This window comes from Microbacterium sp. (assembly GCF_040394595.1).
In the GTDB taxonomy this organism is placed as follows: domain Bacteria; phylum Actinomycetota; class Actinomycetes; order Actinomycetales; family Microbacteriaceae; genus Microbacterium.
Map to the genome: position 1 here is coordinate 112,526 of NZ_JBEBSA010000001.1, position 448,571 is coordinate 561,096.

The window sequence follows — 448,571 nt, forward strand, 5'->3', positions numbered from 1 at the left end:
GCGACGAGAGAGGCCTAGCTGAACGAGGTCTCGTCGCGGCTGCTAAGGAGAAGCGCCTGCGCCTGCATGCCGGTCAGTTTACACGCGGCGGAAGGATGCTCCGCCGCGTGTGTCACTCCGACGCCGCCGGGATCGTCCGCTTCTTCTCCCGCGACGACGAGATGAGGCTCGCGACGGTGGCGACGAGCATCGAGGCGAAGATCACGCCGAGCGACACCCAGTTGTTGATGTCCGGGGCCCACTCGATCGGCTTGCCGCCGTTGATGAAGGGCAGCTCGTTCTCGTGCATCGCGTGCAGCACGAGCTTGACGCCGATGAACCCGAGGATGAAGGCGACGCCGTAGTGCAGGTACTTGAGCTTCTCGAGCAGGTCCCCGAGCAGGAAGTAGAGCTGGCGGAGACCCATCAGTGCGAAGAGGTTCGCCGTGAAGACGATGAACGGGTTCTGCGTGACCCCGTAGATCGCGGGGATCGAGTCGACGGCGAACATCAGGTCGGTGACGCCGATCGACACGAAGACGATGAGCATCGGCGTCCACATCTTCTTCCCGTCGACCACGGTGCGGAGCTTCGAGCCGTCGTAGTCGTCGCTGATGTCGATGCCGCGGCGCAGCATGCGGATGATGAAGTTCTCGGTCTGTGCGTCGTCGCCCTGTTTCTCCGGCATCGCCTGCCGGATCGCGGTGAAGACGAGGAAGGCGCCGAAGACGTAGAAGATGGGGCTGAGGTGCTCGACGGCGGCGCCGACGATCAGGATGAAGATCGCCCGCAGCACGAGGGCGATGATGATGCCCACCATCAGCACCTCCTGCTGATAGCGGCGCGGCACGGAGAACTGGGCCATGATCAGGACGAAGACGAACAGGTTGTCGATCGACAGGCTGTACTCCATCGCCCAGCCGGTGACGAAGTCGACCGCCGTCTTCGAGTCGCCCACCACCAGCAGGATCCCCGCGAACAGCAGCGCGAGCGCCACGTAGAACACCACCCAGAGGGTGGATTCCTTCGTCGACGGGATGTGCGGCCGCTTCAGGATGAGCAGCAGATCGCCGATGAGGATCAGGGTGAGGACCACCAGGGAGGTGACCTCGAACCAGACGGGGATGTTCACGGAGAGAGCGCCTTTCGCAAGGGTCGGTCGAAACCGAAAGTCTCTCCCCCGCGCCGGAGCGCGGTGCGCGCCCGGAGCAGCGGTGACGGTGCTCGTGATGACGGACGCGCGATGACGGGATACTCCCTCTCGCAGCATCCATGATCGCACACGGAAACGCGTCATGCAGAATGGAACGCGTGACAGAGACGCCCCCCGCGCCTTCGGCGCCCGCCACTGCTCGTACCGACAAGCGCGCCCGCAACCCCTGGGCGAGCGCGATCGGCTCCCTGATCTTCGTGAGCCGGTGGCTGCAGGCCCCCCTCTACCTCGGCCTCATCGTGGCCCAGGGCATCTATGTCGTCGTGTTCATGATCGAGCTCTGGCACCTCGTCGAGAAGGTCTTCTCCGGCGAGCAGCTCAACGAGAGCCAGATCATGCTGGCCGTCCTCGGGCTGATCGACGTCGTCATGATCGCGAACCTGCTGATCATGGTGATCATCGGCGGGTATGAGACCTTCGTCTCCCGCATCGACGTGAAAGACCATCCCGATCAGCCGGAGTGGCTCTCGCACGTCAACGCGAACGTGCTCAAGGTCAAGCTCGCGATGGCGATCATCGGCATCTCGTCGATCCATCTGCTCAAGACGTTCATCGAGGTGGGCGGGATGAGCGCGGAGGGCGTCACCCGCGGCTACTCGCCGACGGGCGTGCTCTGGCAGGTGATCATCCACGTGGTGTTCATTCTCTCCGCGCTCGCGCTCGCCTGGATCGACAAGATGTCGCATACCGCGCCGAAGCACGACGACGAGCACTGACCCGACAACCTCGATCCCCGGATTTTCGCGGTATACAAGAACTCTTGTGGGATTGTCGGACCGCGCATAGCGTGACGGCGTGGAACAGATCTCCGTCATCGCCGCCGTGCACCATCCGCTGCGCCGGCGCATCTTCGACCATCTGCTGGTGCACGGCCCATGCCAGGTCGGCGCCATCGCGCGGGCCCTCGACGTGCAGGTGGGGAGCATCAGCCATCACCTGCGGATGCTCCAGCGGTCGGAGGTGGTCGAGCATGTCGACGACCCCTCAGGCGATCGGCGGACGAGCTGGTGGCGACTGCGCCGCCGGTCGTTCACCTGGGCGGAGACGGACTTCGCCTCACCTGCGGATCGCCTGCTCGCGCGGGAGGCGCAGCGCGCCAACATCCGCCACCAGATCGACCTCCTGCAGCGGTGGAACCGCATCTCGCGGGACAGCGAGGTCGAGGCCTTCAGCACCGACTCGCTGAAGCGGGCCACCCCCGCCGAGCTCGCCGACCTCGGTGCGCGGCTGAACGCACTGCTGGACGACTGGGGCGCGGGCATCGACGAGGACGACGGCCAGGACCGCATCCCCGTGTTCTTCTTCGCGCACGGCTTCCCCGCCGATGTCTGAGCCGACGACGTCCGAGGCGCCGCGCCTCCTGCGCACTCCCCCGCCGTTCGGACGGGACAGGATGGTCCACGCCTGGATCGGCGTGATCGGCCTCGCCAACGCGGGAGACGCCATCTGGAGCATCGCCCTGTCCTGGACCGCGGTGCAGATCGCCTCCCCCGCCGTCGCGGGACTCGTGGTGGCCGCCGGGGCCGTGCCCCGTGCCGCGATCCTGCTCTTCGGCGGGGCGCTGGCCGACCGCGCGGACGCGCGGCGGGTGATGATCCTCTTCAACGCGCTGAGGATCCTCGTGCTCGTCGGCACGGCGGGGTGGGTGCTCGCGCACCCGCCGACGGTGCCGATGCTCGCGATCGCGGCGGTCGCGTTCGGCGTGTGCGACGCCCTCTACTCCCCCTCCGCGGCGACGCTCTCCCGTCAGCTCGTCCGCACCGAGGATCTGCCGCGCTACGGCGCCGCAGCGCAGGTGTCCTGGCGACTCGGCACCATGGGCGGCGCGGCGGTGGGCGGCTTCCTCGTAGCTCACAGCGGCCTGGCCGGGGGCGCTGCCGTGGACACGATCACCTTCGCCCTGCTCATCGCCTTCCTCGCGATCTGGCTGCGTCCGCGGTTCGCGCTCCCCCGCACGGAACGAGAGCCCGTGCTCCGCGGCATCGGGAAGGGATTCGCGCACCTCCGGGCGGCGGCGCTGACGCGCACGCTCATCCTCTCCCTCCTCGGCCTCAACCTCGCGGTGGGGCCCGCCGTCGGGATCGGCATCGCCCTGCGTGCGACCGCGGAGGGTTGGGGCGCCGGCGCCGTCGGCCTCTTCGAGGGGCTCCTCGCCGCTGGCGCCGCGCTGGGCTCTCTCTCCGTGCTGCGACTGCGTCCGCGACGCGAGGCACGCGCCGGCTTCATCGCCCTGATGGTGCAAGGCCTCTGCATCGTGATGCTGGGACTCGGCCCCGCGTGGGTCACTGGCACCGCCAGCCTCGTGCTGGGCGTGACCGCCGGCTTCGCCTCGGTGATGCTCGGCTCGACGTTCACCGCGATGGTCGACGCCGCCTACCTGGGCCGGATGAGCGCGATCACACAGCTCGGCGACGACTGCCTGATGCCCGCCGCGATGGCGCTCTTCGGCGCGCTCGCGACCATCGCACCGCTCTGGGTCGCCTTCGCGGTCTTCGGGGGCGGGATGATCCTGATGATGCTGGTGCCGCTGCGCAACCCGCGCATCCGCGCCCTCAGCCTCCGCGCGGGCTCCGGACCTTCCGATTCATAGCCCGATCCCAGCCGCCTGTCATCCTTCTGTCACCCGACTGCCGATAGCGTGACCGGATCGGTCCTCCCGACGGGCCGGAGAGGACCGGTCGATGAGCGCACGAGATCAGCACTCGGAATCCCCCCTGCTGCCCTGGCCGGGCTCGCGCCGTTCGCTCCGGCTCGCCGTCTCCGCATCGGTTCTCGGCATCGCCGCCGTCCTGGTGACCGGACTGCTGATCCGCGGCGATGCGCGGGAGCTGCCCGTCGACCTCGCGCTCAACGCACAGCACACGCCGCTGTGGGATGCGCTCGCCGACCTCGTCGCGACCGCCTTCGGCCCCGCATCCGCCGTGGTCATCGGTGTGCTCTTCGCCGCCGTCGTCGCGTTCGCCAGGAGAAGTGCGGCGGCGGGCCTCGCCGCCGGTCTGGCCGTGGGCCTCAGCTGGGCCGGAACCGGCGTGCTCAAGCTCATCGTCGCGCGGCCCCGGCCCGGCTGGTCGGCCGCGGTGCACCGCGTCGGCGCTCCGGAGACGGATCCGTCGTTCCCGAGCGGACACGTCGCGTTCGTCGCGTCTCTGGCCGTCGCCGCCGTGCTGCTCACGTGGAGGACGAGGGCCCGATGGTGGACGCTCATCGCCGGCGCCGTCCTCACGATCGGCGTCGGCCTGTCCCGGATGTACACCGTCGTGCACTATCCGTCGGATGTCGTGGCCGCCATGCTCTGCGGCGTCTTCGGCGTGGTCCTCGCCTTCGCCGTGATCGACGCCCTCGCCGCGCGCACCGACGTCGCCGCCCGCATCGACGAGTTCCTCCCCCTCCGCGGACGCCGCGCCGCCGCGCACGGCTGAGGATGCCGCGAACCATCCACACCCTTCCGGAGGACGCCGCGACTCGCCCTAGACTCGCGGGATGAGCAGCGCCGCTTCGACGCCCACCCGCACGGTCCCCGCCGGGCGCGACCTGACCCTGGACCTCGTCCGTGTGGCCTGCGTGGTGCTCGTCGTCTTCGCCCACATCCTGTTCAGCGGTGTCGGGAGGGGTGCCGATGGATCGATCCTCATCGAGCGCACTGTGGAGAAGCAGACCTGGTTCGACGTCGCGAGCTGGATCGCCGACATCATGCCGCTGTTCTTCGTCGTCGGAGGCTTCGCCGCGCGGGCCGGATGGCGTTCCGCGGTTCGCAAGGGCGGGACCGCCGACGACTTCGTCCGCGTGCGCCTGGCGAGGCTCGCCCGGCCGGCTCTGCCGCTCTTCGCCTTCTTCGCGGTGGCCATCGGAGCGACGAGGCTCCTGGGGGTCGACCCCGCGCTCGTCGACACCGTGGCGATCGGAGTCGGATCACCGCTCTGGTTCCTCGCCGCCTATGTCCTCGCGCAGGCGCTCGCTCCGCAGATGATGCGCTGGCACGAACGGTACGGAGCTCGGGTGCTGCTGGTGCTCCTCGTCGGAGCGGTCCTCGTCGATGCCGTGCGCTTCGGCGTCGTCCGCGGAGTGCTGGACGTGCATTCGCTGCCGGCCGACCGCTATGGCGTCGGTGAGGAGCTGTTCGGGATCCCCAACGTGCTCTTCGTCTGGCTGTTCGCGCAGCAGGTCGGGTTCTTCCTCTACGACGGCTGGTTCCGCGAGAGATCCGCCTGGCAGCTCGTCGCCATCGCGCTCGGCGTCGCCGCCGTGGCCGTGTTCTCGGTGCCCCTCGTGGGCTACTCCTGGAACATGCTCGCCAACCAGTGGCCGCCGACGGTGCCGATGGCGCTCTTCGCCGTCGTCCAGGCGGCGATCCTGACGCTGCTCCACCGGCCCCTGACGGCGCTGACCCGGATGAAGCCGGTCCGCGGAGCGATGTTCGTGATCGGCTCGCGACTCATGACGGTGTACCTCTGGCATCTCCCGATGGTCATGGTGCTCATCGGCATCGAGCTGCTCCTCCCCGTCCCCATGCCGTATCCGGGCGGGGCCGTCTGGTGGTGGACGCGAGTGCCGTTCCTGATCCTGGTCCTCGTCGCCGTCTGGCTGATCTCCCTCCCGCTCGGACGCTTCGAGAGGCTGCCTCCGATGGGCGCGACCCGGTTCCCCGGCGCGACGCCGCTCGCCGTGGTGGTCTTCGCCCTCCCCGCGCTGGCGATCACCGCCTACGGCCTGGACCTGCCTCTCGCCATCGCGGGACTGGTCGGCGCGGTCGCCGCGCTCTGGCTGACCGGCGGCTTCGGGGCGAAGCGCCGAACGGAATGACGGGCACGGCATCGGACGTCTCCGCCCCGGGACGAGGAGGACGCCGTCTCCCGCCCACCCGGAAACGAGAAAACCCCCGGGATGAACCGGGGGTTTTCTCGTGTTGTGACCCCAGCGGGATTCGAACCCGCGTTACCGCCGTGAGAGGGCGGCGTACTAGGCCGCTATACGATGGGGCCGTCCGGCCTTCTTCAGGCCGTCCTTGCAACCGTTCAAGTATGCCACGGTCATTCGCGTGCGTCCAAATCGAGGCCGCCTCGGCGCGGATCACGGGCGTGTCGCGCAGCTGCACGCGGTTTGCGGACCGCTCCCGCGAGGAGTTGACTCGAGGCATGCGCGTCACGAAGTTCGAACATGCCGCTCTCCGCATCGACAAGGGCGGCGAATCGCTCCTGGTCGATCCGGGATCCTTCACTTCCCCGATCGAGGACCTCCGCAGCGTGGTGGCGGTCGTGCTCACCCATGAGCACCCCGACCACTGGACCCCGGCGCACCTCGACGCGGTGCTGCGAGCAGCCCCGGGCACGCCGGTCTTCGCCCCGGAGGGCGTCGCCCGCGCCGCCGAGGGGTACGAGATCACCGTCGTCCACCCCGGAGACACGGTACGCGCCGGCGGGTTCACGCTGAGGTTCTTCGGCGGGTCCCACGAGATCATCCACTCATCGATCCCGCGGATCGAGAACGTCGGGGTGCTCGTCGACGATGAGCTCTACTACCCGGGCGACTCCTACGCCGTCCCCGAAGGCGTCGACGTCGGTACGCTCGCGGCGCCGCTCGGTGCGCCCTGGCTGCGCATCGGCGACGCGATCGACTTCGTCCTCGCGGTCGCCCCGCGACGCGCCTTCGGCACCCATGACATGACGCTCTCCGTCATCGGGCGCACCATGCATCGTCAGCGACTCCAGTGGGCCGTCGAGCAGGGAGGCGGAGAATTCATCGCCCTCGAGCCCGGCGGCTCCCTGGACCTCTGAGCTTCCGCCCGGCTCAGACCCCCGGCTGCGCCGCGCGCACCCGGAGGTCGCGGGCGAGGTGGTCCCGCTGCTCCACCACGATGCGCCGCAGCGCCGCGGGTGCCTCCGTGTGCGCCGCGAGCCAGGCGTCGACGGGTGCGAGCGAGTCCGAGGCGGGGAAGAGTCCGACCACCAGCCGCTGCGCCAGCTCGATGCTCCGCAGCGACCATGCCTCCGCGATCCGCGCGAAGTAGGCGTCGTCGAATCTCGAGATGAGGTCCCGACGGCCGCCGGCGCGGAACCCCGCGATCGTCGCGTCCAGATGGTCGTTGCTCAGGGTCGCGTCCGTCCAGGCCGCGTCCCAGGCCGCCGCACGGACGGAGGGCTCGGGCCGGGACGCGAGCGCCCTCAGCTGCGCGGTGAACCCGCTCGCCGTGTCGTCGTTCGCCAGCTCGGCAGCGATGTCCTGAGCACCGGCGTGCCCCGTCGCCGTGAGCGCGATGAGCAGCTCCCAGCGGAGGTCGGGGTCGAGCGGCAGCCCTTCCGGCGCGCTGCCGGCGAGCAGCGCACGGACCTCGGCCGCCCGGGAGTCGTCGAAGGCGGCGGCCGCGGCGAAGGCGCGGGCCCACGCCAGCTGCGCATCGCTCCCCGCGGCGGCGTTCCGCAGCGCATCGGCGCAGGCGTCGAGCCACGCGCGCCGTTCGCCGGAGCGCGATCCGTCCGCGACATAGTGCTGCACGGCGAACCCGGCGTTCAGCAGGAGGCCGGTGAGCAGCGTGATGTTACCCTCGGCCGCCGCATGGCCGCGGACGATCTCGAGGAACCTCCCGGCCGCGAGCTCGCCGTCCCGTGTCGCGTTCCACAACGATGCCCAGATGAGGCCGCGTGCGAGCGCGTCGTCGATCGACGAGAGCGCCTCCGCCGCGGCATTGACCGAGCGCTCGTCCAGCCGCGCCTTGGCGTAGGTGAGGTCTTCGTCGTTGATCAGCACGAGATCCGCGTTCGCGCGCTCGAAGGGGGTGCGCTCCCCCGCGACGTCCAGCTCGCTGCGGTCGCGCAGGACCAGTGCGCCGTCTCGCAGGTCGTAGCGCCCGACACGAAGACGGTGGGGACGCGGATCCGTCTGCACGATCACCTCTCCGCCGTCTTCCGCGGCCTCGAGTGAGAGGGTCGAGACCCCCGTGGTCTCCAGCCACGCCGCGGACCACGAGCGCACATCACGCCCCGAGGCCCGTTCGAGCTGCACGAGCAGGTCGTCGAGCGTGGTGTTGCCGTAGGCGTGCTCGGCGAAGTAGCGACGCGCTCCCTCGAAGAAGGCGTCCTCGCCGACGAAGGCGACGAGCTGCTTGAGAACAGCGGCGCCCTTGGCATAGGTGATGCCGTCGAAGTTGAGCTTCGCCGCCTCGAGGTCGGGGATGTCAGCCACGATGGGGTGCGTCGTCGGCAGCTGGTCCTGCGTGTACGCCCAGGCCTTGCGGCGGTTCGCGAACGCCACCCAGGCCTCCGAGAAGCGCGTCGCGGCGACCGAGGCGTGCGCGCCCATGTAGTCGGCGAAGGACTCCTTGAGCCACAGATCGTCCCACCACTTCATCGTCACGAGGTCGCCGAACCACATGTGGGCCATCTCGTGGAGGATCGTGTTCGCGCGTCCTTCCCGCTGCGCGTCGGTCGCCGCGCCGCGCGAGATGTAGGACTCGGTGAACGTCACCAGACCGGGGTTCTCCATCGCGCCGAGGTTGTACTCCGGAACGAAGATCTGGTCGTACTTGCCCCAGGGATAGGGGAACGCGAAGGCGTCGGTGAAGAAGTCGAGCCCCTGCTTCGTGACCTCGAGGATCTCCCCGGCCTCGAGGTAGCGCGCGAGCGAGGCACGGCAGAACAGCCCGAGCGGGACGACCTGGTCTCCGCGGCGCCACTCGTCGTCGATCCGCGCGTAGGGTCCCGCAGCGACGGCAGTGATGTAGCTGGAGATCGGCAGTGTCGGCGCGAACTCGACGCGCTGCATCCCGATCCCCTCGAAGACGTCCACGACGTGCTGGTTGGACAGCACGTGCCACCCGGCCGGGGCGGTCACGACGAAGGTGTAGGCCGCCTTCATGTCGGGCTGCTCGAAGCAGGCCATCACCCGGCGGGAGTCGGCCGGCTCGTACTGCGTGTAGAGGTACGTCTCCCCGTCGACCGGGTCGTGGAAGCGGTGCAGCCCCTCTCCCGAGCGGCTGTAGGCGCCCACTGCCTCGATGCGGACCTCGTTCGACGGCTGGAGGCCGTTCAGCCGGATGCGCGCGCCGTCGTAATCGACGTCATGGTCGGCCCCGTTGACGACCACCCTGTCGACCCGCTCTCCGATGAAGTCGACCCAGGTCTCCTGCGTCGATGCGTCGAACTCCAGGGTGGTGATCGTGCGGAATCCCGTCCGGGCGCGCTCAGGCGCACCCGTCAGGTCGAGCTCGACACGCGCCCGGCGGACGGTGATGCGGGTGGCGCGTTCGGCGGTCTCCTCCCTCGTGAGGTTCGCAGTGAGATTCGCGGTGGCGTTGGCAGACATGCCTCCATCGTGTCACGCGTTCGGATGCACCCGCCCGTTGCGAAGAGTTCTTCGCAATGACTATCCTTCGGAGATGGACCCCCGAGAACTGACCTCCGCTCAGCTCCGGGTGCTCTCGCACCCCAGTCGGATCGCGCTCCTCCGCCGCCTGCGCACCGGCGGCCCCGCGACATCGCGGATGCTCGGAAGGGAGTTCGGGATCGACTCCGGCGCCGCGAGCTACCACCTCCGCACGCTCGCGGCGGGGGGACTCATCCTCGAGGACCACGAACGCGGCACTCGCCGCGAGAGATGGTGGCGGGCGGCGGACGAGGTCTCCCAGTTCGACCCCGCGGCGCACGACGATGAGGACCTGTCCCGGCAATACGTCCGCGCCGCCGCCCTCGCACAGGCCGAAGAGCTCCATCGTGCCGCGATGACCGCCGGGACCGCGGAGCGGGCGTGGCTCGAGGACACCGTCTTCCTCGACGTCGCCCTCTCTCTCGACCCGCCGTCGCGGGCACGCCTGAAAGCGGAACTCCTCGCCGTGATCGCCCGCTACCGTCGCCCGGAAGGCGGCGCCTCCTCCCCCTCCACTGTCGTCCAGCTGCAGCTCTACGAACGACGATGAGCAGCGCGCTCCGCGGCGCCGCCCTCCGCTGGGTGATCGCCTACACCCTGGCCGTGCTCGGCGACGTCGCCTACTTCGTCGTCCTCACCTGGGTCGCCGCAGAGGCCGGCGGACCGGCCTGGTCCGGGACGATCCTGGCCGTCGGAGCGGTCCCCCGGCTGCTTCTGCTGCTCCTCGGCGGCGTGCTCGCCGACCGGGCCGATCCGCGCCGCATCGCCCTGTGGACCGATGCCGTGCGCGCCGCCACCCTGGTCGCCGCCGCCGCAATGGCTGCCGCCTCCGGCATCGCGCCCTGGTGGCTGATGATCGTCGCCGCGGTGTTCGGCGCGGCGGATGCGTGCTTCATCCCCGCGGTGGGGGCGATGCCCGTGCGACTGGTCCCCCGCGACCGTCTCGTCTCGTTGCAGGCCTGGCGGATCACGGGACTGCGGATCGCGAACACGCTCGGCCCCGCCGTCGGTGCCGCGCTCATCCTGCTCGGACCCGCACCGGCATTCGTCGCGATCGCCGCGCTGTTCGCGCTGTCCGTCGTGCTGTTGCGGAGCCTGCGACCTCGCGCCGGTGTGGATATCCCGAGGGCCGCCCCCGAGGAGGCTCCCGGTGCCGCGCGCCATCGGCGGCTCAGAGGTACCGGGCTGATGCCCCTGATCGTCGGCACGGCGCTCTCCGAGCTTCCGTTCTCCGGGCCCGTCGCGGCGGGCGTGGTCCTCCTGGCCAGGGAACGCGGCTGGAACGCCGCCAGCGCCGGCGCGATCCTCGTGACGTTCAGCGCCGTCGCCCTCGGGACGAGCGCGCTGCTGGCCTTCGTCCCGGTACGCCTCCTGGGCAGAGGCGCCGCGCTGGGCGCGCTGACGGCCACCGCGCTGCTGCTCCTCGCGCTCGGCGCCGCGCCTGCCGTAGCGCTCGCGATGGCCTGCGGCGGCAGCCTCGGGCTCACGACGGGTATCACGATGATCGTCTGCCAGGGTCAACTGCAGCGCGCCGCACCGCCGGAGCTCCTGGGCCGGATCACCGCCGTGCTCTCCGTGCTCACGCTCGGGCTCGGCCCGATCGCCTACGCCGCGACCGGGCTCATCGCCGACGCGGCGGGGATGTCGATGTTCTTCGCCATCGCGGGCGCGTTCGTGGCGGCCGCCGGCGTCCTCATCGCGTTCTGCCGCTTCCGGGCTCCCGACATGGCCATCCGGACCTGACGTGTCGTCAACGCGCAGGAACGGCGACGGCGTCGGCCCGCCGCAGAGCCTGTGCGAGGTCGGCGTACAGATCCTCGACGTTCTCCAGGCCGATCGAGAGCCGCACGATGTCCGCGCCGGGGCGGGCTTCAGGCGCCACGGGGCGATGAGTGAGCGCGGCCGGGTGCTGGATCAGCGAGTCGACGCCGCCGAGCGACACCGCGTGCGTGAACAGCCGCACCGCGCCGGTCAGCGCCTCGGCGGCCGGGTAGCCCCCGCGGAGACGGAGGGCGATCATCGCGCCGCTCCCCCGCATCTGGCGGTCGAGCAGCTCCTGCTCCCCGGGGCGGCGTCCGGGATAGAAGACCTCGGCGACCCCGTGGTGTTCCGCGAGCCGATCCGCCAGCGCCGCGGCGGCCGCCTGCTGGGCCGCCAGCCGGACAGGCAGCGTCGCGAGCCCCCGATGCAGCAGATAGGCCCCGAGCGGGTGGAGAAGGGCGCCGGTGATCGCCCGCACGCGACGCAGCCCTTCGGCGATCGGCTCGGAGCAGGCGATCACCCCCGCGATGACGTCTCCGTGCCCGCCGATGTACTTCGTCGCACTGTGCAGCGACATCGCCGCACCGAGGTCGAGGGGGTTCTGCAGCAGCGGCGTGGCGAAGGTGTTGTCGACGAGCACGGGCACCTCGCCGGCCTGAGCCACCACCGCGGCGATGTCGACGAGGTCGAGGGTGGGGTTCGCCGGCGTCTCCAGCACGACGACCCCCGTGTCGGAGCGGATCGCCGCCGCCACGCCTTCGGGATCGCAGAAGGTGGCCTCAGCGCCGAGGAGCGCCGAGTCGAGCAGGTGATCCGTGCCTCCGTAGAGCGGCCGCACCCCGACGACATGGCGCTTCCCCACCGCCTGCGTGTGAGCGAGGATCGCCGCGGTCATCGCGGCCATCCCCGAGGCGAATGCGACCGAGGCCTCAGCGTGCTCGAGCTCGGCGAGAGCCTCCTCGAAGCGGGCGACGGTCGGGTTCCAGAGTCGCGCGTAGACGTTGCCGCCGTCCGGCACCGGGTGCCCGCCCGTGGCCATCGACTCGTAGGAGTCGCCGCCGTGCAGGATGTCGGGAAGCGGATTGGTGGTCGAGAGGTCGATCGGAGCCGCGTGCACCCCCAGGGCGCCGAAGTCGGCACGCCCGGCGTGGACGGCGAGGGTCTCGGGGTGCAGCGGGAGGTCAGACATGGGCCCAGGATGTCCCATCGGGCAGCGAAAGGCCACTTCTCTTGCTCCTGAGAGACGCCGGCAGGCATGATGTTGTCTACCGAACAGGAATCCGGGAGGAGAAGGGCAGGAACTTGGCCGCAGCGCAGCACCCCTCGGTCGATGAGCTCGATCTGCGGATCGTCGCCGCTCTGGGCGAGCAGCCGGACGCCACCATCAAGGCGCTCGCCGCGCGGCTCGGCATCCCCGCCTCGACCGCCGCGTTCCGCCTCCGCTCCCTCCGCACGCGGGGCGTCGTCCTCGGCACGCGACTCGTACTCGACCCTTCGGCGCTCGGCCTCCCCGTGCAGGCGGTGATCCGCGTGCGCCTCGGCAACCACAGCAAGCCCGGGGTCGAGGCACTCTTCGACGACCTCACCGGGACGGACGGCGTCCTCCAGGTCTTCCACATCGCCGGAGCCGACGACTTCCTCGTGCATGTCGCCGTCGAGGACGCCGCCGCACTGCGCGACATCGTGCTCGAGCGGATCACCGTCCACGAGGTGGTGCGCGCGACGGAGACGCAGTTGGTGTTCGAGCGGCGGGAGGGGCGCGGTCTGCTCCGCGTCTGAGCCCGCCCCTTATCCCGCAGCGACCGCGGCCAGCCGGCGTCCGAGGAGCTGCCCGGGCCAGCCGTCCTCGTCGAAAGCGGCGATCCGCTCGTACCCGCAGGACTCATAGAACCGCACGAGGTCTCCGGTGCCGCCGCCGTAGCAGTCGACGCGCAGCCGATCGACACCCGCCGCCACCGCCCGCTCGTCCGCGAACGTCAGGAGCCGACGTCCGATGCCCCTGGCCCGCTGGTCTCGGCTCGCGAGCAGCAGCCGCACGTAGACCTCCGGCTCGGTCGCAGCCGGGACGTACTCCATGGCCTCGCCGAGCACGAGCACTCCGCACAGTCCCACATCGGGATGCTCTGCGACCCAGGCCTCCGGAAGGCCGCATGCCTCGGTCACCCGACCGATCTGCCGCTCCGAGGTCGACCACGGCTCGGTGCCCCATTGCCCCTGGTTTCCGATCGAGGCGAACCACTCGATGATCTCGTCGAAGAGGCGCAGCACCTCCGGCGCATCGGCCTCGGTCGCCCGCCTGATCACGATGCCGTCGATCATCCGTGGTCCTCTCTCGCCGGAAAGGACCACACTATCGCCCGGGGAGCGCCAGCGGAGGCGGTCACTCCCCCTGCGGAGGCAGGGCGGCGATGATCGGATGGTCGTGGTGGATCACGCCGACCTTGGCGGCGCCACCGGGCGAGCCGACCTCCTCGAAGAACTCCACATTCGCCTTGTAATAATCCGCCCACTCCTCCGGCAGATCATCCTCGTAATAGATCGCCTCCACCGGACACACCGGCTCACACGCACCACAATCCACACACTCATCCGGATGGATGTACAACGACCGCTCACCCTCATAGATGCAGTCCACCGGACACTCATCCACGCAGGCGCGGTCCTTCACGTCGACACACGGCAACGCGATCACATACGTCATGAGAGCCCTCTCCCGTCCTCGTTCCTTCGAGCCTATGATCTCAAGTGAACTTGAGATCAAGCGGAGAAGGAGGACAGGATGCCGGACATCGCGCACGAGCCGGAGGAGCTCCTGACGATCGGGGAGATGAGCAGTCGCACGGGCGTCGCCGTATCGGCGCTCCGCTACTACGAGGAGCTCGGCCTCATCGCCTCCGAGCGCACCTCGGGCAATCAGCGGCGCTACCGCCGCCACATGCTCCGGAGGGTGTCCCTCGTGTCCGTCGCGAAGCGGCTCGGTATCCCCCTCGCCGACGTGCAGGATGCCTTCTCCTCCGTGCCATTGGACCGGATGCCGAGCCACGAGGACTGGCAGCGGGCCTCCCGGCAGTGGAAGCACCGGCTCGAGGAGCGCCGACGCGGTATCGAGAGGCTGGAGCACGAACTCACGGGATGCATCGGCTGCGGCTGCCTGTCCATGAAGGCCTGCGCCCTGCTCAATCCCGACGACGCCCTCGCGGCGACCGGATCCGGCCCTCGTCGCCTCGAGGACATCCCCGAGGACTGAGCGCCACCGGTCCGATTTGACCTCAAGTCGACTTGAGGTCTTACCGTGGATCACGTCGCCACGATCACGCCGACCGCGACGACCTTCCGCCTCAGAAAGGACCGCGCCATGAGCGTGTACACGCTGCCCGAACTCCCCTACGACTACTCCGCCCTCGCGCCGCACATCTCGGCGACGATCATGGAGCTGCACCACTCGAAGCACCACCAGGCCTACGTCACCGGTGCCAACACCGCGCTCGAGCAGCTCGCCGACGCCCGCGAGAAGGGCGATCTCGCCGGCGTCAACAAGCTGGAGAAGGACCTGGCCTTCAACCTCGGCGGCCATGTGAACCACAGCGTGTTCTGGCAGAACATGTCGCCCGACGGCGGCGGCGCACCGGAGGGCGAACTCGCTGCCGCCCTGGAGGACTCGTTCGGCTCGATCGACGCCTTCCGCGCGCATTTCACGGCGACCGCGCTCGGCGTGCAGGGCTCCGGCTGGTCGGTGCTCGCCTGGGACTCCGTCGGATCCCGCCCCCTGATCTTCCAGATGTTCGACCAGCAGTCGAACGTGCCGCTCGGCGTCACCCCTCTGCTGCAGCTCGACGTCTGGGAGCACGCGTACTACCTCGACTACAAGAACGTCCGCGCCGACTACGTCAAGGCGTTCTGGGAGATCGTCAACTGGGAGGACGTCGCGCGGCGTTTCACGGCTGCGCGCGACTGACCCCGACCGATCCCCCCGCCCGGCCGCCCCGTGGCGGCCGGGCCTCGAGAAGCGAGCACACACGTGACATCCTCCCCACTCCGCGTCGCCGTGGTCGGCGCCGGACCGGCCGGCATCTTCACCGCCGACATCCTCACCCGCCAGAACCGGGACGTGCAGGTCGACCTCTTCGAGCGCCTCCCCGTGCCGTACGGACTCGTCCGCTACGGGGTCGCCCCGGACCACCCCCGTATCAAGGCCATCATCGATGCACTCCAGGAGGCACTGGGGAGCGGGACCATCCGTCTGATCGCGGGCGTCGACGTCGGTGTCGACCTCCCTCTGGACGCGCTGCGCACCGTCTACGACGCCGTGGTGATCTCCACCGGAGCAGACGACGACGCGCCCCTGTCCGTGCCCGGCGTCGACCTGCCGGGGAGCTTCGGCGCCTCGGCGTTCGTCTCCTGGTACGACGCCCATCCCGACGCGCCGCAGGACTGGCCGCTGGACGCCGAGCAGGTGGCGGTGATCGGCGCGGGGAACGTGGCCCTCGACGTCGCACGGATGCTGGCCAAGCACGCGACAGACCTCCTCCCGACCGAGATCCCCGATCACGTGCACGCGGGTCTCGCCGCGAGCCGGGTCACCGACGTGCATCTCTTCGCCCGTCGCGGCCCGGCCGAGGCCGCCTTCTCCCCCCTGGAGCTACGTGAGCTCGGGGAGGTTCCCGACGTGGACGTGGTCGTCGATCCGGCGGACATGGTGTTCGATCGGTCGTCGGATGCGCTGTTGGCCGCCTCGCGGCAGCGTCGGATCGTCGCGAAGACCGTCGTCGCGTGGTCGGAGCGCGATCCCGCGACGATGCGCGCGTCGCGGCGCATCCATCTGCACTTCATGCAGGCGCCCGTGCGGATCGACGGCGATGCGCACGTCGCATCCCTCACCCTCGAACGCACCCGGCACCGGGCGAACGGTACCGTGGAGGGCACGGGCGAGCTCGTCTCCTATCCCGTCGGGCAGGTCTACCGGGCCATCGGGTACGCAAGCAGCGCCGTCCCCGGGGCCCCCTTCGACGCCCTCCGCCGGAGGATCCCGCACGAGAAGGGCCGCGTGCTCGACGCCGACGGCTCCGTCGTCTCCGGGCTCTACGTCAGCGGGTGGATCAAGAGGGGCCCGGTGGGGCTCATCGGCTCGACCAAATCGGACTCCCTCGAGACCGTAACCCGTCTGATGGAGGACGCCGAGGCGCACGCGGACGCCGGAGGGCGCCCCGACCCGCTCCCCGGGCTGCTCGATCGCCATGGCCTCACCGGGATCGGCTGGGACGGATGGCTGCGGGTGGATCGGCGGGAGCGCGAGCTCGGCGACGAGCGTGGTCGCGAACGCATCAAGATCTTCTCCCGCGAGGAGATGTCCGCGGTGGCGCGTGCGGAGAGCACGGTGCGCGCATGATCGTCGAGACCGAGCCGCTGTACGACAGCTTCGCGCTCTACGGCAGCGGGGTGACGCTGGTGTCCGTGCGCGACGCCGATCAGCATCGCTTCTTCATCGCCGGCTCCGTGCTGACCGCTTCGGTCGCGCCCTTCACGCTCGCCGTCTCGGTGGGAGAGGACCGGGACGCGCTGCCCGCGATCCGGCGGGGCGAGCCCTGGGCGCTCACCGTGCTCGGCGAGCATCATGCACCCCTGGTCCGGGCCCTCACCTCCCGCAGCACGATGAGGAGCGAACGCCTCGCCGCCCTCGCGGACGCAGGAGCGGAGGCCTCGGCGGAGGGCCCGCTGTGGCTGCCGGACGGACTGGTGACGTTCTGGTGCCGTGTGCGCGATGCGGTTCCGGTCAATGACCAGGTGCTGCTGACCGGTGACGTCGGACGCGGCAGCCTGCCCGGCGACAGCACGCCGCTCCTCCGATGGAAGCACGCCTTCCGCGGCGCGCGCGATCTGGAGCAGCGAGGAGACGCGTGATCGGCCCGCGGATCCGCTGAGGGCGGAGAACCGCAGACAGGGTGCACGCCGAGGACGATACTGGTCGCATGAGGATGCTGATGCTCGGCGGAACGGGATGGCTCGGCGAGGCCGTCGTGCGCACCGCGATCGAGCGGGGACACGACGTCACCTGCGTGGCACGACGGTCGTCCGCTCCGGACGGCGCTGCCGTCCTCGTGGCGGACCGGGACCTCGACGACGCGCTGCGCCCCCTGACGGACTCCCGCTGGGACGTGGTCGTCGACGTCGCGACGCAGCCCGGACACGTCCGCCGCGCGGTGAGGGACCTCGAGCGGATCGCCGACCGCTATGTGTACGTCTCGTCCTGCAGCGCGTACTCGTCGCTGTCCGTTCCGGGCATCGACGAGGGTGCCCCCGTCCATCCGCCCCTCGTCGAGGACGTCATGACGACGTGGGAGGACTACGGCTCCGCGAAGTCGGCCTGCGAACGAGCGGTGCAGGAGGGCTTCGGCGACGGCAGATCGGTGATCGTGCGACCCGGCCTCATCGGAGGACCGGGAGACGCGAGCGGACGCACCTCGTATTGGCCGCTGCGACTCGCCCGCCCGTCCACGCCCGCCGGCGAGGTGCTCGTGCCGGACGCGCCGGAGCTGCCCACATCGATCATCGACGTCCGCGACCTCGCCGCCTGGATCGTCCGTCTCGCGGAACGGTCTTCCGGCGGCGTCTTCAACGCGGTCGGTGATCCCGTGCCGCTCTCCGTGCATCTCGCGACCGCCGCGGAGATCGCCGGCCACCGCGGCGCCCTCACGCCGGCCGACGAGCACTGGCTGATCTCGCAGGGGGTGTCGCAATGGGCGGGCCCGCAGTCGCTCCCGCTGTGGGTCGCCGACGACACCGTGCTCGGGATCGGCGCGCTCTCCAACGCGCTCGCCCGTGCACACGGACTCGCGCTCCGTCCGCTCGCCGAGACGCTGCGCGACACCCTGGAGTGGGCGCAGCGCGAGGGAGTGCCGACGGCGACGCGGGCCGGTCTCTCCGACGAGGACGAGCGCCGCCTGCTCGCCGCCCTCCCCGGCTGATCAGAGCGTGAGGAGGGCCTTCGCCGTCTTCGCCGCCGCGGACGACCCCGAGAAGCCCGAGAGCCATTCGCGGAGCGCCGGGTCGGCGACGCGGCCGCCTCGTCGGACGGACTCGTCCAGGAGCACGGTGAGCAGCGCCCCGAGCCCCCTCGCCTTGCGGTCGATCGCGGGCATCAACGCCGAGAGCACCTCGACCACCGTCTCCGGCGCGAGCATCGCGGCGTCGGCGAACGAGGCCGCCCACCGCGTGAGCACGATGCCCGGTGCGCACGCCGCGAATCCCCGTGCCGCCTCCGCGGCTGCCAGCCGAACCGGCACGGCGGCGACCAGCAGCTCCGCCGCCTGCGCCCGGAGCTCCGCCACGGCGCCCGCCATCCCGAGGGCCACGAGCTGAACGGTCTCGGCGGTCCATATGCCGGGGTGCCCAGAGAGCGAGGCGAGGATCGACACCGCCCGATGCTCCACCGTGTCCTGCGCCGCCGAGTTCATGAGGCGAAGGCCTGCCGCAGTGAGCGGCAGCGTGGAGGACGGCTCCACGAGTGCCAGCTGCGCGGCGGTGAGCTCGGTCACCCCGTGATAGTGCTCGTACCACCCGCGCGTGCCCGTCCCGATGAATGCCGGGTTGACCATCGACGGCTGCTCCGCCCGCTCGGCCACGACCACCGGATCCCACCACACCCACTGCGGGGTGCCGTCGGCCTTGCGCGTCTCCGACCCCCGGCTGCGCCACTCGATCTCGATGCTCTCGGTGGCCGCGGGCGGCACGACGCCCAGCTCGGCGGCGAGTCGCGCACGCTCGTCGGGAGACACCCTCAGGAGCGCCTGCGCGAGGTCGGCCGGTGGCGCGTCCCTCCGGAACCGGTCGCGCAGCGCCACGGCGTCCACCCGCCCGTGCGAATCCGTCGGGGTGGCGAGCAGCGGACCCCGCGGCGCCCGCCCCTGCAGCATCGCGGCGACCTCCCGTAGCCGGGTCACGTAGCTCGGCAGCACCGTCAGCTGTTCGGCCGTCGGCAGCGCGCGGCGCTCTCCGCGGACGGTCGTCTCCACGCCGTCCGCCCAGTGCGTGGAGACCTCCTGCCAGTAGCGCTGCGGGAGGAACTCCGTGTCGGAGTCGAGCGCCGCCACGAGGAGCACGGCCGGATAGTGCTGTTCGTCGCGCTCGGCGAGGGTTCGCGCCCTCTTGCCCAGCGGAGCCAGCAGCTCGGCGGCCCGCGCGTCGTCGACGAGCCAGGACAGCGCCAGCTCGAACTCGAGGGCGTCGGCGGGGTCCTCCAGCAGCGCGGCGTACCGCTCCACCGCGTCATCGGCGGTCCAGGCCGTGACGGAGACCGCGGGAGCCGCCTCCGCGGCGACGGCGGCGACGTCCGGCGCCGCAGCCTGCGCCACCGTGGCCACCGGGAGGAGCGCGGCCGCGACGGCGGGCGCGAGCACATCGCGCTGCTCCTCGACCAGATCGATCCGGCCGAGGCTCCGCAGCGCACCCCCGACCGCTCGCTGCACGTCGGCGTGCGGGTGTCCGAGCCCGACCGTGAGCACCTCCGCGACCCGGTCTCCGCCGACGACGTTCGACGACGCCAGTTCCTCGAGGATCTTCACGACTGGCATCGCTGCGGACTTCGGCCCGGTCAGCGCCGGTGCGCAGGCGTCGACGAACGAGTCGGCGTCGAGGAGCCCGGCCTTCTGCACCGGTACGAGATGCTTGACCGCGAACGACACCGTCGCGGTGACCGTCGACCCCAGGCACCTCGTCAACAGCGCCTGATCGGCGGCCGCCTCGGACGGGGTCGGCGCGAGGGCGGCGTAGACGCGGGAGAACCATCCCGCGCGGTACGCGGAGAAGTCGCGGTTGAGCGCCTCGAGACAGGAGCGCAGCGTGCGCACCCGATCCAGCGTGCCCTCCTCGACGAGCAGCACGACGGAGTTGTGCCAGTTCAGCTCGGGCGGGGAGAACTTGTCGATGTTGGCGAGGGACACCTCTCCTCCGCCTTCGACCTCGAAGATGCGCCAGAAGACCGTCTCCCGTAGGTCGTGATCGTTCCGCAGCAGATGCAGGCGGACCTCCTGCTCATACCGCCCCGCCAGGGTTCCGACCAGTGCGAGCACGTAGTCGTCGGTGTGCTCGACCGTCAGGCCGCCGAACAGCTCGTTGAGCCGGAGCTGCACGAACACGGGCCTCTGCACCCAGATCCGGGTCAGCTCGGCCAGGCGCGCCGGCGAACCGTCCACGGCGGCCATGTCCTCGTCCTGCACCGTCATCATCGCGTCGTAGAGCTCGCGCAGCGACGCACCGCCGGCGACGAGGCGCCCGGTGTCCGCATAGAACCGATAGCTGTTCTCGTAGCCGCTCATCGGCTCCCTCCCTCTCCTGCGGCGATGTCCGCCGCGTCCTGCGCCGGATCGGCACCCCGCGGGGCGACCGCGAGGAAGCACGAGCGCGACGTCCGGCCCTCCGCCGCGAGCAGCCGGGACGCGGGCAGCGTCCGTGCGGGCGCGGCCCGATCGGATTCGTCCACCGCGGCGAACGCGTTCCGGATCGCGTCGAGATCGGACGGGTCCTCCCCCTCCGCGACCGCCCTCAGCAGACGTCTGCGCTCGACGATCCCGCTCATCCGCGTTCCCGATCCCCCGCCACGAGACGCGCGGCGAGGACGTGCTTGCACGGACCTCGGGTTCCGCGGTGCTTCGCACGCCACGGGCACGTGCAGCGATCGTCCACGGGATCCGCCGCGAGGGCGACCTCGTACGGCGTTCCGCCCGAGTCCACGACGAACCTGCCGTCGGCGCCTCGTCGCACGCTTCCGGCGTCCGCGAGCATCCGCGCATCGGCCAGTCTCGGGTGCAGCATCCCCAGGAGCTCCGGCCGAACGGGAAGGGGACGATGGAAGAACGCGCCGGTGTGCAGGTCGTACCCCACCAGTCCCTGCGAGGCGAGCGCGGCCAGCCCTCCCCGCACGCGAGACTCGGACAGCCCCGCCGTCTGCGAGAGCAGGGGGATGTCGATCCGCGGTTCGAACGCCAGCAGCGCCCCGAGCAGATCCGCGTCGCCGGCTCCGTCCGCACCGGCGAGGGCGTGCAGCACGGCCCCTTCCCCGGAGAAGCCGCGCGCCTTCTCGGGGCTGAGACCCACGGTCACCCGCGCTCCGGGCAGCTCCAGCACCCAGGCGCTCGGCGCGGGGAGGGACGACGCGTCGGCGTCCGGCCCGTAGGCGCGGAGCGACGTCGCGAAGCGCAGCAGGGGCTCGAGCACGCGGAGGCGCTCCGGGCCGGCGACGCAGACGGCGCCGCGAGAAGGACGGGAGGCGAGGCGCAGGGTGCGGGCGGCCTGCGTCGCCCACATCACGGTCTTCGTCGCGGACGATCGGGGCAGCCCCTGTACGAACTGCCGTACCGCGGGCCCGGTCAGCTCGTGGCGGAGCGTCATCCCCGCCGACAGCGTCTGCGTCTCACCGAACCCCTTGAGCCACCGTGCGGGCAGCGGCACGCGCTCCTCGACGATCTCGTGATCGAAGGTCGACACACGGAGCTCGTCGTCGCCGACGCCGAGGTGCAGCGGCTCCGACGGGCGGAGCCCCGCGAGCGCCTGCCGCAGCGGCGGATTGACGTCCACGTTGGTCACGCCGGATGCCGCATACGCCGTGTCGAGCGCGACGGCGTCGACGTCGAGACGGGCGTACACGCCGCAGCAGACGCTGAAGGACTCGAAGCGCAGGCCGTCGGGGCTCGATGTCACGACCGGATCCGCAGCGCGCAGCACGGCGGCCAGCGTGTTCGGCGGCACGTAGAAGCGCGTCCGCGCGACGCGCGCGAGCATCAGCAGGCCGGCGGCGACGACACCCGGATGCTCGGCGAAGCCGGAGAAGAAGTACGGATGCGAGACCGCCCCCGAGGCGTCGGAGCCGCCGCTCGTCGCGAGCGACAGCCGCGCCCCTTCGGAACCCGCCGCGAGCGACGACGCCCCGGCGTAGTCGTACTCGATCGATGACTGCCCCACGCACCCAGACTAGGGGCGGCACCCCGCTCCGGAGAACGCTCGTCAGGACCGGGCCGGCAGGTACGCGATGATCCTCAACTCCGGCGCGTCCTGAGGGGCGAGGGCGATCTGCTCGTACGACACCTCTCCGTCGACCGGATGCAGGAAGCTGCGCCGTCGGGAGGCGAACCGCACCACCTCGTGGTCGTCCCACGCACGGGCGAAGTCCTCGCTCTCCTGCCGGAGCCGGGCGATGAGGCGCACGTGCTCCGGCCCCCCGGCGCGCGTGCCGGTCTCTGCGCGGTACTCCGCGAGGAACCTCCTGCTCGTGACCTCCCAGTCCGGCAGCATCGCCCGCACCGCGGGATGCGTGAAGACGAAGGAGAGGAGGTTGCGCTCCTCCGCATGCGCCGCGGAGACGGCGGGGAAGAGCCGTTCGTAGGAGGAGTTCCAGGCGCAGATGTCCCATCGCCCGTTCAAGGCGAACGCCGGGGCCGGATCGACCGCATCGAGGAGGTGCTGGACGTGGGCCGGCACCTCGTCCGGCGCCGCCGACCCGGCGGCGGGCAGCGGCGCGAACCCCGCGATGCCGAGCACGTAGTCGTGCTCGGCCTGGGTGAGCCGCAGCCCCACCGCGACGGCGTCCAGCACCTGACGCGAGGGACGGATGCTGCGCCCCTGCTCCAGCCAGGTGTACCAGGTGACCGAGACGCCGGAGAGGAACGCGATCTCCTCACGACGGAGTCCGGAGACACGGCTGCGCCCCACGGGTGGAAGGCCGTACTCCGCGCGGTTCGCCGCCGCACGTTTCCGCCGCAGGAACGCTCCGAGCTCGTGCCGGGTCAGCTCCTCCGCGTCCATGCGCCAAAACTATCAGTGCCACTACTAGTAGCAGCGCCGTCTGGGCGTCGCGACCCGATACCGCGAGCATGGGAGGATGCCGATCCTCCGCTCCCGCACCGTCACCCATGGCCGCAACATGGCCGGAGCCCGCGCTCTCATGCGCGCATCGGGGGTCGCCGACTCCGACATCGGCAAGCCGATCGTCGCGGTCGCCAACTCGTTCACGGAGTTCGTGCCGGGGCACACCCATCTGCAGCCCGTGGGCAGGATCGTCTCCGAGGCGATCCATGCCGCGGGGGCCGTGCCCCGCGAGTTCAACACCATCGCGGTCGACGACGGCATCGCGATGGGACACGGCGGCATGCTCTACTCGCTCCCCTCGCGCGATCTGATCGCCGACTCGGTGGAGTACATGGTCAACGCGCACTGCGCGGACGCCCTCGTCTGCATCTCGAACTGCGACAAGATCACGCCGGGGATGCTCATGGCCGCGATGCGCCTCAACATCCCGACGGTGTTCGTGTCGGGGGGCCCGATGGAGGCCGGACGGGTGACGCTGACCGACGGCTCGGTGCGCTCGCTCGATCTGATCAACGCGATCTCCGACGCGGTGGACGAGTCGATCACCGACCGCGACCTCGATCTCATCGAGGAGAACGCCTGCCCGACCTGCGGCTCCTGCTCCGGCATGTTCACCGCGAACTCGATGAACTGCCTCACCGAGGCCATCGGTCTCTCCCTTCCCGGCAACGGCTCGGTGCTCGCGACGCACACCGCGCGCCGCGCGCTGTACGAGCGGGCGGGCGCGACGGTCGTCGACCTCGCGAAGCGCTACTACGAGCAGGACGACGAGTCCGTCCTCCCTCGCGCCATCGCGACGGCGGAGGCCTTCGACAACGCGATGGCCCTCGACATCGCGATGGGCGGATCGACCAATACGATCCTGCACCTGCTCGCCGCCGCCCAGGAAGCGGGCGTCGAGTACGGCCTCGCCGAGATCGATGCGAAGTCCCGCCAGGTGCCGTGCCTCGCGAAGGTCGCGCCGAACGTCGCAGGCGACAAGACCTACTACGTGGAGGACGTGCACCGCGCCGGCGGCATCCCCGCGATCCTCGGCGAGCTGCACCGCGGAGGACTGCTGCACGAGAACGTGCACTCGGTGCACTCCCCGGATCTGGCCTCCTGGCTCGACGAGTGGGATCTTCGCGGCGGCAAGGCCTCCGCGGAGGCGATCGCCCTCTGGCACGCCGCCCCCGGCGGACGTCGCTCATCGACGGCGTTCTCGCAGTCGAATGAGTGGACCTCTCTCGACGAGGACGCCGAGGGCGGCTGCATCCGCTCGGTGGCTCACGCCTACTCGGCCGACGGCGGTCTCGCGGTTCTCCGCGGGAACATCGCCGTCGACGGCGCCGTGGTCAAGACCGCGGGCGTCGACCCGTCGATCTGGACGTTCGAGGGCCCGGCCGTCGTCTGCGAGTCGCAGGAGGAGGCCGTGCAGAAGATCCTCGACAAGACGGTGGGGCCGGGCGACGTCGTCGTCATCCGCTACGAGGGACCCCGGGGCGGTCCCGGCATGCAGGAGATGCTTCACCCGACCTCGTTCCTGAAAGGCCGAGGCCTCGGGAAGAGCTGTGCGCTCATCACGGACGGGCGATTCTCCGGCGGGACGAGCGGCCTCTCGATCGGCCACGTCTCACCCGAAGCGGCGTCGGGCGGGGCGATCGCTCTCGTCGAGGACGGCGACCTCATCCGCATCGACATCCCCACCCGCGCGATCGAGCTGCGCGTCGACCAGGGCGAGCTCGCACGACGTCGCGACGCTCTCGAGTCCGGACGGGGATACCGCCCCGCCGACCGGGAGCGTCCCGTCTCCGTCGCCCTGCGCAGCTACGCGGCGATGGTCACCTCCGCCGATCGCGGGGCCGTGCGCGACCTGACGCTGCTCGACCAGCTGGTCCCGTCCGCGCCCGTCACCATCTGAGGCGGTGCCCTCCGGCGATCAGCCTTCCGCGATCACCCGGTGGTCGTCCCGCAGTGCACGCCGAGGTTCACCTGGATCGCGTCGTTCCGAGGCAGATGCTGCATCTCCGCCGCATGGACGACTCCGTGGTCGAGCGTCCGACGTGCGATGTCGCCCCTCCGGACGAAGTCCGCAGCGACGAGCAGCGGATAGAACCGCCGCCGCAGCTCGGCGTTGACCGTCTTCCGGTCCACGCGACCTCCTTCAGATCATCGACGCTTCCGCCGTAGACGGTCCCGCACCATCGTCGCCGGCGGGCCTCCGCCGATTCGGCTCACCCGGCCAGATGCCGTCGACGAGGCGCCGCGCATACGCTCGGTCGAGCGGAGCGTGCGATACGAGGACTCGGTAGTAGAGAGCGCCGTAGAGGCTGTCGACGAGAAGCTCGAGGTCGACCTCCGGAAGAACCTCCCCCTTCCGCTTCCCCTTCTCGAGTCGCTCGATCGCGGCCCTCCTCTGATCGTCGACGTATCGTTCGCGCAGCGCGGTGGCGACTTCGCCGTCGTGCATGCTCTCGGCGACCAGTGCGAGGTAGGCGCGCCCGGTCTCGCTGCCGAAGAGGTCGATGACGGCCTCGATCTGGGACACCAGGTCGTCGCGGACGCTCCCGTCCTCGGGGAACGCCACCCGAGGCAGGAGCCTTTCTCTCAACGCGTCCATCAGGACCGCCGACTTGGTGGGCCACCACCGGTAGACGGTGGTCTTCGCGACGCCGGCGCGCGCGGCGATCTCCTCCATCGTGACTCCCGGGAGCCCCCGCTCCGCGAGGATCTCCCAGGCAGCGTCCTGGATCTGCGCGGCGGCACGGCTGCGGGGCGAGGCGGTCATGAGGACAAGGCTAGCGAGGGTTGCAACAGAACGCTACGTAGCGTAGCGTTCTGTTGCATGTCACCACGAACCGGAGCACGCTATGAGCGCGGGCGAGACCTGATGGACCGCATCCTCGGCCCCGAGCAGGCTGCCCAGACCCTCGCCGGCTTCGACGAGATCAGTCCGGACTTCGGCACGTACGTGGTCGAGGCAGGCTTCGCCGATGTCTACGGCCGCGAGACCCTGACCCTCCGCGAACGCCAGCTCATCAACGTGGCCGTGCTCACCGCCATCGGCGGCGCGGAGCCACAGCTCGCCCTGCACATGCGGGCGGCGCTGAATGTCGGCGCGACGGAGGAGCAGATCGTCGAGACCGTGTTCCACACGGCGCTCTACGCAGGACACCCCCGCGCCGGGAACGGGCTGCGCGTGGCGCGCGACGTGCTCTCCGCGGCGACGGACGGCGCGAGCTCTCGATGAGCATGCCGTATCGCCGCCTGGGACGCACCGGCATCCAGGTCAGCGCACTCGGCCTCGGCACGATGCACCTCGGCCCGTGGGGCAACGCCGACGCCGACGCTGCGGCAGCGATGGTGCACCGCGCCCTCGACGCGGGAGTGAACCTCGTCGACACCGCGGACATGTATTCCGACGGCGAGTCCGAGCGGATCGTGGGACGCGCGATCCGCGATCGCCGCGATGATGTGGTGCTCGCGACCAAGGCGTTCTTCCCGATGGGCGCGGACGTCAACCGCCGCGGCTCCTCGCGCCGCTGGATCGTGAAAGCGGTCGACGAAAGCCTGCGGCGTCTGGGGACCGATCGCATCGACCTGTACCAGGTGCACCGCCCCGACTACTCCGTCGACCTGGACGAGACCCTCAGCGCGCTCAGCGACCTGGTGCACGCGGGCAAAGTGCTCGCGATCGGCTCGTCGGGATATCCCGCCGAGCGTCAGATGGAGGCGCACTGGATCGCCGACCGTCGGGGCCATGTCCCGTTCCACACCGAACAGTCGCCGTACTCGATCTTCGTGCGCGGAATCGAGAAGCACGTCCTGCCGACGGCCCAGAGGCTCGACATGGGCGTGCTGACCTGGAGCCCGCTGAACAGCGGTTGGCTGACGGGCCGCTTTCGCTCGGAGGCCGATATCGATCTACGCGGTTTCCGCGAGATGATCGGCTACAAGTTCGATCTTCGCCGGGAGGGGAACCGCCGCAAGCTCGATGCCGTCGAGAAGCTCCTTGACCTCGCGGGCCAGACGGGACTCTCCCTGACCCACCTGGCCCTCGCGTTCGCCGCCGCGCATCCCGCCGTCACCTCCGTGCTGATCGGTCCACGCACGCCAGAACAGCTCGACGACCTTCTCGGCGCCGCCGAAGTCGAGCTCGACGACGCCGTGCTCGACCGCATCGATGAGATCGTCCAGCCCGCGACCGACCTCAACCCGGAGGACGTCGACAACACACCCCCGCATCTCGCAGACCCCGCGCTGCGCCGCCGCCATCAGATGCCCCGCAACCAGCCTCCGCCGCTCGACCAGGGTCCGCGATGACGGATCTCGTCGCCCGGCGGCCGCTTCCGCCTGTCTCCGCCTACAGGTCCGACTAGTCCCAGACGAGGAAGACGATCCGCTCGTGCCCCACCACCGGAGGAATGCCGCAGGCATCGTCGAGAGAGCTCTCGTCCGACTCCACGATCCCGTCGCTCCGCAGCCCCTCCGCGTCCAGGCGGGCTTCCAGGTCGGCGGCAGGAGCCGTCGTGCAGATGACGATCGACTCGCCGAGCACAACGCCCTCCGGCTCACCCGACTCCGTGTCCGGATGCAGCTCCACGCGCACCCAGACGACGTCCGAGAACACCAGGAGGGCACGAAGCCGCGCGGCGATCTCCGCGAGAGGAGGTCGCCCGTGTCCCCACCGGTTCGGCGCGAGGGAGTCCTCCCTCGCGTTCCCCTCGAAGAACTCCTCCAGTGTCAGCAGAGGCAGCCGCTCCCCCGACATCCGCGCAGCGATCTCCCCCGTCGTGATCACCCGCCATCCCCTTCCGCTCCCTGTGCGCCGGCGTCGGAGTGAGGTCCCGTCGCCTCCGAGTACGCACGGAACAGATGGACCCAGTCGTAGTCCTCAGGCCCCTCAGCCATCCAGCGCCTCCTCCGCAGCAGGCTCCAGGCGCGCCCGCTGCTCCGTGCTCAGCCCCGCGGCGAGCATCTCGACGGCCTCGACGACCTGCTCGCGTTCGAGAGTGTGGAGGAAACCGTGCTTCTCGTCGAGTGCACGGATCACGTCGAGGAAGACGCTCGTCGCGGACACGATGGTCGCAGACTCGACACCGGGACGCCGCACCACGGCGATCGCGGTGCGCCAGGCGGCGTTGGCCTTCCTCGCCACCGCCTGAGGAAGCCCCTCCTGACCCTCCCAGTGCCGGAGCGGATTGCCCAGATTCTGCTCGCGCCAGGTGTCGTTTCGAGGTCGCCGCACGTCCACGTCGATGCCGGGCGCCCCTCGATACGCCTTCCGGACCTGACGTGCGACATCCGCGGGCACCGAGTCGAGAGCGATTCGGCGCACGCGGGGGATGCCCCCGGGACCAGGGAAGTCCGCTGCTCCATACCCGAACAGGTCGCCCAGCCACAGCTCTTCCAGCTGCGGGAACGCCGCGAGGCTCGCGATCTCCCGCGCCACGCCCGGAGAGCCGAACAGGGTCAACGATCGCAGTCCGGGGTGACGCGCCCAGACGTCCTCGACGGAGAGCTCATCGATGGCGTCGATCCGCAGTGCGCGCAGCCGTTCGAGCCCGTCCACGGGCGCGGGTCCTCCCGTCAGCTGGAGCCGGATCCACCTGCCGTGCTCCTCGGCCTCGACACGCAGAGGACCGTCCGAGTCGCCATGGAGGATCAGCATGTCGAGAGTCTCGGGCAGAACGAGTCGCCGCAGCCCTTCCTGATCGATGCGCAGCGTGCGCAGCGAGGTGCGGGAGAGGTCGAGTTCCCGCCTCCCATGCGCACGAAGAGTCAGCTCACGCATCAGAGGCGATGACTCCAGGAAGGGAAGCAGGTCATCACGCCAGCCGGACAGACGCAGGTCGACGAGTAGCGGCCATGACCGTAGCGCGGTCAGCTCGAACTCCTCGGTCAGCAGCGCCGCTTCGCCGTCGAAGGTCGTCGTCGCGCGCGATACGGTCTCCACCAGCTCCCCGGACCGCCGGTAGCGCATCCCGGGAACGACATAGACCTCCTCCTCGGCCAGCCCCGCCTTGAACCGCGCGCGAAGCTCGCCAGGAAGGGCGTTCCACCACAGCTGCTGCTCGATGCGCCCGTCGAAGCACCAGTCCCCCGACCGGCGGCACTCCGCCTCACGTCCACGCACGGGGAGAACGCCGATCAGCCGGAACCCGGGCGGGGGTGGCAGCGCGACCTTCTGCACGAACTCCTCGGGCTCCCAGAACAGGAAGTCCCGGATCATGCGATCCGCGTCGGCGAGCACCGACACGTCCGCCGGCGCCTCGGACCCCGTCCAGTCGAACGCTGCGAGGGTCGCGATGCCCTCCTCAGGCAGGTCGATGACCTGTACTGCCGCCCACCGCCCCGGCCGCTCGAGGAAGAAGGCGTAGACGTCCCCCACTTCTCCGGGGCGGTCGCCGTTAGCGGTCACAGGGCGCCTGCCCGAGCGAGAGCGGATCCGGGTTGCGCCGCACCCGGCGCGCACCGAGCCCCTATCCGCGGCGGACGTCCAGCAGCGTGGCGTCGAAGACGGCCGTGAGCTCGGCGGGGGATGCCGTCTCCAGCATCTCCTCGGAAGCCCCTCGGCAGAGTCTCAAGCTTCGCCATGGCGACCTCCCCGCGCTCGTCGTTCTGCGGAGACGCCCTGGGCCACCGCGCCTTCCGGATCCGGATGGCCCAGCTCGCGGAGGGCCGTCCGGATGGTCGCGAGACCGTACTCCTCGTCGACCGACCCGCGTCCGGGCAGCACCGACCGGAAGAGCATCGGGGCGTACAGCTGGTCGATCACGTAGTCGACATCCGCGATGGCGGAGACCTCCCCGCGGTCGACCGCGCGCGTCAGAAGCGCGACGACCGCGGCGCGCTGAGGCGTGATGAACTGCTCGGACAGCGCGTCGGCCGTCACCGGATCGCGGAACGACGCATCGAGGATCAGCGGGAGGAGGCCCTTCGCGATCGGGTCGTTGTACATGTCGCGCTGCTCCCGCTGAATGACGAGGAGGTCGCCGACGAGAGACCCGGTGTCCTCGGTCGGATCGGTGGCGTAGCGCGAGAGCATCACCTCGATGAAGAAATGCCCCAGGGAGCCATATCGGCGGTAGAAGGCGTCGCGCGTGGTGCCCGCCCGGGCCACGAGAGCGCGCACGCTGAACTCGCGCAGCGGGATCTCGGCGATCAGCTCCTCGAAGGCGCTGCGGAGAGCGTCGTCGATCGCGGCGGCGCGCGGGCGTCCTGGCATACCCTCCGAAGGGGTGGCCGTGTCGGTCGTGTCCATTACCGAACCACTGTAAGGGAATGCGGCCTATGAGTCCGCAGTGCGCCCCTCCCGGCTCGTCGCGAACCGTGCTCTCCGCACCGCGCGGCGCGCCCGCTCCACCGCCCAGGCAATGCCGAGCAGCGCTGTCACGCCGATCACGAGCGGGATCGCGGCGACCGGGAGACCGATCCCTTCGAAGAGGAGGATCTCGCCCAGCAGAACCACCACGAGCACGACGAGGGGCAGCAACTGCGCGCTCCGCGCCGCCTGGAGGTCGGCGGGATCCAGCCTTCCGTCGCGGTACATCGTCCGGAGGAGGCGCACGAAGAGCGCGAGCACGCCGATCACTCCGAGCGGGATGACCCAGAACGCGAGCGTGTCCATACGCCTCCTCCGCCGGTCGGACACCCCATGGTCGCACGCCCGAATCCCCAGCGAGTTCATAGGAGAGATGCACGCGCGCAAGGTTGCAGCGGATGTAATGTTGCAGGGCTGCAAAATTCTTGCCGCCAGCGTAGGCGCCCGGGCCGATACGTCGACGGTGGGTGCCGGCGTTGCCGAATCGCTCCGCATTCGAAGGACCGCATGTCCACCGTCACCGCCGCTCCCGCGACCGCTCCGGCCGCGGGCGGATCCTCGCCGATCATGACACATCGGCAGATCCTCTTCGTCATCTACGGCCTCATGGCCGGCATGTTCCTGTCCTCCCTCGACCAGACGATCGTCGGCACGGCGATCCGCACCATCGGCGACGACCTCCACGGTCTCGACCAGCAGGCGTGGGTCACGACCGCCTACCTGATCACCTCCACGATCACGGTGCCGATCTACGGCAAGCTGTCCGACATCTTCGGACGCCGCCCGCTGTTCATCTTCGGCATCAGCGTGTTCATCCTGGGCTCCCTGCTCTCGAGCTTCTCCACGTCGATGCTGATGCTGGCGGGCTTCCGCGCCTTCCAGGGCATCGGCGCCGGAGCGCTGATGTCGCTGCCGCTCGCGATCATGGGCGACATCCTCGCCCCGCGTGAGCGCGCCAAGTACCAGGGGTACTTCTTCGCCGTCTTCGGCGTCTCCACCGTCATCGGCCCCCTCGTCGGCGGGCTCTTCGCCGGCGCGAACCAGATCCTGTGGGTCGACGGGTGGCGCTGGGTCTTCCTCGTGAACGTCCCGGTCGGGATCATCGCCCTCGGGATGGTGATCGTCTTCCTGCATCTGCCGAAGATCGCCAAACACCAGAGCCCCCGCATCGACTGGTGGGGCGCGACCGCGGTGATCGTCGCCCTCGTGCCCCTCCTGCTGGTCGCCGAGCAGGGACGCGTGTGGGGCTGGACCTCGGCCGGCGCGATCGCCTGCTACGTGATCGGAGCCGTGGGAGCAGTCGCGTTCGTGCTCATCGAGATCGCGATGAAGGACGACGCCATCATCCCGATCAAGCTCTTCCGGTCGCGGACGTTCTCGATGGCGACCGTCATCGGCGTGCTCGTCGGCTTCGGCATGTTCGGCGCCATGATGACGATCCCGCTCTACCTGCAGATCGTCGTCGGGCTCAACCCCACCGAGTCCGGCTTCGCCTCGATCCCGATGGTGATCGGCCTCATGATCGCCGCCATGGGCTCCGGCGCGTACACGTCCCGCACGGGCCGCTACCGGATCTTCCCGGTCACCGGCACGCTCTTCACCGCGATCGGCTTCCTGATCCTCACCTTCATGACGCCGGACAAGCCGCTCTGGTTCATGATGATCGGCATGTTCGTCGTGGGCCTCGGGCTCGGCCAGCTCATGCAGACGCTGGTGCTCGCCAGCCAGAACTCGGTCGAGCCGACGGAGATGGGCGTGGCGTCCAGCGCCGCGACCTTCTTCCGCCAGATCGGCGGAACGCTCGGCACAGCGATCATGCTCTCGGTGCTCTTCACCGTGCTGCCGACGAACATCGTGCACAGCATGGCCGACAAGTCGACGCTGACGTCCGCACTCGACGCGGCTCTCGACCCCGCCGTCGCCGAGGCGCCCGCCAACGCGGCGATCATGAAGCAACTGTGGAATCCGGTCGTCGACCCGATCAAGAGCGGCATCCAGAAGCAGCTCGACGACGGCGCCGCACAGGCCAAGGCCGCCGCAGGCAAAGCGGTGACCGAGAAGGTGACAGCCGCGGTGCAGGCACAGGTCGATGCCGGGGCGATCCCCGCCGCGGCCGCACCGACGGTGATCGCGCAGCAGGTGGCGGCCGCCACCCCGGCGGCGGAGACCGCCGCGCTGCAGGCCGTCGCCGACAAGGCCGTGGCGAGCGTGGTCGACGGCGGAGTGAAGGTCGACTGGGCGGACCAGTCGCAGCGGACGCACTGGGTGGATCAGCTCGCGCCCGAGCTCACGAAGCAGGTCAAGGACGGCGGATCGAAGGCGGCGAACGTGTCGAGCGACGCGACGAGCGACACCTCCTTCCTCACCGGCGCCGACCCGCGTCTCTCCCAGCCGTTCATGGCGGGCTTCACCAGCTCGGCGGCGACGATCTACTGGATCGGCTTCGCGGTGATCCTGCTCGCCTTCGTGCTGACGTGGTTCTTCCGGGTGCCGCCGCTGCGCCAGCGTTCGGCCCTGCAGGAGCAGGCCGACAACGCCGGGGTCAGCGACACCGGCACGATCCGCACCCATCGCGCCTGAGTCGTGTGCCGGGGCGGGCGCGCGCTCGCTCCGGCACACGGGAGGATAGTCCCATGACGACCATCGATGCCCCCGACGACCAGCCCGCGACACGGGCCGAGGGACGCCGGGAGCGGAAGAAGCAGCTCACCCGGCGCGCCATCCATGAGGCGGCGCTCCGCTTCGTGGAGGAGCACGGCCTCGACGCCACCACGGTCGAGCAGATCTGCGAGGCGGCGGACGTCTCCCCCCGCACGTTCTTCAACTACTTCCCCTCGAAGGCCGCGGCCGCGCTGAACCTCCCGGAGTCGGTGGTCTCCGACGAGGGGGCCGCCGCCTTCCACGATGCGGAGGGCGAGCTCGTGCCCGCTCTCTGCGAGCTCATCGGCTCGTCGATGGACTACGGGAGCGAGCGACGGCGGATGAAGGAGCTCCTCATGCGCCGTCCGGAGCTGTTGCCCGCCTTCGCGCAGTGGATGGGCGCGGTCCGCTCGCAGTACGTCGCCCTCGCCGAGGAGCGCTCCGACCCCGCCGACGCGGAGATCGCCGTCGCGCTGACGATGGCGGCCATGAGCGTGCTGGTGCACGATCCGGTCGAAGTCGCCCGAACCGGTCCGGAGCGTCTGCTCGACGCCGTGGACCGCCTCGTAACCTCCCGGCGGCTTCCGATGCATCCTGCGAGCGCATGACCGGGAACCGGGCCCCTTCCGCCCCTCCTCGCCACGGTTGGCGGCGCCAGATCCCCCTCGTCGCTCTGAGCCTCCTCGTCGGCGCCGCCGCGACGCTCTCCGCCCTCGTGGTCCCCACCACGGTGCGCTCTGAGGGCGCACTCGCCCACGTCGGGTTCGGCTGGCCGCTCCCCTGGTCCGTGCAGGACCACTCCGGAGTCGGATACTTCCGCTTCCCGGTGGACGTCGGATTCGCCTCCCGGCGCGTCCCCTCCGACATCGAGACCACCTACGACGCCGGGGCCTTCCTCGCGGACACGGTCGTGATCGCCCTCGCCGCGTTCCTGGTGCTCTCACTCGTCATCGCCCTCATCCGGCGACGACGCTGACGACCGGGCGGGCCGTCAGATCCAGCCGCGCTCCTCGGCCAGCAGGACCGCCTGCTGCCGGGTCGGCACGGCGAGCTTCGTCAGCACGGCCGAGACATGGTTGCGCACGGTGCCCGGAGCCAGCGAGAGGACGTGGGCGATCTCCCGGGTCGTCTCCCCTCTCCGCCCGGCTCGCAGCACGTCGAGCTCACGATCGGTGAGCGGTGAGCGCTCATCGCTCAGGGCATCGGCTGCGATCTCCGGATCGACGTAGCGCGCACCGGAGGCGACGCGGCGGATCACGGCGGCGACCTCGTCGGCACCCCGCGACTTCGGCAGGAAGCCCGAGACCCCTGCGCCCAGCGCGCGACGCAGGACGCCCGGCCGCGCATGCCTGGTCACCACGACGCACCGGGTGGCGATCGCCCGCACCAGGCGCTCCGCGACCTGCACGCCGTCGAGGCCCGGCATCTCGAGATCGAGGAGACAGACATCCGGTCGCAGACGCCGTGCCTCGGCGAGCGCCTCCGCCCCGTCGGCGCACTCGGCGACGACGTCGATGTCCTCCTCCATGCGCAACAGCGCGGCGAGCGCCGAGCGGATCATCCCCTCGTCGTCGGCGAGAAGCACCCGGATCACGACGCCTCCTCCGCCGGTACGACGACCTTCACGGCGAAGTCGTCCCCGCGCCTCACCACGGCGAAGGTTCCCGTGGCGTCGGCGATCCGCCTGCGCACGCCCTCGAGCCCCGAGCCATCCGGCGAGCCTTCGGCGCCGGGGACGGCGTCGTTGGAGATCTCATAGCGCCACCCCTCGGCGTCGCGCCGCAGCAGCAGCCGCGCCCGGTCGCCACCCCCGTGCCGCAGCACATTGGTCGTCGTCTCCCGCACGACTGGGCCGAGCACGTCCGCGGGGGCCGCATCGGCGTCGACGGCGATCTCGGCGTCGACCCGGAGACCGGCGGCGCGGAGCAGGTCGCGGGCGTTGGCGAGCTCGTCCCCGAGGGGAACAGACCGGAACCGCGTCGCCAGATCCCTGGTGCCCTGGCGCGCTTCGTCGACGCTCGCCCTCGCCGCACGGATCTGCTCCCTCGCGGCGCCGACGTCGCCGTCACCGTCGAGCAGGCGATCCGCGAGCTCGAGCTGCAGTGCGATCACCTGGAGGTGGTGCCCCTGCAGATCGTGCACGTCGGATGCCACCCGCAGCCGCTCCTGCGCGGCGGCGAGCCGGGCCTCCGATGCACGCGCGCGGTCGATGATCACCACCACGTCCCACCACCACAGAGCGCTGACGGTCATCACGGGCAGGAGCACGGTGTACAGCGCCGGTATCCACCAGACGACCCCGCGCTCGCCCGCGCCCCGCACGCCGTCGATCAGGAGCACGCCGAAGAGCGTGAGGGTGAGGCCGGCGACCACCCGATAGCGGATCCCGGCGGGCAGGTTCAGCAGCACCAGGGACTGCGCGACGGGCATGAGGCCGAGCAGCCAGCTCTCGGTGAGGACGCCGACCGCGATCCCGTACCCGGCGGCGACCGCCAGGGGGATCACGACCCGCGGCCAGGACGTTCGCGACTCCGCGGCGATCCGATGCCGGTAGTCGGAGAGCAGGAGGAGCGTGGAGACCAGCCAGACGACTCCGCCGGCGGCGACCACCGGTGCGGGCACGGGAGTCCCGAGCTTGATCGCGTCGAAGGTCCAGAACAGGACGACGAACACCTCGAAGAACACCACCCCTGAAGCGGTGTACCACCACGTCGCCGAGATCCCCCGCCGGAGCTGCCACGCCTCCGTCCTGCTCAGGGCGGAGGCCTCGCGTGTGATGTCCATGCCCCCACCGTAGGGCCATGACATTTGTCACCCCGCTCCGGGGCACTGTGCCCGGCATGCGGTGACCGCCCGGCACTGTCGATCTCCTCCGCGGGCCGATGGACTGGACGAACCGCGGCGGACCGCCGGGATCCACGACACCGGAGCACCATGAACCTCATCGATACCTTCCAGAACCTCGTCGCGCAGGTGCCGGACCTCGTCCAGCCGCTCATCGTCGCCCTGGCCGGCGCCATCCCCTTCATCGAGGGCGAAGGCGCGGCGACCATCGGCGTCGTGGGCGGGATCCATCCGGTCGTCGCCGCCCTGGCGGCGATCGTCGGCAACTTCGTGTGCGTGGCGGCGCTCGTGCTCGTCAGCTCCGGCGCGCGGCAGGCGATCCTCACCCGCCGCGACGGCTCCCGCGGGCCGGCCCCCGTGGACGAGGGATCCGAGCGGAAGGCCGCCCGGCGGGCGAAGTTCCATCGTGCCTTCGAACGCTACGGCGTCCCCGGGGTGAGCCTTCTCGGCCCGCTGCTGCTCCCCACCCAGTTCACGGCGACGATGCTCGCCTCCGCCGGCATCGGGAAGGCGCGCGTGCTCTTCTGGCAGGCCGTCGCGATCATCGGCTGGACGACGGTCGTCACCGTCATCGTCTCCACCGCCCTCAACGCGATCCGCTGATCCGGCGGTGCGGGAATGACCTCACCGGATCGCCTGTTGCGCCGGTCATGAGCATCTCGCGCGTCATCGTCGTCCACGGCTACTCGGCCACCCCCTCCGACCACTGGTTCGGATGGCTCGCCCGCACACTCGCCCCGGCGGGTGTCCGCACGCTCGTGCCGGCGCTCCCCGACTCCTCCTCCCCCGACCCCGTACGCTGGGTGGAGACGGTCGTCGAGGCCATCGGCGCGCCGGACGACCAGACGGCCGTCGTCGCGCACAGCCTCGGCACCGTCACCGCGCTCCACGCACTGGATCGCTTCGGCGGAGACTGGCGCCTCGGCGCGCTCATCGCCGTCTCCGGCTTCGCCGACCCGATCCCCGGCCTCCCCGAGCTCGACGGCTTCACCCGGAGCCGTCCGGATCTTCGCCGCACGGCGGCTCGCACGGGCGATCGGGTCGTGCTGCTCTCGGACGATGACGCGATCGTCCCTCCGGCGCTGTCGATCGCCCTGGGTGCGGCGCTCGACGCCGAACGGATCGTGGTCCCCGGCGCGGGGCACTTCCTCGCGGACGAAGGGTACGACACCCTCCCGCAGGTGGCGGAGAGGATCCTGTCACCCAGCTAACTTGCACACTCATGTGCATACTTCCGATATGATCGGAGGGTGAAGCAGGGCTGGCAGGTATTCCGACGAGACGTCAACCGGCTCTTCCGCGTACGCAAGGCGTGGATCATCGTGATCGGCGTGCTCATCACGCCCGCCCTCTACGCCTGGTTCAACATCAACGCCTTCTGGGATCCGTACGCGAACACGGGGAGCATCCGCGTCGCCGTCGTGAACCTCGACGAGGGAGCGACGTCGGAGCTCACCGGACGGGTCGACGTCGGCGCTCAGGTAGCGGACCAGCTGAAGGACAACCATCAGCTCGGCTGGGACTTCATGGACGAGGACGAGGCCAGGGAAGCCGTCGAGAGCGGCGACGCGTACGCCGCCGTGGTGATCCCCGCGGACTTCAGCCGCGATCTCCTGAGCATCACCTCCGGCGACATCACCCAGCCGGCGCTGAAGTACTACGTGAACGAGAAGTCGAGCGCGATCGCGCCGAAGATCACGGACGTCGGGGCTTCGGAGCTCGACAAGCAGATCACCGCCGCCTTCAAGGAGCAGGTGGCGCTGGCCGCAACCGACGCGCTCAAGGACGTCGGAGACGGCGCCGAGCTGCGCCTGCTGAACGCCAGGGACGGCGCGCTCGACGTCTTCGACCAGGCATCCCGGACGCTCGCCTCGGCCCGCGGGAACATCGCCGATCTGCAGCACCGCCTCGGATCGTCGCGCACCGATCTCTCCGCCACGCGCGGGACCCTCGGCGACGTCGGCCGAACGCTCGGCGACGTGCAGAAGTCCCTGGCCCGGTCACAGGCGCTCATCGCCGAGACGCAGAAGCAGGTCGTCACCTTCACCGACGCCGCCACCTCCGCGTTCGTCTCGGGGACGACCCTGCTGGCCGACGCCTCCTCCACGGCCCACGTCTCGATCACCCGTCTCACCCAGGCCCTCGATCAGGCGGGCGTTCGCATCGACGGCGCCATCACGAACGTGTCCGGAGCCGTCGAGGCGAACGAGAAGGCGATCGAGGGGCTTCAGACGCTCCTCGACGACGCGACCCTCTCCCCCGAGGTCCGTCAGCGTCTCGTCGAGGTCGTCTCCGCACTGAAGGAGCGCAACGGCGCGAACCAACAGTTGCTCACTGGCCTGAAGACCCTCAACGCCGGAGCGGCCGACACCGTGAAGGCCGTGCAGGCCACCGCCGACGCGCTCGACAAGGCGATGCAGGACACCCGGACGGCGGCCGACGGGATGCGCACGATCATGACGCAGAGCGTCCCCGCCGTGAACGACGCGATGTCCCGGCTCTCCGCAAGCGCCGCTACGCTGTCCGCGGCGCTGGGCTCACAGAAGGGGGTGCTGGCACAGGCCGATCAGCTGCTCGCCGGCTTGGACGCACAGCTGGTCTCGACGTCCGCCGCGCTCGGCGACTTCGACCGCGACCTCGCCGGGATCGAAGACGGCGTCGCGACCGCCAAGACTGACGTGCGCGCCCTCGGAGCCGCATCGGAGTGGGGTGCGCTGAGTACGCTGACCGGCCTCGACTCCTCGCAGATCGCGCAGTTCATCGCCTCCCCCGTCACCGTCGACGAGCACAAGGTCTTCCCCATCTCCTCCTACGGCTCGGCCATGGCGGCACTGTTCACGAACCTCTCGCTCTGGATCGGCGCATTCGTGCTGATGGTGATCTTCAAGATCGAGGTGGACACGGAGGGCGTCGAGGGCATCACCGTGCGCCAGGCCTACCTCGGTCGCTTCCTCCTGCTCGCGAGTCTCGCCGTCGGACAGGCGCTGATCGTCTGCATCGGCAACCTCGTCATCGGCGTGCAGACGGCCAGCGCCATCGCCTTCGTCGGCACGGGCGTGCTCATCGGCCTCGCATATGTGAGCATCGTCTACGCGCTCTCGGTCGCCTTCGGCCACGTCGGCCGCGGCCTGTGCGTGCTCCTCGTGATCATGCAGATCCCCGGGGCGTCCGGCCTGTATCCGATCGAGCTCATGCCCGGGTTCTTCCGTGCGCTCTATCCGCTGCTTCCCTTCTCTTACGGGATCGACGCCATGCGCGAGACCATCGCCGGCTTCTCCGGCGGAGACTACTGGCGCCTCCTGGGGATCCTCGCCCTCTTCGTCGCAATCTCGTTCCTCATCGGGCTCGTCCTCCGCCGTCGGCTCGCGGGATTCAACCTGCTCTTCAACCGCCGCGTCGCCGCCACCGATCTCCTGATCGGCGAGAAGGTGCAGGTCACCGACCGCGGGCACCGCCTGAGCGATGTGATCCATGCGCTGTCGAACCGCCGGGAGTACCGCGATGATCTCGAGCGGCGCGCCGTGCCGTTCACCCGGCGCTATCCGACGCTGCTGCGCGTGACGCTGCTCACCGGACTCGCGGGGATGGCCGTGCTCGCCGTCGCCGCCTGGGCGATCCCGGACGCGAAGGCGCTGATGCTCGGGATCTGGACGCTGTGGTCGCTGCTGGTGATCGGCTTCCTCGTCGCGATCGAGTACATCAAGCACAGCTTCGAGAGAGCGGGAGAGGTCGCAGAGCTGGACGACGCCGAGCTGCGCGGAGCCGTCCTGGCCGGAGGCGGGGCGCTGCCGGCGGCGCTCGCGCTGCGGAGCCCGGCGCTCTCACCGGCCCCGGAGACGACCGCCGGCGAGACCGCAGCGGATCTCGACGCCGACGCCGCCGTGGACGTCTCCGTCGACGAGGAGGCGCCGCTCTCCGGCGCCGAAGCCGAGGCGCTGATGGGCGAGTGGTTCCCCGCCCAGGAGGACAGCGCGGAAGGCGCGGCCGCCGACGATCCGGTCGAGTCGCAGCCGGAGGATCCTGCGCAGTCCGGCCGTGAGCCGGTCACGCCCCCCGAGCCGGACCCCGCCCTCGAGGACGACCACGCGGCGGACGACCACGATGAGGAGGAGAAGGCGTGAAGAACATCCTCCATCTGACGCTCCGCGACGTGCGCCGGGCGACGAGCAACGTCATGGCGATCATCGTGATCTTCGGTCTCGTCGTCATCCCGTCGCTGTTCACCTGGTTCAACGTCATCGCGAGCTGGGATCCGTTCGCGAACACGAAGAACCTGAAGATCGCGGTGGCGAGCACCGACGACGGATACAAGAGCGACCTGGTGCCGATCCCGGTGAACGTCGGCGAGCAGGTCCTCTCCGCGCTGCGGGCGAACGACGATCTCGACTGGGTGATCACGACGAAGAAGGACGCCGTCGACGGCACCCGTTCCGGCGAGTACTACGCCGCGATCGTCCTGCCGCCGTCGTTCAGCGCCGACATGATGACGTTCTACGCGGACGGTGCCGAGCGCACGCGCATCGAGCTCTACACCAATGAGAAGAAGAACGCCCTCGCGCCGAAGATCACCGGACAGGGCGCCGAGGGCGTCTCCGCGCAGATCAGCGGGGCGTTCACGAAGACGCTGGGCGACGTCGCCCTGGGACTCATCTCCTCGATGTCCGACTACCTCGCGGACGCGGACACCCAGGCCGCCCTCACCCGCGTCGAGGCGCGGATCGGCGGGATCGAGGCTCAGTTCCGGTCCGGGGCGCATACCGTCGAGGCCTTCTCCCGGCTCATCGAGTCGAGCGTGCCGCTCGTGGAGAGCGCGTCCTCGCTCGTCTCCGCGGCCGGAGGAACGTTCCAGGACACCTCCGACGCCGTCGGAGGCGGGATCGATTCGATCCGAAGCCTGAAGTCGACGCTGCAGAAGGCGGCCGGAGCGCTCGCCGACGCCCTCTCCGCAACCGAGAAGAGCTATGAAGCGGTCGGTCGGCGCATCGACGAGCTGTACCGCAGCCTGGGGTCGCTCAGCGGCGACAGGGTTCAGGCGACCAACGCCCTCGCCGATCGGGTGCAGCTGCAGATCGACCAGTACCAGGCCGTGCGCAACACCCTGGTGACCGAGGTCGGCCCGAAGCTGCCCGCCTCCGCCCAGGCGGACTTCGACGCCGTCGTCGCCCGTCTCGACGACGCGATCGCGCGTCAGCAGGCCGTGCACGACCGTCTCGTCCAGGCGGCGAAGGATGTCGCGGCCGGGAACGACTCCGCACAGAAGTCGCATCAGGAGATCACCGCCGCGCTCGCCGAGGCCGAGAAGGCGATCCGAGATGCGAAGAGCGCCTACGACACCGGGCTGCGGACGCAGCTGGACAAGCTGTCGGGCACGCTCTCGACGATCTCCGACGACATCGCCGGCGTCCGCGAAGACCTCTCCGGGGCCTCGTCGCGGCTGTCCGGAGCGTCCGGGTCGGTGCTGTCGGCCCTGACCGAGGCACAGGAGGCGACCAGGAGCCTCGCCGCGTCGATGGCCGCGACCGCGGACCGGCTCAGCGAGGTGCAGAGCGCCGTGTCGAAGGCCGCCGACACCGGCGACCTCAGCGAGATCAGCAAGGTGATCGGCCCGGATCCGGGCGTCCTCGCGACGTCTCTCGCCGAGCCCGTGCGGGTGGACCGGACCGCCGTGTTCCCGGTCGCCGGTTTCGGGGCGGGGATGGCGCCGCTGTACATGATCCTGGCGCTCTGGGTCGGCGCACTGCTGATGACCGTGACGATCCGGGTCGACGTGGACGGAGACACGCTCCCGGATCGCCCCGAACTCTCCCCCACCGAGAAGTACCTCGGGCGCTATGGGATCTTCGGTCTCGTCGGCCTCGCGCAGAGCACGCTGCTCACCCTTGGGCTCATCCTGTTCGTCCGCATCGAGCCGGCGCATCCGTTCCTGCTGATCCTGGCCGGCTGGGTGACGTCGCTCGTGTTCACGCTGATCATCTACACCGCCGTCGTCGCCTTCGGCAATGCCGGCAAGGCACTGTCCGTCCTCCTGCTCGTGATCCAGATCTCAGGATCGGGCGGCGCCTACCCTCTGCAGCTGCTGCCCGCGTGGTTCCAGGGCATCAGTCCGTTCCTGCCCGCGACCTACGCGATCGGTGCGATGAGGTCCGCGATCGCCGGTGTCCACAACGGGGACTTCTGGATCGCCCTGGGCACGCTCGCGCTCTTCGTCCTTCCCGCCCTCCTCCTGGGCCTCGTGCTCCGGCGACCTCTCATCTCGGTCAACCGCGGACTGGTCGAGGCGCTCGAGTCGACCAAGCTCATGTAGGCACCGCCCTTCGAGAGGAGCTCGTGCTCACCGCACGAGGATCGCACCTGGCTGCACGCTGATCGCGATCCGCGTCGCCTCGCCGAGGTCGTCGCCGTCGACCTCGAAGACGCGCGGCGCCGAGAGGTCGATCACAAGTTCCTTCGCCCGCCGGTGGGATGCCGTGTCGCTGCTCTCGGCCTGGGATGATCCCCCGAGAAGCCGCTTGACGCCGTTGTCCCACAGCACGTTCCGCATCGTGTCGAGCCACCCTGCGATCCCGTCGGCGCGCAACAGGAGCACGTCGAGCTCGCCGTCATCGGGGACCGCGTCCGGCAGCACCGTGATCCCGCCCTGGATGGTGCCGCAGTTGCCGACGATCAGCGTGTGCACCTTCTCCTCCTCGGCATCGCCGTGGTCGAACGCCGCACGGATGTCGATCAGCTCGCTGGCCGAGACCGCCCGTCCGAGGGACTCGACGTAGGCCAGCCACCCCGCCTTGTCCTTGAGCTCCGCATCCGTCTCGGTGATCATGTGGGCGTCGATGCCGAACCCGGCCATCACCAAGAAGGCACGGCGCACTCGCTCACCATCGATCACCGCTTCGGCCCATCCGACGTCGATCCGCTGCGTCTCCCCCTCCAGGGCGCGCGCGATCGCCGCGGGGATGTCGTCGAGCGGCACGCCGAGGTTCCGCGCGAGGAGATTTCCGGTACCGCGGGGCACGATTCCGAGGACGACGTCCGCGCCGGATTCCGCCAACTGCTCCGCGACGGCACGCACGGTGCCGTCGCCGCCGGCCGCGATCACCACCTCGGCCCCGGAGGACAGCGCCTGCCGCGTCGCTCCTCCCCCCGGGTCCTCCTCAGTGGTCTCGAACCACGAGACCTCTGCGGCGTCGACGCCGCGCAGGGCCCGTTCGATCTCTTCCTTCTCCCCCTTGGCGGGGTTCCAGACCACTCCGACACGAACGCTCATCCGATGGCTCCTCTCAGTCCTGCGTGACGGCGTCGCCGACATGGGCGACGGTGATGCGGACGTCCGCCGCGCGGCCGCCCTGCTCTGCGACCACGGTCGTGACCGCGGCGAAGACTTCACGGGCGGTGTCGGCGGCGTTCGTCCCGGGCCGAACGGCGATCGCCGCCTCGACCTCGACACCCTCCGGAGTGCTCGCGACCCGCACGAGCGGCGCCTCCTCGTCGCGGATGCCCAGGGCGCGTGCGCCCGCGTCGAGCACGTTCGCCACCGGGTTCCCGGTGCGGAGGATCGAGGCCACACCGGGAACGGCGCGGATCGCCTCCTCGATCCCGGCCGCCGTGTCACGGCTGTCGCTCACTGGTCCTCCTCCTCGACGGGTTCCGGCATCCGCTGCACGTCGTGGACCGTGATGTCGATTCCGGCCACGTTCAGCTCTGTGTGCTCTCCCAGCCGGGAGGCCACCTCCTCGCGGAGCCGATCCACGAGATCGGGGATCGGGTCGCCGTAGGGGACGCTCACGTCCATCTCCACGCGTACAGGGACACCGGTCTCCGTCACGTCTCCCACGAGCCGACACCGTCCCACCAGCACACCGGGAACCGCGCTCTCCGCGCCGCGGACGAGCCCTCTCACAGCTCCCTCGGTGATCCCCAGATCGGCCTCGGGCTCCGGAGCGGAGAACGGGATCCGCCGCCCCGCACGCGCATCGAGCCGGATCCCGGCGAGGATGCCCTGCACCCAGCTCTCCTCGACCTGCGGCTCCGCGACGGCGTCGTCGACCAGGAGCTCAGGCGAGAGGCGGCGTAGACGCTCCAGCGCGTCCATCGCGATGCGGCATCCGGGTGACTCGTCGATCGAGGCATCGGCCGGTTCGCGCCCGGCATCGAGATAGTCGGAGAGCTCTTCGAGCGTATGCCCGTCGAGGTCCTCGGGTTCCAGTCCCAGACTCCGAAGTCGTGGGACGTCGTTGTCGTTCATCGCCACTGCTCCATCCGAACAAGGAGGGCCTTCCTCGCTCGCGCGAGAAGCCCTCGTACCGTGGAGACGGGGATGTCGAGCTCTTCGGCGATCTCGTCGTACGAGTTGCCGCCGAGCTCCCTGAGCACCCAGCACTCCCTCTGCGCGTCGGGGAGCGCGTTCAAGGCGTCGCTCAGCGCGGCCACCCCGGCGCGCGCCTCTGCGCGCCGCTCCGGTGATGCCCGATCGGGCGCCGGAGCCTCCACCTCCGTCAGATCGACCGTCGGACGCCTCGCCCTGATCCGGTCTATCGCCTTCCGGCCTGCGATGCGCATGAGCCAGCTCTTCACCGCACCGGGATCCTCGAGCATCGGAAGCTGCTCCCAGGCCGTGATGAACGCCTCCTGCACCACGTCGTCGACGTCCGCGGTCCCCGGGAGGATCCGGCGCACGTACGCACGCATCATCGGCGCATACCTCCGCACCAGCACGGCGAACGCGGCGGTGTCCCCGTCGGACGCGCGTCCCGCGACGATCCGGTCGTCGGCCGCGCCCAACGGATCACGAAATGCACCCGTTCTCATCTCCATGTCCCCCTCATGTCCCCCGCCCCGGGGCCGACGGACGGCGTCGCCGCCCGTCGGCCCATCCTCCCCCAGGGACGCATGTCCGGGAGAGGAGTTGGGGAGTTGTTCACTCCTTCGCGCGGCGTCCGAAGACCAGGCCGTAGATCAGCAGCACGATAACCGATCCGCCGATCGCCAGCAGCCACGTGGAGAGCGAGAAGAAGCCCTGCAGGCTGACGTTGAAGATCAACCCGCCCAGCCAGCCGCCGAGCATCGCGCCGACGACGCCGAGCAGGAGCGTGACAAACCACCCTCCCGCCTGCTTGCCGGGCAGGATGAGCTTGGCGATCGCGCCGGCGATCAACCCCAGGATCAGGAAGCTGAAGAATCCCATGTCATGTGTCCTTCCGTGTTTCTCCGCCGAGGTGCTCGGACCGGGGCGGGCACGCGGCGCCGCCCCGGTTCCGCTCACTTCTTGAACGTGTCCTTCACGTCCTCGGCGGCGTCCTTGAGGTGACCCTTGGCCTGGTCGGCCTTGCCCTCCGCGACGAGCTTGTCGTCGTCGGTGATCTTGCCGACCGCCTCCTTGACCTCGCCCTTGACCTTGTCGGCCGCCGCCTTGATCTTGTCTCCTGCACTCATCTCATTCACCTTTCCTCATCGTCCCCGGATGGTCCGGGGGCCGGTCTCTGCGCCGAGAGCGCTCACCGCACGCGCGGCTGGTCGGCGGCGAGTCTCGTCCGCACGCCGGCGTGGATCGACACGTAGACGGGAAGCTCGCGCCCGGTCAGCGCTGCCAGGCTGTCGGTCAGCCGGGTGACCGTCGCGGCGACCTCTGCCGGCGGTGTGTTCCGCCGTGGCGTCACGCTCACCTGCAACACGTCCGCCCCTCGCACCTTCCGCGTCGACACGCGCGATGACAGGATCTCCTCCCGTCGCCCGAGGGAGTGGGTGATCGCATCGGAGGCGAACCCGGGTCCGATCGTGATCGGCCCCAGCCCATCCTCGCCACCCTCCTCCCGGATCAGAGAGCCGCTGCTCCCGCGGCCGAGGCGGGCGATGACGACCACCGAGAGCACCACGAGCACCGCGAGGAGGATGAGGGCCGCCAGAGCCGCCCAACTCACCGTGGTCTGCTCCGCGAGCCACGTGCGCGCGACGACATCCGCCGTCCACTCCCCCGCCGCCTTCAGCTGCGTGGTCCAGACGTCCGTCGCCGGAGGCCAGGCGACGGCGAGCACCGCCGCCGCGCCGCCTACCAGCAGCACGATCCCCACGACGAGCAGGATGCCGCGGTTGAGGATCCGATTGGTGTCGTTCATCGAGGACTCCCGTCGCCGGCCGGTCGCTGTACACGTGCTCGCACGCGCAGCCCTGGAACCGCCTGTGCCGCGAACTCGGCCTCGGCGACGGCGCGCACACCCGCCGGGTCGATGTGCTGTCCCGGCTCGGGGCGGACCGTGACGTCGGCGCTCCGGTGCCCCACCCCGACGACCGCTCCTCCTCGGGAGAGGTCGAACTCGCGGCGCACCCGCTCCGCGATCGCGGAAGCGATCACGCCGTTGTCGGCGATCACCGCCTGGGGCCCGAGGTCCAGCCGCTGCCTCGACAGCCGACCGGGGCTCAGGGCGAGGACCAACAGCACCACTCCTGCCAGGACGACGACCGCCGCGCCCGCGGCGAAGGCCGCATGCCAGGTCGACGTCGGCGCTTCGATGAGCCACCGCAGCGCGCCGGCCGGCGACACCAGCAGAGGGGCCCTTCCCGACAGCTCGAGGACGATCTCCGTCCCGGCATACGCCATCGCGACGACGGCCAGCACGAGCACCGTCACGGTCGCCGCTGAGCGCGGGGAATGCGTCTCACGACGTGTCACCCGGTCCAGCACCGAGGAGGCCATCTACATCACCCTCTTCCGCTCGGGGATCCGCGCCCCGGTCACCGTGACCGAGATCCGGCGGATCTCTCTGCCCGTCAGCCGCGCGAGCTCCGCAGCGAGGATGCGTTGCAGACGTCCCATCCGCTCGAGCATCGGCTCCGCGGCCTCCACCGCTTCGCGGTCGTCGAGGTCGGGCACCGGCGCGGGCCCCGCGACCCGTATGGCGAGCCCGCGCGCCCACTCGGAGACCTCCACGTCGATGTCGTCGCGCGCCACCCCGATCGCGTCGGCCGCAGCGGCTCGCACCACCTTGTCGATCACCCGTTCCCGTACCCGCACCGCACCTCTCGCGTGTGCGGAGGCGAGGCGGTCAGCGGGAACGGCCACGTCGGCCAGCGTGCCGCTCATGAGGAGGCGCGCCGTCCTGTGAACACCCCCGCGAGGGCACGGAGATCCAGCTGCCCCGACACGACGCGTCCGGCGAGAGCGCCCACGCCCATCAGGACCGCGACCAGGAGGAAGCCCCAGAAGCCGAACAGCAGCGCCGCGAAGCCGAGGACCGCGCCGATCGCCGCGCCGATGAGCGTCGTGTTCATGAGACGCGCGACTCGTCGTCGGCGTCGTCGTCGCTGGGCAGGTGCACGTCGTTGACGTCCACGTTGACCTCGACGACCTCGAGCCCCACGAGGCGCGTGATCGCACCGGCCACCGCGGACCGCACGTTCTCGGCGACCTCCTGGATCGGCGACGGGTACTCGACGACGATCGTGATGTCGGCGGCCGCCTGCGTCTCGCCGACCTCCACCTTCACGCCCTGGGTCAGATCGGTGGCATTCACCGCGTCTCGGATCGCGCCGAGCGCCCGTGCGCCTCCGCCACCGAGCGCGTAGACCCCGCTCACCTCGCGGGCGGCGATCCCTGCGACCTTCGCGACCACGCCATCGGCGATCGTCGTGCGGCCCGGCGCGACGCCGTCCCGCGGAGCGCGCGACGCCGCATCTCCGCGATCGACGCGGGAGGACGAGCCCGACGCCTTCGGCGCCCTCGTCTCCGTGCTCTGACCTGCGATCGTGTCCTTCTCATCCGTAGCCATCAGAAACAACCTCCAGATTCACCGGCGCGCCGTGGCGGCTGCGCCATCTCGACGAGCGAAGAACGAACGCTCTGTCCATAGGACGGTCCAGGCCGGGGAAACGTCACAAATCCGTAGGAGGGAGTTCCGGGAGACGGACTCGGGCCGCCCGTGTCCCGCCGATCCGCCAGCCCGTCGCGGCATCCTGCTGGCGCCAGAACTCGGCGAAACGGCCGCCGTCGGCGAGGAGACCGTCCACCGTGCCGTCCTCGACGATCCGCCCCTCCTCGAGGAACACCACCCGATCCGCGGCACGGATGCTGCTCAGGCGATGCGCGACGATGACGCGCGTCCGCGGCAACGGATCCCGGGTGAGCGCAGTCGTGATCGCCGCCTCGTTCTCCGTGTCCAGCGCGCTGGTGGCCTCGTCGACGAGAAGCACCGGAGCGGGCTTCAGCAGCGCCCGGGCGATCGACACCCGCTGGCGCTCTCCGCCGGACAACGCCGTGCCCGCTTCGCCGACCCGCTGATCCCATCCCTCGGGGAGCCGACGCACGACCGCGTCGACACGGGCGAGATCCGCGGCGCGGGCGACGGCCTCCTCATCGGCTCCCGGCGCGCCCACGAGGACGTTCTCGCGGATGCTGCCGTCGAAGAGGAACGGGTGTTGGAAGATCACGCTCACGAGTCCCCGCCGCGACTCCTCATCGAGCTCTGCCGCGTCGACTCCATCGATGAGCAGGCGTCCGGATGTCGGCAGCTGGAGCCCGGCGATGAGCGAGAGCACGGTGCTCTTCCCGGAGCCGGAGGGGCCGACGATCGCCGTCGTCGTCCCCGGCTCCAGTACGAGGTCGAATCCGTGCAGCACCGACGGCTGCGCATCGCCGTACCGGAAGCCGACATCACGCAGCTCGATCGAAGGCACGGCGGAGACATCGTGCCGCCGGGCCCCGGACCCGTCGGACGGTGCGTCGATCACCTCGCTGATGCGGCGCATCGTCCCGATCGTCGCCTCGACCCCCGGGGACAGCTCGGCGAGCACGGTGAACGGCTCGAGGTAGCGGACGATCACCACGATGAGAGCCACCGCCTCCGGCGCGGACAAGGAGCCGGAGATCGTGAGGGCCACGACCGTCCCGGCGAGCAGGATCAGCGCGATCTGGCTGGCGATCCCGAAGACGATCTGCCCGGGCAGCTGGAGCAGGAGCAGGCGGATCGTCGCGCTGTGCTGCGCGGCCAGTGCGGCACCGACCTGGCTGCGCTCCGGGTCGACGCGGCGCGCGGCGCGGAGCGCCTGCTGCGTGCGCGCGAACTCCACGATCCGCTCGGTGAGCGCGTTGTTGGCATCGGCCGCCGCACGGTCGGCGCTCCGGCTGAGCCGCCCCGCGAGCCAGAAGGCGCCGAGCAGCACCGGCACCCCGGCGAGCGCCGCGAGCCCGAGCGGCCAGGCGATCGGCAGCAGGGCGACGGCGATCGCGATCGGCAGGAGCGCGGCGCCGATGAGCGGGGAGACCAGGTAGATGACGAGGCCCACGAGATCGGGCCCGGTGGCCGCCACCGCCTGACGGGTGTTCGCCGTGTTCTCCTCGGTGAACCACGTGGAGCGGATCCGGGTGATGCGATCCGCGACCGCGTGCTGACCCGTCTCGAGCAGGCCGAAGCCGAGGTCGAATCCCCGACGCACCGCCGCCGCGTCCACCGCCCAGCCGGCCGCCGTCACGAGGGCGAGCACTCCCACCCAGGGCCAGGCCGCCTCGGGCACGGCGCCGAAGAGCGCGGCGACCAGCGGCACCAGGACGACGGCGCCGGCGGCCCGGAGGAGCACGCCGAGCACGGTCAGCGCGACATGGCCGCCGATGCGGCGACCGCCCCCTGCGGGCAGCAGGGCGAGCAGAGTGCGGATCATCGGTTCCCCTCCGCGTCGAGAGCGGGCGACGCGGGAGAGGCGCCCGCGTTCCAGAGCTGTCGGTACCGGCCTTCCTGGGCGAGCAGCTGCTCGTGCGCACCGGACTCGGCGATCCTGCCGTGATCGAGCACGATGATCCTGTCCGCCCGGGTGATCGTGTGGAGTCGGTGGGCGATCACGAGCACGGTCCGCCCTTCCGTGAGTCTGTTCAGCGCCTGCTGCACGAGATACTCCGACTCGGGATCGGCGTAGGCGGTCGCCTCGTCCAGGACGAGCACGGGCGTGTCCGCGAGGATCGCCCGGGCGATGGTGATCCGCTGCCGTTCCCCGCCGGACAGCGCGGCGTCCGGGCCGAGGACGGTGTCGTATCCGTCGGGCATCCGCAGGATCCTGTCGTGGATCTGCGCCGCCTGCGCGGCCGCCACGATCGCCGCCTCGTCGGCGTCGGGATCCGCGAGCGCGATGTTCTCGCGCACGGTACCCATCACCAACTGGGCGTCCTGGAAGACGAAGCCGACCCGCGCGTAGAGCTCCGACGGCGCGAGAGCGCGCAGATCCTCTCCGCCGACCCGGATGGCGCCCTCTCCGACGTCGTGGAATCGGGCGAGCAGAGCCGCGAGGGTCGACTTCCCCGATCCCGATGAGCCGACGAGAGCCGTGACCGTGCCCGGTTCGAGCACGAGGTCGATCTGCTGCAGCACCGGAACCCCGCGGTGGTAGGAGAACCCCACGCCGTCGAACTCCACGCGTCCGGTAGGCGCCGTGCCGGCGCCGGACGTGTCCCCCGAGACCTCGAGCTCCCGTTCGTCGAGCGCGATCTGGATACGCCGCGCCGCGAGGAAGCCCCCGCGGAGACCGGAGAGCCCGTAGCCGATGCCCAGGAGCCGTGCGCCGAAGGTGGTGCCGAGCAGGAGGAAGGGCAGCAGCGCGATCGGGGACATGCCGCCCGTCGTGACGAGCAGGGTCCCCATCGCGCAGATGAGGAGCAGGAACGTCGCGGGCCGCGTCGCGAGGTCGATGAACGCCTTCTGACCGGACAGCGGGCGCTGCCATCGGTCGAGGAAGCCGATGTACTCGTGCAGTCGTCCGCGGAAGGCCGAGCCGGCCGCTCCTCCGAACACCCGGATCACGGGCTGCCCCTGGAGGTAGGCGCCCGCCTCGACGTTCATCCGCTCCGACCAGCGCAGCGCCTCGGCCGTGCGCGGCCCCGACTGCACCAGCATGATCGCCATTCCGACGACGTAGGCGAGGACGGGGACGAGCAGCACGGCGGCGACCCGCCAGTCCACCGCGAACAGATACGCGAGCACCGCGATCGGCGCCACGACGGCCGCGACCGCATCCGAGACCGCGTGGGTGATGAGGTAGTGCAGCGAGAGGGTGTCGTCCTGCACCAGCTGCTTGATCTGCCCGGAGCCGCGCACGTCGAACCACCCGAGCGGCAGGCGGGCGAGCTTGCGGAGCAGGTCCGATCGGAGCGTGCGGGCGAATCGGGCGTCCACGCTGTGCAGCCACAGCATCAGCGCCGAGGAGAGCAGCACCCCGGCACCCATGAGTACGACGGCCCAGATCCCGACCGTCCACAGCCGCTCGGGTGCCGCACCGCCCAGCAGGAGGCGCGCGAGCTCGACCAGGAGGACGAAGGGCACGAGCTGGACGATCGTGATGACGGCCTGCGCGATCCCCGCGACGATCATCGTCGGGCGCAGCGGGGCGAGGAGGCGGCCGCCGGCCTGGGATCGCCACGCCCCCTTCCGGACCGCGGACTCGACGACCGTCTCCGGGGCCGCCGCTGCGAGGGCGACGGCCTCTTCCTCAGGAGCGGCCTTCGAGCGGTTCTTCCCGAACGCCCGCCCGTAGTACCAGTACGCCTGCGCGTGGATCTCGGACTTGGGGAACCCGAACTCGTCGCGCAACCGCGTGCGCAACTGCTTCAGAGACCCCGACTCTGGCGCAGCCCACGCGTACCAGTCCGACCAGTCCCTGGCCTCGATCGCGGCGGCGAGCGACCCCTCGCCTCTCCGGGGCACCCAGTGCACCGAGGCCCGGGGGTGGGAGGCGACCGGGATGAGGCGATCGTCCTCGTCGTGCTCCTCCAGATAGACCTCCGCGGGGACCCCGTCCGGCAGCGTGCCGAGGACGGCGTTGATCGCCGGGATGGATGCGGCGTCTCCGATGAGCAGGTATCCGGCGGGGAGGTCCTCCGGAAGCGCGAACGGCGATGAGCCGAGCGAGGTCGCCTGCACCACCGTCCCGGCAACGGCCTTCGCCGCCCACGCGGATGCCGGGCCTGCCGGCTCGTGGAGCACGACGTCGACGGCGAAGGTTCCGGTTTCGGCATCGACCTGCGTGAGCGTGTACGCCCGCTGATGCTCGGTCTCCCCTCCCTCGGGGTCGGGGAACCAGAACCGCAGATAGGCGGTCGGCCCGGTCACCGCTTCCTGAAGGAGCGTCGGCGAGGCCATCCAGATCCGCAGGAACCGTGGTGCGATCGTCTCCACGGCCGTGACCGTCACATCGTGGTCGTGCGCACCGTAGGCGCGTGTCATCGCGCCGGTGAAGCCCCTCTTGCCCATCAGCGTCCCTCTCCCGCCGCGTGCAGCGCAGCGCGGATCTCCGTCAGCCCTTCGACGCGCTCCCGACTAAGGGTAGGCTAACCAATGCTCAAGTCTCCCGCAAGGAAACGAGTCGTGGCTCATCGAGCCGGCCGTTCACGCCGTCAGATGCTCCCCGTTCGCGGGCATGCCCGACACCCGCCGCTCCCCTTCGACCTCGATGTCCGCGAAGGCCATCGGGATGCCCTGACCCGTCAGCGGCGAGCGGCGGTCCATGAGCTGCGCGTGGACGTGCGGCTCGCTGCTGTTCCCGGAGTTGCCGCAGTCGCCGATCGGATCCCCCGCCCGGACGACGTCGCCGACGCGGACGCGGAGGGATCCCTTCCGCAGATGCGCGACCATGGCGAACACGCCGTCATCCGTTCGGATGACCACATGGTTGCCGATGACGAACTGCGGCCCACCGATCTCGCGGACGGCGCCTTCCGCGATCATGTAGACGAGCGAGAGGGCGCCGGAGCGTGCGCGGTGGTCGCGATGCCGACCGACCGCCGTCACCACGATCCCGTCGACCATCGAGAGGACCGGTCGACCGAAGGCCGGATACTCAGCGGGGGCACGCCACGTGGACCCGCCGCCGAACTCCGGACGGGGCTCGCCCTCCGGAGCGTGGATCAGGTCGATCGCATAGGCCTGGCCGTAGAGGCGCACGCCGTGGCTGGGCACCGCGGACGCGGGACTGTTCAGCCCCATCCACCGGCCGCGAACCGGCGTGGACACCGTCAGGGGCTGCCGGTCAGGGATCACACGGGCGCCGAGGAGGATGAGGAGGAGCGAGAGTGCGAGCAGGCCGAGGCCCGCGAAGATGGCGATGAGGCGGAGCTGCCGCACCGCCTCCCCCAGGGCGAGAATCCCGGCGACAACGCCGACGAGGAGAAGGACCGCGCCCACCGCGTAGAGGATCGCGCGGACACGATAGACGGCCAGCAGGATACGCCTCACGTCACCGCTCCGCGCCCAGCACCAGCGCCAGCAGGGGGACGATCCGCGCCGCGGGGATCTCGTATCTCCCGCGCCCGCTGTGGCGCACCCAGCCGGCCGCGACGAGCTGGCGGAGATGGTGATGGAGCTGCCCCGTGGTGCCCAGGTCCTCCCCCTCGGCGAGCTCCGCGGTGGTCGAGGCGCCGCAGAGGATGCGCCGCACCAGCTCGAGACGCACGGGGCTGCCCAGCGCCGCGATCGTCGCGGCGCGCTCCGACCAGCCGTCCTCCAGCAGACCGGCTGTGCCGCCGGTCTGCTGCCAGGCCGCGGACGCACCGGTCGGCAGCGTGAGGGAGCCCACGATCATCACCGCGCCGTCGGCCGTCGACTCGTCCTCGGGAAGACGAGCCCGCAGGCCTTCGAGCCCCCAGAATCCGTCTCCCCCGACCGTCGCACGCGGTTCGGCGGGCGCGCCCGCACGCCGTTCCAGCTCGTCGATCCGAGCGCCCAGCGCCCGAACGGTCTCCTGCAGTTCCACCCAGTCCGGATCGTCCATGCATCAATAGTACGTTAATACGTAGTAGCAACCTATTGATCGTTGGAGGGTCAGTCAGCTGGTCCTCGCCCGACCCAAGCGAGGTGCCGAGCCGCCACAAAGTCCCCTTGCTGCTTGCGGCCTCGGAGGACACCGACGCGCGTGCGGCCCTCCACGAGCTGCAGGCCGGGCTCCGCCGAACCCAACAGCCCCGTGTCCACGATGATCGGCCATCTCTTCCAGGTACCGTGGACTTCCCATGCGAGTCTGACGCCCCTGTGCACGCCCTGGCGGCGCAGATCGATCCAGTGGTCCGGGGCGAGGGCGTAGCCCTCGATGGCCCCGTCATCGGACGGGCCCGTCTGGATCTTCAGGAGGAGATCGATCGGAAGGGCCTCCACCTCCCAGGTGATCTGGGAGAGGTCGACACGTCCGTAGTCGGCACCGAACGAGGCCTTGTCCGCATGGTCATAGAGCCACTGCTCGATGACATCGTCCGGCCAACCAAGTCGTCTCACGCTGTCCAGTCGCAGAAAGGCACACAGGCCGCCGCCCTGTTCACGGCAGCGAACCGCGTGGTCGGCGAAGTCGGTCAGTGAGGGCACGCAACAAGCCTGACACCATCTCGGAGCGGCGATGTTCCATCGCAAGCGAGGACGGGCGCCGCTCGACTCGGAGTGACACCGCTCACCCCCTCGCCACGTCGGGACGATGAGATCTCAGTTTGCCCTGTCAGACGCTGGGGATGAAGGCACGAAGGTACTCTCGCAGAGCCTCGTCGCAGACGTACACGTAGGTTCCCCGGATGCCTCGCGTCAAGAGCACGGCATAGACGTTCTTGACGTATCGTTCGATTTCGGCGTCGGTGTAGATGATCCCGCGCTGACGGTTGTTCTCGAGGCCCTTCTTGTCCCGGTACTGGGTCCGGTCGATTCGGATCTCACCCGTCGTCGGATCAAGGCGCAGGTCGCGCCCGATGATCACGCCTGCGTAGTTGAGGTCGTATCCCTGGACGGTGTGGATCGATCCGACTTCGTCGAGGGCATCAGGTGAGTTGATCCAGTCCTTCTCGGCGGAGTTCCAGCGCCAGCGATGTCCATCGATCTCGATGTCGTAAGGACGCTTCGCGAGTGGGATGCGTTTCATCCCCTTCTTCTTCGGGTCCGATTCCCACGTCCATGCGTACCCGGCGGCGAGACGTGAGAGGCCGTCGGCGCGATCGCGTTCGCGGATCAGCTTCTCCATCGCGCCGATGTCGTCGAACAGCGTGAACTCGTAGTCGCCAAGATCCGGTCGCCCGGGACTCCGACCGGCCAGCATGTCCCTCACGAATCCGATGTAGTCGGCGCCGGCCTTGACGCGCATCTGGGTCTTCAACGGGAAGAAGTGGTGGCTGGCCTTCGCCTCTCCGACGACCTCGCCGATCACTTCGGGCGGGAGGTCCGCGGGCCGCACGCTCTGCTCCGCATCCATCAGCAGGATGTTGTGCGTGCTCTGCGCGCGGATCCAGTCGAGCTGTGTGAACTCGGTGGAGTCCTTCCCGAAGAGTCGTTCGTTGATCTCGGGGAACGCCTTGTTGAGCGAGCCGGACGACTGGTTCGCGCGCTGGTTGAGGCGGTGCGCCTCGTCCACGACGAGAACGTCGTACGGCTCGGTCGCCTTTCCGACGTCATAGGCGGTGAGGACCATCGATCGATCGAGCCCCGGGGCTCGGTCGAAGATCTTGGCGATGGAAGTGCGGAGCGATTGCTGTGGCACGACGATGCCCACCCGCAGGTCCTGGAGCAATTCGATGTATCCCTGAGCAAAGTAGTCGGAGATCGGGCTCCCCTGCTCGGCGTCGTCGATGCCACGGGAGGTTTCGATGTCGCGCAGCGTCTTGATGAGCGAGATGCCGACGACGGTCTTCCCCGTGCCGGGCTGCCCTGCAACCACCATCGTCGTGGGCAGCTCGGCCTCGATGTCTTCGAAGAGAGCCTTGAGGATATCCAAGATCGCCCGTTCCTGATCCGGTACGAGGGATTTGAACGGGGAGAGCTTGAAGAAGTCGCTGTTCTCGATCTCGCGCAGCGAATGCCGGAAGAGACCCCGACTCCGGAGGTCATCGAAGATCTCCCGGAATCGCGGCTGGAAAGCAGTTCGCCCGGCGTAATCCTCGTTGCGGTGCCCGTCGTTCGCGTTTATGACGGTGTAGACGCCGTCGGAGTAGAACCACTGGATGAGGAGTGATTCAAGGTCATAGCAGGCGGAGCGGTGGAAAGTGTCGTCGAGCAGAATCCGCGCGACGTCGAGATGCCGCTTCTTGGGGTCTCGGCGATGCTGCGTCATCCGCAGCAGCGCGTTTCCGGTCTCACCCACGTAGATATCGCGTCCGTCGTCGATGGCATAGACGGCGGGCCAGTTGCTCAGCTTCCCGGTGGGATCCGGATAGTCGCGAATGCTCGCGGACTCGAAGGGGATCTCCTCGATCTCAAAGCTGATCATACTTTGTGCTTCTGCCACGCGACGTCTCAGCGGGATACTTGCTCCGGGTGATCTCGAGCTTTTCGAGGATGATCGCCTCGGGATCGACGCCCAATCGATCGGCGAGCTCGTAGCAGTAGGTCAGAACATCGGCGAGCTCCAGACGGACACGATCGGCGTCGAAGTCCGGTGACCATTGGAACTCCTCGAGAAGCTCGCCCGCTTCGATGGCGATCGACTTCGCGAGGTTCTCCGGTGAGTGGAATTGCGCCCATTCGCGCTCCGCAATGAAGGCGCGCAGCGCGCTCATCGCGGTCTCGTCGGTCACGTGTTCCAGAATAGTCGGAGCCTCACTGGCACGGCCATCGAGGCGGCCCTGCAGAGAGCCTGCTTCGCATCAGTGAGGCTTCAGCTTCCTTTCCCTTGATGACGATGGATGCTGCCATCGAGAGCCACCGGCTGTATGCCACAGCAGCCCTTACGCACCTCGGGGCTCCATCAGGGCGGCACCTCGTCGCGAAGGACGTCTTGATCCAGGCGCGGGTCGAGTCCGCGATAGCTGACGAGGTCGAGGACTCTGCCGAGAACAGCCGCAAGGACCTCCCGCCATCGCAGCATGTCGAACACGTCGGCGCCCTCCGGCGACTGCACGAGGAGGTCGAGATCGGAGTCGGGGTGGTCTTCTCCGCGCGCGGCAGATCCGAAGGCGGCGAGATCGGCGAATCCTCGCGCCTCGACGATCTGCCTCAGCACCGCCCCACCCGCCGCGATCGGCTCGCTCGGATGCACGCCGTCGGTGTGCTCCCATGCGATCGGATAGCCGACCGCGGAGTGCGTCACGCCGAAGCGGGCAGCGTCCTCACACTGCGACTCCCCGTCGCGACGTGGTGAGGATGGAGGTCTTCTTCTCCGCTGAACCTGCGCCTGATCGCAGGGATCCACGATTTCCTGTCCCAAACGACGAGGCCCAGAAGTCCGCTTTTCCGCGAATTTCCGGGCCTTCTCTATGGCTGGGGTACCTGGACTCGAACCAAGAACAACTGAACCAGAAGCGGGAGCGCATGGGCTTCCTGCGAGTTTCGTGATTGGTCCGCCTTGGCCTTCGCTGGCCCGCAATGGCCCGTTCCAGCCCGGAATTTCGCGGAGGTTCCAGAGAGCACGAGACCCACTGAAGGCCAGTGCGGGCTGCGCCGGACTGGCGCGGTCGGAGGGGTTTTGGAGGGGTTCCGAGGGTCGTTACGATGCTTGGATGGAGTCGGCTTGGGAGCACGAGAAGTACGAGCGCATGCTCGGCCGCAACGAGACACCGGCTCTGCTCGCTGAGTTGGTTGATGATGGTCGGCTCGATGATCTCGACGACCTAGCGATAGCGATCGAAGAGGCCTGGACCATGGCAGATCTGCCACTCCTTGCACTTCCGCGACGCCGATGGATCGAGCTATTCGAACGCGTCGGCTTCCTGTCCGACTCAGTGCGTAGCGAAGCGTTGAAGCCTCGGATGCCTCTCACGCTCTATCGTGCGGCGACCGCGCATGATCGAAGGACGCCAGGTCTCGCCTGGTCGCCGGACCTGGACAAGGCGATCTTCTTCCAGCAGTACAACAGCCGTTACACGCCCTATCCGCTCTTCCTCTTCGCAGCTACAGTCGAGCCTCATCAGATGCTGGCCTACTTCCACCAATCGCGTGGCGAGGACGAGTACATCGTGAACATCAGCAATCGAAGCATCCGACAACTCCGCCCCTGAGCCACTACGCGCCACGCTCGCCACGTAGAGAGCCCCGACTGTCCCGGTGTAGCGGAGTCGGGCTCTCTACACGCTCCGGCCACCCTCGTGGGCGCGCTGCTAGACGCTGGCGTCCTCCGAGAGCTGTTGCTCCACTCTCTGAGCAGAGGGCTAGCGCCCCACCATCAGCTGCCGTCCGAAAGGAATCGTCTTAGCGAATCTGTCGCCAGTCGCCATGCCGGTCACTGTTCCAAGTACGGACCCAAGCTGTCGCCAGAGTTCTTCCGCTGCGGACAGTACGTCGTTCCTGACCGGTTCACCGTTCGCGACCAGATACCCTGTCCCGAGCGCGATTACTTCGAACGATGTGTTCGAGAATCCGCCTCGGAAATCACGATTGACCTGGTCCCATTTTCGGAACACGCGGTCAGATCCATGTTCCGCAAGGAAATCGAAGCTGGCCTTAAAGACGCTTTCGAGCGCGCTATCACCCGTTGTGAAATTTTCAGCGAAGCTCAGCGACCAGGCGTCGAGCTTTGAGGGGAAGTCCCCCAGACCGCCTCTCTTGCCCTCAAGCTTCCTATTGTGGAGCATCAAAAAGCGCAACAACAATTCGATGTCGTACTGCTCTTCGATCTGCCTCTCGCTCAGCGCAAGCCCTTCGACGAAGCTCGGGTGGCGAGTCAACCCGTGCAGCCACTGCAGAGCGTTCGAGCTGACCCCGGCGATGAGGGCAGTGCGAATCTCTTGCGGCGTGAGGGTCGAGCCGAAGCTATTCAATCGCTGGAAAAGATCGAACTTCGCGGACGAATCAGAACTACGTTTGATCACTCGAATGTCAAGGCGAGACAAGCGAAGATCCCGCTTTTGGGCCTCACTTAGGGCATCCCTGCCACTCCAGGACTTGCCATCCAAGTTCGGAAGGTAACGCGTCTCACGCAGAATCAACTCGGGACGCTTAGTGCCATCGCCAGCCAGGAGAAGCCCCTGGAGCTCCAACAACGTGCTCACGCGTTGTAGACCATCAACCAGCTCCCAGCGCCCGTCCTCGTCCTGCGAAACAAAAAGCGAAGGTAGCGGTATCCCCAGCAGGAGACTCTCGACTAGTCGACTCTTCTGATCGGGATTCCACCTGAAGAGTCGCTGAAACTCGGGGCGAATAATGAGTGTCCCCTCACGGAAGAGACTCGTTAGCTCGCTAATTGACATGCTTATCGTGTCGGCTGAGATCTCGTGCCGACCGGCCTGAATTTGCTCTTCGAGAGTGGTCATCAGTAAATCTCCTCTTCGGCGATGTCACAAGCGAGCGCGGCGAGCCCGGGGAAGACGCTCGCTTGCCGGATGCCAATCAGCGATAACTGGCGCTGCAATACCTCACGGTCGCCGGACAACGTGAACTTCCACATAATCCCCGCCGGGTCATCAATTGCCAGATCGAGGGGCACCACGTTTCGCCCAGCGACCGTGAACTCGCCAAACTGTGCAGCAATCCGTTCGTTGTTGTGGGTCCCGTAGATCGCAATGGACGACGGCGCGAACTGATTGAGTTCGATGTTCGGAGTCCACGGCTTGATTAGCTCATCACTAGTCGCGAGGATACCGGCAGCCAGGCCGTCCATCCTCGGGTTGCTCGCGTTGAAGGCCCGCGGGTCCAGCGCCCACACCGTCGGCAGACAGCCCCCGCCGCACTCACACTTCGTGCGATCGTGATCGAGCGCAAAGTAGGCCGCGACCAAGAGGCTCACTGTCCAATCCAGCAAGCGAGTTGGCAACCCAAAGTGCTGCATCGAAAAGAGGTGCTCCCAATCAGTCATGGGATAACCCGAGGGCCAGAACGGAAGACTCCGCTGTCTGAACCTCGTGAGGAGCCGACGCTCCGTCTCTAGTACGGACTGCGACTCTACGTTCTCTATGCCGCCGCTTACTTTGGCGACCGCTCGCCAGAGTGAGGGCACCAAGTTTCGCTCGTGACACCCTTGGCCCCTGAACCAGAGTTCCTTGACCGGGTTGAGCGGCAGGACCGCGTTGATCAGAGCTGGAACGTCCTCTACAGGCACCGCATCCACAGTCATGAGAACAATCTATATGTGAGACGGGCCAGCGGTCGGACTTCCGCCGGAGATCAGTTCGATCAGCCTCGTCCGCTTCGGCGGAACACGTTTGAACCACGGTCCGTGGTTGCTCACCAACGAGAACGCCACCGGCTTGGCAACCCCTGCCCGGTGGCGTTCTCACTGGGATGCGCCATCCTCCTTGGCACCTTGACGATCAGGCACGTGGCGACGCGAAGGGCGCTGTGGATGAATTCGTCCTGGAACATCCACAATTCGGATGGATTCGTCAAACGCGCGACTTTGATGTTCATGATTGCTCCTTTGGTTAGGAACCATCTTTCCCTTTTCAGCCACTCTGCCGCAGGGCTATGGAGCGCTATTGAATTCGCAACAGAGTTGCAATGTACATATTGCAGATCGCGAGAAAGAAGCTTCGAAATTCGCCTACTACCCATATGCGGCGAGCGAGAATAGTTATGCGCCCCTCAAATGAAAGGAATCAGAATGGCCCGACCGAAGGTATTGCCGAGCGGCACAGTCAGTGTCCGTTTCAAGTTGCCCGCTGACTACGACGCGGGTATGGACGCCCTCGCAATTGCGACCGGCGAATCGAAGTCCTCACATCTGCGCCGCGCGGTCGCGTGGTACCTCGCCGAGTACGGCCTGGTTCGGAGCCGGGGCGCAAGCGTGGTGGCGCGGGCAGGACGCGCGGCGCGCTCGACTGGTCGGCGCAGTTCAACCACGACAACCTGTACCGGAAGCACTTCCTCCCGGCGCTGGCCGCATTGCACATCCCGTCAGTGCGCTGGCACGACCTCCGCCACTTCTACGCCAGCGCCTGCGCGAGCGCCGGTCTGCCTATCGAGCGCGTCGCCAAGTTCATGGGGCACGCCGACATCGCCACGATGTACAAGCACTACCTGCACCTGTTCAACGACGACCTGACCGACGACATGGACCGCCTGGCAGCCGTCGCGAGCCGTCCTGCGCTGGCGCGCATCGGCTAGGGGCGACGCTGGATCGCGCCAGAAGAGAACCATTGGACGAGTGGCACCGCCAGCATAACCGCGGCTTCCGCTTCGGCCTGGGTGCTCGGCTGATAGCCCGCTTGCCCCGCGTGGCGATCGTTCTGTCCGGTCCACAGCATCTGCACCATCCCGAGCACAACGTGTGACCGAGTATGTGTGGCATGTTCGCGCGACATGTCCAGGTTCCAATCCCCTTGCTGTCGCATTTGTCCGACGACGGTCCCGAGCGTCGCACTGGCATTTGTCGGACTCACAACGGGGATTGCAGCGGCCTCGACTGCTTTGATCGATTTGGCGTAGGCCTTCTCGAAGTCGGGATTCACGCCGAAGGCGGCTTGCCACGCTTCTGCCAGCAACGCTCCCGCCTGACCTGGGCCATGCATCAATGCGTCGGCAGCCGCAACCACTCCAATGGGAACGCGCTCTTCAAGGCCAACGTTTCCGAGTCGGCTTCCAACCCTCCACTTTGATCCAGCGTTCTCAAGCAAAGTTGTGAGCGCCTGCACCTGGGACGTACCACCGTATGCTGGTGCAATCCTGCTCACGAGAAAATCTATGAACTGGATGTACAGGTTCATCTCACCTTGGCGAGTGAACAACCCATATTCGAGGTGTTCGAATCCGTGATCCTCGAAGGCTTCCGCGAGCGGTTTCCGCAGCTTGGCGAGTTGGTCAAACTCCTGTACAAGTTTCGTCTTCTTCTGTGGATACCCGTTCTGCGGATGCGAATGCACGTTGTACTTCACCCAGTCCTTGAGCCCTCGCCGCAACCACGGTGGCACACCGTCTACGAGCGTCGGGGAAGCAGTTGGCGCGACACCTATGGGAGTCCAGGTCATATGCCCATCATGCCGGAGAGCACCGACATCCCTGCTTCGACTCGGAGGGGTTTCGGAGGGGTCGACCCGCCGCGTTCCCAAACGACAGAGGCCCGGATCTTCCGTTTTACTGCGGAATTCCGGGCCTATCTGTTGGCTGGGGTACCTGGACTCGAACCAAGAACAACTGAACCAGAATCAGCCGTGTTGCCAATTACACCATACCCCAAGGGCGAAACCGGAGCCTCGCACCGAGGTTCAAGCTTACCCGACCCGCTCGCAGATGGCCAATCGGTCCGGGGCGTCCGGGCGTGGCGCGCTCAGACGGCGACGACCTGCCCCGACTGCGACGGACGGATCCATGCGCCCAGGTCGAAGCCCTGTTCACGTGCGGTGTCGAGGAACGCCTCCTCCACGGCTTCGGGCACCTGCGGCGTACGCGATAGGAGCCACAGATGCTTGTGGTCAGGAGTGCCGACCAGGGCGTGCTCGTAGGCATCGCCGATGCGCAGCACCCAGTAGTCAGCCGTGGTGAACGGGATCCAGCGCAGCGCCTCCGGGAGGAAGGTCACCGTCAACCGCCCGGGGTGCTCCTTATCGGGGACCGCCTGGCCCACGGCCTGCGTCGGCTTCCCGTCCTCGTCGAGGCATCGGTTGTCCACCCGCACGGTGCCGTCATCCTGGAGTGAGTAGTCCGCGGTCACGTCGCGTGCGCCGTCGTCCTCGAAACGCAACGGCAGCCGACCGATCTCGTACCACAGCCCCAGATACCGTCCGAGCTCCAGCGCGGGCACGGATCGCACTTCGCCTTCGGTCATCGTCCGCCTCCTTCGACTCCCCCAGACTACGTCGCGGCTTTGAGGCGGAGGAACGGGTTGTGCACCCGTCCGCCGGGCCAAGGGGACTCAGCCGAGCCGATCCCTCAGCGCGCGCAGCCTGCGCAGCGACTCGTCCTTGCCGAGCAGCTCCATCGACTCGAAGAGCGGCGGCGAGACGCGACGGCCGGTGATGGCCACGCGCGGCGGACCGTAGGCCACCCGCGGCTTCAGCGCGAGCTCCTCCACGAGCTTCGCCGAGAGCGCCTCCTGGATCGCGTCGGGGGTGAACTCCGCGACGGGCTCCAGCGCGGCGATCGACGCCTCCAGCACCTCGGCGGCGTTAGCCGGCAGGCCCTTCACAGCGTCGTCCTCGTAGGAGACCTCGTCGACGAAGAGGAAACCGAGCATCCCGGGCGCCTCTCCGAGCAGCTGCATCCGCTCCTGCACCAGCGGCGCCGCACGGAAGGCGAGCACGATCTGCTCGTGGGTCGGCTCCGCCCCGCCGAAGACGCCGGCCGCGGCCAGATACGGCAGCAGACGCTCGGCGAAGTCCTTGCCGTCGAGCATGCGGATGTGGTCGCCGTTGATCGACTCGGCCTTCTTCTGGTCGAACCGCGCCGGGTTGGGGTTGACGTCCTCGATGTCGAAGGCGGCGATCATCTCCTCCCGGGAGAAGACGTCGCGATCGGGAGCGATCGACCAGCCCAGGAGCGCGAGGTAGTTCAGCAGCCCCTCCGGGATCATCCCCCGCTGACGGTGCAGGAACAGGTCGGCCTGCGGGTCGCGCTTGGAGAGCTTCTTGTTGCCCGTCTCGCCCAGCACGAGCGGCATGTGCCCGAATCGCGGCACGAACGTCGTGACCCCCGCGTCGATGAGCGCCGCGTAGAGCGCGAGCTGGCGAGCGGTGGACGGCATCAGGTCCTCGCCGCGCAGCACATGCGTGATGCCCATGAGCGCGTCGTCCACGGGGTTCACGAAGGTGTACAGCGGGATGCCGTTCGGCCGCACGATCACATAGTCGGGGAACGACCCGGCGGGGAAGGTGACCTCGCCGCGGATCAGGTCCACATAGGTGAGGTCGTGGTCAGGCACACGCAGCCGCAGCGCGGGCTGACGCCCCTCGGCGCGGAACGCCGCCTTCTGCTCCTCGGTGAGGTCGCGGTCGAAGTTGTCGTAGCCGAGCTGCTTCGCGCGTCCCGCCGCCTCGTTGCGGGCATCGATCTCCTCGGCGGTCGAGAAGCTCTCGTACACGAGGCCCGCGGCGACGAGCTTGTCCAGCACCCCGCGATAGATGCCGTGTCGCTGCGACTGCCGGTATGGCGCGTGCGGGCCACCCACCTCGACGCCCTCGTCCCAGTCGATCTCCAGCCAGCGCAGCGCGTCGAGCAGCTGCTGATAGCTCTCCTCGCTGTCGCGCGCGGCATCGGTGTCCTCGATGCGGAACACGAGCTTGCCGCCGTGGTGGCGCGCATACGCCCAGTTGAACAGCGCGGTGCGGACGAGGCCCACGTGCGGAAGGCCGGTCGGCGAAGGGCAGAAGCGCACGCGCACGTCCGAACCGGTGGCGGTGGTGGTGCGGGGATCAGGAGTAGCCATAGCCCTTCGATTCTAGGCCGAGAGGGCCGCCGGTCCCGCGTCCGGTCACCGGCGGAGGCGACGCGCCTGCCGCTCTGCGGCCTTCTGCTGGCGGGCCGCGTCACGCACCTCCGTCTCGGTGAACCCGAGCCCCGGAGTGCGCCGGATCCAGCCGTAGGTCGCCGCCGCGGAAGCCGGATCGCCCAGGCGGGCGAAGCAGCCCGCCAGGTCGAACGCGGACGCCCGTGCGCGCGGCCCGAGCTCGGCGTCCGGCGAGGCCGAGGCGATGTCGAGGATCAGTCGATGGGCTCCCGCCGCCTCGGCGATCCGTCCCAGGCCGTCGAGGAGCAGCGCCTTGTTGCGGAGCGCCTTCACCCGGCGCAGACGCTGTTCCGCGGAATCGACCCGCGCGGCGTGCACGGCCAGCACGTGGTCGTAGGCGTGCAGCGCCGCGGTGACGTCGCCCAGGTCGTCGAGCTGCACCGCACGGTTGTACGCGCCCTGCTGCCGGATCGTGACGAGCTCGTCGTCGGCCGCCGCCGAGACGAGCTGCTCGAGCGCGTCGTACACGGCGACCGCACCGCGCGGATCGCCCAGCTTGACGAGCGCGAGCGCATACCGCAGGTGCGCACGCGCCCTCACCCGCTCCCCGCGGACGTCGAGCCCATCGCGAAGCACCGTGGCCCGGCGGGCGACCTCGGCCAGCTCGGTCCATCGCCCCGCCTCGGCGAGCTCCCCCGACCAGGCGTCCAGGGCGGCGAGCGAGAGCAGCGCGACGTGCGGATCCGAGGACGGAGCGGCCTCCTCCACGATCGTGCGCCAGGTCTCTTCCGCCTCGGCAGCCCTGCCCTGCGCGACGAGCGCATCGGTCGCGAAGAGCCGATCGCGCAGCGCCCGATACCGCTCGTCGACGTCCGGGCCCGCCGGGGCGTCCTCCCTCAGCGACAGGATCCCCAGATTCTCCTGCGCGAGGCGGACCGTCTCCGCGACCTCGGGATCGTCGTCGTCCCCGTGCCGCGACACCACGTCCTGGAACAGCTCCACGGCGCGCTCGGAGTCTCCGCGTTCGTGCGCCCGGTGTGCGAGGCTCGCCCGCCCCGAGGCGTCCAGCCGACGGAATCCGGCATCCCTCTCCTCTCCGAACACCGCCGTGAAACGCCCGAACGCAGCCTCCGCCGCGGCGTCGTCCGCCGACTCCGCGCGCCATGCGGAGAAGAGCGCCTTCCCCGCCCAGAGCCGCACGTCGACGTCCGAGGAGACGCCGTGCTCCGCGACCAGCGCCTCGACCAGCCCGGCCGCGCGAGCGGTCTCACCGCGTTCACGCAGCAGCCGCGCAGTCCAGTAGTCGGCCTGCGCCTGCAGATGCCGCATCCGAGCGGGCTCGTCCGCCGTGGCGAACCGCGCGCGGAATCCTCCGAGGATCGCGAGAGCCTGATCCCTCATCCCGAGATCGGACAGCCGGAGAGCGCGATCGAGCAGGAGACGCCCCTGCTCGGGCGCCAGCCTGCTCCACGCGCCCTCCGCCTCGAAGCGCGTCTCGGTCTCCTCGGAGAGGCGCACGGCGAGCGCGGGGTCGGCGGAGGCCGTTCCGGGCGTTCCGACGGCCTCGACGATGCGCGCCGCGACCCGGAACCGTGTCTCCACGGTCAGCGGGTCTCGGTCGCCGCGGAACGCGTCGTCGGCCAGACGGAGCACTCCCAGATCGCGCGGCGCGAGAGCACCGTCCGCATCGGCGCGGAAGAGCACGAAGCTCAGCACGGCGTCCCGGATCCGCGGGTCGGCCTCCGTCGCGGTGCGCGCGAGCCTGCTCCCCCACTCCTGCGCGGTGACCGCGTCGATACGGTCCTCGGGGAGCCGTCCGAGCAGCAGGTCCAGGTGACGGCAGCGCAGCCAGGCACTCCGGGCATCGCCCTCGTGATCGACGCGGAGCGCCGCGAACGCCCCGCTCAGCGCCTCCTCGATCGGCGTCCCGTCCGCGATCGCGAGCTCGGCGAGCATCCGCAGCGCGGACGATCTCAGATCCAGCAGCCCCGGCAGGCCTGCGCTCTCCTCCACCACGGTGCGCAGCAGGAATCGCGCATGCTCCGGGTCCTCCTCCGCGGCGATGCGGATCTCGGCGGAACGGTTCAGCGCCGCGACACGGATCTGCCGCAGCCGCTCATCGTCCTCCCCGGCCAAGGACAGCGCGAGGCTCTCGAGGGCGACGGCGATCGACGACGGGTCCTGGTCGAGCCAGGAGCGGATCATCTGCGCCGTGAGCGCCGCCTCCGCCGCGGCCCTGCGGACGGCGACGTGCGGGGAGGATCCGCCGCGGGCGGAGAAGTCCTCGGCCCGCCGCAGCACGTCGACGAGGACGATCGGGTCGGGCCCGTCCTCCTCCGCGTGCACCCATTCGATCGTCTGCAGCTCCGCCTCCGCCCGTGCTGCCGACACGGACTCCTCGTCGAAGCCCTCCGTCAGCCGCCGCATCCGATCCAGGTGGGCGGCGATCGCCTCGGAGGGGACGAGCCCGAGATCGAGCGCGATGAGGAGTCCTGTCGCCCGGGCCAGCTGTGCCGCCTCATCCGCCGAACGGGCCGAGGACGCCCCCGCGAGCGTCCGCGAGAGCAGCTGCTGCGCCTCACCCTGCTCCCCCTCGTCGATCAGTTCCTCCGCGGCGGCGATCAGCGGGGCGAGCGATGCGTCGTCGGTCATGGCGTCCTCCCGGTCAGCGGCGAGCCAGCGGCGACAGCGCGACGATGACGACCACGATCACCAGGGCGGCCGCGCCGAGCCCCGCATACCCGAACTCCGTCAGCACCCAGCCCGCACCCGCGGCGCCGACCGCGGCGGTGAGGCTCATCAGGGAGTCGCTGAGGCCCTGTCGACGCGGGCGACGCTGCACCGTGGACGTCTCGGTGAGGAGCGCCGCTCCGGCGACGGTGGCGGCGCTCCAGCCGAGACCGAGGAGGATCAGCGCGACCATCACGCCCGCGGGGTTGTCCCCCGCGACGATCGCGGTCAGCAGCGAGCCGACGAGCATCGCCTGGCCGAGGAGGATCACCTGCAGACGTCCCCACCGGTCGGCGAGGACGCCGAACAGCGGGGAGAGCCCGTACATCCCGGCCACGTGCAGTGCGATCGTCACGCCGACGAGCAGCGTCACGTCCGTGCTCGAGGCCGCCGCGCCGTGGGCGCCGTGGGCCATGTGCGAGAGGTGGATGGGCGTCATCGCCATCACCGAGGCCATCACGGCGTGCGAGCCGGCGACGGCGAAGATCGCGTACCGCGCCGCGATCGGACGATCCACGCCCGCGCCGAACGCGCCGGCCGCCTGAGTCCCTCCGGCGACCTTCACGGCGAGCAGCAGCGGGTCGGGGCGCAGCGCGATCAGGTAGAGCGCCAGTGCGAGGGTCTGCGCGACCAGCGAGAAGACGTACGAGCCGGTCAGCGGCGGCATCCCGATCGCATGGCCGAGCGCCTCGCCCGGCGTGAGCAGCAGGGGCCCCGCCACCCCGCCGATGGTGGTCGACCACACCACCACGGACAGGTCGCGTCCGCGGTGCTGGGACGACGCGAGATCGGTCGCGGCGAAACGGGACTGCAGGTTGCCGGCGTTGCCCATGCCGATGAGGATGATGCCCGCGAGGAGCAGCGGGAACGACCGCACCGACGCCGCCGTGATCACGATCGCGACGCCGACGAGCGCGAGGAGGTTCCCCGCGGTGAGCGAACGGCGCCGCCCGAATCGGCTCGCATAGCGCGCCAGCGGGATCGCGGCCGCCGCGGCCCCGAGGGTGACCGAGGCCGTGGCCAGTCCCGACAGGGCGTCATCGCCGGAGAGGTCGGCGGCGAGCAGGGCTCCCAGCGATACGGTCGAGCCGAACGCGATCCCGCCGAGCACCTGCCCGAAGGCGAGGACGCGGACGGTGCGTCGCTGGATGCCCGCGATCTCCGCGGGGAGGGTCTCCTGCCCGGTCACGGCTGCGGGAGGGCGTCGCGGACCGGGTTGCGCAGCACACCGATCCCGGAGACCTCCACCTCGACCGTGTCTCCGGCGACGAGCTCTCCGACGCCCGCCGGGGTCCCCGTCATGATGACGTCGCCCGGCAGCAGCGTGAACACCGCGGAGGCGTAGGCGATGATCTCGGCGACGGAGTGGATCATGTCGGACAGCGGCGCGTGCTGACGCACCTCGCCGTCGACCCGGGTCTCGATCGTCGCGGAGGTGGCGTCGAACTCGGTCTCGATCACGGGCCCCAGCGGGCAGAAGGTGTCGAACCCCTTGGCCCGGGACCACTGGCCGTCCCGACGCTGCAGATCGCGCGCGGTCACGTCGTTGCCGACCGTGTACCCGAAGACGTAGTCGAGGGCGTCCTCGGCGGCGACGTTCTTCGCGATCCGGCCGATGACGGCCACGAGCTCGCCCTCGTGCTCGGTCCTGTCGGAGAGCGAGACCGGGCGCACGATCGAGTCGCCGGGGCCGACCACCGCGGTGTTCGGCTTGAGGAACAGCAGGGGCTCGGCGGGAGCCTCGCCGCCCATCTCCTTGGCGTGCTCGTGATAGTTCTTCCCCACGCACACGACCTTCGAGCGAGGGATCACCGGGGCGAGGAGTGCGGCATCGGCGAGCGGGACGCGCTCCCCCGTCGTCTCGTAGCCGGCGAACATCGGATCGCCGGCGAGCACCACCAGCTCCCCCTCGTCCAGGATGCCGAAATGGATGCCGTCGTCATGACTGAACCGCGCGATCTTCACCCGCCCAGCCTATCGACGCCGGGGACGGAAAAGGGCCCGCCGACGGGCGGGCCCTTCTCGATGCTCTGCTCAGCCGTCGAGGCGCACGAGCCAGCCGTGCTTGTCCTCGCGGCGGCCGTACTGGATGTCGGTGAGCTCCTCGCGCAGCGACAGCGCCAGCTCGCCGAGAGGCTGCTCGTCTTCGAACTCGTCCGAGACCAGGGCGCCGATCGGCGTGACGACCGCCGCCGTGCCGCAGGCGAACACCTCGACGATGTCGCCTGACGCCACGCCCTGCCGCCACTCGCCGAGCGATACCGCGCGGCGTTCGACGGTCAGGCCGCGGTCCTCCGCGAGCTGCAGCAGCGAGTCGCGGGTGATCCCCTCGAGAATGCTGTCCGACTCCGGGGTGACCACGCGGCCGTCCTTGTAGACGAAGACCACGTTCATCCCACCGAGTTCCTCGACGTTGCGGTTCTGATCCAGGAACACCACCTGGTCGCAGCCCTTGTCGTACGCCTCGGCCTGGGGAAGCAGGCTCGACGCGTAGTTGCCGCCGGTCTTCGCCGCCCCGGTGCCACCCTTGCCCGCACGGGCGTAGTTCTCGCTCAGCCAGATGCGCACGGGCTTGACGCCGCCGCTGAAGTAGGCGCCGGCGGGGCTCGCGATCACGTAGAAGGCCACCTTCTTCGCGGGGCGGACCCCGAGGAACGCCTCCTTCGCGAACATGAAGGGACGGAAGTACAGGCTCTGATCCGCCCCCGAGGGAACCCAGGCGCTGTCGACCGAGATCAGCTCGCGCAACGCCTGCTCGAAGTACTCGGCGGGCAGTTCGGGCAGCGCCAGACGGCGGGCGCTGTGCTGCAGGCGGGCCGCGTTGCGGTCGGGCCGGAACGTGTGGATCGAGCCGTCGGCGTGACGATAGGCCTTGATGCCCTCGAAGATCTCCTGCCCGTAGTGCAGCACGGCGGCCGCGGGGTCGAGCGAGATCGGGCCGTAGGGCTGTACGCGCGGGCGGTGCCAGCCTCCGGCCTCGGACCAGCAGATGTCGACCATGTGGTCGGTGAAGCTGGTGCCGAAGCCCGGGTTCTCGAGGATCTCGTCGCGCTGGGCCGTGGTCTTCGCGGCGAGGTTCCTCGTCACGGCGAAGGTGAGCGGGGAGGTTGCGGTGTCGGTCATTTTCACATCCTGCGTTCGTGGCGGCGGCGGTGCTCGCGTGGTCCCAGACTACGCCTGGAGACGGGCGATGATCGCGTCGCCGATCTGTGCGGTGGTGCGGGATCCCTCCCGGTGCGCGATGTCCTCCTCGACCGCCCGATGAACGCGGGCGGACTCGTCCCGCAGCCCGAGGTGGTCGAGCAGCAGGGCGACGGAGAGGATCGCCGCAGTGGGATCTGCCTTCTGCTGACCCGCGATGTCGGGAGCGGAGCCGTGGACCGGCTCGAACATCGAGGGGAAGGCGCCGGCGGGGTTGATGTTGCCCGAGGCTGCGAGGCCGATGCCACCGGTGACGGCGCCGGCCAGATCCGTGAGGATGTCGCCGAAGAGGTTGTCGGTGACGATCACGTCGAAGCGCGAAGGGTGGGTGACCAGGAAGATCGTGGCCGCGTCGACGTGGAGATAGTCTACGGCCACGTCCGGGTGCTCCTGCGCCACCTCGTCGACGACCCGCTTCCACAGGCCGCCGGCGTTGACGAGCACATTGGTCTTGTGCACGAGGGTGACCCTCTTGTCCCGACGCTCGGCGAGCTCGAACGCGTAGCGGACGACGCGCTCGACGCCGAACGCGGTGTTGACGCTCGTCTCGTTCGCGACCTCCTGCGCGGTGCCGCGGCGGATGCTCCCGCCGTTGCCGACGTACGGCCCCTCCGTGCCCTCGCGGACGACGACGAAGTCGATGTCGCCGGGCTCCGTCAGCGGGCCCGGGGCCCCGGCGTAGAGCTTGGAGGGACGGAGGTTGACGTAGTGGTCGAGCTCGAACCGCAGCTTCAGCAGCAGACCGCGCTCGATGTTCGCGTCCTTCAGCCGGGGGTCGCCCGGCTGTCCGCCAACGGCGCCGAGGAGGATCGCGTCGTGACCGCGGATCGCGTCGAGGTCCTCGTCGGTGAGCGTGTCCCCGGTCTCGAGGTAGCGCGCGGCGCCGAGCGAGAAGCGCGTCTTGTCGAAGACCACATCGCTCCCGGCGGTGACGGCTTCGAGAGCCTTCTCCGCTTCGGCGATGACCTCGGGACCGATGCCGTCACCGGGGATGACGGCCAGCTTCACGACACGCGACATGGCACTCCTAGCTCGGGGGAACACGCCCGCCGCAGCTCAGGAGCGGGCGCGTCCCTTCAGCGTAGCGGCAGCGATGACGCCCGCGAGCACCACCAGTCCCGCCCCGATCAGCGACGTGACGCCGACGCCGGATCCGAAGGCGGTGGTCGCTGCATCCCACAGCTGGGTGCCCAGGGGGTGGGGCAGTCCGTGCGACACCGCGTACGCACCGGCGAGCGTCTCCTTGGCCGCCTCCGCCTGGGCATGGCCCAGGCCGGCCGGCAGGATCAGCGCACCGCGGTAGAACGCGGTGATGATGCCGCCCAGCACCGCAGTGCCGAGCACGGCACCCAGTTCGTACGCGGTCTCGGAGACCGCGCTCGCGGCGCCGGCCTTCTCCGCCGGCGCGCTCGCGAGGATCAGCTCGTTGGAGATCGTCTCGGCGGCGCCGATGCCGATGCCCAGAGCCACGAAGGCGAGGATGAGCGAGAGGATCGAACCGCCGATGAAGGCGACGAGAAGATACCCGATCACCGAGAAGACCAGGGCTGCGGGGATCAGCACATGGGGGGAGATCCGCCGGGACACCGGTACGATCGCGAGCCCGGCGATGATCATCGCCACCATGCCCGGCACCAGCGCGAATCCGGCGACCATCGGGCTGAGCCCGAGCACGAGCTGCAGGTGCTGCGACACGTAGTAGAGGAACCCGACGAGGGCGACGACGCTGAGCAGGTTCACCAGGATCGCCCCGGAGAACGAACCGCGGCGGAACAGCGCCATGTCGAGCATCGGGATGTCGGCGCGCAGCTGACGCCGCACGAAGAGCGCGCCCATCGCGAAGCCGAGCACCGCCCACAGCCCGGCGACGACGGTCGGGCCATCCACGGCGAAGGACTTGATCGCGTAGACGATCGGGATCATCGTCGCCATCGACAGCAGGATGCTGATCGGGTCGATCCGGCCCGGGTTCGGGTCGCGACTCTCCGGCACCAGCAGCGGGGCGCAGACGAGGAGCGGGATCAGCACCGGCACGGCGATGAGGAACACCGAGCCCCACCAGAAGTGCTCGAGCAGGAAACCGCCCACGATCGGGCCGAGCGCCGATCCCGCCGAGAAGGCGGATGCCCAGACGGCGATCGCCAGGCGGCGCTGGTCGCGGTTGACGAAGATCGAGCGCAGCAGCGACAGGGTCGACGGCATCAGCATGGCGCCGAAGAAGCCGAGCAGGGCGCGCGCGCCGATGAGCGTGAGCGCCGTGGGCGCGAATGCGGCCAGTGCCGACACGGCGGCGAATCCGGTGGCGCCGATGAGGAGCATCCTCCGGCGTCCGAAGCGGTCGCCGAGCGTCCCCATGGTCACGAGCAGTCCGGCGAGGACCAGCGGGTAGACATCGATGATCCAGAGCTGCTCCGCTCCGCTCGGCCGCAGCGCGAGGGAGATCTCCGGCAGCGCGAAGCTCAGCACCGTGTTGTCGACGGAGACGAGCAGCACGGGGAGCATCAGGACGACCAGCGCCCACCATCCACGGGCACCGGCGCGGGGCGCGTCGGTCTCGAGAACGGGGATCGACCCGGTCCTGGTCATGGGACACCTCTTTCTGGGCGAGCCCTCTGCTCGCCGGATAACTAAACCGTCCGGATGGTATAGTAACAGACATGTCCAGACCTCCGCGCGCCCGCGAACTCGTGCTCGACGCCTTCGAGACCCTGCTGCTCGCGGAGGGCGAGCGCGCGGCGACACTGGAGGCGACGGCCCGTGAGGCCGGGGTCTCCAAGGGCGGTCTGCTGTACCACTTCGGCTCGAAGGACGACCTCGTCGCCGGGCTCCTCGAACGCCTCTCCGCCCTCGTCGACGCCGACATCGAGCGGATGGCCGCCGCCCCCGAAGGGGCGGTGGCGTACTACCTCCGCACATCGGTGCAGATCGACCCGCTCGACCGCGCCCTCACCGCGGCGTCGCGACTAGCGCAGGGCGGCCACGGCGAGGCGGGGGCCGCCCTCTACGAGGCCCGGCGCCGCTGGTCGGACACCATAGCCCCGCATGTGCGGGACCACGCCGCCCTCGACCTCGTGATGCTCCTCAGCGACGGCCTCTACTTCAACAACGCGCTCGACCGCGACGACGCGGAGCGCATCGTCCCGCGCGGAGCGCGGATGGAACAGCTCATCGCCCTCGCGCTGCAGGCGACCGCACCGCACGAGGACTGAGCTCAGGCGTCCCCTCCCTCGGCGTCTGCGAGTCGCCGTTCCGGGTGACGGCGCACCGCCGGCTGCTCCACGCGCGCGATTGCCTCACGCCCCGTACCGATACGACGGGGAGGGTCCTCCGAAATCGACAGCCCGTGCAGGTTCTCCCAGAATCTGCACGGAGCGCGCGATAGGCCCGTCCCTCCCGGGGGACGGGCCCATCGCGAGGGTCAGATCTCGCTGATCTCGATCTGGCGGAAGAGGTCGGCGTCGATCGCCTCGCGGATCTCATCGAGCAGCTCGTCGCCCACGGGCGAGTCCAGCGTGAGCAGGCTCAGCGCCTGGTCGCCGGCGGCGCGTCGGGCGATCTGCATGCCGGCGATGTTGACGCCCGCCTCGCCGAACTTCTGGCCATACACCGCGACGATCCCGGGGCGGTCGGTGTAGAGCATCACGACGTGGTGCTTCTCGATCGGCAGCTCGAGCGCGTGGTCGTTGACGCCGACCAGCTTCTCGATCTGCTTGGGACCGGTCAGCGTGCCGGAGACCGAAAGCTGCGAGCCGTCTGACAGGGCGCCGCGCAGGGTGATGACGTTGCGGTACTCCTCGGTCACGTCGTCCTGCAGCAGCCGGACCGCGATCCCACGCTGCTCGGCGAGCAGTGGAGCGTTCACGTATGAGACGGTCTCGCTGACGATCGGTGCGAAGACGCCCTTCAGCGCGGCGAGCTTCAGCACGCTGACGTCGTAGCCGTTCAGCTCGCCGTGCACCTCGACATCGAGGCTGGTCAGCGGCGCCTGGGCGAGGGCGGAGAAGATCTGGCCGAGCTTCTCCACCAGCGGGATGCCCGGGCGGACGTAGGGGTCGATCACACCGCCGGCGACGTTGACCGCGTCCGGAACGAGGTCGCCGCCGAGAGCGAGCCGCACGGAGCGGGCGACCGAGACGCCCGCCTTCTCCTGTGCCTCCTCGGTGCTCGCCCCGAGGTGCGGAGTGACGACCACGTTGGGGAGGCCGAGCAGAGCGCGAGCGGCGCTGTCCTCGACCGGGGGCTCGCTGGTGAAGACGTCGAGTCCGGCTCCGGCGATCTCCCCGGATCGCAGCGCGTCGAGCAGCGCCTCCTCGTCGATGAGGCCGCCGCGCGCGACGTTCACGACGTAGGAGGTCGCCTTCATCGCCTTCAGCTGATCGGCGCCGATCATCCCCGTGGTCTCGGGCGTCTTCGGCATGTGGATCGTGAGGAAGTCCGCCTCGGCGACCAGCTCGTCGAGCGAGACGAGCTGCACGCCGAGCTGCTGCGCGCGGGCGCTCGTGACATAGGGGTCGTAGGCGATGAGGCGCACGTCGAATCCGGCGAGACGCGCGGCGACGAGCGCGCCGATCCGCCCGAGACCGACGATGCCCACGGTCTTCTCGAAGAGCTCGGTGCCGGTGAAGCTCGACCGCTTCCACTCCCCCGCCGACAGCGAGGCATCGGCGGCGGGGATGCGCCGCGCGAGGCTGAGGATGTGGCCGACGGTCAGCTCCGCGGCGGAGACGATGTTCGAAGTGGGAGCGTTGACCACCATGACACCGGCTGCGGTGGCCGCCTTGATGTCGACGTTGTCGAGACCGACGCCGGCGCGTGCGATCACCTTGAGCCGAGGAGCGTGCGAGATCGCCTCGGCATCCATCTTCGTCGCGGAACGGATCAGCACCGCGTCCGCCTCCGCGAGAGCGGCGAAGAGCGCCTCGCGGTCGGTGCCGTCGACGTCGCGGACGTCGAAATCGGGGCCGAGGGCCTCGATCGTGGCGGGTGAGAGTACTTCGGCGATGAGCACGACAGGCTTCGGCACGGTGGATCCTTCGGGGCAGCACGATGGCAAGGGGAGACGACCGATGCGCCGCACGCCGTCGGGGGCGCGATCGAGTCCACCCTACCGGAGCGCCGATGCTGCTCCCGGCCGTGTGACGTCAGGCCAGCAGACCGCCCTGCAGGGAGGAGGAGAGCACGTCCAGCCAGAAGACGGCGGAGAGTCCGACACCCGTGACGAGCACCAGGACGAAGGGGAACAGCGTGCGCTTCCGCCCCAGCAGGAGCGCCGCGGCGAAGACCAGCCCGGGGAAGACCGCCGCGAAGAGCAGCACGAACCATCCGTATCCGCTGAGCCCCACCTGGGCCATGGTGATGAGGTACGCCACCGCGTTCCACACGAGGTACGCATAGGCCAGGCCCGCGATGCCGGTGATGAATCCGCGCAGCGCGGAGCCGAAGCGGGATGGGGCCGAGACGGTCTCGCTCATGCGCCACCCCCTCCTGTGACGAACGGCCAGGGGATCAGCAGCAGCACGCCTGCGATGAGCGCGGAGAGCCGGACCCAGCTCTTCGACCCCCGCGTCAGGACCCAGCTGCAGAGGAACCACAGCGCAGGCGCCGCCACCGCGGCCCAGAGGGTGATGCTGTACATCACGTCGGGGATGAGGAAGAGGGCCTTGCCCTGGATCCGGTACCCGCCGAGCACCCAGCCGACCGTGTAGAGCAGGTAGATGCCGCCGAGGACGCCGACCGAGACCAGCATCGCCGTCGACATCGGTTCCGGACCGTCATCAGCGCCGTCGCGGCGAACAGCCTCGCCGCCGCCGGGCGCCTCCGCCACGACGGCCCGCCGCTCGTCTGCGGCCTCCGCGTTCACGGAGCCCTGAGCGGGTGCGGGCTCGGACTCGGATTCGACCTTGTCGCTGCCCTTGCCGACCGCGTGCCAGCCCTTCGGCAGCTTCGGCCGGTCGAGCGCGTCATCGCCGTCCCAGCTCAGCGCTTCCTCGTCGGGATCGGATGTCATCCCCCCAGCGTAGCGATGCGATTCCGGAGCACAGTAGGCTCGGGTCGATCAGTACGTGGTCAAGACGTGTCCAAGAGGGGAACGCCGTGACGGAGAAGAAGAAGAGCGCTGCCGGGTCGCAGCCCGCTGCCGGGGCGGCCGACACGCCGGGCTGGAAGCCGACGCCGGAGGCGAAGAAGCAGGCGACGACGTTCCGCTGGATCGCAGCGGTGCTGTGGTTCCTCGCGATCGCGGGCGAGGCGGTGGGAATCTTCTGGCTGCTGCGTCAGCGCGTGGTCATCGGCGAGGAGGGCACTTTCCGGCGCGACACCGAGACCGGGCTGCTCACCGGCGGGGTGGAGACACAGTTCCCGCAGTGGGCGTTCATCACACTGATCGTGCTGCTCGTGGTGATCGCGGCGCTGTCGATCACGGGCTCCCTGCTGTGGAAGAAAGCGAACCGCCTCGATCCGGCGCGGAAGTCCGACACCGTGCGCTTCTTCGTGCAGAACCAGCTCGGCGCGATCATCGCGATCATCGCCTTCCTGCCTCTGGTGATCCTCATCTTCCTGAACAAGGACATGGACAAGGGCCAGAAGACCACCGCCGGCATCATCGGCGTCGTGCTCGCCGCCGTCGCCGTGTTCTTCGGCATCGACTTCAAGCCGTCCTCGGTCGAGCAGTACGACGCCGACCAGTCCACCGTGATCCAGCTCCTCGGCAAGGACCAGGTGGTGTGGGTGGACGGCGGCAAGGTCTATCACGTGTGCGACCAGGTGCCGGACATCCAGACCGGCAGCGACAAGCGCACCGGCACCACCGCCGAGGCGGTCGCCGCCGGCAAGCTCCGCCTGACGCTGCGGTTCGCCTCCGAGATGAAGACCTGCGGATTGACCGTGCCCGAGAACTCGGACGAGATCACCGCGGCGCTCCGCGAGATCCAGAACGGCAAGGAGAGCACGCCGCTGCCGGTGCCCGTCTGGACCGATCCCACGAAGGCCCCCATCGTGGTGAAGGACGCGCCCGCGAACTGAGACGACGAGAGGGCGCTCCGCACCGGAGCGCCCTCTCTCGTCCGCCGCTCTGCCGGGAGATGCCCCGGCGTCAGCGGGACACGGTGAACGCCGCCGCCGGCGCACCGCGCAACGTTTCGGGGACGAAGGCGGTCGAAGTGCCGTCCGGTCGCGCCAGCAGGTCGACGGGCGTCCCGTCCGCCCAGCGCGCCTCGGCACCTGCGAGCTCCGCCGGCAGCTCCAGCTCGCCCGCGGCGGGGTCGAGGGCGATCACGTGCGTGCCGGCCCCGGAGCGGGTGTACCGCCGCGGCGCCCCCGTCTCCTCTCCGAATCGCACCCACGGACGCGTGCCGTAGATCGTCTCGCCGTTGGCCGTCAGCCACGCGCCGAGCTCGCGCATCGCAGCGCGCTGCAGGTCGGGGATCGAACCGTCCGCGGCCGGCCCGACGTTGATGAGCAGATTCCCGTTCTTCGAGACGACGTCCACGAGCAGACGGATGAGCTCGGCGCCCGAGAGGGAGTGCCGCTCGTCCTCCGCCTGATTGAACCCGAAGGAGTACCCCAGCCCCCGCGTCGATTCCCAGGGCGCGTCGACGATGTCCGGGATATGGGTGTACTCCCGGGTGAGGAAGCCGTGGTACGGGACTCCCCAGCGATCGTTGACCACGCCGCCCGGGACAGCGTCGAAGTACCGGCGCAGGAGTGCGGCGACGCCGAACTCCTCGGCGCCCTTCCCGCCGTCCGGCCATTCGATGTCGTTCCACAGCACGTCGGGCGAGAACCTCTGGACGAGCTCGTCCAGCTGCGCGGCGGCATACCGGGAGAACTGCTCGTCGTTGCGACGGTAGCGGAACAGATCGGTGTCCGACTCGATCGCCGGGAAGTCCCCCACGTGCCAGTCGAGGGCGCCGGAGAAGTAGACGCCGAACTTCGCACCGACGCGGCGGGTCGCGTCGTGGAATTCGGCGATGAGGTCGCGGCGCGGGCCACGGGCCGCGGCGTTGAACCCGGTGGTCGCGGTGTCCCACAGGCAGAAGCCCTCGTGGTGCTTCGTGGTCGGCACGACGTACTTCGCGCCGGCGCCCACCAGCTCGCCGACGAAGGCGTCCGCGTCGAAGGCCGAGGCGTCCCACAGATCGGCCAGATCCTCGTAGGAGGTCCCGGGACCGTAGAGCTCCTGATGGCGACGCCAGGTCGGACTGCCCGCGATCCGCACCGTGTTGCCGTACCACTCCGCGTACTGGTGCCAGGCGTAGGCGTCCTCCGTCAGCACGCCGCCCTCGGGGTGCGCCACGGCCCATGCGGGGACGGAGTACAGCCCCCAGTGCACGAAGAAGCCGAGCTTCGCGTCGCGGTACCAGTCGGGCACCGTCTGCGAGGGGTAGTGCGGAGCGGCGGCCCCGAAGTCGGGTCCGGTGCGCTTCTCGAAGTTCATCATGCGGGGGTCTCCTCTCCGCGGCGGCCCACCACGGCGGCGAGCGCGGGCTGTCCAGTGGTGTCGAAGGGGTAGACGCCCGGCAGGAGGCGGCTGTGCCCGAGGCGCAGCAGGTCCTGGTCGACGCCGCCCGGGGTGAGAGCGAGCGTCCAGTCCGCCGCGAGGTCGTAGAGCTCCGGCTCCAGGTATCCGATCTTGACGACGACGATGTCCGCCGCCTCGGGATCGAGACCGAGCATCCGGAAGTCATCGAGGTGATGGAACGGCTTGCGTCGAGAGGTGATGATCGCGTGCAGGCCGCCGACCGCGATGACGGCCTGGGTGCCCGCGTCCGGATCGCCCTCGGTGATCGAGAACACCTCGCCGGTGAGCTCCACCGGGCCCCGGGGTCCATGGTCCACCCGCGCGCCCGCGGTCAGCGTCACGGTCGCCCCGACACCGGCCTCGGCGGCGGCCGCCACGGCGTCGGCGTCGAAGATCGACGCGACCAGCGTGGTGCGCGAGCCGTCCGTCAGCTCGGGACGCGCCAGCAGCTCGCCCAGCGTCCAGGTCACATCGCCCGCTCCCCCGGCTGTCGGGTTGTCTCCCGAATCGGAGATCAGGTAGGGGCGCGCGGCTCCGGGCGCGAGCGCCTTCTCCAGCGCGCCGTCGAGGCTCGCGGTCTCGGCGACGAACACGAACTCCTCTCGGGCGTCCCAGAACATCCGGGCGACGCGCTCCGCCTCGCGGGCGATGAGGGCGCGATCGTCCCCCGTCACGACGACGTAGGCCTGGCAGCGCGGCTCGTCCGCCCATGCATAGCCGATCCACACCGAGGCGTCCACGACGCCGTCCATCGCCTCGATGCCGGGTAGCTCGGCGTAGATGCCGCGCGCCGGCTCGAGACGCGTGCTGGTCTTCTCCCCGGGAAGCAGGACGGGCACCGGGACCCACGCCGTGTACGGGCGGCGGAGCAGAGGATCGCTCCCGTGGGCGCCGCGGAGCCGGGCGAGCAGGTTCCAGACCGCGCGCTCCTTCGTGTTCATCCAATCCTCGTGCGGCGCCATCCGGTAACAGGTCAGCAGATCGACCTCGTCGCGGAGCACCTCGGAGACGTTTCCGTGCAGGTCCATCGAGGCGGTGATGAGAGTGTCGGGCCCGAGCTCCGCGCGCACGGCGCGGGCGAGGTCCCCCTCGGCGTCCTGCATCCCGATCACGCTCATCGCGCCGTGGATGTCGAAGAAGAAGCCGTCGAAGGGGCCGTCGGCGCGGATGCTCTCCCGGATCCCCGTGACGATCGCGTCCTTCATCCGCCGATAGGTCTCGGGCGCGACGGCACCGCCGGGGAGGGAGCGTCCGTGGTGGATCGGCACCCACTGCGCCGCTTCACGGAGCTCGCGCCCGTCGCCCAGGAACGGGTAGTAGCCGAGCAGGTCGTCTCCGGTACGGATCGTGAAGGCCTCATCGCCGGAGACGTGCGGCGAGAAGGTGCTGGACTCGATCGAGATCCCCGCGATGCCGATCCGGGGCGCGGCGAGCCCGCCCTCGGCGATCGGCGCGAGCGGTCCCATCCAGATCTCGTGGGCTTCCGGTCGAACGGTCATGTCGTGTCCTCCTGGGGATCGGGACGTCGGTCAGTGTACGAGTTCGGGGAGCGCCCGTCGTGCGGCCTCGATCGCGCCGAGGGCCACGGCGTCTCCGCCGCGTTCCGCGGGGACGATCCGCAGCGGAATGCCGGTGATCGGTGCATCCGTCCGCAGAGCCGCCTCCACGGCGGGGGCGAGCAGGTCCCAAGAACGCGACACTCCCCCGCCCACGATCGCGAGGGGCACGTCGAGCAGCGTCGCTGCGCTCGCACAGGCCAGGGCCAGCGCCCGTCCGGCGTCGGCGTAGACCGCGAGGGCGTCGGCGTCCCCGGCGCGGGCGCGGCTGGCCACCACGCGGGCGTCCAGGCTGTTGCCGGTCCGCTCTCCGTAGCGCAGCCCGATCGAGGTGCCGGATGCCAGAGTCTCGAGATGCCCGGTCTGCCCGCAGGTGCAGCGCAGGTCGCTGTAGCCCGGGGTGTGGCCGATCTCCCCGGCCGCCCCGTGCGGACCGTGCCGCAGCTCCCCGTCGACGATGAGGGCCCCGCCGACGCCGGTGCCGAGCATCACGCCCAGCACGTCCGCGTCGCTCCGCCCCGCCGCCTCGCCGAGGAGGAAGGCGTTGACGTCGTTCTCCATCCGCACGGGGGCCCCGAGGATCCGGCCGAGCTCCTCCGCGACGGGGAAGCCCACCCAGTCTACGAACATCTCCGAGGCGGCGCGGATCGTGCCGTTCTCGTGGTCGACCACGCCGGCCGCGCCGACGCCGGCCGCTCGGAGCGTCGTCCCGCTCTCGGTGAGGAGTGCCGTCGCCAGCGCCGCCGCCGCCTCGGTCATGGCGCGACCGCCTTCACGGGCGGGAGCGGGTGTGCTCCCCCGCGTGAGGATCGTCCCGTCCGCCGCCACGACGATCGCGGCGATCTTGGTGCCGCCGATGTCGATGCCGACGTCGGCGAAGGGCGTTCCGGGCACAGTGGTGCCGTTGTCCGATGCCATGCCCGCTCAGCGCCCGCCGAGTCCTGCCATCGCGATGCCCTTGACCAGGTGCTTCTGCAGCGCGATCACGAGGATCGTGGTCGGGATCATCGAGATGATCGATGCGGCCATCTGGAGGTCCCAGCGCGTTCCGGTGAGGCCGGAGAAGGTGGCCAGTCCCACCGGCAGCGTGCCGTGCGCGTCGTAGTCGACCGTCACGATCAGCGGCCACAGGTAGCTGTTCCAGAAGGACATGAAAGTGAAGACCGCCAGCACCGCGACCGCGGAGGTGGACAGCGGCAGGATGATCCGCGCGAACGTGCGCACCGGACCGGCGCCGTCCACGCGCGCGGCCTCCTCCAGCTCGTAGGGGATGCCGCGGAAGAACTGCCGCATGAGGAAGGTGCCGAATGCGGTGAACGCGAACGGGAAGATGAGCGCCTGGAAGGTGTCCACCCACCCGGCCCACTGCATCACCTGGAACATCGGGATGACCAGCACCTCGGCCGGCACCATGAGGGTCGCCAGGAAGAGCACGAAGACCGCGTCCCGACCCTTCCAGCGCAGGCGCCCGAATGCGTAGCCGGCCGTCGTCGAGACGAACAGCACCACGAGCGTGCCCGAGATCGACACGAACAGCGAGTTGAAGATGTAGGTCCAGAACGGGCCGAACTCGAAGACCTCGGCGAAGTTGGACCACCGGATCTCTGAGCCGAAGAGGCTCGGCGGCATCGCGAACATCTCGCCGTTCGGCTTGAGCGCCGAGAAGAACGCGTAGACGAGCGGCAGCATGAACAGCGCGGCCGCGAGGTAGATGAGCACGTGCCCGAGCACCAGGCGCACGCGGGCTCCCGGCGACATCGGCACCCGGCTCCGGGTGCTGTCCGCCTTCTTCGACCGACGCGGGCCCGAGGCGATCGCCGCGGTGGCGTCCATGGTGTCAGTGCTCATAGTGCACCCACTTCTTCTGCGCGCCGAACTGGAGCGCGGTGATGATGATGATCAGCGCGAACAGGATCCAGGCCCCGGCGGCGGCCAGTCCCAGGTCCTGGAACTTGAACCCCTGGTTGTAGATCCACATCACGAGAGGCATGGTCGCGTTGCCCGGACCGCCGCCGGTGAGCATCTGCGGCTGCACGAAGACCTGCAACGACGTGATCATCGTCATGATGGTCGCGAAGAAGATCGCCGGGGAGATCATCGGGATCATGATGCTCCAGGTCATGCGGAACCCGCGTGCGCCGTCGATCATGGCCGCCTCCATGACGCTCTCCGGCAGCTGCTCGAGTGCGGCCGAGAAGATCAGCATGTTGTAGCCGATGCCCTGCCAGACACTCATCACGACGACCATGATCATCGCCCAGTTCTTGTCGGCGAGGAAGTTCGGCAGCTCCATGCCGAACCAGGTCTGGGAGAGCCCGTTGAAGAGTCCCTGCGGCTGCAGCAGCATCTTCCACACCAGCACGTTCGCCACCATCGGGGTGACGACGGGGATGAAGAACAGCACCCGCAGTGCACCGCGTCCTCGGATGCGCGGGCCGAGGCCCAGCGCCAGCAGGAGCGACAGCACGATGCTGACGGGAACGTAGAGGACCGTGAACACGAGCGTGTTCACCAGCGACGGCAGGAAGTCGCGATCGGTGAACAGCTTCGCGTAGTTCGCGCCGCCGTTGAAGGTGCGATCGCCGAACGTCGGCCAGTCGAAGAAGCTCATCACGATGGACAAGACGACGGGCACGATCGTGAACAGGGCGAGGCCCACCAGGGCCGGGCTTGCGAAGCCCAGCGCCTGGCGCGCCTCGACCTTGGCGAACGACCGGCGACGACGCTGCGAGGGAGCTGTCGTGGTGGTCATCAATGCGTTCCTTTGCGTATCAGCGGCGGGTCACTTGCCGAACTGCTGCTGGGCGTCCTCGAGGACCTTCTTCATCGACTCCTGGCCGTTGTAGACGCTCACGAGCTGCGGCTGGATGAAGGTCCCGACCTTGCCCCAGTCGTCCGAGACGTGCTGACCCTCGACGTTCTTGAAGGCGGCCTCGAAGACCTCCTTCACCTGGTCGCGGTACTTTGGGTCGAGCGACTCGAAGTAGAGCGGCTGGCTCTCGGCGCGCGCCGGGTAGCTGCGCCCCGAGGAGGCGATGTAGTCCTGCGAGTCCTTGCTGAGCAGCGAGCCGAGCACCTTGAGCGCGGCGTCCTTGTTCTTGCAGGTCTCGGCGATGCCGAAGCCCGAGCCGAGCACCAGGCTCAGGTCGCCCTTGTCGCCCTTGGGGAGCGGCACGACGCCGGCGTCGAAGCCCGCCTCGTTCTTCAGGTAGCTGACGGCATTCCAGGTGCCGTCGACGGCCATGGCCGCGTTCTGGCTGGTGAACTGGTTCTCGCCCCAGCCGCCGTCCGACGCGGAGGCGACGGGAGCGGCGACCTTCTGGTCGGTGACGAGGCCCGCGTACCACTCGGCGGCGCTCACGAACGCCTTGTCGGTGAGCTGCAGCGTGCCGTCCTCGGAGACGGGCTGGGTGCCCGACTTCGCGATCGGGAGCGCCTGCCACTGGAAGTCGCCCATGCCGATGCCGAAGCCGTACTTGCCGCCGGTGGTGGCCTTCTTGGCGATCGCCTCGAAGTCGTCGAAGGTCCAGTCGGTCTTCGGGATGTCGGCGCCGGCGGCCTTGAGCAGGTCGGCGTTGTAGTAGGCCACCATGGTCGAGACGTCGAAGGGCAGGCCGTACAGGTCGCCCTTGTTCTTCAGGATCTCGGTCGCTCCCGGAGCGAAGTCGGCTTCCTTGAGACCGGCCTTCGCGAGGTCGGCGTCGGTCAGCTTGACGAAGCCCTTGGTGTAGGTCGACAGCATGCCCGAGTTCATGCCGGTCACGCAGGCCATGTTGCCCGAGGCCATGTTGGTGGTCAGCTTCGTGAAGAAGTCGCTCCACGGCGCGGTGCGCAGCTCGATCTTCAGGTCGGGGTTCTGCTTCTTCGCGATGTCGATCTGCGCCTTCAGGGCGGCGGTGTCGCTCTCGCTGCCTGCCCACATGTCGACGACGATGGTGTCTCCGTTGGCGGAGCCTCCGGAGCTCGGGGTGCTCGAGCATCCCGATACGGCGACGGCGACACCGGCGATGGCGATCACCGCGCCCACGCGCATCTTCTTCATTGAATGCCTCCTTGACGGGATGTTAGTTCGATCATCGAACCAACCTGATAGTGTCTTGAACGAAGTCACCGTGTCATACTTCTAGCCTCGGCGCAACATGAACATCCGATGTCTGCGCGCCGAACGTTTCACCGCCGACAGCCGCGAGCATTGGACGCCGACATGCCGAATCTCGACGACGCCTCGACCCGTCGCATCCTGGAGCTCGTCGCCGACGGCGCCGCCCGCTCACGCGGAGAGCTGGCCGAGCGGCTCGGCGTCGCCGCCTCGACGATCGGCCTGCGCGTGCAGTCGCTGCTCGACGCCGGGCTGCTCCGCGAGGCCGGCGACGGGACGTCGCGCGGCGGGCGTCGTCCGCGGATCCTCACCCTCGCCGACGCGGGCTCCCTGCTGACCGCGGATCTCGGCGGCGGCCATGCCCGGATCGGCCGGCATTCCCTCAGCGGCGGCATCGAGCGCATCGAAACGATCGCGATCGACCTCTCGCAGGGCCCTACGGCGACGCTCGAGAAGGTGAGCCGGGTCTTCGACCGCTTCAGCGAGAGCGTCCGCATCCGCGCGATCGGCATCGGGCTCCCCGGCCCCGTGGACATCGACACGGGATCCGTCGACCAGCCGTCGCGGATGCCGGGCTGGCCCGGCTTCCCCGTCGGGGAGCATCTCCGCAACCGCCACAGCGTGCCGGTGGCCGTCGACAACGACGCCAACCTCGCCGCGCTCGGCGAGCACCGGTCGCAGTTCGGCGACGCCCGACACAGCATCACCGTCAAGGCGGGCACCGCGATCGGCAGCGGCATCATCGTGGACGGGAGGATCCACCGCGGAGCCACCGGCGCGGCCGGCGACATCACCCACACCCGCATCGACGGCAGCGGGGACATCCCGTGCTCCTGCGGCAACACCGGATGCCTGGAGACCGTCGCGAGCGGCGCGAGCCTGGTGCGGCAGATGCAGGAACGCGGCTACGCGGACGTGCGCTCCACGGAAGAGGTGCTCTCCCTGGCCCGCGACGCCGACCCCGAAGCCACCACCCTGGTGCGCACGGCCGGCACGCACCTCGGGCAGGCCCTGTCCGGGGTGGTCAACTTCTTCAACCCCCACGCAGTGTTCCTCACTGGCAGCATGAGCGCGTCGGAGCCGTTCCTCGCCGCCGTGCGCAGCCGCGTCTACGAGGCGTGTCATCCGCTCTCCACGCAGACCCTGCGCATCGAGGCCGCGCGTACCGGCGCCGACGCGATCCTGCAGGGCGCCGCGCGGCTGGCGCTCGAAGCCCTCGACCTGCCGGTCGGCTGAGGACTTTCAGTCCTCGAGGAGCGTCAGCTCGATCACCGGCATCAGCACGTCGGGCCGCTGTACGGGCAGATGCACCGTGAGGGTGCCCTCCGCCTCCCCCGCCGGCGTCATGTGCGAGGCCTGCTGTCCCGGATCGGTCGCCGACGTCCGCAGCCACGAGCCGTCGTTGAGCAGTCGCGCGAAGGAGACCCTGCCTGCGAGCCCCGGCAGGTGCACGAAACCCAGCGGCCAGCTGAAGAGGTGCAGGTAGAGGCGGTCGCCCCGCCGCGTGTAGACGCCTTCGCGGGGCGGTCGGAGTGCGGCATGCCCCGCCCCGACGATCGCGTCGCGGTGCAGCCGCATCCACTCGCCCAGTTCGCCGAGGGTCGCCGCGTCCCGCGGAGCGATCGCGCCCCTGCCGTCCGGGCCGACGTTCAGCAGCATGTTGCCGTCCATCGAGACGGAGTCGGCGAGCATCTGCACCAGCATCGTCGCGGACTTCTGGTCGTGGTTGTCCCGGTGGTACCCCCAGGAGCCGTTGAGCGTCTGGCAGGCCTCCCAGACCTGCGGAACCCCGTCCTTCCGGAGCGGCGAGGTGGGCTGATACTGCTCGGGAGTGACGAAGTCCGCGGGGATGCCGAGTCGATCGTTGACCAGCATCGCCGGCTGAAGCTCACGGCACATCGCCAGCAGGCCGTCGGCGTCCCAGTCCTCCGGGCCTTTCCCCGCCCAGCCGTCCCTGTGCTCGGGGTAGGTGAAGTCGAAGAAGAGGTAGTCGATCTCGCCGTACCCCGTCAGCAGCTCGCGCACCTGTCCGTGGAGGTGGGCGCGGTACCGGGACATGTCGCGCCCCTCGTTGAGCGCTGACGCGTTGTCGTCGTCGCGACGCGGGTGGTTCCAGTCGATCGTGAAGTCGGGATGATGCCAATCGATCAGCGAGTGGTAGAGCCCGACCTTCAGGCCTTCGGCGCGCACGGCGTCGACGAACTCGCGCACGAGGTCCCGGCCGATCATCGCCGCGGTCGAGAAGTCCGTGGCGGAGGAGTCCCACAGACAGAAGCCGTCGTGGTGCTTGGTGGTAAGCACCACGTAGCCCATCCCGGTCTCCTTGGCGCGACGGGCGAGCGCCCGGGCGTCGAACAGGTCGGGGTCGAAGTGCTCGGCGTAGGGCCGGTACTCCTCATCCGTCAGGCGCTCATAGTTCTGCACCCACTCGTGGCGGGCGGCCACGCTGTAGACCCCGAAGTGCACGAACATCCCGAACCGGGCCTCATCGAACCATGCCTGTCGCATGGCTCCATCCTCGCACAGACATCCGATGTCTGCGTGTCTATCTTCCCACCCGGTCACGCACCAGAGGAGGGCATCCCCGGGGATGCCCTCCTCTGGTCACAGGATCAGCCGGGGGTCAGCGCGCAGCGCTGCCCTCGATGTAGTCCTCGTCGGCCTGCTTCCAGGCGAACAGGGCGCGCAGCTCCTTGCCCGTGGTCTCGATCGGGTGTCCCTGCTCCTTCTCGCGGAGGGCGAGGAACTCCGCCCCGCCGTTGTCCTGGTCGTCGATGAAGCGCTTCGCGAACGCGCCCGACTGGATGTCGGCGAGCACGCCCTGCATGCGCTCCTTGACACCGGCATCGATGATGCGCGGGCCCGAGACGTAGTCGCCGAACTCGGCGGTGTCGGAGATCGACCAGCGCTGCTTGGCGATGCCGCCCTCCCACATGAGGTCGACGATGAGCTTCAGCTCGTGCAGCACCTCGAAGTAGGCGATCTGGGGCTGGTACCCCGCCTCGACGAGGGTCTCGAAGCCGGCCTGCACGAGGTGGCTCATGCCGCCGCAGAGCACGGCCTGCTCACCGAACAGGTCGGTCTCGGTCTCCTCGGTGAAGGTCGTCTTGATGACGCCCGCACGGGTGCCGCCGATGGCCTTCGCGTAGGCGAGGGCGACGTCCCAGGCCTGGCCCGAGGCGTCGCGCTCGACGGCGATGATGTCCGGGATGCCGCGGCCGGCGACGAACTCGCGGCGCACGGTGTGGCCGGGCGCCTTCGGGGCGATGAGGATCACATCGACGCCCTCAGGAGCGTCGATGTAGCCGAAGCGGATGTTGAAGCCGTGTGCGAAGGCGAGGGTCTTGCCCGCGGTCAGCTTGTCCTTGATCGACTCGTTGTAGATCGTGCGCTGGTGCTGGTCCGGCGCGAGGATCATGATCAGGTCGGCCCACTCCGCGGCGTCGGCGACGGTCTTGACGGGGAAGCCCGCCTCCTCGGCCTTGGCGATCGACTTCGAGCCCTCCTTGAGGGCGATGGCGACCTCGACGCCCGAGTCGCGCAGGTTCATCGCGTGGGCGTGGCCCTGCGAGCCGTACCCGACGATGGCGACCTTCTTGCCCTGGATGAGCGACAGGTCGGCGTCGGCGTCGTAGAAGATCTCGGTGCTCACTGTGTGTTTCTCCTTGATTGTGGTTCTGGGGTTCGTCGCTCCGGGCATCAGGTCCCGCTCGATGACCGGAGGGGCTGAATGTCTAGCCGCGCAGGACGCGTTCGGTGATGCTCTTGCCGCCACGGCCGATCGCGAGCAGGCCCGACTGGGCGAGCTCCTTGATGCCGAAGGGCTCGAGCGCCCGCAGCAGCGCGTCGACCTTGCCCTTGTCGCCGGTGACCTCGATCACCAGGGCGTCGGGGGCGTAGTCGACCACGGATGCGCGGAAGAGGTTGACGACCTCGAGCACGTTCGACCGCGTGTTGTTGTCGGTGCGCACCTTCACGAGCATGTGCTCGCGCTGCACCGACGCGGTCGCGTCGAGCTCGACGATCTTGATGACGTTGACCAGCTTGTTCAGCTGCTTGGTCACCTGTTCCAGCGGCAGGTCCTCGACGTCGACCACGACGGTGATCCGCGAGATGCCCGGCACCTCGGTGACCCCCACCGCGAGGGACTCGATGTTGAAGCCGCGGCGGGCGAAGAGTCCCGCGACCCTGGTCAGCAGACCGGGAGTGTTCTCGACGAGCAGGCTCAGCACGTGTGTCGACATGTGTCAGTCCTCCTGATCGAAGGCCGGGGCGTGGTCACGCGCGTACTGGACATAGCTGTTGCTGACTCCCTGGGGCACCATCGGCCAGACCATGGCGTCGGCGCTCACGACGAAGTCGATCACCACCGGGCGGTCGTTGGTCTCGAGGGCCGTCTGGATGGCGGCGTCCACGTCCTCCTCCTTCTCCACCCGCAACGCGAGGCAGCCGTAGGCCTCGGCGAGCTTCACGAAGTCGGGGATGCGGCTCGTCCCGTGCCCGGTGTTGAGATCGGTGTTCGAGTGACGGCCGTCGTAGAAGAGGGTCTGCCACTGCCGCACCATGCCGAGCGACGAGTTGTTGATGATCGCGACCTTGATCGGGATGTTGTTGATGACGCAGGTGGCGAGCTCCTGGTTGGTCATCTGGAAGCATCCGTCGCCGTCGATCGCCCAGACCACGCGGTCCGGCTCGGCGACCTTGGCGCCCATGGCGGCGGGGACGGAGTAGCCCATCGTGCCCGCTCCCCCGGAGTTCAGCCAGGAGTTCGGGCGCTCGTACTTGATGAACTGCGCCGCCCACATCTGGTGCTGTCCCACGCCGGCGGCGTACACGGCCTCAGGGCCGGTCAGCTCGCCGATGCGCTGGATCACGTACTGCGGCGCGAGCAGGCCGTCGGTGGTCGGCGCGTAGCCGAGCGGGAACTCGGCACGCAGACCGTCGAGGTACGACCACCACTCTTCGATGTCGGGCTTCTGCGATCCGACCTGGCCGCGGAAGGCGGCCTCCAGGTCGATGAGCACCTCGCGGACGTCGCCCACGATCGGCACGTCGGCCGTGCGGATCTTCGAGATCTCGGCGGGGTCGATGTCGACGTGCACGACCTTGGCGTTCGGGGCGAACAGCGCCGCCTTGCCGGTCACACGGTCGTCGAACCGGGCACCGAGCGAGACGATCAGGTCGGACTCCTGCAGGGCGAGCACGGCGGGCACCGTACCGTGCATGCCGGGCATGCCCAGGTGCTGCGGATGCGAGTCGGGGAACGCGCCACGGGCCATCAGGGTGGTCACGACGGGGGCTCCGGTCGACTCGGCGAGTCCTCGCAGCTCGGCGGCCGCGCGGCCGCGCACCACACCGCCGCCGACGTACAGCACGGGCTTCTTCGCCTCGGCGAGCATCGCCGCCGCGGCCTGGATCTGCTTTCCGTGCGCCTTGGTCACCGGGCGGTATCCGGGCAGGTCCACCTTCGGCGGCCAGACGAACGACAGCATGTCCTGCTGCGCGTCCTTGGTGATGTCCACGAGCACGGGCCCCGGACGACCCGTCGAGGCGATCTCGAAGGCGGCGGCGATCGCGCCGGGGATCTGCGACGCCTCCTTCACGAGGAAGGAGTGCTTGGTGACCGGCATCGTGATGCCGACGATGTCGGCCTCCTGGAAGGCATCGGTGCCCATGAGGGTCGAGAACACCTGCCCGGTGATCGCGACGATCGGCATCGAGTCCATGTAGGCGTCGGCGATCGCCGTCACGAGGTTGGTCGCCCCCGGGCCGGAGGTGGCGATGGTGACGCCGACCTTGCCCGACGCGGCCGCGTAGCCCTCGGCCGCGTGTCCGCCGCCCTGCTCGTGGCGGACGAGGATGTGGCGCAGCTGCGAGGCGTCCATCATCGGGTCGTAGACCGGGAGGATGGCGCCGCCGGGGATGCCGAAGACGTCGGTGACGCCGAGCTTCTCGAGCGAGCGCACGACGGCCTCTGCTCCTGTGATCTCGGGGGCGGATGCGGGACGGGCGGGCGGCCGTGGCACGGCCGGCGCGGAATCAGCGGTCATGTGTCGTTCCTGATGGTGTGTGTCTGTCGTGTTCGTGGATGCCGCAGCAGCTCAACCGGTGGTCGCTCCTTCAGCGGCGGAGCGCACCAGACGGGAGTACTTGGCGAGGACGCCACGGGTATAGCGCGGGGGAAGCGGCTCCCAGCCTTCCCGGCGGGAGCTCAGCTCGGTCTCATCGACGAGTAGATCGAGAGTGCGAGCCGCGATATCGACCCGTATCAGATCACCATCGCGCACGAAGGCGATAGGACCTGCGTCCACCGCTTCGGGTGCTATGTGGCCGATGCACAGGCCGGTTGTGCCGCCTGAGAATCGTCCGTCCGTCAAGAGTAGTACATCTTTTCCGAGCCCTGCGCCCTTGATGGCCGCGGTGATGGCGAGCATCTCCCGCATGCCGGGTCCGCCCTTGGGCCCCTCGTAGCGGATCACGATCACCGATCCCGGCTCGATCGCCCCCTCGGCGACGGCGTCCATCGCCGCGCGCTCGCGCTCGAACACGCGCGCAGGACCCTCGAACACCGCCGCGTCGAATCCGGCGGTCTTCACGACCGCGCCCTCCGGCGCGAGCGAGCCGTGCAGGATCGTCAGGCCTCCGGTCGCGTGGATCGGGTCGTCGAAGCGGTGGATGACCGTGCCGTCGATCGGCTGCGGGTCGAGCTCCGCGAGGTTCTCCGCGAGCGTCTTCCCGGTCACGGTCAGCGCGTCGCCGTGCAGCAGCCCCTCATCGAGCATCGCCTTCATGATGACCGGGATCCCGCCGTGCCGGTCCACGTCGTTCATGACGTACTTGCCGAACGGCTTCATGTCGGCGACGTGGGGCACCCGGTCGCCGATCCGGTTGAAGTCGTGCAGGCTCAGCTCCACCTCCGCCTCACGGGCGATCGCAAGCAGGTGCAGCACCACGTTGGTGGAGCCGCCGAGCGCCATCGCGAGCGCGATCGCGTTCTCGAACGCCTCCTTGGTGAGGATGTCACGGGTCGTGATGCCCTGGCGGAGCAGCTCGACGACGGCCTCGCCCGACCGGTGCGCGAAGTAATCGCGGCGACGGTCGGCGGCGGGCGGCGCGGCCGACCCCGGGAGGCTGAGACCGAGCGCCTCGGCGACGGACGCCATCGTGTTGGCGGTGTACATGCCGCCGCAGGCGCCCTCACCGGGCGCGATCGCGCATTCGATGCGCTTGAGGTCCTCTTCGCTCATCAGACCGGCGCGGCAGGCGCCGACCGCCTCGAAGGAGTCGATGATCGTGACGTCCTTCTCGGTGCCGTCCGAGAGCTTCACCCATCCCGGCGCGATCGATCCCGCGTAGAGGAACACGCTCGAGAGGTCGAGACGCGCGCTGGCCATGAGCATGCCGGGGATCGACTTGTCGCAGCCGGCGAGGAGCACGGACCCGTCGAGGCGCTCCGCCATCATGACGGTCTCGACCGAGTCGGCGATCACCTCACGCGACACGAGCGAGAAGTGCATGCCCTCGTGGCCCATCGAGATGCCGTCCGAGACGGAGACCGTGCCGAACTGCAGCGGATATCCGCCACCGGCGTGCACGCCCTCCTTCGCCCCCTGCGCGAGCCGATCGAGGCTGAGGTTGCAGGGCGTGATCTCGTTCCAGCTGGAGGCGATGCCGATCTGGGGCTTGTCCCAGTCCTCGTCGCCCATGCCGACGGCGCGGAGCATCCCGCGGGAGGTGGTGGCCTCGATCCCGTCTGTGACGACTCGGCTGCGGGGCTTGATGTCGATCTCGGCGGCGCCGGCGGCTTCGTGGGAGGACATGACGGAAGTCTATTCCCGCCGCGCCCTCCGCTCGTCCGCGAGGGCGGCGAGCAGCTCGCCCATCTCGGTCGGGTCGGCCACCCGCAGAGACGCGGCGGTCTCCCCCGCGCCCACGCGCACCCCGAGGTCGCCGGGACCCATCACACGCAGCGCGTCCTCATCCGTCGTGTCGTCGCCCGCGAACAGCACCGCCGTCGCGTCGAACGACGCACGGAGCCGGGCGATCGCCGCGTCCTTGCCCGCGGTCTGCGAGGAGAACTCCAGGATCTCGTTGCCCGTGCGGCGACGCCACTGCGGAGCGTCCTCCGCCATGTACGCGTCGACGGCGGCGAAGGCCTGCTCAGCGACCACCGGGTCGGCGCCGCGGCTGTGGATCCCGACCCCGTAGGTCTTCCGCTCGAACCTGATGCCCGGGTACGCGGCGAGCAGCTGCGCGATCCCGGCCCACACCGACTCCCGCAGTGCCGCGTCCTCGGGCGTGTCGACGGGATCGGCCGCCCCCGCGCCGGGAAGCCAGTACTCCGCGCCGTGGGAGCCGGCGAGTGCGATCGGCGAGTGATCGCCGTGCTCGACGATGATCCGGAGATGCTGCATGCTGCGCCCCGAGACGTAGGCGACGCGGGTCTCTGGCAGTGCGGCGAGACGGTCCACCGCGGCGGCGACGCCCGGAACCGCCCGGGCGGACATCGGATCGACCGCGAACTCCGAGGCCGTGCCGTCGAAGTCGAGGGCGATGAGCAGCCGGGGCGTCCGCGCCAGGGCGGCGAGCGCCTCGTCGGGGGTGCCGGGCGTCCAGGTGCGCGTCATGACTCTGTCTCTCCTTGGGGGTGAGGGGCGCCGCGACGGGCACGGGCAGCGGCGAGAGCGTCGAGGAACGATGTGGACCAGGCGCGCACGTCGTGCTCGAGCACCCTCTTGCGCAGGGCCCTCATCCGGCGCCCTTGTTCGGCGGGCGGCATCTCGATCGCCGCCAGGATCGCCTCCTTCAGCCCTTCGATGTCGTGGGGGTTGACCCGCACGGCGCTGCGCAGCTCATCCGCCGCACCGGTGAACTCGCTGAGCACGAGCACGCCGCGATTGTCGTCGCGCGTGGCGACGTACTCCTTGGCGACGAGGTTCATGCCGTCGCGCAGTGCCGTGACAAGCATGACGTCGGCCGCGAGGTACAGCGCCACCATCTCCTCGCGGGGGAACCCCTGATGCAGGTAGCGGATCGCCGTGTGCCCCGTCGTGTCGTGGTCACCGTTGATGCGCGCCACGGAGAGCTCGATCTCGTCACGGAGGTGCACATAGGCGTCGACCCGCTCGCGGCTGGGGCTGGCGACCTGCACGAAGGTCACGTCCTCGACCGAGAGGCGGCCCTGATCGAGCAGTTCGCCGTACGCCTTGATCCGGTGCCGGATGCCCTTCGTGTAGTCGAGGCGGTCGACGCCGAGGAGGATGCGCCGCGGATTGCCCAGCTCCTGGCGGATCTCGACGGCGCGCGCCCGGATGTCCGGACGCTGTGCGAGCTCACGGTAGGGGGTGGTGTCGATCGAGATCGGGAACGCCTTGACCAGCGGCCAGCGCCCGTCCGGCGTGTCCACGCTGGACGCCCTCACCTCATGGTGCAGGCGACGGCGCACGGCAGTGTGGAAGTTCGTGGCGTCCTGCGCCCGCTGGAAGCCGATCACGTCTGCGCCGAGCAGCCCCTGCAGCACCTGGTCCCGCCAGGGAAGCTGGGCGTAGAGCCCGTGCGCGGGGAACGGGATGTGGTGGAAGTACCCGATCGTCACGTCCGGGCGCAGCTCGCGCACCATCGCGGGGACGAGCTGGAGCTGGTAGTCGTGCACCCAGACCGTGCCGTTCTCCGCGACGGCGGACGCCGCCGCCTCCGCGAAGCGCCTGTTCACCGTGACGTACGCCTCCCACCACTCGCGATGGAACTGCGGGGGTGCGATGACGTCGTGGTAGAGGGGCCAGATCGTGTCGTTCGAGAACCCCTCGTAGTACTCCGCGACCTCCTGCTCGCTGAGCGCGATCGGAATGAGGCGGATGCCGTTCGCCTCGAAGGGCTCGAGCACGAGGTCGGCCTGGCCGGGCCACCCCACCCACGCGCCGTCGACCGTGTGCATGACGGGTTCGAGGGCGGCGACGAGCCCTCCGGGCGACGTTCGCCAGATGTCTTCGCCGTCGGGGCCGATGACCCGGTCGACGGGGAGGCGATTCGCCACGACCACGAACTCCGCCTGCCTGCTGGTCATCCGCGCCCCGTTTCGTCGATCCGGTGCCCCCAGGCTATCGAGACGATCTGTGCGGGTTGTTCAGCGACGCGTTCACGACGCCGGAGAGGATCACGATGAAGGCCGCAGCGATCGGCACGAGGAGGGCACCGGCCGTGCCCGCGGACTCCGCGATCTGCCCGGTGACGGCGGCCCCGAGCGACTGCCCGACGATGATCGCCGACCCCAGCATCGTCATCACCGTGGCGGAGCGACCGGCGGGCGTGTGCGCGGCGCCGAAGCTGAACTGGGTCACCAACGTCGGCCCGGTGCCGATGCCCATCAACGCGAGCGCGACGCACATCGTGGCGACATCGCGGGTGAGCAGCAGGAGCAGGCTCCCGCCGAACATGACGGCGGCGAACACGAGCCAGCGTGAGCGCAGGGTGAATCGGGCGGGCAGGAACGCCACGCCGAGTGCGAGGATCGCCGACCCGATGCCCATGACGCCGTAGAGCAGCCCGGCCTGCTCCGGGTGACCGCGGTCGTCCATGAAGCTCGTCAACGAGGTGAGCATCGATCCGAAGAAGAGGCCGACCCCGAGCATTCCGGCGACCACGACCAGCAGGCGGGCGCGGAACAGCTCGCGCACCGGGCTGAGCACCGCGCCGGCCCCGCTGCGGGCCGCGGAGATGTGGGAGCCGCTCGGGTGCAGGGCGAAGGCGCCGACGAAGAGGAGCGTGAGCGCGGCTCCGATCAGCAGCGGCGCCCAGGGCGCGATGGCGGAGGCGAGGATGCCCACGAGGAAGGGGCCGAAGACGAAGACGGTCTCGTCGGCCGCCGACTCGTAGGCGAGGGTCGAGCCGATCACCCGCGGATGCCGGGACGGCTCCATCCTCTCGGTGATCATCGTGACCAGCCGCGAACGTGACATCGGCGCGACCTGGGGTGCCGTGGCACCGATCGCGAAGGCGGAGAGCAGCACGACCCCGTCGGGGAGGGTGCTGTACGCGGCGAGGGTGAACAGCACCAGTGCGGTCGCATTGCCGAGCGCGGCGATGAGCAGGACCATCCGCTGGCCGAACCGATCCGCGGCGGCTCCGAGGAGCGGGCCGACGCACGCGGTACCGAGGCCGACCGTCGCGGACGTGAGGCCGCCGAGCGAGAGCGAGCCGCGAGCGGTGACCGCGAGGGTCAGCACGCCCACGACCATCATCGCGAAGGGCAGGCGTGCGACGAAGGCGATGAGGAAGTAGGGCAGCCCTGCGATGCGCAGCAGGCTCGGCGGGGTGTCGGAGGAAGGAAGGGTGGAGAGGGTTGCGGTCTGTGTCATGACTCTCGCGTGCCCGGGACGCGGATCGGGTGCCGCCGTATCCGTCGGAAAGCCGACGGCCGGTGGATACACAGCTTCTGGGATGCCGGGGGATCCGCGACCATTCTATCCTCCGTCGTCGGAGCGGCCGGCGTGTAGCGTGGGGGCCATGCGATACCTCTTCGGCACCGGTCTCATCGGCGCGATCACCGCGGGGCTCTCGCTGCTGCGCGGCACGCGGGAGGCACCGATCACCTGGCGCGCGGTCCTCGCGTGGCTGAGCTGGGGCATCACGCTCGCTCTCGCGATCGGGGCGATCGTCGACATGCGCCGCGACGAGCGCGGCCAGATCGTCGCGGCGGACTCCCCCCTCGCCCCGGTGCAGGTCAAGCGCGCGAAGAAGTTCGAGAAGGCCGTCGCCAAGGCCGAGAAGAAGGCCTCGAAGCGCTGAGCTCCGCCTCGCCGGCACAGGACGCGGGAACGCCCCCGGTCTCCCGAGGGCGTTCCGTGTGGACGGCTCAGCGCGTGAGGATCAGCGCCTCGCCCTGACCGCCGCCCCCGCAGAGGCCGACGGCCACGGTTCCGGCGCCCCGGCGGGCGAGCTCGTGCGCCATGTGCACCACCAGGCGGTTGCCGCTGGCGCCGATCGGATGCCCGATCGCGATGCCGCCGCCGTGGATGTTCACGATGTCCTCGCTGATGCCCAGCTCCTGCTGAGAGCGGGCGACCACGGCGCCGAAAGCCTCGTTAATCTCGACCAGATCGAGGTCGGACGGCGTGATGCCCTGCTTCTCGCAGGCCTGTTCGATCGCCCGCGCCGGCTGCGCCTGCAGCGAGTTGTCCGGACCCGCGGTCTGGCCGCTCGCGCCGATGACGGCCAGCACCGGCCATCCCCGCGACTCGGCGTTCTCCCGGGTGGTGACGATCACCGCGGATGCGCCGTCCGAGATCGGCGAGGAGTTGCCCGCGGTGATCGAGCCGCCCTCGGCGAAGGCCGGCCGGAGGTTCGCGAGGGTCTCCATCGTGGTCTGGGGCCGCACGCCCTCGTCACGGCTCACGACGACGGGCTCTCCGCGTCGCTGGGGCACCTCGACCGGCACGATCTCGTCGTCGAAGACGCCCGCCTCCGCGGCGGCCGCGGCGCGCTGGTGCGAAAGCACGGACACCTGGTCCTGCATCTCCCTGGTGAGGCCGTATCGGCCGTTGTGGCGCTCGGTCGACGCCCCCATGCTCTCCTTGTCATAGGCATCGGTCAGCCCGTCGTAGGCCATGTGGTCGAGCACCTCGACGCTGCCGTAGGCCCATCCCTCACGAGAGCCCATGAGCAGATGCGGCGCACGGGTCATCGACTCCATCCCCGCTGTCACCACCGTGGTCGCGTCGCCGCAGCGGATCATCCGCGCCGCGTCGATGACGGCGGTGAGCCCGGAGAGGCACACCTTGTTGACGGAGTGGGCCGGGACGTCCCAGTCGATCCCCGCGCCGATCGCCGCCTGGCGCGCGGCGTTCTGCCCGGAACCGGCGGCGAGCACCTGCCCGACGATCACCGCGTCGATCGCGGACGGATCGACGGAGGCCTGCGCCAGCGCTCCGCGGATGGCGAGCGAGCCGAGCTGCGGCGCCGTGAACGCAGCGAGCTGCCCCTTGAGGCGCCCCTGCGGGGTTCGTGCGGCGGCGACGATGACGATGTCGGTCATGAGTTCTCCTTCGTGAGGGCTTCCGGGATCACCAGCGGCGGCTCGGTGGCGTCGACGACCTCCTGCACCGAGACGCCGGGGGCGGTCTCGACCAGGACCAGTCCGTCTTCGGTGACGTCGATGACGGCGAGGTCGGTGATGATCCGGTGCACGACGCCGCGACCCGTGAGGGGAAGGGAGCAGTCGTTCACGATCTTCGCCGAGCCGTCCCGGGCGACGTGCTCCATCAGCACGATCACCCTGCCGGCGCCGTGGACCAGGTCCATCGCGCCACCCGGCCCCTTGACCATCTTCCCGGGGATCATCCAGTTCGCGAGATCGCCGCCGGCCGAGACCTGCATCGCCCCGAGGATCGCCGCGTCGATCTTGCCGCCGCGGATCATCCCGAAGCTCGTCGCGGAGTCGAAGTACGCCGCGCCCGGCAGCGTCGTGACGGTCTCCTTGCCCGCGTTGATGAGATCGGGGTCGACGTTCTGCTCGGTCGGATAGGGGCCGACGCCGAGGATCCCGTTCTCGGACTGCAGCACGACGGTCACATCATCCGGCACGTAGTTCGGCACCAGGGTCGGCAGCCCGATGCCGAGGTTGACGTAGGCGCCGTCCTGCAGCTCCCGCGCAGCGCGGGCGGCCATCTCGTTGCGGCTCAGTGCCATGTCAGGCTCCTTCCGTGACGGTGCGCCGCTCGATGCGCTTCTCGATGCCGGTGCCGACCTCGACGATGCGGTGCACGTAGACGCCGGGGAGATGCACCTGGTCGGGGTCGAGCTCGCCCGGCTCGACCAGCTCCTCCACCTGCGCGATGCAGATCCTGCCCGCCTGCGCGGCGAGAGGGTTGAAGTTGCGGGCGGCCTTGTTGAAGATCAGGTTGCCGTGGCGGTCTCCGCGCCACGCGTGCACGAGGGCGAAGTCCGTGACGATCGACTCCTCGAGCACGTAGTCACGGGGCGCGCCGCCGGGCGCGAAGCTCCGCACCTCCTTCACGGGAGACGCCACCGCCACTCCCCCCGCCCCGTCGTAGCGCCGCGGCAGGCCGCCCTCGGCCACCTGGGTGCCGACGCCGGTCTGCGTGAAGAACGCCGCGATCCCGGCCCCGCCGGCGCGCAGCTTCTCGGCCAGGGTCCCCTGCGGGGTGAGCTCGAGCTCGAGCTCACCGGAGAGGAACTGCCGCTCGAACTCCTTGTTCTCGCCGACGTACGAGGAGGTCATCTTGCGGATGCGCTGAGCGCCGAGCAGGATGCCGAGTCCCCAGTCGTCCACGCCGCAGTTGTTGCTGACGATGCTGAGATCCCGGGTGCCCTGGGCGTGCAGAGCCTCGATGAGCACCATCGGGTTGCCGGACAGCCCGAATCCGCCGACGGCGAGGGAGGCGCCGTCCGGGATGTCGGCGACCGCTTCTGCGGCGGACGCCCACTGCTTGTCGATCACACGTCACTCCTTCGTGAGGGGGTAGGCCTCCAGCATCCGCCCGTCCGCAGCGCGGCGGCAAACGGCTGCTTGCGATGTGGTCATCGGCCGCACTAGCGTCCACATTATGGAATCCCCCTCCACGCCGCGGCGTACCGTGCCCGGAGCCCAGGCGGTTGCGCGAGCCGCAGGCCTGCTGCGCCTCGTGACGTCCGCCGCCGACGGCGCGTCGCTGCAGCGCCTCGCCCGCGACTCCGGGCTGAGCCGTTCCACGGCGCACCGCCTGCTCACTGCCCTGCGCGTCGAGGGGCTGGTCGACCAAGACGACGCGACATCCCTCTGGATGCCGGGTCCGGAGCTGTACCTGATGGGCACCGTCGCCGCAGCGCGCTACGACGTCACCGAGCTCGGCCGCGACATCGTGCGCTCGCTGGCGGTGAAGACCGAGGAGAGTGCCTTCCTCTCCGTGCGCCGCGCCGATGAGACCGTGTGCCTGCTCCGCGAGGAGGGCTCGTTCCCCATCCGTTCCTTCGTCCTCAGCGAGGGCGTGCGGTTCCCGCTGGGTGTCGCGAGCGCGGGCCTCGCGATCCTCTCGTTCCTGCCTGACCACGATGTGGATGCCTATCTCGACCGGCATCCCGAGCTGGTGGAGCGGTGGGGGCGCCCGCACGGCGAGAGGCCGCTGCGCCGTCGCCTCGCCGAGACGAAGGCGCGCGGATACGCGGTGAACCCCGGCCTGATCGTGGAGGGCTCCTGGGGCATGGGTGCCGCGGTGTTCGATCGCGACGGGCGACCGGAATGGGCGTTGAGCCTCACCGGAGTGGAGTTCCGCTTCGGCCCCGAGCGCCTGCCGCAGCTCGGACGTACGCTGATGGCGCACGCCCATCAGCTCTCGTCTCGGATCGCCGGCGCCCGACGCTGAGAGCATCGATTACATACCGAGTGATATATACTCATTGATATGGATCGCGAAGACATCATCCCAAGAATCGTGATGTCCGCGCACGCACTCGCCCGCATCGCCGCTCAGGACGCACGGAACGACGCCCCCTCGGCGCAGTGGCGCCTCCTCGGCATCCTCGAGCCGGGGAACCCGCTGCGCGTCGGCGCCCTCGCCCGCGCGGCCCGCACCACGCAACCGGGCATGACGCGGTTGATCGGCGAGCTCGAACGGGTCGGTCTCCTCGCCCGCACCCCGGACCCCGACGACTCCCGAGCGACCCTCGTCGCGATCACCCCGGCCGGAGCTGACGCGTTGCATGAGTGGCGACGCGAGTTCCGGACGACCCTCGCTCCCCGCTTCGCCGACCTCGATGACGACGACTGGCGGGTCCTCGCGCGCGCCGCAGAGCTCCTGCGCACGCACAGCATCGAACACGAACATCAGACGGGAGACATGGAATGAGCAGTTCGACCGGATCGGTCTGGAGGCAGCCCGCGCAGGTGTGGGCGGTGGCCTTCGCCTGCGTGGTCGCCTTCATGGGCATCGGGCTCGTCGACCCGATCCTGCCCGCGATCGCCAAATCGCTGAAGGCGACGCCGGTCGAGACCGAGCTGCTCTTCACGACCTACCTGCTGGTCACCGGGCTCGCGATGCTCATCACCAGCTGGGTGTCCAGCCGTATCGGCGCCAAGGCGACCCTCCTCACGGGGCTCGCCCTCATCGTCGTGTTCGCCCTGCTCTGCGCCGTCAGCGGCAACGTCGAGATGGTCATCGGGTTCCGCGCCGGCTGGGGCCTCGGCAACGCGCTCTTCATCTCGACCGCCCTCGCGACGATCGTCGGCGCCGCCAGCGGCGGCAGCGGAGCAGCCATCGTCCTCTACGAGGCGGCACTGGGACTCGGCATCGCGATCGGCCCCCTGCTGGGCGGCCTTCTCGGCGAGGTCAGCTGGCGCGGACCGTTCTTCGGCGTTGTCGCACTCATGGCGATCGGCTTCATCGCCGTCCTCACGCTGGTGCGCTCGAAGGGCGAGAAGCGCGAGCCGATGCCGTTCTCCGCGCCGTTCCAGGCACTCGGACGTCCGGCGCTCGCGATCCTCGCGGTCGCCGCACTGTTCTACAACATCGGCTTCTTCGTTCTGCTCGCGTTCTCCCCGTTCCCGCTCGGCTTCGGCGCAATGGGGATCGGGCTGACCTTCTTCGGCTGGGGCGTCGCCCTCGCCGTGACCAGCGTCTGGGCCGCACCGTTCCTGATGCGCCGGATGCGCCGCACCACGATCATCCTCACCGTGTTGCCGCTCCTCGCCGTCGACCTCGTCCTGGCCGGCGTCCTCGTCTCGAGTCCCACCGCGCTGGTGGTCTGCATCATCGTCGGCGGTCTGCTGCTCGGCGTGATGAACACAGTGCTCACCGAAGCCGTGATGGAGGCCACCGACCTGCCCCGCTCCGCCGCCTCCTCGGCGTACTCGGCGGTGCGCTTCCTCGGCGGCGCCGCCGCCCCGCCGCTGGCCGCGCTGCTGTGGCACACCTTCAACGCGACGGTCCCCTACGTGTTCGCGGCCGTGTCCGTGCTGATCGCCGCGCTCACGGTGTTCCTCGGCCGCCGAGTGCTCGCGCACATCGACGACGAGGCGGAGGGGCCGGCGGAGGACGCCGAGGCTATCCTCGTGGGTGACGCCGCCTGAGGCGCGGCCCCTGCGACAGAGGAGCACTCATGACCGATGCCGATTCCCTCCCGGCCCGCAGCCGCATCGTGCAGGAGCATCTCGAAGCGGCAGGCGTCCGCACCCGAGTGGTCGTGCTCCCCGAGTCGGCCCGCACGGCCGCCGAGGCCGCGGCGGCGGTCGGGTGCGAGGTCGGCGCGATCGCGAACAGCCTCGTACTGACCGCCGACGGCGAACCGGTGCTCGTCATGACGAGCGGCGCCCACCGCGTGGACTTCGGCGTGCTCGCCGAGAGCATCGGCGCCTCGAACGTCGCGATGGCGCCGGCGTCGCTCGTGCGGGAAGCGACCGGCCAGGCGATCGGCGGCGTCGCTCCGGTCGGACACCCCGCTCCCCTGCGCAGCTACCTCGACGAGGACCTGCAGGGGTTCGAGGAGATCTGGGCGGCGGGCGGGACGCCGCACACCGTGATGCCGCTGACCTTCGCACAACTGCGGACGCTGACCGACGGGCCGTCGATCCGCGTCGCCTGAGGACGCTACTCCACCATCAGGTCGTCGACCTCGAGGTCGTCGTCGAGCAGGCAGAAGATCGTCGCGTCGGGGTACTGCTCCGGCGAGACGTAGAGCAGCGTCATCCCGCCGTCGCCGAAGACCACGACGCCGTCGAGGGAGATGTCCTCGGCGAGCTCCTCGATGAGGTCGTCGACATCGTCCTCATCGTCCTCGGCGACCGCCTCGGAGAGCTCCCGCACGACCTGACGCTCGCGCGCGTCGAGGATCTCCTCGGTCAGCCGCGCGAGCGCGTGCTCGGCGGTGCGCTGCATCTCCTCGAGGCTCGGCAGATTCTCCGGCTCGATGTCCTCCTCGTCGTCGTCCGCCTCGTCCTCGGACTCCTCCAGATCGAAGTCGTCGTCGAAGTCGTACTGCACGGTCACGTGACGTCCGCCAGGGAGCTCGGCCGTCGCCGTGAGCGCCCCGTCGTCGTCGGTGTCGATGTCGTCGAGCTCGATCATGGTGACGCCTCCTCGCCATCGCCATGATCTCATCGGCGCCCGCCGAGCGGAAGAGGGGGCCCCGAGGTACAGCCCGCGCTCCTTCATACGCCGTGCGGAATACGCATCGCAGTACGGTGAGAGCAGCGATCGGCACCCGCCTTTGGCTTCACCGCAGGGCGCGTTCCCGCCCCTGCCGGAAGATTGGCGCCGATCATGCCCGTTGCCGTCGTATCCGAGACGTCCGCCCTCGGCCCGGTCCGACAGACGTACGCCCGCGCCGAGGACTTTCCGCCGATCGCACGGGCCTACACGCACGTGTCAGAGGTCGTCCGCGAAACGGGTCTGCTGCGTCGCGCGCCATGGTTCTACGCGATGGTCGGGACGGCTCTGCTCCTCGGGTTCGGCGGTGCGGTCACCGGATTCGTCCTTCTCGGCGACAGCTGGTTCCAGCTGCTCATCGCCGCCGCCCTCGGCATCCTGTTCACCCAGGTGGCCTTCCTCGCGCACGAGGCCGCACACCGGCAGATCCTCGCCACCGGCCCCGCGAACGATCGCCTCGCCCGTGTGCTCGGCGCCGTCGTCGGCATGAGCTATTCCTGGTGGGACTCCAAGCACAGCCGCCACCATGCCAACCCCAACCGTGTGGGCAAGGATCCCGATATCGAGGTCGACACGATCTCGTTCCTCGACGAGGACGCCGCGAGGGCCCGCGGGCTCCGCCGAGCCATCACCCGCAAGCAGGGCTGGCTCTTCTTCCCGCTCCTCACGCTTGAGGGGCTCAACCTCCACATCCTCAGCTTCCGGCATCTGTTCGGACGCGGCCCGGTGAAGGCACGCGCATCCGAGATCGCGCTGCTCGCCGTCCGCTTCGTCCTCGTCCTCACGCCCGTCTTCCTGTTCCTCCCCCTGGGCATGGCCTTCGCCTTCGTCGGCGTGATGATCGCCGTCTTCGGCGTCTACATGGGCGCATCGTTCGCCCCCAATCACAAGGGCATGCCGGTGATCGCGGCGGATGCGAGGCTCGACTTCTTCTCCAAGCAGGTCCGCACCTCCCGCAACATCCGGGGCGGATGGTGGGCGACCTGGCTCATGGGCGGTCTGAACTACCAGGTCGAGCACCACCTGTTCCCCAGCATGGCCCGCCCGCACCTCGCCAGGGCGCGGGAGATCGTCCGTGAGCACTGCGCGACTCTCGAGGTGCCGTACACGGAGACATCCCTGTGGCGCTCCTACGCCATCGTCATCGACTACCTGAACCGCGTCGGGCTCGCGGCCAGAGACCCCTTCGACTGCCCCGTCACCGCACAGTACCGCCGCGCCTGACCCCGGCGAAGAACCTCGTCTTCGCCGATCCCCTCGTCGTCGGCGCCCGACGCAGTCCCTCCCGAACCCACTCCCTCGTGACCGTACCCGAGGCGAACGTGGTCGCGCTGTAGGACAAAAAGGGGACAGCGAAGAGCGCCTCCGAGCCGTTAGCGTCATGGCCATTCGACACGTGCATGAAGGGGGAGCACATGAGTCCACCGAATTCTGAGACCCGGTCCTTCGAGGCCATCCTCTCGGATCCGATATCACGGCGTTCGTTCCTGTCGGCCGCGGGCGTTGCCGCGGGCGTCGTCGTCCTCGGCGCGACAGCGGTCGATGCCGACCTGGCCCTTGCGGCCGGTCCGACGCTGTGGCCGAACGGGACGACGACGAGGCCGCCGATCAGCAGCGGCTACGGCGACCGAGACGGACGCCTGCACGCAGGAACCGACTTCATCGGGTTCTCCACGGTGCGGGCGGTGACTGAGGGCACGGTGGTCTCCACCGGTGTGCTCGCCGGCTGGAGTGCCGGCGGGTATCAGGTGCTGATACAGCACTCCGGGTACACGTCGCGCTATCTGCACCTCGCCGCGGGCACGATCCTGGTGTCGGCGGGACAGACCGTCGCCGCGGGGAGCCCGCTCGCGACCATGGGCTCGACGGGGAACTCCACCGGGGTCCACCTCCATCTCGAGATCAACCCCGGCGGCGGCCAGGTCGATCCCGTGCCGTTCCTCACCTCGCGCATCTCCGGCACGACCGTGCCTCAGCCTCAACCTCAGAAGGACGACGACATGATCATTTTCATCCAGGGCAAGGTCGGAAGCCGCCGCGGCGGATACTACGCGATCATCAACGGGCAGGCCACGTTCCTCGGCTCGTCGGCGACCGTGACGAACGGCGTCGCGACCGTCACCGAGGACGCCGCGATCTCCGCACTCCAGGCCCGCATCCCGGGTCTTTCCTGACGCCCGATCCGGACACGACGGAGCCCGGCGGGAGGACGACACTCCTCCCGCCGGGCTTTTGCTCTGCCGCCGCAGGGCAGTCCCTCTCGCACGCGATCTCGCTGATCGTCTCGAGCCGGGCGTCGTCCGTCAGGCGCGTTCCTCGCCGACGTCGACCCGGTTCCCGTCGGGATCGGCGAACACGAAGGTGCGCAGACCGAAGTCGGCGTCTCGGATTCCCTTGACGATGGGCACGCCGAGCTCGGCACAGCGTCCGTACAGAGCGTCGACGCCGTGGACCATCAGATGTGCGACGTTCGCCGTGGTCCCTCGATGACCGGGCACGAGCGTCAGGTGGAGCTCGACACCCGCCCTTTCGAGGATGACGAACCCGGTGGGATCCCCGTTGCGGAAGACCTCGTCCATCCCGAGAACGGAGGCGTAGAAGGCGGCTGACCTTTCGACGTCACTGACAGGGATCGTCGGCGCGAAACGGACGAGCGCGAAAGAAGCGGACATGATGACTCCTCGAGATGCCGTCTGCGCGGATGCCCGGATCCGGCGGTGCGGAGCGACGGGACGCAGATCGATGGTGGGAGCGGTGTCCTCGGTGAGGATCACCTTACACCGCCCCTACACGGTGCCTTCGACGAGCGCGGCGCACCACGTCTCCCGATGCGCTCGGACATAGTTCTCCACCGCGCCCCAGTGCTCGCCGTGTCCGTCGCGGAACATCGTCGCCCAGGGCTCCCTGCCTTCGGCGTGCGCGGTCCGGAGCAGAGCGAGCATCGCGCCGACCCGCTGCTCGATCGCCTCCGGAAGCGCGTCGCGAAGGGCCGCCCCCGCTCCGTACCCGTCGACGAAGGCGCGGAGATCGAGCCCCGCGCAGTCCGGCGCTGTGCCGGGATGCGAGAGGGTGAAGGCCTGTGCGGCGTAGGCGAGATCCCACAGCCGGGTGCTCGGAGCCGCGGCATCCCAGTCGATGAACACCCAGCGGTCACCGAGGACGAGATTCCACGGCGCGAGATCGTTGTGGCAGATCAGCTCCTCGCCGGGCGCGGGGATGGCCGTCTCCCACCGCGCGTCGGCGGGCGGGACGAAGCCCGCGGCGGCGTCGTGGATCGCGCGCACCATCCCGCCCACCCGGCGCAGCTCGGCGGCGGTCAGGGGCGCCGAGTGCATCGCGAGACGGCCGGGGATGAACTCGACGACCTGCCGTCCGCGTTCATCGCGCCCTCTCGGGGCAGGCACGTCGACTCCGCTCCCCCGTAGCGCGGTCATGAACCCCTGCACGCTCGGGCTCGACGCTGTCCAGGCCTTCCGCACCGTGTCGGCCACCTTCACCACGGCACCGCTCGCGTTGCCGCCCGTCAGTCGCTGCTCCTGTTCCACCCGCCGACCCTATCGGCCCGGGAGGCGCGGGCATCGGCGGCGGGACAGGAGCGAAGGGAACACCTGCTCTAGGGTGAGGCAGTGTGAAGACGATCGGTGTGCTCGGCGGAATGAGCTGGGAGTCATCCCTCAGCTGGTATCGAATGGCGAACGAACAGATTCGCGAGCGGCTGGGCGGCTACCACTCGGCCTCGATCCTGCTCGATTCGCTCGACTTCGCCGACATCGAAGCGCTGCAGGCGGTCGGCGACTGGGACGCGGCGGGCCGCATCCTCGCCGCGCACGCAGAACGACTGGAAGCGGCCGGCGCCGGGCTGGTGGTGCTCTGCACTAACACCATGCATCTGGTCGCCGATCGGATCACCGCGGCGATCACAGTCCCGTTCATCCACATCGGCGACTCCACGTCCGAAGCGATCGTCAAGGAAGGCCTGACGACCGTCGGGTTGCTCGGCACCGCGTTCACGATGGAGCAGACGTTCTACCGCGACCGACTCGCGCGGCACGGTGTCACCTCCGTCATCCCTGACGAAGAGGATCGCGCGACGGTCCATCGGATCATCTACGACGAGCTGGTGAAGGGCATCATCACCGAGCAGTCGCGGCAGGCATACCGGGAGGTCATCGTCCGGCTCGCCGAGTCCGGCGCCGAAGGCGTCGTGCTGGGCTGCACCGAGATCGAGCTCCTGATCAGCCAGGCGGACTCCCCGGTGCCCGTCTTCCCGACCACCTCTCTGCACGTCACCGCAGCCCTTGACGCCGCGGAGGAGCCGGACGTCGACATCCGCGTGGCTTGACAGCCGATGGCATCTGCACCAGCATCGTTCGATGCCCGAGAACCCGACTGAGATCCGCATCCGCCCGGCTTTCGGCCCTTCGGAGTATCCGGCGCTCGTCGGGATCTGGCGGAGCGCCGTCCGCGCCACCCACGACTTCCTCGAGGAGTCCGACTTCGCCCGTATCGAGGGGAACCTCGCATCGGCGTACTTCCCGGCCGTGACGCTCATCGTGGCCGAGCGCGACAAGAGGCCGATCGCGTTCGCCGGCGTGGCCGAGGGGAACCTCGAGATGCTCTTCGTGTCCGACGACGCACGCGGCACGGGCATCGGGACCGTGCTGCTCCGCGAGACCGTGGAACGGCACGGCGTCACCAGGGTCGACGTCAACGAGCAGAACCCCCAGGGACACGGGTTCTATCTCAGCCGCGGGTTCGTGCAGACCGGACGGAGCGAGGTCGACGGGGACGGACGCCCGTACCCGACCCTCCACCTCGCTCTGCCGGCCTGAGTCGCCCCTCGGGGAGGGAACGACGCGCGCGCGAGCGAGCGTCTCGCGCTTAGCGCCTAGAGGGGAGCCAGTTCCGGCTGCCGGTCTTGTCGTGCCACTCCCGGTGATACGCGTAGTCCGTGTCCACGGCCTCGACGACCGCGGCGCCGCATATGTCGCAGATCCGCATCAGGACGAGCCCCTCATCGGTCCTGATTGTGATCGTCTCCTTGGGGAACACCAGATCCATGCGGCGCCTCCTGCCTGTTCCGATGTGCCGAGTGTACGGACGACGCGGTGACCGCGGAAGGGCGACACGGTCGGCCGGCTCGCAGGCGGCCCGCCTAGGATGGTCGCGTGCCCATTCGTCCCCACGCCGGCTCCGCCCGAGCCCCGCAGCGCCTGGGATCCGCCGAGCCGATGCGCGCGTGGATGAGAGTGGTGCTGCATCCGGGGACGAACGGATGGACCAGCGTGTGGGGCACGATCTCCCACGGTGAGATCGCGGGCTGCCCGCCGCCAGCCGCCTAGGCCGTTCCTCGATCGACGGGGCGCGGTCTGCCGCTGTCCGAGCCCGTTCCCACCCATCGAGGTCTTTGCATGTCTTCCCGTCGTCCCTCCTTCCTGCCTGCCCCCCATGAGCTCTGGCGGGGCATCCTCTCCACCGCCCGCAGCGACGTCTTCGCCGGGGCGCTCCTCCTCACCGCGACCGTGGCCGCCCTGGTGCTCGCGAACTCTCCCGGCGCCTCGTGGTACGAGAGCGTCCGCGACTTCCGGTTCGGCATCCCGGAGCTGCACCTCGACCTCAGCGTCGGCGCATGGGCGGCCGACGGCCTCCTCGCGATCTTCTTCTTCGTCGTCGGGCTCGAGCTGAAGGAGGAGTTCGTCGCGGGGCAGCTCCGCGATCCCCGTCGGGCCGCGCTGCCGATCGCTGCGGCCATCGGAGGCGTCATCGTGCCCGCGGTGATCTTCGTGGCGCTGAACGCCGGGTCGGGACCGGAGGCGCTCCGAGGATGGGCGATCCCGACCGCGACCGACATCGCCTTCGCCGTCGCCGTGCTCGCGGTCGTCGGGAGGTTCCTGCCGCCCGCGCTGCGCGTCTTCCTGCTGACCCTGGCGATCATCGACGACCTGATCGCGATCACCATCATCGCGACCTTCTACACCGAGACGATCAGCGGCCCGTGGATCGCGCTCGCCCTCCTGCCTCTCGCGGGCTTCGCGATGGCGGTGCAGAAAGGCATCCGCTCCCCCTGGGTGCTGCTTCCGCTCGCCGTGGCGACCTGGGTCTGCATCCACGCCTCCGGGGTCCACGCGACCGTCGCCGGTGTGCTCCTCGGGTTCGTGGTGCCCGTGGAGCCCACCGCACAGGCCCGCATCCGCAAGGGCACGGACGCGAACGGCGAGCCGCTGTACGACGGCATGGCCGCGCACCTCGCCGACCGGTGGGGCGTGGTCGCGACCCTCTTTGCCGTGCCCGTGTTCGCCTTCTTCGCGGCGGGCGTGGAGATCGGCGGCGTCGACGGCCTCCGCTCGGCGTTCGCGGACCCGATCACCCTCGGCATCGTCGCCGGACTCGTGCTCGGAAAGCCGATCGGCATCGTCCTCACGACCTTCCTCCTCAGCCGGGCCCGCGCCTTCCGGCTCGACGAGACCATCCGCTGGGGAGACCTCATCGGAATGTCGTTCCTCGCGGGGATCGGCTTCACGGTGTCGCTCCTCGTCGGGGAGCTCGCCTTCGGTGCGAGCTCCGTCGCGGACGAGCACGTGAAGATCGGCGTGCTCGTCGGATCACTCACCGCGGCCGTCCTCGGCGGGGCGGTGCTCGCCTCCCGCAACCGTCGGGCCAAGGCCCTCTCCACGCTCTCCTGAGCGGCGAAACGACCTCTCGCCGCCGGATTCCGGGTATCCCCCGCCGACCTTCCGGGTTTCCGCATTCCGGCAGGTCGGCGCGCCTGCCTAGATTGCTAGACGCACCCCTTCCGAGACGAACCGAGGTCACCATGAGCCCGATCCCCGCCCGCTCGTCCTCCGCCCGATCGACGACCTCTGACGTCACCTCGTTCTTCGCCATCGCGATCCTCCTGTGCTTCGCGCTGTCGGTTCCGATGGTCTTCCGGCTCGTGCCGACGGATGTCGACAACCTGATCACGCCGATCCTGCAGCTGACGCCGCTGCTCGCGGCGGTCATCCTGTGGCTCGTCCGTCGCCCAGGGACGTTCCGAGAGACCTTCGCGACGCGGTGGCGAGGTGCGATGGGATGGGCCGGCATCGGCATCGGACTCATTGCGGTGATCGCCGCGGCGCAGACCTCGTTCGCCCTCGCGACAGGCATCTGGCGACTCAACCCGCTCGACGAGATCCTGGCCGCCACCGTGTGGGTGATCCCGGTGTTCCTCATGCAGTCCGTGTTCGCGATCGGTGAGGAGTTCGGCTGGCGCGGGTGGCTGGCGACGCGCGCCGCATCGTGGGGCTTCTGGCGTCTCGCCGTGGTCAGCGGGCTGGTGTGGATCGTCTGGCATCTGCCGGTGCTCGCGGTCATCGGCGATCGGCCGTTCTGGGACATCGTGATCTACTTCGCCGGGATGCTGCCCTGGGCGCCACTGCTGCTCGCGCTGCGCTGGCGCTCGGGAAGCGTCTGGCCTGCTGTTCTGACGCACGGAGCGATCAACAGCGTGCGGGTCTACCTGCTGCAGTCTGTGCCGAACGCGACGGATCATCTGCTCATCGAGGTGATCGGCTGGGTGCTCACACTCGGCGCCGCAGTCTGGCTGATGCGCAAGAGTCCTCGGCCGGCGCGCTGAGACGCGGGCCGAGCTGAGCTGCGAGCTGACCTCATCCACGGGGACGTGCCGACCGTGAGAGCAGGGCCGCTGGGGGAAAGCCTCCAGAAGATGCAGAAAAGCCCCGGTAGATGGCGAGATCTACCAGGGCTTGTCCGTGCACCCCCAGGGACTTGAACCCTGAACCCACTGATTAAGAGTCAGTTGCTCTGCCGATTGAGCTAGAGGTGCGTGGCGCCGTGCGGCACCGAGGAATAACGTTACCAGCCGGATGCTCGACCCACAAAATCACCCGGCGACGCCCGGGCGCGTCGCGCCCCAGGGCTTCTGGGACGGGCCGACTATCCTGGGGACGTGACCTCCTCCCCCACGGACGCCTCCCTTCTCGACGACCTCGAGTTCGCCCTGCGCCTCGCCGATGCGGCGGACGCGCAGTCGCTCCCGCGCTTCGACGCCGCGGATCTGGAGGTCTCCACGAAGGCGGACCACTCGCACGTCACGGACGCCGACCTCGCGACCGAACGAGCGATCCGGGCGCTCATCGCCGACCAGCGCCCCGCCGATGGCATCCTCGGCGAGGAGTTCGGCGCGGATGGCGACACGCATCGCCAGTGGATCATCGACCCCATCGACGGCACCGCGAACTTCCTCCGCGGAGTGCCGCTCTGGGGCACCATGATCGCCCTGGCGATCGACGGAGTTCCCCGGATCGGCGTCGTGAGCATGCCGGCGCTCGGACGCCGCTGGTGGGGTCTCTCCGGAGTCGGCGCGTGGACGGGGTCCACCGACGCCCCCGTTCCGATCGAAGTCTCGTCGGTGTCCTCCCTCGACGACGCGAGCGTGAGCTTCCAGAGCATCGCGCAGTGGGCCGATGCCGGCCGTCTCCCCCAGCTGCTCCGCATCGCGGACCGCGTGTGGCGCGACCGCGCCTACGGCGATGTCTACTCCTACATGCTCCTCGCCGAGGGACGCATCGACATGGTGGCGGAGTTCGGCGTCAAGGAATACGACATCGCCGCCGCCGTCGCGATCGTCGACGCCGCCGGCGGACGGTTCACCGCGGCGGACGGCAGCGCATCGATCAGCGATCTGTCCGCCCTCGCCACCAACGGCGCCCTCCACGACGCCTTCGTCGACCTGCTGCGGACGCCGGTCGGGTGAGCAGGCAGAGAGTGAGAAGGCAGATGACTCCCCGGCTCCCCCTCGCGGTCGCCTCGATCGCGCTCATCGCCCTCACTTCGGCGTGCTCCGCTCACACGCCATCGCCGACGAAACAGCCCACGAAGCCCTCGGCGACGACCCCCGCGGCGACCGTCGCCCCCACGCCCCCGCCGACGGAGAAGCCCGCCGCGGATCCGACCTGCGAGACGATCATCTCCCCCGGCACCGTCGAAGGCTTGAAGTCACAGCACTGGACGCCGAAGCAGGACGAGTTCCGCGTCGGTGACATCGTGGTCGACGGCGGCATCCTCTGCATGTGGGCCGACTACTCCGTGGCCTCGGACCACGGCCAGATGTACGGCTGGGCGCCCGCGAGCCCCGAGCTGATCGACAAGCTGCGCTCGTCGCTGAACCAGGCAGGCTGGCAGAAGATCGACGATGCCGCCGGCGACTACCTCACCGAGGATCCGAACCACGCGTTCTCGACCGACGAGGACGGCTACGGCATGACCTACCAGTTCGGCGACGGCTGGGTGAAGGTCGCGGACACGAAACAGGGCCTCATCCTCATCGACTGGAGGTGAGGCCCTGGCGGCGGAGGGTCAGCCCTCCTGGGACCAGTTGTTCGACCGGCGGGTCGCCGATCCGCGCTGACGCATCACGAAGGCCAGCGACAGGCTGACCAGGAGGATGCCGGCGGTGAACACGACGCCCTGCCACTCCGGAAGCCCGTGCGCGATGCCGGTGAGGAAGATCCCGCCGACGAACATGATCAGGAAGGCGATGAACGCGAACATGGCGGTCCTCTCGAAATAGGGCAGTGCTCCTCCAGCTTAGCGCTGACCGGGGGCACTACGTTGGACGAAGGGACCCGACGTCGCCGCCGTGGTGCCCGCTCAGAAGGGAGCAACGATGGCCACGACGCGCGCTCCGCGCCGCGGACGCCCCGGATACACCCGTGATCAGGTGCTGCAGGTCGCCGTCGACGTCTTCAACCAGCAGGGGTACGACGCGACCTCGGTCGCCGACCTCGCCGGCCGTCTCGGGCTGACCAAGTCCGCGCTCTACCACCACTTCGACTCCAAGGAGCAGCTGTTGGAGCTCGCTCTCGACTCGGCCCTCGGCGGGCTCGAAGGGGCCCTGGACGAGGCGATGCAGCACTCCACCGTGGCCGAGCAGCTCTCGGAGGGCATCCGCGGCGCGGTGCAGGTCCTGACCGCGCGTCAGGCCGAGGTGACCCTTCTGCTGCGGCTCCGCGGCAACAGCGCGATCGAGCTCGCTGCCCTGCAGCGCCGCCGCACGTTCGACCAGCGGGTCGCCGCGCTGGTCCGTCAAGCGCAGGCCGAAGGTCTGCTCCGCGACGACATCGACGCCGGCACCACCACCCGCCTGGTGTTCGGCATGATCAACTCGATCGTCGAGTGGTATCGCACCGGGGGCTCGATCGATCCGGACCGCCTCGCGGACGAGGTGCTGACCGTCGCCCTCGACGGCCTGCGCCCCCGCTGATCCGGACGGGAAGGTCAGGGCTCAGCGCCCGTGGAAGCTCGGCGTCTCCCGCGAGAGGAACGCCTGCACCGCCCCCCAGTGATCGTCCGTCGCCCCGCTGACCGTCTGCCCCTCGGCCTCCGCCTCGAGCGCGGCCTCCAGGGACGGAAGGTCGAGCAGCATCCGCTTCGTCTGCGCGTAGGCGACCGTCGGACCGGCCGCCAGCCGCCCGGCGACCTCCATCGCCCGAGCGATCGGGTCCTCGGCGATCTCCCCGCCGACGCCCCACGAGATCGCCTGCTCCGGCGAGAACGAGGCGGTCAGCAGCATGAGCTCCGCTGCCCGCTGCACGCCGACGGCACGCGGGAGCGTGTAGGAGAGGCCGGAGTCGAAGGTCAGCCCGATGGCCGAGAACGCGGTGCCGAGGCGCGCGTCGGCGGCGAACACGCGGTGATCGCAGGCCAGCGCGAACCCGAGGCCGGCCCCCATGCACGCACCGCTCACGGCGGCCACGACGGGTTTCGGCATCGTCATCAGGCCGCGTACGATCGGCGTGTAGTGGGCCCGCACCGTGGCGAAGGCGGCGTCCGCGCCGTCGGCCAGCGCCTCCGCGTGCTCACCGAGGTCTTGACCGACGCAGAACGAACGGCCGTTCGCCGCGAGCACCACGGCGCGGACGGCATCGTCGGCGGCGACCTCTCCCATCGCCGCCGCCAGCTCATCCTTCATCGAGGTGGTGAGCGCATTGTGGCGGTCGGGGCGATCGAGGATGATCCTCGCGAGCGCCCCGTCCCTCTCCAGCAGGATCGTCGTCATGATGATGCCTCCCCCAGCACCGGCCGGCCCAGCGATCGGCTGCGTCCTCGGAACACCGCGACGACCGTGTCGCCGCGACGCACCGTGATGTCGTAGATGCCCGAACGTCCGCGCAGCACGACCTCCCGGCCCTCGGCCACGAGCCGATCACCGAGGTGGACCGGCTCCAGGAAGTCCACCTCGAAACCCGACGCGACGGTCACGATGCCCCTGCTGTTGCAGGCGAACGCGAAGGTGCTGTCCGCCAGCGTGGAGAGGAAGCCGCCATGGCAGATCCCGTGGCCGTTGACCATGTCCGCGCGGATCTCCATCGACAGCGTCGCCGTGCCGGGGCCGACTCGCTCGATGGTCATGCCGAGGCCCTTGCTGGCGTCGTCGGAGGCCCACATCGTGTCGGCGCACGCCTGCGCGAGCTGCTGGTCGTCCATCGTCGTCACCATGCGTAGAACCCCTGTCCGGTCTTGCGTCCGAGCTGTCCCGCCGCGACCTTGTCCCGCAGCACCCGTGGCGGCGCGAAACGCGGCCCGAGCTCCTGTTCGAGATGCTCCGCGATCGCCAGGCGCACATCGAGCCCGACGATGTCGGTCGTGCGCAGCGGTCCGGCGGGGTGCCGGTAGCCGAGCGTCATCGCGGTGTCGATGTCCTCTGCCGAGGCCACCCCCTCGTCGAGCATCCGCATCGCCTCCAGCGCCAGTGCGACGCCGAGTCTGCTGCTCGCGAAGCCCGGGGAGTCGCGCACGGTGATCGCCGTCTTGCCGAGTCCTTCGACCCACCCCCGGGCCCGACCGACCAGCTCGTCGGCCGTGCGGGCGCCAACGACGATCTCGACGAGGTCGCTGACCGGCACGGGGTTGAAGAAGTGCAGCCCGATCAGCCGCGACGGGTCGTCGAGAGCACCGGCGAGCCCGTCGATCGACAGCGAGCTCGTGTTGCTCCCGATCGCCGCCTCCGGGGCGGCCACGGCGATTCGCTCCAGCACCTCCCGCTTGAGGTCGGGCAGCTCGGGCACGGCCTCGACCACCAGAGTGCAGTCCGCGAGAGCTCGGGCGTCGACGCCCACCGCCGCCCGGCCGCGCGCCTCCACGCCCTTCTCGGCGGCCTTCGCGAGGCTCGCGGCGATCCGCTCGCGCGCGGCCCCCGCGGTCTCCTCGGAGCCCTCGATCACCGACACGTCGGCGCCGGCCAGTGCGAACGCGTGCGCGATCCCCGCACCCATCCGGCCTCCGCCGTAGACCCCGACCCGCTCCGGAACCGTCATGCGCCCTCCTTCTTCGCCTTGCGCTCCAGGAACGCGGTCATCCGGTCGTGCTTCTCCTGCGTCTCGAAGAGCACCGCCTGCGCGATGTCGTCGATGAGCGGATGCGCCTCGCGCGGCGCATGGAACGCCGACTTGGTGAGGCGGATCGCCAGCGGCGCCTGGACGGTGATGCGATCGGCGAGACGGTGGCCTGCGGCCTCCAGCTCATCGGCCTCGACCACCTCGTTGAGCAGCCGAGCCTCTCGGGCCTCCTCACCGGTCAGCGTGCGTCCGGCGAGGAGGATCTCCTTCGCGAGCGGCTCTCCGACGAGCTCCCGCAGACGCCATGCGGCACCGGCCGCGGCGAGGATGCCGAGGCCCGGCTCAGGGTTGCCGATCCTGACCGCGGGCGTGCCGATGCGGAAGTCGCAGGCGTAGGCGAGCTCCGCTCCCCCGCCGAGCGCGTAGCCGTCGAGCAGCGCGATCGTCGGCAGCGGCAGCCGATGGATGCGGTCGAAGATACCGGAGTTGATGCCGGCGAGCGCGTCCTCCCTCCGACGCTCGCGCAGCTGACCGATGTCGGCGCCCGCCGCGAACGTCCCCCCTGACCCGATCAGCAGCGCAACCCTCGGACGCTGCTCCAACTGCCGACAGGCCTCGTGCAGGGCCTCGACGAGCGTCAGATCGATCGCGTTGCGCACCTCGGGGCGGTTCAGGCGGAGGATCACCCGGTCGTCGCGCTCCTCGACCAGCAGCGCCTCACCGGCGCTCACGGGCGCTCCAGCAGCAGCGCGCCGCCCTGTCCGACGCCGACGCACATCGTCGCGAGACCCCGGCTGCCGGCCGACTGCTCGAGACGGTTCAGCAGCGTGACGGCGATGCGGGTCCCCGAGCAGCCCAGCGGATGCCCGAGAGCGATCGCCCCGCCCCAGGCGTTCACGATCGCGTCGTCCAGCTCGAGCCCGCGGATGCACGCGATGGCCTGGGACGCGAACGCCTCGTTGAGCTCAACCGCGTCGAGATCGTCCACGCTCCAGCCGGCCCGGTCGAGCACCTTGCGGCTGGCCGGGATCGGGCCGATGCCCATGATCTCCGGCGGCACTCCTGCGCTGGCTGTTCCGACGACCCGCGCCCGGGGCTGCAGACCGTGCGCATCGAGGTAGCGGTCGCTGACGACGACGACCGCCGCGGCACCGTCGTTCAGCGAGCTGGAGTTGCCGGCGGTGATCGCTCCCCCCTGCCCGTGCACGGGTCGCAGACCGGCCAGCTTCTCCGCCGTGGTGTCGGGGCGCGGCCCCTCATCCGCGGAGACATCGCCGACGGCGACGATCTCCGCATCGAAGCGCCCGTCCCGTTGCGCCTGCACCGCACGCTGGTGGGAGCGGAGGGCGAACGCGTCGAGCTCGTCACGCGCGAGTCCGTACCTCTCGGCGACCCGCTCGGCGGTCTGCGGCATCGTGAGCGTGGTCTCGTCGTCGAAGCGGGGATTCGTGAAGCGCCATCCGATCGACGTATCCCAGCTGCGCCCGGGCTTCGCCCAGGCCTTCGCCGGCTTCTCGGTCACCCACGGCGCACGGGTCATCGACTCGACGCCTCCGGCGATCACCACGTCGGCGTCGCCGGCGAGGATCATCTGCCGCGCCGTCGCGATCGCGGTCATCCCCGAGGCGCACAGGCGGTTGACGGTGAAGCCGGGAACCGTCTGCGGGAGGCCGGCGAGCAGGCCGGCCATCCGCGCCACGTTGCGGTTGTCCTCGCCGGCCTGGTTGGCGGCGCCGAGGACCACCTCGTCGACGTGCTCGGGGTCGATGCCGCTGCGGGCCACCACCTCCCGGATCACGAGGGCGGCGAGGTCGTCCGGCCGCTCGCCCCCGAGCACGCCGCCGTAGCGGCCGATGGGCGTGCGGATCCCGTCAAGGATGAAGGCTTCGGTCATCATTCGCTCCGGTCAGCTGTCGAAGTCCACGGTCACCTCGTCGCTCACGGGGAACGACTGGCAGGTGAGGATGAAGTTGTCGGCGATCTCGCCGGGCTCGAGCGCATAGTTGCGCACCATGTCGACCTCGCCATGGCACAGCTTGGCACGGCAGGTGCCGCACACGCCGCCCTTGCACGCGAACGGCAGATCCGTCCGCGTCTTCTGCGCCGAGTCGAGGATGGTGGCGTTGCGCGCCATCGCCGTCGTGGTGCTGCGACCGTCGATCAGCACGGTCACCTCGCTCGTGACGCCCTCGACGACCGCGTCGGCGTGCCGCACCTCGGGCGGCGGCTCGTCGACGTAGAAGAGCTCGAAGTGCACGCGGTCGCGGGGCACGCCCAGGTCCTCCAGCACCGCCCGGGCGTCCGTCAGCATCCCGAACGGGCCGCAGAGCCACACGTGGTCCATCTCTTCGACGGCCACGAAGGTGGCCAGCAGTGTGCGGAGACGTGCGGCGTCGAGGCGTCCGGAGAAGAGCTCGACGTCGCGCGGCTCCCGCGAGAGGACGTGCATCAGCTGCAGGCGGTCGGGATGGGCGTTCTTCAGGTCGGCGAGCTCTTCGGCGAACATCACGGAGTTCGTCGTGCGGTTGCCGTAGAGCAGGGTCACCTCGGAGGCGGGGTTGGTGAGCACCGTCGCGGCGATCGAGAGCATGGGCGTGATGCCCGATCCTGCGGCGATGCAGAGATGCCGGCCGCCGTCCGCCGCATCGGCGCGGAAGCTCCCGCTCGGCGGCTGCACCTCGATCACGTCGCCGGGACGCACGTCGCGCGTCAGCCAGTTCGAGAAGAGACCGTCGGGGACCACGCGCACGCCGATGCGCGGAGCGCTGCCGGCGGGCGCGCAGATCGAGTAGGTGCGGCGCTCCTCGACGTCTCCGATCATCCGGCGCAGCGTGAGGGACTGCCCCGCGGCGAACGCGAACTCCTCGTGCAGCTCCTCCGGCACGGCGAAGGTCACCGCCGCGGAGTCGTCGGTCAGCGGGTCCACGCCGGTGACGATGAGCGGATGGAACGCCGCGCGCGCGGGTGCTGTCGACGCTGTCATGTCAGATCTCCTTCACGTGGTCGAACGGCTCGAGGCAGGCCCGGCAGCGGTACATGGCCTTGCACGCCGTCGAGCCGAACTCGCTGCTGAGCGCGACGTCGTCGCTGCCGCACTGCGGGCAGCTCACCGCCCGCCTCGTGGGTCCGAGACGCAGCGCGACGGGGCCCCCATGGCGCGGCGCGGGGCCCGGCGGCGAGATGCCGGCCTCGGCGAGCGCGGTCCTGCCTTCCGGGGTGATCCAGTCGCTGGTCCAGGCCGGTTCCAGGGAGACCCGGATCCGCGCATCGGCGAAACCAGCGTCCTGCAGCTCCCGGAGCAGATCATCGCGCATCGTCGCCATCGCCGGGCATCCCGAATAGGTCGGCGTGATCGCGGCCACGACCGCGCCGTCGCCGTCGACGTCGACGTCCCGCAGCACGCCCAGGTCGACGAGCGTGAGCATCGGCAGCTCCGGGTCGACGACGCGGGATGCCGCGGCCCAGGCGCGCACGAGGGTCTCGGCGCGCTCGGCGACGTCGGCCATCCTCACCACTTCCCCTCCGGATGCGCGCGCGCGACGACCTGCATCTCCGCGAGCAGCCGGCTGAGCGACTCCGTGTGACCGCCGTCGCGGCCCTTGCGCCCTTGCACGCCGGCGAGGCCTTCCCGCTCAGGGCGTTCCACGCCCGCAGCCGCGAAGACCTGGTCGAGCACCACGCCGACCTCGTCGGCGGCCGATGCCGGATCGACGCCGACGCCGGCTTCGGCGAGCTCCTGCTCGACATCGTGCGTCTCGAACAGCTCGGGGTACAGCGGCCACAGCGCGTCCAGTGCGGCGACGAGACGACGACGGGACTCGTCGGTGCCCCGTGCGAGCGTCACGAACCAGCGCCCCGCGAAGTCGCGGTGGTACGCGAGCTCCTTGCCGCCCTTCGCGGCCACCGCGGCCAGCACTGCGTCGCGGCTGGACGAGAGGCGCGTGAAGAGGGCGTAGCGCCACGTGGAGAAGAGCAGGATCCGCACGACGGCCTCGGCGAAGTCGCCGTTGGGCACCTCGGCCAGGCGTACGTTGCGGAATGCCATGTCGTCGCGGAAGAACGCGAGACGGTCCTCGTCCGGCACCGGCGAGGAAGCGGCGAGCGCCGGGACCGCCGAGGGGTCGGCCGCCGCGGCCCGCGCCAGCAGCAGCCGCGACTGGCCGAGGAGGTCGAGCGCGATGTTCGCCAGGGCGATGTCCTCCTCCAGATCCGGAGCGCGGCTGCACCACTCCGAGATCCGCTGCGAGAGCACCAGCGCATCGTCGCCGAGCATCAGGCAGTACGCGGCGAGCGCTGCGGGGGCGACGCCGTCCGGCACCGTGGTGTCGACGCCGGCGAGGGGATCCTCGAAGTCGGTGCCGAAGGCCCAGTGCGCGTCGTTGACGAGCAGCCCGGCGTAGGCGCTGTCGTGAGAGTCCTCATCGTGGGTGTGCACGTCTGCCATGTCGTCGCTCCTCCCTCACATGTGGGGGACGTTCTCCGGGATCTCGTAGAAGGTGGGGTGGCGGTAGACCTTGTCTCCGCTCGGATCGAACATCGGGTCCTTCTCGTCGGGGCTCGATGCGGTGATCGCGGTGGACCGGACCACCCAGATGCTCACGCCCTCGTTTCGCCGCGTGTAGACGTCCCTGGCGTGGTGCAGTGCCATCTGGTCATCCGCCGCGTGCAGCGATCCCACGTGCACATGGTTGAGCCCGCGCTTTCCGCGGACGAACACTTCGTAGAGCGGCCACTCGGCGCGCGTCTGTCCGGTCATGCCGGCTCTCCTTCCGCGTCGGACGAGGCCGCGAAGGCCATCGCGGCCTCGCGGACCCAGGCGCCGTCCTCCCAGGCCTTCGCGCGGTGCGCCACACGCTGGGCGTTGCAGGGTCCGTTGCCGCCGACGACGGCCCAGAACTCGTCCCAGTCGGGCTGGCCGAAGTCGTGGTGGCCGCGCTCCTCATTCCAGACCAGCTCGGGATCGGGAAGGGTGACGCCGAGCGCCTCCGCCTGCGGGACGGTCATGTCGACGAACTTCTGTCGCAGTTCGTCGTTGGTGTGGGTCTTGATGCCCCAGGCCATCGACTGCGCGGTGTTGGGCGAGGAGTCGTCGGGAGGGCCGAACATCATCAGCGACGGCCACCAGAACCGGTTCACGGACTCCTGCACCATCGCACGCTGCTCGTCGGTGCCCTGCATCATCGTCATCAGTAGCTCGTACCCCTGCCGCTGGTGGAAGGACTCCTCCTTGCAGATGCGGATCATCGCCCGACCGTAGGGGCCGAAGGAGGTGCGGCAGAGCGGCACCTGGTTGCAGATCGCCGCGCCGTCGACCAGCCAGCCGATCGTGCCGACGTCGGTGTACGACAGGGTCGGGTAGTTGAAGATCGAGGAGTACTTCTGCCTGCCGGAGATGAGCATCTCGGTGAGCTCGTCCCGCGAGGCGCCGAGAGTCTCCGCTGCGGAGTACAGGTACAGTCCGTGACCCGCCTCGTCCTGCACCTTGGCGAGGAGGATCGCTTTCCGGCGCAGTGACGGCGCACGTCCGATCCAGTTGCCCTCCGGCTGCATGCCGATGATCTCGGAGTGGGCGTGCTGCGCCACCTGCCTGATCAGGGTCTTGCGATACGCCTCCGGCATCCAATCGCGCGGTTCGATGCGGTCCTTGCGCGCGACGACGGCGTCGAACTGCGCTTCGAGTGCGGACTCGGCTGAGACGACTGACATGGCACCTCCTCGGGCCTCCGGCCTATTTACTGACCGAACGTTCTGTACTACTGTGACACACGGATACGGGTGACGCAACGACGCACACGACACGAGATCGGAAGGATCCCACCGTGACCGAACTTCTGGAGAGCTACGTCGCAGGCCGCTGGTTCCGCGCATCGGACGAAGGACAGCGGATCCTCGACGCCGTCACCGGCGAGGAGGTCGTGCGCGTCTCGAGCTCAGGCCTGGACGTCGCCGCGATGGTGACCCACGCACGCGAGGTCGGCGGACCGGCGATCCGGCGGCTGACCTTCCACGAGAGGGCCACACTGCTCAAGCAGGTCGCCCTCGACCTCAGCCAGCACAAGGACGAGTTCTACGCGCTGTCGTTCCGCACCGGGGCCACCAAGCGCGACTCGTTCGTGGACATCGACGGAGGCATCGGCACGATGTTCTCCTATGCCGGCAAGGGCAAGCGCGAGCTGCCGAACGACGTGGTCTACCTCGACGGCGCCGTCGAGCAGCTCGGGCGGGCCGGCACCTTCCTCGGTCAGCACGTGTATACCTCCCGTCCCGGCGTGGCGGTGCAGATCAACGCCTTCAACTTCCCGGTGTGGGGCATGCTCGAGAAGCTCGCGCCGGCGTTCCTCGCCGGCCTCCCCTCGATCGTGAAGCCCGCGAGCCAGACCGCCTACCTCACCGAGACGGTCGTCCGCCGCATCATCGCCTCGGAGATCCTGCCCGAGGGCGCGCTGCAGCTCATCTCCGGAAGTGTGGGCGCGCTCTTCGACCAGCTCGGCGAGCAGGACTCGGTGGCCTTCACCGGTTCGGCGGCCACCGCCGACGTGCTGCGCCGCAACCCTGCGGTGCAGGAGCGCGGCGTACGTCTCGGCGTCGAGGCGGACTCTTTGAACGCGTCCGTGCTCGGCCCCGACGTCACGACGGACGATCCGGAGTTCGACCTCTTCGTCAAAGGCGTGGTCACCGAGATGACGGTGAAGGCCGGGCAGAAGTGCACGGCGATCCGCCGGGTGATCGTCCCCGAGTCGAGCGCAGATGCCGTGATCGAGGCGATCGGGGCGCGTTTGGCGCGCACGACGGTGGGCGACCCCGCCGACGAGTCCGTGCGGATGGGAGCCCTCGCCAGCGTCGGCCAGCGCGAGGAGGTGCGCAACGCGATCACCGCACTGCGTCGCAGCGCCGACATCGTCTTCGGCGACCCTGACGCGGTGCACACCGTGGGGGCGGATGCCGAGGCCGGAGCGTTCATGTCGCCGGTGCTCCTGCGGGCGCACGACGGCGCAGAGGAGCCGCACGACGTCGAGCCGTTCGGCCCGGTGAGCACGGTCCTCACCTACCGCACCGTCGACGAGGCGATCGCGCTGACCGCACGCGGACGAGGGAGCCTGGTGGCGTCGGTGATCACCCACGACCCCGGCTTCGCCCGCGAGGTCACGCTCGGCCTCGCACCATGGCACGGGCGCGTGCTGATCCTCGACCGCGACGACGCCGCCGAGTCCACCGGGCACGGGAGCCCGCTGCCGATGCTCGTGCACGGCGGGCCGGGGCGGGCCGGAGGCGGCGAAGAGCTCGGCGGCATCCGCGGCGTCCTGCACCACATGCAGCGCACCGCGGTGCAGGCCTCCCCCGACATGCTGACGGCGATCACGGGCCGCTGGACCACCGGCTCGAAGCGCACGGTCACGGACGAGCATCCGTTCCGCAAGAGCCTGGCAGACCTGCGCATCGGGGACAGCATCGTCTCGGAGACCCGCACAGTGACGCTCGCCGACATCGACCACTTCGCCGAGTTCACCGGCGACAGGTTCTACGCCCACACCGATCCCGTCGCGGCCGCGGCGAATCCGCTCTTCGGCGGCATCGTCGCCCACGGCTATCTCGTCGTGTCGCTCGCCGCCGGCCTGTTCGTCGATCCGGCACCGGGTCCCGTGCTCGCGAATTTCGGAGTCGACGGCCTGCGCTTCCTCACCCCGGTGAAGGTCGACGACACCATCCGGGTGACGCTCACCGTGAAGCAGATCACCCCGCGCTCCTCTGCCGACTACGGCGAGGTGCGCTGGGACGCGGTGGTCGTCAACCAGGACGACGAGCCCGTCGCCACCTACGACGTGCTCACCCTCGTCGCCAAGGAGTGAGCGGGCGGGCGGCTCCGGAGAGGACGACGCTCGCCGCCGCCGAGGGCCGCCCCCTCCCCCCTGACAGGTCGACGGTCCGCGGCCCGGACGGGACGGTCCGCAGCCTTCAGCGGCGCGGACGGTTGTCGATCAGCCGCCGGGCCTTTCCTGCGGAGCGCTCGACCTCGCCGGGGGCGCGCACGTCGATCGCGACGGTGACGCCGATCCGGGCCTTGACGAGATGCCTCAGCTGCGCCGCCGCTTCCCCCGCGGAGTCCCCGGCACCGTCCCGAGGCTCGACGAGCACGGTCAGTTCATCGAGGGTGCCGGTACGGCTCAGTACGCACTGGAAGTGCGGGGCGAGGGCCGGCGTCTGCAGGATGAGCTCCTCGATCTGGGTCGGGAACAGGTTCACCCCGCGCAGGATGATCATGTCGTCGGTGCGCCCGGTGATCTTCTCGATGCGGCGCATGCTCCGCGCGGTGCCCGGGAGCAGCCTCGTCAGATCCTTGGTGCGATAACGGATGATGGGCATCGCCTGCTTCGTCAGCGAGGTGAACACCAGCTCGCCCTCCTCGCCGTCGGCGACGGGCTCGAGCGTGACCGGGTCGACGATCTCGGGATAGAAGTGGTCCTCCCACACCGTCAGCCCGTCCTTGGTCTCGACGCACTCACTCGCCACGCCGGGGCCGATCACCTCCGAGAGCCCGTAGATGTCGACCGCGTGCATGTCGAGCCGCTGCTCCATCTCCTGGCGCATGTCGTTGGTCCACGGCTCGGCGCCGAAGATCCCGACCTTCAGCGACGTCGAGCGGGGATCGATCCGCTGCCGCTCCATCTCATCGATGATCGACAGCATGTACGAGGGCGTGACCATGATGATGTCCGGCCGGAAGTCCTGGATGAGCTGCACCTGCCGCTCGGTCATCCCTCCGGAGACCGGGATCACCGTGCAGCCGAGCTTCTCCGCGCCGGCATGAGCGCCGAGTCCGCCGGTGAAGAGCCCGTAGCCGTAGGCGTTGTGGAGGATGTCGCCCGCACGCCCCCCGGCCGCCCGGATGCTGCGGGCGACGACCGTTGCCCAGACGTCGAGATCGTCGCGCGTGTAGCCGACGACCGTCGGCCGCCCGGTGGTCCCCGATGAGGCGTGCACCCGGGCCACCTGCTCACGCGGCACCGCGAACATCCCGAACGGGTAGTTGTCGCGCAGATCGGACTTGGTCGTGAACGGGAACCTCGCCAGGTCGTCCAGACCACGGAGATCGCCGGGGTGCACCCCTGCCGCATCGAACGACGCCCGATAGTGCGGCACGTTCTCATAGGCGTGGCGCAGCGACCACCGCAACCGCTCGAGCTGCAGCGCACGCAGCTCATCGGTCGACGCCGTCTCGATGTGCTCCAGGTCCCCCTGGCGCGGGCGCAGATCATGCATGTATCCGACACTTCCTCGTGCTCGTCGCCGGCCCCCTCTTCGGAGCCGACTATCTGACCGACCGGTCAGTATTTTACGGTATCCTCCGCACCCTCGTCCAGAACGGGGCGGATGCCGGCTTCTCGCGCCTCAGCGGCTGATCACCTTGGGCTGCGCCACGGCCTTGAGCCCGTGCGCCCCGAACTCCAGGCCGTATCCCGACTGCTTCGCGCCGCCGAAGGGCACCGCGGGGTTGATCGCCCCGTGGTTGTTGATCCACACCGTCCCCGCCTCCACCCGCTTCGCGACCTCGACGGCCTCGTCAGGATCGCCCCACACCGACGCGCCGAGCCCCTGGGTGGAGGCGTTCGCACGGCGCACCGCATCGTCCACGTCGCTGTAGAGCACCACCGGGACGACCGGCCCGAACTGCTCCTCGTCCACGAGATCCGCGCCGTCGTCGATGTCGGCGACGATCGTCGTCCGGTAGAACAGCGGCCCGAGTTCGGGCGCCGCCTCTCCCCCGGTCACGATCCGCGCCCCGCGGCTGCGGGCGTCGTCCACGAGCCTCGACACGATGTCGAACTGCTGCTGGTTCTGCAGCGGCCCGAGCACGTTCCCGGCCTGCAGGCCGTTCCCCATCGGCATCGCGCCGGCGAGCCCGGCGAGGGTGTCGACGACCTCGTCGTAGAGGTCGTCCGGCACGTAGAGCCGCTTCAGGGCCGCGCACGTCTGCCCGGTGTTGAGGAAGATCCCCCAGAAGAGGTTCTCCGCGATCGCGGCGACGTCTGCGCCGGGCAGGATGATGCCCGCATCGTTGCCGCCGAGCTCGAGAGTCAGCCGCGCGAGGCTGCCCGCCGACGACTCCACGATCTTCCGCCCGGTCGCCGTCGACCCGGTGAACATGATCTTGTCGAGGCCGGGATGCCCCGCGATCGCCGCGCCCACCTCCCGATCGCCGGCGATGCCGGTGAGCACCCCTTCCGGAAGGTGGCGGTTGAAGACCTCGAGCAGGGCGAGCACCGAGAGCGGGGTGTACTCGCTGGGCTTCACGACCACCGTGTTCCCCATCCGCAGCGAGGGGGCGATCTGCCAGACGGTGATCATCATGGGCCAGTTCCACGGACCGATCGCCCCGACCACGCCCAGCGCGTCGTAGTGCAGCTCGGCGCGCGACTCGCCCGCCTCGAACACGACCTCGGGATCCAGGACCGTGTCGGCGGCGTTGCGCGTCCAGGCGGCACACGCCCCCACTTCGAATCGGGCGTTCGGACCGTCGAGCGGCTTCCCCTGCTCGCGCGACAGAATCACCGCCAGCTCCTCCATGCTCGCCTCGAGGTCGTCGGCGATCGCATGGAGGATGCGGCTGCGCTCCTCATGCCCCTGCGCGTTCCAGCCGGGCTGCGCCGTGCGCGCGGCAGTGATGGCCGCGTCCAGATCGGCGACCGAGTGCACCGGCGCGTAGCCGATCGTCTCGCGGGTCGCTGCGTCGGGGATCGCACGTCCCTGGTCCGCGGGGACGGTGACGGATGCGAGAAGGGAGCCGTCGTTCGACATCGTTGAGCCTCCAGTGCCTGCCCCTGCGGGGCGTCTCTCCGAGGGGCCGGAAGGGTGCCGCTGTCCCTGCCGCTCGGGCGGGACGGCCTCGTCCCGTGATGCGACCGTAGGCCGCGGTGTCCCGGGCGGGCAAGACGCCGCAGCCCGTTCACCAGCCTCCGTGCGCCTGCGGCATCATTCCGTGCGCATCCGGCCGCATTCCTGTCCTCCCACGCATCTCGGATGCCCGTCCGGTCGCTCCCGGCGGACGTAGACTGTCGGCACGCGCCCCGATGTCGTGGAGGTGATGCCGGTGTCCGCGGTGCTCGTTCCCCCTGCCGACGGGCGGCGGATGGTCCATGACGTCCGATCCCTGGCCGACGGAGAGCGCTTCGACGCGTGGACGGACGCCGTCAGCAGCAGCTTCGTCCCGCTGGCCGCCGAGAGCGACGACCCCGATCTGCGACGGCGCTTCACAGGCTCGCTCGTCTCCCAGGCCCTCGGGTCGGCCCTGGTGACGACCGTGTCGGGATCAGCGGTCACCGTGGCACGGACCCCGCGCCAGATCGCGGCCGCAGATCCGGGATTCGTCAAGCTCGGCCTCCAGCTCCACGGCCGCGGGGTCATCTCTCAGGACGGACGGACATCCGCGATCGACCCCGGCGACTTCGCGCTCTACGACACGACACGCCCCTATCGGCTCTCCTTCGCCGGCGACTTCCGGCAGTTCGTCGTGATGTTCCCGATCGATGCGCTGCCGATCGACCGCGACAGGCTGGCCCGCGTCACGGCGCAGCGCTTCGCCGGCGGTGCGGGTCTCGCCGCGATCGAGTCGAGCCTGCTCGGCGCCGTGAGCCGGCAGCTCGACACGGGACCGCTTCCCGCCGGGCAGTCTCTCTCCGATGCGGTCTTCGACGTGCTCGGGGCCGCACTGGCGGAGCGGAGCGGAACCGGAGACGACGCCGCGGGACGGCGCGCTCTCCGCGTCCGGATCGAGGCATACATCGCCGCGCACATCGGCGACGCCGAGCTGACAGTCGCCCGCATCGCGGCGGTCCATCATGTCTCCGTCCGCCTCCTGCAGAAGATGTTCGAGGAGCGCGAGGAGACCGTGAGCGGCTGGATCCGCCGTCGACGTCTCGAGGCGGGCCGACGACAGCTCGCCGCCGGGGACGCACCGGTGTCGATGATCGCCGCGCGCTGGGGCTTCCGGGATGCGGCGTCCTTCACCCGCGCCTTCCGCCGCGAGTACGGCGTCGCTCCGCGCGACTACCGCGCGGCGATCGATCGCTGACGGCGGTCGTCGCGAGCCGGATGCGACTCGCGACGACCGCTTCAGGAGCCGGAGCCCTCGGGCAGCGGCGCGTCCCACGTGCCGAGTTCGACGAATCCGGTCCGGTGTGCGAGGGCCACCGAACCGGCGTTGTCGAGCTGGCAGCGGTACTGGGGCTCGTAGCCGAGCCCCAGTACGTGCCGCGCCATCGCCTCAACGACCTCGCGTGCACGCCCCCGTCCGCGGTGCGCGGGCAGGGTGAGCACGCCGAAGTCCGCCAACCGTGAGCCCTCATCGAAGGGGTAGGCGCTCCCGGCCGCGACCAGCTCTCCTCCCGCGAAGGCGCCGAACACGACCCAGTGGTCGAGCTCGACATACGCGTCGTCGAGGTCCTGCTCCGAGGCCTCCGCCTCGAAAGCCGCGAACGCCACCGCATCGGCTTCTGTCAGGCGTCGGACGTCGGGGCCATCCGTCTTCGCCGCCAATTCCTCCTTCTTCGACGCGGGAAGGAAGAACAGGTGGTCGGCGCCGTTCATCGCCACGCCGGCCGCGGCGAGCGCGGCGCGCAGTTCCTGCCCGTCGGCCGCCTCGCGGACGCCCGGCAGGCCGGCGATCTCCGGCGACACGATCGCCGACGTCCGTCCGGGACGCGTGAGGATCTGCACGCGCATCGCGTGCTCGGCGTTCTCATCGACGCACAGTCGGAAGCCGTCATCGTCGCGGATCGCCTCACCGTCTTCGAAGGGGCTGCCCCACTGATCGAGCACCACGCTCGGGAAGTCTGTCATCTCGGTCTCGTTCTCCGTGAGCCTCATGGTCGGACGCGAGCCCGAGGGCACGGCCCCCTCTTTCGGCGTCCTCCCGGGCTGTCCGCGCCCGTCTCGACGCAGCGCGTGGCCTCCTGCTCAGACGGGAGACGACGTCTTCCGGTCGCCGTCGCGACGACCCCGCCATTCCCTGCGGAGCACCCCCATCCGGACGATGTCCTCATAGCCCCCTCGCACCCACGCGTGCTCACGCTGGCGCCCTTCGATGACGAAGCCCGCCTTCTCGTAGGCCCGGAGTGCACCGGTGTTCGAGGCGATCACCTCGAGATGCACGCGGCGCAGATTGCCGCGCACGAACGCATAGTCGAGGATCTGCTCGACGGCCGCCGTGCCGATGCCCTGCCCCCTCGCCGACGGGACGAGGGCGATGCCCAGCTCGGCGTGCCGCGCGACCTCGTCGATCTCGAACAGTCCCACCGTGCCGACGGCTTTCCCGTCGACATCGATGACGAAGCTCCTGTTGCTGCCCGGCTCCGTCTCCCTCTCCACGAGGCGCGCCTCCCAGGCTCCCCGTGTCGTCGGCGCCGGTCGTCCCGGGTTGCGCTCCTCCCAGGTGTCCAGATCGGCGGCGATCTCGTACAGGGCATCGAGATCGGCCTCGGTACGGGCACGGAGGGAGACGACGGGTGGCGTGGACATGTCGGCACCCTACCCGTTCCGCATCGGCTCCGACAGCCGGATCCTCTGAGCTGGCCACCGCGGGGGATGACGTTTCACCGCAGATCGCACGGCGCACGATCAGTCACCGGGACGATGGCACACCGCCGGGCCAAGGAAATGCTGCTGACGCCCGGCAGGCAAGTCGCCACTTCTCGGCACGAGATCTTCGCCTACGTTGACGCCCATCACCCCGCGCCGCTTCTTGAGCCGAAGCCTGCGAAGAGGGGTCGCAGCCGGGGGCGTCGCTGATCCGCCGCTCCCCGGGCATCTGCTCGCCACCCCATCCGTCCGTCTGGCGACCAGCCCAAGGCCCCGACGCCAAGAACACCCACCCGGAAGTGGAAAGACCGCCCCGAAGGACGGTCTTTCCACTTCCGTAATACGACAGCGACATGGTGGAGCTGGGGGGAATCGAACCCCCGTCCAACGCTGAGTCTCCACGCCTTCTCCGGGCGCAGTCTGTGCAGACGTTCTGCTCGGCTCCGACCTTTGTCACAGACACCTAAGTCGACGAGCCCAGCCTGGGAAGAGTCCCACGTGACGTCCAGACGCCGTCACGCAGCAAGATTCCTAGATGACGCCAGGATCCGTATCGGAATCACATACGGTCTGACGGACTATCGGGCTCGCTTACGCAGCGAGGGCGAAGTCAGTGCGCTTGGATTCGGCACTTATTGTTTTGCAGGGAGCGTTCACGAGATAACCCTGCATCCTCGGCCCGCTTCTCGTGGATTCACAGGCGCTGTCGAAACCGATCAGCCCCGTGTTCCTTCTCTCGAAGGAGCCGCTGTCGCACTGTGGAGTTTTCACCCGGGTGCATGACACCCGAGCATCACAGACTACAACGTCCGGAACGTCCGCGCCATTCCGTGGGAGCTGTCACCGCAGTGCCGTAGAGTCCCCGGTATGAGCGAGGTCATCATCACCGTCCGCGGAGAGCACGAGGTCCATGTCGCCGCGGAGCGCGCCACCGTCCACCTCACGGTCGTGCAGGAGGGCTCCGATCGGCAGAGCGTCGTCGACGCCGCCCTCTCGGCCGCCACCCCGGTACGCGAGAGCATCACGACCAGGAAGGAGTCCGGCGCCGTCACCGAGTGGAGCAGCCGGCAGCTCGACGTGCGCGCCGACCGTCCCTGGAGCAACGACGGCAAGAGGCTGGCGCCGGTCTACCGCGCCACGGTCGACTTCACCGCGACCTTCGCCGACATCTCCGAGATGTCGCTCTGGGCGACGGAGCTGTCCGCGTGGGACGGCGTGGAACTCGGCTACACCGAATGGCTTCTCACCGACGAGACGGCCACGAGGCTCGAATCCGAGGTCGCGACTGAGGCCGTGAACGTGGCCGTCACGCGGGCGACCGCCTATGCGAAGGCGCTCGGGCTGCAGACGGTCACTCCCCTGGAGATCGCCGACCGTGGGCTGATCTCCGCGGGCTCTCCCCCGGCGCCGAAGATGGCACGGGCGATGGCCTTCGACTCCGCCGCCGGCGCCCCCGCGATGGAGTACGCCGGCGAGGACATCACCGTCTCCGCGACGGTCGAGGCGCGCTTCAGCGCGAGCTGACGGCGAACGGAGCAAGCTCCGCTGCGAGGCGCTCCGAGACGTGCGCGTGGAGCGCGGTCCCCGCCTCCTCGTGCGTGGCCGACAACAGCACGCCGTGCTCGTGCACCGCGGAGACCAGGTCGCCGCGGTCATAGGGGACGAGAGCGCGCACCTCGACGGCCGGCATCGGCAGCGTGCCCTCGACCGCCGCGCGGAGGTCGTCGATCCCCTCGCCGCTGCGCGAAGAGACGAAATGCGCGCCGGGGACGAGTCCGCGCAGCACGAGCCGCTCATCGTCATCGAGCAGATCGGCTTTGTTGAAGACGACGATCTCGGGGATCTCTCGAGCCCCGACATCGCCCATCACATCGCGCACCGTCTGCAGCTGCGCCGAGGGATCGGGGTGCGACCCGTCGACGACGTGCACGATGACGTCGGCGTCGGCGACCTCTTCCAGCGTCGAACGGAAGGCCTCCACGAGCTGATGCGGCAGGTTGCGGACGAAGCCGACGGTGTCGGTGAGCGTGTAGATGCGGCCGTCCGCCGTCTCCGCGCGCCGCACGGTCGCATCCAGCGTGGCGAACAGCGCGTTCTCGACCAGCACTCCCGCGCTGGTCAGCGCATTGAGCAGACTGGACTTCCCGGCGTTGGTGTAGCCGGCAATCGCGACCGAGGGGATGGTGTTGCGCTTGCGCTCCGCCCTCTTCGCGTCGCGGGCCGGCCCGAAATCGCGGATCTGCCTGCGCAGCTGAGCCATGCGGGTGCGGATGCGCCGTCGATCGAGCTCGATCTTCGTCTCGCCCGGGCCGCGCGACCCCATGCCCGCACCGCCGGCGCCGACCTGGCCACCAGCCTGGCGGCTCATCGACTCACCCCATCCGCGGAGTCGCGGAAGCAGGTACTCCAGCTGCGCGAGCTCGACCTGGGCCTTGCCCTCACGGCTCTTCGCATGCTGGCTGAAGATGTCGAGGATCACCGTGGTCCGGTCGATCACCTTGACCTTGACGACGTCCTCGAGCGCGCGCCTCTGGCTCGATGCCAGCTCGGTGTCGGCGATCACCGTGTCTGCGCCCACCGCGCGGACGATGTCGCGCAGCTCCTCCGCCTTGCCCCGTCCGAGGTAGGTGGCGGGATCGGGATGCGGACGGCGCTGAAGGAGACCGTCGAGGACGGCGGCGCCCGCCGTTTCGGCGAGCGCCGCGAGCTCGCGCAGCGAGTTCTCGGCGTCGTCCTGCGCACCCTGCGGGTACACCCCGACGAGCACGACGTTCTCCAGGCGCAGCTGGCGGTACTCGACCTCCGTGACGTCCTCGAGCTCGGTCGAGAGCCCGACGACGCGCCGCAGCGCGTGACGATCCTCCAGATCCCATTGCGCGCCGTCCGCGGCGGAGTGGCCGGCGGTGGTCGTGTCCTGCAGCGCCTGGGCAGCACCGAACACCCGCGGCTCGATCCGCGGCTCGGCGTTCGCGAGCACCCTGTCCAGGGTGTCCTCTGTCGTGTTGTCGACGTCGTCTTTCGTCATCCGGTCCGGATTCCTGCTTTCTGTCATGAGCGCCTTAACCTTAGCCCCCGCTGTCCGGTACGCTCCCCCTATGGGGTCCGACCACTACTTCACTGCGGCCCCGGCAAGTGCGGAGAACCTGCGCAGCATTCGCATCACCCTCGCAGGCCGCGAGCTGGATGTCACCACTGCGAGCGGTGTGTTCAGTCCTGACCGCCTGGATGCCGGAACCGCGGTGCTGTTCGCCAACATGCCGCCGCTCCCGCCGGGCGGCGACTTCCTCGACCTCGGCTGCGGCTGGGGACCGATCAGTCTCACCATGGCGATGTCCGCGCCGCACGCGACGATCTGGGCGGTCGACGTGAACGAGCGCGCCCTCGATCTGACGCGCCGCAACGCGGCCGCACTGGGCCTGAAGAACATCAACGCCGTCCTGCCCGACGATGTTCCCGATGACGTCGTGTTCCGCACGATCCGGTCGAACCCGCCCATCCGGGTCGGCAAGAACGAGCTGCACGGCATGCTCGAACGCTGGATCCCCCGCCTCGATCAGCGCAGCGATGCCTGGCTGGTGGTGCAGCGCAATCTCGGGGCCGACTCCCTGCAACGCTGGATCGCAGCCACCTTCACTCCGGGATACAGCGTCTACCGCTCAGCGACCGGCAAGGGATACCGCGTGCTGAAGATCCGCCGACACGGCACGCCCCCGACCGTGCCGATCGAGATCGCCGAGTAACCGCCCTCAGGCGAGCTCGATCTCGCCCGTGAAGACCAGCTGCGCGGGTCCGGACAGTGCGACGTGCTCACCGTCCTCGGCGGGGAACATCCGCACGCCGAGGGTGCCCCCCGGCACTTCGACGCGCCAGTTGTCGGGCGCGTGCTGACCCGCCCAATAGCGGACCGCGAGGGCGGTCGCGGCGACGCCGGTACCGCAGCTGAGGGTCTCCCCGACGCCGCGCTCGTGCACACGCATGCGCACGTGGCCGATCCCGTCGCGCACCAGCGGCTCGCCCGGTACGACGAACTCGACGTTCGCCCCGCCCGCGGGTACCGGTTCGAGGACCGGGATCATCGTGAGGTCGAGACCGCTGAGCTCCTGCTCCGAGGCGAGCGCCACGACGACGTGCGGATTGCCCACGTCGATCCCCAGGCCCGGTCGCGCGACGGGGAGCCCGTGAGCGCGGGCGAGGGGCTCGCCTCCGGCGAGTCGCCAGCGACCGAGATCCACCTGGTAACCGGTCTCACTGCGCATCACGTCGCGGACACCCGCCCGCGTGCCGATCGGCAGCGTCGAACCCGCGGCCAGCTCCGCCAGTCCCGACCGCACCAGGTAGTGCGCGAAGACCCGGATTCCATTGCCGCACATCTCCGCAACGGAACCGTCGGCGTTGCGATAGTCCATGAACCACTCGGCCGAGGGCTCCTCCGCGAGCGCAGCTGCCCCCTCCGGGATCGCAGAGGATCGGACCACGCGAAGGACGCCGTCGGCGCCGACGCCGAAGTTGCGGTCGCAGAGCACCGCGACCTGCTCCGGAGTCAGGTCCAGGGAGCCGTCGGGATCGGCGATGATGATGAAATCGTTGCCGGTGCCGTGACCCTTGGTGAATGCGACCATGCACTCAGTCTAGGAGTGGCACGCGGTCACTCCTGTGCATCGTCTGCGATGAGCCTCCTGCCGGTGGTCGCGACCACGAAACGCTCGTAGCCGAGCTGATCGTAGAAGGCCATGGCCTTCTCGTTCTCCGTTCTCACCATCAGCTGCACCTTGGGGCATCCGTACGCGAGGAGCCGCTTCTCCGCCTCGACGACGAGCGCCCTGCCGATGCCCTGCCCTCGATGCCCCGGGTCGGACGCGAGGTAGTAGAGCCACCCCCGATGGCCGTCGTAGCCGGCCATCACTGAGCCGACCACACGATCGGCGGGATCGACGGCCACGAGGAACAGTTCCGGCTGCACGGCGAGCTTGCGCTCAATGTCGCGGCGAGGATCGTTCCACGGCCGAGTCAGTCCTGACACCTCCCAGAGCCCCACGACCGCCTCGGTGTCCTCGCGCCGGAACTCGCGGATCGCGACAGTCATCCCTGCGGCTCCCTGGGACCGCCGACCGCGTATCGCGCACAGACGAACGCTCGATTCCTCGCTACGTCGATGAGTTCGAGGTCGTACTCCCGTGGGAACAGCGGCGCACCCGCGCCGAGCGTCACGGGGGCGTACTGCACCCACACCTCGTCGAGCAGACCGGCGTCGGCGAACTGACCCGCGAGGTCTCCCCCGCCGACGATCCACAGATCCTCGCCACCGGCCGCCGCGCTCATCTCCGCATGGACGGTGGTCGCCTCCGCGCTGGTGAACCGCACGTCCGCGCCCTCCGGCGCGATGCGCTCACGATGGGTGAACACCCATGCCGGCTGGGTGTAGTCCCACGTACCCGCGTTGTCGATCACCCAGTCGAAGGTCGAGGCGCCCATCGCGATCGCCCCGACCCCCTGGATGAAAGCGTTATATCCCATGGGGCCATCAGGATCGACGTCCTGATGCAGCAGCCAGTCGAGAGAGTGCTGCGGCGTCGCGATGAAGCCGTCGATGCTGGAGGCGGTGTAGTAGCGGGTGGTCATGGAGCCATCCTGCCCCGGACCGCCGACATCGGCTCAGGACAGCAGCGTCGCCGCGTCGACGGGCGCATCGTGCCATTCGATGCCCGGATAGCGCTTGAACCAGGAGACCTGCCTGCGGGCGTATCTGCGTGTGAGCGTCTGCGTCTCGGCGACCGCCTCCGCCTCCGACGTCGCGCCGTCGAGCTGGGCGATCGCCTGAGCGTAGCCGATGGCGCGTCGCGCGGTGACCCCGTCATCGAGACCCCGTTCGCGGAGGGCCCGCACCTCGGCGATCAGGCCGTCGGACCACATGCGCTCGACGCGTCGGTCGAGTCGTTCGACGAGCTCCGCCCGGTCGACGTGCAACCCGATGATCCGAGTGTCCGGGCGCCAGAGCAGGGGGACGTCGGGGAGTGCCGCGCCGTGCGTCACGGCACCCTGCGCGAGCACCTCGAGCGCCCGCACCAGCCGGCGCCCGTTCTTCGGGTCGATCCGCGCCGCGGTCGCCGGGTCCTGCGCCTGTAGACGCGCGAAGAGCGCGGCGGCACCGTGCTGCTCCAGCTCGTGCTCGAGGCGGGAGCGGAGGTCCTCGTCCCGCGGCGGGAAGCGGAAGTCGAAGATCACGCTGGAGACGTACAGCCCGGATCCCCCCACGAGGATCGCGTCACCGCCGGCGGCGTGGATCCGGGAGATCTCGTCCCTCGCGAGCGGCTGGTACCAGGCCGCCGCCGCCTCCTCGGCGACTTCGCGCACATCGAAGAGGCGGTGCGGGATGCCACGACGCTCGTCGACGGGGAGCTTGGCCGTGCCGATGTCCATGCCGCGGTACAGCTGCATGGCGTCCGCGTTCACGATCTCCGCCGCGTTGCCCCGTTCGCGCAGCGCGGCGGCGAGTTCGAGGGCGAGGTCGCTCTTCCCTGTTCCGGTCGCTCCGACGATCGCCCAGAGCCGCGGCGTGGGCCCCGGTGCGAAGTCGATGGCCGGGGGCGGGCTCACACGCCGACGCGCAGGGTCGGAAGCCCCAGCCGCACCGAGGTGGAGCCGCCGCCGTCGCCGGGCTCCGGAAGGGCGCAGCTCTCCGCCTGGGCGCGATCCCAGGCGTCGCCTCCGCGTGTCCGGCGGATGCGCAGGGGCTCCCCGCTCGGGTCGTCGGCGAGGAGGTGGAAGGGGGCGGCATGCGTGACGGTGACCGTGACGACGTCACCGGGGCGCGGCAGGTCCGATCCGGGCGTGACCTCGAAGTGCACGAGGCGGTTGTCCTCGGCCCGTCCGGTCAGGCGGTGCGTTTCAGCGTCCTTCTTGCCCTCGCCGACGGAGACGAGCACCTGCAGCTCCCGCCCGACCTGCTTCTGGTTCTCCTCGAGGGAGATGCGCTCCTGCAGGGCGATCAGGCGGTCGTAGCGCTCCTGCACGACCTCCTTCGGAACCTGGTCCTCCATCGTGGCGGCCGGGGTGCCCTCGCGGATCGAGTACTGGAACGTGAACGCTCCGGAGAAACGTGCCTGTTCGACGACGCGCATGGTGTCCTCGAAGTCCTCGTCGGTCTCCCCGGGGAAGCCGACGATGATGTCCGTGGTGATCGCGGCGTGCGGGATGCGCTCGCGCACCCGGTCGAGGATCCCGAGGAATCGCTCGCTCCGGTAGGACCGGCGCATCGCGCGGAGGATCCTGTCGCTCCCCGACTGCAGCGGCATGTGCAGCTGCGGCATCACGGCGGGGGTCTCCGCCATCGCGTCGATGACATCGTCGGTGAAGGCTGCCGGGTGGGGGCTGGTGAAGCGGATCCGCTCGATGCCGTCGATCTCACCCGCGGCGCGGAGGAGCTTGCCGAACGCGTGACGATCACCGAACTCGACCCCGTAGGAGTTCACGTTCTGTCCGAGCAGGGTGACCTCGATGGCGCCGTCGTCGGCGAGAAGCCGGATCTCGCTGAGGATGTCTCCGGGGCGCCGGTCCTTCTCCTTGCCGCGCAGACTCGGGACGATGCAGAAGGTGCACGTGTTGTTGCATCCCACCGAGATCGACACCCATCCGCTGTGCGCCGAGTCGCGCTTCGTGGGGAGCGTCGAGGGGAACACCTCGAGCGACTCGAGGATCTCGAGCTCCGCCTCGCCGTTGTGCCGCGCCCGTTCGAGCAGTCCGGGCAGGGACCCCATGTTGTGCGTTCCGAACACGACGTCCACCCAGGGCGCCTTGTCCAGCACAGCCTGCTTGTCCATCTGCGCCAGGCAGCCGCCGACGGCGATCTGCATGCCGTCGTGCTTGTCCTTGCGCGACTTGAGGTGCCCGAGGGTGCCATAGAGCTTGCCGGCGGCATTGTCGCGGACGGCGCAGGTGTTGATGATCACGACATCGGCCTCTTCCCCCTCGAGAGCCCGGACGTAGCCCGCGCTCTCCAGCGAGCCGGACAGTCGCTCGGAGTCGTGCACGTTCATCTGGCAACCGAAGGTGCGCACCTCGTAGGAGCGCCGGTGCCCTGCGGCGTCGATCGCTGCCTCGGAAGGCGCGATGATCGTGGGTTCGCTGCGCGGTGTAGTCATGATGACTGCCATTCTACGAGCGCCCGACGGACGGGGCGCCCAGCGAAGCCGGCCGATCAGTCGGACTCCACGAACCGCACCCCGCCGGGACGCGGCCCCGATGCCTCCCGCAGAGCGGTTCGCGCCGCGTTCATCGCGACAGACCCTCCGTACCCGCGACGCGACAGCTGTCCGACGAGCCGGCGCAGAGCCGCCTCGGGATCGAGACGCGTCATCGACGAGGCTTTCGTCCGGGCGAACTCCAGCGCACGCTCCGCATCGTCGTCGGGCAATTCGGCCAGCGCCTCTTCGATGACGTCGCGCGGGATACCCCGTTGCGCGAGGGCGCGGGAGAGCGCGACGCGGCCCTGCCCTTTCCTCTCGACGCCGGACGTCACCAGGTGCCCGGCGAGCGTTCGATCGTCGAGGTAGCGGCGGCGTTCGAAGTCCTCGATCACCTCGACGACCTGCTCGCCGCTCAATCCGCGTTCACGCAGGACACCACGCGCCTCGGACACAGACATGGCCCGGCTCCGCAGTTTCCGCACGAGGGACTCCTCCGCCGCGCGACGAACGTCGTCCGGGTCCTCGTCAGACGTCTCTGTGGCGGACGTCTCTTCCGCACTACTGTGCACCGCGTGCAGCGACATTGCGCGGGGCTCGCCTTCCGGCTTCCGCGTGCGCCCCCTGAAAGCCGGGTGATGCTCCCCCGGTACGGATGAAGACTCATCGTCCCAGGTGGAGCGCCAGATTCCCGTCTCTCCCGTGCGTCGAGGGAACACGGGCTGGTCCCGCTCTTCGGGGGCGACGGTCTTCGCGTCGCCGCCCCCGAAGAGCGGGATCACCGGGGCGAGGAACTCCTCAGAGTCCTCCCCGCCCCCGCTGCTCGTCATCATCTTGCGCTCCGTTGATCGCGTGCCATCGGCAGCCGATCATCACGCCGGACGGCGCTGAGCGAGCTCGTCCGCTGTCTCTTCCGGAACCGCGGCACCGCCGATGCCCAGCTTCTGCTTGATCTGGGTCTCGATCGCCGCGGCGATGTCCTCGTTCTTGAGCAGGAAGTTACGCGCGTTCTCCTTGCCCTGGCCGAGCTGATCACCGTCGTACGTGTACCAGGCACCCGACTTCTTCACGATCCCGTGCTCGACACCGAAGTCGATCAGGCTGCCCTCACGAGAGATACCCGTGCCGTAGAGGATGTCGAACTCGGCCTGCTTGAACGGCGGGGCCATCTTGTTCTTCACGACCTTGACACGCGTACGGTTTCCGACGGCCTCGGATCCGTCCTTCAGAGTCTCGATCCGGCGGATGTCGAGGCGGACCGACGCATAGAACTTCAGCGCCTTTCCACCGGCTGTGGTCTCCGGCGACCCGAAGAACACACCGATCTTCTCGCGCAGCTGGTTGATGAAGATCGCGGTGGTCTTCGTCTGGTTCAGACCACCGGTCAGCTTACGCAGCGCCTGGGACATCAGGCGGGCCTGGAGGCCGACATGGGAGTCGCCCATCTCGCCTTCGATCTCCGCGCGCGGCACGAGGGCCGCCACCGAGTCGATCACGACGAGGTCGATGGCGCCGGACCGGATCAGCATGTCCGCGATCTCGAGCGCCTGCTCACCCGTGTCGGGCTGGGAGACCAGGAGCTGGTCGATGTCGACGCCGAGCTTCTTCGCGTAGTCGGGGTCGAGGGCGTGCTCCGCGTCGACGAACGCGGCAATACCGCCGGCGCGCTGGACGTTCGCGATCGCATGGAGCGTGAGGGTGGTCTTACCCGAGGACTCGGGACCGTAGATCTCGATGATGCGGCCCCGCGGCAGGCCGCCGACGCCGAGGGCGACGTCGAGGGCGATCGAGCCGGTGGGGATGACCTCGACCGGAGCACGCTCGTCGCTGCCCAGTCGCATGACCGAGCCCTTTCCGAACTGGCGATCGATCTGGGCGAGTGCGGACTCGAGGGCCTTCTCGCGGTCTGCGGGTGATGGCATGGCGTGCTCCTTCGTATTCGAGAATCTGCCGCCTGTAGGCTGTCGCGGCCGGCCCCCGGATGGGGCCCGCTCACCGACAAGGCGTATGGCTTCGGGCCATGTCTTCACCGTAGGAGTGGCCACCGACATTGCGTCGGGGATCGCACCTGCGCCGAAGAGTTCGGACCCGATCTCCACTTGTGCAGAACGATACGCGTTCCTCGAACAGAGATTCGACGACACGCCGGAGCGGAATCGATCAGAGTTACGGACGACGTCCGCGAGGATCCAGCCGGCCGACACCATAGCGGCGCTCGACGGGCACGTCGGTTTCATCGCAGAGCGCGAGCCAGATGTCCCGCGGCGGAACGCCCGCATCCAGCGCCTCGACGGAGGTCAGGCCGATGCCGCCGAGCACCAGGTCATGGGTCATCGACGATGCGCGCGCTCCGAACTCGTCGGAGGCCGCACGAAGGAACTCGCTGCGTCGCATCCTGTCGCCGACCCGCGGTCAGCGGAGCGACAGCTCGGGCTCGACCGACGCCACCAGGTCGTCGGGGACGACGTCCGGGAAGACCTGGATCCCCTCGAGGACGGAGATGCGGTCGCCGACCTCGCGCATGATCGTCGAGATCGGAACGTCGAGCGCCTCCGCGACGGAGGCGAGGATCTCGCTGGAGGCTTCCTTCTGGCCGCGCTCCACCTCGCTCAGATACCCGAGCGCGACGGATGCCTTGCTCGCGACCTGGCGGAGCGTGCGCCCCTTCTGAAGACGGAAGTCCCTGAGCACATCGCCGATCTCCTGTCGTACAAGGATCATCGGAACCTCCTCTCCATCGTCTCCCCCATCGGCTTCGCCGAAGGGACCGCCAGTCTAACGCGACCGGCTGCCTCTGAATCTACTGTTTCTCGCTGTGGTTTGGTTGTGAGGGCGTCTTGCACACTCGGCATGTCAACTGGAACCGACCAGGCCCGCACGCTATTCCCGGACGAGTTCGAGCGCCGCGGCGATCGCGGCGGCCCTCGCCTGCGCGCGCACCGCTTCGCGGTCGCCTGCGAACACGAAGGAGTGCACCCGCTGGGACTCGGGCGTCACGACGCCGACGTGCACGGTGCCGACCGGCTGGCCGTCCGGGGAGTCGGGGCCGGCGATCCCGGTCGTGCTGATGCCCACATCGGCGGGACGCCCGTCGACTGCGACGGCGCGCCGCACCCCGACCGCCATCTCACGCGCGACCTCGGGATGCACCGGGCCGTTCGCCGCGAGGAGCTCGCCGTCGACGCCGAGCAGGGTGTGCTTCACCGGAGTCGCGTAGGCGACGACCGCACCGAGCAGTGACGCGGACGCACCGGGCACGGTCACCACCTCGGCCGCGACCGCCCCTCCGGTGAGGGACTCCGCGATGCCGAGGGTCCATCCTCGGCCGCGGAGCGCGGCCAGCAGCTCCACGGTGTCGCTCATCAGCTCGCCTTGCGCGATCCCCGCACCTGCGCCACCACGTAGTCGATCCCGCTCGCGACCGTGAGCACCAGGACAGCGATCATCAGCACCAGCGTCACGCCGTGCCAGATCGGCAGGCCGATCCAGACATGGAGCGGGAGCAGCATCCACGACAGTGCGACGCCCTGCACCGCGGTCTTGATCTTCCCCATCCAGGCCGCGGCGACGATGTGCTCCTTCGCCACCATCAGGCGGTGGATCGTGATGCCCCACTCGCGGACCAGGATGATCGCGACGACCCACCAGGGCAGCTCCCCCAGGATCGCGAGTCCGATGAAGCCGAGACCCGTCAGCAGCTTGTCCGCGATCGGGTCCCAGAGCTTCCCGAAGTCGCTGACGATGTCGTACTTGCGGGCCAGATAGCCGTCCACCCAGTCGGTGGAGATCGCGACGATGAAGAGGATCGCCGCCGTCCAGCGGAGACCGAGGTTCGCGTCACCGCTCGCGCCCCCCAGGAGGAGGAGCACGAAGATGAGCGCCGCCAGCGGGATGCGGGCGACGGTGATCGCATTGGGCAGCTGCCGGGGGATGGCCATCAGTCGCGTCCCGTCAGGCCCCAGGCGTCCTCATCGCCGTCGCTCTCGACGACGGGGAGGTCGCGGTACTGGGCCTCGATCGGGTCCTCGGGGTAGAGGTCGTCGGCCCCGGCCGCCGGGGCCGCGGGCGCGGAGGGCGCCGCGGCCGCAGCGGGAGCAGACGACGCGGGCTCATCTCCGCGCAGACGGGCGAGCACACTGGGCAGCTGCTCCGCGGTGGCCAGCACGTCGCGGGCCTTCGATCCCTCCGAGGGGCCGACGATCTCGCGCGACTCGAGCAGGTCCATGAGACGTCCCGCCTTGGCGAAGCCCACCCGCAGCTTGCGCTGGAGCATCGAGGTCGATCCGAACTGCGTCGACACGACCAGCTCCGCCGCGGCGAGCAGCAGCTCGAGGTCGTCGCCGATGTCCTCGTCGACCTCCTTCTTCTGCGTTGCGGCCGCCTCCTGCACATCGGGGCGGTACTCCGGGCGGGCCTGGCCGGTGACGTGCTTGACGACGGCGTCGATCTCGCTCTCCTCGACCCACGCGCCCTGCAGACGGAACGGCTTCGACGAGCCCATCGGGGAGAACAGCGCATCGCCCTGGCCGATCAGCTTGTCGGCACCGGGGCTGTCCAGGATCACGCGGCTGTCCGTCACACTGGTGACCGCGAACGCCAGGCGCGACGGCACATTGGCCTTGATCAGACCGGTGACGACGTCGACCGACGGTCGCTGGGTGGCGAGCACGAGGTGGATCCCGGAGGCGCGCGCCAGCTGCGTGATGCGGACGATCGAGTCCTCGACGTCGCGCGGGGCGACCATCATCAGGTCGGCCAGCTCGTCGACGACCACGAGCAGATAGGGATACGGCTTGAGCACCCGCTCGCTGCCCGGAGGGACCTCGACCTCGCCGGCGCGCACCGCCCGGTTGAAGTCGTCGATGTGGCGGAAGCCGAACGACGCGAGGTCGTCGTACCGCATGTCCATCTCCTTCACGACCCACTGCAGCGCCTCGGCGGCCTTCTTCGGGTTCGTGATGATGGGGGTGATCAGGTGCGGCACGCCGGTGTAGCTGGTCAGCTCCACGCGCTTGGGATCGATGAGGACCATCCGCACGTCCGAGGGACGGGCGCGCATCAGCAGGCTCGTGATCATCGAGTTCACGAAGCTCGACTTGCCCGACCCGGTCGAGCCGGCCACCAGCAGGTGGGGCATCTTCGCGAGGTTCGCAACGACGAAGTTGCCGCCCACGTCCTTGCCCACGCCGATCGTCAGGGGGTGCGTGCTCTTCTGCGCGGCCGGAGAACGGAGCACATCGCCGAGCGACACCTTCTCGCGGTCGGTGTTCGGGATCTCGATGCCGATCGCGCTCTTGCCCGGAATCGGCGAGAGGATCCGCACGTCGTTCGACGCCACCGCGTAGGCGAAGTTGTTACTCAGCTGCAGGATCTTCTCGACCTTGACGCCGTGGCCGACCTCGACCTCGTACTGGGTGACCGTCGGCCCCCGCGAGAACCCGGTCACCTTGGCGTCGACGTTGAACTGCGTGAGCACGTTGGTGATCTGCTGCACAACGCGGTCGTTCGCCTCGGACCGCGCCACCGAGGGCGGTCCCTCGCTCAGCACGGACGGGGCAGGGAGCACATACGGCGCGGCAGGGGGCTGCGGGGCGCCGGCGCCCGGCCCCTCTGTCCCGAACCCGTCGAGACCCGGGAGCTCTCCAGTCGACCCCGAGTCGTCGAGCAGCGCGGTGGTGCTCTGCTCGTCGAGGAGGTCGGTCAGCGCGCTCACGTCGGTGAGCACCTCGGTCGCCGCGTCCGCAGGGTACGGGTCGTCGTCGACGATCACCGCCTGGTCGTACGCCGCCTTGGACCCGGAGTCGTCGAGCAGCGCGGTGATGGCTTGCGAGTCGACGTTCTCGTCCGGATCCTCCTCGCGGCCGGTCTTGTTGCGCCGCCACCAGGGAAGGGAGTCGTCCTTCTCGTCCGCGGTCTCGGCGCCGCCCTCCGGCGTCGCTGCCGGCTGGGCGGCCGAGCGCTCGGCCCCGAACATCCAGGCGTACAGGTCTCCGAGGCGCTGGCCGATGCGGTTCGGCGGCGTCTTGGTCAAGATCAGGATGCTCAGGACCGCGATCAGTCCGAGCACGATGTAGGCGACGATGTCGGTCAGATGCGCGAGGGGCTCGCCGATCATCCAGCCGAACAGCCCGCCGGCCTCGCTCAGCGCGGGCATGCCGTCACGCGGTTGGGCCCTGACGATCACACCCTGTCCGTCCGCGGCTCCGGAGGCGACATGGCAGACGCCGGCGATCGATACCACCAGCATGCCGAAGCCGATCCCGATGCGACCGTTGTCGTGCACCGAGGAGGGATGGCGGAACAACCAGCCCGCGAGGAGCAGGAGGAGCACCGGCATGAGGAACGCCGTGCGCCCCACCAAGAGCCCCACCGAGTAGGCGCTGACCGTCTTCGCGATCTCGTTGCCGATGAAGAACCACTCCACGACCGCGCCAGCGCAGGCGAGCAGCACGATGAAGAACGGGAAGCCGTCGCGACGCTGTTCTTTGTCAAGGCTCTCCGGGCCGAAGACACGGAACAGTCCGCCGACGCCGTGAGCGAGGCCGAGCCACATCCGGACGCCGACCGGCGCCTTGTCCGCCTCGTCAATGTACTTCTTGGGGGCAGGAGCGGCCTTCGCGGGCGACTTCGGCGCCGTCTGCCGCTTCGGGCGCGACGAAGCGCCCTCGGACGCGCGCGCGGACTTCGTGGTGCTCCTGGCCATGCGTCCACGCTACGCCGAACAGCCGACATTCCCGCGTAATGACGCGGTTCTCCGACGAACTCCGCGGGGTGTCAGGCCTCGATGACGAGCGGCACGATCATCGGACGGCGGCGCAGCTTCTGGTTGACCCAGCGGCCGATCGTCCGGCGCACGATCTGCGACAGCGCGTGGTTGTCCCGCACGCCGTTGCCCGCGGCCTCCTTGAGCGCCGCCACGATCTTCGGCGCCACGTCGTCGAACACCGCGTCGTCCTCGGCGACACCGCGCGCGTGGATCTCCGGCCCGGAGATGATGCGCCCGGTCGCGGAGTCGACCACCACGATGACCGAGACGAAGCCCTCCTCGCCGAGGATCCTGCGATCCTTCAGATCGGCCTCGGTGATCTCGCCCACCGTCGAGCCGTCGACGTAGACGAACCCCAGGTCGAGCTGGCCCGCCACCCGCGCCTCGCCGCCCTTGAGATCGATCACCGTGCCGTTGGCGGCGATGATCGTGCGCTCCTCGGGGATCCCGGTGTCCTGCGCGAGCTTCGCGTTCGCGATGAGGTGGCGGTACTCGCCGTGCACCGGAAGGACGTTCTTCGGGCCGAGGATGTTGTAGCAGTAGAGCAGCTCCCCCGCCGCGGCATGACCGGAGACGTGCACCCGCGCGTTGGCCTTGTGCACCACGTTCGCCCCGAGCTTCGTCAGCCCGTCGATCACCCGGTAGACGGCGTTCTCGTTGCCGGGGATCAGGCTCGAGGCGAGGATCACCGTGTCCCCGGGGCCGGGCTCGATCGCGTGATCGAGGTTGGCCATGCGGCTGAGCACCGCCATCGGCTCGCCCTGCGATCCGGTCGACATGTACACGATCTGGTCGTCGGGGAGGTCGCGCGCCTTCTTGTAGTCGATGAGCACGCCGTCGGGCACCTTGAGGTAGCCGAGGTCCTCGGCGATCGTCATGTTGCGCACCATGCTGCGACCGAGGAACGCGACGCGGCGGCCGTGAGCGTGCGCGGCGTCGATGACCTGCTGCACGCGGTGGACGTGGCTCGAGAAGCTCGCCACGATCACCCGCCGCGGTGCCTTCCCGATCACCTGGTCCAGGACGGGTCCGATCGAGCGCTCGGTCGGCGTGAACCCGGGGACGTCGGCGTTGGTGGAGTCCACGAGGAACAGGTCGACGCCCTCCTCCCCCAGGCGGGCGAATGACCGCAGGTCGGTGATGCGGCCGTCGAGGGGCAACTGGTCCATCTTGAAGTCGCCGGTGGCGAGCACGAGCCCCGCCTCGGTGCGGATGGCGACCGCGAGGGCATCCGGGATCGAGTGGTTGACCGCGACGAACTCGAGGTCGAACGGACCGACCTGCTCACGCTGCCCCTCCTTCACCGTCAGGGTGAAGGCCTTGATCCGGTGCTCCTTGAGCTTCGCCTCGACGAGCGCAAGGGTCAGCCCCGAACCGATCAGAGGGATGTCGTTCTTGAGCCGCAGCAGGTAGGGCACGGCGCCGATGTGGTCCTCGTGACCGTGGGTGAGCACGACGCCGACGATGTCGTCGAGGCGCTCCTTGATCGGCTCGAAGTCGGGCAGGATCAGGTCGACGCCGGGCTGGTGCTCCTCGGGGAAGAGCACGCCGCAGTCGACGATCAGGATCTTGCCGTCGATCTCGAAGATGGTCATGTTGCGGCCGACTTCGCCCAGCCCGCCAAGCGGGGTGACGCGAAGGGTGCCGGAGGCCAGCGGTTCGGGATCGGCGATCGGGATGGACATGATGTCTCCTCAGTCGGACACGATCGTGCCCGTTCGTTTCGTGCCGGCGCAGTGCGACGCGATGTTCACCTGGTCGTGCCGTGCACCTTGGGCAGGGCGCCGCCGGCGGCCGCATTGCGGTCGGGGCGGAAGTTCGAGAAGTCGGCGCCGGGGATGTCCGTCACGAGGGCGAGTTCGTCCTCGATGATCGCGGCCTCCCACTCCTCCGGTCCGACGAGGGGCAGACGCACACGGGGGCTGCCGATGCGGCCGAGCCCGTGCAGGACGTACTTCGCGGAGACCGTTCCGGGGACGTGCGTCATCACGGCGCGGACCAGCGGCTCGAGACGCTGGTGCTCGGCCGTGGCGGCGGCGAGGTCGCCGCGGTTCACCGCGTCGACGATCGCCCGGTACGGAGCCGATGTGATGTTCGCGGTGACGCCGATCATCCCGGTCGCACCGATCGACAGGTGCGGGAGCACGTTCGCGTCGTCGCCGGAGAAGTACATCAGGTCGGTCTGGTTCAGCACGCGGCTGACCTCCGAGAAGTCACCCTTGGCATCCTTCACCGCGAGGATATTCGGGTGCTTGGCGAGGCGCAGGATCGTCTCGTACTTGATCGGCACGCCGGTGCGCCCGGGGATGTCGTAGAGGATCACCGGGAGGTCGGTGGCGTCCGCGACGAGGCGGAAGTGCGTGAGGATGCCCGCCTGGGTGGGCTTGTTGTAGTACGGCGTGACGATCATGATGCCGTCGGCGCCGGCCTTCTCGCTGGCCTTGTAGAGCTCGATCGCGTGGGCGGTCTCGTTCGAGCCGCCACCCGTGATGATCTTCGCGCGACCGGCGGACACGTCCTTGCCGACCTCCACGAGGCGCAGCTTCTCGGCATCGGTGAGGGTGGAGGTCTCGCCGGTGGTGCCGGTGACGACGATGCCGTCGGCGCCGCCGGAGATGACGTCGTCCATGTGCTTCTCGACGGCGGGCCAATCGACTTCGCCGTCGGCTGTCATCGGAGTGATCAGCGCGACGAGGACCTGGCCGAAGGGGTTGCCCGAGTGCGTCATGCTCCCAGGCTAGCGCCTCGGCCGCCGCTCACGCGCCGGGAGCCACCCGGATGATGTCTCCCCGGCCGACCTCGACCTTGCCCGCGAGCAGCAGGCCCGCGGAGACCCCGGCGGGTGCCTCCGTCGCGCGCTTCCGGAACATCTCGATGCCCGTGATACGGGTCTCCGCCGAATCCGCGCCGGCTCTCAGCACGACGACGCGGTCGTCCACGCGCATCGTGCCGAGCGTCGTCCTGCCGGTGACGACCTGCCCCCGACCCGTGATCGTGAAGACGTCCTCGACGACGAACTCCGAGATCGTGCTCGATGCCCGGGCGCTCGTCCCGGAGGCGGCATGTCGCACCGCCTCCTCCGCGTGATACTGCCGCAGCATCTCGTCTGCGTCCTGCGGACGGTTCTTCCTGCCGAACGGCCAGCTCATACGACGAGTCTACGAGGACGCTCAGACACGGCCGCGTCGCGCGACACCGGCCGTCAGAGAGCGCGGCAGCACACCGGTGAGGGCGACCACGAGCTTGTAGCGCAGCGACGGGATGGACACGGCCTTCCCGCGGGCCGCATCCCGGAGACCTTCACGCACCACGCTGCGGGCGTCGAGCCAGGCGATCGCCGGGATGCCTTCCCTCCCCGGGGCGAGGCCCATGCGCTCGTGGAAGGTCGTGTGCGTGAACCCCGGGCACACGGCGGTGACCGTCACGCCCTCGCGGGAGTACTCCGCGTTCGCCCAGCGGCTGAAGCCGATCAGCCAGCTCTTGCAGGCGGAGTACGTCGAGCGGGAGATGAACCCGGCGACCGAGGCCACGTTGACGATCCGCCCGCCACGACCCCTCATCGTCTGCAGGGCGGCGTGCATGAGACGCATCGACGCCTCCACGTGCACCCGGAGATGCCGCACCTCGTCAGCGATGTCGTTGTCCGCGAACTGCAGCGGGAGGCCGAAGCCGGCGTTGTTGACGAGCAGGTCGACGGGGTCCGCACCGTCCCGGAGACGGTCGGCGACCCGTTCGACTTCCGACTCGACGGAGATGTCGGCCGGGAGCACCTCCACGGCGACCCCGTGCTCCTCCCGCAACTCCGCCGCGAGCGCGTCCAGCGCCTCGGCCGTGCGGGCGACGAGGATCAGATCCGCGCCGCGCGCCGCGAGCTGTCGCGCGAACTCGGCCCCGAGCCCTGCGCTCGCTCCCGTGATCAGTGCGGTGGGCATCAGCGCTCGTACCTCAGGAACCGGAAGCGCACGCCCGTACGCGACGTCTGCCACTCCCCCTCGGAGACGAGCCGCCATCCCTCTTTGGAAGGAGCATAGGCATCTCCCGCGACCTCGAGGTCGAGCTCCGTGACCTCGAGGCGGTCGGCGTCGGCGATCACCTGGGCGAAGATCTCGGCCCCGCCGATCACCCAGACGCGGTCGAGCCCGCGGACGGCGTCCTGCACATCGGACGCGCGACGCGCCCCCTCCGCCGACCAGTCCTGCTGCCGGGTGATGACGATGTTCTTCCGGCCGGGCAGAGGCCGGAACCGGTCGGACAAGGAGTCCCAGGTCTTCCGCCCCATCACCACGGGCTCGCCCATGGTCGTCTCCTTGAAGTGCGCGAGATCCTCCGGGACGTGCCAGGGCATACCGCCGGATGCTCCGATGACGCCGCCGCGCGCCTCGGCCCAGATCAGTCCCGCCCAGGTCATACCGCGACCGCCGCTCGGATCGACGGGTGATGCCGGTAGTCCTCGACGATGAAGTCGTCGTACTCGTAGTCGAAGAGCGACGCGGGCTTCCGCGCGAAGCGCAGCGTGGGATACGGATACGGTTCCCGGGTGAGCTGCTCGACGACCTGGTCGACGTGGTTGTCGTAGATGTGGCAGTCGCCGCCCGTCCAGACGAAGTCGCCCGGCTCCAGCCCCGCCTGCTGGGCGATCATCATCGTGAGGAGCGCATAGGAGGCGATGTTGAAGGGGACGCCGAGGAAGAGGTCGGCGCTGCGCTGATAGAGCTGGCAGGACAGGCGGCCGTCCGCGACGTAGAACTGGAACAGCGCGTGGCAGGGCGCGAGAGCCATGTCAGGGATGTCGGCGGGATTCCACGCCGACACGATGATGCGCCGGGAATCGGGGGTCTGCCGGATCTGCTCGATCACCTGCGCGAGCTGGTCGATGTGCCCGCCGTCCGGAGTCGGCCAGGATCGCCACTGCACCCCGTAGACGGGGCCGAGGTCGCCTTCGGCATCCGCCCACTCGTCCCAGATGGTGACCCCGTGCTCCTGCAGCCAGCGCACGTTCGAGTCGCCGCGCAGGAACCACAGCAGCTCGTAGGCGATGGACTTGAAGTGCACCCTCTTGGTCGTGATCAGCGGGAACCCCTGCGACAGGTCGTACCGGATCTGACGGCCGAAGACGCTCGTCGTGCCGGTGCCGGTGCGGTCGTCCTTGTGCGTGCCGTTCGCCAGCACGTCGCGGAGCAGGTCTTCGTACGGCGTGGCGACGATCATGCAAGCCACGATACCCGCGGCTCCCGACATCGGGGGCGTCATCGGACGTCACATCCGCGACGGTCTCCGGCGGCGCGGCGTAGCCTCGTGCCGTGCACCTCTCCCTCGCCCTCGTCCTTCTGGGCGCCCTGGTCCTCGCGGCGACCGCCGTAGGTCTGGTCTGGCGTATCAGGGACGGCCGACGACGCGGCCCCTCCGACCGCGACGCCCGCGTGGCGCCCTCCGAGCTGGACGGGCCGCTCGGAGACCGCGGGACCCTCGTGCAGTTCGGCACCGAGTTCTGCGCCCGCTGCCCGCAGGTGCGGAGGATGCTGCGCGACCTGGTCTCCGGCGCCCACGGCGTCGCCCACCGAGAGATCGACCTGACGCACCGCACCGACCTCGCGGCCCGCCATCGCATCCGCACGACGCCCACGACCTTCCTCGTCGACGGTCACGGCACGGTGCGGGCCCGTTTCGTCGGCGTGCCGGCGAGGTCCGATGTCCTCCGGGCTCTCGACGAGCTCCCCGCTCTCCAGGAGGCACGATGACACCGGTAGGTATCGATCCCCGCGGCCCGCGCATCGCCGCGACCATCACGGCCGTCCTGACCCTGCTCGCCACCTTCCTCGGGCTCGTCGGCGCATCGGCCTCCCGCCTCGTCATCAGCGACTCCCCGAGCACGGACGGCGGATGGGGCCTCCCCTCCGCACCGCTGGACGAGCGCGTGGTCGATCCCGCCTTCCTGCTGACCCTCGTCATCGCGGCGCTGTTCCTCTGGGGCGTCCTCTCCCCGCGGACGCAGCCCTGGGCCGTCCTCTTCCGCACGGTCGTGCGTCCCCGGCTCTCCGCCCCGAAGGAGCTCGAGGATCCGAGGCCGCCGCGTTTCGCGCAGGGTGTCGGCCTCTTCGTGGTGGTCGTCGGGCTCGTCCTGCAGCTCGTGGGCGTGCCGCTCGCACTGCCGATCGCGACCGCCGCCGCGTTCGTCGCGGCGTTCCTCAACGCCGCCTTCGGCTTCTGCCTCGGCTGTGAGCTCTACCTGCTGCTGCGGCGAGCCGGGGTGCTGCGCGACGGCATCGCCTGACCGGTTCCTTCCGGCGTTCCCGCTGGGTAGGCTGGCCGCACGACCTGCCCCGAACCGAGGAGGAACCATGCCCGTCACCAGCGAAGCCACCAGCACCTGGACCGGATCGCTTTTCGAGGGATCCGGCACCGTCGCGTTCTCGTCCTCGCGCCTCGGGACCTTCCCGATCGACTGGAAGGCGCGCAGCGAGGGCTCGGACACGACGACCACCCCCGAGGAGCTCATCGCGGCCGCCCACGCATCGTGCTTCAGCATGGCGCTCTCGAACGCGCTCGCCGAGAACGGGACGCCGCCGGAGCGGATCAACACGACCGCGTCGGTCACGTTCAAGCCGGGGACGGGGATCACCGGCAGCCACCTCAACGTGAACGCCAGCGTCCCCGGCCTCACGCCCGAGCAGTTCCAGCAGCTCGCCGAGGGCGCCAAGGCCGGATGCCCGGTCTCCCAGGCGCTCGCCGGCATCGAGATCACCCTGGAGGCCGCGCTCGCCTGAGCGTCGCGCGAGGCGGTCTCAGGCGGCGGTCCTCGCCAGCCGGATCGCCTCGCGGATGCTGCCGCGGGCGTCCTTCCGGCGTCCCGCGGCCTCCTGCACCACCCCGAGACGGTAGCGTGCACGCCAGTCCCCCGGCGCCGCGCCGGCCTCCGCCTCGTACTTCTGCACGAAGGGCCCAACGTCCTCCGCCAGCAGCCGACCGCTGGGCCTGAGGTTCTCCGGCGCCTCCGGCATCCCGCCTTCGCCGTCGAGCTGCTTGCCGAGCCGGTCGGCGGCGAAGCCGAACACCAGCTCCCGGATCATCGCCCAGAGTCCCAGCGGCGCGAGCACGATCAGGGCGACGCCCATTCCGATCGAGACCGGCGTCCCGGTCGAGAGGAACATGACGGCGAGCCAGCCGACCACGACGATGTACAGCATCAGAGCGGCGGCCATGACGGCGACGCCGAGGCGAGAGGACATCCTCCGATCCTAGTTTCGGCCGAGCCGGTCCGCTGACAGGGGGCGACAGCGGACCGACAGCGCGGTGAAAGTGCGGCGGCGGATGCTCGTCCCATGACACACACCTCTGCCGACTGGGCCCTCGAGGCCGACGGACTCGTGAAGGTCTTCGGTGAGAACCGCGCGGTCGACGGCGTCGATCTGCGCGTGCGCACCGGATCCGTGTACGGCGTCCTCGGCCCCAACGGCGCAGGCAAGACCACCACCATCAACATGCTCGCGACGCTGCTGCGTCCCGACGGCGGCAGCGGCCGCATCTTCGGCCACGACGTGGTGCGCGAGGCGCACATCGTCCGCCAGCTGATCGGCGTGACCGGGCAGTTCGCCTCGGTCGACGAGACGCTCTCCGCCAACGAGAACCTGATGATCTTCTCGCGGCTGCTCGGCCTGTCCCGCGCGGAGGCTCGGACCAAATCCGCCGATCTCCTGGAGCGGTTCGGGCTGACCGACGCCGCGCGACGTCCGCTCAAGCAGTTCTCCGGAGGCATGCGGCGCCGTCTCGACCTCGCCGCCTCCCTCATCGCGCAGCCTCCGCTGATCTTCCTCGACGAGCCCACCACGGGCCTCGACCCCCGTACCCGGGGCCAGATGTGGGACACCATCCGCGACCTGGTCCGTACCGGGTCCACGGTTCTCCTCACGACGCAGTACCTCGACGAGGCCGATCAGCTCGCCGATCGCATCGCGGTGATCGACCACGGCAAGGTCGTGGCCGAGGGCACCGCCGACGAGCTCAAGGCCTCGGTCGGCACCTCGTCGCTGCAACTGCGGGTCGCGGATTCCGCGGACACCGAGGACGCCCTCCGCGCCGTCGAGCGCGTGCTCGGTGTGCGGGGGACGCTCTCCCCCGAGGCCTCACGGATCACCGCCCCCATGGCGGACGCCGATCGAGTGACCGACCTGCTGATCACCCTGCGCGAGGCCGGGATCCGCCTGACCGAGATGAGCGTGCAGAAGCCCACGCTCGACGAGGTCTTCCTCACCATCACGGGCCGCTCCACCTCGGACGAGACGCAGCCCGCAGAAGAGAAAGCCGAGGTGCGCGCATGAGCGCCATCGCCGCCACATCGATCGTCCCGGCATCGGAGCGTCGTCTCCGCAACCACGCCAGCCTCGGGCTCGCCCTCCGGAACACGCTCACCATGGCCGGGCGCGGGCTGGTCAAGATCCGCCGCACCCCCGAGCAGCTGATGGACGTCACGCTGCAGCCCATCCTGTTCACCCTGATGTTCACGTACATCTTCGGCGGCGCGATCTCCGGCAACGTGGTCGACTATCTGCCGGTCATCATCCCCGGGATCCTGGTGCAGACGGTCATCACCACCTCGGTGGTCACCGGCGTCCAGCTGCGCGAAGACATGGACAAGGGCGTGTTCGACCGGTTCCGCTCCCTGCCGATCGCCCGCATCGCGCCCTTGTCCGGGGCTCTGCTCGCCGACACGGTACGGTACGGGATCGCCACGGCCCTCACGTTCGCGATGGGCTTCGTGATGGGGTTCCACCCCGCCGGAGGAATCGGAGCCGTGGTCGCCGCCGGGCTGCTGGTGATCGTCTGCTCGTGGGCGGTGAGCTGGATCTTCGCGTTCTTCGGCGTGATCGCGCGCACGGCGTCGAGTGTGCAGGGGATCTCGATGATCATCCTCTTCCCGCTGACGTTCCTGTCCAACGCTTTCGTCCCGGTGGACACCATGCCCACATGGCTGCAGTGGTTCGTGAACGTCAACCCGGTGTCGCACCTGGTGACCGCAGTGCGCGACCTCGTCAACACCAGTACCTTCGGCGCGGACGCGTGGATCTCGCTGCTCGGTGCCGCGGTGATCGTCGCGATCTTCGCACCGCTCACGGTGCGCGCCTACATGCGCAAGGCGTGACGCGGCCGCGTTCGGGGGCGGAGCGGCTCCGGTCGTTCCGCCCTCAGGCGTCCCCTGGACCCTCCAGCACCGCGTATCCGCGGATCACCCGGTCCGCCGGAGTCAGCTTCCCGGCGGCATCCCGCGCGGCCGCGACCGGCGCCGCGCCGACGAGGCGCTCGGCCCGCTCCCGGTGCCATGCCAGTCGCAGACTGGGCAGGTCCTGCCGCACTCCGAGCACCTCGGCGAGCGCGATCGCCTCGATCCCGCGATCCGTCAGGGCGGGACGGCCCAGCGCCCAGGCCGACCAGCCCAGCAGCACGGTGCCGAGCACGGGACGGTCCACCGTCTCGAGCCGCATCCGCAGGCGGTAGCCCGCAAGGGCTCTCCCCCGCAGCCTCCGCGCCCAGCGGTCGACCGGCAGAGCGCCGGTGATGGGGTCCGCCGTCCTCGCCGACACATAGCCCGCCATGGCGAGCAGATACCACGGCGACCGCCGCTGGTCGGCGGTGTGGAACCGACTCATCGCGCGCTCATAGGCGTCGGAGGCCTCCGCCCACTCCCCCGCCAGCCGATGACCTTCGGCGACGCCGAACCAGCCGATCCCGGCCATCTCCAGTCCGTCCCCCGAGAGGTCGGCGGACTGGGCGAGCCGCATGAACAGCTCCCGGGCGTCGTCCTGTCGTCCGAGGGCGAGGAGCACCCCGCCCCGCACGCTGTCCAGCTGCCGCAGCTGATCCTCCGCGGCGTAGAGCTCATAGCCGGTCCTGGCGCGGTCGAGCCAGACGAGCGCGTCTCCGGGGCGGTCGGACTGCGCGGCCATCTCGGCGGCGTTGTCCGCGGCGAGCGCGGCCGCCCAGATCTCGTCGAGCCCGTTCGCGAGTTCCCACGCGCGCTTCGCCGACTCCATCGCGACCTCCGGAAGCCCGAGGTTCTCCGAGAAGTGCGCGAGGAGGAGCTCTCCGGTCAGCCGTGCCCAGGGATCGTCGGATGCGCGCAGCGTCGCCAGGGCGTCCTCGACCGTGTCCTGCCCCGCCGGGGCGGAGAAGACCCGGGCGAGCGCACGCCATGACGGGCTCATCCGCTCCCCCGCCGCGCGTTCCCTCCGGCGCAGCGCGGAGAGCCCGCGGATGCTCGCGGGGTCGTCGGACATGAAGCATCCGACCGTCGCCACGACGGTCGCCATCACGATGATGTCGACCGGGAGGTCGTCCTCGTGCACCCGTGCGGCCGCGCGCAGCAGAGGCGCCCCGAATCCGGTGAGCTCGCTGAAGCTCCCACGGATGAACCAGGACTGACCCAGCACGGCGAACAGCCGCACCGCCTGCACGTCGAGCCCTTCCGCGAGCAGCCGTCTCAGCACGAAGACGAGGTTGTCGTGCTCGGCGCCGATCTCGCGGTGGGCGTCAGCGGTGAGCGCTCCCGGGAAGTTGGCCGCTCGAAGGCCGTGCTCGGCGGTGAAGGCCTCCACCCAGTCCAGCACGGCATGCCACGCGCCGGTCTCGCCCTCGGCGCCGGCATCGGCCAGCCGCGCGACCCCGAACTCCCTGACCGTCTCCAGCATCCGGAACCGGACCCCGAGGGGCGACTCGATCACCTGCAGCAGCGACTGGTCGGCCAGCCGTCCGAGGACCTCGTCCGCGGAGCCGATGCGGAGGATCGCCGCGGCACTCACCCCGGAGAACCCTCCCGGCAGCAGGGAGAGCACCGCGAGGGCGCGGCGGGCCTCGTCGTCGAGGAGATCCCAGCTCCAGGAGATCACCGCCTCCAGCGTGCGATGCCGGGCGGGGGCCGTGCGGTCTCCGGAGGTCAGCAGCGCGAAGCGGTCCTGCAGACGCTGCTCGATCTGCGCGACGGACAGGGTTCGCGCCCGCGCGGCGGCGAGTTCGATGGCGAGCGGCAGCCCGTCCAGGTGGGCGCAGAGGCGGGCCACCGCGTCGAGTTCGATCGCGACACCGGGACGCACCGCCCGCGCCCGCTCGAGGAACAGGCGCACCGCGGGCGCCGTCTCATCCTCCGCGATCTCGAGCGGCTCCAGTGGGAGGAGTCTCTCCGCCGAGATCAGCAGGGGCGATCGGCTCGTGGCGAGGATGCGCAGCGCAGGCACGACGGCGAGCAGGTCGGCGGCCCAGTCGGCGACGCCGTCGATCACCTGCTCGCAGTTGTCGAGGACGATGAGCGTCTCCCGGTCGGCGAGCGCCGCCACGGTCCGCGCCCGGAGGTCGGGCCACGCTCTCGGATCGGAGAACCTGCCGCTCGCGGTGTTCGCCTCTCCGATGCCCAGCGCCGCCGCGATCGCGAGGGGCACGTCGGCGTCGGAACGGACGCCCGCGAGCGGCACGAAGACCGCCATCGGGGCGTCGGTCTCGGTCGCCACCGCGTGCGCGAGCCTCGTCTTCCCGAGCCCACCCGGCCCGATGAGGGTGACCAGCCGGGAAGTGCCGAGCAGCGTCACGGCTGCGCGCAGCGCCTCGTCACGGCCGATCAGGGCGTTCGGGGCGGCGAGGACGCCGATGCGCACGCGCGGCACCGCTCGTTCCTCCTGCTCGCGGAGCAGACACGCGTTCAGGTCGGTGAGGGCGCGGCCGGGTCGGGTGCCGAGCGCTTCCTCCAGCCGCGACCGGAAGACGGCGAAAGAGGACATCGCCTCGGCCGCTCTGCCGCCCTCGGCCAGCGAGGTCATCAGGCCGTGCTGCAGCGCCTCGTCGAACGGATGCGTCTCGGACAGCGTCGCGAAAGCGGCCGCCGCCTCCTCCGGGAGCCCGGAGAGCGCGAGGCACTCTGCGCGCCGCCGCAGCAGTCGCTCACGGACGACGCTCGCCTCGCGCCGCAGCTGCTCCCCCGCCGGTGCGTCGCCGATGTCGTCGCCGGGCTCGCCGCGCCACAGCGCGAGGGCCTCGTCGCACAGTGCCAGCGCCTCCGGGGCCGCCGCGGCCTCCGCCCCGCCCGCGAGCGCCCGCGCGCGCCCCAGGTCGGTCTCCTCCGCACGGACGGCGTAGCCCGTGGGAGTGCTGGTGACGAGATCGGCGCCGACCGCCGACCGTAGCCGCGAGACGAGGGTCTGCAGCGCGGCCCGAGGATTCTGCGGCGGCGCGTCGCCCCAGATCTCGTCCGCGAGGGCCGCCGCCGACCGCGGCTCGCCGCCTGCGGAGACGAGCGCCGCCGCCAGCGCACGCATGGCGGCTCCGCCGGCCTGTCGTCCCGCCAGCAGCACCGACCCGAGGACGGCGACGCCTGCGCTCATGCGCTCGGGCTGAGGCCGAGATCGATGATGTTCTCGAGGCCGACCACCACGCCGCGGGCGTCGCGGGCGTAGGGCAGCGCCAGACGGATGCCCGGAGCGTACGCGGCGGCGGAGTCGACGGTGTCGTGCGTGATGGTCAGCGACTCTCCGGCGCCGGACAGGATGACCTCCTGCCTGGCGATCACCCCGGGCCTGCGGAGGGAGTGGACGGGGACGCCCGCCACCCGCTGTCCGCGGGCGCGCTGATCAGCGTGCGGGGCGGCCACCGGGGCCTGCCCCTCCCTGGCGGCGGTCATCTGCTCGGCGGTCCGCACCGCGGTGCCGCTGGGAGAGTCGATCTTGGAGTCGCGATGCGCCTCGATGATCTCGGCGAACGCGAAGAAGGGCGCCGCCGCCGCCGCGAGCGCCGTGCCGAGCGCCGACCCGAGCGAGAAGTTCGGGATGAAGACCGCGCCCGTTCCGGCCGCGTCCACGAGCGGGCGAACCAGCGCGATGCGCTCCTGCGACCACCCGGAGGTGCCGATGAGCACGTTGAGTCCGCGATCGGTCGCCGCGCGCACGACCTCGACGCTCACCGACGGGGTGGAGGCGTCCACGACGAGGTCCGCGCCGTCGAGTTCGTCGAACTCGCTGGAGGATCCGAGCACGCGACGCACCTCGAAGCCGTCGAGCCCGTCGATCACCTCATGGATGATGCGACCGAGCTTCCCGGTTCCGCCGACAAGGGCAACCTGCGTGGTCATGACCCCAGTCTATGGATGCGCACGGCGTGCGGGCCGACGCCGGGCGGGTGTCGGCGGTACCGTTGCCACATGGTGACGTTCCGCGCTGTCTCCCCGGTCGCTCCCGAAGCCGTGGCAATCCTGTCCGAGTACTTCACGATGCGCGCGGAGACGTTCCCCGGCCACGCGTACAGCCCGGTCTTCCCCGGCGCGGACGCCTTCCGGGACCCCGACGGCGTGCTGCTGCTCGCCGTCGACGAGCACGACGGCGAGTCGGAGATCGCGGGCTGCGGCGCCATCCGGCGGCTGCCCGATGGGGACGCCGGCGTGCGCTTCGAGGTCAAGCACCTGTTCGTGCGCCCCTTCACGCGCGGTCGAGGCACCGGACGCGCGCTCCTGGAGGAGCTGGAGAGACGGGCCAGGGTCTTCGGCGCGACCGAGCTCGTACTCGACACCCATCACACGCTGGAAGCCGCCGGCGCGCTGTACGCACGCAACGGATTCACCTCCGTCGAGCCCTACAACGACAACCCCAACGCCACGGTCTGGCTGCACAAGGAACTCACCACGTCGTGAGGTGGACAGGGCCTCCTATACGGTCGCGAAGTCCGGCAGGCCCGTGCGCAGCTCCATCGGGAGATGGCCGAGGTCGTTGTGCGTGAGCAGGGACCAGGGCCTCCCCTGCTTCTGCGCGATCACGGTGAGCCCGCAATGCGCCTGGTTGAGCGTCATCCACCGCCACTCGGGCGCGCCGAGCACCTCCCGCACGAACCAGCTGATCACGAAGTTGTGTGTGATCAGCACCTCGTGCACCTCGCCGTTCTTGCGCATCAGGAACTCGTTGACGGCATCCGACATCTGCGCCCCGCCGGCCTCGATCTCCGCATCGGTGATCGAGCCGAAGAAGGGCTCGAAGGCCGCCGGCGTGTCATCGGTCATCCCGGTGGGGACGCAGTCGAACAGCAGCGCGGAGGGCTCGGGGTCGACCGACGGGAGCCTTTCGGCGATCGCCCTCGCGGTCTCCGCGGCGCGGAGCAGCGGCGAATGCCAGACGGCGTCGAGCGGGAGCCCGGAGAGCCGGTCGGCGATCAGCTCCGCCTGCCGCTGACCCCGTGGGGAGAGGGGTCCGTCGTCGACGCCGTGCTCGGCGTCCTGGTGTTCGCCATGTCGGACCAGATAGATGTAATGCGTCACAACCCGCTCGCTTCGTCGCCGCCTCATCGGGGCTCTTCCAGCCTAGCCGGTGCCGCCGACGTCGTGTCGGGCCCGGCCGTGGAACTCAGTTGCCGGCGCGCGTCAGCTCGGCCAGATGCGTGCGCGGGAGGGAGACCCCCGCGCCCTGCATGAGCTCGTCGACGTGCTCCGTCGCGAAGGCGTTGACGATCGGCGCGGCGATCGTGCGCTGGGCGAGCAGCCACGCGATCGACACCGCCGCGACCGGAACTCCGAGATCCGCGGCCGCGTCGTCCAGCGCCTTCAGCACGCGGATGCCCCGGCGGTTCAGGTGTCCGCGCAGCTGCTCTCCGCGCACGCCGCCCGTCCCGTGCTTGCTCCTGTGCCGCCCGGAGAGGAAGCCGTGCTCCAGCGCGTGCGACGGCGTCACCGCCAGACCCTGTGCACCGGCGACGAGGCGCAGATCGCCCTCGAAGACCTCACGGCGCAGGAGATTGTAGGGCTCGTCGAGCACCGTGATGCGCGGATAGCCGGCCGAGGCGAGGATGCGCGCCTCGACGAGCCGCTCCGCCGCGAAACGGAATGCGCCGACGTGGCCGATCTTGCCGGTCTCGCGAAGCCATTCGACGGTCGCCAGAGTGTCTTCGAGGTTCGTGGTCTGATCGAAGGTCGCGTCGAGGTACAGCACGTCGATCCGCTCGACGCCGAGTCGCGTCAGTGATCCCTCGACGGCGCGGACCAGGTTCACCGAGCCGAGCCCGGGGTTGTCGGCGTGCGCTCCGATGCGCACGCCGAGCACGATGTCGTCGTGGGCGCCGCGGGACCGCAGCCACTGCCCGATGATGTGCTCGCTGCGCCCACCGGAGAAGCCGTCGGCCGTGTGCACGGCGTTGCCACCGAACTCGAGGTAGCGATCGAGGATGCCGTGGCTGGTCTCGAGGTCGACGTTCCAGCCGAACTCCGCGGCACCGAGCACCAGCGGGAAGGTCGAGAGGCCGGTGTCTCCGAGGTCGACCCGGATCCCTTCGCCGATTCCGGGACCGATCACCGGAATCGGGGCGGACGGATGCTCCTGCGTCTGCGGCGTGGCGCGATCCGGTGCGGCTGTCGCGCCGACGCCGAATATGCGCATCTTCCTTCACCCCCGCGGACTCTTCCGAGATCCGGTAATCTACGCACCCCCGTGCGTACACATACGAGAGTAGGCGACGTTTCGCGGCATCCCCGCCGATTCAGTGAACGGCGGAGAACTTTCCCATAACGGTTTGGTCACAGGCCGAGAGCCCGGTCGCGCTGCGCGGGACCGGGCTCTCGGATGTCTGACGGACGGATCAGGCCTCGGCCGTCTCCTCGGCGGCCGGAGCCTCCTCGGCGGCGTCGTCGAGCACCGGCTCGAGCGACAGCTTGCCGCGGTCGTCGATCTTCGTGATGCGGACGAGGATCTTCTGGCCGACCGAGAGCACGTCCTCGACGTTCTCGACCCGCTTGCCACCGGCGAGCTTGCGCACCTCGGTGACGTGCAGCAGTCCGTCCTTACCGGGGAGCAGCGAGATGAAGGCGCCGAAGCTGGCGATCTTCACGACGGTTCCCAGGAACTGCTCGCCGATCTCGGGGTTGGTCGGGTTGGCGATCGCGTTCACCTGCGCACGGGCGGCCTCGGCCGAGGGGCCGTCGGTCGCGCCGATGTAGACGGTGCCGTCCTCCTCGATGGAGATCTGCGCGCCGGTCTCGTCCTGGATCGCGTTGATCGTCTTGCCCTTGGGGCCGATCAGCTCGCCGATCTTGTCGACCGGGATCTGCACGCTGATCACGCGCGGAGCGGTCGGCGCCATCTCGTCCGGCGAGTCGATCGCCGCGTTGAGCACGTTGAGGATCGTCAGGCGAGCGTCCTTGGCCTGGGTCAGCGCACCCGCCAGCACCTCCGAGGGGATGCCGTCGAGCTTGGTGTCCAGCTGGATCGCGGTGACGAACTCGCTGGTGCCGGCGACCTTGAAGTCCATGTCGCCCAGCGCGTCCTCGGCGCCGAGGATGTCGGTCAGCGCCGCGTAGCGGGTCTGACCGTCGACCTCGTCGGACACCAGGCCCATCGCGATGCCCGCGACCGGGGCGCGCAGCGGCACACCGGCGTTCAGCAGCGACAGGGTCGAAGCGCACACCGAGCCCATCGAGGTGGAGCCGTTCGAGCCGAGCGCCTCCGAGACCTGGCGGATCGCGTAGGGGAACTCCTCGCGCGTCGGCAGCACCGGGGCGAGCGCGCGCTCGGCGAGGAAGCCGTGCCCGATCTCGCGACGCTTCGGCGACCCGACGCGGCCGGTCTCACCGGTCGAGTAGGGCGGGAAGTTGTAGTGGTGCATGTAGCGCTTGCTCGTGACGGGCGACAGCGAGTCGATCTGCTGCTCCATCTTGAGCATGTTCAGCGTGGTGACGCCCAGGATCTGGGTCTCGCCGCGCTGGAAGATCGCGGAGCCGTGCACGCGCGGGATGACCTGCACCTCGGCGTCCAGCGGGCGGATGTCCGCCAGCCCGCGGCCGTCGATGCGCACGTTCTCGGTGAGGATGCGTCCGCGGACGATCTTCTTCGTGACCGACTTGTACGCCGCAGAGAACTGGCCCAGCGCCGAATCCGGCAGGGTGCCGGCCTCGACCGCGGAGACGAGCTCGCCCTTGACGCGGTCCTTGATCGCGTCGTCGGCGTTCTGGCGCTCGATCTTGTCGGCGATCTGGTAGACGCCCACCAGCTCGTCGTAGGCGCGCTCGGCGACGAAGTCGTAGACCTCATCGGCGTACGGCGGGAAGACCGGGTACACGCCCGGCTCCTTCGACGCCTGCGCAGCCATCTCGGCCTGTGCCTTGACCAGCTGGGAGATGAACGGCTTGGCGGCCTCGAGGCCCTGGGCCACGATCTCCTCGCTGGGCTTGGTCGCGCCGGCCTTGATGAGGTTCCAGCTGTTCTCGGTGGCCTCGGCCTCGACCATCATGATCGCGACGTCCTCGGTGCCGTCGGCCTTGGTGACCACGCGGCCCGCGACGACGAGGTCGAAGACGGCCTGCTCCACCTGCTCCACGTTGGGGAACGCGACCCACTGATCGGCGTGCTCGCCGTGTCCGGGGATGAGCGCCAGGCGCACGCCGGCGATCGGGCCGGAGAACGGCAGACCCGAGATCTGGGTGGACGCGGACGCCGCGTTGATCGCCAGGGCGTCGTAGTACTCGCCCGGGGCGATCGACAGCACGGTGATGACGATCTGGACCTCGTTGCGGAGGCCGTCGACGAACGACGGGCGCAGCGGACGGTCGATCAGACGGCAGACGAGGATCGCCTCGGTGGACGGACGCCCTTCACGGCGGAAGAACGAGCCGGGGATCTTGCCCGCGGCGTACGAGCGCTCCTCGACGTCCACGGTCAGCGGGAAGAAGTCGAAGCCCTCGCGCGGCTGCTTGCTCGCCGAGGTCGCCGACAGCAGCATGGTCTCGCCGTCGAGGTAGGCCGCCACCGAGCCCTGCGCCTGCTGGGCGAGGCGTCCGGTCTCGAAGCGGATGGTGCGGGTGCCGAAGCGGCCGTTGTCGAGAACGGCCTCGGTGGCAGTGATTTCAGGACCTTCCAAGAGGTCTCTCCTTCTTTGTTTAGGCTCGCCCGCCCGTGTGGCGTACGAGTGTTCATGAAGGAGCGGATACGGAGAGTTCCGGCGCGCGGGAATGCCCGCGGAGTGCGCCTGCGCTGGTCACCAGTAGAAGATCACCCGACGCCCGTCGAGGAACCCACCACAGGGGACCAGCTTCTCAGCCGACCGCTCCGTGCCTGTGTGCAGTTGTACGGGATGCCATAGGCAACCGCATCCAGCCTAGCAGTGCACCCGCCCCGTCTCACTCGACCCGCTCGCGCACCGGCGCGTTGGAGCGGCCGATCCGCACATAGTCGTCGTGCTTGGCCGTGCGACCGTCCCCTGCCGCCCGCCCGTGGAGCCGGCGCCAGACCCAGGGCAGCGCGTGCTTGCGCCACCACTGTCCCCTGGTGAGGCGCTCGTGGTCATGGAGCGCCTCGTCGAGTGCGCCGAGCGCCTCTGCGTGCGGGACGCCGAGCACCTCCGCCGCGCGATAGGCCAGCAGGCGATGCCCTCGCGACGACAGATGGACCAGGTCCTCTCCCCAGTTCGGGCGCTCTCCCAGCGTGGCCAGCAGGTCCGTGTCGACCAGGATCGCGCCCGTGCGCTCCGCGAGGGCGGAGACTTCGCTCGCGAAGGCGGAGAATCGCCTCCCGTACATCGCCGCCTCGGGTCGGGCCGGGAGGAAGGGGGTGACGAGCAGCACCTCGGCTCCGTCCGCGCGCAGCTGCCGGACGGCCTCCTCCAGCCTCCCGACGAGTGCCGGGATGTCGGCCCGCGCCTTCACCAGGTCGTTCGCACCGACGAGGATCGAGACCAGATCGGGTCGCAGCTCCCGCGCACGGCGCAGCTGCGGGCCGCACACGTCGGCGACCCTCTTCGAGCGCACGGCGAGATTCGCATAGAGCAGGCCGTCGCGGGAGGCGAGCAGCATCGCCAGACGATCGGCCCATCCACGCAGGGCCCCGTCCGGCGCCGGATCGCAGATGCCCTCGGTCAGTGAGTCGCCGAGCGCCACGTAGCGCTGCCATGCGCCGGGGCGCCGGGGCGCCGGTTCCGCACGACGAGAGCGGGGATGACGCCGGGCGCGGTCGACGCGGTGCAGCTCCCCCGCCTCCTGGAAGTGGCCGATCAGCTCATCGCACACCGCCTCCCAGGTGCGACCGGAGACGGCGAGGCGTCCTGCTTCACCGAAGGCCCGCCGCTTGCGGGCGTCGCCGGCGAGGTCCGCGACGCGCATCCTCAGATCGGCGAGGTCGCCGGGCCGGTAGAGCCACCCGTCGATGCCCATACGGACGAGGTCGAGAGGCCCGCCCGCCCCCGTGGCCACGACGGGGACGCCGCTCGCATGCGCCTCCTGGAGCGTCTGACCGAAGGTCTCGCTCTCCCCCGGGTGCACGAACACGTCCAGGGAGGCCATCGCGTGTGCGAGGTCGGCCCCGCCGAGGTGTCCGAGGAAGCCGACATCAGGCATCAACGCCTCGAGGGCCGGACGCGAGGGTCCGTCGCCGACGATCACGACCCTGGCCCCGGGGATCCCGGAGAGCACGCGGAGGTCCTCGACCTGCTTCTCGGGGGCGAGCCGTCCGACGTAGCCGATCAGCACCTCCCCGGGCTCGCGCCGCATCCACGCGTCGTCGCGGTTGCGGGGGTGGAAGCGCTCGGCGTCGACGCCGCGCCCCCACCGCCGCATCCGGTCGACCCCGAGCGCGGCGAGCTGTGCGGCCGACTCCGACGACGGTACGAGGGTGAGCGTGGCGCGATGGTGCAGGCGTGCGATGTGCCGCTGCGCGAACCCGGTCGTCGCCGCGATCCGGTAGCGCTCCGCATATGCGGCGATGTCGGTCTGGAAAGCGGCGACCGACGGCAGGTCGAGCCGGTCGGCGGCGAGGACGCCCCGCCACCCGAGCGCGAACGGGGAGGCCAGGTGCACCACGTCGGGACGGAACCTCGCGAGCGATGCGGTGACACGCCGCGACGTGGTGGCGGCGATCCGTACGTCACGGTAGCCGGGCATCGCCAGGGAGGGGATGCCGTCGACACCTGCTCCGCCGGAACGGCGGGGCAGGTCGCGGGCGGCCGGGGCGATCACATGGGCGTCATGGCCGGTGCGCTCCAGGTGCCTGAGGATCTGGAGCACCGAACCGGTCACTCCGTTCATGTGCGGAAGGAAGGACTCGGCGACGATCGCGACTCTCACGATCACAGGATGGCGCGGCGCCGCACCGCCGATCGGCGATAACCACACGCGATCACCGAGAGTTCATCTGATGCTGGGCGGACGGTCACCATCCATCTGCCGGTGGGTTGCCGTTCACCCGTTCCGCGCACACTGGACCCGTGCCGACGGACTTCCTCGCCGACCTGGTCTCCTCCCCTTGGGCGCTCGTCGCCATGGCCGCGCTGGTCACCGCGGACGCCTTCCTCGTGGTGATCCCGGGCGAGGTCGCCGTGACCGCTCTGGGCGCCATCGCGATCACGAACGGCTCCCCTCCCCTGTGGCTCGTCATCGTCGTCGCCGCTGCCGCCGCGCTCGCGGGCGACGCCGCGTGCTACGCGATCGGGAGGGCTGTGGGGACCGAGCGCTGGCGATGGATGCGGATGCCCAAGGTGCGGGCCGCACTGGACTGGGCGCGGCGACGGCTCGACGGCGGGACGGCGACCGTGCTGTTCACCGCCCGGTTCGTGCCGTTCGCCCGCCTCGCGGTCAATCTCGTCGCGGGGGCGTCTCGTCTGCCGGCTCCCCGGTACCTCGGGCTCGCGGCCGTCGCCGCGACGGGCTGGGCCGCGTATCAGGCCGCGGTCGGCGCGCTGGTCGCCGCGATCGTGCCCGGAGGGCCCGTCGTCGCGATCATCGTGTCCGTAGCCGTGGCCGTGGGCCTCGGCCTCCTCATCGATGTCATCGTCTCGCGGCGGCGGAAGGGCCGAAATGCGGGCGTCCCCGACCCGGAGCGGCCGGTTCCGCACTAGGCTGGCGCGCATGAGTACCGAAGACAGCGCCGTCCCCGAGGACGATGTGAAACGCAAGTTCCGTGAGGCGCTCGAGAAGAAGAACGCTCGCAACCGGTCGGGCGAGGCGCACCTCGACGGCGACTCCGCCGTGCATGCGACCCACGCTCCCCAGATGAAGCGCGAGTTCCGCCGCAAGAGCGGTTGACCCTCACACCACCTGGAAGGGCCCCCGGCGTCATGCGCCGGGGGCCCTTCTCATCCGGTCACTCCCCGGACAGTCCGCCGAGCAGATGCCCGAACGAGCGCCCCTTGCCCAGATAGGTGTCCGGATCGAACGGATCGGCGTCCGCGGCCTCCGGACGACGGGAGATCGCCGCTGCGAGCTCGCGGGCGCCGCGCTCCACGCGCGCGCTGAGCGGCGCGACGTCATCCGCGCTCGAGCCCCAGTCGCTGGAGGCCGCGAACACCCCGGTCGACACGGGTTCCGCGTGCAGATACGTGAAGAGCGGACGGATCGCGTAGTCGATCGCGAGGGAATGCCGGGCCGTGCCCGCGTTCGCACCGATGAGCACCGGCGTCCCCGTCAGCGCGTCGGGGTCGAGCACGTCGATGAACGACTTGAACAGCCCTGAGTAGCTCGTCGAGAAGATCGGCGTGACCGCGATCACCCCGTCCGCCGAGACGACGGTGTTGATCGCGGCCTCGAGAGCCGGCGGCGCGAAACCGGTCAGCAGGTTGTTCGTGATGTCGTGCGCGAGGTCGCGCAGCTCGATCACGTCGACGGTGACCTCCACACCCTCCTCGCGCAGGCGCGCGACGGTCTCCGCCGCGAGCCGATCGGCGAGCATCCGGGTCGACGACGGGTTCGACAGCCCTGCGGAGATCACCGCGATGCGACGTCCGCCCATGTCAGGCACCCGCCTTCGTGGCCGCGGCTCCGAAGGCGGAGCCCGCCGGGGCGATCCCGCCGTCCTGGTAGGGGGAGCCGGCGGTGAGGTTGTCACCGCGGTTCGCACCGGGACGCGCCTCGCGGGCCGGACCGTCGCCGTAGACCGCCTTCACCCGGGCCGCGTGGGTCGGTGCGTCCGGAACGTTCGCCGGGCGGTCCTTCGCCAGCTCCTTGCGGAGCACCGGCACGACCTCGCCGCCGAGAATGTCGAGCTGCTCCAGCACGATCTTCAACGGAAGGCCGGCGTGATCCATCAGGAACAGCTGGCGCTGGTAGTCGCCGAAGTGGTCGCGCATCCCCGCGTAGCGGTCGATCACCTGCTGGGGGGAACCCACCACCAGCGGGGTCATCTCGGTGAAGTCCTCCATCGAGGGGCCGTGTCCGTAGACCGGGGCGTTGTCGAAGTAGGGTCGGAACTCGTTCACGGCGTCCTGCGAGTTGGGGCGGATGAACGCCTGCCCGCCGAGGCCGACGATCGCCGTCTCCGGGGCGCCGTGCCCGTAGTGCGACCAGCGCTGCCGGTAGAGCTCGATCAGCCGCTGGTAGTGCTCCTTCGGCCAGAAGATGTTGTTCGCGAAGAACCCGTCGCCGTAGTAGGCGGCCTGCTCGGCGATCTCCGGCGTGCGGATCGAGCCGTGCCAGACGAACGGTGCGACGCCGTCGAGGGGCCGCGGCGTGGCCGTGAAGCCCTGCAGCGGCGTGCGGAACTTGCCCTCCCAGTCGACGACGTCCTTGGTCCAGAGCTCGTGCAGCAGCGCGTAGTTCTCGATCGCCAGGGGCAGTCCCTGCCGGATGTCCTTGCCGAACCACGGGTAGACGGGGCCGGTGTTCCCGCGGCCCATCATCAGGTCCATGCGGCCACCCGACACGTGCTGGAGCATCGCGTAGTCCTCGGCGATCTTCACCGGATCGTTCGTGGTGATCAGCGTGGTCGACGTCGAGACGATCAGACGCTCGGTCTGGGCGGCGATGTAGGCGAGCGTCGTGGTAGGGCTCGACGACCAGAACGGCGGATTGTGGTGCTCTCCGATCGCGAAGACGTCGAGGCCGACCTCTTCGGCGTGCTTGGCGATCGTGAGGGTCGCCTGGATGCGCTCGCTCTCGCTCGGGGTCACCCCGGTGATCGGGTCCTGCGTGATGTCGCTGACCGACATGATGCCGAACTGCATGCCGGCGCCCTGTGCTTCGTTCACGATTCTCTCCAGTCGGGATGCGGTGGCATCCGTTTCTATTCATGTGAATGTATCTGGTAGAACGCCCTCGCCGCAAATCTATTCCCGCGGGTAGCCTCGAACGATGAGCAGCGCCGAGCAGCACTCTTCCGGCACCGCTTCCGAAGGTGCGACGCACGCCCGCAGACGGGTGCCCTTCTGGGACAACGCACGCTTCGCATGCATCGTCCTGGTCGTGCTGGGCCATGCGATCCAGCGCCTCACCTACGACTCCGACATCGCGATGGCCCTGTACCTGTGGACCTACGCCTTCCACATGCCGGCGTTCGCGCTGATCTCCGGATACTTCTCCAAGTCGCAGAGTCCGACGCGGCGGCAGATGGTGCGCGTCATCACCGACATCGTGGTCCCCTATGTCATCTTCGAGATCCTCTGGACCCTGACGAAGTGGCTGGTCGAGGGCCACGCCGATCCCAACCTCACGCTGCCGATCTGGACGATGTGGTTCCTGCTCACCCTCGGAATCTTCCGGCTGGTGCTCCCCTACCTGGCGCTCCTCCGCTGGCCGCTGCTCTGGGCGGTCGTCATCTCGATCGGCGCGGGCTACCTCAGCAATGTCGACAGCACGTTCTCCCTCTCCCGCACCCTCGGGCTGCTGCCGTTCTTCACTCTCGGATGGTGGCTGCGCGAGCGCGACGTGGTGCGACGGATGCGCCTGATCGACTACCGCCCCTGGTGGCTGCGAGTGGTCGCGTTCGCGGTGCTCGCCGGCTGGTACCTGGCGTGCTGGCGCTGGCTGGGCATCTGGCAGGATGCCGAGCTCTGGCGCTGGTTCTTCTACCTCGACTCGTACTCCGACCTCGGCGACGCGCAGTGGTGGTCGGGCGGAGTGCGGCTCGCGATCATGATGCTGGCCCTCGTGCTCAGCCTCGCGTTCTTCGCGCTGGTCCCGCGGAAGATCACCTGGTGGACCCGCTTCGGCCAGTACACGATGTACGTCTATCTGCTGCACTCCTTCGTGCTGTACCCGTTCCGGCAGTCCGGCGTGCTGCGCGGCCTCGACCCCACCTGGGTCTGGCTCCCGCTGGTGGTGCTGCTGTCGATCGCCGTCGCGTTCGCCCTGTCGACCAGGCCCGTCCGCTGGGTGTTCCGCCCGCTCGTGGAGCCCCGACCTCGCTGGATGTTCGCGGATCCGTCGCTCGTCTCGGCGACGGGCAGCCGTCATGACCCGACAGGCTCGCGGCGGAGCCCCTAGGGAGACGTGCTCAGGAGAGCAGCCCCGCCCCGACGTACGAGCCCTCGGCGGCCCCGGGCGGGATCGCCCAGATGCCCGACCCCACGTGCTTCACGTACTCGTTCATGAGGTCGGTCGACAGCCTCTTCTGCAGCGTGACGAAGTGCGCGGGATCGCGCTGATACGCCAGGAAGAAGAGGCCGGCGTCCAGGCGCCCCAGCTCGTTGTTGCCGTCGACGTAGTTGAAGCCGCGGCGGAGGATGCGGACACCGCCGTTGGTGTCCGGATGCGCGAGCCGGACATGGCTGTCGGCGTCGAGACGGGAGAGCTGCGGCTCCGTCTCCTCGGTCCCGCCGGACAGCGGCGCCCCCTCCCCCTTGTCACGGCCGAAGATGCGCTGCTGCTCGGCGAGGCGCACGCGGTCCCAGGTCTCGATGAGCATCGCGATCTTGCGCGCGACGAGGTACGAGCCGCCGGCGAGCCAACCCGGTCCGTCTGCGGCGGGGACCCACACGTGGTCGTCGAGGGCGGCCTTGTCGTCGGCGAGGATGTTCGCGGTGCCGTCCTTGAAGCCGAAGAGGTTGCGCGGGGTCTGCTGATCCGCGGTCGTGCGCGAGGTCTTGCCGAACCCGAGCTGCGACCACCGCAGCCGCGCCCGCCCGAAGGCGATCCGGCTGAGGTTGCGCACGGCGTGCACGGCCACCTGCGGATCGTTCGCGCAGACCTGGATGCAGAGGTCGCCGTCGGAGGAACCGGGCACGAGGTCCTCGCCGAGGAACGGAGGAAGGCGCTGCAGCGCGGCCGGCCGCCGGTCGCGGATGCCGAAGCGGTCCTCGCCGTCCCGTTCGAAGAGCGTCGGGCCGAAGCCGAAGGTGACCGTGAGCCCGCTCGCCGGGAGTCCCAGGGCTTCGCCGGTGTCGTCCGGGGGCGACTCCGGGGAGCCTCCGACGGCGCCGGTGGCGCTGACCTCGAGGCCCCGCGCCATGCGGGCCGCCGCGTAGGACCAGTCCTGCATCAGCTCGACGAGATCGTTCTTCCGCATCCGCGGCATCATGTCGAAGACTGCGAAGTGCAGATGCTCCTGCACCGGGGTGACGATGCCGGCCTGGTGCGCGCCGAAGAAGGCGAAGGCTTCGTCGGACCCGCCGGAACGCTGAGCGGCGGCGAGCGCATAGCCTCCGACGCCGCCGGCGGCGATCGCCGCGGCGCCGCCGCCGATCGCCAGGCCGAGGAGGCCGCGGCGGCTCAGCCCGGCATGCTCCGCGCCCACCTCCGGGGTGTCCTCGGTGCCGCCCACCTCAGGACAGCACCTTCCCCGTGAGCTGCGAGAGCGGCTCGGCCAGCGCGTTGATCAGGTCGACCAGCTCGCGCTTCTGCGCGTCGGTCAGTTCGCGGAAGCCCACGAATCCCTTGTCGAGCGATCCGTGCTCGGCGAGCGCCTCTTCGAGGTGGGTGTAGCCGGACGAGATCCGGTCGGCGAGCTTCTTGCCCTCGGCGCCCTGCGCGGCGGCGAAGTCCTTCACCAGGGAGAACGCCATCTTCGATCCTTCGACGTTCGCGGCGAAGTCGAACAGATCGGTCCCCGACCACCAGTCCTCCTCGCCGGTGATCTTGCCGGTGGCCACCTCGTCCAGGAGGGCGATCGCCCCGTTGGAGATGTTCCCGATCCCCTGGTCCTCGAGCGTCTTGGTGAAGGTGTCCGAGTGCACGTAGTCGTACAGCTCCTTGACGTCCGCCTTGAGCTTGGCGCCGTACTCGGCGCGCTGCGCCGGGGTGGACGGCGCCCAGTCCTTCCAGGCCGGGGTCTCGCCGTCGGCGTTCAGCGCGTCCTTCGCCGGCTGCCAGAGATCCTTCTCGATCCGGTGGAATCCCGTCCAGGCGAGCCCTTCTGCGACGGCGTCCACCTCGCGGAAGTCGATGCGCGGATCGAGGTCGCCCAGCGACTCGGCCACAGGCTCGATGCGCTCGTACGGCGCGCGGGTCTGCGGGAAGAGCGCACGGGCCTTCGCGTCGTCCCCGGCCTCGTAGGCGGCGACGAGCTCGTCGACGGCGGGCATGAGCGCGCCCACCTGGTCCTTGACGAAGGCGGCGTAGAGGTCGACCGCCTTCTTCTTCTGCTCGGCGTCGGCGCCCTTGACCGCGACGCGATCCCCGGTGACCGTGAAGGGCGCCTTCCCGACGCCCGCGCCGACCATCCCCGGCTTGCAGACGGTGAAGTAGTCGCCCGGCTGGACCAGCACGGTGAGCGTGCGCGATGCGGCAGGGGCGACGTTCTCCACCTCGCCGACGATCCGCATGCCGTCATCGGCGAGCAGGTAGAACTCGGACACCTGGTCGCTGCTGTTGGTGACGTCGAACGTCAGCGTTCCGCTCTTCGCTGTGGCGGCCGAGACGGCGCACTTCGCGTCGTCGGACGCGACGGTGAACGACGAGGACGGATCCGCGGCGAGATCGGACTTCGCCACGCAGCCGCTCAGCAGCAGCGCGGCGACTCCGGCTGTCGCGAGGGCTCCGAGGACTCGGGGGGACGTCGTCATGCTGCTCCTTCGGGGGCGGTTGCTGTGGCGGCCGCCTGCACGGCGGGCTTGTTCTGCGGACGGCGTCGGGGCAGGCCGCGGAGGAAGAAGGTCCCGACGATGACGATATAGAGCACCCACGCGGTGACCTGCAGCCAGGTCATGTGCGGCATGAAGCCGACGGTGGCCTGCAGGATGGTGGCGAGCGCGCTTCCCGGCGCGATCGCACTGCTGACGTCGAACGCCCACCCCAGGGGGAACTGGGCCCAGCCCGTGGCGGTGTCGAGGGGCGCGCCGCCGGGGAGGGCGCCCGCCTCCTGCAGGTCGAGCACGGCGTAGGCGAGCACGCCGGCGGCGACGATGACGAGGAATCCCCCCGTCCAGGCGAAGAAGCGCCGCAGGTCGAGACGCACGGCGCCGCGGGTGAGCAGCCAGCCGACGACCACGGCGATGAGCAGACCGAGGAGGGCGCCGAGCAGTGCCATCGGAGCGTTGCCGAACGACTGCACCATCGACCAGAGGAGGAGCGTCGTCTCGAGACCTTCCCGCGCGACCGAGACGAACCCGATCGCGACGAGGGCCCAGAGCGTCCCCTGCGCGAGGGCGCGATCGAGCCCGCCCTCCAGCGTCGCCTTCATGGTGCGCCCGGCCTTCTGCATCCAGAAGATCATCCAGGTGACCATCGCCACGGCGAGCAGCGACAGCAGGCCGCCGATGAGCTCCTGCGCCCCGGGCGCCAGAGCGTAGGCGCCGAAGGTGAGCACCGCGCCGAACGCGATCGCCAGAAGGATCGCGAGCCCGATCCCCGCCCAGAGCTTCGGGATGATGTCGGGGCGTCCGATGCGCCGCAGGTAGGCGATGAGGATGCCGACGACGAGCGCGGCCTCAAGGCCTTCGCGAAGGCCGATGAGAAGAGTGGCGAACACGGACGGGCTGCTCCCTGCGGAAGTAGAGGTAAGGGATGCCTTACCTTGCTACATTAGCACCCGGTAATCCTCCGCAACATTCGCACCCCTCCCGCGAGGGCGACGTAGCGTCGACACATGGCTGAACTCACGCTTCCCGTCCTCGACCTCTCCCGCCTCGACGCCGGCCCCGAGGAAGCGGCCGGATTCCGCGAAGACCTGCGCGCCGCGACCCACGATGTCGGGTTCTTCTACCTCACGGGAACCGGCATCGCCGAGGGACTGGAGACCCGCCTCCACCACGCGGCACGCGAGTTCTTCGCGCTTCCCGAGGAGGAGAAGCTCGCCATCGAGAACGTCAACAGCCCGCACTTCCGCGGATACACACGGATCGGCGGCGAGCGCACCCAGGGCCGGGTCGACTGGCGCGAGCAGATCGACATCGGCCCGGAGCGTCAGCCGGTCGCCGACGGTCCTGCGTACAACCGTCTGATCGGACCGAACCTCTGGCCGTCGGCGCAGCCCGAGCTGCGCGAGGTCGTCTCGGAGTGGCACGAGACGCTGAGCGAGGTCTCCCGCAAGCTCCTCCGCGCCTGGGCGCTCGCCCTCGGCGCCGAGGAGTCGTACTTCGACCGGCACTTCGGCGAGCCCTCCACCCTCATCAAGATCGTCCGTTACCCCGGCACCCATGAGCCGGAGCCGCAGCAGGGCGTCGGCGCACACAAGGACTCGGGCGTGCTCACCCTGCTCTGGGTCGAACCCGGCAAGGGCGGCCTGCAGGTCGAGCGCGACGGCCAGTGGGTGGACGCCCCCCCGGTGCCGGGGGCGTTCGTGGTGAACATCGGCGAGCTCCTGGAGTACGCGACCGGCGGCTACCTCAAGGCCACCAACCACCGCGTCGTCTCACCGCAGGCCCCGGACGAGCGGATCTCGATCCCGTTCTTCTTCAACCCCGCGCTGGACGCACGGCTGCCGCTGATCGAGCTCCCCGCCGACCTCGCGGCGCAGGCGCGCGGTGTCACGGCCGATCCCGCCAACCCCATCCACGCCCTGTACGGCGAGAACGCGCTGAAGTCCCGGCTGCGGGCGCACCCCGACGTCGCCGCGATCCACCACGCGGACCTCGTCGCCGCGGTGTAACCCCACCCCACCCCACCCCGCCCGCGGCCCGCTCACTCCGCCCCGCTACCCCCGCTACCCCCGCTGGGTGGTCAGTTTCGGCAGGTTTTCGCCCGAAAACCTGCCGAAACTGACCACCCTGCGCGGCGGGCCCGCGGAACCCGACGCGGCGGGCCCGCGGAAACCCGGCGCGGCGGGTCTGCAGCGGCCGCTCCCCGTGGGCTAGGGCGACAACCCCGTACCACCGCCGAGCTCGACGATCTCGCGGAGGGCGGCGAGATGCGCGGCGAAGGCCTCACGTCCCGCCCTGCTCGCCCTCACCCAGGTCCGCGCTCTGCCTGCGACGACGCCCTTGCGGGTCTCCACATAGCCCACGTCGTGGAGGTAGGACAGCGCCTTGCTCAGGGCGGAGTCTCCGACGTCGAGGATCTCGCCCACCGTGCGGAAGTCGAGCTCGACGTCCTCCCCCAGCGCAGCCATCGCCGAGAAGCGGATCGGACTGGCGAAGCTGTCGTCGAGTCTCATCCGCGGATGCCCGCGGCGCGGCGCGGCGCCCTCAGGCATCCCGGACCTTCGCGAACGAGGCCGCGAACAGGAGCGCCAGCGCGAGCAGACCCGCCCCCGCGGTGACAGCGGGCGACAGCCGCACACCCGAGAGCACCACGATGACGGTCGCGACGAGGACCAGGTTCGCTCCGGCGTAGGCGCCGAGCTGCGGGCCGCGCCACCGCATCCCGAGCGTCATCAGTCCGGCATCGGTGCGTGCGGTGATCATCAGCACGACGAGGAGCATGGTCATCAGCGCGACGAGGAGCGCGGACGCCAGACCGTCGAGGGCACCGAGAAGCGCGGTGGCGAGGCCGATGAGCGCTCCGACCCCGATGGTCGCGAGGCGCGACGGCAGCGGAACCGCGACCGCATCGGGCTCCGATCCGGCCGCGGTCCGCCGACCCTTCCAGAGTTGCACGGCACCGGCCACCGCGGCCGCCGCGAACACGACCGCCCCCACCGTGAAGGCGATCCAGGGCGGCACGGCGCCCCGCGTGCGCATGATGTAGCCGATGAGGAGCGCGACACCGCCGATGCCGACGACGAGGATGACCGGGACGAGCCAGCGTGCCCGAGTCGTGCGCCACCGGAAGCCGAGGCGCTCCATGAGCCCGCCGGACACCTGCACCCAGACGAGGAAAGGGATCAGCAGGATCGACATGACCGGCGCGCGGGTCGCCGTGGTGTTGATGGACAGCAGGAAGAGGGTGATGTAGAGACCGAGAGCGACGGCGCTCACGCACTGCACACGCCCGAGGGACCGACGGTCCAGACGCGTCCCCCGCACACGCCGCACCTGCTCGGCGGTGTCCAGGTACTGCTGTGCGAGGCCGGCGTCCGGCGGCGCGAAGACATCCTGTCCGGGAATCGGCTTCTGCTCCATCGCATCCTCCATACTTTCCCAATGGAAAGTAATCACTTTCCTACCGGAAAGTTCCGCGAGGGTCAAGCATCCGCAGACGATGAAGGCCGCCCCACACCTGGGGCGGCCTTCTCAAGAATGTTCTGCGCGATTGAACGCTGGTTCGCTCTGCCTTATCGGCGCAGTCCGAGACGCTCGATCAGCGAGCGGTACCGCTCGATGTCGATGTCCTGGAGGTAGCCGAGGAGACGACGGCGCTGACCGACGAGCAGGAACAGCCCACGACGCGAGTGGTGGTCGTGCTTGTGCTCCTTGAGGTGCTCGGTCAGGTCCTTGATGCGCTGCGTCAGCATCGCGACCTGCACCTCGGGGGATCCGGTGTCACCGGGGTGCGTCGCGTACTCTTCGATGATCGCCTTCTTGACGTCTGCTTCCAGTGCCATAGATTCGATCCCCTTTCACTCATTGCGCGGTGCCCGGCGCCTGATGCGCGAGCTCTCTTTATCCGCGGCCGATCTAACGGCAACTAAACGAGTCTACCAGCGAATCGCGGCGGGGAACGCCGTCACCGCGAGAGCGAGAACGGGTAGCGCACCGAGCCTCCGGCCGTGAGCTCCCCAATGAGGAGCAGGTCGTCCTCCGAGTCGACCAGCTGGTCGATCTCCATCGCGGTGGAGGACAGAGCAGGAAGCCCGGTCTGCGTCGTGAAGACCACCGTGTTGCCGCTCGCCGCCACCGTCCACCCCGGAGCCGCCCGCCAGGCCATGACCTGGGACGCTCCCGGAGCGTTCACGTAGACGGTGACGGGCGCGTCGCTGACGCTCTCGGTGGTGTTCGCCACCGTCGCGACGATCGTGCGCGGCCCGTTGCCCGGTGCCGGCGCGCCGAACGCCGCGGTGATGCTTCCGGTCGATGCCGCAGCGGCCGGGAGCGCGACGGCAGCGGCCACCACGGGGACGCCCCAGCCTGCGGCGGCCAACACACGTCGCCTCGGGATCTCTGCGCCCATGCGCGAATGCTCCCACGCCGAAGCGCGCCCCGTCCAGATCCCGGACGCGCCGAACCCGTCGGTGGATCGATAACCTCGGACGGTGAGCCAGTTCATCGACCTCCGCCCGCTGAGGAGCAGTCCCGCGTTCGCGCGCATGTGGATCGGCTCGGCCCTGGCGGGGATCGGCGGCCAGCTCACGACGGTCACCGTGATGATGCACGTCTACGACCTCACGCATTCGAGCCTCGCCGTCTCGATGATCGCGATCGCCGGGCTCGTCCCGATGATCCTGGCCGGGCTCTACGGGGGGATGCTCGCCGATGCGTTCGACCGCCGCCGCGTCGCCCTGATCGCGGCGACGGTCGCCTTCGCCGCGACGGCCCTCCTCGCCACCCTCACCTGGACGCACAACGAGTCGATCTGGTGGCTGTACGCGTTGAGCATGATCATCGCGGCGGCGAACTCCGTGGGCATGGCGACGCGCACCGCGATCGTGCCCCGGCTGATCCCCCGTGAGCTGCTCGCGCCGGCCTCGGCGCTCAACGGCATCTCGTTCGGCCTGACCGTGATGGTCGGCCCTGCGGTGGCGGGGCTGCTCGTCTGGCTCACCGGCTACGGCTGGACCTACACGATCGACGTCGTGCTGATGCTGGCGATGTTCCTCGGGCTGTGGACGCTCCCGTCCCTGCTGCCGGAGGGGACGATCGTGCGCCCGGGCCTCGCTTCGCTCGTCGACGGCTGGCGGTTCCTGCGCCGGGCGCCCAACATCCGGATGCAGTATCTGCTCGATCTCACCGCGATGACCTTCGGTCAGCCGCTCGCACTCTTCCCGGCGCTGGGGACGGTGCTGCTCGGCGGAGGCACGGTGACGACGGGCGTGCTCACCGCGGCGGTGGCCGTCGGCACGTTCGTGTCGAGCCTGTTCTCGGGCCGCGTCGTCCGCTATCAGTGGCACGGACGCGGGATCGCCCGGGCCGTGCAGGCCTACGGCGCCTCGATCGTGCTGTTCGGGCTCGTGCTGCTCACCGGCGTCTTCCTGCCCTCCGCCTCGGAGCAGAGCCCGAACCTCGTCCTCATCGCGCTGGCCTGCATCGCGCTCGCACTGTCCGGCGCCTGCGACAACGTGAGCTCGATCTACCGGAACACGATGATGCAGGCCGCGGTACCCGACAGCATGCGCGGAAGGCTGCAGGGCGTCTTCATCGTGGTGGTCGCGGGCGGCCCCCGACTCGGCGCCCTGTACGTCGGTGCACTGGCCACCATGACCGCTCTGTGGTTCCCACCGCTCCTCGGCGGCCTGCTGGTGATCGGCCTGGTCGCGGTGCTGATGCGGCTGAACCCGCGGTTCCGCGCCTATGACGCAGAGAACCCCGAGCCCTGAGGCCCGGGGTTCTCCGAACGGCGATCGTCAGTCCTGCTGCAGCGCGCCCTGCAGGTCGAGGTTGATCGTGACGTCCTTGCCGACGAGCACGCCGCCGGTCTCGAGGGCGGCGTTCCAGGTGAGGCCGAAGTCCTCGCGGTTGATCGTGGTGGTCGCCGAGGCACCCGCCTTGTAGTTGCCGTACGGGTCGGTGCCGAAGCCGCCGAAGTCGAAGGCGAAGCTGACGGGCTTGGTGATGCCGCGGATGGTGAGGTCGCCATCGACGAAGAAGTCGCCGTTCTCGACCCGGGCGCCGGTGGAGACGAACTCCATCGTGGGGTGGTTCTCGGTGTCGAAGAAGTCGGCGGAACGGAGGTGCGCATCGCGGCCGTCGTCCTTCGTGTCGATCGAGGTCACATCGACGCTCGCCTCCACCTTGGCCTCGAGCGGGTTCTCCGGCGCGACCAGAGTGGCGCTCTTCATGCCGAAGGTGCCCCGCACCTTCGAGATCATCATGTGGCGCACGCTGAAGGTGACCTCGCTGTGAGCGGGGTCCAGCACCCAGGTGCCGCTGCGGTAGCCGGGGACGTCGATGGTGGTCATGCTGCTCCTCGTAGAGAAAGTCGGTGCCGCCGTTCGGCGACACACGATGAAACTTACATGCAGTCGAATATATTCCGATGAATCAGAATTTTTCTCCGGGAGCGACGGAAAGCCCCCGTCTCGCGATGCGAGCGGGGGCCTCCGGGGATCGTGCGTCAGCCGACGGCGACCAGGTCGATGATGAAGATGAGGGTCTTGCCGGACAGGAAGTGACCGGCGCCCGCCGGGCCGTAGGCGAGGTGCGGCGGGATGACCAGCTCGCGGCGTCCGCCGACCTTCATGCCGGGGATGCCCTCCTGCCAGCCCTGGATGAGGCCGCGCAGCGGGAACTGGATGGTCTCGCCGCGCCCCCACGACGAGTCGAACTCTTCGCCGGAGTCGAACTCGACGCCCGCGTAGTGGACCGTGACGGTGTCGCCGGGCTTCGCCTCAGCGCCGTCACCGTCGATGATGTCGCGGATGACGAGCTCCGCGGGAGCCGGGCCGGTGGGGGCGTCGAACTCGGGCTTTGTGCGATCAGTCATGTCTCCATGTAACCGGAGCGATCCGCGACGGTCAACGCCGCTGCACCAGCCGAGAGCGAACATGACGTCTCCGGGCGAAACCCTTGACACTCCCTTCGCCCGGGTGCACCCTGGGATCAGGCCAACTCAGCGCCCGGGAGACATGCAGGCATCGCCGCAGCACCGGGCGCTGAGTCTTTCCCGGAGCGGTGTCCGTGCCGATCAGTAGGCGAGCAGGGCGGCCCTGGTCGCCCGGGTGCGCACGAGCAGCGCCTGCTCATCGGAGGCGGCGTAGGCATCGTGTCCATGGAGAGCGCGCTGCCTCACGGCGGCCAGAGCCGTCGCATCCTTGATGAAGGACTTCATCAGCGGACGCCGATCGCCCCGCAGCGTCGACGCCCACGCGAGCCCGGTCTTCCGCCCTGCGGGGGTCGCGAGCATCGTGACCTCCTCCGGGGTGAACCATCCGGCCGACGCATAGTCGCCGAGGCGCTCCCTGGTGAGACGGGCCTCTTCGCGGCGCAGCATGATGATCCCGAGGATGAAGCCGACGAAGAGCGGCACCTGGAGCGAGGCGTAGAGGGCGAAGAAGTCGCCGAAGATCGAGGAGCCGTTCCAGAAGCCGTGCAGCACCATCGCGCCGAGAAGGCCCAGAAGACCCGCGCCGAACGCGCCGCCCGCGGTGGCCCCGCGTCGCGCCGCCAGGCCGATCGCGAAGCCGGTCAACGAGGTGAACATCGCGTGCGCGAACGGCGAGAGCAGACCGCGCAGCACGAAGGTCACCGTGAGCTCGCGCGCGCCACCGTCGATGTAGCTCACCGCGAAGTACTGGATGTTCTCGGTGAACGCGAAGCCGGCGCCGACGAGCGCACCGTAGACGATCCCGTCGATGGGACCGTCGAACGTGCGGCGGGCGATCAGGAAGATGAGGAAGACGCCGAGGCCCTTCGCGGTCTCCTCGACGAGAGGCGCCTGGATGACACCGGACACGACGGAAGGCAGATGTCCGATCGTCAGCTTCACCCCGAGGTCGACGAGCAGCGCGATGCCGACCGCGGCGATCGCGCCCCAGGCGATCGCGAACACGACGAGGGTCTTGGGTTCCGGCTCCCAGCGGTCGATGAACCGCACCCCGAGGAGGACGATGGCGAGCGGGATCAGCGCGAGCACGAGACCCACGACGGATGCCCCGGCGCCGAGCGCCATCACGTAGTAGCCGATCAGGGCGATGAGCAGGAAGCCCAACACGCCGAAGAGCCACACCGACACGGTGCGCCCCTTGCGCACCGGCATCGGGATCGCGGGAAGCGCGGGGGCGGGAGCGGGCGCCTGCGGAGCGGGCGGAGAGTACGTGGGCTGCTTGGCGAGCGCCGAGGGGTAGCGAGGCTGCGGGGGCTGCCCGTAGGCCTGGGCCTGCTGCGGATACTGCGGCGGCGGAGCCGGCGGCTGTCCATACGGCTGCTGTCCGTATGTCGGCTGCCCCTGCGGCGGCTGGTAGTCGGGGCGCTCCCCTCCGAAAGTCATGGGGAAAGCCTACGGTGTCGCTATGCGCCGGGCCGGGAGACGGGCCTCAGGCGTCCTCGCTCAGATCCCGGTAGTACCTGTCCGTCGCACCCTGGACGACACCGGCGAAGAACTCACGGTCAAGAGGGGGCAGCTCGATCACGGCACCGGCGAACGGCCCCTCCAAGCCCGGAACGACAACCTCCCGCACACCAGCCCGATCTTCGAGAACCCTGACGCCATAGCCATGGACCATGCCCGACAGTCCCGTGTTGAGGCGGAGTGTTTCTCGTCCCGGATACCCGTAGATCACATGGTTCTGATACGACATGCTCTTCTTCCCCCAGATGAAGAACTCCCACCGCAACCCCGGCAACCGATCGATCAGCAGATCACCAAGGAACAGCGCAATGTCCTCGCACACCGACAAGGACCGCCCGTTCGGCACCTCATGACCCACCAGCGGCTCCATCGCCTCGATGAACCACGCATCGAGATCCGCCACACTCCGATCCGAGAAATCAAGCTCGACACCCGACCTCCCCAACAACCCACGAAGCTGCCTGAGCCGATGATCCTTCAACCCCATCACCCGGTTGTACTCCGCCCGCGCCTCACGCCGCGGCAAATCCCACAACTCCCAATACGGAACAAAATCATTCAACACATACCCGTCCCACATCACCCAAACCCCAAGGGGATCTTGTTCTCGTCCAAGAGCTTCGCCAGAGGCCTGCTCGGACCTCCGCGGCCTGTGGGCTGGGCGTCCGTCTCAACGGATGTGTTCGAGGGCGCCGGCGATTTCGGTCCGGGGTTCGCGAACTCGCCCTCGGGCACGACCGGCTCGTCGACCGAAGTGGGCTGGGAGACCAAAGCGGGGGCGACACTCGGCGCAGCGCTCGCTGCTGCCGCCGGGGCTGAATCCGGCAGCGTGAGTCCTGCAACCACCATGACGATCGCCGTCGCCACGGCAACCCACCACAAACGCGCGACGTGCACCATCGCCGTCGACCTCTCTCGGCGCAGGCCAACGGCTGCGTCCCCCCGACGCGTTCCCCCGAACGCGGTGGTCAATTTCTATCGGTTCGCTGAGAGCCAGGGCAAGATCCGCATTCCAACGATTACGCAACGCGTGTTGTGCCCACCCTCCAACCTCGACCCGCACCCCGCCCGGTAGCGTAGAGAGCATGCGGTTCGCTCATCTGCGCCGACCCGACTCCTCTGAGATCGCACTCGCCGTCATCGACGGAGACGACGCGATCCTCGTGTCCGACCTCATGGAGTCGCCGGCCCCCACCCTTCAGCAGTTCATCGACGCCGGAGACGGCGCGCTCGACGAGGTGCGCGCCTCGCTCGCGACCGGCGTCGCACTGCGGCATCCGCTGAACGGATTCGGGTATGCGTCCGCCGTGCTCGCTCCTCCCGCAGTGCTCGCGGTCGGCCTCAACTACGCCGCGCACTCCAGCGAGCTCGGGCTGAAGACCGACACTGCGCCGACGGTGTTCACCCTCTGGCCGAACTCCCTCACCGGGCACGAGCAGACCACTGCCTGGCCGCGCTCCCTCAGCGAGTCGGTCGATTACGAAGCCGAGCTCGGGGTGATCATCGGGCGTCCGGCGAAGGACGTCTCGCGTGAGGACGCGCTCTCCTATGTCTGGGGATACACGGTGGTGAACGACATCACCGCCCGCGACATCCAGTTCTCCGAGGCGCAGTGGTGCCGCTGCAAGTCCTTCGACGGGTTCACCCCCACGGGACCGTTCGCAGTCACCGCGGACGAGATCCCCGACCCGCAGGCTCTGCACATCTGGACCGTCGTCGACGGGCACACCGTGCAGGACGCGACCACCGGGCAGATGGTGCGTCCGGTGTCGGCCCTCGTCTCGCACCTGTCGCAGTCGGTGACGCTGCTCCCGGGCACGCTGATCTCGACGGGCAGCCCCGGCGGCGCCGGCTACTCCCGCGATCCGCAGATCTTCCTGCGCGACCGATCGACAGTCACCGTGGGCATCGACGGCATCGGCGAGCTCACGACGCACTGCCGCATCCTCGACTGACCCCGGCACACGCACGTGCACGCACATCGCGTGGTCAGTTTCGGCAGGTTTTCGAGCGAATTCCTGCCGAAACTGACCACGCGATGAGAGCGCTGACCACGCCGTGGAGCGTGGAGCGGGCGGGGTCAGTCGTCTTCGGCGGCGATCACGGGGATCGCGGCGGTCACGGTCTCGAGACCCGAGAGGCGCGCCGGCGAGATCTGCTTCATGACCTCGTCGCGGGACATCAGACCCGCCTCGACGACCAGGTCGGCCACGTTGCGGCCGGTGAGCAGCGCCGTCTTCGCGAGAGCGGCGGAGGCCGCGTACCCGATGAACGGGGTCAGCGCCGTGACGACCCCCACCGACGCCCCCACCATCGCGCCGAGGCGGTCGGTGTTCGCAGTGATGCCGTCCACGCAGTTCACGCGCAGGGTCCACATCGCCTGACGCATCCAGGTGATCGATTGGAAGATCGAGTGCGCGATCACGGGCTCGAAGGCGTTGAGCTGCAACTGACCGCCCTCCACCGCCATCGTCACCGTCATGTCGGCGCCGGCGACCGCGAAGGCCACCTGGTTGACGACCTCGGGGATCACCGGGTTGACCTTGCCCGGCATGATCGACGAACCGGCCTGCTTCGCCGGCAGGTTGATCTCGCCGAGACCGGCCTGCGGGCCGGACGACAGAAGACGCAGATCGTTGCAGATCTTCGAGAGCTTGATCGCATTGCGCTTCAGCGAGGAGGAGAACGACATGAACGCGCCCGTGTCACTGGTCGACTCGACCAAGTCCGATGCGGTGAGCAGATCGAGTCCGGTGATGTCGCGGAGGTGCTTGAGCACCGCCGGCGCGTAGCCCGGGTGGGTCGTAATGCCCGTGCCGATCGCCGTCGCGCCCATGTTGATCTCGAACATCAGCGAGGCGTTCTCGGTGAGGCGGCTGTGGTCCTCGCCGAGGGTCGTCGCGAACCCGTGGAACTCCTGGCCCAGGGTCATCGGCACGGCGTCCTGTAGCTGCGTGCGGCCGACCTTGAGGATGTCGTGGAACTCGACGGCCTTGCCGAGGAAGGACTTGCGGAGCAGATCGAGCTCCTCCAGCAGCGAGCGCAGCGTGAGCGAGAGGCCGATCTTGATCGACGTCGGGTAGACGTCGTTGGTCGACTGGCTGCGGTTGGTGTGGTCGATCGGAGAGAGGAAGGCGTAGTCCCCCTTCTCGCGACCGGCCATCTCGAGCGCGATGTTGGTGATGACCTCGTTCGCGTTCATGTTGGTCGACGTGCCCGCGCCGCCCTGGATGACTCCGACGACGAACTGGTCGTGGAACTCGCCATCGATCACGCGCTGCGCGGCGGCATCGATCAGGTCGGCGCGCTCGGCGTCCAGCACGCCGATCTCCTTGTTCGCCCGGGCACTGGCCTGCTTGACCATCGCGAGCGCCTTGACGAGATCCGGATAGACCGAGATGGGGCGCTTCGTGATCGGGAAGTTCTCCTCGGCGCGCAGTGTGTGCACGCCGTAGTACGCGTCGGCGGGAACCTCGACGCTTCCCAGCGAGTCGGTTTCAGTACGTGTGAGGGCAGGCGAATCGACGGCCATGTCACATCCTTGTGGGTGTCGGCGGGTGAGTGCGAGGGGGATGCGACCAGTCTACGCCGTGCCCTGATCAGGCTTGCGCGAGAACGCCTCGAGTCGCTGATCCGCGGTCAGAGCGGCCATCTCACGCAACCACTCCTCCGAGAAGAAGTCCGCCGTCGGAGCATCTGTCACCGGTACGACGGTGTGCGTGATCGTGTCGGGATAGACGTGCACGAGGTGGAACGACTGCGCAGCGTCCATCCCGTTGACCTCTGCCGCCGGGAGGGCGACGTTCATCGTGTAGCAGGTGGAGGAGGCGACGCTCACCGGGACCCCGGCGAAGATGCCCGAGGACGAGTAGTGCAGGTGACCCGCGAGGATGCCGCGTACGTCGGATCCGCGGATCGCCGCGGCGAACTCGTCCTGATGCCGCAGCTCCAGGATGTCGAACAGCGGCACGTGCGCCGGAAGCGGCGGATGGTGCAGTGCCAGCAGCGTCCCGTGCGGTGCCGGGGTCGCGAGCGCCTCCCGCAACCAGGAGAGCTGCGCCTCGTCGAGATCCCCGTGGTGCCAGCCCGGCACGCTGCTGTCGAGGGCGATCAGCCGGAGACCGTCGAGGTCCCACACGCCGGTCACCGGTTCCTCGGTCGGCTCCTCGTCGAGGAGCTCCGCGCGGAGTGCCGGCCGTTCGTCGTGGTTCCCCGCGACCCAGATCACCGGGCAGCCGAGGGCGGTGCCGACAGGCTCGAGTGCCGTGCGCAGCCGCCGATAGGCATCCGGCTCGCCGAGATCGGTGAGGTCGCCGGTGACGACGATCGCCGCAGGGCTCGGATGCACCCGGCGGACGGCCTCGAGGGTCTTCGCGAAGTTCGCATCGGTGTCGGCACCGCCGGGGTGACGCGCTCCCCCGGCGAGGAAATGGGGATCGCTCAGGTGGATGATCGCGTGCGACGCCGCGTCATGTCGTCCGAACGAGGGCAGACCGTCCATGCGTCCAAGTCTAGGAGCGGCTCCGACATCCCCGCCGGGTCGTCAGTGTCCGAAGACGATCAGCAGGATGCCTCCCAGTACCGCGGCCGCGCACATCGCGAAGCACGCATAGGCGGCGACCAGAGCGAGCGTCTTCTGCCCCTCGGTCAGAGGGCTCCGTTTCGCCGCCTTCTCGGCCTGCTTGGCCGCCCGACGGATCTCCTTGTCGGTGAGCACGGTGATCGCATCGGTGAACTCCGCCGGGGTCACCAGCGGAACACGTCCGGCGCGCACCAGCAGCCGGAGCCCCAGCGCATAGAAGGACACGATCACGACCGCGCCCACGAGGGCGGCGCCGAACACCCGGACGAAGGCCTCCCAGTCGATGACGATGCTCATCGCGGATCCTCCCGTCCGGTCGACGGATCATCCGCCGCGGTCTCGGCGAGCTCAGCACGGGCCCGTCGGCTCGCGCTGAGCAGCTCCCACTCGGCGGCGGCCTTCTCCGCCTCGGCGAGCTTCTTCGCGGCGTTCTCCGCCGCGCGCTTGGCAGCCTTCACCTCCGGCCCCTTGCCCACCGACTTCTCGAGCTTCTTCGCGCGGCGTGCGGCCTTCTGGGCTTCCGCGGCCTTCCGGTCGGCGCGGCCGCGCGCCCGGGCGAGCTCGATCCGCGTCGTGCGGCGGGTCGGCGGTGGCGTGTCGGGCAGGTCGACCGCGTGCCCGGACTCCGCGACGTCGCTCATCGCGTTCGCGTGGGTCACGGCGTTGCGGCGCGAACGCAGGAACAGGCCGACGATGATGACGAGGGCGAGCACGGCGTCGATGACGATGCCGACGGTTCCGAAGTTCACCACGAGAACGGCGGCGAGCGCGCCGACTCCGCCCGCGGCGGGCAGGGTCAACAGCCACCCGATCGCGATGCGTCCCGCCGTCCGCCAGCGCACCGTCGATCCGCGCCGGCCGAGGCCGGAGCCGATCACCGACCCGGAGGCGACCTGCGTCGTCGACAGCGCGAACCCGAAGGCGCTCGAGGCGAGGATCGTCGCGGCGGTCGAGCTCTCCGCGGCGAAGCCCTGCGCGGGCTTGACCTCGGTGAGACCCTTGCCGAGCGTGCGGATGATCCGCCATCCGCCGAGGTAGGTGCCGAGCGCGATCGTCACGGCGCAGGACACGATCACCCAGAGCTGCGGCTCGTGATGCGCCCCCGACTGCCAGCCGACCGTGATGAGCGCGAGGGTGATGACGCCCATCGTCTTCTGCGCGTCGTTGGTGCCGTGTGCGAGCGCGACCATCGACGACGTGAAGATCTGCCCCCAGCGGAAGCCGGAGCGTCCATCGGGCTTCCCGTCGTAGCGGCGGGTGATGCCGTAGGCGACCTTCGTCGCGATGAAGGCGATGATGCCGGCCGTCAGCGGCGCGATGAGGGCAGGCAGCACGACCTTCGAGAGCACCACGCCGAAGTTGATACCGGCGACGCCGACGCCGACCAGCGTGGCGCCGATCAGCCCGCCGAAGAGCGCGTGCGAGGAGCTCGACGGCAGTCCGAGCAGCCAGGTGAGCATGTTCCAGGTGACCGCGCCGATGAGACCGGCGAAGATCAGCGACGGCAGCTGCGCATGCGAGATGTCCGCCTCGTTCACGATGCCGCCGGAGACCGTCTTGGCGACCTCCGTGGACAGGAACGCGCCGACGAGGTTCAGGGATGCCGCGAGCAGCACGGCCGTCCTGGGCTTGAGGGCGCCGGTGGCGATGGGCGTCGCCATCGCGTTCGCCGTGTCGTGGAACCCGTTGGTGAAGTCGAAGAAGAGTGCCAGCAGGATGACCAGCACGACGATGAGGGCTGCGGTTTCCACCGTTCGCTTTCGTGGGAGATGCAGGGGGGAATGCCGACGAGATCGGCGTGACGAACGAAGAGTTCACCGTGGGTTTGACATCCGTTAATCGGCCCGCATGAATCCTCCCACCCTGTCTGGCGATGGTCAACTCGCCCTCCTCGGCTAGCGTTGGGGGGTGACCGAGCAGAGCATCGCCGCCCCCGTCGCGGAACGCCGTCCCTTCACCCGCACGCATCACGGCGACAGCGTCGACGACCCGTACGAGTGGTTGCGGGACAAGGAGGACCCCGCGGTCATCTCCCATCTCGAGGCCGAGAACGCCTACACGGACGCCCGCACCGCTCATCTGGAGGACCTGCGCGAGCAGCTGTTCCAGGAGGTCAAGGGGCGCGTCCTCGAGACCGACCTCTCGGTGCCGACCCGCCGCGGGCAGTGGTGGTACTACGGACGCACCGTCGAAGGGGCGCAGTACGGCATCCAGTGCCGCACCGCCGCCGCGGACGACGACTGGACGCCGCCGGAGCTGGAACCGGGCGTCCCGGTCCCCGGCGAGCAGATCCTCCTCGACGGCAACGTCGAGGCGGAGGGGCTCGATTTCTTCTCGATGGGCTCCTTCGACATCTCCGAGGACGGCACCCGGATGCTGTGGTCGGTGGACTCCTCCGGCGACGAGCTCTACGCCGTGCACGTGCGCGACCTCGGCACCGGTGAGGCCTTCGACGACGTGATCGAGAACACCGGTCAGGCGTTCTTCACCCCCGACGGCACCGGGATCGTCTATACGACCAGGGATGAGGCGTGGCGCCCCGACACGCTCTGGCTGCACCGCATCGGCACCCCGTCGTCGGAGGACGTCTCCCTCTTCCACGAGCCCGATGAGCGCTTCTGGCTCGGTGGGGGCATCACCCGGAGCCGGAAGTACCTGGTGATCGAGATGGGATCGAAGATCACCAGCGAGACGCATCTCGTCGACCTTTCCGATGTCACGGCGCCTCCGCAGGTCGTGTGGCCGCGGCGTGACGGGGTCGAGTACGAGGTCGACCACGCGGTGATCGACGGCGAGGACGTGCTCTTCGTGCTGCACAACGACGGCGCCCTCGACTTCGAGCTCGTCGCCGTGTCCGCAGCCGATCCCCGGGGCGAGCGCCGTGTGGTGCTCCCGCACACGCCGGGACGGAGGATCATCGAGATCGACTGCTTCCGCGACTTCGCGACCGTGGAGTACCGGAGGGACGGACTCGGCCGGATCGCGCTGATGGACTACGCGACGAGCGCCCTCGACGAGGTCTCCTTCGACGAGCCCCTCTCCTCGTCCTGGTTCGGCGGCAACCCGGAGTGGCACGCTCCCTGGCTGCGGATGGGGTTCACCTCGTACGTCACCCCCTCCACCGTGCTCGACCTCGACCCGGTGAGCGGCGAGCGCATCGTGCGGAAGCAGCAGCAGGTGCTCGGCGACTACGACCCCGCCGAGTACGGGCAGCGTCGTCTGTGGGCCACGGCCGACGACGGCACACAGGTGCCGATCTCCCTCGTCTGGAAGCACTCGTTCGGCGATCCCGGCGCGGAGATCCGTCCCGTGCACCTCTACGGGTACGGCTCCTATGAGACCCCGATGGACCCGGGCTTCTCGGTCATGCGGCTGTCGATGCTCGACCGCGGAGTCGTCTTCGCGATCGCGCACGTGCGCGGCGGCGGCGAGATGGGTCGTGGATGGTACGACGACGGCAAGATGCTGACGAAGAGGAACAGCTTCACCGACTTCGTCGCCTGCGCGCGCCACCTCGTCGACTCCGGAGTCACCCGCCCCGACCTCATGGTCGCCGAGGGAGGCAGCGCTGGCGGCCTGCTCATGGGGGCTGTCGTGAACCTCGCACCCGAGCTGTTCGGCGGTGTGCTGGCGGAGGTGCCCTTCGTGGACGCCCTGACCTCGATCCTCGACCCGTCACTGCCGCTCACCGTGGTGGAGTGGGACGAGTGGGGCGACCCGTTGCACGACCCCGAGGTCTACGCCTACATGAAGTCCTACACGCCGTACGAGAACGTCCGCTCCGATGTCGCCTATCCCCCGATCCTCGCAGTGACCTCGCTGAACGACACGCGCGTGCTGTACGTGGAGCCCGCGAAGTGGGTCGCGAGGCTGCGCGAGGTCGGTGCCGATGCGCTGCTGAAGTGCGAGATGGTGGCTGGACACGGCGGCGTCAGCGGGCGCTACAACGCCTGGCGCGAGCGCGCGTTCGAGCTGGCCTGGGTGCTCGACAGGATGGGACTGGCCGGCTGAGCGCCGGCCGCCCCACCGCTCAGCCGAACAGGGCCGCGGCCTCGTCGTAGCGATGCCTCGGTACGGTGTTCAGCTCGCCCAGCGCCTCTTCGAACGGGACGCGGACGATGTCCGTGCCGCGCATCGCCACCATCTGGCCCCACGCGAGCTCGACGAGCGCGTCGGCGGCATGGAGACCGAGCCGGGTCGCGAGCACGCGATCGAACGCCGACGGCGACCCGCCGCGCTGGATGTGCCCCAGCACGGTCGAACGGGTCTCGATGCCCGTGATCCGCTCGATCTCCGGCGCGAGGATCTCGCTGATCCCCCCCAGACGGGGACGGTTGAAGGCATCCAGGCCCTTGTCGCTGTACGCCTCGTCCATGCCGGTGAGGGTGAAGCCCTCCGACACCACGACGAGGGGGGCGCGTCCGCGGTCGTGCGCGCTCGAGACGAGGGAGCAGATCTCGTCCATCGACATCGGCACCTCGGGGATGCAGATGACGTGGGCCCCCGCCGCCATGCCCGCGTGCAGGGCGATCCATCCGACGTGGCGGCCCATCACCTCGGCGACCATGCACCGCTGGTGCGAATCGCCCGTGGTGCGGAGACGGTCCATCGCATCGGTCGCGATGTTGACCGCGGTGTCGAACCCGAACGAGTAGTCGGTCGCACGGAGGTCGTTGTCGATCGTCTTCGGCACGCCGAGCACGTTGAGCCCGTCCTTCGCCAACCGGTCGGCGGCGGCGAGGGTCCCCTCCCCGCCGATCGCCACGATGCCGTCGATGCGGTGCTTCGCCAGGGTCTTCGCGATGTTCTCCGCGCCGCCGCGCGGCCCCTCGTAGGGGTTGGTCCTGCTCGTGCCGAGGATGGTGCCGCCGACCTTCGACAGCCCCTTGACCTCATGGCGGGTCAACGGGAAGAAGTCCCCGTCGACGACGCCGCGCCAGCCGTCGCGGATCCCGACGAACTCGAGGTCATAGGTCGTGGTGCCCTTGAGCACGATGCCGCGGATGACCGCATTGAGGCCGGGGCAGTCGCCGCCGCTGGTCAGGATGCCGATCTTCATGCTGCTGCCTTCATGCTTCGGGAAAGGGGGAAAGGCGACGCTGCCTGCCTCCGACCCTAGCGTCGAACGCCGTCCGTGCGCCATTCAGATCGCTCGAAAACGGCCGATCTTGCGCCCGATACCAGCCCTGATGGAGATTCTTCGTCTCGATACCCGCCGAAGACACAGAACGGGCGTCAAGAACGTAAGTTCTTAACGCCCGTTCTGCAGAAGCCTCAGGCGGCCCCGAGCGCCTCCCGCAGCAGGTGCATCAGCGCGCCGAGCTGCACGGACTCGGTGCCGCCCGCCTCGACGTCCTCGCCGTCGAGTGCACGGCCCGCGAGTCCCTGCTTCTGGTCGATCAGCTCCGCGATCTTGGTGTCCAGCGTGTGGGCGGCGATGATCCGCCACGCCGTCACCGGCTCGTCCTGGCCGATGCGGTGCACGCGGTCGATGGCCTGCGTCTGCTCGGCCGCCGTCCAGCTGAGCTCGGCGAGCACCACGTTGGAGGCCGCCTGCAGGTTCACCCCCACGCCGGCCGCGGTGAGCGAGCACACGGCGATGCCCACCTCGGGGTCGGCGTTGAACGCGTCGATCGCCTGCTGACGCGCCGGGGTGGACTGATCGCCACGGATCGACACCGCCTTGATGCCCGAGGCGGCGAAGTGCGCCTCGGCCTGGTCCATCACGTCGATGTGCTTGGCGAAGAAGACAACCTTGCCGACCGAGCGCTGCAGCTGCGCCGCATAGTCGGCGGAGAGCTGCGCCTTGGCCTGGCCGATGCGGCGCACCATCGTGAAGACGTTGTCTCCGCCGGTGCCGGCAGCCTTCGACTCCTCCAGCTCGCCGTGGGCGACCAGGCGAACGATGTCCTCGTCGATCTCGCCGGGCGCGAGACCGCGGTCTCCGCGGGCCTCGATGATCCGACGGTACTTCGCCGCCATCCTCTCCCCCAGCTCGCGCTCGGCCTGGCGGATGCCGCGGCCGAACTCGTCGTCGAGCTGCACCGGGAGGTCGGCGATGAGCTTGTCGGGGAGATCCGCGGCGACGTCCTTCTTCTTGCGTCGCACGATCCCCATCGAGATCACCGCGTCGCGCGCCTCGGCGTAGAACGACTTGTCAGCCGGGGTGAGCCCGGTCGCGTCGAGCTTCTCCATCAGCAGGCTCTCGGGCTTCTCGCCGTTGGTCCAGCCGAGGAAACGCCAGATCGCGTCGAAGTCCTCGACGTCGTTGATCAGCGGCGTTCCTGTGAGCGCCAGCATGAGCGGATCGCGCTCGCGCTCCCGGATGCGGGAGGCCAGGGCCAGCACGTTCTGCGAGCGCTGCGACGACAGGTTCTTGATGAAGTGCGCCTCGTCGACGACCATGCCCTTGAGCCCGATCGAGGACAGCCAGGACAGGTGGCGGTCGAGGATCTCGTAGTTCACGATGAACACGTCGGCGAACGCGTCGATGTCGTCGCCGTCGCCCTGGATCACGGTCGCGCGGCGGTGCGGCGTCCACCGCTCCACCTCGCGCGCCCAGTTCATCTTGACGACGTTGGGAACCACTGCCAGCAGCGGATACGCGCCCGCAACCGAGGCCGCGATGGCCGACTGCGCGGTCTTGCCGAGGCCCGGCTCATCCGCCAGCAGGAAGCTGCGGTGCCCGGCGCGCACGGCTTCCAGGAAGCGGGCCTGGTGGGCCATCACCTCGAGGCCCTTCGGCGACACGTGGTCGTACTCCGGGGTGGGCGGGAGGTCCATCGTCGCGGAGCCTCCGCCCGCCCCCGACTCGAACGCCTTGTAGAGCGGTCCCATCAGCTCCCAGCCGTCGAGGCGACGGCGCGGGACGGATGCCGGGCGCGGCGTGAGATCGGGTTCGAGGAACGGGTTCGCGAGCTGCCGCGACTCCACCGAGGGCGGCGTGACCTGCCGCTCGGCGAGCGCCGCGGGGACGACCGTGGTGGTCCGCACCGGTGCGACGTCGGTGATCACCAGCTCCTCGGGCGCGAGCTCGGCACCCGACTCGAGGAGCCAGTCGCGGCGCATGCGCTTGGCGACCGGGCTGGTCGCCTGGTCGGCCTCCAGCAACTGGATGAGGGACGTGTCACGGGCCGCGGTCTTGGCGAGGATCGTCGCCACGCCGTCGAGGCGTTTGAGCAGCTCGGCGCGCGCGGCGTCGGTCAGCTCGGCGTCGGCCTTCACGCGGGCGCGCTCCTCGCGCACCAGGAACGCGATCACCTGGAACTTGACGCGGTTGGTCGGGCCCAGCTTCCCGCGCTGGGCCTTCGCCTCGATCTCGCGCACCTTGCGGGCGAGGATCGGGATCAGGGGCGCCTCGTCGTCACGACGGGACGTCTTCTTTCGCCGCTGAGCGGCGGGTGCCGTGGTCGGCATGCTCCTCCTGAGCGTGTGATGTCGAAGCCGAGGCATCGGCCTTACATGTCGTCCGCGTGTGGCGCCAGCCAGGACCGTGCGGACCATCGGATCATCGTCGCCACGCAGCTGAGGCGTCCGGCGGAATCCGGGGCCCATTCTACGCCATCGACTCCCCCGCCCGCTGGCCGCCGCTCCGGTGTGTCAGCAGAGCGCGCGTCAGGACCGGAGTCCGAGCACACTCCGCGCCGCAGTCACGTCGGCGTCGATCTGCGCGACGAGCGCGTCGATGCCGTCGAAGGCCACCATCCCGCGAAGTCGCTGCGTGAACTCCACCGTGACCACGTGGCCGTAGAGGTCGAGATCGGTCTCGCCCAGCACATGCGCCTCGACCTGACGGCGCGGGACGTCGTCGAAGGTGGGGTTGGTGCCGACCGAGATCGCGGAGGGGTGGCGCATGCCGTCGTCGATCAGCCAGCCGGCATAGATCCCGTCCGCGGGAATCAGCGCGTCGACGGTCTCGGAGAGGTTGGCGGTCGGGAATCCGAGCTCGCGACCCCGCTTGAGGCCGTGCACCACCTCTCCCGTCACGGACACCGGACGGCCGAGCAGTCGCGCCGCCTCGGACACGGCGCCGTCGTCGAGCAGCTCGCGCACCCAGGTGGAGGACACCCGACGATCGGTCCCCTCGGGATAGACGTCCTCCACGACGTCGACGGTGAAGCCGTGCACCGCACCGAGCTCGCGCAGCAGATCGGGGCTGCCGGCGCCGCCCTTGCCGAAGCGGAAGTCGCGGCCCACGAGCATGGTCTTCACGTGCAGTGCGCCCACCAGGATCTCGTCGACGAACTCCTCCGCGGTCCGCGAGGAGAGCGCCTTGTCGAAGGTGAGGAGCAGGGTCGCGTCGATGTCCTGGTCGCTGAGCAGCTCGAGCTTGCGCTCGATGTCCACGACGTTGTCGGGGCAGATGTCCGGGCGCAGCACCGCGAGCGGGTTGCGGTCGAACGTCACGGCGACCGTCCGGGCGCCGGAGGCCGCGGCGTCCTCCTTCATCCGGCGGATCACCGCCTGGTGCCCGATGTGCACACCGTCGAACTTGCCGATCGCGACGACGGACGGGCCGAAGTCCGCCGGCACCTCCTCGAGGTTGCGGAAGACGATCATGCCTGGACCCCCGGACGGTGAGTGCGCAGCCACCACAGACCGAACAGCGGCAGCACGAGAGGGATGAAGAGGTATCCGCGCCCGAAGAACGACCAGACGGAGTCGTGCCCGAAAAGCTGCGGGAGCACCAGGCTCAGGGTCCCGACGACGAGGACGCCGACGAGCTCGAAGACGATGGCGATCCAGGCCACGGTGTACCACCCGCGGCGATGGGCGAGGATCAGGGCGAGCGTCGCCAGGATGTAGACGACGGCCGCGAGGGCGGAGAGCGAGTACGCGAGCGGAGCCTCGTCGAACCGACGCACGATCTGCACGAAGCTGCGGCCGGTCGCGGCGAGCGCCATCACGGCGTAGACGATGACGAGGACGCGGCCGATGCCCGTCATGCGGGCGCGCGAAACGGTGTTGGTCATTGCATCCTCCATCCTATGGTCCGGCCGGAACGACTCAGGCGATCTGCACGGTCCAGATCGTCTGCATGCGCCACAGCATCACCGCGAGCGCGAGCCCGACCACGCCGAGGATCACCGTGCTCCACCGGCTGCGCTCGAGGAGCGCCCAGGCGACCCCGCCGAGCGGCAGCAGCACAGCGGCGACGAGATACACCCAGTACTCGAGCAGGTCGCCGGTGGGCGGGTTGCCTGCGAGCGGCGCCACGATCGCGACGACGACCTGCACGATCAGCAGCAGCTCGACCAGCGCGAGACTGCCGACCGTCCAGTCGCTCGGACGACGTCCGGCGAGTCCCGCGATCACGCAGAACAGTCCGGCGGCGCAGGTGACGACGATCTGCACGATCGTGAACCACAGGATCATCGGGCCTCCTCGGGCATGTTCATGGCGCTCTTCAGATCGGCGCCGCGGGCCTCGACGATCCCGACGAGCGCCCTGCCGGGGTCGATCGCAGCGGCCTGCCGGGCGGGGAGCCGGACGGCCTGCCCCGAGAGCCTCTTCCCGTGCCGCAGGTCCCGCGCCTCGTCGGCGGTGACGTCCAGCACCGGGAGCACCCGCGCCGCCGCGTCGGCCGGTGCCAGCGTCGGCGCGCCGGCGAGGGCCTCGATCTCCACGGCCTCCGCGACGTCGAAGCCCCCGACGCGCGCGCGACGCAGTGCGGTCAGGTGGCCGCCGACGCCGAGAGCGGCGCCCAGATCCCGTGCGAGGGCGCGGATGTAGGTACCCGAGGAGCAGTCGACGACGACGTCGAGGTCGCGATACCCGTCCCCCTCGCGCACCGCGAGGACCTCGAAGCGCGAGACGGTCACCTCGCGGGCGGCGAGCTGGACGTCCTCGCCCGCACGCACCCGATCGTAGGCGCGCCGGCCGTCGACCTTGATCGCCGAGACCGCGCTCGGCACCTGCGAGATCGGACCGGTCAGCCGCGCGATCTCCCAGGCGATGCGCTCCCCGGGCAGCCCGGAGACCTCGTCGGGACCGGCGGAGGCGAGGATCTCACCCTCGGCGTCATCCGTGGTCGTGGACTGCCCGAGACGGATCGTCGCCTCGTAGGTCTTGTCGGCGCCGACGATGAAGGTCAGCAGACGCGTCGCCCCCTCGATGCCGATGACCAGCAGCCCGGTGGCCATCGGATCGAGCGTCCCGGCGTGCCCGACCTTGCGGGTGCCGAACGCGCGCCGGACGCGCGCCACGACGTCATGACTCGTGAGTCCGCCGGGCTTGTCGACGAGGAGGATGCCGGGCGAAGCCATGCCTCCAGGTTATCCGTCCTCAGCCGCACACCTCGTACAGCGGCTCGTTCCTCGTGGTCACCGCGACCCCGCTCACGGTGCTCTCCCCTCCCGGGACACGAAGAACATGCGGTCGACGCGCAGCAGGCGTCTTCCGCCGATCGCCGGCTTCTGCGCAATCGCGTCGCGGACGCCCGGATAGGCTTTCCTGGTGCCCCGACCGTCCGCTGCCGCGCCTCCCGGCTGGGCCGCGACCCTGAACGCCTGGTACCGCGAGGCCGCCCGCGATCTCCCCTGGCGGCGTCGGAGTTTCGCCGATGCGTACGGCGCCTGGGGCACACTGGTCAGTGAGTTCATGCTGCAGCAGACGCCGGTGAACCGCGTGATCCCGCACCTCGCCGCTTGGCTGGACCGCTGGCCGACGCCCGCGACCCAGGCCACCGCGACCCCCGCCGAGGTCGTCAGCCAATGGGCGAACCTCGGCTACCCGCGGCGCGCCCTCTGGCTGCACCGCGCCGCCGTCGAAGTCGTCGATCGGCACGGCGGCGTGGTCCCGCGCGACGTGGAGTCCTTGCTGGCGCTGTCCGGCATCGGCGACTATACGGCGCGCGCCGTCGCGGTCTTCTCCTACGGCGACCGGCATCCCGTCGTGGACACGAACGTGCGGCGGGTGCTGGCACGGGTCGTGGACGGCCGATCGCAGCCCGGGCCTCCGGCCCGCTCGGACCTCGTCGCGATGGACGTGCTGCTCCCCGAGGACGCCTCCGAGGCCGCGACCTTCAACGCGGCGACGATGGAGCTCGGCGCGACCGTCTGCACGGCACGGGCACCCCGATGCGCGGAGTGCCCGATCGCCGCATCCTGCGCCTGGCTCGCGGCGGGCAGGCCGGACACCGGCGACGAGCGGCGGCGCCAGGCGAAGTACGAGGGCTCCGATCGTCAGGCCCGGGGAGCCCTGCTCCGGGCGCTGCGCCACGCCGACGAGCACCGGATGTCCGCCGATGAGGCCGCCGCCGACTGGCCGGACCCGGGCCAGCGCGACCGCGCGATCGACTCCCTGATCGCCGATGGCCTCATCGAGGCCGCCGACGGAATGCTGCGACTCCCCCGCTGAGATCGTCTCAGCGGTCGTCGTCCTCGTCCTCGGCCCGGTACGGGTCGGCCTCGCCGGCGTGCGTGGCCGTCGAGGCGAGCTTGGCCACCTCCGCATCGCGCTCGTGCGCCTGGCGGAGCAGTTCGGAGATGTGGTCCGCGTTCTCCGGCAGCGCATCCGGGATGAACTCCAGCGTCGGCACCAGACGGGTGCTGAGCTGGCGGCCCACCTCACTGCGCAGCATGCCCGTGGCCGAGGTCAGGGCGGCGCCGCTCGCGACGCGCTCCTCCTCGGTGCCGAGCACCGTGTAGAACACCGAGGCGTGCTGCAGGTCGCCGGAGACCCGCACGTCGGTGATCGTCACGAACCCGAGCCGCGGGTCACGAAGCCCCTTCTCGAGACGCTCCGCGAGGATGACGCGGATGCGGTCCGCGAGCCGTGCCTGTCGTTCCCCAGCCATGTTCCCTCTCCCTGCTTCACACGATCGTCGAGCGAGCGCCGCGAGACGGAACGCCCTCAGTCGAACTGAAGGCGTCCCGTCTCGTCACTTGCTTTCACGACTCGTCTGCATTTCGCTCGACGAGCGGCGGATCAGCCGCGCGGCTTCTCCACCAGCTCCGTGGTCTCGATCTCGTCGCCGATCTGGATGTCGTTGTACTTCCCGAGGCCGATACCCGCCTCGAAGTCCGTGCGGACCTCGGTGACGTCGTCCTTGAAGCGACGCAGCGACTCGATGGCCAGGCCATCGGCGATGACGACGCCGTCGCGGATGACGCGTGCCTTCGCATTGCGCGTGATCGTTCCCGAGCGGACGATGACACCCGCGATGTTGCCGAACTTCGAGGAGCGGAACACCTCGCGGATCTCGGCGACGCCCGACTGGACCTCTTCGAACTCCGGCTTGAGCATGCCCTTCAGCGAGCTCTCGATCTCGTCGATCGCGTTGTAGATCACCGAGTAGAACCGGATGTCCACGCCCTCACGGGACGCCGCTTCGCGGGCCTTCGCGTCGGGACGGACGTTGAAGCCGATCACGATCGCGTTGTCGATCGTCGCCAGGTTCACATCCGACTCCGTGATGGCACCCACACCGCGGTGGATGATCCGCAGCTGCACCGAGTCGTCGACCTCGATCTTGAGCAGCGACTCCTCCAGCGCCTCGACGGCACCGGACACGTCGCCCTTGATGATGAGGTTGAGCGTCTCGACCTTGCCCTCTTCGAGAGCACGGGTGAAGTCCTCGAGCGAGATGCGCTTGCGGGCCTTCGCCAGCTGCGCGTTGCGCTCGACGGCCTCGCGCTTCTCTGCGATCTGCCGGGCCATGCGGTCCTCGTCGGTGACGATGAAGACGTCGCCGGCGCGAGGGACCGAGTTCAGACCCTGCACCTGCACCGGACGCGACGGCGCCGCGGCCTCGACCTGGTCGCCGTTCTCGTCGAGCATCGCGCGGACGCGTCCGTAGGCGGTGCCCGCGACGATCGCGTCGCCGACGCGCAGCGTTCCCGACTGGATGAGCACGGTTGCGACCGAGCCGCGGCCCTTGTCGAGCTTCGCCTCGATGGCGACGCCTCGCGCGGCCTTGTTCGGGTTCGCCGTGAGGTCGAGACCCGCGTCGGCCGTCAGCAGGACGGCGTCGAGGAGATCCTGGATGCCGGTGCCGGCACGCGCCGAGACGTCGACGAACATGACGTCCCCGCCGTACTCCTCGGCGACCAGACCGTACTCGGTGAGCTGCTGGCGCACCTTGGCCGGGTTGGCCTCCGGCTTGTCCACCTTGTTCACCGCGACCACGATCGGAACTTCCGCCGCCTGGGCGTGGTTCAGTGCCTCCACCGTCTGCGGCATGATGCCGTCGTCGGCGGCGACCACGAGGATCGCGATGTCGGTCACCTGCGCACCACGGGCACGCATGGCGGTGAACGCCTCGTGACCGGGGGTGTCGATGAACGTGATCGCGCGCTCGTTGCCCTCGTGCTCGGTCCAGATCTGGTAGGCGCCGATGTGCTGCGTGATGCCGCCGGCCTCGCCCTCGATGACGTTGGTCTGACGGATCGCGTCGAGCAGTCGGGTCTTACCGTGGTCGACGTGGCCCATGACGGTGACCACCGGCGGACGGATCTCGAGGTCCTCGTCGCTCTCCGCCTCGAGCTCGGCCTCCAGGTCGAGTCCGAAGCCCTCGAGGAGCTCCTTGTCCTCGTCCTCGGGCGAGACGATCTGCACCTTGTAGCCGAGCTCCTCACCCAGCACCTCGAAGGTCGCCTCATCGAGGGACTCGGTCGCGGTCGCCATCTCGCCCAGGTTGAACAGGATGGTGACCAGCGTGCCGGGCTGCACGGTGTAGCCCCTCAGTGCCTCGAGCTTGTCCGCGAAGTCGGCGATCGATGCGCCGCGACGCAGGCGGATGATCTCGCCGTTGCCCTTCTGGACGTTGACGCCGCCGACGACCGGCGCCGACCGCATCTCGAACTCTTGCCGCTTCGCCCGCCGCGACTTGCGCTGCTTGCTCTTGCCGCCGCCCTTGCCGAACGCGCCGGCCGTGCCGCCGCCGGGGCCGCGACCGCGACCGCCGCCGCCACCGGGACGGCCGGCGAAGCCGCCGCCCGGACGCTGGAAGCCGCCGCCTGCACCTGCTCCGGCGCCACCGGGGCCGCCGCCGCCCGGACGGCCGGGGCCGCCGGAGCGCTGCTGGAACGGTGCGCCGGGGCGACCGCCCTGACCGCCGCGTGCGCCGCCCGGACGACCGGGCCCGCCGGGACGGGGCGCGCCGATGCGCGGCGAACCGGGACGGGGAGCCTGCGGACGCGGGATGTTGCCCGGCGTCGGGCGCTGGCCCATGCCCTGCGACGACGCGAACGGGTTGTTGCCCGGACGCGGGCCGGCGGGACGCGATCCCATGCCCTGCGAGGACGAGAAGGGGTTGTTGCCGGGACGCGGAGCGCCCGGCTTGGGGGCGCCACCCGGCTTCGGGGCGTCGGAGGCCTTCGGCGCGGCGTCCGCGGGCTTCTCCTCAGCGGGTGCGGCCGGAGCCGGAGCCTCGGCGGCCGGAGCCTCCGGGGCGGCCGGGCGCGCGGGACCGGGCTTCGGCCCGGGGGTGGGCGCGGCCTTCGCGGCCGGCGCCTTCGGGCCGGGGGCCGGAGCCTTCGTCTCGGGCTTGCCCGGGGCGGGCTTCGCCGACGGGTCCGCCTCGATCGCGGCGCGCAGCTTGCGCGCCACCGGCGGCTCGATGGTCGAAGAGGGGCTCTTGACGAACTCGCCGAGCTCCTTCAGCTTTGCGAGCGCGAACTTGCTGTCGACGCCGAGTTCAGCGGCGATCTCGTGCACACGTGGTTTGGCAGCCACAATTCTCCTGTCTGGGTCGGTCCGCCCAGGCAGGGCAGACCACTAGTCGCGGACGGGTCTCATTTCGAGCCGTTCACTTTGTTTCCATAGCCGTTCAGCCGTTTCTCGATGGTCTGCGCGTCCTCCGCCTCCGAAAACCGGAGGTCGGGGGACACACGGAGTGCTCGTGCGAAAGCCCGGCGCCGCAGTGCGGCGTTCAGACATTCGGGCGTCGGATGCAGCCACGCGCCCCTCCCGCTCAGCACGGCTCGCTCGTCGAGGATGAGGTGACCGTTCTGGGCTACCACCCTGATCAGGGCGGATCGAGAGGCACGACCGCGGCAACCGACACACGTTCGTACAGGTTCCATCTTACACCTCACCCCTGAGGGGAACGTCCCACCGCCACGCGTCAATCCATGACGCTGTCAGGCTGGATGTCGATCTTCGCGCCCGTCAGCTTGGCGGCGAGGCGGGCGTTCTGCCCCTCCTTGCCGATCGCGAGCGACAGCTGATAGTCCGGGACCAGCGCGCGGACGGCCTTGGTGCCCGCGTCGAGCACGAAGGCGCTGGTCACCTTGGCGGGAGAGAGCGCGTTGGCCACGAAGGTCGCGAGGTCGGGGTTGTGGTCGACGATGTCGACCTTCTCCCCCGCGAGCTCCTCGGTGACGGCGCGCACACGACGTCCGAGCTCGCCGATGCAGGCGCCCTTCGCGTTGATCGACGGATCGTTCGCCTTGACGGCGATCTTCGTACGGTGGCCCGCCTCGCGAGCGAGGGAGACGATCTCGACGAGTCCGGCGGCGATCTCCGGCACCTCGAGCGCGAACAGCTTGCGGACGAGACCGGGGTGGGTGCGCGACACGGTGATCGCCGGGCCCTTCACACCCTTGGAGACGCTCGTGACGTAGACGCGGAGCCGCGAGCCGTGCGCGTACTCCTCGCCGGGCACCTGCTCCTCGGGCGGGAGGATCGCCTCGACGGAGCCGAGGTCGACGTGGATCATCCGCGGGTTCGGGCCCTGCTGGATGACGCCGGCGACGATGTCGCCCTCCTTGCCGCGGAACTCGCCGAGCACGGCGTCGTCGGCGATGTCGCGGAGGCGCTGGCTGATGACCTGCTTGGCGGCGAACGCGGCGATCCGGCCGAAGTCCTCGGGAGTGGTCTCCTCCTCGCCGATGACCGCGCCCTCGTCGTCGAGCACGGGCTGCAGGACCGCGACGTGACCGGTCTTGCGATCGAGTTCGACGCGCACGCCCTCGGGGGCGACGGCGCCCTCGGGGGACTCGTTCTTGAGGTAGGCCGTCAGCACCGCCTGCTCGATGATGTGCACGAGTTCGTCGAAGGGGATCGCCTTCTCCTTCTCGATGCCGCGCAGCAGTCCGAGTTCGATGTCCATGACGGCCTCCATATTCAGCTCTCCCCGCCGGCCGGGATCGCCGCGGGCATCCGTCCAGAGTACCGGAAACCGGCCCCCCGACGCCCGTCGGTGGCCGGCCCGCGAGGTGGACGGGACCGCCCCGCTCTGCGCATACTGTTCGCCATGGATGCGATCAACGACTGGCTGACGACCTGGGGCGACAACTTCTGGACCTGGCTGGTTCTCCCGATCGTCGTCCTGCTGGGCCTCTACTTCACCGTGCGGTCCGGCGTCGTGCAGTTCCGGATGATCCCGGAGATGTTCCGCACCCTCACCGACCGCACGCCGCGGACGGCCGACGGCGCTCCCCAGTCGGTGTCGGCGTTCCAGGCGTTCACCATCTCCGCCGCATCCCGCGTGGGCGTGGGCAACATCGCCGGCGTCGGCACCGCGATCGCGATCGGCGGCCCCGGCGCGGTGTTCTGGATGTGGCTGATGGCCTTCATCGGCGGGGCGTCGAGCTTCATCGAGTCGTCGCTCGCTCAGCTGTTCAAGGTGCGCGACGCCAGCGGCTTCCGCGGCGGGCCTGCCTACTACATGCAGCACGGCCTCCGCTCGCGGTGGATGGGAATCGCCTTCGCCGTCGTCCTCATCGTCTGCTTCCCCATCGCCTTCAGCTCGCTGCAGGCCAACACGATCCAGGCCACGCTCTCGGGAAGCCTCGGCGACGCGGCCGCCCCCTGGCTCCCCGTGGCCACCGGAGCGGCACTCGCCGTGCTCATGGGACTCGTGATCTTCGGCGGGGTCCGCCGCATCGCCTCCGTCACCCAGACCCTGGTGCCGCTGATGGCGGTCGGCTACCTCCTGCTCGGCCTGGTGGTCGTCGTCCTGCACGCCGACCGGATCCCCGAGGTGATCGGCGCGATCTTCGGGCAGGCGTTCGGACCCAACGAGATCCTCGGAGCGGCCTTCGGCTATGTGGTGCTGCAGGGCGTCAAGCGCGGCATGTTCTCCAACGAGGCCGGGCTCGGCTCGGCGCCGAACGCCGGCGCGACCGCCGCGGTGACCCATCCGGTCAAGCAGGGCCTCGTGCAGACCCTCGGCGTCTACTTCGACACCTTCCTGGTGTGCTCGATCACGGCGTTCATCATCCTCGTCTCGGTCCCCGACCTCGCGAACGCGCAGCGCGGCATCGACCTCACCCAGGGCGCCCTCGTCAGCACGCTGGGCAGCTGGTCGAACATCGCCCTGAGCATCATCATCTTCCTGCTCGCGTTCAGCTCGGTGCTCGGCAACTACTACTACGGGGAGTCGAACCTCGAGTTCATCACCACCCGCCGCGGCATGCTCACCGGCTACCGCCTGGTGGCGATCGCGGCGGTCTTCGTCGGATCGGTGGTCTCCGCCGACATCGTATGGAACTTCGCCGACGGCGCGATGGGCATCATGGCCCTGATCAACCTGGTGGCGATCGCGCTGCTCTCGGGTGTCGCGTTCCGGCTGCTCAAGGACTACCGCCAGCAGCGGCGCGAGGGCTTCGACCCGATCTTCACGCGCGACCGGATGCCCGACATCCGGGGCATCAGCGTGTGGGAGGACGCCGAATCGGTCACCGGTCCGATCGAGACGATCCGGCGGCGCTGACCCCGGCGGCCTCAGACCACGGCACGCAGCCAGCCGAGGATGTCCTCCACCGCCTCCGGGTCGAGGCGCGTGCCCGGCTCGTTGTAGCCGCCGCCGGGCGCCGCGGCCCGCTCCTCCGGAGTCCGCACGTCCTCCTTGAGCACATGGTTCGCGTTCTCCGGGAAGACGAAGGAGACCTGAGGCATCCCCGCCGCCGCGGTCTGCAGCGGCGCGCCGTCCGCCTCCGCGTCGACCTGCACGTCCTTGCGGCCGATGAGCACCAGCAGGGGGATACGCACCCGGGGCAGCGTCGCCGTCGCGTCCTCGGCCCAGAGCTCGCGGGCGAGAGGCAGGTTGGCCGGGGCCTCGAAGCTCGCGAGCACCATCCTCACCCCCTCCGGGAGGCGGGGGTCGGGGTCCATCGGCTCCCCCGCGTCGTAGCGCTCCGCCGCTTCCCGCACGAGAGGGAAGAGCTCCGCGCCGCCGGGGACGAGACCGAGCTGGGTGCGCAGCTGCATCATCAGCACCGCACCGACGCTGCGTCCCGGAGGCGCGGCGAGGATCGCACCGGCGAAGGGCGTCCGCTGCGAGCCGGTGACGTAGTGCAGCACGTGGAGACAGCCCTCGCTGTTGCCGAGTCCCACGATGCGCGCGGCGTCGACCGACGGATCGCCGGCGAGGACGTCGACCGCCCCGACGAGCTCGTCGAGGTGGGACTGCATGCTCATCCTGCCGATCAGTGCGGGAAGGTTCTCGGCGACATGGGGGCCGGAGGCGCGCTTGTCGTAGCGGAGCGAGGCGAAGCCGGCCTCGGCGAGCACGTCCGCGAGCAGCGCCGCGCTCCCGTTCTCCCCCGACAGCAGAGGAGAGGTCCAATCACGGTCGGTCGGTCCTGACCCCGCCACCATGACGACGGCGGGGAACGGGCCGTCCCCGTCCGGCCTGGTCATGGTGCCGAACATGTCGATACCGTCGAGCTGCCAGCTCACCTCTGCGGAGTGGGTCATGTGCTCATCGTGTCACCACGGCGCCCTGAGCACGAGCCCTCAGGCGGCCGACGGCAGGCGGTTGATCGCGCGGATCAGCAGGTGCAGGGAACCCACTTTGTACTGGTTGAGGACCAGGGTCACGCGCGGGAGGTCGAGCAGGTCGTGGTCGGCGCGCTCGGGGGCGAGGGGCTCGGAGCGCTCGATGCGACCGCGCAGCAGCAGATCCCCGAATCGGTCGTTCAGCTCATCGATCTCCGCGTCGGTCGGCTCGTGACGCAGCCGCAGCACGAGCCGGTCCCCCACCCAGCGCAGCGAGTCGTAGTTGCGCCAGAACCCCAGGATCTCCGCCACGGCCGCATCGACGGAGTCGGTGATCAGCGCCCTCCCGAGATCGCCCGGGGAGATGTACCCGCCCGCCTCCAGGTTCTGCGAGACGAAGGTCGACAGCCCCTGCCAGAACGTGCCGCCCGGCTCATCGAGCAGGACGATCGGCATCGGCTCCGCCTTGCCGGTCTGCTGCAGCGTCAGGAGCTCGAACATCTCGTCCATGGTGCCGAACCCGCCGGGGAGGCATACGAAGCCCCGGGACTCCTTCATGAGCATCAGCTTGCGGGTGAAGAAGTACTTCATGGACACGAGGTGGGAGTCCTCCGAGACGACCGCGTTGGCCTTCTCCTCGAAGGGCAGCCGGATCGACACGCCGATCGACATCTCGCGTCCGGCCCCCTCGGCTCCGGCCTGCATGATCCCGGGCCCGGCTCCCGTGACGACCATCCACCCCTCCCGTGCGAGCTTCTCGGCCACGTCGTGCGCCTGACGGTACAGCGGGTCGTCCTGCCGCGTGCGGGCCGATCCGAAGATCGTCACCTTCGAGGCGCCCGCGAGCGGCGCGAAGAGCCGGAACGCGTCACGCATCTCGCTCAGGGCCGCGGAGGCGATCTTCAGGTCGAGCCGATCGGTCGCGTCGAGCCCGAGGTCCGTCGAGGTCTGGAGCATCCGGCCGATCAGCGTGCGGTCGCTACGGATGCCGGCGGCATCGAGCAGCCCTTCGATGCGGGAGCGGATGTCGGCGGCGAGAGCGTCGGACGGCGTGGTCATGCCTCTACCCTCGCACGTCCGGCGACCCGTGCGGATCAGCGCGCCGCAAGCCGCGCGACGGCGGCGCGCACCTCCTCGTGCGGGAGCGCGGGGCTGAAGTGGCCGCTCCGGCCCGTCATGTCCTCGGCGGCGATCAGGGCGTTCCACACCGCCTCGTCGACCGCCTGGACGACGGCGGTCAGGAGCGGATCGATCCGCCCCCACGGCAGGATGCGCAGCCGCTCGTGGGCCACCGGCTCCTCACCGGGCAGCCGCGAGGCGAGCGCCCCGGAGTTGGCCGTCGAGAAGGCGAGCATGATGTCACCGGAGAAATGCCCTCCCGCCGTGCCGCTGCGAGCGAGGCCCAGCGGACCACGGCGGGCGAGCGCGGCGCATTGCCCGGGGAGCAGCGGTGCGTCCGTCGCGATCACCACGATCGCGCTCCCGGCTCCCGGACGCGACCGCAGCCGCTCTCCATCACGACGCAGCCAGTCCTCGGTCTCCATTCGATTGGGCGCGGCCGAACCCGCCCCGATCCGGATGCCGGCGAGCTCGAGCTCCTCGCGCGCACCGAAGTTCGCCTGCACGAGCACGCCCACGGCGTACCGCTCGTCCCCGATCGGCACCACCCGGGACGAGGTTCCCGTCCCGCCCTTGAAGCCGTAGCAGTTCATGCCGGTGCCTCCCCCGACGTTCCCCTCCGGGACGGCGCCTCCGGTCGCCGCGTCCAGCGCGGCCTCCGCATGCTCCGGTCGGACATGGCCGCCGTTGATGTCGTGGAGGTAGCCGTCCCAGGTCTCCCCGACGACCGGGAGCATCCACTCCGCGGCGACCTCCGGAGCATGCCTCGCCACCCATGCCTCGACACCCGAGTGCACGGCTCCGACGGCGTGCGAGCTGGTGATCGCCACCGGCAGGGTGAGGGCTCCCGCCTCGTCGATCCAGCTCCGGCCGGTCAGCTCCCCGTTGCCGTTGAAGGAGTGCACCGCGGCGGCGCAGGCGTCGCCGACGCCGCCCCTCCCGCGCGGGAGGATCGCGGTGACGCCGGTACGCACCGCCCGCTCCCCCTCCCCCTCGATCAGGGTGACGCAGCCGACCTCCACCCCCGGGACGTCGGTGATCGCTCCGTGGCGCCCCGGCTGCCCGCGGAACGGGACGCCGAGGTCGCGTGCACGCGGCGCGGCGCCGGCGGATGCCGGGAGGAGAACAGGCTCCGTTGTCATCGATGACTCCGATTCTGTCTTGAACGAATGTTCAGATCTTAAGCGACGATTTGAATATTTGCTTGACTTTTCTCGACTGACACTCTTGAATCACTGTTCAAGCAGCTCTGCCGCTGCCTCCCGAAACGCAGACCCCGATCCTGGAGCCGATGATGTCCCAGTCGAAAATCCTGCCCACGACGACCAGCACCTCCCTCGCCCGCCGAAGGCTGGGCGTCTGGGCGATCGTCTTCTTCGTCGTCTCGGCGGCCGCCCCGCTCACCGTCGTGGCCAGCGCCGCGGCCACCGACTTCCGGATCGCGGGGATCGGCGGTCCCGGCGCCATGCTCGCCAGCGGGGTCGTCCTGATGCTCTTCGCCGTCGGGTTCACCGCGATGTCGCGCTATGTCCGCAACACCGGGGCGTTCTACGTCTACGGCGCGCGCGGCCTCGGCAAGCCCGTGGGCATCGGGATCGTGTTCGTCACGATCTTCTCCTACGCCGCGCTCTGCATCTGCTTCTACGGGTTCGTGGGCTTCTTCGGCGAGATGACCTTCTCCTCCCTCTTCGGGATCGAGCTGCCCTGGACGGTCTACGCGATCGCCGCCTTCCTCATCGTCGCCGTGCTCGGCTATCGCAAGATCGACGTGGGCGCCAAGGTGCTGGCCGTCCTGCTCACCGCGGAGGTCGCGATCCTCCTCGTCCTCTCCGTCGCCGTGCTCGTGCAGGGCGGCCCGGAGCCCGTCTCCCTCGCCTCCTTCGCTCCGCAGAACGTCTTCTTCGCGGCGGGGAGCGGCGCCCTGTTCGTCTTCGGTTTCGGCGCCTACCTCGGCTTCGAGAGCACCGCGATCTACACGGAGGAGGCGAAGGACCCCGGGCGCACCGTGCCCGCCGCCACCTACATCGCGATCGCCTTCCTCGGCGTGTTCTACGGCTTCACGTTCTGGATCCTCACCGTCGCGTTCGGAATCGACGGCGTGCTGAAGCTGGCCATGCAGGACGACTTCCAGGACATGGTGTTCCATGCGGGCGACCAGTACCTCGGCGCCTGGGCGGGCATCACGATGAGGGTGCTGATCGTCACGAGCTTCTTCGCCTGCCTGCTGGCGTTCCACAACGCCTGCTCCCGCTACCTCTTCGCGATGGGCCGGGAGCGGCTGCTGCCCGCCTGGTTCGGCGAGACGCAGGAGAAGACCAAGGCCCCGCATCATGCGAGCCTCGCGCTCTCCGCGCTGTCCCTCCTCGCGATCCTCGTCACGATGCTCAGCGGCGCCGACCCCTTCCTCGGCTTCGCCCTCCCGGTGTACTCGATCGGCGTGGCCGGCCTCGTGCTGGCGCAGGGCGTGGCCGCGATCTCCGTCGTCGGCTTCTTCCTCCGGGATCGGCGGGGGCACAGCGTCTGGCGGGTGATCGTCGCCCCGGCCCTGGGTGCTGTCGGACTGCTGATCGGCGTGGTCCTCATCGCGCTCAACTTCGACCTCGTCTCGGGGCTGGAAGGCCCCGTCAACGGCGCGCTGCTGGCGCCGATCCCGCTGCTGTTCGTCGCGGGCGTGGTGGTCGGCTTCGTCATCAGGGCGCGACGCCCCGAACACTATGCTGAGTTGACCGCGTACGTCCCCGACGAGGACTGAGACGCCCGAGAACGAGGGGGCACCCGGTGGCAGGCCAGCCGAAGCACGCCGCGCGCCGCGCGGAGCTGATCTCCGCCACGCGGCGGGTCGCCGGGCGGAGCGGGCTCGGAGGGACGAACGTGCGGGCCGTCGCCGCGGAGGCGTCGATGAGCACCGGGAGCGTGCTCTACTACTTCCCCAGCTTCGACGACCTCATGTACGCCACGGTCGAGGGCGTGCTGGAGGAGATGTACGACCGCCGGCGCACCATCGCCGAGAGCGAGCCGGATCCCGCCCGCCGCCTGAAGAAGCTCATCGTCGCGGGCGTCCCCGATACGATCAGCGACCATCTGCGGATGGCGTACGAGAGCATCCCTCTGCTCCGCGACCAGCCGCAGTACCGTCCGCTGCACCGGTCGATCGTCGAGCGTCAGGTCTCCCTCTACCGATCGACGATCGAGATCGGCGCGGCGACCGGTGCCTTCCGCCCGCAGACGGACCTCACGACCATCTCGCGCAACATCGTGGCGCTGGAGGACGCGTACGACCTCTACCCGCTGATCGGCTTCGAGCTCGATCCCCAGGTCTTCCGCGGCAACATCATGTCCTACGTGCGCATCGTGCTCGACTGCGAGCTGCCGGAGGACTGACCGCGGCCGCGCGGCCGTCATCCCGCGGACTCAGCCCAGGCGGGCGATCAGCTCCGACGCGGGGATCGTCTCACGCTCTCCGGATCGGCGGTCCCACAGCTCGACCTGGCCGTCGGCGGCGCCGCGTCCCACGATGACGATGGTCGGCACGCCCAGCAGCTCGGCGTCGCCGAACTTCACGCCCGGCGACACCTTCGGACGGTCGTCGTAGAGCACCTCGCGCCCCGTCCCCTCGATGCCGGCCGCCAGCGACGCGGCCAGTTCGTAGGCGACCTCGTCCTTGCCGGTGGCGATCACGTGCACGCCGAACGGCGCGATCGCCTCGGGCCAGATGAGGCCCTTGTCGTCACTGTTCAACTCGGCGATCGCCGCGAGGATGCGGGTGACGCCGATCCCGTAGGAGCCCATCGTCACCGTGGCGAGCTTGCCGTTCTCGTCGAGCACCTTCAGGCCGAGCGCCTCGGCGTACTTCCGTCCGAGCTGGAAGACGTGTCCGATCTCCATGCCGCGGGCCAGGGTGACCGGCCCGGAGCCGTCGGGGGCCTCGTCGCCGTCACGCACGCTGGCGACCTCCACGAAACCGTCGGCCGCGAAGTCGCGTCCCGCGACCACGCCGACCGCGTGCTTCTGGTCGATGTTCGCTCCGGTGATCCAGCTCGTGCCCTCGACGACGCGCGGGTCGAGGAGATACCGGATTCCGGTCGCGGACTCCTCGCCCAGTACGGCGCCCTCGGCGCTCCACGGGCCGATGTAGCCGCGCACCAGCAGGGGGTTCTTCGCGAAGTCGGCATCGGTGGCGGGCTCGACCTCGGCCGGGGCGAAGGCGACCTCCGCGCGCTTCTCGTCGACGTCGCGGTCTCCCGGGATGCCGACGATCACGAGCTCACGGGAGCCGTCGAGGTGCGTGAGCGCGAGGACGACGTTCTTCAGCGTGTCCGCCGCGGTGTACGCCCCGTCGAGCACCGTGTTGCTGTGCGCCACGAGGGTCTCGATCGTCGGCGTGTTCGGCGAGTCGAAGACGACGGGCGCGCCGGAGGCGTCGAACGGGACCGCATCGCGGGCCGGGGTCGCGTAGGCCTCGACGTTCGCGGCATATCCGCCCGCTGAGCGCACGAACGTGTCCTCACCGATCGGCGTCGGGTGCAGGAACTCCTCGCTGCGCGAGCCGCCCATCGCCCCGGCATCGGCCTGGACGATGACGTACTCCATGCCGAGGCGCTGGAAGATGCGCTCATAGGCGTCGCGCTGCGCCTGGTAGGAGACGTCGAGCCCCGCGTCCGAGGCGTCGAAGGAATAGGCGTCCTTCATCGTGAACTCGCGCCCGCGCAGGAGGCCGGCGCGCGGCCGCGCCTCGTCGCGGTACTTGTCCTGGATCTGGTAGATCGTCAAGGGCAGGTCCTTGTACGAGGAGTAGAGGTCCTTCACGAGCAGGGTGAAGGCCTCCTCGTGGGTCGGGGCGAGGAGGTAGTCGCCGCCCTTGCGATCCTGCAGCCGGAACAGCAGATCGCCGTACTCCTCCCAGCGACCGGTCGCTTCGTAGGCCTCGCGCGGCATCAGCGCCGGGAAGTGGACCTCCTGCGCGCCGGCGGCGGCCATCTCCTCGCGGATGATCGCCTCGATCCGGGCGCGCACGCGCAGCCCCAGAGGCAGCCAGGCGAAGATGCCGGCGGCCTGGCGACGGATGTAGCCGGCGCGCACCAGGAGCTTGTGGCTGCGGACCTCGGCATCGGCCGGGTCCTCGCGCAGCGTGCGGACGAAGAGCTGAGAGAGACGGGTGACCACGGCACAAGTCTAGTGACGACCGGGAGCCCCCTCCGCCGCCCCTCCTACGGGTGGTGTCACGAACCGCAGAGCATCCGGTCGGATCCGCCCGCGATCCGTGACACCGCCTGCCGATCGGGCGAGGGGTCAGTTCAGTGCGCGGGTGCTCGCCGGGATCACGCCGTCGGCGTACAGGCTCGATGCCACGTCCTGCAGCGCGGTGAGCGCGACGCGCTGGGGTAGCGGCCCGTACGAGATGCGCGCCACGCCGAGTGCCTCGTACTCCGCGGCCGTGAGCGCGCCGGGCAGTCCGATGACGCTGAGCCTGCCCGCGCCGATCCCATCGACGAGCGTGCGCGTGGCGTCGGCGTCGAGCACGCCGGGCACGAACACGGCCGTCGCGCCGGCGTCGAGGTACGCACGCCCGCGCTCCACCGCGTCGCGGAGCTTGTCGGCGAGCGGCTTGTCCCCACCGCGGACGATCGCGTCCGTACGGGCGTTCAGCACGAACGGGACGCCCTCGGCCTCGCCGGCCTTGATGATCGCCTCCACCTGGGCGACCGACTCCGCGAAGGGCTTCAACCGGTCCTCGACGTTGGCGCCCACCACTCCGGCGCCGATCGCCAGGCGGGTGGCCTCCCCCGCGTCTCCATAGCCGTCGTCGAGGTCGGCGGTGACAGGTAGCTCCACAGCGGCGGCGATCCGGCCGACCATGTCGATCATGAGCTCACGAGGGATCTGGCCGTCGGCGTAGCCGAAGGTCGACGCGATCGAGTGCCCTGCGGTCGCGATCGCCGTCGTCCCGGGAAGGGCGGCGACCGCTTGGGCGGAGACGACGTCCCACACGTTGACGACGCGAAGGATCTGCGGAGCGGCGTAGAGGCCGGCGAGGGCGGCTGCGGAGGAGGAGATGCTCATGGATCTCACGCTAGTCGCCTGCGGGGACGCGAGGGCCGATGCGCATAGGCTGACCCCATGCCTCAGCGCCGATCGCACATCGCATCCTCCGTCGCGCAGAGCGAGCTGGCCGCCGCCCTCGAGGCCGTGCGTGCGCCGTTCGATGTGCCGTTCCCGCCCGAAGCCGTCGCCGAGGCGGAGCGGGCGACCGCCGCACCGCCCGGGCTCGACCTGCGGGAGATCCCTTTCGCCACCCTCGACCCGCTGGGCTCGAGGGACCTGGATCAGGCGTTCCAGCTCGAGCGCACGGGCCGCGGCTACACGGTGCGCTATGCGATCGCCGACGTGCCGGGGTTCATCGTCCCCGGCGGCGCACTCGACGCCGCGGCCCGTTCGCGCGGGCAGACCCTGTACGCCGCCGACGGATCCATCCCGCTGCATCCGCCGGTGCTCAGCGAGGGCAGCGCATCCCTCCTGCCGGAGCAAGAACGCCCCGCATTGGTGTGGACCTTCGTGCTGGACGGCGACGGCGTCGCGACCGACACCCGCCTCGAGCGGGCGCTGATCCGCTCCCGGGCGCAGCTGGACTACGCCTCGACGCAGGCGGCCCTCGACGCGGGACAGGACTCCCCCGCCGCGCTGCTCCCCGAGGTCGGACGCCTCCGACTCGAGCAGGAGGCCGCGCGGGGCGGCGCGAGCCTCAACCTTCCCGACGCCGAGGTGGTCCGCGGCGACGACGGCGCCTATCGGATCGAGCGGAGGCACCCGCTCCCCGTCGAGGACTGGAACGCCCAGCTGTCGCTGATGACCGGGATGGCGGCCGCCGACCTGATGCTCGGCGCGAAGGTCGGCGTGCTGCGCACGATGCCGCAGCCGGACGACGAGGCCTTCGCGACCTTCCGCCGGCAGACCGAGGCCCTCGGACGCCCCTGGACCGATGGTCGGTACGGCGACTATCTCCGCGGCCTCGATCGTGCCGACCCGCTGACCCTGCCGGTGCTCGAGGCGGCGAGCGCCCTATTCCGGGGCGCCGGCTACGTGGCCTTCGACGGGGCGGCTCCCGAGCAGACGATGCAGGCGGCGATCGGCGCGCCCTACGCCCACGCCACCGCGCCACTGCGGCGGCTGGTCGACCGCTGGTCGCTGGCGATCTCCCTCGCGGTCTCCGAGGGACGGGAGATCGCGGACTGGGCCCGCGAGGGCCTCTCCGAGCTGCCGAAGCTGATGCAGGACTCCTCCGCCCGCTCCTCCCAGCTCAACGCGCAGACGATCGACCACGTGGAGGCCGCGCTCCTCGCCCCGCACGTCGGGGAGGAGTTCGACGCCGCCGTGATCCGGCCGGCGAACGGAGACGGCGTCGCCACCGTGCAGCTGACCGAGCCCGCCGTGACCGCACGCGCCCCCGTCCCCGAGGGGACAACCCCGGGTGCCGTCGTGCGCCTGCGCCTGCAGTCGGCGGAGATCGCCTCCGGGAAGATCTCCTTCGCCGCGCCCGGCACCGCCCGATGACCGTCCCGCTCCCGCTGGACCCGGAGCAGCGCGACTGGCTGCGCGAACGCCTGCCCGATGCCGTGCTCGTGCGCGACATGTCATGGCGGCTCATGGCGTCGACGGTGCTCCGCGTGCGCTCCGGCGGCGCGGACTACGTGGTGAAGGCCGGCGGGCCGGAGAACCATCACATCGGACGGGAGATCGCCGCCCATCCGCGGCGCACCGCCGCCCTCACCTCCTCCGGTCACGCCGCGCGGATGCTCGACGCCGACCCCGACCTCCGCGTGATGCTCCTCGAGCACCTGCCCGGCGTTCTCGTGGAGGGCACGCCGGCCGAGTGGCGACCGGACACCTACGTGCAGGCGGGCGACCTCCTCCGCCGCCTGCACGCGCAGGAGACGCGCGAGGACCCCGACCACGAGAGGATCGCAACCGACCGCGCCTTGGGGTGGCTCGACCAGCCCCACCGGGTCGATCCCGACGCCGAGAGGGCGGCACGACGCATCCTCGAGAGAGCGGAGACCCCCTCCGTCCGTGTGGTGCCGGCACACGGTGACTGGCAGCCCCGGAACTGGCTGATCTCCCCCGACGCGGAGGCCGGCGACGGGGTCATCCGGGTGATCGACTTCGGGAGGTTCGCCTTCCGCCCCGCGAACTCCGATCTGGGCCGGCTCGCCGGACAGCAGTGGCGCGGACGCCCCGATCTGGAGCGCGCCTTCTTCGACGGATACGGCGAGGATCCCCGCGATCCCGTCCTCTGGCCGCTGCATCTGCTGCGCGAAGCCGTCGGCACCGCGTGCTGGGCGTTCAAGGTCGGCGACACCGCCTTCGAGCAGCAGGGGCACCGGCTGCTCTCGGAAGCGCTGGCGCGGTTCTGAGCGACGCTTCGACGACGTCGTGATCGTCGGATATGCACCGCCCGCGGTCCAGGACTCACCGCAGCCCGCCCCCGATCTTCGACAGAGACGGCCACGCCCAGACCTATGTACCCCAGAGTCGGCGCCCGCCGCGGAGCCACAGGCGCGGGCGCGTCGGCCACGGAAGCCGGAGCGGCGGGCGCTGCCGCTGCCGCCGTTCCGGGGCCCGGCACCGATGGCGAGGACCCCTGCGGGAACGTCGTCGGCCGCAGGCGCGGAGCTCTCCGTCCACCGCGATCCGTTCCACCGGCCCTGCCGGGGCTCCCGTCACACCTGCAGCGCATCGGGAGGCGCTCTCTAACGGTCGATCGTTCCCATCTGCGCGGCGTTGTACCGCTCCCCGTGCACGCCGATCCGCTCCGCGAGGGTATCCAGGTCGGCGAGCTCCCCCGGCGTGAGCCCCACGTCGGCGGCGCCGATGTTCTCCTGGATGCGCGACACCCGCCGCGTCCCCGGGATCGGCACGATCCAGGGCTCCTGCGCGAGGAGCCAGGCGAGGGCGATCTGTCCCGGCGTCGCCCCCTTGGCTCTGGCGAGCTCGGCGACGTGGTCGACCAGCGCACCGTTCGCCGCCCGGTTCGCCTCGCTGAAGCGGGGCAGACCCGCGCGCATGTCGTCGGCGGCGAAGACGGTGGATCCGTCGACGCCCCCGGCGAGGAACCCTCTGCCGAGCGGGCTGAAGGGCACGAAGCCGATGCCCAGCTCGGCGAGGACCGGCAGCACCTCGGTCTCCGGATCCCGCGTCCACAGGGAGTACTCGCTCTGCAGGGCGGTGACCGGGTGGACCGCATGCGCCCGGCGGATCGTCGCCGCCGACGCCTCGGAGAGCCCGAAGTGGCGGACCTTCCCCTCGGCGATGAGCTCCGCCACCGTTCCGGCGACGTCCTCGATCGGGACATCGGGGTCGACGCGGTGCTGGTAGAGAAGGTCGATCGTGTCGGTCCGCAGTCGTCGGAGCGACTCCTCGGCGACCTCGCGGATGTGCGCGGGGCGACTGTCCAGCCCCGTGCTCCTGCCGGCCTCGATGCGCCAGCCGAACTTCGTGGCGATCACCACGCGGTCGCGGACGGGTGCCAGCGCCTCACCGACGAGCTCCTCGTTGGCGAAGGGCCCGTACACCTCGGCCGTGTCGAAGAGCGTCACGCCGAGGTCGACAGCGGTCCGCAGTACCTCGATCATCTCCTCGCGCGTCCCGGGATTCGGGCCATAGCTCTGCGACATCCCCATACACCCCAGCCCGATGGCCGAGACCTGGAGTCCCCGTCCGAGTGTCCGCGTCTTCATGGCCGTCCTCCGTCGCGTCGATGCCGGGTGCGCCTTCGATGCTAACCCCGGGCGTACGCTGAACGGCGTGGAGGAGCAGACCGACCCGCTCGGACGTTGGCTGCGCGCCGAGGCGCCGCGCCTGCGCACCGTCGACCCCGATGATCCGGACGACTCCGACCTCGAACCGATGCTCGACATCGTCGGCGATGCGAGGGTGGTCGCCGTCGGCGAGTCGATGCACCGCGTACACGAGTTCCTCGCGCTTCGGCACCGGATCTTCCGATTCCTGGTCCGGCGCGCCGGGTTCACGACGCTCGTGATGGAGAGCGGCCTCCCGGAGGGGCTGCGCGTCGACGACTGGCTGCGCGAGGGGACCGGCGGCCTCCGAGCGGCGCTGAGCGCGGGGATCACCTACCGCTTCGGCGCATGCGAGGAGATGCTCGACCAGCTCACCTGGATGCGACAGCGCAACGCCGGAGGGGAGCATCCGGTGCGCTTCGCCGGCATGGACGTCCCCGACTCCTCGGCGAGCGCGTTCCCCGGCGTCGTGGCGGCGCTGGAGCTGCTGGACCGGGCCGATCCCGCGTACGCGGCGCACGTCCGCCAGGAGGTCCTGCCGCTGTTCGACTACCTCCCGGAGGACCGCACCGGGCTCGCCCAGTCGGCCACGGCCATCCAGGCCTATCTCGCGCTCGACGCCGATCTCCAGCGTCGGCTCTCCTCCGCGATCGGAGACCTGGTCGCCCGGATGAGGGCGCGTCGCACCGACATGCGCCTCCTGGCACCGGCGGCCCGCGTCGACGAGGCGATCCGCGCCGCGGAGAGCGCCCGCGCCGCCGATGACTTCCTGCACGCGATGACCAGCGGCCCCACGCGCACCTGGCCCGCCGCGAACATCCGCGATGCCTGGATGGCCGAGTCCGTGGAGCGTCTCCTGGACCGGGAGCCGCGGATCCTGGTCGCGGCGGCGAACGGCCACGTCCAGAGGACGCCGTTCTCGGCGCCTCCTTTCGTGCCGGAGCCGATGGCGACGATGGGCGGACATCTGTCCGCCGCCCTCGGCGACGACCTCGTCGTGATCGGCACCGCGTTCGGCGGCGGTGAGGCGTGGCTGCATCGCCCGGATCCCGAGGATCCCCCCGGGCACTCCCGCCCTTTCGTGCAGCCTCTCGCACCCCTGCGTGAAGACAGCGTCGACGCGGCGATCGCCCGGACAGGCACGGGCGATGTCCTCATCGATCTGCGCCGCCTCCCTCCGGAGGCGGCGACCGCTCTCGACCGCAGCGCGGGCCTGCACAACGGTGACGTCCTGCAGCCGCTGGCGGTGCGCGAGGCCTTCGATGCGATCGCCTTCGTCCGCACGATCACCCCCTGGCACACCTGGATCGACGATCGAGGTGTCGACGAACGCGCCGCCCCCTGACCTCCGACCGTGTCAGGCCGGAATCGCCGTCGTCGTCATGACGAGCAGCTGCGGATCGCTGAGATCGAGCGTCACCGAGATCGAGGAGAACGCGGAGAGCGACGGCACGTGGGTGCCGCCGCAGAGGATCGAGGCCGTGCCCTCCGGCAGATCGCAGACCCACCGGCGCCGGTCCACGATGGTCGGCCCGTCGGTGTCGATGCGGCTCGGGGCAGCGGAGACCACCCAGGTCGCCAGCCGCTCGTTGATCGCGCGCTCGCGCTCCGCGAGCGTGGCGGCGAAGGTCTCCGCATCGAACCCCGCCTTGCGCAGGCTCTTCCCGAGCCGGTACTCGTCCACGGCGCCGTCTTCGCCGATGCGGCTGCTCTGGTTGGCTCGGCCCTCGAAGTCCGGGGTGCCCAGCGCATCGGCGCCCGGATCCTTCCGCCAGAGATCCGCGACCGCAAGGTCGAGCGCGAGCGAGGCCAGATGGCAGGCCGTGTGGCCTCGGCTCAGGCCGGCGCGACGGCCCGCGTCCACCGTGAGGTGCGCCGATGCCCCCGTCGCATCCTCGGGAGCCGCGCCGGAGAGGATGTGGCCGACGAGCCAGGTCCACCCCTCGGAGCCCCGTTTGACGGGGATGTCCGCCCCGACGCGGAACTCGCCGTCGTCAGAGATCGCGCCCATGACGGCCTCGGACACCGCAAGGTCGACGCCGCCGACCGTGACGGTCCCGGAATCGCCCGGCTGGTCGGGCCAGGTGTGGTCGACCGGGTGGAAAGGCGTCACGTCGACGACGAGGATCGCGCCCTCGCCGTGCGGCCGCACGATGAGCACGGTCCCGTCGCCCGCCAGCTCGCCCGCAGGAAAGGTGACGACGGTCGGGGTGCGGAGTGCTTCGGAGCTCATGACTCCACTCTCGCATGCCGCTCGCTGACTCGCTGCTCCGCGTGGCCCGGTCGTCCGCGGAGCGTCAGTGGTTCGGCGGGATCGTGAAGCTGGCGAGCCTGTCGCCGTCGACGACGAAGATCCCGGTGGACTCGCCGTTGAACACACGGCTGGTCCACCCGAACCGCGTGGTGACGGTGTCTCCGTCGACGTCCGCGGAGAGGATCGTCATCCGCGCGCCGGCGCCGATCGCATCCGATCCGGCCCAGCTGCGCACGCCGTCCGGACCGCGGAGCACGCGCCCCCAGTCGTCGACGTAGCCGCCCTCGGTGAACGCCGCGACGAACGCGTCGGTGTCCGCGGCGTTGATCGCGTCGACCATCGCCTGCGCGGCGGCGGGAAGGGGATCGCTCATGACAGCTCCTCTGCGGTCGGACTCTCCGATGAGCGGCAGCCTACTTCGTGAGGACCTGCGCCGTCCCGATCGGCGCATCCGGCCCCATCTCGGCGGCGATCCGGTTCGCCTCCTCGATGAGGGTCGCGACGATGTCCTCCTCGGGCACCGTCTTGATGACCTCGCCCTTGACGAAGATCTGCCCCTTGCCATTGCCGGACGCGACGCCGAGGTCGGCCTCACGCGCCTCCCCCGGGCCGTTCACGACACAGCCCATCACGGCGACGCGCAGCGGGACCGTCATGTCCTTGAGCCCCTCGGTGACGTTCTCGGCGAGCGTGTAGACGTCCACCTGCGCACGACCGCAGGACGGGCACGAGACGATCTCGAGCTTGCGCTCGCGCAGGTTCAGCGACTGCAGGATCTGGTGGCCGACCTTGACCTCCTCCGCGGGAGGCGCCGAGAGCGACACGCGGATCGTGTCGCCGATGCCCTCACCGAGCAGGATCCCGAAGGCGGTCGCCGACTTGATGGTTCCCTGGAACGCGGGCCCCGCCTCGGTCACGCCGAGGTGGAGCGGCCAGTCGCCCATGGCCGCCAGCAAGCGGTACGCCTTGACCATCACGACCGGGTCGTTGTGCTTGACCGAGATCTTGAAGTCGTGGAAGTCGTGCTCTTCGAACAGCGAGGCCTCCCAGCGTGCGCTCTCCGCGAGCGCCTCGGGAGTCGCCTTGCCGTACTTCTGCAGCAGACGGGGGTCGAGGGATCCCGCGTTCACGCCGATGCGGAGCGACACGCCGGCGTCCTTCGCCGCCTGGGCGATCGCCCCGACCTGATCGTCGAACTTGCGGATGTTCCCCGGGTTCACGCGCACCGCGGCACAACCCGCGTCGATCGCCTGGAACACGTACTTCGGCTGGAAGTGGATGTCGGCGATCACAGGGATCTGGCTCTTCTTCGCGATGATGTGCAGCACGTCGGCGTCGTCCTGGGACGGCACTGCGACGCGCACGATCTCGCAGCCCGACGCGGTCAGCTCGGCGATCTGCTGGAGGGTGCCGTTGATGTCGGTGGTCTTCGTCGTGGTCATCGACTGCACGCTGACGGGGGCGTCACCCCCGACGAGCACCTTGCCCACCTTGATCTGGCGGGACTTGCGTCGAGGAGCGAGGACGTCCGGGATGCGCGGCATCCCCAGGTTCACTGCTGGCACTCCCCCAGCCTACGCCGCCGTCACATGCCGGGGCCGGATGCCGGCTGTGTGATAGTTTCAGCGCATGTCCGCGAACCGCACCTGGTGGCCCGCCTTCTAGGCGGAGTTTCGCGTACCCACGAGAACGAGACCGCCTTCCGGGGCGGTCTTTTCCTTTCCCACCGCACCGGATCCCCGAATCAGGAGACACCGATGACCGTCGCAGACCGCCTCAGCGCTCTCGCCGCCGACCCCGCCGCATCCTTCGTGCTGATCGCCAGGGACGGAGGCGTCGAGCTGCTCTCCGGTGAGGTGCGCGATGTCGAGCTGCTGGCCGACATCCCGCTGGACGAGACGCGTTCCGTCTTCGCGCTGATCCCCTACCGGCAGGTGCGCGAGCGCGGATTCGACGCCCAGGACGACGGTGCGCCGCTGCGCTGCATCCTCGTCGACGAGCACGAGCGCTCCGACGCCGCGGAGCTGCTCGCCGCGCTCCCCTCCGCGCCGATCCCGCTGCGCGACGGCGGATTCGATCTCTCCGACGAGGAGTACGCGGCGATCGTCGAGCGCGTGATCGCCGAGGAGATCGGACGGGGCGAAGGCGCCAACTTCGTCATCCGGCGCGACTACACGGCCGCCTTCTCCGCCGACGACCGCACCGCGGCGCTGACCTGGTTCCGTGCGCTGCTCGCCCACGAACGCGGTGCCTACTGGACGTTCGCGGTCGTCACCCCCGGCGTCGTCGCGGTGGGCGCGAGCCCCGAGGCGCACGTCGTCGCGCGCGACGGGATCGTCACCATGAATCCGATCTCCGGCACCTTCCGTCATCCGGCGGGAGGTGCGACCAAGGAGTCCCTCACGGAGTTCCTCTCCTCTGCGAAGGAGACCGAGGAGCTCTTCATGGTCGTCGACGAAGAGCTCAAGATGATGAGCCAGGTGTGCTCGGACGGCGGGCGGATCACCGGTCCGCACCTCAAGGAGATGTCTCGCCTGACCCACACCGAGTACATGCTGCGCGGCCGCAGCAGGCTCGACCCCCGGGACATCCTCCGCGAGACGATGTTCGCCCCCACGGTGACCGGATCGCCGATGCAGAACGCCTGCACGGTGATCCGTCGCCACGAGCGCCGGCCCCGCGGCTACTACTCCGGCGTCGCCGCCCTCTTCACGCCGGACGGCCGAGGCGGGCACGACCTCGACGCCCCGATCCTCATCCGCACGGTGTATCTCGACGACGGACGTCTGAGGGTGCCGGTCGGCGCGACGCTCGTGCGCCACTCCGATCCCCAGGGAGAGGTCGGAGAGACCCACGGCAAGGCGGCCGGGGTGCTGGGCGCGATCGGCGCGATCGAACGCGACCTCGCCGCGGAGGCGCGCGACGACGCCGATGAGCCGGGTGTCCCGCTCACGCTCGCGGAGGATCCCGAGATCGCCGCGCTGCTCGCCTCGCGCAACTCCCGGCTCGCGGAGTTCTGGATGCAGCCCCAGGACGCCGAGGGTGCGCGTCCGCTGTCCGGCCGCAGCGTGCTCGTGGTCGATGCCGAGGACCGCTTCACGACGATGCTCGCGCACCAGCTGCGTCATCTCGGCCTCGATGCGCGGATCGTCCCGTGGCACGAGGTCACGGACGACGAGGTCCGCGACGCCGATCTCGTCGTCGCGGGCCCGGGCCCCGGCGACCCGCGCGATTCCGCCTCGCCGCGGATCGCCCGCATGCAGCAGGTGGTCTCCCGGCGGCTCGACGCCGGCGCGCCGCTGCTCGCGGTGTGCCTGAGCCACCAGATCCTCGCCGATCGGCTCGGGATCCCCCTCGTCCCCCTGGACGCGCCCCATCAGGGCGTCCAGAAGACGGTGCCGGTGTTCGGCGAGGAGGCGTCCGTGGGCTTCTACAACACCTTCACCGCACGCGTCGCGCCCGGCACCGGTGAGGTCGGTGGCGCCGAGGTCTCCACGGATCCGGTGAACGGCGACGTCTACGCGCTGCGCGGCGAGGGCTTCGCCTCGGTGCAGGGGCATCTGGAGTCGATCCTGTCACGCGACGGCATCCGCACCCTGCAGCGCCTGGCCGAGCACGCTCTGGCGTAGACCGACCCCGCCGCACGAGTCTCAGCCCAGGAGCTTCACCGGGTTGAAGAGGTCGGCGACGAGCAGCAGCCCGCCCATGCCGATCATCAGCACCGCGACCACCACCGTCAGCGGGACGAGCCTCGTCGCGTCGACGGGTTTCGGAGCACGCCGCCCGGTGAGCTTCGCCCACGCCTTCTTCACGCCCTCCCAGAGCGCGACCACGATGTGCCCCCCGTCGAGCGGCAGCAGCGGGATCATGTTGAACACGAACAGTGCGATGTTCAGCGCGCCGAGCAGATTGAGCAGCATCACCAGACGGTTCAGCACCGGCGCATCGGTCGCCGCCACCTCACCGGCGATCCGCCCGACCCCGACGACGCTCAGCGGGCCGTTCGGGTCACGCTGGCCGCCTGTGACGAGGGAGACGCCGACATCCCAGATACGCGCGGGCAGCGTGACGATCATCGACGACACGGCGCCCACCTGGGTGAACGCCGCCTCGGCACCTGTGCCGATGGGCTGGGGCATGTACTCGAGCTGCGCGTACACGCCGGCGTAGCCGACCTCGTGGGTCACCTGCTTGCCCTCGGCGTCGAGCACCGGGCGACCCCTCGCGTCCACCTCGCCGCGCTGTGCGGGAACCGGAGTCAGGGTGAGGTCGACCTTCTGCCCCTTGCGGTCGACGACGACCGGCAGCTCCTTGCCCGGGGAGGCCTGGATGATCGCCGACGCCTCGGCGAAGGTCGCGACCTGCGTGCCTCCGACGCTCACCAGCACGTCATCGGGCTTGATCCCCGCTTTCACCGCCGGCGACGCGGGGTCGCCGGGCTGGCACGCGGTCTGCGCGCTCCCGGCCGGCAGCACGCACTCGCTGAGCGATGCGACCGTCGTGCTCCCCTGCTGCACGCCGATGCCGGAGGCGAGGACGGTGAAGATCAGGATGCCCAGCAGGAGGTTCATGAGGGGGCCGCCGAGCATCACGACGACGCGCTTCCAGACCGGAAGCCGGTAGAACACCCGTTCCTCCGCACCGTCGACGATCGTCTCGTCGTTCGCCGACCTCGCGTCCTGCACGAGCGATCGGAACAGCCCCTTCGCCGGGCCGGTCTTCTTCGAGGGCGGGTACATGCCCGACATCGAGATGAAACCGCCGAGGGGCAGCAGCTTGAACCCGTACTCGGTCTCACCGATGCGCCGCGACCACAGCCGGGGCCCGAAGCCGATCATGTACTGGCCAACGCGCACACCGAAGAGCTTCGCGGGCAGGAGATGACCGACCTCGTGCAGGCCGATGGACAGCCCGAGGCCGATCAGCATGAAGAGGATGCCGCCCAGATACAGCAGGATTTCCACGGACCCAAGCTACTGCCTGCAGGCGAGGAATCCGCTGTGACCGCGTACGGCGGCGGGTTCCGGGGTGCGCCATGAGAACATGGATGCGCCATGACGATCGATCATCCGAGCCTGCCCCCTGTGCTCCGTCCCGCCGACCCACCCCGTCGCGCGCTGACCGAGCTCGCCGCCCGATTCGGGAAGGAGGTCCGCGGAGACACCGCGGACGTCACTCTCAGCGGCATCACCCTCGCGACCGCGGATCTCCGCCCGGGAGAGGCGTTCGTCGCCATCCGCGGCGTCAACCGCCACGGAGCCGACTTCGCCGCGACCGCCGCGGAGAAGGGCGCGGTCGCCGTCGTCACGGATGAGGACGGCGCGGAGATCGCCGCCGATGCCGGGCTGCCGATCGTCGTCGTGGATGACCCCCGCGGCGTCCTCGGCGCACTGAGCGCCTGGGTGTACGGCACCGGCGCGGGCGACCCGCTGCCGAAGCTCTTCGCCACGACCGGGACGAACGGCAAGACCAGCGTCTCCCACCTGCTCGAAGGCATCCTCGACCAGCTCGGCGTCGTGACCGGTCTGTCCTCCACCGCGGAGCGGCACATCGCCGGCCAGGTGATCGTCTCACGCCTCACGACGCCCGAGGCGTCCGAGATGCACGCCCTCCTCGCGCTCATGCGCGAGCGACAGGTCGAGGCCGTCGCGGTCGAGGTGAGCGCCCAGGCCCTCTCCCGGCACCGCGTCGACGGGATCCTCTTCGACGTCGCGGGCTTCACGAACCTCTCGCACGACCACCTCGACGACTACGCCGACATGGAGGAGTACTTCGAGGCGAAGCTGCCGCTGTTCCGCCCCGATCGCGCCCGCCGCGGTGTCGTGAACCTCGACTCGGCGTCGGGGGCCGTCGTGGCCCTGCGTGCAGAAATCCCTGTGGTCACGATCGCGACCCCGTCCATCGCCGCCGATCCGGACGCGGCGGCACAGGCCGACTGGGTGGTCACGATCGACGAGGAGCGGCAGAACGGGACCGTCTTCACGCTCGCCGGTCCCGGCGGCCGCTCGCTGACGACGCTCGTGCCCGTGATCGGGCCCCACATGGCCGCGAACGCCGGTCTCGCGATCGTCATGCTGCTGGAGGGCGGCTACGCCTGGGAGCGGATCGCCGAGACCCTGCAACGCGACGGCGGCATCCGCGCGTATCTCCCCGGCCGCACGGAGTTCGTCTCCGGCGAGAGCGGCCCGGCGATCTATGTCGACTTCGGGCACTCGCCCGACGCGTTCGAGAAGACGCTCGCCGCCGTGCGCCGCGTGACGCCCGGCAAGGTGCTGATGCTCTTCGGCGCCGACGGCGACCGCGACGCGACGAAGCGCTTCGACATGGCGCGCACCGCCGTCGAGGGCAGCGACATCCTGGTGATCACCGATCACCACCCCCGCTTCGAGGATCCGGAATCGATCAGGGCGACGCTGCGGGAGGGAGCCCTGGCGGTCCGTCCGGACGGTGACATCCACGAGTTCTCCCCGCCCGAGGAGGCCATCGTCGCCGCCGTCGGCATGGTCGGAGAGGGAGACGCGATCCTGTGGGCCGGTCCCGGTCATCAGGACTACCGCGACATCCGCGGCGTGCGCACGCCGTACTCCGCGCGGGAACTCGCGCGACGCGCGCTGCGGGACGCCGGTTGGCCGGTCCCCGAGCCGCGCTGGACCGTGCCGTACACGGACTGACCGCTCGGCCGCCCGCCGCGCCGTGTCAGGCCGAGCGGGCGGCGATCAGCGCGTCGGCCTTCTCACGTGCCCATCGCTCGGCCTCTGCGAGGCTCTCCACCGTGAGGCGCTCCGGAGGCTCGTGCGCGTCCACGACCCGCGCGATGGTGTCGACGATCCCGAGGAACGGGAGACGCCCGTCGTGGAACGCGTCGACGGCCTGCTCGTTGGAGGCGTTGTAGACGGCGGGGAAGGTCGCCCCCGCGCGGCCGACCTGCTTGGCCAGTGCCACGGACGGGAAGGCATCGTGGTCGAGGGGCTCGAACGTCCAGTGGGAGGCCTGCCTCCAGTCCAACGGCTTCCCGACGCCGCCGACGCGGTGCGGCCAGTCGAGCCCGAGAGAGATCGGCAGGCGCATGTCGGGGGGCGAGGCCTGCGCGATCGTGGACCCGTCGACGAACTCGACCATCGAGTGCACGATCGACTGCGGGTGCACGACGACCTCGATGTCGTCGTAGGCCACGCCGAACAGCAGGTGCGCTTCGATCACCTCGAGGCCCTTGTTGACGAGGGTCGCCGAGTTGGTGGTCACCATCCGCCCCATGTCCCAGGTCGGGTGGGCGAGTGCCTCGGCCGGTGAGACGTCGGTCATCTCCGCACGGGTGCGTCCGCGGAACGGGCCGCCGGAGGCCGTGACGACGAGGCGGCGCACCTCATCCTTCGTCCCGGAGCGCAGGGCCTGGGCGAGTGCGGAATGCTCCGAGTCGACCGGCACGATCTGGTCGGGCTGCGCGGCACCGAGCACCAGCTCGCCCCCGACGATCAAGGACTCCTTGTTCGCCAGTGCCAGCGTTCGTCCGGCCTCGAGGGCGGCCAGCGTGGCCCCGAGGCCGATGGAGCCGGTGATCGCATTGAGCACGACGTCGGCCTCGACCTCTCGGACGAGCGTCTCCGCCTCCGCCGCGCCGAGCGCGGTGTGCTCGACGTGGAACTGCTCCGCCTGCTCGGCGATCATCGCGCTGTTCACGCCCGCGGCGATCCCGACCAGCTCGAACCTGCGCGGGTTCGCGCGGATCACATCCAGGGCCTGGGTGCCGATGGAGCCGGTGGAGCCGAGGACGATGACGCGACGCATGCCGCCAGCCTATGCGGTCGCGGTCACTTCTCCGCGGGGGTGGTGCCGAGGATGTCGATCACGAAGACGAGCGTCTCCTTCTCGAGCTCGTGGCCCTTGCTCGCGCCGTAGCCGTCCTTCGGCGGGATCTCGGCGAGGATCTGCGAGCCGACCTTCTGCCCCTCCAGGGCCTTGCCGAAGCCGGAGACGACCTGCGTGGTCGCGAACTGCGAGGGGAAGGCCGCACGCCCCCAGGACGAGTCGAACTCCTTGCCGTCGCTCCACTTGACGCCGCGGTACTGGATGGTGACCAGGTCGCCGGAGCCGACCACCGGGCCATCGCCCTGCTTGAGCACGCTGATGGTGGTCTCGGTCGGGGCCGCGGTCTTCGGGACCGTGATCGTCGGAGCGCCGTCCTTGCCGAGCTTGACGGTGGCCAGGTCGCCCGAGGAGGCCAGGACCTCCTTGCCCGTGGCGGTGGTCGGGAGCTTCTCGAGCGTCTGGACGTACAGGGCGACGGAGTGCGCGCCCTCGCCGAGCCTGCTCGCCGGGATCGTCAGGACGACCTCGGATCCGACGGGGACGCACTCCGCGGCGACGACGAAGATCGACGACTGGGTGAAGTCCGAGATCTGCTGCTGCTGGTTCGGGTTGAGGAGAAGCGGGAGGACGCCCTCGGGCCCGCGCTTGGAGGTGTCGAGTACCTCGCCGGTCTCCGCGTCGACGAGCTGGTACCTGGCCGAGACGAAGTCGCCGGGCTTGATCTCCTTGCCGTCGCCCTTCTTGACGACGGTGCGCTCCACCTCGGAGATCTTGGTGTCCTTGGGGACGGTGATCTTGGCGTCGAGACCCGATCCGTCGACCTTCACTGCGTCCGATCCGGCGCCGGGCTTGGTGTTGAGCATGCAGCCGCTGGAACTGCTCGGGCTCGGGCTCGGCGAGCCGCCCGCCTCCGGCGAACCGGCGCAGCCGGCGAGGATGAGCGTCGCTGCGGCGACGGTGGACAGCAGGGCGAGCGGACGGCGCAGGCGCACGATAGGACCTCTGTTCAGACGGAAGGGACGCTCTATCTTGCCTCATCGGGCTTTGCCCCCGCTGTACGACGACGCTGGAGAGGGGCGATCGCCCATTCCCGTCACGGCATGAGCCCTTCGATAACCTTGCCGAATGAGCTCTGAGCAGTCGATGGAGTCGGACCCTGCGCCCGAGGACGAGCACACCACGCGGCACGCCGGTTTCGTCTACTCCCTCGGCCGGACCGCCGTCACCCCGATCGCACGGATGATCTACCGTCCTCGGGTCGAGGGCCGCGAGAACGTCCCCCGCAGCGGTCCCGTCATCTTCGCGAGCAACCATCTCTCGTTCATCGACTCGATCGCGATCCCCGTCGCCGCCCCTCGCCCCGTGCAGTTCCTCGCGAAGTCGAGCTACTTCGAGGGCACGGGGATGAAGGGCACGCTGATGCGGACGTTCTTCCAGTCGATCGGCGCGGTGCCGGTCAAGCGCGGCGCCGGTCAGGCCGCGCTGGACGCACTCGACCAGCAGCGCAAGCTGCTCGACGAGGGACTCGCCGTGGCCCTCTACCCCGAGGGCACCCGCTCGACGGACGGACGACTGTACAAGGGCCGCACCGGCGTGGCCTTTCTCGCGCTGCAGACCGGTGCTCCCGTGGTGCCGGTCGGTCTCATCGGAACCGACCGGGTGATGCCGGTCGGAGCGTCGCTCCCGTCGATGCGCGAACGCGTCACGGTGAGGTTCGGCGAGCCGCTCGATCTCAGCGTGCACGGCCCCGCCGCGAGCGGGAAGGCACGGCGCCTCGCCACGGATGAGATCATGGCTGCGATCCACGGCCTCTCCGGCCAGGAGCTCGCCGGCATCTACAACGAGCCTCCGGCGCAGGGTCCGATCGAGAAGATCAAGCAGGCCCTTCCGCACGAGCGCCGCTGAGGCGACGAGTACCGCCGCGGAGCGGCTCAGGACTCCGCGATGACATCGGCCTCGTGGCGCACGGGGAAGTTGACCGAGTTGGCGATGAAGCACCACTCGTGCGCCTGGTGGTGGGCCTGCTCGGCCGCGGCGATCATCGACGGGTCTGCGACGGTCACCCGGGGGCGTAGCACCACCTCGTCGAAGGCGCCCCCGCCCCGCCCGTCCTCCTTCATCGTGCCCACGGCCTCGTCGCGATAGGACATCACCACCACGCCGGCGACCACGCATGCGTGCAGGTAGGAGAGCAGGTGGCATTCCGACAGAGCGGCGAGCAGCATGTCCTCGGGATTCCATCGACTCACGTCGCCTCGGAAGGGCTTGTCCGAGGAGGCCAGGAGATCGGGCTTCCCCTCGATCGTCACCGTCACGTCGCGCGCATAGTCCCGGTACCCGCTGGTGCCGGTGCCGCGATTGCCCGTCCAGGTCGAGACGAGCGCGTAGTGGTGTTCTCCGAGGGGCATGCGCCCAGTCTGCCATCGGCGTCCGACATCGTGGCGGGCGTCCGCGCGGCGATAGGCTGGATCCGTGCTGGAGACCTTCACCGTCGCGGATGCCGTGGAACTGGCCGTCGTCGAGCGGAGCGGATTCGTGGAATCCCGCCATGCCGGCGCGGCGGTCGTCCTCTCCCCCGACGGCGACGTCGTCGCCCGGTACGGCAACACGGATGCGCTGATCCTTCCGCGGTCGAGCCTGAAGCCCCTGCAGGCGATCGCCTGCGTCACCGCCGGAGCCGCTCTCGAGGGAGAGCAGCTGGCCCTCAGCACCGCGAGCCACAACGGCACCGATAGGCACGTCGAGGTCGTCCGCGACATCCTGACGGCCGGAGGCCTGAACGAGGACGATCTGGACTGCCCTCCCTCCTGGCCCGGAGACTCCGCGACGCGGGACGAGCTGGTGCGCGACCACGGCCAGCCATCCCGGATCCGGATGAACTGCTCCGGAAAGCACTCCGCGATGCTGCGCGCCTGTGTGGCCTCCGGATGGCCGACCGAGGGCTATCTCGACCCCGCACACCCCCTTCAGGTCCACATCCGCGAGGTCGTGGAGAGGCTCATCGGCGAGAAGGTCGCCCACACCGCGGTCGACGGCTGCGGCGCACCGGTCCATGCGATGACGCTCACCGGGCTGGCGCGCGGCATCCACAGGATCGGCTCGGCCTCCGACCGCTCGCCCTTCGCGCTGCACCGTGTGGCCGGGACGCTGGTGCGCGCGGTCCGGGACAACCCGTGGACCGTCGCCGGTCCGGGGATGCCCGACACGATCGCGATCGAGAAGCTCGGCGTGTTCGCGAAGATGGGCGCCGAAGGCGTGATGGCGATGGTCGCCCCCGACGGCACGACCGCCGTGCTGAAGACGCTGGACGGAAGCGGGCGTGCTGCCACCCGCGTCGCCGCGCAGCTGCTCGCCGGTGCCGGCGGGCTGACGCACGCCGACGTGGACGCCCTCGCCCCCGCACTGCCGCTGTCGGTCCTCGGCGCCGGAGCCCCGGTCGGCTCCATCCGCGCGACGGTCTGATCCTCGGCGACCGTTCACGGCAGGAGCCGCACTCTCTCCGGCCGCTGCCCGCGATCGACAGCCCACGCTCTCCCGGCGTGGAGTTCGGCGAAGGGCGGCAGGTCGCGCACGCCGGCGATCTGCCGGAGCTCGGCGGCGCACTCCGCGGCGACGAGCAGCTCGCCGTCCGATCTGATCCGCTGGGCGAGCGCCCACTGCGCACGCCACCCCTCGGGGTCGCCGACGACGATGAGCCCCTCCGCCGCGAGCGCCGTGTGCGCGGCGTCGACCTCCGTCACCGCCACGACCCGCCGATCGGGGTGCCGCCTGCGGAGGGCCTCCACGACGTTGCCCGCGCGTCCCGTCACGACGCCGCTGAGCGGCCCGCCCGGCACCCACATCACGCCGTCGCGCCCGGCGGTCGCCGCTGCCTGTCGCTCCTCGGTCCAACTCCACTGCACCTCCCGTCCGTCGATGGCGGCCCGCCCCGCCGGCCGATCCCGGCGGAAGGCCTCGGGCTCGCCTCCCGCCGCGAGGTGCTCGGCCTTCCCGGGCATCCGCAGCAGCGCCCGTCGCGGGATCGCATCGATCACACGGGCCAGAGGCCCGGAGACGCGGGACAGCCCGACGGCGACGGGTGCGAGCCGCACGATGCGCTCCCACATCGCGACGAAGGCCTGCGCGTACTCCGCGGGATACGCCGCGACGAGGAGATCGAGGTCATCGCAGACCACGAACGGGGCGCTGCGCTCCCCCAGAGCGAGTGCGCTGACGGCGTCCCAGGCCGTCTCCGCATCAGGGGAGACGACCAGGGCATCGGCGGCCTGCCGCTCGAGGCCCCGCAGCGCGGTCGACTTCCCGGCACCCGGCCCTCCGATCACGGCGATGCCGTCCCTCGGGCGCAGGAGCTCCAGGGGCTGACGCTGACGACGAGGGTCGTCGGCGCGCCCGATCACCCGGGCATCCGCATCCTCTGCGCCGCGCTCCCGCAGGAGGTCGTCCAGCGGAAGCATCCCCGGAAGCGCCGGCAGCCACGGGCTCACCGGACGGACCGCGGCGTGCCATCGTCGGGCCGCGTCGTCCACATCCGCGGCAGACGTCCTCGCGACGCGGACGGCGAGCGCGTCCTGATCCCGTGGACGCCGGATCAGCGCCAGCCCGCGGGCACCGGCGTCGCCCGGAAGACCGGCTGCGGCATCGGTGCCGACGACGAGACGGCTGTCCGCCGCATCGGCGACCCGGAGGCTCACGCGCAGCGGGCAGTTCGCGGCGAGAGCGTCGCGGATCACCCCCGTCGCGCGCTGTGTGCCGAGGACGAGATGCATCCCCAGCGCTCTTCCGCGCGCCGCGACATCCGTGAAGACCATGGCCAGGTCGGCATGCTCCTGCACGAGAGCGGCGAACTCATCCACCACCACAACGAGGCGGCCCAGTCCGGGATGGTCCCGGATGTCGCGCACGCCGGCGGCGGCGAGCGCCTCCTCACGGCGGCGCAGCTCGGCGCTGAGGCTCTCGACGCCGCGCCGCGCCCCGTCCGTGTCGAGATCAGTGACGACCGCCGCGACGTGCGGCAGCTCTCGAAGAGGGTCGAAGGCCGTCCCGCCCTTGAAGTCGGCGAGGACGAAGGCGACCCGCTCCGGGCTGTGGCTCCGGGCGATCGAGGTCACCCAGGTGATCAGCAGCTCGCTCTTCCCCATCCCCGTCATCCCGGTGACGATGGCGTGCGGACCGTCTTCGACGAGGTCCAGGCACAGGCTCTCGTGCTCTCCGCTCCCGATCGCCGCCAGGAGGCCCGTCTGCTCCGGCGGCGGCAGCTCCGCGAGAGCCACGGACTCCGGCAGTCCGCCGGCGGCTGACCTCCGCTCGAGCAACTGCTCCGCGATCACCCGCGTCTGCTCCGCCGACAGCCCCTCGACCGCGATCGCACTGCTTCCCCGCGCCGTCCGCAGCATCGCCTCCTGCGGATCGACGACGTCGAGCACTGTGGTGACCCCGTCGGGCGCCTCCGCATCGACATCGCAGGACACGATGCGCGCATCCACCGCCTCGCTCCCCCCGCCGAGGGAGAGACGGAACGCGCCACGGGCCGATCGGGCGGCGTGGGGCAGCCGGTCCAGACCGGTGCCGGTGAGCCCCTCGCCGCAGAGGCTCAGCTGCCCAGGCGTGAACCGCAGCGCGAGCTGGACGACGAGCGCTCGCGTCACGGCGTCTGCGAGGGGCTTCGCGGCGCGGATGCACAACCCGCCACTGAGGGACACGGCGATCGGCGCCTCGCGCAGCACCGATGCGCGCCGCCGGAACTCCCGCGCCCGCTCGTCGTCGCCACCGCTGAGACGCACCGAGCTCGGCACCGTCCCGCGTCCCACGACGAGGGAGGTCTCGGCGGACGGAGACTCCGTTCCGCACAGCGGCGGCTCCGCCAGGCAGGCCGCGGTGTCGGGGTGGCGTCGCAGGAGCTCGTCCCTCTCTGCACGATGGAAGGATGTGAGGTCCTCCTCGGCACGGTTCCACGCCGCCTCGACCTCCGCGACCCGATGCCGCTCGTCGCGGCGACCGGTGCGGAGTCGGTCGATCGCGGAGCCGGCGAGCATCAGAGGCCCGAGAGCCGCGAAGCAGAGGGCGAGGAGCGACTGCGTGACCATCCACATCACGACACCGGAGACGATCGGAATCGCCGCGGCGAGCACCGGCAGGGACGGCCGGCGGGCGGCGGCGGATGCGGAGGGCACGACGATCGCAGGGGCTTCCATGCCCCCACTCCAGCGCACGCGCCGGCCTCAGGACGGGCTGTCCACAGACCTCTGCGCCTATTCGCCGGATTCGACGGCTGTGGATCCCGAGTGGGTCTCCACCTGCACGATGATCAGGGTGACGTTGTCGCGTCCGCCGTTCTTCAGGGCGGCGGCGAGCATGGCCTCGACGGCCTCCGCCGGATCGGCGTTGCCCCGGAGGAAATGCAGGATCCCGTAGTCGGTCAGCTCCTTGGTGAGCCCGTCGGAGCAGATCACGAACCGGTCGCCCGCGAGCAGCTCGACGGCCACGTAGTCGGGCGGGGCGAGCTCGCTCGCGCCGACGGCACGCGTGATGACGTTGCTGTACGGATGCCCTTCGGCCTCCTCGGGGCTGAGCTTGCCGGCGGCGATGAGCTCCTGCACCACGGAGTGATCGGTGGTGATCTGCACGAGACGGTCGTCCCGCTGCAGGTACACGCGGGAGTCGCCGATGTTCAGCACGATCCAGCGGGGGACGCCCTCGCCGTCATCGAGGAAGACTCCGGTCAGGGTCGTCCCGGTGCCTTCGTCCGTCGTGTCGGGATGATCCGCGATGTCCGCGACCGCGAGCTCGAGCGCCTTCTCGATCGACTCCGTCGACACCGTGCCCTCGGCGACGACCGCGTCGAGCCGTGAGATCGTGCTGGTGCTGGCGATCTCCCCGCCCGCATGCCCGCCCATGCCGTCCGCCACCACGAAGAGCGGGAATCGGGCGAGGAAGGCGTCCTGATTCGTGTCGCGGCGCCGGCCCTGATCGGTGGCGCCGGCCCAGACGACCTGCAGATCGTCATCGATGCGATGCGTCTGGGTGGTGGTTTCAGCCACGTGTGGTCTCCGGGTTGCGGTCAGCGGTGCATACGACCGCGGGATATGTGCTCATCGTAGTCGACCTCGCCCTACATCCCGACCGCGGGGTCGGCGGGGAGGGGGAACAGCTCGTCGATCGCTGCGAGGTCCTCGGCGCCGGGGACCCAGGCCGTCGCCGCCTGCGCGTTCGACTCGACCTGCGCGGGCGACGTGGCGCCGGCGATGACGCTCGAGACACCGGGCTGCGCGAGCAGCCATCCGAACGTCGCCTGCAGCATCGTGATGCCGCGTTCCTCGCAGAAGGCCGCGTAGCCCTCCAGCGCGTCCCAGGGCGCCGACTCCCAGATGTGCCGGCGCGTCGACATGATCCGGCTGTCCGACGGCCCGCCGCCGCGCGTGAACTTGCCGGTGAGCAGGCCGTTGTGCAGCGGGAAGAACGGGAAGAAGCCGAGGCCGTAGCGGTTCACCGCCGGCAGCACCTCCCGCTCCGCTCCGCGGGCCAGCAGCGAGTACTGGTTCTGGGAGGAGACGAAACGGCCGCCGGCGCGCCCCCGCGCGGTGAACTCGGCCTCGGCGATCTGCCATCCGGTGAAGTTGGAGTGACCGTAGTAGCGGATCTTCCCCTCGTCGACCAGCTCCTCGAGCGCGTCGATCGTCTCCTCGATCGGAGTCTCCGGATCCGGGAGGTGCAGCTGGTAGAGGTCGATCCACTCGGTGCGGAGGCGGCGGAGTGACTGCTCGACCGCGAAGCGCACATATCGTCGCGAACCGCGTCCTCCGGGGAAGTCGTATCCCATGTCGAACTCGTGACCGAACTTCGTCGCGAGCACCACCCGGTCCCGACGCCCCTCGAGCGCCTCCCCCATGAAGCTCTCGCTGGTGCCCTTGCCGCCGTAGATGTCGGCGGTGTCGAAGAAGAACACTCCGCTGGCGAGAGCCGCATCGATGACGGCACAGCTGCCTTCGACGGTCTCGGTGACCGTCCCCGCGCGGCCGAAGTTGTTGCACCCGAGTCCCGTCGCGGAGACCACCAGACCGGACGCGCCGACGCGGCGCTGCGTGTTGTCCATACCTCCACGTTATCGCGTGCGAATGGGGTGATCGTCCGTCTGCGGCGCCGGACCCACGACAGAGCCCCCGATGCAAGGATCGGGGGCTCTGTCGATCAGCGTCAGGCCGGAGGCGGCGTGGGGTTCTCCCCCTGCTCCGGGGCGCTTGCGCCGGGCTGCTGCGGCGGCTGGCCGAAGTCGATCGACGGCGCTGCCGGCGGCTCGGGGTCGACGACGGGCGCGGCCTGCGTCGGCGGTGCCGGCGGCACCGGAGGCGCGGGCGGAGCCGGCGGCGCCGGAGGAGCGGCGGGGGCACCGTAGCCGGGGGCCGGCGGCGGGACGGGGGCACCCGGAGCCGCGGGGGCACCGTAACCCGGCTGCGCGGGCTGACCGTATCCGGGAGCCTGCGGCTGACCGTAGCCCTGCGGCTGTCCGTACGGGGCGCCGTAGCCCGGTGCGGCCGGAGCGGCGCTCGGCTGCGACGGGATGCCGTCCCACACCGTGCGATCGCCCATGAATCCGTTGCCGCCCCAGGGAGCCGGCGCGATCGCCGGGTTCCAGCGCGACTGGTCGAAGGCGTTGATGCCCAGCCAGATGAGGGTCGTGATGCCGCCGGTCAGTGCGCCCGCGGCGTACAGGACCACCCAGCCGGCGCCCTTCTGCAGCTTGAGGCCCACCCGCCAGGCGGCGAGCACGAGGACGACGAACGTCGCGATGCCGAACAGCGGGCCGATGACCGGGATCCAGCTGAGGACGAGGCCCGCGCCGATGCCGATCAGCACCAGCCAGGGGCTGAGATCGCCGAGCTTCGCGAACACCATCAGGTTGTAGATCGGGACCCACGCCCGCCACTTGCCCTGCACACCGGCCTTGTCGAAGATCTTCATGAAGAAGATCGAGCCGATGACGTAGATGCCCAGGGAGAGGATGAGGGAGATCACGCCGATCACCGCCGCGAAGGCGAGCAGGGATCCGGCACCGAGAGTGCCATAGTCGTCGTACATGTGGTTCCCGTTCCGTTGGGGGGAAGGAAGCCGGCGGCTCCCTCGGCGAACTTCTTCGCACTGGACATGGTACTGACGGCCCGTCGCCCCGGCAACGCCCTCAGCCGTCGGTGACGAGCTCCAGGATGCCCGGCTCACCGGTCGTGCGCAGGTGCTCTCCGTGATCGGAGGCCCAGCGGAGCAGTCCCGGAAGCGACCGCACCCTCGGGCGTGTCGACGCGAGCCTCCGGACGAGCTCGCCCTTGGCCTTCTTGTTGAAGTGGTTGAGAGCGCGCCCCTCCCCCGTCACCACGCGGACATAGGCCGAGGACACCGATGACGGGATCGGGCCGAGAGCGGCGTACGCCTCGCTCCGGAGGTCGAGGACGAATCGCTCGCCGGACAGCGCCGCGGAGGTCGCGTCGGCCCAGTGCCGCCTCATCGGCGGGATCCCCGGCAGCGTCGTGCCGGCCGCGAGCCGATAGGAGGGGATCTGATCGAAGGCGCCCACCGGCCCGAAGGGAGCGGAGTGGATCAGGAGATGGTCGCGCAGCCAGCGCCGCCCCGGTGCGCCGAGCGTCCCGGCGCCGAGGGCGTCGTAGATCACTCCCGTGTACCGGTCCACCGCGGCCATGGTCGGCGATTCGCGCAGCATCCGGTTGAGCGCGATCTCGTCCACCTGACGGTCGCTGAGCTTCAGGACCTTCTGCGCTGCGGAGACGTCGCCGGCGAGAGCGATGAGGGCGTCCACCACCGCCTCCCGGTGCGCGTGGAGAGAGGGCAGCGCCAGGCCGGTGAGGTCCAGCGGAGCTCCGGCACCGCCGGGACGCTTCGTCTCCGACGGCGGCAGCAGGATCTTCATGGGTCTCCCGAGACGGCGACGAGTCCGCCCCGGCGCTCAGGGGCCGGGGCGGACTCGTTCAGAGATGGTGCGTCAGGCGATCAGCGCCGCGTTGCCCGCGACGATGGTGAGTTCATCGCCCGCCATCGACAGGAAGCCGTCCTGTGCGTTCGCGAGGATCTTGCCGCCACCGGGCTCGGTGATGCGCACCTGGCCCTCGGCGAGGATCGCGAGCACCGGCTCGTGACCCGGCATGAAGCCGATCTCGCCCTCGACGGTCTTGGCGACCACGAGGCTCGCCTCTCCCGACCAGACCTCCGCCTCGGCGGAGACGAGACTGACGTGCAGCGCCATGATCAGGCGTTCTCCTTCTGGATCTGCGCCCACTTCTCCTCGACGTCCGAGATCGGGCCGACGTTGAAGAAGGCCTGCTCGGCGACGTGGTCGAAATCACCGCGTGCGATCGCGTCGAACGACTCGATGGTGTCCTTCAGCGGAACCGTCGAACCCTCGACACCGGTGAACTTCTTCGCCATGTAGGTGTTCTGCGAGAGGAACTGCTGGATGCGGCGCGCGCGGGCCACGGTGATCTTGTCCTCTTCGGAGAGCTCGTCGACACCGAGGATCGCGATGATCTCCTGCAGCTCCTTGTTCTTCTGGAGGATCTGCTTGACGGTGGTCGCCACGCGGTAGTGGTCCTCGCCCAGGTAGCGGGGGTCCATGATGCGCGACGTCGAGGTCAGCGGGTCGATGGCCGGGTACAGACCCTTCGACGCGATCTCACGAGAGAGCTCGGTCGTGGCGTCGAGGTGGGCGAAGGTGGTCGCCGGAGCCGGGTCGGTGTAGTCGTCGGCCGGCACGTAGATCGCCTGCAGCGAGGTGATCGAGTGGCCGCGGGTCGAGGTGATGCGCTCCTGCAGGATGCCCATCTCGTCGGCGAGGTTCGGCTGGTAGCCCACCGCGGACGGCATGCGGCCGAGCAGCGTGGACACCTCGGAACCCGCCTGCGTGAAGCGGAAGATGTTGTCGATGAAGAGCAGCACGTCCTGCTTCTGCACGTCGCGGAAGTACTCGGCCATGGTCAGGGCCGACAGCGCGACGCGGAGACGGGTCCCCGGCGGCTCGTCCATCTGGCCGAAGACGAGGGCGGTCTTGTCGAAGACGCCCGCCTCCTCCATCTCGTGGATGAGGTCGTTGCCCTCACGGGTGCGCTCGCCGACACCGGCGAACACCGACACACCACCGTGGTCCTGCGCGACGCGCTGGATCATCTCCTGGATGAGGACGGTCTTGCCGACACCGGCACCACCGAACAGGCCGATCTTTCCACCCTGCACGTACGGGGTGAGGAGGTCGATCGACTTGATGCCGGTCTCGAACATCTGAGTCTTCGACTCGAGCTGGTCGAAGTTCGGCGCCTTGCGGTGGATCGGCCAGCGCTCGGTGATCTCGACCTGCTCGCCCGGCTCGGCGTTCAGCACCTCGCCGATCACGTTGAAGACCTTGCCCTTGGTGACGTCGCCCACCGGGACCGAGATCGGCGCGCCGGTGTCGCGCACCTCCTGGCCGCGGACGATGCCGTCGGTCGGCTTCAGCGCGATCGCGCGGACGAGGTCGTCGCCCAGGTGCTGGGCGACCTCGAGCGTGATCTCGTTCGCCTCGTCGCCGATCGTGATCGTCGTCTTCAGCGCGTTGTAGATGTCGGGGATCGAGTCGTGCGGGAACTCGATGTCGACGACCGGTCCCGTGACGCGTGCGACGCGCCCGACGACCGCGGTAGCGGCCTTCTCAGCCGTAGCGGTGGGGGTCATATCTTCGTCTCTCTCTTAGAGGCTTACTTGCTCGACGCCAGGGCGTCGGCGCCGCCGACGATCTCGGCGATCTGCTGCGTGATCTCGGCCTGACGCGCGTTGTTGCGCAGGCGGGTGTAGTCGGTGATGAGCTTGTCGGCATTGTCGCTCGCCGACTTCATCGCCTTCTGCGTCGCGGCCTGCTTCGCAGCCGACGACTGCAGCAGGGCGTTGAAGACCCGGCTCTGGATGTACACCGGCAGGATCGCGTCCAGCACCGTCTCGGCGTCCGGCTCGAACTCGTAGAGCGGGTAGACCGTGCTGCCCGCCTCCGACTCGTCCGCCTCCGCGATCTCCAGCGGCAGCAGCCGCACGGTCTCCGGCGACTGCGTCATCATGCTGACGAAGCGGTTGTAGACCAGGTGGATCTCGTCCACTCCGCCGTCCTCGCCGCCGCGGTTGAACGCCTCGAGGAGGGTCTCCGCGATCTGCTCGGCCGTGTGGAACTGCGGGGTGTCGGTGTCTCCGGTCCACTGCGCCGCGGACGGCAGCTGGCGGAACTGGAAGTAGCCGACGGCGCGGCGCCCGATGAGGTAGAACACCGGCTCACGGCCCTCCGAGCGAAGCAGCTCGGCGAGCTCGAGCCCCTCACGGAGGATCTGCGAGTTGAACGCACCGGCCAGACCGCGGTCCGAGGCGAAGATCACGACCGCGGAACGGCGGATCTTCTCGGGCTCACGGGTGAGCGGGTGGTCGACGTTCGAGTGCGTCGCGACGGCGGAGACGGCCCGGGTCACGGCCCGCGCGAAAGGCGAGGATGCCTTCACGCGTGCCATGGCCTTCTGGATTCGCGAAGCCGCGATGAGTTCCATCGCCTTCGTGATCTTCTTGGTCGTCTGAGCAGAACTGATCTTCTGCTTGTAGACCCTGAGTTGAGCGCCCATAGTTCGTTATCCGAGCGCGATCAGCCGCGACGGCCCTTGACGATCTTCTCCTGGTTGACGTCGTCGGCGTCGGCCGCAGCGTGCTCCTCGTGGCCGGGGGCGCCGATCGCGTGACCCTTGCCACCGGCGAACTCCAGGATGAAGGCGTCGGTCTGCTTCTCGAGCTCGGCGACGGTCTCGTCGTCCAGCACGTTCGTCTCGCGGAGGGTGTCCAGGACCTTCGTGTTGCGACGGAGGTAGTCCAGGAGCTCCCGCTCGAAGCGCAGCACGTCCTCGACCTCGATGGTGTCGAGCTTGCCGTTGGTGCCGGCCCAGATCGAGACGACCTGCTCCTCCACCGGGTACGGCGAGTACTGCGGCTGCTTGAGCAGCTCGGTGAGGCGCGCACCGCGGGCGAGCTGACGACGCGACGCGGCGTCGAGGTCGGACGCGAACATCGCGAACGCCTCGAGCGACCGGTACTGCGCCAGCTCCAGCTTCAGCGTTCCGGAGACCTTCTTGATCGACTTGACCTGGGCGTCGCCGCCGACTCGCGAGACCGAGATGCCGACGTCGACCGCGGGACGCTGGTTGGCGTTGAACAGGTCGGACTGCAGGAAGATCTGGCCGTCGGTGATCGAGATCACGTTGGTCGGGATGTACGCGGAGACGTCGTTCGCCTTGGTCTCGATGATCGGCAGGCCGGTCATCGAGCCGGCGCCCAGCTCGTCGGACAGCTTCGCGCAGCGCTCCAGCAGACGGGAGTGCAGGTAGAACACGTCGCCCGGGTAGGCCTCGCGCCCCGGCGGACGGCGGAGCAGCAGCGACACGGCGCGGTAGGCCTCGGCCTGCTTCGACAGGTCGTCGAAGATGATGAGCACGTGCTTGCCGCCGTACATCCAGTGCTGGCCGATCGCCGAGCCGGTGTAGGGGGCCAGGTACTTGAAGCCCGCGGGGTCGGAGGCCGGTGCCGCGACGATGGTGGTGTACTCCATCGCCCCCGCGTCCTCCAGCGCGCCCTTCACCGAGGCGATGGTCGAGCCCTTCTGACCGATCGCGACGTAGATGCAGCGGACCTGCTTGTTGACGTCGCCGGACTCCCAGTTCGACTTCTGGTTGATGATCGTGTCGATCGCCAGCGCGGTCTTGCCGGTCTGGCGGTCGCCGATGATCAGCTGACGCTGACCGCGTCCGACGGGGATCATCGCGTCGATGGCCTTGACGCCGGTCTGGAGGGGCTCGTGCACGCTCTTTCGCTGCATGACGCCGGGCGCCTGCAGCTCGAGCTCGCGAACGCCCTCGGTGGCGATCTCGCCCAGGCCGTCGATGGGAGCGCCCAGCGGGTCGACCACGCGGCCGAGGTAGCCGTCGCCGACGGGGACCGAGAGGACCTCGCCGGTGCGGGTGACCTCCTGACCCGCCTCGATGCCGGTGAAGTCGCCGAGGACGACGACGCCGATCTCGTGCTCGTCGAGGTTGAGGGCCAGGCCCTTGGTGCCGTCCGCGAAGGTGACGAGCTCGTTCGCCATCACACCGGGCAGCCCCTCGACGTGGGCGATGCCGTCGGCCGCGTCGATGACGGTGCCGACCTCGGTCGCCGAAGCCGACGACGGCTCATAGGCGGCGGCGAAGTCCTTCAGCGCGTCACGGATGACGTCGGGGCTGATCGATAGTTCTGCCATTGTCTTCCCTTTGTATCTGGGTGCGCGGTGAGTCGCGCGAAGTCGTGTTAGCCCGCGAGCTTCTGTCGGAGGTCGGCGAGCCGCGCGGAGATGCTGCCGTCGATCACGTCATCGGCGACCTGCACCCGCAGGCCCCCCACCACGGCGGGGTCGACGACGACGTTGAGCGAGACGCTCGTGCCGTAGCGGCGCGACAGCGCGTCGACGAGACGCTGCTGCTGCGCGGCGGAGAGCGAGGAGGCGACGTGCACGGTGGCGACGACGCTCTCGCGCTGCGCGGCGACGATCCCCATCGCACGGGAGAGCAGCTGACGCACGCGCCGCTCGCGCGGGTGGCGCACCAGCGACGAGACGATCAGCGAGGTGGCCCGTCCGGTGCTCGTGCCGAGCACCCGGTCGACCAGGGCGCCCTTGGCCGCGCTGTCGCCCAGGCGGCTGCCCAGCGCCAGCTCGAGCTCGGGGTTGGCCGCGATCACGCGGGTCACACCGAACAGCTCGCCGTCGATGTCCTCGCCGGGCGAGGCGATCGCTGCGGCGCGGATCGCCAGCTCCTCGATGCCGTCGACCAGGTCGGAGGCGTTCGACCAGCGCTGCGACACCGCGGTCCGGACGACCTCGAGCGTCGGAGCGGACGCGGTGCCGAACACGTCGCCGGCCACCTTCGCGCGAGCCTCGGCGGGGACCGAGGGATCTGCGAGCGCGCCGCTCAGCTGAACGGACTCATCGACCAGGCGCGCGACGGCGAACAGTTCGCCGGCGACGTCTACCGTGATCCCCTTCGTCGCGACCAGGGCCGAGGCCGAGGTCGCGAGCGCCTGAGTGGTCGCGCTGCCCATTACTTCGCCGCCGTCTCGGAAGCTTCGAGGTCGGCCAGGAAGCGGTCGACCACCGCGGAGGCGCGCTTGTCGTCGGAGAGCGTCTCGCCGACCACGCCGCCGGCGAGATCGATCGCGAGCGTGCCCACCTCGCTGCGCAGCGAGACGAAGGCCGCCTGACGCTCCGCTTCGATCTGCGTGTGCGCCGAAGCTGTGATGCGCGCGGCCTCCGACGAAGCGGTGTCCTTCGCCTCGGCGACGATCTTCTTGCCGTCCTCACGGGCGGCCTCGCGGATCTCGCCGGCCTCGGTGCGCGCCTCAGCGAGCTGACGCGTGTACTCCTCGAGTGCCGCCTCCGCCTGCTTCTGGGCCTCGTCGGCCTTGGCGATGTTGCCCTCGATGGCGGCGGACCGCTCGTCGAGCATCTTGTTCAGCCGCGGGAGCGCGACCTTCCACACGACGATGAGGATGATGAGGAACCACAGCGCCGACCAGATGATGTCGTACCACTGCGGAAGGATGGGGTTCTTCGCCTCATCCCCGGCAGCGAGGTTCGTGACAAGAGCGTTGAGCATCCTGTCTCCTTCGGAGGTCGGTGCGGATTACTTCGGGAAGGGGATGAAGCCGACGGCGATGCCGACGAATGCGAGCGCCTCGGTGAAGGCGATACCGATCCACATCAGCACCTGAAGGCGGCCGGCCAGCTCGGGCTGACGGGCGACACCCTCGATGGTCTTGCCCACGACGATGCCCACGCCGATGGCCGGGCCGATCGCGCCGAGGCCGTAGCCGACCGCAGCGAGGTGACCGTTGATGTCAGCGAGAACCGTAGTTGCGTCCACGGGTTTTTTCCTTTCGGTTGGTGGGCGGCTTTCGCCGGCCCGCTCAGTGCTCTTCGGCGACCGCGAGCTGAATGTAGACCGCGGTCAGGACGGTGAAGATGTACGCCTGGAGGACGGCCACGAGGATCTCGAACACCGAGAACGCGCCGCTGAACGCGAGCGTCCCGATGCCGAGGAAGGCCCAGCCGCCTCCGACGGTGAAGAAGAAGAACCAGGTCGCCGAGAAGCACAGCACGAGCAGCATGTGACCGACGACCATGTTCATCAGCAGTCGCAGCATCAGCGTGACGGGGCGGACCAGGAAGGTGGAGATGAACTCCAGCGGGGTGACGATGATGTACGCCGGCCACGGCACGCCCGCGGGGAAGAGCGCGTTCTTGAAGAAGTTCTTCGGGCTCTTGCGCAGACCTGCGTAGATGAAGGTGACGTAGCTGACGATCGCCAGCAGGAACGGCACGGCGGCGATGCTCGTGCCCGCGATGTTGAAGAACGGGATGAGGCCGGTCAGGTTGAAGAACAGCGTCATGAAGAAGATCGTGGTCAGCAGCGGCATGAACCGTTCGCCGTCCTTGCGGCCGAGCATCTCGTGCGCGACGTTGTTGCGCACGAAGCCGAAGCCCATCTCGACGACGCTCTGGAACCGCCCGGGGACGACCTTGAGCCGACGGGTGCCGAGCACCATGATGAGGACCAGGATCGCGACCGCGATCAGCTGGATCAGCGTGATGCGGTGGACCGGGACCCCGGCGATCGAGAACAGCGTCTCCGGGAAGAACTCATCGATCGAAGGGCCGTGGAACTCGCCATCGGTCGCGAGTCTTGGGGTGAGGGTCGCAGCGAGATTGAACAGCGCAGGCTCCAACTTCGGGGCACCGATCGAGATCGGCACGACGATGGTCATTGTGCTTGACACCGAGCACGCTCGCAGTGCGAGCGCCGGGCACAACTCAACACTATCAGATCAGTTGCGCGGCTCTTCCGCCCCCGGGGCGCGGTCCTCGGGCACCTCGGTGGGGAGGGACACGTCGCTGACGACGGGGATCCGCATCCGCACGACCACGATCGCGTCCACGACGAGCGACAGCAGCACGCCCGCGATGATCGACAGGAAGAAGACCATCGGCGAGATCCACGGCTGCCCGCTGAGCACCACCATGACGACGAAGAAGATCCCGAGCTTGAGCAGCCAGCCGCCCAGGACGATGGCGAAGAAGAGCTGCACGTAGAGCGGGTCGCCGTACCAGCGGTTGGCGATGAGGATGCTGGCGGCGGTGATCCCGAGGAACACGACGGCGAGGAGCACTCCGAGCAACCCGCTCCACAGGCCGTGGGGCCCGTCGACGAGGAAGCCGATCACCCCGGCGGCCGCCGCGACGACGATCGCGACGCCGCCCGACCAGATCAGCGTGCTGCGGAGGATGGGCGTGCTGGAAACGGGGCTCTTGCTGTTCATGATCTCTCCGGCGTGCTCTTGCGTGACCGTGCGGCCGCGCGTCGGGAAGGTGTGAGGGTGACCGCGAGGCAGGCCGCGCTGCCGATGACGCCGAACACGACGCCGTCGAGGTAGCCCCCCGGCCAGTCCTCGCGGGTGGCGATGTACATCAGCAGCACCGCGATCGAGATGACCGCCGTCCACGCGTAGAAGATCAGCACGGCGTCGCGGTCCCGGTGCCCGAGGTCGAGCATCCGGTGGTGCAGGTGCTTGCGATCTGGCGAGAAGGGCGACTTGCCCGCGCGCATGCGGCGGAACACCGCGAGGCCGAAGTCGAGCAGCGGCAGCAGCACCACAACGAGCGGGAGCAGGATCGGGATGAACGCGCCGAGCAGCTGCGACCGGCCGAACTGCTCGGGATCGAAGGCGTTCGAGGGCATCTGCCCTGTGAGGGAGATCGCCGAGGTGGCCATCAGCAGGCCGATGACGAGCGCGCCGGAATCGCCCATGAAGAGCTTGGCGGGGCTCCAGTTCAGCGGGAGGAAGCCGATGCAGGCGCCGATGAGCACGGCGGCGAGGAAGGTGGCGAGGTTGAAGTAGCTCGAGGCCCCGGAGTCCCGGGTGAGCATGTAGGCGTAGACGAAGAACACGCCGTTCGCGATCAGGCACACCCCCGCCACGAGGCCGTCGAGGCCGTCGATGAAGTTCACCGCGTTCATGACGACGACGATCGCGAGCATCGTGATGCCGATGCTCACCCAGCTGGAGACGAGGATCATCTCACCGAACGGGAGCGAGAGGATCTGCAGCCCTCCCCCGACGGTGATGATCCCGGCGGCGAGGAACTGCACGCCGAGCTTGATGAACCAGTCGAGGTCCCAGAGGTCGTCGAGGACGCCGACGATCGCGATCAGCAGCGCCGCGGCGAGCACCGACCACATCCGCTGCGGCGAGGCCCACATGATGTCGAAGAACGGGTTCGCCTGCGAGGTGAGGACCGCGGCGATGATCCCCAGGAAGATGGCGACTCCGCCGAGGCGCGGCGTCGGCGTGGTGTGCACGTCGCGCTCGCGGATGCCGGGGTAGATCTTGTAGCGGAGGCTGAGACGCCACACCGCCCAGGACAGCGCGAAGGTGATCGCCGCCGTCAGGATGATGGTGAAGACGTACTGCTTCACGCGCTGCCGTCCGAGCTGTCCGCAGGCACATCCCCCGGCTGCTCGGCAGGCTCCAGATGTTCGCCGAGAACTCCTTCGAGCTGCTCCCGGCTCACCGCCCCTTCGCGCAGGATGCGCACCCGGGGGCTGTCGGCCTCAGGATCGACCAGCGAGGTCGCGTCGACGATGGTCGACGGGATCCCGTCTTCGCTGAGGCCGCCGTCGAGGTAGACCGCGACGCTCTCGCCGAGCATGTCCTGCGCGTCGATCGCGGAGATCGCGGCGTCGCGGCCGGTGAGGTTCGCGCTCGACACCGCCAGGGGCCCGGTCTCCTCGAGGAGCTCGAGGGCGAGCCGGCGGTCGGGCATCCGCACGGCGACGGTGCCCTTGGTCTCGCCGAGGTCCCAGGTGAGCGACGGCTGGGCGGGGAGCACGATCGTCAGGCCGCCGGGCCAGAACGCGTCGACCATCCGCTGCACCGGCTCGGGGATGCTCTCCACCAAGGCGGCGAGCACGGTCTGCCCCGCCACGAGGACGGGCGGCGGCATGTCGCGGCCCCTCCCCTTCGCGGAGAGCAGCCGCTGCACCGCGGCGGGCGAGAAGGCATCGGCGGCGATGCCGTAGACGGTGTCGGTGGGCAGCACGACGAGCTCGCCACGGGCGATGGCCTGGCGGGCGTTGCGCATACCGGCGAGGAGCTGGGCCTCGTCGCTGCAATCGAAGACGGAAGACATGGCGGCCTCAGTCTACGCGGACAGCGCCCCGCGTCCGCTGATCGACGTGCCCGGGCGCGATGCGCGTTCAGGGGCGCAGTGCGGTCGTGGCCCGGTCGCGACGGGTGAGGTCCTGATGCGTCGCCGCGCTCCGCCACCCGTCCTCGGCGAGGATGCCCCGGATCTCCGCCCCCTGCAGCTCGCCGTGCTCCAGGACGAGAAGACCGCCGGGGCGCAGGAGCTGTCGTGCCCGCTTGCTGATCACGCGCACCACGTCGAGGCCGTCCGGGCCTCCGTAGAGCGCCGTCGCGGGATCGAAGAGCCGCACCTCGGGGTCGCGCGGGATCGCCTCGTCCGGCACGTACGGAGGGTTGGAGACCACCACGACCGCGGTCCCGACGAGCTCATCGAAGGCCGTGCCGAGGTCGCCGTGGACGAGTGTGAGGTTGTCCACGGCGGCGGTGTTCCGCGCTGCCCACGGATAGGCCTCGTCGGAGAGCTCGACCGCGAACACGCGGGAGTGCGGCACCTCGGTGGCCATCGCCATCGCGATCGCGCCGCTCCCCGTGCCGAGGTCGACGCCCACCGGAGCGGGCTCGGCGGCGTTCAGCAGCGCGTCGATCGCGAACTGCACCACCGTCTCGGTCTCGGGTCGCGGGACGAAGACCCCGGGGCCCACCGCGAGCTCGAGCGAGCGGAACGGCGCCACCCCGGTGATGTGCTGGAGGGGTTCGCGCGCCGCGCGCCGCTCCCCCAGCGCATGCAGGGCGGACGCGTCGGCCTCGGAGAGCACGTCGCCGCGCATCGCCGCCGCCTGCACCCCTCCCCGGGATGCGCCGAGCACATGTCCCGCGAGCAGTTCGGCATCGACGAGGGGGTCGGGCACCCCGGCGCCCGACAGGCGTTCGGCGAGTGCACGCAGGGCGGTCGAGAGCGATTCCGGCATCCCCTCAGCGTAAGGCTGCGCGGGACGCGGTCACATTCGGAGAGCACCCCGGGAGCGCCCGTTAGGCTGGTGCGGCAATCCCGCTCAGGAAAGGTCGCGTCATGCCCGGCATCCACTCCGACATCACCACCGCGGTCGGCGGCACCCCGCTGGTGCGCCTGAACCGCGTCGCCGAGGGCTTGGGGGCCACGGTGCTCGCGAAGCTCGAGTACTTCAACCCCGCGTCGAGCGTGAAGGACCGGATCGGCATCGCGATGGTCGACGCCGCCGAGGCGGCGGGAGCGCTGAAGCCCGGCGGCACGATCGTCGAGTCGACGAGCGGCAACACCGGGATCGCGCTCGCCATGGTCGGCGCCGCGCGCGGCTATCGCGTGATCCTCACGATGCCCGCGTCGATGTCCAAGGAGCGCCGTGTGCTCCTCAAGGCGTTCGGGGCGGAGATCGTCCTCACCGATCCGACCAAAGGCATGACGGGCGCGATCGCCGAGCTGGAGCGGATCATCGAGGAGACGCCGGGAGCCGTCTGGGTCCGCCAGTTCGAGAACGAGGCCAACCCCCGCATCCACCGCGAGACGACGGCCCAGGAGATCCTCCGCGACACCGACGGCGCAGTGGACGTCTTCATCGCCGGCGTGGGAACGGGCGGCACGGTCACCGGCGTCGGACAGGCGCTCAAGGCGGCTGTCCCGGGCGTCCGGGTGATCGCGGTCGAGCCCTCCGACTCCCCCGTGCTCACCGAGGGCCGCCCCGGCCCGCACAAGATCCAGGGGATCGGCCCGAACTTCGTCCCGGATGTGCTCGACCGCGAGGTTCTCGACGAGGTCGTCACCGTCGAGTTCGACGACGCCATCCGCACCGCCCGCGACCTCGCCGCCCGTGAGGGCATGCTGGTCGGAATGTCCGCCGGCGCCGCCGTGTGGGCGGCCCTCCAGGTCGGCGCCCGTCCGGAGTACGCCGGCAAGAACATCGTCGTCGTGATCCCCGACACCGGCGAGCGGTACATCTCGACCGCGCTGTTCGAGGACCTCCGCGACGAGCCCAAGGCCTGATCCGGGTCCGGTTCGCAGATGGACGCGTTCGCGCGGATCCGCGAGGACATCACCGCCGCCAAGCGACGGGATCCCGCTGCCCGCACCCGGTTCGAGGTCGCCCTGCTCTACCCCGGCCTGCACGCCGTCTGGGCGCACCGGGTCTGGCATGCGATGTGGCGGCGCGGCTGGCGGCTGCCGGCACGCGCGGGCTCGCAGCTGACCCGCTGGCTGACCGGCATCGAGATCCATCCCGGTGCGCGCATCGGGAGACGGTTCTTCATCGACCACGGGATGGGTGTCGTGATCGGTGAGACCGCCGAGGTCGGCGACGACGTCATGCTCTACCACGGCGTGACCCTCGGCGGGAAGGGCTCGGACGACACCGGCAAGCGCCACCCCACGCTCGAGGACGGCGTCTCGGTCGGCTCCGGGGCGAAGATCCTCGGACCGGTGCGCGTGGGCACCAGATCGGTCGTCGGCGCGAACGCCGTGGTCACCCGCGATGCGCCCCCGTACAGCATTCTCGTCGGCGTGCCCGCCCGCCCGCGCGGCCGGAAGGGCGACGAGGATCTCGCCGCCCTCCTGACCGCGCCCGACTACGCGATCTGACCGGTCACCCCGCGACGAAGAACGGGACGGCTCCGGTGAGCACGCCGACGGCAAGCATCACCAGCGCGACGATCGAGGCACGCCACAGCACCTTCTTGTGGTGATCGCCGAGGTTCACGCCCGCGAGGGAGACGAGCAGCAGGATCGCGGGCACCAGCGGGCTCTGCAGGTGGACCGGCTGCCCGATGATCGACGCGCGGGCCATCTCCACCGGCTCGATGCCGAAGTGCGCAGCGCTCTCGGCCAGCACCGGAAGGATGCCGAAGTAGAACGCGTCATTGGACATGAAGAACGTGAAGGGCAGCGAGAGCACCCCGGTGATCGGCGCGAGGAACGGCCCGACCTGCTCTGGCAGCACGTTCGTGATCCAGGCCGCCATCGCGTCCACCATCCCGGTGCCGCTGAGCACGCCGACCAGCACGCCCGCGGCGATGACCATCGACACGACGCCGACGATGCTCGGGGCGTGGGCGACGATCTCCGACGCCTGGTCCTTCATCCGGGTGAAGTTCACCAGGAGCGCCACCGCGGCCCCGACCATGAAGACGTAGGGCAGCGGGAAGACGTCCAGCACCAGCAGCACCATCACGGCGGCGGTGAGCGCGAGGTTGAACCAGATGAGCCTCGGACGCAGCGTCGCGCGGTTCGGGTCGAGCATGGTGTCCGCCATCGCGGTGTCCGCCGGGTCGACGCCGGCGACCGCGACCGCGCCGTGTCCGCCGGCGACCGTGACGACGTTCCCGGTGTGCAGCGAGGCCCGGGCACCCGGCTTGGCGTCGGCTCCGCGGAAGATGCGCTGCGCCGAGGAGAGCGCGCCGCCCTCCGGGGCGCCGCCGAGGCGCGAGGGGTCCAGCCGTCCGAGCCGATTGCGCTCCTGCAGACCCAGCAGCCACGCGAAGCCCAGCGTGAGCAGGATGCCGACCCCGAGGGCCGGGAGCATGGGGACGAAGACGTCCGTGGGCTGCAGGCCCAGGGCCGTCGCCGCACGGACGGTCGGCCCGCCCCAGGGGACGATGTTGAGCGTGCCGTTCATGAGGCCCGCCACGCAGGTGAGCACGACCGGGCTCATCCCCAGGCGGAGGTAGATCGGCAGCATCGCCGAGGTGGTGATGATGAAGGTCGTCGAGCCGTCGCCGTCGAGCGAGACCGCCCCGGCGAGGATCGCGGTGCCCAGCACGACCTTGGCCGGGTCGTCGCCGAGCACCCTCGTGATCACCCGGATCAGGGGGTCGAAGAGTCCGACGTCGATCATGATCCCGAAGAACATGATCGCGAACATGAGCAGCGCGGCCGTCGGCGCCATCTTCCCGATCGAGTCGAGGATCATGTCGCCCAGCCCGAGGCCGGCGCCGGCGAACAGGCCGAACGCGGTGGGGACGAGGATCAGCGCCACCATCGGGGTCAGCCGCTTCGTCATGATGAGGGTCATGAAGACGATGACCATCGCGAAGCCGAGGGTCACGAGCACCCACTCCGGCGGCACGAAGGCCAGATCATAGGCGGGCTTTTCGGCGGCGGCGAGCACACCGGGGCTCGAGAGGGGCATGAGGACTCCTTCGTCGTCTCCGCCCGGTCTTCTGCGACGGGCTCCCGCCGATGCTAGGGAGCACGGAGGGGATGCGCGCGGTATCTCGCATTCCGTCGCGTTGTGCGCGTAGCGTGTGTTCTGCGCATATTGCTCGGAGGAGGTGGGGATGCCGCGGAGGGACCTGAGGCGGATGCGCTTCACCACGCGGATGCTGCTCATGCAGCTCGCTACCGTCGTGGTGGTCGTCGCGCTCTGCACCGCCGTCCACCTCGCCGTGACCGTGCAGCAGCTCCGCGCGGAGGCGGAGTCCACCGCGCTGGGGATCGCACGGACCGTGGCGGAAGAGCCCGCGGTGCGTGCGGAGGTCGCCCGGTTCTCCGCCGATCCGGGGACGCCCTCCCCCGACGTCCTGTTCGACGGGACGCTGCAGCGACTCTCCTCCGGCATCGCATCCCGCACCGGTGCGCTGTTCGTCGTCATCACCGACGACCACGGGATCCGCCTCGCCCATCCGGATCCCGCGCGGCTCGGCGAGACGGTGAGCACACCCTATGACGAGGTCCTGCGCGGGAACGAGGTGGTCGACTGGGAGACCGGCACCCTCGGCGAGTCCGCGCGGGCGAAGGTGCCCGTGCGGGATGAGCACGGCACGCCGGTCGGCGAGGTGAGCGTCGGCTTCGAGAGGGCGAGCGTCTTCGATGACCTGCCCGCCCTTCTCCTCGTCGTCGCCCTCGCCGCCGGTGCGGCCGTGCTGCTCGCCACGATCGCGAACCTGCTGCTGAGACGGCGCTGGGAGCGCCTCACGCTCGGGGTGCAACCCGAAGAGCTCGTCGCGCTGGTGCAGAACCAGACCGCGGTGCTCGACGGCGTCGGGGACGGCGTCGTGGCCGTCGACCTGGACGGCGCCGTGCGCGTCTGCAACCTCGCCGCGACGCGGATGCTCGGCGTCGACGATCCGATCGGCCGGCCGTTCGCGGAGCTGGGCCTCCCCCGGCGGCTGCTCGACACGACCGCAGAGGGGCGGGACGACCGCGTGGTGCGCGGAGAGCGGATCCTGCACCTCGACAGCCGTCCGGTCACGCGGGCCGGGCGTCCTCTGGGAACGGTCGTGATCGTGCGCGACCGCACCGATCTCGTCGCCCTCAGCGAACGCCTGGACACCGTGCGGGCGATGACCGGCGCGCTGCGCGTGCAACGGCACGAGTTCGCCAACCGGATGCACGTCGCCGCGGGGCTGATCGACGCCGCCCGTGTGCCGGAGGCGCGCGCCTTCCTCGCGGAACTCGTCGATCGCGGTGCGGTGGACTTCCCCGTGACAGGGCTCGACCAGGTCGCGGACGAGTTCCTCCGCTCGTTTCTCGGTGCCAAGGCCATCGAGGCGAGCGAGCGCGGTGTCGAGCTGCGCATCGCAGAGGACTCGCTGCTGCTCGGCGACGTGGTCGAACCCGAGGACGTCGCCGCCGTGCTCGGGAACCTCGTGGACAACGCGGTCAAGGCGGCCGTGGACGGCGCGGAGCCCCGGTGGACGGAGGTCGCGATCCTCGGCGACGACGATGCACTGGTGCTCACCGTCTCGGACTCGGGTTCCGGGATACTTCGGGGCCGCAGCGCCGGCGACGACACGGACGATGTGCACGGCCACGGCGTCGGGCTCCCCCTCTCCCGGGAGATCGCGCGGCGACGGGGCGGCGAACTGTGGATCATCGACGAGGGAGGCGACGGGCACGGCGCCGTCTTCGCTGCAAGACTCGCGGGCGTCGTCCGCCCGCCGACCGAGGAGAGCCCATGACGGATCCCATCCGCACGCTCGTGATCGACGACGACTTCCGGGTCGCCGGCCTGCACCGCGACGCGGTCGCCCTGCACGCGGCCTATGACGCCCTTCCGCCGGTCCGTTCGATCGCCGAGGCCAGGGCGGCGATCGCGTCCTCCCGGCCGGAGCTGCTGCTCGTCGACGTCCACCTGCCCGACGGCGACGGGATCGAGCTGGTGCGTGCCGCCGATGCGGACGCCGTGGTGATCTCTGCGGCCGATGACGCGGCGACGGTACGTCGCGCGCTCCGCGCCGGAGCGCTGACCTACCTCATCAAGCCGTTCGACCGCCGCGCGCTGGATGCCGTGCTCGACGGATACGTGCGGGCGCGCAACCTCCTCGCCGGGGCCCGGCCGCTCAGCCAGCAGGACGTCGACCGGGCGATCGCGATCCGGCACGGGGCCGCGGCGCAGACGTCCCTATCGCGTTCCGCGACCGAGCAGCTCGTTCTCGAAGCGCTCGGCGATGAGGAGGCGTCCGCAGCCGAGGTGGGCGAGCGCGTCGGCATCTCACGTGCGACGGCACAGCGCCATCTGGCCGCGCTCGCGGCCCGCTCGATCGTCGAGGTGCGACTCCGCTACGGTGCCACCGGACGCCCGGAGCACCGGTACGCGGTCCGGCGCTGAGCCGCGCGGAGGATCAGGACTCGCCGCCGACGGCCGCGAGCCGCTCCGCCTCGTCCGCCTCGATGCAGCTCGCGATCACGGGGGCGAGCGCCCCGTCCATCACCTGGTCGAGGTTGTACGCCTTGTAGCCGGTGCGATGGTCGGCGATGCGGTTCTCGGGGAAGTTGTAGGTGCGGATGCGCTCGGAGCGGTCCATGCCGCGGATCTGGCTCCTCCGCGCATCGGACGCCGCCGCCGCGAGCTCCTCCTGCTGCTTGGCGAGCAGTCGGGCGCGCAGCACGCGCATGCCGGCCTCACGGTTCTGGAGCTGTGACTTCTCGTTCTGCATCGACACGACGATGCCGGTGGGGACGTGCGTGATCCGCACGGCCGAGTCCGTCGTGTTCACCGACTGGCCGCCCGGACCGGACGACCGGAACACATCGATCTTGAGGTCGTTCTGGCTGATCTCGATCTCGTCGGGCTCGTCCACCTCGGGGAACACCAGCACTCCGGTGGTCGAGGTGTGGATGCGTCCCTGCGACTCGGTCGCCGGGACGCGCTGCACACGATGGACGCCCCCCTCGTACTTCAGGTGCGCCCAGACGCCCTGGGAGGGATCGGTCGACGACCCCTTGATCGCGACCTGGACGTCCTTGTAGCCGCCGAGGTCGGACTCGTTCCGCTCCAGGAGCTCGGTCTTCCACCCCATCGACGCGGCGTACTGCAGGTACATCCGCAGCAGGTCCGCGGCGAAGAGCGCGGACTCCGCGCCGCCCTCCCCCGCCTTGATCTCCATGATCACGTCACGGGCGTCATCCGGGTCCCGGGGGATCAGCAGCCGGCGGAGCCTCTCCTGCGCGGCCTGCAGCCCGTCCTCGAGGACGGGCACCTCCGCGGCGAACGCGTCGTCCTCGCGGGCGAGCTCGCGTGCGGCCTCGAGGTCGTCCCCCGCCGAGACCCAGGCCTCGTGGGCGGCCACGATCCTGCTGAGCTCGGCGTAGCGGCGGTTCACCCGCTTGGCACGGGCGGCGTCGGCGTGCACCGCCGGGTCGGAGAGCTCCTCCTGCACCCGGCGGTGCTCGTCGATCAGAGCCTGGACGGACTCGAACACGAAATCATCCCCTCTGCGCGGCGGCCCTGCGGCGCCGGATCAGCGGATGCTGTTCTCGTGTCCGTGGCTGGAGCCGGTGGCCGCGGGTGCGGGCATCGACTTCTGCATCTGCACGAGGAACTCGACGTTCGAGCCGGTCTCCTTCAGCTTGCCGAGCACGACCTCGAGTGCCTGCTGCGGGTCGAGGCCCGCGAGGGCGCGCCGCAGCTTCCAGGTGATCTTGACCTCGTCGGGCGAGAGGAGCATCTCCTCGCGGCGGGTGCTCGACGCGTTCACGTCGACCGCCGGGAAGATGCGCTTGTCCGCCAGCGCGCGCGACAGGCGCAGCTCGCTGTTGCCGGTGCCCTTGAACTCCTCGAAGATGACCTCGTCCATCTTGGACCCGGTCTCGACGAGCGCGGTCGCGAGGATGGTCAGCGAGCCGCCGTTCTCGATGTTGCGCGCGGCGCCGAAGAAGCGCTTCGGCGGGTAGAGCGCCGCCGCGTCCACGCCACCGGTCAGCACGCGCCCGGACGTCGGCGCGGCGATGTTGTAGGCGCGGCCGAGGCGGGTGATCGAGTCGAGCAGCACGACGACGTCGCGGCCCAGCTCGACGAGGCGCTTGGCCCTCTCGATCGCGAGCTCGGCGACCGTGGTGTGGTCCTCGGCCGGGCGGTCGAAGGTCGAGGCGATGACCTCGCCCTTGACCGAACGCTGCATGTCGGTGACCTCTTCGGGGCGCTCGTCGACGAGCACGACCATGAGGTGCACCTCGGGGTTGTTCTGCGCGATCGCGTTCGCGATCTGCTGCAGCACGATGGTCTTCCCCGCCTTCGGGGGCGCGACGATCAGGCCGCGCTGGCCCTTGCCGATCGGGGCGACGAGGTCGATGATCCGCTGCGTGAGCTTCTCCGGCGCCGTCTCGAGGCGCAGGCGCTCCTGCGGGTACAGCGGGGTGAGCTTGCCGAACTCGACGCGCGTGGCGGCGTCGTCGGACGAGAGGCCGTTGATCGAGTCGACCTTGACCAGGGCGTTGTACTTCTGACGCCCCTGCTGCTCGCCCTCGCGCGGCTGCTTGATCGCGCCGACCACCGCGTCGCCCTTGCGCAGGTTGTACTTCTTGACCTGGCCGAGCGAGACGTAGACGTCGGTCGGGCCGGGCAGGTAGCCGCTGGTGCGCACGAAGGCGTAGTTGTCGAGCACGTCGAGGATGCCCGCGACGGGGATGAGGACGTCGTCCTCGCCGATCTCGGTCTCGAACTCGTCGGCGTTGCCGTTCGCTCCGCCGCGGCGCTTGTTGCGCTGGCGGGTGCGGCCGTTCTGACCCTGCTCGTCGTCGGCGGCGGGGGCGGGGGTCTCCTGCTGCCCGTTCTGCGCGCCCTGTCCGCGTCCGCGGTTGCGGCTGCGGTTACGCGAACGCGAGCGTCCGCCGGTCTCCTCGCCGTCACCGGATCCATCGGCGCCGTTCTGCTCGGCGGACGGTGCGGCCTCGGCCGGCGCCTCGGCGGCCTTGGCCTCGGCGGCGGGCGCGTCCGCGGCCTCCGTCTCGGCGGCCGGGGCCTCCTTCTTGCCGCGCCGGCGCGGGGCCTTGGGCGCATCGGCCGGAGCGGCCTCGCCGTCGCCGGCGGGCTCGGCGGCGGCCGCAGCGGTGGTCTTGGCTCCGCGGCGAGCGGGCTTCTGGACGGGTGCCTCCTCGGCGGCCGGAGCGGCATCGGACGCCGCCTCCGCCGCGGGCTCCACGGCCTTCTTCGCACGGCTGCGCGCGGGGCGCTTCTTGGGCGCCTCCTCCGCGGGAGCGGCCTCCGCGCCGGCGGCGGGAGCGGAGACCTCGGTCTTCTCGGCCGGAGCCGCAGCGGCCTCCGCCGCCTTCGCCGCCGCAGAGGCGGTCGTGGCGCGGCGCGGCGCGCGCTTGCGGGGCGCGGCCTCGGCCGGCGCCTCCGCGGCGGCCGTCACCGGCGCCGCATCGTTCGCGGCCGGAGCCGCCTGGTCGTTCTGGGTCTCGGAGAAGTTCTCCACGAGTACTCCCTCATATGTCGTGGGAAATGAGCAATCCTGAGCGCACAGCGGATGCTGCGCGCTCACACGCGCGGACGTGGAAACGTCAGCCAGCCAGGGCCGTGAAGGATCTCCTCCATCAAGGATCTGGGGAACACGTGCGGATCTCGCAGAAGTGCGATGGGGCCAGATTCACGCAGTTACGTGGAGCCCTCCGCTCGATCCCTTACTGTACCACCCCGCACGTCCACGGCGAGCATGTGCGCCGTCCACGGGGTGTCCGTGACGTCATCGGCGAGCTCGACGGCCGCCTGACGGTTGCCCGGGCCGTCCGCAAGCACCAGCACGCTGGGCCCGGCTCCGGAGACGACGGCGGCGAACCCCGCCTGCCGCAGCTCCTGCACGAGTTGCAGCGTCTCGGGCATCGCCGCACCGCGATAGTCCTGATGCAGACGGTCGGCCGTCGCGTCCAGCAGCAGCTCGGGGCTCTGCGTCAGGGCGGCGACGAGCAGCGCGGAGCGCGAGACGTTGAACACCGCGTCCTCACGAGGGACCTGCGGGGGCTGCAGCGACCGGGCCAGCGACGTGGACATCGTGAAACCGGGCACGAACACCAGCGGGGCGACGCCGCGATGCACGAGGAGCTTCTTGTGCTGCGGCCCCCGCTCCCCCGTCCAGGCGATCGTCAGCCCGCCGAAGAGCGCGGGGGCGACGTTGTCCGGGTGCCCCTCGAGCTCGGTCGCGAGCCGCAGCAGCGCGTCGTGGTCGAGGTCGACGTCGCCGGCGAGCAGCCCCTTCGCGATCAGGATGCCCGCGGTCACCGCCGCGCCGGAGGAGCCGAGGCCCCGGCCGTGCGGCACGCCGTTCTCGGCGACGATCCGCAGCCCGGGCAGTTCGCGTCCGGCATCGGCGTACACGTGCGCGATCGCACGGACGACCAGGTTCGTCGCGTCCCGCGGGATCTCCTCCGCCCCCGAGCCGGTCACCTCGATCTCCAGCCGCCCGTCCGCGAAGGAGGAGACGGAGAGCCGGTCGTAGATGCTCAGAGCGAGCCCGAGCGTGTCGAAGCCGGGCCCGAGGTTGGCGCTCGTCGCGGGGACCGTCACGGCCACGGTGCGCAGCGCGCCCGCGGGGACGTCCTGCTCCGGAAGGTCGACGGGCTCCGCGCCGGGGAAGACGGTGACGCTCACCGTCACTCCCCTTCGACCCGCAGCACCGACACGACGCGCTCGACGACATCGCTGCCCGCGAGGCGCTCGACGGTGTCGCTGAGCGCCTGGTCGGCGGCGCGGTGGGTGCCGATGATGAGACGCGCCGTCCCGCCCTCGTCGCCGGCCTGATCGTCGACGGTCTGCACGACGGTCGCCACCGAGACGCCGCCCTCGCTGAGGAGGCCGGCCACCGTGGCGAGCACACCGGGCGCGTCCGAGACCTCGAGGGTGATCTGGTAGCGGGTGGTCACGTGGCCGATCGGCACGATCGGGAGGTTCGCCCTGGTCGACTCCCCGACGCCGGTGCCGCCCGCGATGTGACGGCGTGCGGCCGAGACCACGTCCCCGAGCACCGCGGACGCGGTCTGTACGCCGCCGGCTCCGGCACCGTAGAACATCAGCGATCCTGCTGCCTCGGCCTCGACGAACACCGCGTTGTTCGCACCGTGCACCGAGGCGAGCGGGTGGGTGCGCGGGACGAGGGCCGGGTAGACGCGCACCGAGATCGACTCGTCGCCGCCGTCGGCCAGACGCTCGCACACCGCAAGCAGCTTGATCACGAAGCCGGCCGCGCGGGCCTCCTCGATCATGTCCGCCGTGATCCGGGTGATGCCCTCACGGTGCACCGCCTCCAGCGGGACGGCGGTGTGGAACGCGAGGCTGGCGAGGATCGCGGCCTTCTGCGCGGCGTCGTAGCCCTCCACGTCGGCCGTCGGATCGGCCTCGGCGTATCCGAGGCGCTGCGCGTCGGCGAGCACGCCGGCGAAGTCGGCGCCCTCGGTGTCCATCCGATCGAGGATGTAGTTCGTGGTGCCGTTGACGATGCCCATGATGCGCACGACGCGGTCGCCCGCGAGGGAGTCGCGCAGCGGACGGATGATCGGGATCGCACCCGCCGCAGCGGCCTCGTAGTAGACCGACGCGCCCACCCGGTCGGCCGCCTCGAAGACCTCGGGCCCGTGGGTGGCGAGCAGCGCCTTGTTGGCCGTGACGACGTCGGCTCCGGAGCCCAGCGCGAGCAGGATGTGGGAGCGGGCGGGCTCGATGCCCCCCATCAGCTCGATCACGATGTCCGCACCGGTGATCAGCGCTTCGGGGTCGGTCGTGTAGAGCTCGCGAGGCAGCTCGACGTCACGCGGGGCGTCCGGGTCGCGCACCGCGATGCCGGCGAGCTCGAGCGAGGCGCCCGCGCGATCGGCGAGCTCGTCGCCGTGCCGCAGCAGCAGCGCCGCCACCTGGGATCCCACGGCTCCGGCGCCGAGCAGCGCCACGCGAAGTCGTCGGTAATCGGTCATCGTGCTCCTTCGGAGGGACTACGGGGAGCGGAGACGCCTGGTCTCCGCGGATCGGTCAGTTCCCGTCTGCGCCGGGATCGCGCGACAGCAGGTCGGCGATGGTCTCCCCGCGCACGATCACGCGCGCGGCGCCGTCGCGGACGGCGACCACCGGCGGGCGGGGGACGTGGTTGTAGTTGCTCGACAGCGGCGCGCAGTATGCGCCGGTCACCGGCACCGCCAGAAGGTCTCCGGGGGCGACGTCGTCGGGCAGGTATTCGTGATCGACGACGATGTCGCCGGATTCGCAGTGCCGGCCGACGACGCGGGAGAGCACGGGATCACCGGTTCCCTCGCGCGAGGCCAGACGGGCGGAGTACTGCGCGCCGTAGAGGGCGGTGCGCGCGTTGTCGCTCATGCCGCCGTCGACGCTCACGTAGCGACGGCTGCCCGCTTCGAGCTCGACCTCCTTGATGGTGCCGACCTCGTAGAGCGTCACGCCCGCGTTGCCGACGATCGCCCGTCCGGGCTCGAACGACAGCGCCGGGAGCGGGATGCCGCGCGCCGCGCACCCCTCGGCGACCGCGGACACGATGCCCTCGGCGAGTGCGCCGATCGGCGTCGGATCGTCCGCGCGGGTGTAGGCGATCCCGAATCCGCCTCCGAGGTTGAGCTGCGGGACGTCGCCATCGATCAGGAGCTCGGCGTGCAGGTCGAGCACCCGCGACGCCGACTCGCGGAAGCCTGCGACGCCGAAGATCTGCGATCCGATGTGGCAGTGCAGCCCGGCGAACTCGAGCCCGGGAACCTCACGGATGCGGGCGACCGCCGCGGACGCCGCAGACAGGGGGAGACCGAACTTCTGGTCCTCGTGCGCGGTGGCGAGGAAGTCATGGGTCTCGGCGTGAACGCCGCTGTTGACCCGCAGCATCACCCGCTGCCGTGCGCCGGTGCGCGCGGTGATCGCGGCCAGCCGCTCGATCTCGATGAGGCTGTCGATGATGATCGTGCCGATGCCCGTCTCGACGCCCCGTTCCAGCTCGGCCACCGACTTGTTGTTGCCGTGGAAACCCATCCGGGACGGCTCGACGCCCGCGGCCAGCGCGACCTCGAGCTCTCCCCCGGTGCAGACGTCGAGGGAGAGGCCCTCCTCGGTCACCCACCGCGCGACGGCGATCGAGAGGAACGCCTTGCCCGCGTAATAGACCCGCGCCGTGGTGCCGTGCTGCGCGGCGGCGACGTCGAACGCCGCTCGGATGTCGGATGCGCGCCGACGCACCTCCCCCTCGTCGAGCACGACGACGGGGGTCCCGAACTCGCGCACCAGCTCCGCCGCGGAGACCCCGCCGAGCGACAGCACGCCGTCGTCGCGGCGCGCGGAGGCCGGCCAGACACCGGGGACGAGGTCGTTCGCGTCAGCGGGCACGGCCAGCCAGTCCGGGGCGGGCGTGGAGGCAGCGGATTGCAACGGGGCACCAATCATGGGGTCGGTCCTCGGGCGGAGTCACGCACGACGAGGTTCCCCCGATTCTAGGACACCGGCGGGCGGCGGCCGCGCCGGCGGCGGGTCATGCCGGAGGGCAGACGCCGTTCTCCTGCAGCTTCGGATCGGTGGCGATGCGTCCGTCGACCGACACCTCGGCGACCGCCCGATCGCCGACGATCCGCAGCCCCGTCAGAGTGAGCCCGGCGGGCAGCCGGTCGGCGATGCAGATGCGCTGCGTCTCCGCGAGCATCGATGCGAGCGGGCCGAGGCGGTCGGCCAGCTGGGCCAAGTCAATCTCCTTGCCCGCGAGCGAGACCGAGACCGGCGTGAGGAGCAGCTCACCGGCATCCGCGCCCGGGGTCACCGTCAGTGCGAGCGGGAGCGAGGCGCCGAAGAGCGGCACGCTGCCACCGACCGTGACGTTCGGCGCCTTCAGCGTGACGTCCTCGATCGGGAGGTCCGCCTTCGCCACCAGCGTGCCGAACTGCTTCTGGTCGACGCTGATGGTGCCCGTGGCGCTGCCGAGGTCTCCCCCGCGCAGCGGCACGCCCTCGGCGGTCACGTCGGCCGACCCGGTGACGCCGCCGAGGGTCACGCTGTCGCTGGTGAGGCGCAGCCGATCCAGGCGCCCGCCGATGAGCTGAGGGAGCAGCACGCCGGACGCGTCGACCTGCATCTGCTGGTCGGCGGGCAGGCCCACGCTGTTGATCACGGACTGCCGGACGATGCCGGGCAGCAGGGCCCGCGCCAGGAGCTCGGCGGCGATCAGCAGGACGGCGATCACGGCGACGACCGCGAGCACAGCCCAGGGCCAGCGGCGGCGGCGCCGTGGGATCTGCTCCTCGGGCAGCGGCAGAGTGGGGTATGCGGTGGTGTCGCTCACACGACCATCGTCTCAGAACCGCTCACATGCGCTCGGGAGCGGAGACCCCGAGCAGTGCGAGCCCATTGCGGAGGACCTGCCCGGTGGCGTCGTTCAGCCACAGGCGGGTGCGGTGCACCGTCTCGACGGGGTCGTCGCCCTTGGGGATCACACGGCAGTTGTCGTACCAGCGGTGGTACAGGCCGGCGAGCTCCTCGAGGTAGCGGGCGATCCGGTGCGGCTCGCGCACCTCCGCGGCGAACGCGACCAGGCGAGGGAACTCCTGGAGGGAGCCGAGCAGCGCCGACTCGGTCTCATGGGTGAGCAGCTCCGGCGCGAACTCCGAGCGGTCGACTCCGGAGTCCGCGGCGTTGCGTCCGACGTTGTGCGTGCGGGCGTGGGCGTACTGCACGTAGAACACCGGGTTGTCGTTCGTGCGCTTCTGCAGCACGTCGAGGTCGACGTCGAGGTTCGAGTCGGTCGTGCTCCGGGTCAGGGCATAGCGCGCGGCGTCGACGCCGACGATTTCGACGAGGTCCTCCATGGTGACGACCGTTCCGGCGCGCTTGGACATCCGCACGGGCTGTCCGTCCTTGACGAGGTTCACCATCTGGCCGATGAGGATCTGCAGGGAGACGCCGGGCTCGTCGCCGAACGCCTCGCACATCGCCATCAGACGCTGCACATAGCCGTGGTGATCGGCGCCGAGCATCATGATGCACCGGTTGAAGCCCCGCTCGCGCTTGTCGAGGTAGTAGGCGAGGTCGCCGGAGATGTAGGCGGGCTCGCCGTCGGACTTGATGACGACGCGGTCCTTGTCGTCGCCGAACGCCGTGGTGCGCAGCCAGACGGCGCCGTCCGCCTCGAAGATGTGGCCGAGCTCGCGCAACCGGGCGACCGCGCGGTCGACGGCCCCGGAGGCGTGCAGGTCGTTCTCGTGGAAGTAGACGTCGAAGTCCACGCCGAAGTCGTGCAGGCTCTGCTTGATCTCGGTGAACATGAAGCCCACCCCGAGCTCGCGGAACGCCTCCTGCTTGGCATCCTGGTCCAGTGCGTCGAGGTCGCCCTCGTAGGCCAGCGCAACCCGGTGCGCGATGTCGGCGATGTAGCCGCCGCCGTACCCGTCCTCCGGGGTGGGCAGCCCCTCGTGCGCGGCGACGAGGCTCCGGGCGAAGCGGTCGATCTGCGCGCCGTGGTCGTTGAAGTAGTACTCGCGGGTCACCGCGGCGCCCTGCGATTCCAGGATGCGGGCCAGCGCGTCTCCGACCGCGGCCCAGCGCGTCCCGCCCAGGTGGATGGGACCGGTCGGGTTCGCCGAGACGAACTCGAGGTTGATGACCTCGTCGGCGCGGCTCGTGTTTCGCCCGTACCCGGATCCCGCGTCGACGATCGTCTTCGCGAGCGCGCCGGCAGCGGCGGCCTCGAGCCGGATGTTGATGAACCCGGGCCCCGCGACCTCGGCGGCCGCGACGCCCTCGGTGAGCGCGATGCCGTCGGCGATGCGCTGCGCGAGTTCCCGCGGGTTGGTCCCCAGCGGCTTCGCCAGCCGCATCGCGACGTTCGACGCCCAGTCCCCGTGCTCACGGTTGCGGGGTCGCTCCAGCACGATGTCCCCGGCGGCGAGCGCCGGGGTCTCCTCGGGTCGCAGCGAGGCCGCGATCGGGACGATGACGGCGAGGAGTGCTTCGGCGAGGGTCTCAGGGTTCATAGACGACCAATTCTAGGCCGCCCGAGAGCGCTCCCCGACCGGGCGCCCCGACCCTCGCCGGGCCGGCTGCTACCGTGCGCGTGCCGCAGCCACGGAGGCCGACAGGATGGCGTGTCCTGCGGCGTCCAGGACCACCCCCGCATGACGGAGCGCGAGGTAGGCGGCGCCCACCACGCCGTCCCCCACCAGGCGGAGCTGCACGTCGGCGTCCCGCTCGGCGATCCTCCGCGAGAAAGTGTCGGAGAGCACACCGGGCTGGGCGAGCACGCTTCCGCCGACGACGAGCGGCCCCGTGCCGCGATGCACGGCCGTGAAGGTCTTCGCCAGCAGCTCCCCCGCCTCGACCAGGATCCGTCGCGACACGGCGTCGTCGGTCGCGGCGAACGCGAGCGGCGCGAGCCGGGAGAGCTCCACGGGACGGTGGAGGTAGATCTCGCGGATCAGCGCCTCCAGCTCGACCTGTCGCCCGTAGCCGAGCGGCTTGCCGGGCGCGATGTCGAAGGCGGCGAGCACCGCGGGCGTCAGAGACGTCGCCGGCCCCCTGCCGTCAAGCTCTTCGACCGCCGCCAGCGCCACGTGGTGGCCGATCCAGAAGCCGCTGCCCCGGTCCCCGAGCAGCCAGCCGAGGCCATCCGCGGTCGCGTCGATGTCGCCCTCGGCGACGCGGATCACCGCGGCTCCGGTGCCTGAGACGATCGCGTACCCCTCCGGCTCGGAGGCGCCCGAGTAGTACAGCGCGAGCAGGTCCGACTCGAACCCGAGGGCGCCGTCGATCCCGGCGCCGGCGAGGGCGTCGGCCAGCCACCCGCCCTCGCCCCTCGCACCGTGCCCTGCCATCGCAGCGGTGATCCCGCGCACCTCGTCGAGGCGCCGTCCGCCGGCGGCGACGGCCCGGGAGACCGCGTCGACGACGCTCTGTGCGGCCCGCTCGGGGCCGGCGGAGGTGGGGTTGCCGCTGCCGGATGCACCGTAGCCGATGCACCGCCCTGAGCGGTCGAGAAGGGTTGCGCGGGTGGAGGTTCCACCGGCGTCCACGCCGATGAGGAGTCCTTCGGAGACAGGTTGTGACGTCACTGTTGACCTTCGAGCCGATCGAGAATATCTTTCAGAAAGACGCTTACCAAACGTATGCGGTTTTCACTGGAGGCAATGGTGCCACGGACCCAGCGAGCGGGCAATGATGTCAGCATCGCACGGCGGATCGACGCCGGACGGTCGCGTATGCCCTCCGCCATGGCGCGTGTCGCCGATGTGGTCGAGCAGCACCCCTCCGCCCCTCTCGAGCTCACCATCACCGAGCTCGCCGAGCAGGCGCGCACGTCCGCGGCGACCGTCACGCGCTTCTGCCGGCTCATCGGCTTCGACGGCTACACGCAGTTCCGCGTGCGGGTCGCCTCGGAGATCGGGAGGGCGAGCGCGGAGTCCGAGAGCCCGCCCGCTCCCCGCCCCCGCCGGGACCTCGCGCCGGACGACCCGCCCGAGGTGCTGCGGCAGACGCTGCTGGAGACGCTCGTCCGCGCCTTGGAGAACACCGCGCAGGCGCTGGACCTCGAGGCCATCGAGTCGGCGGCCACCGAGGTCATCGGCGCCGAGCACCTCGACATCTACGGCGTCGGCGACTCGGGGATCATGGCCAACGCGCTGCAGTCGCGCCTCTACCGCATCGGCATCAACGCCCACTCCTGGACCGCCGTGCACGACGGACTCGCCTCAGCCGCCCTCAGCGGCCGCGGCAGCGTCGCGATCGGGATCTCCAACACCGGCCACACGGCCGACACCGTGCACATGCTCGCCGAGGCAGCCGCGTCCGGCGCTTTCACGATCGCCCTCACGCACGACGCCAGGTCGCCGATCGCGAAGGTCGCCGACGTCACGCTCGCCACGGCTGCGTACGTGCCGGGCCTCCGCCCGGACGACCTCTCGGTGAAGCATTCGCAGATGTTCGTGATCGACCTGCTGTACCTGCTGGTCGCCCAGCACGACTTCGACGCGGCGACAGCGCGGCTGAGCGCGACCTCGCGTGCGGTCGCCGCCCGCCGCCGCCCCCGCCGACACGGCACCCCCCGCCCCTATCGAGGAATCCAGGAGATCCGATGACCGCCACCCCCTCCGACCTGCTCCGCGAAGCGACCACCCGGCTGGAGCGCATCGCCGGCGATGCCGAGGCGGGCGCCCTCGACGGGGCGATCGCCCTGCTGACCGACGCGCTCCGCGGCGGCGGCGTCATCCACGCGTTCGGCACCGGGCACTCCGAGGCGTTCGCGATGGAGATCGCCGGACGGGCCGGCGGCCTCATCCCGACCAACAAGATCGCGCTCCGCGACCTCGTGCTGCACGGCGACCGCGAGGCGGAGATCCTCACGGGCTCACTGGAGCGCGAGCCGTGGCTGGTCGACGAGCTGATGGCGCTCACCCCGGTGGGAGAGAACGACGTGTTCGTCATCGCCTCGAACTCCGGCGTCAACGGCTCGATCGTCGGGGTCGCCCTCTGGGCGAAGGAGCACGGCCATCCGGTGATCGCGGTCACCAGCCTGCAGCACACCGCCCGTGTCGAGCCGAAGCACCCCAGCGGGAAGCGGCTGAGCGAGGTCGCCGACGTCGTGATCGACAACCTGGCCCCCTACGGCGACTCGACCCTCGAGGTCGCCGACGGCATCGGCGCCGGCGCGATCTCGTCCATCACGGCGGCGTTCATCGCGCAGTTGCTCACGCTCGGCGTGGCGAGGTCCATCGCCGAGTCGGGCGAGAAGCCGCCGATGTACATCTCGGCCAACATCCCGGGAGGAGACGAACACAATCACGCACTCGAAGAGCTCTATTCCGGTCGCATCAGGCGAGGCGCCTGAGACCATCCAGCGGAACAGCGCTCTCGTCCCGGCCGCGAGGCCACAACACCCAGAACCCCAGCGTCGGGGAAAACACCAAGGGAAGGTAGTCACAAGATGGAACTGGAGAACACCTCCATCAGCCGCAGGAACCTCCTGCGCGGAGCGATCGCCACCGCCGCACTGCTGCCGTTCGGCATGACCCTCGCCTCGTGCGCGGCGCCCGGCGGCGGCAACACCGGCGGCGGCGGAACCAAGGGCGAGGTCACGGCGGACAACCCGTTCGGCGTCGCGGCGAACTCGAAGGTCGACGCGGTCATCTTCAACGGCGGCTACGGCATCGACTACGTCGAGAACTCCGCCAAGATCATGGAGAAGGGGAAGACCAAGGTCACCGTCAAGGTCTCCTCCTCCACCAAGATCGCCCAAGAGCTGCAGCCGCGCTTCGTCGGCGGCAACCCGCCGGACCTCATCGACAACTCGGGCGCCAACTCGATCGGGTGGAACACCATCCTCGAGCAGCTCGAGGAGCTCGACGACGTGCTCGAGGCGAACAACCTCGAGGGCACGAAGATCAGCGAGACGCTGTACGGCGGCGTGAAGGACCCGGGCACCTTCGACGGGAAGTTCAAGGCGCTCAACTACGTCATGACCGTGTACGGCCTCTGGTACTCGGACAGCCTGTTCCAGGCGAACGGCTTCCAGGTGCCGAAGACCTGGGAGGACCTGCCCGCGCTCGGCGCGGCGGCGAAAGCCAAGGGCAAGTTCCTCTTCCTCTGGGGCAAGGAGGCGGCGACGTACTACAACACCTTCGTCATCGACTCCGCGGTCATCCAGTCGGGCGACGACGTGCGCCTCCCGCTGGAGAACCTGGACGCGAAGGCCTGGTCGCACCCCACGCTGCAGAGCATCCTGACGATCCTGTACGACCTCATCAAGTCGGGCTACATGAAGCCGGGCGGTGCGGGCACGCAGTTCACGCAGGCGCAGTCGCAGTGGAGCCTCGACCAGGCGGCGCTGCTCTACCCCTCGGGCTCGTGGATCGAGAACGAGATGAAGAAGCAGACCGCGCCGGACTTCAAGATGATGGGCATCCCCGAGCTGCCGCTCGACGGGAAGCAGACCACCCCGGCGGGCTTCATGCGCGCCGAGGCGGGCGAGCCGTTCATCGTCCCGTCGAAGGCCAAGAACCCGGCCGCGGGCAAGGAGCTGCTGCGCACCATGCTGTCGAAGGAGTCGGCCACCTGGTTCGCCCAGAACAAGCTGGCCCCGACGATCGTCAAGGGCACCGTCCCCGCGGACGGCTTCGGCTCGAGCGCGCTGGTCTCGCAGTCGAAGATGCTCGAGGCCGCGGGCGACAACGTGTTCACGATCAAGTCGACCAACCTGTACGGCATGAACTCCGACCAGCTGCCGATCTGGAACCAGTTCCTGGGCGGCGGCATGACGGTGGCCGATCTCACGAAGCAGCTGCAGGCGATCGTGGACAAGGTCCGCGAGGACAGCTCGGTCACGAAGATCGAGATCAAGTGAGCTACTCGACACCCAGCGGTGGACCGGGGCTGCAGACGGCCGCGGTCACCGCAGCACGCACGGGGCGACGCAGGTCGCCCCGTGCGGGGCTCCCGCGCAAGCTGACGCTGGACTACGTGTCGTTCCTGGTCGTGTTCCTCGGGATCCCGGTGGCGCTGTTCCTCGTCTTCGTGATCTCGCCGTTCGTCCAGGCGCTGTACTACTCGATGACGAACTGGACCGGCTTCTCGCCGAACATGCAGTTCGTCGGGCTGAACAATTTCGTCAAGCTGTTCCAGGACGCCACGTTCCTGCAGGCGATGGGCAACAACATCCTGCTCGCCATCATCGTCCCGCTGATCACGATCGTGATCGCCCTCGTCTTCGCGAGCATGATCACCGTCGGCGGGCCGAGCCACGGCCAGGTCCGCGGCCTGAAGGGCTCGAGCTTCTACCGCGTCGTCTCGTTCTTCCCCTACGTCATCCCCGCGATCGTCATCGCGATCCTCTGGAGCATGATCTACACGCCCAGCGGCCTGCTGAACGGCATCCTGGGCGCCGTCGGCCTCGACACCAACCAGTTCGCCTGGCTCGGCGAGCAGTCGACCGCGATGGGCGCCACGATCTTCGTGATCGTCTGGAGCATGGTCGGCTTCTACATGATCCTGTTCGTCGCCGCGATCAAGGGGATCCCCGCCGAGACGCTCGAGGCAGCGCGCATCGACGGCGCCGGCCGCTTCCGCACCGTCACGTCGATCCTGCTCCCGCAGATCCGCGACAACGTGCAGACCGCATACATCTACCTGGGGATCATGGCCCTGGACGCCTTCGTCTACATGGCCGGCCTGAACTCCACCGGCGGCCCCGGCAACAGCACCCTGGTGATGAGCCAGTACCTGTTCCGCACCGCCTTCGAGAAAGGTCAGTTCGGACTCGCGACCGCCATGGGCGTCGTGCTCGCGGTCATCACGCTGCTTTTCGCCGCTCTCGTGATCGGCGTGTTCCGCCTCATCGGCGGCAAGGACGAAGGGGGACGCTCGTGAGCACCGACACGCGCGCCGCGGTCACGATCGACCGGAAGGGCAAGAGGCCCGCGGACGGCACCAGGAAGACGAAGTCGACGACCGGCGACAAGGTCGTCGGCGGTGCGTCGCACGTCATCCTGGCCCTCTGGTCCCTCGTCGTGATCCTGCCGATGCTGTGGACCCTCATCGGCTCGTTCAAGACCACGAAGGAGATCTTCCAGTCCCCCTTCGGTCTGCCGAGCGAGTGGAACTTCAACAACTACGTCAGCGCCTGGGTGGGGAACAACTTCGGCGGCATGTTCGTGAACACGGTCATCGTCGTGGGCTGCGCGCTCGTGCTGGTGATGGTGCTCGGCGCCATGTGCGCCTACGTGCTCGCACGGTTCTCCCTGCCGGGCAGCCGGGTGATCTACTACCTGATGCTCGCCGGGCTCACCTTCCCGGTGTTCCTCGCGATCGTCCCGCTGTTCTTCATCCTGCAGGGGATGGGCCTGCTGAACACCCTCCCGGGCCTGATCATCACGTACGTGGCGTTCGCCCTGCCGTTCACGGTCTTCTTCCTGTTCTCGTTCTTCAAGTCGCTGCCGTACGAGATCCAAGAGGCCGCGTACGTCGACGGTGCGAGCGAATGGCGCACCTTCTTCCAGGTGATGCTGCCGATGGCGAAGCCCGGGATGGCGGCGGTCGCGATCATGAACTTCCTCGGGCTGTGGAACCAGTTCCTCCTGCCGATCTCGCTGAACGCCGACCAGGGCAACTACGTGCTGTCGCAGGGCATGGCGGCGTACGCCTCGTCCGCGGGGTACGCGCTCGATTTCGGCGAGATGTTCGCCGCCGTGATGATCACGATCATCCCGGTGCTGGTGGTCTACGTCCTGTTCCAGCGCCAACTGCAGGGATCGGTGTCCCAGGGGACCTCGAAGTAACCCCCTCAGGGCGGGGTCACGAAGAAACGTCGGACGACCCCGCCCTCATCATCCTCGCCTCCGCGTGCACGCGGCCGACACCGCAGGCGCTCCCCGCGCTGAGGGCGGGATCATCGACACGGGGGCGACGGGAAGAACCACCCCTCCACCGCCGGGCGCCGCTATCTCGCGGAGAAGCTCGCCGACGCCTTCGACGCGATGCACGCCACACCGGTGACGGTCGCCGTCGAGTCGGATGACACCTCTCAGCAGTGATAGGGTCGATCGGTACGCCTCCGTAGCTCAGCGGATAGAGCGCCGGTTTCCGGTACCGTAGGTCGCAGGTTCGATTCCTGTCGGGGGCACGTCCGAATCCATCTGAAACCCCGCCTGGTCCCAGGCGGGGTTTCGTCGTCCCGAAGGCCTGCCGCGCTGTGCGGAGCCGACGGGGAGACGGCCTCCGGAGGCCGTCAGCCCTCGTAGTCCTCCAGCACCAGGTCGGTCCGCTCTGTCTCGGCGTCGCGTACCCCGAAGGCGGCGAGCACCCGGCGCGCGATGCCCGTCTGGAGGGCGACGGCGAGCACGGATCCCGCGAGCCCGAGCGTCAGGCACACGCCGCCCACCCAGCCGGCGGCCTCGAAGGGGTTCACGGTGAGCCGCGCCGCATGCACGGCGATGTAGGTGAGCACCGACGCGGGGAGCGACACGGCGATGAGGGTGCGCGCCCAGCGGCGCGGGGCCGGATCGTCGCCGAGGACCACGCCCAGATCGGCGCGCGGCGGGCGCTCGTGCCGGATGTCCACCTCGCGGAGCATCCGCGCCAGCGCCCGGACGCGGAGGATCACGACGAGCCCGGTGATCGCGCTGCCGACCATCGCGATCGCCAGCCCGGCGGCGAACAGCATCACCCAGATGTAGAGCGTGTCCTGCAGCCATTGCGGCGGGGTCGATACCCGGCGCAGCGCGTCGTTCGGCTGCCAGGCGGTGAGGACGAAGAGCGCGGCGAACATCAGCGCCGTGCCCGGCCAGGTGACGATCCGGCCGATGAGCGCCACCCCGCGGAAGCCGGGGATCGGCGCGACGGCCATGCGGGAGGAGCGCGCGGCGGCTGCCTTGTCTGCGCGGAGCACGGCGCCGCGCGCCCACGCCTCCGCTGCGCGCCCGGAGGCGTCCTGGAGGCGGAGGTTCGCGGCGCCGCTCTGACGGCCGCCGTGGACGAGGAGCACGCCGATGAGCGTGATCACCGTGAAGAAGCCGAACATGATCGTCCCGACGCCCTCATCGTTCTTGAAGAACATGACGAAGAACGAGATGACGGCGAGAAGCCCGAAGACGGACAGCAGCACCCAGCCGATCGCGACGATCACGGCATTGTGGCTTCCTGCTCCGAGCTGGACGCGCTGATATCTCGGGGGCACGTCCCAGGGCGTCAGACGCGCACCGCGGTGCATGGACCGCAGCACGCCGATCTGCTCGGCGCGGTGCGCCATCGGCCACACGATGAGGAACAGTGCGATGGCCCCGAACACCACCCCGACCAGCACACGGGCGTCGTTGGGGAAGCCGAGGTCCTCGATCGGATAGGACGTCTGCTCGTGGAGCAGGCCCAGCACGAGTCCGATCACCAGCGTCACGCCGGCACCGAGGAGCACGCCGATGGAGATGTCGCGGAGGATCGCGGCCGTCGCGCCGAGGGCACCGGGCGGGTACGCGGCGAACCGCTCCTCGGCCCCCGTGCTCCTGCTCACCACGAATCCACTGTAGGCGCAGGCGCCGGCGCCGTATCGGCTCTGCCGTCATCCATTCGTGATGAACGTCCGTCCGAATCCTCGGTTACATTCGGAACATGGCCCGAATCCCGATCCGCCGTCTCGCCGTCGCGCCCGTTCTCGCCGCGCTCGCGCTGAGCCTGAGCGGATGTCTCTGGGCCGCGATCCCCTCCGAGTACATCGGGTTCGCGGACGCCGACGAGGAGACCTCGACCCCGGACTCGGAGCCGCAGGCCGCCGGCGATTGGAACGTCCTCCCCTCCTGCGAGGTCGATGACGCGACGGCCTGGGTGCTGCTCGACGATTTCCCCCGGAAGCAGGTCGAAGACGCGGAGCTGTTCCCGGTGTGCGGCGACATCTGGCATCCCCTCGGAGAGGAGGCCTTCGCCAGCATCGCCCTCGACTCCGTGGGCGTCGACCAGCTCGAGGAGATGGGTTCTCTGCTGGAGGACGCCGGCTACGAGCTGTCCTTCGACGACTTCGATCCCGAGGCGTCGTCCGACGAGGGCTACTACGGTGCACGCGACTACTACCTGAACGGGGACGACTCCCCCGGCTTCACGCGGGTCGCGCTCGAGATCTACCCGTCGGACGAGGAGCCGGGCGAGTGGACGGTGTACGTCGACTACCTCGCCCCCTCCACGCGGGAGCTCACGAAGTCGTCCGTCTGACGGCCCGGAGCCCGAAGAGGTCGGCGCGCGTCGAGCGCCGCCGTCGCGAAACCCGGTCGGTCCGATACGGTGAGGCCGAGGGACATTCTCCGAGAGGACGCCATCATGACGCAGCCCGCCGCACCCGCGCCGCCCGGATGGTACCCGGACGCGACAGGAACCCTCAGATGGTGGGACGGCGTCGCCTGGTCCGCCGCGGCGATGTCCGCCCCGGCGCCCATCGGTCCCGAGCCGGTCCGGCCCGTGCCGCAGGGCACGAGGGTGAACACGGTGTGGATCTGGCTGGTCGTCGCCGTGCCCGCGCTGCAGGCGATCATCGCCGCCGGCTCCCTCGTGCTCATGCAGCAGTCCATGACCACGATGCTGCAGGAGATGCAGAATGCGCTGATCGACTCCGGCCGCATCGAGGCGAACGGAGTCGCGGTCTGGATGAACGCGATGACATCGGCGATGGGCGGGCTGACGGCGCTCTCGCTCCTGTCCTTCGTCCTCTACGGCGTCGGCGTCGTGTTCGCCGCGCTGGACCACCAGGAGCTGGGCAGGCTGGGCTATCAGAGGCGCTTCCACTGGGCGTGGAACTTCCTGAGCCCCGTCTATCCGATCGGCCGGTCGATCGTGGTGCGGCGGCAGGCCGGGCGCGGCGTCGCGCCGATGTGGGTCGCGATCGCCATCACCGCCGCCACCTGGATCGGCAGCGTGATCTGGTCGTTCGTGCTCATGCAGAGCATCCTGTCGGCGACGCTGAACACTGTGACGCAGTTCTCCTGAACGCGATCAGGCCAGCGCGGCGCCGATCCCGGTCGCGATGACCGCGAGCAGCGGGAGCATCCCCTGCATCGCGGCTGCCCGCGCCTTCGAGCCGTCGGAGAGGACGAGCACCAGTGCCGCGGCGAGCATCGTGCCGGTGCCCGCGAGCACCAGGGCGACCCCCGCGGGAAGGAGCCCCACGGCGACGAGGACGACGCCGACGAGCGTCATCAGCGCGAGGAACAGGTTGTAGAAGCCCTGGTTGAACGCCAGCTGCTTCATCGTGTTGGCGTCCTCCTCGCTCTGCACGCCGAAGACGCGGCGCGTGGACGGCTCGGTCCACCGCATCGACTCGAGCACGAAGATGAAGACGTGGAACGCGGCGGCGGCCGCGGCGAGGACGAGTCCGGCGATCAGCATCCGTCGATTCTCCTCCCGGCCGGACCCGTGCGCCAGCTCAGCCCTTCGACACCTTCCGGTACGCCAGGTCGCGGATCTCCCGCCCCTTCGCGATCCCCTTGCGCTCGAAGGCGGTCATGACCCTCCCGTCGAAGCGTTCGGCCCAGTCCCCGTCGAAGGCGCGCTCGAACCCGGGTGCCGCGTCGAGCACCTCCCGCATCTGCAGGGCGTAGTCCTCCCAGTCCGTCGCGAGGCGCAGGGTCCCTCCGCCGGCGAGTGCACGGGCGACGGTCTGCGGGAATCCGGGGCGCACCAGGCGGCGTTTGGTGTGGCGCTTCTTGTGCCACGGGTCGGGGAAGAAGATCCAGACCTCCTCCGCACGCCCCTCCGGCAGATAGGTCGACAGCACCTCCGGTGCGTTCGCCTCGATCAGGCGGAGGTTGACCGCGCCCGCCTTGTCCGCGTCGAGCATCGTCCGGGCGAGCCCGGCGCGGAAGACCTCGACGGCGAGGAAGTCGTCGTCCGGTCGCGTGGATGCGGCGTGGACGATCGCATGCCCCTGCCCAGACCCGATCTCGACGATCAGACGACCGTCGCGGCCGTACTCCGCGGCGGGGTCGAGACGCGCCTCGGGGTGCACCGAGGTCCAGGCGACATCGCGCGGCACCTCGAGCAGATACCGGGGCGACAGCTCGGCGAACGCGCGCTCCTGCGCCTCCGACATCCGCCCGGAACGACGGACGAAGGACACCGGCTCATCGCGGAAGGTGCGGGGTTCAGGCATTGCTCCAGGGTATTCGGTCCGCGGAGCCGCGAGCCCCCACGGCGCTCAGGCCGGAGCCGTGACGAAGTCGATGAGCTCCTCGACCCGGCCCAGGAGGGAGGGCTCCAGGTCACGATAGGACGAGACGCGCGAAAGGATGCGCTTCCAGGCGTGGGCGATGTCCGCCTGCGACTCGGCAGGCCATCCGAACGCCCGGCAGATGCCGGTCTTCCAGTCCGTGCCGCGCGGGATCTGCGGCCACGCGCGGATCCCGAGCGCCGCGGGTGTCACGCACTGCCAGACGTCGACGTACGGATGCCCGACGATGCGCAGGTGCGCCCCGTGCGGGCCCCGCAGGATCTGCTCGACGATGCGCGACTCCTTCGAGCCGGGGACGAGGTGGTCGACGAGCACGCCGTACCGGCGATCGTCCGACGGCGGCGCCTCGGCCAGCAGGTCGTCGAGGAGGTCGATCCCCTGCAGGTACTCGACCACCACGCCCTCGACCCGCAGGTCGTCGCCCCATACCTTCTCGACGAGCTCGGCGTCGTGCCGCCCTTCGACGAGGATGCGGCTGGGCAGCGCCGTGCGCGCCCGCGCGTCCGCGACGGCGAACGACCCCGACGCCGTGCGCGCCGGCCCCTTCGCCCTGGCCGCCGGCGGGACCAGTCGCACCGGCTCGCCGTCGATCATGAACCCGGCGCCGAGGGGGAAGCTGCGCGTGCGCCCCTTCCAGTCCTCCAGCTCCACCATCCCGGCCTCGACCCGCGTCACCGCGCCACAGAACCCGTCGGCGGCGACCTCGACCACGAGATCCATCTCCGCGGGCACGTCGGAAGACTTCTTGAAGGCCTTCTCCCGCCATCCCGGGGCGAGCACATCGGTTCCGTACCGGTCGTCCATGCCGTCCAGCGTATGCGTCGCCTCGGCGCGCTTCGCGGAGGGCGGACGGCGATTGGAGTTCTCACCTGTCGCGCATAGGCGGCAGTGCATAGACTCCTATCAAACGGCTTGCCCCCGGCGCGGAGGAGACGGAATGCGGACTCGCTGGTCGATCGTGCTGGGCATCGTGCTGGCGTTCTTCGCGACGGGACTGGGCGTCCCCGCGGCGTCGGCGACCGCCCCCGTCGCGCTCGAGTCCGGCTTCGTCACGGATACGTCCCACACCCTCAGCTCCGCGGACAGGGCAGCGGCGGAGAAACGGCTCACCGAGCTGTCCGAGAAGTCCGGGCTGGACCTCTACGTCGTCTTCGTCGACGCCTTCACGAGCCCCGACGACGCCCAGCAGTGGGCGGACGCCGTCGCGGAGAAGGCCGGCCTCGGTGCACGCCAGTACGTGCTCGCCATCGCCGTGGAGCAGCGCAACTACTACATCTCCGCCGACGGCGGCGGCCCGATGACCGACTCCCAGCTCGATCAGATCGAGCAGGACATCAGACCGCTGCTGCGCAGCGGCGACTGGCTCGGCGCGGTGGAGAAGACGGCCGACGAGTTCCAGGGGGACGGCGGAGCCGGCATCCTGGTGTTCCTCGGCGTGCTCGTGGCGATCGCGATCGTGATCGTGGTCGTCTGGCTGATCGTGCGGGCGAGGAAGGCCGCGGCGCGACGCAAGCGCGGGGCGATGCCGGAGGTCGCCGACCCGAACGACCCGTACTCCACGATCACCGACGACGAGCTCGCGGCCCGGGCGGGCTCGGCGCTCGTCCAGGCCGACGACGCGCTCACGTCGAGCCGCGAGGAGCTCGGCTTCGCGGTCGCGGAGTTCGGCGAGGGCTCGACGGCGATGTTCACCGACGCCCTCGACGACGCCAAGGAGCGCGTGTCCGATGCGTTCGCGATCAAGCAGCAGCTCGACGACGAGATCCCGGACACCGTCGATCAGCGCCGCGCCTGGCATATCCAGATCATCGAGCTCTGCAAGGAGGCGGCAGACCTTCTCGACGGGAACGCCGACGCCTTCGACGAGCTCCGCAAGCTCGAGCAGGACGCTCCGGCCGCGCTCGAGCGCGTCCGCACCCGTCGCGGTGAGCTGCAGACGCTGCTCCCCACCATCGCGCCGGCCCTCGCCGCCCTCGCCGGGAAGTACGACCAGCAGGCGCTCAGCACCGTCGCGGACAACGCCGCACAGGCACAGGAGCGCGCCGCCCTCGCCGACCGGTCGATCGACGCGGCGGTCACCGCTCTCACCGCAGGCCGCAACGGGGAAGCCGCCTTCGCGATCAGGACCGCGGAGCAGGCTCTGGCGCAGGGCGCCCAGCTGGCCGGCGCCGTCACCGGCCTCGGCTCCGACCTCGAGGCGATCGAGCAGCAGGCCAGGGCCCTCATCGCGGACATGCAGGGAGACCTGGTCACGGCGTCTCAGCTGCCCGATCCCGGTTCGCTGTCGCCCGTCGTCGCCTCGACGAAGCAGCTCCTCGATCAGGCCGCGGCCAACCTCGACGGGGCCGCACGCAGCCCGCAGCGGATGCTCGAGTCGCTGACCGCCGCGAACACCCAGATCGACGGCGCGATCGCCCAGGTGCGCGAAGGCGTGGCCCGCGCCCAGCGGGCCCAGCAGATGCTGCAGCAGCAGATCCTGCAGGCGCAGGCTCAGATCCGCGCCGCCCACGAGTTCATCGACACCCGCCGCGGCAGCATCGGCTCGACGGCGCGCACACGTCTCGCCGACGCCGAGGCCGCGCTCGACCAGGCCGTCGCTCTCCAGGCCACCTCCCCGGAGCAGGCGCTCCCCCTCGCCTCCCGCGCCCTCGGCAGCGCCCAGCAGGCGATCTCCGCCGCCCAGAACGACGTCTCCGGGTTCGGCGGCGGCGGGTGGGGCGATCCCTTCGGTGGCGGCGGGAACCGCGGCGGGGGCGACCTCGCCGGAGACATCCTCGGCGGTATCATCGGCGGCCTCATCGCCTCCGGAGGCTCCCGAGGCTCGCACGGCGGCGGTTGGCGCTCCTCGGGGAGCGGGTTCCGCACCGGCGGGTTCGGCGGCGGCTTCCGCAGCGGCGGGGGCGGTGGCGGCGGAGGCCGCGGTCGCTCCGGCGGCGGCAGGTTCTGATCCGAGACACCGACCCCCGACTCCCCGTCCCTCGAAACCTCGAAAGTCCTACGAAAGGAAGAAACCATGGCCAAAGAGTCCATCTTCGGTCGCATCTCCACTCTGGTGAAGGCGAACATCAACGCACTCCTCGACTCCGCCGAGGACCCGCAGAAGATGCTCGACCAGCTGGTGCGCGACTACACGAACAACATCGCGGACGCCGAGTCGGCGATCGCCGAGACGATCGGCAACCTGCGTCTGCTCGAGCGCGACCACGAAGAGGACGTGCAGTCGGCGACGGAATGGGGCAACAAGGCGCTGGCGGCGAGCCGCAAGGCCGACGAGCTCCGCGGCAGCGGCAACGCCGCCGACGCGGACAAGTTCGACAGCCTCGCCAAGATCGCCCTGCAGCGCCAGATCGGGTCGGAGCGCGAGGCGAAGGCGGCCGAACCGCAGATCGCGGCGCAGACCGAGATCGTCGACAAGCTCAAGGGCGGCCTCAACGGCATGAAGGAGAAGCTCGAGCAGCTCAAGACGAAGCGCAGCGAGCTCCTCGCCCGCGCCAAGGTCGCCGAGGCGCAGACCAAGGTGCAGGACGCCATTGGCTCGATCAACGTGCTCGACCCGACCAGCGAGCTGGGACGCTTCGAGGACAAGATCCGTCGCCAGGAGGCCATCGCCCAGGGCAAGGCCGAGATCGCGGCGTCGTCGCTCGACGCACAGTTCGAGAGCCTGGAAGACCTCGGCGAGCTGACCGAGGTCGAGGCCCGTCTCGCCGAGCTGAAGTCCGGCGGCAAGCCGCAGGCCGCGCTCGAGGCCGAGTGATCCCCCGGGGCGGGCGGCGCCCTCGCCGCCCGCCCCTCCCCTTCGGAACCGCATTCCCATGACCCGTTTCCTCGTCATCCCGCAGTGGCAGGGCTCCCCTGCCGCGCGGGCCATGCTCCTCGCCGACGGTGCGCTCGCGATCGCCGGCGACCTTCCGCGGGCCGCGACGACGGTGCTCGACGTGCCGATCGAGGCCGGCGAGTCGCTCGGCACCGGCGTGCACCGGCTCAGCTCCCTGCGGCGGATCCGTGCGCAGGTGCAGGACGCCGGGACGGAGGGCACGGTCGTCATCGGCGGTGACTGCGGCGTCGCGGTCGCCGCACTCGCGGCACAGGACACGTCCGGCCTCGCAGTGCTCTGGTGCGACGCCCATCCGGATCTGCACGATCCGGACACCTCCCCGTCCGGCGCGTTCTCCGGGATGGCGCTGCGCGCGGTGCTCGGTGAGGGCGAGCCGCAACTCGTCCTGAGCCCTGGCATCCCCCGCGATCGCGTCCTCGTCGCCGGGGCTCGCGCGATCGACGATGCCGAAAGCCCCGAGCTCGACCGGCTGTCGGTCCTGTCGGCGGCCGATCTCACCGACCCGGAGAGCCTGCGTCGCGCGGTAGCCGATACCGGCGCCGGCCGCGTGTGGGTGCACATCGACGTGGACGTGCTCGACCCGTCGGAGTTCTCCGGGGTCTCCGACGCCGAGCCCTTCGGCGTCTCCGTCTCGGCTCTCGTCGCCGCGATCCGCGCGCTGCGCGAATCCGTCCCTCTGGCGGGCGCGTCGATCACCGGATTCGCCCCGCGCAGCCCGGCGGATGCGGTCGACGACCTCGGCGCGATTCTCCGTCTCGTCGGTGCGGTGGCCTGAGGACGGCACCGCACCGTGCGCGGATAGACTTCCCCCATGCCCGACGCCCGCCCTCCGTACACCGACGGACGCGAGCAGCAGGAGATCCTCGACCGCGGACGCCGCGCCGACCTGCGGATCCCGTCCTTCCTCCTGCGCTCCCCCCTCAGCAGGCTCGGCTATCTGTGGGGCACGGCGGTCGGCTGGGCGTGGGGCTCTCTGTGGAGCACGGGTCCCGTCGAGAGGCGCAACGGGCTCTGGGTGTTCCGCGGAATGCCCGGATGGGCCTACGGCCGCGGGGGCGTGTGCGTCGGCGGCTGCTATCTCACCGGAGACGTCGATCCGGGCGATGACGTGCTGCGGCACGAAGCGGTGCACAAGGCGCAATGGCTGCGGTACGGCTTCCTGATGCCCCTCCTGTACCTCTTCGCCGGACGCGATGCACTGCGCAACCGCTTCGAGATCGAGGCCGGCCTCGAAGACGGCGGATATCTGCCGCGATCCCGCTGAGGCCCGTCCGCAACGAAGACGTCAGCGACGCTCGGCGAGCAGTCCGAAGTGCTCGGGCGCGTGGATCGACGCCGCGTCCACACCGAGCGACTCGGTGAGGTGGTCGACGATGTCCGCCGTGCCGAGGAATCCGCCGAGCAGGATCACCTGGGCGCGGGGCGCGGAGCCGTCGTCGTCACAGAACATCTCGTCCGCCCAGGCGTTCGCCGCGCGGCTGACCGCCTCTCCGGCCCCGCAGCGGCGACCGGTGCCGGGGGCGCCGGAACGACGGGAGCGGGGAAGCCAGGTGACGGTCATCCGGGGCGGCGCGGAGACCGCGGCCACGTCGGACTCCTCGGGGACCTCGATGAACACCCGTCCGACGGCGCAGAGCGGCAGCGTGGACAGTGCGGCCTCGAGCTCGGCGAGGGAGTTCTCGTCGGCGGTGATGAGGTGCTGCGCATGCGGACGACGAGCGGCGCGTCGTGCCGCCCGCGTGGTCGTGGTGATTGCAGAGGTCATTTCTCCACAATGATATCACTTAGCAAAGGGTTGCCTTACCTACCCTGGATCAGGCGACGAGCACGGACCCGAGCGCATCCAGCTCCGCGGTCGAGAGCCCGCTGCGGCGGAGGTAGTCGGCGACCGAGCCGTGGCGCGCGTCGATCTCGTCCAGCAGCTCCCTCATCACCGGCGCCGGGGAGGCGGTGGCGAGATCGATCAGGTGCTGTGAGCCCGGATGCTGCGACTGCAGGAACTGCACGATCCGGCGGGTCCGCGCCTCGGGCAGCTGCGATGCGGTGAGCGCGTAGTCGGCGACGACCTGCTCCCGATCGGCGCCGACCGCGGACAGCGCGAGCGCCACGGTGACCCCTGTGCGATCCTTGCCGACCGTACAGTGCACCAGGGTCGGCTCCCCCGCCGCGATCACGCGGATCGCATCGACGAGCCGCGGGGCCGCATCGTCGACCAGGTGCCGGTACATGCCCGCGAGACTGACGTCCCCTTCGAAGAAGGAGGCCACCGATCCGACGAACAGCGGGATCCGCGTCGTCACCACGTCGGTGAGCGCCGATGGCTCCGCGGCGACCTCGGCATCGTCGCGGAGGTCCACGACGTGACGCACCATGCCACGCAGCATCTCGCCGCCGCCGGGCGTCAGCCCGGCGAGCTGCCCCGAGCGGAAGAGCACCCCGCTGCGGACCGAGGAGGATCCGACCGCGATCCCGCCGACGTCGCGCAGGTTGGCGACGCCCGAGACCTCCAGGACGGTCACTTCGCCGCCCGGGGCGCCACCGGATACCGGCCGGCGATCACGATGCGGTTGAAGGCGTTGATCGAGACGCACGCCCAGCTGAGCGCGGCGTACTCCTTCTCGGTGAAGACGCTGCCGACGCGGTCGTAGACGTCGTCCGGGATCCCGTCCTCGTGGATGAACGTGAACGCCTCCGCGAGCTCCAGTGCCGCGCACTCCCGATCGCTGAACACGCCGCTCTCCCGCCAGGTGGGGACCTGTGTGAGGGTGTCGACGTCGATCCCGGCCGCGACCGCGCGATCGACATGGATGCGCGTGCAGTAGGCGCATCCGTTCAGCTGCGAGCAATGGATCATGACCAGCTCCTTGAGCCGGTCGTCGATCCCGTTGGCGGCGCAGATCTCGGATACCGTCGTGGAGAAGGCATCCAGCGCCTGATAGGCGGCCGGCTCGGTCCTGGAAAGATGCACGCGCTTCTCGCTCATACGCCCAGCCTATTCGAGTCTGCCCCTCACGGACCGAGGCCATCGAAATGCAGATAGACAAGTCATCTTCGTTCTGATCAAGCGTTATGCCAAATGTTACGCCGCAATCGATTGACAGACTGCTCCCGCATTTCCTCCACTCATGCCATGAGGTAGAGAATTCAGCCGTGGCGAATGACACCGACGAGTTCCGTTACCTCCCCGCGCAGGCCGCGGCCCTCGGCACCGACCTCCCGGCGGCCGAGCGGCTGTCCCTCACGCTCCCCGACGGACGCGCCCTCAGCGCGATCCGCTACGGCGAGGGAGAGCCCGAGGCGACCCTGCTGCACGGCGCCGGACTCAACGCGCACACCTGGGACACCACGGTGCTCCTGCTGCGTCGCCCGACGCTGGTCATCGACCTCGCCGGTCACGGCGATTCCTCCTGGCGCGAGGACATCGACTACACGCCCCATACGCTGGCCGACGACGTCGTCGTCGCCCTCCAGACCTGGACCGCCCGTCCGCAGGTGCTCGTCGGCCAGTCGCTCGGCGGGCTGACCGCCGCCGCCGTGGCCGCCGCGCACCCCGAGCTCGTCGCCGCGCTGATGATCGTCGACATCACACCCGGCATCGACACCGCCGCAGCGCCTGCGGTCCTCGCCCGCTTCTACGAGCAGACCGACTTCGCGACCCGCGACGAGGCGGTCGACCGCGCGATCTCCCACGGCTTCGGCGGAACACGGCCGGACACCGAGCGCGGCGTCTTCCTCAACACCCGGGTGCGCGATGACGGACGTGTCGAGTGGAAGCACCACTTCGCCCATCTCGCGGCGCATGCGCTCGGAGCCGTGCCCGAGCGCCCGGAGGCGGCCGTCGTCCGCGCCGATCAGGGCTGGGCCGACCTCGCCTCCGTCCGGGCGCCGATCGCCTTCGTGCGCGGAGCCAGCGGCTTCGTCAGCGAGGGCGACATGGCGGAGTTCGCCCACCGCGTCCCCGCCGCCTCGATCGTGACGCTCGACGCCACGCACAACGTGCAGGAGACCGCGCCCGCGGAGCTCGCCGCACTCATCTCCGACCGGCTCGACGCGACCCCGCGCTGAGCGACCTCTCCCCCGTCACACAGCACCTGCCGTCTGAAAGGACCGCGCATGTTCCGACGCACCACTCGTCTCGGGCTCATCGCCCTCGTCGCCGCCGGCGCGCTCGCCCTGAGCGCGTGCAGCGGCTCGCCCGAGCCCGGACCGACCGCCTCGTCCGCGAAGCCCGACCCGGGGGCCACGCTCACCGTCGGACTCGTGCTCGAGCCGACCAACCTCGACATCCGCCACACCAGCGGAGCGGCGATCGAGCAGATCCTCGTGGACAACATCTACGAGGGCCTCGTCACCCGCACCCAGGACAACAAGATCGAGAAGCGCCTCGCGAGCGAGTACGAGATCTCGCCGGACGGCCTGACCTATACGTTCACGCTCAACGACGGCATCACCTTCCACGACGGCTCGGCACTCACCTCCGCCGACGTGGTGGCCTCCTACGAGGCGGTGCGCACCGACACCGGTCTGCAGGGGAACAAGGACTTCGCCGCCGTGAAATCGATCACCGCGCCCGACGCCACGCACGTGAAGATCGACCTGACCGCGCCGAACCAGAACTTCCTCTTCGCGCTCACCGGCCCCGGAGGCCTCGTCTTCAAGAGCGGGGACGCCACCGACCTGAAGACTGCGGAGAACGGCACCGGGCCCTTCACCCTCGACCGTTGGACGAAGGGCAGCACCATCACGTTCCAGCGCTTCGACGACTACTGGGGCAAGAAGGCCGGCGTCGCCGAGGTCGTCTTCCAGTACATCCCCGACTTCACCGCGGGCGTGAACGCGGCGGTCGACGGCTCGCTCGACGTGCTGACCGCGGTCGACCCCAACCTCGTCGCCCAGGTCGAGCAGACCGGCGAGTTCACGATCACCAAGGGGCGCACGACCGACAAGGCCACCCTCGCGTTCAACAACGCCAAGGCCCCGCTCAACGACAAGAAGGTCAGGGAGGCCCTCCGCCTCGCCATCGATCACAAGGCGCTCGTCGAGGCCGTCGGCGCGGGCGAGACCCTCTACGGCCCGATCCCCGAGCTCGATCCCGGCTACGAGGACCTCTCCTCCGTCGCGCCCTATGACCCCGAGAAGGCCAAGAAGCTGCTCGCCGAGGCCGGCAAGAAGAACCTCGAGCTGACCCTCACGATCCCCTCGTTCTACGGCACGACGGTACCGCAGGTGCTCATCTCCGACTTCTCCAAGGTCGGCGTCACTCTGAAGGTCAACCGCGTGGAGTTCCCGGCCTGGCTCGAGGACGTGTACACCAACCACGACTACGAGCTGAGTTTCGTGCTGCACGTCGAGCCGCGCGACTTCGGCAACTTCGCCAACCCGGACTACTACTTCGGGTACGACAACAAAGAGGTGCAGAGCCTCTACGCCCAGGCGCTCGCCGAGCTCGACGCCGACAAGTCGGCCGCGCTCCTGGCCAAGGCCGCGAAGATCGTCTCGGAGGAGGACGCGGCCGACTGGCTCTACAACGGCGCGACGCTGACCGCGGTGCGACCGATCGTCAAGGGGTTCCCGAAGGACTCGATCAACTCCCGCATCAACCTCGCCGGCGTCACGCGCGCCGCGGACTGACGCGCGACCGTGCTCCGCTACGCGCTCACACGAGGAGCCCTGCTCATCGCAGGGCTCCTCGTGTCGAGCGTGCTGATCTTCCTCACCCTCCGGGTGTTCCCGGGCGACGTCGCGCAGTTGATCGCGGGGACCCAGGCCAGCCCCGAGCAGGTCGAGACGATCCGTCAGTCCCTCGGACTCGGACGGCCGCTCCCCGAGCAGTACGCGACCTGGATCGGCGGCATCCTGCACGGCGACCTCGGCACCTCCCAGCTGAGCGGTGCCTCCGTCGGCGCAGAACTGCTCGAGAAGTCACGCGTCACCATCCCCCTGGGGCTGATGGCCCTCGCGATCGCGCTGCTCATCGCGATCCCGTTCGGCATCGTCTCCGCGCTGCTGCGCGGCCGCGCCGGTGGGACCGCCATGAACGTCGCGGCGCAGACCGTCGCCGCCGTCCCCGTTGTCTGGGCGGGCATGATGCTCGTGGTGCTCTTCGCGCACACCCTCGGCTGGCTCCCCGCACAGGGCTTCCCGCGCACCGGCTGGTCGACGCCGGGCAAGGCGTTCGAGGCGCTGCTGCTCCCGGCCCTCACCATCGGCATCGTCGAGGGCGCGATGCTGATGCGCTTCGTCCGCAGTGCCACCCTGCAGGCCGCGGGGCAGGACTTCGTGCGCACGGCCGCGGCCAAGGGCCTCACGCGGCGGCGCGCCCTCATCCGGCACGGCATCCCGGCGGTCGGCCTGTCGATCGTCACGGTGCTCGGTCTGCAGGTGGCGGGCATCGTGGTCGGATCCGTGGTGATCGAGCAGCTCTTCACCCTCCCCGGCATCGGCAGGATGCTGGTCGCCGACGTCGGTACGCGCGACCTCGTGAAGGTGCAGAGCGAGCTGCTGGTGCTCACCGGCTTCGTGCTCGTGATCGGATTCGTCGTCGACCTCGTGCACCACACGATCGACCCCCGGCAGAGGGAGGCGGACTGATGCCCGGGTGGCTGCGCCGGCTGTGGGGATCGGGGATCGGGGTGTTCGGGTCCGCGGTGGTGGCCGTCGTCGCCCTCGCCGCCCTGCTCTCCCTGTTCTGGACACCGTTCGACCCGCTCATCGGCGACGTCAGCGGGCGCTGGGCCGGCCCGGGGTGGCCCCACCTCCTGGGCACCGACGGTACAGGACGGGACATCCTCAGTCTCGTCATGGCGGGTGCGCGCACGACCGTCTTCGTGAGCGTCGGCGCGGGGATCGTGGCGACGCTCGTCGGCGTGCTGCTCGCAGCCCTCGGCGCGCTCACCGCCCGGGTCGTCCGCGAGACGGTCGCGGTGCTGGTCGACATCCTCATCGCCTTCCCGGTGCTGCTCATCGCGATGATGATCTCGGCGGTGTGGGGAGGATCGCTCTGGGTCGTCGTCTTCTCGGTGGGGATCGGGTTCGGCGTGAACATCGCCCGCGTCACCCGCCCGGAACTGCGCCGCGTGCAGCAGAGCGACTTCGTGCTCGCGGGCCGTGCGAGCGGGCTCACCCCCGCGCAGAACCTGGTGCGGCATCTGCTCCCGAACATCGCCCCCGTCTTCATCGTGCAGCTCTCCTGGTCGATGGCCGTCGCCGTGCTCGCCGAGGCGGGGCTCTCCTACCTCGGCTTCGGCGCCTCGGTCTCCGAGCCGTCATGGGGTCTCCTCCTCGCCGACCTGCAGCGCTACATCGCCGTCCATCCGCTCTCGGTGGTCTGGCCGGGGCTCGCCATCACGCTCACCGTGCTCGGGCTCAACCTGCTCGGTGACGCGCTGCGCGAGGCCACGGACCCGACACTGTCGCGCCGCGGCGCGCAGACGCACACTCCGGGGGTGGTCGCATGAGCCTGATGGTGGACGGACTCACGGTCGACATCGATGGACGCCGGGTCGTCGACGGCGTGTCCTTCGAGGTCCCGGACGGCGAGCGGCTGGGGCTCATCGGCGAGTCCGGTTCCGGGAAGTCCCTCACCGCCCTCGCGATCCTCGGCCTGCTCCCCGACGGCGCGACCGCCGGCGGGAGCGTGCGCTGGAACGGCCAGGAGCTCATCGGGATGCCTGACCGGAGGCTCGCCGAGCTCCGCGGAGACGAGATCGGCATGGTGTTCCAGGAGCCGCGCACCGCGCTGAACCCGATCCGCACCGTGGGGCGGCAGATCGCGGAGTCGGTGCGCATCCACGAGCGGATCGGACGCCGGGAGGGACGCGAGCGCGCCGTCGCCGAGGCCGCCCGCGTGCACCTCCCCGAGCCGGAGTCGATCGTCGACCGCTATCCCCACCAGCTCTCCGGCGGTCAGCGGCAGCGCGTCGCGATCGCGATGGCGCTCGCCTGCCGACCGCAGCTCCTGATCGCCGACGAGCCGACCACCGCCCTCGACGTCACCATCCAGGCCGAGATCCTGCGGCTCATGCTCTCGCTCGTGGAGACCGAGCGGATGTCCCTCGTGTTCATCACCCACGACCTCGCGGTGCTGGCGCAGATCGCGACCCACGGCGTGGTCCTCGAAGAGGGACGCGTCGTCGAGAGCGCACCGGTGGCCGCGCTGCTCAGCGCCCCGCGGTCGCCGGTCACACAGGGGCTGCTGCGCGACGCGACGGCGACGCTGTGGCGTCCGGAGGGGACGTCATGAGCCTCATCCGGGCCGAAGGCCTCGCCCGCACGTTCCCGGCGCCGAAGCGCTCGATGTTCGAACGCGGCCGGCGTACGACGGCGCTGCACCCCACCGACCTCGAGATCGGCGACGGAGAGTCGCTCGGGATCATCGGAGAGTCCGGCTCGGGCAAGTCGACCCTGGTGCGGCTGCTGCTGGGACTGGACGCGCCGACGGAGGGCCGGGTTCTCGTGGACGGTCGGCCGGTCGACGCGGCGGCGTCGGCGCGCTCGCTGCACTGGCTCCGCCGGCAGACCGGACTCGTCTTCCAGGACCCGTACGCCTCCCTCGATTCCCGGATGACGGTCGGACGGATCATCGCGGAGCCGCTCTGGGCGCTCGATGTGCCGGGGGACCGTCGCGTGCGGGTGCGGGAGGTGCTCGGGCAGGTCGGTCTCGACGCCGACATGGCCGATCGCCATCCGCACGAGTTCTCCGGGGGGCAGCGTCAGCGCATAGCGCTCGCCCGCGCGATCGCGCACCGCCCCCGCATCCTCGTCGGCGACGAGCCGCTCTCCGCTCTCGATGTCACCGTGCGGGCGCAGATCCTCGCGCTGCTCGAAGAGCTGCGGCGCGCCGAGGGGCTCACCCTCGTGCTCGTCTCGCACGATATCGGCGTGGTCCAGAACCTCAGCGACACGGTCGCGGTCATGCGGGACGGGCGCATCGTCGAGCACGGCTCGACGGAGGCGGTGCTGCAGCACCCGCAGCAGGACTATACGAAGGCGCTGCTCTCCGCGATCCCGGTCATCCCGCAGACGCCGGACGCTCCGTAGCCACGGAGGCCGGGCCGGCGAGCGCGAGCCGCATGAGCGTGACGCCGAGCGCCTCGCCGAACTTCTCCCCGACCTCGGGCAGGACGCCGACGTCGACGAAGCCGGCACGGCGGTGCAGCGCGATCGAGGCCTCGGCGCCGCGGTCCGCGATCACCGCGATCACCGTTCGCAGCCCGGCCGCGCGACATGCGTCGACGAACGCGGCGAGCAGAGCGCTGCCGACGCCGCGACCGGCGGCCTCGGGCGCGAGGTAGATCGAGTTCTCCACGGTGAAACGGTAGGCCGACTTCGGCGACCACGGCTTCGCGAAGGCGTAGCCGAGCAGCGCGCCGTCGTCGTCGACCGCCACGAGGAAGGGCAGCCCGCGCGCGGCGAGCTCCGCCTTCCGGTGCGCCCAGTACTCCTCGTCGGCCTGGTCCTCGTCGAAGGTCACCGTCGAGGTGCGGACATAGTGGTTGTAGATGTCGCGGATGCGGAGGAGGTCGGCGTCGTCGACGTCCCTGAACCTCACCGCTCCCCCTCCACGCGCCAGTCGACCGGTTCCGCGCCCTGCTGCGCGAGCAGCTCGTTCGCCCGGGAGAACGGCCTCGAGCCGAAGAAGCCCCGGCTCGCCGAGAGCGGCGAGGGGTGCGCGGACGCGATCACCGGGGTGTCGCCGAGCAGAGGGCGGAGCCCGGCGGCGTCCCTCCCCCAGAGGATCGCCACGAGCGGCTTCCGTCGTGCGACGAGCGCACGGATGGCGAGCTCGGTGACCTGCTCCCATCCCCAACCGCGATGCGAGGCGGGTGTCCCGGGCCGCACGGTGAGCACCCTGTTCAGCAGCAGCACGCCCTGATCGCTCCATGCCGTGAGATCACCGTGCGGAGCCGGCGGGATGCCGAGGTCGGTCTGGCGCTCCTGGTAGATGTTGCCGAGGCTGCGCGGAAGCGGACGCACGTCGCCATCCACCGCGAAGGACAGCCCGATCGCGTGGCCGGGAGTCGGATAGGGGTCCTGCCCGGTGATCAGCACCTTCACTTCGTCGAGAGGGCGCTGGAAAGCACGGAGCACGTCGGCGCCCGACGGCAGGTACCCCCGTCCCGCCGCCTGCTCGGCGCGCAGGCGGTCGCCCAGCTGCGAGATCGTCGGCTGCACCGGCTCGAGCGCCGCGGCCCACCCCGGATCGAGCCGGCCGTGCTCGGCGAGCTCCGCCAGCGACATCGGCATCAGTCGTCGTCCCCGGCGACGCGCAGCGGGCCGCGGGCCAGCAGATGGTGCGCAGACTGCGCGACGGGGCGCATGGTGACCAGGTCGAGGTTGACGTGTCCCGGGGCGCCCAGCGCATAGGCGATCACATCGGCGACGTCGTCGGCGACGAGCGGGGCCTCGACGCCCGAGTACACGGCCTCGGCCGCCGCGCGGTCGCCGCCCAGGCGATTGAGGGTGAACTCCTCGGTGTGGACGAGGCCCGGCGCGATCTCCACCACCCGGATCGGCTCGCCGTTGAGCTCCTGCCGCAGCACCTGAACCAGCATCGACTCCGCGGCCTTCGCGGCGTTGTACCCCGCCCCTCCCGGATACGGCGTGCGCGCCGCCGTGGAGGTCACGAAGAGGGCGTCCGAGTGCCCGTCCTGCTTCGCCGCCCCGCGCAGCAGCGGCAGCAGCCGCGACACGAGGAGCTGCGACGACAGGACGTTGGCGTCGAACATCCACTGCCAGTCCTCCGGAGAGCCGTCCTGCACGCTCTGCGTGCCGCGGGCTCCTCCGGCCACCTGGACGAGGGCGTGCACGGGGCCCCCGGACTCCAGCTCCGAGACCAGCTCGTCCACCGCGTCGACGTCCGTCAGATCACAGGGGATCACGGACGCACCGGTCTCCGCCGCCACCGCGGCGAGGCGGTCCGCACGCCGGGCGACGCCGACCACGTCCCATCCGCTCGCGCGGAGCGCGCGCACCGTCGCCTCCCCGATCCCGGAACTCGCACCGGTCACCACCGCACGTCTGCTCACCATGCCTCCACCGTACGACCTTCGGGCTCCGATCGAGTGTTACGTCACATTTCCCGGGCGTTGTTGACGACCCGGCCCGTTCCGTACTCTCACTGCAGGGCCTGAAGCCCGAACGGCCCATCGACCACCCGGCAGCTCCACCCGCCGACCATCACGCAAGGGGAATCCCATGACCGCTCCTGAGAACTGGCGCTTCGAGACCAAGCAGATCCACTCGGGCGCCGCGCCCGACCCGGTGACCAAGGCCCGCGCGACGCCGATCTACCAGACCACGTCCTACGTCTTCGACAGCGCCGACCACGCGGCGAACCTCTTCGCGCTGGCCGAGTTCGGGAACATCTACACCCGCATCCAGAACCCCACCCAGGACGTGCTCGAGCAGCGCCTCGCCGCGCTCGAGGGCGGCACCGGCGCCCTCGTGCTCTCCAGCGGCCAGGCGGCGTCGACCTTCGCGATCCTGAACATCGCCCAGGCCGGTGACCACTTCGTCGCCTCGAGCTCGATCTACGGCGGCACCTACAACCTCTTCAAGTACACCCTCGCCAAGCTCGGCATCGAAGTCACCTTCGTCGAGAACCAGGACGACCCCGAGGAATGGCGCCGCGCCGTCCGCCCGAACACGAAGCTCTTCTTCGCCGAGACCATCGGCAACCCGAAGATCAACGTGCTCGACATCCGCACCGTCGCCGACATCGCCCACGAGAACGGCGTGCCGCTGATCGTCGACAACACGATCGCCACTCCCTACCTGATCCGCCCCTTCGAGCACGGCGCCGACATCGTCGTCCACTCGGTCACCAAGTTCCTCGGCGGCCACGGCACCACGATCGGCGGCGTCGTCATCGACGGCGGCGCCTTCGAATGGTCGAAGAACGTCGAGAAGTTCCCGGGTCTCACCGAGCCCGACCCCTCCTACCACGGCGCGAGCTACACGACCGCCGTCGGCGACGGCCTCGCCTACATCATCAAGGCCCGTGTGCAGCTGCTCCGCGACCTCGGCTCGGCGATCGCGCCGCAGAGCGCCTGGAACCTCATCCAGGGTGTCGAGACGCTGTCGCTGCGGGTCGAGCGTCATGTGCAGAACGCCCAGGAGATCGCCGAGTGGCTCGAGAACCACGACGACGTCGCCACCGTCAACTACTCCGGCCTCCCCTCGTCGCCGTGGTACGCGAAGGCCAACGAGTTCGCCCCGAAGGGCGTCGGCGCCGTGCTCTCCTTCGAGCTCAAGGGCGGCGTCGAGGCCGGACGCGAGTTCGTGAACAGCCTCTCGCTGTTCAGCCACCTCGCCAACATCGGCGACGTGCGCTCGCTGGTCATCCACCCGGCATCGACCACCCACGCCCAGCTCACCCCCGAGCAGCAGCTCTCGGCCGGCGTCACGCCGGGCCTGGTGCGCCTCTCGGTCGGGCTGGAGAACATCGACGACCTGAAGGCCGACCTCGACCAGGCCCTCGTCGCCGCGCGCGCCGTCACCGAGGCCGCTCGCGCCTGACGGACCTCTTCACGGACGGACGCCCCGGACCTTCGCGGTCCGGGGCGTCCGTCCGTTTCGGCGCGGTCCGTAACCTGCGGCATCCGGGACCCGGCACCGGCGAGAATGGAGGCATGGACTGGCAGACGACCTCGGCGGACACGGTGCCTTCGGCGCCCGTGTCCGAGGCCGACGTGCGCTTGCTGCGAGCCCGACCCCCCGCGACCGGAGCCTGGCGCGACGGCGATCCCCTGGGCGACCGGCGGTTCACGTCGCGCGGCGCCTTCCGCACCGAGAACGGCGCCGAGCTCCCGGGCATCCGGCTGGCGTGGGAGTCGTGGGGCGAGCTGAACGCCGCCCGCGACAACGCGGTCCTCGTGCTCCACGCCCTCACCGGCGACAGCCACGTGCGCGGCGACGCCGGCCCCGGGCATCCGACCGGCGGCTGGTGGGACGAGGTCATCGGGCCCGGCGGGGCGATCGACACCGATGAGTGGTTCGTGATCGCCCCCAACATGCTCGGCGGCTGCCAGGGCTCCACCGGCCCCGCGAGCATCGCCCCGAACGGCTACGAGTGGGGTGCACGCTTCCCCTACCTCACGATCCGCGACCAGGTCGCCGCACAGGTCATGCTCGCGGACGCGCTGGGCGTCGAGCGCTGGGCCGCCGTGATCGGCGGATCGATGGGCGGTATGCACGCCCTGGAGTGGGCGGTGACCCATCCGGAGCGCGTGGCACGGCTCGCCGTGCTCTCCTCTCCCCCGGTCACGACCGCGGACCAGCTGGCCCTCAACTTCGTACAGCTCGAGACCGTGCGAATGGATCCCCGTTTCGCGGACGGCGACTACTACGACGCCGCACTCGGCGAGGGGCCGCACCGCGGACTGGCGCTGGCCCGTCGCATGGCGCTGCTGAACTACCGCAGCCCGATCGAGCTGAACCAGCGGTTCCAGCGCTCCTGGCAGTCCGAGCTCTCGCCGCTTGGCCGGGGCGGGCGGTTCGCGGTGGAGTCCTACCTCGACTTCCACGGGAACAAGTTCACCCGCCGCTTCGACGCGAACAGCTACATCACGCTCGTGGAGGCGATGAACTCGCACGACATCGGGCGGGATCGCGGCGGGGTCGAAGAGGCGCTGCACCGCGTGACCGCGAGAACACTCGTGCTCGGGATCGACACCGATCGCCTGTTCCCGGTCGACGGGCAGCAGCGCATCGCGCGCAGCATCCCGCACACGATCGACGAGGGCGCCGTGGTGCTCACCAGCGACTTCGGGCACGACGGCTTCCTGATCGAGGTCGACGAGGTCGGGGCCCACCTGCGCCGCCTGCTCGAGGCCTGAACGCGCCGGCCGCTCCTCAGTTCCTCTCGTACCGCCAGGGCACGGCGCCGGCGGTGAGGCGATGCCGCGCACCGGGCGCTCCGGGACGGTCCGGATACTCCTCGTCGCCCTCCCAGAGGAACCGCTGCCCTCCCTCGACGGACTGCACCCGGGTGCGGAAGACCGCGGCGTCTCCTGCCGCGTCCAACGCCTCGTCGACGGTGCGGAACCGCCGGAGCCCGTCGAGCGTCACCCAGGTCGGCGGGAAGAGCGTGAAGCCGCCGCTCTCGTGCCGGGCGAAGGCGTCCGCGACCGTGAGCCAGGCCGCCTCCTCGATCTCGCCCTCGCTCGTCACGATCTCGTCGCCGTCTTCGCGCGCGAGGAAGAACCAGGTGCGGATGCGCTTCGGCGCCTCGGCGGGCGGCTCCCAGCAGGACAGCACCCGCAGGTCGCGGACGCGGATGCCGGCCTCCTCCTCGGTCTCGCGGAGCGCCGCGCTGCGGGCCCGGCCCTGCTCGTCGTCGCCGACGTCGCCCGGATCGACGCGGCCCCCGGGGAACACCCAGGCGCCGGGGAACGACCCGTGATCGGGGCGGCGCAGCATCAGCGTCTGCATCCCCTCGGCGCGATCCCTCAGCACCACAGCCGTCCCGGCGACGGGAAGCGTCTCGTCCATCCCGCCACTCTATGTCGCGGATCGTGTCCGTCAGACGGGGGCGGGCGTGCGGCTCTCCGCGCGATAGGCCGCCGCCGCGATGAGCAGGCCGACCAGCGCCAGCGCCGCCCCCACCCAGGACGGCGCCGTGAAGCCCCACCCGAGCGCGATCGCGGCCCCGCCGAGGAAGGCTCCGAGGCTGTTGCCGATGTTCAGGGCGGAGTGGTTCATCGCCGCGGCGATGGACTGGTTGTCGCCGGCGACGTCCATCAGGCGTGTCTGGATCGCCGGGCTCAGCACCGCCGACGCGAACCCCACCATCATGGCGAGTGCCATCAGCAGCACGATGTTCCAGGAGAGCAGCGCGAGCAGCACCAGCACGGCGGCGAGCAGGCCGAGTCCGCCGAGAAGGGTGCGGCGGAGATCGCGGTCGGCGAGGGAGCCCCCTGCGAGGTTGCCGGCCGTCATCCCGACCCCGAAGAGCACGAGAGTGACCGGCACCGCCCACTCCGGCGCTCCGGCGACCTCGGTGACGAGCGGGGCGATGTAGCTGTAGACGGCGAAGAAGCCGCCGAATCCGATGGCCCCCACGCCGAGGGTGAACCACACCTGAGGCACGCGGAAGACGCCGAGCTCGGAGCGCAGCGTTCGGCCCGGGTCCCCCGCGTGCTCCGGCACGAAGAGGGCGATGCAGACCGTCGCGAGCGCGAAGACGCCGGAGACGACGAGGAATGCGGTGCGCCATCCCCACTGCTGACCGAGGAACGTGCCGAAGGGCACGCCGACGACGTTCGCGATCGTCAGCCCCGTGAGGATGAACGCCACGCCCTTCGCCCTCTTGCCCGGGCCGAGCACATCGGCGGCCACGAGGGCGCCGATCCCGAAGTAGGCGCCGTGCGGGAGCCCGGCGAGCAGACGCGCGGCGCCCACCGTGCCGAACGTGGGGGCGACGACGGCGAGCACGTTGAAGACGGTCAGCGCGAGCGCCAGACCGATCATCACGCGGTGTCGTGGGAACCGTGCGACGAGGCCGGCGATCATCGGCGCGCCGATCACCACGCCGAGGGCGTACATCGACACGAGGATCCCCGCCTGGCCGATCGCCTGCCCCTGGCTGCGGGCCCAGAGGTCGGGCAGCAGATCACGGGCGATGTCGGGCAGCAGCCCCATGATGACGAACTCGGTCATCCCGATTCCGAAGCTGCCGATGGCGAGCGAGAGGAGCGCCCTCGTCGCCGCACCCCTCGAGAGATCCGAGGGTTTCACCCGTCCATGCTACCGGCCGCGCGGACTGCCACCGCGCCGCCTCACATCGACCGCACGCCGCTCAGCGATCGTCTTCGGACTCGTCGATCGCGCGCTCCAGACGCTCGATCTTCGCATCGAGCTCGCCCTCATAGCCGGCGCGGATGTCGGCCTTCAGCACGAGCGAGACGCGAGAGCCGTAGCGTGCGACGGCCTCGGTGGCCCGCCGCACGACGTCGAAGACCTCGTCCCACTCCCCTTCGAGCTCGGTGAACATGCTGGTCGTGCGGTTCGGCAGACCGGACTCGCGGACGATCTTCACGGCGGCCGCGACGGCGTCGTGGACGGACCCGTCCTCGCGGCCGGTGCCGGATGGAGCGACGGAGAATGCGATGAGCATGGGGGTTCCTCCCTGTCAGCCGGCGCGATGCGCCGGATCGGTTCGTGGTGCGGCGGGCACGCGCAGGAGTGCGCGCGACGAGATGATCAGCAGGACGACGAGGAGCAGGTTCCGCAGACTCAGCACCAGGATCGGTGCGTACTCGGCCCGCAGCAGCGCGTCGTAGGTCAGCGGGTAGACCAGGAAGGTCAGCGCCATCAGGCCGAGCGTGAGCAGCGAGGGCGCGACCGATCTGGTTCGGTCCAGCACGATCCAGAGCATCACCGGCACGAGCAGCCAGACCTGGAACTGCGGCGAGCCGACCTTGTTGGTCACGATCAGCGCCGTCACCAGCGCCAGGCCCAGCGGAGGGAAGAGCCGATGCCAGGATGCCCCGCGCGCGGCCTTGATCGCACCCGCCACAGCGAGGCCGAGCACGACCAGCACCATCACCGGGGTCAGCAGCGCGGAGACCGTCTCGGCGGCGTCGGCGCGGATCTGGAAGGTGAGGATCTCGTGGCTGTACTCGATCGCCGCCGCGCCGCCCAGCGCCATCCAGAGGAAAGGCGTCGCGGCGACCGCCTCGATCTGCAGCCCCCTCCCGGTCTGCTGGGTGAGGAAGGCGAACAGCTCGCGGTCCGCTCCGAGGAGGAAGAGCACGGCGACCACGGCTGCCGCGACGATCACGGCCGCCGCGAGCACGCGCACGCGCCTCTTCACCGCGATGACCGCGGCGAGCGCCAGCGCGCCGGGCCAGATCTTGATCCAGGCGCCGATCGTCAGCAGCGCGGCGGCGAGAACTGGGCGTCTGCTCAGCCAGAGTCCACCGATGAGGGCGATCGGCACCGTGACCGCGTCGATCCGGTACATCGCGATCGGGCCGAGCAGCAGCAGCGCCGCGCACCAGAACCAGCCCGCCGTGCGCCGCGGACCGGAACGCCCGCGGCGCGCCCCCGTGCGTCCGAGCCCGACGAGTACCGCGAACCCGATCGCATCGAGCACCGTGACGAGCACGGCCCAGGCCACGAGGTACGCGCCGGAGACGCCCATCGCGCCGACGAGGGGCCAGGAGAGGAGGTTGGCGAGCAGCATCGGCACCAGCGCGAGCTGCGGGTACACCCACGGCTCGGTGATCCCGACGATCGCGCCGCCCCCGAGCGCGGACGACGACCAGGGCTCGTAGACGAGCACGACATCGCCCATCGGCTGGCTGGGCAGCCACCATCCGAGGAGCGCCACCCACAGGTGCGCGAGCAGGAAGACGACCCACAGCGCCGCGATCTCGGCCCTGCCGCGTCCGGGGCTCATGCCGCGTCCCCCGGGGCGCCTGCATCGACGCTCACGCGAGGAGCTCCCCCACCGCCGACGGCAGGGCCTCGGCGACGTCGAGCGCGACGATCGGATGCCCGGGAGCGCCGTCTCTCGCGCCGGATGCGATCGACCCCGCGAGGGCGTGCAGCACGGCGGCGGACGCGGCGGTCTCCGCGAGCGACGCACCGGGGTTCGCCGCCAGGAGCGCGCCGAGCACTCCCGCGAGCACGTCGCCGGTGCCGGCGGTGGCCAGCCAGCCCGGAGCGACGCCGGTGAGGATGGTCGTGCCATCGGGGGCGGCGACGACCGTGCGCGCCCCCTTGAGCAGCACCACGCAGCCGAGCAGCGTCGCCGTCTCCGCCGCCTGATCGGCCCGGACGCCGTCGGCGGAGGCGGCATGCGGGTCGAGCCCGTTCCGCGCGCGGAGCCTGCCGAACTCGCCGGCGTGCGGCGTGATCACGACGGGGGCGGCGGCGCCGTCGACGAGGTCGAGTGCTCCGGCGTCCACGACGACGGGGGTCGGGCCCCGCAGGACGGCGCACAACGCGTCCCGCTCCGCGTCCGTGCGGTCCGCCGGATCAGTGCCCGAGCCGATCACCCACGCGTCCACGTGGTTCTCGCCGTCCGCCCCGATCACGGTCTCCGGCCTGCGGGCGAGCACCGCCTCGACGGCTCCACCCGCGTAGCGGACCAAGCCCGATCCGGTGCGCCATGCGGCCTCGACTCCGAGCACCGCTGCGCCGGGGTAGCGTGCGGAGCCGGTGCGAAGCGCGACGACGCCGCGGGTGCGCTTGTCGTCGGCGGGACCCGGCACGCGGAGGAATCGTGCCGTCTCGGCCTCAGACCATGCGCGCATCCCTCCACGCTAGTCTCCCGGCCCGCCGAAGTCCGGCCCTCCCGCACCCGGATCGCCCATCGGACGCGATACCGTCGGGAGGTGAGTCTGCTGTTCACCCCGATGACCATCCGCTCGTTCACCCTGCGCAACCGGCTCTGGGTCTCACCGATGTGCCAGTACTCCGCGGTCGATGGGGTGCCGCAGGAGTGGCATCACTCCCATCTCGCGCAGTTCGCCTCCGGCGGCGCCGGCCTCGTGGTCGCAGAGGCGACCGCCGTCGTGCCGGAGGGCCGCATCTCACCCGAGGACGTGGGCCTCTGGAACGACGGGCAGCGCGACGCGTGGGCGCCGATCGTCCGCGCACTGCACGTGCGCGGCACCGCGGCGGGCGTGCAGCTCGCGCACGCCGGCCGCAAGGCGTCGACCTGGCGCCCCTGGGCGGCGGAGCGCGGAACGGTTCCCGCGGACGGCGGCGGGTGGCGGACCGTGGCGCCCTCTGCGGTGGCCTTCGAGGGGTTGGCCGCACCCTCCGCTCTCGACGCCGACGGCATCGACCGGATCGTCGCGGCGTTCGCGGACGCGGCTGCGCGTGCCCTGGACGCAGGCTTCGACGTGCTCGAGATCCACGGCGCGCACGGCTACCTCCTGCACCAGTTCCTGTCCCCGCTGTCCAACCGCCGCACGGACGAGTACGGCGGATCCCTGGAGAACCGGGCGCGGATGCTGCTGCGCGTTGTCGACGCGGTGCGCCGGGCCTCCGGTCCCACCACGCCGCTCTTCGTGCGGATCTCGGCGACCGACCATGCGGCGGGCGGCTTCACGCTCGAGGAGGCGACCGAGGTCGGCTCCTGGGCGATCGGGCACGGCGCCGACCTCATCGACGTCTCGAGCGGCGGGCTGGTCGCCCATCAGCGCATCGACGTGCACCCCGGCTATCAGGTGCCGTTCGCCGCCGCGGTGCGACGCGGCGGGAGCGTGGCGACGGCGGCGGTGGGCCTCATCACCACCGCCGCACAGGCCGAGGACGTGCTGACGTCCGGCGCCGCCGATGCGGTCTTCGCCGGCCGCGAATGGCTGCGCGATCCGCACTTCGGCCTGCGCGCCGCGCACGAGCTGGGCGCCGAGGTCGCCTGGCCGCCGCAGTACGAGCGCGCCCGCTGGCGCTGACGCTCCCCGCTCTGCGGCGACGGGCGGATCAGCGGCCGTGCCCGCGACGCGTGGCGTCCTGCACCTCGCCGACGAGCTCCTCGATGATGTCCTCCAGGAACAGCACCGCGGTCGTACGCCCCTCGCCGTCGCGCACCTTCGCGAGGTGACGACCGGCGCGGCGCATCACCGCGAGAGCGTCCTCGAGATCCGTCTCCTCCTGCACCGGCTCCATCTGGTGGATCCGCTTGGCGGGGATCGGCGCCGTCACGTGCAGCGCCGCATCCGGGCTCTCCGCGGAGCGCAGCACGTCCTTGAGGTGCACGTAGCCCATCGGCACGCCCTCGTCGTCGACGATCACGTAGCGCGAGAAGCCGTAGCGCGCGACGGCCCGCTCGATCTCCTCCGGAGTGGTGCGCTGCGGAAGGGTCACCAGATCGGCCAGGGGCACAGCGATGTCCCGGGCCTTCTTGTCGGTGAACTCCACCGCGGCCGCGACGGTGCCCGCGGCGTCCGACAGCACGCCCTCACGGCGCGACTGGTCGACGATGGTCGCCACCTCGCCGATCGTGAAGGTCGACGCGGCCTCGTCCTTGGGCTCCACGCGGAACAGGTGCAGCACGCCGTTGGCGGCGGAGTTCAGCGTCCAGATCACCGGACGGAACACCTTCGAGACCCAGACCAGCGGCGGGGCCAGCAGCAGCACGGCCCGATCGGGAACCGAGAACGCGAGGTTCTTCGGCACCATCTCGCCGAACACGACGTGCAGGAACGACACGAGGACGAGAGTGATCGCGAAGGCGACGACCGTGACCACCGCGTCCGACCAGCCGAGCGCCTCCATCGGCACCGCCAGCAGATGGTGGATGGCCGGCTCGGAGACGTTCAGGATCAGCAGCGAGCAGATCGTGATGCCCAACTGGGACGTGGCCAGCATGAGGGTCGCGTGCTCCATCGCGTAGAGCGCGGTCTTCGCCGCCCCGGACCCCTTCTCCGCGAGGGGTTCGATCTGCGAGCGGCGCGCGGAGATCACGGCGAACTCGGCCCCCACGAAGAACGCGTTGCCGATCAGCAGCACGAAGAGCCAGACCAGGCCCGCCCAGTCGCTCATCGCTCCGCCTCCGTCTCATCCGAGGCGGGGTCGGCGGTGTACCGGACCCTGTCGATCCGGCGGCCGTCCATCCGCAGCACGTGGAGGGTGCCCGAGCCGACCCTCACCTCGTCGCCGACGATGGGGACGCGTTCGAGCTCGCTCATCATGAATCCGGCGACCGTGTCGTAGACGTCGCCCTCCGGCACCACGATCCCGGTGCGGCTCAGCAGCTCGTCCGGGCGCAGCTCGCCGGGGAAGGTGATCGAGTCGAGGCGGCGCACGATGCCCGCCCTGGTGCGGTCGTGCTCGTCGGACACCTCGCCCACGATCTCCTCGACCAGGTCCTCGAGCGTCACGATGCCCGCCGTGCCGCCGTACTCGTCGACGACGACCGCGAGCTGATAGCCCTTCGCACGCAGCTCCGCGATGAGGGCGTCGAGGTGCACGGTCTCCGGCACCCGCAGCGGCTCGGTGGCGAGCGCGCCGACGGGCACGTCCGCGCGGCGGTCGCGCGGCACGGAGACCGCGGCCTTGAGGTGCACGACGCCGACGATGTCGTCGAGGTCCTCCCCGTACACCGGGAAGCGGCTGTGGCCGGTGCGGCGCGCGAGCTGGATGACGTCGTCCGCGCTGTCGGACGAGGCGAGCGCATGCATGCTCGGCCGGGCCGTCATGATGTCCCCCGCGCTCAGGCGCGCGAAGGTGAGACTGCGGTCGAGCAGGGTCGCGGTGTCCGCCTCGAGCACCCCGGCGCTCGCGGAACGGCGCACGAGGGAGGAGAGCTCCTCGGCGCTGCGCGCACCGGACAGCTCCTCCTTGGGCTCGATGCCCATGGCCCGCAGCACGCCGTTCGCGCTGCCGTTGAGCAGCAGCACGGCGGGCTTGAAGACCGTCGTGAACAGCGTCTGGAAGGGGATGACCACCTTCGCCGTGGCGACCGGGAGCGCGAGCGCGAAGTTCTTCGGCACGAGCTCGCCCAGGATCATCGAGAGGACCGTCGCGACCAGCATGGCCACGAACACCGAGATCGGGCGGGAGACGGCCTCGGGGAGCCCCCACGCGGTGAACACCGGCGAGAGGAGGTTGGTCATCGCCGGCTCCATGGTGAAGCCCGTGAGCAGCGTCGTCAGCGTGATGCCGAGCTGTGCGGCGGAGAGGTGCGTCGACGTGATCTTCAGCGCGCTGATCGTCAGGCCGAGCCGCGTCTCGCCGCGCGCCTGCCGTGCTTCGAGTTCGGCGCGGTCGAGATTGACCAGCGCGAACTCGCTCGCGACGAAGAGACCGGTGCCGACGGTGAGGAGGAGCCCCACGCCCAGCAGGATGTAATCCATCAGCTGCTCCCCTCCCTGCGCGAGCGGCGGTTCCTGGGCGGAATCCCGTTCGTGCTGGTCCGGGGCGGGCGGTGGGGCGTGGTACTACAAGAAGGAGGGTCGTCCATTGTGCGGATGATTCTACATACTCCACCTGGGGCGGAGCGCCGGATGAAGACCCGCGCTCACCAGCTGACCGGGAGCGCCTTGCCCTCCTCGTAGCCCGCCGCGGACTGCAGGCCGACGAGCGCCCTCTCGTGGAACTCCGCGACCGTCGACGCCCCTGCGTACGTGAAGGACGAGCGGACGCCGGAGGTGATCATGTCGAGCAGGTCCTCCACGCCCGGACGCAACGGGTCGAGGTAGATGCGCGATGAGGAGATGCCCTCGGCGAACAGCTCCTTGCGGGCGCGCTCATAGGGGTCGAGACGGCCGAAGCGCGCCTGCACCGCCTTCGTGGAGGCCATGCCCCACGACTCCTTGTAGATCCGCCCGTCCGCGTCGTGCTGCAGCTCCCCCGGCGCCTCGATCGTGCCGGCGAACCACGAGCCGACCATGACCGACGCCGCCCCGGCGGCGAGCGCGAGGGCCACGTCGCGCGGATAGCGCACGCCGCCGTCCGCCCAGACGTGCGCGCCGAGCTCGCGTGCGGCGTTCGCGGTCTCGAGCACCGCGGAGAACTGCGGCCGGCCGACCGCCGTCATCATCCGGGTGGTGCACATCGCGCCGGGACCGACCCCCACCTTGAGGATGGTCGCACCAGCGCCCACGAGGTCGCGCACGCCGTCGGCGGTCACGATGTTGCCCGCGACGATCGGGATTCCGAGGCCGAGCCCCGACACGAGGGACAGCGCGCGCAGCATCCCCTCCTGGTGCCCGTGGGCGGTGTCGACGACCAGCGCGTCGACACCGGCGGCGGCGAGCGCCTTCGCCTTCTCCGCCACGTCGCCGTTGATGCCGACCGCGGCGGCGACCGCGAGACGCCCCGCGGCGTCGACGGCCGGACGGTAGAGGTTGGAGCGCAGGGCGGTGCGACGGCTGAGCGTGCCGACGAGATGCCCGTGGTCGATCACGAGGGCCATCTCCACGTCGAGCGCGTCGACGGCATCGAAGGCCGCCCTCCCCTCCCCGACGGCCTCGGCGTCGATCGCCGGGGCGTGCGCGTGCACGAGGTCGCCCAGCGCCGCGTCCGGGAGCGCGGTCGCGAGCCTGGTCGCGGGGAGGATGCCGTGGATCCGCTCCACGTCGATGCGCTCCCCCGGAGCGCCTTCCGCGACGACGACGCCGTGCCCCTCGGTCGGCGGCAGCAGGCGCAGCGCGTCGGCGACCGTCGCCGACGGCGGGAGCACGAGAGGGGTGTCCCAGCGCACCGGCTGGTCCTTCACCCAGCGGATCGCCGCGTCGAGCTCCTGCAGCGGGAGGTCCTGCGGGAGCACGCCGAGGCCGCCGCGCCGGGCGAGAGACGCCGCGAGGCGCGGGCCCGTCACCGAGTTCATGTTCGAGGCCACGAGAGGGATCGTCGCGGGAGTGCCGTCGCCGGGGGCGAGATCCACCTGCAGGCGGCTCGTCACCCCCGAGCGACGGGGCACGAGGAACACGTCCGAGTAGGTGAGGTCGACCATGGGTCGTTCGCCGGCAAACTCCATGTCCTCCACGGTACCGGTTCGGACCTCCGGATCGCCGGGGCTGCATGCGATCACCCAGCTGAATGGCACTAGGCTTGAATCCCGGAAACGTGCGGTCCCGAACCCAGGGGGCGCGCACTGAGATTCAGCGACGAAAGAGGGCGATCAAGCGTGTCGAACCAGGTGACCGGCGTCGGGGGAGACGGCGGGTTCGGAGCCAATTCCTGGCTCGTCGACGAGCTTTACGAGCAGTTCAAGAAGGATCGCAACTCCGTCGACAAGGAGTGGTGGCCGATCCTCGAGAGCTATCAGCCGGATGCCGCGGCCGCGCCGTCCGCACCGGCACCCGCCGCGGGGACCCCGCAGCCGGTTGCGCCCGTGACCGCGCCGATCCCCGTCATCGGCTCCCAGCCGGTGGCGCGGACCACCGCGAAGCCGGCCGCGCAGGCGCCGATCCCCGCCCAGGCCCCGAAGCCCGAGGCGAAGGCGGCCGACGAGGCCGTGGACGAGGACACCGTCACCGTCCTCCGCGGCATGCCGAAGACCCTCGCGGCGAACATGGACGTGTCGCTGACCGTCCCGACCGCCACCAGCGTGCGGACCATCCCCGCCAAGCTGATGATCGACAACCGCATCGTCATCAACAACCACATGGCGCGCTCGCGCGGCGGGAAGATCAGCTTCACCCACCTCATCGGATGGGCCCTGATCCAGACGCTCAAGGAGTTCCCGAGCCAGAACGTGTTCTACGCCGAGATCGACGGCAAGCCGTCGGTCGTCGCGCCCGCGCACGTCAACCTCGGCATCGCGATCGACATCCCGAAGCCCGACGGCACCCGCGCCCTGCTCGTCCCCAGCATCAAGCGCGCCGACACCATGTCCTTCGGCGAGTACCTGTCCGCGTACGAGGACCTGATCTCCCGCGCCCGCTCGAACAAGCTGACGGCCGCCGACTTCGCCGGCACCACCGTCTCGCTCACCAACCCGGGCGGCATCGGCACGGTGCACTCCGTCCCGCGTCTGATGAAGGGCCAGGGCTGCATCATCGGCGCCGGCGCCCTCGAGTACCCGGCCGAGTTCCAGGGCTCCAGCGACAAGACGCTCGCGGCCCTCGGCATCGGCAAGACGATCACGCTCACCAGCACCTACGACCACCGCGTCATCCAGGGTGCCGGGTCGGGCGAGTTCCTCAAGAAGGTGCATGAGCTGCTCATCGGCCAGCGCGGCTTCTACGACGACATCTTCGCGGCGCTCCGCATCCCCTACGCGCCGATCCGCTGGAACGCGGACATCGCCGTCGACCTCGCCGAGCGGGTCGACAAGCAGTCCCGCGTGCAGGAGCTGATCAACTCCTACCGCGTGCGCGGACACCTGATGGCCGACATCGACCCGCTCGAGTACGTGCAGCGCACGCACCCCGACCTCGAGATCGAGAGCCACGGCCTGACCTTCTGGGACCTCGACCGCGAGTTCGTGGTCGGCGGCTTCGGCGGCAAGCGCATCATGAAGCTCCGCGAGGTGCTGGGCGTGCTGCGCGACTCCTACTGCCGGACGGTGGGCATCGAGTACATGCACATCCAGGACCCCGACCAGCGCAGCTGGTTCCAGGACAAGGTCGAGGTCAAGTACGTCAAGCCGAACCACGACGAGCAGCTGCGAGTCCTGCGCAAGCTCAACGAGGCGGAGGCGTTCGAGACCTTCCTGCAGACGAAGTTCGTCGGGCAGAAGCGCTTCTCCCTCGAGGGCGGCGAGTCGCTCATCCCGCTGCTCGACGAGATCCTCCAGGGCGCTGCGAACGCGGGCCTCGAGGGCGCCGCGATCGGCATGGCCCACCGCGGCCGACTCAACGTGCTCACCAACATCGCGGGCAAGACCTACGGACAGGTGTTCCGCGAGTTCGAGGGATCGCTCACGCCGGGCAACCAGCGCGGATCCGGCGACGTGAAGTACCACCTCGGCACCGAGGGCACCTTCGTCGCCGAGGACGGCGCCGAGCTGCGCGTCTACCTGGCGGCCAATCCCTCGCACCTGGAGACGGTGGACGGGGTGCTGGAGGGCATCGTCCGAGCCAAGCAGGATCGCCGTCCGATCGGCACCTTCACCTGGCTCCCGGTCCTCGTGCACGGCGATGCCGCGTTCGCGGGACAGGGCGTGGTGGTCGAGACCCTGCAGATGTCGCAGCTGCGCGGATACCGCACCGGCGGCACCGTGCACATCGTCGTCAACAACCAGGTCGGCTTCACGACGATGCAGAAGGACGCCCGAACCTCGGTGTACGCGACCGACGTCGCGAAGACCATCCAGGCCCCGATCTTCCACGTGAACGGCGACGACCCCGAGGCCGTCATCCACGTCGCGCAGCTCGCCTTCGAGTACCGCGAGCGGTTCCACCGCGACGTCGTCATCGATCTGGTCTGCTACCGCCGCCGCGGGCACAACGAGGGCGACGACCCGTCGATGACCCAGCCGCTGATGACCGACCTCATCCAGGCGAAGCGCTCCACCCGCAAGCTGTACACCGAGGCCCTCGTCGGCCGCGGCGACATCACCGAGGAGGAGTACGACCAGGCCAAGGCCGACTTCCAGAACCGTCTGGAGATCGCCTTCGCCGAGACGCACGCAGCCGAGACCGGGGCCACCCCGATCGCGCCCGAGCTCGCGCCGGTCGACGAGCGCGTCGGCGAGCCGGATGTCACGGGCGTGTCGGCCGAGGTCATCCGCCTCATCGGCGACGCGCACGCGAACAAGCCCGAGGGCTTCACAGTGCACTCCAAGCTGCAGCAGCAACTGGACAAGCGCGTCGAGATGAGCCGCCAGGGCGGCATCGACTGGGGCTTCGGAGAACTGCTGGCGTTCGGATCGCTGCTGGTGGAGGGCACCCCGGTGCGGCTCGCCGGGCAGGACTCGCGGCGCGGCACCTTCGTGCAGCGCCACGCGGTGCTGCACGACCGCAAGAACGGCCAGGAGTGGCTGCCGCTGACGAACCTCTCCGAGAGCCAGGGGCGCTTCTTCGTCTACGACTCGCTGCTCAGCGAGTACGCCGCGCTCGGCTTCGAGTACGGCTACTCCGTGGAGGACACCGAGGCGCTGGTGCTCTGGGAGGCGCAGTTCGGCGACTTCGCCAACGGCGCCCAGTCGGTCATCGACGAGTACATCTCGGCGGCCGAGCAGAAGTGGGGTCAGCAGTCGGGAGTGGTCATGCTGCTGCCGCACGGCTACGAGGGCCAGGGACCTGACCACTCCTCCGCGCGCATGGAGCGCTTCCTGCAGCTGTGCGCCCAGGAGAACATGGTCGTCGCCCGGCCGTCGACGCCGGCTTCGCACTTCCACCTGCTGCGCCGCCAGGCCTACGCCCGTCCGCGCAAGCCGCTGATCGTCTTCACCCCGAAGGCGATGCTCCGCCTGCGGGGCGCGACAAGCCCGGTGGAGGACTTCACCCAGGGCCGCTTCGAGCCCGTATTGGACGACGACCGCGGCCTCGACCGCAATGCCGTCAAGCGCGTGCTCGTCCACTCCGGCAAGGTGCACTGGGACCTGCGCAGCGAGCTCGAGAAGCACCCGAACCCCGAGGTGGCGCTGGTGCGGCTGGAGCAGCTGTACCCGACCCCGATCGAGGGGCTCAAGGCGATCACCGACAGCTACCCGAACGCCGAGCTCGTGTGGGTGCAGGAGGAGCCGGAGAACCAGGGAGCCTGGCCGTTCCTCGCGCTCGCGTTCGCCGAGGTCCCCGGTCCGCGCTCGTTCCGCGCGATCGCCCGCCCCGCCTCGGCATCTCCCGCGACCGGCTCGTCGAAGGTCCACGCGGTGCAGCAGGCCGAACTGCTCAAGGCGGCGCTCACCCTGGGCTGATCCCCATCGCAGAGGGGCCCGGCGGCTGCGAAGCCCTCCGGGCCCCTCTGCGTATGTCGGCTGCACGCCACTCGGTAGTGTTGCGGGATGCGTGCGATCCCGTCCTCCCTCGACCGGTCCGTCGTCGGGGAGATCGATGAGCGCCTCGACGGGGTCGAGGACGCGCACGGTGTCCGCATCCCGTGGGCGATCGAGAGCGGGAGCCGCGCCTGGGGCTTCCCCTCCCCCGACAGCGACTACGACTGCCGGTTCCTCTACGTGCGCCCGCGTGAGGACTACCTCTCGCTGTGGCCGACGCGAGACGTGATCGAGACGCCTCTCGACGAGGTCTTCGACGTGAACGGCTGGGATCTGTCCAAGGCCGTGCGATTGGTGGCGAAGGGCAACGCCGCGGCGCTGGAGTGGCTGCGGTCACCGATCGTGTATCGCGGGGACGAGGCGTTCCGCGACCGGATGCTGCGGCTCGCGGAGGACGTCGTGGAGCGCGGCCTGATCGCCCGGCACTACCTGCACGTCGCACGGCAGCAGCGGACGGGGCGGTCTTCGCTGAAGCGCTTCTTCTACGTGCTGAGGCCCGCTGCCGCGCTGCGCTGGCTCGCCGACCATCCGGAGTCAGCGCTGCCGCCGATGGATCTCCCGACTCTCCTCGCCGAGTCCACCGCGAAGGTGGACGTGCGCGAGGCCGCGGAGGAGCTGATCGCACGGAAGGCGATCACGCGGGAGCTCGGCGCCGGGGAACCCCCGTCGATCCTGCTCCGTTTCGTCGAGGACGAGCTGATCCGCGGCACCCGCTACGACGAGGACTCCGCACCCTCCCACAGACGTGACGAGGTGCGCGCCCGCGCGGACGAGTGGTTCCGCGCGGAGCTCGCCGTCGGCTGAGGCGTGCGCCCGCTCAGTACCAGATGCCGAGCAGGGGCGCCTCCGCCGTGCGGAACGCGTCGTCGAGGGCGGCAGCGACCGCGGGCTCGGTACGGATCCGTCCGGCCGCGGCGAGCTGTGTTGCCCGGACTCCCCCGGCGTAGATCGCCGAGAGCTCCACGACGCCGAGCTCGACGTCAGGAGCCGCGTCGGTCACGGTGACCGTCGCGCGCCCCTCTCCGTCGACGACCAGACGCCACGCCCCGTCCGCGAAGCCGAGGGCGTCGTCCACGCGCAGCACGACGTCCAGCGGGGAGCGATAGGTCCTTCCCGTCAGCGCCGCCGGCACGTCGAGCACGCGCAGCCAGCCGTGGTCGTGCACCGTGAACTCGACCGCGCGCTGGTCTGCGACCAGATACAGGATCGGGTCGTCGACCGGGCGCAGGTCGACCCGCACCTCGTCGACGAGGTCGTGGTGCACGACGAAGCCCCAGAGTGCGCGGAGCGCCTCGTCGGTCTCGGTGACGAGCAGGTTGATCCCGAGCGAGGAGCGGAAGACGTCCGGCCGATCCTCCAGCCTGTAGGCGACCACACCGCGTGTCTCTCCGTCGGCGTCGAGATAGCGCACCCCGCGCACCTCGTCGCCCTTCGGGTTGTCGGCGCTGAGTCCCGCCGCGCGACGCCAGCGTGCCGGCCATCCGGGGATCTGCCCGGTGCGGAGCCGGCGCGCCCGATCGTGCATCTCCCCCAGCACCGTCGCGAGCTGTTCCCTCTCGAGGTACTCCAGCCGTCCGGGGGCGACCCCGCCGATCCAGCCGGCCCGGAGCGTGTCGACCTTGACCCTCGCCATCGGGAGGGCAGGTGCGAAGCCGTAACGCGAGTAGATCGTCGCCTCGGACACCGTGAGCCCGGCGATGGGGACGCCGGATGCCGCAGCCGCGCGCAGCTCGCCCTCGAGGAGGTTCCGTGCGATGCCGCGACGGCGGTGTGTGGCCGCGACCGTCACCGAGCTGATCGCCCACATCGGCAGCTCGCCGCCCGGGACGGTCAGAGGAGCGACCCAGGAGTTGACGGTCGCCACGGGCAGCGGCCCGGACTCCGCCCGCTCCTCGAACACGCCGATGTTGCGCCGGGTGCTCCACGCGTCGCGGAGCGCCTCGATCACCTCGTCCTTGGGCTCTCCGGCGAGGAAACCCCGGGAGTCCGCGCGCGCGAAGGCCGCGCCGGCGGCGGCGTCGGTCACGTCGACGATGCGATAGTCATAACCCGCGTCGTGCAGACGCTGTGTGGAGAGGGAGTCAGCCGGTACCGTGCGTGCGTCGAGGAGGCTCATCCGCCCACCCTATCGACCGGGCCCGACAACGGGATCGGAACCGCCGGCGGGAGGCCCCACGCCAGGCATCGGCACCCCTGTCGTCGTGATCGTCGAGACGGCGCACGCCTCGGGCCCGGCGACCCGTTCGCGACCCGCTGACGCGGTCCGCGAGCAGCGCGGGACGTTCAGTGCGCGGCGGCCTGTGCGGCGCGGAGCCGGGCGAAGACCTGGTCGCGGAGCTCCTCGGGCGCGGTCTCCTTGCAGGCCCGTGCGACGACCTCGGTCAGCGTGGTCGCGACGAGAGCCTCGTCACGGCACGACGGGCAGTTCTCGAGGTGGTCCCTGATGTCGCTCTGCTCGGTCTTGCAGACCTCGTCGCGCAGGTACTCCTCCAGGTCACGGCGAGCCTTCTCACAGCCGCAGTCCGTCATTTCTTGCTCCTCGTTCCGGCCGCGACGATGCCTCGCTCGGCGGCGTAATCAGCCAGCAGCTCCCGGAGCATCCGCCTGCCACGGTGCAGACGGCTCATCACGGTGCCGATGGGGGTCTTCATGATGTCGGCGATCTCCTGATACGAGAAGCCCTCGACATCCGCGAGGTAGACGGCGAGCCGGAAGTCCTCCGGCACCTCCTGCAGCGCGTCCTTCACGACCGACGCCGGCATGCGGTCGATCGCCTCGGCCTCCGCAGAGCGGCTGCGCGACGCGGTGGTCGACTCGGCGCCGCCGAGCTGCCAGTCCTCGAGCTCGTCGATCGTGCCCTGGAAGGGCTCGCGCTGCTTCTTGCGGTAGATGTTGATGTAGGTGTTCGTGAGGATGCGGTAGAGCCAGGCCTTCAGGTTGGTGCCCTGCGCGAAGGTCGCCCACGAGCCGTAGGCCTTCACGAAGGTCTCCTGCACGAGGTCGGCCGCGTCCGCCGGATTGCGCGTCATGCGCATGGCAGCCGCATAGAGCTGATCCATGTACGGGATCGCCTGCTCCTCGAAATCGCGCCGGGGGTCGCCGGATGCTGTGTCGTCCATCACCGGCCAGTCTAGGCCGGTGACCTCCACGATCTCCCGATCGAGCGTCGCGAGCATGCCTCTTCCTCTCCGCCCCTGTGATGAGCGTTCACTAGGGTAGGAACCGATGAGCGCTGCACGGTATTCCTCCCCCTCCGTCACGGGCCGGTATGCCGCGCCCGTGCACGACGACGCCGTGTCGGCGACGCTGACCATCCCCGGGTCGAAGTCGCTGACCAATCGCGAGCTGGTCATCGCCGCGATCGCGGACGGGCCCGGCCGGCTCGTCCGCCCCCTGCACTCCGACGACTCGCGGCGCATGGTCGAGGCCCTGCGCGCGCTGGGCGTCGGCATCGAGGAGGTGGACGCCGGCGGGGAGTTCGGCCCCGACCTCGTCGTCACCCCCGGCGAGCTCCGCGGCGGGAGCACCGTCGACTGCGGTCAGGCCGGCACCGTCATGCGCTTCATCGCACCGCTGGCCGGCCTCGCCTCCGCCGACGTGCTCCTCACCGCCCATGAGACGGCGCTGCACCGTCCGATGGGCACCATGATCCACGCGCTGCGCGACCTGGGTGTCGACATCGACGACGAGGGCACCTGGTCGTTGCCGTTCACCGTGCGCGGGCACGGACGGATCCGCGGGGGGCGCGTCGAGATCGACGCCTCCGGGTCGAGCCAGTTCGTCTCGGGCCTGCTGCTCGCCGCGCCGCGCTTCGACGTCGGACTGCACGTGGTCCACACCGGCGAGAGCCTGCCGAGCCTTCCCCACATCGACATGACGATCGAGGCGCTCAGCCTCCGCGGCATCCGTATCGAGCGTCCCGCGGTCGGAGAGTGGGTCGTCGAGGCCGGTGTGCCGCGCGCCAAGGAGATCGCGATCGAGCCCGACCTCTCCAATGCGGCGCCGTTCCTCGCCGCGGCCCTGGTCACCGGCGGCGAGGTCACGGTCACCGGATGGCCGCTGCACTCGACGCAGCCCGGGGCGCTGCTGCCCGACATCCTGCACGCGATGGGCGCGCATGTCTCCCGGCACTCCGGGGCCTTGACCGTGCGTGCGGGCGACGGCATCCGAGGCCTCGACCTCGACCTCTCCGCGGCCAGCGAGCTCACGCCGACCATCGTCGGTCTGGCAGTCTTCGCCGACGCGCCGACCACGATCCGCGGCGTCGGGCACATCCGCGGTCACGAGACCGACCGGATCGCGGCACTCATCGGCAACCTCCGCGCGATCGGCGGCGAGGCGGAGGAGCTGCCGGACGGGCTCCGCGTCATCCCCGCTCCTCTGCACGGCGGCGTGTGGCCCGCCCATCACGACCACCGGATGGCCACCACCGGCGCGCTGATCGGCCTGCGCGTGCCCGGGGTCGAGATCGACGAGATCGGCACCACGGCCAAGACCCTCCCCGAGTTCACCCTGCTCTGGCAGCGGATGCTGGAGGGCGGCGGCGCGTGAGCTGGCTGGGTCCGGACGACGAGGACGAGCTCGACGAGTTCGACGAGTCCGCGGTGCGTGTGCGTCCGAACCCCAAGGCGAACCGCCCGAGGACGAAGCGACGCCCCGCGCATGAGGACGCCGAGGTCGGCCGGGTGCTCGGCGTCGATCGTGGCCGCTACAGCGTGCTCCTCGGCGAGGACACCGCGGAGGAGCGCACGGTGACGGCGGCGCGGGCCCGGGAGCTGCGCCGCACGCCGATCGTCACGGGCGACGCGGCACGCGTCGTCGGCGACACCTCGGGCGACGAGGGCACCCTGGGGCGCATCGTCGGGATCGTCGACCGCACCTCCCTGCTGCGCCGCAGCGCGGACGACACCGACCAGGTGGAGCGCGTCATCGTCGCCAACGCCGATCAGATGCTGATCGTCGTCGCCGCAGCGGACCCCGAGCCCCGTGCGCGTCTCGTCGACCGCTACCTGGTGGCCGCGCTCGATGCGGGGGTCCGGCCGCTGCTGGTGGTCACCAAGACCGACCTCGCCGACCCCGCGCCCTTCCTCTCGCACTTCGAGGGACTCGACCTGCGCGTGTTCACCAGCGCACGCGGGGAGATGCCCGTCGCCGAGATCGGCGCGGCGCTCGTCGGGCACTCGACGGTGTTCGTCGGGCACTCCGGCGTCGGGAAGTCGACGCTCGTGAACGGCCTCGTGCCCAGCGCCGGGCGCGCCACCGGACACGTCAACGAGGTCACCGGGCGCGGGCGGCACACGTCTTCCTCCACGGTGTCGCTGCGCTATCGCGGCGCGGAGGGCAACGGCTGGGTCATCGACACCCCCGGCGTCCGCTCCTTCGGCCTCGGACACGTCGATCCGGCGAACATCCTCGCCGCGTTCACCGAGCTCGCGGAGATCGCCCAGGAGTGCCCGCGGGGCTGCACGCATCTGCCCGACGCTCCCGACTGCGCCCTGAACGAGGCGGCGGCATCCGGACAGCTGGGCGAGGCGGGACGCGCCCGCCTGGACTCCCTGCAGCGGCTGCTGGAGACCTTCGGCGTCCGACCTGCCGCCGGCGGCCACGGCTAGGCTGGGGGCATGACCGCCACGCGCCTGGAACCCGGAACGCCCGCCCCCGACTTCGAGCTCCTCGATCAGGACGGCGCTCCCGTCACGCTGTCCGGCCTCCGCGGGCGGAAGGTCATCCTGTACTTCTACCCGGCGGCGATGACCCCGGGCTGCACGACGCAGGCGTGCGACTTCCGCGACAGCATCTCCTCGCTGCAGGGCGCCGGGTACACCGTCGTGGGCGTCTCCCGCGACGAGCCCGCGAAGCTCCGGGCGTTCCGTGAGCGCGACGGCCTCACCTTCGAGCTGCTGAGCGACCCCGACCACGCCGTCCACACGGCCTACGGCGTGTGGGGCGAGAAGATGAACTACGGCAAGGTGATCGAGGGGGTCATCCGCTCCACCTTCGTCATCGACGAGCAGGGCGTCGTCGAGCTCGCGCAGTACAACGTGAAGGCGACGGGTCACGTCGCCCGGCTGCGCAAGACCCTCGGCATCGACGCCTGACCTCTCGGACGCGCTCCGGACTCATCCGGTCGAGGGTCAGTCCTCTTCGGCGGGCAGACGACGATCCGACCCGCCGTCCGCGCGGGCAGCGAGGATCACCAGCACGAGACCGATCATCCCGGGGACGCCGACCGCGAGGGCGAAGCCCCACCGCGGCGTCTCGAGGGTCACCGACGACACCGCGACGGCGATCGCCAGCACCTGGAACACGATCGCCCCCGACCGCGCCCATGACACGCGGCGCAGCACGCCGTAGGCGAACGCGACGAGCGCGACCGCGGCGAGGAGCGTCAGCACCACCAGCCCGGTGCCCGCCGGGGTGGACACCACCTCGCGTCGGGTGAGCTTCACCAGCTCGATGACGGAGACGATTCCGAGGGCGATGCCCTCGAGGGTCAGGAGCAGGGCCGCGAGGACGGCCGGCCGCGAAGCACGCATGATCACTCCAGAAAATCGGATGTGAGAAAACCCTTGATTTCAGAGGTTTCATGTAACAGAATAGACAAAGCCATGTGCTCCCACAGCGGCGTGGGGCGAGCCACCGCTCGCATCTCACTAGGGTAGCGGAACCCGAACTGCCGCCCGAAACCGAGCGTCACAGATCGTGATCGCTCATGACACATCCACACCGAGGAGCTCCCATGGATTGGCGCGACAAAGCCGCCTGCCTGACTGTCGACCCCGAGCTGTTCTTCCCCGTCGGGAACACGGGACCCGCCGTCGACCAGATCGAGAAGGCGAAGGCCGTCTGCGCCACCTGCACCGTCACGGAGATCTGCCTGCAGTACGCCCTCGAGACCGGTCAGGACTCGGGCGTCTGGGGAGGCCTCTCCGAGGACGAGCGCCGTGCGCTGAAGCGCCGCGCCGCTCGCGCCCGCCGCGCCGGCTGACACGGCTCTCCGAGAGCCCTCCGCCGGAGGGCCCTCCGCGGCTCAGGCCTTGATCCAGCGGAGGGGGATGTCGATGGTGACCTCGGTCCCCGCCCCCTCTTCGCCCTTCCACTCGATCGTGCCGCCCAGCTCCCCCTGGATCAGGGTGCGCACGATCTGCGTGCCGAGGCCCTGACCGACGCGACCCTCGGGCAGCCCGTGACCGGTGTCGCGGACGATCACCCGGAGGTTCTCCGCGGTGCGGTGGGCCTCGATCGTGACCTCACCCTCCTGTCCGGCGAGGCCGTGCTCGACGGCGTTGGTGACCACTTCGGTCAGCGCCAGCGCGAGGGGCGTTGCGTACTCGCTCGGCAGCACTCCGAACCGTCCGCTGGACTGCGTGCGCGCACGTGTGTTCGGTGCGGCGGCGACCTCTGCGACGAGTTTGAGGACACGGGCGAACACCTCGTCGAAGTCCACGGTCTGCGCCAGACCGCTCGCAAGGGTGTCGTGCACCACGGCGATCGACTCGACGCGGCGCATCGCCTGCGTCAGCGCTTCGCGGGCCTCCTCGGAGTGCGTCCGCCGCGCCTGGATGCGCAGGAGGGACGCCACCGTCTGGAGGTTGTTCTTCACCCGGTGGTGGATCTCGCGGATCGTGGCGTCCTTGGTGATGAGCTCCTGCTCCTGATGGCGGAGCTCCGAGACGTCACGGCACAGCACGATGGCTCCGATCCGGGTCCCGTGGTCCTTCAGCGGGATGGCCCGGAGCGACACGGTCACCCCGCGCGCCTCGATGTCGGTGCGCCACGGGGCCCGGCCGGTCACGACGACGGGGAGCGATTCGTCCACCTGTCGTGAGGGCGGGACGAGCCGGGTGGTCACCTCGGCGAGAGACTCCCCCTCCAGCTCGTCGTCGAAGCCCATCCGGTTGAACGCCGACAGGGCGTTCGGGCTCGCGAAGGTGGTGATCCCGTCGACGTCGATGCGGATGAGCCCGTCCGAGGCGCGCGGCGCTCCGCGGCGCGGAGACGTCGGCGCGGCGAGGTCGGGGAACTCCCCCGATGCGACCATGCGGAACAGATCGTTCGCGCACTCGTCGAAGCTGATCTGCTGGCGCGAGGGCATCCGCGCCTCGCCGAGGTTCGTGTGGCGCGTGATCACGCCGAGCACCGCGTCGGCGCCGTCGTGACGACGCACGATCGGCACCGCGCGCACCCGGGTGGGCGTCTCCTCGAACCAGTCGGGCGATGCGGAGTCGACGATCTCGCCGTCGTCGAACGCCGCCTGCACCTGGGTGCGCCACTGCGGCCGCACCCGCTCGCCGACGATGTCGCGGTAGAAGAGGGTGGCCGCGCCGCTCGGACGGGAGTGCGCGACGGCGACGAACGACCCGTCGGAGGTCTGCACCCACATCACGATGTCGGCTGAGGCCAGGTCGGCGAGCAGCTGGCCGTCCCCGGCGAGCCGGTGCAGCCACTCGACGTCGGCATCTCCGAGGCGGCCCTGTGCGTGGACGAGATCGCTGAGCGTGGACATCCTCCCAGCCTAGGTCCACCGCTGCGGGTTCCCGCACGACGGGAGGGTCAGAGCACGGCGAGGGTCGTCGCGCGCCAGCGCCCGTCCATGCCCTCCAGGCGGATGGCGACCGCCCGGACCCGACCGGGCCCCGCGACCACGAGGCTCGCCTCGATGACGCCGTCGGACGGCGAGGAGTGGTGCAGCGACAGGATGCGGAAGACCGGACGCGCCGGCGCGACGTCGCGGGCGCTGCGCGCCCGCGCGGACAGGTTCACCCGCACGACGAGCTTGCGATAGGCGTCCTCGCTCAGCCAGCGCACCAGCTGCTCCACCTCGCGCACCCCGGCGAGCGCCTCAAGCGCCCCCTGGGTGAGGCCGCGCAGCAACGGCGCAGGGTCCGGAAGATCGGCGGCGGACGTCTGCTGACGCGCGAAGTACTCCTGCAGGACCACGGTCGATTCCCCCAATGAAACCAACGCTGACCCCGCGTGTGAAAGTGCTTGAAAAGCTACACCAGGACGGGCACCCGGCGGCGCGCAGTCAGCCGAATGTGGATAACTTTCGGATCGACATCCGGAGTTCGCCTACTCTCCTGGGGTGGATTGGGATCATCTCTTCGAAGACCTCGAGGACCAACTGGCCGCCGACTGGGAGTCTGAGCGCGCCGTGCTCGATGCGGAGACCGCGCGCCTGCGGATCGCGACGCTGCCCCTCCGCGAGCGCATCCGCGTGCTCTGCGGCGCGGGCGAGACCGCTGCCCTCGACCTCGGCGGGGTCCGGCTCGGCGCGCGACTGCACACCCTGGGGGCGGACTGGCTGTCGGCGTTCGTGATCGGCGAGCGACGGCTGAGCATCATCCCCCTCTCCGCGCTCACCGGGATCGCCCTCGACCACGGTGCGCTGCTGAGAAGTCTCGACGACGGTTCGGACGGGACGACGCTGCGCGAACGGATGACGTTCGGATTCGTGCTGAGAGACCTCGCCCGGAGACGGGTGCCGATCCGTCTCTTCCCCCGCGACGGCGACGACCTGCACGGGACGGCCGATCGCGCCGGTGCCGATCACCTCGATCTCGCGGTGCACGATCCCGGAACGCCTCGCCGGGCGTCTTCGATCAGCGAGTTCCGGATCGTGCCGTTCGCCGCGCTCCGGCGCGTGAGGGTCGAGCCCATCGACGCGGAGCTGCTGTAGGGCGGACTCCGCGGAGCCACCCGGGCGTCATCTCCGGAGCCGGGCGCCGACGCCCCACACCTCCGGGAAACTCGCCTCGCCGGCCTGCCGCCACAGCGCGATGCGACGGGCCTCCTCGCGCTGGGCGTCGAGATACTCGGACAGACTCGACTCCTCGACCCGCCATCGCGGCGGCGACCCCAGCCGCGACCCGCGCAGCCGCCCCTCGTGGACCAGCGAGATCACCTCGCCGACCTCGATGCTGAGCAGTTCGGCGACCTGGGCGGGGGCCAGGAAGCGCGGCCCGAGCGCAGGTGTTTCAGCCATGACCCCATTCTCCCTACCTCCACGGCATCGCGCGCGCCGTTCACCGGCCTGTGGATAACTTTCCCGGCCCCACCGCCGGATCTGTGACCATGTGGGCATGACGCCCTCACCACGGTCACGCCGGGCTTTCCTCGGCGACGTGCGCTTCCTCATCGGGATCGTGCTGGTCATCGTGTCGGTCGCCGGCGTGTGGCTCACGGTCTCGGCCTCCCGGCGCACCACACCGGTGCTGCAGGCCGACCGCACGATCGTGCGCGGCGAGCCGCTCTCGGCGGCGGACTTCCGGACGGTCGACGTCGGACTCGGCGGATTGGTCGACGAGTACCTGACCCCGCAGCAGCTGGGAGCCGAGCGCGTCGCCGCCCGCACGATCGCGCGGGGCGAGCTCGTACCGTCCTCCGCCGTCGCCGCCGCGGGCTCCGCCACCACGACGACCGTCGTCATCGGAAGCACGAGCGCCCTTCCCGCCGGGGTGCGACAGGGAAGCGTGGTCGAGCTCTGGCAGGCTCCCCTCGAAGAGGACCACCGCACCCTCGCGGAGCCCCGGATCCTGGTCGCAGAGGCCGTGGTCGCCGCGGTCAAGGCGCCCGACGGCATGCTGGCGTCCTCGCGGACGGACGTCGAGGTCGTCATCGGCCGGGCTGAGGTCGCCGCCGTGCTCGCGGCGATCAACGGCGGCGCCGCGATCTCCCTCGTCCCCTCGGGTCCCGCGTCGTGACCTCCGTCGTCCTCGCCCTCGCCGACGGCGCACGACTCGCCGCGGACCTGGAGCTCGAGGGCGTCCGCGTGGTCGCCGTCGTCTCCCCCGATGCCGTCGACCCCGCTCTGCTGCACGGCGCCGACGCCCTGCTCCTGACCCCGTCCCGTCGTGTGCTCACCCCCGCGCTCGTGTCCGCCTGCGACCGGGCCGCCGTCCGCATCGTGCCCGTCGGGGACGGCGAGGGCAGGCTCGTGGCGCGTCTCGGGCTCGCAGCTCCCCTCCCTCCCGACACCCCCGCCTGGCGGATCGCCGAGGTGCTCGCGGACGAACGGCCGCCCGTCGCAGAGAGCCCGTCGCCCGGACACCTCTCGCAGATCGTCGCCGTATGGGGTCCGCACGGCGCTCCCGGGCGTTCGACGATCGCGGTGCAGCTGGCGGTGGAGTTCAGCCGTCTCTCCGGCCGCACCGCGCTGCTCGACGCGGACACCACCGCTCCGTCGATCGCGATGCTGCTGGGGCTCGGCGAGGAGTCCCCCGGGCTGGCCGCCGCCTGCCGCCGCGCTGAGCTGGGCAGCCTCGACGAGGCCGAGCTCACACGTCTCGCCGTCACGCTCGACCATGCCTCGGGCCGGATCGACGTGCTCGCCGGCGTCAACAGGCCGGCGCGCTGGCCGGAGATCGGCCGCTCCCGGCTCCGCGCCACGCTGGAGGCGTGCCGCGTCTGGGCGGACAGCACCGTCGTCGACCTCTCCGCGTCGTTCGAAGAGGAGGACGACGGATACGACCTCGCCGCGCCCTCCCGGCACGCGGCGACGACCGCCGCCCTCGGCACCGCTGACCGCATCGTCGCCGTGGCGTCCGCCGACCCGCTCGGGATCGCACGTTTCCTTCGGGGCCACGCCGAACTGCGCCGGGTCGTCGGATCCACTCCGATCACCGTCGTGGTCAACCGGCTACGACCTGGCCCGCTCGGGATCGACGCACGGCGGCAGGTGCGGCGCACCCTCGACCGTTTCGCCGGCATCGACGACGTGCTCTTCGCACCGTTCGATCAGCGTGCCGCCGACGCAGCGATGCTGCACGCGCGCCCCATCGCCGATGTCGCACCACGATCACCGCTGGTGTCCGCCGTGCGCCGCCTCGCCTCGTCCCTCCAGGCCGTCGAGACCCGGCCGGCTACTGCCGGTAGCTCGCGAGGAAGTTCCCGAGACGCTCGACGGCCTCGCTGAGCACGCGGGTCTCGGGCAGAGTGACCACCCGGAGGTGATCGGGGGTCGCCCAATTGAACCCGGTGCCCTGCACCAGCAGGATCTTCTCCGCCACGAGCAGGTCGTAGACGAGCTTCGCGTCGTCGCGGATCTCGTGGACGTTCGGGTCGAGCCGAGGGAAGGCGTAGAGCGCCCCCTCCGGCTTGACGCAGCTCACGCCCGGGATGGCTTCCAGTCCCTCCCAGGCCACGTCACGCTGCTCGTGCAGCCGCCCGGTCGGGGAGATCAGCGCATCGATGCTCTGCACGCCGGACAGCGCCGCCTGCAGCGCATGCTGCGCGGGGACGTTGGGGCAGAGTCGCGTGGAGGCCAGGAGCGTGATGCCCTCGATGAACCCCTTGGCGTGCGACTTCGGGCCGGTGAGCACCAGCCACCCCGCACGGTAACCGGCGACGCGGTACGTCTTGGACAGGCCGTTGAAGGTCAGGCAGAGCAGGTCGGGGGCGAGCGTCGCGGTGGGGATGTGCACGGCGTCGTCGAAGAGGATCCGGTCGTAGATCTCGTCAGAGAGGAGGAGCAGCTGGTGCTCCCTGGCGATCCGCACCATCCCCTCCAGCACCTCGCGGGAGTAGACCGCACCCGTGGGGTTGTTGGGGTTGATGATGACCATGGCCTTGGTCTTCGGCGTGATCTTCGCCCGGATGTCCTCAAGGTCGGGGTTCCAGCCGTTCTCCTCCTCGCAGAGGTAGTGCACCGGGGTGCCCCCGGCGAGCGAGGTCATGGCGGTCCACAGCGGATAGTCGGGCGCGGGGATGAGCACTTCGTCGCCCTCGTCGAGGAGGGCCTGCATCGTCATCGTGATGAGCTCGGACACCCCGTTGCCGAGGTAGACGTCCTCCGGTGTGAAGCGCGGGAAGCCGTCGATCTGCTCGTAGCGGCTGACGACGGCGCGGCGCGCGGAGACGATGCCCTTGCTGTCGCTGTAGCCGTGCGCGGTGGGCAGGGCGGCGAGCATGTCGTGCACGATCTGGTGCGGGGCCTCGAAGCCGAAGATCGCCGGGTTGCCGGTGTTCAGCTTCAGGATCTGGTGCCCCTCCGCCTCCAGACGCGCCGCCTCGACAAGTGCGTTTCCACGGATCTCGTAGAGGACGTTCTTGAGCTTGGCCGACTGGTCGAGGTTACGAGGGGTCATCGCAGAATCCTACTGCGCCGCGGAGGCCTGTCCGGACACGGCCCGCCCCACGGAGACGCCGAAGGCGCGGCGGCCCGTCGGGCTCACCGCGCCTTCGGCGTGGAGATCACTTCTTCTTGGAGTTGGCACGCCGCTGCGCGCGATTGCCCGCGGGGGGCTCCGAGGCCTCGACTCGCTGCCCGAAGGCGCCACGCTCGGCCGGCTGCTCCGGCTCGTCCTGCTGCTGCCGTGCCGCGGCGGCCTGGCGCATCCGGGCGGTCTCGGCCTGCTGCACCTGGCCGCGATCGTTGCGCACCTCGACCTCGCCGGCGTCGTTCGGCGCCGAGTACTCGAGCTTCTGCTCGGGCTGGCCGTTCGCCAGCCCCTTCGCCTCGACCTCCGCGGTCTCAGCGTCTCCCGCGGGGCGCACCTCGACCTCGAGGTTGTAGAGGTAGCCGACCGACTCCTCCTTGATCTGCCCCATCATCGACTGGAACATCGAGTACCCCTCGCGCTGGTACTCGACCAGCGGGTCGCGCTGCGCCATAGCGCGGAGACCGATGCCGTCCTTCAGGTAGTCCATCTCGTAGAGGTGGTCGCGCCAGCGACGGTCGAGCACCTGCAGCACCACGCGTCGCTCGAGCTCGCGGGTCGCCGCCTCGCCCAGGGACTCCTCGCGCCGCTCGTAGGCGATCAGGGCGTCGGAGAGCAGCTCTCGCTTGAGCCCCTCGGCACTGATCCCGCCCTTGCGCTCGGCTGCCTCGGCCACGACCTCGTCGATCGTGACGCCGACCGGGTAGAGCGTCTTCAGCTCAGTCCAGAGCGCGTCGAAGTCCCAGCTCTCGTTGTGGCCCTCGCTGGTGTGGTCCTCGACCACGCCGCCGATCGCATCCTCGATGAAGTGACGCACGCGGTCGGCGATGTCGTCGCCGTGGAGGATCTGCCGGCGGTCGGTGTAGATCGCCTCGCGCTGACGGTTGAGGACGTCGTCGTACTTGAGCACGTTCTTGCGCATCTCGGCGTTGCGGGCCTCGACCTGCGACTGCGCGCTGCGGATCGCGCGCGAGACCATGCCCGACTCGATCGGGACGTCGTCGGGGAAGTTCGTCCGCGCCAGGATCGCCTCGGCGGCCCCCGACTGGAACAGGCGCATCAGGTCGTCGGTGAGGCTGAGGTAGAAGCGGCTCTCGCCGGGGTCGCCCTGACGGCCGGACCGTCCGCGCAGCTGGTTGTCGATGCGGCGGGACTCGTGGCGCTCGGTGCCGAGCACGTACAGCCCCCCGGCCTCGGTGACCTTCTCGGCCTCTTCCGCGACGGTCTTCTTCATCGCGTCGTAGGTCTCGTCCCAGGCGGTCTCGTACTCCTCCGGGGTCTCCTCGGGGTCGAGGCCCTTCGCCTTGAGCTCCTGCACCGCCAGGAACTCGGCGTTGCCGCCGAGCATGATGTCGGTGCCTCGACCCGCCATGTTCGTGGCCACGGTCACCGCGCCCAGGCGCCCGGCACGGGCGACGATCTCCGCCTCACGTGCGTGGTTCTTCGCGTTGAGGACCTCGTGCTTGACGCCCTTCTTGGCGAGCAGGCGTGAGAGGTACTCGCTCTTCTCGACGCTGACGGTTCCGACCAGCACCGGCTGCCCGTTCTCGTGGCGCGATGCGATGTCCTCGACGACCTGGGCGAACTTCGCCTGCTCGTTCTTGTAGACGAGGTCCGGCTGGTCCTTGCGGATCATCGGCTTGTTCGTCGGGATCGGGACCACGCCGAGCTTGTAGGTCGACATGAACTCGGCCGCCTCGGTGTCGGCCGTTCCCGTCATTCCCGCGAGCTTCTCGTAGAGGCGGAAGTAGTTCTGCAGCGTGACCGTGGCGAGCGTCTGGTTCTCCGCCTTGACCGGCACGCCCTCCTTCGCCTCGATCGCCTGGTGGATGCCCTCGTTGTAGCGGCGGCCGACCAGGATGCGGCCGGTGTGCTCGTCCACGATCATGACCTCGTCGTTCATCACGACGTAGTCGGTGTCGCGCTTGAACAGGGCGAGGGCCTTGATCGAGTTGTTCAGGAAGGAGATCAGCGGGGTGTTGGCCGACTCGTACAGGTTGTCGATGCCGAGGTAGTCCTCGACCTTCTCGATGCCCGGCTCGAGCACGCCGACGGTGCGCTTCTTCTCGTCGACCTCGTAGTCGACCTCGGCTTCGAGGGAACGGGCGATCTTGGCGAACTCGGTGAACCAGCGGTTCGCCTCGCCGGAGGAGGGGCCCGAGATGATGAGCGGGGTGCGGGCCTCGTCGATGAGGATCGAGTCGACCTCGTCGACGATCGCGTAGAAGTGCTCGCGCTGGACGAGGTCCTCCTTGCGCCAAGCCATGTTGTCGCGCAGGTAGTCGAAGCCGAACTCGTTGTTCGTCCCGTACGTGATGTCGGCCGCGTACTGCTGGCGGCGGACGTCCGGGGTCTGTCCGGAGACGATCGTCCCGGTCGACATCCCGAGGGCGCGGTAGACGCGGCCCATCAGCTCGGACTGATAGCTCGCGAGGAAGTCGTTCACCGTGATGATGTGCACGCCCTTGCCCGCGATCGCGTTCAGGTAGGCCGGGAACGTCGCCACGAGCGTCTTGCCCTCACCGGTCTTCATCTCGGCGATGTTCCCGAGGTGAAGCGCCGCGCCGCCCATGATCTGGACGTCGTAGGCGCGCATGCCCAGTGTGCGCCGGGCCGCCTCGCGCACGGCCGCGAAGGCCTCGGGCATGAGCTGGTCGAGGGTCTCGCCCTTCTCGAAGCGGGCGCGCAACTCGACGGTCTCGCCGCGCAGCTCGTCATCGCTGAGCTTCTGGAAGTCCTCCTCCAGGGCGTTCACCGCCTTGGCGACCTGGCCGAGACGACGCAGGATGCGTCCTTCACCGGCGCGGAGCAGCTTCTCCAGAGGATTCGCCACGGATGTCATCTCCTTGAATGGGAACGAGTGCCGACGTGCAGCGTCGGACATACCGTGCCATGTTACCGGGCCGTGACCTGCACGGCGGCTGCACGGCGGTCAAGAGCGTCGACCGCGTGTTAGAGTCTCCTTTGCAGCACTTCGTTAGGCGAGGCTCCTGCACGAACACAGGCCACTGATCTCACGACGTCGAGAGACGCCCAAGATCAGGACAGGTCTCCCCGGCTTAAGGGGTGATCCCAAGTGGCTTCCCTCCGATGTTCGGAGGGACACGTCGTGCAGTGCCGAAGCTCTTACGTGGGAGTCGCGCATCGGAAGCCCCGGGTTTCCGCGTTCTCGCATGTCGTGCTGGCATTTTCTGAAGGACCGGCCGAGGAGGTGAGCGCCATGAGCGACGGCAGCAGTCATAGTCCCGTCCCCGTGCGACGCGTACTCTTCGCCGCACCGGCCTGACCTCCGCGCTCTTTCGGGCACCACGCCCCGCGGAGGAGACGCCGATGCGCGCCCAGAGCCGTCGGGCCGCGCCCTGCGCGTCCACGGGGAGACACGCCACCACTCCGTGAGCACCGCGCCCGCCGCTCGCGGCGAGTCCTCGCGACCCGCCGTGAGGGCTGCTCCGCCGTGCCCGAAAGACAGGACACAGACCATGGCATTCCTCCGCCTTCCCGAGATCCGCCCCACCCGTCGGCGTGCCGGCGGGTCAGACCGCACACCCCGCGGCGCCGTCGCGGAGGCGACGCGCAACGCGCTGATCGACATCTCCCGCGTGAGCGTGCAGCGCACCTACGGGCTGCTCGACTGCTCCCCCGACGGCCTCGACCGGGACGACGCGCGGCGCCGCCTCGCGCAGCACGGAGCGAACGAGGTGTCGCACGACCGGCCGGCCCCGGCCGTCCTGCAGTTCCTCGCCGCGTTCCGCAATCCGTTCATCCTCATCCTGCTGTTCCTCTCCGTCGTGATGTTCTGCACCGACGTGCTCTTCGCCGATCCGGCGGACGGCCCGGACCTCACCGGGGTCATCACCGTGTCGGTGATGGTGCTCGTGAGCGCGACGCTCCGCTTCTGGCAGGAGTACCGCTCCTCGCGCGCGGCCGAGCAGCTGAAGGCGATGGTGCGCACGACGACGGCCGTGACGCGGGTGCGCAGCGGCGTGCCGGTCACCGCTGAGGTCCCGCTGGCGGACGTCGTGCCGGGCGACCTCGTGCAGCTCGCCGCGGGGGACATGATCCCCGCGGACGTCCGCTTCGTGCGGGTGAAGGACCTCCAGGTCAACCAGGCGATGCTGACCGGCGAGTCGCTGCCCGCCGAGAAGACCGCGGACCCGCAGGAGGCCCTCGCCCCCGCCGAGCTGCTCGAGGCGCGCAACCTCGGCTTCATGGGGACCTCCGTGGTGTCCGGCTCCGGCACCGCGGTGGTCGTCGCGACCGGCGAGCGCAGCTGGTTCGGCAGCATGGCGCGCACGATCGTCGGCGCCCGCCCCGAGACGGCGTTCGATCAGGGGATCAAGAGGGTCACCCGCACGCTCATCACCTTCATGCTGATCATGGTCCCGGTCGTCTTCGTCATCAACGCGATCACGAAGGACTGGATCACAGCGTTCCTGTTCGGGGTGACCACCGCGGTGGGCCTCACCCCGGAGATGCTCCCGCTCGTGGTGACCGCGGGGCTCGCGAAGGGCAGCGCGTTCATGGCGAAGCGCAAGGTGATCGTCAAGCGGCTGAACGCGATCCAGAACCTCGGGGCGATGGACGTGCTCGCCACCGACAAGACCGGCACCCTCACCGAGGACCGGATCGTGCTCGAGCGGCACGTCGATGTGAACGGGGACGCGAGCGAGCGGACGCTGAGCTTCGCGGCGCTGACGTCGACGTTCCAGACCGGACTGCGCAACCTCCTCGACGCCGCCGTCCTCCGTGCCGTCGGCGACGAGGGCGTCGAGCGGCTGCAGTCGACCCACACGCTGGTCGACGAGGTCCCGTTCGACTTCGAGCGCCGGCGCATGTCGGTGGTCGTCGACGACGGGTTCGGCCGCCTCCTCGTGACGAAGGGGGCCGTCGAGGAGGTGCTCGCCTGCAGTGCCGGCGAGACCGTCGACGGCCGCGACACGGCTCTCACCGACGCCCGGCGCGCCGAGCTCGAGGAGTACGTCGCGGGCGAGAACGCCCTCGGCATGCGCGTGCTCGCGGTCGCGGTGCGTTCCTTCGACGGCGAGGAGGACCGGGAGTACGGCGCCGCGGACGAGAAGGACCTGACGCTGGTCGGGTTCCTGTCGTTCCTCGACCCGCCCAAGGCGACGGCGGGGGCCGCGATCGAGAGCCTGCGCGGTCACGGTGTCGCGGTGAAGGTGATCACCGGCGACAACCCGCTGGTGGCCGCGGCGGTGTGCACGGAGATCGGGATCGACGCCGACCGCCTGGCACTGGGCTCCGACACCGAGGGGCTCTCGCTGCGAGAGCTCGGAGAGCTCGCCGAGCAGGTCGACGTCTTCGCCAAAGTGAACCCCGCTCAGAAGGCGCGGATCGTCGAGTCGATGCGCGAGAACGGGCACACCGTGGGCTTCCTGGGCGACGGCATCAATGACGCCCCCGCGCTGCGCACCGCGGATGTCGGCATCTCGGTCGACACGGCGGTGGACATCGCCAAGGAGTCGGCGGACATCATCCTGCTGGCGAAGGACCTGACGGTGCTCGAGGGCGGAGTCATCGAGGGCCGCCGCACCTTCGTGAACACGATGAAGTACATCTCTATGACCGCCTCATCGAACTTCGGGAACATGTTCTCGGTACTCGTCGCGAGCGCACTGCTGCCGTTCATCCCGATGATCCCGCTGGTCGTGCTCGTGCAGAACCTCGCCTACGACCTCTCGATGCTGACCCTCCCGTGGGACCGCGTCGACGAGGAGGACGTCGCCCAGCCGCGCGCCTGGCGGGCAGACGCCCTGGCCAGGTTCATGGTGAGGATCGGCCCGATCTCCTCCATCTTCGACATCACGACGTTCGCGCTGATGTGGTTCGTCTTCCAGGCCAACGCCCCCGAGCACGCCGCGTTCTTCCAGTCGGGCTGGTTCGTCGAGTCGATCATCTCCCAGACGCTGATCGTGCACATGCTGCGCACCGCCCGACTGCCGTTCGTACGGTCGCGGGCGAGCCTCCCGGTGCTGCTCGCCACCGGTGCGGTGTGCGTCTTCGGGGTGCTGCTGCCCTTCAGCGGCTGGGGCGCCGTGCTCGGCCTGGTACCGCTGCCGTGGAGCTACTTCCCGTTCCTGGTGCTCACCCTGCTCGCCTACTGCGTCGTGACGCAGGTCGCGAAGCGGCTCTTCATCCGCCGCTACGGCGTCTGGATCTGAGACCGGTCCTCGCGGCCGGGGAGCGGGGCGGCTGGTCCGTCCCGCTCCCCGCCCTCTTCCCTCTTCCCCCTCCCCGAACGGAGCGGTCATGACCATCGACCTCCTCGACCACGTCCTGCGGATGATCGCCGGCGTCGGCCTCGGCGCCCTCGTCGGCCTGGAGCGGCAGTGGCGCGCCCGCACCGCGGGCGTCCGCACCAACGCGCTGGTCGCCCTCGGCGCAGCACTGTTCGTCGAGCTCGGCGCCCTGGCCTTCGACGGCCCCGGAGCCGACCCGACCCGCGTCGCCGCCCAGGTGGTGTCGGGGATCGGCTTCCTCGGGGCCGGGGTGATCATGAAGCAGGGGGCGAGCATCACCGGGCTCAACACGGCCGCGACGCTGTGGGCGTCCGCCGCCGTCGGCGCCCTCTCCGGCAGCGGGATGTATCTGCTGGCCGGCACCGGTACCGCGGTGATCATGCTCGCGAACACCCTGTTGCGTCCCCTCGGGCGGGTGCTCGACCGCCGTGCCGGCACCACGGGCCGTGAGCAGCCTCCCGCCGAGTATCGCTTCGTCGTGCAGTGTCCGACGGAAGCGGAGACGGCGGTGCGTTCGCTGGTCTTCGACGCCGTGCACCGCGACGGCTTCACGGTGCTCTCGATCGACGCCGAGGACGTCGCCGACGGTGTGCGCATCGCGGCGACGATCCTCAGCGCCGAGCGCAACGACGCCGGGATCGAGGAGGCGATCGCCGAGGTGATCCGCGAACCCGCCGTCACCGCCGTCCGCTGGAGCGCGCAGGAGCTCCCGGCCGCGGACTGACGCGCTGCTTGCGGATGAGCATGCTTTCTCGATATACATATACCGAGAAACGCAATACTCGGCATGGTGTTCCGGGCAACCGGCCGCCGACGGGGAGGAGATACCCATGTCCGTTCGTCAGAGCCTGCTCGCGATCCTCGACCAGGGACCGTGCTACGGCTACCAGCTGCGCGCCGAGTTCGACCGCCGCACCGGGTCGACCTGGCCGCTGAACGTGGGCCAGATCTACAACACCCTCGAGCGCCTCGAGCGCGACGGGCTCGTCGAGCGGGGGGACGCCGACGAGCAGGGCCACGTGTACTGGCGGATCACCGGGGAGGGGTCCCGGGAGGTGTCCGTCTGGCTCGCGTCTCCCGTCACCCGAGGCCAGGCGACCCGGGACGAGCTCGCGATCAAGCTCGCGGTGGCGGCCACCCTCCCCGGAGTCGATGTCGCCGCGGTCGTCCAGGCGCAGCGCTCCGCATCGCTGCGGCAGCTGCAGAACCTCAACCGGGCCAAGTACGCCGGCGACGACGGCACGCCGGAAGAGCTCGCGTGGTCGCTCGTCGTCGACTCGATGATCTTCTCCGCCGAGGCGGAGGTGCGCTGGCTGGACCACGTCGAGCAGCGCCTGGCCGCGCATCCGCAGCATGCCCTGGAGCTCGAGCTCTCCACCGATCGCCCCAAGCGCGGCCGTCCCGCGAAGGCGCGGTCATGACCGCCCCGGTGCTCCGGATGGTCGGAGTGTCGCAGCAGTACGGCGCCGGGGAGCTGGCGGTGTCTGCGCTGAGCGGCATCGACCTCGAGGTCTCCCCCGGGGAGCTGGTCGCGGTGATGGGGGCCTCCGGGTCGGGCAAGTCCACGCTGCTGTCGATCGCCGGCGGCCTGCAGACGCCGACGTCGGGCGAGGTGGTCATCGACGGATCGCACCTCAGCACCGCGTCGCCGAACGAGCTCGCCGCGCTGCGCCGGCGGTCGGTGGGCTTCGTGTTCCAGGACTACAACCTCGTACCGACGCTCACGGCGATGGAGAACGTCACGCTGCCGCTCGAACTGGACGGCGTCAGCCGACGGGCGGTACGGCGCGCGGGGAAGGACGCCCTGTCGCTCGTCGGACTCGCCGATCGGGGCGACGCCTACCCCGACGACCTGTCCGGGGGACAGCAGCAGCGGGTCGCGATCGCCCGCGCGATCATCGGCGGACGGCGTCTCATCCTCGCCGACGAGCCGACCGGTGCCCTCGACTCCGTGACGGGCGAACTGGTGATGCGGACCATGCGCGGGCGCATCGACTCCGGAGCGGCGGGCATCCTCGTCACGCACGAGGCACGCCACGCCGCCTGGGCCGACCGCATCGTGTACCTGCGAGACGGCCGCATCGTCGATGAGACCCGCCGGGACGCGGCGGAGTCGATGCTGGCGGTGCGGGCGTGAGAGGACCCCGAGCGGGCGCGACCCTGAGGCTGGCACGACGGCAACTGCTGCGCACGAAGGGCTCCTCCGTCCTCGTGGCTGCGCTCATCGCCGTCCCGGTCGCTGCGGCGACCGCCGGCGTGACCTTCATCGAGAGCCGCACGCCGACGCCCGAGCAACGGGTGACGCTGGAGCTCGGCCGTACTCAGTCGTGGATCGAGATCACCGGCGGCGCGGACGCGAGCCGTGTTCAGGCGATCGACATGCCGTTCCTCACAGAGGTCGCCCAGAACGACTCGGGCGCACCCCGCAACCCCGAGAAGGATCCCCCGAAGGGGCTCGAGGACGCGAACCTCCCCACGGGCACCGACGCCATCCCGATCGCCCTCTCGGGCGGCGCGCGCATGAAGACCCGCGACGGGATCGCGAGCTTCGACGTCGTCTCCGGCGACGCGTGGGATCCGCGACTCACCGGACGGTTCGAGCGGCTCGAGGGCAAGGCCCCGCAGCACCCCGACGAGGCGATGGCGTCGCCCGCCCTCCTCCGCCGTCTCGGGGCGGAGGTGGGCGGTGACGTGCAGCTGCCCGACGAAGGCAAGACCTATCGCATCGTGGGGACGATGCGCGCGGTCGACGGCTCGCGTGGCGCGGAGACTCTCTTCGTGCCGCTCGCGAAGGATGCGACCGGGCTCGACGGACCTCACGCGCTCACCTGGTTCCTCCCCGGCTGGCAGCCCGACGAGGCCCGGCTCGCGGCGCTGAACCACGCCGGCTACATCGCCTATGCCCGAGACCTGAACCTCGACCCGCCGGCGGGCGCCCGGATGCAGGTGCGGGAGCAGTCGGAGCAGGAGCGCTGGAACATCCTCTCCGTGCTGAGCCTCGGCGCGGCGTTCGCAGGGATCCTCGTCGCCCTCCTCTCCGCCGCGGCGATGGCGGTGAGCGCTCGGCGTCAGCAGCGCTCGCTCGCCGTGGTCTCGACGGTGGGCGCACGGCGACGGGACGTGTTCCGCGTCATCCTCCTGCAGGGCGGGATACTGGGGCTGGCCGGGGGCCTCGGGGGAGCCGCGCTCGGGATCGGCGCCGTCGCCGTGGCGCTGCCGCTGGTCGATCCCGGTGTGAAAGGGATGTTCTGGTCTTCCTGGGGCCTCCGCGTCCCGTGGACGATCGCCGTCGTCGTCGCCCTCGCCGTCATCGTGGGGCTCTTGGCCTCTGCCGCGCCCGCGCGCGCCGCCACGCACGGAGACGTCCTCGCTGCGCTCCGCGGCGCACGCCGCCCCGTCGAGATGTCGCGCCGACGTCCCGTCTGGGGCATCGTCATCCTCGTCGCCGGGGTCGCGGTCGTCATCGGCGGCGGCGTGCTCTTCGCCGTGGCGGCCGCGGCCGACTGGTCGGCATACGCGCGCCTGGCGATCCTCTGGTTCGTCGTGTTGGGTGTCCTCCTCGTGCTCACCAGCGTGATCCTCACCGGCCGGAGCATCCTCCAGCTCGTCGACCTCCTCCTGGCACGCTGCGGCACCGCCGCCCGGCTCGCCTCCCGCGATGCCCTGGCCAACTCCTCCCGCACGGTGCCCGCGTTCGTCGCGATCACCGCGAGTGCGGCGGTCGCGGCCTTCGTCCTCTCGGCCCTCGCGCTGTCGAGCGCGCAGACCGATCGCTCCTATGCGTGGCAGGGACCGAAAGGCAGCGTGATCGTCTCGTCCTGGGGGACGGCGGTCGGGAAGCCTCCGGCCTTCCTCATCGACGCCCGCCCCGACCGCATCGTGCCGATCGCGTCGACCGTCGACTCCGGGATCGTCCCGGACGGCGCTGAGAAGCTTCCCGAGGTCGTCTCCGTAGACACCTACCAGCAGGGCTCGGATGCCACGGCTCCCACCGGCTGGGTCGCGATGATGGGCACCCAGATCGCCGTCGTCCAGCCGGACGATCTCGAGGCCCTCACCGGGATCGCACTGTCCTCCGCCGAGCTCCGCGACTTCGCCGGCGGGGGCGTGATCGCCGCCGAGCACGCCATCGGCCCCGGCGGGAAGGTCTCGCTGTCCTTCTGGGAGCAGGCCGCCATGGCCGCGGCCGACCCGAGCCCGCTGCGCAGCATCGAGCTCGACGTCGACATCCGGCAGGGCAACGGCACGGCCTGGCCCGTCATCCTCTCCCCCACCGCCGCGGAGGAGGCGGGCATCGAGGCCTTCACCACGACGTGGGTGGGGATCTTCCGCACACCCGTCGCCGTGTCCGCACAGGACAGGATGCGCGCCGATGCGGAGACCGCGTCGAGGGGGGACGGCATCTACTCGGTCTTCGTCGAGAAGGGTCCTGACTCGACCCTCCCCTGGCTGATCCTCGTCCTCGCGGGCGTGAGCGTGATCGTGCTGGCCGCGGCGGGCATCACCCTGGGGCTGGCGAGGATCGAACGCCGCGACGACGACGCGACCCTCGCCGCGGTCGGGGCCACCAGAAGACTGCGGCGGGCCGTCTCGGCGTGGCAGGCGCTGATCGTCGTCGGCGTCGGATGCCTGATCGGCGTGGGCATCGGCGTGATCGGCATCTGGACCGCGACGCAGTCGATGCCCGGCTACTTCCTCATGCAGGATCTCCCCTTCGCTTGGCTGGCCCTGCTCGGCGTCGGCCTTCCCCTCGGCGTCGCACTGGTGTCCCTGACGATCCGCCCGACGCAGGCGGTGCTCACACGCCGGACCGCGATCGCCTGAGCCCACTGGATCCGCTTCGCCGCTGTTCGTCCAGGGCGAAGCGGATCCACAGCATTGCGAGCCGCCCGAAAAGTAGGATCTATCCATGTCCGGTTTCTGGGGTAAGCGCAAGCGCGAGCAGGAAGCACTCGCAGCACAGGACGCCGATCTGGCCCGCCGCGCCGAGCAGGCGCTGGTCGCGGCGGACGAGCGCATCCGCACCACGGGAGATGAGCTCGCGTTCGCGCAGGCCGAGCTCGGCGACGCGCTGACGGCCGATCTGAAGGCCGCACTCGACGCCGTGAAGACCCACATGCGCGAGGCGTTCCAACTGCACCAGCTGAACCACGACGAGATCCCCGACACCCCCGAGGAGCTCCGCACCCGCAACGCGCGGATCGCGCAGCTCTGCGAGTGGGCGGAGGACCTCCTCGACGAGAAGACGTCGGCGCTCTCCGACGCCGTCTCGCTGGTGCGCCGCTCCCCCGAGATCATCGCCCAGGTGCGCCGCGACGCCGAGTCCCTCACCGCCCGACTCCCCCAGGCGCGCGACACCGTCGCGCGCCTGGCACTGCGCTACAGCGACGAGGCCATGCGACGGATCGCGTCGTCGGCGAACGAGGCGGAGCAGCTCCTCACCTTCGCGACGCACGGCGCCGACGTCTCCGAGCGCCGCCGCGCCGCGAAGCAGAACGAGGAGGCGAACCTCGCGCTGGAGACCGCGACCGAGGCGGTTCGCCGCGCGACCGCGGTGATCGACGCCGTCGAGGACTTCGAGATCCAGGCGCTCCGGGCCGAGTCGACCCTCGCGAACGTGGCGGACGATTCCCGGGGCGACCTCATCACCGCCCGCTCCGCGCCGCAGACGCCGCAGGTGCAGGCCGCCTCGACCGCCCTGAACGCCGCTCTGAACGCGCTCGCACCCTCGGGTGCCCGCAACGACCCGTTCACCGAGCTCTCCGAACTGCGCGCCGCGAACACGGCGCTCGACGAGGCGGTCGCCGCCGCGCGATACCGCGCGGAGCATCCTCTGCCCTCGGTCGAGCAGGTGCAGCACTCGCTCGACGACGCCGACCGGCAGCTCGCCGTGGCTCAGGGCCTCATCTCCGGGCACCGCGGGTGGATCGGCGCGGACGCCCGCACCCGCCTCGCGGAGGCGGAGCGTCTGCGCGTCGACGTCCCCGGGATGCTTCCGGCCGAGGAGACCCGGGAGAAGGCACTCGCCAGCGCACGCCGCGTGGCGCAGCTCGCCGCGGAGGCCCTGCACCTCGCACAGCGCGACATCGACCAGTCCCGTCCGCGCGACGACGACGACTGGGGAGGCTGGGGCGGCGGCCAGGGACGGGGCCGGCGCGGAGGCACGGGCGGTGACATCGTCACCGGCGTGCTCGGCGGCCTGGTGATCGGCAGCATCCTCGATGGCATCTTCGACTGACGCGGATCTCCCGGCAGAGACATGACGAGAGAAGGCCCTCCCGAGCGGGAGGGCCTTCTCTCTGTCATGTCTCTGCGCTCAGGACGCGAGCGCCTCCGCGGAGGGAGGAGCCTGCGTGGCCAGAGCGATCACGCCGTAGTCCCAGCCCTTGCGGCGGTACACCACGCTCGGGTGGTCGGTGCGGACGTCCACGAAGAGGAAGAAGTCGTGTCCGACCAGCTCCATCCGGTCGACGGCCTCCTCGACCGTCATCCACTCCGCGTCGAAGTTCTTCGTGCGGATGACGACGGGCGAGTACACCTCGTCCTCGTCCGTCTGCACGGGGACGGTCCCGGTAGCGACCGCCTGCAGCACGTCTGCGGAAGCCGGCTGCACGTCGATCCCGGCGATCGATCCGCTGCCCTTCTCGAAGTGGGCGCCGCGGGGGTGCTGACGCCCGTCGATGCGCTTCTCCTTGGCACGGCGCAGCTGCTCGGCGAGCTTGTCGACCGCGAGGTCGAGGGCGACGAACTTGTCCCCGTCGACCGCCTCGGCCCGCACCACCGGGCCCTTCCCCACCAGCGTCAGCTCGACCGTCTCGTCCGGCACCCGGCCGCCGCGATACGCGCGGTGCGTGACCTTGACGTCGATCCGCTGGGCCTTGGCGGCAAGCGGTTGGAGCCGGCCGAGCTTCTCCTCGACAACCGTCCGGAAGCGGTCGGTGATGCCCACTCCGACACCGACGATGCTCGTTTCCATTCCTGCCTCCTTGTCCCGGTCCTCCCGGCCAAGGGCGGACCGTGGTCGCCTTGTGTCCCCCTACCGTAGTGCGCCGATCAGCGGATGTCACGACCCATTTTCACCGTGTCGCGATCCGCCGGCGTCCGGCCCGGCGTAGCCGCGAGAGCGACCGCGCCCACCACCAGGAAGCCGGCGGCCGAGAGCGCCCGCGCTGCCTCGTCGATCGTCGCGCCGGTGGTCACCACATCGTCCACGATGAGCACGTCACACCCCTGCCGCAGAGCCGCGCCGGCCCTCGCACGCACGCGCATCGCGCCGCGCACATTGCGGGCGCGCTCCTCGCGGCCGAGGCCCCGCTGATCCCGCGTCTTCCGTGCCGAAGCGAGGAGGCGGCACGATGAGCGCCCCGCCCCGCGGATCAGCGCTTCCGGCACGCGATACCCTCGCCGTCGGAACGCCGCACGGCCCGTCGGCACGGGCACGAGCAGCGCACCGGCCGGGGAGGGTGCGATCACCTGGCCCAGCGCCCGGCCCAGCGGGGCGGCGAGGAGCGTCTGCCCGTCCTCCTTGAGCCTGCGGACACAGCGGGCAGCCGCGCCCTCGTAGCTCAGCGCCGCGCGCACCTCCACGCCACCGGGCGTCGTCCGGCGCACCGCGACGGCGGCGAGCGCGGCGCCGCACGGCGCGCAGAGCAGGGTGCCGGGGGCATCGCATCCCGGGCATTCCGCCCCGAGCAGGAAGGCGAGGATCTCGCGGCCGGAGGCGCGGAGGGCGTCGGCGTTCATGCGTCGATGCTCTGCCCCGGTGACCCGGGCCGGTGAGCCAGAACGCCCGGACGGTGGAGAACGCCTGCGGATCCGCGCTATGTGCAGCTACTGTCCGGCCCGTGTGCCGAGCAGTTCGGCTTCGACGCCGGTCGCCTGCCAGATCGAGCCGCGCCTCGCGTAGACGACGCCGTTGGAGCCGAGGATCCGCACCCCGGACGAGGTCTGCGCTCCGGCGATCGCCATCGACCCCGTCGGCGCCGAGGAGGACTCCCCGGGGCCCCCGATCGTCTGGATGATCACCTGCGGGCTCTCCGCGCTGACCAGCACCGCGATCGCGTCGCCGCCCACCCAGGCGAGTCCCTGCGCCGGGCCGGACAGGCGCGCGACCGTCTCCATGGTGCCGAGCTGCACGGGGATGCCCTTGTCGTCGCGGACGACCGCGGCGACGACCGCGCGCCGCTGTCCCCCGACGGTCACGACCGCGGCGACGCGCGCGCCGTCGGCCGACACCCGCAGCTGGCTGATCGCCGAGGCGTCGCGCCAGGCATTCTCGACGTCAGCGGGGGCCGCATCGGCGCCGGTGACCTTCACCGCATGCGGATCGTCGCGCGGCACCGTCCAGGTGTAGCCGTAGATGTCGAGCGACGGCGCGATCAGCGACTTCCGGGTGTCGAGTTCAGTCGTGTCACCGTCATGCACGAGGTACACCCGGCCGTCGCGCAGCTGCACCGCCGCGCGGGAGTCGTTGACCGCGACGTCGACCGAGGCGAGGGGGTCGAGGATCTTCCCGATCTGCGCGGTGACGTCCCCCACCGCGCTGATCTCGTCGCCGACCGGCGTCCCGAAGCCCGATTTCGTGAGCACCAGCATCCCCGAGTCGGGGCTCTGCGTGTCGACCGAGGCCTTCCCCGCGTCGAGGGGCTGCCCGTCGACGGTGAGCTGCACCTCTCCGACGCCCAGCGGGGCGAGGCTCGCCTCGAGCTGGGTGCGCATGCGGGCGAGCGTCGCGGAGTCCTGCGAGAGCACCGCCGGCGTGAGATCGACCTTCGCGACCGCCTCCGCGGTCACCGTCACCGTGCTGCTCGCCAGCGTCACGTCGTCGGAGAACGCGCTGCGCACCCCGGGGGCGAGCCAGGCCGCCGGCTTCCCCCCGATGACCTTGCCGGCGACCGTCGTCGCGATGGACTTCAGACGCCGCGGGAACCAGCGCACGTCGGGGACCAGGTGCGTCCAGGAGCGGTCGAAGAACTGCAGCGCGTAGGAGTCGAACACCTGGGGGAAGAGCGCCTCGTCGAGGACGATCCCGTCCGGGGCCTGGGAGATGCGCCATTCGCCGTTCTGGTCGCGGATGACCTCGAACGTCGTCGGGCTCGGGCCCCGTAGCGGGGTGTACACGCCCTGGTCGTCGACGTTCGCGACCTGGTCGAGCTGCACGTCGACGTCCACGTTCTTCGACTTGTCGTCGACGTCGTGGCCGGGTGTGATCTGCCGGGAGCCCGCCGAGGAGTCGATCGTGACCCCGGCAAGGGGACGCCAGGTCTGCGCGGCCTTCTCGGTGAGGTACTTCCGCGCGATCTCCCAGTTGTCGGTCGGCGTGATCGCCGCATCGAGGAAGCCCTGCACGATCTGCGCCGGGCTCGCACCCTTCTCGGGGCTCGCCGCGATCTGCGTGAAGTCCGGGTCGGAGGGCTCGTCGCCCATGCCCCGCCCGACGCTGACGGGGCCGGAGGTGGGGAGCCCCGCGCAGGAGGTGAGCAGGAGGGTTGCGGCCAGGATTCCGGCCGCGAGCAGACGCAGGCGCTTCACGACCGCCTCCCGTCGTCGGAGCGCCCGTCGCCGGGGCGCTGGTCGGGGAACCGGTCAGCCAGCTCGGAGAGCGGGATCGGCTGGGTGAACGCGCCGAGGTCCACCGCGGTGTCCTGCGGCTCGAGCGGCACAGGGCTCTGCCCTTCGAGCGGACCGGACTGGCGCGGGATCGTCAGCACGAAGTTCGTCCCCACGCCGAGTTCCGACCACACCTCGAGCGTTCCGCCGTGCAGTCGCGCATCGCCCAGCGCGATCGACAGTCCGAGGCCGGTGCCGCCGATCGTGCGCTTGCGGGACGGGTCGGCGCGCCAGAACCGGTCGAAGACCCGCTCGGCGTCCTCCGGGCGCATCCCCAGCCCGTAGTCGTGCACCCCGGCCGCGACGGCATGCTGATTGCTGTCGACCGTGACCACGACCGGGCGACCCTCCCCGTGCTCGATCGCGTTGCCCACGAGGTTGCGCAGCACGCGGCGCACCCTCCTCGGATCCATGTCCACCGGGGAGTATCCGCCCGGTGCGACGAGCCGCAGCTCGGTGCCGTGCCCCTCGGCCAGCGGTCGCATCTGATCGACGATCTCCTCGGCGAGCTGCGCGAGGCTCGTCGCCTCGACCTCGAGCTGGAGCGAGCCCGCGTCGTAGCGGCTGATCTCGAGCAGGTCGGCGAGCAGTGTGTCGAAGCGCTGCACCTGCGTGTGCAGCAGCTCCGCGGTGCGCGCGGTCGTCGGTTCGAAGGTGTCTTTCTGGTCGTTGATCATGTCGGCTGCGAGACGGATGGTCGTCAGCGGCGTGCGCAGCTCGTGCGACACGTCGGAGACGAACCGCTGCTGCACCATCGAGAGCTCCCCGAGCTCCTTGATCTGCGATTCGATGCTGTCCGCCATCGCGTTGAACGACCGCCCCAGCACCGCGAGCTCGTCCTCGCCCCGCACGGGCAGCCGCACCTGGAGATCGCCGGATGCGAGGCGCGCACTGGTCTCCGCCGCCTCGACGATCGGTGTGGACACCGCGCGCAGCACGAGCCAGGAGATGGCCGCGACGATCGCCACGAGGGCGAGCCCGGCGAGCCAGAGCGTGCGTTGCACGAAGAGGAGCGTCGCATTCGTGTCGCTGATGTCGAAGGCGATGTACAGCTCGTACATCCCCGCTCCCGGCACGAGGAGCTGCTGCCCGACGACGATCCCGGGGCGGTCCGGGCCATCCGTGGTCGGGATCGCGATCGACTGCCAGTACTGGCGGCTCTCGAACTCATCGACCCTCGCCTTCAGCCCGGACGACAGCTGGGCCGAGGTGATGCCGTTGACGAAGTCGTTGGGGAAACGACTGACGTTGTCGGGGCCGCGATAGGCGGCGACCAGCTCGGTGGCCGCCGTGCGTGCGATCTGGCGCTGCACCTGGAGCCACACCGCCTGCATGGCCGCCCTGTCGTCGCCCGCGGCGCTCGAGTCCAGAGTGCGCTGCGCCTCGGTGGCGGCGCGCTGGGCCTTGAGCAGCGCGTCGTCCTTTCGGGACTGGAAGAGGTCGTTCTGGATCACCAGGGCCATCGCGACGCATGTGACGAAGATGGCGAACGAGGTGAGCAGCACCGTGATCGTGATCGTGCGGAAGCGCAGCGAGCGCCGCCACAGTCCGGCGAGGGACCGCGGCCAGCTCCGCCAGTCGCGCAGCAGCGCGAGCCGGGCGGGCATCGCGCCAGACGTGGTCATCGTGACCTCAGCCGACGCTCCCGGCCCGGTAGCCCACTCCGCGCACGGTCATCACGATCTTGGGGTTGTCCGGGTCGAGCTCGACCTTCGCGCGCAGACGCTGCACGTGCACGTTGACCAGGCGGGTGTCCGCCTTGTAGTGGTAACCCCAGACCTGCTCCAGCAGCATCTCGCGGGAGAACACCTGCTGCGGCTTCGAGGCGAGGGCGACGAGCAGCTGGAACTCCAGCGGCGTCAGCGCGATGGGGGCGGTCCCCCGGCGCACCTCGTGCCCGTCGACGTCGACGACCAGGTCGCCGACGCGCAGCACCTCGCTGGTCGTCTCCGGGGCGGGACGCAGACGCGTCCTGATCCGTGCGACGAGCTCTTTGGGGTTGAAGGGCTTGACGATGTAGTCGTCCGCGCCGACCTCGAGGCCGCGCACGATGTCGGCGGTGTCGGAGCGCGCGGTGAGCATGATGATCGGCACTCCGGACTCGGCGCGGATCCGCGTGCAGATCTCGATGCCGTCCATGCCGGGCAGCATGAGATCGAGCAGCACGAGATCGGGTCGCTCCGCGCGCCAGCGGTCGACCGCCTGCGCTCCGTCGGCGCAGAACAGCGCCTCGAAGCCCTCGGTGCGAAGCACGATGCCGATCATCTCGGCCAGCGCCGTGTCATCGTCGACCACGAGGATGCGTGACGTCATATCCGCCCAGCCTCAACATTCCTTGTCCCTCACACGGCGCAACGAGGCATCCCCAGATGCGACCGCAACTCGTCTCAGCTTACTGAAGGATGTCCGGATCGCCAGGATGCCGCGCAGATGCTCGGGACGGAGGGTGCGGGTGTGACACGATGGGATGGCACGGGCGGAGGGAGTGCGAGTGAGCGGTCAGACGTGGACCCCGGCACCGAGGAAGGGCGCGATCCCGCTGCATCCGATGACGTTCGGGATGCTGCTGGGCAGGGCCTTCGCGGCGCTGCGACACAACCCCAAGGTGCTGTTCGGCTTCGCGGCGGTGGTGCAGCTCGCGAGCGTGCTGATCACGGGCGTGGTGATGGGCGCCGTGTTCGCCCTCTCGTATGCGCGGCTGCGGACCGTCTCGCCGAACTCCCCCGACTACTCCGCGATCATGGCGGGAACCGTGGGCATCAACCTGCTCACCGGGGTCGCGCTGGTCTTCGCGACCGTCGCGCTGACCGCGATGCTGCAGGGCGTCGTCGCGGCGGACGTGAGCTTCGCCGCCGTGGGCCGTAAGGCTCCGCTCCGGCTCCTGTGGGGGCGGATGAAGCCGGCCTTCTGGCGGCTGGTCGCCTGGGCCCTGCTGCAGGGCCTCGCGGTCTTCGGCTTCTTCGCCATCGTCCTGGGCATCGTCTTCCTGGTCTCAACGAGCGGCGGGTTCAACGCGTTGCAGGCGACCGGGCTCATGGTTCTCGTCACGATCCTGCTCATCCTCGCCTGCATCCCCCTGTTCGTCTGGTTGAACACCAAGCTCCTCCTGGTGCCCAGCGCGCTGGTGCTCGAGCGGGCGAAGCTCCGCCCGGCGATCGTGCGCTCGTGGCGCCTCATCCGCGGTCGCTTCTGGGTCGCCTTCGGCGTGACCTTCCTCATCAGCTTCATCATGGGCATCGTGGCGAACGTCGTGGCCGTGCCCACCTCGCTCGCGACCTCGCTCCTCCTCGGGACGATCGCCCCGACCGGCGCGCCCGACCCATCGTCGATCACCTCCCTCCTCGTCGCGACGCTCCTGCCCCAGGTGCTGACTTTCGCCGTCGGCGCGATCGCCGCCGTGGTGCAGAGCACCGGAGCGACTCTCGTCTACATCGATGCACGCATGCGCTACGAGGCCCTCGACCAGTCCCTGATGTCCTATGTCGAGCGCAGCTCGCTCGGCTGGACGGACGAGCAGCTCGGCGACCCCTACGCGGTGGATCCGGCGCGTGCGGTCACCTCGACGCCGCCGCCCAAGCCCCAGCCCTACGTCCCGGCTTACGGTTACGGCGTCCCGGGACAGCCCGGCGCCCCGTACGGACAAGCACCGTACGGACAAGCACCCTACGGACAGGCACCCTACGGACAGGCCCCGTACGGACAGGCACCCTACGGACAGGCACCCTACGGACAGGCCCCGTACGCACAGGCTCCCTACGGACAAGCCCCGTATCCGCAAGCCCCCTCTGGGCAGGTGCCCCAGTACGGACAGGCACAGCCCTACGGCCAGGCGCCTCAGGGACAGTCGCCGCAGACGCCCGCGCACTATGCACACGCGTCCGCCGCCCCGGCGGCGTTCCCGCCTGCGCCACCGGCCGCCGCCCCGGCGCCGGCCTCCCCCGACGGCGAGGAAGGCGGACCGTCCGCTCCGTCGACGATCGACTCGCCCTGGGCCCCGCCGGGCGGCCGCACATGAGCCTTCTCCCCGTGCTGCAGGACGTCTTCGTCCCCGACGGGGACGAGGCGCGTCGGTGGGCCGAGGAGGAACTGTCCAAGCCCGCCTACGAGGCGGCGAAGCCCACCTGGTTCGATGAGCTGTGGCGCGCCATCGGAGAGTTCTTCGCGAACCTATTCTCCAACGGGAACGCTTCCGGCGTCGCACCGCTCGCGATCGTCGTCATCGTGCTCATCCTGCTCGCCGCGGTCGTGGTCGCCCTTGTGGTCTGGGGCCGCCCGCGCTCATCCCGCACGGTGCGCCGCTCGGGGCAGCTGCTCGGCGAGCGCGACGACCGCTCCGCGGCCCAACTGCGTGCCGATGCGGAGCGCGCCGCCCGCGACGGCGACTGGGACGCGGCCGTCGCCCTGCGGTTCCGCGCGATCGCGCGGGGTCTGCTCGAGCGCGACCTCATCGATCCGGCGCCCGGGGCCACGGCGCAGGCGATCTCGCGCGAGGCGGCGATCGCATTCCGCGCCGAGGTCGAGCCCCTGCACGAGGCGGCGACGGCGTTCGACCGCGTCCGCTATCTGCGCATCCCCGCGGACGAGTCCGACTACCGCACGATCGCCGCGCTCGACGAGCGCCTCGGTGCGCTGCGTCCCGAGGCGGTGCCGGCATGACCTCGACGACGCCGGACACCGGCGAGGCCGTCATCGAGACCCCGAGCACCACCGCCGCGGCACGACAGCGCGGACGCTGGCGCCGCGCGCTCGGCTGGGTGCTGATCGTCCTGCTCGCCTGCGGCGGCGCCGCCGTCGCCGCACGGATGGTGGCCACGGCTCCGACGGCGACGGGGGTGCTGAGCCCCGAGGGGACGAACGATGTCGGGGCGAAGGCGCTCGCCGAGCTCGTGCGTCAGCAGGGCGTCGAGGTCATCACGACGCGCAGCCGCTCGGAGGCCGCGGCGGCGATCACCGACGACACGACGCTGGTGCTGAGCGATCCCTATCAGCTCACCGACGAGGGCGTCCGAAGCCTCCTCGACAGCGCCGACCGCGTCGTGCTCCTGAGCAGCAGCAGCCGCACCCTCCGGCTGCTCGGCCTCGGCACGAACGCGTCGTCCGCCGGCGGCGCCGTCGAACCGGGCTGCGCGATCCCCGAGTTCGCGAAAGTGGGGAAGATCGTCCCCACCCGCGTGTTCGCCCCTGACGCCTCCGCCGACGCGTGCTTCGTCGACGAGGAGGGCAATGCCGCCGTGCTCCGAGGCGAGCCCGGCGGCCCCACCGTCACGATCGTGGAGGGCACCGCCCTGTTCACGAACGCGCACGTTGCAGAGAACGGCAACGCCGCGCTCGGACTGGCCCTGCTCGCGCAGACCGGCCGCGTCGTCTGGTACGAGCCGACGCTCGCCGACACCGACCGCACCGGCGAGGAGCCCGACACCCTCGGCACCCGCACGCCCGACTGGCTCACTCCGGCCATCGTGATGCTGCTGCTCGCCGGCGTCGCCGCGACCCTCTGGCGCGGACGCCGGTTCGGCCCGCTCGTCGCCGAGAACCTGCCGGTCACCGTCCGCGCATCGGAGACGATGCACGGCCGGGCCCGGCTCACGGCGAAGGCCGCGGACGCCGGGCACGCCGCCGCCGAGATCCGCGACGGGACCGTCCGCCGCCTCGCCAAGCGCCTGGGGCTCAGCGACCGCGCCGCGCCGCATGAGGTGGCCGACGCCGCCGCCGACCGGCTGCGCATCCCGCGGGGCTCGCTGCACGATCTTCTCGGGGGCGACCTGCCCGCGAGCGACGTCGACCTCGTGGACACCGCGCGCCGCCTCGCCGAGCTCGAGGCCGCCGTCGACAGCACGATGCGTTCCGCAGGGAACGCGCCCACCGAAAGGAACACTCCGTGACCGACGAGAACACGATCACGTCAGACGACGCCGCCCTGCGCCAGGCGATGCACCGGGTGCGGCTCGAAGTGGACAAGGCCGTCATCGGCCAGGCGGGCACCGTCACCGGCCTGCTGGTGTCGCTGCTGGCACGCGGCCACGTGCTGCTCGAGGGCGTGCCCGGAGTGGCGAAGACGCTGGTCGTGCGCTCCTTCGCCCGCGCGCTGGGCCTGGACACGAAGCGCGTCCAGTTCACCCCCGATCTCATGCCGGGCGATGTGACGGGCTCTCTGGTCTACGACGCCCGCACCGGCGAGTTCGAGTTCCGCGCCGGGCCCGTGTTCACCAACATCCTGCTCGCCGACGAGATCAACCGCACGCCCCCGAAGACCCAGGCGGCGCTGCTCGAGGCGATGGAGGAGCGCCAGGTGTCCGCCGACGGCGCCAGCCGGCCGCTGCCGGATCCCTTCCTGGTCGCCGCGACGCAGAACCCCGTCGAGCACGAGGGCACCTATACGCTGCCCGAGGCACAGCTCGACCGCTTCCTCATGAAGCTGGTCGTGGGGATGCCGGAACGCGACGCCGAGGTCTCGGTGCTGCGTCTGCACGCCGAGGGCTTCTCCCCCCGTGCGCTCAGCGGCGTGGAGCCGGTCATCACCGCGGACGAGATCCGCGCCGCCCAGGATGCCGCCTCCCGTGTGCAGGTGACGGACGAGGTGCTCGGATACGTCGTCGACCTCGCGCGCGCCTCGCGGCAGTCGCCCTCCGTCGAGCTCGGTGCGAGCCCCCGCGCGGCCACCGCGCTCCTCGCGGCGGCGAAGGCCTGGGCCTGGCTGAACGCGTCGAGCGCGGTCACCCCCGACCACGTGCAGACGATGCTCATGCCGGTGTGGCGCCACCGGCTCCAGTTGCGCCCCGACGCCCAGATGGAGGGCGTCTCGGCCGATGCCGTGCTGGGCTCCGTGGTGCAGCAGACCCGGGTGCCGATCTGAATGTTCTTCACCGGCCTGCTCGTCCCCCTCGTCGCGCTCGGCGTCGTGCCGATCGTGCTGCTCGACGCGGCCGGGGTGCCCCCGTGGCTGACGTTCGGGGCGTGGCTCGTGCTGTGCGCGCTCCTGGTGGCGCTCGACGTACTGCTCGCCCCGAGTCCGCGGCAGGCGGTGGTCTCCCGCCGGGTTCCCGCCCGCACCCGCCAGGGCGAAGGGGTGACGGCGAGCCTCGCCGTGGAGAACACCGGCCGCCGCACGCTCCACGCACGGATCCGCGACGCCTGGCAGCCGACCGCGGGGGCGCCCGAGGGGCGGATCCGGATGGCGATCCCCGCCGGGGAGCGCCGTCGCGCGGAGATCCCGCTGCTCCCCCGCCGACGCGGTGAGCTCCGCAGCGAGTTCGTCATGATCCGGTCGCGCGGCCCCCTCGGCTTCGCCGGACGCCAGGCGCGGCACGACGTGCGGGGCGCGATCCGGGTGCTCCCGGCGTTCTCCTCCCGCAAGCACCTCCCGTCGCGACTGGCCCGGCTGCGCGAGCTCGACGGCAACACCTCCATCCAGGTTCGCGGTCAGGGCACCGAGTTCGACTCCCTCCGCGAATACGTGCGGGGCGACGACGTGCGGTCGATCGACTGGCGTGCGACCGCCCGCGCCGGGACGACGATGCTCCGCACGTGGCGCCCCGAGCGCGACCGCCACGTGGTGATCCTCATCGACACGGGGCGGACCGCCGCGGCCCGAGTCGGCGACGGCACCCGGCTGGACGCCTCGCTCGAAGCCGCGCTGCTGCTCTCGGCCCTGGCGAACCGGGCGGGCGACCATGTGCACCTGTTGATGTTCGACCGGATCGCGCGCGCCCGGGTGACCGGTGTCGACGGCACCGCGCTCCTGCCCGCGATCACCGACGCCATGGCTCCCGTCCACGCCCAGCTGGTCGACACCGACTGGCCGAGCGCCTTCGCCGCCATCCGCTCCCTCACCACGCGCCCCTCCCTCATCGTCGTCCTCACCGCGCAGGACGCCGCGGAGTCGGCGAGGGGCTTCCTCGGGGCCTTCCCGCAGGCGAGCCGCGCGACGACCGTGCTGGTCGGCTCGACCACCGACGACGCCATCACACAGCTGGCGCGGCAGCGGGACACGCGCGCCGACGTCTACCTCGCGGCCGCGGCGGAGCGGACGATGCGGGACGCGGAGATCGTCGCCGATGCGATCCGCCGGGCCGGCGGGGAGGCTCTCGCCGCCGATCCGGAGGCCCTTCCGCCGCGCATCGCCGACCGGTACCTCGAGCTGAAGGCGGCCGGCCGCCTGTAGGCGACACGCCAGTCCCGACTCGCTGGTTATCCTGAATCATTCAGGATAAGATGGGGGCATGAGCGCCCCCGCCCCCGTCGTCGACATGCCTCAGCGGCTCCGCGATGCGGGGCTGCGGGTCACGGCGCAACGGGTCGGCGTGCTCGACGCCGTCGCCGCCCGCCCGCACGCCTCGGCCGACACGGTCTTCGCGGGCATCCGCGACGCCCTTCCCGGCGTCGCCCTCGCGACCGTGCACAGCATCCTGCACGACCTCACCGCCGCCGGCATCCTGCGACGCGTGAGCCTGCCGGACGTCGGCAGCGCGCTGTACGAGATCCAGCACCGCGACGACAACCACCACCACGTGCAGTGCGTGTCGTGCGGACGCGTCGAGGACGTCGCCTGCGCGGTCGGATCCGCCCCCTGCCTCCATCCTTCCCACGACCACGGCATGCGCATCCTCGAAGCCGCGGTCACCTACCGAGCCCTCTGCCCAGATTGCGAAAGGAACAGCAATGGCTGACAAGCCCGCAACCACCACCCAGACCGGAACCCCGGTCGCGAGCGACGCGCACTCGCTCACCGTCGGCGCCGACGGCGTCACGGCGCTGCACGACCGCTACCTGGTCGAGAAGCTCGCGTCGTTCAACCGCGAGCGCGTGCCGGAGCGCAACCCCCACGCGAAGGGCGGCGGAGCGTTCGGCGAGTTCGAGGTCACCGAGGACGTCTCGGCGTACACCCGGGCGGCCGTATTCCAGCCCGGCACCACCGCCGAGGTGCTGCTGCGCTTCTCGTCGGTCGCAGGCGAGCAGGGCTCCCCCGACACCTGGCGCGACGTGCGCGGCTTCGCCCTGCGCTTCTACACCACCGAGGGCAACCTCGACGTGGTCGGCAACAACACCCCGACCTTCTTCCTCCGCGACGCGATGAAGTTCCCGGACTTCATCCACTCGCAGAAGCGCCTCGGCGCCTCGGGCCTGCGCAACGCCGACATGCAGTGGGACTTCTGGACCCTCTCCCCCGAGTCCGCGCACCAGGTGACCTACCTGATGGGCGACCGCGGCCTGTCGCGCAGCTGGCGGCACGTCAACGGCTACGGCTCGCACACCTATCAGTGGGTCAACGCCGCGGGCGAGCGCTTCTGGGTGAAGTACCACTTCCTGTCGCAGCAGGGCGTCGAGCGCATGGACGCCGCCGAGGCGGAGCGCATCGCCGGGGCGGACGCCGACTACTACCGCCGCGACCTGTTCGACGCCATCGACCGCGGCGACTTCCCGAAGTGGGACGTCTACGTGCAGGTCATGCCGTACGAGGACGGCAAGACCTACCGCGTCAACCCCTTCGACCTCACCAAGACCTGGCCGAAGGCGGACTACCCGCGCATCAAGGTCGGCACCTTCACGCTGAACCGCAACCCGCGGAACTTCTTCGCCGAGATCGAGCAGGCCGCGTTCTCGCCCGGCAACCAGGTCCCCGGCACCGGCATCTCGCCCGACAAGATGCTGATGGCGCGCGTGTTCTCCTATGGCGACGCGCAGCGCTACCGCATCGGTGCGAACTACAACCAGCTGCCGGTCAACCAGCCGCACGCGGCCGAGGTGCGCAATTACATGCACGAGGGCCAGATGCAGTACCACTTCAACGGCCCCGAGCACCGGGTGTACACCCCGAACTCGTACGGCGCCGCCGGCGGCCCCGAGGCCGATCCGCTGCAGGGCGTCGAGGCGAGCTGGGAGTCGGACGGCGAGCTGGTCCGCGCCGCCGCCACCCTGCGCGCGGACGACGGCGACTTCGTCCAGGCGGGCATCCTCTACCGCGAGGTGTTCGACGACGAGCAGCGCGCCCGCTTCGTCGACACCCTCGTCGGGCAGTACGGCGGCCTGACCGTTCCCGCCGTCCAGGAGCGCTTCTTCTGGTACTGGGGCCAGGTCGACGCGCAGCTCGGTGCCACGCTGCGCGAGCGCACCGGCGCCTGACGCCCTCCGTAAGCGCCTCCCCTCCGCCTCGTACGGACGGGAGGCGCTTCGGCGTGTCCGCCCTGTGAGGTCGCTGAGAGTGAGCGATCATGTGATCGCGCGCGGTATATCGCCTCGCGCCCTCAGGAAAGGACACCGAGATGTCTGACTCCCCATCCACAGCGACCCCGTCGCTCGGAGCGAAGCTCGCCGCCGAGGGCTTCGGCACGTTCCTCCTCGTGTTCGGCGGCGTAGGCACGGCGCTCTTCGCCTCGAACCACTTCACCGACCCCGGCGCCAACTCCGCGGTCTACGTGGCCGTCGCGCTGGCCTTCGGCCTCACCGTCGTCGTGGGCGCCTACGCCTTCGGACCGATCTCCGGCGGGCACTTCAACCCCGCGGTCACCCTCGGCGTCGCCGCCGCCGGCCGGATCGCCTGGAAGGACGTCGCGCCGTACATCGTGGCACAGGTGGTCGGCGGTGTGATCGGCTCGACCCTTCTCGTCCTGGTCGGCATGTTCGGTCCGGACGGTTGGCTGACCGGCGCGCAGGACGCCGGGTTCGCGAGCAACGGTTGGGATGCGCACTCCCCCGGCGGGTTCGGCATGGCGGCCGCCATGATCATCGAGGTCATCCTCACCGGCTTCTTCCTGCTGGTGATCCTCGGGACGACGCACCCGCAGCGCGGCACCCGTTTCGCCGGTCTCGCGATCGGCCTCACCCTCACCCTCATCCACCTCATCTCGATCCCGGTGGACAACACGTCGGTGAACCCGGCCCGTTCGATCGCCGCGGCGATCTACGGCGGCGGGGAGTCGCTGGCGCAGCTGTGGGTCTTCCTCGTGTTCCCGATCGTCGGCGCGCTGCTGGCGGGCTTCGCCTACCGCGCGCTGTTCGACGGCGCCAGGAAGGACTGACGAGAGCGGGCGTCTAAGGGGTCGGCGTGCGACGCCGGCCCCTTCTTCGTGGTCCTGGGCCCCGCCCCTGACCGCGTGCCGGACTCAGCCGGCGACGAGCTGCGGGGTGCCCGACTCGTACTCGACGAGATCGCCCGTCTCTCCTCGGCGATAGGCGCGACGCCCCACGACGAGCATGTAGACGAGGAAGATCGCGAGGGCGAGGGCGCCGACGCCGATCTTCACGGGCCACGGGAGTGCCCATCCGGTGACGAAGCCCTCGATGAACCCCGCGAGGGCGAGCGCGAAGACCAGGCCGATCGCGACCGTCGCGAGCGAACGCGTCTCTTCGGCGAGGGCGACGGAGCGGTTCCGCCGCCCCGGAGCCGCCCATGCCCAGAACAGCTGGAGCCCCGCGGCGCAGGCCACGAGGATGCAGGTGATCTCCAGCAGACCGTGCGGCAGGATGTACAGCACCATGATGTCGAGGCGGCCGTGCGCGGCCATGACCGCCGCCGAGACGCCGAGCCCCATCGCGTTCTGCATCACCGCGTAGAGGGGCCAGATCCCGGAGATGCCGAACAGCACGCACTGCAGTGCGATCCAGGCGTTGTTCGTCCACACCATGCCTGCGAACACGGCGGCGGGGTTCTCGGTGTAGTAATCGGTGAACTTGTCGTCGGCGTAGTCCTTCAGCATGTCGGCACCGCCGAGGGTCGCGAGGCGCTCGGGGTCGGAGACCACCCACACCGCGCTGACCACGACGATGAGCAGGAACACGACGGCGACGGCGAGCGTGGTCCAGCGCAGACGGTAGAGGGCCGCGGGCAGCTGGGAGGAGAAGAAGCGCCCGACCTGGGCGATCACGTTGTCCGACGCCCCGGTGAGGCGCAGCCGGGCCTTGACGAGGATCGTGGACAGGTAGGCGCCCTGAGGCGAGTCGCCCACCGACGTCTTGAGCTCGGCGAGGTCAGCGGACGCCGCGCGATAGCGGACGATCAGCTCGTCGACCTCGTCGCCGTTGAGTGATCGACGACGGCTCAGTTCGTCCAGCCGCGCCCACTCGGGCCGGCGCGCGTCGGTGAGGGCATCGGCATCCACCTGACTCACTGTACGCGGTCGGCCGGTCCGGGCGCTCCGCGCACGCGCGTCTGATTTACTGAATGCATGTCCATGCCCGTTGCCGCCGAAGAGGAGATCCTCTCCGGCGAGGCCGTCGCGATCGACGCTCAGCCGATCGGCTTCCTGCTGCGCGCGCTCGGCGCACTGCTCGACATGGCGATCTCCCTCGCGGTCTTCCTCGGCTTCCTCTTCCTCCAGGTGTGGGCGGGTTCGAGCGGGCTGCTCACCGAGGCGACAGCGCGGATCCTGGTGATCACCTCGATCGTGGTGAGCTTCCTGGTCCTCCCCCTGACGGTCGAGGTGGCGACCCGCGGGCGCAGCGTCGGCAAGTTCGCGATCGGCGCCAGGGTGGTGCGCGCCGACGGCGGCGCGATCACGTTCCGCCACTCCTTCATCCGGGCGCTGCTCGGCGTGCTGGAGATCTACATGACCTTCGGCGGGCTCGCCGCCATGTTCGGCGCGCTCACCCCGCGCACCCAGCGCCTCGGCGACCTCGCCGCCGGCACCTACTCGCAGCGCGTGCGCGTGCCGGCCCTGCCAGTCCACGCTCCGTACCTGCCGCCGGAGCTGACCGAGTGGGCGCGCATCGCCGATGTGGCGCGACTCCCCGACCGGCTCGCGAGGCGGATCTCGCAGTTCCTGGTCAGCTCGCCGCAGCTGACCCCTCAAGCCCGAGCCCGCGTCGCGGCCGAGCTCACGGCGGAGTGCGAGCCCTTCGTATCCCCGATGCCCCCCGTGCACCCCGAGGCGCTGCTCGCCGGCATCACCGTGCTGCGTCGGCAGCGCGAGACCCGCGCGCTCGTCTTCGCCGACGATCGCGCCGAGCGTCTCAGCGGCCGACGCGTGCGCGTCTGAGGGCCGACCCGGTCAGAACCGGATCGCGTCGATCACCTTCACCCGCAGCGCGACGAGCGCCGGCACGAAGCCTGCGACCGCGCCGACGACGACCGCCGAGACCAGCCCGGTGACCGCCGCCCCCATCGGGAAGGGCGGCACGTCGACCAGCGCGGGGAACATGCCCTCCAGCACCCAGGGAGACCGCAGCACGGCGATCGTGACCGCGATGCCGATCACCCCGGCGACAGTCGTCGCCACGAGGCTCTCCAGGAGGACGGCCGTGAACACCCGTCCCCCCGTCGCACCGAACGCGCGCCGGACGCCGATCTCCCTCACCCGCTGCCGCATCGCGACCAGCTGGATGTTGATGAGGCTCAGCGCTCCGAGGCCGAGCACCAGGACGCCGATCCCGCCGGTGATCAGCCGGAGCATCTGCTGCTGCTCCTCGAATCCCGGCTGCGCTCCGGCGTCGGTCCGGCTCACCATGACCTGCTGGCCCGACGGCAGACCCGCTCGGAGATCCATCGCCAGCACCGGGCCGATCCTCGACGCCGCCTCGGAGGACACCCAGACGTCCCAGCGCACTGCCGCGCCCTCCGGCAGCTGCTCGACGCGGGAGGCGTACCCGTCGAAGAGCACGTCCATCCTCACGGTCTGATCGTCCCGCCATTCCTTTGCCCGGACTCCTACCACCTGATAGACCCCGCCTCCGGCCCCGACGATCTCGATCGTCGGATGCTGCGCGAGGGGGACGCGGCCGAGACGGTCCCACATCGCCTCGGAGATGATGACCGGCGGCGACAGGGCTTCCGCGTCGGACGCACGGAACTCGCGACCTTCGAGGAGCTTCTCCCGATGGATCACCGCGTAGTCGGGGTCCAGGAGACGCGTCTCCGTGGATCGTACGCCGTCCGGCGCCTGCACCAGCAGCTGGATGCCTTCGGTGGAACGGGCGACATGGGTGAAGCCGTACCGTTCGCTGACGCGCACGACCCTCTCATCGAAGGCGGCGGTATCGACCACTCCGCTCTCGCTCATGGGCGCGATCGCGATAGTCGCAGAACGGCCACCCCATCGGTCCGCGGACTCCGCGGTGTTCTGCATCCCGTAGTCGGTGAGAGCGACGACCGCAGTGAGCGCCCCGACGGAGACGGCGATGCCGATCAGGCTGAGCAGCACCCGCATCTTGTGCACACGGATCTCCGCCCACGCGTCGGCGAGGGCGCCGATGACACTGGTCACCGCGATGCCCCGCTCAGGGTCGAGCCGTCGCGCGTCGCGTCGGCGCTCTCCTGCAGCGTGGACGCCTCGAAGGCGCGTCGCAGATCGGCAGGGGCCAGGACACCGGCATCGAGCCGGTAGTGCCGACGGGCCCGAGCCGCGACGTGCAGGTCATGCGTGATCGTCACCAGCGCCGCGGAGGTCTCGGTCGCGACCTCGTCGAGCAGTGCCATGACGGTCGCGCCGGTGTCGATGTCGAGCGCGCCGGTCGGCTCGTCCGCGAGGATCAGCACCGGCCGACGGACCAGGGCGCGGGCGATCGCGACGCGCTGCTGCTCTCCGCCGGAGAGTCGGTCCGCGATCTGCTCGACACGATGACCGAGGCCGACGCGCTCGAGCATGTCCGCGGCGATGCTCCGACGTGACCAGAACGTCCGCCCTGCAGCATGCGACAGCGGCATCATGACGTTGTCGAGCGCGGTCCGCCCGGGAAGCAGGTTGAACTGCTGGAAGACGAAGCCGACGTTGTCGCCCCGGAGCCGGTCGAGGCGGCCGGAGCGCATCCTCCCCACCTCACGCCCCTCGAACGACACTGCGCCCGTGGTCGGCGCGTCGAGCATGCCGAGGATGTTGAGAAGGGTCGACTTCCCGGATCCGGAGCGCCCCACGATCGAGACGTGGTCCCCGGCGTCGACCTCGAGCGTCACGCCGCGGAGGATCTCCAGGCGGGTGTCGTCGGGGAGGAGGACGCTCTTCGTGACGTCCTGCAGCGAGACGAGGCTCACCAGTTCGTCCCCGACTGGCACATCTGGCCGCCCTGGCCGTCGTCCCAGCAGTCCTCCTGCACCGGGGCGGCGAATCCCGGGACGAACTGCCTGATCTGATCGCCCTCGGCGAGACCGTCCGTGACCTCGACCTGGGCGCCGTCGTTGACGCCGAGCGTGACGGAGCGCTTCTCCGGTTCCCCGTCGCCCTTGTCGACCCAGACGACGCCGTTCCCGCTGCCGCCCTGCACCGCCGTGACCGGGATCACGATCGCGTCATCCACCTTCCCGAGGGCGAGGGCGAGCTTCGCCGGGAGTCCGGCGAACACGGTCTGCCCGGCGGGGATCGCGCAGCGCACGCTCGCCGTGCCCTCGGCGCTCACCTGCACGCGCACACCGGAGCAGGTGAACGGCGCCGGACCTCCGGTGATCGTCACCTTCGCCTCGGACGGCGCACCCACCAGCCGGTAGAGCTCGACAGGCTGCACCGTCGCCTGCACGTGGTATCGGGAGGGCGTCAGAGTGAGGACCTCACCGCCGACGCTCGTCGGCTGTCCTTTGACGAGAGCGATCTCGCTCACCTCCCCGGCCTCCGGTGCGACGATGTCGACCTTCTTCGCCGGTTCGTCCTGCTTGACGGTGAAGAGAACCTGCCCCTTGGTCACCGTCGCGCCATCGGAGACGTTGACGGCGGTGACCGTGCCGTTCACCTCGCTGCGCACGGCGAAGGACTCGTCGCGGGCGATGGTGCCGTCGAGCGCGAGCTCGTTGACGAGAGATCCGCGCTCCACCGCGATCACCGGATCGGTCACCGCGCCGCCCGGGTCGATCGGCGACGCCTCAGAGGCGTCAGGGAAGAACGCGAGCTTCACAAGAGCCGCCGCCGCCGCGCCGAGCACGACGATGAGGAGCACGGGAAGGATGACACGACGCCAGACGACCATGGCCGACCTCTCCGGAGGCACCCCGCTGGCGCGTCCCCGGCCAGCCTATCGACCCGGGCCCCGAGAGGACTCCGCCGCCGGACCGGCGTGGCGGATCAGATGCGCAGAGCCTCGTGCCTCACCACGAGCCACCCGGCGGGCACGGAGAGCCGGTCGGAGTGCTGCGCGCAGAGGTCGTGCGCGTGCGGGTGACCGGCCGGGCCCAGCGGTCCGAGCGCGGCCATCTGGTCGCCGTAGTCGTACGTCAGGGTCGCCACCGCTTCGCGTGCGCAGCCCACCTTCGAGCACAGTCGTCCGTCCATCCGTCCCAGACTATGACCGCCCCGGCGAGGGGCCGGGATGCCGCGCCGTCCACCCGGCACGGCCGCGGAGCACCGCGACGCCGTAAGCTGATTCGCATGCCCCGCCGCCGCACCGCCTCTGCCGCCGCTCCCCGCAGCGCGCGGCACGGACGGCACGGCCGCCTCGGCCGCAGCGAGGTCGTACGCCCGCCGCTGCCCCCGCTGGACGGCCGCATCGACCGGTTCGACGTGACCGTCGGCACCGCGGTCGAGTTCCTGCGGGGCACCTGGCCGGAGCTGCGGGATGTGCGCTTCGAGATCGCGGCGATGCCGACGCACGACAGGGACGGCGGGATACCCCGCTGGCGCGTCGACCACGGCGGGAAGCGGATCTCGCTCTACCGCGTGCCGATCGAACGGCTCCTCCCCCCGGGGCACGACGACGCCTTCCACCGCCGGTACGCCGTCGAGAGCGCGGTGTTCCACGCCGCCGCCGAGTACATCGGCCGCGAGCCCTGGGAGCTCGGCCCGGAGGCCGATCCGCCGTCCTACTGAGCGGACGGGACCGACCCGCGGCACGGGCCGACCTCGACGCCCAGGGGGCAGGGATAGTCAGGGATAGACGGTGATCGACTGCTGCGTGCGGTCCCCCGGCCACAGCGGCCATCCGGCGATCTGCGCCGTTCCCGCGGGGCCGACGGCCGACAGCGCGGCGCGCACCGGCCCCGAGGACGAGAGCACCGGAGTGGAGCCGCCGCGCAGGGCGGCGGAGGCCGATCCGTGCGCGGGGACCTCGACGCGCTTCTCGTCGTCGCCGTCCGCGACGGTCACGGTCACGGCGGCGTCGCCGTCGTTCAGCAGGTGGAGGGCGGCGTCGAGGTCGGACGGCACGGCGAACATCACGTCCGCGCTGATCTTCGGAGCCGGGGTCATCCAGGCGAAGTCCGCCGCGGCACCGGCGGCCTCGGTCTGCCGCACGGCGCCGACGATCGGGCTCTCCGCCGTCACCTCGACGTCGTGGAAGCCCTTGTCCAACCCGGCGAGGGAGACCTCGGCGGGGATGCCCTGCTTCAGCGGCACCGTGTACTCGTCGGCGTCCGCCGATCCGCCCTCGCCGCGCACCCGCACGACGGCGGTCGTGTCGGCGCCGGGCGAGAGCATCCTCAGCACCGGAGCCGCGGAATCGTCCCCGGCGCCGGCATCGCCCATTCGCACGCCCGTGAAGGCGAGACTCCGCTGCGCATCGGGGACGCCGTCCTGCAGATCGATGCCGGCGGGGTCGAGCACCCGCACGTAGGACGACTGCAGCACGGCCCGCACCGGCGCGCCGGAGGCGACCACCTGCACCACGGGTGTGGACTCCCCCGGCGCGATCGAGGCCAGAGGGAGAGCCGTCTGCGTCTTCGGCGGCACCACGGCGGTGGACGCCGCCCGCTTCGATCCGAAGACGGCGAACGTCACCGTCGAGGCGACGTCGGACGGATTGGAGAGCACGATGACATCGGCGCTGCCCGTGGCGGCACTGCCGCCGACGAGCCAGGTCTGCAGGGCCGGGGCGCGGCACGGCGCCGCGGCGAGTCCGGAGAGGTCCTCCGCGTCGAGCACGATCGACTCCACGGCGGCGATCAGCGGCGCGGTGCGTCCTTGGACGGTCCCGGTGAGGGTGCGGGCACCGGACCCACCGGCGAGTCCGGGCATCTCGAGGCCGTCGGCCGAGGGCTCGCCCTCGGTCCCGCCCGACACCAGCCGCGGAAGCCCGGCCGAGGTCATGAGCTGCGCCTGCGACGCGTCCCGTCCGAGCGCGCGGAACGATCCGTCGCACACGAGCTGGGTGTTGCCGGGCACCGGGGTGACGCGGACCTGGGCCGGCTCGTGAGCGACCTCAGGCCACGGCGCATGGACGCCCACGACGGCGGCTCCGGCGCACGCGACGGCGACGATCGCGCCGACGGCGATCCTGACGCCCGTGGCGGCGGCGCGGGCCGCTCCCTGGCGAGTCATCGTTCGCTCCTCTCGGCGGACGCTCCGGTGTCGTCCCCGGCGGCGGAGTCCTCGGATCGGGATCCGGCCGCAGCCTCGGCACTCTTCTCCTCCGACGCGGCCTCCTCGGCCGCCGGTTCCGCAGCGTCCACGGCCTCCGGCTGCGCGACCGTCTCGGCGGTGGGGAGCGTCTCCGTCCCCGGCTCACGGTCGGGGAGGACGTCCACGGCGGGCTCCTCCGGCGCGGCCGCATCCGCCGACGACCCCGCGTCGGGTGCATCCGGCGCGGAGTCCGTGTCCGCAGCGCCCTGCTCGGCGACCGGACCGGGTGGGATCGGAGCGGTGTCCCTCTCACCGGGGCGCGCCTTGCGGCGCGGGAGCACCAGCGGCTCCTCGGGGGCCCTGCCGACGATGCGCGAACCGGCACGGACCGCACGGCGCGAGGCTCGGGTCGGAATGGAGAGCAGGAGGGCCGCGAGCACGACGATCAGCTGGAGGAGCGTCACGATGCGCGCGACCGTGTGCTGGGCGCCGGTGAGGTCCTCACGCGCCGCAGCGGTCGCGTCGAGGCGCCAGAGCACACCGCGCTCGGTGCCGGCCTTGACCAGGCCGGGGCGCTGATCGATCGCGACCTCGGCGTCGGCGTGCAGCGCCTGGGCGCGGTCGGTGTCTGCAGGCTCGGCGAGGAGCACGAAGCTGATGCCCTCCTTCGCCAGTGCGGCCGCCGCGTCGAAATCGCGCGCGGACAGCAGGTCGACGGCGAGCGCAGGGATGCCGTCGTCGCGGACGGCGGTGGCGGTCGAGGCGAGGGTCGTCTGCGCTCCCAGTGTGGCGCTGGATCCCCAGACGACGTCGGCGGCGAGGGCGCCATCCGGCTTCGGCGTGAGCACCAGCGTGCCGATCGCGTCCTTCTCGCCGCTCTGTGCGGCGACGAAGGCCGGGAGCGTCCGCTCCGGGCCGTTCGTGATCGACGCCGCGTCGCGGTGCACCGCGGTGAGAGCGGGCACGGCGCAGACCACGAGGGCCGCCCCCACGATGAGCCCGGCGATGCCCCGCACGCGCGTCAGGGGACGCGCGGTGTCGAGCGCGACGAGCGCCGCACCCGTCACACCGATCCACGCGAGGCTCAGCGCCGCTCCGGGCCAGATCGCGACGGGCGCGCCCTGCGCGAAGCTCACCGAGACCCCGACGGCGGCGAAGGCGGTGGCGATGCCCGTGACGGACACCACGAGCAGGACGATGCCGACGTACCAGCGCGGAGAGACCGCGGAGAACAGCGCGAGCAGGGCGATCGGGGCGAGCAGGAACGGCACCCAGACGGCAGACCCGTTCAGGAACGTCGTCCAGCCCGCCAGATCGGACGTCGGGAAGCCGGTGGCGAGCACCGCCCGCCCGGCGGCGTCGGCGGCCGCCTGCGGCCCGGCCCAGATCGCGCCGGGGTCGGCCAGCAGCGCCAGCGGGTCGCCCCGGCGCACCTGGGCGTACACCAGCGGCGCGAACATCGCGACCGACGGGATGAGCACCCAGAGCAGGCGGACAGCCCCGCGCACTCGCCCGAGCGAGAGCACGACGACGAGGGCGATGATCCAGAGCAGCACCACCGCGGGGGCGAGCGACGGGGAACAGGCCAGCACGGCCGCGGCGAACAGCGACGCGGCTCCCGCCGCTCCCCAGGAGCGATGGGCGACGGTCGCCGCGTGGAACAGCCAGGGCAGGAGGAGATGCACGAGCACCGCCGCCGGCCGCCCTTCGATCAGTGCGGTGAGGAAGGTCGGGGCCAGGGCCCAGGCGACGCCGCCGAGGATGCGGAGACCGGAGCGGTCGGTGACGCGCGTCGCGGCGAACCAGCCGCCCAGCACGGCGAGCGGAAGGGCGAGGATCCAGAGCAGCACCATCGCGAACGACGGCGCACCGGGCCAGAGCGAGCCGAGCACTGCGAGGACGCCCGCGAACGGATCGGCGGGCCCGACCAGCTGGAGTCCGACGCCGCGGCGCCCCCAGGCCGCATCGGCCCAGAGCCCGGCGACCGTCTCCCGGAGCGGAAGCAGTCCGCCTCCGCCGATGGCGGGCCAGGCGAGGAGCAGGGTGAAGGCCGCGACCGCGACGACGAGCGCGGCGAGCACCGCCCACGCCCCGCCCCCGGAGAAGAACCGCAGCTCCCCGGTCGCGCCGCCTTCGCTGCCGTGGCCGTCGTCGAGCCGCCGGTGCAGATCGGCCCTGCTCACCCGCAGCGGCGCGATGCCGCTCCAGCTGGAGGTGCGGAACCCGCGGATGGCGCGCCGGGACCGCGTCACGGCGCCGAAACGGAACATCTCCGTGAGCGCCGCACCCCATTCCGGGGCGACCGAGGCCGGCCGTTTCCCGATCAGATGGGTGATCGTGCGCCAGAGCGCCAGGGGAAGCAGGGAGAGCCAGTGCAGGGGCACCGCGGGGGCGGGGGCGTAGGACAGCCGCCGATGCAGCTGGGCTGTCCGCGTCGCCCAGGCGCGGTGCGCCTCACGACGGGGCAGGGCTGCGGGACCGTCCGGTCGGACCTCGACGCGCGCGGCCGGGCTGAGCACCACGCGCCAGCCGCCGAGGCGCGCGCGGACACCCAGGTCGAGTCCCTCGTCCGCACCGGCGAGCGCAGTGTCGGGGCGCAGCGACTCGCGCACCTCGCCGCGCACCAGCGTCCCCCGGATGTCGGCGCCGAGCGCGTCGTCGTTCCCGTCGTGCTGCCCCTGGTCGAGCTCGTCGGAGGCGAGCTCGACCGCGCGTCCGAGACGGGTCATGCTCACGCCCAGCGAGACGATCTCGCGGTCGTCGTCATGGCGGACGAGCTTCGGGGCGGCGAGCGCGGCGGACGGCGATCGCTCGAGCGCCCCGGCGAGGTGCTCGAGCGCATCGGGAGCGGGACGCGTGTCCTGCGCGAGCAGCCAGATCGAGTCGCCGGCGGCGACGCGGGGACGCGCCAGCTCGACGGCTTCGGCGAAGGAGGTCCCCACCCGGGTCTCGATGACGCCCTCGACGCCGGGGAAGCCGTCTTCGGGACGGACGTGGGCGATCGGCCCGGTCACCACGAGCGTGATCGCGTGCGGGGGCGTCGTCTGCGCGCGCAGCGCCTGGAGGGTGCTGCGCAACTGGGCGCGCGCGTCGTCGCCGGTGCGCGTGATGAGGATGGCGTGTGCTCGGGCTGGCATGACGAACACAGCCTAGGCAGACGCCCGAGGCGGTTCGGTGAACGCGCCCGGCGCGCCCGCGAAGCGGATCGGTGAAGTCAGCCGGCGCGGCGCTTGAGCTTGCGGCGCTCGCGCTCGGAGAGCCCGCCCCAGATACCGAAGCGCTCGTCGTTGTTCAACGCGTACTCCAGGCACTCGCCCCGCACATCGCAGGAGCCGCAGATGCGCTTCGCGTCCCGCGTCGAGCCGCCCTTCTCGGGGAAGAACGCCTCGGGGTCGGTCTGCGCGCAGAGAGCGTCCGCCTGCCAGGCGAGCGCGCCGTCGTCGTCCTCCTCGACCCGCCGAACCCCTGGAACGCCGAGGTTGACCGGATCGACGTACCAGTTCTCGGGAACGTCCGAGCGGTATCCCGTCATCTCGATCTCCCAACCCTGTTTCCTGCCCCCCGCGGGCCGTACTCCACTAATTACACAGGTGTGATTCGGGTTGGTCAAGTCGCGGATACTAAACCCTCAAGCAAGGCTTGAAGGTTCATTGAACGCCGTCGGCGTGTCGCGTCGGCGTGTCGCCGTCACGCCCCGGGCTCGGCGACGAAGACCTCGCCCCGGCCGGCGAGCACCAGCTCGTCCTCGCCGTCGGCGTACGCCGCCGTGCCCACGGCCACGGCGATGCCGGCCCCTCCATCGACTCCGGCGACGGACACGGAGCCCCGGGTGGCGAGGACCATCGCGGGCCGCCGCACGCGGACCCTCGCCTCCCCGCCATCGAGCTCGACGCGCCGGAGCGCGAAATCCGGCACGGGGACAGGGTAGGACGAGACGGCGTCCTCCCCCGGGGCGATCACCGGGACGGGGCCCGGAGTCGTGTCGAGGACCGCGAGCAGCTCGGCGACGTCGATGTGCTTGGGGGTCAGACCGCCGCGCAGCACGTTGTCGCTGGCCGCCATGATCTCCACGCCGAGGCCGGAGACATAGGCGTGAAGCAGCCCTGCCCGCAGGAAGATCGCCTCGCCCCGCCGGAGCACGATCACGTTCATCAGCAGGGCGACGACGACCCCGGGGTCACCGGGATTGCGGTCGGCGACGCGGCGCACGACGTCGAGCTCCGTGGCGAACTCCGCGGAGTGCGCGGAGGCGAGCGCGGAGATCACCTCGTCGACCTCGTACTGCGCTCCTCCGCCCAGCAGCCATCCGATCACGTCACGGAGGGCGTCTCCGGAGGCGCTGAGGCGCCCTCGCAGTGCTTCGACGCCCGGAGAAGCACCGAAGGACTCCAGCATCCGCAAGGTGTCCTCCACCGGACGGAGCCCGCCGAGCGCCTCGAACCGGTCGCTCAGGGCCACGATCAACTCCGGCTTGTGATTGTCGTCCCGGTAGTTCCTGGCGGGGTCTTCCGCCGCGAGGCCCTGCTCCCGGGCGAAGCCCTCTCTCGCCTGCTCCCTGGTGGGGTGCACCTGGATGGACAGCGGCAGCTCGGCGGCGAGCAGCTTGAGCAGATACGGCAGCCCGCCGCCCGTGACGTCGCTCAGCGCACGGCCGTCGGCGAGGTCCGCCGGGTCACCCGGGTGGTCTCCGAACCAGACCTCCGCCTCCGGCACGGCGGACGGTGCACGCCCTTCGAGGGCGGCGAGCAGCGAGGTCGACCCCCAGGCGTAATCGCGGGGTGCGTTCGTCAGAGTGAGCAGCATGCCCCCAGCGTAGAGCCGGACGCCGCGCCGCACGGTCTGTGTGAAGGCGGGGCGGTAGCCTGATCGCGATGGCGCAGTACACCAGGCATCCCGCCGCACCCGTCCCCACCGCCCCCGAGCGCGAGGCGACCGGGCATCTGATGCTGCGCGCATACGCCGTGCTCACGATGTTCGCGACGCTCGCGCACACGGCGGTCTTCAACCTCCTCGGCGCTGTGGGAGCGGTGATCGTGCTCGCCGTGCTGACCCTCGGCGTCCTGGCGATCTGGATCCCCGCGATCGTGCATCAGCGGCCCGCGCGCTTCCCGTGGCGGCGACTGCCCTGGGCGGCGCTCGGCTACGTGGCGTTCGCGCTCGTGTCGGTGATCTGGTCGCAGTGGCGTGCGGCGACCTTGCTCACCTGGCCGCTCCTCGCGGCGGTGACCGTGAACGCACTCTTCGTGGCGTCGATGCTGAGCTGGCAGGAGCTGGTGCGCGCCCTCTCGAGCGCGCTCAAGTGGGTACTGGGCCTCTCCCTCCTGATCGAGCTGTGGGTCGCGCTGGTGCTGCGGCACCCGATCCTGCCGAACTTCGTCACGGTCCCCGAGGGGAAGATCGACCCTCACATCTACTGGGTGCGCGGCAACCTCTTCGACGGCGGCCGGATCCAGGGCATCGTGGGCAACGCGCACACCCTGTCGATGATGTGCCTGCTCGCCCTCATGGTGTTCGGCGTGCTGTGGGCGGCCCGGGTGCGCCGGCGCGGCGCCCTCATCGCCTGGGCGGCGCTGGCCCTCGTCCTCCTCGTCGGAGCCGGATCGGCCACCACCTACCTCTGCGCCCTCGCCTCCGCGGCGGTGCTCCTCATCGCGTTGCTGATGCGACGCGCACAGAGGCCGTCGCACCGGACAGCGGTCTACGCCGGAGGCGCGATCGTCGTGCTCCTGGCCGCGGGCGCCGGCTGGCTCATGCAGGACCGTGTGCTCGCCGTGTTCGGCAAGAGCGACGACTTCACGGGACGCTTCGAGATCTGGGCGAAGGTCTGGGAGCGCGCACTCACCCATCCGGTGGCCGGCAACGGCTTCTCCTCGCCGTGGGTTCCGTGGGACCCCGGGTTCGCCGGCTGGATCGTCAACCACAAGCTCACCGTCTTCCACGCGCATGACATGTGGCTGGACGTCTTCTTCCAGCTCGGCGCGATCGGGGTCGTGCTCATGGCGGTGGCCTGGGGCGCCCTCGTCTGGCGCGCGTGGTTCTTCGCCGTGGACCGCCCGCGATGGGACCTCGAGGCGCGGCGCCCGTACTCGCCGCTCTCGCTGCTCCCCACGATGATCGTCGTCACCCTGCTGGTGGAGGGACTCGTCGAGTCGGCGCCCATCATGCTGTGGGGCTGGATGCTGCTCATCATGCTCTCCTTCAAGATCAAGTCGGTCCCGCTGGTGGGCGTCGGCCTCGACGAACGCGCCGCCGCGACCGCGCCCGGCGGAACGATCATCCGCGCGTCATGAGCGACCTCCGGCATCCGGTCCGACTGCTGGCGTCGGCGGAGTTCGCACGGGCCTACACGCTCGTCGTGCTCGTGGCGACTTTCGCCGCCCTGCCGATCGAGCGGCTGACCTCCCACGTGACCTCCGTGACGATCGTCGTCGTGCTCGCCGCGGTCGGCGTCGCCGTGCTGTTCGCCCGCCGCGAGGAGCTGAGCCTGCTGCGGCTCGCGCCGACCTCCCTCATCGGGTTCGTCGTGCTCGCGCTCCTCAGCGTCTTCTGGTCGTCTGCGGGCGGGGCGACCCTGACCGGCTGGGCGACGATGTTCGGCTATGCCGTCCTCGCGATCACGGTGGGTCACGTCCGCGACACGCTGCAGACCGTGCGGGCCATCGGCGACGTGCTCCGCTGGCTGCTCGGCGCCTCCCTGCTGCTCGAGATCATCGCCGGCGTCCTCCTGGACACCTCGATCCCGCTGCTGGGGATCGAGGGGAACATCGCGGGCGGCGGCTCGCTCCAGGGCATCTTCGGCACGCGCAACATGCTCGGCTTCATCGCCGTGATCGCGCTCATCACGTTCGTGATCGAATGGCGCACGCAGTCGGTCACCCCCGCGCTCGCCGTCTGCTCGGTCGCGCTCGGCGCCTTCCTCGCCCTCCGTTCCGCCTCCCCGACGGTGATCGTGCTCGCCGCGGCGGTGGGCGTCGCCACGCTCGCCCTGACGATCGTGAGGCATGCGCCGGCGGAGCGGCGATCCCTGGTGCAGTGGGTGCTCGGCGGAGTCGTCGCAGTCGGGCTCATCGCCGCGCTCGTGCTCCGCCACCAGATCATCCGCGTGCTGGACGCCGGGTCGGACTTCTCGATGCGGGCCGACCTGTGGAACTCGATCCTCGACTTCGTCGGCCAGCAGCCCGTCATCGGCTGGGGCTGGATGGGTGGCTGGCCGCCGACCCAGTTCCCCTACCTCTACATCAACATCCTGCTCGACCAGCAGCACCGCAGCGCCCTCAACGCGTACTTCGACGTCGTCCTCCAGCTCGGAGCGGCCGGGCTCATCCTCTTCCTGCTGCTCGGCGGCGTGGCGGTCGTGCGCTCCTGGCTCGTCGCGAGCGTCCGCCGATCGGTGGTCTACGCCTGGACCCCGCTCGTGCTCGTGACCCTCGCGGTCGACTCGATGTTCGAGAGCTTCACCCTCGTGGGCGTCGGCTGGTTCATGCTGGTGCTCTGCGCGCTCCGGGCCGGGCAGACCCGCTCCTGGCGGGAGAACATCGACGCCGCACAGACCGGCGTAATCCCCACACTCCCTCCGAAGGAATGACCAGGCCACCGCGGCTCCCAGTGATCTCAAGGCATGCCCGGTAGGCTGGGTGCTCGTGACCCACGTGCTGCAGAACGTCGTCTTCCCGCTCGACCGAGACCCCGACCTCCTGCCGCTGTACGCCGATCCGGAGACCTGGTCGGTCATCGACGAGGAGCCGGTGCGTGTCTCCAACCGCGCCCACCTCGGCAACATCCTCGGCCGCACCCAGGCGCGCATCGTCGCCGGTCGGCGCGTCTCCCTCGGCACCTACTTCAACGCGTTCCCCGCCTCGTACTGGCAGCACTGGACGAGCGTCCGCGAGGTACGGCTGACCGTCCGCACGACCGGTCCCGCAACCATCCTCGTGTACCGCTCGAACGGCGCCGGGACCAAGCAGCGCGTCGCGACCCGCGAGGTCACGGGCGACGCCGTCACTTCCTTCGACCTCTCGCTCACCGAGTACGCCGGAGGCGGCTGGATCTGGTTCGACGTCGTCGCCGACGAGAAGAGCGCCGTGCTCGAGGGCGCACAGTGGACCACGGAGCAGGAGCCCGTCCGCACCGGCAAGGCGTCACTCGGCATCACGACCTACAACAAGCCCGACTACTGCGTCGACACCCTGCGCGCGCTCGCGGACGCCCCCGACGCGCTGGAGCTCGTCGACCGGGTGTTCCTGATCGATCAGGGCACGCAGCTCGTCGCCGACCAGGAGGGATACGACGACGTCGCGGCCCGCCTCGGCGAAACGCTGCAGGTGATCAGGCAGCCGAACCTCGGCGGCTCGGGCGGGTTCTCCCGCTCGATGCACGAGACCCTCCAGCGTCCCGAGAGCGACTTCGTGCAGCTCCTCGACGACGACGTCCGCCTGGAGCCCGAGTCCCTCCGACGCTCGATCGTCTTCGCCCGCTTCGCCACCAAGCCCACCCTCGTCGGCGGGCACATGTTCGACCTGCTCGACCGGCCGAAGCTGCACGGCTGGGCCGAGGTGGTCGATGAGCACCCGTTCATGTGGCGCAACCTCTACCAGGAGGAGATGCCCCACGACTTCGGCGTCGCCAACCTCCGGCAGTCTCCGCTTCTCCACATGCGCATGGACGCCGACTACAACGGCTGGTGGATGTGCCTGATCCCGGTCGAGGCGATCCGCGAGGTGGGGCTCTCCCTCCCCGCGTTCATCAAGTGGGACGATGCGGAGTTCTGCCTCCGCGCCGGGGAGGCCGGATACCCGACCGTCTCCCTGCCGGGCGTCGCCCTCTGGCACGTGTCCTGGGTCAACAAGGACGACACGATCGACTGGCAAGCGTACTTCCACGCCCGCAACCGCATCGTCGCCGGGCTGCTGCACTCGAACGCCCCCCGCGGCGGACGCCTCATCGAGCACAGCAGGCGCGTCGATCTGAAGCACCTCATGATGATGCAGTATTACCCCGTCGCGCTGCGCCTGCAGGCCCTGCGCGACGTGCTCTCCGGCCCCGAGCACATGCGCGCCAACCTGGCGACGGCGATGCCGGCCGCACGCGCGCTGGCCGCCGACTTCCCGGAGACCATCATCCACCGCGATCCCTCCGTCGTCCTGCACTCCCGCCATGGCCGCCAGGTCTTCGCACGCCGCAAGATGCACGATTTCGACAGCCCCACCGGGCTGGCGCTGCGCATCTTCACCGCGCGGACCCTCCTCGCGCATTGGCTCCATCGTCCCGACCCCGCGAACGTCGCCCAGCCCGAGGTCGAGTTCAGTAAGGGCGATGCGCACTGGTGGCGGGTCCCCGCCTTCGACAGCGCCCTCGTGAGCTCGGCGGACGGCTCGGGCAAGAACGTCTACACCCGTGACCGCAGGAAATACCGCCAGATGCTCTTCGAGAGCGTGCGGCTCCACCGACGGCTGCGTCGCCGCTGGCCCCAGCTGCAGCAGCAGTACCGCTCCGCGCTGCCCGGGCTCGTCTCGGACGCCTCCTGGCAGAAGATCTTCGAGGAACGCGCATGAGCGCGGCCCCCTTCGCGCCGGAGTCCGCCGCGATCGTCGTCGTCACCTTCAACCGCTCCCACCTTCTGAGCGGACTGCTGACCAGCATCCGCGCGATGGACCCCCAGCCCGGACGTGTGGTCATCATCGACAACGCGTCGTCGGACGATACGACCGAGGTCGTCGAGTCCTTCCGCGAGGGCTTCGGCGCCGAGATCGTCTATCGGCGCCTGGAGACCAACACCGGGGGCTCCGGCGGCTTCAGCGAGGGCGCCCGCACCGCCTACGACCTGGGCGCGGAGTGGATCTGGCTGATGGACGACGACGTCGAGGTGCTGCCCGACGGCCTCGCCCGGATGGGTGCCTGGGCACCGCGCTTCAAGAGCATCCAGGGGCGCCGCTACGACTACGACGGCAGCGAGTTCTACTGGCAGTACCGCATCGCGGAGCGGATGGGCATCCCCATCCCCTTCGCACCGTCCGGCTTCGGCGCCTCGGGGTTCAAGGAGATGAACAGCGGCTGCTTCGAGGGGATGTTCATCCACCGCTCGATCGTGCAGCGCATCGGACTCCCCGACCCGCGCTTCTTCATCTACTGGGACGACCAGATGTACGGCTGGCTGGCGTCTCGGCAGACCACCTCGGTGATCGTGAACGAGTTCGTGCTGCGACGCACGCGCGAGATCAGGCAGTGGGACATGGGCATCCGCCACATGAACGCGTCCAGCAACGCCTACCGGTACTACATCATGCGCAACCGCGCGTACATCAAGCATTACTACCGCGAGCACGGCGCGTACAGCCCCGTGCTCTTCGCGCTCGGCACCGCCGCGACGTTCTGCAAGGAGCTGATCCGGCTGGTCTTCGTGGAGCGCACCGTCCGCGGCACGAGCAACCTCTTCCGCGGGCTGCGGGACGGCGGGCGGATCTCGCGCGACCGCAGCTGGCGGCCGATGCCGGCTCTGGAGGCCTGAGCGATGAGCGAGCAGCAGCCCGAGTACGTCTGGGTCTTCCCTCCCGACAAGCGACGGAACCGTCGCCGCGCCTGGCTGATCGGGATCCTCGCGGTCGTCGCGGTGGCCATCGCGGTGGCGCTGGTCTGGCTCCTCATGCCGAAGGGCGACCCCGCTCCCACCCCGTCGCCGAGCGACTCCGCGAGCGTCTCCCCCACCCCGACTCCTTCGGGTTCGCCGTCATCGACGCCCACGCCCACTCCCACGCCGACCTCCACGGGTGGTCCCGTGACGCCTCCGCCTCCGGCCGACCCCGATCTGCCGGTGTTCCGCGGCAAGGTCGGTCCCGTGCTCGATGACGCCGGGACAGGCATGAAGATGCTCGGCGGGATGAGCGGACAGGACGCGGTGCAGGTCGTCGACCAGCTCCAGCAGGACGCGCAGCGGCTCTCCGACGCGACCGCCCCGAAGGGGATCGCGCAGGCGTGGCGGGATCGCGTCTCGTCGTACTCCGCCGCGCTGGGGAAGCTCCGCAGCGCCTATCAGAGCGGCGGCGGCGCCTCCGGAGCCCTGGACGCCGTCACGTCCGAGCTGGCCGCACTGCGCGCGCTCGTCGGCGCCTGAGGCCTCGTCGCCCCGCCCGAGCGTCGTCAGGTGCCGTGATCGGCGTTGTAGCGGTCGAGCACGTCGCCGATCGGCCCGTCCATGACGAGCGCCCCCTTGTCGAGGTAGAGGCCCCGCGAGCAGAACCGGCGCAGATCGCGCTCGTTGTGGCTCACGAAGAACAGCGTCCGCCCCTCGGCGAGGAGCTCGTCGATGCGCCGGTAGCACTTGTCCCGGAACGCCTTGTCCCCGACCGCGAGCACCTCGTCGACGAGGAGGATGGGCTCCTCGAGCTGCGAGACCACCGAGAACGCCAGACGCACCTTCATGCCGTTGGAGAGGTGCTTGTAGGGGGTGTCCTGGAAGTCCTCGAGCTCGGCGAATTCGATCATCCGGTCGTAGCGACGGGAGATCTCCGACCGTGACATGCCGTGCAGGCCCGCGGTGAGGCGGACGTTCTCGCGGACGGTCAGGTCGCCGACGAAACCGCCGGTCAGCTCGATGAGCGGCGCCACGCCGCCATGGACCTCGACGCGCCCCTCGTCGGCCAGCAGGACGCCGGCGACAAGGCGGAGCAGGGTGGACTTGCCCTGTCCGTTGCGTCCGACGACGCCGATCGACTCACCGGCGGCGACGGAGAAGGAGACGTCGCGCAGCGCCCAGAACTCGCCCGGCCTGGACCGGCGGCTCGCACCGGCGAACAAGTCCTTCACGGTCCGGCGACCACGGCGGTTGCGGCGGAAGCGGACGCCGAGTCCGCGTACCTCGATAGCGGAGGCCATCACAGCTCCTTCAGCACGGGACGCTCGAGGGCGCGGAACACCCAGATGCCGATCCCCAGGATCGCCACGCTCATCACGGCGCTGACGATCACCGGGAAGGGATCCCACTGTTCGGGGAAGAACGCCATCCGGTAGAGGGTGAGTATCCCCGCGAGCGGGTTGAACGCCCCGATGGTCTGGAACGCGCCGGGCAGGTTCGAGACGTTGTAGATGATCGGCGTGGCGTAGAAGAGCGCGCGCAGCACGAGGGCGGTCGTGCGCTCGAGGTCGGTGTAGAGGGCGCACAGCGGGGCGATGAGCAGTCCGATCCCGACCAGCAGGACCACCTGCATCAGCACGGCGACCGGGAGCCACAGCACGCCCCAGCCGATGTGCACGACGTGATCGGGGCGGGTCTCGGTCAGCAGGTTGAACACGACGAAGATGGCGAGCACGGGCAGGGAGAAGAGGAACTCCACCCCCTTGCTGAGCACGATCCGGTTCACCCAGATCGACCGCGGGATCGCCGTGGAGCGCACCAGCCGGGCGTCCTTCTTGAACGCACGGGTGAAGTCCCCGACCGACGAGTTGAACCACACCCACGGCAGCAGCGCGCTGATCAGGAACACGATGTACGGCTCTTCGCCCACATCGCGCTGGAACACCATGGTGAACACGAACCAGTAGATCGCGCTCATCACGAGCGGGTCGAGCACCGACCACAGGTATCCCAATGCGCTCGTCGAGTAGCGCACCTTGAGATCGCGGGCCGAGAGCAGCCACAGCGAGTGGAGATACCGCTGCGGGGTGCCCGGCGCGCCGACCGTGCTGGTCATCTCAGCCGTGCAGACCGGTGAGGTCGTTGCGCCACATCGACAGCGCCGATCCGATGGCCATGTGCATGTCGAGGTACTGGTAGGTGCCCAGACGTCCGCCGAAGTGCACGTCCTGCTCGCCCTTCGCCAGTTCGCGGTAGGCCAGCAGCCCCTCGCGGTCGGCCGGGGTGTTCACCGGGTAGTAGGGCTCGTCGTCGCGGTTCGCGAAGCGCGAGAACTCGCGCATGATGACCGTCTTGTCCGTCGGGTAGCGGTCGGCGCGCTCGGGGTGGAAGTGCTTGAACTCGTGGATGCGGGTGAAGGGCACGTCCGCGTCGGGGTAGTTCATCACGCTGGTGCCCTGGAAGTCGCCCACGCCGAGGACCTCCTGCTCGAAGTCGAGCGTGCGCCAGCTGAGCGCCCCCTCCGCATAGTCGAAGTAGCGGTCGACGGGCCCGGTGTAGACGATCGGCACCTGGCCGACGAGCGCCTTCCGGTTCAGCGGCTGGCTCTCGTCGAAGAAGTCGACGCCGAGCTTCACCTCGATGTTCGGGTGGTCGGCCATCCGCTCGATCCAGGCGGTGTAGCCGTCGGTCGGCAGCCCCTCCCAGGTGTCGTTGAAGTAGCGGTTGTCGTAGTTGTAGCGCACGGGCAGACGGCTGATGATGTCGCCGGACAGCTTGTGCGGGTCGGTCTGCCACTGCTTCGCGGTGTAGTCGCGGAAGAACGCCTCGAAGAGCGGGCGCCCGATGAGGGCGATGCCCTTCTCCTCGAAGTTCGCGGCGGTCTTGACGTCGAACTCCCCCGCCTGCTCACGGACCAGTGCGCGGGCCTGGTCGGGCGTGTACGCGGCCTGGAAGAACTGGTTGATCGTGCCGAGGTTCACCGGGAGCGGGTACACGACGCCCTTGTGGGTGGAGTACACGCGGTGCACGTAACCCGTGAAGGTCGTGAACCGGTTGACGTACTCCCACACCGTCGGGTTGGAGGTGTGGAACAGATGCGCCCCGTAGCGGTGCACCTCGATGCCGGTCTCGGGCTCGTCCTCGCTGTAGGCGTTGCCGCCGATGTGCGGGCGGCGGTCGATGACGGTCACCTTGCGGCCGGCGTCCGCGGCGCGCTCAGCGATGGTGAGGCCGAAGAAACCCGACCCGACGACGAGAAGATCCATGGTGACAATCGTATCGGCGCGACACTGGGCATCCGATCCGGACGCCTGAGTGTCGACCTGTCTGGCAGAATTGGCGCATGTCGACGCACCCTGCACTTCCGCGCCGGCTCTGGGCGAACAGCGCGGTGCGCTACCTCGCCGTCGGCGGCTTCTGCTTCCTCGTCGACATCGGACTGCTCTGGCTGGCGCACGACGTCCTCGGGATTCCCCTCGCGATCGCCACACCGGTCGCCTTCCTCGCGTCCTTCGCCGTGACCTACACGGCCCAGCGCCTCATCGCCTTCTCGTCCGAGGCGAAGGTGGCGCCCAGCGTCGCGCGGTACACCGCTCTCGTCGCCTTCAACACGATCGCCACCACGGGAATGGTCTGGGGCGCGGCGGCGCTCGGCTGGCCGTGGATCGTCGGAAAGGTCCTTGCCGTGGTCACGACGACCGTGTGGAACTACTTCGCCTACCGCTACTGGGTGTTCGCCACCCCCGAGCCCCGGAGTACTGATGTATAAGAACGCCGTGATCGCGGCCGTCGTCCCCGCCTACAAGGAGGAGAGGATGATCGCGCGGGTCATCGAGACGATGCCCGCTTTCGTCGACCACATCGTCATCGTCGACGACTGCAGCCCCGATGCCACCAGCGAGGCGGCGCGCAGCGTCGCCGACCCGCGTGTGACGCTGATCCGCCATGAGGAGAACCAGGGTGTGGGCGGCGCGATCATCACCGCCCATCGCGCCGCCATGGATCTCGGCGCCGACGTGAACGTCGTCATGGCCGGGGACGCGCAGATGGATCCCGACTATCTCCCGGCGCTGCTCGACAAGGTCACGGACGATGGGTACGGGTTCGCGAAGGCCAACCGCTTCTACGGGCCCGAGTCCTTCCGCGGCATGCCCGGCTACCGCGTCTTCGGCAACGTGGTGCTGTCGTTCATGACGAAACTGGCATCGGGGTACTGGAACCTCTTCGATCCGCAGAACGGGTACACGGCCGTGCGCACCGAGGAACTGCGCCGGGTGGAGCTCGATCGGATCGCCAAGCGGTACAGCTTCGAGAACGATCTCCTCATCAAGCTCAACATCCTCCAGGTGTCCGCGACGGACGTGCCCATCCCCGCGGTCTACGGAGAGGAGGTCTCCAGCATCAAACTGAGGAAGGTCATCCCCGAGCTCCTCAACCGCCTCACCGTGGGCTACTGGAGCCGGATCTGGTACCGCTACGTGCTGTGGTCGTTCTCCCCCATCGCGCTGCTCCTCTTCCTCGGCCTGTTCCTCTTCCTCGCCGGGGTGGGGATCAGCATCTGGGTGATGGTGCAGATCGCGGGCTCGGTCGTCGCCACGGCCGCCACGGTCATGCTCGCCGCGCTGCCGTTGATGATCGGCACGCAGATGCTCATCAGCGCCCTGCAGCTCGACATCCAGGCGACCCCGTCGACCCCGACGCACGGGCCGTTCCCCGCGCCGCAGGACGCCCGGGGACGGAAGGCCGAGGGCCCCCTGCCCGGGTCCTGAACCCGGTGGGCCTCCTCAGGCGGTGAGGGCGGAGCCGACGACGATGCGCGGCGTCCCGACCCACCGCCGGGGGTCCGTCGCCGCGCGTCCGTCAACCAGCAGCTTCGCACCGGGGACGTCCTCCGCACCGAGGTCGCGGTAGGCCGCGTGATCGGTCTGGAGGACGACCAGGTCCGCCTCGGCGCCGATCGCATAGGGCTCGAAGCCCAGCGCCCGCAGCTCCTCATCGGAGTAGAGCGGATCGTGCACCCGCACCTCGGCCCCCCGCGCGCGCAGCGCGGCGACCGTCGGGAACACGCCGGAGAAGGCCGTCTCCTTCACGCCGCCGCGGTATGCGGCTCCGAGCACGACGGCGCGGAGCCCGTCCAGGGAGCCCAGCATGCCCTCGGCCTGAGCAACGAGACGCTCGGGCATCGAGGCGTTGAGCTGACGCGCGGTGCGGATGATGTCGGCGTCGGGATCGGTCGACAGGTACAGCCGCGGATAGACGGGGATGCAGTGCCCGCCGACCGCGATGCCGGGACGGTGGATGTGGCTGTACGGCTGGGAGTTGCAGGCCTCGATCACCTTGTAGACGTCGATCCCGTGCGAGGCCGCGAACAGACCGAACTGGTTCGCCAGACCGATGTTGACGTCCCGATAGGTGGTCTCGGCGAGCTTCGCCATCTCCGCCGCCTCGGTCGTGCCGAGATCCCACACGCCGTTCGGACGCGGCAGGTCGGCGCGCTCGTCGAACTGCAGGACCGCCTCGTAGAACTCACGGGCCCGGCGGGTGCCCTCCGCGGAGAGGGCGCCGATCAGTTTCGGGTACTTGCGGAGGTCCTCGAAGACGCGCCCCGTGAGCACCCGCTCCGGGGAGTAGACGAGGTGGAAGTCGACGCCCTCGGTCAGGCCCGACCCCTCCTCGAGCATCGGCTTCCAGCGGTTCCGGGTGGTCCCCACCGGGAGGGTGGTCTCGTAGGAGACCAGTGTTCCGGGGGTGAGGTGCCGGGCCAGCGACTCGGTCGCCGACTGCATGGGGGCGAAGTCCGGCTCCCAGGTCTCGTCGTCGACGAAGACGGGGGCGACGAGTACGACGGCGTCGGCGCCCGGGATCGCCTCCGCGTAGTCCGTCGTCGCGCGGAGCCGCCCCGAGCCCACGAGCTCGGTCAGCTTCTCCTGCAGATGCGCCTCCCCGGGGAACGGCTCGATCCCCGCGTTGATCGTCGCGACGGCGTTCGGGTTGATGTCGACGCCGACCACCTCGTGACCGGATGCAGCGAACTGGACGGCGAGGGGAAGCCCGATCTTTCCGAGGGCCACGACGGCGATGCGCATGGGCTCCAGTCTATCCGGCGCGGGAGTCGGGGTCGCGCCCGCGCATGCTCCGCGGCGCCGCCGCGTATGCTCGGAATCCGATGTCTGCTTCCACGCGCCCCACCGCACCCGTCGTGCGCCTCGACTCGCTGACGAGCCTGCGCTGGTGGGCGGCGTTCGCGGTCTTCCTGTTCCACATGCGGAACATGATCACGTTCCCGTCGTGGATGCACTGGTTCGTCGAGCACGGGCACTACGGTGTCACCTTCTTCTTCGTGCTGTCCGGCTTCGTGCTCACGTGGTCCTGGCGGAGGGAGACGCCCGTCCGCGCGTTCTACTGGCGGCGGTTCGCGAGGATCTATCCCCTGCACCTCCTCGCCCTGCTCGTGGCGATCCCGGTCTTCTACCGGATCGTGCCGCCCGCCGATCAGGGCTGGATCAAGCCTCTGGACTGGGGCGTCCTCCTGCTGAGCGTCCTGGTGATCCAGGGCTGGTGGCGCAACCCCGCCATACAGTTCTCCGGCAACCCTGCGGCGTGGACCCTGACGGTCGAGGCGTTCTTCTACGCGCTGCATCCCCTCGCGGTGCGTCTGATGGCTCCGCTGCGCAAACGCGGTGCGCTCTGGGCTGCGGCCGGCGTGATCGCCGTCGCCCTGCTCCTCAAGGCTGCCGCGCTCCTGTGGCCGGCGACACCGCTGGGAGATCTGAGAGCACCGGTGTCACACCTTCCCGAGTTCCTCCTCGGCATGCTGCTCGCCTGGGCGTATCGTCACGGGTGGCGATTGCGGATGCCGCTCATCCTCCCGTTCGCCCTGCTGGTCGGTTTCCTGCTGGCGGTCACGCTCACCGCCGGCGCCTCCGGCCCTGCGGCTCTCGTGGGATCGTTCGCCCCTGAGCTGGTCGGTGTGCTGTGCGCGCTCCTCATCGCCGCGGCGGCGAGCAGGGACCTCGACGGCCGGCGCGGCTGGCTGGTATGGAGGCCCTTCGTGGCCCTCGGGGAGTGGTCGTTCGCCTTCTACCTCATCCACGCCACCCTGATGTACGCGATGCTGGAGCTGGTCGGCTACCAGTTCGGGTCATACTGGCGCACGCTGATGTGGGGCGGCGCCCTGCTCGCGGCCTCGATCGTCGCCGCCTGGCTCATGCACCGCTTCGTGGAGAAACCCCTCGAACGGCGGCTGCGCAGCTGGCAGGATCGCCGCCTGGCAGCGCGCCGCGGCGCCTGATCGTCGACCACCGCCGTGCTAGCGTGACCCTCGATGTCACGACTGCATGCGCTCTGGATCCGCCGACGCACCGACCTGCTCTTCTGGACGGTCTGCGCCGCGTCGTTCCTGCTCACCTACATCTCCTACGTGAAGTGGTTCCGGCTGTACTACCCGGATTCCCGCTACTACCTCGCCAGGACCTTCCTCTTCCTGGGCAACTCGCCCGAGGCGGCACGTGACCTGACGCTGGCCTATTCGGCGCCCCGGAACATCGCCGTCCCCGACATCGATCTGCTCTTCGGGTGGGGCCTCGTCCAGCCACGGGTCGTCCTCCCGGCGCTCAGCACGCCGTTCGTCGCCTGGTTCGGACCGGAGGGGCTCGCCGTCGTCCCGCTGATCGCCACCGTCGTCGGCGTGACGCTGATGATCGTGATGGTGCGACGCCGCTTCGGCACGCTCCCCGCCCTCACCGTCGCCCTGCTGACGAACCTCTCGATGTTCCTCGTCTCCTTCGAGACGGGGATGCTCACCGAGAGCCTCTCCTCGCTCTTCACCGTCCTCGCTCTCGTCGCGGCGTGGCGCTGGCTCAGGGATCCCCGGCCGTGGCACCTCGTCGTGATGGGCGGCGTCACCGTCCTCTCTGCCTTCACCCGGCAGGCGACCTTCATCGTCGGCGGCGCGTTCCTGCTGGCCTGGCTCCTGGACATGGTCGTGCAACGCCGCTGGCGCAGCCGCTGGATGTGGCCGGGAGTCGTCGTCGCCGGCACGGCGGTGGCCTGCCAGCTCCTGCAGTCGATCGTCTTCCCGTCGTTCTCCCAGGCGGATCAGTTCACGACCCAGACGGGCACCCACAGTCTCGGCGCGGCGATCCTCGCCGCCCCTGGCCTCCTGATCCAGATCATCAAGGCGGACGTCCTGTCGATGATGCGCAACGACCGCGCCCTCCTGGTGCTCATCTGCCTGGCGATCGCCGGCATGATCCTCTTCTGGCGGCGGGTGGAGGCCCACCTGCTCTTCGGAGCGCTCCTCGCCACGGGCCTCTACAACGTGACGAACGGCACACCCACGGCCTTCCGCTATGCGACGCCCGGCCTGGTCTTCTGGGTGCTCTGCGCCGCCATGACGATCGCGGCGACGGCGACCTGGATCAAGAGAGCGGGCGGACGCGACAGCGCCGAAGGGCCCATGGTCCCCGCCGCCGGAGATGCCGCGGAGGCGGGCGCCCGCTGATCCGGGCGGTCTAGCCGCGCCGGTGGTGCGCCTCTCCTGCGCGCCGATAGGCCTCCGCGTACGCCGCGCGACGGGCGGCGGGGGCGAACCGTGCCTCCGCGTCGGCGCGGATCCGGGCGGCAGGCCAGCGCTCCACGTCACCGAGAAGCGACTCGATCCCGTCGGCGAGGCCGTCCGGGCTCCGCTCGGCCCGCCGGGACGCTTCCGGGGGCAGGAACGCCCAGTGTCCGCCCTCCCCCGTGGCGACGACCGGCAGGCCGTGCGAGAGCGCTTCGGCGATCGCGACGCCGAACGTCTCGAACCGAGTCGGGGCGACGAAGAGGTGGGACGCGAGGAGCAGCTCGGGGAGCTCCTCGGGATCGACATGACCGAGCAGCTGCAGGCGATCGGCCACGCCGATCTCCTCCGCGCGATCGAGCAGTTCCTCGCGCTGAGCGCCCTCGCCCGCCCAGCGCAGTCGCGCATCCACACCCCGATCGCGCAGAACGGCGAGAGCATCGACGGCGATGAGCGCGCCCTTGTGCGGCTGAAGGCCGCTGACGCCGATCAGCCTCAGCGGCTCCCCCGCACGGTGCACCGGAGGGAGCCGGTCCGGGTGTGCAAATCGGACGAAGTTGGGGATCCGCGCCACCGGCGCCCCCCTGACAGACTCGACCGCCTTTGCCAGGTCGTCGCCGACGGCGACCACCTCATCGGGACGGCGCAGGAGCCGCCGGGTGGCTGCGGCGCCCCAGCGGGCGGGGAGAGACGCGGGCGGCCAGACCAGCCCGGTCCAGTGCTCGGTATGCACCCACGGGCGCTGCGGTCGGGACAGGGTGAGCGGGAGGAGCGTCGGGAAGGACATCGTGTGCAGCAGATCCCTCTCCGCGAGGAGCTCACGGACGACACGGGGGCCGCGGACGTAGGACCCCGGGGAGGCGGGCCCGAAGGCCCGGCGGATCACAGGCATCCCCCCGATGACCTCTTCGCCGTCCGAGGCCGCGCCGAGATGGAGGATCGTGACGTCGTGGTCCTGAGCGAGGAGCTCGGCGTCGCGGAGATGGAAGATCCCGGTCCCGGGGTGCTCTTCCGTGGGGAACCAGGCCGTGGCGATGAGGACGCGCATCGGACTCCCTTCAGACGATCCGGCGAAGGACGGGAATGCGGCGCAGCACCGCGACCACCGCGAAGGACAGCGCCGCGGTGGCGGCGAACAGGAGGAGGGACACCGGCGCCGAGGTCGCGTAGGTCGCGAACGGCGGAAGCATGCGAAGGAGGATCAGCACGACGAAATGCACGAGGTAGACGCCGAACGTCGCCTCGGAGAGCTCGCGGAGGACACGCTCAGCCGCCGCGGGCAGCTCCACCCGGCCGCACCACGAACGAACCGCCAGGAAGATCGACACTGCCGCGAGCGCCGGCACCGGCCCGTAGTACGACAGCGGCAGGAAGGCGAACAGCGGCCCCGTCCACCCCTTCCCCGACTGCAGCACGATCTCCGCCACCGAGAGCACCGCGATCGCGGTCACCCCCCACCGCGCGAATCCCGTCAGCAGGACGTCCTTCAGCGCCCATCCTGCGAGGAAGTAGCCGACATAGGGGATCCACTGTGTGAGCGCCAGCAGAGTCAGCGGGCGCGGATCGCCGGCGAAGCCGAGCAGGGAGGAACTGATCGAGGTCAGCACGCTGGCGGAGAGCACGATCCCCGCGAACCACATCGCCCGCGCCCTACCGCCCTGGGCGAGGAACGCCCGCAGCACCGGCGCGACGGCGTAGAGCCCGAGGATCAGCCAGAGGAAGTAGAGGTGCGTGTAGGTGGTGCCGCTCAGGAGAAGCTTCAGCACATCCCCCGGCGTCTCGTGGAGACCGCTGATCAGCTGTCGCACGACGAGCAGGTAGAACACCTGCCAGACGACGAACGCGGGCAGGAGCCGCACGAGACGGCGGCGGTAGAACCGGGCGGGACCGTCCGCGTGCGCACGGGGCGAGAGCAGGAGCGTCCCGCTCATCATAACGAAGACCGGCACGGCCCAGATCATCCCGGCATCGAGCGCGACCGCGACCCATCGGTCGGCGGTCCCCCTCATGGCCGGGTTGGTCATCAGCGCACCGAAGGTATGGATGCTGACGACGCCCAGGATCGCGCCGATCCTCAGCAGGTCGAGCGACCAGTCCCTCGGCTCTCGTGCCGCCTCCTGCCCGGAGGACACGACCGCCGCGGACTCAGGCATGGGAGCGGAGCGTCTCGACGACGCGCTCCGCGGCCCGCCCGTCTCCGTAGGGTGCCGCATCCGTGTCGTCGGGGCGCGGGCGCGAGACGGCGCCTGCGATGTCCGCCACGTCCGGCGTGAGCACGTTCCAGCCCAGGTCGACGGTCTCGACCCACTCGGTCTCGGTGCGTACGGTCGTCGTCGGGACGCGGAGGAGGAACGCCTCCTTCTGGAGTCCGCCGGAGTCGGTGACCACGTGACGGCTGGCGAGCACCGCGGCGATGAGGTCGCGATACGCGAGCGGAGCATGCGGGATCACCGTTCCGGCCGCGAGGTCGATGCCGGCCTCGGCGGCCCGTGCGACGAGGCGCGGATGGGCGAGCAGCACGGTCGGATACTCCAGCGACCCGAGGGCCGTGACGATCTCGCGGAGGCGCTCGGGGTCGTCGGTGTTGTCCGCGCGATGGATCGTCGCCACCTGGAAGCCCCCGGGAGCGAGATCGAGCTCGTCGAGCAGCGGGCTCGTGCCCACGAGCTCATCGCGCGTGGCCAACAGGACATCGGTCATCACGTCCCCGACGAGCACCGCGCGTTCTGCCAGTCCCTCCGCGGCGAGGTGATCCATGGCCACCTGGGTCGGGGCGAGGAGCAGGTCCGCGGCGTGATCGGTGAGCACCCGGTTGTGCTCCTCTGGCATCCGGCGGTTGAAGGACCGGAGCCCGGCCTCGAGGTGGGCGACGCGGACATGCATCTTCACCGCGCTCAGGGCCGCGGCGATCGTCGAATTGGTATCGCCGTAGACGAGCACCCAATCAGGGGCGTGCTCGGAGATCACCGCGTCGAGCTGGCCGAGCATCGACCCGGTCTGCACGCCATGGCTGCCCGAGCCGACGCCGAGGTGCACGTCGGGCGCGCTGATGCCCAGCTCGTCGAAGAAGACATCGGAGAGCAGGGGGTCGTAGTGCTGGCCGGTGTGCACGATGACGTGATCCACTCCCGCCGCACGCGCCGCGCGATCGATGGGAGCGAGTTTGACGAACTGCGGCCGGGCGCCGACGACACTGAGGATTCTCACCCGTCGATCTTATCCGGAGGCCCTCCCGCCCCTTTCGGCACCCCGCCGCCGCGACGAAGCGCGAGCACGGAGGCGACGAGGAACCTCGGTGGTGCGTCCCGCGAGAACAGCTGCCCGAGGCGCGCCGGGAGCAGCCCGGCGGGCCGGAGGCGACGGCGCCGGGCGACGGCCAGCCGACGCACGGTCTCCGGCGGCGCCTCCCCCTGTGCCAGCACGGCGACCAGTGCGGCGTCTGCGCGGGACAGGGCGGACACTGCGCCGGGCGCCCTGTCCCCGAGCGCACGGACGATCTCCGCCACCGGCTCCCGGTCGACCTCGCGGTACAGGTCCGGCGCGAGTGCCAATGCTCCGAGCACGTGCACGCGCAGCACCTTCCGCACGATCGCCTCCGCGGCACGCTGGGACAGGCCTTGCCAGATCGGGTCGTCGAGAAGACCCGCGACGAACTCCAGCTGCGACTGCAGCGGCACAGCCGACTCGGTGACTCGGTCTCCCGCCGTCTCGCCGACGACGTAGGCCGCGGCGTCATCCGCTCCGACCACGCGTGTGGCGCCGAACCACAACCGCAGACTCGGCAGCACGTCCTCACCGGTCGGGACGCCCGCGGACGGAGCTGCCGCATCGCGCAGACGCGCGGAGAGGAGTCCCATCGTGCTCGTGCGATAGCTCAGGCGATCCCGCACAGGATCGAGACGCCTGCGGAACGGCCGCCGGGGCGGGGTCGGGAAGTTCCTGCCGCCGTGCTCCGTCACCATCCTGGGGATGACCGCGTCGGCGCCGTGCTCCTGGGCGACGCGGAGCCAGGAGTCCAGTGCTCCGGGAGCGAGGAAGTCGTCGGAGTCGATCTTGGCGAACCAGGGCGCGCTCACGAGGGACAGACCGTGGAGCAGCGGACCCGCAGGAGACCGGATGCCGTCCTCGAACGGGACGATCTCCACCCGGGGGTCGTCGGCGAGTTCGCCCATCGCGGCGGCGATGGCCCGGGGATCCGTGTCGTGCGCCACGACGAGCACCCGCACGGGGGCGACGACCCCGTCGAGCACCGAGTGCACGAGGCGCGCGATCGGTCTCGTCGGGGCGTGGATCGGCACGAGGACGTCGATCTGGACGCCGTCCGGCGAGGCGCTCACGACCGGCTCGCCCCCAGCGCGTCGACGGCGCGCTTCCATCCGGGGACCTGAGCCTGGGCCGACAGTTCGGGGGCCGCCCGGTCGGACGCCGCCTTCCAGGCGGCGACTCCCTCCCTGCTGAGCCCGTCGAGCACCCGCGTCACCGATGCCGCGTCGAAGCCCTCGGCGACGCCTCCGATGCCGTATCTCTCGAGATTGCGCTTCATCTCCGGCGAGGGGCCGATCACCAGCCCGAGCCGCGCCTGCACGTACTCGAAGAACTTGTTCGGCATAGCGTAGGTGTTGTTGTAGTTCGTCGACGCCAGCACGTGGATGCCGACGTCGTACTGGTTGAGCGTCTCCACGAGCCGGTCGAAGGGCACCGGCTCGAGCATCCGCACCCGGGGGGTCTGCGCGGCCCTCTCCCGGAGCTCCGCGAGGTAGCCCGGATCGTTCGGCGGCAGGAAGAGGTCGAGCGTCACGTTCGACGTCGTCGCGGCCACGGCGTCGATCAGCACCTCGATGCGCCGGTTCCTGAGCGCCGCGCCGGCGTGGACGATGCGGATCGGGTCGGCGACGGGGCGCACCGGGAGATCCGCGAGGGCGGGAGCGTTCATCACCACGACGGGATCGATCCCGAACTCGCGGTGGTACCGCTCCGCGATGGACTCCCCGACCGTGGATGTCGACGCCGCCTGGGCGACGAACGTGCGCAGCTGCCAGCGGATGAACGGTGCCACGAACAGACGGAACCGGAGGAGCTCGGAGTTCTGCAGCGGCGCGAACTCATGCAGGTCGGCGTGGAAGCCGTTGCGCGGCGCGAGCGCTGTCACGATTCCCGCCGCGTCCACGTCGTTCGCGATGGCCGCGTCGTACTCGCCGGCGGGGACGTTCTGCCGTACCCAGGCGATCGCCTGGTTCCCGTCGTAGGTGCGGCGGTACATCCGCAGGATCATCGTCGCACGCGGGTAGCGCCAGATCGGGTACTGCTCGGGCACCTCGTAGTGCAGCGAGCTGCCGTCCGGGGCGGGGCCGTAGCCGACGGTCACCACCTCCCACTCGTCGCGGAAGAGATCGATCTGGCGGCGGATCCGGGGGTCGGACTCCAGGCGCGAGAAAGACACGATCAGCAGCTTCATCTTCATCCTCCTGTGCAGGCACATGCTAGCCGAGGGCCGTCAGCTCCTCAGGAACGAGCGCAGCGCCTCGGCGGCGAGGCGTCCGTCGTGCGCCGCCTCCACGAACAGCGGGCCGCGTGCGGCAACGACGCGCGCAGCGGCGGGCTCCGAGAGCAGCCCCCGGATCGTGCTCCCGACCTCCTCGGCCCGGGCCTGGACCACCGGCAGATCGAGTCCTGTCGAGGCGCGCACGCGCGCACGCGCGTCATCGTGCACGTTGCCGATCACGATCCTCCCGGCCGCCATGGCCTCGCAGGCCGCGACGCCATAGTCGCCGAGACGGAACTGATCGAGCACGATGTCCGCTTCCGCGAACGCGGACGGCATGTGATCCGCCGGCACCCCAGTCAGCCGCCGGTACCGGATGAGCCCCTCACCGACGAGCCCTTCCAGCACGGGCTCGATCAGACCGGTCCCCTTGAGCACCGGACTGCTCGGCGCGTGGACGACCAACGGGGGCTCTACGGCTCCGCTGAGGGGGATCCGTTCGCTCGCCCAGCGGAGCGGATCGACGACCACCGGCAGCCAGGTCGCTCCCGGCACGTCGTCGAGCAGCCCGGGGGTCGACACGAAGAGCGGAACGCCTACCGCCCGGAAGAGCTCGCGGTGCGCCTCCGATGCCCGCTCCGTCCCGGCCCGCTGGCCCCATTCCTCATCGCGGTAGGGGGACTCCTCGAAAGAGGATGCGTGTCGGCGTCCGTCGCGGACGTCGCTGCCGTGCCCCAGCAGCGCGACCTTCACGCCGGCCGCCCGGAGCGTCTCGATCTCGTCGCCGACCCGCGCGTCGCCCGCGAGCAGCGCCCGGCCCGACTCGATGATCACATGGGTCGCCCGTTCCAGGAGCGCGCGGCGCTGCGACCTCTCCCACCGTCGTGACAGCAGGAACACGCTGGCAGGCACCGCCTGGTCGACCGCGAAGCCGTATCCGCCCGCCCCGAAGGAGGCCATGGACACGGCGCCGACTCCGGGGAGACGTTCCGCGGCCCGAGCCCATGCCCACCCCTGCCCCGCGAAGTTCGCCGGCCCGATGAACAGCCGGACGGAGCCCTCCGGGAACACCAGGGGATGCGCCTCCGCACCGTCGAACTCCATGCGGGCGGGGAGCAGGCGCCGCAGCAGACCGTCGGGAAGCAACCGCGCCGCCTGCACCGCCGGGCTCAGGGCCGCCGCCATCTACCCGCGCTCCGCACGCCGGTACGCCCGGTAGACGAGGAGCCGGCGCAGGTCGCCGTCGCGGTCGAGGAGCCGGAGAGGATTGCGGGGCATCAACCGAGAGAGCCGTCCCGCCGCGTTCCTTGCGTCGAGGGCGGCACGGATGCGCTGCGGGTCGGCGACCGCGACGGCGTCGAGCACGCGGCGATCAGAGCGCGACAGCCCGCGCGTCGCCGCTCGGGACACGTCGAGCCACGCGGAGAGGCAGGCCTGCGCCAAGCGAGCTTCCGTCTCGTCGCGGACATCCGCACGATCGAGCACCCCGAGAAGGTGCACGCGGATCATCTTCGCGGCGAGCGATTGCCGGAGCATCGGGGACAACGCGCCCACCCAGGCATCGGACGCGATGGCGGTCGGGGCCTCCAGCACGTCGTCCAGGCGCAAGGTGCCCCGTGAGGTGACGCGGTCGTCGGCGTCGTGATGCATGACGTTGCCCGGATCCGTCCGCACGTAGACGCAGGTATGCGCAGCCCAGATCCGTGCGCTCGCCGAGATGTCCTCGCCGTTGCGGAACCGCGTGTCGTACAGCGGCATCAGATCGCGCGCGAGATCAGCGGGCATCACGCACAGCGGACCGGTCCGGGTGAACAGGCGGTCCCGGACGACGTCCAGCACACGCGCGCGACCTGCCCGTACCAGCGGGGTCTCCATCTGCGGGCCGCCGGCATTGCGCTGCGGAAGGATGCAGACCTCGGCCCCGGTCTCCTCGATACGCCGGAGCGCCGTATCCAGCGCCTCGGGATCGAGCTCGTCGTCGGAATCGAGCACCGAGACATACGGCCCCTCGGCCGCCGTGAACCCCGCGTTGCGGGGGCCCGCCGGGCTCCGTCTCCCGTCGTCGTGCCGGATGAGCCGGATGCGGCCGCCGTCGAGCCCCTCGAGCCTCCGGGCGATGGGCTCGATCGGCATCCCGTGGACGACGACCAGCGCTCGCGCCTCCTTGCCCGCGGCCAGCACCGACCGGACGGCGCGCTCGATCGGACGGGACTCGCTGTGTACGGCAATGACGACCTCGACCGCGGTCATGCCAGCCCCGCGAGACGCGCCTGTCGTTCGAACTCCGGCTCCGCCGCGACGACCTCGTCGAAGGCACCGCGCGCCTCGATCCGCCCGTCCCTCATGAACCAGATCTCGTCGTTGTCGCGGATGGTCGCCAGCCGGTGCGCCACGGAGATGATCGTGACATCGCCGCGCAGCTCGCGGATCGCTTTCATCACCTCGGACTCCGTGCGGGTGTCCAGGGCGCTCGTCGCCTCGTCGAGGACCAGCACGAGCGGCTCCGCGTACAGGGCGCGGGCCAGGCCGAGACGCTGACGCTGCCCTCCGGAGAGCCCGAGCCCGCGGTCTCCGATGCGCGCTGAGACCCCTCCGAGCCGACCATCGACGACCGTGAGCAGCTGCGCCCGGTCGAGGGCCTCCCTCACGCGCTCCTCGTCGATGTCGTCGCCCCAGCTGAGGGCGACGTTCTGGGCGACGGTCCCGTCGAACAGGGCGACGTCCTGCGGCACGTAGCCGACCCGACCGCGCCAGGCGGAGAGCACGTCGACCAGGCTCTGGGATCCGAGGCTGATCTCACCCTCGGTGGGGGTGATGAGCCCGAGCAGGACGTCGATGAGCGTCGACTTGCCCGCCCCGCTCGATCCGACGATCCCGAGGGTCGATCCCAGCCTCACGGTCGCGTTGACGTCCCGCAGCGCCGGTTCCTCGCTGTTCGGGTACGAGAATCCGACGCCGGAGAGGGTGAGCTCCCGCGGGTCGCCTTCGATCGCGTGTTTGCCGATGTGCTCCTCGTTGCGGAGGAACTCCTCGGCGAGTTCGATGTCGTCGATGACGAGATGCGCGTGCACGCCGTTGGCCATGAGCTGACTGTTGATCGCCTGCAGCGAGGTCAGCGATGGCACCAGACGCATCCCGGCCACACCGAACAGCGCCACCGCCGAGATCGCGGCGCTCATGTCTCCGTCACCGAAGAGGAGTGCCGCGCCGCCCACCAGGACGAACCCGCCGACCAGCGCAGCGTCGAGCACGAATCGCGGCACGGCGCCGAGGAAGTTCAGGTTCGCGCGGGCCTTCGCGGTGAAGCGTCGGTTGTCGCGCACGACCTCGGCGACGTCAGCGGCCTTGTTGCGGAGCGTGATCTCCTTCAAGGCGCCGACCATGTCGGTGATGAGGGAGGCCACGCGGAAGGAGTAGTCCCGGTTCACACGCCCGGCCTGGACGGTGCGCGCCGACAGCCCGACGTAGAGGAAGACGGCGATGAGCCCGAGGTAGACGATCGTGACCACCGCGGTCAGCGGCTGGACGAAGAGGATGAGGACCATGATCACGACCGACGTCGCGAGCAGCGACGGCAGGTTCATGAACGGCAGCAGGAAGCCGCTGGTGAGGTTCGCGATGCCGATGTCGGCCATCCGCACCAGCTCCGATGCGTTCCTCTTGAGCCGCTCGGTCCAGGGGGCACGGATGTAGGAGTCGAACAGCCGGTCGCCGATCTCCAGTTCGAAGGCGGCCATACGGCGCGTGGCCCGCCACTGCATCCAGACCGCGAGCATGGACTTCACGATGATGAGCGCGGAGACGCCGAGAATGATCCAGACGTAGCCGCTGGGGCCGACGGGCCCGATCACCGGCAGCGGGACCGGCAGCTGATTGATCATCGACGACAGCGAGGCCGCGAGCAGCATCAGCGCGGCCACGTCGAGGATCGCGAGGGACGACGACCACACCATGTAGGACAGGATGTAGCGGCGGGCGTTCGGCGGCAGATGATCGAGGATCCGCCGCAGGATCGCGATCTGTTCCTTCACTGTCTGCTCCTTGCGACGGGGACGTCGGCGGGCGCGGTCAGGATGTGTGCAGGAGGCGCACGGCCTCCCCCTCCCGGGCGGAGTCGAGCGCCGCCTCGACCACGGCGAGGGTCTTCAGCCCCTGTTCCATGGTCACCACATCGGTCCGCTCGCCGAGCACGGCGTCACGGAAGGCCTCGTGCTCGACCCGCAGGGGCTCGCGCTTGGCGAAGGCGTAGCGGGTGACATCCCCCTCGGAGACGCCGCGGAAGCTCGACACCGACTCCCACTCCAGGGGGATCGTGCCGTTCGAGTAGAACGTGAGGTCGCCGGTCGACGTGTCCGCGACGAATGCGCCCTTCTCCCCCGTCACGACCGTGAGCCGCTCCTTCATCGGGGAGAGCCAGTTCACGATGTTGTTCACGATCACGCCCGACGCGGTGCGTCCGGTGATGACGATCATGTCCTCGTGATCGCGGCCCGACTTGAACGCGGTCTGCGCGGAGATCCGTTCGTAGTCGCTCTGCACGACCCATGCGGTGAGGTCGACGTCGTGGGAGGCGAGGTCCTTCGCGACCCCGACATCGGCGATCCGCGAGGGGAACGGCCCCTGGCGACGCGTCGCGACCTGGTAGACCGCGCCGAGCTCACCGGACTCGAGCCGGCGGCGCAGCTCCTGCAGCGCCGGGTTGAAACGCTCTATGTGCCCCACGGCGCCCACGAGACCGGCGGCGGTGAAGGCGTCGACCATGCGCTGACCGGCCTCGACGCTGTGCGCGATCGGCTTCTCGACGAGCGTGTGCACACCCGCGGCGGCGAGCTTGAGGGCGGCGTCCTCGTGGAAGCGTGTCGGCACCGCCACGACAGCGATGTCGATCCCCGCGGAGATCAGCGCGTCGATGTCGGGCAGGATCTCCAGCTCACCGGCGACCCCGTGCGGATCGCCACCCGGATCCGCGATCGCGACCAGGTCGACCCCGTCCACCTCACGGAGCACCCGGGCATGATGGCGCCCCATCATCCCGACGCCGAGAAGCCCGGCCCGCAGCGCCATCAGGCGCCCGCTCCTGCCACGGTGTTCACGGCCGCGACGATCCGCTCCAGGTCGTCCGGGGAGAGCGACGGGTGCACCGGGAGGGACACCACCTCGCGAGCAGCCCGCTCGGTCTCGGGTAGGTCGAGACCCGGGGCGAAGTGCGCGAGCGACGGGAGGCGGTGGTTGGGGATCGGGTAGTAGACGCCCGCACCCACGCTGTGCTCGTCCTTGAGGGCCCTCACGAAGCCGTCACGGTCGTCCGCGACCCGGATCGTGTACTGGTGGTAGACGTGCACGGCGCCGTCGGCCACCGGGGGCACGACCACACCGCGCAGGTTCGCGTCGAGGAACGCGGCGTTGTCCTGGCGAGTGCGGGTCCACGCATCCACCTTGTTCAGCTGCACGCGGCCGATCGCGGCATGGATGTCGGTCATCCGCGCGTTGAAGCCGATGACCTCGTTCTCGTACTGCCGCTCCATGCCCTGGTTGCGCAGCAGCTTCACCATCCGGGCGAGCTCGTCGGTCGCCGTGGAGACCATGCCGCCCTCCCCGCTGGTCATGTTCTTCGTCGGGTAGAGGCTGAACATCGCGAACTCGCCGAACGTGCCGACCGGACGGCCGTCGAGAGACGCGCCGTGCGCCTGGGCGGCGTCCTCGTAGAGCGCGATGCCGCGCTCGGAGGCCAGAGCCTCCAGCTCGCGCATCCGCGCGGGGTGCCCGTAGAGGTGCACCGGGAGGATGCCCTTCGTCCGGGGCGTGATCGCCGCGGCCACGGCCACGGGGTCGAGCGTGAACGTCTCCGGCTCGATGTCCGCGAACACCGGCGTCGCACCGGTCAGCGCGACCGAGTTGCCCGTCGCCGCGAACGTGAACGACGGGACGATGACCTCGTCGCCCGGGCCGACGCCCGCGGCGAGCAGACCGAGGTGCAGACCCGCGGTCCCGGAATTCACCGCGACCGAGGGGCGCCCCTGCACGAAGTGCGCGGAGAACTCCTGCTCGAAAGCGGCGACCTCCGGGCCCTGCGCCACCATGCCGCTGCGCAGCACGCGGTCGACCGCCTCGCGCTCCTCGTCGCCGATGATCGGCTTCGCCGGGGGAATGAAATCGCTCACAGGGACTCCTTGCTCAGGTTTCCATCGGTTTCGATGTATCGGTCGCCGCTGGCCGGGCAGATCCAGAGGCCATCGGCGTCGCCGGCCTTCAGCGGCACTCCGGACTCGCCCACCCAGGCGATGCGGCGCGCGGGAACGCCCGCGACGAGGGCGTAGGGCGGGACGTCTTTCACGACGACGGCGCCGGCGGCGACGGTCGCCCAGGCGCCGATGGTCACCGGGGCGACGCAGGTCGCCCGTGCTCCGACGGCGGCTCCCCGCTCGATCGTCACGCCGACCGGCTCCCAGTCGTGAGCGCTCTTGATCGTGCCGTCGGGGTTGATCGCCCGGGGATAGGTGTCGTTGGTGAGGACCACGGCGGGGCCGATGAACACGCCGTCGCCGAGTTTCGCGGGCTCGTACACGAGGGCGTAGTTCTGCACCTTGCAGTTATCGCCCATGACGACCCCGGTGCCGATGTACGCTCCACGGCCGACGATGCAGTTCTCACCGAGCTGTGCCTGTTCGCGGACCTGTGCGAGGTGCCAGATCGATGACCCGGCACCGACGGATGCGTCGGGCGATACATCGGCGGAGTCGACGATCCGCACACCTGTGAAACCGGTCACTGGACTCCTTCGCACGCCACCGGGTCTCGGCGGCACCCCGCGATTCTATCGCCGATGATCCGGCGAGTCCGGGAGGACGCCGCGAACGACGTCCGCCGCACGGCGGCCGACGGTCTGCAGCGAGGCGTTCTCCGCAGCCCAGCCGACACGCGCACCGCGTCGGCTCTCCGTGACACCGTCCGCGGCCTGGCCGAGAAGCCCGGACATCGCCGTCGCGACGTCCTCGGCGTCGAAGGACGTCGCCTCGCCGAGTCCCGCATCGCGCACCAGATCCCCGCCGGTCCTCGCGCCGGCGAAGAGCACCGGGGTGCCGACGGCGGCGGCCGCATAGGTCTTCGTCGGCCGGGCGAAGTCGTAGCCGATCCCCGGGACGATGCTCACGAGCGCGGCGACCGCCCCCCTGATCCACCTTGCGGAATCGGCGGGACTCACCACCCCGCCGAAGTGCACGCGACCGGGGACGATCTCCTCCGCGAGTCGCCGCAGTTCGGCCTCCACCGATCCCTGACCGAAGAACCGCAGCTCGACGCGTTCGTCGTCGAGCAGAGCGAGCGCCCGGATGAAGACCTCCGGCTGCTGCCATTCCGACATCGTCCCGGTGTAGACGAAATAGGGATGATCGGTCTCCGGAGCGGTGACGGCCGGCGAGAACACGCCGGTATCGATGCCGTTGCCGACCTCGATCACGCGCTCGGCATGCCCCCCGAGCGCGGCGAGGCGCTCCGCCACCTCTCCCGACACCGCGAGCGAGCGACGGGAACGACGGAGGACGAACCCCTCGAGTGCGGTCATCACGGCGATCACCGGACGCGGGGCCTTCATCGAGGCGACGGCGTCGGACCAGACGTCGCCGGGATAGTAGACGACCGGCCGCCGGGTCAAGAGGCCTGCGAGGACCGCCATGAGGCCGGTCGTGGGCGGCGCCTCTGCGACGATCGCATCGGACGGGGTGGCCAGCAGCCGGAAGAACAACGGGATGTCGAAGGACAGGTACTGCACGTAGCCGCGAATCGCCCCCGACCGGTCGCGGAGCACCCGGGCTCGCTTGACCCTCGGACCGGCGCCGACGGGCTCGGACGTGCCGGAGGTCGGGGGACGCGTCGTCAGCACCGTCACATCGGCGTCCTGGGCCAGCGCGTTCGCCAGCGCCTCCATCCGGAAGCTCGCCGCGGTCGCCTCCGGCACGTACACTCTCGTCGCGATCGCGACTCGTCGTCGGGTGCTGGTCATACGCCCTCTCGGTGTTCCGTCACGATGCCGGAAGCGACACCTGACACAATGGAACCATGTCCTCGAGCGTCCCCGCGCAACGCACGCCCGATCGGGCCGCCTGGATCGTCATCCCGCTGTACAACGAGGCGAGTGTGATCGCAGGCGTCGTCACCGACCTCAAGAAGCACTTCTCGCACGTCGTCTGCGTCGACGACGGCTCCACGGACGGGTCCGCTGCGGCGGCCGAGGCCGCCGGCGCCTTCGTGGTGCAGCACCCCGTCAACCTCGGCCAGGGCGCGGCGCTGCAGACAGGCATCACCTACGCTCTCTCGCACCCGGAGTGCGAGTACCTGGTCACCTTCGACGCCGACGGACAGCACCGCGTCGAGGACGCGCTCGGCATGCTCGAGCTCGCGCGCTCCGAAGACCTCGCCATCGTCTTCGGCTCGCGTTTCCTCGACGACCGGACCAACCCCGGCTGGATCAAGAAGGTGATCCTCAAGACGGCCATCTGGGTGACCAATCTCACGACGAGCCTCAAGCTCACCGACGCCCACAACGGTCTCCGCGTCATCCGGCGGGACGCCGCGGAGCGGATCGATCTCAAACAGGACCGGATGGCGCACGCGACGGAGATCGTCCTGAGCCTGGGCCGCACGGGACTCGCCTGGCGGGAGTACCCCGTGGAGCTGCTGTACACCGACTATTCCAAGGCCAAGGGGCAGAGCGTGCTGAACTCCGTGAACATCCTCGTCGACCTGATGGTGAGGTGATCGTCGTGTGGATCCAGATCCTCCTCATCGCCGGCATCGTCCTCCTCGCCAGCGTCATGATGCGCCGCACGGGCGCCGACAGCCACCTGGCCATCCGGCGTCTGCTCATGCTGGTGTTCGCACTCGGCACGATCCTCGCGATCATGTTCCCGCAGATGCTCACCTGGATCGCACGGGCGATCGGCGTCGGCCGCGGCACGGACCTGCTGCTCTACGTACTCGTGATGGTCTTCCTCGCATCGGTCTACACACAGCACCGGCGTCATGTGGCGCACCAGCGGCAGCTGACGCTGCTCGCGCGCCAGGTCGCGCTCCTCGACGCCGCCCAGCGGGAGCAGCGCTCTAGCGGCACCCGGTGACGGAGTAGAGCGCGGCGTCCCCCACCCTCGCCTCGAGGGTCAGGATGGGCACGTCCTTCAGGTCGTGGAGACCGTCGAACGTCGTGTAGTAGTTCTCGAACAGTTCCCTGTCGCCGAAATCCAGGACGTTCGTCACCCCGAGCCGGTCGATGGCTGCGCAGACGTCGGCTTCCCCGGTGCGGAGGGAGCGTGCGAGCAGAGCGGCGTCGGGACCGTAGTCGCCCGTGACGTGGGGGAACACGACATCGTGGCCGGTGTACGCGTAGAGGAGTCCCGCGCCGGTGAGCGGATCGCCGATCACCAGGCTCTTGTCGTCGAGGAAGGCATCCGCCTTCGCGAAGAGCTTCGCCTCGTCGGAGGACAGCCCCTGCGATTCCTGGTCGAATCGGAAGCTCACGCCACGCATGAACCGCAGATCGCCCTGGAGGGCGAAGAGGTGGGTGGCGGCGAGCAGGACGGCGCAGAGCACGAACGCCCCCGTGCCGAGCCTGTTGCCGTGCTGCCAGCGGTCTCGCACCCACTCGGCGACGATCGCGGCCCCGTAGCCGGCGAGAGGCAGTCCGAACATGCTCAGGAAGGCGGCGACGCGTGTCGTGTCGTCGTACCAGATTCCGACGATCGCGCTGCGGAGGGAGAGCACCGGCAGCCAGGTCGAGACGAGGAACAGCAGGATCGCGACGCCATGGCTCCACAGGATCCACCAACGGCGCTCGCGGACCGTCGCCCAGATGCCGACCACGGCGAGCGGTCCGACGAGGAGGCCGGTCGCGCGGCCGACGGGACTCAGGAAGGCGGTCTCCCCGATCGCCTGCGCGAGTGTCGCTCCCGGCAGCCACTCGTTGGTGGTGACGTTCGCGACCGTCCAGACGGCGGCCAGCGCCACCAGCACGACGAGCGCGACGGCGACCAGGGCGATGCGAGCCGAACGCCCCGCCGCTCGCCAGCCCTTCAGCGTCCACCAGGCGGCGAAGGGCACGAGAAGCGCGACCACGCCGAGGAGCGCGGAGGGGTGGCTGATGGCGACCGCGCCCGCCGAGGCGAGCACGAGGAGGACGGCGCCGATCCGCTGCGGAAGGACCAGCCCGCGCCGGCAGGCGATCAGCACCAGTGCGATGAGCATCGGCGCCTGGAGCATGCCGAGGAGGTTCGGGTAGAGGACACCCCAGTTGAGGAACCCGAGGGGGAAAACGCTGAACCCGAACGCGGCGAGCGGGGTCCAGAACGCGACCGCCCGATTCTGCGGGAACAGTGCGGCCGAGAGGGCGGCGATCCCGAGGGGCCAGAGGAGTGAGATCACGGCGACGGTCATCACGTTCGTGGCCGTGACGATGCTCGCGGAGAAGGGAAGCAGCAGCGACACCGCCGCATGCCAGCCGGTCGGATAGAACGACGTCTCGGTCCCGGGGAGCACCATCGTCATGTGGAACGGCGAGGCGTCACCCGTCTGCTGGATGAACTCCACCGCGTTGAGATGGAACAGGCCGTCGAACAGCTGCGAGGGATGGTCGGGACCCATGATCCCGAGCACCAGGATCACCATCCACCCGACGATGGACACCGCGACCGCGATCCAGGATCGTCCGGACTCGCCGGCGTGGACGATCTCCGTCCTCCCCCGGGAGAGGAAACGCAGCACCGCCGCGATCAGCGTGATCGCTGCGGCGACGCCGAGCACGGGCCAGATGGACCACCGGAGACCGAGGATCGGGGCGAGGATGCTCGCGCCCACGATGCTCGCCATCGAGCCCGTGATCGCCGCGACGGGCAGGAGCAGGCCCCGGAACCGGAGCAGCACGGCCATGGGGAGGCCGGGCACGATCAGCAGTGCGAACGCGACCAGCAGAGCGGGCGCCTGCCCGATCCATTCCGACATCATGCGTCCACCAGGGCGATGGCGCCCTCGATGTCGCCGTCGTAGGCGAGCGTGCCCTTGTCGATGACGATGCCGCGGGTGCACAGCTCGCGGACCATCTCCATGTCGTGGGTCACGACGACGAGGGTCTTGCCCGCGGCGATCAGCTCCTCGAACTTGAGACGGCACTTCTCGCGGAAGGGAGCGTCACCGACAGAGAGGATCTCGTCGACGAGGAGGATGTCGAGCTCGACGTGGATCGCCACGGAGAACGCCAGTCGCATGAACATCCCGGAGGAGTAGTGCTTGACCTCCTGGTCGATGAACTCCTCGATCTCGCTGAACGCGACGATCTCGTCGTAGCGCGCCTCGATCTCGTGCTGCTTCATGCCCAGGATGGCGGCGTTGAGGAACACGTTCTCCCGGCCGGACAGCTCCGGGTGGAACCCCGCGCCGACCTCGATGAGCCCCGCGACCCGACCGCGGGTCAGCACCTCGCCGGCGTCCGGCTCCATCACGCCGGAGATCAGCTTGAGCAGGGTCGACTTGCCCGAGCCGTTCATGCCGAGGATCGCGACGGACTCGCCTTCGCTGATGACGGCGTCGACCCCCTTGAGCGCCTCGAAGTCGCTGGTGAGCTTCCGCCGCTTGATCCAGGACACCATCGTGTCCTTCAGCGAGAACGCGTGGTTGAGGGTGAACCTCTTCCGCACGTCGTCGATGATGATGCTGGGTCTGATCGTCTGCTCGCTCATAGATCCTGCGCGAACCTTCCCTCGAGTCGGCGGAAGACCATCTGGCCGATCAGCAGCGCGGCGACGGAGATCAGGAAGGTCCACAGCGTGTTCCACCCCAGGGCGGGCGGCAGCTCGATCATCGGGTTCCCCGAGTAGCCGACGCCCGACACCAGCCCCTCCGACGCGGGGCGCCAGAAGGCGTAGTGGAACAGCTCCACGCCCTGCGTGATCGGGTTAAGGAGGTACAGGTCGACGATCCAGCTCGGCCAGTGCAGACGGTCGACGATCGCCGTGTGGACCATCGTCCACGCGTAGAGCACCGGAGAGGCCCAGGTGGCGAGCAGCAGCATCAGCTCGACGATGTTCTCCGCGTCGCGGAAGCGCACGTTCAGTGCTCCGAAGAACAGTCCGAGACCGAGCGAGAACACCATCACGATGATCATGCCCGCGAGGAACGCCAGCACCGAGAGCACCGTGATGTGCACCGCCCACCCGAGCAGCAGGCAGACGATCAGCAGCAGGGCCACCTGGGGCAGGAAGTGCACGAAAGCGACGATGATCGCCGAGACCGCGAACAACTGCCTCGGCAGGAAGACCTTGCGCACCAGCGGCGCGTTGCCCACGATCGACGTCGTCGCGTTCTTGAACCCCTCCGAGAAGAGATTGATCACGACGATGCCGGAGAACAGGTACACCGGGTAGTTGGGGATGCCCTTGTTCAGATCCATGAAGATCCCGAGCACCACCCAGAACACCAGGAACTGCGCGGCCGGACGCACATACGACCAGGTCCAGCCGAGCACGGAATTGCGATACCGCGTCGTCACCCCGGTGCGCACGAGGAGCCGCAGCAGATACCGCCACCTGATGACGTCGATCAGTCCGTGACTGCGACCGGGGGTGTCGAACGCCGACCGGGGGACGGCGGCGAAGAGATCGGGAGAGCTGTTCACGAAGTCTTTCTCTGGTTTCCGGGCTTCGGAAGAAGCTCGTTCATTCTAGAGGAGGGCCCTGTCCGTCTCCCTGCGCCCCGCTCAGCCGAGGCTCGTGAACATCATCCACCCGTTGCCGACCTGCTTGCGCGCACCCCAGGTCGCGTTGCCCGCGCCAGGGTAGAGCCACAGGTTGCCGCTGCCGTCTCGGGCGAGGAGATCCGGCACCCCGTCGCCGTTGAAATCGCCGGGCGCGATGATCGAGTTCATCAGATTCCAGCCGTTTCCGACCTGTCGCGGCGTGCCCCAGCCTCCCGCGCCGTCCGTCGGGTAGAGCCAGAGCGTGCCGTCCTTGCGCCGCAGCAGGATGTCCGAGATGCCGTCGCCGTCGATGTCGCCGGCGTTGATGATCATCGTCCCGATGTCCCAGCCGTTGCCGATCGTCTTCGGCCCCGGGAGCCACCATCCCTTGCCGTCACCCCGGTAGAGCAGGAGCGTGCCGTCGGCCTTGCGCCCGATCACGTCGATCGTCCCGTCGCCGTCGAAGTCGATCCCTCCGACGACCGCCGCGATCTGGTTCCAGCCCTGTCCGATCTCCTTCGGAGCACCGTACGTCCCCTTGCCGGTGCCCGGATAGAGCCAGAAGGTGCCGTCGGCCTTGATACGGCCGAGGTCCTGCTCGCCGTCGCCGTTGAAGTCGCCGAGTGACACCAGCCGGTCCTTCGGGTCCCATCCGGTGGCGGCCGGGATCGCACCGCGCCATCCGCCCGTCCCCGCGCCCCGATACACCTGCACTGTGCCCGACGCGTCGAGGCCGGCGACGTCCTGCGCCCCGTCCCTGTCGACGTCGCCGATGCCGGACGCCACCGCCGCCGGGCGGGGACGAGGAGCGCCGGCGATCGGGCCGGGGCCGGTGATCACGCTCATGGACCCCCAACCGGTGCCCGAACGGGGGCCGTTCGCCAGCGCTCCGGCGCGCGACCCGCGGAACATGCTCATCGCTCCGGCGGGATCGATGCCCATGATGTCGGGGATGCCGTCACCCGTGACGTCGCCTGGCACGAAGAGCTTGTCGATCGTGTGGAAACCGACCCCGGCGTTCACACGCCCGTTCCACTTCGCGTCCTTCGCTCCGAGGTACACGTAGAGGGCTCCTGCGGCGTCTCGCGCGAAGAGGTCGGGGATGCCGTCACCGTTCACGTCGACACCGCCGACGATGGTGGGCATCGTGTTCCACCCCACACCGACCACCTTGGCCTTGCCGAAACCGCCCCGGTTCGTACCCGGCCAGAGCCACAGCTGTCCCGCCGCGTCGACGGTGAAGACATCGGGGATGCCGTCCCCGTCGAAGTCGCCCGCGGCGGTGATCCTCGTCGCTCCGGACCAGTTCACCGCGAGCTTCTCGGGAGCGGAGAAACCCCCGTCTCCGTCTCCGCTGAGCAGGAACGTCCCCGTCGCGGTGGTGGCGATCAGGTCCCGATGGCCGTCGCCGTCGAGGTCTCCGACCCCGATGAGGCTCTTGAGCCCGGGCATCGATGCGATCGACAGCCGCAGCCCCCACTCCCCGTTGTCGTAGGGATAGGCGTAGACGCCGCCCGCGGTGTCCGCTGCCACCACATACGAGTCCTTGTCGAAGGAGGTGATCTTCGGGGTCGGCTTGGGCTGCTCGGGCGTCTCGTTGCCCGAGGGCGTCTGCGTCGAGCCGAACCAGTCGGTGAAGTAGTTGTAGAAGTTGCGGTTGCCGTAGGCCGAGCATCCGTCGCCCGTGCCGTAGCCGGCACGCAGCGCCGCGGCGTTGGGCTGATAGGGCGTGTAGTAGTACATCGCCGCCGTCGCCTTGTTGGCGATGTACACCGGAGAGCTGCCGCACGACTGGCTCGGGTTGTAGAGGATGTTCCAGGTCTTCCCCGGCGCGTACCAGGTGAAGTAGCGGCCCTCCATGTAGACCTGCATCTGCCGCGCCGCGCCGTAGATCTGGTGGAAGAAGCCCACGTACTGCGGGTTGCAGGGTGCATCGTCCGGGCAGCCCTGTCCCAGCGCGCTGTCGTAGCGCCAGGTGCTCGGCCAGGTGTGGGTCACGAGGCCCTGCTCCTTCTGGAGCATGATGATGATCACCTGCGGGTTGATGCCGCAGGATTGCGAGACCTTGTAGATGATCCGTGCGGCCGACTCGTTGGCCCCGCCGGTGTAGCCCTTGCAGTAGGTGTCCGCCGGACGGTTGACGGAGGTGATCCGGAAGTCCTTCAGGCAGGTGTAGCCCGACTGGCAGGTCTTGACCTTCGAGTCGAAGAAGGCCTGGATCTGCGCCTCGGTCATCGTGTCCTTGGCCGTGAAGACCGCGTCGCTGACGAGGTTGCCCGGGGCGAAGCCGACCAGCGTCGCCTTGACCGGGCCTCCGACGGCTCCGGATGCGACGACCGTCGCCGGGGTCGACTGAGCTGCTTCTACGGGCGCTGCCGCACCGAGGATCAGGGCGAGGACCGCCACCAGGGTGGCGACGAACCGGCTGCTCCGGGGCACGTTTCGAAAGCGGGGGGCACTTCGAGACATGTGACTAGTGTGACTGAAGTTGAGGAATGATGCCACTGTGACTCATGAAACGGCACTTTGAGCCCGCGTGTCGGCGGCATTCTGATGCCGCGTTCAGCAAGCTCCTCGCGCGCGCTCAGAGCTCGGCGTGCAGCGCCCAGACCCGCTCCGCGGTGCTGGACCACGAGAAGGCGCGACCACGGTCGGCGGAGAGCACGCGAAGCCGTTCCGTCCGGTCGGCGAACGCGGCGGCGGCGGCGTCGGCGAAGTCCTCCGCGGAGGCGAGCAGGCCTCCGTCGGCGATCACGTCGCGGTGCACACCGCTGTCGACCGCGATGACCGCCGCGCCCAGGGCCATCGCCTCGACGACCCGCCAGGGCCAGGCCGCGACGGCTCCGGGGGCCAGCACGCCCTCCGCACCGGCGAGGACCGCGGCGCGATCCCTCTCCTCGAGCGCGCCGCGCACGTGCGCGCGCCCCTCGGCGAGGCCGGCTGCGGCCGCGGCATCGGCGATCGCCGGCTCCGCGCCCTCCACGGCGTCCAGCACGACCGCGTCCAGGCCCGCCGTCGCGACGGCGCGGAACGCCGGGGTCATCGCGGCGGGATCGCCGACCACCACGGCGAACCTCTCGGGGAGCCCGAGGGTCCGGCGCCGGCCGACGTCGTCGACGGGGGCGGCGAAGCCGCGCGGCGGGGCACCGGCGATCACCCGGATCCGCTCCCCCAGCGTCGCGATCTCGGCGAGCCGTTCGGCGATCGCATGAGAGGGGACGACCACCGCGTCGGCGTGCTTCACCGCACGGCGGAGCATCCCGCGCTGCCAGGCGACCGACGTCTTCGACAGCAGCTCCGGGGCCTCCCAGGCCCGCAGATCCCAGAGGGTCACTGTCGTCTGGTCGTTGTCGTGCAGACGGTCGTGGCGCACCAGCGGCGCCATCAGCGTCGGGGCGTGGATCAGCCCGCCGCCGACGCCCGGCGCGAAGCCCAGCTGCCAGGCGGCGGCCAGCTCGCGACGCCCTCCGGAGAGGGCGCGCACGTCGTCGAGCCCGGCGATGTCGACCTCGGCTCCCCCGGGCACGATCGCTCCCACGGTGCAGTCGCGCGGCGCGGTATCGACCAGCCCCGCCGCGAGGTCGAGCGATGCCGACGCGAGGTCCGGGTCGACGATCTGCGAGACCTGGTCCAGCACGATCCTCAGCTGAGCGCTCATGGAGTGGCCCTCATCCTCTCGATCGTCATTTCTTCGGTGTCGGCGGGTGCAGGGCGTTCTGCACCATCGCGTGGATGCCCGCGTAGTCGGGGTCCTTCTCGCCGACGCCGTTCTCGGGTGTCAGCTCCACCTGGTTCACCGGCTGCTTCTTCGCCTTCATCATCAGGTCGAAGAACTCCGGGAGCTTGTCCTTCGGCAGGTCGGTCTGCACGAGGGCCGTGCCCGCGGCGGCGATGTCGTTGAACCGCGACAGCACGTTCTCCGGTGTGAACTGCCGCAGGATCGCCTCCTGCAGCTCCCGCTGGCGCTTCATGCGGTCCCAGTCGCTGGTCGTGTACCGCGATCGCGCATACCACTGCGCGGTGTCGCCGTTCATGTGCTGCTGCCCGGGCTCGATCCATCCGATCGCCCACTGATCCGGCGTCTTGTTCGTGTCGCCGGGCCCGCCGCCCTTCGGAAGGCGTTCGGTGACCTTGATGTCCACACCGCCGAGGGCGTCGACCAGCTCGGCGAAGCCCTTCATGTCGAGGAAGACGTAGTACGGGATCTTGATCCCGAGCACGCCCTCCGCGGCGTCCTTGGTCGCCTCGACGCCGGGGAACGATCCCTCGGCCTGCGCCTTCGGGTAGAGGGACACGCCCTTGTCCTTGCGGCAGACCTCGGCGGCGTTGCGGATGTGGTTCATCCAGGGGTTCCACCCGCAGGTCGGCGAGCTGTGCCCCTGGAACCCGTCCGGGTACAGCTTGTGCATCGGGCTGTCGTCGGGGAACGGCGCGTGCGGGAGCTCGCGCGGGATGCCGAAGAGCGTCACGGCACCGGTCGTCGCGTTCACCGACGCCACCGAGATGCTGTCGAAGCGCATCGAGTCGCGTCCGTCGCCGCTGTCCGCGCCGAGCAGCAGGATGTTGTAATAGCCGTCGCTCGGCGGGAGGCTCGGTCCGCTGTTGCCGAAGATCGTCGTGATGGCGCCGCGGCTGGAGGCGGCGACCGTGGATCCGTAGACGGCCCCGCCCGCGGCGAGCGCCAGCACGACCAGCGCCGCGATGGGGCTGGCGAACCGCGAGATCGTCGGCAGCTTCACGAGCCGGAGGAGCCGGAGGGTGTCGATGGTCAGCACGATCCAGAGCACCGCGTAGCCGAGCAGCAGCACCTGCACGAGAGTGAGCACGAACCAGTTGGTCGCGAACGTGATCAGCGCCGACCGCCAGAACAGCGCGAGCCCCAGGGTCAACAGCACCAGCAGCCAGCCGATGAGGGTGGCGCCGAGCCCGAAGCGGCCGAGCCTCCTGTTCCCGGCGAGCACCTGTGCCGACCCCGGGAGGAGCACGTTCATCGCCACGAGCCACCACGCCCGTTTCCCCATGACCTCGGCGTTCGAGGTCTCGGGGTTGCGCAGCGGGCGCGTCTCGATGATCGGGCGGGCGTTCGCCCTCGGCGGGGCGAGCGTCACAGGCTGCCCTTCAGGCGATCGTTCTTCTCGGCGACCTGGGACTCGAGGTCGCGGGCGTACTGCTCGACGCGGTCGGCGAGGGCGTCGTCGGAGGCGCCGAGGATGCGCGCCGCGAGGATGCCCGCGTTGCGGGCGCCGCCGATGGACACCGTGGCGACCGGGATGCCCGCGGGCATCTGCACGATCGAGAGCAGCGAGTCCATCCCGTCGAGGTAGGCGAGGGGCACGGGGACGCCGATGACGGGCAGAGCCGTGACCGAGGCGAGCATGCCCGGGAGGTGCGCCGCGCCCCCGGCACCGGCGACGATCACCCGGATGCCGCGAGCGCGGGCCTCGCGTCCGTAGGAGATCAGCTTGTCGGGCGTCCGGTGGGCCGAGACCACCTCCACCTCGTGGGCGATGCCGAAGTCGGTGAGCGCCTGCGACGCGTCGCTCATCACCCGCCAGTCGGAGTCGGACCCCATCACGACGCCGACGAGGGGGGAATCCGAGGAGTGCAGAGGCTCAGTCACCCGTTCAGGCTACGGCCCGCCGCTGGGAGAACGGCGGAACGGCGCGCGCCTGCGGGCCCCGCGCGGGCAGACGCTCAGCGGATCCTCAGGCGAAGTGCCCGGCGGCGGAGCGCGCCGTGTAGACCACGTCGTCGAGGTCGTCGCCGACCGCGTTGACGTGACCGACCTTGCGTCCGGGGCGGGGGTCCTTGCCGTAGGTGTGCACCTTGGCGTCCGGATGCGCGTCCATCGCCGCCGCGAACCGCTCGTCGATGCGCCCCTCGGCCGGGCCGCCGAGGATGTTCACCATCACCGCCCATTCCGCGAGCGGGCGGGGGTCACCGAGCGGCAGGTCGGCGACGGCCCGGAGGTGCTGCTCGAACTGGCCGGTCACGGCGCCGTCCTGGCTCCAGTGCCCGCTGTTGTGCGGGCGCATGGCGAGCTCGTTCACCAGGATCCGCTCGTCGTCGGTCTGGAACAGCTCGACTGCGAGCATGCCGGTCACGTCGAGGCCCTCGGCGATCCGCTCGCCGATCTCGGCCGCGACCCGCACGAGCCGTTCGGTGGAGTGCGGCGCGGGGGCGATGACCTCGGCGCAGACGCCGTCGCGCTGCACCGTCTCGACCACGGGGTAGGCCGCCGTCTGCCCGCCGGGTCGCCGGGCGATCTGCTGCGCGAGCTCGCGGGTGAAGGAGACCAGCTCCTCCGCGAGGAGCGCCCCGCCCTCGAGAGCACCCAGCCAGTCGGCGGCCTCAGCCGCGTCCGAGACCACCCGGACGCCCTTGCCGTCGTATCCGCCGCGGGGCGTCTTCACGACGGCGCGTCCTCCGTGGTCGTCCAGGAATGCCTGGAGCTCCCCCTCGTCGCGCACGGCCGCCCACTCGGGCTGCGGCACGCCGAGCTCGGCGAGGCGGGCGCGCATCGCGAGCTTGTCCTGGGCGAACTGCAGAGCGTCCGGCCCGGGGTGCACCGCCACGCCGTCGGCCACCAGGGCGCGCAGCACCTCCTGCGGGACGTGCTCGTGGTCGAAGGTGATGACGTCGACCTCACGGGCGAAGGCGCGCACCGTCTCCAGGTCGCGGTAGTCGCCGACCCCGGTCGCCGCGAGCTGCGCGGACATCCCCTCACCCTCTGCGAGCACCCGCAACTCGAGCCCGAGCTCGACCGCCGGGGCGATCATCATCCGGGCGAGCTGCCCTCCGCCGATCACGCCGATGCGCACACCCATCCGCGACTCCTTCCGTCGCGTCCATTCTCGCGTATCGCTCAGGCGCCCGGGTGCGCGGGCGGGAGCACGACGCCGGACTGCGCATCCCGGTGGGCGAGGATCTGGCTGACCTCGATCTGGTCGGCGAGCGTCTCGTGCACCAGGTTCACACTGGGCACGTTCGCGAGACGCAATGGAGCGTCGACGCCGTTGGTGAGCGTGATCGTCCCCGCTCCCCAGAGCCGCTGGAGCAGGCCGCGACGGACGGCGATGGAGTATCCGCGGGCGTGGGAGAGCTCGCGGCGCCGGCTCGCGCCGATGCCGTCGCGCACGATCACGCGGCGGGTGGTGATCGTGTAGGTGCGCGCCCTCCAGACGAGGAAGGGCACGATCACGAGAAGCAGCACGGCCGCGCCCGCCGCGGCCAGCAGCATCCAGTTCTGGAACGGCGCGGGGAGGTTGCCGTAGAAGTACGCGGTGGCCCCGCAGACCCCGATGAGCACGAGAGCCGACCAGAACAGCCGGCGGGCGTGGCCGCGGAAGCGCGCGATCAGCAGCTCTTCGACGGGCGCGCCGGGCGGCGGCATCGTCGGCCGTCCTCCGAGCGTCACGGGCTGGGTCACCCCTCCATTGTGCCCGGAGGCGCCGACAACCCGCTCTCAGCCGCGGCGTGTCAGCCTCGCCGCGCCACGTCGGGGGCGGATCAGACGGGCCGGACGTGCACGACGTCGCCCGCCGAGACCGCGCGCCGGACGCCGTCCACGGCGACCACGAGCCGCCCGTCCTCGTCGAGGTCGACGGCCTCGCCGCGCAGCGCATCGCCGCCGGGGAGCGAGACGGTCACCTGCTGCCCGAGGGTGATGCACCGCGCGATCACCGCGGTGCGCACGTCGGCGCCGGCCCGCAGGCGCGTCAGCAGGGCGTCCAGGCCGCCGAGATAGTCGGCGACCAGGCGATCCGCGTCGACGTCGACGCCTTCCACGGCGAACGAGGTCGCCGTGGCCACGGGAAGCTGCTCGGCGGTCATCGCGGTGTTGACTCCCGAGCCGACGATCACGGCGTCCGTCGTCGCCTCCGCGAGGATGCCGCAGATCTTCCGCCCTTCGACGAGCACGTCGTTCGGCCATTTCACTCCGACGTCCCTCCCCGGCAGCTGGTCGCCGACGGCCTCCGCCATCGCCGCGCCCGCGATCAGGGGGAGCCACCCCCGCAGCGCAGGGTCGCCGGGCAGGTCGCGCAGCACCACGGAGATCGCCAGGGCGGCTCCGGGCGGCGTGACCCATCCGCGGTCGAGCCGTCCTCTTCCGGCCGTCTGATCGGCGGTGAGCAACACCGAGAGATGCGGCCAGGCGACGACGTCCTGCGCGCGTGCACGCAGCTCCGCGTTGGTCGAGGGGCTCTGCGCGGCCACGTCGAGCCGCGAGGCGATGCGGGATGCCCGGGGGAACTCCATGCCACGACACTATCCGCCCGGTCGCGCGGCACCGTCCGGGGAACTCACCGCCGCAGCATGAAATGATCGACGGGTGCACGACGACGACATCACCGGCGGGGTCTCCTTCGTGATGCCCGTGCTCAACGAGCGGGTCTATCTCGAGCACGCCGTGGCCTCGGTGCTCGCCCAGGAGGTGAGCGGTCCCACGGAGCTGGTGCTCGCGCTGGGGCCGTCGAAGGACGGCACCACCGAGCTCGCACACGAGCTCGCGGCGCGGGACGACCGCATCCGCATCGTCGAGAACCCGGCGGCGCACATCCCGGTGGGACTCAATCTCGCCATCCGCGCCAGCCGGTTCCCCACGGTCGTGCGGGTCGACGCGCACTCCGAGCTCGCCCCCGGATACGCACTGCGCGCCCTCGAGACGCTGGAGCGCACCGGCGCCGCCAACGTCGGAGGGGTGATGCGCGCCGAGGGGCGCACCCCGTTCCAGAAGGCGGCGGCGCATCTCTACAACTCCCCCGTCGGCCTCGGCGGCGGGGCCTACCACGGCGCGCGGAACGAGGGCGAGGCGGAGTCGGCCTATCTCGGCGTGATGCGACGTGACGTGCTCGAGGAGGTCGGCGGGTTCGACGAGTCGATCCGCCGCGGCGAGGACTGGGAGCTCAACCTGCGGATCCGGAGGGCCGGTCATCTCGTGTGGTTCGATCCGGGACTCGCCGTCACCTACTGGCCCCGGGAGAGCTGGTCACGGCTCGCGCGGCAGTTCCGCGCCACCGGCGCCTGGCGTGGCGAGCTCGTGCGGCGCTACGGCCGCCGGAACGGCCTGAGGTTCTTCGCACCCCCGGTGCTCGTCCTCCTCATCGCCGCCGCCGCCGTCGTGGCCGCGCTGCAGCTCACCGGGGTGCTCTCCGGGATCGCCGCGCTGTTCGCCTCGGTCGTGTACCTCCCGCTCGCGGCGTACGTGGTGCTCGTGCTCGCGGTGGCCTTCGCCCCCGACCGACGGGGGCTGCGCGAGCGGCTGTGGACGCTGCTCGTGCTGCCCACCATGCACCTGTCCTGGGGCGCCGGCTTCCTCGGCGGGCTGCTGCGGGGCGCGCGAGGCACCGTCGACGCCTCGCGGCTGGGCACGAGGAACACTCCGCTCCCCTGACCCGTCCCGTCGCTCCAGCCGCGCTGCGTGTGCAAAAAGGCATCCCCGAACCCTCTCGGGGATGCCTTTTCGCCCTCTGCCGGGCGCATGCGGCTAAGCCGTGAGCCAGCCCTGGTCGAGGATACGGGAGACGACGCGATCGGCGGCCTTGCCGTCGTCCCTCCGGTTGAACTGGGCCCGCCACGCGAGGTAGCGAGCGGCGTACGCGTCGACGTCGTTCCCGGCGAGCGCTCGCACGAGCTCCTCCTGGGTGCGCACCAGCGGCCCCGGGGCGCGCTCGGACAGGTCGAAGTAGAAGCCCCTCAGCTCGCCGCGATAGTGCTCGAGGTCCGGCACGAGGAAGTACATCGGCTTGCCGGTGACGCTGAAGTCGAACATCACGGAGGAGTAGTCCGTGATCAGGGCGTCGGCGGCGAGCAGCAGTCGCGCGGTCTCCGGATACCCGGTCACGTCGATCACCCGCGCCCCGACACGGTCGCGTCCCGGTCCCAGCGTGCGGGAATGCCCGCGCACGAGCACGACGGAGTCGGTCTCCTGCGCGAGGCGCTCCGGATCGACGAAGTCCACCATCTCCGCACGGTCGTCGCGCCAGGTGGGCGCATAGAGCAGCACGTGCTCCTCCGGCCCGATGCCGAGCTGGGCGCGCACGTCGGCGGCGTCGCCGTCGACGAGGACGTCGTTGCGGGGGTATCCCTCGACCCAGACCGGCCTGCCGAGGAATGCGTACGCCTTGCGCAGGATGCGCTCGGAGTAGGTGTTCTGCGCGAGCAGGACGTCCCAGCGCCGCGACTCCTTGAAGACCGCCATCATCCGCCGCGGATCGAAGCCGGGCCGGTGCAGCGCGAGACGCTTGAGGGGCGTGCCGTGCCAGGTCTGCAGCACCTTCTGCCCGGGCTTTCGCGCGAAGCGCCGACGCAGCCAGTCGTTCACGATCAGCACGCGCGAAGCCCCTCGTGCATGCCACCATTCCGGGCTGCCCTCGACCACCGGCACGGCGCCGTCCGGCACCTCGACCGACAGGTCGGCGACCGCCCAGTACCGTGTCACCGCCGGAGCGCGCGCGGCGAGCACCCGGTCGATAGCCCGGGGGTTGCATCCCGCATTCTGGCCGTAGAAGCTCTCGAAGAAGACCGCGTTCTCGGTGCCGCCGCTCTGCGCGACGTAGCGCTCCTCGAGCGTCGACTGCCCTTCGGCGGTCTCGTACACCGGATCGATCGCCGGCGCGATGTCCACCCGATCGCCCTCGACGGCGACGCGGAGGATCGGCAGCATCGTGTCCGGCGCGGACATCCCCGATGTGTCGGCGCCCGCGATCTCGAGGCGGTACGCGCCCGCCGGGAGCGGCAGCGCCGGTCCGCCCCAGCGCGGGGCGCGCAGCGGGAAGGTCGCCTTCCAGGTCTTCCCCCCGCCGGTGACCTTCGCCTCGACGCGGGCTCGCGGTCCGACCAGGCTCGCCGCGGAGGGCTTCGCCCCGACCCCGCTGATGACCAGCGCCTCGCGTTCCCCGTCGATCAGGGCGGTGGTCATCCTGCTCCCTTCGGCGCGGGGATCCCCCGCGCGCGGATCGCCTGGTACACGCGGCGGGTGTTGCCGCCGTCCCGATGCGCGTGCATCGTCCCGCTGAGCGTAGCGGACCGGCGCGACCGTTCCTCGAACACACGCGCATCCCCGAGCACGGCATCGAGATCGGCCGCGACGCGCCCCCAGTCCCGGGCGAAGTCGGTGCCGGCGACGTCCTCGTAACGCCCGTAGAAGCCCCGGGTCCGTGCGTACTCCTCGGCATCGGGCGCCAGATAGAGCACCGGCATCGCGAGCAGGCCCACGTCGTAGGCCATCGAGGAGTAGTCGGTGATCAGGACGTCGATCCGCGGCAGCGCGGGCATCACGTCGAGCAGGAGATCCGACCCCAGCATCCGCACCCGGCCGCTCGACCACGGCGGCGCATAGGCTCCGGCGCCGAGCGGGTGCGAGCGCACGAACAGGATGGCGTCGTGCTCCTCGAGCAGGGCGATGATGCGCACCCAGTCCTGCGCCGACGGCACCGCCGGGTCCTCCGCGCCGTCGCGCCAGGTCGGTGCGTAGAGCACGGCCCTGGTCGCCGCCGGGATCGGCCCGGTGCGGGTGAGGAGCGCGGTCGCGGCGCTCCGGCGCTCCTGCGCGGTGCCCGACGAGAGCACGTCCACGCGCGGCTCCCCCGTCACGACCACCCGCCCGTCCCCGAGCCCGAAGGCCGACTCCAGCCGTCCGCGGGAGCGGTGCGATGCGGCCGGCAGCACCCGGATGCCCTGCGCCGCCCGGCGGTAGAGCACGGCGAGGAGCCGGCGCAGCAGCACGGCGCCGGGGATCGCGGGGACCTGCGTGGTCATCGGCGAGTCGAGCCCGATGCGCTTGAGCGGGATGCCGTGCCACAGCTGTGCGATGAAGGCCCCCGAGGTCGCATAGCGGTTCGCATCCCCCAGGCCGTGCGTCACCACGACGACGCCCGCACGGGCGGTCGCCCACCAGCCGCGGAGACCGTCTCTGCGCACGGTGCGGATCCCGAGGGCACGGGCGTCCGCGAGATCACGATCGTCGCGGGCGAGCCAGGTGGACCGGTGCCCCTCCGCATCCGCGACGCGCCACAGCGCGAGCGCTCCGTCTCCGATGCCGGCACCGCAGCCGAACACCCAGGACGAGCCCCGCGGGACCAGGAGGGCGCCTATGCGTCCCACGGCATACAACGGGATGCGCAGCAGCTTGGCCACGTTCCCGGAGCCGAAAGAGAAGGACGCCACCCCGCGAGCCTATCGCGGGGTGGCGTCCTTCTTCGGGGCGGATGCTCAGAGTTTGAGGGTGCCCAGAGTGACGTCGGCGGTGTACGACTTGCCGTCGCGCACGTAGGTGACCTTGGTGGTGGCGCCGCCTGCGAGGGCTCGCACCTGAGCGGTCAGGTCGCTCGAGCTGCTGACCGGGATCCCGTTGATCTCGGTCACCACGTCGCCCTTCTGCAGGCCCGCCGCACCCGCCGCGCCACCGGAGGTGATGTCCACGATGTAGGCGCCGGCGACGGTGGCCGACTCGACCGAGGAGGCATCGCGGACCGAGGCGCCGAGCAGCCCGTGCGTCGCGGCGCCGTCCTTGAGGATCTGGTCGGCGACGCGCTTGGCGACGTCCGACGGGATCGCGAAGCCGAGACCGATGGAGCCCGACTCGCTGCCGGAGGACGAGGAGCCGCCCGCGGTCGCGATCGCGACGTTGATGCCGATCAGGTTCCCCTTGCTGTCGACCAGCGCGCCTCCCGAGTTGCCGGGGTTGATCGCCGCATCGGTCTGGATCACCGCGAGCGAGATCGACTGCGACGCCTGCTGCTGCGATCCCATGCCGGGGATGTCGAACTGGAACGGTCCGCCGTTCTGCTGCGATCCGTCGCCCTGCTGCTGGTCGCCGGTGCCGCCCTTCGGGACCGCCGAGGAGGCGACCTGGATGCTGCGGTTCAGCGCGCTCACCACACCGGTGGTGACCGAGTTGGACAGGCCGAGCGGGGCGCCGATGGCCACAGCGGTGTCCCCGACGTTGAGCTTCGACGAGTCGCCGAACTCGATCGGCGTGAGGTCCTTGGCGTCCTTCAGCTGGATCACCGCGAGGTCGTAGATCGGGTCGGTGCCCACGACGGTGGCGTCGTAGATCCGTCCGTCCGAGGTGGTGACCCGGATGGTCGGCTTGGAGACCGCGCCGCCGAGGGTGACCACGTGCGTGTTGGTGAGCACGTGCCCCTCCTTGTCGAGGATCACCCCGGACCCGCTGCCGGACTCGTTCGAGCCGGAGACCTCGATCGTGACCACCGAAGGGAGCACCTTCGTGGCGATCGCCGTCGTCTCGTTGACGGAGCCGGGGTTGTTCACGGTCACCGCCTGCGGACCGGATGCGGGGCTGCCCTGGGGCTGGGCGACTGTCGAGCTCCAGAGGGCGCTGCCGCCGATGCCGGCGACCCCTCCGACGAGGGCCGCCGCGACGATCAGGGCCGCGATCCGCGCTCCGCCACCGGCCTTCTTGGCGGTACCGGCCTGTGCGGTGTGCGGGGGGTCGATCGGGAGCGTCTGCGCCGTGTGCTGCGGTGAGACCCCGAAGGCCGCGCCGGGGGCGCCGTAGGCTCCCTGCGCACCCGCTCCGTGCTGTCCGCCGTAGGAGGGCGTGTGCGGAGCCGCATGCGCACCGGGCGCTGCGCCGTAGGGCTGGGTGTAGACGTTGCCCGCAGGTGCGGAGGGGGCCTGCTGGGCCCCGTACCCGGGCTGGGGGGCGCCCTGCTGCGGTGCCGAGGGCTGCGCGCCCGGCGAGGGCTGCGCCGCCGCGGCCGTCGACCCCGGGGCGGGGAAGACCGGGGCGGGAGCGGCCGGTGCGGGCGCCGCGGATGCGGGGGCTGCCGGCGTCTCCGCGGCCGAAGCCGGCGGGACCGTGCTCTCCGAGGAGAAGCTCGCGGGAACCTCGTGCCCGGCGGGCACGCCGGCCGCGGCGTCCGTGTGCGACGACTGGGGGGTGCCGGCCTCGCCGGGGGTGTTGTTCTCGTTCATGGTGTGCTCCTTACAACGCCCTTACAGAGTGACGCCCGAGTCTGTGGGTTTCGTATGGCGAGGGTGGATGTCCCCTATGGTCTTAGCCTGTTCTCCATGGATGTCATTCCCGGCGCCTGGCGCCGCACCGCAGCCGGAGCAGGGCTCCTCTCCGCCGCCGGCGAGGTGGCGCCCACCATCTTCGCAGAGATGTCTGCGGCGGCGGTGAGGACGGGCGCCATCAACCTCGGCCAGGGGTTCCCCGACGAGGACGGTCCCGCCGCCGTGCTCGAGGCGGCACGTGAGGCGATCGCGGCGGGGGCGAACCAGTACCCTCCCGGCCGCGGGATCCCCGACCTCCTCGAGGCGATCTCCGCGCATCAGAGACGCTTCTACCGCCTCGTCGTCGATCCCGCCACCGAGGTGCTGGTCACCGCGGGGGCGACCGAGGCGCTCACCGCGACCCTGCTCGCCCTGATCGACTCCCCCGACGACGAGGTCGTCGTCTTCGAGCCGTACTACGACTCCTATGCCGCGGCCGTCGCCCTCGCCGGGGCGCGCCTGCGCACCGTCCCGCTGCGCGCGCCCGGATTCCAGCCCGACCTCGGCGAACTCGCCGATGCGGTCACCGACCGCACCCGGATCATCCTCGTCAACGACCCGCACAACCCGACCGGCGCCGTCTTCGGCGACGAGGTGCAGCGGGAGATCGTGCGCCTCGCCGAGCGTCACGACGCCATCATCGTCACCGACGAGGTCTATGAGCACCTCTCCTTCGCCTCGCCGCACATCCCGCTGGCGACGCTCCCCGGCGCGGCGGAGCGCACCCTGACGATCTCGTCGGCCGGGAAGACCTTCTCCACCACCGGCTGGAAGATCGGCTGGGTGCACGGCCCTGCGGCCCTGATCACCGCGGTGCTCACGGTCAAGCAGTACCTCACGTACGTGAACGGATCTCCGTTCCAGCCGGCGATCGCCCTCGGGCTCCGGCTGCCGGACGCCGTCTTCGCCGATGCGGCCTCCGCGCTGCGGGCGAAGCACGCCCTCCTCGGCGAGGCGCTGCGCACTGCCGGCTTCGAGGTGCATGCACCACAGGGCGGCTATTTCACGGTCGCCGATGCCACGGCGCTCGGGGGCGCGGACGCCGCCGCCTTCTGCCGGACGCTGCCCGAACGCGCGGGGGTCGTCGCGATCCCGATCTCGGCATTCGTCTCCGCCGCGCGCCGAGACGACTACGCCGGGCTGGTGCGCTTCGCGGCGTGCAAGCGTGTGGACGTGCTCGAGGAGGCCGCCCGCCGGCTCGCGGGGCTCCGCGGGGCCTGACCGGGCTCTCCCCGGGCGGGACTCCCGTCAGCGCGGGACCACCCGGTACCGGCGGAGCCGCAGCACGGGGTTGACGTCGCGGGTGCGCGCGACGAGCCCGGCGTCGAGCGGCGCCAGGGCGACGCCCTCGCCCGCGCCGATCCCCGCGACGACGACGCCCTGCGGGTCGACGATCTGCGAATGGCCGACGCCGATCGGGCCCGGGTGGTCCGCGGCGATCACGTAGGAGGTGCTCTCGATCGCCCTCGCCGCGAGCAGCGTCGTCCAGTGGTGCTCCTTCAGCGGGCCCCGCACCCACTCCGCGGGCACCAGGAGCGCATCCGCCCCGGCGTCGGCCAGGGTGCGCGCGACCTCCGGGAAGCGCAGGTCGTAGCAGGTCATCATGCCGAAGCGGAGGCCCCCGAGCTCGAACACCGCGGCCTCGCCCGTCGCACCGGCCGCGATCCAGTCCGACTCGGTCTGCCCGAAAGCGTCGTACAGGTGCTGCTTGCGGTACACGGCCTGCACCCCGGCTGCGGAGACGGCGACGACCGTGTTGTGCACGCGTCCGGCCTCGGCGGAGGCCTCGACCAGACCGGCGACGATGGTCACGCCGCGTTCCTGCGCGAGCCCTCGCAGGCCGGTGACGAACTCTCCGGTCAGCGTCTCGCCGTTCGCCGCGAAGGACGCGTCCATCGGATCGGTGAAATAGCTGGAGTATTCCGGCAGCACCACCAGTGCCGCGCCGCGTCCGGCGGCCTCGTCGACCAGCTCGGCGATCCGCATCCGGTTGCGGAGACGATCCGCCACCGGGGCGAACTGACACACGGCGACGAGGAGCTGCGCAGCGGAAGGCATGTGCCCATCCTGCCCCACCGGCGCGTGCCTGTCCGAGACTCGGCCGGTCCACTCACCTGTTGTCGAGCACGGCCACGATCGGACGGTGGTCAGAGCCTCCGGGATCGGCACCCGGCACCCTGACGGCCTTCGCGATCCACGCCGAACCGTGCAGCACATGGTCGATCGGCGACGAGATCCACGAAGGAACGCCCGACGGCCAGGTGCCGACGGCCGCGGCACCCGCCTCCTGTGCCGCATCGTCGCAGCCGCCGACGAGATGCCCGTGGATGCCCAGTCCCGCCAGGTGGTCGACCGTCGCGTTCAAGTCGCCCGCCACGATCACGTTCGAAGAGCGGCACGCCTCGGCCACCCATCTCAGCCCCTCGTCCCAGCCGTCCATGCTGTCCGGCAGCGGGGGCAGCGGGTGTGCGGCGACGATGACGGGCCCATCGCCGTCGACGGGCCGCCACACGCCGCTGGGCAGGCCCGGCGTCGTACCGGCGCTCGCATCGACGTCGTAGTCGCCCAACCGGTCGGCGATCAGCACCGAGGTCGGGATCCAGTCGTACTCGCCTTCGGCTCTCACCGTATGGGGCCTCATGCCGATGCCCTGCTCGGCGAGCAGGCGCGCGACCTCGGCGGCCGCCTTCTCATCTGTTTCCGGCAGGCTCACCACATCCGCCCTCGCGTCTGCGGCGACACGGGCGATCTCGGCGGGCGACGTCGCCCCTCCCTGCGCGTTCCAGGCCATCACGACCAGGTCGCCGTCGGGAAGCGCTCCGTTCGCCGAGCCCCGGGCCGCGAGCACCGCACCGTTGACGAGAGATCCGGCGGCCAGGACCAGAGCAAGCGCCGCTGCGAGCACCGGTCTGCGCCCGCGCCTCATGAGACCGATAGCTCCTGCGAGCAAGGCCAACAGCGCGATGCCGATCCCGAGCGGCGCCCGGAACGCGATCAGCTGAGCGATCCCCGGGACCCTCTGCATGCCCAGCGCCTGCGGCCACGACATCACCAGGACCGCCGCCCCGGCGAGCACGATCACTGCCACCAGCGCGACTCGTCGCGCGCTCGCATGCTGCGATCCGCCCGCACCGGCGCTCTGCGGGGCCTCGGCGCTGGTCTCGACGCTACGACGCAAAGCTCGTACCGCTCGGCCCGAGGATGACGGGCCACAGGACGAGGGCCGGAACCACGGTGGCGAAGACGCCGCTCATCAGTACGCTCGCCGCACGCACGCTGCCTCCCCAATGGTCGGATCGGAACGATCATCCTAGCGGCCGGTCATGAGAGGACCTGCGCTGCGGTCGTCGGACCTGCTCCACCAGGGGAAGCAAGAGGCTCCTGATCAAGTTATCCCTGATCAGGAGCCTCTTCTTTGTTGCGGGGACAGGATTTGAACCTGCGACCTCCGGGTTATGAGCCCGGCGAGCTACCGAACTGCTCCACCCCGCGGCACAAGAATTAACCTTAGCACGGGATCAGAGCATTGGCGAATCGGGCTCCCCTCCGCCCGTCTGCGAACCGTCGCGACGACCATGGAGCATCCCCGCGGCCCCCGGAACGGGGAAGGCCCCGACCGGGATTCCGATCGGGGCCTTCCTGGCACGCGGCTCTACTTCTTGGCGTCCGAACCGCTCGACTCGAGGTCGAGCAGCTTCTGCACCGCGTCGGTGAGCTTCTTGTCGGCCTCGGCGAACTTGGTCAGGTCGCCGGCCTTCAGCGCGGCCTCGCGATCGAGCATCGCCTGCTTCGCGGTGTCGAGCGCCTGCTGACGGGCGTCGGTCGCCGGCGGCTTCTCGCCGCCCGTGCCGCCCGTGCCGCCTTCGCCGCCGGACGATCCCGGGTCGACACCCGCGTCGCCGCCACCGGCGCCTGCGTCGCCGCCGAACAGCTCGTCGAGCGCTCCGGTGAGGGTGTCGGCGAACGCGATGCGGTCGCCGAAGGCCACCAGGACCTTCTGCAGACGGGGCAGCTTGGTGCCCTTGGTCGCCTCGACGTAGACCGGCTGCACATAGAGCAGTCCGCCGCCGACCGGCAGGGTCAGCAGGTTGCCGTGGAGCACGTTCGACTGACCCTGCTTCAGCAGGTTCAGCTGCTGCGCCACCTGGGTGTCGGTGTCGAAGGTGTTCTGCACCTGTCCCGGCCCCGGCACGGGCGGATCCGTGTTGACCTCGAGCATGCGCAGCTGCCCGTAGGTCCCGGCCTTCTTGCCCGCCGTGGAACCCGCGTCCGAGTCCACCGCGAGGTAGCCCATCATCACCTCGCGGGTGTTGTCGCTGCTCGCGTCGGGGATGAACGTCGTGAACATCGAGAACCGGGGGGAGTCCTGGCCGGGCATCTGCATGGACAGGTAGTACGGCGGCTGCAGCCGCGAGGACTGCTGCGGGTCGTTCGGCGTGCGCCAGGCGTTGTCGCGCCGGGCGAAGGAGGCCACGTCCTGGATGTGGTAGACCCCCAGCATCGCGCGCTGCACCTTGAACAGGTCGGTCGGGTAGCGGACGTGGCTCATCAGGTCGCCGGACATCTGGGAGATCGGCAGCACCGTCGACGGGTAGACCTTCTGCCAGGCCTTGAGCACCGGATCCTTGTCATCCCAGGCGTAGAGCTTGACCGAGCCGTCGTAGGCGTCGACCGTCGCCTTGACCGAGTTGCGGATGTAGTTGATGTTGTCGAGCGCGATCGCCGGGGACGGGTTGTTCGAGTCGGCGATCGACTGACGGAGGTTGACCCCCGTGGAGTACGGGTAGCTCGAGCTCGTCGTGTACCCGTCGACGATCCAGACGATGCGGCCGTCGACGACGCTCGGGTACGGGTCGTTGTCGAGGGTGAGGTACGGCGCGGCCTTCTGCACGCGCGTCTTCGGATTCCGGTCGTAGAGGATCTGCGAATCCTCGTTGACGAGGTTCGAGAACAGGATCTGCTCGGACTGGAACTTCAGCGCGTAGAGCATCTTCGTGAAGAGGTTGCCGATGCGCGGACCGCCGTCGCCGGTGAAGGTCGTCTTGGTGTCGGACGCCCCCTCGTCGCTCCCGCGGGGGAAGTCGATCTCCACGGGCTCGGAGCCCTTGGGGGCGCCGACGATCGAGTACTCCGGGGACTGCTCACCGAAATACACCCGCGGCTCGAACTTCTCGGAGTTGGTCAGGAAGCCCGAGGTCGGGATGCCGCGCTCGAGGAACACCGGCTCCCCTTCGACGGTGCGCTGGTTGCCGGCCATCGCCACCAGGCCGTAGCCGTGGGTGTACACCGCGGCGCGGTTGTTCCAGTTGTTGGCGTCGCTGAGCGCGGAGACGTCGAGCTCGCGCACCGCCACGACCGTGTCCTGCATCTTGCCGTCGACCTTGTAGCGGTCGACGTCGAGCTCGGTCGGGAACTGGTAGTACGGCCGGTACTGCTGCAGCTGTCGCACCGTGGGACTCACGATCGCCGGGTCGAGGATGCGGATCGACGCCGTGGTGTCGGCGTCCTGACGCAGCTGCCCCGCCTCGGCGTCGCGGTTGGCGGTGAAGGAGGTGGTCTGAAGGTCGTCGATGCCGTACGCGGTCTGCGTGGCCTTCATGTTCCGCTCGTAGTACTTGGCCTGGTACTGGTTCTGGTTCGGGGCCACCTGGAAGGTGGTCACGATCCACGGATAGCCGATGCCGACCACGAGCGATGCGACCAGCAGCAGGGCGGTCGCCGCGAGGGGGAAGCGCCACCGGCCGATGACGGCGGTCACGAAGAACAGCACGGCGACGATCGCGGCGATGATCGACAGGATCGCCAGCCCGGGGATCGTCGCGTTGACGCCGGTGTAGGCGGCGCCCGTGATGCGGTCGTCCGGCTTGACCAGCGTGGTGTAGCGGTCGAGCCACAGGCTCGCCGCCTGCACGAGGAGGTAGACCCCGGCGATCACCGCGAGCTGGATGCGGGCGGGCTTCGAGATGCGCAGCTCACGCTGGCCGATCCGCACCGAGCCGTAGAGGTAGGAGACGAGCGCGGTGATGACGAGGCTGAGCAGGAGCACCGCCGACACGAACGCGAGGACGAGCTGGTAGAAGGGCATCGCGAACATGTAGAAGCCCGTGTCGATGCCGAACTGCGGGTCGACGACGTCGGTGGTGACGCCGTTGAGCCAGAGCGCTGCGGTCTCCCAGTTGCCCGCGGCGGCGAACCCGCCGAAGATGCCGAAGAACACCGGCATGCCCCACATCGCGAGCCGTCGCAGCGGCTCGACGACCTCCTGATAGCGATCGAGCTGCGAGCTCAGCTTCACGTACACCGGGCGCAGCCGGTAGGCGAGCTGGATGCAGACGAACAGCGGGATCGCCATGCCGAAGAAGCCGATCGCGAACATCGCCGCCAAGCCGAACCACTGCGTCGTCAGCACCGACGCGAAGCGCAGCTGGTCGAACCAGAGGAACTCCGTGTACAGGTTGGCGAAGATGAAGAACCCCACGATGAGCGCCGCGATGACGACGAGCGAGATCGCGAGGACTCTGCGGGAGGTGCGTGGCGTGGCCGGTGTCGGCGCTGAGGTCGTGGTCACCTTCCCATCCTAGGCAGGCGACCTGTGGATGGGCATGGACATCCGCTTCCCGCGAAATCGCGGGCGCCGCGGCTCAGCCCGCGGTGCAGGTGGGCAGCTTCGAGGTGTCGCCGCCCTTCGCGATCACCTCGAGCGCTGCGAGGGACTGCGTCAGCGACTCGGTGCGGAACACCTTGAGCCCGTCGGGCACGTGCCCGACCACCTCGTCGCAGTTGCCCGCGGGCGCCAGGAAGTACTCCGCCCCGGCATCGCGCGCGCCGTAGAGCTTCTGCCGGATGCCGCCGATCACCCCGACGGTGCCGTCCGCCTCGATCGTCCCGGTTCCCGCCACCTTCTTGCCGCCGTTGAGCTCTCCTGGCGTGAGGCGGTCGATGATCCCGAGCGCGAACATCATCCCGGCACTCGGGCCGCCGACGTTGTCGAGCTGGATCTTCACGTCGATGGGGAACGAGTAGTCGGTCTTCAGGGTGACGCCGACCAGCCAGGCCGTGACACCGTCGGAGACCTGCTTCTCCGGCGTGATCCGCACCTTCTGCTCCGCCCCGGCCCGGTTCACCGTCAGCTCCACCGGGTTCGCCTCCGCCTTCTGGATGTGCGCGCGCAGCACCTTGGCGGAGGTGACCTTCTCCCCGTCGGCGGCCACGATCACGTCCCCCTGCTGGAGCAGGCCGTCGGCGGGGAGGCCCTCCACCGTGCCCGCGACCTCGACCTTGGCGCCGACGTCGTAGCCGAGCTCGGTGAGGGCGGCCGCGGTCGCCTCGTGCTGGGAGTCGACCATCATCGTCGCGTTGCGCTCATCGCGCTGCTTGCTCGTCAGCCCCTGGGGGAAGACCGCGTCGATCGGCATGACCGCCCGTGTCGGGTCCATCCACGCGAGGGCGAGCTCGAGCCAGTTGGGGGTGTGCTCGCGGTTGCCGACGACCTGCACCGTCGTCATGTCGAGGTTGCCGCCGGTGGGGTAGGTCTTCGCGCCGTCCACCTCGATCAGCGGGATCGACGTGCCCTGTTCGTTCTTGGCCGAGCCCAGGGTGTCGTACACCGGGCCCGGGCGCTGGATCACGTACTGCGTGGGCAGGAAGGTCAGCACCACGAGCGCGACGAGTGCGACGACGAGCGACCACACACCGACGCCGATGCGCATCGAGCGGCGTTCTGACAACGGGACCTCCGGCGTTCGCGAGCGGCGTACACGGATCCTCGCCCGTCGGGCACGTGCGCGGAAACCTGCAACTAGCGTAGATGGCACCGGCTTTACACGTGCTGAGAGGGCCCCGCCATGGCGAATGAAGAACCGGATCCGTCGGACTTCCAGGAGTTCCTGCGCCGGATGATGTCCGGCGAGGGGATGGACGCCGACGCGCTGCGCGAGGCGCTGGGCGGCATGGACGGCCTGGCGATCGACCCCGCCATGATGCAGTCGCTCATGGCACAGCTGCAGGGCGCCTTCGGCGGCGGCGATCCCTGGGAGGCCGCGAAGCGCCAGGCGCTGCACATCGCGAACCAGGACGGTCAGAGCATCACGGACGGCTCCCGCTCCTCGCTGGTGGACGCGTTCGGGCTGGCCGACCTCTGGCTGAGCGAGGCGACCACCATCTCCGAGCTCGCCTCCGCACCGCGGGCGATGACGCGCGGCGAGTGGGTCGAGCAGACGCTCCCGGTGTGGCGGGAGATCGCCGGCCCGGTCTCGACGAGCATCGCCGACGCCCTCATGCAGGCGCTCGACACGCAGGTGCCCGATGAGATGCGCGGGATGGTCCAGGGCGCGGGCGACCTCATGCGCGGCCTGGGCTCCTCGGTGTTCGCCGCGCAGTTCGGGCGCGTGCTGGGCAACCTCTCGCTCGAGGTGGTCTCCGGCGGCGACGTCGGCATCCCCGTGCTCCCGGCCGGCACCGCCGCTGTGATCCCGCAGAACATCGCGGCCTTCGGCGAGGGCCTGGAGATCCCCGAGGACCAGATCTCGCTGTACCTGGCGACGAGGGAGCTCGCCTACGCCCGCCTGTACCGCCATGCGAAGTGGCTGCACCTGCACGTGCTGTCCCAGATCACCGACTTCGCCCGAGGGGTGACCGTCGACATGGATGCGCTCGAGGACGTGGCCGGACGCCTCGACCCCTCGGATCCCGAGGAGCTCCGCGCCGCGATCGAGGGCGGAGCGCTGCTGCCGGCCCAGACCGACGCGCAGCGCGAGGCGCTCACCCGCCTGGAGAACCTCGTGGCGACGATCGACGGATGGGTCGACGTGGTCACGGCCGAGGCGACCTCCCGGCTGCCCGACGGCGCCCGGCTCGCCGAGGCCGCCCGGCGGCGGCGCGCGGCGGGCGGTCCCGCGGAGGACGCGCTCGGGGCCCTGGTCGGCCTGAAGCTGCGCCCCCGTCGGCTCCGCGAGGCCGCAGCGATGTGGCGCGCGGTGACCGACGCCGTCGGCGTGCAGGCCCGCGATGCGCTCTGGGACTACCCCGACCTCATGCCGCAGGCCTCGGACATCGACGATCCGGCGGCACTCATCACCCGGCTGCAGGCCACCGCCCGCGGCGAGGCACCCGCGGCGGACGAGTTCGACGAGGCGCTGGCGCGGCTGCTCGACGGCGACGACTTCGGCGGCGCTCCGGCCGACGACGGTCCCCCGGAAGGGGCGCAGGACGGCGGCGAGGCGCAGAGGCCCGAGGACGACCGCCCGGAAAGCGACCGCCCGGAAGGGGACCGCCCGGTCTGACCGTCGGCGCGACTCGTCCTCCCCATTGGGGCGAGATCGGGGAAGTTCTCCACGAGGTGTTCCGCTGCCGTCTTTCACGGGAGCAGGCCGGGCATGATCGGGCCATGAGCCCGCTCCTCCCCGTCGCACGCACGCGCCTCGACCCCCGCTACCCGTTGCTCTGGCGCGACGCGACGACGGTGCAGTTCGGGGCGGAGGACGTGCTGCGCATCCAATTGGACGCGCCGTGGGCCGAGCCGCTCCTGCGGGCCCTGGCCCGCGGCTTCCGCCGGTCGTCGTTCGACGTCATCGCCCACGGCGTCGGTGCGCCACGCACCGAGGCCCGCGCGCTGCTCGCCCGGCTCGAGCCGGTCCTGCGCGAAGACCCGCCCCCTCCCCCGCCGTTCTGGATCGACGGCGCGAACATCGCCGACGAGCGCCTGCCGTGGCGCCTCGCCGACATGCTCGAGGACGAGGGGCTGGAGCGCCGCGCTCGCGGAGACCACGATGCCGTGGGGGTGATCGCCGTGCAGGGCGCGGTCTCCGCTCTGCACCTGACGTCCTGTCTGCGCGAGGACCTCGCCCATCTCCCGGTCTCGTTCGAGTACGCCGCGACGACCGTCGGACCGCTGATCCGTCCCGGACGGACCCCCTGCCTGTCCTGCCGGGACGCACACGAAGGCGAGCGCGATCCGGCCTGGCCTCAGCTGCACGCGCAGCTGGTGGGCGGGCGCGGGACCCCCGTCACCGCGACGAGGATCGCGCGCGCCGCAGACCTCGTGGTCCGCCTGCTGCAGGCGCCGCTCGACGACGCCGGTGTCATCGCCCGGATCAGTCCCGACGGGCGCTGCGTCTGGCGCTCGGTGAGATTTCACGCAGGATGCCGGTGCCGCGCGTCGTCGTTCCGATCTCCGCGAGGAACCTCGACGGCGCGCGCTCTCCCCGCCCAGCGGAGCGCGCCCACGACAGCGACAGCGTTCGCGCGGCCCGCGTGATCCCCACGTAGGCGAGCCGCCTCTCCTCGTCGATCTGCTCGAACCCCGTGGCGTAGGAGATCGGCAGGGCGCCCTCCGCCCATCCCGCGAGGTGCACGTGCGGCCATTCCAGGCCCTTCGCCGCATGCAGGGTCGAGAGCGTCACGGTGCTCAGCTCGGGCTCGTGCTGATCCTTCGCCCGCGCGGTCAGCGCTTCGGCGAAGGATCGCAGCGTGGTCCCGGGCGCGGCCTCCTCGGCGAGACGGAGGATCGCGCGCCGCGCCTCCCACCCGTCACGCTGCGCGCCGCCGGCCTGCGGCGGCTCGTCGCTGAGTCCCAGACCCCGCAGCACGTCGCGCACGGCGGAGAGGAACCCGGCGTCCGTCGGGGCGACGGCCGCCCCGCGCAAGGCCAGCACCGCCTGCCGCACTTCGGGCATGTCGAAGAACCGCACCCCGCCCAGCACACTGGTCGCGATCCCTTCCGCGGCGAGCGCCTGCTGGATCACGCCGGACTGCGCATGCGCCCGATAGAGCACGGCGATGTCGGCGGGCGCGACCCCGGCGCGGAGCTGATCCGCGATGGCCGCGGCGATCCCCGCGGCCTCCTCCGTCTCGCTGTCGTAGCCGGTGACGGTCGGCGCCTCCGCGCTGAAGGAGTCGCGCGCGGGGACGAGTGCCAGCGCGCCGGGACGCCCGTGCATGAGTGCGTTCGCCGCGGTGAGGATCGGCGCCTGAGAGCGGTAGTTCGTCTCGAGGCGCACCACCGTGGCATCCGGGTACCGCCGCGCGAACTCCAGCAGGTGCCGTTGCTCGGCGCCCGCGAAGGAATAGATGGTCTGACTGGCGTCGCCCACGACGCAGAGGTCGCGGCGGTCGCCGAGCCACATCTCCAGCAGACGGTTCTGCAGTGGGGAGACGTCCTGGAACTCATCCACCGTGAAGTGCCGGTACTGCTCGTGCACGGCGGCGGCGACCCGGGACTCCGCCTCCAGCATCCCCGCGCACGCGAGGAGCACGTCCTCGAAGTCGAGCTGGCGCCGCTCGTCCTTGAGCTTCTCGTACGCGCGCTGCAGGTCGGCCAGCTGCCCCGCGTCCACCCCGGGCACCGCGCGACCGAGCTCGGCGTGCCGGTCGATGGAGATCATCGACACCTTCCGCCACTCGATCTCGGAGGCGATGTCCCGGAGCGTCGCCGTGCGGGGACGCAGCCGCAGCGAGTCGGCGGCCTGCCCGAGCATCCGCACCTTGTTGTCGATGATGCTCGGCGCCTGGTCCCCGGTGAGCGTCGGCCAGAAGAAGTTCAGCTGGGCGAGGGCCGCGGCATGGAACGTGCGGGCCGCCACTCCCTCGACCCCGAGCGCACGCAGGCGCCCTCTCAGCTCACCCGCCGCCTTGGCGGTGAACGTGACCGCCATGACGCGCCCTGGCGAATAGGCGCCCGTGTCGACGCCGTGCGCGATGCGGTGTGTGATCACGCGGGTCTTGCCGGTGCCCGCGCCGGCGAGCACGGCCACCGGCCCGCGCAGCACGGATGCCGCCTCCCGCTGACGCTCGTCGAGGGCGTCGAGTGCGCTCACGCGCGCTCCTCGTACCACGAGGTGATGAGCGCACGGGCGATGGACGCCGGGCCGGGAAGCCCCACAGGGCCTTCGCCCCGGAGCGCGGATCCGATCTCGTCGCGGGTGAGCCAGCGCACGTCGATGATCTCCTCGCCGTCGGCACGGACGTCCTCATCTGCGGCGACCGCGCGGAAGCCGATCATGAGCGAGCGCGGATAGGGCCAGGCCTGGGAGGACTCGTAGCGCAGCGCGCTCAGCCGCACGCCCGCCTCCTCCGCGAGCTCGCGGTGCACGGTCGTCTCGAGAGACTCCCCCGCCTCGGAGAACCCCGCGAAGCAGGAATGCATCCGCCCTTGCCAGGTGGCGTTGGCCCCCAGCAGCAGGCGGCTCCCGTCGGGGCTCTCCACGGCGACGATCACCGCGGGGTCGGTGCGCGGGAAATGCTCCCGCCCGCACCGCAGGCACTTCCGCGACCAGCCGGACTGCCGCAGCTCGGTGCGCGACCCGCACGCAGGGCAGAAGGGCGCGTCGCGCAGCCAAGCGGCGAGGGCGACCCCCTCGATGAAGAGATCGGAGTCTCCGCGGCCGAGGCGCCCGCCGGCGTCGCGGACGCCCAGCCAGGTCTCGTCGGGGGCCGTGTCGATGCTGTCCGCGGTCTCCGTCGTCGCCGCGAGCAGCACCGCGGTGCCGTCCGGGTCCCGGCCGAGCAGAGCCCACTCGGCATCGCCGACCTCGCGCGGGGCGACCCGCAGCAGCGAGTCCCCGTCGATGCGTGCGCGCCCGTCGCGGACCACGACCACCCGGGTCGTCGCGTCCCCGCGGAGACGCGACACCAGCCCGGGATCATCGCGCAGCTCTCCCGCACGGTCGAGGGGACTCGGTTCGATGCTCATCAGCTCCCTCTCCTGCGGCGTGAGGACGTCGGCTGAGCCCGATCGGGCGTGGCGTGGACGTCTGCCCCGGCGCGCCGACCTACCCTGGGGGAATGGCACGCTCTCCATTCACTCTAGTGGCGGCCGTCACCGCCGCACTGCCCGGGGCGGAGGTCACCGGCGCCCGTCCGCTCAGCGCCGGAGGAGACGGCCGTTTCGACTCCGCCGTGGCCACCCTGGCCGACGGCCGGGAGCTCGCCGTCCGTGTCGCGGACGACGACGAGGCCGCCCGCGAGCTGGCCGCCGAGTCCCTCGCCCTGCGCGCGCTGACCGCCGGCGCGCGGGGCATCCTCCCGTTCCACGCACCGGAGTACATCGGCGAGACGCGCATCGGCGACGCACGGGTGCTCGTGACGGGCCTGCTGCCCGGGTTCCAGATCGACGCCGGGGATGTCCCCGCCGGCCGCGGTGCAGCCTGGTCGCTCGGCGAGGCCACGGCGGCCGTCCACGCCCTTCCCGTCTCGGTGGTGCGCGGCGCCGGCCTGACCGCGCGCGACGCCGCGCAGAGCCGCGAGGAGGTGCGGCAGCTCGTCGATCGGGCCGCCGCCACGGGTCGCGTGCCCGCGAGGCTGACGGTGCGGTGGCGCGCCGCGGTCGAGGACGACGAGCTGTGGCGCTTCGAGCCGACCGTGACGCTGGGCGGCGCCCAGGCGGGGTCGTTCCTGTTCGAGGACGACGATGCCGCCGGCCCGTATGTGGTCGGCGTCGTGGGATGGCACGCCCTCTCGGTGGGAGACCCCGCCGTCGACCTCGCCTGGCTCTCGGCCGCTCCCGAGGCTGCCGGCGACGTGCACTCCGCCTACCTCCGTGCCTCCGATCGCGGAGCCGACGACGCCCTGCGCGTGCGCGCCCGCCTGCATGCCGAGCTCGAGTTCGCCCGCTGGCTCGTGCACGGCGAGTCGCTGCGCCGCACCGACATCATGGACGACGCCGCCGCGCTGCTGGAATCGCTGTCCGAGGGCGCGCACGACGATCTGCGGATCGTGGGGAGCGGCTCCGACGTGGACTCCGCGATGGACGCGCTGGACCGGGTCCCCGCGCAGGAGGCGACCGGCGTCGACACCTCCATGCAGACCGACGCCTATCGTCCGGAGGACCTCTGGGCCGCCGAGGAGGAGTTCGCGCCGGTCTCGCCGGACGACGATGAGACCGGCGCGGTCGATCTGGACGACCCCGCCGGCTCCCCTGCCGAGGAGGGCGACGACGCCGAGGCCGAGGTCGCGGAAGGCGACTCCGAGCAGGAGACGCAGGACCTCGGCGATCTCGCGGGCGGGATCAGCGGCGTGCGTGGCTCCTCCGGGCCCCGCGCGGAGGCGGCGGACCCATCCGACGACCGCCTCGACTCGGCCGAGGAGGCTCAGCGCGCCGCGCGGGCCGCGCTCCAGCGCTGGACCAGTTCCTCCTCGGAGTAGATCCGGTCGTCGCGGATGACGAGGTCGTCCGCGACGTAATACAGCGCGACGTCGATCTCCTCGAGGGGAACCCCGAAGCGCCGGTGGTAGGCGAGGCGGTACAGAGCGAGCTGCAGCATCCTCTCCTCCCGCTGCGCCGGGGTGCGGGGAGCCTTCCCGGTCTTCCAGTCCACGATCTCGATCCGGCCGCCGCGATCCGTCCGCCGATAGACCGCGTCGAGCTTGCAGATGACGATGTGCCCGGCTGCGCCCTCTCCTCCGAATGCGAAGTCGATCTCGATCTCGACCGCCTCGGGCTGGAGCCCCGCCCACTCGCTGCGCTCGAAGATCTCCTGCAGACGGCCGAGGTCGACGGCGTCCGCCTCGGAGACATCGGACGCCTCCGGCCCTTCGTCGTCGCTCTCCCAGAGCGCATCGTCGATGCCCCGCCCCGCGCCCACGAGCTGCGAGCGCTGCTCGACCCAGGCGTGGAACAGCGTGCCCAGCCGGGTCTGACGGTAGGGGCGCTCGGGCATCGGCCGGGCGATCTCGCTCAGCGTGCCCTCGAAGTCGGTCACGTAGTCCTTGAACCTCGACGCCGGCACACGCGTGGGCACGGTCGCATCGGCGCCGCGGCGGCGCGCCTCCCGCTCGGCGATGAGCCTCTCCAGCTCGGGAGTCGGCCGGGCACCCGCCCGCTCGACGCTCCGCACCGCCTCGGCGGCCCTCAGGACGCGGGTGCGTCGACCGCCGAGCGGGTCCATCGGCCAGGTCATCGTCATGCCCGGTCCGTCGTAAGGGTTCTCGTCCGGGTCGACCTCGGCGATCGGATCGAGCCCGAGCACGTCCATCGCCTGCTGCAGATACGGGCTCGGGCGCCGCGGACGGCTCTGCCCCGCCCAGTGGGCGCCGCTGAGCAGCAGGTCGCCGCGGGCGCGCGTGACCGCCACGTAGGCGAGGCGGCGCTCCTCCTGCTGCTGGTACTCGCGATACGCCGCCCGGAACCTCGTCAGCGCACCCGGGTCGCTCCTCCCCGCGCTGGTGAGCGAGGCGAGCCCGAGGCGATGGCGTTTGGCGGGATCGGTCTCCCCGCCCATCGCGCCCTCCGGGTCCCATTCGAACCGGGGCAGCGCGTCGACGTCGCCGCGCTGCGCGAAGGGCAGCGCCCCGAAGCCGAACCAGCCCGAGGTCTCCGTGGCGCGCCCCGGGAGCTCGTCCACCACGAGGCGGACGACGGCGACGGAGTCCCATTCGAGGCCCTTCGACCCGTGGATCGTGAGGAGCTGCACGACACCCGGCTCCGGAGGCTCGGGGCGGGGCATCAGCTCGTCGGTGCTCTCGGCCTTGTCCAGCCAGGCGAGGAGGCTGCCGATCGTGCCGCGCTCATCGGCGGCGAGGAAGGCGCGCACCTCGTCGGCGAACGCCCGCAGCTGGGTCGCGGCGACCCTCGCCGGCCCGCGGGTCTCGTTCGCGGCCAGCTCGATGTCGAGGCGCAACTCCAGCTCGACGAGGCGGATCAGCTCCGGAAGCGGCTGCGCGGATGCGCGTCGCAGACGCTCGAGCATCTCCCCCGCCGCACGGATGCGCGCGCGGCCCTCGGGCGTGATCTGCTCCAGCAGCCGGTAGTCGTCACGCAGCGCGCGCACCATGTCGACCGCGTCGACGATCGAGACCGCCTCGTCGGCGCCGCGCGACGACCGCAGACGCACGCGCACCTCCTCGGGCAACGGCATCAGGTCGCCATCGCGCTGCGCGACGGTGCGCGCCAGGTCGTACAGCGCGGCCATGTCGGCCACCCCGATCCCGAACCGCGGACCGACCAGCAGACGGATGAGGGCGGAGCCCGCGGTGGGATCGTGGATCACGCGCAGCGCCGAGACGACGTCGACCACCTCCGGGGTGCTCAGCAGCCCGCCGAGACCGAGGATGCGGTGGGGGATGCCGCGCGCGGCGAGCGCGGCGGCGAACGTCTGCATGTGCCTCTTCGAGCGGAAGAGGATCGCGGCGGTGTGCGGCGACCCGGCGCCTCCCCCGTCCGCCACCGCATGCGCGGCGCGGCGCGCCTCGAACCACTCGGCGACCTGCTCCGCCTCGTCGTCCACGGTGAGCGGGTAGCGCACCTCGACCCGCCCGGCGCCGGCACCGGGCCGCGGCTCGAGCGGAGGGACGTCGAGCCCGGGCCGCTGCAGCGGCTCCAGGATGCGATTCGCGATGTCGAGGATCCCCCGGTCGTTGCGCCAGCTGGTCATCAGACTGTACGTCTGCGCGGGGAGCTCCCGGGCGAACGCGCGCGCGAAGGCGTAGAGGTTGTCCGCGCTCGCGCCCCGCCAGCTGTAGATCGACTGGTGCGGATCGCCGACCGCCATCACCGCGGAGTCGCGGAACAGCGCCGCGAGGAACCGCGTCTGGATCACCGACGTGTCCTGGTATTCGTCGAGCAGCACGACGCGGTGCTGCTCGCGCAGCTCGTCGCGCACGTCCGGCGACGACTCGACGATGTCGAACGCTCCGGCCACCTGGTCGGCGAAGTCGAGCACACCCCTCCGGTCCTTCTCGGAGATGTACTCCCGCACCAGGTCGGCGAGCACCGAGAGGTTGCGCAGGTTCTCCCCGGCGGTGCGCACGTCGGCGTTCGACTCGTAGGGCTCGAAGGCGGCGGCCTGCTCCGCCGCGATGCGCACCGCGGCCCTCAGATCGGCACGGTGGTCGAGCGCGTCCCCGGCCAGACGCTGGACGCCGTCCACCACGCCGCCGAGCGAACGGTCGATCTGCTCCAGTTCGGGGATGTCCGCGCGGAGCACGACCTCCCTGGCCAGCATCCACGACGCCGCCTGGCTGAGCATCGCGACCTCGGGATCGCGGCCGATGCGGGCGGCGTGCTCGCGGACGATCCCGTCGGCGAAGGCGTTGTACGTCGACACCCGCGGACGGATCATCAGCTCGTCGGCCGGGCGCGGGGCCGCCGGATCCCACCCGGTGCCGAAATGCGCGGCGAGTTCGCCGAGCACCTGGGTGCGCACCGTCTCGCGCTGGCGTCCCGGTGCCGCGTCGTCGACCCGGCGCAGCATCCCCCCGGCGACGATCTCCGGGAGGTGCGGGAGCAGGCCGCGTCGACCGTACTCGTCGATCATCGCGAGGCGCGCTGCGATCCGCTCCGCCAGCTCGCCCGCCGCCTTGCGGGTGAACGTGAGGCCGAGGATCTCGTCGCGCCGCACGTGCCCGTTCGCCACCAGCCACACGACGCGACCGGACATGGTCTCAGTCTTGCCGCTGCCCGCGCCCGCGACGACGAGCGCGGGGGCCGGCGGCGCCTCGATGACCCGCTGCTGCGCCGGGGTGGGCGACGGGAGCCCGAGGGCCACCGCGATGTCCGTCGCCGAGATCCCGAGCGTCCCGGGCCACGCCGTCACGCGCTCACCGCCGGGATCGTGTGCACCCGGCACGGGTTGATCCGCGCCTGGGTGTCCGCGCAGTGGGCTTCGACCTGCGCCGTGAAGCTGCTCGCCGACATGCCGCGTGCGGCATCCGCGACGCGACGGAGGAACTCGTCCCGCGCCTCGCCGTCGAGCGTGTGCTGATGGGCCACACGGTAGTCGCTCTTCGCCAGGGTCTTCGCCACGAGGACCAGCCGCGCCCCGGCGAGCGCGTGCGGGTCCGCGCCCTCGATGAGTCCCTGCTGCACGGCGATCTGATAGGCGGCCAGCTGCGCGTGATCGCGCACCGCCGCCTCGGTGTCCGGCTCGTACTTGCCCGTCTTCAGGTCGACCACGACGACCCTCTCCCCCTCGTCGCCTTCGAGGCCCCGCCATTTCTGCCCCCTCGCCGGGGCATGCTCGCCCGCGCCGGGCGGATAGGCCTCCACCCGGTCGATGAAGCCGTGGACCACCGCCTGGTTCGCAGCGTCCTCACCCGCCGCGTGCGCACGGGGGACGTCTTCCTCGGCGGACGGGGCGTCGGGCACGTCGACCGCGAAGGAGAACTCCACCTCGCTGGCGATCACCCGACCGCCGTCGCGCTCCACCTCCCGCAGATAGGCGTGCAGCCGATCGATGTAGAGCTCGGCCCGGCGACGCTCCTTCCGCCCGATCCACTCGGTCTCGAAGTCCAGCTCCGGCCAGTGCTCGGCCACGACCGCGCGCATGGCCTCGAGGTCTCCGTCGGGGGCCGTCTCCATCGCCTCATGCACGATCGTGCCGATCCCGGCGGACGGAGGCAGCACCGTGTCGCCGCCCAGCGCGGCCACCGCCCAGTTCAGTCCGCACTCCTCGAACGACTCCATCTTCGACGGCGAGACCCGGGCGCCCTGCACCGCGAGGTCGCGCAGCGGCTCAGCGGTGGACGGCTCCGACACCCCGTACCACTCGCCAGGCTCGGCTCCTGGCACCCCTTCCCGGGCGAGCACGGCGAGCTGCTCGGCCGCCTCCGCACGCGTGCGCTCGGCCGACGTCGTCGTGAGCGCGCGTCGGTGCCGGGCCACCAGCCCGCGGAGCGTGAGCGGATGCTCCGCCGAGGGATGCTCGGCGGGATCGGGCGGCGGCAGGAAGGCGAAGAAGGGACTCGGCGACATGTCGTCGTCGTCCACCGCGGTGACCAGGAGCCGCGACCGCGCCCGTGAGAGCGCGCGGACGAACAGCCGCAGCTCGTCGTGCAGCGCGGCCCGGCGCCGGTCGAGGATCCCGGGCGCCGGCGCCTCGGTCCCCGTCCGACCGGCGATGATCGCATCGGCGAGCCGCCAGGTGCGCAGCATCCCGCCGCGCAGTCGCACGTTCGGCCAGACTCCGTCCTGCACGCCGGCGATCACGACCGCGTCGAACTCGGTCCCCAGCGCCGTCGCCGGGGTGAGCAGCGTGACCCGCCCGGGTCGTTCCGGCGACGAGAGCGTGTCCTCGGGCACCTCGCTGTCGAGGATGTCCCGCACGAAGCCCTCCGGCTTCTCGTTCGGGGTGCGCTCCACGAACCGCTTCGCGGCGTCGAAGAGCGCGACGAGGGCGTCGAGCGCCCGCGCGGTCTCCGCGCCCGCCGGGAGCAGGGCCAGCTCCCGCCACGCGGTCGACAGACGTCGGCCGTCGACGGCTCTCGACGCGTCCCACACCCGCCACAGCAGGTCGTGGATCGTCTCGCCCGCCTCGGCCGCCGCCGACACCTCCGCGATCGTCGTCGCGAACCGGGCGGCGGCCCGCGCCTCCTGCGCGTCGATCAGGGTGAAGTGCGCCGGTGCGGCCATCGCCTGCCGGAGGAGCTCCCTCGCAGGGGTCGAGCCGCCCTGCTCCAGCTCGATGTGCCGGAGCCGGGCTCGCAGGCGGCGCAGCCCGATCGCGTCCATCCCGCCGAACGGCGAGCGCAGCGCCTCCTCCAGCATCTGCGCGGAGCGCTCCTCGACGGGCGTGAGGGCGAGCCGCACCGTCCCGACGATGTCGCGGACGACGGTCTCGCTGCCGAGGGGGCGCTGCACGCCCGCGGCCCGCGTGGGGATCTCCCGCGCCGCGAGCTCGGTCTCGAGCGCGACCACCTGGCGGGTGTCGTGGGCGATCACCGCCATCTCATCCCACGGGACGCCCTCACGGAGATGCCAGTCGCGCATCACCCCGGCGATGCGGTCCAGCTCCTCGTAAGGCGACTCGGCGAGGAAGGCCGACACCGCGGTGTGCGCATCGCCGCCGGCCGGGACCGGGGCACGGCGATGCTCCACCCGGCCCGATGCGCCGATCGCCTGCGTGACCGTGCGGATGAGGGCCGTGAGCGGGGCGTTCTGGCGGTGCGGCTCGTCGAGGACGTGCACCTCGCCCAGCGCCGAGGCGAGCTGGGCGAAGAGCTCCGGTCCGGCGCCGCGGAACGCCCCGGAGGAGATGTCGGGGTCTCCGAAGGCGAGCACCGAGACGCCCCGGGACCTCAGCGCGCCCACGAGGGCGATGCCGCCGCGCGTGAGCTCCTGGGCGTCGTCGATCAGCACCGCGCGCAGCGAGGCCAGCGGGCCGAGCTCTGCGCCGTCCGCCTGCTGCAGCACAGCGGTCGCCTCGCTGAGCAGATCCGGCACGTCGCGGTGCGCGGAACGGGCCTGGTCGAGCACCGCCCGGTAGTCCTCGAGGAACGCCCCCGCCGCGATCCACACCTCGTCGCCGGAGGCCGCCAGCTCGCCCGGCCGCACACCCAGCTCGGTGCACTCGGCGAGGAACGCGCGCAGCTCGGAGCGGAATCCCTTCGACGCCCGGGCGCCGGGCCCCAGGGACTCCGGCCAGCGGTCCGAGCCGTCCTCGATCTCGCCGGCGAGCAGATCCGCGATCAGCCGGTCCTGATCGGCACCGGTGAGGAGGGCGGGGGGCTCCTCACCCGCGCGCACCATCGCACCCCGCACCAGTTGGAAGGCGAAGGATCCCAGCGAGCGCGCCAGCGGGCCCGGCGTCGCCTGACCGATGCGCACGCCGATCCGGTCGCGCAGCGCGGTCGCCGCCTGCCTGCTGGGGGTGAGCACGAGGAGCTCCTCGGGGGCGAGCCCGTCGCCGAGGAGGCGCACCACCCTCTCGATCAGCGCCCGGGTCTTCCCGGTGCCCGGCGCGCCGAGCACCACGCCGGACGCCGACGCCGGCGAGCGCACGACGGCGTGCTGTGCGGCATCCGGATCCATGCCCTCCACGCTAGCGGCGGTCTCGGACATCTCAGGCCGCTCCGAGACGCGTTGTGCGCCCACGGCGAAACAGCGCCGCGGAGCCGGTCCCGTGCTCCGGCGCCGCGGTAGAGTCGTGGTGTCCCGACCCGTCAGAGGAGCACGCGTGGAAATCCGCATCGGCATCGTCAACACCGGCCGCGAACTGAGCTTCGACACCGCCGCCAGCGCCGACGAGGTGCGCGCCCAGGTGGCGGGCGCTCTCGACCAGGGTGCGACGCACCTCAGCCTGAGCGACGTCAAGGGCAACTCCTACATCGTGCCGACGGCGCACATCGCCTACGTCGAGCTCGGCACCGAGGAGTCTCGCCGCGTCGGGTTCGTCGCCTGACATGTACATCCTGCTGGCGCTGATCGCGGCCTGCGCGCTGGGAGTGCTCCTGCACTTCGTGCTTCCCCACCGCCCGCTGCGCGGCGTGGTGGTGGCCCCCGCGATCGCCACGGCCGCCGCCGGGGTGGTCTACACCTCGATGCAGTGGGCGGGCGTCGCCGAGGGCGACGTCTGGCTGTGGCTGGCGAGCGTCGGCGGCGGTCTGCTGTTCTCGCTCGTCGCGACCTACCTGATCACCGCGATCCGGCACGAGTCCGACGCGAGGACGCAGCAGGCGCTCGGGGTCTGACCTGGACCGGTGCCGCACGCTGCGGGGGATCCGCTTCTGGCTCCTCGTGATGATCGTCGGCCTGGTGATCAGCGGCGTGACCGCGTTCCCCCTGCGCGAAGAGCTCTCGCTCGCGTCCGATCTGCTCCACCGCACCGCCGTCGGATCATGGTTCCCCGATGTCACTGCGTGGGTCGACCGGGTCGCCGCGGCCCTCGCCGAGAACGGCGAGCGGCATCCGTTCATCGCCTACGGCACAGACTGGCTGGCCTTCGCGCATCTGCTGATCGCCGTCGCGTTCATCGGCCCGCTCCGCGATCCGGTCCGCAACGTCTGGGTCACGCAGTGGGGGCTGATCGCCTGCCTCGGCATCGTCCCGCTCGCGCTCATCGCCGGCTCGATCCGCGGCGTCCCGCTCGGATGGCAGCTGATCGACATGTCCTTCGGCGTGGTGGGAGCCGTCCCGCTCCTGATCGCCTGGCGCCTCACGCGCAGGCTGGAACGGATCGACGCCGGGCCGCCACCGTCCTGAGCGTGATCCCCGGCGTCAGGAGGCGAGCCCGAGGGCGTCCATCCGGCGGGCGTGCGCGCCCATCAGCTCCGTGTAGACCGGCTCCACGCGCTCCTCATCGGCGGCGAGGCGCTCGGGACGCAGGGCGCCGCGGCACACGAGCAGGGTGTCCCCCACGAGTCGGCGCCCCCACATCGACAGCAGCGAACGCCACTCCTGGTCGCTCTCGATCGTGGTGCGGAGGATCGTGACGACCTCGTGCCTGGCGCCGTCCTCCCCGAGGATCTCCGCCACCCGCTCCCCCGTGTCCCCGTAGCTGGAGGCGAGCGCGAGGTAGAAGTCGTCCAGCATCCCCGCGGTGAGGTACACCGCCAGCAGCGTCTCCTCCTGGCGGGCCCCGATGGTCTTGAGGCGGAAGGCGTCGAGCGTGTCCACGAACGGGAGCATCAGCTGCGTCGGATCCTCGTCGCGCTCGGTGATGACCTGGACGATGCCGCGGTGCTTGTCGAGGGCGGCGCCCGCCGCGCGCGACAGCGCCTCCTTGGTCGCGAGATCGGGCGTCGAGCGGATGCCACGGGTCAGGGTCTCGAAGTAGCCGAGCTGCAGGTAGGCGGCCTGTCCGAGGAATCGGTTCAGCTCGGGGGCGAGCTCGGCGAAGTCGATGCGCTGAGCGGAGCCCATGTCGCCGCGGCTGCGCAGCGCGAGAGCCCGCCGGGGCTGACGGCGCCTGTTCCAGAACCAGTTGACCACTCGCCCAGATTACCTGTGCGGGGCTCGATCCCGTCTCCGCGCCTCGTTCCGCCAGCCGTCGAGACGCTGCCGCCCCTCGACATGGCTGAGCTCGCGACGGGATCCCGGATGCGCCGCATACCAGCGCAGCGCTGTGTACAAGGCGTCCGTGGGCACGTCGATGCTCGCCACCGGGATGCGCTGCTCACGGTCCCCGGCTGCGCCGCGGGAGAGGAGGAGTCGTATCGTCGGGATCTCCGCGTCCCGTGCGACGGTGATCAGCACGGCGTCCACGGCGGCGATGTCCTCCCAAGCGAAATCGGCGTCGCGTCCGGGGAGACGCACCGCGACGCCGGACTCGCCCAGGGTGATCCCCGCCGGTCGTCGCCCAGCCGTCCCGGTACGCACCCGTTGCGCGACCATCAGACCGCACACCCACCCGCAGACGACGGCGATCACGGCCATCGCGATGACGGCGATCATCAGCCCGCCGATCCCGGCATCCGTATTCATCCGTGGCATCGCGCCGACGATCTGCAGCACGCCGTACACCGTTCCTGCCGCTGCGGCGACCGATGCCCATCCGAAGGCGATGCGATACAGCACGTTCGGGGGCCTGACCGGCGCCAGATGCACCCAGGAGTCGGCGGGCGGCTCCTCTGCCCGGGTGAGGACGACCGCATTGAGGTAGCGGAATCCACCACGCGGCCGAGGCGTCAGCATGGCGCCGAAGCCGAAGAGGGAGAACACGCCGAACACGCTGAACGCCGCCGGAGCCACGATGGCGTCGCCGACCATGATCCGCTGGGCGGCCGCCGTCACTGCCAGCAGCGCGGTCACCGACCCGGCCAACGCGCCCAGCATGCGACGTCTGCGGGACAGCAGGATCGGATACGGAAAGCGCTCGAGGCCCGAGGGCGCGACACCGCCTGCGCTCATTCTGGCCTCCATCGCATCGGGAACGGGCCGGTCCCGTCTAGACGACACTACGGCGGAGCACGTCCGCACATCCCCTCCCCGGCATCCGGCGCGCCCTCCGGTAGGCTGGTACCGCCCTGCCGTCGGAGCAGGGCCCCGCGCCTGTGACACGAGACGGCGTGGATCCGTTTACCCGGCGGCATCCGGGGCGTGCACCGCATCCCCGCCGCCAGACAGGCAGTGCATACAGTGACTTCTTTCGCCGATCTCGGAATCGACCAGGACATCGTCGACGCCCTCGCAGCCAAGGGCATCGTCGACGCGTTCCCCATCCAGGAGCAGACCATCCCCCTCGGCCTCCCCGGCCAGGACATCATCGGCCAGGCCAAGACCGGCACCGGCAAGACCTTCGGCTTCGGCATCCCCGTCGTGCAGCGTCTCGGCCTCGACCCCGAGCCGGGCGTGAAGGCCCTCATCGTCGTCCCGACCCGCGAGCTCGCCGTGCAGGTGTACGAGGACATCGACCTCCTCACCTCCGGCCGCTCGACCAGCGTCGTGGCGATCTACGGCGGCAAGGCCTACGAGGGCCAGATCGAGCAGCTCAAGGCCGGCGCGCAGATCGTCGTCGGCACCCCGGGGCGCCTGATCGACCTCGCCGGGCAGCGTCTGCTCGACCTCTCGAACGCCGCCGAGGTGGTGCTCGACGAGGCCGACAAGATGCTCGACCTCGGATTCCTCGCCGACATCGAGAAGATCTTCCAGAAGGTGCCGGCGGTCCGGCACACCCAGCTGTTCTCGGCGACCATGCCCGGCCCGATCGTGGCCCTGGCCCGCCGTTTCATGACCAACCCCATCCACATCCGCGCGAACGACCCCGACGAGGGCCTCACCCAGGCGAACATCAAGCACCTCGTCTACCGGGCGCATGCACTGGACAAGGACGAGGTCATCGCCCGCATCCTGCAGGCCGAGGGCCGCGGCAAGACCGTGATCTTCACCCGCACCAAGCGCGCGGCGCAGAAGCTCGTCGACGAGCTGAACGACCGCGGCTTCAACGCCGCGGCGGTGCACGGCGACATGGGGCAGGAGCAGCGCGAGCGCTCGATGGCCGCGTTCAAGGCGGGCAAGAAGGACGTCATGGTCGCCACCGACGTCGCCGCCCGCGGCATCGACGTCGATGACGTGACCCACGTCATCAACCACACCATCCCCGATGAGGAGAAGACGTACCTGCACCGCGCGGGGCGCACCGGCCGTGCCGGCAAGACGGGCATCGCCGTCACCTTCGTCGACTGGGAGGACCTGCACAAGTGGGCGCTGATCAACCGCGCCCTCGAGTTCGGCCAGCCCGAGCCGGTCGAGACCTACTCGTCGAGCCCGCACCTCTATGCCGACCTGGACATCCCTGAGGGGACGAAGGGCCGGCTGGTCACCGCCCCGAAGGCCGAGAAGCCCGCCGGCGAGCGCCGCCAGCGCCAGCCCCAGAAGGCCGCCGACGCGGCCGCGGAGGGGACGAGCGAAGGCACGACCAAGCGCCGGCGGCGCCGGCGTCGTGCCGCGGAGCCCGTCGGCTCGACGTTCGCCGAGGGCTCCGACGCCCCCGCGTCGTCCTCCGGCGGAGCGCACGCCGAGGGCGCGGAGCGCGCGGCCGACGGCGCGGGCACCCACGACGGCGACAAGAGCCACGAGCACCAGGACGGCAAGCCCGCCCCGCAGCGTCGGCGCCGGCGTCGTCGCTCCGGCGGGGCCGCCCCCACCGGCGCGTGATCCGTCTCCGCCCCGCGCCCGCGTCCCCGTGCTCCGGGGCCGGAAGACGCGCCGGGGCGGAACGCAACCCGGCGCTGGGCGCTAGGGGTACCGGGGCGCCGAACCGGTACCCCGCTCGATGAGCCGCGCGATCATCTCGTCGCTGGTGGTGTTCTCCCCGGGACGGTTCGGCTTGCCCGCACCGTGATAGTCGCTCGACCCCGTGACGATCAGATCGTGCCGGGCGGCGATCTCGCGCAGCAGCGCCTTGCCCTGGGCGGTGTTCTCACGGTGGTCGATCTCGAAGCCGCCCAGCCCGGCGGCGATCAGGCGCTCGATGAAGGCGAGCGGCATCATCCTGTCGCGCCCCGCGGTCACGGGATGCGCGATGACGGCGACCCCGCCGGCTTCGGTGATCAGACGTACCGCGGTCAGCGGGTCGGGGGCGTAGTGGGGCTCGTAATACCCCTCGCGCGGATGCAGGATGCCGTCGAACGCCTCGGTGCGGTCGCGCACGATACCCCGGGCGATGAGCGCGTCCGCGATGTGCGGGCGCCCGACCGTCGCGTCCTCGGCGGTCTGCGCGAGCACGTCGTCCCAGGTCAGGTCGTAGTCGCGGGAGATGCTGCGCACGATGCGCTCGGCGCGCCCGATCCGATCTCCGCGGATCCGATCGGTCTCCGCGGAGAGGGCCGCGTCGGCCGGATCGAACAGATAGCCGAGCACGTGCACGCTGCGCCACTCGTGCTTGGCGGACAGCTCCATGCCGGGGACGAAGGTCATCCCGAGCGCGACGGCCGCATCGCCCGCCTCGTGCCACCCGGTCGTGCGGTCGTGGTCGGTCAGCGCCGCCGTGCGGACACCCGCGGCATGCGCCTGGCGCATCACCCGCGCCGGCGCCTCGGTGCCGTCGGAGTGGTTCGAGTGCAGATGCAGGTCGCCGGGGCCGGTGAAGAGCTGCGGACCTGTCGTCATCCTCCGAGCGTACCCACTGGCTGCCCGCCCGGGACGGTCAGGGCCGTCACAGCACGGGTCCCCTAGGCTCAACGCGATGCTTCGACTCATTGGGATCCTGATCACCGTGCTGTACGCGATCGCGACGGCGGTGGTGGTCTGGCCGCAGTTCTTCCATCTGGAGCAGACCTTCCCCTTCGCACAGACCGTGGCGGTGCGCGGCGCCGTGCTCGCCGCGTTCGGGGTGATCGCCGTGCTGGCCCTGCTGATGATGTTCGCCAAGCCGGTCCGCGGCTTCGCGGCCTCTCTCCTCATCGTCTCCCTCATCGGAGGTCTGGCCGTCGGCGCGATCGCGGCCGTCCGCGGGGTCTCCGCCGGAGAGCTCCCGGCCAAGACCGACGGCAGCATCCGGGTCATGGCCTGGAACACGGCAGGAGAGGCGGTCTCGGCCGAGACCATCGCCAAGACCGTGCTCGCACAGGAGGCCGATGTCGTCTCCCTGCCCGAGACGGCCGAGTCGGTCGGTGAGGACATCGCGCTGCGCCTGCGGGAGCAGGGGCACCCGATGTGGGTGCACCACGTGAAGTTCCGTCCCGACGTGCCCAACGGCCCGCAGGCCTGGGAGACGACGATCCTCATCTCGCCGAAGCTCGGCTCCTACTCGGTGATCGAGTCCTCGGCGAACGGCTCGAACAACACCGGATCGGTGCCCAGCGTCGTCGCCATGCCCGTCGACGGCAAGGGCCCGACGATCGTGGCCGTGCATGCGGTCGCTCCGCGCGCACAGGCGATGACGCGCTGGCAGTCGGACCTGCGCTGGATCGCCGATCAGTGCCCCGGGGGCAACGTGATCCTCGCCGGCGACTTCAACGCGACGCTGGACCACATGGCGCCGCTGGGCGTCGCCGGCGGAGACATGGGCGCCTGCCGCGATGTCGCCTCGCGCACGGGGACCGGGATGGCGGGCACCTGGCCGAGCAGCCTGCCGATGCTCGCGAGCGCGCCGATCGACCACGTGATGGCGACGCCGAACTGGAAGGCGACGGGATCGCTGGTGCTCGACGACGCCGGAGGCAGCGACCATCGTGCGCTGATCGCGCAGCTCGAGCCGGCGGGCTGATCCCGGAACCGTTCCTCCGCACGTCCGCGCCCGGTGGCAGGATGGAGGGATGAGCACCGCAGAGCGCGACACGATCGCCGAACCGCAGGCGACGGAAGAGAAGAGCAACCGGCGTCAGCCCTTCCCCCAGGGCTTCCTCGACACGATCTCGACCGGCTGGGCCGATCGCCCCGAGTCGCTGCCCGCGCCGCGCCCGCAGGCCGCGTTCGCCGCCGCGCGCCGCGACGCCGTCTCGAAGGCCTTCCCCGGCAAGCGGCTCGTGATCCCGGCCGGATCGTTGAAGCAGCGCAGCAACGACACCGACTACCCGTTCCGCGCCCACTCGGCGTTCGCGCACCTCACCGGCTGGGCGTCCGACTCCGAGCCCGACTCGCTGCTCGTCTTCGAGCCCCGCGGCGACGGCCATGAGATCACGCTCTACTTCCGCGAACGCGCCGACCGCACGACCGCGGAGTTCTACTCCGACGCGACCGTCGGCGAGTTCTGGATCGGCCCGCGCCCCGCACTCGCGGGTGTCGCCGCCGATCTCGGCGTCGACACGGCGCACCTGGACTCGTTCTCCTCGACAGACGAGGACCTCGTGGTCGACGCCGACGAGGAGCTCACCCGCTTCGTCTCCGAGCTGCGGCTGGTCAAGGACGAGTATGAGATCGCCGAGATGCGGAACGCCGTGGCGATCACCGCCGCAGGCTTCGACGACGTAGTCCACGATCTGCCCCGTGCGATCTCCCACGCCCGCGGCGAGCGCATCGTGGAGGGCGTGTTCCATCAGCGGGCGCGCAGCGACGGCAACTGGGAGGGCTACGACACCATCGCGGCGTCCGGACCTCACGCCTGCTATCTGCACTGGACCCGCAATGACGGCGCCGTGATCCTCGGCGACCTCATCCTCATCGACGCCGGCGTCGAGGCGGACAGCCTCTACACGGCGGACATCACCCGCACGCTCCCGGTCAGCGGACGGTTCTCGGACGTGCAGCGACGGGTCTACGAGACGGTGCTGGAGGCGGCCGACGCCGCCTTCGCCGCGGCCAAGCCCGGCGTGAGGTTCCGCACGGTGCACGAGGCGGCGATGAACGTCATCGCCCGCCGGGTGTCCGAGTGGGGCCTGTTGCCGGTCAGCGCCGAGGAGGCGCTGCACGCCGATCAGGGCGGTCAGCACCGCCGTTACATGGTGCACGGGACCAGCCACCACCTCGGCATCGACGTGCACGACTGCGCGCAGGCCCGTCGCGAGATGTACTACGACGGACTGCTGGAGCCGGGCATGGTCTTCACGATCGAGCCGGGTCTCTACTTCCAGATCGACGACCTCACCGTGCCGGAGGAGCTCCGCGGCATCGGGGTGCGCATCGAAGACGATATCCTCATGACCGAGGATGGTCCGGTGAACCTCTCCGCAGACATCCCCCGCACGCCCGACGAGGTCGAGGCGTGGATGGCACGACAGAAGGGCTGAACGAGATGGGCAACCTGTTCGCCGGGCCGGCGATGATGTTCCTCGGTCTCCTGCTCTACATCGTGCTGCTCGCCGCGGTCGCGGCGGCGCTGTACTTCGTGGTGCGGCTGGCGGTGCTGCACGCCCTCAAGGCGCATACCCGCTGGATCGACCAGGGGAAGCCCTAGCCGCCGGTGGAGATCGGGTTCAGCGGGATGCATCTCGCGATCATCCTCCTCGTCTACGTCGGCGGGCTCGCCGTCGTCGGCGCCCTGCTCTACGCGGTGGTGCGCCTGGCCGTGAGGCACGCCCTCACAGCGCACACCCGCTGGATCGACCAGGGGAAGCCCTAGCCTCTCGGCCACCGGGCCCGACTGCGGGGATGCGGGATCGGAATCGCATCGCTCGAACCCGCCGCGGATACGATTCCGCTCACCCGACGTCGATGCCGTGATCGCGCAGAGCGGCCCGGAGGCCCTCCACGCCGTCGAAGACATGCGCTGGGAAGCCCAACGCCGCGGCTGCGGCGACGTTCCCCGCCGAGTCGTCGGTGAAGAAGACGCTCTGTGCCGCGCAGCCGAGCGCGTCGAGCACGAGCGCGAAGGCCCGCGGATCGGGCTTCGCGTACCCGAGGTCGGCCGTGTTGAAGATCGGCGCGAACATGCCCGTGAGGCCCAGCGCGGCAACCTCGGCGGGGATCGTGTCGGTGCCGTTCGTGAGGATCGCGGTGCGGAGACCGCGCCCCGCGAGCTCCTCGGCCAGAGCAGGCAGGGCGGGATCGATCCTGCCCTGCTGGGACGCCCACTCGCGCGCCGCGTCGCCGCTGCCGATCGCGTCCCCGATCCGCTCGACCCATTCCGCGCGGCTCATCTGCCCGGCGACCACGCCGCCGATGAGCGATCCGTCGAAGGCCGTGCGCCCGATGACGCCGGCGGCGAGGCCGTGCCGCTGCTCCGCCCGGGTCGCGACCTCCGGATCGAAGTGACGGATCACGCCGTCGAGATCGAACAGCACGGTGGTGATCATCGCGGCCCTCCCGGCAGCGAGGCGGCGAACTCCGCGATCAGTGGTGCGAGTGCGGCTCCGATCTCCGCGGCGGGGCGCTTCGCCCCCTTGACCTCGAAGGAGTGCCCGCCGCCCTCGATCCATGCGATCCTGGCGTCCCGGCAGGATGCGACCGCCTCCTCGAGCTGCGACACCGGCTGGATGAACGGGTCGTTGCCGCCCTCCACGAAGAGCTGCGGCGGCACCACGGCGGGCAGGTGCCCGACCCGCGGCCGATCCGGACGCCCGGGCGGATGCAGGGGATAGCCCAGGTACACGAGTCCGTCGACCGGCATCCCCTCCGCCGCCGCCATCGAGGCCATCCGTCCGCCGTATGACTTGCCGCAGGCGATCACCCGGCCGCTCCCCCGCCATTCACGGGCCCAAGCCGTCACCGCCTGCCAGGTCGCGATCGCGTGCGCCGCGGGCCCGGGTATCCGCCGTCCGGCCTCGGAGTACGGGAAGTTGAAGCGGAGAGTCGAGAGCCCGTGGTCGTGGAGCGCCGCGGAGAGGCCGACGAGGAACGGATGGTCCTTGCCGCTCCCCGCGCCGTGCGCGATGAGGATCACGTCGCCGCCCTCGGCCTCCGCCCAGTCCGCGGACACCTCGCCGCCGGGCAGCCCGGTGTCGATCCTCATGCGCGGACGACGATGACGTGCACGACCACGGCCGCGGGGGACGCCCCTGTCGCCTCCCCCTGCCTGGTCATCGCGCGGCGCCGTCCTCGCCCGTGCCGTTCTCCTCAGCGGTCTGCGGCTCCTCGGCGGCCGGAGTCGCCTCGGCGACGTCCGCCGCGGGCACCGACGGAGGTGCGGGCGGAAGCGGCGGGGCGCTCGGCGACGGTGCCGTCGGAGCAGTGGACGAGCGCTCGGGCGTGATCCGCTCACCGTACCTCGGCGGCTCGTCGAGGTTCACCGGCGGGCGCACCGGCTCCGGACGCGCCGGGCCGACCACCTGACGGGCCTTGGTGAGCGACGACTTCTGCACGCGCACCTCGTAGTGATCGGCCGTCAACTGGGTCACGCTGGCGTAATCACGGCGACGGCGCACGATCGCGAAGGTCACCAGGCTGAGGATCATGCCGAGCGCGACGCCGATGAAGATGAAGCCGAGGAAGAGCTGGATCGGCGCATCCGGGTTGCCGAAGAGCATGATCGCGGACAGGAAGAGCCCGATGAGGACGCCGTTGATCGCGCCCGACCGGGCCGCAGCCGCGTATCCGAGCCGCCCGGTGATCCGCTCGACCGTGCGCACGCCCTGACCCACGATCGCGATCTCCCGGGCCGGCACCTCCCCCGCGATCAACGCGGAGACGGTCTTCTGGGCGCTTTCGTAGTCGCGCACCGATGCGACGATCTCGCCCAGGTCGGCGCCGTTCAGCGGCTGGTTCAGCATGCTCATCGGCCCATTGTCCCATGCGAGCTTCTGCGCGGGCCGTGCATCCGCACCACCGTGGCGCCGCTCCCCGCCGACTACTCTTGTGACGTGAGCACACAACGGGTTTTCGTCGCGCGCCTGGCCGGCTGCGCCGTCTTCGACCCCGTGGGCGACCGGCTCGGCAAGGTCCGGGATGTCGTCATCGTGTACCGAAGTTCCGCGGCGCCGCGCGTGATCGGGCTCGTGGTGGAGATCCCCGGCCGTCGTCAGGTGTTCCTCTCGATCGGCCGCGTCGCATCGATCCGGTCGGGTCAGGTGATCTCCAGCGGGCTCATCAACGTGCGCCGCTTCCAGCCGCGCCCGGGAGAGGTACGGGTGCTCGCCGAGTTCCTGGGACGCCGGGTCTCGTTCACCGACGGCAGCGGGGACGCCGTCGTCGAAGACGTCGCGATCGAGCAGGACAGGCACGGCGAGTGGGGCATCACCCAGCTCTTCCTGCGGAAGCCGAAGACCAGCGCGTCCCCCTTCGCCAAAGGACCGACCACCTTCGCCGCCTGGTCCGAGGTCACCGAGCGGCGCGCCCCCGGAGAGGCCCAGTCCGCCGAGCAGCTGATCGCGAGCTACTCCGAGCTGCATGCCGCCGACCTGGCCACGACGCTGCTCGATCTCCCGCAGCAGCGTCGGATCGAGGTCGCCGAAGAGCTCCCCGACGAGCGACTCGCCGATGCGCTCGAGGAGATGCCCGAGGACGATCAGCTGACGATCCTCGATCGGCTCGGTGACGAGCGCGCCGCCGACATCCTCGACGAGATGGAGCCGGACGACGCCGCCGACCTGCTCGCACAGCTCCCCGCCGGCCGTCTCGAGCAGCTGCTGGGACTCATGGAACCCGAGGAGGCGGAGGACGTGCGGAAGCTGCTCCGCTACGGTCCTGACACCGCCGGCGGCCTGATGACGCCGGAGCCCATCATCCTCTCCGCCGACGCGACCGTCGCGGAGGCGCTGGCGCTGATCCGGAGACACGAGCTGCACCCGGCCCTCGCCGCCGCCGTGTTCGTCACTCTGCCGCCCTTCGAGACGCCCACCGGTCGGCTCCTGGGGATGGTGCACTTCCAGCGCATGCTGCGCTATCCGCCGCACGAACGGCTCGGCGCGATCCTCGACGACACCCTCGAACCGGTGTCGGTGACCGCGTCGGCGGCCGAGGTCGCCCGCATGCTCGCCAGCTACGACCTGGTGTCGCTGCCGGTGGTGGACGCCGCGCACCGGCTCGTCGGTGCGGTCAGCATCGACGACATGCTCGACTACCTGCTGCCCGACGACTGGCGCACGCACGCCGCCGATGAGACCCCCGCCGGAGGTGCACGCTGATGGCCCGCTCCCCCCGTCTGGACACGCCCCTCGACCGCGGCGTCTCCACCCGCCCCTCCACACCTTCCCGCGATCGCTTCGGACGGTTCACGGAATGGGTGGCCCGGGCGATGGGCACCCCCGCGTTCCTGGTGATCCTCACGCTGTTCTGCGTGCTCTGGCTGCTGTGGAACTCGACGGCACCCGCCGAGCTGCGATTCGACTCCGTGGCGAACGGATTCACGGCGCTCACCCTGATGCTCTCGTTGCAGGCCTCCTACGCCGCGCCTCTCATCCTGCTCGCGCAGAACCGTCAGGACGACCGCGACCGCGTGCAGATCGAGCAGGACCGGCAGCGCTCCGAGCGCAACCTCGCCGACACGGAGTACCTCGCCCGGGAGGTCGTCGCCCTGCGGCTCGCCCTCGAGGAGCGCACCGCGCAGACCGTCACCCGCGACGTCCTGCGTCAGGAGCTGAAGGCGCTCCTCGCCGAGATCGAGGGCCTTCCGCAGGACGAGGCCCGCGAGAGGCGGCCATGACCGCGGCGTCCTCCGCCCGGGTGCGCGCCGCCGTCGCCGCGGTGGTCGACCCGGAGCTGCGGCGTCCGATCGGAGACCTCGACATGGTGCGGGAGGTCGAGGTCGACGGCGCGCTCGCCCGGGTCTCGATCGTCCTGACGATCGTGGGGTGCCCGGCGGCCCAGCGGATCGAGCGGGAGGTGACCGAGGCCGCGGCGTCGGTCCCCGGCATCGGGGAGGTCGCCGTGGATGTCGGCGTCATGACGCCGGAGGAACGTCGCGCGCTCACCGAGAGGCTCCGTGCCGGACGCCCCGCACGCCAGATGCCGTTCGGCGCCGATTCCCTCACCCGCGTGATCCTCGTCTCCAGCGGCAAGGGCGGCGTCGGCAAGTCGACCGTCACCGCCAACCTCGCCGTCGCCCTCGCCGGACGGGGGCTGCGCGTCGGGCTGGTCGATGCCGACGTGCACGGCTTCTCGATCCCCGGGCTCCTCGGCATCGCGCCGGGGACCCAGCCCACACGCATCGACGACCTCATGCTCCCGCCGGTGGCGCACGACGTGAAGACGATCTCGATCGGGATGTTCCTCCGTGAGGGCGAGGACGTCGTCGCGTGGCGCGGGCCAATGCTGCACCGCACGATCACGCAGTTCCTCACCGACGTCTTCTTCGGCGACCTCGACGTGCTGCTCATCGACATGCCCCCGGGCACCGGCGACATCGCGATCTCGATCGGCCAGATTCTCCCGCACGCGGAGGTGCTCGTGGTGACCACCCCGCAGCAGGCCGCGTCGGAGGTGGCGATCCGCAGCGGGCTGGTCGCCCGTCGCACCGGTCAGCGGGTGATCGGCGTCGTCGAGAACATGGCGGCGTTCGCCCTGCCCGACGGCAGCCTCCTCGACCTGTTCGGATCGGGGGGTGGCGCGGAGGTCGCCGCCGCGCTCTCGAAGGACGCCGACGAGGTGCCGCTGCTGGTGTCGATCCCGCTGAGCGCCGCGCTGCGCGCCGGCGGGGACTCGGGAGCGCCTGTCGTGGTCGGTGAGCCGGACGACGACGCCGCTCGGGCGATCTCCGCCCTCGCGGAGACCATCGCGACACGGGGCCGCGGTCTCTCGGGCCGTTCGCTGCCTTTCAGCGCTCCCGGCCGCTGAGCCGCCGCCGGGCGCCGGTCGGGCTCAGGTGGCCTCGACGTCGAAGGGCGGAGGCGTCGAGCGGGAGAAGATGGCGCGGCCGGTCGGAGGGACCTCGACGGGCTCGGCGACCGTGGTCGTCCCCGCGGACGCGACCTGCGGAGTGGGCTCCTCGAGCAGGGCATCACGGATGATCCGGCGCGGGTCGTACTGGCGGGGGTCGAGCTTTCGCCAGTCGACATCGTCGATCTCCGGCCCGAACTCCTCCTTCATCTTGCTCTTCGTGTCGCGGAGGTACTCGCCCGCACGGCGGACGAACTTCGCGAAGCGCTCAGCGAGACCAGGCAGCTTCTCCGGGCCCACGATGATCATGACAAGCACGCCGATCAGCAGCAGCTTGTCCAAGGTCAGCCCGAGCTCCATCTCTACAGATTACCCGCCGCGCCTCCCGATTCCGCATCCTGCGGCGAATATTCTGGAAGCCCCCGCCCCCTGTCAGGAGAAGTCATGAGCGAGCACGACGCGAACGCACGATTCGTCGGCGAGACCATCGTCGAGCCGGCGGCCATCGCCCGGGCGCGCTCGCACGCGATGGAGCTCGGCGCCGCACCGCTGAGCGCCGCCGTCGGTGCGCAGTGCGCGGTCCTCTCCGCGGCTGTCGCCGCACGCTCCATCATCGAGGTCGGCACCGGCGCCGGCGTCTCCGGACTGTGGCTGATGCGCGGAGCCCCGCAGGCGGTGCTCACGACGATCGACAACGAGCCGGAGCACCTCGCCGCGGCGCGGCAGTCGTTCGCCGACGCGAAGATCGCTCCCGCACGCGCCCGCTTCATCACGGGGCGTGCCGCCGATGTGCTGCCCCGGATGAACGAGGGCTCCTATGACATCGTGCTCATCGACGCCGATCCGGAGAACGTGATCGAGTATGTGGAGCACGGGCTCCGCCTGGTGCGCACCGGCGGGCTGGTGCTCATCCCGCGCGTGCTCGCCGGCGGCCGCGTCGCCGATCCCGTGCAGCGCGATGCGGTCACCGCCGCCTATCGCTCCCTCGTGCAGGAGACCCAGGAGTCTCCGGCGGTGCTCGCGGCGCTCAGCCCGGTCGGCGAAGGCCTCCTGCAGCTGGCGCGCATCTCCGCCTGAGGCAGGGCTCCGGGTACGCGAACGGCGGCGGACGCCGAAGCACCCGCCGCCGTCCCCAGGCGTCAGGCCGCACTCACGACGGCGCTGAGCACGTCGTGAAGCTCCTTGGCCTCGGCGTCGTTGACGGAGACGACCAGGCGTCCGCCGCCTTCGAGCGGAACACGCACGATGATGAGGCGCCCCTCCTTCACGGCCTCCATCGGTCCGTCGCCTGTCCTCGGCTTCATCGCTGCCATCGTGGCTCCCTTTCCTCGGTGGTACCCCACAAGTTTATCGGTAGGGTTCGCCCCCTGTGTCGACGGCGACGGATTTCGTCAGGGGACCTGCCAGAAGGTCTGCGCCATTCCGTACATGAAATGGATCCAGAGCCACTGTCCGGCGAGGCACAGGGCGAGCACTGAGAGCCGGTATCCGCGGGAGCGGGGGACAGCCACGGCGCCCCAGAGCGGCGTCAGGGGCATGAGCAGCCGGAAGGTGCTCGACTGCGGGAAGAAGACGGCGAGGAGATAGAGCAGATAGCTCGCGCTCCAGAGGCGGAGATCGGGCCCCAGGGCGCGCACGGCGTGCGACTGGAGCAGGACGAGCGCCGTGCCCACGACCAGCAGGACGAGCGCGATCAGTCCCGCCCAGCCGGGCAGCCCCCACTGCACGGACCAGAACTGCGCCGCCTGCACCCAGCCGTCGAAGGGCAGGAACCCCTCCTCTCCGGTGCCGCCCCAGTTGCGTCGCCAGGCGAGCTCGGTCGCGAGGTAGGCGTTCGGATCGCCGGTCGCCACCGCGGCGATCGTCTGCCAGGCGAAGCCGACCACCGTCGCGAGAGCCCCCAGCGCGACGATGTGGACGACCTCGCTCGACGGCAGAGGATCCTCCCGGCGACGGCGCCACCGCATGATGCCGACGAGTCCGAGGTACAGCGCGAAGGCGAGGATGCCGGGGCGCGTGAAGCCCATCACCACGATGAGCGGATACACCCAGCCGTAGCGACGACGGGCCACGAGGTCGAGGGCGACCAGCAGCAGGAGCACGAAGAGCGACTCCGCGTAGCCGACCTGGAACATCGCCGCCAGCGGACCGGAGGCGAAGAAGACCACCGCCCACATCGCCGCCCCGTCTCCGATCCGCTCGTGCAGCAGACGGTACAGGGTGATGCAGGCGAGGTAGCCCGCGACGATCGAGACGATCAGCGCGCCGGCGCCCCAGTTGCCGAGGCCGATGACCTTCGCGGCGTAGGCGAACACCGGCATGAACGCCCACGGGTTCTCGGCGATCTGCCCCGAGTCGGTCAGCGGCAGCTCGGCGGGGTAGCCGTTCTCCGCGACGAACCAGTACCACTGCGCGTCCCAGCCGAGCACGTAGTCGTCGAGCCCCGGGGCCGCCCCGAAGCGGGACAGCGAGGTCGACTCGCCGGCGGCGAGGAGGAAGAACAGCGTCGTGACCGCGCGGGCCACCAGATAGATCAGCGCGACGCGCGCGGCGACCGGGAGCCGCACCCAGCGGCGCACCCCCGCGGTCAGGACGCCGTCAGCCACGCGCGCAGCCCGCGCTCGACGTCGACGATCTGGGACACCGGCACGCGCTCCTCGTCATGGTGCGCGAGATGCGGGTCGCCCGGTCCGTAGTTCACCGCGGGCACGCCCAGCGCGGAGAACCGCGCGACGTCGGTCCAGCCGTACTTCGGACGCGCCTCCGCGCCGACCGCCCGGAGGAACTCCTGCGCGATCGGTGCGTCGAGCCCGGGCCGCGCACCGTCGGAGGCGTCGGTGATCTCGATCTCGAAACCGGCGAGCACGCTCCTCACGTGCGCCTCGGCGTCGGCGATCGTCTTGCTCGGCGCGAAGCGGTAGTTCACCTCGACCTCGCAGAGGTCGGGGATGACGTTGCCCGCCACTCCCCCGCCGATCCTCACGGCGTTGAGCCCCTCGCGGTAGCCCAGTCCCTCCACCTGGATCTCGCGCGCGCGGTACTCGGCGAGACGGGTCAGGATCGGCGCCGCGCCGTGGATCGCGTTCTCGCCGACCCACGACCGGGCGCTGTGCGCACGCACCCCGTGAGTGCGCACCACTGCGCGGAGCGTGCCGTTGCATCCGCCCTCGACCTGCCCGGCCGTGGGCTCGCCGAGGATCGCGAAGTCCGCCTCGAAGAGGTCGGGACGGTCGGCGGCGAGCAACCCGAGCCCGTTCTTCGACGCCTCGACCTCCTCGTTGTCATACCACATCCAGGTGATGTCGACCGCGGGATCGGCGATCTCCACGGCGAGCTTCAGCTGCACCGCGACACCTGCCTTCATGTCCACGGTGCCGCGGCCCCGGATGTGCGGCTCTCCGTCGATGTCGACGTCGCGCACCGGCAGGTTGTCGTTCACCGGGACGGTGTCGATGTGCCCCGCGATCACGACCCGCTGCGCGCGGCCCAGGTTGGTGCGCGCGACGATCGTGTTGCCGTGCCGGATGACCTCGAGGTGCCCCGCCGTGCGCGCCGCTTCCTCGACCGCGTCGGCGAGCGAGCGTTCGTCGCCGGAGACGCTCGGGATGTCGCAGATCGCGCGGGTGAGATCGGGCGAGGAGGCCGTCGGGTCGAGCACCATGGCCACCAGCCTATCCGGGGGCCGCGGAGGCCGATGACGCCGTGTGCAACGCGAGGGGAGGCGCCGGCGGAATGCCCTAGCGTGGAGACATGAGCACTGAGCGCACCGCGTGGGGAATCGGCCTGTCCACGATCGCCGGGGACGGCGCCGTCCTGGACGCCTGGTACCCGGAAGTCGGTCTCGGCGTGCTGGATCCCGTCGAGGCCGCCGCGGCGGCGGTGACCTGGGATGCGCTGGCCGAGACGGACGACCGGCGGGGCGTGCGCACCGAGCTGGTGCAGCTGCAGATCGACCTGGACGCCCCGGTGGCGTCGACCGCCGACGCGTACCTGCGGCTTCATCTGCTCTCCCGCCTGGTGGTGCGCCCGAACGAGGTGGGCCTCGAAGGGGTCTTCGGACATCTGCCCAACAACGCCTGGACCAATGCGGGGCCGATGCAGCCCGAGGCCGCCGCCCGCCTGCTCCCGGTCCTCAAGCGCCATGGCATCCAGGTGCAGGGCCTGGACAAGTTCCCGCGACTGACCGACTACGTGCAGCCGGAGGGCGTGCGCATCGCCGACGCCTCCCGGGTGCGCCTCGGCGCGCATCTCTCCCCGGGCACCACGGTGATGCACGAGGGCTTCGTGAACTTCAACGCCGGCACCCTCGGCGCCTCCATGGTCGAGGGACGCATCTCCCAGGGCGTGGTGGTCGGCGACGGCAGCGACATCGGCGGCGGCGCCTCGATCATGGGCACGCTCTCGGGGGGCGGCACCCACCGGGTGTCCATCGGCGCACGCACGCTGCTCGGCGCCAACGCCGGCATCGGCATCTCGCTCGGCGACGACTGCGTGGTGGAGGCCGGGCTCTACCTGACGGCCGGGACCAAGGTCGTCCTCGTCGACGCACCGCCCACCGCGGACGGCGGACGCCCTGTCATCAAGGCCGCCGAGCTCTCCGGGCGGAACGGGTTCCTGTTCCGCCGCAACTCGCTCACGGGCGCCGTCGAGGCCAAGGTGCGCGAAGGCGTCGGCGTGACGCTGAACGAGATCCTGCACGCCTGAGACACGCCGGTCCGGCCGGAGGGCCGCTCCCGTTCCGCGCCTTCCAGCCGTCTGCGCGATGTCACTGATAGGGTTGTCGGTGTACCCGCTCCGCGGGTGCTGCGTCGTCGACATGTAGTCCGACCGCCGGGCGGCTCGCTCCGCCGGCATCCGACTGGTCTTTCGAACGGCGAACCGATGCGCACGCCGTGCGCCGTCGCCCCAGTCCCTCGAACATCGCGCACCGGTGTGCGCTTCCAGGAGTATCCCTATGTCTTCCTTCCGTGATCTCGGCGTCCCCGCGCCGCTCGCCGCCGTGCTCGAAGCCGACGGCAAGACCGAGGCGTTCGCCATCCAGCGCGACACCCTCCCCGACTCCCTCGCGGGCCGCGACCTCCTCGGCCGCGGCCGCACCGGCAGCGGCAAGACCATCGCGTTCTCGCTGCCGCTCGTCGCCCGGCTCGGCGCGGAGGGCCACCCCGCCCGCCGCCCGAACCGTCCCCGCGGCCTCGTGCTCGCTCCGACGCGCGAGCTCGCGACCCAGATTGCCGCGACCATCGCGCCGCTCGCGAAGGCCGCGCGTCTCACCGTGACGACGATCTTCGGCGGTGTGAGCCAGCGTCCCCAGGAGCAGGCGCTCCGCGCCGGCGTGGACATCGTCGTGGCCTGCCCCGGTCGTCTCGAAGACCTCATGAAGCAGGGGCTCGTCTCCCTCGACGCCGTCGAGATCGCCGTGCTCGACGAGGCCGACCACATGGCCGACCTCGGCTTCCTCCCGGGTGTGACCCGCATCCTCGCCGCCACCCCGGCGGGTGGGCAGCGTCTGCTCTTCAGCGCGACGCTCGACCGCGGCGTCGACGTCCTCGCCAAGCGCTTCCTCAGCCGCCCGGTGAGCCACGAGGTCGACGAGGCCAGCGTTCCGGTCGGGGAGATGACGCACCGTGTGCTCGTCGCCGAGGACGCTGACGCGAAGAAGACCCTCGTCCACGACCTCGCGTCCGGGCTGGGACGCCGCATCCTCTTCACCCGCACCAAGCACCAGGCGAAGAAGCTCGCAAAGACGCTGACCGCCGCCGGCGTGCCCGCCGTCGACCTGCACGGGAACCTCTCGCAGGGGGCGCGCGAGCGCAACCTCGCCGCCTTCTCCGCCGACCCCGCCGCCGGCGGCGTGCGCGTGCTCGTCGCGACCGACGTCGCCGCGCGCGGTGTCCACGTCGACGAGGTCGAGCTCGTGGTGCACGTGGATCCGCCCGTCGAGCACAAGGCCTACCTGCATCGCTCCGGCCGTACCGCGCGCGCCGGTGCCGATGGCACCGTGGTCACGCTCATGCTCCCCGAGCAGCGCCGAGACGTGAAGGACCTGCTGCGCAAGGCCAAGATCGCCGTCGAGCCCGAGGCCGCGACGGCCGCCGCCGTGGACGAGCTGGTCGGCGAGCGCGCGGCGCATGTGCGGCCCGCGCCCCCGCAGCCGCGCCAGCCCCAGGGAAAGCCGAAGCAGAAGCAACCCGCCCAGGACGGCCAGCGCCAGCCCTCGGGCCGCCAGGGCGGGCAGCGACAGGGCGGCGGACGCGGATCGCGCGGCGCCGGCCAGGCCCGCGGAGCACAGCAGGCCTCCGGCCGCCCCCAGGGCGACGCCGGTCAGCGGCCGTCCCGCGGCGGGCAGAGCACCCGCGGAGCCGTGTACTCGACCTCGACCGCGCAGCCGCATCGCCAGGACGGTCAGCGCACCGCGGGCCACGAGGCATCCGCCGCGCCGCGCCGCCGCCGGCGTGCGCAGCGACCGAGCGGGGCGCCGCGCACGCCCTGACTCGCTGCGATCATCACTCAGGACGCCCGGGAGCTGCATCGCAGCCCCGGGCGTTCCGCGTCTCCGGGGATCGCCTCAGCGGCGGATCGCGTTGATCGCGAGGTTCAGCACGCGCGCCCGCTGGACCTCGTCGTCGAAGGAGGCGACGGCGGCGACTCCGGAGACCAGCTTGACGACGTCGCCGATGGTGACGTCGGGGTCGACGGCACCGGCCCGTTGCGCGCGCACCAGGAGTGGCTCACCGGCCGACAGCATGATCGAGCGACACTGGCCCAGCACCGAGGACTCCCTGTTCAGGCCGTCGAGCAGCGCGTGCTTGGTGCCCACGTAGGTCACGAAGCGGTCCAGCCAGGCGCGCAAGGCCTCCCACGGCTCGAGGTCCGCGACCTCCCGGGCCGATGCGGCGAGGGCGTCCACCTCGCCGAGATAGAGCGTCTCGATGAGGTCGTCCCTGGTGGGGAAGTTCCGATAGAGCGTCCCGATCCCCACCCCCGCGCGTCGCGCGATGTCCTCGAGGGACGCACCCGATCCGTCTTCGGCGAACGCGGCCCGTCCGGCGTCGACGAGGGCGTCGAAGTTGCGTGCGGCGTCGGCGCGCTTGGGGCGGCGCTCGTCGAGCGCGGATGCCGGTGCGGCGGCGGTCACCCAGTCCTCCACATGGTCTCGGGGATGTCGGATCGATGGTTGCGAAACGGAGGCTTCCTCCGTTATCGTCTAACCGGAGGCTTCCTCCGTTCGGAGCCACTCTCCGATTCTACTCCTCCTCTGCATGAACGGCAGGACCAATGACCACCCCCTCGAACTCCGTCCGCGCCTACGCGGCGATCGCCGTCAGCGTCGCCTCGATCGCGCTGCTCCAGAACCTCGTCATCCCCGTCATCCCTCTGATCGAGTCCGACCTCGGAGTCGGCGCCGACGCGGCGTCGTGGACCATGACGGCCTGGCTGATCGCCGCAGCGGTCGCCACTCCCCTGCTCGGCCGCGTCGGGGACCTCCGCGGTCGCCGTGCCACGATGCTCGCCGTACTCGGCGTCGTCATGGCCGGGAACCTCGTCGCCGCCCTCGCCCCCGACCTCGGCGTGCTGATCCTCGGCCGGGTGCTGCAGGGCGCCGGCGGCGCGGCGTTCCCCCTCGCCTTCGCCCTGCTGCGCGAGGTGATGCCGCCCGCACGCCTCACCGGGGCCATCGGGTCCGTGAGCGCCCTCGTCGGCATCGGCGGCGCCGCCGGCAGCGTGCTCGCCGGCCCGCTGTCCGCCGCGATCGGCTGGCGGGGCCTCTTCGAGGTCGCCCTCAGCGTCACCGCGGTGGGCGCCCTCCTGACCATCGCCTGGATCCCCCGCTCCTCCCTGCGCGCACCCGGGCGCCTCAACGTACTCTCCGCTGCACTGCTCTCGGGATGGCTGGTCGCACTGCTGCTCCCCCTCGCCTCAGGCGCCCGCTGGGGCTGGGCGAGCCCGGTGACCATCGGAATGTTCGCCGCGGCCGCGGTGCTCCTCGCAGCCTGGGTCGTCACCGAGCTGCGCTCCGCCGTCCCGCTGGTCGACATCCGGATGCTGGCGCACCGCTCGATCTGGCCGGTCAACGCCGCGGGCCTGCTGATCGGCGTCGCGGTGTTCGGATTCTGGGGCTACCTGCCGCTGTTCCTCGAGGTCCCGGCCGACACCGGCTGGGCACTCGGCCTCACCGCCCAGACCGCGGGCCTGGTGCTCGTGCCGCTCCTCGCCGGGATGTCCCTCGCGGGCTTCGCCACCGGGGCGATCAGCAGGCTGATGAGCCTGCGCACCCAGCTGATGCTCGGCTCGGCGGTCATCGGCGCCGCCGTGCTCGCCGCGGTGCTCTTCCACTCCGCGGTCTGGCAGCTGGCGGTCGCGGGAGGCTTCTTCGGCCTCGGCGTCGGCGCCTCGTACGCGGCGATGGCCAGCATCATCGTCGAGAGCGTCCCGGCCCGCAGCGTGGGCGTGGCCACCGGTGTCAACGCGAATCTGCGCTCGATCGGCTCGGCGATCGGCTCCGCGCTGATGACGGCGATCGTCTTCGGCTCTCTCGACGCGCAGAGCCGGCCGTTCGAACGCGGCTACGACGTGGCCTGGATCACGATCGCCGTGCTCGCGCTCGTCGCCGCAGCGGTCGTCGCCGCGGTCCCGGCCGTGCGCCGCGCGCCCTCCGAGGCCGCCGACCCGGTCGAGACCGCGGCGGACGAGGAGCCCGTGCTGGCCGACGCCGCCTGAGGAGGCTGGCTGCACGACGACGAACGCGCGGCACCGGATCCATTCCGGGCCGCGCGTTCGCGTGTGTCCGATGCCGTCAGCGGATCGGGAAGGACCGCTCCGGCGCCCCCGTGTAGAGCTGCTGGGGACGGCCGATCTTCGTCTGCGGGTCGAGCTGCAGCTCGCGCCACTGCGCCAGCCAGCCGGGCAGGCGCCCGATCGCGAAGAGCACGGTGAACATCCGGGTCGGGAAGCCCATCGCCTTGTAGATCACGCCGGTGTAGAAGTCGACGTTCGGATAGAGGCGGCGCTCCTTGAAGTAGTCGTCGGCGAGGGCGATCTCCTCGAGCTCCTTCGCGAGGTCGAGGAGCGGGTCGGTCACGCCGAGCTCGGAGAGCACCTCGTCGGCGGCCTCCTTGACGAGCTTCGCACGCGGGTCGTAGTTCTTGTAGACCCGGTGGCCGAAGCCCATGAGCTTGACGCCCTCCTCCTTGTTCTTCACCCGCTCCACGAAGCGCTGCACGCTCTGGCCCGACTCGCGGATCTGGCCGAGCATGGTGAGGACGGCTTCGTTGGCACCGCCGTGCAGGGGCCCGGAGAGCGCCTGGATGCCGGCGGAGATCGAGGCGAACTGGTTCGCCCCGGTGGACCCGACCAGGCGGACGGTCGAGGTGGAGGCGTTCTGCTCGTGGTCCTCGTGCAGGATCAGCAGGAGCTCGAGGGCCTTCGACATGACCGGGTTGACCTCGTACGGCTCGGAGAGCACTCCGAAGTTCAGCTTGAGGAAGTTGTCGACGAAGCTCAGGGAGTTGTCCGGGTAGAGGAACGCCTGGCCGACGCTCTTCTTGTGCGCGTAGGCCGCGATCACGGGAAGCTTCGCGAGCATCCGCACCATGTTGAGCTCGACGTGCTCGGGGTTGTGCGGATCGGTCTGACCCTCGTAGTAGGTGGACAGCGCTGCGACCGCCGAGGAGAGCACGGACATCGGGTGCGCGGTGTGCGGGAGCGCGGAGAAGAAGTGCTTGAGGTCCTCGTGCAGCAGGGTGTGACGGCGGATGCGCTCGTCGAAGTCCGCCAGTTCCGCCGGTGTCGGCAGCTCGCCGTAGATGAGCAGCCAGGCGACCTCGAGGTAGTTGCAGTTCGCGGCGATCTGCTCGATCGGGTAGCCGCGGTAGCGGAGGATGCCCTTGTCGCCGTCGATGTAGGTGATCTCGGACTTGGTCGCCGCCGTGTTGACGAATCCGTAGTCGAGGGCGGTGTATCCCGTCTGGCGCGTCAGCGTCGAGAAGTCGATGCTGCCGATGCCCGAAGTGGGCTGCAGCACGGGGAACTCGGCGGTCGTGTCGCCGATGGTCAGAGTCGCCTTCTCCGGCTGAGCTGCGCTCACGCCAAACCTCCTGCTGCGTCTGTGTCGTCGAGGACGATGACGGCGCTCAGCGCCGGGGGCCGGATCTCGACCGCATCGCCTCTACAGCCTAGTCGTGCCACCGGCACACTGTGACATCACCCAAAGAATACTCATAGGGATTCACCGAACATACAAAACGGTCATCCCGCGACGGCGCGCAGCCGCCGGGCCGCCTCCTCGACGCGCTCCCGGGGCGCCGTCAGCGCGAGCCGCACGTGCTCCCCCGACGAACGCCCGTAGAACGGGCCGGGACCGGCGAGGATCCCGAGCTCGGCCAGTCGCTGCATCGACTCCCAGGCGTCGCGCCCCTCGGTCGCCCACAGGTACAGGCCGGCCTCGGATCCGTCGATGCGGAATCCTGCCGCCTCCACGGCGGGCTTCAAGACCGCCCGTCGCGCACGATAGAGCTCCTTCTGCGCGGCGACGTGCTCGTCGTCGGCGAGCGCCACGGCCATCGCGTGCTGCACCGGCGCCGGAGGCATGAGCCCGAGGTGCTTGCGCGCGGTGAGCAGGTCTCCGACGATGCGCGCACAGCCCGCGACGAACGCGGCGCGGTAGCCCGCGAGGTTGGACTGCTTGCTCAGCGAGTACACGCTCAGCAGTCCGGCGCGCGAGCCCCCGGTCGCCCGGGGATCGAGCACGGTGGGAATGGTCTCCTGCGCCCACCGCCCTTCCCAGCCGAGCTCGGCGTAGCATTCGTCGCTCGCGAGCACTGCTCCCAGTTCGCGGGCGCGCTGCACCGCGGCGGCGAGCTCCTCCACCGTCCAGGTGCGCCCGTCGGGGTTGCCGGGTGTGTTGATCCAGATCAGCCGCGCGCCCTCCGGCCACAGTGCCGGGTCGTCCTCGGCGACGGGCTCCGCGCCGACGACGCGGGCGCCGACCTCATAGGTCGGATAGGCCACGCGCGGGTGGACGACGATGTCGCCCGGGCCCAGCCCGAGCAGCGTCGGGAGCAGTGCGACGAGCTCCTTCGACCCGATCGTGGGGAGCACGTTGTCCGGCCGGAGATCGGCGACGCCGCGTCGACGGGCGTACCAGGCCACGATCGCCTCGCGCAGCGCGGGCGTCCCGACGGTCTGCGGGTAGGCGTGGGCATCGGTCGCCTCCGCGAGCGCACGTCGGACGATCTCCGGGGTCGGATCGACGGGTGAGCCGACCGACAGGTCGACGAGGCCCTGAGGGTGCCGGGAGGCGAGTTCGCGGAACGGGACGACCGCATCCCAGGGGTAGTCGGCCAGGTCCCGGACGGACACCTCTACTCCCCCTGCGGCGGGAGGGCGGCGATGATCGGATGGTCGTGGTGGATCACGCCGACCTTGGCGGCGCCACCGGGCGAGCCGACCTCCTCGAAGAACTCCACATTCGCCTTGTAATAATCCGCCCACTCCTCCGGCAGATCATCCTCGTAATAGATCGCCTCCACCGGACACACCGGCTCACACGCACCACAATCCACACACTCATCCGGATGGATGTACAACGACCGCTCACCCTCATAGATGCAGTCCACCGGACACTCATCCACGCAGGCGCGGTCCTTCACGTCGACACAGGGAAGAGCGATCACATACGTCACCGCCCCAGTCTACGACCCGATGCGCGCTCCGTCCGCGGCGGCGCTCGCCCGCAGGCGCGAGAAGTCGGGCCAGGCCACGACGAGGAGCACGAGGCCGGCCACCACATACAGCCAGATGCGCCCGAGCGGCGAATCGGGCACGATCACCGATCCCCCCGGTCCCCGCTGGGAGATCAGGACGATGAGCACGAGCATCCCGATGCCGCCGAAGAGCGCCGCCCACCGATCGTAGGTGAGGGCCCGGAGGGAGATCAGCAGTGCGCCGCAGGCGATCGCGCCGATGATCATGCCGAGCGGCACCGGCCCGACCGTGAAGCCGTGCGCGATGGTCGCGGCGACACCGAACACGGCGCCGACGATGGCCGCCGTCAGCCAGGAGAGGGCTCGGGAGATCCAGTGGGGCACGGGAGAAGCCTAGGGCCTGCACCCTTGCGACGCACTCAGGATGCCCACTCCAGCATCCGCAGCACGGCGGCCACCACGGCCGCGGCGGCGACCACGACGAGGAAGGACTGCCGCAGCCAGAGCAGCGTGACGGCGACCAGCACCGCGGGCAGCCGTGCGTCGACGACGACGGCCTGACCGCTGCCCAGGGACTGCACCGCGACGAGCGCGGCCAGCAGCGCCACGGTGAGCAGCTCCGAGATGCGCGCGGGTCGCGGCGCCTCGAGCACCTTCGCGGGCACGAGGTAGCCGAAGGCCTTCCAGGCGACGCAGATGCAGGCGGCGAGGAGGATCCCGCTCCACATCGTCATGTCCGTGCCCCCTCCGCCGCGCGCACCGCGCGGGCGGCATCCCCGTCGAACCAGTTGACCCAGCCGACGACGATCGCCACGACGGCCGCGACGAGCACCGGCAGGCCGGGCATCAGCAGCGGAGTGAGCGCGGCGGCGACCACGGCCGCGGCGATCCCGACCACGATCGCCTGGCGCTGTCGCAGACGCGGCCACAGCAGCGCCAGGAAGGCCGCGGCGGCCGCGGCATCCAGCCCCCAGGCCTTCGGATCGCCGAGGACGTCGCCGACGAGGGCGCCGATGAGCGTCGTCGCGTTCCATCCCAGGAAGATGCCGATCCCGGTCACCCAGAAGCCGAGCCGGCGCAGCCGCGGGTCGTCCTGCGAGATGGCGACCGCCGTGGACTCGTCGATCGTGAAGTGAGCGGCGGCCGCTCGCCGCCAGAACCCCTGTCCGATGATCGGCGACATGCGCATCCCGTAGGCGAGGTTCCGCACGCCGAGCAGGCCGGCGGAGGCGATCGCGGCGGGGAGCGCGGCGACGCCGCCGGAGGCGACGACCCCGATGAAGGCGAACTGGGATCCTCCGGTGAACATCAGCAGGCTCAACACGCAGCTCTGCCAGACGTCGAGCCCCGCCGCCACGGCGAGCGCGCCGAAGGACACGCCGTACGCACTGGTCGCGACGACCACGCCGAGGGCTTCGCGCCATACGACCACGCTCCCGTCGCGCGGAGCTGCCGTTCGATCTGCTGAACGCATGATGATGATTCTGAACACTTGCCGTTCGGCCGTCAAGTCGAACGATCGTTTGAGATACTGAACACATGACGGATCTGCGCGAACGCATCGCCCATGCTCTCCGGAGAGAGCGGGAGGGGCTGGGCATCTCCGTGTCCGAGCTCGCCCGGCGGGCGGGAGTCTCGAAGGCCACGGTCTCGCAGCTGGAGGGCGGCTCGGGAAACCCCAGCGTCGAGACGCTGTGGGCGCTCGGCGTGGCGCTCGGGGTCCCCTTCGCCGACCTCGTCGAAGAGCGCGCGAGCGCGCCGCGCCTGGTCCGGGCCGGCGCGCACACCGGAGTGCCGTCCGCCGCGGCGCCGTATGTCGCGACGCTCCTCTCGGCCTGCCCTCCCGGCGCCCGGCGCGATGTCTACATCATCCAGGCGGAGCCCGGCGAGCCCCGCCGATCCCTCCCCCACCATCCCGGCACCATCGAGCACGTCGTGCTGATCAGCGGCGCCGCCCGTCTCGGGCCGGCGGAGAGCACCGAGGTGCTGCATCCGGGCGACTACCTCTCCTATCCCGGTGATGCGCCGCACGTCTTCGAGGCGCTCGAGGCCGGCACCAGCGCGGTGCTGCTCTCCGAGCTGCGCTGAATCCGGAACCGCCCGGGGTGCGCAGAGGCCCCGTCCTGCGCTGCGCGGAAGACGGGGCCTCGGGAAGAGCGCGGGTCAATACCAGTTGACCGACTGCGAGTGCCCCCATGCGCTGCACGGCGAGCCGTATGCACGGTTGATGTAGTCGAGACCCCACGCGATCTGGGTGGCCGCGTTGGTACGCCAGTCACCGCCCGCGGATGCCATCTTGCTGCCGGGCAGCGCCTGCGGGATGCCCGTCGCGCCGCCGTTCGGGTTGTAGGCCTGGTAGTTCCACCCGGACTCCTTGGTCCACAGCGAGGCGAGGCAGGAGAACTGTCCGTCACCCCACCCGTAGCGGCTCGCCGCCATCTGGCGCGCCGTCGCCTTGGCGCCCTCCGGGGTGTTCGCCGCGGCAAGGGCCGCCGCCTGGGCCTCGGCCTCCTTGCGCGCCGCCTCGGCCGCGGCGGCGGCCCGGTCGGCTTCGGCCTTCTTCTCCTTGGCCGTGGCGAGCGAGGCACGCAGGTCAGCCGTCTGGGCGACCGTCTCCTGAGTCTCGAACGACAGCGCTGTCGCGCTGAGCACCACACGCAGCCCGGCGGCGGCGTTCGTGTTCGCGAGGGCGTTGATCCCCGCCGTCAGCTCACTGGTCCCCACGGAGGTGGCGCCCTGGGGATCGAGTGCGAGCCCGGAGGCGGCGACCTCGGTGGTGGCGGCGTTCGCATCCACGAGCGCCTTCTGGGCGTCCTTGAGCGTGCCGACGGCCTCTTCGGCGACGCCGGCGGCGACATCGGACGATGCGGGCGTCACCTGCACCGACATCGCATCCATGCTCGCGGAACCGGGCGCGTCCGTCGGCACGGCGGTGTCCGCGGGACGCACGGTCGCGGCACTGGCAAGGGAGGCGACGGTCACCGGATCCCGCTCGGCCGCTTCGGCCGCTGCCGCGGCGGACGCCGTGCCGGCGGTGATCGCGACGGCCAGCAGCGCGCCGAGGGCGATGCTGAGCGCCGCGGGCTGACGTGAGGTGACGTCGGCATGGGCGCGGGCGAGGGCGGCCGTACGGCCGGACGCGCGCGTGGAGGGGGCATGGAGCATGAGGCTTCGACTTTCGGGTCGTCGTCGGCCCGGACCCGCAGGGGGTTGCTCGTCGGGAGCGGCTTCCCGGGCACGAGGATCGAGTCTGACCGGTCGACCTGGACGTTCCTTGGCGACTTCCGGGGAAAACGCGTGTCATGCTCTCGGGAACGTATGTTATGGATTCGTTACATTCACTCCCGCCGGAGACGTCTGACGGCCCCGGTCGGAACCGGGGCCGTCAGGGGGCTCAGGCGTTCGCGTCCTGGCGCTTCTGGCGCGCCGTCTCGCGGGCGCGGATCGTCTGGTCGAGGATCACCTTGCGGATGCGCACCTTCTCCGGCGTGACCTCGACGCACTCGTCGTCGCGGGCCCACTCCAGGCTCTCCTCCAGCGACAGCTGACGCGGCGGGGTGAGCCTCTCCAGCTCGTCCGCCGTGGAGGAGCGCATGTTGGTGAGCTTCTTCTCCTTGGTGATGTTCACGTCCATGTCGTCGGCGCGGGTGTTCTCACCGACGACCATGCCCTCGTAGACCTCCTCCGTGGGGTTCACAAAGAAGCTCATCCGCTCCTGCAGCGCCATCATCGCGAAGGGCGTGACGACACCTGCACGGTCGGCGACGATCGAGCCGGATGCCCGAGCGATGATCTGACCCGCCCACTCGTCGTAGCCGTGCGAGATCGCGTTCGCGATCCCGGTGCCGCGGGTGACCGACATGAACTCCGTGCGGAAGCCGATGAGGCCGCGCGAGGGGACGATGAACTCCATGCGCACCCAGCCGGTGCCGTGGTTGGTCATGCCCTCCATGCGGCCCTTGCGGGCGGCCAGGAGCTGCGTGATCGCGCCGAGGTACTCCTCGGGGGCGTCGATGGTGAGGTGCTCGAAGGGCTCGGTGAGCTTGCCGTGCTCATTGCGG

The 448,571-nt window shown here is 70.3% G+C and carries 430 protein-coding genes, 5 tRNA genes, 1 other RNA gene and 1 riboswitch (1 of these 437 cut by a window edge); of the genes, 154 read left to right on the forward strand and 282 right to left on the reverse strand.

Annotated features, from left to right (window positions below; all coding sequences use genetic code 11):
- Window positions 1-112: 112 nt before the first annotated feature.
- Window positions 113-1,111 (reverse strand): TerC/Alx family metal homeostasis membrane protein, encoded by a 999-nt coding sequence (locus tag ABWO84_RS00580; protein ID WP_353111440.1) that lies wholly within the window; start codon window positions 1,109-1,111, stop codon window positions 113-115.
- Between the two features lie 179 nt (window positions 1,112-1,290).
- Between ABWO84_RS00580 and ABWO84_RS00585 the strand changes: the two genes are divergently transcribed.
- The 5 genes from ABWO84_RS00585 (at window position 1,291) to ABWO84_RS00605 (ending at window position 5,992) form a co-directional block, all read left to right on the forward strand.
- Window positions 1,291-1,908, forward strand: a complete 618-nt coding sequence (locus tag ABWO84_RS00585; protein ID WP_353111442.1) for a TIGR00645 family protein — start codon at window positions 1,291-1,293, stop codon at window positions 1,906-1,908.
- 79 nt (window positions 1,909-1,987) lie between these two features.
- Entirely contained in the window at window positions 1,988-2,524 is a 537-nt protein-coding gene (locus ABWO84_RS00590) for a helix-turn-helix domain-containing protein (protein ID WP_353111444.1), read from the forward strand.
- On the forward strand, window positions 2,517-3,782 hold the full coding sequence (locus ABWO84_RS00595; protein WP_353111446.1) for an MFS transporter: 1,266 nt from the start codon (window positions 2,517-2,519) through the stop codon (window positions 3,780-3,782). The genes ABWO84_RS00590 and ABWO84_RS00595 overlap by 8 nt, the downstream gene beginning before the upstream one ends.
- A gap of 91 nt (window positions 3,783-3,873) precedes the next feature.
- Window positions 3,874-4,611: a phosphatase PAP2 family protein gene (locus ABWO84_RS00600; RefSeq protein ID WP_353111448.1), complete on the forward strand. Its 738-nt coding sequence runs from the start codon at window positions 3,874-3,876 to the stop codon at window positions 4,609-4,611.
- Window positions 4,612-4,672: 61 nt separating this feature from the next.
- Window positions 4,673-5,992 carry an acyltransferase family protein gene (locus ABWO84_RS00605; RefSeq protein WP_353111450.1) on the forward strand — a complete coding sequence of 440 codons (1,320 nt, stop codon included), beginning with the start codon at window positions 4,673-4,675 and terminating at the stop codon, window positions 5,990-5,992.
- Window positions 5,993-6,098: 106 nt separating this feature from the next.
- On the opposite strand, the gene ABWO84_RS00610 is transcribed toward ABWO84_RS00605, so the two are convergent.
- Window positions 6,099-6,171, reverse strand: a tRNA-Glu gene (locus tag ABWO84_RS00610).
- 153 nt (window positions 6,172-6,324) lie between these two features.
- Here ABWO84_RS00610 and ABWO84_RS00615 point away from each other — a divergent pair.
- On the forward strand, window positions 6,325-6,963 hold the full coding sequence (locus ABWO84_RS00615) for an MBL fold metallo-hydrolase (protein ID WP_353111452.1): 639 nt from the start codon (window positions 6,325-6,327) through the stop codon (window positions 6,961-6,963).
- Between the two features lie 13 nt (window positions 6,964-6,976).
- Here the strand turns inward: ABWO84_RS00615 and pepN are convergent, their stop codons facing one another.
- Complete coding sequence (gene pepN, locus ABWO84_RS00620; protein WP_353111454.1) at window positions 6,977-9,487, reverse strand: aminopeptidase N; 2,511 nt, start codon at window positions 9,485-9,487, stop codon at window positions 6,977-6,979.
- Window positions 9,488-9,560: 73 nt separating this feature from the next.
- On the opposite strand from pepN, the gene ABWO84_RS00625 reads away from it, so the two are divergent.
- Both ABWO84_RS00625 and ABWO84_RS00630 read left to right on the forward strand, forming a co-directional pair.
- A complete protein-coding gene (locus tag ABWO84_RS00625) occupies window positions 9,561-10,097 on the forward strand; it encodes a winged helix-turn-helix domain-containing protein (protein ID WP_353111456.1) in 537 nt (178 codons plus the stop codon).
- Complete coding sequence (locus tag ABWO84_RS00630; protein ID WP_353111458.1) at window positions 10,094-11,290, forward strand: MFS transporter; 1,197 nt, start codon at window positions 10,094-10,096, stop codon at window positions 11,288-11,290. Before ABWO84_RS00625 ends, ABWO84_RS00630 begins: the two co-directional genes overlap by 4 nt.
- Window positions 11,291-11,297: 7 nt before the next feature.
- On the opposite strand, the gene ABWO84_RS00635 is transcribed toward ABWO84_RS00630, so the two are convergent.
- Complete coding sequence (locus tag ABWO84_RS00635; RefSeq protein WP_353111460.1) at window positions 11,298-12,497, reverse strand: trans-sulfuration enzyme family protein; 1,200 nt, start codon at window positions 12,495-12,497, stop codon at window positions 11,298-11,300.
- 113 nt (window positions 12,498-12,610) lie between these two features.
- On the opposite strand from ABWO84_RS00635, the gene ABWO84_RS00640 reads away from it, so the two are divergent.
- Window positions 12,611-13,087 carry an Lrp/AsnC family transcriptional regulator gene (locus tag ABWO84_RS00640; RefSeq protein ID WP_353111462.1) on the forward strand — a complete coding sequence of 159 codons (477 nt, stop codon included), beginning with the start codon at window positions 12,611-12,613 and terminating at the stop codon, window positions 13,085-13,087.
- Window positions 13,088-13,096: 9 nt separating this feature from the next.
- Here ABWO84_RS00640 and ABWO84_RS00645 read toward each other — a convergent pair whose 3' ends face one another.
- Both ABWO84_RS00645 and fdxA (ABWO84_RS00650) read right to left on the reverse strand, forming a co-directional pair.
- Window positions 13,097-13,627, reverse strand: a complete 531-nt coding sequence (locus ABWO84_RS00645; RefSeq protein WP_353111464.1) for a GNAT family N-acetyltransferase — start codon at window positions 13,625-13,627, stop codon at window positions 13,097-13,099.
- A gap of 61 nt (window positions 13,628-13,688) precedes the next feature.
- Entirely contained in the window at window positions 13,689-14,009 is a 321-nt protein-coding gene (fdxA, locus tag ABWO84_RS00650; RefSeq protein ID WP_353111466.1) for a ferredoxin, read from the reverse strand.
- A gap of 78 nt (window positions 14,010-14,087) precedes the next feature.
- On the opposite strand from fdxA (ABWO84_RS00650), the gene soxR reads away from it, so the two are divergent.
- The 5 genes from soxR to ABWO84_RS00675 all read left to right on the forward strand — a co-directional run bounded on the left by soxR (window position 14,088) and on the right by ABWO84_RS00675 (window position 18,270).
- Complete coding sequence (gene soxR / locus ABWO84_RS00655) at window positions 14,088-14,555, forward strand: redox-sensitive transcriptional activator SoxR (protein ID WP_353111468.1); 468 nt, start codon at window positions 14,088-14,090, stop codon at window positions 14,553-14,555.
- Window positions 14,556-14,663: 108 nt separating this feature from the next.
- Window positions 14,664-15,263: a superoxide dismutase gene (locus tag ABWO84_RS00660; RefSeq protein WP_353111470.1), complete on the forward strand. Its 600-nt coding sequence runs from the start codon at window positions 14,664-14,666 to the stop codon at window positions 15,261-15,263.
- 63 nt (window positions 15,264-15,326) lie between these two features.
- Window positions 15,327-16,694, forward strand: a complete 1,368-nt coding sequence (locus ABWO84_RS00665; RefSeq protein ID WP_353111472.1) for an FAD-dependent oxidoreductase — start codon at window positions 15,327-15,329, stop codon at window positions 16,692-16,694.
- Window positions 16,691-17,206: a flavin reductase family protein gene (locus ABWO84_RS00670; RefSeq protein WP_353111474.1), complete on the forward strand. Its 516-nt coding sequence runs from the start codon at window positions 16,691-16,693 to the stop codon at window positions 17,204-17,206. The genes ABWO84_RS00665 and ABWO84_RS00670 overlap by 4 nt, the downstream gene beginning before the upstream one ends.
- Before the next feature lie 68 nt (window positions 17,207-17,274).
- On the forward strand, window positions 17,275-18,270 hold the full coding sequence (locus tag ABWO84_RS00675) for an NAD-dependent epimerase/dehydratase family protein (protein WP_353111476.1): 996 nt from the start codon (window positions 17,275-17,277) through the stop codon (window positions 18,268-18,270).
- Here ABWO84_RS00675 and ABWO84_RS00680 read toward each other — a convergent pair whose 3' ends face one another.
- Genes ABWO84_RS00680 through ABWO84_RS00695 form a run of 4 tightly spaced genes read right to left on the reverse strand, consistent with a single transcriptional unit; the run spans window position 18,271 to window position 23,101 of the window.
- Window positions 18,271-20,619 (reverse strand): DUF6493 family protein, encoded by a 2,349-nt coding sequence (locus ABWO84_RS00680; RefSeq protein ID WP_353111478.1) that lies wholly within the window; start codon window positions 20,617-20,619, stop codon window positions 18,271-18,273. It lies immediately after the preceding gene.
- The gene (locus tag ABWO84_RS00685) at window positions 20,616-20,879 is read right to left on the reverse strand and encodes a hypothetical protein (protein ID WP_353111480.1); all 264 of its coding nucleotides are present in this window, start codon (window positions 20,877-20,879) and stop codon (window positions 20,616-20,618) included. The genes ABWO84_RS00680 and ABWO84_RS00685 overlap by 4 nt, the downstream gene beginning before the upstream one ends.
- Window positions 20,876-22,261, reverse strand: coding sequence for an SWIM zinc finger family protein (locus ABWO84_RS00690; protein ID WP_353111482.1), 1,386 nt, complete (start codon window positions 22,259-22,261; stop codon window positions 20,876-20,878). Before ABWO84_RS00690 ends, ABWO84_RS00685 begins: the two co-directional genes overlap by 4 nt.
- Window positions 22,262-22,303: 42 nt before the next feature.
- Complete coding sequence (locus tag ABWO84_RS00695) at window positions 22,304-23,101, reverse strand: helix-turn-helix transcriptional regulator (RefSeq protein WP_353111484.1); 798 nt, start codon at window positions 23,099-23,101, stop codon at window positions 22,304-22,306.
- A 76-nt stretch (window positions 23,102-23,177) separates the two neighbouring features.
- On the opposite strand from ABWO84_RS00695, the gene ilvD (ABWO84_RS00700) reads away from it, so the two are divergent.
- Window positions 23,178-25,064: a dihydroxy-acid dehydratase gene (gene ilvD / locus ABWO84_RS00700; RefSeq protein ID WP_353111486.1), complete on the forward strand. Its 1,887-nt coding sequence runs from the start codon at window positions 23,178-23,180 to the stop codon at window positions 25,062-25,064.
- A 32-nt stretch (window positions 25,065-25,096) separates the two neighbouring features.
- On the opposite strand, the gene ABWO84_RS00705 is transcribed toward ilvD (ABWO84_RS00700), so the two are convergent.
- Both ABWO84_RS00705 and ABWO84_RS00710 read right to left on the reverse strand, forming a co-directional pair.
- Window positions 25,097-25,297 carry a hypothetical protein gene (locus ABWO84_RS00705; protein ID WP_353111488.1) on the reverse strand — a complete coding sequence of 67 codons (201 nt, stop codon included), beginning with the start codon at window positions 25,295-25,297 and terminating at the stop codon, window positions 25,097-25,099.
- Window positions 25,298-25,307: 10 nt separating this feature from the next.
- Window positions 25,308-25,931 (reverse strand): TetR/AcrR family transcriptional regulator, encoded by a 624-nt coding sequence (locus ABWO84_RS00710; RefSeq protein WP_353111490.1) that lies wholly within the window; start codon window positions 25,929-25,931, stop codon window positions 25,308-25,310.
- Window positions 25,932-25,988: 57 nt separating this feature from the next.
- On the opposite strand from ABWO84_RS00710, the gene ABWO84_RS00715 reads away from it, so the two are divergent.
- Window positions 25,989-26,393, forward strand: a complete 405-nt coding sequence (locus ABWO84_RS00715; protein WP_353111492.1) for a carboxymuconolactone decarboxylase family protein — start codon at window positions 25,989-25,991, stop codon at window positions 26,391-26,393.
- Window positions 26,390-27,466, forward strand: a complete 1,077-nt coding sequence (locus ABWO84_RS00720) for an aldo/keto reductase (RefSeq protein WP_353111494.1) — start codon at window positions 26,390-26,392, stop codon at window positions 27,464-27,466. The genes ABWO84_RS00715 and ABWO84_RS00720 overlap by 4 nt, the downstream gene beginning before the upstream one ends.
- Before the next feature lie 52 nt (window positions 27,467-27,518).
- Here ABWO84_RS00720 and ABWO84_RS00725 read toward each other — a convergent pair whose 3' ends face one another.
- The 4 genes from ABWO84_RS00725 to ABWO84_RS00740 all read right to left on the reverse strand — a co-directional run bounded on the left by ABWO84_RS00725 (window position 27,519) and on the right by ABWO84_RS00740 (window position 30,773).
- Window positions 27,519-27,944 carry a YfbO family protein gene (locus tag ABWO84_RS00725; protein ID WP_353111496.1) on the reverse strand — a complete coding sequence of 142 codons (426 nt, stop codon included), beginning with the start codon at window positions 27,942-27,944 and terminating at the stop codon, window positions 27,519-27,521.
- A 102-nt stretch (window positions 27,945-28,046) separates the two neighbouring features.
- A complete protein-coding gene (locus tag ABWO84_RS00730) occupies window positions 28,047-29,564 on the reverse strand; it encodes a hypothetical protein (protein ID WP_353111498.1) in 1,518 nt (505 codons plus the stop codon).
- Window positions 29,565-29,726: 162 nt separating this feature from the next.
- Window positions 29,727-30,407 carry a TetR/AcrR family transcriptional regulator gene (locus ABWO84_RS00735; protein WP_353111500.1) on the reverse strand — a complete coding sequence of 227 codons (681 nt, stop codon included), beginning with the start codon at window positions 30,405-30,407 and terminating at the stop codon, window positions 29,727-29,729.
- A 27-nt stretch (window positions 30,408-30,434) separates the two neighbouring features.
- Window positions 30,435-30,773, reverse strand: coding sequence for a hypothetical protein (locus ABWO84_RS00740; protein WP_353111502.1), 339 nt, complete (start codon window positions 30,771-30,773; stop codon window positions 30,435-30,437).
- Window positions 30,774-30,974: 201 nt separating this feature from the next.
- Between ABWO84_RS00740 and ABWO84_RS00745 the strand changes: the two genes are divergently transcribed.
- Genes ABWO84_RS00745 through ABWO84_RS00755 form a run of 3 tightly spaced genes read left to right on the forward strand, consistent with a single transcriptional unit; the run spans window position 30,975 to window position 34,083 of the window.
- A complete protein-coding gene (locus tag ABWO84_RS00745; RefSeq protein ID WP_353111504.1) occupies window positions 30,975-33,047 on the forward strand; it encodes an MDR family MFS transporter in 2,073 nt (690 codons plus the stop codon).
- Window positions 33,048-33,100: 53 nt separating this feature from the next.
- The gene (locus tag ABWO84_RS00750; protein WP_353111506.1) at window positions 33,101-33,715 is read left to right on the forward strand and encodes a TetR/AcrR family transcriptional regulator; all 615 of its coding nucleotides are present in this window, start codon (window positions 33,101-33,103) and stop codon (window positions 33,713-33,715) included.
- Window positions 33,712-34,083: a hypothetical protein gene (locus ABWO84_RS00755; protein ID WP_353111508.1), complete on the forward strand. Its 372-nt coding sequence runs from the start codon at window positions 33,712-33,714 to the stop codon at window positions 34,081-34,083. The genes ABWO84_RS00750 and ABWO84_RS00755 overlap by 4 nt, the downstream gene beginning before the upstream one ends.
- Window positions 34,084-34,098: 15 nt before the next feature.
- Here the strand turns inward: ABWO84_RS00755 and ABWO84_RS00760 are convergent, their stop codons facing one another.
- Both ABWO84_RS00760 and ABWO84_RS00765 read right to left on the reverse strand, forming a co-directional pair.
- Window positions 34,099-34,701, reverse strand: a complete 603-nt coding sequence (locus tag ABWO84_RS00760) for a response regulator (RefSeq protein ID WP_353111510.1) — start codon at window positions 34,699-34,701, stop codon at window positions 34,099-34,101.
- Complete coding sequence (locus ABWO84_RS00765; RefSeq protein WP_353111512.1) at window positions 34,698-35,891, reverse strand: sensor histidine kinase; 1,194 nt, start codon at window positions 35,889-35,891, stop codon at window positions 34,698-34,700. The genes ABWO84_RS00760 and ABWO84_RS00765 overlap by 4 nt, the downstream gene beginning before the upstream one ends.
- Window positions 35,892-36,041: 150 nt before the next feature.
- On the opposite strand from ABWO84_RS00765, the gene ABWO84_RS00770 reads away from it, so the two are divergent.
- The 4 genes from ABWO84_RS00770 to ABWO84_RS00785 are packed head-to-tail and all read left to right on the forward strand — an operon-like array spanning window position 36,042 to window position 42,255.
- Entirely contained in the window at window positions 36,042-36,554 is a 513-nt protein-coding gene (locus tag ABWO84_RS00770) for a small multidrug efflux protein (protein ID WP_353111514.1), read from the forward strand.
- Window positions 36,555-36,601: 47 nt separating this feature from the next.
- Complete coding sequence (locus ABWO84_RS00775) at window positions 36,602-37,162, forward strand: RBBP9/YdeN family alpha/beta hydrolase (RefSeq protein ID WP_353111516.1); 561 nt, start codon at window positions 36,602-36,604, stop codon at window positions 37,160-37,162.
- A gap of 39 nt (window positions 37,163-37,201) precedes the next feature.
- On the forward strand, window positions 37,202-40,072 hold the full coding sequence (locus ABWO84_RS00780) for a YhgE/Pip family protein (RefSeq protein WP_353111518.1): 2,871 nt from the start codon (window positions 37,202-37,204) through the stop codon (window positions 40,070-40,072).
- Window positions 40,069-42,255, forward strand: a complete 2,187-nt coding sequence (locus ABWO84_RS00785) for a YhgE/Pip family protein (RefSeq protein WP_353111520.1) — start codon at window positions 40,069-40,071, stop codon at window positions 42,253-42,255. Before ABWO84_RS00780 ends, ABWO84_RS00785 begins: the two co-directional genes overlap by 4 nt.
- 27 nt (window positions 42,256-42,282) lie before the next feature.
- Here ABWO84_RS00785 and ABWO84_RS00790 read toward each other — a convergent pair whose 3' ends face one another.
- The 19 genes from ABWO84_RS00790 to ABWO84_RS00880 all read right to left on the reverse strand — a co-directional run bounded on the left by ABWO84_RS00790 (window position 42,283) and on the right by ABWO84_RS00880 (window position 56,966).
- Window positions 42,283-43,212 carry a diacylglycerol/lipid kinase family protein gene (locus ABWO84_RS00790; RefSeq protein WP_353111522.1) on the reverse strand — a complete coding sequence of 310 codons (930 nt, stop codon included), beginning with the start codon at window positions 43,210-43,212 and terminating at the stop codon, window positions 42,283-42,285.
- A gap of 13 nt (window positions 43,213-43,225) precedes the next feature.
- Window positions 43,226-43,570, reverse strand: coding sequence for a hypothetical protein (locus ABWO84_RS00795; RefSeq protein ID WP_353111524.1), 345 nt, complete (start codon window positions 43,568-43,570; stop codon window positions 43,226-43,228).
- Window positions 43,567-44,190 (reverse strand): Asp23/Gls24 family envelope stress response protein, encoded by a 624-nt coding sequence (locus ABWO84_RS00800; RefSeq protein WP_353111526.1) that lies wholly within the window; start codon window positions 44,188-44,190, stop codon window positions 43,567-43,569. Before ABWO84_RS00800 ends, ABWO84_RS00795 begins: the two co-directional genes overlap by 4 nt.
- Window positions 44,187-44,753 (reverse strand): RNA polymerase sigma factor, encoded by a 567-nt coding sequence (locus ABWO84_RS00805; protein ID WP_353112278.1) that lies wholly within the window; start codon window positions 44,751-44,753, stop codon window positions 44,187-44,189. Before ABWO84_RS00805 ends, ABWO84_RS00800 begins: the two co-directional genes overlap by 4 nt.
- A 109-nt stretch (window positions 44,754-44,862) precedes the next feature.
- On the reverse strand, window positions 44,863-45,129 hold the full coding sequence (locus ABWO84_RS00810; RefSeq protein WP_353111528.1) for a GlsB/YeaQ/YmgE family stress response membrane protein: 267 nt from the start codon (window positions 45,127-45,129) through the stop codon (window positions 44,863-44,865).
- 74 nt (window positions 45,130-45,203) lie between these two features.
- Entirely contained in the window at window positions 45,204-45,377 is a 174-nt protein-coding gene (locus tag ABWO84_RS00815; RefSeq protein ID WP_353111530.1) for a CsbD family protein, read from the reverse strand.
- Between the two features lie 62 nt (window positions 45,378-45,439).
- On the reverse strand, window positions 45,440-46,057 hold the full coding sequence (locus ABWO84_RS00820) for a hypothetical protein (RefSeq protein ID WP_353111532.1): 618 nt from the start codon (window positions 46,055-46,057) through the stop codon (window positions 45,440-45,442).
- Window positions 46,054-46,635 (reverse strand): DNA/RNA endonuclease G, encoded by a 582-nt coding sequence (locus tag ABWO84_RS00825; RefSeq protein ID WP_353111534.1) that lies wholly within the window; start codon window positions 46,633-46,635, stop codon window positions 46,054-46,056. The genes ABWO84_RS00820 and ABWO84_RS00825 overlap by 4 nt, the downstream gene beginning before the upstream one ends.
- Window positions 46,636-47,022, reverse strand: a complete 387-nt coding sequence (locus ABWO84_RS00830; RefSeq protein WP_353111536.1) for an NTP pyrophosphohydrolase — start codon at window positions 47,020-47,022, stop codon at window positions 46,636-46,638.
- Complete coding sequence (locus ABWO84_RS00835; RefSeq protein WP_353111538.1) at window positions 47,019-47,210, reverse strand: DUF2273 domain-containing protein; 192 nt, start codon at window positions 47,208-47,210, stop codon at window positions 47,019-47,021. The genes ABWO84_RS00830 and ABWO84_RS00835 overlap by 4 nt, the downstream gene beginning before the upstream one ends.
- Window positions 47,207-47,707: an Asp23/Gls24 family envelope stress response protein gene (locus tag ABWO84_RS00840; RefSeq protein WP_353111540.1), complete on the reverse strand. Its 501-nt coding sequence runs from the start codon at window positions 47,705-47,707 to the stop codon at window positions 47,207-47,209. The genes ABWO84_RS00835 and ABWO84_RS00840 overlap by 4 nt, the downstream gene beginning before the upstream one ends.
- A 103-nt stretch (window positions 47,708-47,810) precedes the next feature.
- The gene (locus ABWO84_RS00845; protein ID WP_353111542.1) at window positions 47,811-49,592 is read right to left on the reverse strand and encodes an ABC transporter ATP-binding protein; all 1,782 of its coding nucleotides are present in this window, start codon (window positions 49,590-49,592) and stop codon (window positions 47,811-47,813) included.
- Entirely contained in the window at window positions 49,589-52,168 is a 2,580-nt protein-coding gene (locus tag ABWO84_RS00850) for an ABC transporter ATP-binding protein/permease (protein ID WP_353111544.1), read from the reverse strand. The genes ABWO84_RS00845 and ABWO84_RS00850 overlap by 4 nt, the downstream gene beginning before the upstream one ends.
- Window positions 52,169-52,303: 135 nt before the next feature.
- Window positions 52,304-53,149 carry a M23 family metallopeptidase gene (locus ABWO84_RS00855; protein ID WP_353111546.1) on the reverse strand — a complete coding sequence of 282 codons (846 nt, stop codon included), beginning with the start codon at window positions 53,147-53,149 and terminating at the stop codon, window positions 52,304-52,306.
- A gap of 1 nt (window position 53,150) precedes the next feature.
- Complete coding sequence (locus ABWO84_RS00860) at window positions 53,151-53,684, reverse strand: ArsR/SmtB family transcription factor (protein ID WP_353111548.1); 534 nt, start codon at window positions 53,682-53,684, stop codon at window positions 53,151-53,153.
- Window positions 53,685-53,734: 50 nt separating this feature from the next.
- Window positions 53,735-54,268 carry a hypothetical protein gene (locus ABWO84_RS00865; RefSeq protein WP_353111550.1) on the reverse strand — a complete coding sequence of 178 codons (534 nt, stop codon included), beginning with the start codon at window positions 54,266-54,268 and terminating at the stop codon, window positions 53,735-53,737.
- 127 nt (window positions 54,269-54,395) lie between these two features.
- Window positions 54,396-56,147, reverse strand: a complete 1,752-nt coding sequence (locus ABWO84_RS00870; protein ID WP_353111552.1) for a DNA/RNA helicase domain-containing protein — start codon at window positions 56,145-56,147, stop codon at window positions 54,396-54,398.
- A complete protein-coding gene (locus ABWO84_RS00875; protein WP_353112280.1) occupies window positions 56,134-56,436 on the reverse strand; it encodes a nucleotide pyrophosphohydrolase in 303 nt (100 codons plus the stop codon). The genes ABWO84_RS00870 and ABWO84_RS00875 overlap by 14 nt, the downstream gene beginning before the upstream one ends.
- 188 nt (window positions 56,437-56,624) lie before the next feature.
- Entirely contained in the window at window positions 56,625-56,966 is a 342-nt protein-coding gene (locus ABWO84_RS00880; protein ID WP_353111554.1) for a nucleotidyltransferase family protein, read from the reverse strand.
- Between the two features lie 409 nt (window positions 56,967-57,375).
- Between ABWO84_RS00880 and ABWO84_RS00885 the strand changes: the two genes are divergently transcribed.
- On the forward strand, window positions 57,376-57,873 hold the full coding sequence (locus ABWO84_RS00885) for a hypothetical protein (RefSeq protein WP_353111556.1): 498 nt from the start codon (window positions 57,376-57,378) through the stop codon (window positions 57,871-57,873).
- A gap of 150 nt (window positions 57,874-58,023) precedes the next feature.
- Here ABWO84_RS00885 and ABWO84_RS00890 read toward each other — a convergent pair whose 3' ends face one another.
- The 3 genes from ABWO84_RS00890 to ABWO84_RS00900 all read right to left on the reverse strand — a co-directional run bounded on the left by ABWO84_RS00890 (window position 58,024) and on the right by ABWO84_RS00900 (window position 60,217).
- Window positions 58,024-59,124 carry a GmrSD restriction endonuclease domain-containing protein gene (locus tag ABWO84_RS00890; protein WP_353111558.1) on the reverse strand — a complete coding sequence of 367 codons (1,101 nt, stop codon included), beginning with the start codon at window positions 59,122-59,124 and terminating at the stop codon, window positions 58,024-58,026.
- Window positions 59,124-59,924 (reverse strand): FRG domain-containing protein, encoded by an 801-nt coding sequence (locus tag ABWO84_RS00895; RefSeq protein ID WP_353111560.1) that lies wholly within the window; start codon window positions 59,922-59,924, stop codon window positions 59,124-59,126. Before ABWO84_RS00895 ends, ABWO84_RS00890 begins: the two co-directional genes overlap by 1 nt.
- Before the next feature lie 110 nt (window positions 59,925-60,034).
- Window positions 60,035-60,217 carry a hypothetical protein gene (locus ABWO84_RS00900; RefSeq protein WP_353111562.1) on the reverse strand — a complete coding sequence of 61 codons (183 nt, stop codon included), beginning with the start codon at window positions 60,215-60,217 and terminating at the stop codon, window positions 60,035-60,037.
- 330 nt (window positions 60,218-60,547) lie between these two features.
- On the opposite strand from ABWO84_RS00900, the gene ABWO84_RS00905 reads away from it, so the two are divergent.
- Window positions 60,548-60,913, forward strand: coding sequence for a tyrosine-type recombinase/integrase (locus ABWO84_RS00905; RefSeq protein ID WP_353111564.1), 366 nt, complete (start codon window positions 60,548-60,550; stop codon window positions 60,911-60,913).
- Here the strand turns inward: ABWO84_RS00905 and ABWO84_RS00910 are convergent.
- The 10 genes from ABWO84_RS00910 to ABWO84_RS00955 form a co-directional block, all read right to left on the reverse strand.
- The gene (locus ABWO84_RS00910) at window positions 60,910-61,680 is read right to left on the reverse strand and encodes a hypothetical protein (protein WP_353111566.1); all 771 of its coding nucleotides are present in this window, start codon (window positions 61,678-61,680) and stop codon (window positions 60,910-60,912) included. The two genes, ABWO84_RS00905 and ABWO84_RS00910, sit on opposite strands and share 4 nt — an antisense overlap.
- Window positions 61,681-61,906: 226 nt before the next feature.
- Window positions 61,907-61,981, reverse strand: a tRNA-Gln gene (locus ABWO84_RS00915).
- 91 nt (window positions 61,982-62,072) lie between these two features.
- Window positions 62,073-62,570 carry a lipocalin family protein gene (locus tag ABWO84_RS00920; protein ID WP_353111568.1) on the reverse strand — a complete coding sequence of 166 codons (498 nt, stop codon included), beginning with the start codon at window positions 62,568-62,570 and terminating at the stop codon, window positions 62,073-62,075.
- Window positions 62,571-62,657: 87 nt separating this feature from the next.
- The gene (gene gltX / locus ABWO84_RS00925; protein WP_353111570.1) at window positions 62,658-64,166 is read right to left on the reverse strand and encodes a glutamate--tRNA ligase; all 1,509 of its coding nucleotides are present in this window, start codon (window positions 64,164-64,166) and stop codon (window positions 62,658-62,660) included.
- Window positions 64,167-64,211: 45 nt separating this feature from the next.
- Complete coding sequence (locus ABWO84_RS00930; RefSeq protein WP_353111572.1) at window positions 64,212-66,839, reverse strand: hypothetical protein; 2,628 nt, start codon at window positions 66,837-66,839, stop codon at window positions 64,212-64,214.
- Window positions 66,840-66,852: 13 nt separating this feature from the next.
- The gene (locus ABWO84_RS00935; protein ID WP_353111574.1) at window positions 66,853-68,106 is read right to left on the reverse strand and encodes an MFS transporter; all 1,254 of its coding nucleotides are present in this window, start codon (window positions 68,104-68,106) and stop codon (window positions 66,853-66,855) included.
- Entirely contained in the window at window positions 68,103-68,882 is a 780-nt protein-coding gene (locus tag ABWO84_RS00940; RefSeq protein WP_353111576.1) for a fumarylacetoacetate hydrolase family protein, read from the reverse strand. Before ABWO84_RS00940 ends, ABWO84_RS00935 begins: the two co-directional genes overlap by 4 nt.
- 69 nt (window positions 68,883-68,951) lie before the next feature.
- Window positions 68,952-70,040 carry a branched-chain amino acid aminotransferase gene (locus tag ABWO84_RS00945; RefSeq protein WP_353111578.1) on the reverse strand — a complete coding sequence of 363 codons (1,089 nt, stop codon included), beginning with the start codon at window positions 70,038-70,040 and terminating at the stop codon, window positions 68,952-68,954.
- A 48-nt stretch (window positions 70,041-70,088) separates the two neighbouring features.
- The gene (locus ABWO84_RS00950) at window positions 70,089-71,138 is read right to left on the reverse strand and encodes a 3-isopropylmalate dehydrogenase (RefSeq protein WP_353111580.1); all 1,050 of its coding nucleotides are present in this window, start codon (window positions 71,136-71,138) and stop codon (window positions 70,089-70,091) included.
- A gap of 36 nt (window positions 71,139-71,174) precedes the next feature.
- Window positions 71,175-72,704 (reverse strand): MFS transporter, encoded by a 1,530-nt coding sequence (locus ABWO84_RS00955; protein WP_353111584.1) that lies wholly within the window; start codon window positions 72,702-72,704, stop codon window positions 71,175-71,177.
- 71 nt (window positions 72,705-72,775) lie between these two features.
- Between ABWO84_RS00955 and ABWO84_RS00960 the strand changes: the two genes are divergently transcribed.
- Entirely contained in the window at window positions 72,776-73,327 is a 552-nt protein-coding gene (locus tag ABWO84_RS00960; protein ID WP_353111586.1) for a TetR/AcrR family transcriptional regulator, read from the forward strand.
- A 209-nt stretch (window positions 73,328-73,536) separates the two neighbouring features.
- On the opposite strand, the gene serA is transcribed toward ABWO84_RS00960, so the two are convergent.
- From serA to ABWO84_RS00975, 3 genes are all read right to left on the reverse strand, one after another.
- Entirely contained in the window at window positions 73,537-75,141 is a 1,605-nt protein-coding gene (gene serA, locus ABWO84_RS00965; RefSeq protein ID WP_353111588.1) for a phosphoglycerate dehydrogenase, read from the reverse strand.
- Between the two features lie 118 nt (window positions 75,142-75,259).
- Entirely contained in the window at window positions 75,260-75,589 is a 330-nt protein-coding gene (locus tag ABWO84_RS00970) for a hypothetical protein (RefSeq protein WP_353111590.1), read from the reverse strand.
- A complete protein-coding gene (locus ABWO84_RS00975) occupies window positions 75,586-76,125 on the reverse strand; it encodes a hypothetical protein (protein WP_353111592.1) in 540 nt (179 codons plus the stop codon). Before ABWO84_RS00975 ends, ABWO84_RS00970 begins: the two co-directional genes overlap by 4 nt.
- An 86-nt stretch (window positions 76,126-76,211) precedes the next feature.
- Here ABWO84_RS00975 and ABWO84_RS00980 point away from each other — a divergent pair, with 86 nt between their 5' ends.
- Complete coding sequence (locus ABWO84_RS00980; protein ID WP_353111594.1) at window positions 76,212-77,138, forward strand: hypothetical protein; 927 nt, start codon at window positions 76,212-76,214, stop codon at window positions 77,136-77,138.
- A gap of 70 nt (window positions 77,139-77,208) precedes the next feature.
- Here ABWO84_RS00980 and ABWO84_RS00985 read toward each other — a convergent pair whose 3' ends face one another.
- Genes ABWO84_RS00985 through ABWO84_RS01010 form a run of 6 tightly spaced genes read right to left on the reverse strand, consistent with a single transcriptional unit; the run spans window position 77,209 to window position 84,234 of the window.
- Window positions 77,209-78,555, reverse strand: coding sequence for an alpha-L-fucosidase (locus tag ABWO84_RS00985; RefSeq protein ID WP_353111596.1), 1,347 nt, complete (start codon window positions 78,553-78,555; stop codon window positions 77,209-77,211).
- The gene (locus ABWO84_RS00990; protein ID WP_353111598.1) at window positions 78,552-80,135 is read right to left on the reverse strand and encodes a M81 family metallopeptidase; all 1,584 of its coding nucleotides are present in this window, start codon (window positions 80,133-80,135) and stop codon (window positions 78,552-78,554) included. The genes ABWO84_RS00985 and ABWO84_RS00990 overlap by 4 nt, the downstream gene beginning before the upstream one ends.
- A 30-nt stretch (window positions 80,136-80,165) precedes the next feature.
- Window positions 80,166-81,110 carry an ROK family protein gene (locus tag ABWO84_RS00995; RefSeq protein ID WP_353111600.1) on the reverse strand — a complete coding sequence of 315 codons (945 nt, stop codon included), beginning with the start codon at window positions 81,108-81,110 and terminating at the stop codon, window positions 80,166-80,168.
- Window positions 81,111-81,116: 6 nt separating this feature from the next.
- Window positions 81,117-82,040 carry a carbohydrate ABC transporter permease gene (locus ABWO84_RS01000; RefSeq protein ID WP_353111602.1) on the reverse strand — a complete coding sequence of 308 codons (924 nt, stop codon included), beginning with the start codon at window positions 82,038-82,040 and terminating at the stop codon, window positions 81,117-81,119.
- Window positions 82,030-82,944 (reverse strand): carbohydrate ABC transporter permease, encoded by a 915-nt coding sequence (locus ABWO84_RS01005; RefSeq protein ID WP_353111604.1) that lies wholly within the window; start codon window positions 82,942-82,944, stop codon window positions 82,030-82,032. Before ABWO84_RS01005 ends, ABWO84_RS01000 begins: the two co-directional genes overlap by 11 nt.
- Before the next feature lie 30 nt (window positions 82,945-82,974).
- The gene (locus ABWO84_RS01010) at window positions 82,975-84,234 is read right to left on the reverse strand and encodes an ABC transporter substrate-binding protein (protein ID WP_353111606.1); all 1,260 of its coding nucleotides are present in this window, start codon (window positions 84,232-84,234) and stop codon (window positions 82,975-82,977) included.
- A gap of 162 nt (window positions 84,235-84,396) precedes the next feature.
- On the opposite strand from ABWO84_RS01010, the gene ABWO84_RS01015 reads away from it, so the two are divergent.
- Complete coding sequence (locus ABWO84_RS01015) at window positions 84,397-85,527, forward strand: ROK family transcriptional regulator (RefSeq protein ID WP_353111608.1); 1,131 nt, start codon at window positions 84,397-84,399, stop codon at window positions 85,525-85,527.
- A gap of 6 nt (window positions 85,528-85,533) precedes the next feature.
- On the opposite strand, the gene ABWO84_RS01020 is transcribed toward ABWO84_RS01015, so the two are convergent.
- From ABWO84_RS01020 to ABWO84_RS01055, 8 genes are all read right to left on the reverse strand, one after another.
- Window positions 85,534-86,799, reverse strand: coding sequence for an alpha-L-fucosidase (locus tag ABWO84_RS01020; protein WP_353111610.1), 1,266 nt, complete (start codon window positions 86,797-86,799; stop codon window positions 85,534-85,536).
- A 115-nt stretch (window positions 86,800-86,914) separates the two neighbouring features.
- Window positions 86,915-87,943 carry a ketol-acid reductoisomerase gene (gene ilvC, locus ABWO84_RS01025; protein ID WP_353111612.1) on the reverse strand — a complete coding sequence of 343 codons (1,029 nt, stop codon included), beginning with the start codon at window positions 87,941-87,943 and terminating at the stop codon, window positions 86,915-86,917.
- An 82-nt stretch (window positions 87,944-88,025) separates the two neighbouring features.
- Window positions 88,026-88,535, reverse strand: coding sequence for an acetolactate synthase small subunit (gene ilvN, locus ABWO84_RS01030; RefSeq protein ID WP_353111614.1), 510 nt, complete (start codon window positions 88,533-88,535; stop codon window positions 88,026-88,028).
- A gap of 3 nt (window positions 88,536-88,538) precedes the next feature.
- Window positions 88,539-90,341 (reverse strand): acetolactate synthase large subunit, encoded by a 1,803-nt coding sequence (locus ABWO84_RS01035; protein ID WP_502915362.1) that lies wholly within the window; start codon window positions 90,339-90,341, stop codon window positions 88,539-88,541.
- A 51-nt stretch (window positions 90,342-90,392) separates the two neighbouring features.
- A complete protein-coding gene (ilvD, locus tag ABWO84_RS01040; protein ID WP_353111616.1) occupies window positions 90,393-92,111 on the reverse strand; it encodes a dihydroxy-acid dehydratase in 1,719 nt (572 codons plus the stop codon).
- 9 nt (window positions 92,112-92,120) lie between these two features.
- A complete protein-coding gene (gene otsB / locus ABWO84_RS01045) occupies window positions 92,121-92,918 on the reverse strand; it encodes a trehalose-phosphatase (RefSeq protein WP_353111618.1) in 798 nt (265 codons plus the stop codon).
- On the reverse strand, window positions 92,915-94,354 hold the full coding sequence (locus ABWO84_RS01050; protein WP_353111620.1) for an alpha,alpha-trehalose-phosphate synthase (UDP-forming): 1,440 nt from the start codon (window positions 94,352-94,354) through the stop codon (window positions 92,915-92,917). The genes otsB and ABWO84_RS01050 overlap by 4 nt, the downstream gene beginning before the upstream one ends.
- A 34-nt stretch (window positions 94,355-94,388) precedes the next feature.
- Complete coding sequence (locus tag ABWO84_RS01055; protein WP_353111622.1) at window positions 94,389-95,645, reverse strand: MFS transporter; 1,257 nt, start codon at window positions 95,643-95,645, stop codon at window positions 94,389-94,391.
- 148 nt (window positions 95,646-95,793) lie between these two features.
- Between ABWO84_RS01055 and ABWO84_RS01060 the strand changes: the two genes are divergently transcribed.
- Window positions 95,794-96,075, forward strand: coding sequence for a hypothetical protein (locus ABWO84_RS01060; protein ID WP_353111624.1), 282 nt, complete (start codon window positions 95,794-95,796; stop codon window positions 96,073-96,075).
- A 67-nt stretch (window positions 96,076-96,142) separates the two neighbouring features.
- On the opposite strand, the gene ABWO84_RS01065 is transcribed toward ABWO84_RS01060, so the two are convergent.
- Genes ABWO84_RS01065 through ABWO84_RS01075 form a run of 3 tightly spaced genes read right to left on the reverse strand, consistent with a single transcriptional unit; the run spans window position 96,143 to window position 98,746 of the window.
- Complete coding sequence (locus ABWO84_RS01065) at window positions 96,143-97,321, reverse strand: acetyl-CoA C-acetyltransferase (protein ID WP_353111626.1); 1,179 nt, start codon at window positions 97,319-97,321, stop codon at window positions 96,143-96,145.
- Window positions 97,318-97,974, reverse strand: coding sequence for a CoA transferase subunit B (locus ABWO84_RS01070; RefSeq protein ID WP_353111628.1), 657 nt, complete (start codon window positions 97,972-97,974; stop codon window positions 97,318-97,320). The genes ABWO84_RS01065 and ABWO84_RS01070 overlap by 4 nt, the downstream gene beginning before the upstream one ends.
- Window position 97,975: 1 nt before the next feature.
- Window positions 97,976-98,746 carry a CoA transferase subunit A gene (locus ABWO84_RS01075; RefSeq protein ID WP_353111630.1) on the reverse strand — a complete coding sequence of 257 codons (771 nt, stop codon included), beginning with the start codon at window positions 98,744-98,746 and terminating at the stop codon, window positions 97,976-97,978.
- A 106-nt stretch (window positions 98,747-98,852) separates the two neighbouring features.
- Between ABWO84_RS01075 and ABWO84_RS01080 the strand changes: the two genes are divergently transcribed.
- From ABWO84_RS01080 to ABWO84_RS01095, 4 genes are read left to right on the forward strand one after another with little or no spacing between them, the layout of a single operon-like run.
- The gene (locus tag ABWO84_RS01080) at window positions 98,853-99,647 is read left to right on the forward strand and encodes an IclR family transcriptional regulator (RefSeq protein ID WP_353111632.1); all 795 of its coding nucleotides are present in this window, start codon (window positions 98,853-98,855) and stop codon (window positions 99,645-99,647) included.
- A gap of 39 nt (window positions 99,648-99,686) precedes the next feature.
- Window positions 99,687-100,130, forward strand: coding sequence for a MarR family winged helix-turn-helix transcriptional regulator (locus ABWO84_RS01085; RefSeq protein ID WP_353111634.1), 444 nt, complete (start codon window positions 99,687-99,689; stop codon window positions 100,128-100,130).
- Window positions 100,127-101,350: an MFS transporter gene (locus ABWO84_RS01090; protein WP_353111636.1), complete on the forward strand. Its 1,224-nt coding sequence runs from the start codon at window positions 100,127-100,129 to the stop codon at window positions 101,348-101,350. The genes ABWO84_RS01085 and ABWO84_RS01090 overlap by 4 nt, the downstream gene beginning before the upstream one ends.
- A 29-nt stretch (window positions 101,351-101,379) precedes the next feature.
- A complete protein-coding gene (locus tag ABWO84_RS01095; protein WP_353111638.1) occupies window positions 101,380-101,862 on the forward strand; it encodes a YbaK/EbsC family protein in 483 nt (160 codons plus the stop codon).
- A gap of 5 nt (window positions 101,863-101,867) precedes the next feature.
- Here ABWO84_RS01095 and ABWO84_RS01100 read toward each other — a convergent pair whose 3' ends face one another.
- A complete protein-coding gene (locus ABWO84_RS01100) occupies window positions 101,868-102,344 on the reverse strand; it encodes a hypothetical protein (protein WP_353111640.1) in 477 nt (158 codons plus the stop codon).
- A 195-nt stretch (window positions 102,345-102,539) separates the two neighbouring features.
- On the opposite strand from ABWO84_RS01100, the gene ABWO84_RS01105 reads away from it, so the two are divergent.
- Window positions 102,540-103,649, forward strand: a complete 1,110-nt coding sequence (locus ABWO84_RS01105; RefSeq protein ID WP_353111642.1) for a fatty acid desaturase family protein — start codon at window positions 102,540-102,542, stop codon at window positions 103,647-103,649.
- 191 nt (window positions 103,650-103,840) lie between these two features.
- Window positions 103,841-104,599 carry a M23 family metallopeptidase gene (locus ABWO84_RS01110; RefSeq protein WP_353111644.1) on the forward strand — a complete coding sequence of 253 codons (759 nt, stop codon included), beginning with the start codon at window positions 103,841-103,843 and terminating at the stop codon, window positions 104,597-104,599.
- Between the two features lie 129 nt (window positions 104,600-104,728).
- On the opposite strand, the gene ABWO84_RS01115 is transcribed toward ABWO84_RS01110, so the two are convergent.
- Window positions 104,729-105,097, reverse strand: a complete 369-nt coding sequence (locus ABWO84_RS01115) for a glyoxalase superfamily protein (protein ID WP_353111646.1) — start codon at window positions 105,095-105,097, stop codon at window positions 104,729-104,731.
- Between the two features lie 114 nt (window positions 105,098-105,211).
- Window positions 105,212-105,970 carry a phosphotransferase gene (locus ABWO84_RS01120; protein ID WP_353111648.1) on the reverse strand — a complete coding sequence of 253 codons (759 nt, stop codon included), beginning with the start codon at window positions 105,968-105,970 and terminating at the stop codon, window positions 105,212-105,214.
- Window positions 105,971-106,053: 83 nt separating this feature from the next.
- Here ABWO84_RS01120 and ABWO84_RS01125 point away from each other — a divergent pair, with 83 nt between their 5' ends.
- Window positions 106,054-106,767: an aspartate/glutamate racemase family protein gene (locus tag ABWO84_RS01125; RefSeq protein ID WP_353111650.1), complete on the forward strand. Its 714-nt coding sequence runs from the start codon at window positions 106,054-106,056 to the stop codon at window positions 106,765-106,767.
- A 31-nt stretch (window positions 106,768-106,798) separates the two neighbouring features.
- Entirely contained in the window at window positions 106,799-107,257 is a 459-nt protein-coding gene (locus ABWO84_RS01130) for a GNAT family N-acetyltransferase (RefSeq protein WP_353111652.1), read from the forward strand.
- A 49-nt stretch (window positions 107,258-107,306) separates the two neighbouring features.
- Here ABWO84_RS01130 and ABWO84_RS01135 read toward each other — a convergent pair whose 3' ends face one another.
- Entirely contained in the window at window positions 107,307-107,486 is a 180-nt protein-coding gene (locus ABWO84_RS01135; protein ID WP_353111654.1) for a histidine ammonia-lyase, read from the reverse strand.
- Between the two features lie 107 nt (window positions 107,487-107,593).
- On the opposite strand from ABWO84_RS01135, the gene ABWO84_RS01140 reads away from it, so the two are divergent.
- From ABWO84_RS01140 to ABWO84_RS01150, 3 genes are all read left to right on the forward strand, one after another.
- Complete coding sequence (locus tag ABWO84_RS01140; RefSeq protein WP_353111656.1) at window positions 107,594-107,767, forward strand: hypothetical protein; 174 nt, start codon at window positions 107,594-107,596, stop codon at window positions 107,765-107,767.
- Window positions 107,768-107,836: 69 nt separating this feature from the next.
- On the forward strand, window positions 107,837-109,108 hold the full coding sequence (gene nhaA / locus ABWO84_RS01145; protein WP_353111658.1) for a Na+/H+ antiporter NhaA: 1,272 nt from the start codon (window positions 107,837-107,839) through the stop codon (window positions 109,106-109,108).
- A gap of 131 nt (window positions 109,109-109,239) precedes the next feature.
- Entirely contained in the window at window positions 109,240-110,040 is an 801-nt protein-coding gene (locus ABWO84_RS01150; RefSeq protein WP_353111660.1) for a CPBP family glutamic-type intramembrane protease, read from the forward strand.
- A 137-nt stretch (window positions 110,041-110,177) separates the two neighbouring features.
- Here the strand turns inward: ABWO84_RS01150 and ABWO84_RS01155 are convergent.
- Window positions 110,178-110,250, reverse strand: a tRNA-Lys gene (locus ABWO84_RS01155).
- 123 nt (window positions 110,251-110,373) lie between these two features.
- On the opposite strand from ABWO84_RS01155, the gene ABWO84_RS01160 reads away from it, so the two are divergent.
- Window positions 110,374-111,180, forward strand: coding sequence for an inositol monophosphatase family protein (locus ABWO84_RS01160; RefSeq protein ID WP_353111662.1), 807 nt, complete (start codon window positions 110,374-110,376; stop codon window positions 111,178-111,180).
- 91 nt (window positions 111,181-111,271) lie between these two features.
- On the opposite strand, the gene ABWO84_RS01165 is transcribed toward ABWO84_RS01160, so the two are convergent.
- A complete protein-coding gene (locus ABWO84_RS01165) occupies window positions 111,272-111,406 on the reverse strand; it encodes a hypothetical protein (protein WP_353111664.1) in 135 nt (44 codons plus the stop codon).
- Window positions 111,407-111,416: 10 nt separating this feature from the next.
- On the opposite strand from ABWO84_RS01165, the gene ABWO84_RS01170 reads away from it, so the two are divergent.
- Window positions 111,417-111,764: a hypothetical protein gene (locus ABWO84_RS01170; RefSeq protein WP_353111666.1), complete on the forward strand. Its 348-nt coding sequence runs from the start codon at window positions 111,417-111,419 to the stop codon at window positions 111,762-111,764.
- A gap of 18 nt (window positions 111,765-111,782) precedes the next feature.
- Here the strand turns inward: ABWO84_RS01170 and ABWO84_RS01175 are convergent, their stop codons facing one another.
- Entirely contained in the window at window positions 111,783-111,977 is a 195-nt protein-coding gene (locus ABWO84_RS01175; protein WP_353111668.1) for a hypothetical protein, read from the reverse strand.
- 115 nt (window positions 111,978-112,092) lie between these two features.
- Between ABWO84_RS01175 and ABWO84_RS01180 the strand changes: the two genes are divergently transcribed.
- Window positions 112,093-112,689 carry a TetR/AcrR family transcriptional regulator gene (locus ABWO84_RS01180; protein WP_353111671.1) on the forward strand — a complete coding sequence of 199 codons (597 nt, stop codon included), beginning with the start codon at window positions 112,093-112,095 and terminating at the stop codon, window positions 112,687-112,689.
- Window positions 112,690-112,710: 21 nt separating this feature from the next.
- Here the strand turns inward: ABWO84_RS01180 and ABWO84_RS01185 are convergent, their stop codons facing one another.
- Genes ABWO84_RS01185 through paaA form a run of 10 tightly spaced genes read right to left on the reverse strand, consistent with a single transcriptional unit; the run spans window position 112,711 to window position 120,469 of the window.
- Window positions 112,711-113,484 carry an enoyl-CoA hydratase/isomerase family protein gene (locus ABWO84_RS01185; protein ID WP_353111673.1) on the reverse strand — a complete coding sequence of 258 codons (774 nt, stop codon included), beginning with the start codon at window positions 113,482-113,484 and terminating at the stop codon, window positions 112,711-112,713.
- A complete protein-coding gene (paaI, locus tag ABWO84_RS01190) occupies window positions 113,481-113,924 on the reverse strand; it encodes a hydroxyphenylacetyl-CoA thioesterase PaaI (RefSeq protein ID WP_353111675.1) in 444 nt (147 codons plus the stop codon). The genes ABWO84_RS01185 and paaI overlap by 4 nt, the downstream gene beginning before the upstream one ends.
- Entirely contained in the window at window positions 113,918-114,742 is an 825-nt protein-coding gene (locus ABWO84_RS01195; RefSeq protein WP_353111677.1) for a 3-hydroxyacyl-CoA dehydrogenase family protein, read from the reverse strand. Before ABWO84_RS01195 ends, paaI begins: the two co-directional genes overlap by 7 nt.
- Complete coding sequence (locus tag ABWO84_RS01200; protein ID WP_353111679.1) at window positions 114,739-115,494, reverse strand: enoyl-CoA hydratase/isomerase family protein; 756 nt, start codon at window positions 115,492-115,494, stop codon at window positions 114,739-114,741. Before ABWO84_RS01200 ends, ABWO84_RS01195 begins: the two co-directional genes overlap by 4 nt.
- On the reverse strand, window positions 115,491-116,657 hold the full coding sequence (locus ABWO84_RS01205) for a thiolase family protein (protein WP_353111681.1): 1,167 nt from the start codon (window positions 116,655-116,657) through the stop codon (window positions 115,491-115,493). The genes ABWO84_RS01200 and ABWO84_RS01205 overlap by 4 nt, the downstream gene beginning before the upstream one ends.
- A 12-nt stretch (window positions 116,658-116,669) precedes the next feature.
- A complete protein-coding gene (paaE, locus tag ABWO84_RS01210) occupies window positions 116,670-117,746 on the reverse strand; it encodes a 1,2-phenylacetyl-CoA epoxidase subunit PaaE (RefSeq protein ID WP_353111683.1) in 1,077 nt (358 codons plus the stop codon).
- Window position 117,747: 1 nt separating this feature from the next.
- The gene (gene paaD, locus ABWO84_RS01215) at window positions 117,748-118,269 is read right to left on the reverse strand and encodes a 1,2-phenylacetyl-CoA epoxidase subunit PaaD (protein WP_353111685.1); all 522 of its coding nucleotides are present in this window, start codon (window positions 118,267-118,269) and stop codon (window positions 117,748-117,750) included.
- A gap of 2 nt (window positions 118,270-118,271) precedes the next feature.
- A complete protein-coding gene (gene paaC, locus ABWO84_RS01220) occupies window positions 118,272-119,207 on the reverse strand; it encodes a 1,2-phenylacetyl-CoA epoxidase subunit PaaC (RefSeq protein ID WP_353111687.1) in 936 nt (311 codons plus the stop codon).
- Window positions 119,208-119,222: 15 nt separating this feature from the next.
- Window positions 119,223-119,519, reverse strand: coding sequence for a 1,2-phenylacetyl-CoA epoxidase subunit PaaB (gene paaB / locus ABWO84_RS01225; protein WP_353111689.1), 297 nt, complete (start codon window positions 119,517-119,519; stop codon window positions 119,223-119,225).
- Window positions 119,516-120,469 carry a 1,2-phenylacetyl-CoA epoxidase subunit PaaA gene (paaA, locus tag ABWO84_RS01230; RefSeq protein ID WP_353111691.1) on the reverse strand — a complete coding sequence of 318 codons (954 nt, stop codon included), beginning with the start codon at window positions 120,467-120,469 and terminating at the stop codon, window positions 119,516-119,518. The genes paaB and paaA overlap by 4 nt, the downstream gene beginning before the upstream one ends.
- Before the next feature lie 113 nt (window positions 120,470-120,582).
- On the opposite strand from paaA, the gene paaZ reads away from it, so the two are divergent.
- Window positions 120,583-122,610, forward strand: a complete 2,028-nt coding sequence (paaZ, locus tag ABWO84_RS01235; protein WP_353111693.1) for a phenylacetic acid degradation bifunctional protein PaaZ — start codon at window positions 120,583-120,585, stop codon at window positions 122,608-122,610.
- 106 nt (window positions 122,611-122,716) lie between these two features.
- Here paaZ and paaK read toward each other — a convergent pair whose 3' ends face one another.
- Window positions 122,717-124,021 (reverse strand): phenylacetate--CoA ligase PaaK, encoded by a 1,305-nt coding sequence (paaK, locus tag ABWO84_RS01240; protein ID WP_353111695.1) that lies wholly within the window; start codon window positions 124,019-124,021, stop codon window positions 122,717-122,719.
- Between the two features lie 17 nt (window positions 124,022-124,038).
- On the opposite strand from paaK, the gene ABWO84_RS01245 reads away from it, so the two are divergent.
- A complete protein-coding gene (locus tag ABWO84_RS01245; protein ID WP_353111697.1) occupies window positions 124,039-124,161 on the forward strand; it encodes a hypothetical protein in 123 nt (40 codons plus the stop codon).
- Here ABWO84_RS01245 and ABWO84_RS01250 read toward each other — a convergent pair.
- On the reverse strand, window positions 124,151-125,557 hold the full coding sequence (locus tag ABWO84_RS01250; protein WP_353111699.1) for an aldehyde dehydrogenase family protein: 1,407 nt from the start codon (window positions 125,555-125,557) through the stop codon (window positions 124,151-124,153). The genes ABWO84_RS01245 and ABWO84_RS01250 overlap by 11 nt on opposite strands.
- 331 nt (window positions 125,558-125,888) lie before the next feature.
- On the opposite strand from ABWO84_RS01250, the gene ABWO84_RS01255 reads away from it, so the two are divergent.
- A complete protein-coding gene (locus tag ABWO84_RS01255) occupies window positions 125,889-126,830 on the forward strand; it encodes an AraC-like ligand-binding domain-containing protein (protein WP_353111701.1) in 942 nt (313 codons plus the stop codon).
- Between the two features lie 41 nt (window positions 126,831-126,871).
- Here ABWO84_RS01255 and ABWO84_RS01260 read toward each other — a convergent pair whose 3' ends face one another.
- The 3 genes from ABWO84_RS01260 to ssrA all read right to left on the reverse strand — a co-directional run bounded on the left by ABWO84_RS01260 (window position 126,872) and on the right by ssrA (window position 129,059).
- Window positions 126,872-127,597 carry a GNAT family N-acetyltransferase gene (locus ABWO84_RS01260; protein WP_353111703.1) on the reverse strand — a complete coding sequence of 242 codons (726 nt, stop codon included), beginning with the start codon at window positions 127,595-127,597 and terminating at the stop codon, window positions 126,872-126,874.
- Between the two features lie 117 nt (window positions 127,598-127,714).
- Entirely contained in the window at window positions 127,715-128,275 is a 561-nt protein-coding gene (locus tag ABWO84_RS01265; protein WP_353111705.1) for a GNAT family N-acetyltransferase, read from the reverse strand.
- Between the two features lie 414 nt (window positions 128,276-128,689).
- Window positions 128,690-129,059, reverse strand: a transfer-messenger RNA (tmRNA) gene (ssrA, locus tag ABWO84_RS01270).
- A 143-nt stretch (window positions 129,060-129,202) separates the two neighbouring features.
- Between ssrA and ABWO84_RS01275 the strand changes: the two genes are divergently transcribed.
- The gene (locus tag ABWO84_RS01275; RefSeq protein ID WP_353111707.1) at window positions 129,203-129,859 is read left to right on the forward strand and encodes an SIMPL domain-containing protein; all 657 of its coding nucleotides are present in this window, start codon (window positions 129,203-129,205) and stop codon (window positions 129,857-129,859) included.
- Here ABWO84_RS01275 and hflX read toward each other — a convergent pair.
- Window positions 129,846-131,360 (reverse strand): GTPase HflX, encoded by a 1,515-nt coding sequence (gene hflX / locus ABWO84_RS01280; RefSeq protein ID WP_353111709.1) that lies wholly within the window; start codon window positions 131,358-131,360, stop codon window positions 129,846-129,848. The genes ABWO84_RS01275 and hflX overlap by 14 nt on opposite strands.
- Window positions 131,361-131,430: 70 nt before the next feature.
- Between hflX and ABWO84_RS01285 the strand changes: the two genes are divergently transcribed.
- Window positions 131,431-132,075 (forward strand): class I SAM-dependent methyltransferase, encoded by a 645-nt coding sequence (locus ABWO84_RS01285; protein ID WP_353111711.1) that lies wholly within the window; start codon window positions 131,431-131,433, stop codon window positions 132,073-132,075.
- A 6-nt stretch (window positions 132,076-132,081) separates the two neighbouring features.
- On the opposite strand, the gene dapF is transcribed toward ABWO84_RS01285, so the two are convergent.
- The 18 genes from dapF to ABWO84_RS01375 form a co-directional block, all read right to left on the reverse strand.
- Entirely contained in the window at window positions 132,082-132,954 is an 873-nt protein-coding gene (dapF, locus tag ABWO84_RS01290) for a diaminopimelate epimerase (RefSeq protein ID WP_353111713.1), read from the reverse strand.
- 26 nt (window positions 132,955-132,980) lie between these two features.
- Complete coding sequence (locus tag ABWO84_RS01295; RefSeq protein WP_353111715.1) at window positions 132,981-133,418, reverse strand: GNAT family acetyltransferase; 438 nt, start codon at window positions 133,416-133,418, stop codon at window positions 132,981-132,983.
- The gene (locus ABWO84_RS01300) at window positions 133,415-133,954 is read right to left on the reverse strand and encodes a dihydrofolate reductase family protein (protein ID WP_353111717.1); all 540 of its coding nucleotides are present in this window, start codon (window positions 133,952-133,954) and stop codon (window positions 133,415-133,417) included. Before ABWO84_RS01300 ends, ABWO84_RS01295 begins: the two co-directional genes overlap by 4 nt.
- A 33-nt stretch (window positions 133,955-133,987) precedes the next feature.
- Window positions 133,988-134,929, reverse strand: coding sequence for a tRNA (adenosine(37)-N6)-dimethylallyltransferase MiaA (miaA, locus tag ABWO84_RS01305; protein ID WP_353111719.1), 942 nt, complete (start codon window positions 134,927-134,929; stop codon window positions 133,988-133,990).
- The gene (gene miaB, locus ABWO84_RS01310) at window positions 134,926-136,473 is read right to left on the reverse strand and encodes a tRNA (N6-isopentenyl adenosine(37)-C2)-methylthiotransferase MiaB (protein ID WP_353111721.1); all 1,548 of its coding nucleotides are present in this window, start codon (window positions 136,471-136,473) and stop codon (window positions 134,926-134,928) included. The genes miaA and miaB overlap by 4 nt, the downstream gene beginning before the upstream one ends.
- A 56-nt stretch (window positions 136,474-136,529) precedes the next feature.
- Window positions 136,530-136,976, reverse strand: coding sequence for a regulatory protein RecX (locus ABWO84_RS01315; protein WP_353111723.1), 447 nt, complete (start codon window positions 136,974-136,976; stop codon window positions 136,530-136,532).
- Window positions 136,977-137,387: 411 nt separating this feature from the next.
- Complete coding sequence (gene recA / locus ABWO84_RS01320; protein ID WP_353111725.1) at window positions 137,388-138,437, reverse strand: recombinase RecA; 1,050 nt, start codon at window positions 138,435-138,437, stop codon at window positions 137,388-137,390.
- Window positions 138,438-138,681: 244 nt separating this feature from the next.
- Window positions 138,682-138,909 (reverse strand): DUF3046 domain-containing protein, encoded by a 228-nt coding sequence (locus ABWO84_RS01325; RefSeq protein ID WP_353111727.1) that lies wholly within the window; start codon window positions 138,907-138,909, stop codon window positions 138,682-138,684.
- 18 nt (window positions 138,910-138,927) lie between these two features.
- On the reverse strand, window positions 138,928-139,236 hold the full coding sequence (locus ABWO84_RS01330; RefSeq protein ID WP_025103227.1) for a helix-turn-helix domain-containing protein: 309 nt from the start codon (window positions 139,234-139,236) through the stop codon (window positions 138,928-138,930).
- A 159-nt stretch (window positions 139,237-139,395) separates the two neighbouring features.
- The gene (locus ABWO84_RS01335) at window positions 139,396-139,878 is read right to left on the reverse strand and encodes a CinA family protein (RefSeq protein ID WP_353111730.1); all 483 of its coding nucleotides are present in this window, start codon (window positions 139,876-139,878) and stop codon (window positions 139,396-139,398) included.
- Complete coding sequence (pgsA, locus tag ABWO84_RS01340; RefSeq protein ID WP_353111732.1) at window positions 139,878-140,453, reverse strand: CDP-diacylglycerol--glycerol-3-phosphate 3-phosphatidyltransferase; 576 nt, start codon at window positions 140,451-140,453, stop codon at window positions 139,878-139,880. Before pgsA ends, ABWO84_RS01335 begins: the two co-directional genes overlap by 1 nt.
- Complete coding sequence (locus ABWO84_RS01345) at window positions 140,453-143,218, reverse strand: DNA translocase FtsK (protein ID WP_353111734.1); 2,766 nt, start codon at window positions 143,216-143,218, stop codon at window positions 140,453-140,455. Before ABWO84_RS01345 ends, pgsA begins: the two co-directional genes overlap by 1 nt.
- Before the next feature lie 71 nt (window positions 143,219-143,289).
- Window positions 143,290-144,966, reverse strand: coding sequence for a ribonuclease J (locus tag ABWO84_RS01350; protein ID WP_353111736.1), 1,677 nt, complete (start codon window positions 144,964-144,966; stop codon window positions 143,290-143,292).
- A gap of 65 nt (window positions 144,967-145,031) precedes the next feature.
- Window positions 145,032-146,009, reverse strand: coding sequence for a 4-hydroxy-tetrahydrodipicolinate synthase (gene dapA / locus ABWO84_RS01355; protein WP_353111738.1), 978 nt, complete (start codon window positions 146,007-146,009; stop codon window positions 145,032-145,034).
- Window positions 146,010-146,037: 28 nt separating this feature from the next.
- Entirely contained in the window at window positions 146,038-146,430 is a 393-nt protein-coding gene (locus tag ABWO84_RS01360; RefSeq protein WP_353111740.1) for an EF-Tu/IF-2/RF-3 family GTPase, read from the reverse strand.
- Between the two features lie 21 nt (window positions 146,431-146,451).
- Window positions 146,452-147,213, reverse strand: a complete 762-nt coding sequence (locus tag ABWO84_RS01365) for an SDR family NAD(P)-dependent oxidoreductase (RefSeq protein WP_353111742.1) — start codon at window positions 147,211-147,213, stop codon at window positions 146,452-146,454.
- Window positions 147,213-147,689: a dihydrofolate reductase gene (locus tag ABWO84_RS01370; RefSeq protein ID WP_353111744.1), complete on the reverse strand. Its 477-nt coding sequence runs from the start codon at window positions 147,687-147,689 to the stop codon at window positions 147,213-147,215. Before ABWO84_RS01370 ends, ABWO84_RS01365 begins: the two co-directional genes overlap by 1 nt.
- Entirely contained in the window at window positions 147,686-148,489 is an 804-nt protein-coding gene (locus ABWO84_RS01375; protein WP_353111746.1) for a thymidylate synthase, read from the reverse strand. Before ABWO84_RS01375 ends, ABWO84_RS01370 begins: the two co-directional genes overlap by 4 nt.
- Before the next feature lie 92 nt (window positions 148,490-148,581).
- Between ABWO84_RS01375 and ABWO84_RS01380 the strand changes: the two genes are divergently transcribed.
- The 3 genes from ABWO84_RS01380 to ABWO84_RS01390 all read left to right on the forward strand — a co-directional run bounded on the left by ABWO84_RS01380 (window position 148,582) and on the right by ABWO84_RS01390 (window position 150,045).
- Entirely contained in the window at window positions 148,582-149,019 is a 438-nt protein-coding gene (locus ABWO84_RS01380; protein ID WP_353111748.1) for a TlpA family protein disulfide reductase, read from the forward strand.
- Complete coding sequence (locus tag ABWO84_RS01385; protein WP_353111750.1) at window positions 149,016-149,552, forward strand: DUF4395 family protein; 537 nt, start codon at window positions 149,016-149,018, stop codon at window positions 149,550-149,552. The genes ABWO84_RS01380 and ABWO84_RS01385 overlap by 4 nt, the downstream gene beginning before the upstream one ends.
- 67 nt (window positions 149,553-149,619) lie before the next feature.
- Window positions 149,620-150,045, forward strand: a complete 426-nt coding sequence (locus tag ABWO84_RS01390; protein WP_353111752.1) for an OsmC family peroxiredoxin — start codon at window positions 149,620-149,622, stop codon at window positions 150,043-150,045.
- Between the two features lie 18 nt (window positions 150,046-150,063).
- Here the strand turns inward: ABWO84_RS01390 and ABWO84_RS01395 are convergent, their stop codons facing one another.
- Window positions 150,064-150,507, reverse strand: coding sequence for a hypothetical protein (locus ABWO84_RS01395; protein WP_353111754.1), 444 nt, complete (start codon window positions 150,505-150,507; stop codon window positions 150,064-150,066).
- A gap of 93 nt (window positions 150,508-150,600) precedes the next feature.
- On the opposite strand from ABWO84_RS01395, the gene ABWO84_RS01400 reads away from it, so the two are divergent.
- Both ABWO84_RS01400 and ABWO84_RS01405 read left to right on the forward strand, forming a co-directional pair.
- Window positions 150,601-151,596, forward strand: a complete 996-nt coding sequence (locus ABWO84_RS01400; protein ID WP_353111756.1) for an ATP-binding cassette domain-containing protein — start codon at window positions 150,601-150,603, stop codon at window positions 151,594-151,596.
- Window positions 151,593-152,417 carry an ABC transporter permease gene (locus tag ABWO84_RS01405; protein ID WP_353111758.1) on the forward strand — a complete coding sequence of 275 codons (825 nt, stop codon included), beginning with the start codon at window positions 151,593-151,595 and terminating at the stop codon, window positions 152,415-152,417. The genes ABWO84_RS01400 and ABWO84_RS01405 overlap by 4 nt, the downstream gene beginning before the upstream one ends.
- A gap of 43 nt (window positions 152,418-152,460) precedes the next feature.
- Here ABWO84_RS01405 and ABWO84_RS01410 read toward each other — a convergent pair whose 3' ends face one another.
- Together ABWO84_RS01410 and dapB are read right to left on the reverse strand one after the other, a co-directional pair.
- Window positions 152,461-155,640 carry an ATP-binding protein gene (locus tag ABWO84_RS01410; RefSeq protein ID WP_353111760.1) on the reverse strand — a complete coding sequence of 1,060 codons (3,180 nt, stop codon included), beginning with the start codon at window positions 155,638-155,640 and terminating at the stop codon, window positions 152,461-152,463.
- The gene (gene dapB, locus ABWO84_RS01415; RefSeq protein WP_353111762.1) at window positions 155,637-156,383 is read right to left on the reverse strand and encodes a 4-hydroxy-tetrahydrodipicolinate reductase; all 747 of its coding nucleotides are present in this window, start codon (window positions 156,381-156,383) and stop codon (window positions 155,637-155,639) included. The genes ABWO84_RS01410 and dapB overlap by 4 nt, the downstream gene beginning before the upstream one ends.
- 69 nt (window positions 156,384-156,452) lie before the next feature.
- Between dapB and ABWO84_RS01420 the strand changes: the two genes are divergently transcribed.
- Window positions 156,453-156,938 carry a GNAT family N-acetyltransferase gene (locus tag ABWO84_RS01420; protein WP_353111764.1) on the forward strand — a complete coding sequence of 162 codons (486 nt, stop codon included), beginning with the start codon at window positions 156,453-156,455 and terminating at the stop codon, window positions 156,936-156,938.
- A 15-nt stretch (window positions 156,939-156,953) separates the two neighbouring features.
- Here ABWO84_RS01420 and ABWO84_RS01425 read toward each other — a convergent pair whose 3' ends face one another.
- The 4 genes from ABWO84_RS01425 to ABWO84_RS01440 form a co-directional block, all read right to left on the reverse strand.
- Entirely contained in the window at window positions 156,954-157,556 is a 603-nt protein-coding gene (locus ABWO84_RS01425; RefSeq protein WP_353111766.1) for a histidine phosphatase family protein, read from the reverse strand.
- Window positions 157,557-157,641: 85 nt separating this feature from the next.
- Window positions 157,642-158,667, reverse strand: a complete 1,026-nt coding sequence (locus ABWO84_RS01430) for an aldo/keto reductase (RefSeq protein ID WP_353111768.1) — start codon at window positions 158,665-158,667, stop codon at window positions 157,642-157,644.
- 199 nt (window positions 158,668-158,866) lie between these two features.
- Window positions 158,867-161,140 carry a polyribonucleotide nucleotidyltransferase gene (locus ABWO84_RS01435; RefSeq protein ID WP_353111770.1) on the reverse strand — a complete coding sequence of 758 codons (2,274 nt, stop codon included), beginning with the start codon at window positions 161,138-161,140 and terminating at the stop codon, window positions 158,867-158,869.
- A gap of 259 nt (window positions 161,141-161,399) precedes the next feature.
- Window positions 161,400-163,337, reverse strand: coding sequence for a GDSL-type esterase/lipase family protein (locus tag ABWO84_RS01440; protein WP_353111772.1), 1,938 nt, complete (start codon window positions 163,335-163,337; stop codon window positions 161,400-161,402).
- 140 nt (window positions 163,338-163,477) lie between these two features.
- Here ABWO84_RS01440 and ABWO84_RS01445 point away from each other — a divergent pair, with 140 nt between their 5' ends.
- Window positions 163,478-164,107 carry a DedA family protein gene (locus ABWO84_RS01445; protein ID WP_353111774.1) on the forward strand — a complete coding sequence of 210 codons (630 nt, stop codon included), beginning with the start codon at window positions 163,478-163,480 and terminating at the stop codon, window positions 164,105-164,107.
- 10 nt (window positions 164,108-164,117) lie between these two features.
- The gene (locus ABWO84_RS01450) at window positions 164,118-164,294 is read left to right on the forward strand and encodes a DUF5302 domain-containing protein (protein WP_353111776.1); all 177 of its coding nucleotides are present in this window, start codon (window positions 164,118-164,120) and stop codon (window positions 164,292-164,294) included.
- Window positions 164,295-164,352: 58 nt separating this feature from the next.
- Here the strand turns inward: ABWO84_RS01450 and ABWO84_RS01455 are convergent, their stop codons facing one another.
- Both ABWO84_RS01455 and ABWO84_RS01460 read right to left on the reverse strand, forming a co-directional pair.
- Window positions 164,353-164,997 carry an FMN reductase gene (locus tag ABWO84_RS01455; protein ID WP_353111778.1) on the reverse strand — a complete coding sequence of 215 codons (645 nt, stop codon included), beginning with the start codon at window positions 164,995-164,997 and terminating at the stop codon, window positions 164,353-164,355.
- 1 nt (window position 164,998) lies between these two features.
- Window positions 164,999-166,207, reverse strand: coding sequence for an LLM class flavin-dependent oxidoreductase (locus ABWO84_RS01460; RefSeq protein WP_353112282.1), 1,209 nt, complete (start codon window positions 166,205-166,207; stop codon window positions 164,999-165,001).
- Between the two features lie 127 nt (window positions 166,208-166,334).
- On the opposite strand from ABWO84_RS01460, the gene ABWO84_RS01465 reads away from it, so the two are divergent.
- Window positions 166,335-167,465, forward strand: a complete 1,131-nt coding sequence (locus ABWO84_RS01465) for an acyltransferase family protein (RefSeq protein WP_353111780.1) — start codon at window positions 166,335-166,337, stop codon at window positions 167,463-167,465.
- A 10-nt stretch (window positions 167,466-167,475) separates the two neighbouring features.
- Here the strand turns inward: ABWO84_RS01465 and efeB are convergent, their stop codons facing one another.
- The 3 genes from efeB to efeU are packed head-to-tail and all read right to left on the reverse strand — an operon-like array spanning window position 167,476 to window position 170,886.
- Window positions 167,476-168,741 (reverse strand): iron uptake transporter deferrochelatase/peroxidase subunit, encoded by a 1,266-nt coding sequence (efeB, locus tag ABWO84_RS01470; RefSeq protein WP_353111782.1) that lies wholly within the window; start codon window positions 168,739-168,741, stop codon window positions 167,476-167,478.
- Between the two features lies 1 nt (window position 168,742).
- A complete protein-coding gene (gene efeO / locus ABWO84_RS01475) occupies window positions 168,743-169,981 on the reverse strand; it encodes an iron uptake system protein EfeO (RefSeq protein WP_353111784.1) in 1,239 nt (412 codons plus the stop codon).
- Window positions 169,978-170,886, reverse strand: a complete 909-nt coding sequence (gene efeU / locus ABWO84_RS01480) for an iron uptake transporter permease EfeU (RefSeq protein WP_353111786.1) — start codon at window positions 170,884-170,886, stop codon at window positions 169,978-169,980. Before efeU ends, efeO begins: the two co-directional genes overlap by 4 nt.
- A gap of 117 nt (window positions 170,887-171,003) precedes the next feature.
- Between efeU and ABWO84_RS01485 the strand changes: the two genes are divergently transcribed.
- A complete protein-coding gene (locus ABWO84_RS01485; protein WP_353111788.1) occupies window positions 171,004-172,005 on the forward strand; it encodes an isopenicillin N synthase family dioxygenase in 1,002 nt (333 codons plus the stop codon).
- Window positions 172,006-172,206: 201 nt separating this feature from the next.
- Here ABWO84_RS01485 and ABWO84_RS01490 read toward each other — a convergent pair whose 3' ends face one another.
- The 4 genes from ABWO84_RS01490 to ABWO84_RS01505 all read right to left on the reverse strand — a co-directional run bounded on the left by ABWO84_RS01490 (window position 172,207) and on the right by ABWO84_RS01505 (window position 174,404).
- The gene (locus ABWO84_RS01490) at window positions 172,207-172,509 is read right to left on the reverse strand and encodes a transcriptional regulator (RefSeq protein WP_353111790.1); all 303 of its coding nucleotides are present in this window, start codon (window positions 172,507-172,509) and stop codon (window positions 172,207-172,209) included.
- A 31-nt stretch (window positions 172,510-172,540) separates the two neighbouring features.
- Window positions 172,541-173,416 carry a hypothetical protein gene (locus ABWO84_RS01495; RefSeq protein WP_353111792.1) on the reverse strand — a complete coding sequence of 292 codons (876 nt, stop codon included), beginning with the start codon at window positions 173,414-173,416 and terminating at the stop codon, window positions 172,541-172,543.
- A 152-nt stretch (window positions 173,417-173,568) separates the two neighbouring features.
- Complete coding sequence (gene rpsO / locus ABWO84_RS01500) at window positions 173,569-173,838, reverse strand: 30S ribosomal protein S15 (protein ID WP_055993247.1); 270 nt, start codon at window positions 173,836-173,838, stop codon at window positions 173,569-173,571.
- Between the two features lie 122 nt (window positions 173,839-173,960).
- Window positions 173,961-174,404, reverse strand: coding sequence for a hypothetical protein (locus tag ABWO84_RS01505; protein ID WP_353111794.1), 444 nt, complete (start codon window positions 174,402-174,404; stop codon window positions 173,961-173,963).
- 82 nt (window positions 174,405-174,486) lie between these two features.
- Here ABWO84_RS01505 and ABWO84_RS01510 point away from each other — a divergent pair, with 82 nt between their 5' ends.
- Window positions 174,487-175,767: an MFS transporter gene (locus ABWO84_RS01510; RefSeq protein ID WP_353111796.1), complete on the forward strand. Its 1,281-nt coding sequence runs from the start codon at window positions 174,487-174,489 to the stop codon at window positions 175,765-175,767.
- Window positions 175,768-175,794: 27 nt separating this feature from the next.
- Here ABWO84_RS01510 and ABWO84_RS01515 read toward each other — a convergent pair whose 3' ends face one another.
- From ABWO84_RS01515 to ABWO84_RS01530, 4 genes are all read right to left on the reverse strand, one after another.
- Complete coding sequence (locus ABWO84_RS01515) at window positions 175,795-176,349, reverse strand: YceI family protein (protein WP_353111798.1); 555 nt, start codon at window positions 176,347-176,349, stop codon at window positions 175,795-175,797.
- Between the two features lie 155 nt (window positions 176,350-176,504).
- The gene (locus ABWO84_RS01520; RefSeq protein WP_353111800.1) at window positions 176,505-176,873 is read right to left on the reverse strand and encodes an FKBP-type peptidyl-prolyl cis-trans isomerase; all 369 of its coding nucleotides are present in this window, start codon (window positions 176,871-176,873) and stop codon (window positions 176,505-176,507) included.
- A 201-nt stretch (window positions 176,874-177,074) separates the two neighbouring features.
- Window positions 177,075-178,376, reverse strand: a complete 1,302-nt coding sequence (locus ABWO84_RS01525) for a PrsW family intramembrane metalloprotease (RefSeq protein WP_353111802.1) — start codon at window positions 178,374-178,376, stop codon at window positions 177,075-177,077.
- A gap of 46 nt (window positions 178,377-178,422) precedes the next feature.
- Entirely contained in the window at window positions 178,423-179,037 is a 615-nt protein-coding gene (locus ABWO84_RS01530; RefSeq protein ID WP_353111804.1) for a hypothetical protein, read from the reverse strand.
- A gap of 505 nt (window positions 179,038-179,542) precedes the next feature.
- On the opposite strand from ABWO84_RS01530, the gene ABWO84_RS01535 reads away from it, so the two are divergent.
- Window positions 179,543-180,412: a fumarylacetoacetate hydrolase family protein gene (locus ABWO84_RS01535; RefSeq protein ID WP_353111806.1), complete on the forward strand. Its 870-nt coding sequence runs from the start codon at window positions 179,543-179,545 to the stop codon at window positions 180,410-180,412.
- Between the two features lie 125 nt (window positions 180,413-180,537).
- Here the strand turns inward: ABWO84_RS01535 and ABWO84_RS01540 are convergent, their stop codons facing one another.
- From ABWO84_RS01540 to ABWO84_RS01555, 4 genes are read right to left on the reverse strand one after another with little or no spacing between them, the layout of a single operon-like run.
- Window positions 180,538-181,989, reverse strand: a complete 1,452-nt coding sequence (locus ABWO84_RS01540; RefSeq protein WP_353111808.1) for an aspartate ammonia-lyase — start codon at window positions 181,987-181,989, stop codon at window positions 180,538-180,540.
- 51 nt (window positions 181,990-182,040) lie between these two features.
- A complete protein-coding gene (locus ABWO84_RS01545; protein WP_353111810.1) occupies window positions 182,041-182,958 on the reverse strand; it encodes a phosphodiesterase in 918 nt (305 codons plus the stop codon).
- Window positions 182,959-183,000: 42 nt separating this feature from the next.
- Window positions 183,001-183,336: a peptidase gene (locus tag ABWO84_RS01550; protein ID WP_353111812.1), complete on the reverse strand. Its 336-nt coding sequence runs from the start codon at window positions 183,334-183,336 to the stop codon at window positions 183,001-183,003.
- Window positions 183,333-184,790 (reverse strand): inorganic phosphate transporter, encoded by a 1,458-nt coding sequence (locus ABWO84_RS01555; RefSeq protein ID WP_353111814.1) that lies wholly within the window; start codon window positions 184,788-184,790, stop codon window positions 183,333-183,335. The genes ABWO84_RS01550 and ABWO84_RS01555 overlap by 4 nt, the downstream gene beginning before the upstream one ends.
- Window positions 184,791-184,947: 157 nt before the next feature.
- Between ABWO84_RS01555 and ABWO84_RS01560 the strand changes: the two genes are divergently transcribed.
- Window positions 184,948-187,050: a S9 family peptidase gene (locus ABWO84_RS01560; protein ID WP_353111816.1), complete on the forward strand. Its 2,103-nt coding sequence runs from the start codon at window positions 184,948-184,950 to the stop codon at window positions 187,048-187,050.
- Window positions 187,051-187,069: 19 nt separating this feature from the next.
- Here the strand turns inward: ABWO84_RS01560 and ABWO84_RS01565 are convergent, their stop codons facing one another.
- The 6 genes from ABWO84_RS01565 to truB form a co-directional block, all read right to left on the reverse strand.
- Window positions 187,070-188,098: a 6-phosphofructokinase gene (locus ABWO84_RS01565; RefSeq protein WP_353111818.1), complete on the reverse strand. Its 1,029-nt coding sequence runs from the start codon at window positions 188,096-188,098 to the stop codon at window positions 187,070-187,072.
- 215 nt (window positions 188,099-188,313) lie between these two features.
- Window positions 188,314-190,455 carry a DEAD/DEAH box helicase gene (locus tag ABWO84_RS01570; protein ID WP_353111820.1) on the reverse strand — a complete coding sequence of 714 codons (2,142 nt, stop codon included), beginning with the start codon at window positions 190,453-190,455 and terminating at the stop codon, window positions 188,314-188,316.
- A 198-nt stretch (window positions 190,456-190,653) separates the two neighbouring features.
- Window positions 190,654-191,598, reverse strand: coding sequence for a bifunctional riboflavin kinase/FAD synthetase (locus ABWO84_RS01575; protein WP_353111822.1), 945 nt, complete (start codon window positions 191,596-191,598; stop codon window positions 190,654-190,656).
- Window positions 191,595-191,984, reverse strand: a complete 390-nt coding sequence (locus tag ABWO84_RS01580) for a hypothetical protein (protein WP_353112284.1) — start codon at window positions 191,982-191,984, stop codon at window positions 191,595-191,597. The genes ABWO84_RS01575 and ABWO84_RS01580 overlap by 4 nt, the downstream gene beginning before the upstream one ends.
- Window positions 191,985-192,045: 61 nt before the next feature.
- Complete coding sequence (locus ABWO84_RS01585; RefSeq protein WP_353111824.1) at window positions 192,046-192,414, reverse strand: hypothetical protein; 369 nt, start codon at window positions 192,412-192,414, stop codon at window positions 192,046-192,048.
- A complete protein-coding gene (gene truB, locus ABWO84_RS01590; RefSeq protein WP_353111826.1) occupies window positions 192,411-193,304 on the reverse strand; it encodes a tRNA pseudouridine(55) synthase TruB in 894 nt (297 codons plus the stop codon). The genes ABWO84_RS01585 and truB overlap by 4 nt, the downstream gene beginning before the upstream one ends.
- Before the next feature lie 190 nt (window positions 193,305-193,494).
- Between truB and ABWO84_RS01595 the strand changes: the two genes are divergently transcribed.
- Complete coding sequence (locus tag ABWO84_RS01595) at window positions 193,495-194,397, forward strand: iron-sulfur binding domain-containing protein (protein WP_353111828.1); 903 nt, start codon at window positions 193,495-193,497, stop codon at window positions 194,395-194,397.
- A gap of 7 nt (window positions 194,398-194,404) precedes the next feature.
- Here ABWO84_RS01595 and rbfA read toward each other — a convergent pair whose 3' ends face one another.
- The 4 genes from rbfA to nusA form a co-directional block, all read right to left on the reverse strand.
- Entirely contained in the window at window positions 194,405-194,836 is a 432-nt protein-coding gene (rbfA, locus tag ABWO84_RS01600; RefSeq protein WP_353111830.1) for a 30S ribosome-binding factor RbfA, read from the reverse strand.
- Window positions 194,837-194,967: 131 nt separating this feature from the next.
- Window positions 194,968-197,715 (reverse strand): translation initiation factor IF-2, encoded by a 2,748-nt coding sequence (gene infB / locus ABWO84_RS01605; RefSeq protein WP_353111832.1) that lies wholly within the window; start codon window positions 197,713-197,715, stop codon window positions 194,968-194,970.
- Between the two features lie 59 nt (window positions 197,716-197,774).
- A complete protein-coding gene (locus ABWO84_RS01610) occupies window positions 197,775-198,065 on the reverse strand; it encodes a YlxR family protein (RefSeq protein WP_353111834.1) in 291 nt (96 codons plus the stop codon).
- A gap of 41 nt (window positions 198,066-198,106) precedes the next feature.
- Window positions 198,107-199,093 carry a transcription termination factor NusA gene (gene nusA, locus ABWO84_RS01615; RefSeq protein ID WP_353111835.1) on the reverse strand — a complete coding sequence of 329 codons (987 nt, stop codon included), beginning with the start codon at window positions 199,091-199,093 and terminating at the stop codon, window positions 198,107-198,109.
- Window positions 199,094-199,237: 144 nt separating this feature from the next.
- Between nusA and ABWO84_RS01620 the strand changes: the two genes are divergently transcribed.
- Entirely contained in the window at window positions 199,238-200,698 is a 1,461-nt protein-coding gene (locus ABWO84_RS01620) for an alanine/glycine:cation symporter family protein (protein ID WP_353111836.1), read from the forward strand.
- Between the two features lie 11 nt (window positions 200,699-200,709).
- On the opposite strand, the gene ABWO84_RS01625 is transcribed toward ABWO84_RS01620, so the two are convergent.
- From ABWO84_RS01625 to ABWO84_RS01635, 3 genes are read right to left on the reverse strand one after another with little or no spacing between them, the layout of a single operon-like run.
- A complete protein-coding gene (locus tag ABWO84_RS01625) occupies window positions 200,710-201,684 on the reverse strand; it encodes an alpha/beta hydrolase family protein (RefSeq protein WP_353111837.1) in 975 nt (324 codons plus the stop codon).
- A 39-nt stretch (window positions 201,685-201,723) separates the two neighbouring features.
- Window positions 201,724-202,764: an LOG family protein gene (locus tag ABWO84_RS01630; RefSeq protein WP_353111838.1), complete on the reverse strand. Its 1,041-nt coding sequence runs from the start codon at window positions 202,762-202,764 to the stop codon at window positions 201,724-201,726.
- 35 nt (window positions 202,765-202,799) lie between these two features.
- On the reverse strand, window positions 202,800-203,966 hold the full coding sequence (locus tag ABWO84_RS01635) for a DmpA family aminopeptidase (RefSeq protein ID WP_353111840.1): 1,167 nt from the start codon (window positions 203,964-203,966) through the stop codon (window positions 202,800-202,802).
- A gap of 152 nt (window positions 203,967-204,118) precedes the next feature.
- Here ABWO84_RS01635 and ABWO84_RS01640 point away from each other — a divergent pair, with 152 nt between their 5' ends.
- A complete protein-coding gene (locus ABWO84_RS01640; protein WP_353111842.1) occupies window positions 204,119-205,576 on the forward strand; it encodes an APC family permease in 1,458 nt (485 codons plus the stop codon).
- Between the two features lie 26 nt (window positions 205,577-205,602).
- Window positions 205,603-206,205, forward strand: coding sequence for a TetR/AcrR family transcriptional regulator (locus ABWO84_RS01645; RefSeq protein ID WP_353111844.1), 603 nt, complete (start codon window positions 205,603-205,605; stop codon window positions 206,203-206,205).
- Window positions 206,206-206,235: 30 nt separating this feature from the next.
- On the opposite strand, the gene ABWO84_RS01650 is transcribed toward ABWO84_RS01645, so the two are convergent.
- Together ABWO84_RS01650 and ABWO84_RS01655 are read right to left on the reverse strand one after the other, a co-directional pair.
- Window positions 206,236-207,987: a proline--tRNA ligase gene (locus tag ABWO84_RS01650; RefSeq protein WP_353111845.1), complete on the reverse strand. Its 1,752-nt coding sequence runs from the start codon at window positions 207,985-207,987 to the stop codon at window positions 206,236-206,238.
- Window positions 207,988-208,113: 126 nt separating this feature from the next.
- The gene (locus tag ABWO84_RS01655; protein WP_353111847.1) at window positions 208,114-208,884 is read right to left on the reverse strand and encodes an isocitrate lyase/PEP mutase family protein; all 771 of its coding nucleotides are present in this window, start codon (window positions 208,882-208,884) and stop codon (window positions 208,114-208,116) included.
- Window positions 208,885-208,941: 57 nt separating this feature from the next.
- Here ABWO84_RS01655 and ABWO84_RS01660 point away from each other — a divergent pair, with 57 nt between their 5' ends.
- Together ABWO84_RS01660 and ABWO84_RS01665 are read left to right on the forward strand one after the other, a co-directional pair.
- Window positions 208,942-210,372 carry an RNB domain-containing ribonuclease gene (locus ABWO84_RS01660; protein WP_353111849.1) on the forward strand — a complete coding sequence of 477 codons (1,431 nt, stop codon included), beginning with the start codon at window positions 208,942-208,944 and terminating at the stop codon, window positions 210,370-210,372.
- Window positions 210,369-211,232 (forward strand): aminoglycoside phosphotransferase family protein, encoded by an 864-nt coding sequence (locus ABWO84_RS01665; protein WP_353111851.1) that lies wholly within the window; start codon window positions 210,369-210,371, stop codon window positions 211,230-211,232. Before ABWO84_RS01660 ends, ABWO84_RS01665 begins: the two co-directional genes overlap by 4 nt.
- Window positions 211,233-211,568: 336 nt before the next feature.
- Here the strand turns inward: ABWO84_RS01665 and ABWO84_RS01670 are convergent, their stop codons facing one another.
- Window positions 211,569-212,555: an aldo/keto reductase gene (locus ABWO84_RS01670; RefSeq protein ID WP_353111853.1), complete on the reverse strand. Its 987-nt coding sequence runs from the start codon at window positions 212,553-212,555 to the stop codon at window positions 211,569-211,571.
- A gap of 67 nt (window positions 212,556-212,622) precedes the next feature.
- Here ABWO84_RS01670 and ABWO84_RS01675 point away from each other — a divergent pair, with 67 nt between their 5' ends.
- Entirely contained in the window at window positions 212,623-213,960 is a 1,338-nt protein-coding gene (locus ABWO84_RS01675) for an erythromycin esterase family protein (RefSeq protein ID WP_353111855.1), read from the forward strand.
- 12 nt (window positions 213,961-213,972) lie between these two features.
- On the opposite strand, the gene ABWO84_RS01680 is transcribed toward ABWO84_RS01675, so the two are convergent.
- The 3 genes from ABWO84_RS01680 to ispG form a co-directional block, all read right to left on the reverse strand.
- On the reverse strand, window positions 213,973-214,848 hold the full coding sequence (locus ABWO84_RS01680) for an alanyl-tRNA editing protein (RefSeq protein ID WP_353111857.1): 876 nt from the start codon (window positions 214,846-214,848) through the stop codon (window positions 213,973-213,975).
- A 64-nt stretch (window positions 214,849-214,912) separates the two neighbouring features.
- Window positions 214,913-215,242 carry a nuclear transport factor 2 family protein gene (locus ABWO84_RS01685; protein WP_353111859.1) on the reverse strand — a complete coding sequence of 110 codons (330 nt, stop codon included), beginning with the start codon at window positions 215,240-215,242 and terminating at the stop codon, window positions 214,913-214,915.
- A 40-nt stretch (window positions 215,243-215,282) separates the two neighbouring features.
- Window positions 215,283-216,434, reverse strand: a complete 1,152-nt coding sequence (ispG, locus tag ABWO84_RS01690; protein WP_353111861.1) for a flavodoxin-dependent (E)-4-hydroxy-3-methylbut-2-enyl-diphosphate synthase — start codon at window positions 216,432-216,434, stop codon at window positions 215,283-215,285.
- 192 nt (window positions 216,435-216,626) lie between these two features.
- Here ispG and ABWO84_RS01695 point away from each other — a divergent pair, with 192 nt between their 5' ends.
- Window positions 216,627-218,498, forward strand: coding sequence for an anthranilate synthase family protein (locus ABWO84_RS01695; RefSeq protein WP_353111863.1), 1,872 nt, complete (start codon window positions 216,627-216,629; stop codon window positions 218,496-218,498).
- Window positions 218,499-218,519: 21 nt separating this feature from the next.
- Here ABWO84_RS01695 and ABWO84_RS01700 read toward each other — a convergent pair whose 3' ends face one another.
- A complete protein-coding gene (locus tag ABWO84_RS01700; protein ID WP_353111865.1) occupies window positions 218,520-219,833 on the reverse strand; it encodes a M50 family metallopeptidase in 1,314 nt (437 codons plus the stop codon).
- Between the two features lie 90 nt (window positions 219,834-219,923).
- Here ABWO84_RS01700 and ABWO84_RS01705 point away from each other — a divergent pair, with 90 nt between their 5' ends.
- Window positions 219,924-221,540, forward strand: coding sequence for a Mur ligase family protein (locus tag ABWO84_RS01705; protein WP_353111867.1), 1,617 nt, complete (start codon window positions 219,924-219,926; stop codon window positions 221,538-221,540).
- A gap of 25 nt (window positions 221,541-221,565) precedes the next feature.
- Here the strand turns inward: ABWO84_RS01705 and dxr are convergent, their stop codons facing one another.
- Window positions 221,566-222,654 (reverse strand): 1-deoxy-D-xylulose-5-phosphate reductoisomerase, encoded by a 1,089-nt coding sequence (gene dxr, locus ABWO84_RS01710; protein WP_353111869.1) that lies wholly within the window; start codon window positions 222,652-222,654, stop codon window positions 221,566-221,568.
- Between the two features lie 23 nt (window positions 222,655-222,677).
- Window positions 222,678-223,667, reverse strand: coding sequence for an FKBP-type peptidyl-prolyl cis-trans isomerase (locus ABWO84_RS01715; RefSeq protein ID WP_353111871.1), 990 nt, complete (start codon window positions 223,665-223,667; stop codon window positions 222,678-222,680).
- 133 nt (window positions 223,668-223,800) lie between these two features.
- Here ABWO84_RS01715 and ABWO84_RS01720 point away from each other — a divergent pair, with 133 nt between their 5' ends.
- Window positions 223,801-224,580: a lysophospholipid acyltransferase family protein gene (locus tag ABWO84_RS01720; RefSeq protein ID WP_353111873.1), complete on the forward strand. Its 780-nt coding sequence runs from the start codon at window positions 223,801-223,803 to the stop codon at window positions 224,578-224,580.
- Between the two features lie 26 nt (window positions 224,581-224,606).
- Here the strand turns inward: ABWO84_RS01720 and ABWO84_RS01725 are convergent, their stop codons facing one another.
- On the reverse strand, window positions 224,607-225,083 hold the full coding sequence (locus ABWO84_RS01725) for an OsmC family protein (RefSeq protein ID WP_353111875.1): 477 nt from the start codon (window positions 225,081-225,083) through the stop codon (window positions 224,607-224,609).
- 64 nt (window positions 225,084-225,147) lie between these two features.
- Between ABWO84_RS01725 and ABWO84_RS01730 the strand changes: the two genes are divergently transcribed.
- Complete coding sequence (locus tag ABWO84_RS01730; RefSeq protein ID WP_353111877.1) at window positions 225,148-226,137, forward strand: asparaginase; 990 nt, start codon at window positions 225,148-225,150, stop codon at window positions 226,135-226,137.
- Between the two features lie 14 nt (window positions 226,138-226,151).
- On the opposite strand, the gene ABWO84_RS01735 is transcribed toward ABWO84_RS01730, so the two are convergent.
- The 17 genes from ABWO84_RS01735 to prmC all read right to left on the reverse strand — a co-directional run bounded on the left by ABWO84_RS01735 (window position 226,152) and on the right by prmC (window position 242,867).
- Window positions 226,152-228,866 (reverse strand): FtsK/SpoIIIE domain-containing protein, encoded by a 2,715-nt coding sequence (locus ABWO84_RS01735; RefSeq protein ID WP_353111879.1) that lies wholly within the window; start codon window positions 228,864-228,866, stop codon window positions 226,152-226,154.
- Window positions 228,867-228,923: 57 nt separating this feature from the next.
- A complete protein-coding gene (locus ABWO84_RS01740; protein ID WP_353111881.1) occupies window positions 228,924-229,712 on the reverse strand; it encodes a PP2C family protein-serine/threonine phosphatase in 789 nt (262 codons plus the stop codon).
- A gap of 71 nt (window positions 229,713-229,783) precedes the next feature.
- On the reverse strand, window positions 229,784-230,764 hold the full coding sequence (locus ABWO84_RS01745) for an aldo/keto reductase (RefSeq protein ID WP_353111883.1): 981 nt from the start codon (window positions 230,762-230,764) through the stop codon (window positions 229,784-229,786).
- 101 nt (window positions 230,765-230,865) lie between these two features.
- The gene (locus ABWO84_RS01750; RefSeq protein WP_353111885.1) at window positions 230,866-231,747 is read right to left on the reverse strand and encodes a large exoprotein; all 882 of its coding nucleotides are present in this window, start codon (window positions 231,745-231,747) and stop codon (window positions 230,866-230,868) included.
- Between the two features lie 100 nt (window positions 231,748-231,847).
- Window positions 231,848-232,588, reverse strand: a complete 741-nt coding sequence (yaaA, locus tag ABWO84_RS01755) for a peroxide stress protein YaaA (RefSeq protein WP_353111887.1) — start codon at window positions 232,586-232,588, stop codon at window positions 231,848-231,850.
- Between the two features lie 72 nt (window positions 232,589-232,660).
- Window positions 232,661-232,921, reverse strand: a complete 261-nt coding sequence (locus ABWO84_RS01760) for a F0F1 ATP synthase subunit epsilon (RefSeq protein ID WP_353111889.1) — start codon at window positions 232,919-232,921, stop codon at window positions 232,661-232,663.
- A gap of 2 nt (window positions 232,922-232,923) precedes the next feature.
- Window positions 232,924-234,378 (reverse strand): F0F1 ATP synthase subunit beta, encoded by a 1,455-nt coding sequence (gene atpD / locus ABWO84_RS01765; protein ID WP_353111891.1) that lies wholly within the window; start codon window positions 234,376-234,378, stop codon window positions 232,924-232,926.
- Between the two features lie 23 nt (window positions 234,379-234,401).
- Entirely contained in the window at window positions 234,402-235,301 is a 900-nt protein-coding gene (locus ABWO84_RS01770; protein WP_353111893.1) for a F0F1 ATP synthase subunit gamma, read from the reverse strand.
- A 20-nt stretch (window positions 235,302-235,321) separates the two neighbouring features.
- The gene (atpA, locus tag ABWO84_RS01775; protein WP_353111895.1) at window positions 235,322-236,962 is read right to left on the reverse strand and encodes a F0F1 ATP synthase subunit alpha; all 1,641 of its coding nucleotides are present in this window, start codon (window positions 236,960-236,962) and stop codon (window positions 235,322-235,324) included.
- 47 nt (window positions 236,963-237,009) lie between these two features.
- Window positions 237,010-237,798: a F0F1 ATP synthase subunit delta gene (locus ABWO84_RS01780; RefSeq protein WP_353111897.1), complete on the reverse strand. Its 789-nt coding sequence runs from the start codon at window positions 237,796-237,798 to the stop codon at window positions 237,010-237,012.
- Window positions 237,798-238,352, reverse strand: a complete 555-nt coding sequence (locus tag ABWO84_RS01785) for a F0F1 ATP synthase subunit B (RefSeq protein ID WP_353111899.1) — start codon at window positions 238,350-238,352, stop codon at window positions 237,798-237,800. Before ABWO84_RS01785 ends, ABWO84_RS01780 begins: the two co-directional genes overlap by 1 nt.
- A 27-nt stretch (window positions 238,353-238,379) precedes the next feature.
- Window positions 238,380-238,619 (reverse strand): ATP synthase F0 subunit C, encoded by a 240-nt coding sequence (atpE, locus tag ABWO84_RS01790; protein ID WP_353111901.1) that lies wholly within the window; start codon window positions 238,617-238,619, stop codon window positions 238,380-238,382.
- Window positions 238,620-238,662: 43 nt separating this feature from the next.
- Window positions 238,663-239,532 carry a F0F1 ATP synthase subunit A gene (gene atpB, locus ABWO84_RS01795; RefSeq protein WP_353111903.1) on the reverse strand — a complete coding sequence of 290 codons (870 nt, stop codon included), beginning with the start codon at window positions 239,530-239,532 and terminating at the stop codon, window positions 238,663-238,665.
- A gap of 48 nt (window positions 239,533-239,580) precedes the next feature.
- The gene (locus ABWO84_RS01800; RefSeq protein ID WP_353111905.1) at window positions 239,581-240,072 is read right to left on the reverse strand and encodes a Cg1360 family ATP-synthase-associated protein; all 492 of its coding nucleotides are present in this window, start codon (window positions 240,070-240,072) and stop codon (window positions 239,581-239,583) included.
- The gene (locus tag ABWO84_RS01805) at window positions 240,069-241,229 is read right to left on the reverse strand and encodes an MraY family glycosyltransferase (RefSeq protein WP_353111907.1); all 1,161 of its coding nucleotides are present in this window, start codon (window positions 241,227-241,229) and stop codon (window positions 240,069-240,071) included. Before ABWO84_RS01805 ends, ABWO84_RS01800 begins: the two co-directional genes overlap by 4 nt.
- A complete protein-coding gene (locus ABWO84_RS01810) occupies window positions 241,226-241,942 on the reverse strand; it encodes an L-threonylcarbamoyladenylate synthase (RefSeq protein ID WP_353111909.1) in 717 nt (238 codons plus the stop codon). Before ABWO84_RS01810 ends, ABWO84_RS01805 begins: the two co-directional genes overlap by 4 nt.
- Before the next feature lie 67 nt (window positions 241,943-242,009).
- Window positions 242,010-242,867: a peptide chain release factor N(5)-glutamine methyltransferase gene (gene prmC, locus ABWO84_RS01815; protein ID WP_353111911.1), complete on the reverse strand. Its 858-nt coding sequence runs from the start codon at window positions 242,865-242,867 to the stop codon at window positions 242,010-242,012.
- 101 nt (window positions 242,868-242,968) lie between these two features.
- Between prmC and cysK the strand changes: the two genes are divergently transcribed.
- Together cysK and epsC are read left to right on the forward strand one after the other, a co-directional pair.
- Window positions 242,969-243,916 carry a cysteine synthase A gene (gene cysK / locus ABWO84_RS01820; protein WP_353111913.1) on the forward strand — a complete coding sequence of 316 codons (948 nt, stop codon included), beginning with the start codon at window positions 242,969-242,971 and terminating at the stop codon, window positions 243,914-243,916.
- An 18-nt stretch (window positions 243,917-243,934) separates the two neighbouring features.
- Window positions 243,935-244,507 carry a serine O-acetyltransferase EpsC gene (epsC, locus tag ABWO84_RS01825; RefSeq protein WP_353111915.1) on the forward strand — a complete coding sequence of 191 codons (573 nt, stop codon included), beginning with the start codon at window positions 243,935-243,937 and terminating at the stop codon, window positions 244,505-244,507.
- 4 nt (window positions 244,508-244,511) lie between these two features.
- Here epsC and ABWO84_RS01830 read toward each other — a convergent pair whose 3' ends face one another.
- Entirely contained in the window at window positions 244,512-246,053 is a 1,542-nt protein-coding gene (locus ABWO84_RS01830; RefSeq protein ID WP_353111917.1) for a CitMHS family transporter, read from the reverse strand.
- Window positions 246,054-246,201: 148 nt separating this feature from the next.
- Here ABWO84_RS01830 and ABWO84_RS01835 point away from each other — a divergent pair, with 148 nt between their 5' ends.
- Both ABWO84_RS01835 and ABWO84_RS01840 read left to right on the forward strand, forming a co-directional pair.
- Window positions 246,202-247,824: a sensor histidine kinase gene (locus tag ABWO84_RS01835; protein WP_353111919.1), complete on the forward strand. Its 1,623-nt coding sequence runs from the start codon at window positions 246,202-246,204 to the stop codon at window positions 247,822-247,824.
- A complete protein-coding gene (locus ABWO84_RS01840) occupies window positions 247,821-248,474 on the forward strand; it encodes a response regulator (RefSeq protein ID WP_353111921.1) in 654 nt (217 codons plus the stop codon). Before ABWO84_RS01835 ends, ABWO84_RS01840 begins: the two co-directional genes overlap by 4 nt.
- Window positions 248,475-248,487: 13 nt before the next feature.
- Here the strand turns inward: ABWO84_RS01840 and prfA are convergent, their stop codons facing one another.
- From prfA to ABWO84_RS01880, 8 genes are all read right to left on the reverse strand, one after another.
- Complete coding sequence (prfA, locus tag ABWO84_RS01845; protein ID WP_353111923.1) at window positions 248,488-249,567, reverse strand: peptide chain release factor 1; 1,080 nt, start codon at window positions 249,565-249,567, stop codon at window positions 248,488-248,490.
- Between the two features lie 39 nt (window positions 249,568-249,606).
- A complete protein-coding gene (rho, locus tag ABWO84_RS01850; protein WP_353111925.1) occupies window positions 249,607-251,562 on the reverse strand; it encodes a transcription termination factor Rho in 1,956 nt (651 codons plus the stop codon).
- A 179-nt stretch (window positions 251,563-251,741) separates the two neighbouring features.
- Window positions 251,742-252,662, reverse strand: a complete 921-nt coding sequence (gene thrB / locus ABWO84_RS01855; RefSeq protein ID WP_353112286.1) for a homoserine kinase — start codon at window positions 252,660-252,662, stop codon at window positions 251,742-251,744.
- A 71-nt stretch (window positions 252,663-252,733) separates the two neighbouring features.
- Window positions 252,734-254,047, reverse strand: a complete 1,314-nt coding sequence (locus tag ABWO84_RS01860; protein WP_353111927.1) for a homoserine dehydrogenase — start codon at window positions 254,045-254,047, stop codon at window positions 252,734-252,736.
- 55 nt (window positions 254,048-254,102) lie between these two features.
- Window positions 254,103-255,494, reverse strand: coding sequence for a diaminopimelate decarboxylase (gene lysA, locus ABWO84_RS01865; protein ID WP_353111929.1), 1,392 nt, complete (start codon window positions 255,492-255,494; stop codon window positions 254,103-254,105).
- A 100-nt stretch (window positions 255,495-255,594) separates the two neighbouring features.
- Complete coding sequence (locus ABWO84_RS01870; protein WP_353111931.1) at window positions 255,595-256,395, reverse strand: LmeA family phospholipid-binding protein; 801 nt, start codon at window positions 256,393-256,395, stop codon at window positions 255,595-255,597.
- A gap of 22 nt (window positions 256,396-256,417) precedes the next feature.
- Window positions 256,418-258,082 (reverse strand): arginine--tRNA ligase, encoded by a 1,665-nt coding sequence (gene argS, locus ABWO84_RS01875; RefSeq protein ID WP_353111933.1) that lies wholly within the window; start codon window positions 258,080-258,082, stop codon window positions 256,418-256,420.
- Between the two features lie 69 nt (window positions 258,083-258,151).
- Window positions 258,152-259,156 (reverse strand): N-acetylglucosamine kinase, encoded by a 1,005-nt coding sequence (locus ABWO84_RS01880; protein ID WP_353111935.1) that lies wholly within the window; start codon window positions 259,154-259,156, stop codon window positions 258,152-258,154.
- A gap of 75 nt (window positions 259,157-259,231) precedes the next feature.
- Between ABWO84_RS01880 and ABWO84_RS01885 the strand changes: the two genes are divergently transcribed.
- The 6 genes from ABWO84_RS01885 to ABWO84_RS01910 all read left to right on the forward strand — a co-directional run bounded on the left by ABWO84_RS01885 (window position 259,232) and on the right by ABWO84_RS01910 (window position 264,714).
- Window positions 259,232-260,179: a MurR/RpiR family transcriptional regulator gene (locus ABWO84_RS01885; RefSeq protein ID WP_353111937.1), complete on the forward strand. Its 948-nt coding sequence runs from the start codon at window positions 259,232-259,234 to the stop codon at window positions 260,177-260,179.
- Window positions 260,176-260,928 carry a sugar isomerase domain-containing protein gene (locus ABWO84_RS01890; protein WP_353111939.1) on the forward strand — a complete coding sequence of 251 codons (753 nt, stop codon included), beginning with the start codon at window positions 260,176-260,178 and terminating at the stop codon, window positions 260,926-260,928. The genes ABWO84_RS01885 and ABWO84_RS01890 overlap by 4 nt, the downstream gene beginning before the upstream one ends.
- Window positions 260,929-261,024: 96 nt before the next feature.
- Window positions 261,025-262,440 (forward strand): N-acetylglucosamine/diacetylchitobiose ABC transporter substrate-binding protein, encoded by a 1,416-nt coding sequence (ngcE, locus tag ABWO84_RS01895; RefSeq protein ID WP_353111941.1) that lies wholly within the window; start codon window positions 261,025-261,027, stop codon window positions 262,438-262,440.
- On the forward strand, window positions 262,437-263,462 hold the full coding sequence (locus ABWO84_RS01900; protein ID WP_353111943.1) for a carbohydrate ABC transporter permease: 1,026 nt from the start codon (window positions 262,437-262,439) through the stop codon (window positions 263,460-263,462). Before ngcE ends, ABWO84_RS01900 begins: the two co-directional genes overlap by 4 nt.
- A 26-nt stretch (window positions 263,463-263,488) precedes the next feature.
- Window positions 263,489-264,370: a carbohydrate ABC transporter permease gene (locus ABWO84_RS01905; protein WP_353112288.1), complete on the forward strand. Its 882-nt coding sequence runs from the start codon at window positions 263,489-263,491 to the stop codon at window positions 264,368-264,370.
- A gap of 271 nt (window positions 264,371-264,641) precedes the next feature.
- Window positions 264,642-264,714 (forward strand) — tRNA-Arg (locus ABWO84_RS01910).
- 105 nt (window positions 264,715-264,819) lie between these two features.
- Here the strand turns inward: ABWO84_RS01910 and ABWO84_RS01915 are convergent.
- Window positions 264,820-266,100 carry a hypothetical protein gene (locus tag ABWO84_RS01915; RefSeq protein WP_353111945.1) on the reverse strand — a complete coding sequence of 427 codons (1,281 nt, stop codon included), beginning with the start codon at window positions 266,098-266,100 and terminating at the stop codon, window positions 264,820-264,822.
- A 95-nt stretch (window positions 266,101-266,195) separates the two neighbouring features.
- Here ABWO84_RS01915 and ABWO84_RS01920 point away from each other — a divergent pair, with 95 nt between their 5' ends.
- Window positions 266,196-266,789, forward strand: coding sequence for a hypothetical protein (locus ABWO84_RS01920; protein WP_353111947.1), 594 nt, complete (start codon window positions 266,196-266,198; stop codon window positions 266,787-266,789).
- A gap of 105 nt (window positions 266,790-266,894) precedes the next feature.
- Window positions 266,895-267,557: a DUF2510 domain-containing protein gene (locus ABWO84_RS01925; RefSeq protein ID WP_353111949.1), complete on the forward strand. Its 663-nt coding sequence runs from the start codon at window positions 266,895-266,897 to the stop codon at window positions 267,555-267,557.
- A 6-nt stretch (window positions 267,558-267,563) separates the two neighbouring features.
- On the opposite strand, the gene ABWO84_RS01930 is transcribed toward ABWO84_RS01925, so the two are convergent.
- The 3 genes from ABWO84_RS01930 to ABWO84_RS01940 are packed head-to-tail and all read right to left on the reverse strand — an operon-like array spanning window position 267,564 to window position 269,601.
- Entirely contained in the window at window positions 267,564-267,956 is a 393-nt protein-coding gene (locus ABWO84_RS01930) for a DUF1304 domain-containing protein (RefSeq protein ID WP_353111951.1), read from the reverse strand.
- Between the two features lie 37 nt (window positions 267,957-267,993).
- Entirely contained in the window at window positions 267,994-268,719 is a 726-nt protein-coding gene (gene trmB, locus ABWO84_RS01935) for a tRNA (guanosine(46)-N7)-methyltransferase TrmB (RefSeq protein ID WP_353111953.1), read from the reverse strand.
- 45 nt (window positions 268,720-268,764) lie between these two features.
- Entirely contained in the window at window positions 268,765-269,601 is an 837-nt protein-coding gene (locus tag ABWO84_RS01940) for a DUF3097 domain-containing protein (protein WP_353111955.1), read from the reverse strand.
- Between the two features lie 133 nt (window positions 269,602-269,734).
- Between ABWO84_RS01940 and ABWO84_RS01945 the strand changes: the two genes are divergently transcribed.
- From ABWO84_RS01945 to ABWO84_RS01960, 4 genes are all read left to right on the forward strand, one after another.
- Window positions 269,735-271,744, forward strand: coding sequence for a TPM domain-containing protein (locus ABWO84_RS01945; protein ID WP_353111957.1), 2,010 nt, complete (start codon window positions 269,735-269,737; stop codon window positions 271,742-271,744).
- 66 nt (window positions 271,745-271,810) lie between these two features.
- Window positions 271,811-272,551 carry a PspA/IM30 family protein gene (locus ABWO84_RS01950; protein ID WP_353111959.1) on the forward strand — a complete coding sequence of 247 codons (741 nt, stop codon included), beginning with the start codon at window positions 271,811-271,813 and terminating at the stop codon, window positions 272,549-272,551.
- Between the two features lie 58 nt (window positions 272,552-272,609).
- Window positions 272,610-273,407, forward strand: a complete 798-nt coding sequence (locus ABWO84_RS01955) for an arginase family protein (protein ID WP_353111961.1) — start codon at window positions 272,610-272,612, stop codon at window positions 273,405-273,407.
- A gap of 36 nt (window positions 273,408-273,443) precedes the next feature.
- Window positions 273,444-273,896 carry a Fe-S oxidoreductase gene (locus ABWO84_RS01960; RefSeq protein WP_353111963.1) on the forward strand — a complete coding sequence of 151 codons (453 nt, stop codon included), beginning with the start codon at window positions 273,444-273,446 and terminating at the stop codon, window positions 273,894-273,896.
- A 21-nt stretch (window positions 273,897-273,917) separates the two neighbouring features.
- Here ABWO84_RS01960 and ABWO84_RS01965 read toward each other — a convergent pair whose 3' ends face one another.
- The 3 genes from ABWO84_RS01965 to ABWO84_RS01975 are packed head-to-tail and all read right to left on the reverse strand — an operon-like array spanning window position 273,918 to window position 275,615.
- Window positions 273,918-274,397 carry an SIP domain-containing protein gene (locus tag ABWO84_RS01965; RefSeq protein ID WP_353111965.1) on the reverse strand — a complete coding sequence of 160 codons (480 nt, stop codon included), beginning with the start codon at window positions 274,395-274,397 and terminating at the stop codon, window positions 273,918-273,920.
- A gap of 49 nt (window positions 274,398-274,446) precedes the next feature.
- A complete protein-coding gene (locus ABWO84_RS01970; RefSeq protein WP_353111967.1) occupies window positions 274,447-275,151 on the reverse strand; it encodes a tyrosine-protein phosphatase in 705 nt (234 codons plus the stop codon).
- The gene (locus ABWO84_RS01975; RefSeq protein WP_353111969.1) at window positions 275,148-275,615 is read right to left on the reverse strand and encodes a carboxymuconolactone decarboxylase family protein; all 468 of its coding nucleotides are present in this window, start codon (window positions 275,613-275,615) and stop codon (window positions 275,148-275,150) included. The genes ABWO84_RS01970 and ABWO84_RS01975 overlap by 4 nt, the downstream gene beginning before the upstream one ends.
- Window positions 275,616-275,782: 167 nt before the next feature.
- On the opposite strand from ABWO84_RS01975, the gene ABWO84_RS01980 reads away from it, so the two are divergent.
- From ABWO84_RS01980 to ABWO84_RS02005, 6 genes are read left to right on the forward strand one after another with little or no spacing between them, the layout of a single operon-like run.
- A complete protein-coding gene (locus ABWO84_RS01980; RefSeq protein ID WP_353111971.1) occupies window positions 275,783-276,697 on the forward strand; it encodes an alpha/beta fold hydrolase in 915 nt (304 codons plus the stop codon).
- Between the two features lie 48 nt (window positions 276,698-276,745).
- On the forward strand, window positions 276,746-278,263 hold the full coding sequence (locus ABWO84_RS01985) for an ABC transporter substrate-binding protein (RefSeq protein ID WP_353111973.1): 1,518 nt from the start codon (window positions 276,746-276,748) through the stop codon (window positions 278,261-278,263).
- 9 nt (window positions 278,264-278,272) lie between these two features.
- Window positions 278,273-279,223: an ABC transporter permease gene (locus ABWO84_RS01990; RefSeq protein ID WP_353111975.1), complete on the forward strand. Its 951-nt coding sequence runs from the start codon at window positions 278,273-278,275 to the stop codon at window positions 279,221-279,223.
- Complete coding sequence (locus ABWO84_RS01995) at window positions 279,223-280,089, forward strand: ABC transporter permease (RefSeq protein ID WP_353111977.1); 867 nt, start codon at window positions 279,223-279,225, stop codon at window positions 280,087-280,089. The genes ABWO84_RS01990 and ABWO84_RS01995 overlap by 1 nt, the downstream gene beginning before the upstream one ends.
- A complete protein-coding gene (locus ABWO84_RS02000; protein ID WP_353111979.1) occupies window positions 280,086-280,874 on the forward strand; it encodes an ABC transporter ATP-binding protein in 789 nt (262 codons plus the stop codon). The genes ABWO84_RS01995 and ABWO84_RS02000 overlap by 4 nt, the downstream gene beginning before the upstream one ends.
- Window positions 280,871-281,671, forward strand: coding sequence for an ABC transporter ATP-binding protein (locus tag ABWO84_RS02005; protein ID WP_353111981.1), 801 nt, complete (start codon window positions 280,871-280,873; stop codon window positions 281,669-281,671). The genes ABWO84_RS02000 and ABWO84_RS02005 overlap by 4 nt, the downstream gene beginning before the upstream one ends.
- On the opposite strand, the gene ABWO84_RS02010 is transcribed toward ABWO84_RS02005, so the two are convergent.
- The 3 genes from ABWO84_RS02010 to ABWO84_RS02020 are packed head-to-tail and all read right to left on the reverse strand — an operon-like array spanning window position 281,643 to window position 283,662.
- The gene (locus tag ABWO84_RS02010; protein WP_353111983.1) at window positions 281,643-282,182 is read right to left on the reverse strand and encodes a GNAT family N-acetyltransferase; all 540 of its coding nucleotides are present in this window, start codon (window positions 282,180-282,182) and stop codon (window positions 281,643-281,645) included. The two genes, ABWO84_RS02005 and ABWO84_RS02010, sit on opposite strands and share 29 nt — an antisense overlap.
- Window positions 282,179-282,877, reverse strand: coding sequence for a uracil-DNA glycosylase (locus tag ABWO84_RS02015; protein WP_353111985.1), 699 nt, complete (start codon window positions 282,875-282,877; stop codon window positions 282,179-282,181). The genes ABWO84_RS02010 and ABWO84_RS02015 overlap by 4 nt, the downstream gene beginning before the upstream one ends.
- On the reverse strand, window positions 282,877-283,662 hold the full coding sequence (locus ABWO84_RS02020; RefSeq protein WP_353111987.1) for an SDR family oxidoreductase: 786 nt from the start codon (window positions 283,660-283,662) through the stop codon (window positions 282,877-282,879). The genes ABWO84_RS02015 and ABWO84_RS02020 overlap by 1 nt, the downstream gene beginning before the upstream one ends.
- Window positions 283,663-283,828: 166 nt before the next feature.
- On the opposite strand from ABWO84_RS02020, the gene ABWO84_RS02025 reads away from it, so the two are divergent.
- Complete coding sequence (locus ABWO84_RS02025; protein ID WP_353111989.1) at window positions 283,829-285,151, forward strand: bifunctional o-acetylhomoserine/o-acetylserine sulfhydrylase; 1,323 nt, start codon at window positions 283,829-283,831, stop codon at window positions 285,149-285,151.
- Window positions 285,152-285,264: 113 nt separating this feature from the next.
- Window positions 285,265-286,470 (forward strand): homoserine O-acetyltransferase MetX, encoded by a 1,206-nt coding sequence (metX, locus tag ABWO84_RS02030; RefSeq protein WP_353111991.1) that lies wholly within the window; start codon window positions 285,265-285,267, stop codon window positions 286,468-286,470.
- Between the two features lie 16 nt (window positions 286,471-286,486).
- On the opposite strand, the gene ABWO84_RS02035 is transcribed toward metX, so the two are convergent.
- From ABWO84_RS02035 to ABWO84_RS02055, 5 genes are all read right to left on the reverse strand, one after another.
- Window positions 286,487-287,125: an NUDIX hydrolase gene (locus ABWO84_RS02035; protein ID WP_353111993.1), complete on the reverse strand. Its 639-nt coding sequence runs from the start codon at window positions 287,123-287,125 to the stop codon at window positions 286,487-286,489.
- Between the two features lie 30 nt (window positions 287,126-287,155).
- Entirely contained in the window at window positions 287,156-288,370 is a 1,215-nt protein-coding gene (locus tag ABWO84_RS02040; protein WP_353111995.1) for an MFS transporter, read from the reverse strand.
- 61 nt (window positions 288,371-288,431) lie between these two features.
- Window positions 288,432-288,749 (reverse strand): thiamine-binding protein, encoded by a 318-nt coding sequence (locus ABWO84_RS02045; protein WP_353111997.1) that lies wholly within the window; start codon window positions 288,747-288,749, stop codon window positions 288,432-288,434.
- Between the two features lie 15 nt (window positions 288,750-288,764).
- Entirely contained in the window at window positions 288,765-290,036 is a 1,272-nt protein-coding gene (locus ABWO84_RS02050; RefSeq protein WP_353111999.1) for a hypothetical protein, read from the reverse strand.
- A 31-nt stretch (window positions 290,037-290,067) separates the two neighbouring features.
- Window positions 290,068-290,895 carry an ADP-dependent NAD(P)H-hydrate dehydratase gene (locus ABWO84_RS02055; protein ID WP_353112001.1) on the reverse strand — a complete coding sequence of 276 codons (828 nt, stop codon included), beginning with the start codon at window positions 290,893-290,895 and terminating at the stop codon, window positions 290,068-290,070.
- A gap of 81 nt (window positions 290,896-290,976) precedes the next feature.
- On the opposite strand from ABWO84_RS02055, the gene ABWO84_RS02060 reads away from it, so the two are divergent.
- Window positions 290,977-292,044: an NADH:flavin oxidoreductase/NADH oxidase gene (locus ABWO84_RS02060; RefSeq protein WP_353112003.1), complete on the forward strand. Its 1,068-nt coding sequence runs from the start codon at window positions 290,977-290,979 to the stop codon at window positions 292,042-292,044.
- 28 nt (window positions 292,045-292,072) lie between these two features.
- Here ABWO84_RS02060 and ABWO84_RS02065 read toward each other — a convergent pair whose 3' ends face one another.
- The 3 genes from ABWO84_RS02065 to guaB1 all read right to left on the reverse strand — a co-directional run bounded on the left by ABWO84_RS02065 (window position 292,073) and on the right by guaB1 (window position 296,072).
- Entirely contained in the window at window positions 292,073-293,134 is a 1,062-nt protein-coding gene (locus tag ABWO84_RS02065; protein ID WP_353112005.1) for a hemolysin family protein, read from the reverse strand.
- On the reverse strand, window positions 293,131-294,447 hold the full coding sequence (locus ABWO84_RS02070) for a hemolysin family protein (RefSeq protein WP_353112007.1): 1,317 nt from the start codon (window positions 294,445-294,447) through the stop codon (window positions 293,131-293,133). The genes ABWO84_RS02065 and ABWO84_RS02070 overlap by 4 nt, the downstream gene beginning before the upstream one ends.
- A 164-nt stretch (window positions 294,448-294,611) precedes the next feature.
- Entirely contained in the window at window positions 294,612-296,072 is a 1,461-nt protein-coding gene (guaB1, locus tag ABWO84_RS02075; protein WP_353112009.1) for a GMP reductase, read from the reverse strand.
- A gap of 150 nt (window positions 296,073-296,222) precedes the next feature.
- Here guaB1 and ABWO84_RS02080 point away from each other — a divergent pair, with 150 nt between their 5' ends.
- Both ABWO84_RS02080 and ABWO84_RS02085 read left to right on the forward strand, forming a co-directional pair.
- Window positions 296,223-299,900, forward strand: coding sequence for a multifunctional oxoglutarate decarboxylase/oxoglutarate dehydrogenase thiamine pyrophosphate-binding subunit/dihydrolipoyllysine-residue succinyltransferase subunit (locus ABWO84_RS02080; RefSeq protein WP_353112011.1), 3,678 nt, complete (start codon window positions 296,223-296,225; stop codon window positions 299,898-299,900).
- Window positions 299,901-299,987: 87 nt separating this feature from the next.
- Window positions 299,988-300,782 carry a nucleotidyltransferase domain-containing protein gene (locus ABWO84_RS02085; protein ID WP_353112013.1) on the forward strand — a complete coding sequence of 265 codons (795 nt, stop codon included), beginning with the start codon at window positions 299,988-299,990 and terminating at the stop codon, window positions 300,780-300,782.
- Window positions 300,783-300,795: 13 nt separating this feature from the next.
- Here ABWO84_RS02085 and ABWO84_RS02090 read toward each other — a convergent pair whose 3' ends face one another.
- From ABWO84_RS02090 to ABWO84_RS02100, 3 genes are all read right to left on the reverse strand, one after another.
- Entirely contained in the window at window positions 300,796-302,094 is a 1,299-nt protein-coding gene (locus tag ABWO84_RS02090; RefSeq protein ID WP_353112015.1) for a GNAT family N-acetyltransferase, read from the reverse strand.
- A 167-nt stretch (window positions 302,095-302,261) separates the two neighbouring features.
- Window positions 302,262-302,507, reverse strand: coding sequence for a zf-HC2 domain-containing protein (locus ABWO84_RS02095; RefSeq protein WP_353112017.1), 246 nt, complete (start codon window positions 302,505-302,507; stop codon window positions 302,262-302,264).
- Window positions 302,504-303,154: a sigma-70 family RNA polymerase sigma factor gene (locus ABWO84_RS02100; RefSeq protein WP_353112019.1), complete on the reverse strand. Its 651-nt coding sequence runs from the start codon at window positions 303,152-303,154 to the stop codon at window positions 302,504-302,506. Before ABWO84_RS02100 ends, ABWO84_RS02095 begins: the two co-directional genes overlap by 4 nt.
- Before the next feature lie 49 nt (window positions 303,155-303,203).
- Here ABWO84_RS02100 and aroA point away from each other — a divergent pair, with 49 nt between their 5' ends.
- From aroA to bcp, 3 genes are read left to right on the forward strand one after another with little or no spacing between them, the layout of a single operon-like run.
- A complete protein-coding gene (gene aroA / locus ABWO84_RS02105; protein ID WP_353112021.1) occupies window positions 303,204-304,529 on the forward strand; it encodes a 3-phosphoshikimate 1-carboxyvinyltransferase in 1,326 nt (441 codons plus the stop codon).
- Window positions 304,526-305,590 (forward strand): ribosome small subunit-dependent GTPase A, encoded by a 1,065-nt coding sequence (gene rsgA / locus ABWO84_RS02110; RefSeq protein ID WP_353112023.1) that lies wholly within the window; start codon window positions 304,526-304,528, stop codon window positions 305,588-305,590. Before aroA ends, rsgA begins: the two co-directional genes overlap by 4 nt.
- A gap of 9 nt (window positions 305,591-305,599) precedes the next feature.
- Entirely contained in the window at window positions 305,600-306,076 is a 477-nt protein-coding gene (gene bcp / locus ABWO84_RS02115; protein WP_353112025.1) for a thioredoxin-dependent thiol peroxidase, read from the forward strand.
- A gap of 36 nt (window positions 306,077-306,112) precedes the next feature.
- Here bcp and ABWO84_RS02120 read toward each other — a convergent pair whose 3' ends face one another.
- On the reverse strand, window positions 306,113-306,514 hold the full coding sequence (locus ABWO84_RS02120) for a hypothetical protein (protein WP_353112027.1): 402 nt from the start codon (window positions 306,512-306,514) through the stop codon (window positions 306,113-306,115).
- Window positions 306,515-306,717: 203 nt separating this feature from the next.
- Between ABWO84_RS02120 and ABWO84_RS02125 the strand changes: the two genes are divergently transcribed.
- Window positions 306,718-306,966 carry a WhiB family transcriptional regulator gene (locus tag ABWO84_RS02125; RefSeq protein WP_116241334.1) on the forward strand — a complete coding sequence of 83 codons (249 nt, stop codon included), beginning with the start codon at window positions 306,718-306,720 and terminating at the stop codon, window positions 306,964-306,966.
- Window positions 306,967-307,008: 42 nt separating this feature from the next.
- Here ABWO84_RS02125 and ABWO84_RS02130 read toward each other — a convergent pair whose 3' ends face one another.
- Window positions 307,009-308,484 carry a sensor histidine kinase gene (locus ABWO84_RS02130; RefSeq protein ID WP_353112030.1) on the reverse strand — a complete coding sequence of 492 codons (1,476 nt, stop codon included), beginning with the start codon at window positions 308,482-308,484 and terminating at the stop codon, window positions 307,009-307,011.
- A 47-nt stretch (window positions 308,485-308,531) separates the two neighbouring features.
- A complete protein-coding gene (locus ABWO84_RS02135) occupies window positions 308,532-308,933 on the reverse strand; it encodes an Rv3235 family protein (protein ID WP_353112032.1) in 402 nt (133 codons plus the stop codon).
- A 130-nt stretch (window positions 308,934-309,063) separates the two neighbouring features.
- Here ABWO84_RS02135 and ABWO84_RS02140 point away from each other — a divergent pair, with 130 nt between their 5' ends.
- Window positions 309,064-309,657, forward strand: coding sequence for a hypothetical protein (locus ABWO84_RS02140; protein ID WP_353112034.1), 594 nt, complete (start codon window positions 309,064-309,066; stop codon window positions 309,655-309,657).
- 27 nt (window positions 309,658-309,684) lie between these two features.
- Here the strand turns inward: ABWO84_RS02140 and ABWO84_RS02145 are convergent, their stop codons facing one another.
- A complete protein-coding gene (locus ABWO84_RS02145) occupies window positions 309,685-309,963 on the reverse strand; it encodes a helix-turn-helix domain-containing protein (RefSeq protein WP_353112036.1) in 279 nt (92 codons plus the stop codon).
- A gap of 97 nt (window positions 309,964-310,060) precedes the next feature.
- Between ABWO84_RS02145 and ABWO84_RS02150 the strand changes: the two genes are divergently transcribed.
- Both ABWO84_RS02150 and ABWO84_RS02155 read left to right on the forward strand, forming a co-directional pair.
- Window positions 310,061-310,681: an SAF domain-containing protein gene (locus tag ABWO84_RS02150; protein ID WP_353112038.1), complete on the forward strand. Its 621-nt coding sequence runs from the start codon at window positions 310,061-310,063 to the stop codon at window positions 310,679-310,681.
- Window positions 310,678-311,892, forward strand: coding sequence for a CpaE/TadZ family protein (locus ABWO84_RS02155; RefSeq protein WP_353112040.1), 1,215 nt, complete (start codon window positions 310,678-310,680; stop codon window positions 311,890-311,892). Before ABWO84_RS02150 ends, ABWO84_RS02155 begins: the two co-directional genes overlap by 4 nt.
- Here the strand turns inward: ABWO84_RS02155 and ABWO84_RS02160 are convergent.
- Both ABWO84_RS02160 and secA read right to left on the reverse strand, forming a co-directional pair.
- A complete protein-coding gene (locus ABWO84_RS02160) occupies window positions 311,840-313,063 on the reverse strand; it encodes a pyridoxal phosphate-dependent aminotransferase (protein ID WP_353112042.1) in 1,224 nt (407 codons plus the stop codon). The two genes, ABWO84_RS02155 and ABWO84_RS02160, sit on opposite strands and share 53 nt — an antisense overlap.
- A 106-nt stretch (window positions 313,064-313,169) precedes the next feature.
- Window positions 313,170-315,968, reverse strand: a complete 2,799-nt coding sequence (gene secA, locus ABWO84_RS02165; protein WP_353112044.1) for a preprotein translocase subunit SecA — start codon at window positions 315,966-315,968, stop codon at window positions 313,170-313,172.
- Window positions 315,969-316,101: 133 nt separating this feature from the next.
- A riboswitch (M-box (ykoK) riboswitch) is annotated at window positions 316,102-316,278 on the forward strand.
- Between the two features lie 336 nt (window positions 316,279-316,614).
- Between secA and mgtA the strand changes: the two genes are divergently transcribed.
- The 6 genes from mgtA (at window position 316,615) to ABWO84_RS02195 (ending at window position 325,630) form a co-directional block, all read left to right on the forward strand.
- Complete coding sequence (gene mgtA / locus ABWO84_RS02170; protein WP_353112046.1) at window positions 316,615-319,314, forward strand: magnesium-translocating P-type ATPase; 2,700 nt, start codon at window positions 316,615-316,617, stop codon at window positions 319,312-319,314.
- 88 nt (window positions 319,315-319,402) lie between these two features.
- Window positions 319,403-320,116, forward strand: a complete 714-nt coding sequence (locus ABWO84_RS02175) for an MgtC/SapB family protein (RefSeq protein WP_353112048.1) — start codon at window positions 319,403-319,405, stop codon at window positions 320,114-320,116.
- A 106-nt stretch (window positions 320,117-320,222) separates the two neighbouring features.
- Window positions 320,223-320,813 carry a PadR family transcriptional regulator gene (locus ABWO84_RS02180; RefSeq protein ID WP_353112050.1) on the forward strand — a complete coding sequence of 197 codons (591 nt, stop codon included), beginning with the start codon at window positions 320,223-320,225 and terminating at the stop codon, window positions 320,811-320,813.
- Complete coding sequence (locus ABWO84_RS02185) at window positions 320,810-321,529, forward strand: ABC transporter ATP-binding protein (RefSeq protein ID WP_353112052.1); 720 nt, start codon at window positions 320,810-320,812, stop codon at window positions 321,527-321,529. The genes ABWO84_RS02180 and ABWO84_RS02185 overlap by 4 nt, the downstream gene beginning before the upstream one ends.
- A complete protein-coding gene (locus ABWO84_RS02190; protein ID WP_353112054.1) occupies window positions 321,526-324,216 on the forward strand; it encodes an FtsX-like permease family protein in 2,691 nt (896 codons plus the stop codon). Before ABWO84_RS02185 ends, ABWO84_RS02190 begins: the two co-directional genes overlap by 4 nt.
- A gap of 85 nt (window positions 324,217-324,301) precedes the next feature.
- Window positions 324,302-325,630: a coiled-coil domain-containing protein gene (locus ABWO84_RS02195; RefSeq protein WP_353112056.1), complete on the forward strand. Its 1,329-nt coding sequence runs from the start codon at window positions 324,302-324,304 to the stop codon at window positions 325,628-325,630.
- A 78-nt stretch (window positions 325,631-325,708) separates the two neighbouring features.
- Here the strand turns inward: ABWO84_RS02195 and hpf are convergent, their stop codons facing one another.
- The 5 genes from hpf to mtrA form a co-directional block, all read right to left on the reverse strand.
- Complete coding sequence (gene hpf / locus ABWO84_RS02200; RefSeq protein WP_353112058.1) at window positions 325,709-326,368, reverse strand: ribosome hibernation-promoting factor, HPF/YfiA family; 660 nt, start codon at window positions 326,366-326,368, stop codon at window positions 325,709-325,711.
- A 77-nt stretch (window positions 326,369-326,445) separates the two neighbouring features.
- Window positions 326,446-327,135: a ComF family protein gene (locus ABWO84_RS02205; protein ID WP_353112060.1), complete on the reverse strand. Its 690-nt coding sequence runs from the start codon at window positions 327,133-327,135 to the stop codon at window positions 326,446-326,448.
- A gap of 87 nt (window positions 327,136-327,222) precedes the next feature.
- A complete protein-coding gene (locus ABWO84_RS02210; RefSeq protein ID WP_353112062.1) occupies window positions 327,223-328,923 on the reverse strand; it encodes an LpqB family beta-propeller domain-containing protein in 1,701 nt (566 codons plus the stop codon).
- On the reverse strand, window positions 328,920-330,626 hold the full coding sequence (mtrB, locus tag ABWO84_RS02215; RefSeq protein WP_353112064.1) for an MtrAB system histidine kinase MtrB: 1,707 nt from the start codon (window positions 330,624-330,626) through the stop codon (window positions 328,920-328,922). The genes ABWO84_RS02210 and mtrB overlap by 4 nt, the downstream gene beginning before the upstream one ends.
- 7 nt (window positions 330,627-330,633) lie before the next feature.
- A complete protein-coding gene (gene mtrA, locus ABWO84_RS02220) occupies window positions 330,634-331,314 on the reverse strand; it encodes an MtrAB system response regulator MtrA (RefSeq protein WP_353112066.1) in 681 nt (226 codons plus the stop codon).
- A 178-nt stretch (window positions 331,315-331,492) separates the two neighbouring features.
- On the opposite strand from mtrA, the gene ABWO84_RS02225 reads away from it, so the two are divergent.
- The 8 genes from ABWO84_RS02225 (at window position 331,493) to aqpZ (ending at window position 340,016) form a co-directional block, all read left to right on the forward strand.
- A complete protein-coding gene (locus tag ABWO84_RS02225; protein ID WP_353112068.1) occupies window positions 331,493-333,016 on the forward strand; it encodes a DUF7847 domain-containing protein in 1,524 nt (507 codons plus the stop codon).
- Complete coding sequence (locus ABWO84_RS02230) at window positions 333,013-333,657, forward strand: DUF4129 domain-containing protein (protein ID WP_353112070.1); 645 nt, start codon at window positions 333,013-333,015, stop codon at window positions 333,655-333,657. The genes ABWO84_RS02225 and ABWO84_RS02230 overlap by 4 nt, the downstream gene beginning before the upstream one ends.
- Window positions 333,654-334,883 carry a DUF4350 domain-containing protein gene (locus ABWO84_RS02235; RefSeq protein ID WP_353112072.1) on the forward strand — a complete coding sequence of 410 codons (1,230 nt, stop codon included), beginning with the start codon at window positions 333,654-333,656 and terminating at the stop codon, window positions 334,881-334,883. The genes ABWO84_RS02230 and ABWO84_RS02235 overlap by 4 nt, the downstream gene beginning before the upstream one ends.
- Before the next feature lie 47 nt (window positions 334,884-334,930).
- A complete protein-coding gene (locus tag ABWO84_RS02240) occupies window positions 334,931-335,854 on the forward strand; it encodes an AAA family ATPase (RefSeq protein WP_353112290.1) in 924 nt (307 codons plus the stop codon).
- Window positions 335,855-337,162 carry a DUF58 domain-containing protein gene (locus ABWO84_RS02245; protein WP_353112074.1) on the forward strand — a complete coding sequence of 436 codons (1,308 nt, stop codon included), beginning with the start codon at window positions 335,855-335,857 and terminating at the stop codon, window positions 337,160-337,162.
- 58 nt (window positions 337,163-337,220) lie between these two features.
- Window positions 337,221-337,667, forward strand: coding sequence for a Fur family transcriptional regulator (locus ABWO84_RS02250; RefSeq protein WP_353112076.1), 447 nt, complete (start codon window positions 337,221-337,223; stop codon window positions 337,665-337,667).
- Window positions 337,660-339,120 carry a catalase gene (locus ABWO84_RS02255; protein ID WP_353112078.1) on the forward strand — a complete coding sequence of 487 codons (1,461 nt, stop codon included), beginning with the start codon at window positions 337,660-337,662 and terminating at the stop codon, window positions 339,118-339,120. The genes ABWO84_RS02250 and ABWO84_RS02255 overlap by 8 nt, the downstream gene beginning before the upstream one ends.
- A 140-nt stretch (window positions 339,121-339,260) precedes the next feature.
- Window positions 339,261-340,016 carry an aquaporin Z gene (aqpZ, locus tag ABWO84_RS02260; RefSeq protein ID WP_353112080.1) on the forward strand — a complete coding sequence of 252 codons (756 nt, stop codon included), beginning with the start codon at window positions 339,261-339,263 and terminating at the stop codon, window positions 340,014-340,016.
- Window positions 340,017-340,100: 84 nt separating this feature from the next.
- Here aqpZ and ABWO84_RS02265 read toward each other — a convergent pair whose 3' ends face one another.
- A complete protein-coding gene (locus ABWO84_RS02265; protein WP_353112082.1) occupies window positions 340,101-341,096 on the reverse strand; it encodes a stage II sporulation protein M in 996 nt (331 codons plus the stop codon).
- 66 nt (window positions 341,097-341,162) lie between these two features.
- On the opposite strand from ABWO84_RS02265, the gene ABWO84_RS02270 reads away from it, so the two are divergent.
- Window positions 341,163-341,972, forward strand: a complete 810-nt coding sequence (locus tag ABWO84_RS02270; RefSeq protein ID WP_353112084.1) for an RDD family protein — start codon at window positions 341,163-341,165, stop codon at window positions 341,970-341,972.
- Between the two features lie 12 nt (window positions 341,973-341,984).
- On the opposite strand, the gene ABWO84_RS02275 is transcribed toward ABWO84_RS02270, so the two are convergent.
- The 4 genes from ABWO84_RS02275 to ABWO84_RS02290 all read right to left on the reverse strand — a co-directional run bounded on the left by ABWO84_RS02275 (window position 341,985) and on the right by ABWO84_RS02290 (window position 345,185).
- Window positions 341,985-343,196: an ABC transporter permease gene (locus ABWO84_RS02275; RefSeq protein WP_353112086.1), complete on the reverse strand. Its 1,212-nt coding sequence runs from the start codon at window positions 343,194-343,196 to the stop codon at window positions 341,985-341,987.
- A complete protein-coding gene (locus ABWO84_RS02280; protein ID WP_353112088.1) occupies window positions 343,193-343,960 on the reverse strand; it encodes an ABC transporter ATP-binding protein in 768 nt (255 codons plus the stop codon). The genes ABWO84_RS02275 and ABWO84_RS02280 overlap by 4 nt, the downstream gene beginning before the upstream one ends.
- Window positions 343,957-344,883 carry an efflux RND transporter periplasmic adaptor subunit gene (locus ABWO84_RS02285; RefSeq protein ID WP_353112090.1) on the reverse strand — a complete coding sequence of 309 codons (927 nt, stop codon included), beginning with the start codon at window positions 344,881-344,883 and terminating at the stop codon, window positions 343,957-343,959. The genes ABWO84_RS02280 and ABWO84_RS02285 overlap by 4 nt, the downstream gene beginning before the upstream one ends.
- Window positions 344,884-344,978: 95 nt before the next feature.
- The gene (locus ABWO84_RS02290) at window positions 344,979-345,185 is read right to left on the reverse strand and encodes a DUF3499 family protein (RefSeq protein WP_353112092.1); all 207 of its coding nucleotides are present in this window, start codon (window positions 345,183-345,185) and stop codon (window positions 344,979-344,981) included.
- 96 nt (window positions 345,186-345,281) lie between these two features.
- Here ABWO84_RS02290 and ABWO84_RS02295 point away from each other — a divergent pair, with 96 nt between their 5' ends.
- Window positions 345,282-345,719 (forward strand): hypothetical protein, encoded by a 438-nt coding sequence (locus ABWO84_RS02295; protein WP_353112094.1) that lies wholly within the window; start codon window positions 345,282-345,284, stop codon window positions 345,717-345,719.
- 57 nt (window positions 345,720-345,776) lie between these two features.
- Here the strand turns inward: ABWO84_RS02295 and ABWO84_RS02300 are convergent, their stop codons facing one another.
- The 4 genes from ABWO84_RS02300 to manA form a co-directional block, all read right to left on the reverse strand.
- A complete protein-coding gene (locus ABWO84_RS02300; RefSeq protein ID WP_353112096.1) occupies window positions 345,777-347,165 on the reverse strand; it encodes a DUF5719 family protein in 1,389 nt (462 codons plus the stop codon).
- A complete protein-coding gene (locus ABWO84_RS02305; RefSeq protein ID WP_353112098.1) occupies window positions 347,162-350,323 on the reverse strand; it encodes a glycosyltransferase in 3,162 nt (1,053 codons plus the stop codon). The genes ABWO84_RS02300 and ABWO84_RS02305 overlap by 4 nt, the downstream gene beginning before the upstream one ends.
- Window positions 350,324-350,400: 77 nt before the next feature.
- Entirely contained in the window at window positions 350,401-350,718 is a 318-nt protein-coding gene (locus ABWO84_RS02310; RefSeq protein ID WP_353112100.1) for a WhiB family transcriptional regulator, read from the reverse strand.
- Window positions 350,719-350,873: 155 nt separating this feature from the next.
- Window positions 350,874-351,989, reverse strand: coding sequence for a mannose-6-phosphate isomerase, class I (gene manA, locus ABWO84_RS02315; RefSeq protein ID WP_353112102.1), 1,116 nt, complete (start codon window positions 351,987-351,989; stop codon window positions 350,874-350,876).
- Between the two features lie 68 nt (window positions 351,990-352,057).
- Here manA and ABWO84_RS02320 point away from each other — a divergent pair, with 68 nt between their 5' ends.
- From ABWO84_RS02320 to ABWO84_RS02340, 5 genes are read left to right on the forward strand one after another with little or no spacing between them, the layout of a single operon-like run.
- Complete coding sequence (locus tag ABWO84_RS02320; protein WP_353112104.1) at window positions 352,058-353,476, forward strand: O-antigen ligase family protein; 1,419 nt, start codon at window positions 352,058-352,060, stop codon at window positions 353,474-353,476.
- Entirely contained in the window at window positions 353,473-354,771 is a 1,299-nt protein-coding gene (locus tag ABWO84_RS02325; RefSeq protein WP_353112106.1) for an O-antigen ligase family protein, read from the forward strand. The genes ABWO84_RS02320 and ABWO84_RS02325 overlap by 4 nt, the downstream gene beginning before the upstream one ends.
- 55 nt (window positions 354,772-354,826) lie before the next feature.
- Complete coding sequence (locus tag ABWO84_RS02330) at window positions 354,827-356,737, forward strand: glycosyltransferase (RefSeq protein WP_353112108.1); 1,911 nt, start codon at window positions 354,827-354,829, stop codon at window positions 356,735-356,737.
- Entirely contained in the window at window positions 356,734-357,690 is a 957-nt protein-coding gene (locus ABWO84_RS02335) for a glycosyltransferase family 2 protein (protein ID WP_353112110.1), read from the forward strand. Before ABWO84_RS02330 ends, ABWO84_RS02335 begins: the two co-directional genes overlap by 4 nt.
- A 3-nt stretch (window positions 357,691-357,693) precedes the next feature.
- On the forward strand, window positions 357,694-358,293 hold the full coding sequence (locus tag ABWO84_RS02340; RefSeq protein WP_353112112.1) for a hypothetical protein: 600 nt from the start codon (window positions 357,694-357,696) through the stop codon (window positions 358,291-358,293).
- A 26-nt stretch (window positions 358,294-358,319) separates the two neighbouring features.
- Here the strand turns inward: ABWO84_RS02340 and ABWO84_RS02345 are convergent, their stop codons facing one another.
- The 3 genes from ABWO84_RS02345 to glf are packed head-to-tail and all read right to left on the reverse strand — an operon-like array spanning window position 358,320 to window position 361,019.
- Window positions 358,320-359,054, reverse strand: coding sequence for an ABC transporter ATP-binding protein (locus tag ABWO84_RS02345; RefSeq protein ID WP_353112114.1), 735 nt, complete (start codon window positions 359,052-359,054; stop codon window positions 358,320-358,322).
- Entirely contained in the window at window positions 359,054-359,869 is an 816-nt protein-coding gene (locus tag ABWO84_RS02350; protein ID WP_353112116.1) for an ABC transporter permease, read from the reverse strand. The genes ABWO84_RS02345 and ABWO84_RS02350 overlap by 1 nt, the downstream gene beginning before the upstream one ends.
- 1 nt (window position 359,870) lies before the next feature.
- Window positions 359,871-361,019: a UDP-galactopyranose mutase gene (glf, locus tag ABWO84_RS02355; RefSeq protein WP_353112118.1), complete on the reverse strand. Its 1,149-nt coding sequence runs from the start codon at window positions 361,017-361,019 to the stop codon at window positions 359,871-359,873.
- A 77-nt stretch (window positions 361,020-361,096) separates the two neighbouring features.
- Between glf and ABWO84_RS02360 the strand changes: the two genes are divergently transcribed.
- Both ABWO84_RS02360 and ABWO84_RS02365 read left to right on the forward strand, forming a co-directional pair.
- The gene (locus ABWO84_RS02360; protein ID WP_353112120.1) at window positions 361,097-361,522 is read left to right on the forward strand and encodes a GtrA family protein; all 426 of its coding nucleotides are present in this window, start codon (window positions 361,097-361,099) and stop codon (window positions 361,520-361,522) included.
- Entirely contained in the window at window positions 361,515-362,522 is a 1,008-nt protein-coding gene (locus ABWO84_RS02365; protein WP_353112122.1) for a glycosyltransferase family 2 protein, read from the forward strand. Before ABWO84_RS02360 ends, ABWO84_RS02365 begins: the two co-directional genes overlap by 8 nt.
- A 15-nt stretch (window positions 362,523-362,537) precedes the next feature.
- Here the strand turns inward: ABWO84_RS02365 and ABWO84_RS02370 are convergent, their stop codons facing one another.
- On the reverse strand, window positions 362,538-363,839 hold the full coding sequence (locus ABWO84_RS02370; protein WP_353112124.1) for a nucleotide sugar dehydrogenase: 1,302 nt from the start codon (window positions 363,837-363,839) through the stop codon (window positions 362,538-362,540).
- Window positions 363,840-363,919: 80 nt separating this feature from the next.
- On the opposite strand from ABWO84_RS02370, the gene ABWO84_RS02375 reads away from it, so the two are divergent.
- On the forward strand, window positions 363,920-365,044 hold the full coding sequence (locus tag ABWO84_RS02375) for an acyltransferase family protein (RefSeq protein ID WP_353112126.1): 1,125 nt from the start codon (window positions 363,920-363,922) through the stop codon (window positions 365,042-365,044).
- Between the two features lie 33 nt (window positions 365,045-365,077).
- The gene (locus ABWO84_RS02380) at window positions 365,078-366,256 is read left to right on the forward strand and encodes an ArnT family glycosyltransferase (RefSeq protein ID WP_353112128.1); all 1,179 of its coding nucleotides are present in this window, start codon (window positions 365,078-365,080) and stop codon (window positions 366,254-366,256) included.
- 10 nt (window positions 366,257-366,266) lie between these two features.
- Here ABWO84_RS02380 and ABWO84_RS02385 read toward each other — a convergent pair whose 3' ends face one another.
- Genes ABWO84_RS02385 through ABWO84_RS02440 form a run of 12 tightly spaced genes read right to left on the reverse strand, consistent with a single transcriptional unit; the run spans window position 366,267 to window position 379,794 of the window.
- On the reverse strand, window positions 366,267-367,361 hold the full coding sequence (locus ABWO84_RS02385; protein WP_353112130.1) for a glycosyltransferase family 4 protein: 1,095 nt from the start codon (window positions 367,359-367,361) through the stop codon (window positions 366,267-366,269).
- Between the two features lie 10 nt (window positions 367,362-367,371).
- Complete coding sequence (locus ABWO84_RS02390; protein ID WP_353112132.1) at window positions 367,372-368,466, reverse strand: acyltransferase; 1,095 nt, start codon at window positions 368,464-368,466, stop codon at window positions 367,372-367,374.
- Window positions 368,459-369,520 (reverse strand): non-hydrolyzing UDP-N-acetylglucosamine 2-epimerase, encoded by a 1,062-nt coding sequence (wecB, locus tag ABWO84_RS02395; RefSeq protein WP_353112134.1) that lies wholly within the window; start codon window positions 369,518-369,520, stop codon window positions 368,459-368,461. The genes ABWO84_RS02390 and wecB overlap by 8 nt, the downstream gene beginning before the upstream one ends.
- Window positions 369,517-370,650, reverse strand: coding sequence for a glycosyltransferase (locus ABWO84_RS02400; RefSeq protein WP_353112136.1), 1,134 nt, complete (start codon window positions 370,648-370,650; stop codon window positions 369,517-369,519). The genes wecB and ABWO84_RS02400 overlap by 4 nt, the downstream gene beginning before the upstream one ends.
- On the reverse strand, window positions 370,647-371,768 hold the full coding sequence (locus tag ABWO84_RS02405) for a glycosyltransferase family protein (RefSeq protein ID WP_353112138.1): 1,122 nt from the start codon (window positions 371,766-371,768) through the stop codon (window positions 370,647-370,649). Before ABWO84_RS02405 ends, ABWO84_RS02400 begins: the two co-directional genes overlap by 4 nt.
- Window positions 371,769-371,807: 39 nt before the next feature.
- Window positions 371,808-372,980, reverse strand: a complete 1,173-nt coding sequence (locus ABWO84_RS02410; protein WP_353112140.1) for a hypothetical protein — start codon at window positions 372,978-372,980, stop codon at window positions 371,808-371,810.
- Window positions 372,981-374,045, reverse strand: a complete 1,065-nt coding sequence (locus ABWO84_RS02415) for a glycosyltransferase family 2 protein (RefSeq protein WP_353112142.1) — start codon at window positions 374,043-374,045, stop codon at window positions 372,981-372,983.
- Window positions 374,042-375,826 carry an ABC transporter ATP-binding protein gene (locus tag ABWO84_RS02420; RefSeq protein WP_353112144.1) on the reverse strand — a complete coding sequence of 595 codons (1,785 nt, stop codon included), beginning with the start codon at window positions 375,824-375,826 and terminating at the stop codon, window positions 374,042-374,044. The genes ABWO84_RS02415 and ABWO84_RS02420 overlap by 4 nt, the downstream gene beginning before the upstream one ends.
- A 37-nt stretch (window positions 375,827-375,863) precedes the next feature.
- Entirely contained in the window at window positions 375,864-376,862 is a 999-nt protein-coding gene (locus ABWO84_RS02425; protein WP_353112292.1) for a Gfo/Idh/MocA family oxidoreductase, read from the reverse strand.
- Window positions 376,859-377,956: a DegT/DnrJ/EryC1/StrS family aminotransferase gene (locus tag ABWO84_RS02430; protein WP_353112146.1), complete on the reverse strand. Its 1,098-nt coding sequence runs from the start codon at window positions 377,954-377,956 to the stop codon at window positions 376,859-376,861. Before ABWO84_RS02430 ends, ABWO84_RS02425 begins: the two co-directional genes overlap by 4 nt.
- The gene (locus ABWO84_RS02435; RefSeq protein WP_353112148.1) at window positions 377,953-378,564 is read right to left on the reverse strand and encodes an acyltransferase; all 612 of its coding nucleotides are present in this window, start codon (window positions 378,562-378,564) and stop codon (window positions 377,953-377,955) included. The genes ABWO84_RS02430 and ABWO84_RS02435 overlap by 4 nt, the downstream gene beginning before the upstream one ends.
- A 45-nt stretch (window positions 378,565-378,609) precedes the next feature.
- Window positions 378,610-379,794, reverse strand: coding sequence for a glycosyltransferase (locus tag ABWO84_RS02440; RefSeq protein WP_353112150.1), 1,185 nt, complete (start codon window positions 379,792-379,794; stop codon window positions 378,610-378,612).
- A 56-nt stretch (window positions 379,795-379,850) separates the two neighbouring features.
- Between ABWO84_RS02440 and ABWO84_RS02445 the strand changes: the two genes are divergently transcribed.
- The gene (locus tag ABWO84_RS02445) at window positions 379,851-380,549 is read left to right on the forward strand and encodes a glycosyltransferase family 2 protein (protein ID WP_353112152.1); all 699 of its coding nucleotides are present in this window, start codon (window positions 379,851-379,853) and stop codon (window positions 380,547-380,549) included.
- Window positions 380,550-380,554: 5 nt separating this feature from the next.
- Window positions 380,555-380,908 (forward strand): DUF2304 domain-containing protein, encoded by a 354-nt coding sequence (locus tag ABWO84_RS02450; protein ID WP_353112154.1) that lies wholly within the window; start codon window positions 380,555-380,557, stop codon window positions 380,906-380,908.
- On the opposite strand, the gene ABWO84_RS02455 is transcribed toward ABWO84_RS02450, so the two are convergent.
- The 10 genes from ABWO84_RS02455 to ABWO84_RS02500 all read right to left on the reverse strand — a co-directional run bounded on the left by ABWO84_RS02455 (window position 380,892) and on the right by ABWO84_RS02500 (window position 392,769).
- Complete coding sequence (locus tag ABWO84_RS02455) at window positions 380,892-382,781, reverse strand: DUF6541 family protein (protein WP_353112156.1); 1,890 nt, start codon at window positions 382,779-382,781, stop codon at window positions 380,892-380,894. The genes ABWO84_RS02450 and ABWO84_RS02455 overlap by 17 nt on opposite strands.
- Entirely contained in the window at window positions 382,781-383,515 is a 735-nt protein-coding gene (locus ABWO84_RS02460; RefSeq protein WP_353112158.1) for an ABC transporter ATP-binding protein, read from the reverse strand. The genes ABWO84_RS02455 and ABWO84_RS02460 overlap by 1 nt, the downstream gene beginning before the upstream one ends.
- A complete protein-coding gene (locus tag ABWO84_RS02465; RefSeq protein WP_353112160.1) occupies window positions 383,512-384,450 on the reverse strand; it encodes an ABC transporter permease in 939 nt (312 codons plus the stop codon). The genes ABWO84_RS02460 and ABWO84_RS02465 overlap by 4 nt, the downstream gene beginning before the upstream one ends.
- Before the next feature lie 81 nt (window positions 384,451-384,531).
- The gene (locus ABWO84_RS02470) at window positions 384,532-386,949 is read right to left on the reverse strand and encodes an FG-GAP repeat domain-containing protein (protein ID WP_353112162.1); all 2,418 of its coding nucleotides are present in this window, start codon (window positions 386,947-386,949) and stop codon (window positions 384,532-384,534) included.
- Window positions 386,950-387,094: 145 nt separating this feature from the next.
- Window positions 387,095-388,168: a glycosyltransferase gene (locus tag ABWO84_RS02475; RefSeq protein WP_353112164.1), complete on the reverse strand. Its 1,074-nt coding sequence runs from the start codon at window positions 388,166-388,168 to the stop codon at window positions 387,095-387,097.
- Window positions 388,169-388,193: 25 nt separating this feature from the next.
- Window positions 388,194-389,618, reverse strand: coding sequence for an LCP family protein (locus ABWO84_RS02480; RefSeq protein ID WP_353112166.1), 1,425 nt, complete (start codon window positions 389,616-389,618; stop codon window positions 388,194-388,196).
- Entirely contained in the window at window positions 389,615-390,082 is a 468-nt protein-coding gene (gene purE / locus ABWO84_RS02485) for a 5-(carboxyamino)imidazole ribonucleotide mutase (protein ID WP_353112294.1), read from the reverse strand. The genes ABWO84_RS02480 and purE overlap by 4 nt, the downstream gene beginning before the upstream one ends.
- A 133-nt stretch (window positions 390,083-390,215) precedes the next feature.
- Window positions 390,216-391,337 (reverse strand): 5-(carboxyamino)imidazole ribonucleotide synthase, encoded by a 1,122-nt coding sequence (locus ABWO84_RS02490; protein ID WP_502915368.1) that lies wholly within the window; start codon window positions 391,335-391,337, stop codon window positions 390,216-390,218.
- Between the two features lie 38 nt (window positions 391,338-391,375).
- Entirely contained in the window at window positions 391,376-391,939 is a 564-nt protein-coding gene (locus ABWO84_RS02495; RefSeq protein ID WP_502915369.1) for a PH domain-containing protein, read from the reverse strand.
- 80 nt (window positions 391,940-392,019) lie between these two features.
- Window positions 392,020-392,769, reverse strand: a complete 750-nt coding sequence (locus ABWO84_RS02500) for a biotin--[acetyl-CoA-carboxylase] ligase (protein WP_353112168.1) — start codon at window positions 392,767-392,769, stop codon at window positions 392,020-392,022.
- 73 nt (window positions 392,770-392,842) lie between these two features.
- Between ABWO84_RS02500 and ABWO84_RS02505 the strand changes: the two genes are divergently transcribed.
- Window positions 392,843-393,904, forward strand: coding sequence for a glycosyltransferase family 2 protein (locus ABWO84_RS02505; RefSeq protein ID WP_502915370.1), 1,062 nt, complete (start codon window positions 392,843-392,845; stop codon window positions 393,902-393,904).
- A 93-nt stretch (window positions 393,905-393,997) separates the two neighbouring features.
- Here ABWO84_RS02505 and ABWO84_RS02510 read toward each other — a convergent pair whose 3' ends face one another.
- Genes ABWO84_RS02510 through ABWO84_RS02520 form a run of 3 tightly spaced genes read right to left on the reverse strand, consistent with a single transcriptional unit; the run spans window position 393,998 to window position 398,451 of the window.
- Window positions 393,998-395,431: a CDP-glycerol glycerophosphotransferase family protein gene (locus ABWO84_RS02510; protein ID WP_353112170.1), complete on the reverse strand. Its 1,434-nt coding sequence runs from the start codon at window positions 395,429-395,431 to the stop codon at window positions 393,998-394,000.
- Window positions 395,428-396,678: a CDP-glycerol glycerophosphotransferase family protein gene (locus tag ABWO84_RS02515; RefSeq protein ID WP_353112172.1), complete on the reverse strand. Its 1,251-nt coding sequence runs from the start codon at window positions 396,676-396,678 to the stop codon at window positions 395,428-395,430. The genes ABWO84_RS02510 and ABWO84_RS02515 overlap by 4 nt, the downstream gene beginning before the upstream one ends.
- A 45-nt stretch (window positions 396,679-396,723) precedes the next feature.
- Entirely contained in the window at window positions 396,724-398,451 is a 1,728-nt protein-coding gene (locus ABWO84_RS02520; RefSeq protein ID WP_353112174.1) for a S1C family serine protease, read from the reverse strand.
- A gap of 96 nt (window positions 398,452-398,547) precedes the next feature.
- Between ABWO84_RS02520 and ABWO84_RS02525 the strand changes: the two genes are divergently transcribed.
- Complete coding sequence (locus tag ABWO84_RS02525) at window positions 398,548-399,753, forward strand: aminotransferase class I/II-fold pyridoxal phosphate-dependent enzyme (protein ID WP_353112176.1); 1,206 nt, start codon at window positions 398,548-398,550, stop codon at window positions 399,751-399,753.
- A 27-nt stretch (window positions 399,754-399,780) separates the two neighbouring features.
- On the opposite strand, the gene ABWO84_RS02530 is transcribed toward ABWO84_RS02525, so the two are convergent.
- The 5 genes from ABWO84_RS02530 to ABWO84_RS02550 form a co-directional block, all read right to left on the reverse strand.
- The gene (locus tag ABWO84_RS02530; protein ID WP_353112178.1) at window positions 399,781-400,590 is read right to left on the reverse strand and encodes a carbon-nitrogen hydrolase family protein; all 810 of its coding nucleotides are present in this window, start codon (window positions 400,588-400,590) and stop codon (window positions 399,781-399,783) included.
- A gap of 52 nt (window positions 400,591-400,642) precedes the next feature.
- Window positions 400,643-401,710, reverse strand: coding sequence for an endonuclease/exonuclease/phosphatase family protein (locus ABWO84_RS02535; RefSeq protein ID WP_353112180.1), 1,068 nt, complete (start codon window positions 401,708-401,710; stop codon window positions 400,643-400,645).
- A gap of 240 nt (window positions 401,711-401,950) precedes the next feature.
- Window positions 401,951-402,024 (reverse strand) — tRNA-Met (locus tag ABWO84_RS02540).
- Window positions 402,025-402,184: 160 nt separating this feature from the next.
- Window positions 402,185-405,100 carry a UPF0182 family membrane protein gene (locus ABWO84_RS02545; RefSeq protein WP_353112182.1) on the reverse strand — a complete coding sequence of 972 codons (2,916 nt, stop codon included), beginning with the start codon at window positions 405,098-405,100 and terminating at the stop codon, window positions 402,185-402,187.
- Between the two features lie 73 nt (window positions 405,101-405,173).
- Window positions 405,174-406,241: a YlbL family protein gene (locus ABWO84_RS02550; protein ID WP_502915371.1), complete on the reverse strand. Its 1,068-nt coding sequence runs from the start codon at window positions 406,239-406,241 to the stop codon at window positions 405,174-405,176.
- 135 nt (window positions 406,242-406,376) lie between these two features.
- Between ABWO84_RS02550 and ABWO84_RS02555 the strand changes: the two genes are divergently transcribed.
- Window positions 406,377-407,813: a zinc-dependent metalloprotease gene (locus ABWO84_RS02555; protein ID WP_353112186.1), complete on the forward strand. Its 1,437-nt coding sequence runs from the start codon at window positions 406,377-406,379 to the stop codon at window positions 407,811-407,813.
- An 810-nt stretch (window positions 407,814-408,623) separates the two neighbouring features.
- Here ABWO84_RS02555 and ABWO84_RS02560 read toward each other — a convergent pair.
- Window positions 408,624-410,345 (reverse strand): ATP-dependent helicase, encoded by a 1,722-nt coding sequence (locus ABWO84_RS02560; protein WP_353112188.1) that lies wholly within the window; start codon window positions 410,343-410,345, stop codon window positions 408,624-408,626.
- Window positions 410,342-411,220: an NAD(+) diphosphatase gene (nudC, locus tag ABWO84_RS02565; protein WP_353112190.1), complete on the reverse strand. Its 879-nt coding sequence runs from the start codon at window positions 411,218-411,220 to the stop codon at window positions 410,342-410,344. The genes ABWO84_RS02560 and nudC overlap by 4 nt, the downstream gene beginning before the upstream one ends.
- 92 nt (window positions 411,221-411,312) lie before the next feature.
- Here nudC and ABWO84_RS02570 point away from each other — a divergent pair, with 92 nt between their 5' ends.
- Complete coding sequence (locus ABWO84_RS02570; protein WP_353112192.1) at window positions 411,313-412,671, forward strand: protein kinase family protein; 1,359 nt, start codon at window positions 411,313-411,315, stop codon at window positions 412,669-412,671.
- Here the strand turns inward: ABWO84_RS02570 and ABWO84_RS02575 are convergent.
- Window positions 412,617-416,093 carry a UvrD-helicase domain-containing protein gene (locus tag ABWO84_RS02575; RefSeq protein ID WP_353112194.1) on the reverse strand — a complete coding sequence of 1,159 codons (3,477 nt, stop codon included), beginning with the start codon at window positions 416,091-416,093 and terminating at the stop codon, window positions 412,617-412,619. The two genes, ABWO84_RS02570 and ABWO84_RS02575, sit on opposite strands and share 55 nt — an antisense overlap.
- A complete protein-coding gene (locus ABWO84_RS02580) occupies window positions 416,057-419,272 on the reverse strand; it encodes an ATP-dependent helicase (RefSeq protein WP_353112196.1) in 3,216 nt (1,071 codons plus the stop codon). The genes ABWO84_RS02575 and ABWO84_RS02580 overlap by 37 nt, the downstream gene beginning before the upstream one ends.
- A 145-nt stretch (window positions 419,273-419,417) precedes the next feature.
- Between ABWO84_RS02580 and ABWO84_RS02585 the strand changes: the two genes are divergently transcribed.
- From ABWO84_RS02585 to ABWO84_RS02595, 3 genes are read left to right on the forward strand one after another with little or no spacing between them, the layout of a single operon-like run.
- Entirely contained in the window at window positions 419,418-419,642 is a 225-nt protein-coding gene (locus ABWO84_RS02585) for a DUF3107 domain-containing protein (RefSeq protein ID WP_353112198.1), read from the forward strand.
- Window position 419,643: 1 nt separating this feature from the next.
- Entirely contained in the window at window positions 419,644-419,931 is a 288-nt protein-coding gene (locus ABWO84_RS02590; protein WP_353112200.1) for a hypothetical protein, read from the forward strand.
- A gap of 49 nt (window positions 419,932-419,980) precedes the next feature.
- The gene (locus ABWO84_RS02595; protein ID WP_353112202.1) at window positions 419,981-420,442 is read left to right on the forward strand and encodes a hypothetical protein; all 462 of its coding nucleotides are present in this window, start codon (window positions 419,981-419,983) and stop codon (window positions 420,440-420,442) included.
- Window positions 420,443-420,457: 15 nt separating this feature from the next.
- Here ABWO84_RS02595 and ABWO84_RS02600 read toward each other — a convergent pair whose 3' ends face one another.
- Both ABWO84_RS02600 and ABWO84_RS02605 read right to left on the reverse strand, forming a co-directional pair.
- Entirely contained in the window at window positions 420,458-421,171 is a 714-nt protein-coding gene (locus ABWO84_RS02600) for a ferritin-like fold-containing protein (protein ID WP_353112204.1), read from the reverse strand.
- 9 nt (window positions 421,172-421,180) lie between these two features.
- Window positions 421,181-422,089 carry a hypothetical protein gene (locus tag ABWO84_RS02605; RefSeq protein WP_353112206.1) on the reverse strand — a complete coding sequence of 303 codons (909 nt, stop codon included), beginning with the start codon at window positions 422,087-422,089 and terminating at the stop codon, window positions 421,181-421,183.
- A gap of 228 nt (window positions 422,090-422,317) precedes the next feature.
- Here ABWO84_RS02605 and ABWO84_RS02610 point away from each other — a divergent pair, with 228 nt between their 5' ends.
- Window positions 422,318-423,835, forward strand: coding sequence for a DEAD/DEAH box helicase (locus ABWO84_RS02610; RefSeq protein ID WP_353112208.1), 1,518 nt, complete (start codon window positions 422,318-422,320; stop codon window positions 423,833-423,835).
- Window positions 423,836-423,916: 81 nt separating this feature from the next.
- Here ABWO84_RS02610 and ABWO84_RS02615 read toward each other — a convergent pair whose 3' ends face one another.
- Complete coding sequence (locus ABWO84_RS02615; RefSeq protein ID WP_353112210.1) at window positions 423,917-424,789, reverse strand: PHP domain-containing protein; 873 nt, start codon at window positions 424,787-424,789, stop codon at window positions 423,917-423,919.
- A 76-nt stretch (window positions 424,790-424,865) separates the two neighbouring features.
- Between ABWO84_RS02615 and ABWO84_RS02620 the strand changes: the two genes are divergently transcribed.
- Genes ABWO84_RS02620 through ABWO84_RS02635 form a run of 4 tightly spaced genes read left to right on the forward strand, consistent with a single transcriptional unit; the run spans window position 424,866 to window position 427,679 of the window.
- Window positions 424,866-425,888, forward strand: a complete 1,023-nt coding sequence (locus ABWO84_RS02620) for an endonuclease/exonuclease/phosphatase family protein (protein ID WP_353112212.1) — start codon at window positions 424,866-424,868, stop codon at window positions 425,886-425,888.
- Window positions 425,889-425,937: 49 nt separating this feature from the next.
- Window positions 425,938-427,347, forward strand: coding sequence for an aminopeptidase P family protein (locus ABWO84_RS02625; RefSeq protein ID WP_353112214.1), 1,410 nt, complete (start codon window positions 425,938-425,940; stop codon window positions 427,345-427,347).
- Entirely contained in the window at window positions 427,323-427,514 is a 192-nt protein-coding gene (locus ABWO84_RS02630) for a hypothetical protein (RefSeq protein WP_353112216.1), read from the forward strand. Before ABWO84_RS02625 ends, ABWO84_RS02630 begins: the two co-directional genes overlap by 25 nt.
- Before the next feature lie 27 nt (window positions 427,515-427,541).
- Complete coding sequence (locus tag ABWO84_RS02635) at window positions 427,542-427,679, forward strand: hypothetical protein (protein WP_353112218.1); 138 nt, start codon at window positions 427,542-427,544, stop codon at window positions 427,677-427,679.
- A 79-nt stretch (window positions 427,680-427,758) separates the two neighbouring features.
- Here ABWO84_RS02635 and ABWO84_RS02640 read toward each other — a convergent pair whose 3' ends face one another.
- The 3 genes from ABWO84_RS02640 to ABWO84_RS02650 form a co-directional block, all read right to left on the reverse strand.
- A complete protein-coding gene (locus tag ABWO84_RS02640; RefSeq protein WP_353112220.1) occupies window positions 427,759-428,352 on the reverse strand; it encodes an HAD family hydrolase in 594 nt (197 codons plus the stop codon).
- Window positions 428,349-429,008: an alpha/beta hydrolase family protein gene (locus ABWO84_RS02645; RefSeq protein ID WP_353112222.1), complete on the reverse strand. Its 660-nt coding sequence runs from the start codon at window positions 429,006-429,008 to the stop codon at window positions 428,349-428,351. Before ABWO84_RS02645 ends, ABWO84_RS02640 begins: the two co-directional genes overlap by 4 nt.
- Window positions 429,009-429,075: 67 nt before the next feature.
- On the reverse strand, window positions 429,076-429,771 hold the full coding sequence (locus tag ABWO84_RS02650; RefSeq protein WP_353112224.1) for a YflT domain-containing protein: 696 nt from the start codon (window positions 429,769-429,771) through the stop codon (window positions 429,076-429,078).
- A gap of 84 nt (window positions 429,772-429,855) precedes the next feature.
- Here ABWO84_RS02650 and ABWO84_RS02655 point away from each other — a divergent pair, with 84 nt between their 5' ends.
- From ABWO84_RS02655 to ABWO84_RS02665, 3 genes are read left to right on the forward strand one after another with little or no spacing between them, the layout of a single operon-like run.
- On the forward strand, window positions 429,856-431,118 hold the full coding sequence (locus ABWO84_RS02655) for a magnesium transporter MgtE N-terminal domain-containing protein (RefSeq protein WP_353112226.1): 1,263 nt from the start codon (window positions 429,856-429,858) through the stop codon (window positions 431,116-431,118).
- Complete coding sequence (locus ABWO84_RS02660) at window positions 431,118-431,636, forward strand: DUF1003 domain-containing protein (RefSeq protein ID WP_353112228.1); 519 nt, start codon at window positions 431,118-431,120, stop codon at window positions 431,634-431,636. The genes ABWO84_RS02655 and ABWO84_RS02660 overlap by 1 nt, the downstream gene beginning before the upstream one ends.
- Entirely contained in the window at window positions 431,633-432,766 is a 1,134-nt protein-coding gene (locus ABWO84_RS02665) for an Mrp/NBP35 family ATP-binding protein (protein WP_353112230.1), read from the forward strand. Before ABWO84_RS02660 ends, ABWO84_RS02665 begins: the two co-directional genes overlap by 4 nt.
- Window positions 432,767-432,790: 24 nt before the next feature.
- Here ABWO84_RS02665 and ABWO84_RS02670 read toward each other — a convergent pair whose 3' ends face one another.
- Window positions 432,791-433,168: a twin-arginine translocase TatA/TatE family subunit gene (locus tag ABWO84_RS02670; RefSeq protein WP_353112232.1), complete on the reverse strand. Its 378-nt coding sequence runs from the start codon at window positions 433,166-433,168 to the stop codon at window positions 432,791-432,793.
- An 84-nt stretch (window positions 433,169-433,252) separates the two neighbouring features.
- On the opposite strand from ABWO84_RS02670, the gene ABWO84_RS02675 reads away from it, so the two are divergent.
- Window positions 433,253-433,885, forward strand: coding sequence for an O-methyltransferase (locus ABWO84_RS02675; protein WP_353112234.1), 633 nt, complete (start codon window positions 433,253-433,255; stop codon window positions 433,883-433,885).
- Window positions 433,886-433,947: 62 nt separating this feature from the next.
- Here the strand turns inward: ABWO84_RS02675 and ABWO84_RS02680 are convergent, their stop codons facing one another.
- The 3 genes from ABWO84_RS02680 to dapE form a co-directional block, all read right to left on the reverse strand.
- Window positions 433,948-434,121 (reverse strand): DUF3117 domain-containing protein, encoded by a 174-nt coding sequence (locus tag ABWO84_RS02680; protein ID WP_353112236.1) that lies wholly within the window; start codon window positions 434,119-434,121, stop codon window positions 433,948-433,950.
- Window positions 434,122-434,199: 78 nt separating this feature from the next.
- Complete coding sequence (locus ABWO84_RS02685) at window positions 434,200-435,414, reverse strand: putative hexosyltransferase (RefSeq protein WP_353112238.1); 1,215 nt, start codon at window positions 435,412-435,414, stop codon at window positions 434,200-434,202.
- Window positions 435,396-436,469, reverse strand: coding sequence for a succinyl-diaminopimelate desuccinylase (gene dapE, locus ABWO84_RS02690; protein WP_353112240.1), 1,074 nt, complete (start codon window positions 436,467-436,469; stop codon window positions 435,396-435,398). Before dapE ends, ABWO84_RS02685 begins: the two co-directional genes overlap by 19 nt.
- An 89-nt stretch (window positions 436,470-436,558) precedes the next feature.
- Here dapE and dapD point away from each other — a divergent pair, with 89 nt between their 5' ends.
- Window positions 436,559-437,512, forward strand: a complete 954-nt coding sequence (dapD, locus tag ABWO84_RS02695; RefSeq protein ID WP_353112242.1) for a 2,3,4,5-tetrahydropyridine-2,6-dicarboxylate N-succinyltransferase — start codon at window positions 436,559-436,561, stop codon at window positions 437,510-437,512.
- 250 nt (window positions 437,513-437,762) lie between these two features.
- On the forward strand, window positions 437,763-439,298 hold the full coding sequence (locus tag ABWO84_RS02700; RefSeq protein ID WP_353112244.1) for a DEAD/DEAH box helicase: 1,536 nt from the start codon (window positions 437,763-437,765) through the stop codon (window positions 439,296-439,298).
- 75 nt (window positions 439,299-439,373) lie between these two features.
- Here the strand turns inward: ABWO84_RS02700 and ABWO84_RS02705 are convergent, their stop codons facing one another.
- Complete coding sequence (locus tag ABWO84_RS02705) at window positions 439,374-439,943, reverse strand: TetR/AcrR family transcriptional regulator (RefSeq protein ID WP_353112246.1); 570 nt, start codon at window positions 439,941-439,943, stop codon at window positions 439,374-439,376.
- A gap of 140 nt (window positions 439,944-440,083) precedes the next feature.
- Between ABWO84_RS02705 and ABWO84_RS02710 the strand changes: the two genes are divergently transcribed.
- Window positions 440,084-441,526 carry an MFS transporter gene (locus tag ABWO84_RS02710; RefSeq protein WP_353112248.1) on the forward strand — a complete coding sequence of 481 codons (1,443 nt, stop codon included), beginning with the start codon at window positions 440,084-440,086 and terminating at the stop codon, window positions 441,524-441,526.
- A gap of 76 nt (window positions 441,527-441,602) precedes the next feature.
- Here the strand turns inward: ABWO84_RS02710 and ABWO84_RS02715 are convergent, their stop codons facing one another.
- From ABWO84_RS02715 to ABWO84_RS02740, 6 genes are all read right to left on the reverse strand, one after another.
- Window positions 441,603-442,892, reverse strand: a complete 1,290-nt coding sequence (locus tag ABWO84_RS02715) for a citrate synthase (RefSeq protein ID WP_353112250.1) — start codon at window positions 442,890-442,892, stop codon at window positions 441,603-441,605.
- A 161-nt stretch (window positions 442,893-443,053) separates the two neighbouring features.
- Entirely contained in the window at window positions 443,054-444,166 is a 1,113-nt protein-coding gene (gene dapC / locus ABWO84_RS02720; protein ID WP_353112252.1) for a succinyldiaminopimelate transaminase, read from the reverse strand.
- Between the two features lie 2 nt (window positions 444,167-444,168).
- Window positions 444,169-444,489: a ferredoxin gene (gene fdxA, locus ABWO84_RS02725; protein WP_353111466.1), complete on the reverse strand. Its 321-nt coding sequence runs from the start codon at window positions 444,487-444,489 to the stop codon at window positions 444,169-444,171.
- A 9-nt stretch (window positions 444,490-444,498) separates the two neighbouring features.
- The gene (locus ABWO84_RS02730; RefSeq protein WP_353112254.1) at window positions 444,499-444,894 is read right to left on the reverse strand and encodes a histidinol dehydrogenase; all 396 of its coding nucleotides are present in this window, start codon (window positions 444,892-444,894) and stop codon (window positions 444,499-444,501) included.
- Window positions 444,895-444,929: 35 nt separating this feature from the next.
- Window positions 444,930-445,244: an AzlD domain-containing protein gene (locus tag ABWO84_RS02735; RefSeq protein WP_353112256.1), complete on the reverse strand. Its 315-nt coding sequence runs from the start codon at window positions 445,242-445,244 to the stop codon at window positions 444,930-444,932.
- On the reverse strand, window positions 445,241-445,984 hold the full coding sequence (locus ABWO84_RS02740; protein ID WP_353112258.1) for an AzlC family ABC transporter permease: 744 nt from the start codon (window positions 445,982-445,984) through the stop codon (window positions 445,241-445,243). The genes ABWO84_RS02735 and ABWO84_RS02740 overlap by 4 nt, the downstream gene beginning before the upstream one ends.
- 65 nt (window positions 445,985-446,049) lie before the next feature.
- Between ABWO84_RS02740 and ABWO84_RS02745 the strand changes: the two genes are divergently transcribed.
- On the forward strand, window positions 446,050-446,598 hold the full coding sequence (locus ABWO84_RS02745) for a helix-turn-helix domain-containing protein (RefSeq protein ID WP_353112260.1): 549 nt from the start codon (window positions 446,050-446,052) through the stop codon (window positions 446,596-446,598).
- Window positions 446,599-446,673: 75 nt separating this feature from the next.
- Here ABWO84_RS02745 and ABWO84_RS02750 read toward each other — a convergent pair whose 3' ends face one another.
- Both ABWO84_RS02750 and typA read right to left on the reverse strand, forming a co-directional pair.
- A complete protein-coding gene (locus tag ABWO84_RS02750; RefSeq protein ID WP_353112262.1) occupies window positions 446,674-447,675 on the reverse strand; it encodes an aggregation-promoting factor C-terminal-like domain-containing protein in 1,002 nt (333 codons plus the stop codon).
- A 229-nt stretch (window positions 447,676-447,904) separates the two neighbouring features.
- Window positions 447,905-448,571, reverse strand: partial view of a translational GTPase TypA gene (gene typA / locus ABWO84_RS02755; RefSeq protein WP_353112264.1) — the final stretch only. 1,247 nt of this gene lie beyond the right edge of the window; 667 of the gene's 1,914 nt are visible here — the last part of the coding sequence; its start codon lies beyond the right edge, outside the window; the stop codon is at window positions 447,905-447,907.

Bases quoted from the DNA above. Each gene is read 5' to 3' on its own strand.
- ABWO84_RS01925 (WP_353111949.1), top strand. From the start codon at position 266,895: ATGACGCAGCCCGCCGCACCCGCGCCGCCCGGATGGTACCCGGACGCG.
- ABWO84_RS01465 (WP_353111780.1), top strand. From the start codon at position 166,335: ATGAGCAGCGCCGAGCAGCACTCTTCCGGCACCGCTTCCGAAGGTGCG.
- ABWO84_RS00800 (WP_353111526.1), bottom strand. From the start codon at position 44,190: ATGAACGACAACGACGTCCCACGACTTCGGAGTCTGGGACTGGAACCC.
- ABWO84_RS02175 (WP_353112048.1), top strand. From the start codon at position 319,403: ATGACCATCGACCTCCTCGACCACGTCCTGCGGATGATCGCCGGCGTC.
- ABWO84_RS02640 (WP_353112220.1), bottom strand. From the start codon at position 428,352: ATGATCACCACCGTGCTGTTCGATCTCGACGGCGTGATCCGTCACTTC.
- ABWO84_RS01370 (WP_353111744.1), bottom strand. From the start codon at position 147,689: ATGACCTGGGCGGGACTGATCTGGGCCGAGGCGCGCGGCGGCGTCATC.
- ABWO84_RS01490 (WP_353111790.1), bottom strand. From the start codon at position 172,509: ATGAGACTCGACGACAGCTTCGCCAGTCCGATCCGCTTCTCGGCGATG.
- ABWO84_RS01250 (WP_353111699.1), bottom strand. From the start codon at position 125,557: ATGTCGAACGACGGCTCCCTTCTCGCATCCGTCACCGTCCCCGCGGAC.
- ABWO84_RS02525 (WP_353112176.1), top strand. From the start codon at position 398,548: ATGGATGTCATTCCCGGCGCCTGGCGCCGCACCGCAGCCGGAGCAGGG.
- ABWO84_RS02160 (WP_353112042.1), bottom strand. From the start codon at position 313,063: ATGACCCCTCGTAACCTCGACCAGTCGGCCAAGCTCAAGAACGTCCTC.
- ABWO84_RS00765 (WP_353111512.1), bottom strand. From the start codon at position 35,891: ATGGACATCACACGCGAGGCCTCCGCCCTGAGCAGGACGGAGGCGTGG.
- ABWO84_RS00850 (WP_353111544.1), bottom strand. From the start codon at position 52,168: ATGGGCAAGAGGGGCTTCACCGGCGCGATGACACGCGCCTACGGTGCG.
- ABWO84_RS00885 (WP_353111556.1), top strand. From the start codon at position 57,376: ATGGAGTCGGCTTGGGAGCACGAGAAGTACGAGCGCATGCTCGGCCGC.
- ABWO84_RS01575 (WP_353111822.1), bottom strand. From the start codon at position 191,598: ATGATCGTCTTCCGCAACCTCGAGGAGGTGCCGGCGGACTTCGGCCCG.
- ABWO84_RS02710 (WP_353112248.1), top strand. From the start codon at position 440,084: ATGACCACCCCCTCGAACTCCGTCCGCGCCTACGCGGCGATCGCCGTC.
- ABWO84_RS01205 (WP_353111681.1), bottom strand. From the start codon at position 116,657: ATGACCGAAGCCTTCATCCTTGACGGGATCCGCACGCCCATCGGCCGC.
- ABWO84_RS02230 (WP_353112070.1), top strand. From the start codon at position 333,013: ATGAGCCTTCTCCCCGTGCTGCAGGACGTCTTCGTCCCCGACGGGGAC.
- ABWO84_RS02045 (WP_353111997.1), bottom strand. From the start codon at position 288,749: ATGCTCATCGCATTCTCCGTCGCTCCATCCGGCACCGGCCGCGAGGAC.
- dapE (WP_353112240.1), bottom strand. From the start codon at position 436,469: ATGGTGCTCGACCCGACGGCCTCCTCGCCCGATCTCACCCGCGCGATC.
- ABWO84_RS00830 (WP_353111536.1), bottom strand. From the start codon at position 47,022: ATGAGCGGCACGCTGGCCGACGTGGCCGTTCCCGCTGACCGCCTCGCC.
- paaA (WP_353111691.1), bottom strand. From the start codon at position 120,469: ATGTCAGTCGTCTCAGCCGAGTCCGCACTCGAAGCGCAGTTCGACGCC.
- ABWO84_RS01760 (WP_353111889.1), bottom strand. From the start codon at position 232,921: ATGGCGCTGCACGTCAGTCTCGTCTCCGCCGAGGCGGAGGTCTGGTCG.
- ABWO84_RS01455 (WP_353111778.1), bottom strand. From the start codon at position 164,997: ATGGGCGGACGTCGCATCGCGGTGATCTCCGCAGGGCTGTCGAACCCG.
- mtrB (WP_353112064.1), bottom strand. From the start codon at position 330,626: ATGACCACGTCTGGCGCGATGCCCGCCCGGCTCGCGCTGCTGCGCGAC.
- ABWO84_RS02015 (WP_353111985.1), bottom strand. From the start codon at position 282,877: ATGCCGATGTCGCTGGCGGAGCTCGCCGAGCACGGCCGGCTCGATCCG.
- fdxA (WP_353111466.1), bottom strand. From the start codon at position 14,009: ATGACGTATGTGATCGCGTTGCCGTGTGTCGACGTGAAGGACCGCGCC.
- ABWO84_RS00675 (WP_353111476.1), top strand. From the start codon at position 17,275: ATGAGGATGCTGATGCTCGGCGGAACGGGATGGCTCGGCGAGGCCGTC.
- yaaA (WP_353111887.1), bottom strand. From the start codon at position 232,588: ATGAAGATCCTGCTGCCGCCGTCGGAGACGAAGCGTCCCGGCGGTGCC.
- ABWO84_RS02460 (WP_353112158.1), bottom strand. From the start codon at position 383,515: ATGAGCGAGCAGACGATCAGACCCAGCATCATCATCGACGACGTGCGG.
- ABWO84_RS01630 (WP_353111838.1), bottom strand. From the start codon at position 202,764: ATGACCACGCCGTCCGACGCTCTCGCCGCCGACATCCGCTCCCGCATC.
- ABWO84_RS01335 (WP_353111730.1), bottom strand. From the start codon at position 139,878: ATGAGCGACACCGTGGAGCTGCTGGCCGCGCTCCGCGGCCGAGGATGG.
- ABWO84_RS01405 (WP_353111758.1), top strand. From the start codon at position 151,593: ATGAGCGCCATCGCCGCCACATCGATCGTCCCGGCATCGGAGCGTCGT.
- prmC (WP_353111911.1), bottom strand. From the start codon at position 242,867: ATGCCGGAATCGCTCTCGACCGCCCTGCGTGCACTCGCCGAACGCCTG.
- ABWO84_RS02645 (WP_353112222.1), bottom strand. From the start codon at position 429,008: ATGAGGATCGACACCGGGCTGCCCGGCGGCGAGGTGTCCGCGGACTGG.
- ABWO84_RS01720 (WP_353111873.1), top strand. From the start codon at position 223,801: ATGAGCTCTGAGCAGTCGATGGAGTCGGACCCTGCGCCCGAGGACGAG.
- ABWO84_RS02245 (WP_353112074.1), top strand. From the start codon at position 335,855: ATGTTCTTCACCGGCCTGCTCGTCCCCCTCGTCGCGCTCGGCGTCGTG.
- ABWO84_RS02100 (WP_353112019.1), bottom strand. From the start codon at position 303,154: ATGCTCGCGACGCTCGATCGGGAGATCGTGGAGGTCACCGGCCTAGAC.
- paaI (WP_353111675.1), bottom strand. From the start codon at position 113,924: ATGGTGACGACGATGGACGACCAGCAGCTCGCGCAGGCGTGCGCCGAC.
- ABWO84_RS02335 (WP_353112110.1), top strand. From the start codon at position 356,734: ATGAGCGCGGCCCCCTTCGCGCCGGAGTCCGCCGCGATCGTCGTCGTC.
- ABWO84_RS00985 (WP_353111596.1), bottom strand. From the start codon at position 78,555: ATGATGAACTTCGAGAAGCGCACCGGACCCGACTTCGGGGCCGCCGCT.
- ABWO84_RS01535 (WP_353111806.1), top strand. From the start codon at position 179,543: ATGCGGTTCGCTCATCTGCGCCGACCCGACTCCTCTGAGATCGCACTC.
- ABWO84_RS00825 (WP_353111534.1), bottom strand. From the start codon at position 46,635: ATGGCCTCCTCGGTGCTGGACCGGGTGACACGTCGTGAGACGCATTCC.
- cysK (WP_353111913.1), top strand. From the start codon at position 242,969: ATGCCCGGCATCCACTCCGACATCACCACCGCGGTCGGCGGCACCCCG.
- ABWO84_RS01680 (WP_353111857.1), bottom strand. From the start codon at position 214,848: ATGAGCTCCGAAGCACTCCGCACCCCGACCGTCGTCACCTTTCCTGCG.
- ABWO84_RS01300 (WP_353111717.1), bottom strand. From the start codon at position 133,954: ATGACCACCCGCTACTACACCGCCTCCAGCATCGACGGCTTCATCGCG.
- ABWO84_RS01080 (WP_353111632.1), top strand. From the start codon at position 98,853: ATGGAATCCCCCTCCACGCCGCGGCGTACCGTGCCCGGAGCCCAGGCG.
- ABWO84_RS01085 (WP_353111634.1), top strand. From the start codon at position 99,687: ATGGATCGCGAAGACATCATCCCAAGAATCGTGATGTCCGCGCACGCA.
- ABWO84_RS01265 (WP_353111705.1), bottom strand. From the start codon at position 128,275: ATGTCCACGCCACCCGTCGTCTCCCTCCGTGCCCGTACCGAGGCCGAT.
- metX (WP_353111991.1), top strand. From the start codon at position 285,265: ATGGACTGGCAGACGACCTCGGCGGACACGGTGCCTTCGGCGCCCGTG.
- paaC (WP_353111687.1), bottom strand. From the start codon at position 119,207: ATGGCAGACGTGCACACCCACGATGAGGACTCTCACGACAGCGCCTAC.
- ABWO84_RS00930 (WP_353111572.1), bottom strand. From the start codon at position 66,839: ATGACCGACGACGCATCGCTCGCCCCGCTGATCGCCGCCGCGGAGGAA.
- ABWO84_RS00625 (WP_353111456.1), top strand. From the start codon at position 9,561: ATGGACCCCCGAGAACTGACCTCCGCTCAGCTCCGGGTGCTCTCGCAC.
- ABWO84_RS02095 (WP_353112017.1), bottom strand. From the start codon at position 302,507: ATGACGGACTGCGGCTGTGAGAAGGCTCGCCGTGACCTGGAGGAGTAC.
- ABWO84_RS00820 (WP_353111532.1), bottom strand. From the start codon at position 46,057: ATGAACGACACCAATCGGATCCTCAACCGCGGCATCCTGCTCGTCGTG.
- ABWO84_RS01885 (WP_353111937.1), top strand. From the start codon at position 259,232: ATGGTGCCACGGACCCAGCGAGCGGGCAATGATGTCAGCATCGCACGG.
- purE (WP_353112294.1), bottom strand. From the start codon at position 390,082: ATGGGGTCCGACTCCGACTGGCGGGTGATGAGCGACGCGTCGCAGGCG.
- ABWO84_RS02605 (WP_353112206.1), bottom strand. From the start codon at position 422,089: ATGAGCGCAGGCGGTGTCGCGCCCTCGGGCCTCGAGCGCTTTCCGTAT.
- ABWO84_RS01745 (WP_353111883.1), bottom strand. From the start codon at position 230,764: ATGGACAACACGCAGCGCCGCGTCGGCGCGTCCGGTCTGGTGGTCTCC.
- ABWO84_RS02195 (WP_353112056.1), top strand. From the start codon at position 324,302: ATGTCCGGTTTCTGGGGTAAGCGCAAGCGCGAGCAGGAAGCACTCGCA.
- ABWO84_RS01000 (WP_353111602.1), bottom strand. From the start codon at position 82,040: ATGAGCACTGACACCATGGACGCCACCGCGGCGATCGCCTCGGGCCCG.
- ABWO84_RS01285 (WP_353111711.1), top strand. From the start codon at position 131,431: ATGGGGTCCGACCACTACTTCACTGCGGCCCCGGCAAGTGCGGAGAAC.
- argS (WP_353111933.1), bottom strand. From the start codon at position 258,082: ATGAACCCTGAGACCCTCGCCGAAGCACTCCTCGCCGTCATCGTCCCG.
- ABWO84_RS01945 (WP_353111957.1), top strand. From the start codon at position 269,735: ATGCGGACTCGCTGGTCGATCGTGCTGGGCATCGTGCTGGCGTTCTTC.
- ABWO84_RS01485 (WP_353111788.1), top strand. From the start codon at position 171,004: ATGGCTGAACTCACGCTTCCCGTCCTCGACCTCTCCCGCCTCGACGCC.
- ABWO84_RS02590 (WP_353112200.1), top strand. From the start codon at position 419,644: ATGTACATCCTGCTGGCGCTGATCGCGGCCTGCGCGCTGGGAGTGCTC.
- ABWO84_RS00810 (WP_353111528.1), bottom strand. From the start codon at position 45,129: ATGGGATTCTTCAGCTTCCTGATCCTGGGGTTGATCGCCGGCGCGATC.
- ABWO84_RS01800 (WP_353111905.1), bottom strand. From the start codon at position 240,072: ATGAACAGCAAGAGCCCCGTTTCCAGCACGCCCATCCTCCGCAGCACG.
- ABWO84_RS00920 (WP_353111568.1), bottom strand. From the start codon at position 62,570: ATGACCGAAGGCGAAGTGCGATCCGTGCCCGCGCTGGAGCTCGGACGG.
- ABWO84_RS01975 (WP_353111969.1), bottom strand. From the start codon at position 275,615: ATGAGCGAGAAGCGCGTGCATCTTTCCAGGACCGAGCCGGCCGCCTAT.
- ABWO84_RS02570 (WP_353112192.1), top strand. From the start codon at position 411,313: ATGGCACGCTCTCCATTCACTCTAGTGGCGGCCGTCACCGCCGCACTG.
- ABWO84_RS02070 (WP_353112007.1), bottom strand. From the start codon at position 294,447: ATGGATTACATCCTGCTGGGCGTGGGGCTCCTCCTCACCGTCGGCACC.
- ABWO84_RS01255 (WP_353111701.1), top strand. From the start codon at position 125,889: ATGGTCCATGACGTCCGATCCCTGGCCGACGGAGAGCGCTTCGACGCG.
- ABWO84_RS01345 (WP_353111734.1), bottom strand. From the start codon at position 143,218: ATGGCCAGGAGCACCACGAAGTCCGCGCGCGCGTCCGAGGGCGCTTCG.
- ABWO84_RS01275 (WP_353111707.1), top strand. From the start codon at position 129,203: ATGAGCGAGGTCATCATCACCGTCCGCGGAGAGCACGAGGTCCATGTC.
- ABWO84_RS02650 (WP_353112224.1), bottom strand. From the start codon at position 429,771: ATGAGCATGCTGAACCAGCCGCTGAACGGCGCCGACCTGGGCGAGATC.
- paaK (WP_353111695.1), bottom strand. From the start codon at position 124,021: ATGCATGATCTGCGCCCGCGCCAGGGGGACCTGGAGCACATCGAGACG.
- mgtA (WP_353112046.1), top strand. From the start codon at position 316,615: ATGGCATTCCTCCGCCTTCCCGAGATCCGCCCCACCCGTCGGCGTGCC.
- ABWO84_RS01090 (WP_353111636.1), top strand. From the start codon at position 100,127: ATGAGCAGTTCGACCGGATCGGTCTGGAGGCAGCCCGCGCAGGTGTGG.
- ABWO84_RS02550 (WP_502915371.1), bottom strand. From the start codon at position 406,241: ATGCGCATCGGCGTCGGTGTGTGGTCGCTCGTCGTCGCACTCGTCGCG.
- ilvN (WP_353111614.1), bottom strand. From the start codon at position 88,535: ATGTCGACACACGTGCTGAGCCTGCTCGTCGAGAACACTCCCGGTCTG.
- ABWO84_RS01260 (WP_353111703.1), bottom strand. From the start codon at position 127,597: ATGACAGACTTCCCGAGCGTGGTGCTCGATCAGTGGGGCAGCCCCTTC.
- ABWO84_RS00875 (WP_353112280.1), bottom strand. From the start codon at position 56,436: ATGAGCGCGCTGCGCGCCTTCATTGCGGAGCGCGAATGGGCGCAATTC.
- ABWO84_RS02270 (WP_353112084.1), top strand. From the start codon at position 341,163: ATGTCCATGCCCGTTGCCGCCGAAGAGGAGATCCTCTCCGGCGAGGCC.
- ABWO84_RS01055 (WP_353111622.1), bottom strand. From the start codon at position 95,645: ATGACACAGACCGCAACCCTCTCCACCCTTCCTTCCTCCGACACCCCG.
- hpf (WP_353112058.1), bottom strand. From the start codon at position 326,368: ATGGAAACGAGCATCGTCGGTGTCGGAGTGGGCATCACCGACCGCTTC.
- ABWO84_RS01175 (WP_353111668.1), bottom strand. From the start codon at position 111,977: ATGTTCGCGTTCATCGCCTTCCTGATCATGTTCGTCGGCGGGATCTTC.
- ABWO84_RS01385 (WP_353111750.1), top strand. From the start codon at position 149,016: ATGACACCGGTAGGTATCGATCCCCGCGGCCCGCGCATCGCCGCGACC.
- ABWO84_RS01705 (WP_353111867.1), top strand. From the start codon at position 219,924: ATGACGATCGATCATCCGAGCCTGCCCCCTGTGCTCCGTCCCGCCGAC.
- ABWO84_RS02035 (WP_353111993.1), bottom strand. From the start codon at position 287,125: ATGGACGAGACGCTTCCCGTCGCCGGGACGGCTGTGGTGCTGAGGGAT.
- pgsA (WP_353111732.1), bottom strand. From the start codon at position 140,453: ATGGCCATCCCCCGGCAGCTGCCCAATGCGATCACCGTCGCCCGCATC.
- ABWO84_RS01375 (WP_353111746.1), bottom strand. From the start codon at position 148,489: ATGATCGTCGCCACGCCGTACGAAGACCTGCTCCGCGACGTGCTGGCG.
- ABWO84_RS00990 (WP_353111598.1), bottom strand. From the start codon at position 80,135: ATGACCGTTCGACCGGAAGCCCACGAGATCTGGATGGGACCGCTCGCG.
- ABWO84_RS00870 (WP_353111552.1), bottom strand. From the start codon at position 56,147: ATGATCAGCTTTGAGATCGAGGAGATCCCCTTCGAGTCCGCGAGCATT.
- ABWO84_RS02235 (WP_353112072.1), top strand. From the start codon at position 333,654: ATGACCTCGACGACGCCGGACACCGGCGAGGCCGTCATCGAGACCCCG.
- ABWO84_RS00720 (WP_353111494.1), top strand. From the start codon at position 26,390: ATGAGCATGCCGTATCGCCGCCTGGGACGCACCGGCATCCAGGTCAGC.
- recA (WP_353111725.1), bottom strand. From the start codon at position 138,437: ATGCCATCACCCGCAGACCGCGAGAAGGCCCTCGAGTCCGCACTCGCC.
- ABWO84_RS02000 (WP_353111979.1), top strand. From the start codon at position 280,086: ATGAGCCTGATGGTGGACGGACTCACGGTCGACATCGATGGACGCCGG.
- ABWO84_RS00840 (WP_353111540.1), bottom strand. From the start codon at position 47,707: ATGGCTACGGATGAGAAGGACACGATCGCAGGTCAGAGCACGGAGACG.
- ABWO84_RS02405 (WP_353112138.1), bottom strand. From the start codon at position 371,768: ATGAAGCTGCTGATCGTGTCTTTCTCGCGCCTGGAGTCCGACCCCCGG.
- ABWO84_RS01185 (WP_353111673.1), bottom strand. From the start codon at position 113,484: ATGACGACGATCCTGCTGGAGAGGGACGGGGCGCTCGCGAGGATCATC.
- ABWO84_RS00955 (WP_353111584.1), bottom strand. From the start codon at position 72,704: ATGACCAGGACCGGGTCGATCCCCGTTCTCGAGACCGACGCGCCCCGC.
- ABWO84_RS00845 (WP_353111542.1), bottom strand. From the start codon at position 49,592: ATGATCCGCACTCTGCTCGCCCTGCTGCCCGCAGGGGGCGGTCGCCGC.
- ABWO84_RS02635 (WP_353112218.1), top strand. From the start codon at position 427,542: ATGCATCTCGCGATCATCCTCCTCGTCTACGTCGGCGGGCTCGCCGTC.
- ABWO84_RS01110 (WP_353111644.1), top strand. From the start codon at position 103,841: ATGAGTCCACCGAATTCTGAGACCCGGTCCTTCGAGGCCATCCTCTCG.
- atpD (WP_353111891.1), bottom strand. From the start codon at position 234,378: ATGACCCCCACCGCTACGGCTGAGAAGGCCGCTACCGCGGTCGTCGGG.
- hflX (WP_353111709.1), bottom strand. From the start codon at position 131,360: ATGACGAAAGACGACGTCGACAACACGACAGAGGACACCCTGGACAGG.
- ABWO84_RS00770 (WP_353111514.1), top strand. From the start codon at position 36,042: ATGAACCTCATCGATACCTTCCAGAACCTCGTCGCGCAGGTGCCGGAC.
- ABWO84_RS00645 (WP_353111464.1), bottom strand. From the start codon at position 13,627: ATGATCGACGGCATCGTGATCAGGCGGGCGACCGAGGCCGATGCGCCG.
- ABWO84_RS02625 (WP_353112214.1), top strand. From the start codon at position 425,938: ATGAGCACCGCAGAGCGCGACACGATCGCCGAACCGCAGGCGACGGAA.
- ABWO84_RS02285 (WP_353112090.1), bottom strand. From the start codon at position 344,883: ATGGTCGTCTGGCGTCGTGTCATCCTTCCCGTGCTCCTCATCGTCGTG.
- ABWO84_RS02300 (WP_353112096.1), bottom strand. From the start codon at position 347,165: ATGACTCGCCAGGGAGCGGCCCGCGCCGCCGCCACGGGCGTCAGGATC.
- nudC (WP_353112190.1), bottom strand. From the start codon at position 411,220: ATGAGCATCGAACCGAGTCCCCTCGACCGTGCGGGAGAGCTGCGCGAT.
- dapF (WP_353111713.1), bottom strand. From the start codon at position 132,954: ATGGTCGCATTCACCAAGGGTCACGGCACCGGCAACGATTTCATCATC.
- ABWO84_RS01835 (WP_353111919.1), top strand. From the start codon at position 246,202: ATGCCGCGGAGGGACCTGAGGCGGATGCGCTTCACCACGCGGATGCTG.
- ABWO84_RS02240 (WP_353112290.1), top strand. From the start codon at position 334,931: ATGCACCGGGTGCGGCTCGAAGTGGACAAGGCCGTCATCGGCCAGGCG.
- ABWO84_RS01610 (WP_353111834.1), bottom strand. From the start codon at position 198,065: ATGGAACCTGTACGAACGTGTGTCGGTTGCCGCGGTCGTGCCTCTCGA.
- ABWO84_RS02185 (WP_353112052.1), top strand. From the start codon at position 320,810: ATGACCGCCCCGGTGCTCCGGATGGTCGGAGTGTCGCAGCAGTACGGC.
- ABWO84_RS02180 (WP_353112050.1), top strand. From the start codon at position 320,223: ATGTCCGTTCGTCAGAGCCTGCTCGCGATCCTCGACCAGGGACCGTGC.
- ABWO84_RS01550 (WP_353111812.1), bottom strand. From the start codon at position 183,336: ATGAGCATCGTCATCGACTGGGAGGCCTTCGTCCGGGTGTTCGGCGCC.
- ABWO84_RS00680 (WP_353111478.1), bottom strand. From the start codon at position 20,619: ATGAGCGGCTACGAGAACAGCTATCGGTTCTATGCGGACACCGGGCGC.
- ABWO84_RS02475 (WP_353112164.1), bottom strand. From the start codon at position 388,168: ATGAGCGCTCAGCTGAGGATCGTGCTGGACCAGGTCTCGCAGATCGTC.
- ABWO84_RS01130 (WP_353111652.1), top strand. From the start codon at position 106,799: ATGCCCGAGAACCCGACTGAGATCCGCATCCGCCCGGCTTTCGGCCCT.
- ABWO84_RS01985 (WP_353111973.1), top strand. From the start codon at position 276,746: ATGTTCCGACGCACCACTCGTCTCGGGCTCATCGCCCTCGTCGCCGCC.
- ABWO84_RS00890 (WP_353111558.1), bottom strand. From the start codon at position 59,124: ATGACCACTCTCGAAGAGCAAATTCAGGCCGGTCGGCACGAGATCTCA.
- dxr (WP_353111869.1), bottom strand. From the start codon at position 222,654: ATGCGTCGCGTCATCGTCCTCGGCTCCACCGGCTCCATCGGCACCCAG.
- ABWO84_RS02340 (WP_353112112.1), top strand. From the start codon at position 357,694: ATGAGCGAGCAGCAGCCCGAGTACGTCTGGGTCTTCCCTCCCGACAAG.
- ABWO84_RS00740 (WP_353111502.1), bottom strand. From the start codon at position 30,773: ATGGACACGCTCGCGTTCTGGGTCATCCCGCTCGGAGTGATCGGCGTG.
- ABWO84_RS01940 (WP_353111955.1), bottom strand. From the start codon at position 269,601: ATGGACGACCGGTACGGAACCGATGTGCTCGCCCCGGGATGGCGGGAG.
- ABWO84_RS02065 (WP_353112005.1), bottom strand. From the start codon at position 293,134: ATGAGCGACTGGGCGGGCCTGGTCTGGCTCTTCGTGCTGCTGATCGGC.
- ABWO84_RS01620 (WP_353111836.1), top strand. From the start codon at position 199,238: ATGGATGCGATCAACGACTGGCTGACGACCTGGGGCGACAACTTCTGG.
- ABWO84_RS02580 (WP_353112196.1), bottom strand. From the start codon at position 419,272: ATGGATCCGGATGCCGCACAGCACGCCGTCGTGCGCTCGCCGGCGTCG.
- otsB (WP_353111618.1), bottom strand. From the start codon at position 92,918: ATGACGCGCACCTGGACGCCCGGCACCCCCGACGAGGCGCTCGCCGCC.
- ABWO84_RS00710 (WP_353111490.1), bottom strand. From the start codon at position 25,931: ATGACCGCCTCGCCCCGCAGCCGTGCCGCCGCGCAGATCCAGGACGCT.
- ABWO84_RS01540 (WP_353111808.1), bottom strand. From the start codon at position 181,989: ATGGCCGTCGATTCGCCTGCCCTCACACGTACTGAAACCGACTCGCTG.
- ABWO84_RS02145 (WP_353112036.1), bottom strand. From the start codon at position 309,963: ATGGCTGAAACACCTGCGCTCGGGCCGCGCTTCCTGGCCCCCGCCCAG.
- ABWO84_RS02390 (WP_353112132.1), bottom strand. From the start codon at position 368,466: ATGCCTGAGTCCGCGGCGGTCGTGTCCTCCGGGCAGGAGGCGGCACGA.
- ABWO84_RS02205 (WP_353112060.1), bottom strand. From the start codon at position 327,135: ATGAACGCCGACGCCCTCCGCGCCTCCGGCCGCGAGATCCTCGCCTTC.
- ABWO84_RS00945 (WP_353111578.1), bottom strand. From the start codon at position 70,040: ATGACCGACACCGCAACCTCCCCGCTCACCTTCGCCGTGACGAGGAAC.
- ABWO84_RS00635 (WP_353111460.1), bottom strand. From the start codon at position 12,497: ATGTCTGACCTCCCGCTGCACCCCGAGACCCTCGCCGTCCACGCCGGG.
- ABWO84_RS01410 (WP_353111760.1), bottom strand. From the start codon at position 155,640: ATGAGCGCAGGCGTCGCCGTCCTCGGGTCGGTGCTGCTGGCGGGACGA.
- ABWO84_RS00660 (WP_353111470.1), top strand. From the start codon at position 14,664: ATGAGCGTGTACACGCTGCCCGAACTCCCCTACGACTACTCCGCCCTC.
- ABWO84_RS00815 (WP_353111530.1), bottom strand. From the start codon at position 45,377: ATGAGTGCAGGAGACAAGATCAAGGCGGCGGCCGACAAGGTCAAGGGC.
- ABWO84_RS01780 (WP_353111897.1), bottom strand. From the start codon at position 237,798: ATGGGCAGCGCGACCACTCAGGCGCTCGCGACCTCGGCCTCGGCCCTG.
- ABWO84_RS02490 (WP_502915368.1), bottom strand. From the start codon at position 391,337: ATGGGTGTGCGCATCGGCGTGATCGGCGGAGGGCAGCTCGCCCGGATG.
- ABWO84_RS01020 (WP_353111610.1), bottom strand. From the start codon at position 86,799: ATGCGACAGGCATGGTTCGATGAGGCCCGGTTCGGGATGTTCGTGCAC.
- ABWO84_RS00735 (WP_353111500.1), bottom strand. From the start codon at position 30,407: ATGGACACGACCGACACGGCCACCCCTTCGGAGGGTATGCCAGGACGC.
- ABWO84_RS02350 (WP_353112116.1), bottom strand. From the start codon at position 359,869: ATGACCAGCACGGTCGGCGCGCCGGGCACCCCGCAGCGGTATCTCCAC.
- epsC (WP_353111915.1), top strand. From the start codon at position 243,935: ATGGACGCGTTCGCGCGGATCCGCGAGGACATCACCGCCGCCAAGCGA.
- ABWO84_RS02050 (WP_353111999.1), bottom strand. From the start codon at position 290,036: ATGAGCCCCGGACGCGGCAGGGCCGAGATCGCGGCGCTGTGGGTCGTC.
- ABWO84_RS01965 (WP_353111965.1), bottom strand. From the start codon at position 274,397: ATGACCTCTGCAATCACCACGACCACGCGGGCGGCACGACGCGCCGCT.
- ABWO84_RS02255 (WP_353112078.1), top strand. From the start codon at position 337,660: ATGGCTGACAAGCCCGCAACCACCACCCAGACCGGAACCCCGGTCGCG.
- ABWO84_RS01180 (WP_353111671.1), top strand. From the start codon at position 112,093: ATGGCCACGACGCGCGCTCCGCGCCGCGGACGCCCCGGATACACCCGT.
- ABWO84_RS00995 (WP_353111600.1), bottom strand. From the start codon at position 81,110: ATGGCATCGGACAACGGCACCACTGTGCCCGGAACGCCCTTCGCCGAC.
- ABWO84_RS01135 (WP_353111654.1), bottom strand. From the start codon at position 107,486: ATGGATCTGGTGTTCCCCAAGGAGACGATCACAATCAGGACCGATGAG.
- ABWO84_RS01995 (WP_353111977.1), top strand. From the start codon at position 279,223: ATGCCCGGGTGGCTGCGCCGGCTGTGGGGATCGGGGATCGGGGTGTTC.
- ABWO84_RS01920 (WP_353111947.1), top strand. From the start codon at position 266,196: ATGGCCCGAATCCCGATCCGCCGTCTCGCCGTCGCGCCCGTTCTCGCC.
- ABWO84_RS01565 (WP_353111818.1), bottom strand. From the start codon at position 188,098: ATGAAGATCGGCATCCTGACCAGCGGCGGCGACTGCCCCGGCCTCAAT.
- ABWO84_RS01655 (WP_353111847.1), bottom strand. From the start codon at position 208,884: ATGAGCATCTCCTCCTCCGCAGCCGCCCTCGCCGGCCTCTACGCCGCT.
- ABWO84_RS01580 (WP_353112284.1), bottom strand. From the start codon at position 191,984: ATGACGGGCATCGGCCGCGTCCTCGTCATCGTCTACGCCGTGATGGCG.
- ABWO84_RS02410 (WP_353112140.1), bottom strand. From the start codon at position 372,980: ATGGCGGCGGCCCTGAGCCCGGCGGTGCAGGCGGCGCGGTTGCTTCCC.
- ABWO84_RS01665 (WP_353111851.1), top strand. From the start codon at position 210,369: ATGACCGTCCCGCTCCCGCTGGACCCGGAGCAGCGCGACTGGCTGCGC.
- ABWO84_RS00835 (WP_353111538.1), bottom strand. From the start codon at position 47,210: ATGAACACGACGCTCATCGGCGCGGCGATCGGCGCGGTCCTCGGCTTC.
- ABWO84_RS01810 (WP_353111909.1), bottom strand. From the start codon at position 241,942: ATGTCTTCCGTCTTCGATTGCAGCGACGAGGCCCAGCTCCTCGCCGGT.
- ABWO84_RS02620 (WP_353112212.1), top strand. From the start codon at position 424,866: ATGCTTCGACTCATTGGGATCCTGATCACCGTGCTGTACGCGATCGCG.
- dapA (WP_353111738.1), bottom strand. From the start codon at position 146,009: ATGACGCACTCGGGCAACCCCTTCGGCCAGGTCCTCGTCGCGCTGATC.
- ABWO84_RS02745 (WP_353112260.1), top strand. From the start codon at position 446,050: ATGACGGATCTGCGCGAACGCATCGCCCATGCTCTCCGGAGAGAGCGG.
- ABWO84_RS02750 (WP_353112262.1), bottom strand. From the start codon at position 447,675: ATGCTCCATGCCCCCTCCACGCGCGCGTCCGGCCGTACGGCCGCCCTC.
- ABWO84_RS01670 (WP_353111853.1), bottom strand. From the start codon at position 212,555: ATGAAGACGCGGACACTCGGACGGGGACTCCAGGTCTCGGCCATCGGG.
- ABWO84_RS00595 (WP_353111446.1), top strand. From the start codon at position 2,517: ATGTCTGAGCCGACGACGTCCGAGGCGCCGCGCCTCCTGCGCACTCCC.
- ABWO84_RS01955 (WP_353111961.1), top strand. From the start codon at position 272,610: ATGACCCGTTTCCTCGTCATCCCGCAGTGGCAGGGCTCCCCTGCCGCG.
- ilvD (WP_353111486.1), top strand. From the start codon at position 23,178: ATGCCGATCCTCCGCTCCCGCACCGTCACCCATGGCCGCAACATGGCC.
- ABWO84_RS02005 (WP_353111981.1), top strand. From the start codon at position 280,871: ATGAGCCTCATCCGGGCCGAAGGCCTCGCCCGCACGTTCCCGGCGCCG.
- ABWO84_RS02085 (WP_353112013.1), top strand. From the start codon at position 299,988: ATGCGTGCGATCCCGTCCTCCCTCGACCGGTCCGTCGTCGGGGAGATC.
- aroA (WP_353112021.1), top strand. From the start codon at position 303,204: ATGAGCGCTGCACGGTATTCCTCCCCCTCCGTCACGGGCCGGTATGCC.
- ABWO84_RS01010 (WP_353111606.1), bottom strand. From the start codon at position 84,234: ATGAAGAAGATGCGCGTGGGCGCGGTGATCGCCATCGCCGGTGTCGCC.
- ABWO84_RS01365 (WP_353111742.1), bottom strand. From the start codon at position 147,213: ATGCCCACCGCACTGATCACGGGAGCGAGCGCAGGGCTCGGGGCCGAG.
- ABWO84_RS02700 (WP_353112244.1), top strand. From the start codon at position 437,763: ATGTCTTCCTTCCGTGATCTCGGCGTCCCCGCGCCGCTCGCCGCCGTG.
- ABWO84_RS01525 (WP_353111802.1), bottom strand. From the start codon at position 178,376: ATGACTTTCGGAGGGGAGCGCCCCGACTACCAGCCGCCGCAGGGGCAG.
- ABWO84_RS01570 (WP_353111820.1), bottom strand. From the start codon at position 190,455: ATGCCGACCACGGCACCCGCCGCTCAGCGGCGAAAGAAGACGTCCCGT.
- ABWO84_RS01840 (WP_353111921.1), top strand. From the start codon at position 247,821: ATGACGGATCCCATCCGCACGCTCGTGATCGACGACGACTTCCGGGTC.
- ABWO84_RS01450 (WP_353111776.1), top strand. From the start codon at position 164,118: ATGAGTACCGAAGACAGCGCCGTCCCCGAGGACGATGTGAAACGCAAG.
- paaB (WP_353111689.1), bottom strand. From the start codon at position 119,519: ATGACCGGACAGACGCGCGCCGAGTGGCCGCTCTACGAAGTGTTCGTC.
- ABWO84_RS01460 (WP_353112282.1), bottom strand. From the start codon at position 166,207: ATGCAGTTCGGCATCATGTCGGTCAGCGACATCACGCAGGACCCGATC.
- ABWO84_RS01515 (WP_353111798.1), bottom strand. From the start codon at position 176,349: ATGACCACCATCGACGTCCCCGGCTACCGCAGCGGCACCTGGGTGCTG.
- manA (WP_353112102.1), bottom strand. From the start codon at position 351,989: ATGCTGCTCACTCTGACGAACGCACCCCGCGATTACGCCTGGGGGTCG.
- ABWO84_RS02530 (WP_353112178.1), bottom strand. From the start codon at position 400,590: ATGCCTTCCGCTGCGCAGCTCCTCGTCGCCGTGTGTCAGTTCGCCCCG.
- ABWO84_RS00860 (WP_353111548.1), bottom strand. From the start codon at position 53,684: ATGGACGATCCGGACTGGGTGGAACTGCAGGAGACCGTTCGGGCGCTG.
- ABWO84_RS02440 (WP_353112150.1), bottom strand. From the start codon at position 379,794: ATGACCAGCACCCGACGACGAGTCGCGATCGCGACGAGAGTGTACGTG.
- ABWO84_RS01330 (WP_025103227.1), bottom strand. From the start codon at position 139,236: ATGATCCTTGTACGACAGGAGATCGGCGATGTGCTCAGGGACTTCCGT.
- ABWO84_RS00950 (WP_353111580.1), bottom strand. From the start codon at position 71,138: ATGTCGCGTGTCGTGAAGCTGGCCGTCATCCCCGGTGACGGCATCGGT.
- ilvD (WP_353111616.1), bottom strand. From the start codon at position 92,111: ATGTCCTCCCACGAAGCCGCCGGCGCCGCCGAGATCGACATCAAGCCC.
- ABWO84_RS02345 (WP_353112114.1), bottom strand. From the start codon at position 359,054: ATGGCCTCCGCTATCGAGGTACGCGGACTCGGCGTCCGCTTCCGCCGC.
- ABWO84_RS01390 (WP_353111752.1), top strand. From the start codon at position 149,620: ATGCCCGTCACCAGCGAAGCCACCAGCACCTGGACCGGATCGCTTTTC.
- ABWO84_RS01315 (WP_353111723.1), bottom strand. From the start codon at position 136,976: ATGTCTGTGTCCGAGGCGCGTGGTGTCCTGCGTGAACGCGGATTGAGC.
- ABWO84_RS00895 (WP_353111560.1), bottom strand. From the start codon at position 59,924: ATGACTGTGGATGCGGTGCCTGTAGAGGACGTTCCAGCTCTGATCAAC.
- ABWO84_RS02665 (WP_353112230.1), top strand. From the start codon at position 431,633: ATGACCGCGGCGTCCTCCGCCCGGGTGCGCGCCGCCGTCGCCGCGGTG.
- ABWO84_RS01360 (WP_353111740.1), bottom strand. From the start codon at position 146,430: ATGAGCTGGCCGTTCGGCAGGAAGAACCGTCCGCAGGACGCAGACGAG.
- ABWO84_RS02660 (WP_353112228.1), top strand. From the start codon at position 431,118: ATGGCCCGCTCCCCCCGTCTGGACACGCCCCTCGACCGCGGCGTCTCC.
- ABWO84_RS02320 (WP_353112104.1), top strand. From the start codon at position 352,058: ATGGCGCAGTACACCAGGCATCCCGCCGCACCCGTCCCCACCGCCCCC.
- ABWO84_RS00695 (WP_353111484.1), bottom strand. From the start codon at position 23,101: ATGGACGCGGAGGAGCTGACCCGGCACGAGCTCGGAGCGTTCCTGCGG.
- ABWO84_RS00745 (WP_353111504.1), top strand. From the start codon at position 30,975: ATGTCCACCGTCACCGCCGCTCCCGCGACCGCTCCGGCCGCGGGCGGA.
- ABWO84_RS02740 (WP_353112258.1), bottom strand. From the start codon at position 445,984: ATGCGTTCAGCAGATCGAACGGCAGCTCCGCGCGACGGGAGCGTGGTC.
- ABWO84_RS01640 (WP_353111842.1), top strand. From the start codon at position 204,119: ATGTCCCAGTCGAAAATCCTGCCCACGACGACCAGCACCTCCCTCGCC.
- ABWO84_RS00775 (WP_353111516.1), top strand. From the start codon at position 36,602: ATGAGCATCTCGCGCGTCATCGTCGTCCACGGCTACTCGGCCACCCCC.
- ABWO84_RS00715 (WP_353111492.1), top strand. From the start codon at position 25,989: ATGTCACCACGAACCGGAGCACGCTATGAGCGCGGGCGAGACCTGATG.
- ABWO84_RS01725 (WP_353111875.1), bottom strand. From the start codon at position 225,083: ATGCCCCTCGGAGAACACCACTACGCGCTCGTCTCGACCTGGACGGGC.
- ABWO84_RS01495 (WP_353111792.1), bottom strand. From the start codon at position 173,416: ATGGAGCAGAAGCCGATTCCCGGACAGGATGTCTTCGCGCCGCCGGAC.
- ABWO84_RS01395 (WP_353111754.1), bottom strand. From the start codon at position 150,507: ATGTCCTCTCGCCTCGGCGTCGCCGTCATGGCCGCCGCTCTGATGCTG.
- soxR (WP_353111468.1), top strand. From the start codon at position 14,088: ATGCCGGACATCGCGCACGAGCCGGAGGAGCTCCTGACGATCGGGGAG.
- atpA (WP_353111895.1), bottom strand. From the start codon at position 236,962: ATGGCAGAACTATCGATCAGCCCCGACGTCATCCGTGACGCGCTGAAG.
- ABWO84_RS00685 (WP_353111480.1), bottom strand. From the start codon at position 20,879: ATGAGCGGGATCGTCGAGCGCAGACGTCTGCTGAGGGCGGTCGCGGAG.
- ABWO84_RS02555 (WP_353112186.1), top strand. From the start codon at position 406,377: ATGGCGAATGAAGAACCGGATCCGTCGGACTTCCAGGAGTTCCTGCGC.
- ABWO84_RS01295 (WP_353111715.1), bottom strand. From the start codon at position 133,418: ATGACTGTCGCGATCCGCGAGTTCCGGCGCGAGGACACCGAGGCGGTC.
- ABWO84_RS01860 (WP_353111927.1), bottom strand. From the start codon at position 254,047: ATGACCGATTACCGACGACTTCGCGTGGCGCTGCTCGGCGCCGGAGCC.
- ABWO84_RS01430 (WP_353111768.1), bottom strand. From the start codon at position 158,667: ATGCGCATATTCGGCGTCGGCGCGACAGCCGCACCGGATCGCGCCACG.
- ABWO84_RS02680 (WP_353112236.1), bottom strand. From the start codon at position 434,121: ATGGCAGCGATGAAGCCGAGGACAGGCGACGGACCGATGGAGGCCGTG.
- ABWO84_RS02445 (WP_353112152.1), top strand. From the start codon at position 379,851: ATGTCCTCGAGCGTCCCCGCGCAACGCACGCCCGATCGGGCCGCCTGG.
- ABWO84_RS00805 (WP_353112278.1), bottom strand. From the start codon at position 44,753: ATGAGAACGGGTGCATTTCGTGATCCGTTGGGCGCGGCCGACGACCGG.
- ABWO84_RS02025 (WP_353111989.1), top strand. From the start codon at position 283,829: ATGACCGCTCCTGAGAACTGGCGCTTCGAGACCAAGCAGATCCACTCG.
- nusA (WP_353111835.1), bottom strand. From the start codon at position 199,093: ATGGACATCGAACTCGGACTGCTGCGCGGCATCGAGAAGGAGAAGGCG.
- ABWO84_RS02120 (WP_353112027.1), bottom strand. From the start codon at position 306,514: ATGCGTGCTTCGCGGCCGGCCGTCCTCGCGGCCCTGCTCCTGACCCTC.
- ABWO84_RS01105 (WP_353111642.1), top strand. From the start codon at position 102,540: ATGCCCGTTGCCGTCGTATCCGAGACGTCCGCCCTCGGCCCGGTCCGA.
- ABWO84_RS01685 (WP_353111859.1), bottom strand. From the start codon at position 215,242: ATGAGCGATCCCCTTCCCGCCGCCGCGCAGGCGATGGTCGACGCGATC.
- dapD (WP_353112242.1), top strand. From the start codon at position 436,559: ATGAGCACTGAGCGCACCGCGTGGGGAATCGGCCTGTCCACGATCGCC.
- ABWO84_RS00970 (WP_353111590.1), bottom strand. From the start codon at position 75,589: ATGAGCGAGACCGTCTCGGCCCCATCCCGCTTCGGCTCCGCGCTGCGC.
- ABWO84_RS01660 (WP_353111849.1), top strand. From the start codon at position 208,942: ATGCCTCAGCGCCGATCGCACATCGCATCCTCCGTCGCGCAGAGCGAG.
- miaB (WP_353111721.1), bottom strand. From the start codon at position 136,473: ATGACTACACCGCGCAGCGAACCCACGATCATCGCGCCTTCCGAGGCA.
- ABWO84_RS02130 (WP_353112030.1), bottom strand. From the start codon at position 308,484: ATGTCCACGCTCAGCGATCTCGTCCACGCACAGGGCCGCCTCGGAGAT.
- ABWO84_RS02250 (WP_353112076.1), top strand. From the start codon at position 337,221: ATGAGCGCCCCCGCCCCCGTCGTCGACATGCCTCAGCGGCTCCGCGAT.
- ABWO84_RS00960 (WP_353111586.1), top strand. From the start codon at position 72,776: ATGTCCAGACCTCCGCGCGCCCGCGAACTCGTGCTCGACGCCTTCGAG.
- ABWO84_RS02090 (WP_353112015.1), bottom strand. From the start codon at position 302,094: ATGAGCCTCCTCGACGCACGCACGGTACCGGCTGACTCCCTCTCCACA.
- ABWO84_RS02310 (WP_353112100.1), bottom strand. From the start codon at position 350,718: ATGACGGGATACCGCTCGGACGTTCCCGAGAACTGGTACGTCGATCCG.
- ABWO84_RS01015 (WP_353111608.1), top strand. From the start codon at position 84,397: ATGCCGAATCTCGACGACGCCTCGACCCGTCGCATCCTGGAGCTCGTC.
- ABWO84_RS02380 (WP_353112128.1), top strand. From the start codon at position 365,078: ATGTCACGACTGCATGCGCTCTGGATCCGCCGACGCACCGACCTGCTC.
- ABWO84_RS01585 (WP_353111824.1), bottom strand. From the start codon at position 192,414: ATGATCCTGTGGTTCACGATCGTGCAGATCGTCGTCACCTGCGCCGCC.
- paaE (WP_353111683.1), bottom strand. From the start codon at position 117,746: ATGACAGCGTCGACAGCACCCGCGCGCGCGGCGTTCCATCCGCTCATC.
- gltX (WP_353111570.1), bottom strand. From the start codon at position 64,166: ATGGCTACTCCTGATCCCCGCACCACCACCGCCACCGGTTCGGACGTG.
- ABWO84_RS02055 (WP_353112001.1), bottom strand. From the start codon at position 290,895: ATGCGCGCATGGTCTGAGGCCGAGACGGCACGATTCCTCCGCGTGCCG.
- rpsO (WP_055993247.1), bottom strand. From the start codon at position 173,838: ATGGCACTGGAAGCAGACGTCAAGAAGGCGATCATCGAAGAGTACGCG.
- ABWO84_RS01095 (WP_353111638.1), top strand. From the start codon at position 101,380: ATGACCGATGCCGATTCCCTCCCGGCCCGCAGCCGCATCGTGCAGGAG.
- ABWO84_RS01115 (WP_353111646.1), bottom strand. From the start codon at position 105,097: ATGTCCGCTTCTTTCGCGCTCGTCCGTTTCGCGCCGACGATCCCTGTC.
- ABWO84_RS00630 (WP_353111458.1), top strand. From the start codon at position 10,094: ATGAGCAGCGCGCTCCGCGGCGCCGCCCTCCGCTGGGTGATCGCCTAC.
- ABWO84_RS01830 (WP_353111917.1), bottom strand. From the start codon at position 246,053: ATGCCCCTCTCGAGCCCCGGTGTGCTCGCCGCCGCCGAAAAGCCCGCC.
- ABWO84_RS00670 (WP_353111474.1), top strand. From the start codon at position 16,691: ATGATCGTCGAGACCGAGCCGCTGTACGACAGCTTCGCGCTCTACGGC.
- ABWO84_RS00975 (WP_353111592.1), bottom strand. From the start codon at position 76,125: ATGACATCCGATCCCGACGAGGAAGCGCTGAGCTGGGACGGCGATGAC.
- ABWO84_RS01625 (WP_353111837.1), bottom strand. From the start codon at position 201,684: ATGACCCACTCCGCAGAGGTGAGCTGGCAGCTCGACGGTATCGACATG.
- ABWO84_RS01930 (WP_353111951.1), bottom strand. From the start codon at position 267,956: ATGCTGATCGCCGGACTCGTCCTCGCCGCGGCCGCCGCCGCGTTCCAC.
- ABWO84_RS02520 (WP_353112174.1), bottom strand. From the start codon at position 398,451: ATGAACGAGAACAACACCCCCGGCGAGGCCGGCACCCCCCAGTCGTCG.
- ABWO84_RS00790 (WP_353111522.1), bottom strand. From the start codon at position 43,212: ATGAGCGTTCGTGTCGGAGTGGTCTGGAACCCCGCCAAGGGGGAGAAG.
- ABWO84_RS01750 (WP_353111885.1), bottom strand. From the start codon at position 231,747: ATGTACGACGACTATGGCACTCTCGGTGCCGGATCCCTGCTCGCCTTC.
- ABWO84_RS00600 (WP_353111448.1), top strand. From the start codon at position 3,874: ATGAGCGCACGAGATCAGCACTCGGAATCCCCCCTGCTGCCCTGGCCG.
- ABWO84_RS02370 (WP_353112124.1), bottom strand. From the start codon at position 363,839: ATGCGCATCGCCGTCGTGGCCCTCGGAAAGATCGGGCTTCCCCTCGCC.
- ABWO84_RS01400 (WP_353111756.1), top strand. From the start codon at position 150,601: ATGACACACACCTCTGCCGACTGGGCCCTCGAGGCCGACGGACTCGTG.
- efeO (WP_353111784.1), bottom strand. From the start codon at position 169,981: ATGACGACGTCCCCCCGAGTCCTCGGAGCCCTCGCGACAGCCGGAGTC.
- aqpZ (WP_353112080.1), top strand. From the start codon at position 339,261: ATGTCTGACTCCCCATCCACAGCGACCCCGTCGCTCGGAGCGAAGCTC.
- ABWO84_RS01350 (WP_353111736.1), bottom strand. From the start codon at position 144,966: ATGTCCATCCCGATCGCCGATCCCGAACCGCTGGCCTCCGGCACCCTT.
- ABWO84_RS02615 (WP_353112210.1), bottom strand. From the start codon at position 424,789: ATGACGACAGGTCCGCAGCTCTTCACCGGCCCCGGCGACCTGCATCTG.
- ABWO84_RS01735 (WP_353111879.1), bottom strand. From the start codon at position 228,866: ATGGAAGCCCCTGCGATCGTCGTGCCCTCCGCATCCGCCGCCGCCCGC.
- mtrA (WP_353112066.1), bottom strand. From the start codon at position 331,314: ATGACGTCACGCATCCTCGTGGTCGACGATGACACGGCGCTGGCCGAG.
- nhaA (WP_353111658.1), top strand. From the start codon at position 107,837: ATGTCTTCCCGTCGTCCCTCCTTCCTGCCTGCCCCCCATGAGCTCTGG.
- ABWO84_RS02455 (WP_353112156.1), bottom strand. From the start codon at position 382,781: ATGTCGGAATGGATCGGGCAGGCGCCCGCTCTGCTGGTCGCGTTCGCA.
- ABWO84_RS02295 (WP_353112094.1), top strand. From the start codon at position 345,282: ATGCCCCGCCGCCGCACCGCCTCTGCCGCCGCTCCCCGCAGCGCGCGG.
- ABWO84_RS02670 (WP_353112232.1), bottom strand. From the start codon at position 433,168: ATGGAGCTCGGGCTGACCTTGGACAAGCTGCTGCTGATCGGCGTGCTT.
- ABWO84_RS02290 (WP_353112092.1), bottom strand. From the start codon at position 345,185: ATGGACGGACGACTGTGCTCGAAGGTGGGCTGCGCACGCGAAGCGGTG.
- ABWO84_RS01785 (WP_353111899.1), bottom strand. From the start codon at position 238,352: ATGCTCAACGCTCTTGTCACGAACCTCGCTGCCGGGGATGAGGCGAAG.
- ABWO84_RS01035 (WP_502915362.1), bottom strand. From the start codon at position 90,341: ATGACCGCTGATTCCGCGCCGGCCGTGCCACGGCCGCCCGCCCGTCCC.
- ABWO84_RS02365 (WP_353112122.1), top strand. From the start codon at position 361,515: ATGTATAAGAACGCCGTGATCGCGGCCGTCGTCCCCGCCTACAAGGAG.
- guaB1 (WP_353112009.1), bottom strand. From the start codon at position 296,072: ATGGAGTTTGCCGGCGAACGACCCATGGTCGACCTCACCTACTCGGAC.
- ABWO84_RS02125 (WP_116241334.1), top strand. From the start codon at position 306,718: ATGGATTGGCGCGACAAAGCCGCCTGCCTGACTGTCGACCCCGAGCTG.
- ABWO84_RS02360 (WP_353112120.1), top strand. From the start codon at position 361,097: ATGTCGACGCACCCTGCACTTCCGCGCCGGCTCTGGGCGAACAGCGCG.
- ABWO84_RS01050 (WP_353111620.1), bottom strand. From the start codon at position 94,354: ATGACCAGCAGGCAGGCGGAGTTCGTGGTCGTGGCGAATCGCCTCCCC.
- ABWO84_RS02375 (WP_353112126.1), top strand. From the start codon at position 363,920: ATGTCTGCTTCCACGCGCCCCACCGCACCCGTCGTGCGCCTCGACTCG.
- ABWO84_RS00605 (WP_353111450.1), top strand. From the start codon at position 4,673: ATGAGCAGCGCCGCTTCGACGCCCACCCGCACGGTCCCCGCCGGGCGC.
- dapB (WP_353111762.1), bottom strand. From the start codon at position 156,383: ATGACCACGCAGGTTGCCCTTGTCGGCGGAACCGGGAAGCTCGGTCGC.
- ABWO84_RS02305 (WP_353112098.1), bottom strand. From the start codon at position 350,323: ATGCCAGCCCGAGCACACGCCATCCTCATCACGCGCACCGGCGACGAC.
- ABWO84_RS01195 (WP_353111677.1), bottom strand. From the start codon at position 114,742: ATGACGGTTCCGGAGCGGGTCGGGGTCTACGGCGGAGGCCGGATGGGT.
- ABWO84_RS01100 (WP_353111640.1), bottom strand. From the start codon at position 102,344: ATGATCGAGCTCGACGACATCGACACCGACGACGACGGGGCGCTCACG.
- ABWO84_RS01635 (WP_353111840.1), bottom strand. From the start codon at position 203,966: ATGACAACGGAGCCTGTTCTCCTCCCGGCATCCGCCGGCGCCGCGCCG.
- ABWO84_RS02510 (WP_353112170.1), bottom strand. From the start codon at position 395,431: ATGACCACCGCCCTGATCGACGGGGAACGCGAGGCGCTGGTCATCAGC.
- glf (WP_353112118.1), bottom strand. From the start codon at position 361,019: ATGGATCTTCTCGTCGTCGGGTCGGGTTTCTTCGGCCTCACCATCGCT.
- ABWO84_RS01065 (WP_353111626.1), bottom strand. From the start codon at position 97,321: ATGACCGACATCGTCATCGTCGCCGCCGCACGAACCCCGCAGGGGCGC.
- paaD (WP_353111685.1), bottom strand. From the start codon at position 118,269: ATGGCCGACGTCGCCGAGCGCGCCGAGACCCTCGTGCGCGCCTGGGCC.
- ABWO84_RS01325 (WP_353111727.1), bottom strand. From the start codon at position 138,909: ATGCGACGCAGCGAGTTCCTTCGTGCGGCCTCCGACGAGTTCGGAGCG.
- ABWO84_RS02675 (WP_353112234.1), top strand. From the start codon at position 433,253: ATGAGCGAGCACGACGCGAACGCACGATTCGTCGGCGAGACCATCGTC.
- rbfA (WP_353111830.1), bottom strand. From the start codon at position 194,836: ATGGCTGGGGAACGACAGGCACGGCTCGCGGACCGCATCCGCGTCATC.
- ABWO84_RS01520 (WP_353111800.1), bottom strand. From the start codon at position 176,873: ATGACTGATCGCACAAAGCCCGAGTTCGACGCCCCCACCGGCCCGGCT.
- ABWO84_RS02595 (WP_353112202.1), top strand. From the start codon at position 419,981: ATGATCGTCGGCCTGGTGATCAGCGGCGTGACCGCGTTCCCCCTGCGC.
- ABWO84_RS01770 (WP_353111893.1), bottom strand. From the start codon at position 235,301: ATGGGCGCTCAACTCAGGGTCTACAAGCAGAAGATCAGTTCTGCTCAG.
- ABWO84_RS00750 (WP_353111506.1), top strand. From the start codon at position 33,101: ATGACGACCATCGATGCCCCCGACGACCAGCCCGCGACACGGGCCGAG.
- ABWO84_RS01070 (WP_353111628.1), bottom strand. From the start codon at position 97,974: ATGGCACTGAGCCGCAACGAGATGGCCGCCCGCGCTGCGCGGGAGCTG.
- ABWO84_RS02500 (WP_353112168.1), bottom strand. From the start codon at position 392,769: ATGGAGTTCCCCCGGGCATCCCGCATCGCCTCGCGGCTCGACGTGGCC.
- ABWO84_RS00615 (WP_353111452.1), top strand. From the start codon at position 6,325: ATGCGCGTCACGAAGTTCGAACATGCCGCTCTCCGCATCGACAAGGGC.
- ABWO84_RS01150 (WP_353111660.1), top strand. From the start codon at position 109,240: ATGAGCCCGATCCCCGCCCGCTCGTCCTCCGCCCGATCGACGACCTCT.
- ABWO84_RS01420 (WP_353111764.1), top strand. From the start codon at position 156,453: ATGGTGACGTTCCGCGCTGTCTCCCCGGTCGCTCCCGAAGCCGTGGCA.
- ngcE (WP_353111941.1), top strand. From the start codon at position 261,025: ATGGAACTGGAGAACACCTCCATCAGCCGCAGGAACCTCCTGCGCGGA.
- ABWO84_RS02735 (WP_353112256.1), bottom strand. From the start codon at position 445,244: ATGACGATGTGGAGCGGGATCCTCCTCGCCGCCTGCATCTGCGTCGCC.
- ABWO84_RS02415 (WP_353112142.1), bottom strand. From the start codon at position 374,045: ATGACCGCGGTCGAGGTCGTCATTGCCGTACACAGCGAGTCCCGTCCG.
- bcp (WP_353112025.1), top strand. From the start codon at position 305,600: ATGACCGCCACGCGCCTGGAACCCGGAACGCCCGCCCCCGACTTCGAG.
- ABWO84_RS01545 (WP_353111810.1), bottom strand. From the start codon at position 182,958: ATGGACGGTCTGCCCTCGTTCGGACGACATGACGCGGCGTCGCACGCG.
- ABWO84_RS01950 (WP_353111959.1), top strand. From the start codon at position 271,811: ATGGCCAAAGAGTCCATCTTCGGTCGCATCTCCACTCTGGTGAAGGCG.
- ABWO84_RS01005 (WP_353111604.1), bottom strand. From the start codon at position 82,944: ATGACCACCACGACAGCTCCCTCGCAGCGTCGTCGCCGGTCGTTCGCC.
- ABWO84_RS01060 (WP_353111624.1), top strand. From the start codon at position 95,794: ATGCGATACCTCTTCGGCACCGGTCTCATCGGCGCGATCACCGCGGGG.
- ABWO84_RS01960 (WP_353111963.1), top strand. From the start codon at position 273,444: ATGCCCGACGCCCGCCCTCCGTACACCGACGGACGCGAGCAGCAGGAG.
- ABWO84_RS02385 (WP_353112130.1), bottom strand. From the start codon at position 367,361: ATGCGCGTCCTCATCGCCACGGCCTGGTTCCCCACGGAAGAGCACCCC.
- ABWO84_RS02020 (WP_353111987.1), bottom strand. From the start codon at position 283,662: ATGGTGAGCAGACGTGCGGTGGTGACCGGTGCGAGTTCCGGGATCGGG.
- ABWO84_RS01695 (WP_353111863.1), top strand. From the start codon at position 216,627: ATGACCGTCGCAGACCGCCTCAGCGCTCTCGCCGCCGACCCCGCCGCA.
- ABWO84_RS01890 (WP_353111939.1), top strand. From the start codon at position 260,176: ATGACCGCCACCCCCTCCGACCTGCTCCGCGAAGCGACCACCCGGCTG.
- ABWO84_RS02325 (WP_353112106.1), top strand. From the start codon at position 353,473: ATGAGCGACCTCCGGCATCCGGTCCGACTGCTGGCGTCGGCGGAGTTC.
- pepN (WP_353111454.1), bottom strand. From the start codon at position 9,487: ATGTCTGCCAACGCCACCGCGAATCTCACTGCGAACCTCACGAGGGAG.
- trmB (WP_353111953.1), bottom strand. From the start codon at position 268,719: ATGCCTGAACCCCGCACCTTCCGCGATGAGCCGGTGTCCTTCGTCCGT.
- ABWO84_RS01505 (WP_353111794.1), bottom strand. From the start codon at position 174,404: ATGGGCGCAGAGATCCCGAGGCGACGTGTGTTGGCCGCCGCAGGCTGG.
- truB (WP_353111826.1), bottom strand. From the start codon at position 193,304: ATGGCTTCGCCCGGCATCCTCCTCGTCGACAAGCCCGGCGGACTCACG.
- ABWO84_RS00755 (WP_353111508.1), top strand. From the start codon at position 33,712: ATGACCGGGAACCGGGCCCCTTCCGCCCCTCCTCGCCACGGTTGGCGG.
- ABWO84_RS01530 (WP_353111804.1), bottom strand. From the start codon at position 179,037: ATGTGGGACGGGTATGTGTTGAATGATTTTGTTCCGTATTGGGAGTTG.
- ABWO84_RS00900 (WP_353111562.1), bottom strand. From the start codon at position 60,217: ATGAACATCAAAGTCGCGCGTTTGACGAATCCATCCGAATTGTGGATG.
- ABWO84_RS02150 (WP_353112038.1), top strand. From the start codon at position 310,061: ATGACGCCCTCACCACGGTCACGCCGGGCTTTCCTCGGCGACGTGCGC.